We start from the raw sequence: 461,373 nt of genomic DNA on the forward strand, positions 1-461,373 counted from the left end.
ATCTTAAGTCTGCTTCATTTTTAAATTTTATTTAAATTAGCTCCAGAGTTTGAAATACTGAATCAACGCTTCTGATTTGTACTCACTCTACAGATGATAAAAACGCTATACATCCGTTAATCAAACGCCAATTTATATAAAAAAAACCCCATGACATTGCATGTGGTTTTAATGGTTTTTTAGCTGTGAATCAAACTAAGATCAAGCTTAAAACGTTACTGCATCGACATCAATTTCGACACGTTTCATCGGTTTATGGTCAATGTCGACTTCACCTTCAAGGGTCACAACAGCATTGGCAGAGATCGCTTTACCCATCCAAAGCTCATCATCAATATCAACCGTGATGGTGCCTGTACTGTCACGGAATTGATATTTTTCATCGCCTAGCGATTTCACAATATGCCCTTTTAATTGCACGTGGCTATCATCTGCCAGCGTTAAAGCTTGTTTTACGGTCACAATCTGTGCCGAAATCGCATTGATATTCACCGCCGCTTCAGTACTATTGCCATTCACTAAAGTTTGGCTTACAGGCGCAATCGCCGTTTGATTTACCGCAAGCGCTTGAACGGGCGCTTGTGCAGGTACAGCCGTATTCACTACCGCTGTTTTTGCTGTAGGTGTAGACTCAATCGGGTTAATCACATTGGTCGCAATGGCCAATGTCGTTGCGCCAATAAAACCTGTTGCGATCATTGCTTTAGCTAATAATTTCATATTGTTCATCCAAAATTCTATGTTTCGTTTCAATGCAGTTATTAAAACAAAGTAAGATGAAGTGAATCTGAAGAAACATGAAAATTCATTCAAGTTGAATGCTGAATGGTTAATTTAAGGGCACCACTCTGAGTACTTCTTCCAGTGTGGTTAAGCCTGCTATGACTTTTCGTGCACCTGCAATGCGTAACGGTTCAACCCCTTCTTTTTTGGCTTGGGCACGCAATTGATCAAGCGTGGCATGGGCACTGATTTTTTGTTTGGCTTCTAAAGTCACGGGCATAAACTCATAAATGCCAATCCGTCCTTTATAACCGGTATGACGGCAGGCTTCACAGCCTTTGGCTTGATAAACTTGATCCGGCATGTCCATCAGATAATCAAAGGTCAGATGCTCCCATTCTTGGGCATTAATTTGTCCTTTTTCTTTACACTGTGCACAGAGCTGTCGCACCAAGCGTTGTGCCAATACCCCTAAAATGGTGGCTGCTGTTAAGAAGGGTTGTACGCCCAAATCATGCAAACGGGTCAAACTCGATGGTGCATCATTGGTATGTAAGGTCGAGAGCACCAAATGTCCCGTCAGTGCGGCTTGTATTGCCATATTGGCGGTGTCTTGGTCACGAATCTCACCCACCATAATGATGTCAGGGTCTTGGCGCATTAGCGCACGCACACCATCGGCAAAACCCAATTCAATGCTGGGATTGACCTGCATTTGATTAAAACTCGGCTCCAACATTTCAATCGGGTCTTCAATGGTACAGACATTGACTTGATCAGTTGCCAGTTGTTTCAAAGACGAATATAAGGTCGTGGTTTTACCCGAACCGGTAGGTCCCGTGACCAAGATAATCCCATGACTATGTTGGGTCACCGCTTGCCATTGGTTCAGTAATTTTTCATCAAACCCCAATTGCACAAAACTACGTACCAACACATCAGGATCGAAAATACGCATCACCAACTTTTCACCAAATGCAGTCGGTAAAGTCGATAAACGCAGTTCGGTTTCCTGCCCTTTTGGGGTTCGAGTCTTTAAACGACCATCTTGCGGACGGCGTTTTTCTGCCACATTCATGCGACCTAAAATCTTAATCCGTGAAATCACTGCGGTTAAAGTATTGGCAGGCATGTTGTAAATGGTGTGCAAAACGCCATCAATACGAAAACGCACTTTGCCCTTTTCTTTACGTGGCTCAAGATGAATATCACTGGCACCTTGCTCAAAAGCAAACTGCAACACCCAATCCACCAGCTTCACAATATGTTGATCATTGGCATCCGGATTTTGCGTATCACCCAATTGTAACAGCGCTTCAACGCCTTTATTTTGATTGTCATAGGGCGTGGTGTTCTGCGATGAATTAACCGCACGACTGACCTGATAATACTCTACCAAGTAGCGTTGTAACTGATCAGGACTCAGCAGTACTTTAACAATTTTTTTGGGGCTAAGACTTTGTTGTAAATTTTGCACCCAGTCACTGATATAAGGCTGATCGGTACCAATCAAAATCTGATCGGCTTGAACCTCAACTGCCAAAATCTTATTTTTTACTGCAAATTCTTGTGACATGACACTGGTCAAAGCCGCTACATCGGCTTTTAAAGGATCCATCACATACAGTGGAATTTTCGTGGTTTGAGCGAGCCATTGACATAAACTGGTGAGGGTCAGTCGCTTTTCCGGCTGCTGTTGATCACTCAAATTAAAATGAGCAATCCACTGTAAAGGATGCCATTTCAATTGTTCACGTTGACGATGTGTGGTTTGCACCAATAATTTGTCACGTTCCGAGATTCGCCCATCTCTCAATAATTGTTCTAAACACCAAGTGGTATCAATTTCAAAATTAAAATTCATTGTTATCGCCCCAATTCATGCAGAAACTATAACAAATTCTGCTGAATCATCTGGATAAAAATCATTGTGATTCTGAATAGTTGTACATCGTTGTAAATGATCAGGAATAAAAAATGCCCTTTCATATTCAACAGGCATTTTTACATTTACCAATGAGCTTAGGGCTAATATGTTAGAACGAGAGAAGTCAGCATTAGAAACTATATTTCAGCGCTAACCGATTTTGCACAAAAATGTCGTTGCTTCTAGGTGAAGTGGCATAGCCAAAAAAGTCTGCAAGGCTCCAACCTTTGAACACCCCTTTAAAATTATAAATCCCATAAATTACATATTCAGATTGGTTTAAATTTTTTACAAACTCAGACTCCGCTAGGTTCATAAACGAATAATTGGCACCAACGTAGGTCTGTTCATTTAAAGCACCTTCTAGTGTAACCATTGCGGCATGACCCGCACCTAAATCTTGAGTACTGGTAAAAAAAGGCTGGGCAAAATAAGGGCCTGAAGCGGTGTAAATCATATAAGGCGCAAACAAAGCCCCATTTAAATAACTGTCACGATCAGGCTTAATATAGTTGTAGCCGGTTTTTAATGTCATGCCATCAAAGACGTTTAATGCCAAAGCTATCCCATAACCTTGATGATCGACCTTGCCTGCCAAAGCCTTACCCTGTGCCTCTGACCACATCGCTTGTACACCCAAGTCTGGAGAGAACGGTAAATCTTTCCAAGACCAATGCCCCTCAACATAAGCCAAGCGATTATAGTCATCATAAGATTGATACCATGCTTCAGCACGAAGGGTCTGACCCGCATTTAAATCAATACTTTTAGATGCACCGATCGACCACATCCCATTCGTTTCAATGCTTGAGCTATATTTAGAGCTTTTAAAAAATTCATCATCTGCATAGCTTTTAAAACGGTCAATCCAAGTCGCTTGGATGAAATCATTTTGCTTTTCATATTTCACATCCACAGCACGAAATAACGGCGGCATCACACGCCAATCATAATTACCCACGAAAGGAATATTTAAACCCTGCTGTCCAATCCGCACTGACCAATTGTCTCGGTTCCAATCAAGGTAAGTTTCAGCCAAGCCATCCTTATCTTGCGACAACTCCCCCACTTCAGCATGCCCTGCATTTTTGTCATCTAAACGCCATTGCGCTGCATAACTGACACCAGCTTTTAAACCTGAAATCGCTTTAGTTTCATATTTGAGAAATCCACCGGTCGCTGCGGTGTCTTGATTTAAGTTTTTGACAAAATAAGCATCATGAGTTGAATAATATAAAGTGTTCAAACGCCCTGAGACTTGACCACATACAATCGCATTCTGAATCGATTCAGCTTCACAGCTGTTTTGGCTTTGAATGATTTGATTTAAGCTCAATTCTGCATGTGAGATATCAATTAACGCGAAGTAGAGCCCACATAAGCTGAATAGTTGTACTGTGATGAATTTGATTTTCATTGTTGTTTATTATCGTTTAAATATCACACAGCAAATTTAATCAAAGATATAAAAATAATCAAACTATTTAAATTAAAACAATAACTTATACTTATAATTTGGATATGTTCATCACAATATTTTCCAAATAACATGTTTAAGTAACATTAAGAAAATGTGATGAATCTGAGAACCAAAGTGTAAAGATCGCGCTTAAAGCTGGCACTAAAAATAAAAATGAACAATTTCAGATATAAGGACATTTCAGTTTTATGTCACATCGGCTAGAATAAAAATATGACTTAAATCACCAATATAACCAAAAATATAATATAAGAGTCTTTCCATGAAATTTAAAACTTTATCCTTTGCTGTTTTAACTTCACTCAGTTTAATTGGCTGTGGTGGTGGTTCTGATCATAACAATAGCAATACGGACAATAATAATACCTCCAATACTCATCCCTCAGGCAACAACGGTTCAACGGGCAATGAAAATCAGCCTAATCGCCAAATTACACAGTGGTCAAATTTTCGTACTGACTATCATTATAAAAACAATGTTAATCTAAGTTTAGATATAACGCATACCCAATTCAGCATCGTAAATGGAAAGCTTTATGCAATTTTAGATGATTATGATGATCAAGAAATCTACCTCACCACCACGGGTGAATATTTAGCAATCGGCCCAATCAATAGTCAGTATGGTGCACTTTTGGGCGACATCACAGTCAAAAATGACCAATTTACGATCTATCCTTACTCCAAGATTGGCTCTAAAGGTCTAGTCTTTACTCACGACAATAAAAGAATTGATTTGAGTGGAAAACCAGTACTTGTCACGATTGATCCTTATCTAAATTGGAATGTCAATTATCCACAACTCAATGATAATAGTTTCGATCCTGAATTTTTTAATAAGTTAAAAGGCTATCAAAAACTCAATTTCCCACAAGGCTCAGTGTGCTTACAAGAAACCAAATACACCAATAATCAGAGCTATTTGAGTCTATTTCAATCGTCTAATGACAATAAAAAATTATTTGAAGACTACGCTGCCTCTTATTTAAATCATATCAATCATGGTTATGCAAAATTAACCCAATTCTTCAATGCGACAGCATATCTATATAGCTCTGATCAGAATCCTGAAAATGCCCAACATGGTGTTGCCAACTATCAAGACAATTATTATTCAGCGTATTTGGAGCAACAGGGAATTGAGTATGAACTAGCTGAATATATTCAAGAGACTAAAGATAAAGCAAATAATCCGAATTTATCCGCTGAAGCAAAAGCAGCATACCTCGCATATGCTAATGATTTGAGCCAAGGCTGTGATTTGTATAATGATGTTGCGATTAAATTCTTAAAACAAAACATTAAGTAATTTTTAAATCAAATCTTATAACTTTTTGAATTCAGGAGCTCAAAGCTCCTGAATTTCTATCTCCTGATCTCGCACCACAAATCGCACATCCACATTGGCAAACTTCATTCCATAAACACGCTCAGGATCATTCTGATATGCAGGTCGTGGGTCGAGTGACAATACTTGTTCAAGCTCACCAATCAATTGAAGCGTAATGTGATGTTTAGCCACTAAGCCATCTCGTGTCTCAGCAGCAGCTTCTGACCAAATGACTTTCTTACGAACAGGTTCATCTTGAGCATAACCACTGTGCGCATCCATGACCGCATCTGAATATTGAATATAGGGTTTAATGTCCAATATAGGCGTGCCATTCAACAAGTCACTGCCTGTCACATATAGCCGAACCGATTTTCCCACTTTTTCAACTTTTTTAAACTGAACCACTGAAAGCCCTAAAGGTGATGGTCGGTACATACTGCGTGTCGCAAACACCCCTATTTTTTGATTTCCGCCTAATCGTGGTGGACGCACTTGAGGTCGAAATTTAGCAGTATCCTGTTGATTTTTATTGTCATGAAACTGCCAAATCAACCACAAATGACTAAATGCCTCAATTCCCTCAAATGCCAATAGATCATTATAAGGTTCAACCATGTCAATATAGGATTCGACATTGACCAAATTGGGTTGTCTTGGAATGCCAAACTTTTCCTGATAAGGCGACTGCATATACCCAATAATCGGCATTTTAAGTTCAGACATAATCACTTTTTCTGATAAGTTCAATTAAATATATTCAGTTTATAGAGAATGTTTTTAGATTAGAATAGTAAGCTGTTCTAATTTGATAATTTATTGAGACCTTTAATGGCTGCTTTCAACGTCGAAAAGATTACTCACGTACACCACTGGAATGACACTTTATTCAGTTTTAAAACAACGCGTGACACTGCGCTACGTTTTAAAAATGGTCAATTTGTGATGATTGGACTGGAAGTAAATGGTAAGCCTTTAATGCGTGCTTATTCTATTGCGAGTGCTAACTACGAAGAAGAGTTAGAGTTTTTCTCTATTAAAGTTCCAGATGGTCCATTAACTTCAATTTTGCAAAAAGTTAAAGTGGGCGATGAAATTTTGGTTTCTAAGAAACCAACAGGAACTTTGGTTCTTGATGACTTGAACCCAGGTAAAAACCTCTACCTTCTTTCTTCAGGTACCGGTCTTGCTCCTTTCCTTTCTACGATTCGTGACCCTGAAACCTACGAACGTTTTGAAAAGATTATCGTTGTTCACGGTACACGTTTTGTTTCTGAGTTGGCCTACCAAGATTTGATCTTGAATGAAATTCCAAATCATGAATTCTTCGGTGAATTGGGCGCGAAAGAAAAATTAGTGTACTACCCAACCGTAACCCGTGAAGAGTTCCATACTCAAGGTCGTGTAACCACTGCCATTGAGTCTGGTCAATTGTTCGAAAAAATCGGTTTACCACGTTTTAACCCTGAAACGGATCGTGCAATGCTTTGCGGTAGCCCTGCATTCTTGGATGATGTTGCAGCGTTACTTGATCAACATGGTCTAAAAGAATCGCCAAAAATGGGTGTACTGGGTGACTACGTGATCGAACGTGCATTCGTTGAAAAATAAGATTTTAAATCTTAGATAAAAAACCGAGCTATTGAGCTCGGTTTTTTTATGCGCTCTCTTAAGGAATCTCAAAAATTCATGTTCATATGTGTTTATTGAGCTTCAAAAAAAATTTATCGATTACAGAGAACGCTGATTGACACGTTTAGATAAGGCTTCGGCTGACTCTTTACGTTCAGAATATCGATCTGTTAACAAGCCAGCTTGACCGCGCGTTAATAAAGTGAATTTATATAATTCTTCCATCACATCTACAACACGATCTAAATAACTCGACGGCTTCATCGTGCCATCTTCTTCAAACTCCATATAGGCTTTGGCGATGGAAGATTGATTTGGGATGGTGATCATGCGCATCCAACGCCCCAATATCCGCATTTGATTGACGGCATTAAACGACTGTGAACCTCCACTGACTTGCATCAGCGCTAAAGTTTTACCTTGGGTCGCACGTATTGCACCTGCCGCCAATGGAATCCAATCAATCTGTGCTTTTAAAATCGAGCTCATTGCTCCATGTCGCTCAGGGGAACACCACACCATCCCCTCAGCCCATGCCAAGTGTTCATACAATTCAACCACTTTCGGATGGCTCGTTTCGGCATCTTCGGGCAAAGGTAAGCCTTGAGGATGGAAAATTTTGACTTCTGCACCTAAGTGTTCGAGAATTTTTCCTGCTTGCAATACAGCCAAACGACTATAAGAACGTTCACGATTTGAGCCGTATAACAGCAAAATGCGTGGAGGATGTGGCAGCGCTTTGGCTTGTACTTGCTCAAAAGTCGGTGGGGATAATAAATCTAAATCAATATGCGCTAAACTCATGACACACTCTACAATATCAGCTGAACGAAATAGGTTGAGGAAATAAAGCTAGGCAGCACATGACTTTGCCCTATATCAACTTTATTTCCTATAGAAAAGTTACTCTGCTTCTAGAAAATATTTTTTTCTAAGCCAAAGCGAAACACTGACCAAAGCAATCAGAACCGGTACTTCGACTAAAGGCCCAATAATGGTCGTGAATGCAATTGGTGAGGCAATACCAAAACTGGCAATAGCAACGGCCAAAGCCAATTCAAAATTATTGCCTGCTGCAGTAAAAGAAATGGCTGTGGTTTTGGCATAGTTATTACCCATCCAACGACTCATAAAGAAACTGAGCAAGAACATCAGCACAAAATAAATCGTCAAAGGCAATGCGATACGTAACACATCCAGTGGTAAACCAATCACATCTGCGCCTTTTAAGCTAAACATCGCCACAATGGTGAACAGTAAAGCGATTAAGCTCAGTGGGCTAATTTTGGGTAAAAATTGATTTTGATACCATTTCAGACCTTTGCGTTTTACCAAAGATTGTCGAGTCAGATAACCCAATACAAACGGAATGCCTAAATACACCAACACGGCCTGACTGATGGTTGCAAAACTGACATCGATCACTTGGCCTTCAACACCAAAATAAGGCGGTAATACAGTTAAAAATAACCATGCATAACTGCTAAAAAACAAGATTTGGAAAATACTATTAAATGCGACCAAAGCTGCCACATATTGGTTGTCACCACAGGCCAAATTGTTCCAAACCAAGACCATGGCAATACAGCGTGCCAATCCAATTAAAATCAAACCCGTCATATATTCGGGATAGTGCTGTAAAAATAAAATCGCCAATGCAAACATTAAACACGGTGCGATTAGCCAGTTTTGCACCAAAGACAGTAGCAAAGTTCTTTTATCTTCAAAAACCTGAGGCAAAGCGCGATAATCAACTTTGGCCAAAGGTGGATACATCATCACGATTAATCCAATGGCAATGGGAAGATTGACACTGCCCCAATTCATGCGGTTTAACCCTGTCGAAACCGCAGGTAAAAACATGGAGATCAGAATTCCGAACCCCATCGCCAAGAAAATCCATAGGGTTAAATGGCGATCTAAAAAGGAAAGCTTGGAGTTTTTTTCGGTATTTTTCATGATTTTTTGATATCTACAAAGTTTAAAATCAGTCGATTTTGGCGATCATTTCAAATGAATCGCGCAATTCTTGTTCAGATAAATCATTGAATTTGAGTGAAAATAACGCATCAAATCTGCGTTTTATATGCTCAACCGTCTGTATAAAGGCCTGCATTTTTTCAGCTTCATCCACATCTAAATGCGAAGGATCTTCAAGTTGCCAGTGTGTTTTTATCGCTTGACCGAGATACACAGGACAGGCTTCAGCAGCGGCAGAGCTGCATACAGTGACCACCACATCGGGTGAAAATCGTTCACAATCTTGCATCGATTTACTGGACAAACCTTGTGTAGAAATACCTAAATTTTCTAAGGTTTTTAAAGTGAGCGGATGTACTTTTCCAGAAGGCTGACTCCCCGCACTATAGGCATAGAAACCTTCAGGCGAACGCGCATTAAACAGCGCTTCAGACAAAATACTGCGACAACTATTGCCTGTACATAAAAATAGAAATTTCATAAATTCAGCATCCTTATTCGCAGCAAGTATTTGTTTTATAATTGCTAATTTCTAAGTTTCTCAAACCCTCATGGGTTTGCAAGGTTTGTGTTAGAACCGCCAAGCACCATGCAGGTAACTGATCGTGTAGCCGGTAATACACCCACTGCCCTTGACGTCGATCTTGTAAAATTTTATGGCTACGCAGTAAAGCCAAGTGCCGTGAAATTTTCGGTTGGCTTAGCGCTAAAATTTCGGTGAATTCACAGACACAGCATTCCGTTTTTTTCAGCACCAACATCAGCAAATCTAATCGTGTTTGATCGGATAAGCACTTAAAAAAATCTACTTGATTCATCATATATATGGATATTCGTATTTTCATATATCATAGACAAAATTTGACGCTTTGGGTGAATGATGTTGATCAAAATTTTGACGAATTCCGACTTTTTTACTAGGTTGAATATATTTTTCAATCACTTATCATAAAGCCATATTCTTTATATGCCTTTGTGAATATCATGAGTATGACTCAACTAAAGGAACTTTCCTCTCTTGCAGGTGCACTGAAAAATTTGCGTTACGTTTTTGCCCATGGTGCGTATACAGCTTATACAGACCAACCGCACAACAGTTTCCAGAATCTGCCAATGATGCGATTGATGAAAACAGTAAAGTTTAGGATGTAGCAAGTTATACGCAGCATATTCGTTTTGATGATCATCAAACCTGTGTTGCTCAATGTCCAATTGAGTGCACCGTGCCTCATCTTGAACAGATTCAGAGGAATAACAATGAGTTCGAAATTTTAAAGTCTTGTATTTACTTGGTTCTTTTAAAAAACATTGAAATTGGAACATTCTTTGCATGATGTATTTACAAAGAATGAAATCTAAGAAATGCCTTGGGGAAAGTAAAACAATAAGGGCGAAAACAAAAAAAGTATGATTTATAAAGACAATAAAACCGAAATTAAAATAACAACAAAGAAAAAGAGGAAAAAAAGTTGCTTGCTCATATGCTTGGGGACATATGGGCAAGCAGCACATCCAGAGGTAAAAAAAAGGAGCTTGGGTGTTAGCGCCCAAAGCTCCTTAAAAAAAGAATATTGAACTTCAATATTCCATACAACTTAAAACTAGATCAGTGTGTTGATCTATAACAAATCAAACACACTGATCATTTTCTTTTCATCCAATCAGCTTACTGACCTGAGCGAATGATGTAATCAAAAGCTGACAGTGATGCTTTTGCACCTTCACCAGTGGCAATGATGATTTGTTTGTATGGCACTGTGGTACAGTCACCGGCAGCAAATACACCTTTGACATTGGTTTCATTACGTTCGTTAATCACAATCTCACCACGTTTAGACAATTCAACTGGTGAGTCTTTTAAGAAGTCCGTATTTGGCAATAAACCAATTTGTACGAAAATCCCTGCAAGCTCTACAGTATGCTCTTCATCAGTCGCACGGTCTTTGTATTTAAGTGCAGTGACTTGTGAACCATCACCGACCACTTCAGTCGACAAGGCATTCATGATCACTGTAGTGTTTGGCAAGCTGTTGAGTTTGTCTTGAAGCACTTGGTCAGCACGGAGTTTAGTATCAAACTCAACTAAAGTTACGTGTTCAACAATACCCGCAAGGTCAATCGCTGCTTCAACACCTGAGTTACCCCCACCAATCACAGCAACACGTTTGCCTTTGAACAGTGGACCATCACAGTGTGGGCAATATGCGACACCACGAGTTTTGTATTCTTTCTCACCTGGTACATTCATTTCTCTCCAACGTGCACCTGTAGATAAGATGACGGTTTTCGATTCAAGTTTTGCACCGTTTTCTAAGGTCACTTCCACCAAACCATTTGCAGTTTCATCCGCACCTTTGATGCTCGATACTTTTTGCAGATTCATGATGTCCACACCGTACTCACGTACATGGGCTTCCATTTCTGCTGCAAACTTAGGGCCTTGCGTTTTTTGGATCGAAGTATAGTTTTCGATATCCATGGTATCCATCACCTGACCGCCAAAGCGTTCAGCCACGATACCAGTTTTAATGCCTTTACGAGCAGCGTAGATTGCAGAGGTATTCCCTGCAGGGCCGCCACCAATTACAAGCACATCAAAGGACTCTTTGGCATTGAGTTTTTCAGCGTCTTTCGCTGCTGCGCCTGTATCCAATTTGGCAATGATTTCTTCCAATGTCATACGACCTTGACCGATGTGTTCACCGTTTTGGAACAACATAGGTACTGCCATGATTTTGCGTTCTTCAACTTCGTCTTGGAAGAATGCGCCATCAATCATGGTTGCAGTTGTGTCTGGGTTATAAATTGCGATCAAGTTTAAGGCTTGAACCACGTCAGGGCAGTTATGGCAACTCAGTGATACGAATACATCAAAATCAGACGTTAAGTTTAGACCTTTGATTTGCGCCAAAACTTCGTCAGAGACTTTAGGTGCATAGCCTGAAACTTGTAGCAATGCCAAGATCAATGAAGTGAACTCGTGACCCATTGGTAGGCCTGCGAAGTTTACACGGGGTTGTTCCCCCACTTTTGCAATCCCAAAGCTTGGAGCACGTTTATTTGTACCATCGAAGCGAGCAGTGACTTGTGGAGATAGAGCAGCCACTTCAGTCACTAATTCTTTAATTTTGTCTGATTTGTCAGAACCATTTAAAGTGGCAACGATTTCGATTGGGCTTTCTAAGCGTTCAAGAAGTGTTTTTAATTGCGCTGAAGTATTTTGATCTAACATTGCTAACGTCTCCAAAGGAGTTAATATTTATTTGATAAGTGCACTATAAGCCCATTTATTAAATAGAGGAAACAGGTTGTTTTTATAAGTAGCATCGTAAAATTAGATGATTGGTGCATTTAGACGATTTCAACAAACTTCATCACATCCTTGATCAACTTATAGAACGATCTGTTCTGTATTTCAGTCTATGCGAACCGTTAAAACACTTTTAAGCTGATTCAATGTTTCCAAAAAAGGACGCTGAATGACATGTCATTTCAATTAAGTTTTTCCAGCGCAAGCATTTAAAACTATGATTTTCATGAGTTAAGTAAACTGCCTAATCGAATCAGCTGATCGATCGGCATCTTGCCACGTTTTTTTAAGAAAAAATTCAGAATACTTAGATTTAATACGGTGTTTAGTCTTAGATCTCATTTTGAGCCTAACAGCGATTTTCAATGCTTTGTTGAATATGTTGCAGAGATTTAAAAGCATCATCAATGATCAAGCATTTCTGTTTACATATACGCATAGATATGATGATTTTCTTCAAAACTAAAGATGCAGCAAGGCATAACCATCTACAGCAACACGAGTGATTAAAAATGAAAATAGAATTTGTATTTGATATTGTTTATCCCATGAGTTATGTCGCATTCCAAAAATTGAAAAAAAATTGGAATCAACAAACCGCTTCTCGTATTGAACTTCTCCCCGTTCAAGTGGTGCCTGAAATTCCTGAACAAGGCTTAGATATTTTAAATTATCTGACCGAAAAGTACGGCTCAGTCGCAGCACAGCGCAAACTGGAAATGACCAAATTCGCTGCCTATAGTGAAGATGTGGTGGTCGATATTGAACATATGAAGCGCATGCCCAACAGCAAGTTGGCGCATCAAGCCATTTTAGCATTGGATAATACACTCGACCAATTTGCACTGACCCAAGCCCTGTTCCATGCCCTATTTGCACATGGCAAAGACATTGCCAACCCTGAAGTGCTGAAACAGATCATTGAAGGTATCGGTTTAGATGGCGCGCATTTACTCCGTTCGATTCAGCACAAAGACATTGCAGATCATCAACAAGAAGTCACCCGTTATGTAAAGAGCTTGGGGGGGCATCCGATTCCCTATTTTATTGTAGATGGCAAAATTTCCGATGAAACCTTTTCCACTCAAGAGCTGAAAAAGATTTTACAAGCCAGTTAAACGACGCTAAAAAAATGACGCCATCCATTGCAATAAAAAAGCCTCAACATCATCTGATATTGAGGCTCTTTTATTTTTAGGATTAAAATTACTAGCAGATCATCCACTTTGAATTTGTTGTTGAATACGGCGGGTACGCCCTTTTAAACGGCTGGCCAATAAGCCAAGCAACAATGTAATCACCAGAAAAACTGCTGAAATAGCCAACAATAAGATTTGAATGATATTGGAAAATTGATCGGCTTTATGGACTTTGGATTCAATCGCTTGTGCCATGGGCGTGACGGATTTTCCATAGACTTGATGCTGCATCACCCACAGTTGTTCTGGCTTAAAACCATATTCAATAAAATTCTTTTGGGTACGTTCCGCTTGAACCAATTGCGCTACATTAGACGTGGCGACATCTTTATCCAGTGGTTTATGCAATAAAGCTATTTGTGCCAAAACATAGGCTTTTACCGTTGGATTGGCATCGGTTTCCTCTAAAGCCTGTGCAATTTCACTTTGGTTAATGTTTTGATCATAATGCACCAGCGCATACTGATTCTCAGCGTCATCACTGCGTAAATCGTACTGAACATAGGTCAGTCCTGACCAAATCAAAATCACCGCAATCAACCATGCCACAAACTTCAATACAAAAGACTGAAAGCGAACATAGAAAAAACGAAATTTCTTTAATAATGCGATGATGATGAAAGCACCAAAAAATGCTGAAAACACTTTAACAATCAGCCAACCGAACCAAGCCAACAGATTGATAAAATAATCCGGTTGATTGGCATATTCAGTAATCGCTTGATCAACCGTATACGGTAAATGTAATTGCTCCACCGTTTGGGTCAGCCCGACAAAACTATAGACGAAGTCTTGTTGCACGAACAAACCCACAACACTCAAAATAAACAATGCTGCCGTACTAAAACTCAAAAGACTGACTTTGGTTTGTCGCTTTTTTAAAACACGTAAACCTATCGAAATATCTTCAGCTTTCAGCGGGTGCTCTTCTATAGTACTCAATCAAACGACCTCTCAATGCAACAGCATAACCGATTCAGCAATACATCATCCCCATTAAGACGGATGTTGACTGCTCGACTCAATCACCAATTGTTGTAAGTTGGTTTGCAATGCACGAATACGTGTCGATGCTTCTTCACGTTTTTGCATGCCTTCTTTTTGAATTTGAATAACGTCATTCACAGTTTTAATGAGGGTATTTTGTACATGTTCAAGGGTTTCGATATCAATCACTGAACGCTGATTGGCTTTTGCAGTATCCACTGAGTTTTGATGCAGTAAATCTGCATTGCGTTTCAACAGGTCATTGGTCGCATCATCAATGCTATTGGCCAATTGAACACTGTTTTTCTGCTCATGCAATGAAATAGCAAGACTGATCTGATTCTTCCATGCCGGTAAAGTAATATTTTTAATCGCATAGAATTTATCGACCAACATCATGTTATTCGACTGAATAATTCGAATCATCGGTAAAGTTTGCATGGCAGATTGCTGTAAAACTTGCAAATCACTGACCCGTTTTTCCAGATTATTGGCCAAATGATTCAGGTCATAAACTTTTTGATTGGTCTGCTGGTCTTGTTCCTGCGCTGTTAATGTGGCAATTTCTTGCTGAATTTCTTGTTGCTTTAGACGACCGGCTGCAATATAAATCCCCAACTGTTTATATTCATCTTGCACACCATCAAACATTTTATCCAATGTACTGACTCGTGCCTTTAAACCCGATTGTGAGGTTTCAATTTCTTTGACCAAAGCATCAATCTGTTCTTTGGTGGTATTGAAGTGCTGATCAAAACTTTGTTTCGCCCCTTTGAATTTACTTAAAATCCCACCAAAAAAGCCCGTACTTTTCGGTTTATTTAAAATACTGCTGGTATTGAGTTGCTGTGCAACATTGACCACTTCATTGAGTTTTTGACCCGTGACATCCAAGTCTTTATTTTTAACTAAATTGAGTAATTCGTCGGTATAGGTTGAGGTTTTGGTGGCAATGTTTTTACCGTATTCAGCCACACTCGAATGATTAATCTCGGCCAACTCTTTACGCGCATTTAAGACCTCATTGAAGTCATCCGGTTGTAAGCCAATTTCTTTCAAATTCATTCGCTCAAAGTCTTGTTGTTGCAGTTCTGCTGAGCTTTCCACGGGTAAATTTTGTTTGTCTGACATGCTGCCACCTTATTTTTTATCTAAAGACTTTTGGAGGGATTGAATGAGTTTGTCACGGCTTTGATCCAATTGTTTTAATGATGCCGAAGAACTATGCTCATTGCTTTGTTTTAAATGATATTCCCATGCCGGAATCAAAACTTGCTCGGCTTCCTTAAAACGATCCATCAAACTCAATGCCAATTGTTCGGTTAATTGCATTTGCGCCAAGGCAATATCATTGCTGCTCTGCAAGGTTTGTAAGGTATTAATCTTTTTGGAGAGTCGTTCTTCAAAATTATCCAAAGGATGTCGGTTTTTGACAAAGCTTGGATACTCAAGCAAAAACTCTTGGGCCGCCACAATATATTTCGCCATCTGTTCTCTTGAACCTTGTGCCTGTTGCACTCGGGCTTGCGATTTTTGTACTTCCAATTGTAATTTGTGTGTCAGTTGCTTGGCTTCTATAATTTTACGGTCTAGATCTTTCATATATTTGATTCGCCCCGCATCAAATTCAAGATCTAAACCGAGCCACCGTTGTAAAGCATTAAACTTTCTTTTCCTTAAAGTTTTCTTCGATTGATTGAGCTGTTGAATAATCTCAGCAATCACCTGACTCAATTGTTGAGTCAGCTGCGGACTCACCCCATTTAAAAGCACCGACTGCGCTTGAATCAATTGATCGGCATAATGATTGAGCCTTGCTTGATTGTCCAATAAAGGCACCAAATCATTCCGTTTGATCGAGAGTAACTCTTCAGGTGTTACCGCAATTTGATCGAGGGGAACCAGCTCAGTAAATTGTTTCATAAGAATAAATTTAAGATTACCTGTTGTTATATTAAATATTTATCTCGGTGCTAATGTAGCAAATTGCAAATCTAACGAATTTATCATTGGCATTCTAAGTTTAAAAAACACCAAGAATGTTTGCATTATTTTCATGTTCAATGATGAATGAATGACGCGCTGAGTACAATCTTTTCCATCAAATGATCTTCATTTCCATCAAAGTTCTTAAACAGTTTCTGATTTAAATAATGCCCATAAAAAAGACCCGTTGTTTCACGGGTCTAGATCAATTGATGGATGAAGTTAGTGATGGCGTGAACGATACTGACGTACAGCGGCCAAAGCCAGCAATCCGAATAAGCTGAACCAACCCATCGAACCGCCACCACTGGTCCGTGGACTGCCTTGCGCCAATGCTGAGTTTTTCAAATTCAAAATACCAGTATTGGACACGCTGCCATCAGCATCATAGACCGCATACTCCACTTTATAGTTGAATACATCTAAGCTGTTGTTCAATTGCAAGCTAACATTGCCACCATAGCAATCATTCTTTTTATCTAATCCTGGACATGCCCCTTTGCGATCCGCTGTGACAGAGACAGCATCCGGAATTTTAATAAATCGAATCGCTTGATCTTGTCCCAATTCGTTTAAGAAGAATGCCGATTTATTCGGATTACTCAATAAGGCAGCAACATTACCATCCCCATTGTCATTGGCATCTTTCAGCAGGTTCACAGAGACTTTTTGATTGCCACCATGTTGTACATTGACACTGATTTCAGCAGGCACCGTCGGTGCAATATTGACAAATGTGGTTTGCAGATATGAACTTGATGCTTTCTTAGAGAGCTTATCGGTCAATGTATATTTACATATTTCATTGTCACCCGATGGGGTTAAATGATCATCGGTGCGATACATCAAAATGCGCTTTAATTTCGCATTCCATTCACATTTTAGGTTTGGATCAGCACTGCCAATAAATTGATTATTACTATCGAGTTTACCGACACCCACCACCTGTGTAGTCACATCATAATTATCGCTATTCAAATGACGAATTTGACGTGCACCAGAGCTGAGAATGGTTTCATCCGGTAAATTGGCAGCGAATGGATTAATAAAAATGGTGCGATATTTTTGCTCTGACTTGGTGTAATTAATCAAATCCTCATATTCTTGCATGCGAATTTTATAGTATGGAATGTACTCGGCTTTGGTGTCTTTATTATCAATCAAGCCTTTAAACAAATTATATTCATCTTGATAGCCCTTGAGGGTTTCAAGCACAGACAAGTTGGACGCTTTGATTTCTTTGACGGTTAATTTCAGTACTTCCGTTGAGCCAATATCGCAACTGTTCAGCGCATTACCATTGCCATCGACGGTATTGTCATTAATACGACTAAAGCCACGTTGGTCTAGCTCTGCACAGCCTGTGGTTCCCACATCTACCAAATCCGTTTTGGTGCTTGAATCAATCGGGAAATACATCGGTAAAAAGGCGGTGTAATTTTGCCCGACTTGTAAAGGACTGAGTACATTTGCAATGTTTTGATCATCAAGCAAGATACTATGACTTTGTGCATATTCGAGTGTCTTGACCGGCAATTGACACACATCATTTTTGCTTAAACTCAGTGCATTGGATTCAAGGTTAATGTTGGCGCTGTCAATTTTAGACACATCACCGTCATTATAGACACACGACTTGCCGCTATTAAAACCAAGAATATTGAAGTAAATGGTTTTGGTTCCAATCGCGTTATACAGTAGAACTGATTGTGCCGAGTTTTTCACAATGGTGTTACTGAGTAACTTTAAGGTTGAACCGCCACTTAAGTTGGTTTTGTTCTCGCCCTTATTGGAACTGAACATGATGATATCGCCACTATTGGCATTGGCTGTGTTTTCAGTAAGGGTATTTGATGTCAGAACCGCGGTCGGTTGTCCACAGAATGCCAACATACTCTGGCTATTCTGATTACCATTTTGGATTAAAGTTGCGCCACTGATATTAATTTCACGCGCAGTGTAATTCAGGTTATCCATACAGGACATCGCCAACACACTTCCCGTATTGGCTTGGTTATTTCTAAATTCACCGCCGGTAATGTTTATGGCACTATTGACGTCATTCAGATAAATCGCTCCGCCTGTGGCTGCCTGAGTGTTTTGAATAGAGACATTACTCAGTTCAGTTTTCCCACCTAGAAACAATGCCCCGCCCGCTGAATCACTCACCGCATCGGTTAAAGTCAAATTAGATAAAGTTAAAGCCGGACGGTTTAAATTGGTGGTATTGAAAATTCGGCTTTTACCTTGCGCACTGATCACGGTTTTAATCGGGGTTAGTGCCGGATAGTCATTGGTAATCACATCACGTTGGGTAAAATCTGAAGGGGCTTTACCGGTAATCACCATACTGGCATTGGGACTTAACTCTTTATTGAGTTTATAGGTGCCTTCCTCAAGTTGAATTACATTGGTATTGGTTTGATAGCTTTGCCCTTTGGGACAGCCCCCATAGGCTTGATGGGTTGATGCTGCCGTCACCGCTTCACGAAGTGAACACTTACTGCTGTTTTCACCGTCTTCATCTTCAAAGGTGGTGACATAAATGGTCATGTCTTCTGCCGCCATTAGCGACATTGCCGACAAGACCATCAGGGTTAAAAGTCCTTTTTTATAATTTTTCATTGCGCTTTCTCTTTTTATTCTTCATTGGAGCGTTTTGAACGGCGCAAACCGATCAGCCCGAGCAATATTAGGAGGCCACCCAACCCATAAGCACCACCCGAAGTTTTGACTTTATAGTCTTTAAAGTCATTTGGTGGGTCTTGCACGATTTTAGCTGGAATTTCGATATAAGGATTTAGTGAGTCACTAAACCGTGTAGTTGAGGTCACCACTAAAATTTTAAATTCATCTGAGCCATGCCAGTCGCCATTCGGGGTATACACGATTTCACCGTCCTGGGTCATGGTTAAGGTGCCTTTGGATGGTGTATTGGTTTGCACAATCTTCATACAGCCCGGTTGCCACTGCGTGCCCTGAACTGGATTGCCAAATAAAGCTTGGCACTGTGCTGGGGTAATCAGTTCACCATCTGCCAATTGATCGGCAATACTCATCTTGCCTTTTTCACCATAAAGAATATCATCGCCGACCTGTTTAATCGCCGTGCGATCGACCAATAACTCAACCGCACCTCGGTCACACAATTCTTTATTTCCCGGGCGTCCTTTAGAGCGCTGATCGGTGCTGGCACATTCAAGCAAACTTGAGGTTTGATTTGGCCCTTGATTGACAATCAATGAATCATCTAAAGTTTTATACGACGTCAACAATCGTGGTTTAAAGTAACCAAGAGTAAAACCTTCATACTCCTTAAATGGACAGAGCAAACCGTCCGATGAAATATCACACTGTCCTTCACTGGTTGAGCCTGCAATCAGGTTGATAGCCCCTAAGGCTTGCGATTGAACCCCTTCACAGCCAACGGAATATAAGTTGTTACTGATCACTGCATTGGATTTAGCACTATTGAAAGTACAGTCTGCACTGCCATTTTTCGCCAAGATGCTATTTACAACTGAACCAAAGCCATTCGGCGCATCGAACAAGATACCTTTTGTATTGAACAACATAGTGACATTGTTGACCATCACGCTGTCCATCACGCGAATCACATAACCTTTATTGTTAAAGATGGTGGCGTTTTGCAGACCACGTAAAAATCCGATGCCCAAAGCCAAACTTTGTTCTTGAGTAAAGCCTTGCGCAGCATCAAACAATGCCCCACTGGCATCCGTGGCTTCATTGTCACGCAGTACCGATTTCAAGATCGAGTATTGTGGTAAATCACCATACACCACAGCCCCATTATTGGCTTTATTGCCTTGAATCAATGAATTTTCAATAATCACCGAACCCATTTTAGTGATGTCGGAAACCACGTTATAAATCGCACCACCGAGTCGTGCTTTACCATTCAGCAATTGCCCATATTCGATGCTTAAGGATTCTTTGTTATAGATCAAACCGCCTTGATCTTTACAACTCGCTGCATCACAGCCTTTTAAAGTCACTTCATAGAGTGAGACTTGAATCAGCTTATCTGGTTCTTCACTTGAAGGGGGCAATGTGCTGGCTGTGCGGTCGATATTAAATATGCGATCTGTACCTGCCATTTTGATCACAGCATTGTGCTTACCATAGACATTGTCTGTGGGTGCGGTGTCATACTGAGTTTTCAGGGTAAGATCTTTTGAAATGGTGATTTGGCTATTCAGCTTATATTCTTTTTCACTCAGAAAAATCACATTGGAAGCATCTTTACCACCACAGCCGTTATAGCCAGCTTCAGGTAAGCCTTGATTGACATATTCAATCGCTTCTCGTAAAGAACACTCACTGTCTGCTTTGACCACATCCTCTGTCGTGGTGACCACCAAATCTGCTGCCAATGCTTGACCTGACAGCCCCAACATGAGAAGCGCGAATGCATGTTTATGCATAATCATATCCTTGATTTTTTTATTTATTTTTTGATCTGAATCGCAGATCAATTTTACAGTTTCATTATTTGTGCCAAATTTGTCACATTTAAGCCATCAATTCAAGCGTTTTCGGACTAGCTTAAAAATTTAATATTTTACTTAACCATTTGATATTATTTAATTAAATTTTGCATGATGGCTTTATATTACAGTTCAACAACAGGAACAGCTTAAATTCGACTTTGCTTTAAGGTCAACTTTTTTTATGAAACACAGTCCTGTCTGGATTCAGTGTATCGATTGATTTCACTTTTTAATTAAATCTATCAAGCTTAAATCTTTTAAGCTCAAATGGTTTAAGCCTTAAAACTTACGACTATACTCATCGATTAGGGCATAAATCTGTTTTAAAGTACTGTTGGAAAGTTTCAGTTTCTCACCCTGTAACAGCTTCTCTAGTTGATCTAGCGATTGCAACAATGTACTGGTTTGGGTTGGACCATGTAATAGCAAATAATCGGTAATATGCGGGTCAAAATGGACCCCCCGACGTTCAAGCACCGAATGCAAGAGCGCTTGACGATCGGCAAAAGATTGCCCACTGGGTACTTTGACACTCACCGCTTGCGTCAAGCGGGATTGCAAATCAGGTAGTTCAAGTTTGAGTTCAATCGGCGCGACGCGTGATGAGAACACCAACTGACCGCCACCTTCATTGTTATTATTGATTAAATGGAAAACAGCTTTTTGCCAATGCGGTACGCCACTGATCGCTTCAATATCATCAAGCGCAACCAAGTCATAACGCTCAAGTGAAGTAATCGCTTCAATTGGAGCATCGAGCAGTTCTAATAACGATACTTTAATCGCCGATTTACCAACTTCCAAATAAGAGTCACAGATGGCGGTCAGTAAATGGCTTTTACCTGTGCCTGCCCCGCCATATAAATAGAAACGACTCATTAGTCCGGCATGGAGTTGGCGAACCGCATCAATCACAGGCCCCCAACCCGGACCAGAAAAATCACTGATTCGGGCATCGAGTTGGGGTTCTATATCTAACTGCAATTGACGCATAACTATCTATTCGCCTAAACGTTGTATGAGGTTTGATCAGAGTCGATCATCACCATTAATCTTACTTGAATTTTCAGTATCTTGCAGATTATTTGTATTCGGCTGTTTAATTTCAACCTCAACGTTCATCTGATCGGTCTGAATATTGACAGTGCCTTGCTGACCGGCTTCAACCACCGCCACCGGATTGCCATAGATTTGGCTTTGTTCATACCATTCACGCACATGACGCAATAACACCACAATCACTGCCGCTACCGGTAATGCCACTAACATCCCTAAGAAACCTGCTAACTGCGCACCTGCAAGTACGGCAAAAACCACCGCCACAGGTGATAGACCAATTTTATCACCGAGTAAGAATGGTTGTAATACATAGCCTTCAATGGCTTGCCCAACCATAAACACCACCAGTACCAATACCAATTGCATCCAGTCCAGACCAAACTGTAAGAATGTTGCGATGACTGCCGCCACGATGCCGACAGCAAAACCTAAGTAAGGAATGATACTGGCCAAACCTGCAACCAAACCGATAATTAAACCGACTTTTAAACCAATCAATTGCAAACCAACAGCGTAGACAACGCCAAGCAAAATCATGACCAAGAATTGACCTTTGACAAATGCGCCTAAAACGTTGTGGCATTCATGCACGATTACTAAGGTATTTTTGACATAGGGACGTGGAATCAAGTTTTGTAGATTATTCAACATTCTTTTCCAATCTAACAAGAAATAGAACGCAATAATCGGGATCAACACCACTGTTCCACCAATTTGAATAAAGTTCAAACCGGACTGGGCAATTTTCAGTGCCATGGCTTGCAAACTGTCGGTGCTGTAATTGGTTTGCACATAATCCATGACCATGGCAGACATGTGATCGGTGTCGATTTCCATCGGTTCAACATTAAAGGTCTGTGACACCCATGGTAAAAATGTTGAATTGATCCACTTAATCCCGATGGGAATACTGTCACGGGCAATGATCAACTGTTTCCAAATCAGCGGCACGATATACCAAAATGCCATGATCAAAAGAAAACCAATACCGAGAAACACCACGCTAATCGAAATCCATCGCGGCACATTATATTTTTCCAGTTTCTCGACAAATGGGCTGAATAAATAAGCGATGAAAAATGCCGCAACAAAGGGAATGACTACAGGCTTCAATAGATACAAAATCCAGAGTAAAACCGCGAGTCCTAAAAGGATAAAAATTCGTTTTAATGTACGATCTTGCATGCAATCTCGACCTTTTTTAAATGATTTGTTATTGAAATAAAATTATTTCAATAAAGATAGCATTTTAGCGCATAAATAACACAAGAGTTTCGTATATTCAGGTTATAATCCCGCCCGCGAATGCGGAGACTTCATTATGAGCAACTCAACTTCTATCCCAACGACTGGTTTAAGCTATAAAGATGCAGGTGTCGATATTGAAGCGGGCGACTTACTCGTCGATCGAATCAAATCTGTCGCGAAGCGTACCTCACGTCCCGAAGTAATGGGCGGATTAGGTGGCTTCGGTGCACTTTGTAAAATTCCTAAAGGTTATGAAGAGCCTGTTCTCGTATCTGGCACGGATGGTGTAGGTACAAAATTACGTTTAGCCCTGAATTTGAATCGTCATGATACGATCGGCCAAGACTTGGTTGCGATGTGTGTGAATGATTTATTGGTCTGTGGTGCTGAACCTTTATTCTTCCTCGATTACTATGCAACAGGTCACCTCAATGTTGACGTTGCAGCCAATGTTGTAACAGGTATTGGCGCAGGTTGTGAACTTGCTGGTTGTGCATTGGTTGGCGGTGAAACTGCTGAAATGCCGGGCATGTATGAAGGCGATGACTATGACCTTGCAGGCTTCTGTGTGGGTGTGGTTGAGCAAAGCAAAATTATTGATGGCTCTAAAGTTAAAGCGGGTGATGTTTTAATTGGTGTTGCGTCTTCTGGTGCGCACTCAAATGGCTACTCTCTTCTTCGTAAAATCTTAGATGTGAAAAACGTTGACTTGACTCAAATTGTCGATGGTCGTCCACTTGCAGATACCGCAATGGAACCAACACGCATCTATGTCAAACCAATTCTTGAGCTTCTTAAGCAAGTTGATGTGCATGCAATGGCACACATCACTGGTGGCGGCTTACCAGGTAATTTACCGCGAGTATTGCCGAATGGTGCTCAAGCCGTGATTAATGAGGCGTCTTGGCAATGGCCTGAATTGTTCCAACTGCTTCAACGTGAAGGCGGTGTTGAACAATTTGAAATGTATCGCACCTTTAACTGCGGCGTAGGCATGGTCTTGGCTGTTGATGCAAGTGATGCAGACAAAACCGTTGAGTTATTGACTCAATTGGGTGAAAAAGCTTGGAACATGGGTCATATCGTGGACAACGCTGAATCTGTTGAAGGCGCTGACGAAAAAATCCGCGTGATTTTTGCTTAATCTGATTCGCTCGAACACATGATTAAAATCGCTGTACTGGTCTCAGGCAGTGGATCTAACCTACAAGCCTTGATCGATGCCAATCTTTCAGGGCAGATTGTTGGGGTGATTTCCAACAAGCCTGAAGCCTATGCTTTAGAACGTGCAACCCAAGCTGGCATTGCGACAGCCGTGATTGAACACAAGCACTATCCAAATCGGGAAGCCTTTGATGATGTAATGCATCAACAACTGCTTGATTGGGATGTTGACTTGGTGGTCCTTGCAGGCTTTATGCGGATTTTAAGTCCAAAGTTTGTGTCTGCATGGCAAGGGAAAATGGTGAATATTCACCCTTCCCTGTTACCACATTACAAAGGTATGCATACCCATCAGCGGGTACTCAATACTGGTGATCGTTTACATGGTTGTACTGTGCATTATGTCACGGCAGAACTCGATGCAGGTCAAGCTCTGACCCAAGCGGTTTTGCAGGTCGCGATCAACGATACGGTTGAGTCTTTGGCGCAACGTGTGCATGTGCTTGAGCACATCATTTACCCGCAAGCGGTGGAATGGATTTGCAATGGCACGTTTCAATATACCCAAAATGGTGTGTTGTACCGTGGACAAACCATGCGTGAGCCGATTCAATTCTGTAAGATTTGATCAATCGATTACATAAAAAACGCATCCTAGGATGCGTTTTTTATTGGGTATTTATTTAAGCGTTAATGATTTGCTTCAACTGATCTGCCAATTCCATAGGATGCTCCAAGGGGAACATATGCCCTCCCTCAAATACAGAAAAGGGAATCCCAAATTTCTTTTGCACCTGTTGCGGGAACCGACGTGCCAAGAAAGGACCTTTCGATGCCACGATCAACTGTGCAGGGACTTGTGGCTGTGCTTGTGGTAACCACCATAGCGAAGGATTGGTTCTAAAAATGTCCACTTCAACCATTTTAGGAATGGTGAGTTCCACGCCACCACGCACAGGATCATCGGTTAAAGCATACTGAATATAATCATCAAAACATTGCTGATCAAAATCTTGATAAAAGCCTTTCGGACGCAATAACTCTGCTGCTTGTTCACGACTGTCCCAATGGTCACGACGGCGTAAGGATAAGGCTGCCGGTGACATTTGATCCACGGCTTTCAAACGCAATGTTTTAGCAATATGTAGTGCTAAACTTTCTTTGCCCATGATCAGCGGTGGATCAAGCATAATCACTTGTTCAAACAACTCAGGGCATTGCAGAGCAGCCTTAAAGGTTAGCACTGCACCGAGTGAGTGTCCAAGACCAATCACTTTACGCCCTTGTGCTTTTTGCACAATGCTGTCGATGACCTGTTGGGTCATGCTGTTCCAATGGTTATCGACCGGATAGCGCCCATCTGTTCCAATCAAAGGAACAGCGATCACATCAAAATCATCACGCAGTGCATCAAAGAGTTTTTGATAGACTGCTGATGGGACCCCATTGGCATGCGCAAAGTGAATCAGTGCTTTCATTGTATTTTTGTCGTATTTTCAGTTTGAACCTGTTTGGACACGGCGGTCGCAAAGCCTTGACCGATGCTTGCACCCATACGTCCTAATACAGAATCCAAAGGACTATGTTGAATGGTGTAATTGACTGTTTTATCAACTTTCAATTCACGTTTCAATGTATTTAAGCTACCGACACGGTCAGCAATACCCAATTTAATCGCTTGCTCACCGGTCCAGAATAAACCTGAAAAAATAGCAGGATCATTGGATTTCAGCTTGCTGCCTCGGCCTTGTTTTACCGCATTGATGAAATGATCATGCACATTGTCGAGTAATGCTTGCACATGCGCTTTTTGCGCAGGGTCTACCGGTTGGGTCATCGACAAAATCGCTTTGTTTTCACCTGACGTCATGGTGCGGTCTTCAACGCCAAATTTTTGCATCAAACCATTCACACCATAGTTCGGCATAATTACACCAATTGAACCGACAAGACTTGAGGGATTGACAATAATTTCATCAGCAGCCGATGCGATATAGTAAGCACCAGAAGCACCGGTATCACCAATCACTGCATAGATTTTTTTATCGCTATGGGCTTTTTTCTGATACTGAATTTCTTGCCAAATTTCATCAGATTGTACTGGTGAGCCGCCTGGTGAATTGATATTTAACACCACGGCTTTGCTTTGTTTATTGTCAAAAGCTTTTTTCAAAGACTTAATCGTGTCTTCACTGTTGACACTTTTTTCATCCGCAGCAATCGTGCCGACAATATCAACCACAGCCAAATGTGAACTACTGGTCGAAGTCGGATCGGAAGCATCGCTACTGCAACTTTTAGTCATCATGAGAATGACAAACAGCAAATACGCGAAGGTTAAAAATTTAAAGAAAATACCCCAGCGACGTGCACGCTTTTGCTCTTCAACGGAAGCCAAGACTGCTTTTTCAAGAATTTGCCATTCCTGACCGCTCGGCTGTTTTTGATTATTTTTGAGATCAGATTGTGGTTCATTATGCGGTTGTGGTGGCCAATCGGACATCTATTCCATCCAAATATCATTATTAATACGGCATAATATACATCGATTTCAGTAAAACTGTTTAAAGCGCCTCAATATACTTTATAATATTCAGGCTATGACTGTTCATACTCACCTCTAAAGTTAAATTGCTCGAAGATGCCTAAAACTCAAAGTTCTACCACAACTCGACTTTTAAATTTTTTTAGCCGTCGACCAATTCGCTTTTCACGCTTCTTTGCAAAAATGCTTGCAGCAGCAGTGAATATTTTTCATGTCAGTAAATCTTCAAAATACATTCGTTTGAACGTTGAAATTTGCTTGCCACATCTCTCCCCCGAACATAAAGAACAGATTGCCCATGCTGCCGTGAGTAACGAACTCCAGTCCTATATGGAGTTTTTTAGTATTTGGGGCAGCTCAAATGAGAAAAATATTTCACGTATTCGAAAAATTACCGGTGAACATTTTTTTCATGATGCCATGGCACAGCAAAAAGGGATCATTCTCCTTGCACCGCATTTCGGCACATGGGAAGTCATGAATGCTTGGTTTTCTCAGCACACTGAGATGACCATCATGTATAAACCGATCAAAAATGATGAAGCGGATCAGTTTGTACGTGCGGCACGAAGTCGTGAAAGAGCAACCCTTGTACCGACCGATGAATCTGGTGTTCGTCAAATTTTTAAAGCGTTGAAATCGGGTGGCACCACCGTGATTTTGCCTGATCATACCCCAAAACACACAGGTGATATGATCAAGTACTTTGGCTTGCCGTTGTCATCAAGTAATCTCAGTGCCAAACTGATTCAAAAAACCAAAGCCCGTGCTTTGTTGGTCTATGCCATTCGCAATGAGACTGAAGACTTCGATATGTATATCGAACCGATGGATGAAAAAATCTATGACGGTACACCTATCGATGGCACTATGGTGATCCATAAAGCGATTGAAAATTTAATCGCACGTTACCCAGAGCATGGGCATTGGAGCTATAAACGCTTTAAAGCCAGTCCTGAACTGAAAGATATTTATAAAATCCCTTTTGAAGAAGCGGTTGCTAAAGTTCAAGCCGTACGTGAAGCTGCCAAGGCTTTACCGCATTAACCACATCCGTGTTTGTCGATGATGCTTCTCTCTCATCTCGCCATTCTGCTGTAATTCAAAACTGATACTGCCTTGTTGAATGGTACTTTCGAATGGAATTGAAAGTGCTTTAAGACGCGCCTGCGTGATCGGATGCGGATGCCCATAGCGGTTATTCACCCCTGCTGAAGCAATGGCAAGCTTGGGCTGATAATGCTTTAAAAATCCAAAGGATGAACTGTGCTGACTGCCATGATGACCCAGCACCAAAACATCGACCTTTAAGTTCGGATAGGTTTGCAGTAGTCGATATTCCGCTTCCCAACCTGTATCTCCCATCAATAAAAAATGTTGAAACCCCTTAGATTTGGGTACTTGTATATAGACAATACAGGACAATTCATTTTGCGCATACGGCACCATGCTTAGGCTATTCTCAGCAGGTGCAAGCACTTGAATGTTCATCTCTTTAAACTGCCAGTGTTGTCCAGCGTGGCAGTAATCAAAATTCGACTGTTCAAATCGCTCATCACGTTGATTGGAACTGACCTGTTTAATCTTGATGCTTTGATTCAGTTTTTCGAAAGCCCCTGCATGGTCTTGATCCAAATGGGTCAGTAACACATGATCCAATTGACTGATCCCCTCACCCATTAAATAAGGTATAACGATACTATTGGCGACGCTAAATTGAGTTTCGTCAAATGAACCACCGGTGTCGATCATCATTTTATGCTCAGGCGTATTCACCACGACTGCTTGGCCTTGCCCCACATCTAATATCGTCAGAGAAAAGTCGGTATGCTGTTTTGAAGGCAGAATAAGCGGGAGAAAACACAGCACCGCCCATAGTTTGGGTACAGTGCCTTTGGGCAGAAATAAAATGATGGTCCCGATGGCGAGTGATGCAATCATCAAAGGACTTAAGGACAACCAACTTAGTTTAGGATGAAACAGCTGATCCAAGCCACCCAACACCCACAATAAAAAGGAGGCACTGAAATCTGCCAAATGAAAAAATAAAAGCCCCAGCGGTTCAATGAATGCACTGAATACAGCGCCAATCACCTCCAAAGGTACAATCACTGCACCGATGATTGGGATTGCAATTAAATTCACAATCGGGGAAATCCAAGACACTTGCCCAAAAATCAGTGCCACCAAAGGAAATAAGGCAATGAAGACCTTCCACTGAGATTCAACCAATACTCGAACCAACTTTGACCCCTTACTCCATCGGCTTGAGACTATATCCGCATTCATCTGAGGAGATTGATGCAGCATGGTTTGATAAACCCGAATCAGAATAAAACATGCGCCATAGGACAACCAAAAAGCCGCCGATAAAATACTAAAGGGGTCGATTAACAACAGTATGCTCGCGCTGAATAATAATAGCTTGAGTGCATGCAGCTGTTGTTTTAGCAGTAAGACAAAACTGATTAGACACACCGTTAAACAGGTACGCAGGGCCGGAATTTCAAAACCCACAAAAGCGGTATAGGCAATCACGCAAAAAACAAAAGGCAAAACAAGGAAATACGGACGTGGAATTTTAAGGAACAGTGTCGGCTTAAAAGTTGAAATGATCAGATTCAGAACAAAGCAAAACATCACCGCGAAAATCAACACATGCGGACCTGAAATGGCCAATAAATGTGAAATCCCCAAGCGCTTAAATTGCGCTTGAGTCTCTTCTGCCAACAGACGTTCATCACCCGTAAGTAAAGCCAACAATAAGCCTTTATTCTCAAGTGGCTGCTTTTGAATCAAATATCGAAAATGCAATCTGAGTCGTTCAGCCGACAGTTGTACAGATGCCATCACACCTGAATTTGAACGGATAAAAGATTCATAGCCATCTGCAATCAAAGCTTGCTCCGAGATGGGTTGAATCTGCTTGACTTGCATGCTGCCCATGATGTTTTGTTGTAGCAGCCATTTTTCTTGATCAAAGACATGCGCAACTGCATAGCTATGCGCAGGTTTGATTTTACCCGTGACTTTATAATACTGTCCGAGTTCTAGTGCAGTTTGATCAGCATCTTGTTTAAAATAAAGCAATACGCTTGGGTTTTGATTTGAGCTTTGAGTTTTAGTGTGCGATGCCCAGCGCACTTGTTGTTTTAAGCGATTTTTTTCTTGAGCATTGGATCGTTGATCGAGTTTATGCACATAAATGATCGCTGTGCTGTCACTGACTTCCATGATGCGCTGCTCAAGTCGATCATCTAACTGCCAATGTGCATAAAATTGCCCCAGTAAAAACAGACTTAAGCTGACTAAGCCGCAGGATAAAACTTTAAAAATAAAGGTTTGGCTAAAGTGGAGTTTAAATTGAGTTGCCACAACAGCTAAAACAGTGAGCAGCCAAATCCATGGGGCAAGATTGACAGATGCTTTTAATAGCGCATGTTGTTCTAAAGCATAGCCCATACTGGCAATGCCCAAAATCCAAGAGCCTAAAATCAACAATAGATACATAAGATTTTTATTATTTTAAATGCTGTGCAAAAAGCGTTCTCCCAAAACTATTAAAGCTCGATTTGCTCGAGCTTTAATAGACACTTAGTCGGATACTACAGCAATAATGTTATTTCCAAAGCCCATCCTGCATATGCAAAATTTTGTCTGCAGATTGCGCCAATTGCTCATCATGGGTCACGATTAACATCGCCATATTGAACTCTTGACGTAAGTCTGACAGCAATTCAAAAATACTCAGTGCTGTTTTACGGTCTAAATTACCCGTTGGTTCATCTGCCATCATCAGCTTCGGCTGAGTGACTAAGGCACGTGCTAAAGCCACACGCTGACGTTCACCCCCTGAAAGCTCACCCGGCTTATGTGTCATCCGATGCGATAAACCGACACGGTTTAGAAGATATTCAGCACGTTCTTTGGCTTTTTTAAATTCAGCATCTTTACGTAACATCAAAGGCATCGCGATGTTTTCTAAAGCAGTAAATTCAGGCAACAAATGATGAAACTGATACACGAAACCCAAGTGCTCGTTACGTAGAAAACCACGCTCTGCTTCACCCAAGTTGTCGAAACGTTTGCCATTTAAAAACACCATACCTTCATTGGGACGATCAAGCCCACCCAACACATGCAGCAAGGTACTTTTACCTGAACCTGAGGAGCCGACAATTGAAACAAATTCGCCTTGTTTCACTTGTAACGACAAGCCTTTAATCACGTCAACCGTCGATTTACCATCGGTAAAAAATTTACGGATGTTTTGGGCATCTAGCACCACATTACTCATAACGAAGTGCCTCCGCTGGTTGAACTTTTGCAGCACGCATGGCTGGATAAATGGTCGCTAAGAAGCTGAGTAATAGCGACAAACCTACAATCAGTACCACATCTTGCCATCTTAAATAAGACGGTAAGTAGTTAATAAAATACGCATCAAATAGATGTAAGCCAAAGGATGAGTTTAACCAACCAATCAGGCTACTGATGGTGGTGGCAAACACAATCCCAAGTGCAGCCCCTGCCAATGTCCCGACTACACCAATCACAGTCCCTTGCACCATAAAGATTTTAGTAATCGTGGTTGGTGAAGCACCTAAGGTACGTAAAATCGCGATATCCGATTTTTTATCGGTCACGACCATCACCAGTGACGATACAATATTAAAAGCAGCCACCAAAACGATCAGGAACAACAACAAGCTGACCATGGCTTTTTCCATTTGAATCGCACTGAACAAATTCCCGTGGGTATATGTCCAGTTCGATGCATAGAAATTACCTGGCAAATCTTTCACCACATCATCGGCCACTTGAGGTGCACGGAAAATATCATCTAACTTCATTCGCACCCCTTGTGCGCCATCTGGAAGACGAAGCAAGGTCGATGCATCATTCAACGCGATATAACCAATCATCGAATCAACTTCAGCGCCAATACTGAAGATTCCCACCACTTTAAAGCGTTTGAAACGTGGCACCACACCGGCAGGTGATGGCGTTGCTTCAGGTAGAATCAAGGTCACATTGTCATTTAAACGTAGACCTAAGGCATCGGTCATTTGTTTGCCTAAGACAATACCAAATTCACCTTTTTTCAGGGAATCAATACTGCCCTCAACCATGTGGTTTTGAATGATTGATACTTTTTTCTCATAGCTCGGTTCAATCCCCGATACCATAATACCGGCCACTTGTCCTTGTGCCGTAAGCATGCCTTGTAACTGGGTAAAAGGTGCTACACCGGTTACATGTTCATGCTGATCAATTTTCTTGGCAAGCTCAGGCCAGTCTGTTAAAATTTGTGTTGAGGAAACAGTAGCTTGAGGTACCATACCCAAGACACGGTTTTTTAACTCGCGGTCGAATCCATTCATGACAGATAGAACTGTAATAAGAACAGCGACTCCTAAAGTCAAACCGATCATGGATACCAAAGCAATAAAAGAAATAAAGTGATTACTCCGCCGTGCGCGAGTGTATCTCAACCCTATATACAGCGAGATCGGTTTAAACATACCATCTAGTCCGAGGTGTTTTTAATGGAAGCTCTACAGCACCAAAGTGGAGAAAATGAACGTCGCGTCATGTCTCGTATTGATGCTACCTTAAGGATTAATTATCAGATCGTCTCCGAAGAGGTTGCACTGAATGATCCTTACGATTCAAATTTTGTATTACCGCGTTATTTTCTCTTACTTGCGGAATTAGATCAATTTGATCATGCACTAGAGTACGAATTAGAACAATTAAATCAAAAAGATCAACAAATTGCTCGAATCTTATCCTTATTTAACAAAAAATTAAACCTCATTACGGGGTCAATGTACGATTCAATTGTACAAACCATGTTACCCATTCCAGATAAAGTCAATTTATCTGAGACGGGCTTAAGTTTTTATACTGAACATGAAATTCCAGATGGCGCATATATTCATATTTCACTCAGCCATCCGGAAAATGATTTTCACATTGCAGTGACTGCGCATGTGGTCTATAGCCGTTTAGAAGAAAATGGACGCTATCGAACTGGTGCTTATTTCATTACCCTGCATCCGCAAGACCGCGTCAAGCTAGCCGAAGCGATTGCCAGTTATCAAACTGAATAAATTGTTGATTCAATTGAAGCATAGCCCACAGCATTCGATCTTAAATCAGCGAATAGCATTGACCTTGCGTGTCAGTTTACGATTCGCTTTAAGATCTTTATAAAAATAGACAAACAGTCCAAACAATAAAATCACAGCCCCAAACAATACCATTAAAGTCAATTTTTCATTGTTGAGTAATGCACCCACAATCATGGCAATCATTGGGGTCATCACCGTGGTTAAAGACAAGGTGGTGGCTTTGACATTTTTGACCAATTTAAAATAGCAGAACATCGCCAGTAAAGACGCCATAATCACTGCATAGACTAAGCCAATTAAAGACTGGGTGTTGGGCATATGATCAGGTGCATGTTGCCAAATAAACGGCAACATGCCTAAGGCAAACACACTCGATACTACAATTGAACCGGTGGCTTGCGACATCGACTCCAACGGTGCATTGACCTGTTTAATCCAATAAATTGAGGCTGAATAGACAAAGACACTGATCAGCATCAACACGATTCCCATCGGTTGGACATGCTGATTATTGCCGCCAACACAAATAATACCCAAACCGACAAGCGCGATGAGCATGCCGAGCCATTGCAAACGATGCAATTTCATTTGAAAAGCAAAATGCCCAATCAAGCCCGCCATGATCGGGGCCAGTCCAAACATCAACGCAATAATGCCTGAACTTAAATAGTTGGTCGCAGCATAAGTAAATATTTGCGAACCAATAAAACTACAGGCACCGGCTATATAACTATGAATCGAACGGCCATCTAAAGGCAACTTGGCTTTAAACAAAAACAGCAAGCATACTGCCAAAGGTAAGGCCAAGAAAAAGCGAAATGCCAATGACCATAATGGATAAAGGTCTGCCACACTCCAGACAATGGCGAGTGGCGTAGTCGACCAAATAAACACCAATAAGGCGTAGGTGACTATAATGTTGCTTTTAGAGGGCATAGATTCTCGAGAGGTTTAATTAGCCAATTAGGGTGCTGTTTTACGTTTTTGTTTTTGGATGGTTTGATCAAGTGCACTTGAAAACTCACGCTTATCCCGCTCTGAAATCGGGGCTGGACCACCGGTTTGTACCCCTGCACCACGCAAGGTATCCATAAAATCACGCAGGTGTAAACGTGCTTTAATATTGGAAATGGTCCAAATTTCACCCCGTGGGTTAATCGCAACACCGCCCTTTTCAATCACTTGTGCAGCGAGTGGAATATCTTGGGTCATGACAATGTCATGCTCTTTCATTCGCTCTACAATTTCTTTATCCGCTTGGTCTGCACCCTGCATGACTTGAATCGAATTGATCCGCACTGACGGTGGAATACCGACATTTTGATTGGCAACGAAAGTCACCTCAAGTTGATAACGATCTGATGCACGCAAAATCACTTCACGTAAAATTTTAGGTAATGCATCTGCATCAACCCAAAGTTTGAATGGCAACACGTCTATTCTCAAAATTCTGTTTGGACTAGTTTAACAAATGTCCCCCGACTTCGTGGGGATTATTGAAGCGATTCACTGATTTAAAGTTTGTGTTAACTTTTGAAGTTAAATCAATCAAAAGTGTCATAAATGACTTATAGAAAATAAGGACCAATGCCTGATTAATTTATAAATTTTTGGCATTACATTGTCCTAAAGTCTATACGCTTGATGCAATTTAGCGTTTTGTGATTTATCGCTCTTTATTCTAAACTGTGCCTTTAAAATACCTCATCATTTGATATGAACTCTCCCATTCAAAGTCATCAGTCAGATCAGACTGAGGGTAATGGTCTTACCTTAAAAAGATCAATGACCAAACGTCATCTCATTATGCTCTCTCTCGGTGGCGCGATTGGTACAGGTTTATTTCTGAGCTCAGGTTCTGTAATTTCTCAAGCAGGTCCGATTGGCGCAGTGATCTCTTATTTCATTGGCGGTTTAATTGCCTATATGGTGATGCTCTGCCTCGGTGAATTGGCAGTCAATCAGCCGGTGACTGGTTCATTCGGTGCATTTGCATCCAACAACATTGGTCCCGGCACAGGCTATATGGTGTCTTGGATGTACTGGCTCGGCTGGTCAGCCACACTGGGCACTGAATTCACTGCGGCTGCACTACTCATGCAGGAATGGTTCCCGAGTATTTCGGTGTGGATCTGGACACTTGTATTTGCCAGCGCCGTACTGATCTCCAATCTCACCTCGACTCGCTTTTTTGCCGAGTCTGAGTTTTGGTTGTCTTTGGTCAAAGTCGCAACCGTCGTGATCTTCATTGGACTCGGTTTAGCTGCAATTTTTGGTGTGGTGACTTATCAAGGTTATGACTCAGCCCCCTTGTTCAGCAATCTGACTGCACATGGTTGGTTCCCCAATGGCTTAATGCCGATTTTCACCACCATGCTGATTGTAAATTTTGCTTTTAACGGCACTGAAATGATCGGCATCGCGGCCGGAGAAACGGAAAATCCGGCACGTGATGTCCCTAAAGCGATTCATGCTTCGGTGTGGCGTTTGATGATTTTCTTTGTCGGTACCATTATCGTGGTCAGCGCGTTATTGCCTTATCAGGATGCAGGACTCAATGCGAATCATGGCGATGGTTTAAGTAATAGCCCCTTTGTATCGGTATTTAACTTTATCGGTATTCCTTACGCTGAAGACATCATGCGTTTTGTGATTATCACCGCGTTACTGTCGACGGCTAACTCAGGTTTATATGCAGCATCACGTATGATGTGGGCTCTGTCCGTGCAAAAACAATTGCCAAAAGTGTTCGCTAAATTGACCAAATCCGGCACACCCATTGTGGCGATTTTAGTGACCATGATTGGTGGCTTACCGGGTCTTCTCTCTGAGCAGTTTGGTGCAGATGTGATCTTTAAAAACTTACTCGGCGTTGCAGCATTTACCATGGTCATCGTCTGGATGAGTATTTGTTGGAGTCAGTTTAACTTCCGTCGTAAATGGCTGAAGTCTGGTCATGCTTTATCTGAACTTAAATTTAAAACACCGTGGTTTCCATTGGTGCCGATTTTAGGTTTTATCACCTGTACGGTGACTGGACTCAGCATGGCAGCTGACCCTGAAATGCTGTCAGGTTTTATCGGCTGCTTACTCTTTATGGCTGCATGTTACGCAAGTTATTACTGGCTATATCACAATAAAAATTAAGAAAAATTTTACGTATTCTTACACATCATTCGTGTTATATATTCATCCAATACGAATGATGTGTCATCAAGCTGACACAATTCAACGTTACCTTTTTTATAAAACGGCGAACATTTAAAATTATGACTAGACAAGTCATCATAAACATTCTACAAATTAAAAAAATAACGAATAATCAATAAATAAGGAGAAAAATATGCACTTACATACAAATAATATCAAGATAGAACTAAACTCTAATTTTTTAGATCAATTGATTCAGAATGATTGTCTTAAAATCAATGGCTCCATCATATCTTCAACACACTTGATGTTTGAATTTGAAGCATTGATCGAAGAAGAAGAAGAAATTGTTTTTGATGTCTACTATGATCAAAATCATGATTTTCTGAAAATTCACACTGATGAAGATTATGAGCGTTCTTTTAATGAATACTTTAGAGCAGATCAATTTAGGCATGCAAAAATTGAAATGTTGCAATAAATGTATTTTTTTAAATCAATTGAATTGCTTAAATAGAATATACGCAACAATCTGTTTGACAGCACCCTAAAAACTCCCTACCATACGCATCACCTCGCAACGTCCCTATCGTCTAGAGGCCTAGGACATCGCCCTTTCACGGCGGTAACCGGGGTTCGAATCCCCGTAGGGACGCCATCTATTCGCTATTCTTCATAGCACACCTAATAATTACTATTCTTTGATTGCAGATTTGTTGTATTTGACTACAATATCGCCCTCACACTTTATTAATTTATTCATTTATGCACTCATCTCCGAATGATGCTTCGCATCAGGGCAATTCTGCGCCTTTAAAACGCGCTATGAGTACTCGACATCTTGTGATGATTTCGCTTGGCGGCGCAATCGGAACAGGCCTATTTTTAGGGTCGGGTGAAGTCATTGCACAAACGGGGCCAGTTGGTGCCATTATCTCCTATTTTTTAGGCGGTATTATCGCTTATATGGTAATGCTGTGTTTAGGCGAACTTGCCGTTCATATGCCTGAATCCGGCTCTTTTGGATCATATGCTCAACAATACATTGGACCAGGTACCGGTTATACCATCACTTGGCTGTATTGGTTGACTTGGTCTGCCACACTTGGGACTGAATTCACTGCTGCTGCACTTTTAATGCAAGAGTGGTTTCCACAAGTGTCTGTTTGGTTATGGACCATTATTTTTGCAGCCATAGTCTTTGGCTTAAACATGAGTTCAACACGTTGGTTTGCTGAATCCGAATTTTGGCTTGCTTTAGTCAAAGTGATTACCGTGATTGCCTTTATTATTTTTGGTTTATTGGCAATCTTCGGCATCGTGTCTTATCAAGGGTACGAATCTGCACCACTGTTTAGCAATTTAACTGCCGATGGTTGGTTCCCTCAAGGGCTATTCCCTATTTTCACCACCATGTTGATCGTCAATTTTGCGTTCTCTGGAACAGAATTGATTGGGGTCGCTGCTGGTGAAACCAAAGATCCTGCCAAAAATGTACCGAAAGCCATCAATACAGCCATTTGGCGTTTGTTGATTTTCTTTGTCGGTACGATTGTCGTTATCAGCGCATTATTACCGCATCAAATGGCGGGATTGGACGCTGAAGGCGTCAGTAGCAGTCCATTCGTGACCGTGTTTAATAACATTGGGATTCCTTATGCCGAAGATATTATTCGCTTTGTGATTATTACGGCATTGCTCTCTGCTGCAAACTCAGGCTTATTTGCGGCATCACGTATGATGTGGTCATTGTCCGATAAGAAACAACTGCCTGCTGTGTTCTCCAAAGTCAGCAGTCGAGGTATTCCGTATGTGGCGGTAATTGTGACCATGTTTGGCGCACTTCCGGGCTTATTGTCTGAACAGTTTGCGCCTGAAACGATTTTCAAAAATCTTTTAGGGATTGCTGCGTTTACCATGGTGGTGGTCTGGATGAGCATTTGCTTAAGCCAATACAATTTTCGTCGTCAATGGTATAAACAAGGGCGTACTGCGCAAGAGCTGGGCTTTGCAGCACCGTTGTTCCCAATCGTACCGATTTTAGGTTTCTTATTCTGCTTGATCACCTGTATCAGTATGGTGTTTGACCCTGAAATGGTGGCGGGCTTTATTGGTTGCTTAATCTTTATTGCAGGCTGTTACCTCAGCTATTATGTTTTCTATCGAAAATAGCTTTAATGTTAAAGAGCAGTCCTTGACTGCTCTTTTTTTGTCTACTCATTTTGAATAAGTGCATAAACCTAACTCGGAAAATCATATTTCCCATATATCAATATTCGATCACACTCGATTTACTGTCATTGCATTTTCAATTTTTCAAAGCATTCACCAAGTCACCAACAGCTAAAAATGCTTAATTTAAAAGCATATTTCAGTAATTTGTTTTGTTTTTATTCAGTTGATACGCTTTTTCGCATTTCTGTTAGAAAAAGGTTTGACACATTCTCATATCCACCCTAATATACGCCCACCTCTGAAACGTCCCTATCGTCTAGAGGCCTAGGACATCGCCCTTTCACGGCGGTAACCGGGGTTCGAATCCCCGTAGGGACGCCAATTTCAGAAGTATGTATGTTTATTTAGTCCCTATCGTCTAGAGGCCTAGGACATCGCCCTTTCACGGCGGTAACCGGGGTTCGAATCCCCGTAGGGACGCCATTAATGTTCACTTTAAGTGAAACGGTTTAAACCTATTTACTTCGCACTGTCCCTATCGTCTAGAGGCCTAGGACATCGCCCTTTCACGGCGGTAACCGGGGTTCGAATCCCCGTAGGGACGCCATATTCAAGATGGTAACATCTTATAAAAAGCCCAAGCATTGCGACTTGGGCTTTTTTTTGTTTAAAAATATCAAGCGATCATTGTCGTGCGACTTCAACCAAAGCTTTAGACTGAAAAATCGCCTGAGGCGAAATGACCGTTTCATTCAGTGGAATACGCTGACCATAACGTTTCTTCATCAATGCTTGAACCTCAGCATCTGCTAGACGAAACTGTTTAAGTTTTTGCAAGGGTGCCAATTCAATCCCCAAAGCATAGGCATAGGCTTTCCACACAATTTCGGAACAATAAATCGCTCGGTCATCCCACTCGAAATATAGGTCGTAGGGTTTAGCTAAATAACGTTCTGCAGCCGTCACTAAGGCTTGTTTTTGTGTATGGCTTAAACCGAATTTCAAACGTTTTACCACATAGTGATATTGCTCACCTCGCTCAATCCATTTTTTGATTGGCGTATATTGAACAGGTTGAATCGCCTCAAGCACCCAAAACTGCTGATTGCGCTGAACTACCAATCCCATATGACTATAAGGTGACAGGGTCGCTTTTTGAATACTGGTACTCTGCGCAGATTTAGACTGATGAAAAATGATATCACCTGTCTGTAGTCCAATTGAAAGTGATTGTGCATAGGCTTCTATAGCGAGCACAGTGAACCACATCAAGGTGATGATTTCGATAGTGCTTTTTATAAGGATTTTAATGGTCATTTTTATCATCTAAATGATCATGAGTGCCTCATAAAAGCCTGTCAAAGCGCAAACTTTTAGGACACTTCTAGGATGCATTGATAAATCCATTTAAGCCGATTTTCGTGAATTCAACTGTCCTTTGACCACAGCGGTTAGATTGCCTTTTAAATATTTAAAAAACACTTTAAGCGGAGATAATTTTGGATTCGGGGCTTTGCCTTCAGCAATCGTTTTGAATTGCGCGGCATACCAAATAATTTCCATGATCGCCATTTTATCCACCATCGGAATCCCAGTTTTAATCGGCTTAACCGCATATTTGACATTTTGCCCTGCAATCAATTCATGCGCTAAATCCGTTTCCACTGCCAACGGTCGTGCTAAACCAATAAAATCACAAGCACCACTCGCCAACGCATCATTCATACCTTTTGCAGTACGAAAGCCTCCAGTCACCATTAAAGCGCATTTGACCTGCTTGCGAATGCTTTCAGCAAAATCTAGAAAATAAGCTTCTCGGGCAACGGTGCTTTGTTTACGCTTATCTGCTTTTACGCCTGCCATGGCAGGTGCTTCATAGGAACCGCCTGAAATTTCAATCAGATCAATCCCTGCCTCATCAATAGCCTTAAACACATAAATAACTTCTTCCTCAGTGATGCCACCACGTTGGAAATCTGCAGAATTTAATTTCACAGTGACCAAGAAATCCTTTGAGGTGGCTGTGCGTACCGCTTTATAGACCTCTAATAAAAAGCGACTTCGATTTTCAATTGAGCCACCCCATTGATCTTGGCGTTTATTGGTTAAAGGGGATAAAAACTCACTGATCAAATAACCATGCGCGCCATGCAATTGCACCCCTTCAAAGCCTGCTTTTTCACAGATTGCAGCAGCATTGGCGAAGCGTTGAATAATGTCGAGAATTTCCGTTTCTGTCAGTTCACGTGGCGTGGCAAATGTGGTGGCAAGCATCGGACTAAACGGGACTGCTGACGGCGCTACAGTCTCTTTATTTAAGCCTTTGGGACATTGACGACCCGGATGTGACAATTGAATCAATTGCACCATGCCATGCTTCTTACCCACTTCTGCCCATTGTTTTAGTTTGGCTAAGTCACGCTCAGTTTCAATCACCACCACGCCCGGCTCATTTTTGGCACGGAAATCCACCATCACATTGCCGGTAATTGCACAACCTAACCCACCTTTGGCCCAAGCCTCATATAAGCCCAAATGCAAATGATTTGGCTCACCTGCGGTATTGGCAAGCGCTTCACTCATGGCTCCTTTGATGATGCGATTTTTAAAGGTGGTATTGCGTATTTTAAATGTGCTTGAAAGTTGGTTCATGAATATATTCTCTCGGTGACAGGCTATTTATTATTGTTGCGATGACGCTCATTTGTCCTTGAGCACGATCAAAATGCTGCATCCTGATCGCATACAAACGGGTGATAAGATTCAGTGTAGATTTGACAATGTATAATGTCAAATTAAAGCATGTATCACTTTTTGCTCTGCCTCATCCACACACATCAAGGCAAATCAGGCTTCATATTGACTGGCTTGAATTAAGGCTTTGGTGTATTCATGCTGTGGCTGATCAAATAAAGCTTGTGTAGTTTGATATTCGAGCACTTCAGCATGCCTGAGTACTAACACATTTTGACACAAGGCTTTAACCACCTGTAAGTCATGACTGATAAACACATAACTCAATTGCGCATCAGTTTGTAACTTTCTCAACAGTTGCACGATGGCACGTTGCGTAGTGCGATCCAGTGCAGAGGTGGGTTCATCTAAAATCAATAATTTGGGCTGCAACACCAAAGCCCGTGCTAAAGCCACTCTTTGCCGTTGTCCACCTGAGAGCTCATGCGGATAGCGGTGTTTAAACGAAATGGGTAATTCAACTTTCAGTAAGGCCTGCTCAATGTGCTGATTCAGATCAGTTGCTGATCTTTTTTTAAGAGCAAGCCCCTCACCTATAATCTGCCCCACACTCATACGTGGATTTAGACTACTAAACGGATCTTGAAACACGATTTGAAAATCTTGACGCAAAGGTCGCAATTGTGATTCTTTAAGCTGATTTAAATCTCGCCCCAATAACACAATTTGACCTTCACTTTGAATTAAACGTGCCATCGCCAATGCCAGCGAGCTTTTGCCTGAACCGCTTTCACCAACAATCCCCAAGGCTTCGCCTTGCTTTAAGCTTAAGTCTAAGGGTTTTACCGCAATAAAATGCTCTTTAACACGGTTTAAAATCCCTGATTTAATCGGAAATTTCACCGCAACCTGCTGTAAATTTAAAATAGTCTCTGCATCAGGTTTAAACGGATTCGCCACACCAAAATCATGATTCAACAAATGTTGGGTGTACGCTGCTTTCGCTTGGCTAAAAATTTCAACGACACTGCCTTGCTCTTCTACCTGACCTTGATTCATCACGATCACTTCATTGGCATAACGCTTAACCAAATTTAAATCATGACTGATCAGAATCATCGCCATGTGGCGTTGCTGAATAATGCGCTGCAGCAGGCTCAACACTTGGGCTTGTAAAGTCACATCTAAGGCTGTAGTCGGCTCATCTGCAATTAAAATATCCGGATCCAATGCCAATGCTGCTGCAATCATCACTCGTTGTCGTTGCCCGCCGGACAGCTCATGCGGATAGCGCTTTAACATCTGCTCAGCACCTTGCATACCGACATCGTTCAAAAGTGCCAAGGTTCGTTGCTTAACCTGTTGCTTGGACATCCCTTGCAACAGCAACGGCTCACCAATGATTTTTTCCACGCGGTGTAACGGATTCAATGCTGTCATCGGTTCTTGAAAAATCATCGCGATTTTCTGCCCACGCAAGGCACGCTGTTCCGATTCCGCTAAAGCCAATATCTCTTGCCCTTGAAACAAGATCTGCCCGTGTACCTCTAGCTGATTCGGGAGCAGTCCCAAGATTGCCAAACTGCTGATCGATTTTCCTGAACCACTCTCGCCTACAATCGCAAGGGTTTGACCTTGATAAAGCTGAAAATTTAAATCATCTACCAAGACTTGTGCTTGCTTTAATATCGAATCTTGACCACCTGCCTGCAGATCCACTTTTTTTTCAATGCGTAAATGCTCAACCGACAAAATCGGCACTGAATTTTTAGTTGCGTCTTGGATCGAATGCATCACGTGTCGCCTCCCCAATATAAATCAACAACGACAACACGAGCGCCAAACTCAAAAAGCCTGACAGTGCCAACCACGGAGCATTCAAATTATTTTTGCCTTGTAACAGCAATTCTCCCAAAGACGCCGCATCCGGCGGTAAGCCATAACCTAAAAAGTCTAAAGCAGTCAGTGCGGTAATATTGGCGGTCAACATAAACGGCAATTGCGATAAGGTCGAACTCATGGCATTTGGTAAAATATGCCGAAACATAATGGTGGCATCCTTCACCCCAAGCGATCGTGCTGCACGGACATAGTCTAAATGACGCGCCTTTAAAAATTCAGCCCGCATCAATCCCACCAGCGTTGGCCAGCCAAACAAAAGCATGATTAAGAATAACCAATAGATACTTGGGCTAAACATACTGACCAAGATCATCACCATAAACAGCATCGGTAAACCACCCCACACCTCTAAGATGCGTTGTCCAATCAGATCTACCCAGCCGCCGTAATAACCTTGGATTGCCCCGATGATGATGCCAATCACTGAGGCACATACCGTCAGTGCCAAGCCAAACAATAAAGACACACGCAAGCCATAGAGAATTCGAGCCAGCACATCCCGCCCTTGATCATCAGTGCCCAACCAATTTTGTTTCGTCGGTGGTGAAGGCACAGGTTCAGCCAATTCAAAATTTGGGGTTTGATAGGAATAGCGAATCATCGGCCAAAGCATCCAACCTTTAGACTCAATCAACTGTTTGACTACAGGGTCTTTATAATCAGCTTCGGTTTCAAACACACCTCCAAAGGTGGTTTCTGCGTAGCGATGCACAATTGGTACATAATAATGCTGATCGTATTTCACCAAGATCGGTTTATCATTGGCGATGATTTCTGCCAGCAGTGAAATCCCGAAAATCAGCATAAAAAGGATGAAGCAACCGAAACCCAATTTATTTTGTTTAAAGCGATCTAGCCGAGCTCGCATGATCGGTGACATTATTTCACCCCTCGACCGTCAAAGTTAATTCGTGGATCAATCACTTGGTACAACACATCACTGACCAATCGAAGCACTAAACCCAATAAAGTAAAAATAAATAAGGTGCCGAAAATCACTGGATAATCGCGTTGTTGGATTGCTTCAAAACCCAGCAACCCTAAGCCATCTAAATTAAAAATAATCTCGATAAACAGATTCCCCACAAAGAATATGCCGACCAAGGCTTCAGGCAAGCCTGCAATCACAATCAGCATGGCATTGCGAAAAACATGTCCATACAACACCCGATTTTCAGTCAGCCCTTTGGCGCGTGCAGCCAAGACATATTGCTTGCTCAGTTCTTCCATAAAAGAGTATTTGGTTAAATAAGTCAGTCCCGCAAAGCCGCCTAGAACAATCGCAAGCAAAGGTAGACTCATATGCCAAAAATAGTCTTTGACTTTGCCCCACACACTGAGCTGATCAAAATGCTCTGAAACCAGACCTTGCAAGGGAAACCACTGAAAATAAGAGCCACCCGCAAAGAATACAATCAATAAAATCGCAAACACAAAGGCAGGAACGGCATAACCCACCGCCAACAACAACGAAGTCGATTGATCAAACAGTTTTCCATGGTATTTGGCTTTTTTAATTCCTAATGGAATCGAGACCAAGTAAATGAGTAAGGTACTCCACAAGCCCAATGAAATGGTGACTGGCATTTTTTCCCATAACAGTTGGGTCACGGTTTTATCTTTAAAAAAACTGGTACCAAAATCTAAACTCAAATAGCCCTTTAACATCAGCCAAAAGCGCGTCGGTGCAGGCTGATCAAATCCGTATTGGATTTTGATTTTCTCGACCATTTCATCACTTAAACCACGCGCCCCTTGATACTGCACTGCAGTTTTGGATGTAGATGCAACCTCGCCACTTGAAGATGCAATCCCGCCCCCTTGAAAATGTTCGGCTTGCTCAATGGCTTGCTCCACTGGACCCCCTGGCGCAATTTGAATCACCACAAAATTAATCAACAAAATGAAAAACAATGTTGGGATGATTAAGAGCAATCTTTTTAAAATATAAGTGCCCACGGACGGCGCTTCCTTGTGCTAGAGAGTCTTTAAAGCAGAGAGACGCTTAAATTGAATAACGCACTTCCCCGCAACTGTTGTGACCGATTAATGCTGACCTAAGTATTTCGATACTTTTTTGGCTTGGTTGGCATCAACCCACCAATAATCCAAGCCTAAAGACAATTTCGGCTTGATTTTCGGCTGCTGATACATATTCCAATACGCATACCAACTTTGATTATTGCCATAGGTCAGAATTTGATAGTAACCGGCACGCAATAAACGATCGAGGACCCGTGTGCGTAAAACCAATTGTGCTCTGTCAGGGGCTTGAATGACATGTTTCACCGCATCATCAATCACGGGATGCTTGATCCCGGCATAATTATAATTACCCAACTGATCTGCCGCCTGACTGCTCCACATTTGCCCTTGCTCATTGCCCGGTGTCAAAGATTGTGGCATCACCATGGTGGTCATATCAAAGTCGTAGCGGCGCATGCGCTCCATATATTGCGGCACATCAACTTGTCGAATATTGACCTGAATCCCGAGCTTTTTCAAATTGCGTACATAAGGCATTAAGGTCCGTTGCAAACCATCTTGATGTATTAAAAATTCAATGTTGATGGCTTTGCCTTGTTGGTCATGCAACTTTCCATCTTTGATACGATAGCCGGCTTTTTGCAATATGGCACGCGCAGTGAATAATCCTTGACGGTTAAAGCCGGTGGCATCGCTGCTTGGATATTTCCAATTGGATAACACACCTTGCTGATGAATCGGATCTAAACGCTTTAAATACGGTTTCAACAGGCTGAGCTCAGCAGCACTCGGCGCACCTTTGGCCTCTAACTCACTGTATTGAAAGTGGCTTTGTAAGCGTTGATACTGACCATAAAATAAAGCTTTATTCAGCCATTCAAAATCATAAGCATAGCTCAAGGCTTGACGGAACCGAATATCGTGCATCGGTGCACGGCGACTATTAAACACAAAACTTTGCGTGGGTGCAGGTGTCTGGGTGCATGCAATATATTTTTTCACCATGCCCTTTTGCACCGCAGGAAAACCATATTCGGTGACCCAATTTCTAGATTTTTTTTCTTGATGTAGGCTGTATTGACCTGACTTAAAGCCTTCAAAAGCAATATCTAAATTACGATAATATACATATTTAATCTGAGCAAAATTATAACGCCCCCGATTGATGGGTAAATCCTGCGCCCAGTAATGCGGATTTCGTTTATAGGTGATACTGCGTCCTGCATCAATACGATCAATCACATAAGGACCTGAACCTAGAATAGGTCGCATGGTGACTTTGGCAAAGTCCTTATTTTTCCAATCAGCTTTAGAATAAATCGGCATTTGCGACAAAATCAGCGGCATTTCAGCATTATTGTCCGATTTAAAGCTCATCTTGACTTGATATGTAGACAGCACCTCAACTTTAGCCAAATCCGACAAATACATTTGTAGACCAGGATTGCTCTTGGTTAAGTAGGCATCAAAGCTAAATTTTACATCCTCAGCGGTGACTGGCGTACCATCACTGAATCGCGCTTTGGGATTCAAATGATAAATAATATATTTTGTACGCTCTGGGTCGAAAGTGACTTTTTCCGCCAACAGCGGATACATCACACTTGGCTCATCCAATGAGCTGTCCATCAAGGTATCAAATAAATAATTGGCGCCTTCAACTGAGTTGCCTTTACCATTCATGCTGTTCAGATTATCAAAGGTGCCATTGGCAGCTGAACTGAGCATGCCGCCCTTGGGCGCACGGGGATTGGCATAAGGCATAGCCGATAGCTGGGTATATTTGGCTGTGCTATGTACGGCAATATAAGGCGTGGTCTGAACGGTCGCCCAGACCACTTGTGTTACTGCTGTACTCAGCGCAACAATGAAACCCAACGATTTAAAATGAACAGATCGAGCGTGCATCCATGCGCCTTATACAAATTTTTCGAAAAATATTAGCTGTTCGGAACTTTAATCGTATCACCGACTCGCAGTGAAGCATTCGGTTTCAGGTTATTCATTTCAGCCAATTGACTTGAATCAATGCCAAAACGTGACGCTAAACGGATCAGCGAGTCGCCACTCTTCACTTTATACTCAGTGATGGTCTTTGGAATTTGCAAGCTTTGACCTCGTTGCAAATTGGACTTGATGGTTAACCCATTCAAATCTGCCAATTCTTTGACGGTTAAGCCGTTACGACTGGCAATCGCATTTAAGGACTCGCCTGCTTTTACCGTATAAGCTTCGGTGTTTTTCTTGCTGCTTAGTGTAGCGCTCGGCTTAGAAAATTGAATCGCATCTGAAGTTTTAGCCGCTACCTCGCCCTCAATTTTAAGACGTTGCCCCACCATCACGTTTGACGTTCGGCTTAAGCCATTCAACTCTGCAAGATAGTTCAACTGTAGATTATATTTACGAGCAATGCCGGCCAGCGTTTCCCCTGAAGACACTACATGGGTATCTGATTTTACGCCCTGAACGGCTGTGGCTTTACTGGTGGTCGCAATTTTCGCCGTGGTTTTGCTGTCTGGCTCACCGCTGAGTTTCAATTTTTGACCGACAAATAAACCGGCTGTTGGACTCAAACCATTCAGATTCGCTAGTTGACTCACACCCAAATTATATTTGCTCGCCACGCCATTTAAACTATCACCTGACTGCACCACATAAGTCTCTGGTGTCGAAACCCCAGCCGGGATTTTGATGACTTGTCCTGCCATTAACCCCTTGCTCGGGCTCAAACGATTCAGCTCAGCCAATTCAGACAAGGTCATTTTAGATTTGCTGGCGATGCTATATAAAGTTTCGCCACTTTGAACTTTGTAGTTCTCAGTTTTGTAATGCGTGTCGGCTTTTACTGACTCAAATTTAGTATTGCTTGCAGACTTGGTCTCTTCTGCATAGTCAGACAAGCCCTCAACAGGCACATTAATTTTTTGCCCCACAAACAGTGCACTGTCGGATTTAAGTCCGGGCGTTAACGCTGCTAACTCTTGATTGGAAAATGCATAACGATCCGCGATTTGCTTTAAGTATTCGCCACGTTTCACCACATAGACTTTGGTTTTGACTTTCGGAATCACCGCTTTATCTGCGGTTTTATCTTCGCGAACTGCTTTTTTCGTGCTGCTTTCAACTAAAGACAACTTTTGCCCAACCAACAAATTACTGCTGGTCGACAGCCCATTAAAGTCTGCCAACTGCTGAACCGACAAATTAAATTGATTCGCCACACCCGTTAAACTGTCATTGGCTTTCACCACATAAGTGCTTGGCTTTGACTCAGGCTTTTTCTCGACTGTTTTTTCAGCAACAGGTTTGGCATCATACAAATATAAGGTACTGCCCACGAATAAGGTGCCATTCGGATCAACCTGATTCCATTTGGCAATGTCACGCCAATTGACCCCATTTTTCATCGCAATGACAGCCAAGGTATCCCCTGGTAATACTGTATAAGTACTGCGTTTGCCAGTCGGTGCACTGACCAAAACTTCACTGTCCGTTTTGGTATAGGCTTTGCCTTGGTTACGCTGAGCTTCATCCGAAGTCGGTGAGGTTTGTTCTGCCACTGCTTTCGGATAAGCAAAACCAACTTTGACTTCTGAGCCTTGTTGTGCGGCAACCGACTGACTGGTTTGAATCGCGGTCAGCTTAATTTTACCATCGAGTGGATCGACGATTTCAGTACCTTGCGGTGCCAAAGCGGTGATCTCTTTAACCACTTCTTCTTTTTCAGCTTGAGTCGGCTCAGGCTCACTGACTTGCTGCACGTTAGACTTAACAGCGGCTGTCGTGTCTGGAGTAATGCTGGCTAGAATCTTAGCGCGCTCTTCAGCTGACAATGGTGGTTCAACCGTGACCGGTTTGACATTCACTGCAGGGGTCACTGCCACCGGAATACGCGGTGCACTTGGAATATCTGCAGAATTGGCAAAAGCTGCCAATGCCGCTGAACCAGTAGGTATACGTGTACTACTGCCGAAAGTTGAGCTACTCGGCGCTTTACTGCTCGATGCTGTCGTTGAAGTGCTCAGCGGATTGGTCAAAGGTTTCGGTGTGCTCACCGTAGAGCTATAACTTGGCGTTGAAGATTTTGAACTGTTCAACGCTGGCGGTGTCGAATTTGAGGTTACGATCGGTGAAGTTGAGGTTTTGGTGGTGATCGAATTCGACGCAGGTGTATTTACCCCCGCCCAATAGCCGCCAGAAGATGGTTTTAAGGCTTTGATTTTGGCATCCACATTCGGGTTTAAATCCGCAGGAATCAAAATACGCTGGGTACTTGATGCATCAACCACTTCACCGCGATGTCCAGGGTTTAACTGATACAACTCTGCACGACTTAAACCAGCTAAAGATGCAATTTCATTCAACGATGCACCCGCAGGCACACTCACTTCTCTAAAGTGTGGACGGTTGGCAATCGGGGGTAAGGTCACGCCATATTTTTGTGGGGATTTAATAATTTGAGCCACCGCCAAGAAACGCGGTACATAGTTCATGGTCTCTTGCGGTAAGCGCAGTGACCAATAATCTGTCGGTAAACCCGCGGCACGGTTGCGGTTAATCGCTTGTTGGATACGACCGGGACCGGCATTATAGGCCGCCAATGCCAATTCCCAAGAACCAAATTGGTTGTATAAACTGCCTAAAAACTCATAGGCTGCACGAGTGGATTCCACCACATCACGGCGACCATCATATTGACTGGTTTGTCTTAAACCATAAATTTTGCCAGTGCTAGGAATAAACTGCCACATCCCTGCTGCCGCTGCACTACTAGTCGCTGCTGGGTCATACGAACTTTCAATCACAGGCAATAGAGCAAGCTCAGTCGGTAGTCCACGACGTTCCGCTTCTTTTACCGTGTGGTACAAATAACGAGATGCACGTGCACTCAAACGATCGATATACGGTTGACGTGCAGCAAACCAGCTGCGCTGTGCATCAATACGTGGATCCCATTTGTTCTCATTCATTTTAAAACCGACGGTCATGCGCTTCCACACATCACCATGTTTTAAAATCAGGAGACGATCTCCCTCTACTGCACGCATATCTGTTGCAGACAACAAATCTTCTAAAGAATCTAAACTATTGGCATCAAGTAAACCCAACTGTTTCGAGGTTTGTGTCTTGACTGATGAGGTTGTTGAAGAGCAACCTGCTGTTAAACCCATCCCCGCTACAGCTGTTGTGATGACTGATAACTTAAATAAAAAAGATGCAGATGGCTGCCACACTGCGGTGGTTGGTTTATACATACAGATTCCGAACAACGTATTTGATTTATATTATGAAAGACATATTAGTGGAGCGCGTCAGAGAGACAAAACTTTAAATGATGATTATTTGCGTATAAATGTTACAAGAAATTAAAAATTATCCAGTAAACGCACTGAGATCACCGATTTGCGTATACAATAAATTCTTAGAACGTGTTGTTCAACTCTTTATTCAATCTTATTGGTTCAAACTATGTCCGAAATCACGCTTTACGTCGATGGTGCATGCCGTGGCAATCCTGGCTTAGGTGGCTGGGGTGCATATATCATTCAAGGTCAAGAAGAACGTAAATTGTGTGGTGGTGAACCCAATACAACCAACAATCGCATGGAACTCACCGCCGCGATTGAAGGCATTTTAGCCTGCCCGATGGATGCTGCATTGGTGATTTGGACCGACTCGATTTATGTCAAACGTGGCATAACCGAATGGATTCAAGGTTGGAAAAAGAAGAATTGGAAAGATGTGAAAAATCCAGACCTGTGGAAAAAATTAGATGCAACCTGCCAAGGGCGCACGATTGAATGGAACTGGATCAAGGGTCATGCCGGTCATGCCGGCAATGAAATGGCCGATCAATTGGCCAATCTCGGTGCCGATCAAACTTTAGAAAAACTGAACAATGGTGAATTGGTTGCACCGATTCATATTCCAACCCCGGTGATTGCTGTGACTGACGCTCAAGATAAAAAAAAAGTCGATAAAGACTGGCTTTTAGATGATCCTTTTGGCTTTGATTTAGCTGCCTCTGAAGATGAATCTGCTGATGAGCTACTAATCGATGTAGATCAAGAGGCTATGACCATGCCTACTTCCGAAGATCTTATTGCCCCTGATATAAATGACTCTTTAACTCAAGATCAGCCTTTTGTTGTTGAAACCGAATCACTGAATCAAAATATTGTCCAAAACACACATGTGGATACGCCTGCTGATGCACTCGCACAAGACAGCGATGCCAATGCTACAGCTGTTATAAGCAGCACCCATCCGCAGATTAAAATCACCCCTGCAACACGTCATTTACAAGGGCCTCGCCAACTGATCCTCGATACTGAAACCACTGGTTTTTATTATTCTGATGGTGACCGAATTATTGAGGTCGGTGCGATTGAAATGATTAATCGCAAACTCACCGGCAGTTCGATTCATATTTATATCAATCCGAAAAAACCCGTGGGTGATTCGGAAAATGTGCATGGTATTTCAGATGATTTCTTAAAAGACAAACCGGTGTATGGCGAAATTGCCGATGTACTGTTTGAGTACCTAAAAGGCGCGGAAATCATTGCGCATAACGCCACCTTCGATATGAACTTCTTGGACATGGAATTCAAACGTGCAGGTTTTGTGGCTTTATCTGAGGTCTGCACTGTCACCGATACTTTGGCGATGGCAAAGTCTAAACATCCCGGGCAAAAAAATTCGTTGGATGCCTTAGTACGTCGTTATGAAGTGCCACAGCGTGACCGTACTTTCCACGGCGCCTTGCTCGATGCTGAAATTCTAGCAGACGTGTATTTGGCCATGACCGGTGGTCAAGTCTCTTTTGATATGGATGCCCTGTCTTCGCACAATGAGCAGTCCAATCGAAGCGGTCAACGTCAAAAAATTGAGATTGATTTACCAGTGATTTTAGCTTCAGAAGCCGAGTTAGAACAACATGAGAACTGGGTCAAACAATATCAAGAGAAACACGGTGAGCCTTGCCTTTTTGCAAAATAAATCGCTGTTTCGATTTGATATTTTTTGTAAAGGTATAATACTTCAGTTATATTAAAACATAGAAAAATCTAGCCCCAGTCAATAGGGGCTTTCCAGAACATTTATATACTTAGGAAAGGTGCAGATCGATGTCTTACCAAACCTCAATTCACTTCGACCCAACAGCACTTTTAATCATAAAAAAAGAAGTCGATAATTCAATACAACAAGTAGAAACTGCGGTCAGTAGTCTAGTCGAAGATCAAACGCTTCCTTTTGGTATTGACGATGCACTATTACAATTTGAGCAATGTGCTCAGGTCCTGATGTTGATTGATATGCCGCAATTGGCGCAGTTGACACAATATTCAGCCGACGTAATGCGTAAAATCATGCAAACGCCGAATGAGATTAAAACCCAAGATGTGGTGGCTTTAAGTGAAGGCACCACCATGTTGCGTCGTTATATTGAGTTTATTTGTTTACGTGAAGTCCGTGTTCCCCAATTCCTATTAGACACTTTAAATAATTTAGAAATTGCCTTGGGTAAACCGTTGACTCAAGAGGGTCAACCGATTGTTTCAGCTCTTGAATGTATTGAGCCTAAATTCAATTTGCCACAAGCGCCTGAACTGGAAAAATCGGTCTATATTCATAAACTGTATAAACTCAGCTTACAAAAACTGCTTAACCAAGCCGAAACCGGTTTAGATTTTCAAGCTTTAAAATTAGTCGGTACTTATCTCGCCAACCTTGCTCAAAACACGCCAAGTCAACAGTATTGGAACTTGGTGCATGTTGCGCTGAATGAATTAGAAAGTTTAGCACTCAGCGATGCACGTTTACGTATTCTGATTAGCATTGAAACCCATATTGCCCAGTTCTTTAAAGCGCCGGAAAACTTTAAAGCTGAGATGATTGAGCTGGCCAATGTGCTGAGCCTGTGTATCAGTCGAGATGATGAGTTGTCACAACATATTCGTGATCAAATTGGTGTGGGTGAAGATGTCCTAACCGACTCACAACTTCAAGTATTTAGTCGCCATTTTTTTGGCCCTGACTTTGACACCATTCATGTCGCAGCCAAACTCATTACTGAAGAAATGACCCAAATTCGTAATGAAATTGAATACAACTATCAAAGCATGTCAGAAGACAAAGTTGCGGAAATTAAAACCAAACTGTTTAATTTGGCCAATGTTTTTAAAGTGTTGAATCTGAATGAAGCGTTTGTCGAACTCAAAATGCAAGCTGAAAATTTGAGTCAAGACAATATGCAAAACAACCCACAATTTGCGCAACAATTGATGAACAGCATTTTGTCGGCAATGAACTCGATTGGGATTTTAGAGCGTAACTTCTCTTCGAGTCGTCTACAGTTACGTGTCAACAATATGCACATTTCATTAGATCGTTTGGATGAAGCACATCAAGTTCTACTCAATGAAACCAAATCCTTGGTTGATTTGACCAGCAATACATTGATTCAGTATTTAGAAGATCCGCAAGCGACTAGCCTAGAGACTTTGCCATCACAACTGAAAGAAATCAGTGGTGCAATGCTGTTCCTGAGTGCGCAAGAGGGTCAACAAGCTTTACTCAATAGCCAAGCATTCTTAGAACTTGAAATTAGTAAAGAAAGACAACTGACGCAAGCACAAGTTGAGCGACTGCTCGATGTCTTGGCAAGCGCTGAAATGCTGATTGAAAACTTGCAAAACAAACAACCGATTTTACAATCGATGTTCGATGTGGCATTAAAGAGTAGTCAAAACTTAAAAGCGATTGCCTAAATGTCTGACCAACGGTCTGAACAAGATTCCAAACTATCACTGGCTTATATTTTCAAACATCATGAGCTTTTGGTTGATCAACACCTCCAATTGCCTCGTGTTGAGAAATTAGACAGCGATTTAAATTTTATCGCGGGCGATCAGATCATCGCCCGTGATTTACACATTGAAGAAGCGATTCCTGAAGGCTTACAATGGATTCCGATTCGCCAATTGATCTCGCAATGGTCGCAAGTTGAGTTTGAACAAGCCAGCCGTGCCATGCAGCTTCTAGAGTGGCGTCGCAATCATAAATTTTGTAGCCACTGTGGCTCTGAAACTGAAGTGCATAGCAGCGAATATGCCATGGTCTGCCCTGCTTGCCGTTATCATCAATACCCGCGTGTCCAACCCTGTGTGATTACGGTCATTACCCGTGGTGATGATGAAATACTTTTGGCCAAGAATGCCAAAAACAAATCTAATATGTACGGCTTGATTGCAGGATTTGTGGAAGTCGGTGAAACCTTAGAAGCCGCAGTACAGCGTGAAACGCTTGAAGAAGTGGGTATAAAGCTAAAGAACATTCAATATCTCTCGAGTCAACCTTGGCCTTTCCCAAGTAATTTGATGATCGCATTTAAGGCGGAATATGATTCAGGTGATTTGGTGTTGCAAGAAGAAGAGATCAGTGATGCGCAGTTCTTTAAATTCGATCAACTGCCAGAAATTCCTTTTGCCGGTAGTATTGCATACGCGATGATTCAGCATGTCATTCATCAAACACCGATGCATAAAAAGTAACAAACCGCGATATATTAATAATCAGTTTTATATGACCCATAAAAAAGAAGAAGCGCATGATTCTTCTTTTTTTAAACTCATTTTTTACTTTTTGAAGGTCTGATCCAATACGCCCACAATCGCTTTTCGGGTCTTAAACCATGGGCTGACCAAACTGGAGACACTGCCCATAATGGAAATATGCCCGGTGCGTGGAATTTGAATCACTTCACAGTGATTACCCACGGCCAGCAACTGTTTTTGTAAATCCCAAGTATTGCTGTCATGCACAATTTGGTCATGTTCAGCGATGAATAAATAGTGCTGAAGATGATTTTGATGCACAAAATAATAAGGCATGACATTTTGATACGGGATTTCCTCATCAAAGGCATGCTGCGCTAAAGCATCGCCCTTATAATCAAAATGATAAGGCCCTGAAATGCCAATGATCGCCTTGATCTGATTGTACAGTTTTAACTGATAATTCTGTGGATGATAGATCAAGGACGCAATATTAAAAGCCCCTGCTGAATGCCCCATCAGTGCGATCTGCGCTGTAGAAATACCCAAGCTGTCTTGTTGCGTATCTAAATACTCTAAAGCAAGTGCCAAATCATCAATATAGCTCGGGAAAATATGTTCAGGAGCAAGGTGATAATTCAAAATTGCAACGTCATAGCCATAACGTGCAAAGGCTTCACCCACAAATTTGTAGGCATTTTTGTCGCCATGACTCCATGCCCCACCATGCACAAATAAAATCAATGCTTTGGCAGGTTGTTGCGCTGTCACATACAGATCTAAGCGTTGCCGAGATTCGGGCCCATAAGCCAAATCACTTTTCAGCTGATAGCCTGTTTTGGGGGTTAAACCATTGATGGCTATGCCCCCTAAGTCATAGGCTCTAAAGCTCTTTAGCTTTTCACGAATATCAACAACTTTAGCATAAACATCTTTGGAACGCGTTTGAAACTTAAGGTTGAACATTCGGTTCAACCGCATCTGGATCAATCGCTACCGGTGTTTCGACATAGGGCTGGGTTTGAACATTGCCCACTATCGGACTGACAAAAGATGAGGACTGAATGCTATTACTTTGTGAAGCGCTTTCTTCAATATTATCAATCAGAGTCACAATTTTGGTCACATTGCCTACTTTCTGTAACACGCTATTTAAATCATTTTCTTCTGCGGTATTTAAGCGTCCCATCACATATAAGACACCATCTTCAGTGTGTACCAAGACTTTGCTTTCTGACACCACCGGCGCACGCATAATCAAAGCACGGGTATTCGCTGTAGACGTCGTGTCTTGCATAATCGTGCCATAACCAATCTGATTACCAATGGTAATGTAGTTATGAATGGTTTTGACATCACTCATGGCGCGTACGTTGTCTTCAGCCAATTGTTTTAAATGTGCATCAGGCACTTGCCCAGTCAATAAAACATTACTGTGGAAACTGTTGATATTGACACGAGATTGTTTAAAGCGCACATCGAGTTTATATAGGTTAATTTTGGCGGTGCGTTCAATTGAGGAGTCGATAAACACTTGCCCCAGTGAGCGTGTACCACTGGATACACCAACGGGTTCAGTCCCCGTTCCCCCGGAAATAAAACTTGCACAACCGGACAAGCTTGCGACACACATCATCGTTATTACAATACGGCTCAACACGCAGTAAGTCTCCTCATGAAACTCAATATTCTTTAATTTAAATGACTTATATAGTTTAAATCATAGATTAATCAAGTCTGCATCTATTGTAAATGCATTTTCGATCCACTGTTGATCATACGCCAATTGAGAAAAATCGCGCTGTAGATTTTTTGCAATTTGTTGATGGAAATCAAAACAAATCACATCAAAACGATAATACAAAGCTTCATCTTCAGGCTGTTGTTGTATGAATTGTAATGCTGTCTTGAACATTTTGAGTTGCTTGGCTGCGGTAATCACTTCAACAGCAGCACCATGTTGAGTCGGTTGTCGTGCTTTGACCTCAACAAAAACTAGTTCATCTTGCTTCTGCGCGATCAGATCAATTTCACCATAACGAGAGTGATAATTCTGCGCCACAATCTCAAATCCCGCCTGTTGAAGTAAAAGGCTTGCCTGCTGTTCCGCCCACTGCCCCAATTGCTGAGACAATGACGGCGCCTTACTGAGCGGTTTCTGTGGCATGTGCTTACCTTTTTTAGATCTACACTAAAGTGCCTTCAAGCCTTTGGCGGTATTTTCAAAGCACTGAGGCATCCGTTCAACACGGTTATTCAAATTTATTGCATTTTGAGGCTGTTGACCATTCAGTTTTAACACGCCGGTACGTCCATTAAACTGCATGTTTTTAAGCTTTGGATTTAAAAGCATCTGTTCTGCAATCTGCCAAGCATCACCTCCGAAAGCATATAAGCGTTGATAGGCCATGCTGGTGGGCTGAGTTTTACTCAGTTCGATTAAATCTCTCCACGTACTCTGATAAATCCCCGGCACATCACAGAACTTTAAACCAACTGGAATCGCATGATTTTCTTCAATCGAAATGGCTTGTGCATAGACGCGTTTGTTGGGTATGCCATTGAGCAGATTGATCCAAGCATTGCTGCCTAAAAGTAATAAGCCCTCTTTGGATTTCACGTTCGGTACTTGCTCCACGATCGCAACATGACCCTCAAATTTCTTATACAGCGCATTGATAAAACTGAGAGTATCTTGCTCCGTGCCTTGTTGGCGCATCACATAAATCTGTTTGATTTTGTCTTTCTTGAGCACTTTTAATAGCGCTGTAGCATCTTCATCCTTGGACAAACTAAACTGCCAAACCTTGGGATGTTGTGCGCTGACCTCATTCAATGCCAACACAGGCACTTTAGGATTTTGCAAAATTAAAGCATCGACCTCTGAGCGTGCCAAAGGCCCAATCACCATTTCAGTTTTTTTATTGATATGCGCTTTGAGCAGGTCTTTGATATTTTTTTGATCACTATTGACGAATTTCAAGGCTAAATTGGCAGTCGATGTGCGCTGTGCCGACACAATCCCTTGTTTAATACTGTTCCCTGCTCGCGCCATAGGCCCTGATTCAGGTAAAATAACCAACACTTCCGCTTGGGCTTGGAAGATCATTCCCGCCAGTCCTAAGCCAAGCAGTGCTTTTTTATAATTTAACTTATCCAACTTACCTAACATGGAGAAACCTTATGAGTGCTCAGTTATTTGTTGTAGCGACCCCAATTGGGCACTTAGACGACATGACTTACCGTGCTATTGATGTTTTAAAGTCTGTCGCGATTATCGCTGCAGAAGACACCCGTCAATCTGCACTTTTAATGAAGCACTATAATATCGCAACTCCTTTGACTGCGTGTCACGATCATAATGAAAGTAACAAAATTGATATACTCATTGAGCGCTTGAAGAAAGGCGACAATATTGCGCTGGTCAGTGATGCCGGTACACCATTGATCAGTGATCCCGGTTTTAAATTGGTTCGTGCTGCGCAGGAAAATGGCATTCGTGTCACCCCTGTTCCGGGTGCGTGTGCTGCGATTGCGGCTTTAAGTTCAGTGGGCTTACCGAGCGATCATTTTAGTTTTGAAGGATTCTTGTCCTCTAAACAATCTCAGCGTTTGCTTCAACTTGAAAAACTCAAAGCCAATACGCATACCATGATCATTTATGAAGCGCCGCATCGCATCCTAGATTCGGTTGCTGATATGGTGAATGTCTTTGGTGGCGATCGTCAGGTTGGTTTTGCCCGTGAAATCACCAAGACCTTTGAAACCATTAAGAAGATGAGCTTGGCTGAACTACATGCCTTTATTGAAAGTGACCGCAATCAGCAAAAAGGTGAAATCGTTTTAGTGATTGCAGGTGCAACTGAAGAAAAGGATTTAGAGCAAGAAGCGCTGGATAAATTACTGCTTCGCCTGTTACAAGATTTATCGGTTAAAGCAGCATCTCAATTGGCCGCAGATTTAACCGGCATGAAAAAGAAAGTGGCGTATCAACGTGCTTTGGAACTCACCTCTGCAAATGATTAAACCCTTGATTGATCAGCTGTGAATAAATTTTGATACTGAATTTATCTCAATGAAGTTTGAAATAAAAGCTGCCTTAAAGCATTTTTAAAATGAGTTGCATCTGAATTTTGATCATTCAGCCACAAAAAAAGCATCACATGTGTGATGCTTTTTTTGAATTTTAGAACACGACTTAAGGCTATTCTAGAATCATTTTAACCATATCTTTCAACAGATCTTATTGGCCTAGATCAGGCAAATGATTGTCTGATGATTGAATGTGCCACTTAGTCACGAGCACTTTCGTCTGGAGGCACTTCTTTAATTTGTCCACCACGTGCAAGGAACGCCGCCACTTCATCTTCTAAAGCCTGACGTTGTTTCAACTTCGCAGTAATGGTTAAAGTTTCCGCTTCCGCAACATCGGCATCAGAAACGGTTGAATCACTTACAGCTGCACCTTTTTCGGCAGCTTGAGATTCATCTTCATCAACAACGCTGTCTTCGTTATCATCAAAATCATTTGAATCTGTCATTTTAAACTCCCCATCAATGACATCTGTTTAAACCGTGGATATACGGCTCGAATTAATGAGAAATGTAGCAAGCTCTTTGTCATTCGACTAGAGCTTAGCCCAATCAAATCGTATCTTTTTTAATCAAATTCGTAAAAAAGTATTAACGATTGAATGAAAATAACCCAATTTCAAAAATTAAGCGTAACGGGTATTTTGAAGTGCAGACAGCCCATTGGCTTGTTGCATAAAAGCTGCTTTCAATATTGGGGTTTGATCCACTTGTTTTAAACCAAAATTACGCGCCCAAACAAAGGGGAACAGTTCTGCTGTTTCTAACCAACCAATCGCAGACATCCCATGCATCATCGCTTCATTTTGAATTTTACGTTGATGCTCATAGCGTTTCAGGGTTTGCTCATGTGCCCAGACACCGCGTTTTAAATCATGCAGTAACACATCACACAAAATCGCAGCATCCAAACAGCCAATATTCACCCCTTGCCCAGCCAATGGATGAATCACATGCGCAGCATCACCCACCAATGCCAATCCGTCTTGCACATAGCGCTTGGCAGCACGGGCTTTGAGTGGGAATTTCGCACGCGGTGTTGCCTCTAAGACTTCACCCAACATGTGATGGCTTTCACGCGTCAACAATGCCGTGAATTCAGCATCTGACAGTGCCGCATATTCATCTGCATAGTCATCTGGCAAAGTCCACACAATCGATTGCCATACGCCCTGTTCATCCTCTTTCAAGCTCGCCATCGGCAAATAAGCGAGTGGCCCTGTCGGCAAGAATATTTGACGTGCCACGTGCAAATGCGGTTGCGCGGTTCGTATCGCACAGGTTAAACCCGCTTGTTTATAGTCCAATACATCTAAGCCAATAAAAGCACTTTCACGAACAAAGGAATTGGCTCCATCGGCGCCAATCAGTAACTTGGTTTTCAGTGTGGTGCCATCGGCCAATGTCACCATCCAACACTGCACACCTTTCTCAATTCGAACCACTTTAACTTGGGTACGATAATCTTTGAGTGTACTGAGCATTTGCTGTTGAATGGCAAGATTGAGAATACTCGGCTCAACCATTGAACCCAAACGCTGTTCAGCTGTCGGCGCTTGTTCAGATGACTGACCAAATTGAATTTCACCATAGCCATTTTTATTCCAAACTTGCATGCCGCTATAGGGCATTTGCCGAACAATCTTGTCCCAGACGTCAACGGTTTTGAGCAAATGAATGGTCGCTTGGCTGAGTGCTAAAACACGAGGGTTGGCAACGCTGAGCACTTTTTCACTATCGAGTACGGGAGCCGCATCTAAAACGGTCGCTTGCACCCCACCTTCAGCCAAAAGCAATGCGGTTAAACCACCAACCAGCCCCCCGCCAATAATAACGGCATCCAACAGCTCAGCTTGGGGCTGTATCACAGAAGAATCGACTGTCATGCTTTTAACCCCATGGCGTAGTTGGCAACCAACGGTTTAATGCCCGGAATATTTTCAAAGGCCATTAATCCAGTATTACGGATCAATTTCAGAATCGGATTTTGATTACTAAAACCACGTACCACAGAATCACAGAACTTAATTACACGTTGTTGATCGGTTAGACGGGATTTTTCATAATCTTTCAGCATGGCTGCATCGCCAAGATCCGCGGCTTGTTCAAGTTGCTCACTCAAATAACGCACCAGCACGTAGGCATCACGCATACATAGGTTAAAGCCTTGTCCTGCCACCGGGTGAATGGTATGTGCAGCATTGCCCATCAACACCACACGACCGATGGCTTGTTTTTCCGCCAGTACTTGTGACAATGGGAAACTAAAACGTCGACCTGTTTTTTGGAATTTTCCGGCACGGTCACCATATGTCTCTTGTAAGGCATCTAAGAAGTGTTGGTCATTTTCTTCGCCCAACCATTCATGTTCGGTGCCTTTGGGTACTGGCCATACCACTGAACGGCGGTATTCGCCCGGAAGCGGTAATAAAGCCAATGGTCCTAAAGGACTGAAACGCTCAAAACCAACCTGTTGATGCGGTTTAGACGTTTGCACTGAAGTGACGATCGCCACTTGATCATAATCATGCTCAGATGCACCTATGCCTAGAGCCTTACGGCAGAAAGAATCGCGACCATCGGCAGCAATCAACAGTTTGGATTGCAGTTGATATTTTTGTTGGTTACTTTCCGCTTCGATATAAGCAAAATCGGCGTCTTGTTTCAGTGAAGTGACTTTGACGCCATCAATCAACTCAATGAGCGGCTGTTTTTTGACTTCTGACAGTAACACACGACCGAGCCATGCATTTTCAATCACTTGCCCAAAGCTTTCGACTTTTTCTTGGGCTGCAATTAAACGTGCCTTCCCAAAACTGCCCTGTTCAGTAATGTTGACTTCTAAAATTGGGGTCGCATATTGTTGCAAAGCATCCCACAATCCCAACTCTTGATAAATTTGCACACTACGGCGTGACAAGGCACTGTTGCGTGCATCAAAACTGGAATGATACGGAGCAAGATGTTCATCATCATAGTTTGGGTATTTGATTGCTTCGAGTAACTTGACCGCAATCTTCTTTTTCGCCAACATCAGTGCGAGGCTTAAACCCACCATCCCACCACCGACAATGATGACTTCTTGTTGCATGTTTTGATCCTTAAGCGCGTTGCAACCACAAATGCAGTTGCATGTATATGAGATGATTTTATCTTACATCATCGATTTGTTTTTTTATAATGGATTCGTGTTTAAGCTTAAAATTCAAATGGCTTGCGCCAGCGCTCTGTGTTTTGAGCCATTATTTTAAATGAGCAAAATTTGAGATTGAGCCGTTTTTTATCGTGAAAGCCAAGACAAGGCTTAAGCTTTAAATGGATGTATATTTAAAGCCACAGCTCAGAAGCTCGCCTTGAAATTTAAACCCTCTGCCTATGCCATTTTATTGACACAGAAACTTTTACTCATGTTGTGATCAAGGCGTTAACATGAACAAAACTTTAGATCATCAATTCACATCAAGGTCTAATTTTAAAGCTGTTGATCTTTGACCCTTTTCTTATGTGCATACATGTTTTTATCCGCCTCGATTAACACCGCATCCAAGGTGGTATTGAGCTGACGGCTGGCATAACCAATGGCCACGTGAATATCAGCTTCAGCAAACTTCATCACCAAACGCTCAGACAATGCATCTGCTGCACAACACGACATTTCAGGGCATAGAATCACAAATTCATCGCCGCCCAACCGCGCAATCACGTCATTGGTTCGCATGTTGGTTTGAAGTAATTGAGCGGTATTTTGAAGCAGTTGATCACCGCGATCATGTCCAAACTGGTCATTGACCAATTTTAGGTCGTTTAAATCTAAACTAAAAATCGTGGCAGGCAATCCGTAACGCTGACAACGTTCTTCTTCAAGTTTCAGTAAGCTGTCCCAAGCACGGCGGTTATATAGACCCGTTAAACCATCGGTGAGCGCTTCAACTTCAAAACGTTCACGTAAACGACGTTGCTGATTTTCCCGCAATTCACTTTGTAAAATGGTACTCAGCAAGCTGCCTAACAGCTCAAGAATAGGTGCATCTTTGATTAAATCATCCGATTTCACTTCAGTATCAATGCCACAAATCGATCCGAATACTGATCCATCCTCATTCAGCAAAGGTTCCCCAATATAAGATTGAATTTCTAAATGCTGATTGATCGGCGCATTGGCATAAACTTCAATGTTATTGGAACACGGTGCAATTTTAGGGGTTTTACCTTGCACCATGTGATAGCAATATGAGTCCGACCAGCGAAAGACCTGACCTTGTTGAATATCATACTTTTCATTTTCTGACTGTAAGATAATCCAATTATCATTCTCAACCCGAGTGATCATCCATAATCCGAAGCCGAAATGTTCATGAAGATATTTAAGGACCCGTTTTCCGGCTTCCTCAAAATTGTGAAACTTGATGCTATTCATGAAACCTGCTCGATTCGCCTAACGCCTGAGAGAAATTTAAAGCTGTAAATTTAAAACCGCCATTATATAACAATGCAACTTAAAGCCTATTTGTTCGTTCCAATAAGTCTTATCGGTAATTCATATGGCCATCAGTTCATCATCAATCACCAAAAAATTGTATATAAAAAAGCCAATCATAAGATTGGCTTTAATTTTCAAATTTGCATTATGAATGCGAGGCAGACATTAATGCTTCAATCTCCTCAATGGTTTTCACCACATTTTTGGTTAACACCAATGGTCCATCTACAGTGGCAACCACGTCATCTTCAATACGAATACCGATGCCACGCCATTTTGGATCGACGCTTTCATCATCCGGTGCAATATACAGCCCCGGCTCTACAGTCACCACCATACCTGCTTGATACGTGCGCCATTCACCATCAACTTTGTAGGCACCCACGTCATGCACATCCATACCGAGCCAGTGCCCTGTCCCATGCATGTAGAACTGACGGAAACTTTCTGAGTCAATAATCTGCTCTAAATCCCCTTGCATGATGCCTAAATCCAGTAGGCCTTGAACCAAAATACGTACCGCCACATGATGTGGCTCTTTATAAGAGTTGCCTATACGTACCGCATCAATGGCAGCCATCTGTGCATCTAAAACGACTTGGTACAATGCTTTTTGTTCAGGACTGAATTTACCATTGATAGGGAAAGTACGGGTAATGTCAGAAGCATAAAATTCGTATTCACAGGCCGCATCAATCAGAACTAAATCGCCATCTTTGAGTGCTTTGTTATTTTCGACATAATGTAGGATACAGCCATTTTCACCGCCGCCGACAATACTGTTATACGACGGCACACAGCCATTTTTACCAAAAATATAATTAAGCTCGGCCTCAAGTGCATATTCCATCATGCCCGGTTTCACCGTTTGCATGGCACGGGTATGCGCTTCAGCACTGATATCCGATGCGATTTGCATCAATTGAATTTCTTCAGCGTCTTTATGTAGGCGCATTTCATCAACAATGCGATCCAATTGAATCAATTGTGCAGGTGCTGTTGTACCCTTACGTGATTCGCCATTGGCTTGCACAATCCATTTGGCAACACGGGCATCAAATTCAGCCCGATGCCCAATTCGGTAAAAGAGTTTTTGTTTATCAAGTAATTTTTCAATGATTTCTTCATCAAGCAGATCAATTGCATAGGCTTCATCTGCATCGAAATCATCGACCGCACCATCCACCCCTGCACGATAACCATTCCAAATTTCCATTTCACGGTCACGTTCACGGCAGAACAGGCTATAAGTATATTCATCAACAGAATCGCCAGTTTCAATCACCGCCACGGCTTCAGGCTCGGCAAAACCGGTTAAATAGAAAAAGCTACTATCAGTACGGTACTTATAGTCTGCGTCACGATTACGCATTGCAACAGGGCTTGTTTCAATAATCGCAATACTGTGTGGGCCCATCTGTTCTGCGAGTAAGTCACGGCGTGCTTGAAAATCAGCTTGAGTCAATTTCATTATTTTACGGCTTATATGAAGGATTAAAAATAAGGTAATGTTTACACCTTAATGCAAACATCACACGACAGCAATTTGATTCAGCTTAAATTTTTATGCGTTTTGAAATAAGATCAATAGCAAAAGATGTAATCCAGATTTCCTTTGAAATAATTAAAATAACAAGTTTCAACTCTTCATCTTAATCAAAACCGCTTTTAACTTTAGCTTGGACGATGCGGGGTAAACATTTCCACCACACTGCTGTCCGCAGGTACATTTAACTTGTTTTTGACATGTTGCAGTAATGTGCTTTCAGCAACTGCAATTTTGGCACGTCCAACAGATAGGCTGACTGGAATTAAACGAACGAATTCGTATAACTCTTGATAGCTCTCTTCGCCTTCTTCGTCATCGTCAGACTCTTCAAATTCTACCGCTGCGACATCTTGCAAATGCTCAATCAGTTCTTCTTCCTCAGCACGAATATGCCCTGAAGCCAAACCAAAACCGAGCACCACGCCTGCACACCAATCTGCAAGGGCTTGTACACGTTCAGACAAATGATGTTCATCATCGGGCAGCATCGGTAAATAATCCAATTCATCTTCAGACAAAGCATGAAATACATCGATGGTTTCATCGACCAATAAATCGAGCGCTTCATCATCCAATGCAGGCACCGCTAGGGTCGATAAGATCTGTAACCACTCATCTCGGCTTGGTGCTTCAGTAACACAAACAATACCTGTTAAAAGGCCATGTAACTCACTTGGGCTTGAAATCTCTTCAATACCTTCGAAATTACGACTCCAATCTGACCAACCTGAAATATCGTCTTGCATTCGTTTATCCAATCTCTATACTTCTGTATATATTACCTTTGATTGCGAATCAGCGCGACCTCGATATGTTAGAACAATTACAGCGTCTTCAGGCGCACATCAGTACGCTCAAAACGCGTTTAAATGACGCTGAACGTAAAAACGAAACGTTGTTGGCCGAAAAAGACCGCAATGAAGAGCAGCATCATGCCCAAATTGTGCAAAAAAATAGCATCATCACGCAAAAGCAAGATGAAGTGGACAATCTGACGGAACAAAACACTGAACTTCAGGCGCAATTTAAAACCTTAAATACCGATGCCACTGCATTGGCTGAACGTTATAGTCGTTTAGAAAAAAGTTGTACCGACCTTAAAAATCGTTTCCAAGAAATTTTGGCGGAACGCAATGAACTGCGTGTTGTCAAAGAAAAAATGTTGGCGGAACAACGCCAAGCGCAACACGAAATTCAAGACTTGCAAGCTGAACGCACGCGTTTGATTCAAAAAAATGAACATGCCAAAACCAAAGTTGAAGCGATTATTCAACGTTTAGCGATTTTGGGCACTGAACAAGATCATCATGCGCAAGAAATTCAACAGCTTGCTCACCCCACTGAAAACAATGAGGAAGCTTAAGCATGTCTGAACTTGTGACTGTTGAACTGCGTTTAATTGAGCAATCCTTTCGCCTGCAAACCACTTTTGATAAAAAAGGCGATTTGGAACGTGCCGGTGAACTTTTAAATGAGAAGTTTCAAGAATTTCGCCGTAAAGCACCCAATGTTGAACACAATAAATTGGTGATTATGGTGGCACTGGAGCTCATGCAAGAAGTGCTGAGTATGAACAAATCCTTACAAGAATATTCACATTGCGAGCGCTTGCTCAGTGCCATTATGGAAGATATTGAAAAAGCAGTATAAAACTGCTTTTTCTTTGTTCGTTTAGAGCATAGATTTTACAGAACGATCCATTTTTAAAGCATTCTGATTTGCCAAAGCCTAGGGATGGGTTATAATTCTTGCAACTCTGGGATGTTCGTCAGTGAGTCTATATCCCTGCCGATACTTATATCCCCGGATGCGTTCTGTATATTTAGAGTGTATGCCTATCTTCGTGTAGGAAACCCGTGAAGTATACGTCGCGTCCACCTTGAACTCATCGGGTTCAGGGTAACGACATGCAACGGCATCTCCGGAGTGCTTTTAAGTCTTTGATTTTAAAGACCTCAAACAAAATTTCTAAATTCCCCACCAAACTCATTTTCATTTTTTAGCGCTATGTATACTCCATGTATACCGAAGAATTAAATTCTTAATCAGTAATAGATGTAAGGAAATGAAAATTGTCACATAAAAAAGTACTCATTACACTGTCATTTATTCAGAATATTATCAAATTCCTTTATTAAGGCAAATTCAGATAAACCCTTAGCTGCATCTAAGCAATTTTGCTTCAATATTTCGAAAAATAAACACATATTTTTCCGTGATACTAAAGTTTCAGGCTTTGCACTTAGAGCAACCTACAACTCCCTTTCGTATAGAGTTGAAAAGAACAACTTACATTGAGTATGTATTAGAGAGTCAGAAAACCTTTAAAACTCTTACTGAGTGATATCATAACCAACAAAAAAGATTGGGCTTAAGATTCAATTTAATTACTGGAATCTACAACATAAAATTGATTAAAAAATGACTTATGAAAGCACTCTAATGATTTTTTGCCTATCTCCCATAGAGTTCTAAATATGTGTTAATTACATTTTCACTTTTATATTTTTGTTTAATAAAATTAATTGCATGCCAAGACTTTGAAAGTGCATACAGACACAGGCTCTCTGTCTGATCTCTTACTGCTGCAATTGCTTGATAATCCAAAGAGACGGCTAATCTGCATAAATGTTCCGGTTGTTCATCAAGATGATTAATGACGTGTGGATTTTGATAAATAGCCTTCATGATTAATTTTTCATTATTTTTGATCAGCTTAATAAAAGATGATTTTTTTCTGATCGCCTCTAACCAGAGATCCTCATGGCATTCTTTGACATATTGAATAACATACGGCTTTTTCTTCAGCGCAATCCTTAAAATATAATCACTTTGATTATGAATAAACCTAATGGCTTCAGGCTTAGATTTAACAGCCTCTTCATAAATTTCATCATTGGGCTGAGGAATATATTGCAAGGTATTTCCATCAGCTTGAACTGCGAATAGACTGATCTCTTGTGTTTTATGCTTTACATACTTAATTGCAAAAGGCGTGTTAAAAACAGCTACTTTACAGATCAAAGGATTTTGTTCTTGAATAAACTTAAGTGCAAAACCATTTTGTCTAACTGCAGTCAAACACATTTCTTCTGTTGGATTATCGATATAGCGAATCGCTAAGCCTTCATTTGATAAAGCTTTTAAGCAAAATTGATTTGTTTTATTGTTTACATATTTGAGTGTATCACCACAGTTAGAAACAGCGTTTAGACACATTTCTTCATTTTGTAATTGAGCATATTTAAGGGCTCTTGGATTATTTTTCACAGCTATTGTATTTAATTGAATATCTTGATGAGAGAGATATTTTAAAAGTAAACCGTTATGCTGTAGTTGATACGCACACTCTTGATAAGAACTTCGTATATAAATATCATTATTCATCAGTGATCTATGTCCTTAGATCTATTTATCCTTTTTAGAATCAATTTAAGGCTACTGAGGTAAAAAAAACGAGTCGTTAAAATCACAAAAATTAGTCGGGAAAGCTGAAATGCCACCACGATCGGCACAGCAAGTCCTATGACTTTAGCCATAAGAGACATTTCAGCAATACCACCTGGAGATAAACCTAAAATCAAGATCTTGGCATCTGCATCACTCAAATAAAACAAGACTAGAGCAAAAATAATAGACAGTCCCAATGCGAATAGGTTGAATAAGAAAGTCAGACCAATAAACTTTTTATTATTTTTCAAAAAACTGAACGGAAATTTGCTACCTAATGACCATCCAATACAGAGTTGCCCCAATGCAATAAACCAGTCAGGAAAACGAAGTGGTAAAAATCCCACAAATGAAAAAAAAACCAATGATCGTGAGTGGACCTAAAATCCATGCATTTAATAAATTAAAATATTGAAAGAGTTTTCCGGCATATAAAGCCAATACAGAAAGTAATATGACTTGAATAAATCCATAACGTTCAGTTTCAAGCACAACCAAAGTAGTCCAATCAATCTGAAAATAAAATCCCATAAAAATCGGAATAAGGACGACTAAAATAATAATCCGCAGACTATGAGCAGCCACAACTTTGTCGACTTGAGCATTATATTGTTCAGCAATATTAACCATTTCACTCGCACTGCCAATTGCTGATGAAAACCATGCAGTGGCCCAATCTAGCGCATTGATGCGATATTGCATAACTGCCAATAATGTACCGAGTACTAATGACCAAAGAATCCCGAGTAGGATGAAGCCCCAATAGGCAGAAATGGCTTGCACCAAGGCTGGGGTAAAATATAGACCGAGTGCCATACCAATAATAATCTGCCCGCCCTTACGCCAGTGAGGATGGCAGGACAATGGCTTTCCAACACTGCCCATGAATAATGCAGCCAGTAATGGCCCGAGTAACCAGGGCAAAGGAATATTAAAGTAGTTTGCGAGAACCGCTCCGATCAAAGCAATCGCCAATCCTTTGGCATTTAACATTATTATTTTCATAATCCGAAGCAATAATGATCAGCATAGGCCGATCATTATTGTTGTCTAATTAAGCTTGATGCTTTTTGATGAACAGGTATTTACGTACGATTGGAAGAATCAGTAACAATGCTGACATAACCCAAAGTCCCATGCTGATATTACTATTCCACAAAATGCTGAGTTCACCTTGAGAAATAGATAGCGCACGTCGTAGATTCGACTCCATTAACTCGCCTAATACAAAACCAAGAATTAAGGGTGCCAATGGAAAATCAAATTTTCTCAGCACATAACCTACAATACCTAGCCCCATGCATAACAATAAGTCAAAGATAGTACTGTGAATCGCATATACACCCACGAAGCTTACTGTTGCGATAATGGGAATCAGGATATAGCTTGGAATACTCAACATACGAGCGAAGAAACCAACCAATGGAAGGTTGAGTAACAGCAGAATAATATTACCCACCATCAAAGAGGCAATCAGCGCCCAAACGAGTGTTGGCTGCTCAGCAAACAACTGTGGGCCTGGTGTAATGTTGTACATGGTCAGTGCACCCATCATTACTGCCGTCGTACCTGAACCTGGTACTCCCAGCGTTAGCATTGGCACAAATGAACCACAGGCTGCTGCGTTATTGGCACTTTCTGGAGCTGCTAGACCACGCAAGTCACCTTGACCAAATTTACCTTTTTCGCCTGCCATCTTACGTTCAGTGGTATAAGCCATCGCGCTTGCAACACTGGCACCTGCACCAGGGAGAATACCAGAGAAAAAGCCAATCAATGACCCACGAACAATCGTCGCTAAAGAACTAAAGAACTCTTTCGCATTAAACAATGAACGCTTACCTTGCTCTAGTACAACTTTACCAATGGTAGTTCGTTCAAGAAGCAACAGAATCTCACTGATACTGAATAAGCCGATGACCACCGTGGTAAATGCAATCCCATCACTGAGGCCAACACTATCGAAGGTAAAACGGTATACACCTGTAATGGCATCCATCCCAACCGTTGATAATGCCAATCCCATTAATGCCATAATTAGAGTTTTAAAAGGCTGTGTGCTCACTAAACCTGTTAAACAAACAATGGCGAAGACCATAAGCGCAAAATATTCAGCTGGACCAAACGCGATCGCCCATTTTGCCAAGATTGGAGCAAATAGGACGATACCAATGAAAGCGATCGTACTACCGATAAAAGAGCTAATTGAAGATAGAGATAATGCTATACCCGCTTTACCTTGTTGTGCGAGTGGATAACCATCTAGTGTGGTCATAATTGCACCAGCATCACCGGGTACATTCAGCAGAATTGCAGAAATACGGCCACCGTACTCACAACCTAAGTACACTGCTGCTAAAAGAATTAAAGCACTATCTACAGGTAAACCAAGTGCATAAGCAAAAGGTAATAGAATTGCTACACCATTGATCGGGCCTAGACCAGGTAATAAACCAACAATGGTCCCGATAAATGCACCAATAAAAGCAATAAGGAGATTTTGCGGCTGCAAGGCAACTTCAAATCCCATCATTAAAAAATTTAATACTTCCATATCGTCGTCATCCTTAACCGAATAATCCGAGTGGTAATGGCACATCGAGTACACGATCAAATAGGTAGTATGTACATGTACTCAATACCAAACCTGTGATCACTACTGGAATTGTTTTGCCATTGAAAAGTTTGCCTACTGCAATGGTCACGAGTAAGGTCGCAGCAATAAATCCTAACCACTCAAAAACGATGGCATACACGGTCAAGGCTGTAGCGCACAGCACAAGTTTTCCTAACAAATGTTTAGTCCAACCCAATTCAACGGGCTCAAACATCATTGCTGGGCGCACTGTCAAATAAACAGCACTTGCTGTAATTAAGCCCATCAATAAAATTGGAAAAGCTTTTGGTCCTACTGGATCATAGGAAATTGGGGCTTCAAAATTGCATGCGTAAATAAGTAAAAATAATCCGCAAACTGCAATGATGCCCGTAAGAATCCGTTCAGATTTCATCATTTACCCTCAAAACAAAAACTGAGTTGAAAAGTGACTTTTCAACTCAGTTCGTTTGTTATTTTGATAATTTATATTCTTCCGACAACTTACGCATTTCCGCAGTCTGCTTATAGACATATGCACTCAGTTCTTCACCGGTGAGTTCAAATGGAAGAAGGTCTTGATGCTCACGCACTGCATCAAATTTTTGATCAGCCATCATTTTATCGAAAGCATTTTTCCACCAGTTATAAGCGTCATCACTGACTTTTGGCCCCATATAAAAACCACGAATCACAGGCCATTCCAGATCATAACCCTGCTCTTTGGCAGTCGGTAGATGAGCGAATTTACCTTCTAGTCGTTTGTCTGCTAAAACTGCCAAGATACGAATATTACCGGCTTCAAGGTGAGCACCGACCTCACTGACATTACCTACAGCCACTTGAATATGTTGGCCGAGTAGCGACGTTAAAACTTCACCCCCACCTTCAAGTGCTACAAAGCTCATATTTGCTGGATTAACACCAGCTTTTTTTGCCAGCATGGCAGTTTGCATCCAATCTTGTCCACCCACACTACCCGCACCACCGAAGCTGATTCCTTTAGGATTTGCCTTTAGCGATTTAATAAGATCATTCAAATTCTTATAAGGTGAATCTTTATGTACAGCAACCAGTCCATAATCGATAGCCACACCCGACAGCCATTTGACATCTTTCTCAGTAAAATTACCGAATTTACCTTGTGCTAAATTCAAAAGTGAACCGGTTGAAAATGCAATCACTGCATTATTATTGGCTGGATCATTACCTACGATCTTGTTATACGCTACTGCACCTACACCACCAGGCATATAGGTTACACGCATAGGATCTTTTAAAACTTCAGTTGTCTTAAACCCAGATTGAATCAGCTTACAGGTCATATCGAAACCGCCACCTGGTTTTGCTGGTGCAATACATTCTGCACGTTTTGGCTGACCAGGCTCCTTAGACGCATTACCCGTACCGCATCCCACCACGACAAGACTCGTGCATGCTAATGCCAATAATTTCAAGTTTTTCATTGCTATATCCTTATAACGTGTCGTTCCATTGAAAATTTCATAGTTATTACCTATAGCCATCATCGACCTCCATGGTCTTGTTGTGGTTTGGGTGCTTATTTAGTTTTTAATTTATGTTTGGCAACACGTTCTTCAACAGCAAACTTCAGTAGTGCTGCACTTCGATAAAATCCATGAGCAAATTTGCCAAACGGAATGGTGAGAAAAAAAGTCATCACGGTTGCTAAGTGAATAATGAGTAATAGCGCCATTGCTGAGCTGTCACGGAAAGCGAGTAACGCCAATCCAGTGATACTGATTAATAGCAACAAGAAGATGAAGCCTCGATCCATGGGTTTTTGTTTTACGTCACCATGTAAGGGATGGCGTTTGATATTTAGGTACAACAAACCCATCGGACCAATGACTAAGCCAATACCACCCAGCGATCCTAAAATCACAGGTAGGCTGGTATAAGCATAGGGTGCTTCGAGCCCCAAGAAATAGTGATAAGCCGTTGCAACACTCGTGGCTAAAAAGCAAAGTAAAAAGCCATACATAGTGAAGTGATGGAATACACGGCGAATCTGGGTATAACGATCATCTTCCTCATTACAGCCCTTACCATGTCCGCCATCCAAATATTTCAGGGTCAGAACATTTTTAGACGCTTGCAGAATATCTGGCTGTGCAACACCCTCAGGAATAATCTTTGAAGTCTGTTTCCAAAATTTTGCTACACCCAAAGCTAAGAGGACAATTGCGGTTATAAACACCGAACCGAACAGTACCGCTAAGAAATTATGCGGGAAAATCGCATAAAAATCGCCTTGGTACTGTCCAAACAAGTCTGTACCATTCAGCCAGACTCCTCCCAACATAAGCAGGAAAAAAATCACGGTCATCACAGAAACTAAAGCTATCCCCGTCTTTTTATAAATCGCACCAAAAGCAGCGGGTACTGCAAATTCCTGATAAGTTTCCAAACGAACTTGTGCCATCGCCTGTGGAATATTGACGCCAAATTCGTGTGGCGGCGCATACTGGCAAGCATGTAAACAGGCACCACAGTTATGGCATAGATTTGCCATGTAATGAATATCTGCTTGAGTAAATTCAAGACGCTTCGTCATGGCTGGGAATACAGCACAAAATGTTTCACAATAACGGCAAGCATTACAAATCTGTAAAGCTTGTTTGACTTGCTCTTCATGATCTGTAAGCTGTACGACAGGAATCAAATTTTTCACATTCGCATTCATCTTTTAAACTCCCTGCATGAATGCAGCTTTTGCAGCATTTTGACCTGCAATACGACCAAACGTTGTACCAATCGACATCCCTACACCTGCCGTATAGCCTTGCCCCAATACATTGCCTGCCATCATTTCACCTGCGACATACAGATTTGGGCTGGGTTTATTGTTAAAACGTACCGCTGCATCGTCTTCGACTTTTAAACCCAAGTATGTAAAAGTAATTCCTGGACGAAGTGCATAGGCATAAAATGGTGGCTGATCTAAAGGCACAGCCCAATGCGTTTTAGCGGGGATTAGATTTTCGGTATGACAGTTGTCAAGTACGGTATGATTAAATTCGCCTTTAACACAGGCTTGGTTATATTCGGCTACCGTTTTAGAAAGCGTCGTGACATCTAGATTAAGTTTTTCTGCAAGCTCTTCTATCGTGTTTGCTTGAGTCCCTTCAAAAACGGGTGGCATGAAGCGACCCACAGATTTTGAATCAATGATTGAATAGGCAATTTGATTCGGTTGTTTGGCGACTAAACGCCCCCAGATCGCATAACGTTTTGGCCAAAAATCTTCGCCTTCATCGTAGAAACGTTGCGCATTTTTATTGACTACAATCCCTAAAGATACGCAGTCAATACGGGTACAAATACCACCATCATAAAGCGGTGCACGTGCATCAACGGCGACACAGTGTGATTGCGAAGGATCGCCAATAATATCCGCACCTTGATCCATCATGAATTTCAGCAAATTACCTTGATTGAAACGTGTTCCACGGATAATAAAATTGTCTGCAGGCCATTCCCCATTTTCGTTTTGACCCCAGGCTTCACGTAACCACTCACGGTTCGATTCAAATCCACCCGCAGCCAGAACGCAAGAAGCACCTTCAAAGCACGTCCCATCTTCCGCAATCACAGATTTAAACACGCCATCTTCAATAATCAATTTGGTAATTTTGGTGTTATAACGAATTTTGACACCGAGATTCTGAGCACTTCTAAAATAGGCATTGACCAGTGCTTTTCCACCGCCCATAAAGAAGGCATTGGTTCGTGCAACATGCAGAGCACCTGATAAAGGTGGCTGAAAATTTACGCCATGCTTACGCATCCAATCACGACAGGTTGCAGTTGAGCGAATAACAAGACGCGCCAAATGCTCATTGGTTTTACCTGCAGTCACTTTTAATAAATCTTGCCAGTATTCTTCTTCAGGATAGGCATCAATCAGTACATCCTGAGGCGCGTCATGCATACAACGTAAATTACGTGTGTGCTGTGAGTTCCCACCTCTCCATTCTTTTGGCGCTGCCTCCAAAAGTAATACTGAAGCACCCGCTTCTCGTGCAGTGAGCGCTGCACATAATGCGGCATTCCCACCGCCAATCACAATTACATCATGCATTCGATGTCTTCCCTTTCGAATTTGATGTAATTTAAGTCTAAAGCAAGGAAATCTGTGAGAGGCTTAATTTAAATAGGTATTTAATAAAATTAAATAGGCTAAAAGTCTAATAGTTCCGCACTTGGCCATAAACCTTTATTTATTAAATCCTTAACACAACTTTTTATGGCTACTTTGGTGGCAAGGCTGGCAGGAGAAAGCTGTTCTTCCGAAATACTAATCAAGTAATTAATTCTATCGAGTTTTGGTTCGACTACTTTCAATAAGCAAATATCAGATTTAAGGTAATCGAAGTGTGCACTTACAGGCTGAATCGTGGCCATATTTAAGTTACTCACACAATTCATTAATAAATGTAGTCCATCTACTTCATAGTCGACATCTAATAATTCCACTTTTTGATCTAAAAATTTGCGGAGACCATGTCTTTGACTGGGTAGTGCTAGTGGCAATTGATTGATTCGTTGTAAATCAATTTCACCCTCTTGAATACATTGTTCAAACCCAAATTCTTGTAGCAACGCTTTGTTTGCCATTAAAAACATTTGCTCTTTCAATAAAGGTTGTACAGACCAATTGGTATCTACGTCCTGTGTAAAGATAATCGCGATATCAAGTTGTCTTGAATTGACAAGATTCGTAAGGTTTCCAGATAAGCTTTCGACTAAATGAATTTTGATATCTGGATAGCGTTCTGACATCAGCTTCATGAAGGGTATGCCGAGCACAGAGGCAATACTGGGTGAAAAACCGACACTGACATGACCCGTTAAACGAGAAGAATGTGCCGCCTCAATGGCATACTGTACATGGCGTAATGATAATTGCGCCTGTTTTAAAAAAGCTGAGCCTGCAGGAGTAGGTGTAACCCCTGTAGAAGTTCGGCTTAAAAGGCGCGTACATAATTCATCTTCTAATTTGGCAATTTGCTGGCTTAAAGCAGACGTGCCTACATCTAATTTTTGTGCGGCTTTGCCCAGGCTTCCAGATTCTACAATTGTGATAAAGTATTTGAGCTGTTTTAATTCCACTTAGTTCCCTTCATCAGTTTTAATAGCAGTGTGTTAGGTTTATATAATACGTACACAATCAAGGGAATGATAAAAAAGAAGTAAGAAATTTCTGGATATATATTTTTTAATCAATCTTATATTCAAATATCCATTTATTGAAACGAGCAGAATAACAGCTAATATTGTGTGAACAATGATAGATCACGTACTTCTTACACCTGTTCAAGTTATTTAAATACAGATGATAAATCATGCACTATTTGCCTGAGAGTATTTGGGATGAATGTATGTGGCATAAATGTATGTGGCATAAATGTATGTAGCATGAATGATCGCAAAGACAAACTATTCAATCCTACAGACACGACGAGTATTACTAGCAATAAAATTCATGTAAGAAATATGGGACAAGCTCTCAATAAGAATGAACATCGTTTTTTTGTGAAGGGACCAAAATACATTCTCAAACGTGAATATTGAAGAAAAAACCTCAAATAGAATAACGCATGCTTAAAAACGTTTATCCTGATGATAAAACATAAAGCTCACTCTCATTGAGCTTTTTTTATCAAAGCCTTATCTGGGATCTCAAAAAAGAGCTAAATCATGCCTTTATAGATAAAGAAACTTTCCAACACCAACACCACCCCCAACAGCAACAGCGCAGAGCACTTTTTAAACATGACTTAAGCTAAGGTGTGTGCGGTTATCGAACCTCATTTCGCAGTCAATAAACTTACGATATCGATGCATAAAACGCATAATCACAACTTTTGAATAATCCATTTGTGCAAATACAATAAAGCATTAAGGTACAATAATTGTTCCCCCACCAACACAAATCACCCCTACTGCAAAACCTATACACCCGCCAATCAATAAAAAGTGATCCATTCCACAACAGACTAACTCAATAGTCACGAAACCAATAAATTAAAAAATCTTATCACGCATTCGAATTAAGCCAATTCGACTTCACCCACTTGATGATAAGCCCGATTGAAATACACCAATGCCCCATCAGACGGATGCTGATTTTGTTGGATCGCAACAATTGGACAAATTAAAATCGTATGAGTTCCGACATTGTGAATCTGTTCAATCTCACAATCAAAGCTGACCAAGGCATCTTTTAAAATCGGTGATTCGGTGCTTAATGTCGTCCACTCGGCAAAGGCAAAGCGCTGTTCGGAACTCAATTGACTCGAGGCAAAAGCGTTGGATAGCGCTTCATGTTGGCTTGCCAATACATTCACCGCCAACTTTTGATGTGCCAAAAAATGTGCATGTGAACGCGAAGATTGATTCATACAGACTAATAATGTCGGCGGTGTGTCGGTCACGCTACACACCGCAGATGCAGTAAAACCATGACGCCCTGCTGTACCTGCGGTCGTAATAATACTGACCGCACTCGTGAGTGAAGACATGGCATTTTTAAACTGTGTCGCGTCAACCATTACTTTAACCCTCAATTGCGCTTTATCTGAATACGTGGTGGTGATCAAGTCCAAGGTCATTTTGCATGAATGGATTCATGCAAAATCACACTGTGCTGATCTTGATGTTTAGGCAGTCAATTCTTTACGAATAATTGCTGCACCAGCACTGAGTGCATTCAACTTACCCCGTGCCACTTGGCGAGACAAGGGCGCCATACCACAGTTGGTCGATGGATAAAGCTTGTCCGCATCGACGAACTGAAGTGCTTTACGTAAAGTATTTGCCACGTCTTCAGAGGTTTCAATCTGATTGGTCGCCACATCAATTGCCCCGACCATCACTTTCTTACCTCGAATCAGTTCAATGAGCTCCATTGGCACACGTGAGTTTTGGCATTCTAAAGAAATGATATCGAGCTTGGACTTTTGCAGTTTCGGGAATGACTTTTCATACTGACGCCATTCATTTCCTAAGGTTTGTTTCCAATCGGTATTGGCTTTAATGCCGTAGCCATAGCAAATGTGCACCGCGGTTTCACATTTAAGACCTTCAAGGGCACGCTCTAAGGTTGGAATCCCCCAATCATTCACTTCATCAAAAAACACGTTAAAAGCAGGTTCATCGAACTGAATAATATCCACGCCTGCCGCTTGTAGTTCTAAAGCTTCTTGATTGAGAATTTTGGCAAATTCCCAAGCTAATTTTTCACGGCTTTTGTAATGACCATCATATAGGGTATCAATCATGGTCATTGGGCCAGGCAGTGCCCATTTAATCGGCTGATGGGTCTGACTGCGTAAGAATTTGGCATCTTCAACAAATACTGATTTTTTACGTGACACTTCACCGACTACCGAAGGCACACTGGCATCATAACGATTACGAATCCGCATAGTTTCACGCTTATTAAAATCCACCCCTTCTAAGTGTTCAATAAAGGTGGTGACAAAATGCTGACGGGTTTGTTCACCATCCGAAACAATATCAATACCTGCAAGAAGTTGTTCATGCAACGAAAGCTTCAACGCATCACGTTTTGCTTCAAGAAGCTCTTCGCCTTCAAGTTTCCAAGCAGACCATAATTTTTCAGGTTCCGCGAGCCATGATGGTTTTGGTAAGCTGCCTGCTGTTGATGCTGGGAGTAAAATGCTCATGTTTTATCTTCTTTTTTAAAATGCGTGAATCAATCAATGGATTAATGAATAAATCGTGTGTGGATTAAGCAGCAGCGTCTTGCTGCGCTGTTTCAACTTTAAAATTCGCCGCCCACTCATAAAGAATGTTTTTATAGGGTTTAATGAAGTGTTCTTCTGTCCATTTGCCTTGTTTCACTGCCAATTGCCCCCGTTCAACACGGTCATATTCAATACGTGTCAATGAATAATCGCCATAGCTCAAGCTGGGTTGATACTCCACACCTGCCGGAGAATTGGTGTTGTAAATTTCAGGTCGGTAAATTTTTTGGAAGCTTTCCATCGTCGCAATCGCACTGATCAATTCAAAGTCCATGTAGTCACGAAGTAGATCGCCTGCACAGTAGAAAGCCAAGGGTGCATTCGCGCCTTGAGGTTTAAAGTAACGAACGCTTAAACCCATTTTTGCAAAGTAAGCATCAGTACGTGAGTAATCATCATTGGTGTATTCCACACCAAGGACTGGATGCACGTTCGCTGTTTGGTAATAGGTTTTTGTGGTCGACACACTTAAACAGATCACAGGATTTTGTCTAAATTCTGTTTTAAATACGTCTGAGTTCACCAGATGCAAATAGAGCTTGCCATGCAAATCACCAAAGTCTTCAGGTATCTCATTAAACTTACAGCCCAATGCCGGCAGCACGACACTGAAGTCATAATCACGTACATAAGAAGAAAAACTGTTTCCAATCATACCTTCAATACGCTGATGGGTTTTGTGATCAAGAATCGTGCTTTTGAGTGTTTCAATAAAGGGGAAAGTTTGACCGTTGCCCTCGATATCAATTTCCGCAGAAATAATATCAATCTCAAGGGAATAGCGATCACCTTTTGGATTATCGACTGTCGCCAAGCTGTTAAAACGATTATTGATCATCGCGAGTGTACGACGCAGGTTTTGTTGACGACTTTCGCCCCGTGCCAAATTGGCAAAATTAGTGGTCTGACGTGTATTGCTTGCAGGTTCATAATTCTCGTCAAAACGAATACGCTTGATTGAACATTGGAATGCGTTACCCATGAAGATTCACCCTAAATTTTTATAAAAAGCTAAATTTCTCTATAGGTTTATTTAAGCGTGAATCCAAACATGAGTAAAACGATATAAATTCAATTAAAGCTGAGTAAAATTCATGTTAAAAGTTAATTGCTATAATGTCGATTCAAAATCGGCAGTTTCTCTACCCTAAATTCCCTAAAGATGATCAACGGATTTACGCTCAGTGAAGAGAATCACTGTGCATAAGCACCACATGAATACATGACCCTTATCTTATGTTTATTCTATCTGTGATCATTAGAGCATTTAGAGAAATGCTGAATAGATACACTTTTGAGCAACAGACTAATTTTAAAGTTAAATTCGGAAAATTTTATTTTTTAAACACCGAGTGCAAAAGCGTAATTCAAAGCCGAAGATTTAAAACCACTCAACTTTAGTATATGATATGCCCCATATTTGATCATGAAAGAGCTTTGATCTTTTGTTTTTGAAAAGTGGTTTTTTGCTTTCGTGTATTGCGATAGCGTTACAGATCGCTGTGTTTCTACAGCCTTTGCTACCGAAGCAATATCAAATTGCACCGGTCTGTGAAACCATTGCCCGTGCTTTAGTCCAAGAGAAAATTTCAATTCTCGCTCAAAAACAGAATTTAGCGCATTCTGAAGCTGTACATGCGGGGACACATGGTCCAAGCATACAATCTTCAGATCAGCATTATTCTGTGCATCAAACCATAGATCACCCCATGCATCATCTGATGACGCATCAAACTGATGGTGCAACGCATGACCATCAAGATCCGAATCATCAGTGTCAATATTGTAAAGTCTTCGCTCAACAGGTTTTACCGCCTGAGTTTGATCTCGTTATGATCATCGATCGCATACAGGTCAAGTTGCTTGCCTTTAAACAAGCCACTTTACATATTTATTTTGCGCTACAGCGACTCTTTCTCACCCCCCAAGGGCGTGCTCCTCCAGTACTGGCTTAAATCATCATTTTATTTGCTTGTTTCTTTCACAAGTATTCTTCTGATTATTAAGAGTTCAGTGTTATGTTACGTCCTGCTTTTTTGTTACAGCCCTTAACGGCTGCAATTCTGATTGCTTGTTATTCTGCGTCTACCTTAGCTGAAGATTCCACTCAGCCCACAATGTCCATGCACAACGAATCTGTCAGTTTGGCTCCTATTGTTGCGACCGCGCAACAAGGCAATGATGCCAATGGCTTGATTGTCCGTGCCGATCCCAAACAGCCGACTCAACCTATTCCTTCTGCTGATGGTGCGGACTATTTGCAAAGTATTATCGGATTTAATCAGGTACAAAGTGGCGGTGCCAATGGAGATGTAACTTTCCGTGGCATGTTTGGCTCTCGCATTAAAATTTTAACCGATGGTAGTGAAAATCTGGGGGCGTGTCCTAGCCGGATGGATGCGCCCACGTCCTATATTAGCCCAGAAAGTTATGACAAAATTTCAGTCATTAAAGGTCCTCAAACCGTTCAATATGCCAATACAGGTTCAGCCGCAACCGTTATTTTTGAGCGTGAGCCTGAAAGCTTAACCACCGATAAGCCCTATCGAGGACAAGCCAGCGTCATGCTCGGTTCTTTTGGGCGAGTGGACCAAAACTTAGAAGCGGCTGTGGGTGATGAAAAGAAATATCTAAGACTCAATACCAATCGTTCAACCTCAAACAGCTATGTTGATGGAAGTCATCAACACGTACCCTCTGCATGGGAACGCTGGAACGCTGATCTTGCTGTTGGTTGGATGCCCAATCCAGACACATGGTTTGAACTGACTGGAGGGAAATCAGATGGTGAAGCGTTATATGCAGGTCGAGCTATGGATGGTTCGGCATTTAAACGCGAAAGTCTCGGGCTAAAATTCCGTAAACAACATATCAATGACGTCATCCAGCAAATTGAAGGACAAGTGAACTATAGCTTCAATGATCATGTCATGGATAACTTTAGCTTAAGACCGTTTAATCCAAACGACGGCATGAAAATGCCGATGGCGACCAATGTGTCACGTCGTACACTCAATGCACGCGTTGCCATGACCAGCGAATGGGATAAATTACAACTCATTTCTGGGGTGGATACCCAACATAATGAGCATGCCACACGTTCTGGCATGAACAATAGCTACGTGCAACAACCCCGTAGTTCAGATATGAAATTTGAATCTTATGGGGCGTTTAGTGAACTCAGTTACCCGATCAATGATCAATATAAATGGGTCGCAGGTGCACGTATCGATCAAGTGCATGTCAAAGATTTACGGCAGGACTCACATGTTGCAGGTCTGAATACCGCATTAGACAAAACCCTCCCAAGTGGTTTTTTCAGATTTGAAAATCAACATCCACATCATGATGCCAAAACCTATATTGGCGTTGGTTTCGTCGAACGTATGCCGGATTATTGGGAATTGTTTAGTCCTAAACAAGGCAATACGGGCAGTGTAAATACCTTTAATGGCGTTGATACGGAGAAAACCTTACAGCTCGATTTAGGTTATCAACATCATCATGGTGCGTTCAGTTCATGGGCTTCGGCTTATGTCGGCATGGTCAAAGATTATATTCTCATGAGCTATCAAAGCCCTGCTATGTCGATGGATACAACGATGGCTATGCATCAGACCATGAATCAGATCATGCCGATGAATACCATGTCAGGTGGTATGCAAATGGGAAGTGCAAAAAGTGCCTATGCGAGAAATGTTAATGCCACCATTGCCGGTGCTGAATTTGGCTTAGGCTACGAATTTACACCCCATCTTCAAGCAGATGTCAGTGGCATGTATGCTTGGGGACGTAACACCACCAACAATACGCCGCTACCTCAAATTGCACCCTTTGAAGGTCGTATGAACCTGCGCTATGTTCAAGACAAATATAATGTAGGTTTACTCTGGCGAGTGGTTGCCAGTCAAAATCGCGTGAGTTTAAATGAAGGCAATATTGTCGGTTATGACATGAAAAAAAGTGCAGGATTCACCACACTCGCTTTGAATGGGACTTATACTCTTAAGGACGGTGTTGATTTATCTGTAGGCATCGATAACCTACTCGGTAAAACCTATACAGAACATTTAAATCGTTCAGGAAATTCAGGCTTCGGCTTTGCAGCGGAAGAACAATTTAACAATGTCGGTCGTAACTATTGGGGTCGACTCAGCGTTAAGTTTTAAATAACGCTGTAATGTCACGCCGAACCCAGTCAGCCATTGATGTTCTGAGGGGATGAATGAATATCTTCCCCTTAGAAGACTGACTTTGTGAGACTGACCTTATGTTGCATGCTCATTTTTATATATTGAAGTTCAAGTCCACGACTAATCATTCAACAAGAAGTGGACTTAATTCAATCGGTGATCAAGATGATACCAATACTATGAAAAAATAATTGTTAAGCTTCTGTCGCCAAGAACCAATTTTTCCACGAACTACTCCCACGTATTTCTAAAGGAACAGTCGGAATCAGGTTTTCTCTTAAGATTTCAGTTTCCCCCACTGCTTTCGCCAGTCGTGCTTTCACCGAATGAATGCATTCTCGATCACCAAATTCACAGCGATCTAAAGTTGTCCCACCACAGGGACCATTGGCCAAACCTTTCGGACACGTTTCAGGGCAAATATATAAGGTATCGCCAAGTCGACATTGACCACAACTCTCACAACCAACGATACGATGCTTACTGATCCATTCGGATTTCAATAAAGCTTGATCTGCAAACGAATTGTTCCAAAATTTAGATTTAAAAACGAAACGCCCCAATTGACATGCAATTTTTGAATCAAAGATTGCCTCATGCATCAAATGCAATTGATGATATTTAATGATTTGAGTCGATGTTGCAGGATAGGAGTAATGATTTAATTGGGGTATAAATTCATTGCCTGTCTGTATTTGCCATAATTCTTTCCATAGGCTTTCAAGATGATTTAAATCTAGATGTTGAAACTGCTTGATGTAGTTTTCTAAACGGTTTTGATCTTGAGGTTGATGACAACTCGATAAATGAATACCTGCAAAACCTAAATGTTTGCACATCAATATTTGTATGGCACAACGCATATAAACATGCTCAACTTGTCCCACCTGTTTTTCCTCTGCCAATACGTTCAGCATATGTGGTGTGATTACGATACCTGCGACTTTATTTTTCACCATGAAATTGGCACGTCCCAAGCTCAATGGCATCACACAAGCAAATATCTGTTGTTGATAGTGATGATCTTTTAAGAAGACTTGTGCTTGCTTGAGTGCCTGCATGTCGTAGCCCAATTGGGTGATGATAAAATCCGCACCTGCTTTCATTTTTTTATGTAGTTTTAAATACTGCGCATCTCGTTCTGCTTCTACATACTTAAAAGGATTGAACGCCACACCCACATGAAAATCACCAAACTCTTTCGCTGCCATGACCGCATTGACCGATTCCAAATAGCGAGTACGTGGCCTACCCTGCGATCCATCTTGATGACCTTTCAGCTTATCGCCTGTGAGTAATAAAAGATGTTTAATATTGGCTTGCTTGGCTTCAGTCAGAAATGCGCTGAAATCTTCGATATCTCGCCCCTTACCGGCAAAATGAATCATCTTATCAATGGAGTTGGAATAGTTATAACTTGCCTTTAAAGGTGCCATATCATCATCAGAATGCACCCGGTCTGCCAATGTCATGGCGGTGGGAAAGCCTGCAAATTCCTGTCGAATGGGCGCTTCATTGGTCGTAACACACAGGTATTCAAACAAAATGGTGAATGGATGATTGTGAAAGGGTTGGGAGAAACTCGGCATAAAGTTCGAAGCAAACAGCAAATAGTAGAAGCGGGTCGCCATTATACGGATTTTCGTTCCATGATCACCCTTATACCGATTACAGAACGTTAATGACCTCGCTGCCCTGTTGATATGAACCAGCTTAAAATGAATTTTAATGTTGTACTTCTTTTGAGAAGCTTAGTTCTATAGCCAATCTGAATATGGCAAAGCAGGTGATTTTATCGATTCATAATCATCCGTCTGTAAAAACCACCTGCTCCTTATCTAGTACGTTCAGAATTCAATTTTGGTTCAGACCAAAACTCTGATAGACTACGCGCACTTTTTATACCTACGCCTTGTCGTGGGTTTATTTTTTATCTCCTGTTGAAATTGTCCTGTCTAATCCTTCAAGCATGATCTCCCATCTATGCTTCGGACCTTTATTGGCATTCATTTTCAAATTTTTATCGATCTCCTTGCTTGTCATTCAGATTGGACTTTCCCCACATGGAACGCCCAAACGGACAGGCTTTAACTTTATGTAAGAACAATGTCCAGCCCACAAATTTCTAAACTTAGTTTTGCCACCTTTATTTTCCCGTTGGCATTGGTGCTTTTTGAGTTCGCTGTCTACCTAGGCAACGACTTGGTGCAACCTGCCATGCTGTCTGTGACCCGTGATTTTGGGGTCAGCAGTTCATGGTCTCCTGCATCCATGTCCTTCTATTTATTGGGCGGTGGTTGTATCGCTTGGCTCATGGGGCCTTTATCTGACCGTATTGGACGTAAAAAAATCTTATTGGGTGGCGCACTGTTTTTTGCTGTGACCTGTATTTTGATTTTGTTTACCCAAAATATTCAAAGCTTCTTGGGTCTACGCTTTTTTCAAGGCATGGGCTTAACCGTGATCAGCGCTGTCGGCTATGCGGCTATCCAAGAAAACTTTGAAGAACGCACTGCGATTAAAGTCATGGCGATCATGGGCAATATGACCCTGTTTGCTCCGCTATTGGGTCCGATCATTGGTGCATTTATGATTGACCATATGTCATGGCGTTGGGGCTTTATCGGGATTTCGATTTTAGCGCTACTAGGATATTTCGGTTTGAAAATGGCGATGCCTGCTGACCAAACAGCAAAACTGTCTAAACAACCGATGCGCCATATCCTGCAAGATTTCAAAATGGTGTATAGAAACAAGCAGTTTGTGATTTTGACCAGTGCCTTACCGATGGCGTGTCTACCGATTATGTTGTGGATCTCGCTTTCGCCGGTGATGTTGGTCGAAAAAATTGGCTTGAGCAGTACCCAATACGGTTTAGCGCAAATTCCTGTCTTAGGTGCGCTCATTTTAGGCAGTACCATTTTGGTGAAAATTGTCGATAAACATCCGCTCGGTCAAACTGTATTTTGGGGTTTACCGATGATGTTGCTCGGTGCATTGATCATCGTGTTTGGCTTATTCGTACCTGATTATTATGTTTGGGCGTTGATCATTGGGATGACCATCATGAGCTTTGGTGAAGGCATTTGTTTCTCGGTGCTATACCGTATGGCGATGATGTCATCAGAGGTGTCTAAAGGCACAGTGGCTTCTGCGATGTCGATGATGATGATGCTGACGTTCTTTATTGTGCTTGAAGTATCACGTCATTTGTATGAAGCTTTTGATATCTATGCCTTCAGTTTCTGCTGTTTAGCTTTGGTGTCGTTGTGGTTTACCCTGCCACGAATCATGTTGAAGAAAGTCATGCTTGAACGTCGCGAACAAGGCACCTTCTAAGCAAGGTACATTGCAGTTGATCTTAAAAAAAGGAGTGATCGATTCACTCCTTTTTTATGTGCTGCGTTTTGATCATCATTTAAATGCATACATAAATAGTGCGTATAGAAATCAAACAATAAAACATAAGTAAAATAATAGGAATAAACTCTATTAAAATATTATTATTTTCATATTATGATAATTTAAATATTGTTTTTAGATTATTTATAATCTCCCTTAATACATCTTATCAATGGTATTAAATGTATAAAAAATTAAATAAATCACTACAGAAAAACTCAATAAGTAATTGATTAAATAGTAATTATATAAGTATATAAAAAATAAATTTTTGAATAAAAACTCAAAATGACATATTTTTCGCCATTCTAAGTTGCCAAAGTAGCTATCTTAAGTAACAAAATCATCACTGCATTTATATAAAATTGATAGAGTTAAAATTGAAATTAAAAATACCAATTAATCGTTTTTTTGTCTCAATAAAACATCAAAACAATAAAAAAGCACAGTATGGGAGAACACTGTGCTTCTTCATTTCACTGAGATAAATTTCAGTCAAGTATCACGTGATTAAAGACCATTTGCACGTTCGCTAACAGCGTTTTCATATGCTCTAAGTTCTTGATATGTAGTAGGATTGTAAGCACAAGCAGTTAATGTTGCGAACAAAGCCATGACCACGATTAACTTATTCATTTGTTGAAACCTCATAGGATATATTGAATAACACTTACGCGACACTGAAATTGTTCAGCGGCTGGTTTGTGCAAGAAATATACGCCTCAATTGTAAAAATTTATAACAGGTAAAACTAATTGAAATAATGGCAAAAATAGATTTTTTATATAATTCATCAATTTATCTATAGAATAATGCTTATAAAAAAATCACAATAAAATTAATTGATTATAAATTGTACTTTTTGTGTAAAAAATTAGAGTTATTTTAGTTTAAGACAAATTTTATCTGTTTAGTAAGACTAAAAACATATCATCATATTATTTAACCCCTACTCGAAATGCGCCCACCACCTTCAAATTTTGTGCTTGGATAAATGAAGTATCTCAACTGAAGAAAAAATGAAATACTCATTTATGTCATTGGTTTGACATCGCACAACAAAAAAGCAGCCGAGGCTGCCTTTTTAAAGAAAATGTAAAGGCTAAGATTTATTTAAGCGCAGTGCATTTAACACCACCGACAAGGAACTCAGTGACATTGCCACAGCTGCCATCATTGGGGTTAATAACAACCCTGTAAGTGGATAAAATAATCCCGCAGCCACAGGCACGCCCAAACCGTTATACACGAATGAAAATGCCAAATTCTGCTTCATGTTTTTGACCCCTGCTTTGGCCATATGTATTGCATCTGCGACACCACGCACATCTCCTTTGACCAAGGTAATTTGTGCCGTTTGCTTGGCAATATCCGTTCCATTACCCATTGCAATACCGACATTGGCTTGTGCCAATGCAGGGGCATCATTGATGCCATCTCCCGCCATTGCCACGACTTTGCCTTGTACTTGGTAACGTTTCACTATCTCTAATTTTTCAGTGGGACTGCAGTTGCCATACACTTGCTGAATGCCCAAAGCATCTGCGACCAGTTGCGCATTCTTTTGGTGGTCTCCGGTTGCCATCACCACCTCAACACCCTCTACTTTAAGCTGATCAATCACGGCTTTGGCATTGTGTTTAACTGCATCATGGATTGAAATGGATGCCAAGACCTGTTGCTCAGTCGCAAGAAAACTCATGACCTGACCCTGCTCTCGTTGCTCATCCACAGCATTTAAGGTTACAGAATCAAGCGTTAATCCCAATTGCTCAATCAATTTTTGGCTGCCGACATAGACCCATTTCCCCGCTATTTGCGCTTTCACGCCCAAGCCTGAAACCTCTTCAAAAGCATCGATCTGTAACAATTGTTCAGCAGCTACTAATTTCGTCAGAGTCTGAGCAATCGGATGACTTGAATGCTGTTCGATCGATGCAATCCATTGATGGACTTGCGCCTGCGTTAAAGGCTGTTGATTTAACTGCTCTGTTAACAATTGGACTTGTTTTAGACTTGGGCGACCTTCCGTCAATGTGCCTGTTTTATCAATAATTAAAGTATTGACCTGACTTAAAGCCTCGATCGCTTCTGCATCTTTAAACAGAACCCCTTTTTGAGCCGCTCGACCTGTAGTAGCCATGACTGACATGGGGGTAGCTAAACCGAGTGCACATGGGCAGGCAATGATTAACACCGCAACGGCGCACATGAGAGCCAAATCAAACTGCGCCTGTCCAAAGACCATCCAAGCTATAAAGGTCAGCACAGCAACAGTTAACACGATCATCACAAAGTATTTCGCTACAACATCCGCCAGTCGCTGCAAGGGCGCTTTAGAGCGCTGAGCGTCGGCGACGGTCTGAATCATTTTTGCCAAAGTGGTGTTTTGACCAATGGCAGTGGTGCGAATTTTTAAACTGCCTTGTTGATTGATGGTTCCGCCGATGACTTGATCATCGACTTGCTTTTTCACCGGCAAAGGTTCACCTGTCATCATCGACTCATCGACATGGCTAACCCCCTCAATTACTACTCCATCAAGAGGAATCTGCTCACCTGAAGCAATTTGTAAAACATCCCCTTGTTGAATATCAGCAATGTCTACCTCAACCGCTTGACCTTGTTGGATACGTTTGGCTTTGCTCGGTTGCAACTTCATTAAACTTTTTAATGCATCTGCGGTTTTGGCACGGGCTTTTAGCTCCATGATCTGTCCGAGTAAGCTTAAGCTCACAATCATACATGCCGCTTCAAAATACACCGCCACCCCATGCCCTGTCTTGGCTTGCATTGGAATGAGTGAAGGAAAAACCGTCGCTACTACACTATAAATAAAGGCAGCCAGTATCCCAACCCCAATCAAACTCCACATATTCAGGTTGAGGGTTGTGTAAGACACCCAACAGCGCTCAATAAAAGGTTTGCCTGCCCACAGCACCACAGGCACACTCAAGACCAGTTCAATCCACGGTTGAATGTGTGCCGGAATAAAGGCATGAATATGCGACCCCATCGCGAGCACAAACACCAATAATGTCAAAGGCAAGGTCATCCAAAAACGATGACTAAAATCCACCAATTCAGGATTGGGCCCATCGTCCAAGCTTGGTTGCATCGGCTCAAGTGCCATCCCACAGATTGGACAAGTTCCCGGCCCTTTTTGCACAATTTCCGGGTCCATGGGGCAGGTGAACAACACATCATCCATGCCTTCAGGCGCTTTGCGCTGATCAAAGGGAATCAAATAAGTTGTAGGGTCTTGCTTAAATTTGCTTAAACAGGATGTTGCAGAAATAATAGAGTTGATTTTGATAGCTTGTCTTTAGCTCTGTCGATGTATCTACAGACATCCCACAAACAGGATCAATCGCTGTGTCTGTAGACGACTGACCATGTGTATGCGCATGTGGATTTCCTCTACAGCATGAACTTTGTTGAGGCGCTTTGATAAGCTCAGGCATTACAGGCTTGGTACAACACCCCGCATCTTGACGATTTAACTGTTCATTTACCTTATCTTTTACAGCTTCTTTTTTAGCATGCGAATGATTCAAGGCATTTTGATTTGGTTGATCAACCAGATACTTTTCTGGATCTTGAACAAATCTGTTCAAACAGCCCTGACAGCAAAAGTAGTAGCTTTGCCCTTGATAGTCGGTATGGGGCTTGGTTGGATTTGTCACGCGCATCCCACAGACGGGATCAGTAAAATCTATGCTCTGATCTTTAAACAAAGTTTCTTTTTGTGTTTTTGAACTACAACAAGTCTTTTCATTCTGCACAGCATCATCAGTTTGCTTGTTTATAAATTTTTCAGGGGATTGTATAAAGCGTTGTTTACAGCCATCACAGCAAAATAAATATCGGAGACCATCCATGTCCACATAATGCAACGTATTCTCACCAACCGTCATACCACAGACAGGGTCAGTATCAATTACCTGTAATCGCTTTAATTCGATCTCTGTATCGGTTGATTTAGAACAGCATGCATGTGGTTTTTGTTCAGCCATGATGATCCCCTTTTTGATTTGTATATGCCAATAGGATAAAGTCTGTACCCGAGTACAGAGTCAAGTGTTGTTTACACATTCAATCCTGTGGAGGTGATGATGTTGACCATTGGAAAACTTGCCAAACACTGTCAGGTGAATATTGAAACCATTCGTTATTATCAACGCATTGGACTGATGCGCATTCCCAAAACGCATAGCCACTATCGTTATTATAATGATCAAGATATTGAAACTTTGCATTTTATTCAAAAAGCCAAAGATGCAGGCTTACAGCTCAGTGAAATTCAGGAGCTGCTCCAACTTGAACTGGAGGATCGCACCCAAGCTCGACAAGTCATCCAACAACGCTTAGAAAAAATTGATCAGCGTATTCAGGAACTACAAGGGCTCAAGCTTCGCTTAACGTCTTGGATTGATGATTGTGAAAACAGTGCAACCGTCTGCTGTCCAATTTTGCGAGACTTAAAAAGTGATGCTTCGCTAAAAAGTAGCTAAAACTTAGGCACTTTTTATTCAGATTAAAATCCGCTCGAACTGCGTTCCATGCTGCTTAGAGCTGCTTAGACAAGCGTGCATGATTTCAAACACATTTAAACAGGAACACCTCATGTCGATGGATATGAAATCTCTTCGAAAAACCCTCAGACAACAAAGACGCCGTGTTTCCGTATTTGAACATAAAAAAACTGAACAGCGTGTTCTTGCTCAATTAGGTCAGTCTCCGATATTTAATCAGGCTCAACATATTGGCGTGTATCTGCATGCTTTTGGCGAAGTGCATAGCCATCGCATCATCATGCGCAGTTTTGCGCTCGGTAAAAAAGTCTATTTGCCCATGATTTGTAATATGAATCAAACATTACATTGGGTACGCATCACACAACAGCAATATCTAAATAAACGCTTTTCACAGCATCCACTCGGGATGAAAGAACCGATGCAATCTCGTGGCAAAGATGCGAAACAGCTCGACTTATTGATCATGCCTCTACTGGCCTGTGATGCTTGGGGGACACGGATTGGTATGGGCGGTGGTTACTATGACCGTACTTTAGCCACAGCAGCGATCAAACCGATTCGTATGGGATTGGCGCACGACTTTCAATATGTTGAAACCCGCTTAGATCGACAGCTCTGGGATCAACCTTTGGATGGGCTGATTACCCCATCGAAAAGCTATCGATTTAAACGAAATTTACGAAAAAACAGTGTTTAAGACGCTTATTTATACAATTTTGCATGCCTTTTACAGATATTTATCTAAAACAGCCCTTGTAATTTTTCAAATACACATCACTATAAAAAATATGGCAACACCGTTGTCACTCATTAGGAGTGCTCATGACTGATCTTATTATGAATGAAGAAAACTTAGAACTTCAGACCCCAAGCGTTTTACCGCTTTTAGCTTTACGCGATGTTGTCGTGTACCCTCACATGCAAATTGCGTTATTTGTTGGTCGTGAAAAATCGATCAAAGCAGTTGATGTAGCTCGTAACAGTGACAATTTAGTCTTCGTTGTTGCACAACAAGATTCGCTTACAGAAGAAATCGACCACGATAATTTATATCAATACGGTACGGTTGCGAAAATTGTGCAAGTGGTGAACCATGAAAACGATGAAAACTGCATTAAAGTTTTAATTGAAGGGATTCATCGTTCAAAATTGGTCAATATCATAGATAACGACGATTATTTGTCAGCTGAACATGACCTCAGCCCAATGACCATTTCAATGGATGATGCCACTCAGGCAACCCGTCTTGAAGAGTTGCGTACTCTATTTGGTCAGTATGCTGAAGCAAAATTACGTAACGCACGTGAACTGATCACGGCTGCAGGCAAAATCGATGACCTGTTACAGTTAATGTTCTTTGTGGCAACTCGTGTGCCTTTGAATATTGACATTAAACAAAAATTCTTAGAATACGATGAATTTGAAGCACATTTAGCAGAACTCATGACGTATTTGCTACAACAGTCTGAAGAACAACAGATTGAGCAATCGTTACATGACAATGTGAAACGCCAAATGGAAAAAAATCAGCGCGAATACTTCCTCAATGAAAAGATGAAAGTCATTCAGCGCGAACTTTCTGACATGAACGGCGGTGCGGAAGATGATATTGCTGAAATCGAACGTCGTTTAGGTGAAGCAGATTTACCCGACCATGTGCGTAAAAAAGCTGAATCTGAATTCCGTAAGCTAAAAGCAATGCAACCTGCTTCGAGTGAAGCGGCTGTAGTGCGTAACTATATTGAAGCAATTTTAGATACACCGTGGAATAAAGCCAGCAAAGTCAGCATCAACTTGACCAAAGCGCAAGACATCTTAGATGCCGACCACTATGGTTTGGACGAAGTGAAACAACGTATTGTTGAATATCTTGCCGTTCAATCACGTGTGAAAAAATTGCGTGGTCCAATCCTGTGCTTAGTTGGCCCTCCAGGTGTCGGTAAAACCTCTCTAGGTGAATCTGTAGCGAAAGCGACGGGTCGTGAATTTGTCCGTATGGCACTCGGTGGTGTCCGTGACGAAGCGGAAATCCGTGGTCACCGCCGTACCTATATCGGTGCGATGCCAGGTAAAATTGTGCAGTCTTTAACAAAAGTCGGTGTGAAGAATCCATTATTCTTGCTCGATGAAATCGACAAGATGGCGCAAGACTACCGTGGTGACCCTGCCTCTGCCTTGCTTGAAGTTTTGGATCCATCGCAAAACAACAAGTTTAACGATCACTACTTAGACCTTGATTTAGATTTGTCTGAAGTGATGTTCATCTGTACTGCAAACAGTATGAATATTCCTGAAGCGCTGCTTGACCGTATGGAAGTGATTCGTCTACCGGGTTATACCGAAGAAGAGAAAGTCAATATTGCCGATCGTTACTTGGTACCGAAAGCCATTAAGAACAATGGTCTACGTGGCAAAGAGTTAACTGTCCATGAAGAAGCGATTCGTGACATCGTGCGCCGTTATACCCGTGAAGCCGGTGTGCGTAGCCTTGAACGTGAATTGTCAAAAATTGCACGTAAAGTGGTCAAAGAAGCGGTCAGCAAAAAAGCCAAAAATCTTCAGATTGATGTCACGGCTGAAAATCTACCAGATTACTTAGGTGCACATAAGTTCGACTACGGTATGACGGAAGAAGAAGCACAAGTCGGTCGCGTGAATGGCTTGGCGTGGACATCTGTCGGTGGTGAATTACTCACCATTGAAGTAGCGGCAGTGAAAGGTAAAGGTAAATTCATTACCACCGGTTCACTCGGTGATGTCATGAAAGAATCAATTACTGCTGCCATGACGGTGGTACGTACCCGTGCTGAAGAGCTCGGTATTGAAGCGATTCGTTTTGAAGAAACCGATGTGCATGTGCATTTACCTGAAGGTGCAACACCGAAAGATGGTCCATCTGCAGGTTTAGCTTTGACGACTGCCCTTGTTTCAGCATTCACAGGCATTGCGATTCGTCCTGATATCGCGATGACCGGTGAAACCAGCTTAGGCGGTCGTGCCATGCGCATTGGCGGTCTAAAAGAGAAGCTGCTTGCTGCACACCGTGGTGGCGTGAAACTTGTGTTTATTCCACAAGAGAACGTGCGTGACTTGTCTGAAATTCCAGACAATGTCAAAGAAGGTTTGGAAATCAAAGCCGTGAAATCAATTGATGAGATTTTACCTTTAGCTTTGGTGTCTATGCCGAAACCTTTGCCTAAAACACCGATTGTAAAACCGGTTGAAGAAGGTAAAGCAGCACGTCATTAAGTGATGCTTTGACAATATTATGATTTAAGAAAGAGAGCTTCGGCTCTCTTTTTTTAGCTTGGGTTACATGATTGTACTGGATAAAAATCTGGGTATGGAATGATTGCTTACAATTGAAAAAACCATTTTGATCCTCATCTTATATAGTAATCAAAGGAATCATATTTGCTGTTGCTTTTTTTCAAACACTCAACTGTATCTCCAGACGGATGAGTGTGAGACGCAGTCATATTCTATTCATGACTGCGCTTTTTTATGGCTGTCATTTAGTGCTTTTAACCTCCTAGTTAAGGCCTAGTTAGGGATAGTCACCTATTTACTCTAAATTCATCACCGCGAACACCACCCCGTCCACGACATCCTTCATTTTATCGACATTCAACGTGTCTATACGGTCTTTGTCGGTGTGATAATTTTTATTTCTAAAGAATGCGGTGTCGGTAATCATGACCGCCGGAATGCCCTGATTCCAATAATTCAGATGATCTGAGAAATCTACGCCTGTAACAAAGGACGGCGCGATTAAACGCTGACAGTCGAGTCGGTTGATCTGCTTCATTGCAGCGCAATAAGCACCGCCTAAATGGTGAGAATCAAAATTGCTGACTGCGCCAATAAAATTGGCATGGCTAGGATAAAACCATTTCAAGCCTGTTGGGTAGTCTTGAATATTCTTATGACTAAAAAAGCCGATCATTTCCAAGATATAAACGCCTTGGATCTGTTGTTGATAGGATTTCACTGACTTGGCATGCACTGCACTGCCCATTTGTTCAGTTCTAAAAAATGGTGGCTCTTCTAAGGTATAAAATACAAATTCAATGTTGTGGTTTAAGTTACCCTTTTCTGCAGAAAAAATCCGTGCCGCCTCAAGTACACCTGCCACACCTGAGGCATTGTCATCTGCACCATCAGATTCACCATGGGTATCATAATGTGCGCCTAAAATGACGGTTTTGGATGCGCCAATGTTCAGTTCACACACCACATTTCGATAATTTTTTTGATTGACCTGATAGTTTTGATAATCACATGGAATACCAAACTTCTGCATTTGTCCTTTGATCCAACTCGATACCCGATTCAGTTCTTCAACGTTTTGATAATAGCGATACTGATTCGGCAACACAATTTGATTAAGATAGAAAGACAAGTTTTTAGCATCTGCCTGTTGCATCTGCTTTAAATCAGCATGTGAATAAATGCTTGAACTCAAGAGCATGCATAACAATGCACAACTCCAAGATAACCGTGAAGCAAAACCTTTTTTTATCATTATTTAAAGACCATTTTTCGTTGTTGAATAAAGCATTGATTATTTATATTTAAGGCTTTGGCTCAGTCTTAACATCAAAGCCCCTCTCTCAGCTAGCAAATCAACGTTATAATACTGTTACGTTATTAGATAGTGTGACCATGAAAATTCGAATTTTGACCATTGGACAGAAAATGCCAGCCTGGGTACTGATTGGTTTTGAAGATTATTTCAAACGTATTCAGCCCTTTGTTCAAACTCAAATCATTGAACTTCCAATGGCCAAACGTGGCAAAAATGATTCTGACGCCGATATTTTGAAGTATCGAAATATTGAAGGTGACAGTATTTTAAATGCCATGAAACAAAATGAAGTCCTGATCGCACTTGAAGTCGGCGGGCGTGAGTTCAGTACTGAAAAATTAGCTGAAACCATGAAAGGCTGGATGCTTGAAGGCAATGATATTGTGCTGGCGATTGGCGGTCCAGATGGACATTCTGAAGCTGTGCGTAAAGCAGCGGCTTGGCATTGGTCTTTGTCTAAGCTGACACTTCCTCACCCAATGGTACGTGTGATGTTGATTGAGCAACTGTATCGTGCCATGAGCATTAACCATAACCATCCTTATCATCGTGCCGGATAAATTCAATTTAATGTGAATGGTGTCGTTTTATTTTTAGAACAACACGTTGAACATGAATGACTTTATCTGTCGTGATTTATAGCCCATCATAGCCCTGTTCCATCCATTAGGCGATTCATTATGAACTTACACACTCTTCCCGGTTTATTTATTTCCCATGGCTCACCCATGTTGGCAATAAATCCTGAACAAGTAGGTCCAGCCCTGAATCGTTTAGGGCTGAACTTACCCAAACCCCAAGCCATCATTGTGATGTCAGCGCATTGGGAAAGTAACGCACTAGAGGTCAGTACGGCGGTACGTGCCATGACTTGGCATGACTTCCGTGGATTTCCTGAACAACTTTATGACATTCGCTACCCTGCACCGGGTGATCCTGCATTGGCTGAAGAAATTTTAAAACTTTTTGCTGATGCGCATATTGCAGCGCATGCCAATAGCACACGCCCTCGTGATCACGGGGTTTGGATGCCTTTGTTGCATATGTATCCTGAAGCTGATATTCCGGTGGTGGAAATTTCATTGCCCATGAATATGAGCTCAGATCAGATTTATCAGATTGGACAAGTGCTTTCGGTCTTACGTGAACGGCAAATTTTGTTGATCGGTTCTGGCAGTATTACCCATAATTTGCGTGAGTTAGCTTGGCATGGGGAAAGCCGTAATGTCCCTGAGTGGGCATCCACTTTCCGTAATTATGTGGTGAACCATTTAAATCACAGCAATTATGAAGCGGTACTCGATTGGGAAAATATTCCATACATGCAGCGAAATCATCCAACCATTGAGCATTTTGCACCGCTGTTCTTTGCCATGGGTACAGGTACGCGTTTTAGTGTGGTACATAGCAGTTTTAGTATGGGTGCACTCGGGATGGACATTTACCGTTTTGACTAAGCTCAATCGAGCAACTGCATAAAGGCTTGATAGACTTAAATAAATGGATATTTGGATACATTTTGAAACTGAAAAGCTCAACATGTATCCATACTTTTTAAAAATGAATAGGGTATGATGCACTCGTCGCCACTTTAGAACTATTCATATGAAATTCAAATATTTAGCAATTACTTTACTGCCTTTAATGTTTTCAGCATGTGAATCCACCAATCTTCAAAAAGTGGGAGATGTCGCTGTGTCCGTTTTACAACAACAAAATGCCGATCAAACCTTATCTGCTTATCAGTGGACGTTGAATACTCCTGATGCGCCTAAACCGATTGTTTTAAATTTCGCTCAAGACGGTCGCCTGAGCATTTCAACCAGCTGTAATACGCTCGGTTCAAGTTGGAGCATTGAGCAACAGCAGATTGTAACAGGCAGTTTGGTGTCAACCATGATGGCATGCCCAGAGCCTTCGATGAAACAACAGCAGACTGCAGCGAGTTGGTTCGACAGTCGCAAAGTGCCCTTTGTCTTAAACTTAAATGATCGTGAACAACCCACATTGACCCTAACCACGGCTTCTGGTGAAAAAGTGGTGCTGACTGGTCAAATGACACCTGAATATAAATACAGTTCTGCGGGCGAAACCATCTTTTTAGAGGTCAGCCCTGAGACCAAAGCCTGTACTGGGGTGACCAAGCAGACCTGCTTACAAGTCCGTGAAATTAAATACAATGAAAGTGGAATCAAAACCCAAGTCGATAAAGACTGGACTTTGTTCTATGACAAAATTGAAGGTTTTAACCATACCCCAAATGAACGTCAAATCATTCGGGTGAAACGCTTTGAATTGAAAAACCCTGCTGCAGATCAATCTAAATATGCCTATATCTATGACATGGCGGTAGAACGTGAAGCGGTAAAAGGAACGCTTTAATCGAGCAGGTTCATTTATTTTATAATGACTTTATTGAACCATTAAACAGCATAAAAAAAACCGAGGCAATTGCCTCGGTTTTTTTGATTCAATGCGATTTACAATTTAGTAAACGCCTTGCGCCAACATGGCATCAGCCACTTTTACAAAGCCTGCAATGTTTGCACCATCCACATAGTTTACAGTGCCATCTTCTTTGGTACCGTATTTTACGCAGTTGCGGTGAATTTCTTTCATGATCGCATGAAGACGTTCGTCCACTTCTTCAAATGTCCAACCTAAACGGATCGCATTTTGAGACATTTCAAGACCTGAAGTTGCGACACCACCGGCATTCGATGCTTTACCTGGTGCATAAAGAATATTCGCTTCAACAAATTTCTCTACAGCTTCAAGTGTAGATGGCATGTTTGCACCTTCAGCCACTGAAATCACACCATTGGCAATCAATTGAGCTGCATCGTCTGCATCCAATTCATTTTGCGTTGCACATGGCAGTGCGATATCACACTTAATACCCCAAGGACGTTTGCCTTCAAGGTATTCAAAACCGTGTTTAGACGCGAATTCAGAGATACGACCACGTTTCACGTTTTTAAGTTCCATCACTTCAGCAAGAAGTTCTGTGGTGAAACCATTTTTCACATAGACCGTACCTGCAGAGTCAGAAAGTGTAACCACTTTCGCACCTAAGTACATGGCTTTTTCAGCAGCATACTGTGCAACGTTACCTGAACCTGAAATGGTGACCACTTTGTCTTTGAAGCTGTCGCCACGTGTCTTAAGCATTTCCTCAGCGAAATACACCGTACCGTAACCTGTTGCTTCTGGACGAGCCAAAGAGCCACCGAAGGTCAAACCTTTACCCGTAAATACACATGAAGTGTCATTGCTGAGCTTCTTCATCATACCCGCCATGTAACCTACTTCGCGGCCACCTACACCGATATCGCCCGCAGGAATATCTGTGTTAGAACCTAAGTGACGATACAATTCGATCATGAGTGCTTGGCAGAAACGCATGATTTCGCCTTCAGATTTACCTTTAGGGTCGAAATCTGAACCACCTTTACCACCGCCCATAGGGAGCGTGGTTAAAGCATTTTTAAATGTTTGTTCGAAACCTAAGAATTTCAAAATTGAAAGGTTCACTGAAGGATGGAAACGCATACCACCTTTAAATGGACCGATGGCAGAATTGTACTGCACACGGAACGCACGGTTAACGTGCGTTTGACCTTGGTCATCAACCCAAGAAACACGGAATTGAATTGCGCGTTCTGGTTCTACTAAACGTTCAAGTAAAGCGTGATCCGCGTATTGTGGGTTCTTTTCAATGAACGGCCACAAGCTCATCATCACCTCTTCTACCGCTTGTAGAAATTCAGGTTGATGTGCATCACGTGATTTTACGTAGTTTAGAAAGTCGTTAAGGCTGTTATATTTCAACGCTTAATCCTCAGCAGATAGGTGGATCAAAATTGGTCAAAATTTAAAAAAATTGATAAGTTTTGGCGCAAAGTATTAAATATGTTTTGTAGCGAATCTACAATAGGTTTTCATATTTTTTTTAAATTAATTATTTAATCAATGATTTAAATATAGCATTCATGATTTTTTTTTATTATATTTCAACTTTTCAGTTATGAATTATTGTGTGAATTTTGAACCTTTTTAGCTCACTTTGGAGTCCAAAACAGCGCACAACACTATTGAACTTTTCGTGCTAAAATTCCTACTCTCCAGTGATGCTCGATCACTCTTTCTAGCTCTAATGTTTTAAGTCTTCCATGAACGCGCAAATTTCTTTGATTCAACAGGTTGATGCCTTTCTACCCCAAACCCAATGTGGTTTGTGTGGTCATCGTGACGGCTGCCTGCCCTATGCCAAATCAATTGTTGAGGGTGAAGCTGCCAATAAGTGCGTGCCGGGTGGTCAACCTGTGGCAGATGCCATTGCGCAATTGCTTGATCGACCTAGTCTTCAAGCGGAACAAAGTGTTTGGCCGATTCAGTCTGATGGTCGCCCACAACGCATGAAAGCGGTGATTCGTGAAGATGAATGTATTGGTTGTACCAAATGTATCAGTGCCTGTCCGGTCGATGCGATTATAGGTTCAGGTAAGCTCATGCATACGGTGCTGACGGATCTTTGTACAGGCTGTGAACTCTGTATTGCCCCTTGCCCTGTGGACTGTATCGATTTAGTGGAAGACCTCAATCCTATACCGAGTGAGGCTTTCAGAATCCAAGAACAGAACGACTTGCGCAACCGCTATTACGCGCATATTCAGCGTGAAGAACAACGTCGAATCACCCGTAAAGGTCCGATTGTGCGTGCTGAAATTGACACTGAATTGTTTGCCCAATTTTCGGCACAATCCAATAGCGTGCCTACGGTTGAAGTGGTCCATAAAGCACCTGAACTTGCGGTAAAACTCGATGCAAAAAGCACCATTGAATTGGCAAAAATTAGAACCCAGATTAAAAAACTCGAAAAACAACTCAGTGTTCGTGAAGATCAAACTAAACGTCAGCAATTGGTTGAACTGAATCAACAACTGATCTCATTACAGGGGTGTTAAGCATGACTGAGTCAAGCAAACCTGTGAAAAATATGACCAGAAAGCAGATTCAAATCTTTTTCGAACGCTTACGTGAACAACGTCCTCACCCTGAAACTGAGCTGAATTATTCCAACCCTTTTGAGTTGTTGGTTGCCGTGACCTTATCTGCACAAGCGACCGATGTCAGTGTCAATAAAGCCACCGATAAGCTCTTTCCTGTGGCCAATACCCCACAAGCGATTTATAACTTGGGTGTAGAGGGTTTAAAGGGTTATATCAAGACCATTGGACTGTATAATTCTAAAGCTGAAAATGTGATCAAGGCGTGTAAGATCCTGATTGAAAAACATAATGGTGTCGTTCCCAATAACCGTGCAGATTTAGAGGCTTTGCCGGGTGTCGGACGTAAAACGGCGAATGTGGTGCTGAATACGGCCTTTGGTCAACCGACCATGGCAGTCGATACCCATATTTTCCGCTTAGGCAATCGTACTGGTTTGGCCGTGGGTAAAAATGTACTTGAAGTCGAGCATCGTTTGGTCAAAGTCATTCCCAAAGAATTTATCCTTGATTCACACCATTGGCTGATTTTACATGGGCGTTACTGCTGTATTGCACGAAAGCCCAAATGTCATGAATGTGTGGTGTCGGATGTCTGCAATTGGCCGGATCGTTTTGAGTTTGGGGCAGATCGCCCATCACCGAAAGCCATTACGGTGAAAAATCTAGATCTCTAGCGATCTAGATGCAACGGCAAATTGAATAAAAGTCCCATCGGCCTTATAAGCATCTTTTTTCTCAGCACTGATGCTCGAGACGATTCAAAAATTTGAAAGATGCTATTTGCTTGGCTTTTTCGTTTTCGCCTGATCTTGCTTCTGCTTTTGCTTCACCAATTCAGGATGTAGTTGATACTCTTGTTGCTGCTTTGACTTTTCTAAGGCTTGTTCTTTCTGCGCTTTGCGCAGCAATTTTGAACTTTGCACAATTAAAAAAATAATTAATGCTGCGGCCAGCACCACCATGATGATCAACACGATTTTTAGCATTCTGTATCTCCACTCGCCGATAAAATAAAAGAGCCCTAAAGCTTTAGGACTCTTTTATGATGTGATTCAAGACTGTATTCATTTTCAATGATCTTAAACACAAGATCATGAACTAAATCCTTATTTGTCTAAAATCGCGAATAAATCCGCTTGAACTTCTTCGATTGGACGAAGACCATTCAATTTGTCATAGGTTGGTGCATTTTCACCAGACGCTGCACGACCTTGATAGAAACCAACCAATTGTTCAGTTTCAGTATGGTATGAACCTAGACGTTTACGAATGGTTGCTTCTTGGTCATCTGGACGTTGTACAAGGTCTTCACCTGTTTCGTCATCTTTACCTTCCACTTTCGGTGGATTGTAAACCACATGGTAAACGCGACCAGATGCAGGATGCTGACGACGACCTGAAAGGCGTTGTACGATTTCTTCGTCAGGCACATCAATTTCAATCACGTGATCGATTGCGATGCCTTCATTTTCCAACGCTTCAGCTTGAGGAATAGTACGTGGGAAACCGTCAAAGATACAGCCATTGACACAATCCGGCTGCGCAATACGCTCTTTCACTAGACCAATGATCAACTCATCAGAGACTAGACCGCCATTGTCCATCACGCTTTTAGCTTGAAGACCAAGTTCAGTTCCTTCACGAATTGCAGCACGGAGCATATCACCGGTTGAAATTTGTGGGACATTGTAGCGCTTACAGATCAACTGAGCTTGTGTACCTTTACCTGCTCCAGGTGGTCCAAGTAATATAATGCGCATAAATAAACATCCTCATTTAACAATATGTATAACACTGATTTTACAGAATTTCTGTTTTAAATAAATCGAGCATTGAATTATAAGAAAGCCACAAACAAATGTATTAAGCCTGCGAAGAAACCAGTTACCCCACCCAGTACAATCAGAATCCACTCGTCTTCCTGAAATGCAGGACGTAATAAATTTTGAAATTCTTTCGGTGTCAATTCGCGAATACGATCTCTAAACATTTGGTAGATTTTCTGTGCACGGCTCGCATTAAACGCAGGGTCGCATACAGGCACCATCGTAATTTCAATTGAGCGATCGATCAAGTCTGTCTTGAGTCTTGCGTACTCTTTTGGACCTAAAGACAACTGCAATGAAGTACGCACCAGTGGCGTTTCCATAATTTCATTAATATGACGTTTCACAATGCGGCGAGTTTTGTCTTTTTTCCCACCAAACATCATTTCGGTCATAATCGATTTTAAGGTAATTAAATCTTCTGTGACGACTTTGGCAAACACGTCTGAAACTTCATCTTGACGTTTCATAAATGCGCCTTGGATATTATAAGTCCCCATTCGCGGAATAACAGGCTTAACCCAAGGAAATTTTCGATCTTTAGTCAGTTCAAACAACTGTGGGTAACGCACATAATGCGGCTCAACTGGGTTGAATACCATCCAGATCGCAATCCAGTTGGTTAAGAAACCCCAAATGGCTGCCCAAAATGGGACGGTCCAATGCCATGGCACCACAAACCACACGATCATTTGGAATATACCAAAGAACATCCCAATTAAGGCACTGATATGCCAAATAAAGTTAATTTCTTTTTGACCCACTTTCAGGAACATATTGACCATCAGTTGACGGTCACCTTCCATTTGGCTGACCACCATCTCACGCATGTCGACCAATGACTCAACATTGAGCGTTAATTCGGTCACCAATTGTCTAAGCACATTGGGCAATTGTTTATGCGCTTGCGAGTAAATACGGCGCTTGATCGAATAGGGTAAGTTTTCCCACAGCACCGCATTGCGATCCATCATCACTTCATCAATCAAGTGTTCAAGTTCAAAACCGACTTGTTCACCAATGATGCGTGCCATGTCTTCAGGGTCCATGGCTTGCAAGAATTCTTGCAATGACCCGAGTTTTGACAAGGTATTATCGGTAATAATGCCTGAAATACGACCCGCTTTACGTGGCACAATCCCTTGCCATCCGACTGGCAATGGACCGATGTGAAAACCCCAAAACTTGATTGGATAGAACACCATTTTGAGTGCCATCCACACGTGTGCCCAAGTTACAAAGGCCGTCACGGGAATGATACTTAAAATGGCATAAAAATCAGGTCGATTTAAAAAGGTTTGCCACAAATCACTTACATATTCAAACATGCATGACTCTCATATTTATTTCTATGTGCGGTCGAATGTACTGTATACAATCACAATATCTTCTAAAAACCTACACTTAAGGTGTAGGCAAATTGTATTTGGGGCTTGGTCTCAAACACCACATAGTTACCTACTTTCACTTCTTCACCCGCAGCCAAACCGAGACTGAGCGTACTGATTCGTTCTTTATTGAGCAGCACATAAGATAAATCTACGCCACCACCCAATTGGGTTTCATCATTGCCATTGACCGACTTACTTTTCAAGTGCCCAGCAAAAGCACCCAAATAAAAACCGTTTAAATCTTTGCCATTTAAAGCGACCGGATAACGCAATCCAATTTGACCACCAATTTCATGGTCATCATTAATAAAAGCGCCCACTTTGCCATAGGCAATCCCGTACGGATTAACCCATTCAGCATTCACATGACCTAATCTTTGGGTGATTCCTACACCAAGATTCAGTGCTGAAACATTTTCGGTTTTGATCTTGGCTTGAGGCAAAAAATCCGACAGTTCAGCATGAGTGACATTCCCTATTGCACAGAGCAAAACTAAGGGAAAGATTTTTCTCATTATTTTCTCCATTGTCCCATGTTGGGATCAATATTTTTCTAATTGTCCTTGAATTTTGACTTTAACAGATTAATTTTCGATCTTATATACAAATCAATTCAAATTTAATGTCGCTATGGTCAAGATTCTGCCATGTTTTGCAGATCAACTTCTGATTATTTTTTCCAATTTAGTGCACATTCTAAGGTAAAATATCGCGCTCAGCCGAAACTCTTTCACGTGATTAAGTCGACAATGTATGAAACAGCAGTTTCCCCTTAAGAATGTTCAACAAGAAAAACGTATATTCCGTAGTCGAATCTTTTTTGCGATTGGCTTTGTTACCCTATTTTTATTGATCCTGTTTGCACGTTATGCCTATTTGCAAATTGTGCATCATGAAGAGTTTAAAGAAGCGGCCGATAAGAACCGTATTCGTTTGCAACCGATCAGCCCGCCCCGTGGTTATATTTATGACCGTAATGGTATTTTATTGGCAGACAACTATCCTGTTTTTACTGCAACCTTAAGTAAGGCGGATGTTGAAGATGTTGATGAAACCTTAACCCGCTTGACCCCGATTATCAGTTTGACGCAAGAAGATATTGATCGTTTCAAAAGTCGCGTAAAAACGGCGAAAAAAACTGAACGTGTCACGATTAAATTAAATTTAACTGAAATTGATATTGCACGCTTTAGTGAAGTGAAATTCCAATTTCCTGGGGTTGCCATTGAAACACAAATGACACGTTACTATCCGCACGGTGAGTTATTTGCGCATGTGATCGGCTACGTGGGACGAATCAATGATAAAGAACTCAAAACCATTGATAAAGATGTCTATGCCGGCACCAATTTAATCGGCAAAATCGGCGTTGAAAAATACTATGAGGATTTATTGCTGGGTGCTCCGGGCTTTGAATCTATTGAAACTGATGCTTATGGCAATGTGCTACGAAAATTAGGACGTAAAGATTCGGTTCGAGGCAATGATCTGTATTTGTCTTTGGATTTCGGTTTACAACAGGTTGCTGCAGAACAGTTGATCGGACGACGTGGTGCGATTGTGGCTATGGATCCGAATACGGGTGAAATTTTATCTTTAGTATCGAGTCCAAGTTTTAATCCGAATTTATTTGTTACAGGTATTAGTAGCACTGACTATGGTTATCTACGGGATAACTTAGACCAACCTTTATATAACCGTGCTGTACAAGGGTCATACCCACCTGGTTCGACCATTAAACCGATGTTTGGTTTGGGTGGTTTACATTACGGGATTGTCAATTGGTCCACTGCGATTTCTGACCCAGGCTATTTCCATTTACCCGGTGACTCGCACAAGTTCCGTGACCATAAAAAAACTGGACATGGTGCTGTAAATTTGCATAAGGCACAAGTCGTTTCCTGCGATACTTATTTTTATATCTTGTCTTATCAAATGGGAATTGAGCGCATGAACGAGTGGATGCGTCAATTTGGCTTTGGTGAAAAAACAGGGGTAGATTTACCGAGTGAAAGTTCAGGTTTATACCCAAGCCCTGAGTGGAAAATGCGTACCCGTAAAACCAAATGGCTGAAGGGTGAAACCATTTCGGTCAGTATTGGACAAGGGGCATTTACCGCAACACCTTTACAATTGGCGATGGCGACTGCGATTACGGCCAATCAGGGTGCACATGTGACACCTCACGTACTGCGTGAATCCAAAGGTGCCAAAGTGCATAAAGTTTTGAATGCTCCCGATGGTAAAATCAGTTTTAATGGTGAGTTAGACGACTGGATCAAAATGCGTGAAGCAATGGTCGATGTGGTACAGACGGGTACAGGTCGTGGTATTCGTACACCTATGTATCAAATTGCAGGGAAAACAGGGACAGCTCAAGTCAAAAGTATTGCGCAAGGTAAGCGTTATAACGAAGCTTTACTGTCTGAACGTCAGCTCGATCATGGTTTATTTGTCGGTTTTGCCCCTGCTGAGAAACCTGAAATCGCGGTGGCGGTCATTTGGGAAAATGGTAAACATGGGGGGTCTGCTGCTCAGATTGCCAAACCGCTATTTGACTATTGGTTACTCACCCGTAAAAAGAATCCGATTAAGCCAGTTAATCATCAAATCAGTGGTGGTTTGATGACTGCCGGAATTAAACCGGGAGAGTTACCGAGTAGTACAGTAGCGCTTTCAGCTGATCCAAATGCAGTCCCAAGAGCAAATCCAAATCCAGCACCATCGAGTAATTCAGCACCATCGAGTACTGCTACACCATCAGTTCCTCAAACAGTTGCGCCAGCGCCTCAAACGGCTACACCAACAACACCTGTACCGAATCGTCAACCTCCTACACCACGTGCAACGACAACTGTTGCACCTGCCGCTACACCAGATATAGAGAATGAAGAATGAAGAATCAGCTCCGCATTATTGGCGGTGAATGGAAACGCCGTGTGCTTCCCTTTGCCGATGTTGATGGTTTAAGACCCACGCCTGATCGTGTACGTGAGACTTTATTTAATTGGCTGATGTGGGATATTCAAAACGCTGAAGTTTTAGACCTCTGTGCAGGTTCGGGCGCTTTAGGTTTTGAAGCTTTGTCTCGTGGTGCGGCCAATGTCACCATGATCGAACCCAATATCAACCAAGCTCAGTTTTTAAAAGACAATTTAAAGCTTTTAAAAATTCAAAACTGTGCATTGATGGTGACCACCGCACAAAATGCGATGCGTTCCTTGCCTGAAAATCATTTTGATTTGGTGTTTTTAGACCCACCCTATAGTTTGAACCTATGGGAAGAATTGGCGAAGAATGCCGATGCATTGATTCAAAATAATGCTTTGATTTATGTCGAAGCGGATTGCCCCTTGCATACTCTAAATCTGCCAAGCACTTGGTCTTTAATCAAAGAAACCAAAGCCGGCGCAGTCCGTGCAGGATTATTTAAAAAAAGCATCTAAAATCGACTCATTTAGAGACTGAAATCAAAAAAAGGGATTCTGAAGAATCCCTTTTTTATTTCATATTTTTTCTATTTACTTCAGCTCAAACTAGCGCTGACGGTTTTGATCCCAATAAGGATTTGGGCGTTTATGATCACGATCCTTGTCGTATTTGCCATCCCACTTGCGATCTCGATGCTCTTTAGTTCGGTCATGATCACGGTCATAGCGTGAATCATGTTGATTTCGATCATAACGACGATCATTGTTGTCATTATCATCAAATGGTGATACTACACAGCCTGTTAAAGCGATGGCGATGGCACCCAAAGCTAAGGTTTGTTTAAGCATGATCTTGACTCACTGTCTTCTTGATTTGAACTGAGTTTAGCCGCTGTTGATGGAGAGCTTTCGCAGTCTATGTATTTAGATGTATCGATGTACAGGTTTTTTGTACGTCGTATTATTTGAGAATCTAAGAGTTTAAAAAAAGAACCCGAAGGTTCTTTTTTTTTAAATTTTTAATTAAAACAAAATTTGTCCATTTTTTAATAATTCATCTAGGGTCGTATTCGTATTTTGTAATACAAGCAACGGATTCGATGATTTCGCAGCAGTAGTTCCATCAATATCTACACTAATAATGGTCGAACCATTTAAAGTGGTGACTTTCAAATAACTATTAATATTGGTAGCAGTTACATTTTGATTTGAGAGTAATCCTCTAATATCAATGATATCCCCACCACTTGTAGCTGAACCAAGTTGGAAATCTGTCCAAACATCACTTCCATTTCCACCCGCATTCGCATCTTTTAACAAATTATAAATAAGAACGTCCTGACCTGCACCAGATGTAATTGTTTCATTTGCCCCACGACTCACAATTACATCATTTCCAGTTGTCCCAGTTAAAGTCGCAACTCCACTATCAGCAGCCAAGCCTGTATTCATAATAATTCCTTTTGAAGAAATATCATAAGAAACAGTTGCAGTATCAGACTTCCCTGTACCTAAATCAGTAATACGATATTCAAAAGCACCAGTCTTTCCTAAGCTTTGAATATTATTTATGGGGTCAAGAATGTATGTTCCATCCTTTTTAAAATCTACCTCCATTACTTTATCAAAATAAATACGCTGACCTTGCCCTGACGTACTGGTTATTTCAATAAAAGTACCAGTACCATCTTTAACTTCTAACTTGTAATTATTTTCGTAAGGAAGAATATCATTGGTAAATAAATTACCTGCTTTACCCCAACTTGCACCATCTGAGACTAAACCATTTGCTGCCATTGTAATTAGTGAAGTATTACCTGCACTAAATTCAGGTTTCGTTACACCTGTACCAGAGCCTCCTTCATTTGTCGTTTCGATACGAACTCTATAAGTATTACTCGTGTCATAGTTATTGGCTATTTTGAGCTCTTGATTGGTTGTAGTTGAATAGTAAGTTGCTGAAGTTACTTCACTATAAACACCTGACTTTAGAACCTCGATGATGACTTTTAGTTTGTATTTCGTAGTACCATACAAAAAAGCTGTAGTATTTGCAGGAACATTTGCATCATATTTTAAAGATGCTGCTTGACCTTTAGTCAGAACAAAAGTACCAGAGGAGATTGTTCCTGAAATATCATTACTTCCTTTCACTAGACTGTAAGTTGTATTCCAAGGATCAGCTGTCAAAGCGTCATTTACAGCTTCTACCTTCGATACAAGGAGATCTTTACTGAATATACCACTTTGACTCACATTACCTGCTACATCTGTTTGTTGAACAACGATTTTACCTAAAGCATATCTACCAACTGGTACCTCAAAAGTATTTCCACTACCAGTAATCCAAGTGCTTCCTCCATCCACACTATATTTCCAAGTAACCCCAGTTTCTAGATTACTTACAGTAATTGTTCCATTCGATGTTTTACCATCTGAATTAGAACTACCATCATCGGCTAACAAAGTTAAAGTTGGTATGGTGATAGAAGTGTCTACAGTCAGTGCACCCATTTTCTGGATAGTGCTACTATTACCTGCTAAATCTGTTTGTTGAACTTGAATCTTATCAGCTACATATGAACCTGCAGGAATAACAAAACTAGATTCTGTACCGGATGCCCATGTTAATCCCCCATCTAAGCTATATTTCCATGTCGCTCCTGCTTCCAATCCTGTCACATTCACAGTGCCATTGTTGGTAATACCATCGATTGCAGAACTACCTGTGTCAGAAGCAAGGCTAAGTGAAATTGCAGATGCTGTCTTATCTACAGTAATCGCTGTCAAATTTTGCGTTGCTGAATTACCTGCGGTATCCGTCTGTTGAACTTGAATTTTGCCAGCAGCATAGCTTCCGGCAGGAACATCAAAGCTCGAACCAGTACCCGTCGTCCACGTCGATCCACCATCTAAACTATATTTCCAAGTCGCTCCTGCTTCCAATCCAGTGACATTGACTACACCATTGTTCGTAATACCATCTGTTGCAGAAGCGCCCGAATCAACTGCCAATTTCAGTGTTGGCGTTGCTATAGATTTGTCGATGGTGATTACACCAAGACTTTGTATATTGGAATTTCCAGCCAGATCGGTTTGTTGAACTTGAATTTTTCCTGAGGCATAGCTACCCACAGGAACATCAAAGCTAGTACCTGTTCCAGCAGTCCAAGTAGAGCCACCATCAAGACTATATTTCCAAGTCGATCCAGTTTCTAAGCCTGATACGTTTACAGTGCCATTGTTGCTAATACCGTCTGATGCCAATGCACCATTGTCCTGTTCCAATGCCAGAGTTGGTTTCTGTAACACTGTATCTACAACAACATTGTAATCAATACTAGTCGTTTGACTTATGTTTTCCGCAACATCAATTTGTCTAAACTGAATAGTATCAGTGAGATATGTACCATCCGCTAGCAGAATTTGGTCACCAACCCCTTTTATCCAACTGTTACCTCCATCTAAGCTGTATTCCCAAGTTGCATTGGCTTCAATACCTTTGACTTTAATCACACCATCATTCGTAATACCATCATCTGTAAATACGCCAGTATCATTAAATTCAATTTCTAACTTTTGAGGTGGTGTTTGATCGACTGTCCAATTCTCTAGATTACGAATCCAACCAATATTTCCTGCCAGATCAGTTGGCTCTACAATAATTGTGCCTTTTGGATAATATCCTTCAGGTAGTACCAAATCAAAAACTTGATTTGAACCTTTAATAAAGGTTTTTCCATTATCTAATGAATAACGCCACGAACTATATCCACCGTTCACATTTAAGACTATGGTGCCAGAGGACTTAATAATATCTGGAGATGTTGAACTAGTCTGGCCGTTTAAATAAATATTGCCTAAAGGGGATGAATTATCAATTATCATTGAATGATCGAAAGTTGCAATCTTACTAACATTACCCGCACTATCAGTTTGACGAACTTGAATTTGACCCGCTTGGTAAGTAGTGTTTTTCATTACATTAAATGAGTCCGTAGTAATGTTAGCAACTACGCCGCCAACATTCCAATTTTTACCGCCATCTAAACTATATTCCCATGTCGCACCAATTTCTAAATTGCTCACACTAATTAAAGTTGACTTAGTAATATTGTCAGTATTACTTACTCCTGTATCTGAGAATCTCAGCGCGGGTGTATTCGAATCAGTGTCCACTGTTACTGCACCAAATGTTGTGATTGCATTATTACCTGCAATGTCGTAATGCTGAACTTGTATCGTTCCTGCGGCATATTTCCCTTCAGGAACTATAAAACTATCTTTCAGATCACTTTCTATCCAAGTTTCTCCACCATCAATGCTGTAAGTCCAGATTGCGCCATCTTCTATACCTGAGACATTGATTTGTCCACTAGATGTAATTGAATCAGTCTTTGATATACCTGTATCTGAGTGCAATTCTAAGTTCAATTTTGTTATCGTCTTATCAACAATAACTTGAGTATCAATAATGGTAGTTTCACTCATATTTCCAGCGAGATCAGTTTGTCTAAATTGAATTGAATTTTCTGAATACGTTCCTTCAATTAACTCAATTTCTTGACCAGAGCCTTTCTGCCAATTTTTTCCACCGTCTAAACTATATTCCCATGTCGCACCACTTTCTAAATTTGCAATTTTGATGACACCATCATTGGTAACACCATCATCAGCTATGAGTCCTGTATCATTAAAATCATAAGACAGTTCATCTGGCGCGATGGTGTCTTTGTTCCCCGTAACTGTCTGAGGCGCTGTGCTGTTACCTGAGCCATCTGCTGCCGTCACAAAGCCTTGTGCACCATCGGTCAATGCTGGGTTGAGGTTTGCTGTGTAGTTACCTTCAGTATCTGCAGTCGCTTCGCCGATGATGTTGCCAGCTTTGTCTTTCACTACAACTTTGGCACCGGCTTCGGTTTGACCGGTCACCACATCCCCCTCAGCATTTAAGTTTGCGCTGAGGTCTTTTGGTGCAAGGGTGTCTTTGTCCCCTGTCAGTGTTTGTAGCTGACTTGGGTTGCCCGCTTCATCAATTGCCACCACATCCACGCTGTTGCCATCGGTGATTGCTGGATCCAGCTTGATACTAAAGTCACCGTTGTCATCTGAGATGCCTGATGCAATCACTTGCTCAGTGACAGGATCACGGATTTCAACCCAGGTGTTCGGCTCGGTTTGGCCTGTGACCACTGTACCGTCTGTGCTCAGTTCTGCCTCGAGTTCCGGTGCGATGGTGTCTTTGCCACCCACCACCGTCTTCGGTCCAATCGTGTTGCCTGCGGCATCTGCTGCCGTGACAAAGCCTTGTGCATTGTCTGTTAATGGGGTGCTTAGCTTAACGCTGTAGTTACCCTCAGCATCTGCAGTCGCTTCACCGATGATGTTGCCAGCTTTGTCTTTTACTACAACTTTGACACCGGCTTCGGTTTGACCGGTCACCACATCACCATCAGCATTTAAGTTTGCGCTGAGGTCTTTGGGTGCAAGGGTGTCTTTGTCCCCCGTCAGTGTTTGTGGCTGACTTGAGTTACCCGCTTCATCAATTGCCACCACATCCACACTGTTGCCATCGGTGATCGCTGGATCCAGCTTGATACTAAAGTCACCGTTGTCATCTGATGTCCCTGATGCAATCACTTCATCAGTGACAGGATCACGGATTTCAACCCAGGTGTTTGGCTCGGTCTCACCAGTCACCAAAGTACCTTCTGGATTGAGTTCTGCCTCTAGTTCCGGTGCGATGGTGTCTTTGCCACCGACCACCGTCTTCGGTCCAATCGTGTTGCCTGCGGCATCTGCTGCCGTGACAAAGCCTTGTGCATTGTCGGTTAATGGGGTGCTTAGCGTAACGCTGTAGTTACCTTCAGCATCTGCAGTCGCTTCACCGATGATGTTGCCAGCTTTGTCTTTCACCACAACTTTGGCACCGGCTTCGGTTTTACCCGTCACCACATCACCGTCAGCATTTAAGTTTGCGCTGAGGTCTTTTGGTGCAATGGTGTCTTTGCTGCCGGTTAATTCGACAGGCACACTGTCGTTACCCGCTTTATCAATTGCCACCACATCCACGCTGTTGCCATCGGTGATTGCTGGATCCAGCTTGATACTAAAGTCACCATTGTCATCTGAGGTGCCTGATGCAATCACTTCATCAGTGACAGGATCACGGATTTCAACCCAGGTGTTTGGCTCGGTCTCACCGGTCACCAAAGTACCCTCTGGGTTCAGTGTCGCCTCGAGTTCCGGTGCTTGTGTATCTTTGCTGCCGCTTAATTCGACAGGCGCACTTGGATTGCCCGCTTCATCAATTGCCACCACATTCGCTTTGTCGCCATCAGTTAAAGCAGGATCCAATGGGATTTCAAAATAACCATCCTCATCCGATGTGCCTGATGCAATCACTTCATCAGTGACAGGATCACGGATTTCAACCAAGGTGTTTGGCTCGGTCTCACCGGTCACCAAAGTACCCTCTGGGTTCAGTGTCGCCTCGAGTTCTGGTGCTTGTGTATCTTTGCTGCCAGTTAATTCCACAGGCGCACTGTCGTTACCCGCTTTATCAATTGCCACCACATCCACGCTGTTGCCATCGGTGATCGCTGGATCCAGCTTGATACTAAAGTCACCGTTGTCATCTGAGGTGCCTGATGCAATCACTTCATCAGTGACAGGATCACGGATTTCAACCCAGGTGTTTGGCTCGGTTTGGCCTGTGACCACTGTACCGTCTGTGCTCAGTTCTGCCTCGAGTTCCGGTGCGATGGTGTCTTTGCCACCGACCACCGTCTTCGGTCCAATCGTGTTGCCTGCGGCATCTGCTGCCGTCACAAAGCCTTGTGCATTGTCGGTTAATGGGGTGCTTAGCGTAACGCTGTAGTTACCTTCAGCATCTGCAGTCGCTTCGCCGATGATGTTGCCAGCTTTGTCTTTCACTACAACTTTGGCATCGGCTTCGGTTTGACCGGTCACCACATCACCATCAGCATTTAAGTTTGCGCTGAGGTCTTTGGGTGCAAGGGTGTCTTTGTCCCCCGTCAGTGTTTGTGGCTGACTTGGGTTGCCCGCTTCATCAATTGCCACCACATCCACGCTGTTGCCATCGGTGATTGCTGGATCCAGCTTGATACTAAAGTCACCATTGTCATCTGAGGTGCCTGATGCAATCACTTCATCAGTGACAGGATCACGGATTTCAACCAAAGTGTTTGGCTCGGTTTGGCCTGTGACCACTGTACCGTCTGTGCTCAGTTCTGCCTCGAGTTCCGGTGCGATGGTGTCTTTACCACCGACCACCGTCTTCGGTCCAATCGTGTTGCCTGCGGCATCGGATGCCGTCACAAAGCCTTGTGCATTGTCGGTTAATGGGGTGCTTAGCGTAACGCTGTAGTTACCCTCAGCATCTGCAGTCGCTTCACCGATGATGGTGCCAGCTTTGTCTTTCACCACAACTTTGGCATCGGCTTCGGTTTGACCCGTCACCACATCACCATCAGCATTTAAGTTTGCGCTGAGGTCTTTTGGTGCAAGGGTGTCCTTGCTGCCGCTTAATTCGACAGGCGCACTTGGATTGCCCGCTTCATCAATTGCCACCACATTCGCTTTGTCGCCATCAGTTAAAGCAGGATCCAATGGGATTTCAAAATAACCATCCTCATCCGATGTGCCTGATGCAATCACTTCCTCAGTGACAGGATCACGGATTTCAACCCAGGTGTTTGGCTCGGTCTCACCGGTCACCAAAGTACCTTCTGGGTTCAGTGTCGCCTCGAGTTCCGGTGCTTGTGTATCTTTGCTGCCGCTTAATTCGACAGGCGCACTTGGATTGCCCGCTTCATCAATTGCCACCACATTCGCTTTGTCGCCATCAGTTAAAGCAGGATCCAATGGGATTTCAAAATAACCATCCTCATCCGATGTGCCTGATGCAATCACTTCATCAGTGACAGGATCACGGATTTCAACCAAGGTGTTTGGCTCGGTCTCACCGGTCACCAAAGTACCCTCTGGGTTCAGTGTCGCCTCGAGTTCTGGTGCTTGTGTATCTTTGCTGCCAGTTAATTCCACAGGCGCACTGTCGTTACCCGCTTTATCAATTGCCACCACATCCACGCTGTTGCCATCGGTGATCGCTGGATCCAGCTTGATACTAAAGTCACCGTTGTCATCTGAGGTGCCTGATGCAATCACTTGCTCAGTGACAGGATCACGGATTTCAACCCAGGTGTTTGGCTCGGGCCTGTGACCACTGTACCGTCTGTGCTCAGTTCTGCCTCGAGTTCCGGTGCGATGGTGTCTTTACCACCCACCACCGTCTTCGGTCCAATCGTGTTGCCTGCGGCATCGGATGCCGTTACAAAGCCTTGTGCATTGTCGGTTAATGGGGTGCTTAGCGTAACGCTGTAGTTACCCTCAGCATCTGCAGTCGCTTCACCGATGATGGTGCCAGCTTTGTCTTTCACCACAACTTTGGCATCGGCTTCGGTTTTACCCGTCACCACATCACCGTCAGCATTTAAGTTTGCGCTGAGGTCTTTTGGTGCAATGGTGTCTTTGTCCCCCGTCAGTTTTTGTGGCTGACTTGAGTTGCCCGCTTTATCAATTGCCACCACATCCACACTGTTGCCATCGGTGATCGCTGGATCCAGCTTGATACTAAAGTCACCGTTGTCATCTGAGGTGCCTGATGCAATCACTTCATCAGTGACAGGATCACGGATTTCAACCCAGGTGTTTGGCTCGGTTTGGCCTGTGACCACTGTACCGTCTGTGCTCAGTTCTGCCTCGAGTTCCGGTGCGATGGTGTCTTTGCCACCGACCACCGTCTTCGGTCCAATCGTGTTGCCTGCGGCATCTGCTGCCGTCACAAAGCCTTGTGCATTGTCGGTTAATGGGGTGCTTAGCGTAACGCTGTAGTTACCTTCAGCATCTGCAGTCGCTTCGCCGATGATGTTGCCAGCTTTGTCTTTCACTACAACTTTGGCATCGGCTTCGGTTTGACCCGTCACCACATCACCGTCAGCATTTAAGTTTGCGCTGAGGTCTTTTGGTGCAAGGGTGTCCTTGCTGCCGCTTAATTCGACAGGCGCACTTGGATTGCCCGCTTCATCAATTGCCACCACATTCGCTTTGTCGCCATCAGTTAAAGCAGGATCCAATGGGATTTCAAAATAACCATCCTCATCCGATGTGCCTGATGCAATCACTTCCTCAGTGACAGGATCACGGATTTCAACCAAGGTGTTTGGCTCGGTCTCACCGGTCACCAAAGTACCTTCTGGGTTCAGTGTCGCCTCGAGTTCCGGTGCTTGTGTATCTTTGCTGCCGCTTAATTCGACAGGCGCACTGTCGTTACCCGCTTTATCAATTGCGACCACATCCACACTGTTGCCATCGGTGATCGCTGGATCCAGCTTGATACTAAAGTCACCGTTGTCATCTGAGGTGCCTGATGCAATCACTTCATCAGTGACAGGATCACGGATTTCAACCCAGGTGTTTGGCTCGGTTTGGCCTGTGACCAAAGTACCTTCTGGATTGAGTTCTGCGCTCGAGTTCCGGTGCGATGGTGTCTTTGCCACCGACCACCGTCTTCGGTCCAATCGTATTGCCTGCGGCATCTGCTGCCGTTACAAAGCCTTGTGCATTGTCGGTTAATGGGGTGCTTAGCGTAACGCTGTAGTTACCCTCAGCATCTGCAGTCGCTTCACCGATGATGTTGCCAGCTTTGTCTTTCACCACAACTTTGGCATCGGCTTCGGTTTTACCCGTCACCACATCACCATCAGCATTTAAGTTTGCGCTGAGGTCTTTGGGTGCAAGGGTGTCTTTGTCCCCCGTCAGTTTTTGTGGCTGACTTGAGTTGCCCGCTTTATCAATTGCCACCACATCCACACTGTTGCCATCGGTGATCGCTGGATCCAGCTTGATACTAAAGTCACCGTTGTCATCTGAGGTGCCTGATGCAATCACTTCATCAGTGACAGGATCACGGATTTCAACCCAGGTGTTTGGCTCGGTTTGGCCTGTGACCAAAGTACCTTCTGGATTGAGTTCTACCTCGAGTTCCGGTGCGATGGTGTCTTTATCACCCACCACCGTCTTCGGTCCAATCGTGTTGCCTGCGGCATCTGCTGCCGTTACAAAGCCTTGTGTATTGTCGGTTAATGGGGTGCTTAGCTTAACGCTGTAGTTACCCTCAGCATCTGCAGTCGCTTCACCGATGATGTTGCCAGCTTTGTCTTTTACTACAACTTTGACACCGGCTTCGGTTTGACCGGTCACCACATCACCATCAGCATTTAAGTTTGCGCTGAGGTCTTTTGGTGCAAGGGTGTCTTTGTCCCCCGTCAGTGTTTGTGGCTGACTTGGGTTGCCCGCTTCATCAATTGCCACCACATCCACGCTGTTGCCATCGGTGATCGCTGGATCCAGCTTGATACTAAAGTCACCGTTGTCATCCGAGGTGCCTGATGCAATCACTTGCTCAGTGACAGGATCACGGATTTCAACCCAGGTGTTTGGCTCGGTTTGGCCTGTGACCACTGTACCGTCTGGATTGAGTTCTGCCTCGAGTTCCGGTGCGATGGTGTCTTTACCACCCACCACCGTCTTCGGTCCAATCGTGTTGCCTGCGGCATCTGCTGCCGTTACAAAGCCTTCAGCATTGTCTGTTAATGGGGTGCTTAGCGTAACGCTGTAGTTACCCTCAGCATCCGCAGTCGCTTCGCCGATGATGTTGCCAGCTTTGTCTTTCACTACAACTTTGGCACCGGCTTCGGTTTGACCGGTCACCACATCACCGTCAGCATTTAAGTTTGCGCTGAGGTCTTTTGGTGCAAGGGTGTCTTTGCTGCCGCTTAATTCGACAGGCGCACTTGGATTGCCCGCTTCATCAATTGCCACCACATCCACGCTATTGCCATCTGTGATTGCTGGACTCAGCTCAATTTCAAAATGACCATCCTGATCTGAGGTGCCTGATGCAATCACTTCATCAGTGACAGGATCACGGATTTCAACCCAGGTGTTCGGCTCGGTTTGGCCTGTGACCACTGTACCGTCTGTGCTCAGTTCTGCCTCGAGTTCCGGTGCGATGGTGTCTTTACCACCCACCACCGTCTTCGGTCCAATCGTGTTGCCTGCGGCATCGGATGCCGTCACAAAGCCTTGTGCATTGTCGGTTAATGGGGTGCTTAGCGTAACGCTGTAGTTACCCTCAGCATCCGCAGTCGCTTCGCCGATGATGTTGCCAGCTTTGTCTTTCACCACAACTTTGGCACCGGCTTCGGTTTGACCGGTCACCACATCACCGTCAGCATTTAAGTTTGCGCTGAGGTCTTTTGGTGCAAGGGTGTCTTTGTCCCCCGTCAGTGTTTGTAGCTGACTTGGATTACCCGCTTTATCAATTGCCACCACATCCACGCTGTTGCCATCGGTGATCGCTGGATCCAGCTTGATACTAAAGTCACCGTTGTCATCCGAGGTGCCTGATGCAATCACTTGCTCAGTGACAGGATCACGGATTTCAACCCAGGTGTTCGGCTCGGTTTGGCCTGTGACCACTGTACCGTCTGTGCTCAGTTCTGCCTCGAGTTCCGGTGCGATGGTGTCTTTGCCACCCACCACCGTCTTCGGTCCAATCGTGTTGCCTGCGGCATCTGCTGCCGTGACAAAGCCTTGTGCATTGTCTGTTAATGGGGTGCTTAGCGTAACACTGTAGTTACCCTCAGCATCCGCAGTCGCTTCACCGATGATGTTGCCAGCTTTGTCTTTCACCACAACTTTGGCATCGGCTTCGGTTTTACCGGTCACCACATCACCATCAGCATTTAAGTTTGCGCTGAGGTCTTTTGGTGCAAGGGTGTCCTTGCTGCCGCTTAATTCGACAGGCGCACTTGGATTGCCCGCTTCATCAATTGCCACCACATTCGCTTTGTCGCCATCAGTTAAAGCAGGATCCAATGGGATTTCAAAATAACCATCCTCATCCGATGTGCCTGATGCAATCACTTGCTCAGTGACAGGATCACGGATTTCAACCCAGGTGTTCGGCTCGGTTTGGCCTGTGACCACTGTACCGTCTGTGCTCAGTTCTGCCTCGAGTTCCGGTGCGATGGTGTCTTTGCCACCCACCACCGTCTTCGGTCCAATCGTGTTGCCTGCGGCATCTGCTGCCGTGACAAAGCCTTGTGCATTGTCTGTTAATGGGGTGCTTAGCGTAACGCTGTAGTTACCCTCAGCATCCGCAGTCGCTTCGCCGATGATGTTGCCAGCTTTGTCTTTCACCACAACTTTGGCACCAGCTTCGGTTTTACCGGTCACCACATCACCATCAGCATTTAAGTTTGCGCTGAGGTCTTTGGGTGCAAGGGTGTCTTTGTCCCCCGTCAGTGTTTGTGGCTGACTTGAGTTACCCGCTTCATCAATTGCCACCACATCCACACTGTTGCCATCGGTGATCGCTGGATCCAGCTTGATACTAAAGTCACCGTTGTCATCTGATGTCCCTGATGCAATCACTTCATCAGTGACAGGATCACGGATTTCAACCCAGGTGTTTGGCTCGGTCTCACCAGTCACCAAAGTACCTTCTGGATTGAGTTCTGCCTCTAGTTCCGGTGCGATGGTGTCTTTGCCACCGACCACCGTCTTCGGTCCAATCGTGTTGCCTGCGGCATCTGCTGCCGTGACAAAGCCTTGTGCATTGTCGGTTAATGGGGTGCTTAGCGTAACGCTGTAGTTACCTTCAGCATCTGCAGTCGCTTCACCGATGATGTTGCCAGCTTTGTCTTTCACCACAACTTTGGCACCGGCTTCGGTTTTACCCGTCACCACATCACCGTCAGCATTTAAGTTTGCGCTGAGGTCTTTTGGTGCAATGGTGTCTTTGCTGCCGGTTAATTCGACAGGCACACTGTCGTTACCCGCTTTATCAATTGCCACCACATCCACGCTGTTGCCATCGGTGATTGCTGGATCCAGCTTGATACTAAAGTCACCATTGTCATCTGAGGTGCCTGATGCAATCACTTCATCAGTGACAGGATCACGGATTTCAACCCAGGTGTTTGGCTCGGTCTCACCGGTCACCAAAGTACCCTCTGGGTTCAGTGTCGCCTCGAGTTCCGGTGCTTGTGTATCTTTGCTGCCGCTTAATTCGACAGGCGCACTTGGATTGCCGCTTCATCAATTGCGACCACATTCGCTTTGTCGCCATCAGTTAAAGCAGGATCCAATGGGATTTCAAAATAACCATCCTCATCCGATGTGCCTGATGCAATCACTTCATCAGTGACAGGATCACGGATTTCAACCAAGGTGTTTGGCTCGGTCTCACCGGTCACCAAAGTACCCTCTGGGTTCAGTGTCGCCTCGAGTTCTGGTGCTTGTGTATCTTTGCTGCCAGTTAATTCCACAGGCGCACTGTCGTTACCCGCTTTATCAATTGCCACCACATCCACGCTGTTGCCATCGGTGATCGCTGGATCCAGCTTGATACTAAAGTCACCGTTGTCATCTGAGGTGCCTGATGCAATCACTTCATCAGTGACAGGATCACGGATTTCAACCCAGGTGTTTGGCTCGGTTTGGCCTGTGACCACTGTACCGTCTGTGCTCAGTTCTGCCTCGAGTTCCGGTGCGATGGTGTCTTTGCCACCGACCACCGTCTTCGGTCCAATCGTGTTGCCTGCGGCATCTGCTGCCGTCACAAAGCCTTGTGCATTGTCGGTTAATGGGGTGCTTAGCGTAACGCTGTAGTTACCTTCAGCATCTGCAGTCGCTTCGCCGATGATGTTGCCAGCTTTGTCTTTCACTACAACTTTGGCATCGGCTTCGGTTTGACCGGTCACCACATCACCATCAGCATTTAAGTTTGCGCTGAGGTCTTTGGGTGCAAGGGTGTCTTTGTCCCCCGTCAGTGTTTGTGGCTGACTTGGGTTGCCCGCTTCATCAATTGCCACCACATCCACGCTGTTGCCATCGGTGATTGCTGGATCCAGCTTGATACTAAAGTCACCATTGTCATCTGAGGTGCCTGATGCAATCACTTCATCAGTGACAGGATCACGGATTTCAACCAAAGTGTTTGGCTCGGTTTGGCCTGTGACCACTGTACCGTCTGTGCTCAGTTCTGCCTCGAGTTCCGGTGCGATGGTGTCTTTACCACCGACCACCGTCTTCGGTCCAATCGTGTTGCCTGCGGCATCGGATGCCGTCACAAAGCCTTGTGCATTGTCGGTTAATGGGGTGCTTAGCGTAACGCTGTAGTTACCCTCAGCATCTGCAGTCGCTTCACCGATGATGGTGCCAGCTTTGTCTTTCACCACAACTTTGGCATCGGCTTCGGTTTGACCCGTCACCACATCACCATCAGCATTTAAGTTTGCGCTGAGGTCTTTTGGTGCAAGGGTGTCCTTGCTGCCGCTTAATTCGACAGGCGCACTTGGATTGCCCGCTTCATCAATTGCCACCACATTCGCTTTGTCGCCATCAGTTAAAGCAGGATCCAATGGGATTTCAAAATAACCATCCTCATCCGATGTGCCTGATGCAATCACTTCCTCAGTGACAGGATCACGGATTTCAACCAAGGTGTTTGGCTCGGTCTCACCGGTCACCAAAGTACCTTCTGGGTTCAGTGTCGCCTCGAGTTCCGGTGCTTGTGTATCTTTGCTGCCGCTTAATTCGACAGGCGCACTGTCGTTACCCGCTTTATCAATTGCGACCACATCCACACTGTTGCCATCGGTGATCGCTGGATCCAGCTTGATACTAAAGTCACCGTTGTCATCTGAGGTGCCTGATGCAATCACTTCATCAGTGACAGGATCACGGATTTCAACCCAGGTGTTTGGCTCGGTTTGGCCTGTGACCAAAGTACCTTCTGGATTGAGTTCTGCCTCGAGTTCCGGTGCGATGGTGTCTTTGCCACCGACCACCGTCTTCGGTCCAATCGTATTGCCTGCGGCATCTGCTGCCGTTACAAAGCCTTGTGCATTGTCGGTTAATGGGGTGCTTAGCGTAACGCTGTAGTTACCCTCAGCATCTGCAGTCGCTTCACCGATGATGTTGCCAGCTTTGTCTTTCACCACAACTTTGGCATCGGCTTCGGTTTTACCCGTCACCACATCACCATCAGCATTTAAGTTTGCGCTGAGGTCTTTGGGTGCAAGGGTGTCTTTGTCCCCCGTCAGTTTTTGTGGCTGACTTGAGTTGCCCGCTTTATCAATTGCCACCACATCCACACTGTTGCCATCGGTGATCGCTGGATCCAGCTTGATACTAAAGTCACCGTTGTCATCTGAGGTGCCTGATGCAATCACTTCATCAGTGACAGGATCACGGATTTCAACCCAGGTGTTTGGCTCGGTTTGGCCTGTGACCAAAGTACCTTCTGGATTGAGTTCTACCTCGAGTTCCGGTGCGATGGTGTCTTTATCACCCACCACCGTCTTCGGTCCAATCGTGTTGCCTGCGGCATCTGCTGCCGTTACAAAGCCTTGTGTATTGTCGGTTAATGGGGTGCTTAGCTTAACGCTGTAGTTACCCTCAGCATCTGCAGTCGCTTCACCGATGATGTTGCCAGCTTTGTCTTTTACTACAACTTTGACACCGGCTTCGGTTTGACCGGTCACCACATCACCATCAGCATTTAAGTTTGCGCTGAGGTCTTTTGGTGCAAGGGTGTCTTTGTCCCCCGTCAGTGTTTGTGGCTGACTTGGGTTGCCCGCTTCATCAATTGCCACCACATCCACGCTGTTGCCATCGGTGATCGCTGGATCCAGCTTGATACTAAAGTCACCGTTGTCATCCGAGGTGCCTGATGCAATCACTTGCTCAGTGACAGGATCACGGATTTCAACCCAGGTGTTTGGCTCGGTTTGGCCTGTGACCACTGTACCGTCTGGATTGAGTTCTGCCTCGAGTTCCGGTGCGATGGTGTCTTTACCACCCACCACCGTCTTCGGTCCAATCGTGTTGCCTGCGGCATCTGCTGCCGTTACAAAGCCTTCAGCATTGTCTGTTGTTAATGGGGTGCTTAGCGTAACGCTGTAGTTACCCTCAGCATCCGCAGTCGCTTCGCCGATGATGTTGCCAGCTTTGTCTTTCACTACAACTTTGGCACCGGCTTCGGTTTGACCGGTCACCACATCACCGTCAGCATTTAAGTTTGCGCTGAGGTCTTTTGGTGCAAGGGTGTCTTTGCTGCCGCTTAATTCGACAGGCGCACTTGGATTGCCCGCTTCATCAATTGCCACCACATCCACGCTATTGCCATCTGTGATTGCTGGACTCAGCTCAATTTCAAAATGACCATCCTGATCTGAGGTGCCTGATGCAATCACTTCATCAGTGACAGGATCACGGATTTCAACCCAGGTGTTCGGCTCGGTTTGGCCTGTGACCACTGTACCGTCTGTGCTCAGTTCTGCCTCGAGTTCCGGTGCGATGGTGTCTTTGCCACCCACCACCGTCTTCGGTCCAATCGTGTTGCCTGCGGCATCTGCTGCCGTGACAAAGCCTTGTGCATTGTCTGTTAATGGGGTGCTTAGCGTAACGCTGTAGTTACCCTCAGCATCCGCAGTCGCTTCGCCGATGATGTTGCCAGCTTTGTCTTTCACCACAACTTTGGCACCGGCTTCGGTTTGACCGGTCACCACATCACCGTCAGCATTTAAGTTTGCGCTGAGGTCTTTTGGTGCAAGGGTGTCTTTGTCCCCCGTCAGTGTTTGTAGCTGACTTGGATTACCCGCTTTATCAATTGCCACCACATCCACGCTGTTGCCATCGGTGATCGCTGGATCCAGCTTGATACTAAAGTCACCGTTGTCATCCGAGGTGCCTGATGCAATCACTTGCTCAGTGACAGGATCACGGATTTCAACCCAGGTGTTCGGCTCGGTTTGGCCTGTGACCACTGTACCGTCTGTGCTCAGTTCTGCCTCGAGTTCCGGTGCGATGGTGTCTTTGCCACCCACCACCGTCTTCGGTCCAATCGTGTTGCCTGCGGCATCTGCTGCCGTGACAAAGCCTTGTGCATTGTCTGTTAATGGGGTGCTTAGCGTAACACTGTAGTTACCCTCAGCATCCGCAGTCGCTTCACCGATGATGTTGCCAGCTTTGTCTTTCACCACAACTTTGGCATCGGCTTCGGTTTTACCGGTCACCACATCACCATCAGCATTTAAGTTTGCGCTGAGGTCTTTTGGTGCAATGGTGTCTTTGCTGCCGGTTAATTCGACAGGCACACTGTCGTTACCCGCTTTATCAATCGCCACCACATCCACGCTGTTGCCATCGGTGATCGCTGGATCTAGCTTGATACTAAAGTCACCGTTGTCATCTGATGTCCCTGATGCAATCACTTCATCAGTGATAGGATCACGGATTTCAACCCAGGTGTTTGGCTCGGTTTGGCCTGTGACCAAAGTACCCTCTGGGTTCAGTGTCGCCTCGAGTTCCGGTGCTTGTGTATCTTTGCTGCCGCTTAATTCGACAGGCGCACTTGGATTGCCCGCTTCATCAATTGCCACCACATTCGCTTTGTCGCCATCAGTTAAAGCAGGATCCAATGGGATTTCAAAATAACCATCCTCATCCGATGTGCCTGATGCAATCACTTCATTAGTGACAGGATCACGGATTTCAACCAAGGTGTTTGGCTCGGTCTCACCGGTCACCAAAGTACCCTCTGGGTTCAGTGTCGCCTCGAGTTCTGGTGCTTGTGTATCTTTGCTGCCAGTTAATTCGACAGGCGCACTTGGATTGCCCGCTTCATCAATTGCCACCACATCCACGCTGTTGCCATCAGTTAAGGCTGGACTCAGCTCAATTTCAAAATAACCATCCTCATCCGATGTACCTGATGCAATCACTTGCTCAGTGACAGGATCACGGATTTCAACCCAGGTGTTCGGCTCGGTTTGGCCTGTGACCAAAGTACCTTCTGGATTGAGTTCTGCCTCGAGTTCCGGTGCGATGGTGTCTTTGCCACCCACCACCGTCTTCGGTCCAATCGTGTTGCCTGCGGCATCTGCTGCCGTTACAAAGCCTTGTGCATTGTCGGTTAATGGGGTGCTTAGCGTAACGCTGTAGTTACCCTCAGCATCTGCAGTCGCTTCGCCGATGATGTTGCCAGCTTTGTCTTTTACTACAACTTTGGCACCGGCTTCGGTTTTACCGGTCACCACATCACCATCAGCATTTAAGTTTGCGCTGAGGTCTTTTGGTGCAAGGGTGTCTTTGTCCCCCGTCAGTGTTTGTGGCTGACTTGGATTACCCGCTTTATCAATTGCCACCACATCCACGCTGTTGCCATCGGTGATCGCTGGACTCAGCTCAATTTCAAAATAACCATCCTCATTCGATGTGCCTGATGCAATCACTTCACCGCTGACAGGATCACGGATTTCAACCAAAGTGTTTGGCTCGGTTTGGCCTGTGACCACTGTACCCTCTGGGTTCAGTTCTGCCTCGAGTTCCGGTGCTTGTGTATCTTTGCTGCCAGTTAATTCGACAGGCGCACTTGGATTGCCCGCTTCATCAATTGCCACCACATCCACGCTGTTGCCATCGGTGATCGCTGGACTCAGCTCAATTTCAAAATGACCGTCCTGATCTGAGGTGCCTGATGCAATCACTTCATCAGTGACAGGATCACGGATTTCAACCCAGGTGTTTGGCTCGGTTTGGCCTGTGACCAAAGTACCGTCTGTGCTCAGTTCTGCCTCGAGTTCCGGTGCGATGGTGTCTTTACCACCCACCACCGTCTTCGGTCCAATCGTGTTGCCTGCGGCATCGGATGCCGTTACAAAGCCTTGTGCATTGTCGGTTAATGGGGTGCTTAGCGTAACGCTGTAGTTACCCTCAGCATCTGCAGTCGCTTCACCGATGATGTTGCCAGCTTTGTCTTTCACCACAACTTTGGCATCGGCTTCGGTTTTACCCGTCACCACATCACCATCAGCATTTAAGTTTGCGCTGAGGTCTTTGGGTGCAAGGGTGTCTTTGTCCCCCGTCAGTTTTTGTGGCTGACTTGAGTTGCCCGCTTTATCAATTGCCACCACATCCACACTGTTGCCATCGGTGATCGCTGGATCCAGCTTGATACTAAAGTCACCGTTGTCATCTGAGGTGCCTGATGCAATCACTTCATCAGTGACAGGATCACGGATTTCAACCCAGGTGTTTGGCTCGGTTTGGCCTGTGACCAAAGTACCTTCTGGATTGAGTTCTACCTCGAGTTCCGGTGCGATGGTGTCTTTACCACCGACCACCGTCTTCGGTCCAATCGTGTTGCCTGCGGCATCGGATGCCGTTACAAAGCCTTGTGCATTGTCGGTTAATGGGGTGCTTAGCGTAACGCTGTAGTTACCCTCAGCATCTGCAGTCGCTTCACCGATGATGTTGCCAGCTTTGTCTTTCACCACAACTTTGGCATCGGCTTCGGTTTTACCCGTCACCACATCACCATCAGCATTTAAGTTTGCGCTGAGGTCTTTGGGTGCAAGGGTGTCTTTGTCCCCCGTCAGTTTTTGTGGCTGACTTGAGTTGCCCGCTTTATCAATTGCCACCACATCCACACTGTTGCCATCGGTGATCGCTGGATCCAGCTTGATACTAAAGTCACCGTTGTCATCTGAGGTGCCTGATGCAATCACTTCATCAGTGACAGGATCACGGATTTCAACCCAGGTGTTTGGCTCGGTTTGGCCTGTGACCAAAGTACCTTCTGGATTGAGTTCTACCTCGAGTTCCGGTGCGATGGTGTCTTTGCCACCGACCACCGTCTTCGGTCCAATCGTGTTGCCTGCGGCATCTGCTGCCGTCACAAAGCCTTGTGCATTGTCGGTTAATGGGGTGCTTAGCGTAACGCTGTAGTTACCTTCAGCATCTGCAGTCGCTTCGCCGATGATGTTGCCAGCTTTGTCTTTCACTACAACTTTGGCATCGGCTTCGGTTTGACCGGTCACCACATCACCATCAGCATTTAAGTTTGCGCTGAGGTCTTTGGGTGCAAGGGTGTCTTTGTCCCCCGTCAGTGTTTGTGGCTGACTTGGGTTGCCCGCTTCATCAATTGCCACCACATCCACGCTGTTGCCATCGGTGATTGCTGGATCCAGCTTGATACTAAAGTCACCATTGTCATCTGAGGTGCCTGATGCAATCACTTCATCAGTGACAGGATCACGGATTTCAACCCAGGTGTTTGGCTCGGTTTGGCCTGTGACCACTGTACCGTCTGTGCTCAGTTCTGCCTCGAGTTCCGGTGCGATGGTGTCTTTGCCACCCACCACCGTCTTCGGTCCAATCGTGTTGCCTGCGGCATCTGCTGCCGTTACAAAGCCTTGTGCATTGTCGGTTAATGGGGTGCTTAGCGTAACGCTGTAGTTACCTTCAGCATCTGCAGTCGCTTCGCCGATGATGTTGCCAGCTTTGTCTTTCACCACAACTTTGGCATCGGCTTCGGTTTTACCCGTCACCACATCACCATCAGCATTTAAGTTTGCGCTGAGGTCTTTTGGTGCAAGGGTGTCTTTGTCCCCCGTCAGTGTTTGTGGCTGACTTGGATTACCCGCTTTATCAATTGCCACCACATCCACGCTGTTGCCGTCGGTGATCGCTGGACTCAGCTCAATTTCAAAATGACCATCCTGATCTGAGGTGCCTGATGCAATCACTTCATCAGTGACAGGATCACGGATTTCAACCCAGGTGTTTGGCTCGGTTTGGCCTGTGACCACTGTACCGTCTGGATTGAGTTCTGCCTCGAGTTCCGGTGCGATGGTGTCTTTGCCACCGACCAACGTCTTCGGTCCAATCGTGTTGCCTGCGGCATCTGCTGCCGTTACAAAGCCTTGTGCATTGTCGGTTAATGGGGTGCTTAGCGTAACGCTGTAGTTACCCTCAGCATCTGCAGTCGCTTCGCCGATGATGTTGCCAGCTTTGTCTTTCACCACAACTTTAGCATCTGCTTCGGTTTGACCCGTCACCACATCACCCTCAGCATTTAAGTTTGCGCTGAGGTCTTTTGGTGCAAGGGTGTCTTTGTCCCCCGTCAGTGTTTGTGGCTGACTTGGATTACCCGCTTTATCAATTGCCACCACATCCACGCTGTTGCCGTCGGTGATCGCTGGACTCAGCTCAATTTCAAAATGACCATCCTCATCGGAGGTGCCTGATGCAATCACTTCATCAGTGACAGGATCACGGATTTCAACCCAGGTGTTTGGCTCGGTCTCACCGGTCACCAAAGTACCTTCTGTGCTCAGTTCTGCCTCGAGTTCCGGTGCTTGTGTATCTTTGCTGCCGCTTAATTCGACAGGCGCACTTGGATTGCCCGCTTCATCAATTGCCACCACATTCGCTTTGTCGCCATCAGTTAAAGCAGGATCCAATGGGATTTCAAAATAACCATCCTCATCCGATGTGCCTGATGCAATCACTTCATCAGTGACAGGATCACGGATTTCAACCAAGGTGTTTGGCTCGGTCTCACCGGTCACCAAAGTACCCTCTGGGTTCAGTGTCGCCTCGAGTTCTGGTGCTTGTGTATCTTTGCTGCCAGTTAATTCCACAGGCGCACTGTCGTTACCCGCTTTATCAATTGCCACCACATCCACGCTGTTGCCATCGGTGATCGCTGGATCCAGCTTGATACTAAAGTCACCGTTGTCATCTGAGGTGCCTGATGCAATCACTTGCTCAGTGACAGGATCACGGATTTCAACCCAGGTGTTTGGCTCGGTTTGGCCTGTGACCACTGTACCGTCTGTGCTCAGTTCTGCCTCGAGTTCCGGTGCGATGGTGTCTTTACCACCCACCACCGTCTTCGGTCCAATCGTGTTGCCTGCGGCATCGGATGCCGTCACAAAGCCTTGTGCATTGTCGGTTAATGGGGTGCTTAGCGTAACGCTGTAGTTACCCTCAGCATCTGCAGTCGCTTCACCGATGATGGTGCCAGCTTTGTCTTTCACCACAACTTTGGCATCGGCTTCGGTTTTACCCGTCACCACATCACCGTCAGCATTTAAGTTTGCGCTGAGGTCTTTTGGTGCAAGGGTGTCTTTGTCCCCCGTCAGTGTTTGTGGCTGACTTGGGTTGCCCGCTTCATCAATTGCCACCACATCCACGCTGTTGCCATCGGTGATCGCTGGATCCAGCTTGATACTAAAGTCACCGTTGTCATCCGAGGTGCCTGATGCAATCACTTGCTCAGTGACAGGATCACGGATTTCAACCCAGGTGTTTGGCTCGGTTTGGCCTGTGACCACTGTACCGTCTGGATTGAGTTCTGCCTCGAGTTCCGGTGCTTGTGTATCTTTGCTGCCGCTTAATTCGACAGGCGCACTGTCGTTACCCGCTTTATCAATTGCCACCACATCCACACTGTTGCCATCGGTGATCGCTGGATCCAGCTTGATACTAAAGTCACCGTTGTCATCTGAGGTGCCTGATGCAATCACTTCATCAGTGACAGGATCACGGATTTCAACCCAGGTGTTTGGCTCGGTTTGGCCTGTGACCACTGTACCGTCTGTGCTCAGTTCTGCCTCGAGTTCCGGTGCGATGGTGTCTTTGCCACCGACCACCGTCTTCGGTCCAATCGTGTTGCCTGCGGCATCTGCTGCCGTCACAAAGCCTTGTGCATTGTCGGTTAATGGGGTGCTTAGCGTAACGCTGTAGTTACCTTCAGCATCTGCAGTCGCTTCGCCGATGATGTTGCCAGCTTTGTCTTTCACCACAACTTTGGCATCGGCTTCGGTTTTACCCGTCACCACATCACCATCAGCATTTAAGTTTGCGCTGAGGTCTTTTGGTGCAAGGGTGTCTTTGTCCCCCGTCAGTGTTTGTGGCTGACTTGGGTTGCCCGCTTCATCAATTGCCACCACATCCACGCTGTTGCCATCGGTGATCGCTGGATCCAGCTTGATACTAAAGTCACCATTGTCATCTGAGATGCCTGATGCAATCACTTCATCAGTGACAGGATCACGGATTTCAACCAAAGTGTTTGGCTCGGTTTGGCCTGTGACCACTGTACCGTCTGTGCTCAGTTCTGCCTCGAGTTCCGGTGCGATGGTGTCTTTGCCACCGACCACTGTCTTCGGTCCAATCGTGTTGCCTGCGGCATCTGCTGCCGTTACAAAGCCTTGTGCATTGTCGGTTAATGGGGTGCTTAGCGTAACGCTGTAGTTACCCTCAGCATCCGCAGTCGCTTCGCCGATGATGTTACCAGCTTTGTCTTTCACTACAACTTTGGCATCGGCTTCGGTTTGACCCGTCACCACATCACCGTCAGCATTTAAGTTTGCGCTGAGGTCTTTGGGTGCAAGGGTATCTTTGTCCCCCGTCAGTGTTTGTGGCTGACTTGGGTTGCCCGCTTTATCAATTGCGACCACATCCACGCTGTTGCCATCGGTGATCGCTGGATCTAGCTTGATACTAAAGTCACCGTTTTCATCTGAGGTGCCTGATGCAATCACTTCATCAGTGACAGGATCACGGATTTCAACCCAGGTGTTTGGCTCGGTTTGGCCTGTGACCACTGTACCCTCTGGGTTCAGTGTCGCCTCGAGTTCCGGTGCGATGGTGTCTTTGCCACCCACCACCGTCTTCGGTCCAATCGTGTTGCCTGCGGCATCGGATGCCGTTACAAAGCCTTGTGCATTGTCGGTTAATGGGGTGCTTAGCGTAACGCTGTAGTTACCCTCAGCATCTGCAGTCGCTTCACCGATGATGTTGCCAGCTTTGTCTTTCACCACAACTTTGGCATCGGCTTCGGTTTTACCCGTCACCACATCACCATCAGCATTTAAGTTTGCGCTGAGGTCTTTGGGTGCAAGGGTGTCTTTGTCCCCCGTCAGTTTTTGTGGCTGACTTGAGTTGCCCGCTTTATCAATTGCCACCACATCCACACTGTTGCCATCGGTGATCGCTGGATCCAGCTTGATACTAAAGTCACCGTTGTCATCTGAGGTGCCTGATGCAATCACTTCATCAGTGACAGGATCACGGATTTCAACCCAGGTGTTTGGCTCGGTTTGGCCTGTGACCAAAGTACCTTCTGGATTGAGTTCTACCTCGAGTTCCGGTGCGATGGTGTCTTTACCACCGACCACCGTCTTCGGTCCAATCGTGTTGCCTGCGGCATCTGCTGCCGTCACAAAGCCTTGTGCATTGTCGGTTAATGGGGTGCTTAGCGTAACGCTGTAGTTACCTTCAGCATCTGCAGTCGCTTCGCCGATGATGTTGCCAGCTTTGTCTTTCACTACAACTTTGGCATCGGCTTCGGTTTGACCGGTCACCACATCACCATCAGCATTTAAGTTTGCGCTGAGGTCTTTGGGTGCAAGGGTGTCTTTGTCCCCCGTCAGTGTTTGTGGCTGACTTGGGTTGCCCGCTTCATCAATTGCCACCACATCCACGCTGTTGCCATCGGTGATTGCTGGATCCAGCTTGATACTAAAGTCACCGTTGTCATCTGAGGTGCCTGATGCAATCACTTGCTCAGTGACAGGATCACGGATTTCAACCCAGGTGTTTGGCTCGGTTTGGCCTGTGACCACTGTACCTTCTGGATTGAGTTCTGCCTCGAGTTCCGGTGCGATGGTGTCTTTGCCACCGACCACCGTCTTCGGTCCAATCGTGTTGCCTGCGGCATCTGCTGCCGTTACAAAGCCTTGTGCATTGTCGGTTAATGGGGTGCTTAACGTTACGCTGTAGTTACCCTCAGCATCTGCAGTCGCTGTGCCGATGATGTTGCCAGCTTTGTCTTTCACTACAACTTTGGCACCGGCTTCGGTTTGACCGGTCACCACATCACCATCAGCATTTAAGTTTGCGCTGAGGTCTTTGGGTGCAAGGGTGTCTTTGTCCCCCGTCAGTGTTTGTGGCTGACTTGGGTTGCCCGCTTCATCAATTGCCACCACATCCACGCTGTTGCCATCGGTGATTGCTGGATCCAGCTTGATACTAAAGTCACCGTTGTCATCTGAGGTGCCTGATGCAATCACTTGCTCAGTGACAGGATCACGGATTTCAACCCAGGTGTTTGGCTCGGTTTGGCCTGTGACCACTGTACCTTCTGGATTGAGTTCTGCCTCGAGTTCCGGTGCGATGGTGTCTTTGCCACCGACCACCGTCTTCGGTCCAATCGTGTTGCCTGCGGCATCTGCTGCCGTTACAAAGCCTTGTGCATTGTCGGTTAATGGGGTGCTTAACGTTACGCTGTAGTTACCCTCAGCATCTGCAGTCGCTGTGCCGATGATGTTGCCAGCTTTGTCTTTCACTACAACTTTGGCACCGGCTTCGGTTTTACCCGTCACCACATCACCGTCAGCATTTAAGTTTGCGCTGAGGTCTTTTGGTGCAATGGTGTCTTTGCTGCCAGTTAATTCGACAGGCGCACTGTCGTTACCCGCTTTATCAATTGCGACCACATCCACGCTGTTGCCATCGGTGATTGCTGGATCCAGCTTGATACTAAAGTCACCGTTGTCATCCGAGGTGCCTGATGCAATCACTTGCTCAGTGACAGGATCACGGATTTCAACCCAGGTGTTTGGCTCGGTCTCACCAGTCACCAAAGTACCTTCTGGGTTCAGTGTCGCCTCGAGTTCCGGTGCGATGGTGTCTTTGCCACCCACCACCGTCTTCGGTCCAATCGTGTTGCCTGCGGCATCTGCTGCCGTTACAAAGCCTTGTGCATTGTCGGTTAATGGGGTGCTTAGCGTAACGCTGTAGTTACCCTCAGCATCTGCAGTCGCTGTGCCGATGATGTTGCCAGCTTTGTCTTTCACCACAACTTTGGCACCGGCTTCGGTTTTACCGGTCACCACATCACCATCAGCATTTAAGTTTGCGCTGAGGTCTTTTGGTGCAATGGTGTCTTTGTCCCCCGTCAGTTTTTGTGGCTGACTTGGGTTGCCCGCTTCATCAATTGCCACCACATCCACACTGTTGCCATCGGTGATTGCTGGATCTAGCTTGATACTAAAGTCACCGTTGTCATCTGAGGTGCCTGATGCAATCACTTCATCAGTGACAGGATCACGGATTTCAACCCAGGTGTTTGGCTCGGTTTGGCCTGTGACCAAAGTGCCTTCTTCATTCAACTCAGCAGCAAGTTTAGGTGGAGATTCATCACCACGATTAATCGGTTGTTGACCAGAGCTATTGCCATTGTCATCCACCGCTTCTATCTTGCCAATCTCACCTTCATTCAGTGGATTCGGCTCGATGTCCCATGTGCCGTCTTCATTCACGGTGGTGCTGACCGTGTTGCCCTCAGAATCGGTGATAATGATGGTTGAGCCTGCATCACCTGTCCCTTCAATACCTTCGCCATTGTTTTCAGTGACGATCGGGGCAGTTGGGGCAGTTTGATCGCCCCCGGTAATCGGTTGTTGACCCGAGCTATTGCCATTGTCATCCACCGCTTCAATTTTGCCAATCTCACCCTCATTCAGTGGATTCGGCTCGATGTCCCATGTGCCATCTTCATTCACGGTGGTGCTGACCGTGTTCCCCTCGGAATCGGTGATAATGATGGTTGAGCCTGCATCACCTGTCCCTTCAATACCTTCGCCATTGTTTTCAGTGACGATCGGGGCAGTTGGGGCAGTTTGATCGCCCCCGGTAATCGGTTGTTGACCCGAGCTATTGCCATTGTCATCCACCGCTTCAATTTTGCCAATCTCACCCTCATTCAGTGGATTCGGCTCGATGTCCCATGTGCCATCTTCATTCACGGTGGTGCTGACCGTGTTCCCCTCGGAATCGGTGATAATGATGGTTGAGCCTGCATCACCTGTCCCTTCAATACCTTCGCCATTGTTTTCAGTGACGATCGGGGCAGTTGGGGCAGTTTGATCGCCTCCGGTGATCGGTTGTTGACCCGAGCTATTGCCATTGTCATCCACCGCTTCAATTTTGCCAATCTCACCCTCATTCAGTGGATTCGGCTTGATGTCCCATGTGCCGTCTTCATTTACGGTAGTGCTGACCGTGTTGCCTTCGGAATCGGTAATAATGATGGTTGAGCCTGCATCACCGGTCCCTTCAATGCCTTCGCCATTGTTTTCAGTGATGATCGGAAATTTAGGGACATTTACATCTTCACTCTTTTTATTATTATCGTTGTCATTTGCTCCAGCGAGCACAGCACCACCTACGGCAGCACCACCACCCAACCATGGCAGTATCAATCCAGGGGTAAATTCATCATATAATAATGGCTCGATATCATCGAGTAATTGGTATTGAATCGCATCGATTTGACCTTGCGTATCGGTAAATTCAGCCCAATATAATTTTCCATCTTCATCATTAAAGACAATACTGTTATCAGCATCATTTTTATCATTGAAAAAATTCTCAATGATAATCACATCACCATTTTTAAATTGGATTTCAACTGCATTTCCATTTCTAACTATTTTCAAGACATCATCTTTAGAGCGATTAATAATAACCACTGAATTCTCAGTTAAAGAAACTAAATTATTATCTGTCTCACTGGTCAAAACATGTGTTTTTTTAGATACAGTAGAAATAGTATGCATTTTATTCACCTAATTTATTTCTTTTTTAATATATGGAACTTATATTATTTTAAAATAATGCGAATTGAATCACACTATTTAAATTAATAAATTTTTATTAGTTTTATAATTGCACATTAAAAATACAAAAAGAACAACAATGTTTAAATAATTTATTTAAAAATAATACAATGAATATATTATTCACATAGAGTTAATATATTCTTAACAATTTAATTTGTTTTATTTACCCATCTCATTTTTAGATCCAAATTTATTTTAAACACAGATCATTTTATTTTTATTTCGTTAATTAAAACACATAAAAAAGCCCCCATAATTGGAGGCTTTTTTAGATGCTAATCTAAGAAATAACTTAATTCAATTAAGCCAAACCTTTCTCTTTCAACACTTGAAGCATGGTCGAACCCAGCTCAGCGGGACTACGTGTATATGCCATGCCCGCTTTTTCAAACGCTGCAAATTTCTCTTCAGCCGTTCCTTTACCACCCGAAATAATTGCACCCGCATGTCCCATACGTTTACCTTTAGGCGCTGTCACACCTGCAATATAACCGACAACAGGTTTGGTTACGTTGGATTGAATGTATTCCGCCGCTTCTTCCTCAGCCGTACCACCAATTTCACCAATCATAATGATCGCTTCAGTTTCAGGATCTTCTTGGAACAATTTTAAGCAATCAATTTGGTTCATGCCCGGAATCGGATCACCACCAATGCCAATACAGGTTGACTGACCCAGACCCAACTTCGTGGTTTGCGCCACCGCTTCATAAGTCAATGTACCGGAACGTGAAATAATCCCAATTTTACCGGGTTGATGAATATGACCCGGCATAATCCCGATCTTACATTCACCTGGAGTGATAATGCCTGGACAGTTTGGACCAATTAAACGTGCATTGTTGCCATAGGTTTCGAGGTAACGTTTTGCTTTCAACATATCCAGTGTCGGTACACCTTCAGTGATGACCACAATCAGTTCTACACCAGCATCAATTGATTCAATAATCGAATCAAGTACAAAAGGTGCAGGAACATAAATTGAGGTTGCAGTTGCCCCTGTTTCTTTCACCGCTTCTGCCATGGTATTAAAGACAGGTAGGTTTAAATGGGTTGTTCCCCCTTTACCTGGCGTTACCCCACCCACGACTTTGGTGCCGTATGCAATGGATTGTTCTGAATGGAATGTGCCGTTTTTACCTGTAAAGCCTTGTACCAAAACAGTGGTGTCTTTATTAATTAATACGCTCATGATTGATACTCCTTATGCTTTTACTGCGGCAACAACTTTTTCTGCAGCATCAGCTAAGCCTGTTGCAGAAATTAATTTAAGACCTGATTCATCAAGTAATTTGGCACCTAACTCAGCATTGTTACCTTCTAAGCGAACAACCACAGGTACCGTTACATTTACTTCTTGAACCGCTGCAATAATCGCTTCAGCAATCATGTCACAACGTACAATTCCACCAAAAATATTGATCAATACACCTTGTACAGAGCTATCTGACAAAATAATTTTAAACGCTTCAATCACACGATCTTTGGTTGCACCACCACCGACGTCTAAGAAGTTTGCAGGTTGACCACCATACAGTTTAATGATGTCCATGGTGGCCATCGCGAGACCCGCACCATTAACCATACAACCAATATTACCTTCTAAGGCCACATAGTTCAGATCAAATTCAGACGCTTTTAACTCACGCTCATTTTCTTGAGATTTATCACGCATCGCTGCAATTTCTGGCAGACGGTACAGCGCATTTGAGTCGATACCGACTTTGGCATCGACACACAGAATCTCACCATTCTCACGTACAGATAGCGGATTGATTTCGAACAACGCAAAATCATTTTCAATAAAAGCTTTATACGCTGAAGTCATGATGGTCACAAACTGATTAATTTGTTTGTCTTTTAGACCTAATTGAAATGCCACATCACGCGCTTGGAATGGCAATAAGCCGACCAAAGGATCTACTTCAACTTTAATAATTTTTTCAGGGGTTTCTTCAGCCACTTTTTCAATTTCAACACCGCCCTCTGTCGATGCCATAAAGGTCACACGGCGGCTTGAACGATCGACCACTGCACCTAAGTACAATTCACGTTCAACCGGATAAACATCTTCACAAATGAGGATACTGTTGACTGGCTGACCATTGGCATCGGTTTGATAAGTGACTAAACGGGTACCAATGATTGAATTAGCATAATCAGCAACTTCTTCTTTTGATTTCGCGACTTTTACGCCACCTGCTTTACCACGACCACCTGCATGAACTTGCGCTTTCATCACAGCGAACTTACCGCCGAGTTGTTCAAATGCAGCGACTGCTTCCTCTGCATTGGTTGCAAGAATCCCTTCCTGAACAGGCATTCCATATTTCTTTAACAGCGCTTTTGCTTGATATTCGTGTAGATTCATTTTTTTACCTTTGACTACTTTTCACTTTTTATGATCAATCAATACTTAAACATCCATCGCAATAAGTATTGGCATTTATTAAATTTTGTACTTATAGTTTTAGATGATTATTCATACAAAAACAACCATCAAATGCAAAAAGAGCGGCCTAAGCCGCTCTTTTTTGATTTATTTACGCTTGCGTTGAATCGCGTGAATCGCACGTCCATCGACTGCAAGTGCAGCTTCATGAACCACTTCAGAGAAAGTTGGATGACCGAAAGTCATCAATTGTAAATCTTCTACAGAAGATACAAATTCAAGTGCGATCATACCTTGGTGAACGATATCAGACGCAGCAGGTCCAATCACGTGCATACCGAGTAAACGATCTGTTTTCGCATCAGCAACGAACTTCACAAAACCAGCATTTTCACCCGCTGCCATTGCACGACCGTTCGCAGCGAAACCGAATTGACCAGTTTTCACTTCATGGCCTTTATCGATCGCTTGCTCTTCTGTTAAACCCACCCACGCCGCTTCAGGGTGTGTGTAAATTACAGAAATGATGGTGTCGTAGTTCACTTGAGCTGCATGACCGTGCATACGTTCAACAGCCATTACGCCTTCTTCCATTGCTTTATGTGCAAGCATTGGACCACGTACTAAGTCACCAATTGCGTATACGCCTTCAACAGAAGTTGCACACCAATCGTTAACTTCAACTAAACCACGTTCAGTCAATTTAATGCCTGAATCTTCAGCCAATAAACCTTCTGCATAGGCTTTACGACCGACACAAACGATCAACTTGTCGAAAGTTTGCGTTTTGTCTTCACCGCCTTGGGTGTATTGAACAGTCACTTCACGACCATTGATTTCTGTGCCCGCTACTTTAGCGCCAACACGGATATCAAGACCTTGTTTGGTTAATACTTTTTGGTAGTCTTTTGCCAATGCTTTATCAGCCATTGGTAAGAATGTATCCATTGCTTCAAATACAACAACTTCAGACCCTAGACGACGCCAAACAGAACCAAGCTCTAAACCAATAACACCTGCACCAATCACACCTAAACGTTTCGGTACTTCTGGGAATTCAAGCGCGCCAGTAGAGTCAACAATGATGTCTTGATCTACAGGTGCAACAGGAATATTCACTGGTACTGAACCAGATGCAAGGATCACATATTTCGGTTCTAAAATTTGAGTTTCACCTTCGTGAGAAACAAACTCAACTTTTTTACCTGCAAGGAGTTTACCAGTACCTTTTAACCATTCAATACCGTTGCCTTTAAGAAGACCATCGATACCCATAGTGAGTTGGTTTACAATTTTGTCTTTGCGATCTAGAAGTTTTGCAAGATCAAACTTCACTTCACCCGTGGTAATACCGTGATCATCTAAGTGATGTACTGTATCTTCATAACGGTGAGAAGAATCAAGCAATGCTTTAGATGGGATACAACCCACATTTAAGCACGTACCACCTAAAGATGGCTTGCCTTTGTGAATACGTTTTTCGATACACGCAACTTTAAAACCAAGTTGAGCTGCACGAATCGCAGCCTCATAACCACCTGGTCCACCGCCAATCACAACAAGATCAAACTGTTGAGACATATTTATCTCCAAAGAATCCCCCTAAATCCCCCTTTCACAAAGGGGGACAGCCCCTCTTTCTAAAGAGGGGTTTGGGGAGATTTCAAATTTATAAATTAAAGATCGAGGATCAAACGTGCTGGTTCTTCTAACAATTCTTTGATTGCTACAAGGAAACCTACTGCTTCTTTACCATCGATTAAACGGTGGTCATAAGAAAGTGCCAAGTACATCATCGGTAAGATTTCAACTTGACCATTCACCGCCATTGGACGCTCTTGGATTTTATGCATACCCAAAATCGCAGTTTGTGGTGTATTCAAAATCGGCGTAGAAAGCAATGAACCGAACGTACCACCATTAGTAATGGTGAATGTACCGCCAGTCATGTCTTCAATACCCAATTTACCGTCACGCGCTTTACCAGCATATGCACGGATACCGTTTTCAACTTCAGCATAGTTCATGCGGTCTGTATCACGAAGTACAGGAACCACTAGACCACGGTCAGAAGACACCGCTACACCGATGTCATAGAAACCGTGATATACGATGTCGTCGCCATCAATAGAAGCATTTACCGCTGGGTAGCGTTTAAGCGCTTCAGTTGCTGCTTTAACGAAGAATGACATGAAGCCTAGACGCGCACCATGACGTTTTTCGAATGCATCTTTATATTGCGCACGCATGTCCATGATTGGTTTCATGTTCACTTCGTTGAACGTAGTCAACATTGCAGTGCTTTGCGTTGCATTCAATAGACGTTCAGCAACACGTTTACGAAGACGAGTCATTGGAACACGTTTTTCGATACGCTCACCAGCAGCAGGAGCCGCTAATGGAGCAACAGCAGCTGCCGCAGGTTTAGCTTGATGATTCGCAACATCTTCTTTGGTGATACGACCACCGCGACCCGAACCCTCAACATCGCTTGCAGCGATACCAGATTCAGTCAATGCTTTACGCACTGCAGGCGCTTGATCAGTCACCGCTTGAGCACGTTCAACCACAGGTGCAGCACCTGCTTCAGTTTGAGCAGCAGCTTGTTCTACTTGACCTTCAGATTGAACTGCTTGAGTTTGAGCAGCGCCAGATACAGCACCCTCTTCAAACTGAGCAATCACTTCAGATGAAAGAACAGTATCGCCTTCACCTTTAAGGATTGAAGCGATTGTACCGTCTGCAGGAGCAACAACCTCTAAAACAACTTTATCCGTTTCGATATCACAGATCACTTCGTCACGTGATACAGCTTCACCTGGTTGTTTGTGCCAAGTTGCAATTGTTCCGTCAGCAACTGACTCTGGGAATACCGGTGCTTTAATTTCGGTTGCCATTATTGAGAATCTCCAGTTTGTTCAGCATTGATCGCTAATGCGTCATTTACCAGCTGAGCTTGTTGTTTTGCATGCAAATAAGGTGAACCACAAGCCGGTGCAGCAGAAGCTTCACGACCTGCATAACTAATACGAACTTGTTTACCCGCTTTCATCACATCATCGTATAAACGCGGTGCGATGAATAACCAAGCACCTTGGTTCTTCGGCTCTTCCTGAGTCCAAACGATATCTTTCACATTTGGATATTGAGCAAGAACTTCAGCTAAACGTGCTTCTGGGTATGGATACAATTGTTCAATACGTACAATCGCAGTATTGCTTAATTCAGCTTCACGACGTTTTTCAAGTAAATCATAGTAAACCTTACCACCACAAAGCACTAAACGGGTAACGTCAGCTTTGTTGATGTTGTCGATTTCATCGATCACGGTTTGGAATGAACCATTTGCAAGCTCTTCTAGTGTAGACGTTGCAAGTTTGTGACGAAGCAATGATTTCGGTGAAGTCACGATCATTGGTTTACGAATCGGACGAAGTGCTTGACGACGCATCGCATGGAAAATCTGCGCAGGAGTCGTCGGTGTAATCACTTGCATGTTGTCTTCAGCACACAGCTGTAAGAAACGTTCTAAACGTGCAGATGAGTGCTCAGGACCTTGACCTTCGAAGCCATGTGGAAGAAGCATGGTTAAACCACACACACGTTCCCATTTGGTTTCACCAGAAGCGATGAATTGGTCAATCACAACCTGTGCACAGTTCGCGAAGTCACCGAACTGAGCTTCCCAAATCACAAGGCTCTTAGGAAGTGTGGTTGCATAACCATATTCGAATGCCAACACCGCCATTTCTGACAACAATGAGTCATAAATAGCCGTACGTGGTTGGTTTTCTTTGATATGGCAAAGCGGAATATAGGTTGAACCATCGACTTGGTTATGCAATTTCGCATGACGGTGTGAGAATGTACCACGACCCACGTCTTCACCCGTTAAACGAACAAGGAAGCCTTCATCTAGAATGGTTGCATACGCTAAAGTTTCAGCAGCACCCCAGTTCAGTGGCATTTCACCTGTTTGCATTTTCAAACGGTCATCAATCACTTTCGATACTTGGCGTTGCATCACGAAGCCTTCTGGCAACTCACGCATTTTACGACCAAGTTCTTTTAAGCGTTCAATTGGGAATGAAGTATCCCATTTGTCTGTGTATTCGTGACCCAAGTATGGTGTCCAATCCACAAACATTTTTTTGTTTGGCTCAAGTACAAGTGCATTGGCAACGTGTTTACCCGCTTCTAAATCAGAACGGTACTGTTCAACCATGGCATCTGCTGCTGCACGATCTAACACACCCTGTTGAACCAATTGATCTGCATACAACGTACGGGTCGTTGTTTTCTTGTTGATCACTTGATACATCAATGGCTGAGTTGCTGCTGGCTCATCGGCTTCGTTATGACCACGACGACGGTAGCAGAACATGTCAATCACAACGTCTTTACGGAAGGTGTGACGGAAATCGTGTGCCAATTGAGAAACGAACAACACTGCTTCAGGATCATCACCGTTCACATGGAAGATCGGTGCTTGGATCATTTTCGCAATGTCCGTACAGTATTCTGTAGAACGCGCATCACGTGGATCAGATGTGGTGAAACCAACTTGGTTATTCACAACAATATGAACCGTACCACCCACTGTATAGCCACGTGTTTGTGACATTTGGAAGGTTTCTTGATTCACACCTTGACCTGCAAATGCTGCATCACCATGCACAATGATTGGTAATACGTCATCACCACCGATATCTTTACGACGCACTTGACGCGCACGTACTGAACCTTCAACGACTGGTCCAACGATTTCCAAATGTGATGGGTTGAACGCTAACGCTAAGTGAACTTCGCCACCTGGAGTCATCACGTTTGATGAGAAACCTTGGTGGTATTTAACGTCGCCTGAACCTTTTTTGTTCAGTGCTTTACCTTCGAATTCGCCGAATAGGTCTGCTGGGTTTTTACCCATGATATTGACAAGAAGATTTAAACGGCCACGGTGAGGCATACCGATAACCACTTCTTTACAACCTACAGAGCCTGCACGTTGGATCAATTCATTTACCATTGGGATAAATGATTCACCACCTTCAACACCAAAACGTTTCGCACCAACGTATTTGTTACCGAGGAATTTTTCTAGACCTTCAGCAGCCGTTAAACGCTCAAGGACATGTTTCTTTTGTTCTGCTGTGAAACCGAATTGACCTTTAGTTCCTTCAAGGCGTTGTTGAATCCAACGTTTTTCTTTGGTGTCAACAATGTGCATGTATTCCACACCAATAGAAGAACAATATGTTGCTTCCATGGCATTGACCATTTCACCCAAAGTCGCTTGATCTTTACCAAGTGCCAAGTTGCCTGTATTGAAAACAGTGTCAAGGTCTGATTTGGTTAAGCCGTGCGCAGCAAGATCTAGATCAGGCACGTCTTCGCGTTTTGCAAGACCTAATGGATCTAGTTTTGCTTTTTGGTGACCACGGTTACGATACGCAGCAATCAGTTGTAATACACCAATTTGACGACGTTCATGCTCAGAGCTTACCGCGCTTTGAACAACAGGTTGTACACGATTAGAATTACGACCTAATAATAGGAATTGCTCGCGTACATTGCTGTGAGGTTGATCACCTTTCGGGAATTTACCGAAGTACTCTTGCCAGTCAGCACCCACTGAATCTGGCGCTGTTAGATACTGCTCATAAAGTTCTTCAATATACGCTGCACTGTCAGCGGAAAGTTCAGTGTCAAGACGCAGAGCGTCAGCAACTTCTTGCATTTGTGGACCCATTTCCTATTGCAAAACATTACAGGGGGCTTGTTTAGCCCACCCATGATTGATAATGCCAAATCGGTAAATTGACATTCACCCATCAGGCATAAAATGACCATGGGGCGTTAACAGGATTGGACTGTCAAAACGAGGCAATCCAACACCAACAACGAATCATAACGCCCTTATATGGCATCATCACTCATCTTCCATACTCGACGAGGTCGAGCAATTTCTTTGCAAAATTGACTTAGAAAAATCAAAATCATTGGCTTTTCTAAAGCAATTCGTCCGCTCTATATTATCTATACTTTCAAGCATTAACGCACATTTAAAATGTTGAATTAATGTACCTAAATTTCAATCCAACTCGCTGAACACGACTTGAGCAAATGCTAACATGAAGACCCTGCCCAATTGATTTTATTGACACATACCTCATATAAATTAACTAAATACTGATTATTTATACAGCAATTTATCTATGATAACCCAAGATTTAATGCTTGACTCATAAATGCTATGAATGATTATTTTACATCAATCAAAACAAATGATAATCATCCAATTCGAGCCTATTCCATCTCATATTAGATTTATCGTTATGATAAACACTTCAGCTTATAATTAACCCCCACCTACCACTAAAGCATTATTCTAAAGTGACCAAAGGCGCAGTTTTTACCCAATATTAAACATTAAATCTGCTAAAACTCAGTTTTAAAAAATTAAAAAAAAGCACACCTCAAGGTGTGCTTTTTTTACTAGCAAGAATTAACCTGCTTGATCGAACATCATGCTACGGATGTGACCAATTGCTTTGGTTGGATTCAAGCCTTTCGGACATACAGAAACACAGTTCATGATGCCTTTACAACGGAATAAAGAGAATGGGTCGTCAAGACGAGCCAAACGCTCTTGCGTTGCTGTATCACGCGAATCAATGATGAAACGGTATGCATTCAACAATGCTGAAGGACCCAAGAATTTATCCGGGTTCCACCAGAATGATGGGCATGACGTTGAACAACATGCACACAGAATACATTCGTATAAACCATCTAAGTGTTCACGCTCTTCAGGAGATTGTAAACGCTCTTTCGGTGGCGCAGGCTGATTGTTAATCAAGAACGGTGTGATCTTATTGTATTGATCGTAGAACTGATTCATGTCTACAACCAAGTCTTTAATCACAGGCAGACCTGGAAGTGGACGAATCGTAATCACCTCAGGTAAATCATTCAGGTTCCAAAGACACGCCAAACCATTTTTACCGTTGATGTTTACACCATCAGAACCACAAATACCTTCACGACATGAACGACGGAACGTTAAAGTTTCGTCTTGTACTTTCAAAGCAAGAAGCGCATCAAGCAACATACGGTGCTTATCAGTCAACTCGAGTTTAAAAGTTTGCATGTACGGTGCTTTATCCTTATCAGGATCGTAGCGGTAGATATTAAATGTACGAGTACCTCGACTACTCATCTTAGCTCTCCCAATTAGAATGTACGTGGTTTAGGTGGAATTGCATCTACCGATAATGGACGGTAACGCACTGGCTTATACTCAAGATGGTTGTCTACAGAGAACCATAATGTGTGCTTCATCCACTCATCATCACGACGACCGTACGGGTAAGATGGGTGATCTGGTGGTAACTCAAAGTCTACAACCGTATGCGCACCACGACATTCTTTACGCGCAGCAGCAGAAATCAAGGTTGCTTTCGCGACTTCATACAAGTTTTCAACTTCAAGTGCTTCAATACGTGCAGTGTTGAATACTTTAGACTTGTCTTTCAAATGAATGTTACGTACGCGTGGTTCGATTGCAAGAATCTCTTTCACACCTTTCGCAAGCAATTCAGTGGTACGGAATACACCTGCATGGTCTTGAACGATGTCACGAATCGCATCAGCAACTTCTTGAGCGTTTTCACCTGTAGTCGATTCGTCAAGTTTACGAATACGTGCAACAGTTTGCTCAAGTACAGTCGTCGGAAGTGGTGCGTATTCATCACCGTGATGTTTAGTCACGTAATCGATGATGTGTTCACCCGCCGCTTTACCAAATACTACCAAGTCAAGCAATGAGTTGGTACCTAAACGGTTTGCACCGTGTACAGATACACATGAACACTCACCAATTGCATAGAAACCTTTCACTGGTTTAGTGAAGTTACGCTCTTCTGCATTGGTAGAGTAAACGTCATTTTCTTTATTGTAGTTCGCAACAAGCGGTGTAGTTTCACGGCTTTCAGGAACAACCACTTGACCATGAATATTGGTTGGAATACCACCCATTTGATAATGGATTGTTGGTACAACTGGAATTGGCTCTTTAGTGATGTCCACGTTCGCGAATTTCTTACCAATCTCGAATACAGACGGTAGACGTTTCATGATCGTTTCAGCACCCAAGTGCGTCATATCAAGCAAGATATAATCTTTCTTCGGACCACAACCACGACCTTCTTTAATTTCTTGGTCCATAGAACGTGATACGAAGTCACGTGGCGCCAAGTCTTTCAGTGTAGGTGCATAGCGCTCCATGAATGGTTCACCAGCATCGTTACGAAGGATTGCACCTTCACCACGACAACCTTCAGTCAACAATACGCCTGCGCCCGCAACACCCGTTGGGTGGAATTGCCAGAATTCCATATCTTGTAATGGAATACCTGCACGCGCTGCCATACCCAAACCATCACCGGTATTGATATAAGCGTTAGTAGATGCACGATACACACGACCCGCACCACCGGTAGCAAACAATGTTGCTTTCGCTTGGAATACTGCAATCTTACCTGTTTCTTGGTCTAATGCTGTTACACCAAGCACATCGCCTGCTTCGTTACGAATTAGATCTAATGCAATCCATTCAACGAAGAATTGAGTACCCATTTTTACATTGCTTTGATATAGCGTGTGAAGAAGTGCGTGACCTGTACGGTCGGCTGCAGCACATGCACGAGGAACCGCTTTTTCACCGTAGTTTGCAGAGTGACCACCGAATGGACGTTGGTAAATCGTACCGTCTGCGTTACGGTCAAATGGCATACCTAAGTGTTCAAGTTCGTATACCACTTGAGGTGCTTCACGCGTCATAAATTCGATTGCGTCTTGGTCACCTAACCAGTCAGAACCTTTTACGGTGTCATAGAAGTGATAGTGCCAATTATCTTCTTGCATATTACCAAGAGATGCACCAATACCACCCTGTGCAGCAACAGTATGAGAACGTGTTGGGAATACTTTAGTCAGTACCGCAACTTTTAAACCCGCTTGAGCAAGTTGGTAAGAAGCGCGCATACCAGAACCACCACCACCCACGATGACAGCATCGAAAGTTTCGTGTGGAATATTTGTGTAATCTTCTTTAGGGGTTATAGCGCCCATGATTGTTTCCTATCAATTCGCCCAAAAAATCTGGATCGCCCAGATTGCATATGCAAATACAGCAATAATGACTGCTGAAGTCAGTACCAGGCGTAAGCCTGAAGCTGAAGGACCCATCTGACGAGTAGTCACATAGTCAGTGAATACTTGCCACATACCAATCCAAGCATGCGCAACAAGAGATAAGACTGCCAATAGAGATAAGATCTTCATTGGTAATGTCATCATAAAGCCGAACCACTGTTCGTAGTTAAATCCGCCGTTACACAGGATCCAGCCGAATACCACAACGGTATACACAGCCAAGACGACAGCACTTACACGTTGGATAAACCAATCGCGAGAACCTGAACCCGTTAAACCAGTAGCACTTTTCATTAGAGAACAATCCATACAAATGCTGCGATAATACCGATCGCAGACAAGATTAATGAAATTGTAGCTGCCATGCGGCCACTTTCTAACTCTTCAGCAACACCCATATCAGCGAGTAAGTGCTTAATACCTGCGATGAAGTGAAAAATTAAGCCGGCTACAAATACCCATACAACAAAACGTACAATGAAGCCACCAAAGATTGCTTGAACCTCAGCAAAGCCTTCAGGTGAAGACAATGACTTATCTAAAAGCCATAAAAGTACAGGTACGAGTAAAAATACGATGACACCAGAGAGACGGTGTAAAATTGATGCAATTGCCACAGGTGATTTTAAGTTTACTTCTAAAACTTGACCCATGGACAAATTGACAGGTCTGTTGCTTTTCACAGCGGGCATCCTGTAAGTAAAAACTCCATCCGGAGTTTGTTGGAATAAATTCGAAGGACAGCTGGCATTGTCAGGCAAGCAAATGCCTAAACTTATAATGACGCTGAATTATAAAACGGCAATTTTTAAAACACAAACAAGCACCTGACTCAAAAACAGCGAAAAACCAAAGAATAAGAATCATTTGCATTTGCTTATGGTTTTTAACGACTAAGTTATAACCATAATTAAGAGCTAAATCCTTGTAATTTAATAATATCAAGCAAAAAACAGTAATAGAAATAAGCTTTGTTATATTTACGTTCCTACCTAGACTAAAGACCAATATTATGGGTGAAAATGCCTCTATTTTTGAGCCAAAATTGCTTAATTTTTTGCATAACCTTTATATAGCAATTTTAATAACGAAATTTAGCACTAAAATACCCTAACATTTAGCATATAAATATATACCATCATTTTGAATGATTTGACTTAACACTTCATGAATGGAAATAAGCACTTAGTTTGTGAATAAACTGTTTTTTTTCATGCTTTTTTTGAGCATTTGATGAAATAAAAAACAGTCAAAATAGCAAAATGCACCAATTTCGACTGTTTTCTATACAGCATAATTGGCAAAAATGATATTTTTTGATCAAACAGACACAAAAAATTGAAAAATATTTTCATGCTATTTTTTGTTGAATATTTAGCCGTTTTTTCGATAAAAAATTTGGGAATTTCCAACATATCAGTGGTTTTAGTCTTTTTGTTAAATTGAAAAAAGATATGAATATCCTGACAATAACCAATCAAAAAAAAGCCAATGCTAAATTTTGTTTAAATTATATACTGCATCTTTTGTAAAAATTAACATATGATACTGCGGCGTTAGTGAAACAGAGATAGTTCAATCTCACAGCACAATCAGAAACTGTAATGCTTGAACAGTCCAATTTATCCATAAGTATAATTGACAATATTTCTTGACCCACTAAGCTTATATCAAATTTTGATCCGTCTAACTTGACCATTACATATTGATTATTCTCAAGTTAGATAAAACATTCACCAGGACAGGAGATCTATTGAATGTCTGAAGCAACTGGCAAAAAAGCCGTTTTACAACTTGATGGCAAAGAAATTGAATTACCGATTTACAGCGGTACATTGGGCCCAGATGTAATTGACGTTAAAGATGTGTTGGCCGCTGGTCACTTCACTTTTGATCCTGGTTTTGTCTCGACTGCTGCATGCGAGTCAAAAATCACTTTCATTGATGGCGGTAAAGGTGTGCTTCTACACCGTGGTTACCCAATCGACCAACTTGCAACGAAAGCAGACTATTTAGAAACCTGTTATTTACTTTTAAATGGTGATCTTCCAACTGCTGAACAAAAAGTTGAATTCGACGCTAAAGTACGTAACCACACCATGGTTCACGATCAAGTCGGTCGTTTCTTTAACGGTTTCCGTCGTGATGCGCATCCTATGGCGATCATGTGTGGTGTTGTTGGTGCGCTTTCAGCGTTCTATCACAACGGTTTTGATGCTGAAAATGTGGATCACCGTGAAATCACTGCCATTCGCTTAATCGCTAAAGTACCTACTTTGGCTGCTTGGACTTACAAATACACTGTAGGTCAGCCATTCGTTTACCCACGTAACGATTTAAGCTACGCAGAAAACTTCTTGTACATGATGTTTGCTACGCCTGCAGACCGTGATTACAAAGTTGATCCAATCCTTGCAAAAGCAATGGATCGTATCTTCACGCTTCACGCTGACCATGAACAAAACGCTTCTACGTCTACAGTACGTTTAGCGGGTTCTACTGGTGCAAACCCATACGCATGTATCGCTGCAGGTATCGCAGCACTTTGGGGACCTGCTCACGGTGGCGCGAACGAAGCTGTTCTTAAAATGCTTGATGAAATCGGCACTGTAGAGAACGTTGCTGGCTTCATGGAAAAAGTGAAAACCAAAGAAGTTAAATTGATGGGCTTTGGTCACCGCGTTTACAAAAACTTCGACCCACGTGCGAAAGTAATGAAAGAGACATGTGACGAAGTGTTAAGCGCACTGGGTATCAATGATCCTCAACTTGCTTTGGCAATGGAACTTGAACGTATCGCGTTGTCTGACGAATACTTCGTTAAACGTAACCTTTACCCGAACGTTGACTTCTACTCAGGTATCATTCTTAAAGCGATTGGTATCCCAACAGAAATGTTTACAGTAATCTTCGCACTTGCGCGTACTGTGGGTTGGATCAGCCACTGGATCGAAATGCACAGCGCACCGTACAAAATCGGTCGTCCACGTCAGCTTTACACTGGCGAAGTTCAACGCGATATCGTTCGTTAATTCGAACAGCGTTGATGACGTAAAAAAACCACCCTTCGGGTGGTTTTTTTATACGCTTTTTCTAATGATTTAATCAATTAAAGGGTTATGCTGCATCGTAATGATCTAAATCTAAGGTCTTAAGCTGTGCTTTGAGCTTTTTCAAAGACCATGGCCATGCAGCAAAGTTTCGTCCATTGGCATCTAAATAATAACTCTTACACCCACCAGCATTAAAAACAGTGGTTTTAATATGTTTTTGCACCAAGTGATTGTGCTTATCCAGTACATGCTTTTTAATCATCAATTGTTTAATGCCCTGCTTTTTCATTTTGATCAGACCATCAACGATATAGCCAATTTGGGCTTCCGCAATGCCAATAAACGAGTCATAGACCAAGATATTTGGCCCTAAAACCAAGAACGCATTGGGCAAACCCTCAATACTTGTACCCAAATAGGCCTCAGGTGAAGAGTCTTTCCAACGCTCCGTCAATAACTTTCCATCGGTATCATAAACACGTTTACCTATCGGTGGATGTGACACCTCAAATCCTGTTCCCCAAATAATCACATCAACTTCATGGCGTTCACCATTGGCTGCCACCACAGTATTCCCATCGATCTCCACCAAACCATGTGGAATCAAACTCACATTGTCCTGTTGTAAGGCAGGATAATAATTATTGGCAAACAACAGACGCTTACAACCAATATCAAAATTCGGCGTGACATCTTTACGCAATTTTTCATCTTGAATTTGCAACTTAAGCAGTTGACGACTTAAAACATTAATCGGTTTCAATACTTTAGGATTACGTAAACCAAAATTAATACCATTTAAAATTTGGGCAATGCTGTTGCGCCAAGTTTGTTGAATAATTGGAAAGCGTTGGATCACTCCCTTTGCCGTCTCATTCAAATCCATATCTGCTTTTGGTAGAACCCAAGGTGCGGTACGCTGAAAAACCAGTAATTGTTTAGCAAGGGGTTGTACTTGAGGAATAAATTGAATTGCGGATGCACCTGTTCCAATGACTGCAATTCGCTTTCCCTTGAGATCAGCATCATGATTCCAACGTGCTGAATGAAACATTTCACCTTTAAAGCTCTCAATCCCTTTCAATTTCGGCATCGAAGGTTCGGTAATTGGCCCTGTAGTAAACATCACTGTTTTGGCTTGATATACACCTTTTGATGTTTCAAGATTCCAAATGCCTTTGATTTGATCCCATTTGGCGCTGAGAAGTTCATTATTGAATTCGATTTTTTTATATAAATCGAACTTTGCAGTCACTTCTTCGAGATAACTTAAAATCTCAGGCTGTTTAGCAAATAGGTGACTCCACTTGTGACTAGGTGAAAACGAAAAAGAATATAAAGCAGAAGGGACATCACAACCACAGCCAGGATAGCTATTGTCACGCCAAGTTCCGCCTACACGATCAGCTTTCTCAAGCACAATATAATCATCATAACCTTCTTTATTCATCTTATATGCAGCGGCAATCCCTGAAATACCGGCGCCCACGACAATAGTATCGTAGACATGAGTCGTGGTCGTGGACATCGATGGTTCGATGAGTTGATCTTGAGCGCTTGTCAATGATTTTGCTGGATGGGTGTTTAATGTTTCCTGCACAGTGGGTTGTGTTTTTACATCCGTTTTCAATGCTGTTTGCTGAGATTCAGGTTTTACGCCATCCGTTTGTCGTGCTGAATGTTGCGCTTCAGCTTGAACCTTAGCCTTATGTGTTGGCACAGAAGGCTGTATTACCGACTCAGTTTTTTGTTGTACGCCGTCAATAGTGGTCGATGGTTTCTTAGCAGGCTGAGATGACTCAGATGACTGTACCGGTTTTGCTTGTACAGATATGGTTTGCTTGGCAGTGCTTGCTGTTGTGTTCGACTGTGATTTAGCCACATGTGCTGTTACAGTGAGTGTAGGTTTAACTTGCTTTTTTTCATTTAAGGTTTGATCGGCTTTTTTGGCTTTTGCTTTAACTGCGTTTTGCTGGCTCATCTTTTTTATCTCTTATTCTGTATAAAATGGATCATATAACCCATCATTTCACAAATCTTTTAAACCATGGATAGCCCATGCCCAACATTTTTGCATATAGGCTAGGTGAAGCTCGCTTCATCCACCAAAACAATTTGGCATCCGGTTGTGGAATGGTATATAGCTTGCCTGCATCAAGATGATTTAAGGTTTTGATTGCCACTTGATCACTGGTGACAAAAGCATGATTTTGCAATAAATCATCGGCTTTACCTGAGTATTGTTTTGGCAAACGTCCATTTTTCATAATATTGGTTGGAACAAGGGTTGGACATAGCACATTGACCCGAATATTGTCAGGATACAATTCAGATGACAGCGTTTCAGAGAGTGCCAAGACACTCGATTTGGTGACATTGTATGCGGTCATTTCAGGTGCAGCGGTATAGCCTGCTGCCGATGCCACATTGATAATTGCGCCATAGCCTTGTTGTTTAAATTTCGGCACAAAGAAATGGCAGCCATGAATCACGCCCCATAGATTGACATGCATACACCATTGCCAATCATCGAGGCTGACTTCATCAAACTTTCCACCTAAACCCACGCCTGCATTGTTAATAATCAATGAAATCGGATGACCTAAATCTTTCTCAGCTTGTTCAGACAGGGCTTGGACTGATTCTTTTTTGCCGACATCGCATTCGATCGCAACGGCTTTTTGTCCTGTTTCAGTTTGAATCAATTGCACTGTTTCTTGAGCAGCCGCTAAATTGATATCGGCACAAACCACCGATCCACCACGGCGCGCCAGTTCCAATGCAAAACTTCGTCCAATCCCGCTACCTGCACCGGTCACCACCGCATAAGCGTTGTGACTCGGCTTCCTGTTTTTCTTAATCAATCCCATGATGGATTTCCCTTATATTTTATTTTTTTGAATCTTTCTATTGAGTCAAATACGCTTAATACAAATACGCCGCTTAAACTTTTAAAGCCGGTGTAAACTCTTTAATAAAGTACGGCGTCAACACACCATCGACAGGATTCAGCAGTTTTTCTTTGTAATAGGCCAAAAATGCTGAGGTGTCATGGTCATTGGGATGAAAGTCAGGACGCAAATAATCAAAGATATGTTTTAAAGTACTGCCATATACGCCATCTTTTAAACCAAAGATCAGGCCGGCACTGCGCACCATATCTTTATAATAAGACAGGCTAATCAGGTTAGAGGGTTTACGATAGAACGGTACGATCAGCGATGCTGCTGAAATTAACACCAAAATCGTGATCAATGCAGGAAAGAAACCGGCAATACGCAAGGCATAGTTATGCGATAAATTTTGGAACACATCATAGGCAATGTCTTTATGCTCGGACTCTTCCAACATATGCCACATCCAAATTGCGCGTTGCTTTTCGTCCTGAGATTGAAAGAAAATCTCTTCATGGTTCATCATGTATTCTGCCAATACCGCTGTGAAATGTTCAATTCCTGCCATGAGAGAGAGTTTCATCGGTTGCGGGAAACGGTTAAAACCATATTCAAACACGTGATGTGCCAAGAAACGAAACAGCTTCACTGGCAAATCGGCTTTTAAAAATTCATCATTCAGCTCTTCATGCAACTTGGAGTGCAAGGCTTCCTGCCCAATCAATGCGGTGACACGCTGTTTAAGCAATGGATCTTGGATGAAATCACGATGATAACGTGCGGTATCAATCACCAAATCTTCACCATAGGTCAAGAAGATCGACAGCGATGCAAAATAGGCACTCGCCAACTCGGCATTGAGGTAAAACTTTGGATCAATTTGGGTATGGTCAAAGTTAAACTTCATATGACGAATCGGAATCATCGGAGATTGATTTTGAGGATCGAATACGACACCGTTAAAGACTTTAGCAATTGATTTTTTGATCGGCTGAAATACAGACATGGTCATTCTCAACTTTTTATATTGAATACATCAGCAATCACCCATAGGCATTGCTTGAATAGATGCTTCAAAAGTAAGGGATCTGAGGCATCTAACCATTTGCATGAGTGCTCGTTCGATTTGCAAATAATGCCTTTTGTTTAGATTGTCTAACAAAATACTGTGCTATTTTTCTCAAAAAACAGCATTTATATCAATTGGGGTCACAGTGTATTTTTAGCCTCTCTTTAGAGTAAATTTTATAGTGCGAATATTTAAACTGATTAAGTTTGCTCACGCTTTGATCTGAGATTATTTTCTATACGTCGAGTATCTCCATCCAATTAAATTAGCGAATTGATTCATGAAGGATTTTTTATGCTTTAGAATTTTTTTGAAGTATAAAAGATATCTATAAATGCTTATTTAATCGTGCTTATTCTTTCAACGATTGACACATTCAGAAACATAATGAGCATTAAAGCATCTGATTTTGTTGAATAAAACATCATACAGCCCGGTTCAAGCGTAGATCACTAGCGCCCTATGAAATGCAGGTATACAGTAGTTTTCAAGGTGATCCATTTATGATTGCGCTTGGAGTCGATTTTACTCCTTGAACCCTATGTGTAACTCTCTCATTTCGATGAACTGAACTTTTTTTAGATTAATACTTTCTCCCTCTTGTTAATCCTTTCAATTCATCCCAATCAAGCACATCTGCATGATGGATTATTCATGTCATAGAAGACACTTATTTTATTCGAGTCGTTTATCGAGCCACTCCACTGATTAATTACGAGTCATTGGTATGAAAATCAAAATCATTGAACAAAATACTGCGATTTGCATTGTCCTGCTTTTATGCGCTGTGGTCTTCTCAGTATTCAGTTATTATTCTGAAGGTCTTCCTTCCGTATTTCTCTCTATTAGCGCCCTGTTACTGGTACTTTGGAGTATTGTAGCTTGGCCGCATGATGTGGTGTACAAAATCACCTATCTTGATGAAGCTGAACAGCGCCACGAAATGAAATGTTTTATTTCCAACCGTTTTAGTGAAAAGCAACGTCAACGTTGTTTTACCCAGTGGGTACCGGGAAAAATTATTGAGGTTGAAGAAATGGAAGAAGTGGTGCATTGTCCATTCCGTTTCCGCGCCATTGGGCATATTTAAGCGTTTTATAGCACACTCTAAGGCTTTAATATTGATCAAAAAATGAGAACACTGGTTCTCATTTTTTATGCTCATTTATCAGGAGAAAATAATATTTCAGCGCAAAGGAGCATTTATTGATCCATCCAGTTATTGAACTTGCACCACTTCGCCAGTTTTACTCTGATAAATCCATTGATGATCAAATAAAGCCTCATCCAGATGATCCAACCTTAGATTGCCAATGGCAACCGCATAGAAACCATTGCCCTGCTGTTTATACTGTTGAATTTTCGCCATCAATTCATCTTCTAATTGCCCCATGATGAAATCTGAAATTACCACCACATCTGCATTTTGAAATTGCGGTTGTTGCAACATCGATACCGCATGTTCAATCGCAGGGACAATATCGGTACCGCCATGGAAGGACTGACTCAGGAAATGGATCAGTTCATCCAATGCTTGATGGTGTTGTAAGTTCATGGCTGTGAGATTGGTGGAGAAGTTAATCAGATACATGGCTCGTTTTGTTTGCATCGCTTGGGTTGCAAGATATAGCACAATGGCTTTTGCAATCAGTTCAGGATGACCATGCATCGAGCCACTGGTATCTAAACACACCACCATCGGGCCTTTTTGACCCAAAGGCTGTTTTCGATAGTGTGGGTCTTGAATCACACGGCCTTGATCTTGCCCTTGCATGTTAAAACTCATCAGATTCGATTCAAGATATTTTAAATCGAACAATACATCTAGATCAGGATCAGCCAATAAAGCCAATTCACTGGGCAAAGCCATACTCAGCTCTCTGGCCAATTTCAGCCCCATGATTTCTTCATGCACTTGCTCAGTATCAAGTATTTCTAAAACGTCGTGTTGCTCACGAACACTCAAGGCTTTACGGCGCTTCTGACTCGGTTGCGCAGTACCAATCATTTTGCAGAGTTTTAATAGGGCTGGATCGTTTTCTAAATAGGCACACCATTCTTCGAACTGCTGTACGTCTTGCAGTTGCAATTTGCCTGCCGAATAATCAATGAAAATACCGGTGTCTAGACCTAGGCTCTCACGATGCTTCGACATTTTCTGCAAAGTGGCTAGAAAGTCTTTCATTTCATCTAAAAAGGCATCACGTTGCAAAGCCAGTTGTTCAAATTCCCAATCGGCAATGGCTTGAGTAAGCTTTCTTTGCCATTTTTCTTTTAATAGTTGCACATTAAGCTGCTGGGTTTGGGTATTGAATACTTGATTTTGAGAGCCTAAATTTTGATGCGCGTGTAAACGAAGGGTTTCAGTTAAATCGGGATGACCCAATTGCGCATTAAACACTTGATACTGCTCAAGCATCTGTTGAAATTGTGCGCTAGAGAACTGATTCAAGTTTAACCAATGCTCCAACTGATACTGCGCCTCTAAAAAAGGATGCTGTTGATCTAAATTGGATTTTGCCTCATACGCCCACGCTTGAATCTTATGCTCAATCTTTTTTGCGACTTTATGATCATCTAACCAATGCTTTAACGTGGATTGCGACAATTCTCGATACAGCTGATCCGTCATATGGTGCAGTTGATGGGTGCTTGGTCTATATGGCTTCGCATGTTGAACATGCGGTGGCATCACTTGAGCATTTGAGGTCACATTCGAGTGTGTTTCAATCTCCGAATCATCCGTCGGTTGAGGATTTAATCTCGACATAACTGTTCCAAGCGCAGCGTATCTTGAATGTGTAACGCATAAGTCTGTTGTTTGGCATTCAACTGTTGTTTAAATTGCTCAATCTCATGCCCATGTACAAACACCGAATCCACTTGTGGCTCATATTCAGCGATACGCATCTGTAAAGTATTCGACGCATCCGCAAGCGCTGTTTTTAGACTGAGCACCTGTTGCAGTAAATCATATTTGCGTTGAGCGGTAATCGTGGTTCTTAAAGTACCTTTGGTGTATTTGATATACGGCGTAACCACTTCTTCAAGACCGTAATACCCCCCTTTTAATGTACACAACCGTGACCCATTAAAATTACACACAATCCCTCGAACCTCCTGCCCTGAAGCATCCACAGCAAAGAAATCCTTTTTGGTGCCCATTTTATTGAGTTCTAGATATAAAACCTTGTCTTGATAATGATGATCGAGATTGGTCACCGCACGTAAGTATTCGATGTCATTGATTAAGTAGCTTTCATAGACATCATCGGTATAGTACACACTGTTTAAAATGTCCTGTTCCAGTTTTTCTTTTTGCTCAATCAAACCCGTTAAATTCAAATCTGAATCCAAACCGATCTGCTCTATAGACTGATTCACCACTTGATGAACAAAGTCTTGATCTTCGACTTGATTCCATAAGCAATGTTTCAGCAGATACAGATCTGTCAGTAACACTTCATCTCGATCATTTAAAAAGGCTGCAGCTTTGACCAAGTAAGCCACACGCTGCCAACGACGGTCAGACACATAGACTTGATGATCATCATAGCTAAATTGCAAGCGCTGTTTGATTTCATCAAACACTTTAAGCACCGTGTCACTGAGTTGTACCTGATACATCTGTTCACGCCACTGAAGCAACTCTTGAGCAGAAATTTTTAAATCACGTTCAACTTTGATGTTAACTGCACTCGGTTTGGCTTGCAGTAGTGCATGAAAATTTGAAGCTTGTGCAATCGGTTGCACCTGCAAGCGCAAAATAAATCGATCATACAAAGCATCTAAACCCTGATTCGGTTCAGGAATTTCATTCGATGCACTGATCAACACCTTTAAAGGTACCTGCTGCACCGCTTCGCCATTCTTAAAGGTTTTTTCATTCACCAACGTCAGCAAGGTATTTAAAATAGCAGGACTGGCTTTCCAAATTTCATCTAGAAAGGCGAAATCTGCGCGTGGTAAATAATGCTCCGTTTTACGGATATATTGATCTTGTTTTAAGGCCTTAATCGACACTGGCCCGAAGATCTCTTCAGGGGTACTGAAGCGATTCATTAAATATTCAAAATAGGCATTGACCTCAAATGCGGTTGCAATCCGTCTTGAAATTAAACTTTTTGCAGTCCCCGGCGCACCATATAAAAAAGTATTTGCACCTGCTACACCCGCCAACAGACTTAAAGCAATAATATGTTCACGTTCATACATGTTTTCACTGATGGCTGAAATTAAAGTCTGAATCCGTGATTTCATTGCTTATCATCTTAATCAATAGAAGAAAAACCCATTGTAACTTTCAACGCCTGCAATAGGGAAATGTGTATGAGGTTTTCGCTCACGCAAAGCGGATCATTTCAGTTAAAATCAAGCGATCTATCTATGCATGCTTGCTCTTCATGTTCTATTTTTGGCATCTGCTCAGTCGCATTTTGAGAATCAATCGATTTCGATATCGCAGACTCACCTCAGGTGAAATTGCACTGTGTCGCCGTGTCTATGCCGATTTAATTGATTATGAGCAAGTCCGGATCATGAATCACCCTTTCCTCCCTTGGCAATCGGTGCATGTATTTATGGCACCTTGTGGCGATATTCACGCCCGTGCACATCACTACTGTGAAGATTACAGCCGTAGAAGTTTAGGTTATCAAGCGGTGTTTATTCATGAAATGGCACATGTCTATCAGCACCAGAAAAACATCAATGTCTTGGGCAAAGGCGCATACTTACAAGCAGCGTATTTCTTAAGCTTTAAAAAATATGATCCTTATGCCTATACTTTAAAAGCCGATAAAAAATTTTTCGATTACAACATTGAACAGCAAGGTGATATCGCCAAGGATATTTTCTTGGGCAAAATACCCAATATTATTTTAAATGCGCACATTCTGAAAAAATAAATCATCGAATGATCAACAGTGGCTCAACCGCCATCCTGAGCATCAGGTTTAAACAGTTCAAAACAGCTCAATGTGCAGATTTGCCCTGATCGATGTGCATCATTCACAACAATATCTGTGCGTATTGGCTTTTCTTCGACTTATGTAGATTTAATGTAGATTATTCATCACGAAACGCTAGTATATGATTTATTTTTAGATAGAATACATGCAAGTCATAATTTTTGCCGTGCAAGAAATAAGATTTAGTTGACCCATGATTCAAGCATTTTAATTTTTCGCCCTTGGCAGTAATGTTGTATCAAATACACATAGCTAGATAATTATATTTATACGAATCAGCAAGTTGTGTATATTTAACCTATAGGAATAGGACTTGATTTAAATGAATAGCTTTAAGATTTCTCTTGCTCAATTCTCTCCACATATCGGCAACATCGAAGCCAATGTTCAAAAAATGATTGAACAGGCGAATGCAGCCAAACAACAGAATGCGGATATCATCGTATTTCCTGAATTATCTACACTAGGCTATCCTGCTGAAGATTTATTACTCCGTCCAAGTCTAAGCAAACGTACGGCTGCTGCCTTCGAACAATTGGCAGCGGTTAAAGACATCGTTTTAGTATTCGGTTTTGTCAATCAAGCTGAAGATGGGCACCGCTACAACTCTGCAGCCGTGATGAAAGACGGCCAAGTATTGGGGATTTATAACAAACAAAACTTGCCAAATTACAGCGTGTTCGATGAGAAACGCTACTTCACTGAAGGTCATCAACACCTTGTTTTTGAATACCTCGGTCATAAGTTTGGTGTACTCATTTGTGAAGATGTCTGGACACTTGAAAGTGTGCAACAACTGGCACAACTCAATGTCGAAAGCATTTTGGTCTTGAATGCATCTCCGTATGAAGTGGGCAAACCTCAGCACCGTATTGTGACTCTGAAAGAGTTAGCGAAGCAACTCAACATCAGCATCGTCTATGCCAACCAAGTGGGTGGTCAGGATGATTTGATCTTTGATGGTACAAGTTTCGTGATTAACAACTCTGGCGAGTTGGCACTTGAAGCACCCAGCTTTAAAGAAGACGTGTATACCGTTGAATACGACATTCAAAACAAAGCCTATAAAAAAGTTGAAAGCGCATCTGCTTTAGACACCATGGCTGAAATCTACCAAGCTTTGGTGATGGCAACTCGCGATTACGTTCAACGTTCAGGTTTCCCAGGCGTGATTCTTGGTCTTTCAGGCGGAATTGACTCAGCGCTTACTTTGGCGATTGCGGTAGATGCCATTGGTGCAGACAAAGTTCAAGCCGTGATGATGCCTTATACCTACACCTCTCAAATCAGTGTAGAAGATGCCACTGAACAAGCAAAACGCATGGGGATTACTTTCGGTATTGCTGAAATTCACCCGATCGTAAACAGCTTCATGCAAACCCTTGCACCATTCTTTGGTAACTCACCTGCCGATGCAACTGAAGAAAATCTTCAAGCGCGTTCACGCGGCACCTTGCTCATGGGTCTTTCAAACAAATTTGGTAACCTCGTCCTGTCTACGGGTAACAAGTCTGAACTTTCAGTGGGTTATTGCACGCTGTACGGCGATATGGTCGGTGGCTTTGCGGTTCTTAAAGACGTGTACAAAACCATTGTGTTTGAATTGGCGAAATACCGTAACTCATTGGAAGAAATTCCTGTGATTCCTGAACGTGTGATTACTCGTCCACCGTCTGCTGAACTGCGTCCTGATCAAAAAGACCAAGACTCACTACCTGCTTATGATGTATTGGATGCGATTTTGTATGCATACATCGAAGAAGATCTCAGCCAAGATGACATCATTACCAAAGGCTTTGACCAAGCTGTGGTCGAGAAAGTGATTAAATTGGTTGATCGCAACGAGTACAAACGTCGCCAAGGCTGTATTGGTCCACGGATTAGTTCTCGTGCCTTTAGTCGTGAACGCCGTTATCCAATCGTGAATGGATGGAAGCCAGGTGTCTAATCCGACACCCGCTCAACAACTTGCTCAAGCGCTGATGCTTGAGCAAGTTGCTTTTATTAAACAACAATTACTCAATACGCATCATAATCAATATCTTAAAAATTTTATTCAGCATCTGTATAGCCAAGCCGATCAAATCCAACTCAAAGACGTGATCTTGCTAGAACAACTTCAGCAAGTGGTACAAAAATACGCCTTTGATTTAAATCTCGGGCCTGAGTTACTCGAATTTATAGGGGTCGTAGCACAAAAGGTGCATCAATACGCTGTCAATAGCACAGTCAGCATTCACGACCTATGCTCAGACCAAGTCTTTGAAGACTGGATCTATAAAATTTTTGAACTCGAACAAGTTCGCCACTATTTAAAAGACAATTTACAGCACAATCCCAAAGCCCAACTGGTCAGCCTACAACTTGCCAATCAAATTTTAGAAAGCAATACGCCTTGGCTTGATCATTTGCGTAAATTGAGCTTAAAGCAGCATGGCATCGGGGCAAAATTAGTCAGCTTTGTTCAAGACCAACAACAAAACATCGAGCTCAAACTTGAACAACAGCTTGCACAAGCGCTGCTCAAACAACTTGGGCAGATCATTACCCTATCCAATGCAGAACTGACTGAAATCAGCTTAGAGCTGTGGTCTGACATTAAAAACAAAACTTTGGCTGAAGTCTCATCACAAATCCAAGCGCTCGATCTGGAAGATTTCTTTGTGTTGGTCTATGAAACGTGGCGAACGCTCAGACAAATTCCTTTTATGCAAAGCCTCATTCAAAGTGTCGTCGAAGCGTTCTATGATTATTTCGGGGCATACAGCTTACAAAGCCTACTGCTTGCTGTGGGTATTGAAGAAAATGACTTATACGAAGAAACAGACCGTTTCGTGCCACATGTTCTTAAAGCATTGGATCAACGTGAGCTTTTAGACGGCATCCTTACAACGTTAATTCAACCTTTTTATTCAGCTCTAAACACTGAACAATTGATTGAATCATTTCTGCAAAACAGAAAATAAGTAAAAAACTCAGCGTCTAACGAACACAGTATTTAACCCACTCATTTATAAAAAAGCCCAGATCAACTGGGCTTTTTTTATATGAATATCAGATTCGGCAAGAAGATCGATCTACACCTCAAGCATTGCTTAAGCGCTATATTGAAAGCATCAATGCCAAGCCTATTTTTTATCTTCATCCATTGAGGTTGGAGATGTAGTTTTATCTTGCTGATGCGTATCTGTGTCGCGTTTCTGACATGCACTCAAACCAAGTCCTAAACTTAAAGCCAAAATCAGCATTATATTTGTTTTTTGCATAACTTCCTCTGTAGCATAAAATTCAATCAAGTATTCAGCATAAAGAAATTAAGAAAAAAGCGGTGCAAAATTTTATTATGGCTTTGTAATTTTTAGCGCAGCAAGCGAGAACTGATACTTCATTTAAAATTAATGGATTGATCCATCTTTTTCAGGCACAAAAAAAAAGAGACCATGCGGTGAGCATGGTCTATAAAAATGGTGGCTATGACGAGACTTGAACTTGTGACCCCCGCATTATGAGTGCGGTGCTCTAACCAACTGAGCTACATAGCCGTAAACTGTGGAGGCATTATCTAAATTTCTTGAAGGGTCGTCAAGCATTGCAAACCTCTTATGCTCACGCTTTAAGCAAATTCGTCACAAATGTGTATTTTTAATACATTTTTCAAGGTTTTTAATGTTATTTTTTATTATCGATACTTAAAAAATAGCACGACCTTAGGTTAATCTTCGCAAAATATTGAGCCTCAGCGATATGTTTTTAACTTTTAATGGCTGTCAAATGAATCAGTCGCCTCTTTGTCAATTAGAAAGCTGTGCGCATGGATGTTGTTCAATGGATTAATCATCAAACATAGATGTGTATGCAATAAAAAAAGAAGCTTAGCTCAACTCAACCGTTCTGAACAAAAATTAGTAAATATTGAAAAGATCTAAGACGTACGAAGATTCGTAATTGCTCAGCTCAATAGCATTAACCTATATTGTGCAAAACGACAATTGAATAAATACAAGATTAAACAACTTCAATCTCAAATCTTCAGTGGACAGGAAAATTCTGAGACCTTAAACGTTTATGCAAGGCATTTATCCCAAGATCAAAATTCTACTCAGCAGATTCGGTGTAAATAAATAACAAGATCGTTTTACTTCATCAATTGGCAGTAAAATTTATCTTAAAAAGATGAGAATAGATTAAAAGCTTCTCTTAAATACATATCAGTACTGATCATCTATAACTCAAGGAACGAGTTATCACTCTGCGTTTGACAAATCTCGCAGTGAATCAGAGAAGAATTTATGACCAATTCGATTGGCACATGTATTAGATTGGATTCACTGTTTTATTTTTAATTATTCTACAGATAAAAAAAGACCTCACTAGTGAGTGAGGTCTATAAAAATGGTGGCTATGACGAGACTTGAACTTGTGACCCCCGCATTATGAGTGCGGTGCTCTAACCAACTGAGCTACATAGCCGTAAACTGTGGGCGCATTATCTACTTGATTATGATATTCGTCAAGTGATTTACGCACTGTTTGATCAAATTTTGATGAAGTGAGCCGATAAGCCGGGTTCTGTCGTGAACGATCATTCCTCTAGGCGTACAATCACTCATACGCTCAAGCGACCTACCCGAATCCAGCATGGGCCATGCCTAATGGATTCCTATTTGGTCTTGCTTCCGGTGGGGTTTACCATGCCATGAACTGTTACCAGTCATGCGGTGCGCTCTTACCGCACCCTTTCACCCTTACCACTCTCTAGGCTGACCCGAAAGTCAGTTGCAAAATGGCGGTCTACTCTCTGCTGCACTTTCCGTAGGCTTTCGCCTCCCAGGCGTTACCTGGCACCTTGCCCTATGAAGCCCGGACTTTCCTCCCCTGCTTTAGTCACGAAGACCTCCACAGCAGCGATCGTCTAGCTCACTCCAAGGTGCGCATAGTAACAAACTTTAGAGTTAATTGCTTGCGCTTTTTTGAGCAATTAACTTTTTATACTTTTCCATCAAATCGTCTTCGGTTTCCACATGATTTGGATCTTTGGGAATACAGTCGACTGGACAGAACAGTGCACATTGCGGTTGATCATGATGTCCGACGCACTCGGTACACAAATCTGGGTGAATTTCATAAATCACTTCACCCATGAAAATGGCGTCATTTGGACAGACAGGTTCACAAACATCACAGTTGATGCATTCATCGGTTATAACTAAAGACACTTTACCAACCTTGTTGATGTTTCCGATCAAAGGCTTCAACCACAGCTTTCGGTACAAACTTGGTTACATCACCATTTAAACGGGCTATTTCACGTACTAAGGTAGATGAAATAAAAGAATATTGTTCTGACGGCGTTAAAAATACCGCTTCGAAATTTGAATCCAATTGACGGTTCATATTGGCCAATTGAAATTCATATTCAAAATCAGAGACCGCACGTAAACCCCGCAGTACAGCAGTTGCCTTTTGCTCGTTAAAGAAATTCACCAGCAGTCCATCAAAACCAACAAATTCAACATTGTTTAAATGGCTGAGTGACGCTTTCGCAAGCGCAACACGCTCATCTAAGCTAAAAACAGGATTTTTATGATGCCCAATTGCAATCGCCACCACCACTTCATCAAACATTTTTGATGCGCGAGAGACTAAATCAATATGACCATTGGTGATTGGATCAAAAGTTCCAGGATAGATGACACGAGTTTTAGACATCCATATGCACTCTAAGTTTATTATGTGGAGCTAGTTTAACAAAAACTTGTTTCATAACGAAATGTAGTTGCATTTGAAATCGCTTCACCTCACGCCAAGTTTAGGGCAAAATATGAGGAATCTTGGAATATTCGTATTATGTCGAAAAATATTGTCGTGAAAAAAAATAATGGTGGCACCATTGCGCAAAACAAACGCGCTCGTCACGATTATTTTATTGAAGAAAAATTCGAAGCGGGTTTGTCTTTGCAAGGGTGGGAAGTCAAATCCCTACGTGCAGGTCGAATGACCATTACAGAAAGTTATATTATTTTTAAAAATAATGAAGCCTTTTTATTTGGCGCGCAAGTTCAGCCATTATTGACTGCATCAAGTCATGTGGTGCCTGAATCCACCCGTACTCGTAAATTACTGTTGTCTCGTCGTGAGTTAGAAAAGTTACAGGGTGCGATTAACCAAAAAGGCTACACTTGTGTACCGCTTGCGTGTTACTGGAAAGGTCGCTTGGTCAAAATTGAAATTGCTTTGGTAAAAGGTAAGCAACTTCATGACAAACGTGCCACTGAAAAAGACCGTGATTGGCAACGCGACAAGGCGCGTATTTTTCATAAATAAGTCTTAGTCAGATGTCGCAAAAAAATCGCCGATTGTAATAGCAATTCGGCGGTTTTTTTATTAATGATTTTTAAATTAGCAGAACTTTAAAGAACCATAACAGTTAGACACCACTTCTTGGTTGCCCAGCTTTTGATTGGTCAATTTAAAATACACCGGATTTGAAGCAGATGCAGTATTCAAATCTGCCACAATTTTAGAGGTTAAAGGATTGTCTGCTAATAGACTCACAATCGCTGCGATACTGGTTGCTTGTGCCTGTGGTTTATTCACATAATTTGGCGTTAAAGTTTGGGTCACACGTTGAGCCACCTGTCCTAAAATATTGTCATCTAATACAATGGGATTGGTGACATTCAAATGCCCCAATTCAACCGGTTTCGCAAATGACATCCACCAACCTGGCTGTGCAACATCGGTATTTTTAGAAATATTGGCTAAACTGGATTTAGTCGCATCGCTTGCATCCACAAAAGCACCCGGCCAAAGCAGAGCAATATCTTGTACAGATAGATAGCCCCCTGTACCCGTTAGTGGAATGTTATGAAACATGCTCAACGACTGCTCAAAATCAATCTTCATATTTAGATTGGTAATTGCAGAATCCTGTCCCATTTTAAATTTAGCGGTATCTTTGAGCAGCGTGATCAATCCACAACCACGACCACTGACTTTATTACAGTTTAAATCCACTTCAAGCACATCGTTGGTAAATAAACTTGATGGATACTCCCCGGCTGAATCCGCCGCAATTGGAATTTTATTGATCACGGTACGAATATCATTCACAGTCGCTTTGGTTTGACGCACACCATTAATGGTAAATGGATTGATATTAAAGTTAGTTGAAACAGAAGGCACCGTAATCCCTGTAGATGCAGATGAAGATGGCTTACTGACAAAGTTAATATCGGTGTCTGCAAGTAAACAGGTCCCCAAAACACCTGCACATAGTCGTGCTACACCACCCAATTGTTGATTTTGAGTGAGACCGAAGGTGGTTTGTGCAGTTTTGGCCGTACCTGTCGTACCCGCAACGCGCATAAAACCACTTAAGTTTTGAATACCATCTGTGCTACTCGGGTTAGAAGTGTTGTTTAACCCTGTAGACAACAAGGCATTGATACTTTCTGCACTCAGCCTAAAGCCCTTCACTTCACGTGTAGATGCAGAATTTGGGTTAACGATGGCAAATTCGATAAAGGGATTACTTAACACCGCACTTTTTGACGGACGTCCGTTGTTATAGATCGGGTTGCCATTGGTGTCATAGGAATCAGGTAGACCCGAAAGTGATAAGTTTTTAATGTCAATATCACAGCCCCCTGTCCCATTGATCCCGCCACAGCCCAATTGTAGATTGGCAATATTGGCATTCAATTCCATTTCGGCTTCTAAACCTAATTTATAGAATCCCACATTGTTTGAACCACTGATATTTTTCATGGGATTGGTGGAATCTGTAGGTGCCAAGTAGCTCAAACTCATCAATGCTTGACCATTGACATTAGACAGCTCATTATCCGTCAAACTTTGCATATTCGAACTTTGGGCAAGACAATAGCTAGATAATCCCATTGTCATTGGGATCAAGATACTGCATAGACCTATCGGCCGTTTAGAGATCATCATGTCTCTCCATACTATTTTATTTTTTATATTGCTTATTCCTTAAGCATCTTTATTATTAACAGCTCTGCATAAAAAGCTCAATTTGATTAATTGTTAATCAATATTTTTTAAAACTGTGATCTACCCTTCACGCACTTAAAAAATTACATTAAGCACTTGTTTTATAAATTTTTTTATATTTATTTATCTCTTTTTTTTACACATGCTTTTCCGACCAATGGACATTCTGATTTTAAAATGGATCAGCTTATTGCACCAAACGGTCATAAAAAAACCTCCATGAGTGGAGGTTTTGAAAATAAGGCAAAGTCTAAAAACAAGATTAACAGAATTTCAAATTGCCATAGCAGTTCGGGGCAAAGCTTTGTTTGGAAAGTTGTAGATCTTTCAGTGGAAAATTCAAAGAAGTATTGGGTAGATTGACATTACCCACAGTCAAAGCATCTCCAAACAAGCAATTTAACAAATTACAGGTAGGTGGATTATTGGTAATGTAATTACTGATCGGGTTCACCACTTGCTTCAATACATCATTGGTCACTTGAATTTGATCAGTTGGCGTCACATCACCAATATCAATCGCATCGTCAAAGGCTAACCACCAGCCTTGATTAGCTGCAGCATCAGCTTTAGGCCACCAAATCTGTTGATTTTGTAGCGACAAGGACATTGGATTATTCACATTCAGTTTATGTACATAACCTAGATTTTCATCTACGGTAATATTGGCTTTTAACCCGGTAATATTACCATCCACAACTTTTTGTAGTTTGAGTAAACCTAATGAGATATTTAAAGCTGCTTGTAAATCCCCAGTGAAATCTAACTGATGAATATTGGCATAACCATCCAGTTTAACTGTAGACATACGCGTGCCATTTACGGTTGTACCATTCAAAAAGATGTCCGCCTGTGCAGACTTTAAATTAAGGCTATAGTTGTTAGATTGGAAACCAAGCGATGGACACACTACAATGAATACACAGGCCTTTACTTTACCGTCAATGGTCATGCCAGTATCGTTATACGTCATGGTTCTAGCAGCCGTAGATGCCTTCCCTGTTGACGGATTAATCTTCATATAGCCACTTAGGCTATTGATACCATTGGCTTTCGCACTGTTTTCATCACCTAAAGTTAATAAGCCGAGTGCTTTCTCTGCACTCAAACGCATACCCACAACTTCACGGGTTGACGCTTTTTCAGGGTTTTTAATGGCAAATTCAATAAAAGGATTGGTTAATTTTGCTGATGAACTTGCTCGTCCAGTATTGGTATCCGCAGCACCACTCAAGCTCAGATTATCGATATCAATATCACAACCATTGGCACCATTCACCCCCCCACAGCCGAGTTGCAGCTTTTTAATATTGGCATTCAGTTCTAAATCTGCTTCCATGCCAAGCTTATAAAAACCAATGCCTTTACCTGCCATTTTATTGTCTGTATCAGTAGGCGAAATAAAGGTTAGACTCATCAACGACTGACCCGTGACATCAGATAACTCAGTGTCTGACATCGCTTTAAGCTGATCTGAAGCATGTGATAATACAGCGCTCAATCCAAGCGGAACACATAAACTTAGACACTGCATCGATCTTTTTAACAACATAACACTCAAACTCCAATTCTTATTTTTTTGGCTCTTTTATCGCGTGTTCATGTCCATGAACTGATGAGAAGCTGGTTATTATTCTATACAACAGCAATGAATGGTAGATAAATGTGCAATACATCACAATTATATTGTAATAAGATACAAAAAAACCACGCCTTAATTGAGTCGTGGTTAGATCGGTTTTTATTCAAATTACGTGACTAATGGTCTACTGCTTTAACCAACATTAAATAAGTTATTTAATCGAAGAAATGGCTCAAGCCTTAGTTTGGATGCATTTTTTGAATCAAGCCCGCAATGTATTCACCAAACCAAATCGCTGTGTCTAAATCCCCTTGCGGCGGCGTGATCTCGACCGGCGCATTATCTGATTGGGTCATTAAACCAAGGCTACTCGACAAGCGGTTTAAATCCGTGTCTGCATGTCCTGTGGTCATCAGCGGTAACCCTGTCCATAACATCCCATGTTGCATCGCGAACAAATTGATTTGTTGCAGTACAGAGAGTTTGTCTCCACTCAGGCCACCCGAATTGGTAAAGCCTGCAGCAAGTTTGCCTTGCCAATCACGATTTTTCCAACGCTTAGAGCTTGAGTCCATAAACATTTTAAATGGACCACTGACGCTACCCATATAGGTTGGGCTACCAAACACAATCGCATCGGCTTGATCCAACAGCTCCCAATCAATCTGTTCGATCGACATACTATGCACAGTCATTTTGAGCTTAGATGCCCCTTGAGCAATGTACTGCGCTACTTTAGCGGTATGACCATAAGGACTGTGATAAACGATAGCAAGAGACTTAGAAGAATCAGACATAACAAAACAAATTGACAATGTGTCAGTAGTTTACCTTAACTATCGCATAAATACGAATGTTGCCATCCTCCCTGCCTTAGGATTACGGCGATAAGAATAGTAGTGTTCCGCTTGGCGATAAGAGCATTGATCTCCACCCAAGACTTTTTCAATACCGTGTTGATTTAAAATGTAACGTGCAATCTCGTACAAATCGGCTTGGAATTTACCCACATTTTTACTGTGTTCAAATGCAGACTCAAGTTTTGGATATTTCTCACAAAAAGCCTGTTTCACTTCAGCCCCCACTTCAAAACAGGGCTGACTAATGGCAGCGCCGAGCCATGCCCATGTCGGTGCAGTTTGCATTTCAGCAAGGGTATTTTCAATGATACCACCGGCAAGTCCACGCCAACCTGCATGCAAATTCGCGACTTCGGTGCCACTTGCATTGCCTAGCACCACAGGCAAACAATCTGCGGTCATCATCATTAGGGCATGGGCTTTTTGTTGTGTGACTAAGCCATCACCAATTAAGGCATCAAACGGCATTTCATCATTGATGGTATGACAAATAGTGCTGTGGGTTTGGGTCATCCAAGTGATTTTATTAACCCCAAATTCAGCAAAATCATTCAATAAGCTCATACGATGCTGTTGAACGCGACGTGGATCATCTTGCACATGCAAAGCCAAATTAAAGCCTGCAAGCTCAGATATTTCTGATGCTAAGGCTTTAGGGTGCTCAATTTGAGTTTGCCCGACAAAAACACCTTCAGGTAATCCCTCAACCAAATGCATGTACATATCCTTTATATAAGCAATGAATCATCGAAATCTATATGATCTTGAAAACTGTATATGTCTAGCAAACCCAATGTGGATTTGCTAGATCTTTAAAATAACTCTCATCAAAGACTCTAGATCTTTTTAAGAGCCTCAACTGAAATTAATACGCTTTATTTTCAGTACGTAAAACTTCAAGTAAATTTACAAAGTCTTCAGGCCACGGCGCTTCAAACATCATGTCTTCACCTGTTTTTGGGTGAACTAAACCGAGTTTAAAAGCATGCAATGCTTGACGTTTAAAACCACGTAGCGTACTCGCCAACAGTTCCGAAGCGCCTGATGGCACTTTAACACGGCTGACATAGACTGGATCGCCGACCAATGGGAAGTTGATATAGCTAAAATGCACACGAATCTGATGGGTACGCCCGGTTTCCAATTGTGCTTGTACACGGGTGAAATGTTGGAAACGCTCTTTGACATTATAATGCGTTACCGCATCACGACCGCCCGGCAAAATCGCCATTTTAATACGGTCAACAGGATGACGTTTGATCGGCTCATCAATGGTACCACCGGCAATAATACGACCGTAACAGATCAAATCATAAATTCGGTAAACCGATTTCTTCGCCAACTGCTTGCTTAACGAAAATTGTGCCTCGAGATTCTTCGCCACCACCAATAGACCACTGGTGTCTTTATCAATACGGTGGACTAAACCTGCACGTGCAAGCTCTGCAGATTTTGGATAATGGTATAACAGTGCATTGACCAAAGTGCCTGATGGATTACCAGCACCCGGATGGACAACCATCCCGACAGGTTTATTGATCACCATAATATCGTCATCTTCATAGACAATATTTAAAGGAATATCTTCAGGTTGCGCAGTGGTTTGTGCTTCAAGCTCAACATCTAAAGTCAGGTTTTCATTGCCTTCACATTTGTACTTGGGTTTAACCACGTTACCATTTACCAACAGATGACCATCCTTCATCCATTGTTTCAGTCTTTCGCGTGAAAAATCGCTCCAAACGATCGCTGCAACTTGGTCGATCCGTTGACCTAAATAGCTCTCATCCAATTGAAATTGCAACGATAAACGTGTTGCAGTTGCGGCAGAATTGTGATTATCTGCATCCTCAGAATCTTCAAGTAAAATGAAGTCATTTTCTGGGACATTAGAATTAGAAGATTGTGCTGAAGTCATTTGCTCATTCGGACAAAAGTGGTTTAATAGTGCAATTGTAGCCTATTGCCCGTATAAACAGAGGAATTTTTATGTCGCTACCACGTTATAAAGTTACAATGCTTGCTTTATCGTTAGGTTTATCAGCTACATTAGTTGGTTGCAGTACACTTACAAAGAAAAAAGAAGTCGTTGATGCTGGACCTCAGTCAACAGAACAAGTGTATTATGACAAAGCACAAAAATCATTAGAACGTGGACAATACAGCGACGCGGCACAATCATTAGAAGCTTTGGATACCTATTTCCCGACAGGTCAATATTCGCAAAAAGCGCAACTTGATTTGTTGTATACCAAATTCAAGCAAAAAGATTATGAAGGCACCATTGCCCTTGCTGAGCGTTTTATTCGTTTAAATCCACAGCATCCGAATGCAGATTACGCTTATTATGTACGCGGTGTGGCGAATATGGAGCAAAACTACGATGGTTTGCTGCGTTATACCTCATTGCAACAGTCGCACCGTGATGTCAGCTATTTAAAAGTCGCTTACCAAAATTTTGTCGATTTCATTCGTCGTTATCCAAGCAGTGAATATGCAGTTGACGCAGCGCAACGGATGAAATTTATTGGTCAAGAATTGGCTGAAAGCGAAATGAATGCAGCACGTTTTAACATTAAACGTAAAGCTTACTTGGCCGCAGTTGAGCGTTCACAGTGGGTGGTTGAGCATTTTCCAGAAACCCCACAAATCCCTGAAGCTTTAGCGACGATGGCCTATGGCTATAGTAAGTTGGGTGATAAAGCGACTTCTCAACAATATGTTGATTTGCTCAAGCTGAATTATCCAAACATGGTTAGATCAAATGGTGAAGTAAACTTACGTGCTGCACGTCGTGATGGCAACTGGATCAACAAAGCCACGTTGGGTATTTTGGGTCGTGAAGCCAAAGCGCAAGATGTTAATTCGGACAATGTAGTGAGTACAGAATCTGAATCACCAAGCTTGATCAACCGTTTAAGCTTCGGCTTATTAGGCAATCATGATGAAGCTTCTGCTGAACAGCATGTGCCTGCCAATGAAAGCTTATACGATGCGCAGCGCACTAAAGCTTTAGAAGCAAACACTGAAAAAGCCAATGAGCAAGTTGAACAGCCAAAACGCAGTTTAACCAACCGTCTCAGCTTCGGATTATTTGGTAAAGATGGGACTGAGCAAACTACTGAATCCTCAAGCGAAACTCAAACGCCATAATTTTAGAAAATTGAAACGGAACTCGTTCCGTTTCAATCATCTAACCAATAACAAGCGGATAAATCATACAAATAAAGCGCATTGATATATATTATTGGCATATTATGTTTTAAAGCTTTAAAATCACCGCCCCCTTAGTGACTCAATTTTTTTGACTTTTTCATATGGCTATACCTCAGCACACCATTGATCAAATTTTGGATCGCACTGATATTGTCGATCTAATCGGTCAACGTGTGAAATTGAAAAAGTCGGGTCGTACTTATTCAGGTTGTTGTCCCTTTCATCAAGAAAAGTCACCCTCTTTTCACGTCTACCGTGACAAACAGTATTACCACTGCTTTGGTTGCCAAGCCAACGGTAACGCGATTCGTTTTCTCATGGACATCGATAGTCGTAATTTTATCGACGTGATGAAAGACCTTGCCAATCAAACTGGCATTGAACTTCCTAAAGACAATATTGATTCTAAAAAGCTTTCCTATAAACGTGAGGCAGTCAAAGCAAAGGCTGTTGCCCCGTCCCATAACAAAAAACAAGCCAATTCATCTTCATCCACTGCACCAAAACCCGATACCAATACACAAGTCATTGATCCAGCACCGGCATTTGATGTCGATCCCTTTGAAGCATTTCAAAACTTCCCAGAGTTTGATGATAGCGCTTTTGGATTTGACCCTGAGTTTAATCCCGGCATACAAGCGCCGATCGAACAAGACGGTAACTTGTATGATTTACTTGAAAATGTAGCGCAGTACTACGAGAAGCAACTGCCCCATAGTCATGTGGCTCAACATTATTTTCGGCACCGTGGTCTAGGTGCGGAAACCATTAAATACTGGCGTTTGGGCTATGCCCCCGAAGACTGGCAACATTTAGAAAAAGCCTTTCCACAAGATATCGAAGGTTTAAAACTGCTGGGTTTAATCCGCACCAGTGATAGCGGTCGTGACTTTGATTTACTGCGTGAACGAGTCATTTTCCCGATTCGAGATGCCAAAGGTCGTGTGGTTGGCTTTGGTGGTCGTGCGCTCAATGATGAAATTAAACCCAAATACATCAACTCGCCTGACTCTGAAGTGTTTCACAAAAACCAGCTCCTGTATGGCTTATATGAAGGTCGTAAACTCAAAGCCCAAAACTGGTTAATGGTGGAAGGCTATATGGACGTGATTGCCTTGCAACAGGCAGGCATTCCGGGTGCAGTAGCAACCTTAGGGACAGCCAGTAATGCCGACCACCTCAGTACCTTATTTAAACAGAATAATCAAATTACCATTGCCTTTGATGGGGATGCTGCTGGTCAAAAAGCTGCACGTCGTACTTTAGATATTGCGTTACCGTTACTGAATGATGGTCGTGAGCTAAAGTTTTTTATCATGCCGAAAGAGCATGATCCTGATTCTCTGGTACGTAAAGAAGGTTTAGAAACCTTTAACCGTTTGTGGCAACAAGCACCACTGTTATCTGATTTTATTTTTGCCTTGCTTAGTCAACAGTATGAAGTGACCACACCTGAAGGCAAAAGTCAGGTGATGGCTGAACTGAATCAATTGACCGATTTATTGCCTAAACATGGCTCTTATCGTTATCTGATTCGTCAGTTTTTTAAAGAAAAACTCGGCTTCAATAAAAAATGGCAACCGCAGGTCAATTTAGATGCCTCGTTGTCTTTTAATATTCGAACCAAAGACGAAGATTTTGCTGTGGCGATGCTGATGCATCACCCTTATCTGTATATTCATTTTGAAGTGTTGCGTGCACTGATGCCTGCGGATGAGCTTTTGGCACAAATTTTAGCCAAGTTCGATAGCATTTATGATGATCTTCCAGATGATCAAGAACTGGCAACTTATTATGTTTTAGGAGCTTGTAGCGCTTATCATTTAGAGTTATCGGAAATCATGCAACGCACAAACATTCAGGTGTTGACCCAAGCCCCTGAAATGGCAGATAAACTTGCTTCAGAATGTTCACTCTCATTACAAGAAAAATTCTTAAGACAAAAACTTAAAAAGCCAAGTTCACTCAGTGAATCACGTTACTTAAGACAGCAGTTAAATGAACTGACCAAAAAAATTGGCTTAAAGCTGATTAATGAATAAGACCGACTATCTACTGAGTCCTTTAATTTTTTAAACAATATTATTTTTAGAATAAAACGATAAAACACCTATCCGTTTTATCGTTTTGGTTTACGTTCTTTTTGGAAAATATCTTTCAAACTTTCCTTAATCCCTGCAAAGATTTCAGGATCATCAGATTTAGCGACTTCTCGTAACAACAATGAAGTTGGGTGCAATAACTTTTGAGTTAAACGATGGGCAAATTCTTGCATCACCACCGTGCTGTCTTCACCCGCTTGAATGCGCTCTAAAGCCAAGCTCAACTCATGTTCTTTGGTTTGTTCGCCATGTTCACGGAACTGATGAATGGTTTCCCCGGCCTGGCTGACTTTCTGCTGCATGATCAACTGGGTGACCAATTGATTGACCATGACTTCCGCTTCAACGGCGGCCTGACGACGCTGCGCTAAGTTGTCATCAATCACGGTTTGCAAATCATCGACACCATATAAATACACGCCATCGAGGTTTTTAACTTTCGGTTCAATATCGCGTGGTACGGCTAAATCGACCAACAACATCGGTTGATAACGACGTTTTTTCAATGCAGCTTTGACATCTGCATAGGCAATCACTTGATGCAAACTGCCTGTACAACTGGAAATCACATCAGCACGATGCAGGTTTTCAGCCAATTGATCAAAAGGTACGATTTCAACGTCTACGCGATGTTGAATTTCTTTTGCCAAGTTTTCCGCACGTTCACGACCACGGTTACAAATCAGGACTTTCGCCACACCCATTTCGGCCAAATGCTTTGCGACAAGGCTGTTCATTTCGCCGGCAGCGACGACCATAACGGTGAGTTTTTCAGCTTTCGTAAATACTTGCAGTGCCAATTGCGCCACTGCATAGCCCATAGAAACCGCATGATTACCTACCGCGGTTTCTGAACGCACACGTTTGGCTGCATAAAATGCATATTCAAAAATATGATTGAGATTTTGCGACACGATGTCAGATTCTTTGGCTAAATTTAGCGCAGTTTTAACCTGCCCCATAATTTGAGGCTCACCCAACATCAGTGAATCTAAGCCACTGGCCACACGCATTAAATGAGTGACTGCATCGGCATTTTCATACTGATAGACGTGTTTATTGAGTTGATTTACATCAACACCATTTTTTTGTGCAAGCCAATCCAATACCATATCGGCATTTTCAGCCATGGCATAGACTTCAGTGCGATTACAGGTCGACACCACCACCATATCGTTTAGATCGGGGTGACGACTTTGCTCAAGCAAGACCTCTTTTAATTTTTCAGGATTAAAAGCCACTTGCTCGCGTAATTCGACTGAGGCTGTTTGATGGTTGACACCCAATGCAAAGAAAGACATATCAGATCATCAATTCGCTAAATTTATGCTATTGTGCAATAACGGTGTCATAAAAAGCATTACTTGGATAAAAATTTGCGTCAAATAAATAGCCGAAACAACGGCATGACAATAAAGCAGTATTCTACCACATTCTTACTTGTTGGTAGCATGGCTTACAGTCCTCATCTTAGAGCATCTGAAGAAATTAATCATGCAAATTTAAATCGGAATGCTATTCAACAGACCATGATCGCAGAGTTTGCGCTCGCGGCGAACGATGTCGCCACGGCTTTACATAATTATACCGTGCTCGCCATTCGCAGTAACTCGACTCAAGTTAAACAACGTGCACTTGATATAGCATTGGAACAAAACGACTTACAATCGGCTTTAAACATTGCGACCCATTGGGTGGTTCAAGAACCTGAAGATGTCCCGGCTAAGTTCTATTTGGCGCATATTGCACTCAAATCGCATGAATATGAATTGGCGGCTGATGTTCTCGACACGATTCTTAATCTAGACCCTGATTCAAATTTAGAACTGATTCTTGAAGGAATTTCACCCGAATCCGCTGAAGATCGGATCAATTTGCTAAATACACTGAATAAGAGTAAAGAAAAAACCAATCCGTCTATTTTGGTGTTGATCGCAAGTTTAGAAGCGCAAAATGATCAGCTTGATCAAGCCCTCAAAACCGTCAATAAAGCCTTAAAACGTAAACCCAAAGTCACCGCCTATATTGCACTAAAAGCCAATTTACTCAATGCAATGGGCGATGAAGCAGCCACATTAAAGTGGTATGAAAAAAGTAGTCGACGTAATCGAAACAATTTAGAGGTCAATTTGGCTGAAGTTCGTTATTTGATTAAGCTGAACAAGTCCGAATTGGCTTTAGATAAACTTAAAAAAATCATTAAAAAATGGCCGGATGCTGAAGAAGCTCTATTTATTGCAGGACTAACCTCAATCGACCTTAAACAATATGAATTGGCTGAACAATATCTGGTTGAACTGCGCGCCTCAAACCAATATCAAAATGACGCTTATTATTATTTGGCGGTGAATGCCGAGCGTAAAGAACATTTCGAAACAGCCAAAGCTTATTACCGCTTGGTCGATGGCAACTTATACGCGGTTTCAAGACGTAATTTGATTAGCATTTATGAGCGTCAAGGTAAACTGAATGATGTTTTACGCTTTTTAACTCAGGAACGGGTCAATTACCCACAACAAGCCAGTTTCTTGTATCAAGCGCAGGCTGAAATTTTAAAACGTATGGGCAATAAAAAAGCTGCATTAGGTTTACTCAGAGAAGCTGTGAAAAATCTGCCGGATGATCCAGAATTACTCTACTCTGAAGTGTTATTGCTTGATCCCTTTCAAGATCGCGATCAACTCGATCAAGTGCTGAAGCAATTACTAGAAATTGAGCCGAATAGCCCCACGTACTTAAATGCCTATGCCTATACCCTCGCACTCCAGAATCGACGTTTAGATGAAGCACGGGCTTACGCCGAACACGCATTAGAAACTGCACCTGAGCAGGCCTCTATCTTAGATACCTTGGGTTATATCACTTTTTTACAAAATGACTATCCCACTGCCTCTTTAGTTTTAGCCAAGGCTTATGCACTGAGTAAAAGTGTCAATATTGGGGTGCGTTATGCCAAATCGCTGTATATGCAAGGCGAGATGGATCAGTTCAATCAAGTGTTACAGCAACTGCAACAAAATCACCCGAATGATCCACAATTAGCCCCACTCCATCAATTACTGTTAACCACAAATGCAAAACCGAGTTAATCCACATGTTTAAACATATCAAAATTGCCCTGATCTTATCGAGTACACTCAGTGTAATAGCGATGACAGGCTGTCAAAGTTTTACCCAGAACAAAGCTGTTTCATCGACACAAAGCCCTCAGGTAGCCAATCAATTTAACCTGCAAGGTAAGATTGGTGTGAAAACACCACAACAATCAGGCAGTGCCTTTTTCACTTGGCAACAAAACCAAGAGCAGTATGATATTGAACTCAGTGGCATCTTAGGGGTGGGTAAAACTCAAATTTCCGGTCAACCCGGTCAAGTCACTTTAAATAGCGCCAAAACCGGCACCATCACGGCAGAATCGCCTGAAGAATTGCTTGAACGTGCCACCGGATGGCAAGCGCCGATTACCAATTTGGTCGATTGGGTTCAAGCCAAGACCACATCCGATACGGCAAAAACAGAAAAAGATGCGCAAAACCGTTTAGCGCAGATTATTGAAGATGGTTGGACAGTAAATCTAAGCTATAACGATGCTGCAACTTTGCCGAATAAGTTGATTTTGCAGCAACAGCTTGAAACAGGAAAAGAAAACCGTATTACAATGGTCATTCAAAACCGTTAATCCTTTAAAAGCGTTCTTGTTATGATTCGTGTTCCCTCACCTGCCAAGTTGAATCTGTTCTTACACATCACCGGTCGCCGTGAAAATGGTTATCACGAACTGCAAAGTATTTTTCAGTTGATTGATTTGTGCGATTGGATGGAATTCACACAAACAGAAGATCCACAGATTCAGATTGATGGCCTAGACAGTGTCGATCTGGAAAATAATCTGATCTATAAAGCCTTAACGATGATCAAACCCTATGCAAAAGTTGGGCAATTGGGGTTGAAGATTTGCATTGAAAAAAATATTCCCATGGGTGCAGGTTTGGGTGGTGGCTCCTCTAATGCTGCGACCACACTACTGATAGCGAACAAAATTTGGCAATGTGGATTAACAATTGAACAATTGGCTGATTTAGGCGTGAAGCTAGGTGCAGATGTGCCGATCTTTGTGCATGGTAAAAATGCTTGGGCAGAAGGCATTGGTGAACACTTAACATTCATAGACTTAGATCAAAAACAGTTCATTGTGCTGAAACCTGATTGTTTTATCAGCACTCAACTGCTTTTTTCACAAAAAGCGTTGACAAGAGACACGAAGACCTCTAAATTTTGCGCCTATCAGGAAACGCCATCTGATTTTGGAAATAACTTTGAGCCTTTGGCAAGAAGCTTATACCCTGAAGTCAATGAAGCGATGCAATATTTAGATCAGTTCGGTGTTGCTAAACTTACAGGTACAGGTGCTTGTGTGTTTATTGAAGTAATGAAAGATATGAATCTTGATGAGATTCTTGCCCATTCACCATGTAAATCTTACTTAGTGAATAGCTTAAAAGAATCACCATTAAATCATATTTGAGTTATATGATAGGGGTATCGCCAAGTGGTAAGGCACCGGGTTTTGATCTCGGCATCCGTTGGTTCGAATCCAGCTACCCCTGCCATTTTCATCTGTAGATGTTTGCGCTATATGCAAAGTATTAGGGGTATCGCCAAGTGGTAAGGCACCGGGTTTTGATCTCGGCATCCGTTGGTTCGAATCCAGCTACCCCTGCCATTCTTTACATATCTGCTCAGCATTAGGGGCGTCGCCAAGTGGTAAGGCACCGGGTTTTGATCTCGGCATCCGTTGGTTCGAATCCAGCCGCCCCTGCCATTTTAAGTTCAAAAAGACGGAACAAAACTTACTACATCTTTGTGAAGCAACCTTGACAAAGCATTGTAAAAATATTAAAGTTCTGCCGCATTAGGGGTATCGCCAAGTGGTAAGGCACCGGGTTTTGATCTCGGCATCCGTTGGTTCGAATCCAGCTACCCCTGCCATCTATTTCTAAACATTCCAACCGCCAAGGGTGCTTCATGCCCAATCTTGTCGTTTTTAGTGGAACTGCACATCCACAATTCGCCCAAAAAGTCGTTAGCCATCTGCACATTCCTTTAGGTGCTGCATCTGTAGGTCATTTCTCTGACGGTGAAATCGCTGTCGAAATTACTGAAAATGTACGTGGTAAAGACGTGTTTATCGTTCAGCCTACTTGTGCCCCAACCAATGACAACCTTATGGAAGTTTTGGTTATGGCAGATGCTTTGCGTCGTGCAAGTGCTGGCCGTATCACAGCTGTCATCCCTTACTTCGGTTATGCTCGTCAAGACCGTCGTCCACGTTCTGCACGTGTGCCTATCACTGCAAAAGTTGTTGCTGATATGTTAACAACTGTGGGTATTGATCGTGTTGTCATGATCGACCTACACGCAGACCAAATCCAAGGCTTCTTCGATATTCCTGTAGATAACATCTACGGTACGCCTGCTTTGCTTGCTGACTTACGTCAACAACAACATCACAACTTGATGGTGGTTTCACCTGACGTTGGTGGTGTAGTTCGTGCACGTGCTGTTGCCAAACAAATGGGTGATATTGATCTTGCAATCATTGACAAACGTCGTCAAAAAGCAAATGAATCACAAGTGATGCATTTGATTGGCGATGTGAAAGATCGTGATTGTGTGATTGTCGACGATATGGTGGATACCGCAGGTACATTGTGTAAAGCTGCTGATGCACTGAAGTCATTTGGTGCGCGTAAAGTGGTTGCTTATGCAACTCACCCTGTTTTATCAGGTAAAGCCATTGAGAATTTACGCAATTCTGTGATTGATGAATTGGTTGTCTGTGACACCATTCCACTTTCAGAAGAAGCGCAAGCACTTGGTAAGATTCGCCAAGTTTCAGTTGCTAGTATGGTTGCTGAAACAATTCGTCGTATTAACAACGAAGAATCTATTAGCGCAATGTTTGATAGTTATCTATAATACACCGCTGAAATTCCAAAGCCCTGCCATTTTGGTGGGGCTTTCTATCACTAGATCGGTCGCAGGTCTAGTTCATTAACTTAAATAGGATGTCTATCATGGCAAACTTCGTATTAAACGCAGAAGCACGTGAAGAAGCTGTACAAGGGAAAGGTGCGAGCCGCCGCCTTCGTTTACAAGCTAAAGTACCAGCAATCATCTACGGTGGTGAAGCTGCTCCAGTTTCTGTAACTTTAGAATTACGTCAATTGGTTAAATTCTTAGAAGACAACAAATTCTTCGAAGAAGTAATCGAAATCAATGTTGATGGTAAAGTTGAAACTGTTAAAATCCAAGCGTTACAACGTCACCCATCTAAAAACACGCCAATGCACGCTGACTTCAAACGCGCATAAGTGTTAATGGTGTAAATTAGTGTCAAATATTTCACTGATTGTTGGTTTGGGCAACCCAGGTTCTGAGTATGCTCAAACCCGCCATAATGCAGGCTTCTGGTATGTAGAACGCCTCGCACAGCAATATGGCATTTCTCTCAAAGCTGATCCGAAATATAAAGGCATCAGTGGTCGCGGTAAAATCGAAGGTCAGGACGTTCGTCTGTTATTACCAACAACTTTTATGAACCTCGTGGGTCAAAGTGTTGTACCCTTCGCCAAATTCTATCAAATTTCTCCTGAAGCAATACTCATTGCACACGACGAACTCGATATGAACCCGGGTGTCATTCGCCTCAAAACTGGCGGTGGTCATGGTGGTCATAATGGTTTACGTGACATCGTTCCACACATTGGCGCCAATTTCCATCGTTTACGTATTGGTATTGGTCATCCTGGATCTAAAGAACGTGTCTCAGGTCATGTGTTGAGTAAAGCACCATCTAGCGAACAATCGCTGATGGATGATGCGATTCACCATGCTTTAAGCCGCACAAAATTATTGGTAAATGGTGAAATTCAGCAGGCAATGAATCAAATAAATGCCTATAAACCTTGATCTAAAAAATTAATCTTGGTTAAACAATTTTTCTTGCCATGTTTAAAATTTGAGAGCAAAATGCGCTTTCAATTGCATCCCCCAACATAGAAGTTGTTGTTTAATCATAAGATAACAAAACTTAGGGCTACTAGGAGACGCTTTCCATGCTATCTCGTTTATTAAAAGCAAAAATTCACCGTGCAGTAGTGACTCAAGCTGAGCTTCATTATGAAGGCTCATGTGCTATTGATGGCGTCTTGTTAGATTTAGCGGGTATTCGTGAATATGAAGAAATTCATGTTTGGAATGTCACCAACGGTAAGCGTTTTACCACCTATGCAATTCGTGGTGAAGAAAATTCAGGCATCATTTCAGTCAACGGTGGTGCTGCACATCAAGCCGATGTCGGCGATCTTGTGATCATTGCAACCTTTGGTGATTTTACCAATGCAGAAGCTGATGCACACAAACCACGTCTTGTTTATGCAAACCCAGACAATACTGTGAATCACACTGCAAACTGTATTCCAGTTCAAGTGGCTTAATTTTTTAAGTGTATGTGATAGAAAAAAGCTGGCAATATGCGAGCTTTTTTCTTGTTTAGATTTACAGTAAATCAACTCGGTTTGACTTTGCTTGAAAAGATCAACTCAATCTCAGTCGGCTCAGCGACACGACCCATATCTTGCGGAGACTTAAAAATTGCCAAATGCATATTGGCTTGTTTTAACTGAGGCACCAATTCTTCGCTAAACTGTTTGACGTTAAATTCTTGCGGCTTATACCCTGCCCACTCACCAACCGCATTGGCAGTGGCAAAGTCTTCATCCGACCAGACTGGGAACAATTGATAACCTTGCTCATCATCCCGAAATACCGCCCAAGACTCTCCAACCAACCCCCAAACCCGACCTGTTTCAATCACTTGATCTAAAAAAAACTCGTAACGGTCTTCAATCGGCAATGCCAGTACTGTTTCTAATTCTGTTGCTTCAATAGTCATAATTTTTCCATTGTTATAAATTATTCACATTATTTTAAACAGTTTACTGTTTTTTGAAAGCGAAAATCACTAAAAACACATCTTTAGTGACATTTTCAAGCTGTTGTTCTGCTTAGACTATTCTGCGCAATCAGATCTCAGGCTCAATCCTCTTGCATCGCTTGCGATAAGCTCCGACTCATCCCATCTGCGCGCAACCATGCCAAATCATAGCTTGCATTGGCTAAAGCCAACACACGACGCTCAAACTCAGTCCAAATGGGCTTCACCTGATGCGGCTCAATCCCTAAGCCACTCTCATGCGCCAAATGCTTATTTTTTTCACACAACTTTAACGCATGATAAAGCTTGCGTCCTTTGCTCGCGGTTTCAAAGACCCGAATACGTTTCGAATGAATAAAGCCTTCAATGTGCTGAAGATTGGCAAGCGGTAACATTGGCAGCAAGATTTGATCCAATTGAGCATCCAATCGCTTCCATATCGTCTGTCGCTGTTCTTCATTGTAGGTATTCCACCGAATCACCTCATGGTTGAATCTTCGGCAACCACGACAGACTGCATCACCAAATACCGTAGAGCAACGCCCTGCACATGGGGTAAGAGAAGGTATTCGACGATCATTACTCAACTTTTTTTCCTCAATTAAAACCATATTTCGGGTAGGGTTTTCTCGCAAAACAACGCAATTCAAGGTAGAATATGCGCCATAAATTTTATCCCTATATTAATACATTTGGAGTACTCCATGAACGCTACTGTAGAACAGCTTGCACCTGTAGAACAGCAAGCGACCACTGGTTGGGTTGTTGCAGCACTTTATCAATTTAAAGAAGTCCAAGATTCACTTGGTCTTCAACAACGTCTTTTAGACTTGGTAAAAACCATCAACCTCTGCGGTACTCTAATTGTGGCAGATGAAGGGATTAACGGAACTGTGGCTGGTGATCGTGTAGCGATTGATGTAGTGCATCAATTTTTGCTCGATGAAGGTTTCGACGCAATGGAATACAAAGAATCACACAGTGATGAGAAACCGTTCCGTAAAATGAAAATTAAGCACAAACCTGAAATTGTGACTTTGGGTGTGCCAGTTAAACCGCGTGATTTGGTCGGTCATTATCTTGATCCGAAAGAATGGAATGAACTGATTGCACGTGATGACGTGATCTTGGTCGATACGCGTAATGATTACGAGTACAAAGCAGGGACATTTAAGGGTGCAATTGACCCTAAAACAGAAAGTTTCCGTGAATTCCCAGAATACGTCAAAAACAACCTTGAAGAACATAAAGATAAGAAAATTGCGATGTTCTGTACCGGTGGTATTCGCTGTGAAAAATCAACCTCTTTACTTTTACAAGAAGGCTTTACTGAGGTGTATCACTTAAAAGGTGGTATTTTAAAATACTTAGAAGAAACACCACCTGAAGAAAGCATGTGGGAAGGTGAATGCTTCGTGTTTGATGGTCGTACTGCTGTAACGCATGGTGTTGAAGAAGGTCAAAACACCAAGTGTCATGCTTGTGGTTGGCCACTCCTGCCTGCTGAGGTTGAACTAGCGAGCTATGAACACGGTGTGTCTTGCGTGTATTGCATCGACAAAACCACAGAAAAGCAAAAAGCGGGTTTCCGTATGCGTCAATCGCAAATTGCAGCCGCTAAGCGTAAACGTTTGTAATTTAGCTTTTCAAATAGTGCCTAAAAACCGCTGCTTATCGCAGCGGTTTTTTATTTGTGTCACATAAATATCCAATACTTTGCACAATCTAACAAATCTTATAAACAGCAAATGCATAAAACTGTACAAAAAATTGCTAATTTAAATCGATCAGTTTGTGGCAATAAATTATGGCAACAATAGAGAGAAACACTGACATTTGAAAGATGATGCCCAAATTGAAAATACAGGTAATCAAATGATTTTTTGTTAAGCACGCGTTGATATCAAACCTGGATTAAAAAAGGATTTAAAAAAAATCATAAAGAATATTGAAGGAAACCGTAATGACTAAGACTGCTTATATGCGCGCCACTTCGAAATCTATGGCTCAACCTACGATGAATACTCAAAATTTATCGTCCGGCAATCATTTAGATGGATCTTTTACACTGCAAGACTTTCACAAACTCTTAAATGCTGAATCGCATATTTTTATCGTACTTCTTGGTTCAATTTTAGGCGGGATGATCGCCCTTGCCATTGGTCATTCCGTTCAAGCCTCACCTGTCAACTTTGTCATGCTGAGTTTAATTCCGATTGGCATGAGTTACATTTTAAGAAAAGTCTATATTTATACTTTACTGAATTTTAAAGACTAGCATTCGTTCATGGTTGCCCAGAATTAGATGTGAATGAGTAGCACGTTAAAAAACTAAATATAAACTTAAAAAGCATAAGCCCTACCAGATTTGCTAACCATCTTGAATAAACTTGTATAAAAAAAGCACCCATATGGGTGCTTTTAAAAATCTTCAATCAATTAATCTGGTGTGTGGTACATCAAATATAATTCATTTAAATTCTCTGGAATTTCTTCCGCGAGCTCGTCCATCAATTGACCGTTGCGACGGAAAGATTCCATTTGAGGATCTTCTTCATCAACACCACTGAAGACCATAATCGGCAAAGTCAAATCGACCAATTGCTCTTCGTATTCGTCTGCAAACCATGCATCTTCATTTAAGAACATTGCATCAACGAAACCAACACTCCAATCACCTAAGCTTGACTCTACATCGGCTTCTTCAATTTCAAATGGGAATGTAATCCCTTCTTCATTGGCTAAGTTTTGACGTAGCGCTTCCAACCAAAGTTTGATTTGAGCAATGATATGGGCAGGTACTTTGTTTTGATTGTTGTCAAATAATTCATCTAACCAACGCTCAAATTTCGGTCCAACTGCTGTAGCACATAAAAAACCATGAGTCGCCGCGAAATCTAGACCATGCTCATTGTCATCGCCATCTAGATAATCACTCAATAGGTCTAAATCTAAAGCACTCATTTTGTTTCCAATACAACTCTATTTAATGGCTTAGGATAGCATTTTCAGTACATAAGCCCAATGATAAATTCGTTATTCGTCGTCGAAATGGTCGTCTTCATCATCGTCAAAATCATATTCTAAATCTTTTAACTCGCGGTCTAAGCGACGCTGTGCAAGTAAGTCGTCGATTAGGCGACGTTTTTCTAATGATTCTTTTGCGCTAATTTTGTTGCTTGATTCATCAAAACTAACATCATCATCACTATAGTTATCATCTAATTCAAAATCTGTAGAAGACACTAAAACTACCTCATAATTGAAAAAAATGGATGGGGCTAGGCGCTATTTATCTTTGTTCTTAATTCTTGTCAAGTTTTATTTGATTTTTTAACGATGTGCAACAAAAATTTTCTTTTTTTATGTCGCTTAAATATGCGATTATTAACAATTAGTTTGGTTTTATTCAGTTTCAGATTAAATAAGCATTAGGAACACGCTTGAAAATAAAAAAACCAGCCCCATATTTGGATACACGATTTTATAGTTTGGTTTTTTTAAACCAATTTAGCGACCCTATTCAGATACTATATTTAGATAATTGTGCTAAAATGCACGGTTTTTCCCTGCCACAGATTCAACGAGAAGAGAGCAAAGATGAGCGATAAGCATTCCCCTACTTCCCAAGTAGCGGCTCTGATTAGCCGAGGCAAAGAACAAGGTTACTTAACCTACGCTGAGGTTAACGATCATCTCCCAGACTCAATCACTGAAAGCGAACAGATTGAAGACATTATTCAAATGCTTCAAGACGTGGGTATTCCGGTGCATGAACGCGCACCTGAAGCTGACGACACCATGTTCGACGGTACTAATACCGAAACGACTGATGAAGTCGCAGAAGAAGAAGCGGCAGCTGTTCTTGCCTCTGTAGAGAACGAACCTGGTCGTACCACTGACCCTGTACGTATGTATATGCGTGAAATGGGTACAGTTGAACTTCTGACTCGTGAAGGCGAGATTGTGATTGCAAAACGCATCGAAGAAGGTATTCGTGACGTTTTAAATTCAATTGCATATTGGCCAAATGCAGTCGAAGTTGTACTCCAAGAATATAAAGATTATGAAAGCGGTGAACGTCGTCTCGCAGATATTCTTTCAGGTTATTTAGACCCTGAATCTGACGAAGAGATTCCTGAAGTTATAGAAGAAGAACCTGAACTTGTAGAAGATTCAGACACCAAGCCAACCAAAGAAGTTAAACTCGATGATGACGATGAAGAAGAGTCAGACAGCGATGACGACTCTGAAGGCGAATCTGGTCCAGATCCTGAAATTGCAAAAGCACGTTTCACTGAATTAGAAGCAGCTTGGCAAGCGACCAAAGATGCAATTGCTAAACATGGTCGTCGTAGCAAACAAGCAGACGATGCGATTGAAGCGCTTGCAACTGTGTTCATGATGTTCAAATTCACACCACGTCTATTTGATATTATTTCAGAAATGATTCGTGGTACGCACGAAAACATTCGTACTGCTGAACGTGAAGTAATGCGCTATGCAGTGCGTCGTGGTCGTATGGATCGCACCCAATTCCGTACCTCTTTCCCAGGTCAAGAATCAAACCCGGCTTGGATTGAAGAGCAAATCGCCAAAGCGCCTGCGGATCTAAAACCGTATTTAGAAAAAGTTCGTCCAGATGTATTGGCTTTCCAACAAAAGATTGCTGATATTGAGAAAGAACTCAATCTCAACGTGAAAGAAATTAAAGAAATTTCTAAACGTATGGCAATTGGTGAAGCGAAAGCACGTCGTGCCAAGAAAGAGATGGTTGAAGCCAACTTACGTCTGGTGATTTCGATTGCGAAAAAATACACCAACCGTGGTCTACAATTCCTCGACTTGATTCAAGAAGGTAACATCGGCTTGATGAAAGCGGTAGACAAGTTTGAATACCGTCGTGGTTACAAGTTCTCGACTTATGCAACGTGGTGGATTCGTCAGGCGATCACGCGTTCGATTGCGGATCAAGCGCGTACCATTCGTATTCCGGTGCATATGATTGAAACAATTAACAAGATCAACCGTGTATCTCGTCAATTGCTTCAAGAAATGGGCCGTGAACCAACCCCTGAAGAATTGGGCGAACGTCTAGAAATGGACGAAGTGAAAGTTCGTAAAGTGCTTAAAATTGCGAAAGAACCAATTTCGATGGAAACGCCGATTGGTGATGATGAAGATTCGCACTTGGGTGACTTTATTGAAGACGGTAACATTACCTCTCCAATTGATGCGGCAACCTCTGAAGGCTTAAAAGAAGCAACGCGTGAAGTTTTAGAAAACCTAACTGAACGTGAAGCTAAAGTTTTGAAAATGCGTTTTGGTATCGATATGCCAACCGACCATACTTTGGAAGAAGTGGGTAAACAATTTGACGTAACACGTGAGCGTATTCGTCAGATTGAAGCCAAAGCATTACGTAAATTACGTCATCCTTCTCGTTCTGAACACTTACGTTCTTTCCTCGAGAATGACTGATCCATCTATAGGATAATGCAGGCTTGAATATGGGGGTCATTCCCCCATAATAAGAGCATGTAGCAATAGAATCAAAATACCTGCTCATTGCAGGTATTTTTAATAATGAGGTGTCCTATGACTGACATGACCGATCGCACTCCATCACGCGAACTTCAAGAAGACCTATGGGTTTTCCCAATGGACTATCCAATTAAATTGATTGGTGTTGCTGGTGATGAATTACATGGTGCCGTAACAGAAATTATGGTGAAGCATTTCCCTGATTTTGATGGTAAAAGCATTAAAGTACAGCCATCACGCACAGGTAAATATCATTCACTGACTGCGCAAATCGTGTTCCAAGAATTGGAACAAGTGCATGCACTTTATGCAGATTTGGCCGCTTGCCCATTGATTAAAACAGCGCTTTAATTTTTTTATTGTCGTTGCTAAAAAAACACGCTTTCGGGCGTGTTTTTTTATGTTTTGGGTTTAAAAATTTACTGATTTAACCAAGTGAATCTTTATCATCTCACTCAGTTGAAAATCCCCTATCCTGCAGCGAATTCATTATAATTAGACTCTATCCAAATTCTGAAAAGGCATCTTTGCTGTGGACGCTTTGAGCAAACCCAATTTAATCATTCGCCAATATTCTCAACTCACACCATATGAAGATCGCTTTTTAGAAATGAAAAGCTTGACTGAACAGCGTGATGAGAATAGCCCTGATGAATTATGGATTTTGCAACATCATGATGTACTTACTCAAGGTCAAGCGGGCAAGGCTGAGCATATTTTGATTCCAAGCGACTTACCTGTCGTACAGACCGACCGTGGCGGTCAAGTCACTTGGCATGGCAAAGGTCAAATGGTGGTGTATTTCATGTTCGATTTAAATCGCTTGAAATGGAATGTTCGCAGTTTGGTGTCTTATGCTGAAAATTTGATGATTGATTTATTGAAGACATATAACATTGAAGCTTATGCAAAACCTGACGCACCGGGTGTTTATGTCGATGGTCGTAAAATTGGCTCACTCGGTTTTAAAATTCGTAAAGGTCGTAGTTATCACGGCTTATCGTTGAATATTGATTGTAGCCTTGATGGTTTTCATACCATTAACCCCTGTGGCTATGCAGGTTTAGAAATGGTACGAATTTGCGATTTGCTTCCCAACTATCCAAGCTTTGAACAGCTGAGCCAAGATGTGATTCAAGCACTGACAGAAACCAACTTTTTCGAAAATATACAGATCAGTGCACACTAATCCCTTTACAAGCCTCCCTAGAATAAATTAGAGTATTTACTCTAAAATAAATCAATACGCAAATAGGGATGAGCGAGTGATTTCAATTAAATCAGTAAAGCCCGCTTTAGAGCAAGCCTATGTCAAGCTCATGCTTGATGTCATTGGACGTGGTTTAGCGATGGCGAGCCAAGTGGATGCTGAAATCAAACAGGATGTGTCAAAATTTCCTGTCGGTTTCACCGTTTCTATGGCTGTGTTTAACAGTGATGCAGCCTTTATCGCACAGGTCAATGATCAGCATCATTTGGTGTTGGTCGATCATACCGATGGCAAACCGGATCTGACCATTACCTTTAAACATATGCATCATGCATTTTTAGTGTTTTCTTTCCAAGAAAGTACCGCTCAAGCTTTTGCCAATGACCGCATGGTGGCGGATGGTGATTTAGGGCATGCGATTCGCTTGGTACGATGCTTGAATAAAATGGAAGCACTCATTTTACCGAAGATGGTGGCTGAGCTTGCCATCAAAGAATATCCACAACAACTCACAATTAAAGAAAAACTAACCGGCGCTGCCAATATTTATTTAAAAGTTGCTCAGTCATATATCAAAGGGAGTGTTTAAGGCATGGCTAAACCATATTACGAATTTTTCTGTCCAGTAAAAGTCATTGCTGGTAATGCCGCACTTGAACATATGCCCTTTGAATTGGCATCTATGGGTGCTTCTCGCCCAATGATTTTGACGGATAAAGGTGTACGTGCAAATGGTTTGCTTGAACCTGTAGAAACTGCTTTTGCAGCCACAGAGGTGACCATTGCTTCTATTTTTGATGATGTTCCACCCGACTCAAGTCTAGAGACGGTTCGAGCTGTAGCAGACGCGTACCGTTCAAACAACTGCGATGCGATTATTGCGATTGGCGGTGGTTCAGTGATTGATACTGCAAAGGCTGCCAATATCTTGGTGACTGAAGGTGGTGATGATCTACTGAAATACTCGGGAGCACATAATCTCCCTCGCCCATTAAAACCATTCTTTGTGGTACCGACGACTTCAGGTACAGGCTCAGAAGTGACCATGGTAGCGGTGATTTCAGACAACAGTACACATCAAAAAATGCCATTTGCTTCAAAATACCTGATGCCAAGTGCAGCGATTTTAGATCCACGTATGACCCAAACCTTGCCACCACACTTAACGGCAATGACGGCAATGGATGCAATGACCCATGCAGTTGAAGCCTATACCTGTTTGGCAGCCAATCCGATCAGTGATGCTTATGCGACCGCGGCAATCAAAAAAGTATCTGAAAACTTGTTTAATGTACTAGACAATCCGAAAGATGCCCATGGTCGTTTAGAGTTGGCGCAAGCGTCGACAATGGCAGGGATTGCATTCTCCAATGCCATGGTGGGTATTGTGCATTCACTCGGACATGCGTTGGGGGCAGTGGCACATTTACCGCATGGGCTATGCATGAACTTATTCCTACCTTATGTGCTTGAGTTCAATAAAGATGTAAACGGACATAAAATTGCCGAGTTGCTGTTGCCGCTTGCAGGTGCAGACATTTATGCGCAAACCCCTGCCCACGCACGTGCAGATAAAGCGATTGCCTTTATCAACACCATGCGTGATCACATTTATAGCTCAACGAAATTGCCTCGTACTTTGCGTGAAACCGGTAAAGTCACTGAAGCGCAGTTTGATGAGATTGCCGAGAAAGCATTGAATGATGGTTCCATCATTTTCAACCCGAAAGAAACCTCGCTTGAAGATTTGAAATCAATCCTAAAAAAAGCTTGGTAATTAATAAAAAATAGGCCAATATACGCCTAAATCTAGCCTGATGTTTTTTTAAACATCGGGCTTTTATCTTGCAGAATGTTGAGTCATCTATTTTTTATACAACTTGGCATATTTTCTGCTAAAACTTCTGAGAAGTTACTGACAAAGTGCATCGATATAGTATAGATTGGCGCACTTTTTTGTTTTTATCAATTCGGGGGGGTTGTTCGTCTCAAACAACCCTTATTAAGCATGACTGATCGTTGATCAACGATTAAGAGGATAACGCCGTTGACAAATATCTCTGGGACTCAAACCACAGCTCAACTGAAAAAAAATCTAGTGCTGTGGCATATTATCATTATTGGATTGGCGTATATTCAGCCACTCACTTTATTTGATACGTTCGGTCTTGTATCAGAAGGAAGTCAAGGTCATGTACCTACTTCCTACATATTTGCTTTAGTTGCAATCTTATTTACCTCCATTAGTTACGGACATATGATTCGTCGTTATCCGTCATCTGGTTCTGCATATACCTATGCACAAAAATCTATCCACCCGAATGTCGGTTTTATGGTGGGTTGGTCTTCGCTACTCGATTATCTTTTGTCTCCGTTAGTGAATATTATCTTAGCGGATATTTACCTCAGAGCATTATTTCCTGATGTGAATAATTGGATTTGGGTGATCAGTTTAACTGCAATCATGACCATCATTAACTTGTTTGGATCACGCTTTGTGGCGCGATTCAACAGTACCATTGTTGTGGTGCAATTAGGCATTATCTTCTACTTTGTTTATGAAGTTTATCAATTGCTTACACAGGGCGTCTACGCTGATGGCACCTTAAATCATGACAAAATTGAACTTTGGTCTTTGGCACCGTTTTGGAATGAATTTACCAGTATTGGTGCATTAATTGGTGGTGCAACCATTCTGTGCTTCTCTTTTACAGGTTTTGATGCTTTGTCATCATTGGCTGAAGAAACCAAAGATGCTGAAAAAACCTTGCCAAAAGCGATATTTACCACTGCTTTAATTGCAGGTGTTATTTTTATCATCAGCACCTATTTCATTCAAATTTTCTTCCCAAGTGCAGCAGCCTTGTACTTTAATCCTTTAGATGAATCGCAGCCGGTCATGCTTGAAGCATTAGGTAATACCACGATTCTGACTGCGATTACTGGCATTGCATTTAAAACGTTGGTGTTGTATTTCGCAGTCATTGCTGTACTTGCATCCGGTATTTCTGCACATGCAGGTGTATCTCGCTTGATGTATGTGATGGGTCGAGATGGCGTCATCAACAAGAAAGTCTTTGGTTATATCAGCCCTAAATTACATACGCCTGTTTACAATATTATTATTGTCGGTGTGATTGCACTCACTGCAGGTTTCTTAGACCTTGAACACATTGTCAATCTTATTAGTTTTGGTGCATTGACAGCATTCAGCTTCGTAAACTTCTCTGTAATTTCTCGCTATGCTTTACGTGATGGACGCACCAAAACATTTAAAGAGATCATGAGTTATGTGGTCATTCCATCTTTAGGCTTTGCAAGTGTGTTCTTGATGTGGCTTGAAATTGATGAAATGGCATTAAAACTTGGTTTGGCATGGGCCGTATTTGGGGTTGCTTACTTAGCCTACAAAACCCGTGGTTTCCGTCAACCTGCTCCACAACATGATGAATTTAGCGATCATTAATCGTTAAATCACATCCTATAAAAAAGGCGCTCAATGCGCCTTTTTTATTTGTTAGATTTTAATCTTTTCCTCAGTTGCAGGTTATTTAATTCGACAATTGAATCCCATTTTGGTATCCACCACATTATTTTTATAACCTAAACTTTGAATAAAAGAATCACGATCTTTCAAGACCGCCTGATCTTTTTGAGGCAATCTGAGTTTATTGTCTATCGCTAATTTATAGGTTTCATTGACGATACGTTGATAAATCCCACATACCTCCTGACGTTTCGGTTTGGTCAATTGACGCCCACCGGTCCAGGTTCGTTCGAAGTCTTCCGCTTTTAAGGTTTTTCCCCATTCATCAATACTCGCCACCATCCACTTTTGCATACGGTTTAGACCTTCACGGATTTCTGCTTGCGTCAAAGGTTTAACTTCCAGCTCATTCGGTTTTTCATTGGCTAAGACTGCGGTAGAAGCAGTTGCATTCAACTCAGTCTGGCTTGAATGTGGCGTCATTTGCTCATCTACAGGCTGTGGTTGTTCTGTTAAATTTTCCTGTTGCGGTGCTGTTGCGGCAAATATTGCCGTTGATACTGAAAGGATTGAAAGTGCCATCAATGGCTGTAAATAGTGTTTTAACTTTTGCATGTTGAACTTCATGTATATTTTTAAAATCTTTCATTTTTTATAACCAATATTCAGCGCGATATGAAGCTTTATTTGCCCCTCGTTACATAAAAAAAGCCACCTCGAAGGTAGCTTTTCTCTGTTTTCAATTTAGCTTAGCTGTTAAGAGAGTTCTTTAAAGCCTTGTTGACGCCAAGCCTCATACACAATCACTGCAGTCGCATTGGATAAGTTTAAGCTACGTGAATTGGCTGCCATCGGTAAGCGAATCCAATGCTGTTGTGGGAACAACATGCGTATAGCTTCAGGCAAACCGCGTGTTTCAGGCCCCATGAGTAATGCCACAGGACGGTTTAAATCAGAAGTATGTGGGGTTTCAGTGCCTTTGGTGGTCAATGGATAAATGGCGTCCAACCCAATGCCCTGCTCAGCCAAATTCGCTAAACATTCATCGAAGTTTTCCCAAATCTGCATGCGCGCCCATTCGTGATAGTCCAATCCAGCACGTTTCAGCTTTTTGTCATCTAACTCAAAACCTAAGGGCTTAACCACATGCAGTTGTGCGCCAGTATTGGCACACAAACGAATGATATTGCCTGTGTTTGCAGGAATTTCTGGTTCATACAATACGACATGAATCACGGGAGATCTCTTCTATAAATAAAGGTGGCTAAGCCCATTAGGCTAGCCACTGAAGTTGTTCACGCAGTTTAACCACTTCACCAATAATGGTGAGCGTCGGTGCTTGAATTTGATGTTCAGACACTTTAGAGGCGATATCTGCCAAAGTTCCGACCACCACTTTCTGCTCAGGCGTAGTCCCTTTTGAAACAAGCGCCACAGGCATGTCTGCCCGTTGACCATGTTCAATTAAGCGTTGACAGATTTTTTCTAAACCGACCAATCCCATGTATAAAACAAGGGTCTGATTTTCATAGACCAATTCACTCCAAGGCAATTCAGGCGAACCTTCTTTTAAATGCCCTGTCAGAAAACGTACACTTTGTGCATAGTCACGATGGGTCAGCGGAATACCGGCATAGGCTGAACAACCTGAAGCTGCGGTAATCCCCGGCACCACCTGAAAACTCACCCCAGCTTCATACAGCTCTTGAATTTCTTCACCGCCACGCCCAAAAATAAACGGATCACCGCCTTTCAAACGACAAACCCGTTTACCTTGCTTGGCATATTCTACCAGCAAAGCATTGATGCCCTCTTGAGGCACCGCATGATTGGAACGTGCTTTACCGACATAGATCTTCTCTGCATCACGGCGGCACAAATCCATAATCGGTTTCGACACCAAACGATCGTAAATCACCACATCGGCTTGTTGCATCATACGCAAGGCTTTTAGCGTGAGTAATTCTGGGTCGCCCGGACCAGCACCGACCAAGTACACTTCGCCTTTCGGAGTGGTCCACTCAGTTAAAGCTTGCTCAATCAATTGATCGGCTTCATCAAGATTGTCATTAAACACCTGTTCCTTGAGTCGGCTGGCATACAGCTCTTCCCAAAAAATACGGCGTTCATCAGGATTGGCAATTTTAGCTTTGACTGCTGGACGCCATTTCCCTGAAAATTCAGCGAGCTTACCCATCCCATGGGGAATACTGGTTTCCAATTGCGTGCGGATTTGACGAGATAAAACAGGCGATGTGCCATTGCTGGCAACAGAAACAATCAATGGCGAACGATCAATAATCGCAGGCACCATAAATCGACAATGCGGTGGATCATCAACACTATTCACCAATACATTTTTGGCTTCACATGCGACAAAAACAGATTGGTTCACTGCTGCATCATTGGTCGCAGCAATCACTAAACGATAATGATTTAAAGGACATTCTAAGCTGAATGGTGCTTGGACATATTGCCCTTGGCTTTGCTGCACCAAAGACAATAAATTGGCTTCAATGTCAGGAGCGATGACATCGATCACCGCACCTGCTTTTGCCAATAACACCGCCTTACGATAGGCAATGTGTCCACCACCGACAATCAGACAAGGTTGCTGTTGCAACTTTAAGGAGATTGGAAAAATATCCACACATGACCTCAATATTTAAGTTCTGACTGTCTAAAGCAATTTCTATGCACAAGGTACATAGGATTTACAAACTAAAATCAATTAGTCGATAAACTCAGCACCGCCCATGTATGGACGGAGTACTGCTGGAATTTCAATTGAACCATCTTCACGCTGATAGTTTTCCATCACCGCAAGTAAAGTACGACCTACCGCCAAACCTGAACCGTTCAAGGTATGCACAAATTCAGTTTTCTTTTGGTCAGTACGGTAACGCGCTTTCATACGACGTGCTTGGAAGTCACCCATGCATGAGCAAGATGAAATTTCACGGTACGTATTTTGACTTGGCACCCAAACTTCTAAGTCGTACGTTTTGATCGCACCGAAGCCCATGTCCCCACCACATAGAATCACTTTACGGTATGGCAGACCGAGTGCTTGCAAGATACCTTCAGCATGACCTGTTAATTCTTCCAATGCATCCATAGAGGTTTCAGGTTTTACGATTTGAACCATTTCAACTTTGTCGAATTGGTGCTGACGGATTAGACCACGCGTGTCACGACCATATGAACCTGCTTCACTACGGAAACATGGTGTATGGGCAGCATATTTCAAAGGTAGACGTTCAGGGTCTACAATTTCATCACGTACGAAGTTGGTTACAGGTACTTCAGCCGTTGGAATGAGGTAATATTCTTTTTCACCTTGAAGCTTAAACAAATCTTCTTCAAATTTAGGCAACTGACCTGTACCACGTAATGAATCTGCATTCACCAAATAAGGTACATACGCTTCGGTATAACCATTTTTTAGGGTATGCGTATCCAACATAAATTGGGTTAAGGCACGTTGTAAACGTGCTAATGGGCCTTTTAATACGCTAAAACGCGAACCGGTTAATTTAGTTGCAGTTTCAAACTCAAGACCACCCATCCATTCACCAAGATCAGTATGATCTTTAATTTCAAAGTCGAATTGGCGAGGTGTACCCCATTTCAATACTTCCACATTATCATTTTCATCTTTACCTTCAGGTACAGATTCATGTGGTAAGTTCGGAATACTTAAGGATTTATTTTCAATTTCAGTTTGCAATTCAGCCAAAGCCACTTCAGCTGCTTTGATTTCATCCCCAATCGCAGACATACGTGCCATGATTTCAGATGCATCGCCGCCAGATTTTTTGATTTGACCCACTTGTTTTGCACCAGCATTACGTTCAGCTTGAAGTGCTTCAGTTTTAGACTGCAACTCTTTACGACGTGCTTCTAATGCAGCCCACTCTTCAACATTCAGCTGTACACCACGTTTTGCTAAGGCTAAATTTACTGCCTCAATATTATTTCTGAGTAATTTTGGGTCGATCATGATCAATTCTTTGCAAAGAAAAAAACTGGCTATAGTGTAAGCGTTTCAAGTCTAAAAATACAGTAAAGTGACTTTCAGCTGTGCCTTATTAAAGCAATTTGCTTAAAAAAGACAAAATCACTCCTCTGGGGAATATTCAGGGAGTTGCGGTAAATATTGCGGTTTGATCAATGATTTAATCCGTATAAATGGTACGGCCAATTCCGTAATTCCTTCGGCATACGAGGCCAATTCGTACAGCGGATAGACAAACACTAAACCGGTGCCGTTATAGTAGAAATTGTCACTGAGCTGAAATTTTTCTCGCTCAATATTGTGCTCTGACAGCCACATTAAATTGGCATTATAAACGGCATTCTTCAGCGCATCTTGCTGACCAGATGCAATCAATTGATCAACACTAATCCGTTTTTTATTCTTTAAATCAAAATTTACATATTCATTATGATAAGAGCCATGTGCCGCACCTGCATTATATGAACGTGTACTCAATTCAAACGATGCGATGGCTTGATTTTGCCCCATATAACGCACTCGAGCAGAGGCTTGACTCAACTTATTTTCAGCAACCTCTTGTTCAGCCTTATTTTTAGGATTTGACATGAAAGCGACTGGATAGGCTTTTTTAATCCGCTCTTCAAAATATTGATCAATCCACTGATGATTGGTCTGTATGGTTTGAAACGCATAATCTGTACATCCATCCTCTTCACAGACACGCTTTTGCGCTGTCTCCATTGGACGAGTTTTTGCCTCAATCCAATAGCTTTCTACCGTTTTCTCTTGACCATGTTGCGCTATGGCTGTCGAAGCCTGTGATTCATCATGTTGAGGTGGTTGTTTCGGTTGACAGCCTAAAAGCCCTAGACATGCCAATACCCCCAATCCAGACAATATGATTTTCTTATCGTGTTTAAATACCCACATACGCTACGTCCAAATAAAAAACTTCATCGAGTATACAAAACACGGTCTTAAAACCGCATTTAATTTTGTATGCAATAGATCTCTTACAAAAGTCGAAAAATCTTTAAAATGAAATAATAAAATAAAGAATGAAGGGTTCCTTTTTACTTTGTGAGAAGGTCTGGATGAGGAAAATTTTCATATAAATCCTCTCCCTAACCCTCCCCTTTAAAAGGAGAGGGAACTTTCATTATGAATTAAATTGTGGTTAAAGTTTAATTTATGCAAGAAATCCAATCTCAAACGCACATCTCATCTTTCAATGAAGACAAATAAAAAAAACGGTCCTCAGACCGTTTTTTAGATGTTAGCAATACTGCCTTTGGCAAGCATTACTGATCGATAATATCTGTACCTTTAGGCGGTGCAAAATTAAAGGTTGAATCTGGAATGCTTGGATTCACTTTCACATTGTTAAAACGTACATAAGTGGTTTGACCGAGTGAGTCTTCCAAAATCATCAGGCTTGGTGCTTTATTGGTACCAAAACTGATGGTTAGGCTTTGGAAAGCTGAATCTTTTTGTTTCGGGAACAAGGTGTAATAGGTTTTACCATTGTTTGGCTGCGTCACACGATACGACTTCATGATCTGCGCTGTATTGCCTGACAATAACAATGCAGGGGTATTCGCCACCTGTTCATCTAGATTTTGACGAACCGCTTGTTGTAAGTCAGGGTCATAGATCCACACCATTTTACCTGTAGTCGCAATGGTCTGTTTAGATGGTGAAGTGGTCTCCCAATAGAACTTACCCGGACGTGCAACTTTCATCACCCCTTTAAAGGTCTGATTCATATGTTGCGCGCCTAAACCTTTCTTCTGTGGTGCTTTTGCACTTGAAGATGCTTTAGTGGTTTGTTCAAAATTGGCACTTAAACTTTTAATACCATTCAACTGCTGAATCAAATTCGCTGTTGCCTGTTGCTCCGATGCAGCTGTTGCTGCCCAAACAGGCGTACTGATGATCGGTGCAAGTAGCGTCGCACTGACTACGACTGCACTCATGGTTTTACGAAGCATATTCATGTATTCACCTTTTTATCAGTTTGCATCACAGCATATTTAAGAATGATTTATCTTAAACCAAATCAAGGCGCTAATAATTGAGAAAATAAGAAGATTTGTATGGTTATTTTGAAAATACAGCCAAAAATATCCATCATGATGGAGATTCAGCCAACTTTATAGCATGGATGACTTGTTTTAAAAGGTCTGTTGACTTTATTAAGTCCGATTCAAATTTCAGACATAAAAAAACCCACATCAAATGTGGGTTTTTCGTGCTATGCAGCTAAAACTTATACAGTTTCAACAGATACATAACGACGGCCAAATTGACCTTTCACTTCAAATTTGATCACGCCATCAGCGGTAGCAAATAAAGTGTGGTCACGGCCCATACCAACGTTAGCACCAGCGTGGAATTCAGTACCACGTTGACGAACGATGATGTTACCAGCAGTCACAGCTTGACCACCGTACATTTTAACGCCTAACATTTTAGGGTTCGAGTCACGACCGTTACGTGTCGAACCACCAGCTTTTTTAGTAGCCATGTGTCATAATCCTCGTAATTAGCCTGAAATAGCAGTAATTTTCAACTCGGTAAACCATTGACGGTGACCTTGTTGTTTACGGTAATGTTTACGACGACGCATTTTGATAATACGGATTTTGTCGTGACGACCGTGGCTAACTACTTCAGCAGTTACTGTAGCACCAGCAACAACTGGAGCACCAATTTGAATGCTTTCGCCGTTTACTAGCATCAATACGTCATCAAACGTAATTGTTGAACCAGTTTCAGCTTTTAACAATTCTACTTTAAGGGTTTCACCCTCAACAACACGGTGTTGTTTACCACCGGTTTGGATTACTGCGTACATATTGTACTCCAACATGCCCGTGTCGTCGTGCCGATAAAGGAATATACCGATCTTAATACGAACGCCACTGGGGGTTATTCAAGGGCATCGATTTTAAGTGATAATCAAATAAACAACAAGGTATTTTATCTAATTCTTAACGCCAGTCTATTTTTGATAAAAATGAAGCACTCCGCAGCACGCTTGCCTGATGTTTTTTATTCTTTTTTTGTGAATTTTAGATTGAAATATAAACATGTTCAGCTACTATTGACGCAAAATCAAACAGACAAGACTTAAATCTTTGTAGCGTTTTTTGGACAGATAAAGAACAAATCATTAATATTCGTCAAGATAACTCATTTCTCAAGCAACAAAACCAGTCGTTAGTTGCTACACTAGCATTCGATTGAAGCGGATTTTTAGAGGACTCCCAGCACCATGACCATCGATTTTAAGCAAGATATTCTTTCCCCAGTTGCTACCGAATTTGCAGCAATGGATAAGCTTATTAACGAAGGCATTAGCTCTAAAGTTGCTTTAGTCATGGCAGTGAGCAAGCATGTGGTCGAAGCAGGTGGCAAGCGTATGCGCCCTGTGATGTGTTTACTTGCAGCACGTGCCTGTGGTCTCACCAATTTGGACAATGCACAAAAGTTAGCGGCCATTATTGAAATGCTCCATACCGCAACCTTGGTGCATGATGATGTCGTCGATGAATCTGGTCTGCGCCGTGGTCGCCCTACTGCCAATGCCACATGGAACAATCAAACCGCTGTTTTGGTTGGTGATTTTCTGATTTCTCGTGCATTTGACTTACTGGTTGATTTGAATGACATGGTGCTACTCAAAGACTTCTCTACCGGGACCTGTGAGATTGCCGAAGGTGAAGTACTACAACTTCAAGCGCAACATCAACCTGATACCGATGAAGCGACTTATTTAGATATTATTCATGGCAAAACTTCGCGCCTATTTGAATTGGCTACCGAAGGTGCAGCGATTTTAGCGGGAACGGATCAGTACCGTGTGCCACTTCGCAAATATGCGGGTCATTTTGGTAATGCCTTCCAAATCATTGATGATATTTTAGATTACACCTCGGATGCTGAAACCTTAGGTAAAAATATCGGGGATGACCTGATGGAAGGTAAACCAACCCTACCTTTAATTGCCGCTTTACAAAACACCACCGGTGCAGATCACCAATTGATTCGTAAAAGTATTACGACCGGTGGTACCGATGATTTAGCGCGTGTGATTGAAATCGTGCATCAGTCTGGTGCATTGGATTACTGTCGTAAACGTGCGATTGAGGAAACACAGGCTTCTTTAGCAGCATTGCAACATCTCCCTGATTCGATTTACCGTCAGTCATTGACTCAACTGGCTCAATTGGCATTAAATCGAATCCAATAAAACTTGATAATAATTCGTTTTAACTTTGCCTATGCATATAAATTTTAATGATCTTTTTCTAAACATGCACGAACAGCTTGAATCTCCACAAGCTGTTCCTGACGAAAACGTGCTGATTGAATTGGTCAATCGCATCCGTCCGCTAGACAGCTATAATACCGACGAAAGCAAAAAAAAATTCCAAGCGCTGATTCAAGCCTTACTGATCACGCCCAATGCCTCTTATACCTTTTATGCTTATTTGATTAGCCTGATCAATCGATACAAACAAGTCAGTCTATATGCCGACAGTGGGATTTTGTCTTTAGATGGCTTTTGGAATCAGCTCGGTCAGCGTCTCGGTGCGCATATTTTACCCCTATTAAGCGATGAAACTGATTTAAAAGATTTGGTTCGACGTGTGTTCCATCAACGCAGTGATCAATACTGGTTGGAGAACATCGCTGATGAACAATGGATTCAGTTTTTTCAAATTATCAATCAGCCTAAAACCCATGTGCAGGACAAAGTCGGCATAAAACGCGACATGATCAAAGCCATCACGGTGCTGTCCTATCGCATCAGTGGTATTGGTTTGTATCCAGAGTTTATTAATGCACAGCCTGAGCTGACTGAATATGAGTCACCTTTCTTGGTGCAAAACCGTGAAATTGTCGAATTTATTGAAGCCTATAAAAAACAGCATCGTGAAGCTGAGGACTTCACTGAATTACACGCCTTAGATGCCGATCAAGCGCTGGTGATGATCGATCAATGCCGTGATGTGGTGTTAAAAATTCGACGTTCCACCAAACGTATTGGCGTGAGTCTGAGTTTGACTTACCTGCTGTCGCTCCTTGAGCAATGTCTAGATCGGATTGAACTACTCCTCAATGTACTGACTGAACAAGGTAAAACCCAATATTTAGCCTTGTCTGAGCTGATGCAAGATTTTGTTGCAGCGCATTTTGTTGAAAACAGTGTGCGTGAACTACTGAAAACCAACAGTGAACTGATTGCACTACAAGTGACTGAAAATGCCAGTAAAACCGGTGAGCATTATGTAAGTACAGACAAGCACGGCTTTTTAAGCATGTATAAGTCTGCCGCAGGTGCCGGCATTATTATTGCCACCATGGCAACGCTGAAAATTTTAATGGCACGTTTAACGCTTGCACCCTTGATGCAAGCCTTTGCCTATAGCATGAACTATGCCTTCGGTTTTATGCTGATTCATGTATTGCATTTTACTGTAGCAACCAAACAACCTGCGATGACCGCGGCAGCCTTGGCAGCTACGGTGCAACATCGTAAAGGCTCAAAGAATGCGCAAATTGCTGAATTGGCTGCTCTGATTATCAATATTATAAGAACTCAGTTTATTGCCATTTTAGGCAATATTTCTATTGCCATCCCTGTGGCAGGTATCATTACCCTGTTTTGGCAATTTGCTGTAGATGAACCTCTACTGACCCATAGCAAAGCCACACATGTGTTGCACAGCTTAGATCCATTTACGTCCCTTGCGATTCCACATGCCGCGATTGCTGGGGTGTGTTTGTTTTTCTCAGGCTTGATCGCTGGGTATTTTGACAATATGGCCGTCTATCGCAAGGTGGGCCCCCGTTTAAAAGCGCATTACAAACTTAAAAACCTACTCGGTGAAGAACGTTTGGGACGCTTTGCCAACTATATTGAGCGAAATTTAGGCGCTTTGGCCGGGAATTTTATCTTCGGGATTATGCTCGGCAGTATGGGCACGATTGGTTTTATTCTGGGTTTACCTTTAGATATCCGTCACATTGCCTTTGCTTCGGCAAACTTTATGCAAGGTTTGTTGTGTATCAATGGCACACCTGAAATTGGCTTGATTATTGTCTCTTTTTTAGGGGTGTTGCTGATTGGTCTCACCAACTTATTTGTCAGCTTCAGCTTGACCATTATTGTGGCATTACGTGCGCGTCGTGTGCGCTTTGAACAATGGAAGCCGTTGGCAAAATTGGTGTTTACTCACTTTGTCACGCGCCCCCTCGATTTCTTTTGGCCACCTGAAAAAGCTTTACAGGTTGAAGACAATAATTCGATTCCACCAAAAAGCAATCATTAGGATTTGTGTTATTTTTTGTGCAAAAGTTGCTGTGTTTTACAAAATGAAATTACTATAAATTAGCAAATTATACTGACTTGAAAAAAAGTGTACTGACGAGTACACTTCGGTGCATTAAATCATCAGAAATAGTGCATAATTTATCGTTTGGGTCATCAACCATATGCCTTACTTTTTGATTTTTGTAGCATGTTTAGGATTAATCATCAGTACACTTGGAATTGAATTCCAAGAGATACAACAATTAGATGTTGCAGCAGTCGCTTGGATGAACCTGCATCACTCCGTTATTTTGCAAAAAATAGCGGTTTTTCTGTCTAAGATCGGTGGTTTACCTGGCGCGCTGTGCATAGCTGCACTGTGGTGTTTATATCTATATAAATCAAAAAGATATGCACATATTCTATTTATAAGCTTTGGTTTTATAGGTGGGTCGTGTATCGGTTGGATGCTGAAGTTTTTGTTCAACCGCGCTCGCCCTGATGCAATGTATCAAATCGTAGAGACCTATGGCGCTTCCTTTCCAAGTGGGCACAGTCTCTACGCAGCCGTATTATCTTGCTTAGTTGTGTTTTTATATTATCAACACGCTCAAGCTAAAATAATCTTATGTTTTGCCTGCTTATGGTCCATCGGTATGGGGCTCTCCCGCGTTTATGTGGGGGCGCATTTCCCGACCGATGTACTGGCAGGTTGGAGTATTGCTTTGATTTGGGTTGCCCTTTTGTGGTTTTTATTGGCGCCAAAAATATTAAGTCAAAAACATTTATTTTTAGAGAAAAATCTAAACGAGGTGGAATAATGATGTCGGCAAAGCTTTGGGCTCCAGCCCTGACTGCTTGTGCTTTAGCAACAAGTATTGCACTTGTGGGTTGTAGCAAAGATCCAAAAGATGCTGAGCCAGCCGCTGCTGCTCAACAAATGCCTCCGACAGAAGTTGGTGTCATCGTTGCTCAACCGCAAGCTGTTGAAAAAATTGTGGAACTTACTGGTCGTACTTCACCCTATGAAGTGTCTGAAGTTCGTCCACAGGCCAATGGTGTTGTTTTAAAACGCTTATTTGCAGAAGGCAGTTATGTCCGTGAGGGTCAACCCCTATTTGAAATTGACTCAAGTATCTATCGTGCCAATTTAGACAGTTCAAAAGCGGAAGTACTCCGTGCGAAAGCCAATTTGAATACCTTAGAAATCAAAACCAATCGTTACAAACAATTGGTGGGCATTAATGCGGTTTCAAAACAAGAATACGACGATTTAGTCGGTCAGGTGAATTTGGCGAAAGCTGAACTGGCGGCTGCAGAAGCTGCTGTTCGTAATGCTCAGATTAATCTGGGTTACTCAACGGTACGTTCTCCTATTTCAGGTCAATCAAGCCGTTCAACCTTTACTGCTGGTGCGTTAGTGACAGCGAGCCAAGCTGAACCGTTGGTCACGATTCGTCGTCTTGATCCAATTTATGTCGACATCAATCAGTCGAGTGCTGAAATGATTCGTCTTCGTCAAGAACTCAGTAAAGGCACGATTGACCGGAGTAATAACACCAAAGTTCGTCTAAAACTTGAAGATGGAAGTTTCTACAACATCGAAGGCAATCTTGCCTTCTCGGATGCCAGTGTAAATCCAGATACAGGTACAGTGACTTTACGTGCGGTGTTCTCGAATCCAAATCATTTGTTACTTCCGGGTATGTTTGCCAATGCGCAAATTGTGGAAGGTGTAATTCCAAATGCATACTTGGTTCCACAAGCAGCTGTTACGCGTACCCCGACAGGTCAAGCCACTGCAATGCTTGTCAATGCCAAAGGTTTGGTTGAAGTACGCAATATTGACACTGCGGGTACACAAGGTCCGAATTGGATTGTCACCAAAGGTTTAACCACAGGCGATAAAATTATTGTTGATGGTGTCGCGAAAATTAAACCTGAACAGCAAGTGACAGCAAAACCTTATCAAGCACCACCTGCGGGTCAAACCCCTTCAAATGCACAAGCTGCACCGAAGGCGGATACTGCTGCAAAACCTGCAGAACCTGCAAAACAGCCGAATGCTCAGAAAACTGAACAGCAAGCTACTTCGACAACATAAGGAGTAGACTGAATGGCTCAATTTTTTATTCATCGCCCCATCTTTGCATGGGTAATTGCGTTGGTGATTATGCTGGCGGGGATTATTACCCTCAGCCAAATGCCAATTTCGCAATATCCAACCATTGCTCCGCCGAAAGTTTCGATTTCAGCAACTTATCCGGGTGCATCTGCTGAAACTGTTGAAAACACAGTGACTCAGGTTATTGAACAGCAGATGAATGGTTTGGATGGTTTACGTTATATTGCCTCAAACAGTGCTGCAAACGGTCAAGCATCGATTGAAGTCAACTTTGAACAAGGTGTCGATCCCGATATCGCTCAAGTTCAAGTTCAAAACAAATTGCAATCTGCAACTGCCCTTTTGCCTGATGATGTGCAACGTCAAGGGATTAAGGTCACCAAATCAGGTTCAAGCTTCTTACAGGTTGTGGCGTTTTATTCGACCAATGACAATCTGACTGCAGATGACATTAAAGACTATGTCAACTCCAATATTTCTGAACCGATTAGCCGTGTCAATGGTGTCGGTGAAGTTCAGGTCTTTGGTGGTTCATATGCAATGCGTATTTGGATGGATCCATCCAAAATGGCCAACCTACAAGTGACGCCAAGCGATATTGCAACGGCAATTCGTGCCCAGAACTCTCAGGTTGCTGTAGGTCAATTGGGTGGTGCACCTTCTGTAAAAGGTCAAGTGCTGAATGCGACCGTCAATGCACAAAGCATGTTGGAAACACCTGAACAGTTTGAAAATATTTTCATTAAAAATACTACGACCGGTGCGCAAGTTCTATTGAAGGACGTCGCTCGTGTTGAGTTGGGTGCAGAAACCTATCAATTTGATTCTAAGTTTAATGGTAAGCCTGCCGGTGGTATGGCGATTAAATTAGCAACGGGTGCCAATGCCTTAGATACCGCAGCAGCGGTTGAAGAGCGCTTAGCACAACTGCGCAAAAACTACCCTGCGGGTATGAAAGACCAAGTGGCTTATGACACGACACCATTCATTAAGTTGTCGATTGAAAGTGTTGTGCATACGCTATTTGAAGCGATTATTCTTGTATTCTTCGTGATGTTCCTGTTCTTACAGAACTGGCGTGCCACCATTATTCCGACGCTTGCGGTTCCAGTCGTGGTACTCGGAACATTTGCAGTGATTAATGTGTTCGGTTTCACGATTAACACCTTAACCATGTTTGCGATGGTACTGGCGATTGGTCTTCTGGTCGATGATGCCATTGTGGTGGTCGAGAACGTCGAACGTGTGATGACTGAAGAGCACCTGAGTCCTGTAGAAGCGACAGAAAAGTCGATGCAACAGATTTCGGGCGCATTGGTCGGTATTACGTCAGTATTGACCGCAGTATTCGTTCCTTTGGCTTTCATGAGCGGAACGACCGGGGTAATTTACCGTCAGTTCTCGGTGACACTTGTTACCGCTATGATTCTGTCATTGATCGTTGCGTTGACGTTCACACCTGCACTTTGTGCGACCATTTTGAAACAACACGATCCGAACAAGAAACAAAGCAATGGTATTTTTGCGCGTTTCTTCCGTTGGTTTAATGCTACATTTGATAAAATTGCAGAAAAATATCAAGGCGGTGTCAATCGTTTAACCCACAGCAAAATCATTTCAGGTTTGGTTTACTTGGGTGTGATTGTGGTGATGGTGCTGGGCTTCATGAAAATGCCAACTTCATTCTTACCAGATGAAGACCAAGGTATTGTCATGACCTTAGTTCAGCTACCACCGAATGCCAGCTTAGAACGTACAGACAAAGCCATTACCAGCATGACCAACTTCTTCTTGGAAAAAGAAAAAGATTCGGTTGAGTCGGTGTTTAGCGTAGCCGGATTCTCGTTTACCGGTATTGGTCAAAATGCCGGTATTGGTTTCGTGAAACTCAAAGACTGGGAAGAGCGTACCACCCCTGAATCTAAAATTGGGGCATTGGTACAGCGTGGTATGGCACTGAACATGATCGTCAAAGATGCCTCTTACATCATGCCATTACAGCTTCCTGCAATGCCGGAACTTGGCGTCAGCGCTGGTTTTAACTTACAGTTAAAAGCCTCTGCGGGTCAAAGTCATCAGCAGTTATTAGATGCACGTAATATTGTCTTGGGTATGGCGGCAAAAGATGAACGCTTAACGGGCGTACGTCCAAATGGTCAAGAAGATACGCCACAGTACAAAATTATTGTCGATCAAGCCAAAGCAGGTGCAATGGGTGTCAGCTTAACTGAGATCAATTCAACACTCAACTTGGCTTGGGGTAGTTCGTACATTAACTACTTCGTCGACCGAAATCGTGTCAAACGTGTCTATGTTCAGGCTGAAGCTGAAGCACGTATGATGCCTGAAGATTTAGACAAGTGGTATGTCCGTAACAATCAAGGCACCATGGTTCCATTTAGTACGTTTGCTACGGGCGAATGGGTCTATGGTTCTCCACGTCTTGAGCGTTATAATGGTATTTCTTCAATGAACATTCAGGGTGCTCCAGCACCGGGTGTGAGTTCAGGTGATGCTATGAAAGCCATGGAAGAAATTATTGCTAAGCTTCCTGAAGCAGGTTTACAAGGTTTCGACTATGAATGGACTGGCTTATCTTTAGAAGAACGTGATTCTGGTGCTCAAACACCTTTCTTATTGGTATTGTCTATTCTGATTGTATTCTTATGCTTAGCTGCGTTATATGAAAGCTGGTCAATTCCAATGGCGGTTCTCATGGTAATTCCATTGGGTGTAGTGGGTGCGGTTGTGCTAACCTATACAGCAATGCTGATTACCAAAGACACTAACCTGTCGAACAACATTTACTTCACGGTTGCCTTAATTGCCGTGATTGGTCTCTCTGCGAAAAATGCAATTTTAATTGTAGAATTCGCCAAAGAGCTCCAAGACGAAGGCGAAGAACTGTTCGAAGCAACCTTACATGCTGCAAAAATGCGTTTACGACCGATTATCATGACCACACTTGCGTTTGGTCTTGGTGTGCTTCCGCTTGCACTTTCTTCAGGTGCCGGCGCGGGTAGCCAACATTCTGTAGGCTATGGCGTACTCGGTGGTGTAATTAGCTCGACGCTTTTAGGGATCTTCTTTATTCCAGTGTTCTATGTCTGGATTCGAAGCATCTTTAAAGGTAAACCGAAACAAAATAAACAGGAGCACATTTCGTGATGCAAAAAGTATGGTCTATTACAGGTCGTAGCATTGCGGTATCTGCACTTGCGCTTGCTTTGGCAGCTTGCCAAAGCATGCGTGGGCCAGAGCCAGTTGTTGAATCCAATATTCCTGGGAATTATCTCCTCAATAATTCTGGCCCATCGATTGCTGAACAGGGTTATAAAGAATATTTTTCTGATGCTCGTTTAATTCAAGTGATTGACCAAGCCTTGGCCAATAACCGTGATTTGCGTAAAGCCGCTTTAAATATTGATAAAGCGCAAGCGCAATATCGTATTACGGCCAATGGTTTGTTACCGACCATTGGTGCAAGTGCTGGTGTACTACAACAAGACCTAGGTGGTCCTAACAGTAGTTCAAACACCAACTATAATGTCGGCTTGGGTTTAACCAATTACGAGATTGATTTCTGGGGTCGAATTCGTAGTTTGAAAGACAATGCGCTTGATTTGTATTTAGCCTCAGCAAGTGCTCGTGACTCGACTCAAATCAGTTTAATCAGTCAAGTGGCTCAGGCTTGGGTGTCTTATTCGTATGCCAATGCAGCTTTGGATATTGCCAATAACACCCTCAAAGCACAGCTTGAATCTATGCGTTTAAACCAAAAACGTTTTGACGTCGGGATTGATAATGGTGTTGCTTTAAGTAATGCCAAAATCTTGGTTGAGCAAGCACGCGCTGATGTTTACAACTATCAAACCCAAGTATTGCAAGCCAAGAACTTGATTGATTTATTGGTGGGTGCACCTGTAGATCAAGCGTTATTGCCACGCGAGAAAGTGACTAAAATTACCAATGCTAAGATCTTTAATACAGGCTTACCAAGTAATTTGTTACAGAATCGACCTGACATTAAAGCGGCTGAGTACCAGTTAAGTGCTGCCGGTGCCAATATTGGTGCTGCACGTGCACGTATGTTCCCGAACATTAACTTGGTCGGTCAATTGGGTCTGTCTTCAAATGACCTGAGCAACTTATTTAAATCAAGTGCCTCTGCTTGGACCTATGGTTTAAATCTGGATGTGCCCATCTTTGACTGGGGTACACGCCGTGCCAATATCAAGGTTTCTGAAACTGAACGCGCAATGGTCTTAGCCGATTATGAAAAATCGATTCAGTCTGCATTCCGTGAAGTGAACGATGCACTAGCAGTGCGTAAAAACATTGCTGATCGACTCAGTTCAACCAAACGTTTGTATGAAGCCAACTACAAAACCTACACCCTTAACCTTGCGCGCTTCCGCGCAGGGATTGACGGTTTTGGTATGGTCTTGGATTCACAACGTTGGACCTATGCTGCTGAACAAGGTTTAAACCAGTTACAACAAGCTGAAATCAACAATCAGGTTGAACTGTATAAAGCCTTGGGTGGTGGTGTAAAAGCCAATACAACAGAAGTGATTGAGTATGCACCTTCAAGTGCCGATAAATTTGAAGAAAAACGTGCAGAGCATCCTGACCGTAAGCCGAATGTATTTGAACGTTGGTTTGAAAAACATAACAGCCAACCGACCAATGGCAAATAAGCTGTCGGTGGATTAAAGAAAAGCTCACTTCGGTGGGCTTTTTTTATTGCTAAATTTTCTAATGTTTTCTATCTTGAATTAAAACTTAGAGATTAGAAAATTAAGATGATCCTCAGTAATTTAGAAACTGTTCCAGCACATCGCATTCTTCGTCAAATTGATGTGGTCTATGGCAGCACCGTACGCAGTAAACATGTGGGACGTGACCTGATGGCAGGACTGAAAAATATTGTCGGTGGTGAATTGACCGGCTATACCGAACTCTTAGAAGAATCTCGAAAAGAAGCCATGGATCGGATGATTCAAAAAGCGCAAAGCATGGGTGCCAATGCGATCGTGGGGATTCGTTTTTCAACCTCCAATATTGCACAAGGTGCGTCTGAACTGTTTGTTTATGGCACTGCTGTCGTGGTTGAGCCGCTTCAAGCAACAAGTCACGCTACGATTCCAGACCCATTCCCTAATTTGACAATGGGTTAAGGCTCAATCATGGATGCCTTATTTTTTAAAATTGGGATTTTTGTCATCTTATTCTGTATTGGATGGGGATTTGGTCGGCATATTGAACGCAAACATCTCAAGGAATTAGATGAAAAAGAACAGCGCTTGGCTTACATCACCGTAGACAATAGTCGGTTCAAAACCAGTGCATATGCAGGTCAGTTGATCAGTAGTAATGTGGTCATTTCACATGACTATTTTAAATACGTGATTGCGTCTATTCAAAATTTCTTTGGTGGTCGTCTTACCACTTATGAAGCTGTGGTCGATCGCGCACGCCGTGAAGCATTGGTTCGTTTGAAATTAGAAGCAGAGAAAGTCGGCGCAAAACATATTATGGGACTGCGTCTGTCAACCACAGAATTGGGTATGCAAGGGGGAATGGTTGAAGTGTTTGCATATGGGACAGCAGTGCAGCAATAGATTGCCCTCACCATTATTCTCTCTATTATCCTCTCCAACGTGGAGAGGAATAGCGCTTATATCATTTCACTTTGGTTTTACGAATCATCTTATACAAAATCTTCGGTGAAATACGTGACACCAAAACACCCAGTTTTTCTTTTGCACCGCCAACCACGATATATTCATCCCCTTTTAAAAGTGCATCTACCGTGATTTTGGCAAATTCATCTGCATCCAAACCATTTTCAATCGCTTCGTCTTGTATGCCTCGTGGTTTACCCTCGCCATTTAAAGCATTGAAAGAGACATTGGTTTTGACAAACCCGGGGAAAATCACTGAGACATTGACCCCTTGATCAGCCACTTCTGCTCTTAGGCTATTTGCCCAAAGATGAATCGCCCCTTTCGCTGCTGAATAAGACGCACGATACTGTGTCCCCAATAAACCAGCCACACTGGAGATAAACGCAATACGTCCTGCTTTCTGTTTTAAGAACGTCGGTAAAACCGTTTTGGTCAGAAACACCTGTGAAAAATAGTCCACTTCTATAATGGCACGTTCAGTGTCCATACTGGTTTCATGAATGAGCGCACGTAAACTCAAACCTGCATTATTGATCAACCAGTCAATTCGCCCTTTGGCGTGTAACACTTGTTCATAGGCATGGCGTACTTGAGCTTCGTCGGTGATATCGGCAACAACTGACAGATGTTGTTCAGGGTTTTTCAGACTTAAACGGACTTTTTCAAGCTCCTCAAAACGACGTGCCATTAACACAATCTGCGCACCTCGGTTGGCGCACTCTGTGGCTAAGGCTTTACCTAAACCTGAAGAAGTTCCGGTAATCCACACCACTTTCCCATTTAAGCTTTCAGTTTTCGCCATGTTGTATGTCCTTGTTTTATTTTGAATGATTAACTTGCCTTATTTTTAGCATCATTGTCTAGGAATACAAGGAAATGATCAAAGTATCGGGTAATGGTTTGCGCATCATATAAAGTACTGAGTTTTTCAAAACGCTTATAACCAATTTGCGTGGTCAATGCGATCACACCATCGAGGGTTTTATTCACCACCACATTAAACTTGAGCATTTTCTTCGGCTCACGTACCAAACTAGTCACGCCTTGATCGACCACTTTGGTAAAAGCTTTTAGACCCGGCACCACATATTGGCTTTGCCCTTCTCGCATTTTCTCTGCACAGCCGAGCAATTCGTTGACCAACACTTTATCGACCTGATAAGAAATATAGCCCTGATCATTTTGCTTATACATCAATGTATTGACATGATTCACCATGGGTAATAATCGATCATTGCCAAAGAAAGACACTGACCACGGCATGTATTTAATGATCGCATCCTTCACTTGTTTTAAAGCTTTCTGCGAGTCTTTGTCGCCTGAGGAGGATTGATCGACCAATTGTCCAAACGCTTGATCGATAATTTCACAGGCAATCGTGGCAAAATTGTCACCTAAAAGCTTGGCTTGCGGTTCACGCTCAGCGTTGTTTAATTTGCTGTGAATGGTCTGAAACTGTTGATAGGTTTCAGGTTTTAATTTTAAAGAGACAGTATAGGTCATTGGAGAATCGCCTTTATTATGTGAGCTGATCCAAGCTCGTTTGTTCTGTTGTTATCCGTTTTGTTATACAACTGCTGCGAATGATCGCTTGGCAGTGTGCTGAAAAATCATGAATGGCGTATGACATCCCATTCAAAAAATTCTAAATCTTCTCGATTGTCTTTTATTTCAAAGCATAATGCATTTGCTTTACATCCCTATATGGCATTTTTTTTTGCTACAATAGGTGCAATTTTTTATATCCTTTTGGTCTGTTCTTATTATGACTGATTCAGCGCAAAACATTGCTACGACCTACGATCCAACCGAGATCGAGAAAAAATGGTACCAAACTTGGGAAGAAAAAGGCTATTTCAAGCCATCTGAAAAAGGTGAATCATTTTGTATCATGATTCCCCCTCCAAACGTCACTGGTAACCTACATATGGGTCATGGCTTTAACAATGCCATTATGGACGCATTGACACGCTTCAACCGTATGTCTGGTAAGAACACCTTATGGCAACCGGGAACTGACCATGCGGGTATTGCCACCCAAATGGTGGTAGAGCGTCAATTGGGTGCGCAAGGTGTCAGCCGTCATGATTTAGGTCGTGAAAAGTTCATCGAAAAAGTGTGGGAATGGAAAGAACAATCTGGCGGTAACATTACCCGTCAAATTCGTCGTCTTGGCTCTTCTGTGGACTGGTCACGTGAACGCTTTACCATGGATGATGGTCTTTCAAATGCGGTGAAAGAAGTCTTCGTTCGCCTACATAAAGAAGGTCTGATTTACCGCGGTAAACGCTTGGTAAACTGGGATCCAAAACTACAAACTGCCCTTTCTGACTTAGAAGTTGAGTCTGATAAAGAAGAAGCAGGTTCACTGTGGCACTTCAAATATTTCTTTGAAGACAAATCACTTCGTACCCATGATGGCAAAGATTACATCGTGGTGGCAACCACTCGTCCTGAAACATTGCTCGGTGATACTGCTGTTGCGGTTGCATTGGATGATGAACGTTATGCACACCTTGTAGGCAAAAATATTATCTTGCCGATTACAGGTCGTACTGTTGCGATTGTCAAAGATGAGTACGTTGACAAAGAATTTGGTACAGGCTGTGTAAAAATCACCCCTGCGCATGACTTCAATGACTATGAAGTGGGTAAACGTTGCGAATTGCCAATCATCAATATTTTCAACAAAAATGCCGAAATCTTGGCTGAGTTTGAATACATTGAGAAAGCGGGCGAGCAAATTTCTAAAACCATTCCTGCGCCTAGTGAATACATTGGTTTAGAACGTTTTGCTGCACGTAAAAAATTGGTAGAACAAGCGGAAGCTGAAGGCTGGTTAGACCAAATTCAACCGTATACCTTGAAGCCACCTCGTGGTGACCGTTCAGGTGTGATCGTTGAGCCATTATTGACCGACCAATGGTATGTGAAGATTGCGCCACTTGCTGAGCCTGCGATCAAAGCGGTAAAAGATGGCGACATTAAATTTGTCCCTGAACAATACAGCAATATGTACATGGCGTGGATGAACAACATTCAAGACTGGTGTATCTCTCGTCAATTGTGGTGGGGTCATCGTATTCCTGCTTGGTACGACAAAGACGGTAACGTTTATGTCGGTCGTAATGAAGCGGAAGTACGTGCTGAAAACGGTATTGCAGCAGACGTTGAGTTGAATCAAGACGAAGACGTGTTAGATACATGGTTCTCTTCAGGTCTTTGGACATTCTCAACACTCGGTTGGACAGGTGACGAAGCAAAAGACAAAGCCAACTACTTCCTTAACACCTTCCACCCAACAGATGTATTGGTAACAGGTTTTGACATCATCTTCTTCTGGGTTGCACGTATGATCATGCTTACGATGCACTTCATGAAAAATGAAGATGGCACACCACAAGTACCGTTTAAAACTGTGTATGTACATGGTTTGGTACGTGATGGCGAAGGTCAAAAAATGTCTAAATCTAAAGGTAACGTGCTGGATCCTTTAGACATTATTGATGGTGTAGATTTAGAAACGCTTGTAAAAAAACGTACTACGGGTCTGATGAATCCTAAACAAGCGGCGAAGATTGAAAAATCAACCCGTAAAGAATTCCCTGAAGGCATCCAGTCTTACGGTACAGATGCAGTACGCTTCACGTTCTGTGCACTTGCAAACACCGGTCGTGACATTAAGTTCGATATGAAGCGTGTTGAAGGCTACCGTAACTTCTGCAACAAGATTTGGAACGGTACTCGTTTCGTTCTCATGAATGTTGAAGGTCAAACTGTAGGTCAAACTGCGCGTCCTGATCTTTGGGAATTGCCTGAACAATGGATCGTGAGTCGTTTACAAAAAGCGGAGCAAGCGGTTCATCAAGCTTTTGCCACTTACCGTTTGGACTTGGCTGCACAAGCGATTTACGAGTTCATTTGGAATGAATACTGTGACTGGTATGTTGAACTGACCAAACCTGTTCTCAATGACGAAAATGTCTCTGAAGAACGTAAAGCGGAAGTTCGTCGTGTGTTACTTGCGGTGATGGAAGCGTCTTTACGTCTTGCACATCCAATCATGCCTTACTTGACTGAAGAAATTTGGCAAACCCTTGCGCCAATGATTGGCTTGGGTGGCGAAACCATCATGACTGCGGCTTACCCTGTTGCGGATGAGTCATTAATCAATGATCAAGCTGAAGCAGATATGCAATGGCTTCAAGGTTTGATTGGTGCGGTACGTAACATCCGTGGTGAAATGGGTCTAGGCAATGCGCGTTTATTGCCTGTACTTTTACAGAACACCACTGAAGCTGAAACTGCGCAAATCTCTCGTATTGAGCCGTTGTTTAAAGCTTTGGCGAAAGTGGAAAGCATTACCTTCTTGGCAAATGGTGAGCAACCACCGTTGTCTTCTTCTTCTGTAGTTGGTCATGCCTCTGTATTCGTTCCAATGAAGGGCTTGATTGACCCTAAAGCGGAATTGGGTCGTCTACAAAAAGACTTCGATAAGGTTCAAAAGCAACATGACCAAATTGCAACTAAACTTGCAAATGAAGGTTTTGTGGCTAAAGCACCTGCTGCTGTGGTTGAAGGCGAAAAAGCAAAACTTGCTGAGTTTGCGGACCAGTTAGCGACGATTAAAGCAAATATGGAGCAAATTGCGGCGCTGTAATGCTGTAGTTTGATTCAAAAAAATCCCCTCTTAAAGAGGGGATTTTTTTATTCAACAATAATTGGTATTTCGATGATGTCTTGCTTGAGATATTCTTCACAATGTAACTTTACTGTTATTACTCCCTCACCTTTAGTTCTAGGAATTAAAAAATAATCATCATAAATAGACTCTGTTAGGTGTAAAAAATCAGCTTTCTTGATTATTAAAGTCCTTAGATCAGCCAAATCATCATATTCACCATTTAATGTTAGCCCTTTTATTAAAGGCGTATTTATAAAAGGATTTAATCCAGAAGAATAATGATTAAATGGATTTTGAGATTTTAGCTTTTCTTGATATTCCACAATAGGGTTCTGAGGTAACTGTTCCTCAATTTCAGAAATTTTAGATGATATAGTTTCTTGAAGCTCTTTTAAATCCGAATTATCCTTATCCGATATATAAATAAAGTCAGGAACCTTAATAGTTATTCTGACATTCTTTGCCTTAAGTTCTCCTACATTACTTAAAGTAATAGTAAGATTTTCATAATCATTTATTAAATTATAGTAATGATCATAAAGCTCGAGATACTTATTGATGACATCCTCATTCAAGTTCATTATTGCATTGTTATAAGAAATTATTTCTTTCTCATCGATAACTGACTGTAATTTTCCTAAATCACTCCATTTAATTGGCTCAAATTTTGATCTAATTTTATTCTTTATAGATCTATATTCTATCTTCAGTAAGTCACTATCATTGATAGTAAGTTTTAACTTGGGCAACCTTATTTGCTGATTACGTTTAAATTCTTCATTTTCTTGTCTAAGTTTTCGATTTTCTTCATTCAACCGAACTAATTCAGAAGCTAAGCCTTCATTTTGTTGATTGCCACGTACCCAACCAATCAATTCATTATCTTGAATAATTTTACCGAGGCATTTGTGAACAGCTAATTGAATATCCTTTATATCAATGAAGAATTCACACATTGAACTTAAGACTTTCTTCTTAAATTTCTTCAGTTTTTCAGGATTTTGATTTTCAACCTGCGCTACTGTTTTTTGATTTAATGCTTCATCTTTGATAACTATTACAAATAAAGGTTTTTTAACAGAAAGTGCATATTCATATTCCAAATGCGTGTAACTTTTTCCACTCTTTGCTTCAATAGAACCGTAACGTCCACCTAGTATCAACATATAAATATCAGATTCATCAATCCATCTTTTAATTATGTCCCACTGACTTTGATTTGAACTTGTGAATAATTCCATACCTGCAGGGATATGCCCAGCTTGTAAGATAGCTTCAACTGCTGCCTGACGCTCATCGAGCAAATCTGTATATGTAGAACTAATGAATACTTGATATTTTTTTGCTGAACTCATCTTAATATTTCTTTTATCTTCAATCATCTAAGATTAAATCATAATCATTTTTTTATAAACCCTTACCCCAGCCCTCTCCCATAGGGAGAGGGAATTTTCCATTATTAATTTACTTTCAATCCACCACATACTTCCCATAAATCCTCCAACACCATATCCGTCCGCCCCAACACATCATTATTCCAATAACGCACAACCGTTAAACCCAAAGCCTCTAAAAACTTGGTACGTTCAGCATCGTATTCAATCACATCATCCATTCCATGCTGACTACCATCTAATTCAATCACCAAACCAATTTCATGACAGTAAAAATCTACAATATAAGGTTTAATCACATGCTGACGACGGAATTTAAGTCCCATAAAACGCTTAGCACGTAGGACTTGCCACATAAGAGCTTCGGCATCGGTGGCGTTGTGGCGCATGGATTTGGCGAAAGCGAGTAATTGAGGGTCTATATTCACTGTGATTTCAATATCCCCCTGCAAAGATGCTGCTCATATTCAGAATCAATAATAAAAATTACTCAAATGACCAACTAAATGCTTTGCTTTTAAGTAAGATTTTTAAGGAATCAAAATCCTTATAATCATTTAAACGCTTTTCATCATTTAACAGTTTTTCTCGAATTTCTGCCAAATCGCGCTGATATTTTTTAGTCAAATCAACAGGCTTAAAACGCTGTTTGTAAAAACCAGAGCCTATCCAATCAAATGAATAAACAATATCATCTATCTCAAATTGTAATTTCTCTACTTTCTCTTCTAACAATAAATTATAAGATTTCAAATGCTCATTGGCGATTTTAGTTGCCTGTTCCTGATCACCTTGAGCTGTAAAGATCCGTAATTTTAAAAGCGCAAGTAAATCTTTTTCTTCTAATGCAGCATTGGCTTTCTGTAATAATTCGGTTTTTTCAATGCGCTTTTGTTCATCTTGCTCACGATCAGGATGGATTAATGCAGCGATTTTTAAATAGATCTTTTTTAATGACAACTCTGCCATTTTTTTAGCTTCTTCTAGTTGTGCTTGCTTCTTCAAAATCTTCTTTTTTTCTTTTTCAGCAAACTTTTGATATTCATCACGCTCCTTATCATTCAGTTGATTTTTTATAAAATCCGCTTCTTCTCGATCTAATTTATCTTTTACTTTTTGCATAAAATCATCAAGATTATCGATATCCAAATCGAAATCAAGCCAATCCACCGGCACCCCAAATTGCTCCGCTAAAATTTCCTTCATGACCTGGTTTTGCATCATCCCATCAGCATCATCTGCTTGATGTAAATGATCAAAGTTATGCACGTTCTCACCTTCAATATGCGAACTTTCTTCTATAAGTTCATAAGATTGCGCGACGTTCACTACCAACTCATGTTGCTCTGTAGATAAATTAGGGTTATCAAGGAGCTGACTTGCTAAAATTGAAATTTTTTCATCTAAATGTTCTAAATATGTTCTAGCGATTTTATGCGTATTTTTATATTGCCATAGAGTTTCTAATTGATTGAACAAAACTTGATGCCACTGACAATATAAGGGGAATAACTCATCATTTGCATTCTGTTGGACCTTCTTTTGCGCTTGTTGCCACTCCTCCAACATAGTTTCTAATTGCTCAATTTTTTCAAGCAAACGATTAAACTTTTTTTGTTGTGCAGATAATTTTTCACTCGTTTGATAGAGGCTTAAATCTAAATTGCTCATTCAATGTCATCGCTAATCCCATGTTCTACAATATTTTAACATAATGAATATTGTGCAGACTGTTAGCTTAATTCAAGAAATATTGTATCTTTAAAAAAATCTAATGCTCTAACAACATCTCAAACCCACTCTCTTTCCCCATGTACATGAGTCGTTGCTTTTCCGCTTTTAACTGATGTTTACCCCCCTTTACGGAACTGTAGTGATTTAATTTATTGTTTGATTCAAGCTAAATCTTAAATTGAATCACAGGATCTTGATAATTTTCATCAATTTCAAAACCGGCTTGCTTGATCTCTTCTTCCTCCTCCCTACGAAACTGTAAACACTCTTCTCTGTAGTTTTCGAGTTTTATCTGTTTTTCATGGATTGATAATTCATCCAAATCTAAATCATCTGCACCAAAGGAACTCAAAGCACTGTATATTGAGGCTAAATAGCGTATCTCAAATGTGGCTGAATAATCAGAGTTGTAAGAAATAGAAATTTCAAAATCGCCTAAATAAAAATAACTGTCTAGAGACAAAAAGTCTTCCGATTCTAATACCGCTTTAAACTCATCGAATTGAATGAGATCAGGAGCAAGATTAGTATGATTACCAGATGCTAACATTTTGCTGTAGTCTTCTTTTTTATAACGAATATCGTCTAGATCAAAATAGTTTTGACATCCCAAATCAAGTAAGTCCTGCATAAAGCGTTTGTAATCTTGGAAAGCTTGTTCCATTGAACTGTTTGCTTCTGACCACATAAGCTCAAACTCAATCCCTTCAATACTGTCATTGGTTTGTTTCAGCCAAAGATTATAAGCATGCTCAAAATTCAATGTTTTATCATTGAGTGCTAAATTCAGCTGAATTTTCCTGTCATTTTGCTGATCATCCTCTCCCAGATGACAGGAATAATAACAATATCGATTATTTTTGGGTTCCTGTACGATTTCAATACCCTTTACACGATTTTGGTTTTTAAAACGAATAAAACTATCCTGTACCAGTGCTATGGAGATGGTTGTCGCATCTGTCATATCCACTTTGACAAAACCAGCCTGACTCTTGGGTTCTAGATCCTCCTGATGAGGTTCAACAATAGTACTTTGAGTAGAATCCGAACCAAATAATTTATAAGCTGTGAATAATAGTGCAATCGCAATAAAAGCGCAGATGATGAAAAAACTCATTTCTTCTTTTTCTCTTTTTATATGTATAAAAATAACTCAAACTACACTTTAAGCCTGAGTCGATGTAATGTTGAAAATAACGTAGTTTGATGTAGTTATTCAAACTTTAAATAAAAAATTACAAGGCTTGATGCTCCAGTAACATCTCAAGCCCACTCAGACGTTGCATATACTTCAACCGCTCCTTTTCAGCTTTGACTTGCTGTTTCATATGCGCAGTATCTGTATCAATTTGCTTATAAATATCGACCACTTGAAGCTGTGCAGAGGGTTTATTTTTGAATTTTTTAGGCTTGTCTGCTTTTACCGGTTTCACCCATATTAATGACTCAATAATTTGATTGATTTGGTCGTCTAGTCGTTGACCTTGTGCCTCTAAAGCCAACTGATAAAACTTTACTTGTTCATTGCTTAAGCCTTTTTTAGTGTGAGATAACGATGATTCTCCACTTGATGCATTTGACTCAATTTGAATCTGCAACTTGAGCAAAGAAAACAAATCCTGCTGTTCATAGGCTTCATTGGCTTGTTGCAATACGGCGGTTTTTTCAATTTTTTTCGCCTCATTCTGCTCTCGGTCAGGATGAATCGAAGCTGCAATTTTTAAATACACTGTTTTTAAGGATTGATTGACTAACTTTTCAGCTTGCTCGCGTTTTTCTTGCTGTTTCTTAAGTTTAGCTTGTTCACGCGCTTGTTGATGTTGCTCGGTATTTTTCTCAAAAGCATTCCACTCGATATGTTCCCAATCGTATTCACGTTCATTCGAGTACGCTGATTCATTAAGATCAGCATCCGTTAGAGCTGGGTCAAATTCATTGGAATGCAGAGATGACGTCGTTGAATCAGACTCCTGTTGATCCACATCTCGCTGATTACCCACTTCTCTTTTGGCTTTTTGCTGATGCTGTATATGCTGTTGATAGAACTGATACACCTCTTTCACCCTGTTTAAATCAGCATCTGACAAGGCTTGAGCGTCTTTCAGTTCAGCTGAGAGCAACATCAATTTCGCATCTAGTTGAGCGATATCTGCTTTAGAAAAATGGCCTTGACCCAGATGCATCCACAGTTGTTCTAGTTGCTGAAACAAGACTTGATGCAACTGATAATAGGTCGGAATGAGTGTCTTTCGTGCATGCTGATGCAGCTCATTTTTTGCATTTTCCCACGCCAAAAGATCACACTTTTTTTGCTCAATCTGTTCAATCAATCGATTCAGTTTAAGTTGCTGAGGTGATCCATCAACATGGGCTTGAGGGGTCTTTTGAATTAGGTAGGACATAGCGAAGTGAACAGCAAGATAAGCCCACGCATCATAACATTGATGCTTAAGCCTAGTCGAAAGAACCGTGTAGACCGTCAATTTAAGTGCACTAAGTTTTTTAATGTTTTTTAATGTTTTTTTAGTGCACTCAGTTAAAGATTAACCCAAAGATTTTGATCGGATTTTAGCGATTCAGCTTTAAAATAAAATCAACTCAGTGTACAGTACAAAATATATACACGACTCTATCAAAACATTATAAAAACAAGGCTCGGGATTCAATACAGCCTATTCATCCACTGTTGAATATTGAATAAACCGTTATAACAATAAAGCCAGTGAATCACTGCATCGGGATAGCGCATGAAACACTTCATACCAGATTTTCTGACCGCATTCAGTATGTCCGCTATGACTGCATTTATCGTTTCATGGCTGATGTGGATGCTAGGTCAACCCTACTGGCGTCAAGGTCTTGGTTTAGCCTTACTCAGCACACTCAGTTATGCACTGGCTTATGGCAGTTATAGCCTGTATCAAGTCCTCAGTGGCTTAAGTTGGTTGGTTGCTTCAAAGCTTTTTATGAGCTTAGCTGTCGGACTGTTTACTGTTGCCTTACAAGTGTTTCGCCATAATCATCATTTCAAACGCGATCTGATGACTGTGGTCCTGCCTTTGCTGAGTATTTGTGGCTGTGCAGGATTATTTTTAACCGAGCATGTCGGCAAATTTAGCCAATGGCAAAGTACTGTGGTGTTTATACAAACTTTATATTGCATACGTATTTTGCTGCAAATGCGTTCACGGACGCCAGGTTCTGGTTGGCGCTATGTCACATTAGGCATGTTGATTCAATTGGCTGGACTAGTTCCTCTACTTTCCACACGCCAAACCAGTATAGAAATCAGTAGTCTCAGCACATCGAATTTAATTTTGGTACTGTGGTTAGTCTGTCTCGTCTTAGTACTGAAATTACTGTTGGTTTCCTTTGGCTTTATGCTGATGTTGCGTGACCGTACTGGGGCACTACAACAGGGTCAAGCCAAGTTAGATTACTTGACTCAACTGCCCACTCGAAGCGCACTGATTCAGGGTTTACAACATGCCACCATTCAAGCTTCTAGCGAGACTGTACCCTTAACCCTGATGATCATCGACATCGACCATTTTGATCAGTTGAATCGTGAGCATGGACACTTGGCAGGTGACCAAGTGATTCAACATGTGGCAAAGACCTTAGAACAGCAGTGTCGTGCGACTGATCTGGCAGTCCGCTACTGTGCAGCGCAATTTGTTCTGCTTTTGCCCAATACCACCATTCAAGGGGCTGAAGTTTTGGCACAGCGTCTATGCGATACCGTCCGCAGTCAGCCCTTTACCCTCATTAATAATAGTCCAATCAGCATTACCGTGAGTATCGGTGTGCATTGTTGTATTCCTGCTGCAGATAGCCCTTGGCAAAGTTTAATGGCCGGTGCCAAAGCCGCGCTTTTTTCAGCCAAACAGCAAGATGGCAATGGATTTGTGCTTTCCACCCCCTCTATGCTTAACTCGACTCGATAAATTTGATCATCAATCGACAATAAAAAAATCAGGTGAACTTATCACTCACCTGATTTTTAAAATTTAAGCCTCAATATACTTGAGCGATCATACCAGTCTAAAATAAATGGACTCGACCGTTTCGCTCAAACTTAAATCACTTCAACCACAATTTTACCGACATGCTCACCGGTATCCATCGCTGCATGTGCATCTTGGATCTGATCAAACTTAAAGGTTTTATAAATCATCGGTAAGCACTCCCCTTTTTCCCAAAGTGGCAGCACATGCTGTTTTAAACCTTGCGTAATCTCGGCTTTTTCAGAGGTATTACGGGCACGCATGGTTGAACCGGTAATGGTCAAACGCTTCATCATAATTTGACCGAGTTTCACCTCTTTGGCTTTGGCACCGCCTAAGAATGCGATATAGACCAAACGCCCATCACGGCGCAGTAAATTCAGGTTTTGAGCCAAATACGGCGCACCGACGATATCTAAAATCACATCAACACCGGCATTGTCGGTCGCTTCATTAATGACTTGCTCAAAGTCTTGGGTTTTATAATTAATCGCAGTAGTGATGTCTGAAATCGCTTGGACTTTTTCATCTGAACCGACTGTTGCGAAAGTTTTCATGCCTAGTGCATTACACAACTTAATCGCTGTGGTGCCAATGCCACTGGTACCGCCATGAATCAATACCGTTTCACCTGCTTTAGCTTGACCCATTTGAAACACATTTGCCCAAACCGTATAAAAGGTTTCAGGAATGGCTGCGGCTTGAACAAAGCTCACCCCTTGAGGAATCTCTAAAGTTTGAGTTTCAGGCACCACGCAATACTCAGCATAGCCACCGCCATTGGTGAGTCCACAGACTTGATCACCGACCTTAAACTCAGTGACTTCACTGCCAATGGCAACAACTTCACCTGCCACTTCCAAACCCGGCACAGGCGTCACACCTTTCGGCATTGGATACAACCCTTGACGCTGCAAAATGTCAGGACGATTAATCCCGAAAGCATAGACCTTGACCAATACTTCATTGGCAGCAGGTTCTGGAATGGCCACATTTTCATAGGCCAATTTCTCAATACCCCCCGGTTCAGTGATGATCACCTGTTGCATTGTGTTCGACATATGCTTTCCCTATTGTTTACTTTTCAAGTTTATCACTCAGTTTCTCTGCTAATTGAAATAGAGTCAATCATTGGTTCGGACTGAATCAAGGTTGTAATTCAAGGTTTTGAACAGAAAATCAGAGCTTAGAGTTGCCAGTTTTTTTAACTGATGATGTTTTAAAGTTTCATCACCTAAATTTTAGTTCAACTTAAATGATGTCTAAAAATTATTCTATTTGATAAAATTAAGTTTAAAATACCCAAAACAACAACGATAAATTAAACATGACTGATCATTTAAGACAAAAATTTGAAGATATTGAGCTCACTGCAGGACACGGTAAAGTCAGTGCTTTTTTATCCGTTTCACTCGGAATTTTAGGTATTTTTAGTGCATTATGCTTTCTTTTTCCAAGCGTTTTAACCACGCCTGAATTGCGCCCTTTTTATACTCAACATTACCAGACCTTGTATTATACTTTACTGGGCGGTATCGTTTTGGCTGCGGGATTTGGCACCTATAGTGCGATTTTAAAGCAAAATAAATATGGCTTTTATGGCTTATGTTTTAGTGTAGTGGCAGCCATATTGGGTTGTGGAATGATCAAAGCACCGACTTTACCCACGTTGCCTTACTATGCGGGCTTTGACTATTTTGTCATTACTTTGATTATTTTGGCTTTGGTATTCATCCCTTTAGAAGGTTTTTTCGCTAAAAATAAACAACAAAAATTATTAAGAACCGGTTGGGTGACGGACATGAAATATTTCATGTTGAGTCATATTGGCATTCAACTGTTTTCTTTTTTAACCGTGATGCCGATTCAATATTGGATTACGCACATCCCCAACAATCCCATTGTCCCTTATATTCAGGCTCAACCGATTGGGTTGCAATTTATTGAATTGTTAGTCGTGGTGGACTTTACCACCTATTGGATTCATCGTGCCTTGCATGAAGTAGATTTTTTATGGCGTTTTCATGCCATTCATCACTCAACAGAGCACATGGATTGGTTGGCATCTTCACGTTTGCATATTATTGAAGTCCTAATCACTCGCTTTATCGCGACTTTGCCTATTTTCTTATTGGGTTTTCATACCTCAGCTGTGTTTGCCTACCTGATTTTCATTTCCTTCCACGCCATTTTCATCCATTCCAATGTGCGCTTTCGTTTTCCGTATTTACGTTGGGTTATTGCTACACCTGAGTTTCATCATTGGCATCATTCTTCGGAAAAACCGGCGATTGATAAAAATTATGCTGCGTTTATTCCCCTGTATGACCTGATTTTTAAAACCATGTATATGCCCAACCACTTGGCGAGCGTGTATGGAACGGTTGGTTATAAAATTCCAAATAGCTTTACCAAACAGTTTACATGGCCCTTTAAAAAGTATGTCAATCGCTTAAAAAAGCGGTTTCAAAAATCAGAGACTTAACATGACAAAGTCATGAAAAAGACCCGCACTTGTGCGGGTTTATCATTTGCTGATCTTGAAGTCATCAATCCATTGATCAGGACAATTTCAGGGATTAGTTTTCAGATGAATCAGGCATTGCAACAAACTTCATTAAAAAATTACGTACCAAAGGCAATACAATCATAATCAGAGGGAATGCCACCAACCACGACATGCCCCAAGCCCGTAACCAAATACCGAGAATGCCTTCGATCAAGCCCTTATTCATCAGCATATTAAACAATGAAATTGCACCACTCATAATCCCGGAGAGAATCAAAGGCATCAGCCAAGTCAGATGTTTGGGGTGAAATTTAAAGGACGAAGAATGGGTCATGATGTGCCATGTCGTTAAAGATAGGTCCACATTTAAAGGACACTGTCGACGAAAATCAAGCGCATCGATGATTATTTTCAGCTCTTTTCTCTTTGGGCTTAGTTAAACATTATGCCCTCTGATTTTTTATCTCTTCTATTCTACAAAAATCGAGTCATGCTGCTTATAAATCAATCTTGAATATGTGCAGTCAGCATTTAATGCCGAGCACGATAATCCTTGATCATTTGTGCTGTCACATCTTCGCTATAGCATATCGGTGCATAGCCACCTGCACGGTTATAGGCACTGCGTTTGCCACAACGACTGCCATTGCGAGCTGTATTGTATGGACAGGGACAATTGCCCGGATACGACTCAATCGACTCTTGAATAATACGCTGTTTAATCGTTTCAGTATTGCTTGAGGTATTTTTAGCTTCAACTTGAACAGTCAAAGCTAAACCTAAAATAAACAATAATTTTTTCATAAAAACCCTCTCATCACTTTATTGTAACGAGAAAGTTTTTATGTGAAATATCATCTGTAATTCAGTCGATCAAGGCGTAACCAAGTTCGACTTTTATTGCTCTACATCCCCATTATTTTTTAAGGTTTTGAATCACATTCGGTAAAAATGAACGATGAAATCCATCATATGCATCATTATTTTTTGCCGTTGAAAGTGGGAAGATCCGTGTCCCCAATGATGCCCCACCATCAATTCGAATAGTCATGCCTGAGATAAATTTAGAGGCTTCTGAAAGCAAGTAAACTATCGCCGATGACACTTCCGATTCTGTGCCCATACGTTGTAATGGCACATGTTGAGCCATACTCGGAATCACTTTTTCTGCCATATCACCGGTATAGGTATCCATACCTGAGGAGAGAATCCAACCCGGAGCCACAGCATTCACCCTTACCCCTGATTTGCCCCATTCGACGGCAGCGGTTTTGGTCAGATTGTCCACCCCTGCCCGTGCTGCGCCTGAATGCCCCATATTGGGCATACCGCCCCACATGTCGGCGGTCATATTGACAATACTACCGCCATGATCTGCCATCCATTGGTTATAGGCTTCACGCATGAGGTAAAAGGTGGCATGCAAGTTGTTTTTGATCACCGCATCAAAGCCATTGGCCGAAATTTTTTCTAGGTGCGCAGGAAATTGTCCACCTGCATTATTCACCAAGCCATCAAGTCGTCCAAATTTTTCAATGACTGCTGCAATCATGGCTTTGACTTGGCTTTCATCGCGGTTATCGCAGGCAATGCCGTAGGCTTTGCCACCATCTTGGGTAATTTCAGCCACGACTTTATCGAGTTTTTCTTGGGTACGTCCTGTAATAATCACTTGCGCACCTAAGTGTGCCAATTCATGGGCGGTACAGCGTCCGATGCCGGAACCCCCACCTGTAATGATAATGACTTGGTTTTCAAATGCTGTAGCGTTAAATATCGACTGATAACTCATAAATTTCTTCTTGTGTTTTCATCCTTGTTTGTCATCGATCATATAAAATGCTGAAGCTTTATACGAGTCTATGGCGTCAAATTTATTCTATTTCTTCTATCTGAAGCATGGACTAAAGACAACGCAATAAAAAAGCCCACCCCAAGGTGAGCTTTATATCGTGGTTTTATCCTGACAGCATTTTTGCGATCAACCGATTTAAGCCACGGCTTTCGGTGCATAGTAAGGGACTGAACCATTCACTGTTGCGCGGTGCATAATTCGATGGGCATCGCCATAGTCAAATAAGGCTTTATGTTGAGTACAACGGTTGTCCCAAATCGCCACATCGCCTTCTTGCCATTTCCAACGTAAATGGAATTCAGGTTTCACCGCATGTTCAAACAAGAAGGCTAAAAGTTCATCACTTTCTACTTCAGACAGCTCATTGATTCGTGTGGTAAAGCCTTCATTGACAAACAATACATCTGCACCTGTTTCTGGGTGAGTACGTACCACAGGATGACTCAAGGGTGGATTTTTACGAAAAGATGCTTCTAAACGTTCACGATCTTCGGGTGTCTGACCAAAACGCTCTAAAGGGAACGATTTACGAATGTCATGTGTCGCAGTCAGACCGCGCAATTTGTCCTGTAGATCTATAGGTAACGCATTGAATGCTGCTGTACCACTTGCCCAAAGGGTATCGCCCCCAAATTCAGGGATCTTAATAGCTTGCAACACACAGCCCAAAGGTGGTGTGGTACTAAAGGTCACATCGGTATGCCAAAGATCGTTATCACGCAAATCCAAGCGATGACTATCAAGCACGATCACCTCAGGTGCATCTTCCATCGCAGGATAAATCGGATGAATATGCAGCGCACCAAAGCTTTTTGCGAGTTTAACTTGTGAAGGTGCGGTCAATTGTTGCTGTCTAAAGAAAATCACTTGATGCTTCAGCAATGCAGCATGAATCGCTTGGATTGCTTGCTCATCGAGTTGGTTTAAATCAACACCATCTAATACAGCGCCAATATTTGGATTAATCGGTTGAATTTGCAATGACATGATTCATCTTCTTTATACAATTTGAAATAAGCACAAGGGTCATACACAGCTTAAAGCTGTTGACCATACCAAGGTGCAAGTTGCTTCTGCAACCAACGTAAATACAGTTCAAAACTGACCGCTACCACAGCAATCACAATGATGCCAAGAATCACGGTGTCCGTCACCATAAACTGAGCAGCAGATTGCACCATAAAGCCAATGCCTCGGTCTGCTGCCACTAGTTCTGAAGCCACCAAGGTTGACCAGCCCACGCCTAAACCAATACGAATACCGGTTAAAATATGCGGTAGTGCCGCAGGTAAAATCACATATTTAAGAACTTGACTACGTGTAGCGCCCAAAGACAAGGCTGCTCGTTCACGATTCAGCTGATGACTCAATACGCCATAGGTGGTGCTAATGACGATAGGTGCCAAAATCGATAAGAAAATCAGTAAAACCTTGGTGGTTTCACCAATACCAAACCAAATCACCAACAAGGGCAAATAGGCAAGTGGCGGAATAGGACGAAGCAGTTCTATCAGTGGATCGAATACCGCACGCGCCCATTGATTCAGTCCCATCCATAGACCGAGGGGTACACCAATCACAATTGCAGCAAAAAGTGCCATTAAGACACGTCCCATACTTTTTGCCAAATGCTCCCACAGTGTGGCTTTCATAAAGCCCTCTTGGCTTACGGCAATGAATTTATGCCAAACCGCACTTGGACTCGGTAAAAACAACTCAGGTAATATCTGCAAAGCCGTGACTACAAACCAAAGCCCGAGAATCGTCACGACACTACCAACACTGACCAACAGCGTTAAATGCTCTTTTAACAAACGTTTTAAGGCAGGTACCTGTACTTGTGGTGCTTGAGCAGTCGTAGTCATTTCACTGTTGACCGTTAATTTTTCGGTTGTGTGAGTCATCTATTAACTCCCCACTGCTTGGTGTTTTTGGTCTTTAAGACGCTCAAATAACTGTTCACGTAATTCAATAAAAGTACGATTAGATTTTATCGATCGAATGGATTCACCCTGTTGATATCGATTGGCAAAATCCAAATGTAAGGTGTCTACGATCCGACCTGGACGTGCCGACATAATCACCAACTGGTGACTAAGCAGCAAGGCTTCTTCGATATCATGCGTGATCAAGAAAAAGCCTTTTTTTGCCTTAATCCATAAATCAAGCACAAATTCCTGCATACTTTCACGGTTAAATGCATCCAAAGCAGCAAAAGGTTCATCCAATAAAATAAATGGGGCATGACTAATGAGCGCGCGTGCGATACCGACGCGTTGCTTCATTCCGCCTGACAATTCCCAAATATTGGCCTGTGCTACATGAGACAACCCCACTGTCGCTAAAATTTGGTCGACTTCAGCTTTAATTTGCGTTGCTTTTAAGCCTTTCAATTTAAGCGAGAACCCTACATTTTCAGCCACATTCAACCACGGCAACAAAGCATGTTCCTGAAATACAACGGCACGGCGAGCATCAGGCCCATGAAGGACTTCATCATCGATCTTGACCGCACCCGAACTCACCGACTGGAAGCCTGCCAAAATATTCAGCAAAGTGGTTTTACCACAGCCTGATTCTCCTAAAATAACCGTGAGTGAGTTTTCTTTCACTTCTAAATTAATCTCTTTGAGCACAGGTACAGTTTGATTAGGATAGGTCAGACTGATCTGATCTGCATGTAGAATCGACATCACTATTCCTTAAGGCTGTAAATATTCAGAAGTGACATGTTCGTTGTAGTTTGGCTTCACCACATCGACCTTGCCTTGTGATTTTAAGAATCGAGCGGTATCTGCAATGCTTACAGCAAATGCCTGTTTAAACGTATCAATATGTTGTACTCGGCTCAGGTAATGATTCCCTGCAAGCAATACAGGAATATCTTTTGCGTTTGACCCTGTTAATGCCGCAATTTTTTGAATATGTTCTGTATTACTCACATAAGCCTTAGGATCACGGTTGTATTCATCAATTTGCTTGAATGAAGTAGTGACGAAAGATTTTAAAAATTCAGGATGTTTCTCAGCAAATTGTTGACGTACCACCCATACATCATAGGTCGGTGCGCCCCACTCTCCCACTTGGCTTGAGTCAGTCAAAACTTGACCCGTTTCGGCAGCTTTACTCAGTGCAGGTTCCCAGACATAGGTCGCATCAATATCACCACGTTCCCATGCTGCTGAAATTTCAGAGGGGCGTAAATTCACAATCTTGACTTGGTGATCTGAAAGCCCCCAATGTTTTAATGCAGAGAGCAAACTGTAATGCGCTGTTGAAACAAAAGGAACCGCAATGGTTTTACCGACAAAATCTTGTGGTGTTTTAATGCCCGAACCCTGACGAACGACTAAAGCTTCGGAAGTACCGAGTTTCGACACGGCCAAAAAAACTTGAATCGGGACATTTCGGCTTGCTGCCGCTGCAAGAGGACTGGTACCGATATTGCCAATATCGACATCACCTGAAGCCAATGCATTGACAATGTCTGCACCAGTATCAAATTTTTTCCACTCAATATTGTTTTGACTATCTCGCTCGTAATCCCCATTGGCTTGTGCCACTTTGGTAGGATCAACACCGGTTTGATAGGCAATCACAACATTGTCTTTATTTTTAGCATTTTCAATCAGTTGAGTCTTTGAGCCAGTATTGTTTACATAGACAAAGGTGACAAGTGCAATCACCACAAACAATGTTGTGATCAATGCTCTGCTCTGCTGGCTCATATTTTTTAACTCAAAAACGACGCTTGATAGTTTACTAAATCTACTTATTCATGATAAATCACATATTTTTGATTGCTTATGAAGATAAGAGATAATGAAACAAATCCTATAGCCAGCAATCATTGCATCATTAAAATTTACCCTTTAATCCTTGAGTGTTTAGCCTCTTTATAAAGTATCGCTTCACGATGCTTGGCCTCGTTCATACTCTAATTTTTAAGATAAGTTCACTTAAAGAGTCTAATTTAAGATGTTTGATTGTTATTTTGCATTTGTGATCGCTAAATGCCTAAATCGATACACATAAACTGAATATAAAAATCTTTCATCCACTTTGAGAATTTTAAGTGTGATATTTACCCATAAAAAAACCCGCCTTTCGGCAGGTTTCTTTTAATTCAATTCAGTCTTAGAGACGAACCAATTCTACAATTTTTTCAGCCAATACTTCAGCAGATTCATCTGCATAGCTGACATCAGTGCCTTCAGTCACAGTCGTGATCACCACCACACCTGTTTCACGAAGCAATGCCACTTGAGCTGCATCCAAACCTGCTTTCGCAATCGCCACGATCCCTTGTTGAAGCAACAAGTTTTCAATGGCTTGTGCATACACAAGCGCCGCTTCAGATACAGCCACTGCAGCTGGTTTTTGACCTAAACGCGCAGCACGATCTTCCGCAGTTACAGGTGTTGTGTGCGCAGACCATTCAACAGACGCTTCCACCATACCTGCACCAATCGTGACGTTATTTAAACGATCAATGAAGATAAATGAACCGGTGTAACGACTGTCTTGATAACGATCAAAGACCACTGGCGCATCAAATTCAACCGTCACATTGGCAATGGCATTGAGTTCAAGGTGATCCACTTGCATTTGCTCAAGTGTATTCACATTGGTACGGAAGTTAATATTCGTCACTTTCGCTGGAACAGTTTGCGTACCAATCTTGATGTTATAGAGCTTACCCAACACAAGCGGTTGATCTGCCATCCACACCACAGTCGCTTGAACTGAACGAGAAATTGCAGGAAGACCTTGATCTGCACGAATCAACACGTTACCGCGTGATACATCAATCTCGTCATTCAAGGTTAATGTCACTGCTTGACCTGCAAAGGCACGATCAAGGTTGCCATCAAAGGTCACGATTTCTTTAACGGTTGATTTTTTACCCGATGGCAATGCAACAATTTCATCGCCCACTTTTACTTCACCAAGTGCAACAGTACCTGCAAAGCCACGGAAGTCGAGGTTTGGACGGTTCACGTATTGAACTGGGAAACGGAAATCAGCTTTTGCTGTAGTACGGTTAATTTCAACAGATTCCAAAGAACCCATTAAAGTTTCGCCGGTGTACCAAGGTGTATTTGGTGATTTGTTCACCACGTTATCACCATTTAACGCCGAAATTGGCGTAAAGATGATGTTCGATGGTTTACGGTCGCCCAACTGTGCAACGAAGTTTGCATAGTCTGCTTGGATTTCATTGAAACGCATTTCAGAGAATTCCACCAAGTCCATTTTGTTGATTGCAACAATAATGTTCTTAATACCCAAAAGACTCGCAATATAGGTATGACGACGGGTTTGCGTTTGTACGCCATAACGCGCATCAATCAAGATGATTGCTAGGTCACAGGTCGAAGCACCTGTTGCCATGTTACGCGTGTATTGCTCATGTCCCGGTGTATCGGCAATGATGAACTTACGTTTCTCCGTTGAGAAATAACGATACGCTACATCAATGGTAATGCCTTGCTCACGCTCTGCTTGTAGACCATCGACAAGAAGCGCTAAGTCAGGTGCATCACCTGTGGTACCGACTTTTTTCGAGTCACGTGTCACAGCTTGCAATTGATCTTCATAAATCAATTTTGAATCGTAGAGCAAACGACCAATTAAAGTCGATTTACCGTCATCTACGTTACCGCAAGTCAAGAAACGCAATAAGTCTTTATTTTCGTGCTGTTTTAAATACGCCAAGATATCTTGGCTAATTAAATCTGATTGATGAGACATTGCTCAAAACTCCACATTCTTTAGAAATCGGTTGTTTTAATCTTTAATCCCTCTAAATCTCCCTTTAATAAAGGGAGACTTGGCTCCGCTTTTTAAGCCCCTCTTTTCTAAAGAGGGTGAGCAGCACTGCTGCGCAAGGAGATTCATAGGGGGAGATTAAATTAGAAGTAGCCTTCTTGCTTCTTCTTCTCCATTGAGCCTGCTTCATCATGGTCAATCATACGACCTTGACGTTCAGAGCTGGTCGCCAAGAGCATTTCTTGGATAATTTCCGGTAAGGTGTTAGCAGTCGATTCAACTGCACCCGTCAATGGGTAACAACCTAAAGTACGGAAACGAACCGATTTCATTTGTGGAACTTCACCCTCTTTCAAAGGCATACGCTCATCATCCACCATAATCAAGGTACCGCTACGCTCAACCACAGGACGTTCTGCAGCCAAGTATAAAGGCACCAATGGAATGCTTTCCAAGTAGATATATTGCCAGATATCAAGCTCAGTCCAGTTTGAAAGTGGGAACACACGAATACTTTCGCCTTTGTTCACTTTACCATTGTAAAGATTCCAAAGTTCAGGACGTTGGTTTTTAGGATCCCAACGGTGCTTCGTATCACGGAATGAATAGACACGTTCTTTGGCACGCGATTTTTCTTCATCACGACGTGCACCACCGAATGCAGCATCAAACTTATATTTATCCAAAGCTTGTTTTAAGCCTTGAGTTTTCATGATGTCAGTATATTTAGAACTGCCGTGGTCAAATGGGTTAATACCCGCATCTTTCCCTTCTTTGTTTTGATGCACGATCAAATCGAAACCATGGGTCTTGGCCATGTTGTCTCGGAATGTAATCATGTCTTTGAACTTCCAACCTGTATCGACATGTAACAGTGGGAAAGGAAGTTTCGCAGGGTAAAACGCTTTAAGCGCCAGATGCAGCATCACCGCAGAATCTTTACCAATTGAATACAGCATGACCGGATTTTCAAACTCGGCAGCAACTTCGCGGATGATATGAATACTCTCAGCTTCGAGCTGTTTGAGATGAGTAAGTCTTTCCTCATTTAACGACATGGACAACACCAGCTTAGAAAAACGTGTACTTATGACACTTTTGAAAATTTATATTCATTATAGTGATTTAGTTTCATAAGCCATTGCTTGTTTTATTATATTTATATGCAAAAAGATCATATAAAACATTCCTGATATTCAGTATTAGTTTTATTCATGATCAATTTAGAAGAAATTGAAAGGAGATTTAAACAATTTTAACTGATTTAACTGTTTGAATTGAATGTAAAATGATTCTAACAGTTATAAGTGAAATACGATATTCAATTAAATCATAAGTATATTCCAAAATCACCTAATGAAATAATCGATTAAATACATGAATTTAAGGTATTAAATTCTTTAGACTTATTTCAACACCGTCTTAAAACCATCTCATATTGATCGCTGAAAATGATTACACCATCGTTGATCCGTATTTTTAGAAATCTAAGATTAACAGTACATTAAAACTAATCCTACATTTCAAGCTTTTCATTTTATCTATGTTTACTTTATCTCAGATTAAATACCAATTAGAACAACATACAGTTGCTGGTCATATCTATGAGCATCAACAGATTCTAGTCTTACAAGAACCGTTAAACCCAGATGGTTCAACCTTTAATATGTTTATCCAACACAATCAAACCGCAGATCAACTGGGTTTACAATTTGCGATTGAACTCCAAGATCAACAATTGAATTTTTTAATGGGTGTGACGCATAGCAATCAAGATCGTAGCTATGAAATCAGTCCTGGCAATTTAAAAGGCGATCAAAAAGCCTTTAACCTCTGCTATGCCTTTTACAATTACCCCAAAGCATTCTATTTATTTCGTTGCACCTTAGAGGCATCCGATGTCGAATTTGAGCAGGCATTAAAGGCTCAATTATTTGATCGACCGGCTTTGGCATTTTTAAATACTGCGCTAAAAATGGATCAGCAAGGTCATCCACAATATTGGATGAAGCGTCAAATCAATGATCTTGCACAACACATGAAACAACGATTACAAACCACCCTTTTACCTGCTTGATAAGTCTTCGCCATAAAAAAAGCCCAATGTTCTCTATGAGACATTGGGCTTTTTTCGCTTTGTATTAATTCTATTATCGACCAAACAAAGCCTGTTCAAGTGGAATTTCCACTCCAATCGACGCACCTGCATCATTCCCATGACGATCAGAATCCGATACCCAACCATTAATTTTTAACGGTAAGGTAGGCTTTATATAATGAGTCCAAGTCAGATCTAAAGCTTGAATATCATCTTGTTCAGGGAAAGCATAATTGTTAATACGGGGTAAAATTTGATCTGCCGATTGGTTCAGCTTAGCAAACAGTGCACGTCCTGACAGTCGGTTCATGGCATCAAAACGAATATCACCTCCCACTGAGACCATTTCACTGTCTCCACCTATAGCATGACCTAAAGGAAAGCCGTGTTGGTAGTAGCCATCAGTATAGATATAGTGATTATAGGATATGCCTTTCGATTCACCATTCGTTTTAGTGTTTACCCATTCCGCATATAATTGGTAAGGCATAGATTTATATGCAGATGAAAAATCAATACCAGCTAAATACATATTTTTCGCTGGCCAAAATCCTGCTTCATCCTCCCCGACAAATTGTCCATAAACACTCAGTGGTATATTCAACCATTGATTTAAATTTAAACGAGCATCTAAGCCTGCAATTTGATTGGATTTATCTAAATCTCCATTATCAAAATTATCATTACCCTTAATGGCATTCCATAAAGAATCCCAATTTTCAGACCGACCTTCACCGCCCCATTGTAATATGCGTGACCCACCAATCTCCAAATAAGGTAAAGGTTGTGCTGTAATACGTAAGCCCAATAAACGTGCGTTAGGCACAGCACTGTAATCATCAAGCTGCCCTGCAAAAGCCTGATACTGCCAAGGACCAATCCATGACAGCCATTTGGTCTCAAAAGCTTTTTGCTCTGCCCGTTGTACAGTAAAGCCATATACTGGGCGACTTGCATCACCACGGATCAAGCTGCCATCATGTCCTGGCCCCCAATAGGTGGGGATCTGACCACCAACCAACCACTGATTCCACAATTTACCCGCTAGATAAGACCCTTCTACGTTAACATCATGACCCGAATCAATCTGTACTTCACCTTCAGCATTGACACGTAATTTGGCGTCCCAATTGTCAGCACCTGCATTAAATTCAAGTGAACCGACATACTGAGATTTCTGATTGTCTCCAAAAGCTTGTGGCAAATCTTTTCGATCGGTTTCAGCGAACAGACCTAATTTAATGGTTTTATTATCCGCTTCAATCGCATGTTGAATCGATTGAATCACTTTTTGTTGAGTCGTGTTTTCAACTTTTGCTTGAGATAAGGCGCGTAAAATTTCATCCCCACTGAGTGGCCAAGTCGAGGTACTGATTTGAATCACACCTTGTTGATTTAACCAATTTAAATCGGTTCTTAAATCTTCATTATTGAGGACTAAACCTTGTGCAAATAAAGTCGATGAAAATCCTGCCAAAAGCATCGCAGTCAACGTTGTTTTTAATATCATCTGATTTGTTATCTCAAGCTTATTTTATAACCGTCACCTTAGTTATTTTCGGTTTTTTTTTCAACACCTAATCTGTTTTATCCCATAAAAAAACATTCATTTTCCACTAATTTTGAATTTTCATTGGATCTCATTTAACTTTAAATGTAGCCCATTCATCGTTGTGATGAGTGATTTTTAAATATTTTTTTTTAAATTCAAGATATAAAAAAAGCCACTCTACTAGAGTGGCTTTTTCAGGCGTTTTTTACAAAAAATTAAACATCTTTACGGCGCATATGTGGGAACAAAATCACATCACGGATACTTGGGGCATTAGCAAATAACATCACCAAACGGTCAATACCGATCCCTTGACCCGCAGTCGGTGGTAAACCATATTCTAGAGCCTCCACGAAGTCTGCATCGTAATGCATTGCTTCATCATCACCCGCATCTTTTTCAGCTACTTGAGCTTGGAAGCGTTCTGCTTGATCAATCGGGTCATTTAACTCTGAGAAACCATTTGCTAACTCACGACCACCAATAAAGAACTCAAAACGGTCGGTAATGTGTGGATTATCATCATTACGACGTGCCAATGGAGAAGTTTCCGCTGGATATTCTGTAATAAAGGTTGGTTGACGTAGCTTGGTTTCCACTGTTTCTTCAAACACGATGGTTTGCAGTTTACCCAAACCAAAACCAGGCTTCACTTGCTCTTTCAAGGTTTCTTTGACAAATTTAGCCAAGAACTCACGGTCAGCGACATTTTCAGGGGTGAATTCTGGGTTATGTTCAAGAATCGCATCAAACATTGAGATTTTCTTGAATGGACCTTTGAAGCTATACACTTCTTCGCCATAGGGTACATCAGTAGAACCCAAGATATCGATGGCTAATTTTTCAAGCATCTTCTCAGTCAATTCCATCAAGTCTTTATAGTCGGCATAGGCTTGATAGAATTCGATCATGGTGAATTCTGGATTATGACGTGTAGATACACCTTCGTTACGGAAGTTACGGTTAATTTCGAATACACGTTCAAAACCACCGACAACCAAACGTTTTAAGTAAAGCTCAGGCGCAATACGTAAGAACAATGGCATGTCCAAAGCGTTATGATGCGTTTCAAATGGACGCGCAGAAGCACCACCCGGAATGATATGCATCATTGGGGTTTCCACTTCCATAAAGCGTTCATTGGTTAAGTATGCACGAATCCCTGAAACCACTTTGGCACGGATTTCGAAGGTTTTACGTGTTTCTTCATTCACGATCAAATCAAGATAACGTTTACGGTATTTCGCTTCAGTATCGGTTAAACCGTGGAATTTGTCTGGTAAAGGACGCAGTGACTTGGTCAACAATTCATAATGTTCAATATGAACATATAAATCACCTTTACCTGAACGACCGATATAGCCTTTAACAGCAATAATATCGCCCAAGTCTAAACTCTTAATTGAAGCCAACACTTCAGGTGCCAATTCTTTACGCGCAACATAAAGTTGGATACGACCGGTCATGTCTTGGATCACGATGAATGAACCACGGTTCAACATCACACGACCCGCAACCGCCACATAGACTTTCTCGCCCGCTTCAATTTCTTCTTTTGATTTATCTGCAAACTGGTCTTGAAGATCTTGTGCATAATCTTCACGCTTAAAGGTGTTCGGCCACGGGCTTACACCGGTTTCTTGCGCATGTTCTTGAATCTGCTTTAACTTGGCATGACGCTGTGCAATTAAATCGTTTTCGGAAATGTGGTGTTCTGAAGTCGATTGATCGTTATGTTGCGTCATCGCTGCCTCGTATCTCTAATAAAAACGGAAGTTGCATAGCATAGCAGATTTACAGCACGTTGCGAATGAACCTAAGGGTTGTATTGGATAATTATTTCAAGGCAAAGCAGTCGCAATCTGATTCGATTTCAAGATTAATTCACCCCCCCTTTTTAATACGCTTTTCTAAACATACTAAAATAAGACCTAAGTCTGCTATGTCTCTGAATCAAGACTATTATTTTTAGACTTTGGTCAATCTTAGACCAAATGCTAAGAGCTTAATTTCAAATAAGACCCTAGAATCATTTTAAACAAAGGCTTGAAGATTCTATAAAGCAATTTTTTGATAACCCTTATTTTTCTTCATTTAAGACAGTGTGATTAAACAACAATGAAAAGCTGCGCGCATAAAGTTCTTTTTTTACATGGTTTAGATTCTTCTCGTGAATCCACCAAATTTGAAGCGATTGATGCTGTCGACAAACTTTGCATTAATGTGGACTATCGCAACCTCAATTTTAGTACTGTCGAAAGCTTCTATTGTGAAATGATTGAAAAAATCAAACCGAAAATCTTAGTCGGACATAGCTTGGGCGGTTATTGGGCCCTAAAAATGTCGAAATACTTTGAGTTACCGGCGGTGATTGCCAATCCGAGTTTAAGTCCCAATTTTCGTGAAGATTATCCACAAATTTCGGAACAAGATTTAGATCATGATATCCCGCAATTTGCCTATATCGAATTGGGAGATGAGCTTTTAGATATGTATGCCACGGCAGATTGTTTAGAGTCTTATATGCATGTGGAGAAAGTGGAAGGTGGCCATCATCGTTTAGATGAGCCTGAAAAAATCAATCAATTCATCTATCAAATTGAACAGCTCTATTTGTGCCCTAAAGCTTAAAGTTTGGATGCACAAAATTGACAGAGACAATCACCAGCATTGAAATAGATACATTATCAGTAAAATAAAACCTTTAAAATCCAAGTAGTAAGATGAAAAATATTATGACCCAATACAAAAAAGCCCTGTCATCAATACAGGGCTTTTGCAATTTAAACCTGATTCAAATCATTCTAAGCTTAAGCCACGGCAGCTTCAGGCATGGTTTTGTCGTCTAAAACCGTCCAAACATTGAAACCTAAATCACCATGTAAATCTGGCAAATCAAGGAAAATACTCGCACCCAATACAGTGTGATTACATTTTTCCATCAATTGATTAACCGCTTTTAATGTGCCGCCTGTTGCCAAGACATCATCCACAATAATCACTTTTTGTGGTTCAACTTCAGCAGACATTTCTAAACGATCCATGCCGTATTCTAAGCTGTAACCTACACCCACCACTGGCGGTGGTAACTTACCTGCTTTACGCACCAACAATAAGCCTTTACCTGTACGTTGCGCCAATAATGTTGCCAACACAAAACCGCGCGCTTCAACTGCCACAAAGCTTTCCACTTCAGCCAATTGCTCAGCAGGAATACTGTCGATTAAGGCATCTGTCAACGGACCGATATTTTGCATAAACAATGGCGTTAAATCGAAGAAACAAATCCCTGGTTTTGGAAAATCTTGGACCGTACGAATGTGAGACCACAAAGCTGTAGATGACTTGATCATAGGAGAACTGGATAAAGACAAAGAATGTGTCAATTTTAACGAATCTAAATCTAAATGAACAGTAAAATGATGCTTTTTAAACCAACCCAAAATTTTAAACCACTGATTTATTTATGATCATGATTTAAATAAATATTAAAGATTTAAACTGAGTAATCAATATTGAAGTCGAACCATGAAAGAGAGGATCACAAGTGCTGATCACTGATCTTTGTTTGTTCTCATGCTGATACATTTTAAATATCAAAACTAAAACCTCATCGATACTATTCGCTTGTGATCTGGGTGTTTTTTCTCAGACCATTCATATACAACATCAGATGCAATTCGCCCAAACAGCACGTGTTTTGTCCTCCTCAGCCATTCAGCTTCAAATTTAGTCAGTTAAAATCCGTTATTTACTTTACTTTAGTCCTCGAACTGCGTAAGAATTTGACAGACTATGTGCATTATTAAAATCAGATCATGAGTCAATGCACGCTTGAACATTTTTACTGACAACTTGACGGATCTGTCAGTCTTTGGAGAATCGAATGAAAAAATATCAATGCATCGTTTGTGGATGGATTTATGACGAAGCAGAAGGTTGGCCACAAGATGGCATTACCGCAGGCACCAAATGGGAAGATATTCCAGATGATTGGACTTGCCCGGATTGCGGCGTATCCAAAGCCGATTTTGAGATGGTAGAAATCTAATCCCTCAGAAAAGACCATATTATATGGTCTTTTTTATTGAAGCTTAGATCAATTTGATCTCCCCTTTTTAGCTCCCAACTTATAAACATTGGAGAACAATATGCACCCGATGATCATCATTGGTTCTGGTATGGCAGGTTATACCCTTGCTCGAGAATTCCGTAAATTAAATGCTGAGCAAGAACTCGTTATGATTTGCGCAGATGATGCGGTCAATTATGCTAAACCGACCCTGTCCAATGCTTTAGTGGGCAATAAAGCACCTGAACAAATTGGTCTGGGCGATGCTGCCAAAATGTCGGCGCAGCTGAATATGCGTATTGAAACCCATACTTGGGTGAAAAGCATTGATGCTGAAAAGCATGAATTAATCTTGGAACGTGATGGTCAAGAAAGCACTCAACAGTATTCAAAATTAATTTTAGCCGTGGGTGCTAATCCAATTCGTTTGGCCATTGCAGGCGATGCAAGTGATGCTATTCATGTGGTGAATTCATTGATTGACTACCGTGCGTTCCGTGAATCTTTGGCACAAAAAGCCAATAAACGCGTGGTGATCTTAGGTGCGGGTCTCATCGGCTGTGAATTTGCCAATGACTTACAAAATACCGGACATGATGTCACCGTAATTGATCTTGCTCCTCAGCCTTTGGGTCGTTTATTACCGAATCATGTGGCAGAAGCCTTCAAACAAAATCTAGAGGAAACAGGCATTCAGTTTGTGTTGGGCACGACCGTTGAAAAGGTATCTAAGCATTCAGATGCAAGTTACGAAGTCACTTTAGCCAATGGTCAACACTTATTTGCAGATGTGGTGCTGTCTGCAATTGGCTTACAACCGAATATTGCCGTGGCAAAAGAAGCAGGCATTCAAACCAGTCGTGGTGTCATGACCAATACCCTGCTTGAAACCAATTTGGCAGACGTGTATGCACTTGGTGATTGTGCTGAAGTGAATGGCACTTTATTGCCGTATGTAATGCCACTGATGCAACAAGCCCGTGCTTTGGCCAAGACATTGGCGGGTCAAACGACAACGGTACATTACCCAGCGATGCCGGTCGCGGTCAAAACCCCTGCTGCGCCATTAACTGTTTTACCAGCACCGATCGATGTTGAAGTGAATTGGGAAACTGAAGAGTTGGATGATGGCATGATTGCCAAAGCGCTCGATGCAGAGAATACCTTACGTGGTTTTGTGCTCTTAGGGCCAACGGCCGGCAAACAACGTTTAACTTTAACAAAGTTAGTTCCTGACTTGATTCCTGCACAAGTTTAAGGTTTAAATAGAGAGGATGTTTTTTAGACAAGAACATCCTCTTGGGAAAATAAAAAATGAATAGCGCACTCCAATACAATACGTCGCCTTATGCACATTTTATGCAAGAAACCAAAGTCGATTTAGGCAATGGCATTCAACTTCATGTCGAAATTGGCGGAGAAGCCTCTGACCCTACCATTATTCTGATTATGGGCTTAGGTGCACAAATGCTGTTTTGGCCGGATTTTTTTTGTAAATCTTTAATTGATCAAGGCTTTCGCGTTATTCGTTTCGACAACCGTGATATTGGTTTGTCTTCCAAAGTGCGTCATCAAGGTCCACGAGTCAACACCTTTAAACTGATGGGACGTTTTGCTTTTGGGTTGAGCAATCAAGGCTCAGCCTATGACCTTTATGACATGGCGGACGATGTGGCTTTATTGATCGATCGATTGGGCATAGACAAAGCCCATATCATTGGTGCTTCGATGGGTGGCATGATTGCGCAGATTGTCGCAGCCAAATATCCAGAGAAAATTGATAAAGTCGGATTACTGTTCACCAGTAACAATCAACCCTTTTTACCCCCGCCATTTCCGAAACAATTGTTCAGTTTGATCGGGAAACCTGCATCTAATGATGAAGAAGGTATTGTTAAACACAGTTTAAAGGTATTTAATACTATCGGCTCTCCAGGTTACCTCAACCAAGTTGAAGTGATGTCAACTGCGCGTAAGTTGTATCAGCGTAGTTACCACCCAGCGGGTGTACTTCAACAGTTTTTAGCAATACTATGTACAGGCTCCTTACTTCAAATCGATAAACAAATTCAAAAATCTACGCTTGTGGTTCACGGCTCGAAAGATCGTTTACTACCGTCTAGTCATGGCAAAGCGGTGTCAAAAGCCATCGCCGGGGCGAAATTTGAATTAATTGAAGGAATGGGGCATGATATGCCTGCGCACTTTATTCCACAGCTAAGTGGATTATTTGCAAAACATTTTAAATGATAAAACTAGGACACTATGGCTGCATTACCATCACTAAGACAGCTGTCATATTTAGTGACACTGTCTGAGACGTTGCATTTTACTGAAGCAGCACGTCGCTCATTCGTGACCCAATCTACCCTATCTGGGGGGATTATGGAACTTGAGCGTTTACTGGGTGGCGTTCTTGTTGAACGTGATCGTCAAAATGTACGTTTAACCCCATTAGGCGAGCAAGTGGTTGCACGAGCACGTGTCCTCCTTGCAGATGCTCAAGATCTAATGCGACTCAGTCGTGAAATGAGCGAACCTTTAACAGGTGATCTGCATCTCGGTATCATTCCAACAATTGCACCTTTTATCCTGTCACAACTTTTAGAAGAAGTGCATAAAGAATTGCCTAAGATTCAATTGCATCTTCATGAAGCACAAAGTGAACAACTGGTTGAAAAGTTAGAACATGGCAACTTAGACATGATCTTCTTGGCATTACCTTTTGACACACGTGGTCTAAAAGTGGCTGAAGTGGCGAAAGAAAGCTTGTACTTGGTCTGCAATAAAGCCGACCACAAATCTGTACATGCCAACAGCTTAGATGATCTGGATTTATCCCAACTCATGCTGCTTGAAGAAGGTCATTGCTTACGTGATCATACCTTAAGTGTTTGCCCGATTGGCGAGCGTAAAAATGATCATCGCTTAAAAGCAAGTTCATTGCCGACTCTAGTTGAAATGGTGAGCTCGAATCTGGGCTTTACCTTGTTGCCTCAAATTGCGGTGAACACCAGCATGCTGAAAAACAATGAGCAACTGGTCGTAAAACCGATTGAAAATGCACCTTCACGTATATTGTCATTAGTGACACGTAAAAGCACACCATTACATAGCGAATTTGATGTGTTATTACAAATCATGCAAAAAATTACTTCACAGCTTTGCTAAGTTTAAATTAGCAAACCTGTGAACGATAAAAAAGGAGCCTTAAGGCTCCTTTTTTAATGTCAGATTGGCTGTACTGCGTGATCCATTCACAGCGATTTCCGCTTAGGTGTCAGCTAAATCCCTCACACCTCGCTCAATGACCTATTTAAAGCTTAGTTATTTAAAAGAATCGATTAAGATTTGTTGTGCGTTATGCGGCTCTTCACCCTCTTTGAGTTTAACGCGATCCCACGTACCATCACCGTTCAACGTCCATGCACGCTGATTGTCTTTTAAGTAATTGATCAGGCCTTGTTGATAGATGTGTTTTTTCAAAGTTGCATCGCCCACAGGGAAGCAAACTTCAACACGATTAAATAAATTACGATCCATCCAATCGGCACTTGAACAATACAGTCTTGAATCCCCAGCATTACTGAAGTAATAGACACGGGTATGCTCCAAGAAACGTCCCACAATCGAACGCACCCGAATATTTTCAGATAAATTTGGCAAACCCGGACGCAAGCAACAAATCGAACGAATGATCAAATCAATTTGCACACCTGCTTGTGAGGCTTCATACAACTTATTGATCAATTGCACTTCGGTCAGTGCATTGACTTTAACAATGATTTGCGCCGGTTTTCCGGCTTTGGCATGCTCAATTTCATCATCAATAAAACTGATCAGTTGATTGTGCAAGGTAAATGGCGCATGCAATAATTTTTTTAGCTTCGCCATCTTGCCCATACCGGTCAACTCTTGGAAGATCCGATGTACATCTTCACAGAGTTCTTTGTCAGTGGTCATCAAGCCATAGTCGGTATAAATCCGCGCATTGGTCGCATGGTAGTTACCTGTACCCAAATGTACATAGCGCACCAACTTATTGTTTTCACGGCGTACCACCAAGATCATTTTGGCATGGGTTTTATAGCCCACAATGCCATACACCACCACAGCACCCGCTTCTTGTAACACATTGGCCACTGCAATATTCGATTCTTCATCGAAACGGGCACGCAGTTCAATCACTGCGGTGACTTCTTTACCATTGCGTGCCGCTTCAGCAAGCACCTGTACAATTTCAGAATCCGGTCCACTCCGATATAGCGTTTGTTTGATTGCCAATACTTGTGGGTCACGTGCAGCTTCACGCAATAAATTAATGACCGGTGCAAACGATTCAAAGGGATGATGCAGCAAAATGTCTTGCTTTTTCATGGCTGAAAAAATGTTTTCCGACTTTTTCAAGACTTTTGGAATCACTGGCGTATGTGAGTCATAACGCAAATGTGGACGTTTAAAGTTCGACAATAAACGCGCCAAATTGACCGGACCATTGACGCGATACAATTGATCGACATCCAAATCAAATTCATTCAGCAAATAGGTATAAATAGGTTTCGGACAATTTTCAGTGACTTCCAAACGTACTGCTCGACCAAAACGACGTGAATTCAATTCGCCTTTTAAAGCCTTGGCCAAATCTTCAACGTCTTCATTTAAAGCTAGATCGGCATTTCGGGTCACGCGGAATTGATAACAACCGGTTGCGGTCATGCCCGGGAATAAATCAGAAACGTGCTCATGAATGATGGCAGACAGCATCACATGGTGTTCTTTACCATCCGTCAATTCATCTGGCAAACGCACCACGCGAGGCAATGAACGGGGCGCAGGCACAACCGCTAAATCAATTTGACGACCAAAAGCATCTTTACCTTCTAGTGTAATAATAAAGTTCAGGCTCTTATTGACCAAGCGTGGGAATGGATGTGCTGGGTCTAGGCTGATTGGGGTCAATACGGGTGCGACTTGTTCTTGGAAATATTTTTTCACCCACTGCGACTGTGCAGGCGTCAATTCACCACGACGTAAGAAGCAAATGTCTTCTTCACGCAGTTTAGGGAAAATTTCATCATTTAAAATACGATATTGACGCTCAATCGCCGCGTGTGCGGTTTGGGAAATCGTTTCTAAGACTTGTTTTGGCGTTAAACCATCAGGACTTCGGCTTTCATTGCCGAGTTCCAACTGCTCCATCACCCCTGCAACTCGAATTTCAAAGAACTCGTCCATATTACGTGAGAAGATCAGGAGGAAATTTAAGCGCTCTAACAAGGGATGCAGTGGATCAACCGCTTGTTCTAAGACACGCAAGTGAAAATCAAGAATCGAAAGTTCACGATTAATATAGCGTTCGTTATACGAATATTCTGTCGGGAGAGTAGAAACTGCGGTATTCATAACCAACCTGCATACAAATGATCTAGGCTTAGTATGCTTCAAAATGATGACAATTTGATAAAAAAAGCCCAAAAAATTTGGGCTTTTTTAGACTTTTTTGATCTTATTGAGGGATTTGGCTATAACGCATATATTTTAAGATCAGACGTTTGCGGTACTGTAGTTTTCGATCTTTGCGATGCTCTTGATAATACTTAGGATTGGGCAAGATCGCAGCCAAGAAAGCCGCTTGTTCACGTGACATATTTTTTGCACTGTGTCCAAAATAGTGTTGACTCGCCGCTTCCACCCCATAAATATTTTCACCAAATTCGACCGAGTTTAAATAGACTTCAAGAATACGCTGCTTTGACCACACCCGTTCCATCATCCACGTCGCAACCGCTTCTTGTCCTTTACGCACAAAAGAGCGTTTATTAAATAAGAATAAGTTTTTAGCCAATTGCTGAGAAATGGTCGAACCGCCCGCAACCACTTTACCTTTGTCTTTATTGCGCTCTAAAGCATGTTGCATGCCTTCCCAATCAAAGCCTTTATGCTGTAAAAATTTACCATCTTCAGCCGCCACAATCGCATGTTTAAAATAATTACTGATGTCATCATAATCACGCCATTGATGTTTGATCGGCTGTGAATCTGACCAATAATCCAAACGCATCATCATGGTGGTATCGACCGGATGCGTACGCCACCACACCAAACTTGAAAAAATCCAAAGCTGAACCAAAAGCACCAAACTGACAACCACCAACAGTGTGCGAACAATAAAAGCTTTCATGTCAGTTTTTTATCTCCGGAATATCATATTTTTCATGCTAAGCTTAGAATTAAGTGACTCAATTACAGTACAAAAAGAGCATGTCTGATCATTTCACACCTTCAGCAAAAAATAAATTAGAAATTCACTTGTGGTGGATCACTGCCTGTCTGATTGCGATCAATGTCGGTTTATTTGCATGGCAGGTGATGCAAGGCATGGACATTAGCCAGCCCAGTACGCTAGATGCCATTGGTTGGGGCGCTGATTATGCACCACTGAGCTATTTGTCTGAACCGTTTCGGCTGTTTAGCAGTATGTTTTTCCATTTTGGCTTGGTGCATTTGATGCTGAATATGTGGGCACTATATTTGTTCGGGCATATCGCCGAACAGTTGTTTGGTCGCCTATATTTTATCGGCTTATATTTGCTTGCAGGTTTGATGGGGAGTCTATTGAGTGGCTATATCAGCATTCAAGATACTTATGAACTGATTCAACTCGGTCAACCTGAAGCGAGTCTCTATCCGAGCGTGGGTGCAGGCGCATCAGGCGCTGTGATGGGCTTGGGTGCGGCATTAACCGTGTTGTCGCTGTTTCCTGCTTTGCCGCAGCAACGTTTTATTTTAGATAAAAAAACCTTGTTGATGGTGATGGGTATTAACTTGGTTATGGGCTTTACCATCAGTGGGATTAATAATGCTGCGCATATTGGTGGCATGCTGATGGGAGCGATTTTAGTGGTGATTTGGTATGCATCACAAAAGACCAGCAAGGCGTCAATCGGTTTAATCATGGGGCTGATGATCGGCACTGCGCTGTGTTATGGATTCTATCTTTACAATCTGCATTTGGTGGCAGAGATCGAACCGCTGTGGAAAGAATTGGCGCAGTGGGTTGGGGAAAATCAGCGCTAAACGCAATTGCCCATTGATCCACTTAGCCCCATCGGCTTTGTTGATGCCTGACATTCAAGGGCTTAGATGATTAAGCAAATCCATAGCTAAACTGCAAAGTGGACCGGCTTAGATCTAGCATTTATGCGTATTTAGGATCAGCGCTTAAAGGATTTGACTTTAAATAAGCGCGACTCCTCCCCTGCCTCAATCGAAAAATCTTTTGCTTATGCGTAGATCTAGGTTTCGATTTCCCCATCATTAAAGCCTGCCATACCACTGACTGAAAAGGTTATTGGTTTAATTCTCTCAAGCTTTGCAGTGGCGCAATATCTGACAGATAACTCAGTCTATAGCGTCCAATTAAGGCACAAAGCACTAACATCAGCAGCGGAAGAATCAACCAAATTTCAAAGTGCAATTGGGGTTCTAAATTCATTTTTTGACTGACAATGGCACTCATCACCTCAGCAAATAGACACGATACAATGCCTGCAATCAACCCAATCAAGCCAATTTCCAAACTCATCATATTTTTTAAGCGTGCTTTAGAACTGCCAAAAGAACGCAATAAAGCCACTTCTTTTTTGCGTTCATCCATCAAGAGATTGATACACGCCATTAACACCAAAAAGCCAGACAAGCTGACTAACAGCGCCAATACGGTAATGATTTGCACCAAGACATTGACCAGATTTTTCACCTCTTGCAACATCAGTGAAACATCAATAAACACGGTATTGGAAAACTGTTGAATCAAGGCCACCAACTGCGATTTTTGCTCAGGTGGCACATAGAAACTGCCCAAATAACTGCCGGCATTTTCATCCATGCTTTGGGGTGCAAAAATAAAGAAAAAGTTTGGACTAAAGCTCTCCCATTCGACCTGTCTTAAGTTGACCACTTTGGCCTGTAGTTCACCCTCAGGTAAGCTAAAGGTCAATTGATCACCCAATTGTATGCCCAAGCCTTTAGCCAATTTGGCTTCAACCGAAACTTCACCTGCTTGCGTCAAATTCGCACGCCCAGAAACAATCAGATTGTCTTTAGGGTATTGATTGGCTTGGGTCAGGTTCAACTCACGTTTTAAGGCATTGTTCGTTTTGACCAAAGCCGGATCAAAGGGCGTGCCATTGTGTGCAATCAACCGCCCTTTCACATTGGGATACAGCGGTGTGCTGTTCCAACCTTTGGCTTGAAGTTGTTGCTTAAACTGATCCACTTCAAACGGCGGTAGACCATACACAAATTGATTGGGTGTACCGGCAGGCAGTTGTTGTTGCCAGCGTTCTAATAAATCCGAACGTAACACGACCAACACTGTCATTAAACTGAGTCCCAACGCCAAAGCGGTAATTTGCAGTGCCGTCTGTGACGGTGTTCGAACATAACTCGACCAGCGATTTTTTAAAGCTTTTATGCTTTTGAGCAAGATCCAAACCATCACAAAAAGGACTGCGCTGAGCAAGAGCATTGCCCCCATCACCAGTGCACTCAGCATGATATTTGAAGTCAACACCAAGCTAAACACCACCAAACTGAGTGTGCCTGTCACAAACATTACCCACAGTGATCGCACTGATTTTTCTTGCTGACGAATCACTCTGATCGGCGGAGTATTGAGGAGTTGCGAAAGACTCGGTAATACAAAGCCCAACAGCACTATGGCACTGGTGAAAATCGCAACTGGCAAAGGTCCCCACAGCATTTCCCATAGGCTAAACTGCAACTCTAAATGGGGAATCAATTGCAACATCAATTGTAACAACCCATAGCCCAATGCCAATCCAACCCCACTGCCTAGCAGCATAGCAATGCCGATAATGATCAATAAAAGCAGTAAATAGGCTTTTAAAATCTGAGCTTTACCCGCCCCCATACAGCGCATAAGCGCAATGTGATCTTGGTTCTGCTGTACATAACGTTGACTACTCAAAGCAATGGCAATACCACACAGTAAAATGGTCAGAATATTGGCCAGTTGTAAGAAGGTATCAAGGTTTTGAATCGGTTTCATTAAGCGGGTATTGCCATCATCCGCTTTACGCAGTTTTAAACTGCTGGAACTTGCGGCATCATCGTCCGTTGTTTCACGCTGCAAATGCTGATGTTGACCCTCTCCTTGTGGCGTATGCGCTTTAAACTGTTGCTCAAATTTTTTCAGTTGATTTGGCTCACCGGCCAGCAATAAGCGATAGTCAATACGGCTACCGGTTTGAATCGCATGGGTACGTTCAATGTCCTGCTGTGAAATAATCACGGTAGGAGAAAATGCTGAAAATCCGAGTTCCTGATTGTTATCCTTTTCAATCACAGCGCTGACTTTAAAGCCTGCATCAGCAATATTTAAGGTATCTCCGATTTTGACTTGAAGCAGATCCATAGAACGTTGACTCAGCCACACTTGACCTGAACTAATTGACGCTTGGGTAGGCTGTACCTTCAACTCACCCCGCAGTGGAAAATCTGCATCGATGGCTTTGACATTGACCATGACAAAATTATCTTGGGTATGTGCCATAGAGCTAAACACAGTCACTTCAGATTGTTTTAGCTGCTCTGTTTTGGCTAAGTCTTTCCATTGCGCTGAAATTGGCACATTGTCGGTCAATACCAGATCTGCTGCTTGCATTTTGGCGGCTTGTAAAAATACTGCTTGCTGTATTTGCGCATTGCTAAACTTTAAAGCCGTGGTGGCGCTGATCGCTAAACTTAATGCGATGATCAGCAGATACACCCCTGAACTGGCAAAACTTTGTCGCAATAAAGGTTGAACTAAGCCCATCATACATTTTGCTCATGTTTGAGGTTTAGGGCTGCATGTTCAATCAGTTGCCCCTCTTTTAATTCAAAATGTCGCTGACATTGCTTTGCCAAAGCTGGATCGTGGGTCACCAGAACCAAGGTGGTGCCCAATTCACGATTCAATGCAAACAGCAATTGCTCAATTTCAGTCGCGGTATCACCATCTAAATTGCCTGTCGGCTCATCGGCAAATATAATTTTGGGGTCACTGACCAACGCGCGTGCAATGGCCACCCGTTGTTGCTCGCCCCCCGACAGCACTTTTGGGGTTTGATGAATTTGACGCTCTAACCCGACTTTTTTAAGCAATGCTTTGGCTTTTTCTTCCGCCTTGGCATAGTTAAATTTTGGATCTAAACGTAAGGGCAACATCACATTTTCAAGTGCGCTGAGTGCGGGTAAAAGCTGAAAGGATTGAAAGACAAAACCAATATATTTCAGACGAATCAATGCCCGTTGCTCTTCATTCAGCTCATGCACTGCTTCGCCATGTACAAAGAGTTTGCCTGATGAAGCCTGATCTAAAGTCGCCAAAATACCCAATAAAGTGGATTTGCCTGATCCTGAACGTCCGGTTATTGCCACCTGCTCACCGGCAAAAATCTCCAGATCTAAATCTTCAAATATGCTGAGACTTTTTTGCTTTAATGCAATCCGCTGTGACAGTTGCTGTGCAGAAATGATCGCTTGTGGCATGATGGATGAACGAGAATCAGACTGAACCATAGAACGCCTCTATGAAAACCATAAAAAGATTAAGTTTTAGAAAAATAAAGATTATTTTTTGTGCTTTTATATGTAGCATGATGTGGCTATGGCCTGCCACTGGTTTTGCAAAAACTATCCTGATTTTGGGCGATAGTCTAAGTGCTGGATATGGCATTAACCCTGAACAAGGTTGGGTCGCCTTACTGCAACGCAAACTCAATCAAGATTTTCCAAAGCAGCATAGCGTGATTAATGCCAGTGTTAGCGGTGAAACCAGCAGTGGTGCTTTGGCGCGTTTACCGAAACTGTTACAGACCCACCGACCGAATATCGTGGTGATTGAATTGGGCGGCAATGATGCCCTCCGTGGACAACCGCCAAAAATGATCCACAACAATCTCAATCAATTGATTCAGTTGAGCAAACAATCAGAAGCGACGGTGATTTTATTGGGGACGAAAATTCCACCCAATTATGGCACGGCCTATAGCAGCGCTTTTGAAAACAATTATAAAGTGCTCAGCCAACAGCATAAAATTAAGCTGTTGCCGTTCTTTATGCAGGGCATTGCAGGCAATAAAAATCTGATGCAAAAAGATTTGATTCATCCAAATGCCACGGCGCAAAAGCAATTACTCAACAATGCTTACCCCTATATAAAAGGCGCTCTATGAGCGCCTTTTTTGAGATATTCGATCAACAATAACCAAACCGATTAGAAATCGAGGAATGTCACTTCACCGGTTTCAAGTGAATATTCAGCACCGACAATTTTAAGTTGACCTTTGGCAATTAAACTTTCTAATACCGCAGAACCGTGACGCAGTTGGTTTACTGAAGCAAACACATTGGAACGCACTGCATGACCACAGAGTTTTTTCAAATCATGCTTTAACTCTGTTTGCATTAAAATTTCAACCGATGGACGGACTCGATTCACAATCGACATCAAATTCACCGATGGGGGTTGATCTGGATTGGCCAACGCTTCGATGGTCGATTCAATCGCGCCACAGTGGGTATGACCAAGTACAATCACTAAAGGACAATGAAAGCTTTCTGCTGCAAATTCAACACTTCCGACTTGTGAGGGTGCCACAATATTCCCCGCCACACGGATGACGAACAGATCGCCTAAGCCTTGGTCAAACACCATTTCCGCAGGGACACGTGAGTCTGAGCAACCCAACACAATCGCAAAAGGCTCTTGGGTCTGTGCCATCTCAGCACGTTCTTGGTGAGTCAATTGTCGCTGGTGATTGGTTTGACCCTGTACAAAACGTAAATTTCCTGTTTTTAAACGTTCTAAAGCTTCTTCTGCAGTAAGCATGTTCAATTCCTTGGGCCGATTAACTGAAATGATTCTAATACCGAGAATTTTTAAAGTCACTGACTAAACTGATCGCGCAACACATATTTTATGAATTGATCCGTAATAGATTGATCTCAACTGTACAGGCTGTCTTGTTTAATTCATCAACGGTTTGGCTTTTATTTTCAGCGCCATCTACATAGAGATGTGTTTAATCGGTTTCATGCGATTGGCAGAAACTTCAAAAACTACCCAATCTCAGCAAATGTTATACAGATAAAATTCAACAATACTGCATGCTATTCAAACAAAAACAATTGAATTGGAACAACTTGCATGCCGTTGATCAAATCGCTGCGTTCTTTTACTTCCCTGCCATGGGCTTTGATATTAACAAGCCTGAGTTGCTTGCATTTTAGTCATGCTGCAACACCTACTGAATATGTGAATTACCAAAAAGTTCAGCTCGAAGAACGCGCTTGGGCTGGTTTACACACCAACTCTGTGCGTATTGGCGACATCGTTTGGAGCTATAGCGAAGGCGGAGCTAAAAATAAACCGACCATTGTGTTGATTCATGGCATTGGGGGAAATAAAGACACGTGGAATGATGTCGCTCGTGAACTGACTCAACATTACCATGTGATTATTCCAGATTTACCGGGCAGTGGTTCTACCCAAGTTTCAAAAAATTTCGATCTCAGTTTAAATCACTTAAATGAACAACTGCGCCGTTTTATCGAAACTTTAAATATTCAGAACAACTTAAATATTGCAGGACATTCAGTGGGCGGTTCTGTAGCGCTGATGTATGCGTCTAAATACAACTTTGACACCCAAAGTGTGTTTTTGATTAGCAGCGGTGGATTATTTAAAAACAATCAAACCTCGTATTTGAACAATCCGATTTACCTTAAACAGCTCTTGGTGACCAAACCTGGCGATCTCGATTTTGTCTTAAAAAAAGTCATGTATCGTCCCCCTTTCGTTCCCTCCATTATCAAAAAACAACAGGAACAGCTATTGATTGAGAAATCTTTAGAAACTTCACAACTGATTACCCAACTGACTGAGCTGAACAAAGAATTTAATATAAATAGCTATGCTGCAATGCTCAAAAATATTGAAGCACCGACCCTGATTTTATGGGGTAAGCAGGATCAAATTGTCAATGTCGAAGTGGCACAAGAACTAAAATCCAATATCAAACGGGCGCAAGACCCCATTATTTTAAACAATGTCGGGCATGTACCGATTTTAGAAGCGCCAGAAAAAGTAGCCCAAAGCTATTTAGCGTTCTTAAATACAGTACAATTACAGCAAAATATGACGTCCAAACCCAATGGACTTTAGAGATGATTTTTCATGAGCCAACATCCCCTTATTGAGCAACTGATTGAAGCGCAACTGGCATTTTTAGACCAAGAATTTGCTCAGCCTGACACTGTGCAGAACGAATTTTTAAGTTTCTATCATTGGTTTCGCAAGCAACCGCTCGAAAAGCTTTGGAGCTTTCCCCAAGTCAATGATTTGCTTCAAAAACAAATTTTAGCCACGCCTGCGAGCGAATTTTTGCTTGAGCAAATCGCCGATCATATTCGTTTGGCTTTGGCGCATTCGGTGAATGACACAACCAAAATTGAAGATATCATTCCGGTGGCGACCATTGATAAGATTGCGCAATATGTGGCAAGTAAAAGTGGGCATCGTCAGGCACTGATCCATCGTATTGTGAATAATCCTGCGTTCTCAACCACGCTAACGCAATTGATTCATCACTCGATTCAAGACTATATCGATAACTCAGTGATGAATAAACGAGTTCCCGGCGTGGGACGTTTTATGAAAATGGGTAAATCGGTGCTGGAAAGCGTCACCGACTCCAATTTAGATGACACCGTTAAGCATTACCTACAAAAAAATATTATTAAAATTAGTCAACTCAGTGAACAAGTCATTAATCATCAGTTTGATGACAACAAGCTTTATCATTTTCAAGCCAACCTGTGGCACAAAATTAAGCAAGTGCCTCTTTCAAGTTTGCGCAAATATATTGAAGTGTCTGACCTGCCAAAAACCGTGGGTATGGGACATGAGATTTGGGATCATATTCGTCAAACCGACTATCTCAAACAACAACTCCATGATGGGGTGTATGCTTGGTATATTCGCAACGCTGAACGTCATTTTGATTCCATTTTAAACGACATCAATATTGATGAACGTTTGATTCAAAATGAATTACAGAATTTATTACTGCCTGTGATTCAACAGATGATTTCATCTGAGCATTTGAGACAACGTGCTCGAGTTTATTTAGAGAAATTTTATTACTCAGAGAAGACGTTGAGTATTTTGAACTTAAACCAAGCTTAAAAATGAAAAAGCCGCTTGATGCGGCTTTTTTTTATGGTTCAATCACAGTGGCACATTCTGCGAAGACTCGCCAATTAAGCTGTTGTTCCTGCATCCACTGATTCATCTTGCTCACCACGATGTGATCTATTTGGGTTGTCGTAGGATGTATATACCCTGCCCACATTAACAGCATCATAATTTCCCCGAATTGAGATAGCGTAATGTGCAGCTTTAAATGATTAAATAAGGCTTTAACACTCAAAGGTGTATCTGCCAATGCGCTGAGAATTTTCTCGCAAATCTCAATCACATCATTGATCATACCGATTTTAGGGTCATGAGCTAAAGACTGCCCTACAGGTGCCTTGGGCATCAGCCTAAATTGTACGTTTTGAAACCCTGTGTCTGGCTCAGGCTTGGTTCTATTTTTAATATATAAATCTTGTCTTTGTAAGGTATAACGTGCAATGTCTTTCGCCGTTTCTTGTAAAGTCACCAGTGGCAATTGATCAATGACTTTTTTTAATGCCGGTGGCAAAGAGAGACTGTCCATATTTTCAATGATCCCGGCACCTGCTGTATAAGCCATTTGAATTGAGCCGAATCGACGAATCATATCGGCCGAATGTTGTGGTTGCCAATGTTGCGACAAAAAATCATGGGCTATATAGCTGGGTTTATCTTGAGCAAGTGCAGATAAATCTTGTTTTAAACTGGGCACTTTTTGAAATAAGCCCACATCGTGTTGAGCGAGTTGCCTTGCAAAATGTAATGTTTGAACAGCTTTAGTATTAGAATCGCCTTGTAAATTACGGGCCATTTCTACCATTAATTTTTGAATAGAACTGAAATGTGTCGCCCCGGGATGACTCATGTAACTGCAATAAAAAATTCCACCTGGCTTAAGCAGTTGATCTACTATATCTGTAATACTTTGCTGGTATTGATCGTTAATCCAAGACCAAACCCCATGCGTCACAATAAAGTCAAAACTTTCTAAATCGAGATCCAAAATCTCATCAAAACTTGCCTGTATGAATTCAATATTCGAGATGTCTGTTCTCTCTATCCCTTCTTGAGCCACCAAAAGTTGCTGAGGATTAAAATCCACACCAACGAAATGTCCGTTTGGATGCGCCGCCGCGGTTAGGTGCAAATGAATTCCCATGGCACAACCTAACTCTAAATAGCGAAAGGGTCGATCAATATTCGGAGCATGAAATCCTTGCTGTTGAACAATGACAGTCATCCAAAGTGGCATCGCTTGTTTATGCACAAAAGTTGGATATGGCACATCAACAACATAGCCATCCTTCAATTGATTCATTCTTCCCCCTGCATCTATTATTACTCATAAACCATCAGCCTAATATTTGGGCTGATGGTTGAGCGAATTAAAAACGTGTTGTAAATCCACCATAGTAAACGGCAGGATTGCTGGTGCCATAATCACTGCCCGTATCAACTTTAACACCTGCGATATTTTGAACCCCTGCACGTAGCGTTAAGTATTTATTCACGTTATACGTCGCCCCAAGATCTGCGGTCATATATGCTTTGGCAAAAGTGGGTTCTTTCGGTGTTGTGGTCACGTTACCATTACTTAACGCATAATCTACATCACCAATTTCAACACTTTGTTTACCCAAATATTGCGCCTTAGCAAATAAGCTCAGCTTATCTGTTGGTTCCCAAAATAAAGACAGATTAGAGGTAATTTCAGGGGTTTCTAAGAGTGTTGCACCTGTGACCTTATTCTTTGACTCCAACATATACGTGGTATTACCCGTCATACGAACCGTATCTGTCAGCTTGGCTTTATAATTCACCTCGATGCCACTGGTACGTGCTTTATCGACATTCCTTTGCGTGGTGTACCAGACATTGGTAATGGGATTCTGACCCAAGTAACTGTTCTGCATGAGGTCATTGATGTCACTCAGGAAGTAGGTCACATCGAGTCCAGAGCCATCCTGCTCATAGCCAAAACTAAGTTCATAGTTGGTTGAGGTTTCAGGTTTTAAGTCAGGATTACCCAACATTTGACAGCCGCCACCTGGGTAACCAACAACAATAAGCGAGTTACACCCCATTCCCATAGAACCTGTACTCGATGTGCCACTACGTTCACGTAGATTTGGCGCACGGAAGCTACGAGAGACACCGCCTTTTAAGGTCCATTCATCTGCAGGATGGTAGACCAAATAACCCCGAGGCGAGAAGTTTAGATCAAAGTCTTCATAGTTATCTAAACGGCCACCTAAGGTTAAAATCAGATTGTCTTTGAGGTAAATTTGGTCTTCAGCAAACACAGACCATGAGTAGGTATCTGGTTCTAAATCATTGTTCGTTAATTTATTGTCTTCAACATCGCTATCTAAATTACCAATATTAGACGCATTGGAGACTTGTTCGTATTTATATTGTGCACCCACCGTCAGATCATTACGTCTGCCCCACACCTGACGCTCTTGAGACGCTTTCAAATCCAACACGGTTTCCTGTGCTTTGGTTTCCACCTTGTCATCATTGATAAAACTGTCGTCATTGTTTTGAATCTGGTTATGGTAAAGATCAATATTGGTTTTTAACCCATTTTTAAAGCGTCCTTCATGCCCAATCCCGACCCCATAACGTTCCATCTCATAGCCGAATTGTTCCCCTGCACCTTCAAGTGTTTCCGATTCATCATTGCCCCATGATGCATCTAAATTAAAGGTATGTGCATCAGTGGGTGACCACGTTAAACGCCCATTCACGGTATCTGCCGTTGAACCTGATGTTCCTCCTTCAGGATCAGAATCTGCCGCACGATCGGTACGATTGATCCCTAAACGGAAGCCTATGGTGTCCGATACAGGCCCAGCCAATGTCGCACCAAAATTTTTGGTGTCTCCGCGTTGACTGGTATCAGGTTTGCTGTAATTCACCGTGGCTGTCCCGGTCAAATGGTTGGGTACTTTTTTAGTGATGATATTGATCACACCACCCACCGCTTCAGAACCGTAAAGTGTTGACATAGAACCACGAATCACTTCGATCCGTTCGATCATGTCAGGAGAAATCCAATTTAAATCTTGATCGACTTTATCTGGACGATGTCCCAATAAAGATTGATTGCCGATACGCTTACCATCAACCAAAATCAACGTGTATTTGTCTGGCATGCCACGAAAGGTAATTTTAGACCCCGCCCCAGCATTGGAATATCCGCCTGTCACACCCGGCAAATCACTCAACACTTCAGCCAAACTGTTAAAGGGCTGACGCTGGATATCTTCACTTGTGATAACACTAATGGAAGCAGGCGCATCTTTGACATTGACCTCGGTTCCACTCGCTGAAACAACAATCGTCTCAAGTTCAGTGACCTGACTCTCTTCTTGTTCAATTGTTTGTGCTTGAGTACTGAGACCTAAACTACTGAGTACTGCCATAGTCAAAGTTGACTGAATCCATTTGTTTTTCATATCGTTACTTCCAAAAAAATTAAGGAGAGATCTAGAATTTTTCGTAGCGTATTGTAACAATGAAAAATATTAATGCAATCAATTTTAATAATCATTATCATTTACATATTTTAATAAGCAAAAAAATAGCCTCCATATTGGAGGCTATTTGGTATTTCGAAGGCTTAAATTACTTGAAATAAGCACCTTCAGATTGACTGTGATCGGTTTCATCGACCACATGTGCAAGCTCTGGAATATGCTGTTGTAAAGTTGTTTGTACACCCTGCTTCAAAGTAATATCGATTGAAGAACAGCCTTGGCAACCGCCACCGAATTTAAGCACAGCAGTTAAACCATGCTCTTCATCATTTTTAACTTCAACCAATGCACAATTACCGCCATGCCCTTCTAGACCTGGGTTAATCTCGGTTTGAAGTACATAGGTAATACGCTCTTCAATAGACGCATCAGGTCCGACACGTGGCACTTTTGAATTGGGTGCACGGAAAGTCAATTGACCACCAAAACGGTCTTTATTGTAATCAATTACGGCATCGAGCAAATAAGGGATCGATGGTGCATCGATATATGCGGCAAAATTCGGATAATCTTGTTTGTAATCTGTAGGTACAACTTCTTCAGGAGCACTGTACGCCATACAACATTCAGCACGTGGTGTCCCTGCATTTTCCACAAAAACACGCACAGCAATACCCGGAGTATTTTGTTTAGCAAGTAAATCAAAAAGATACTCTTGAGCAGTTGGTGTAATGAGTAAATTTGGAATTTCTTCAGCAACTGCAGTGCTGGTGTTCTCAGTCGACATAACAATATTTCCTCAAGCTGAAGCGTCTATTTTAACTGAAGATCGGGGGTAATATTAAAAAATCAACTAAAATTGTCGGAATTATTATTAAATTAATATGCAATAGGCATTGAAATGGCATTATGATCAAACAATAGATAAAAATTGAACGAATTCTTTATGCTACATTTACCTTTTAATCATACTGTTACCCTGATCATTATTACGGTGATCATCTCCCTGATTGCATTTTCCAATCAAAAAGTCATGGATCGTCTGATTTTTTGGCCCCCTGCGGTTCAAAAATCACAATACGACCGCTTTATCAGTCATGGCTTTATTCATGCTGACGGCACACATTTGTTGTTTAACATGATCACACTGTTTTTCTTTGGCAGTGTGATTGAAAGTTTTTATCGCCAATATTTATTCGATTTGGGCTTTGTGCTGTTTTATTTGGGTGCCTTAATCGTTGCGATTTTGCCGAGCTATCTCAAACACAAAAATGATTCGCATTGGGCCAGTCTAGGCGCTTCAGGTGCAGTGTCTGCGGTGCTGTTTGCTTATATTTTATTTGAACCGTGGAAACTGATTTTTGTGTTCTTTATTCCCGTTCCTGCGATTATTTTTGCGGTGCTGTATGTCGGCTATAGCGTCTGGTCTGGCAAAAAAGGCAACAGTAATATTAACCATAGTGCACATCTATGGGGTGCAGCATACGGGGTGATCATGACCATTATTTTAGAACCGCGTGTGCTTCAGCACTTCCTAAGTAAGTTATCGCAACTGCCTTTTTAACTGCTTTGCGCTTTAAAATACAATACTGACTAAATGTGATTAATTATCAATTGATAATTATTTTCATTTAAGAGTTTATTTGTTAAGCTATGCTCCATTAAATTTCACAAAGAAAATCAATGGAGTCGCACCAAAATGAACAAAAAGGCATTATTACTCAGCGTGATGTTATCCATGCTGGGTTTCAGTGGCGCAGCTTTCAGCCAAAGTTTTAGTTTAAATACTGGTAAAGAAAGCATTCAACTGAAACACCCCCCGAAAAATATCGCGGTCTATGATTTATCTGTTTTAGACACGTTAAATGCCTTAAACGTGCCTGCCAAAATTGTCCCTCAAACCACCTTTCAAGGTCACTTGGCCAACTACAATGCGGAACAATTTGTCAAAGCGGGCACTTTGTTCGAGCCTGATTTAGCGAAACTGAAAGAACTCAAACCGGATTTAATTTTTGTCGGGGGTCGTTCTGCCAAGAAACTCGCAAGCTTGCAACCGATTGCACCCACCGTTCTGTTGTCAGCAGATACCAGTCACTATATGGCTGATTTAACCCAGCGCACGCAAAGTTTGGCAAAAGCCTTCGATCGTGAAAAAATTGCGCAACAAAAACTCGATGAAATCAAAAAACTTCAAGCTAAATTAAAAGCAAAAACCCAAGGCAAATCTGCAATTATGTTCTTTGCCGTCAGCGATAACTTTATGCCACAAGCTGAAAATGATCGTTTTGGCTTTATCTATGAGCTTACTGGCTTTAAATCTGTACTACCGCTTGCTGAAAAATCTGATGCCCCACGCCCAGAAGCGGGTTCAGCTGAAGCGATTAAAGCTGCCAATCTAACGGCTGAAAAGCTTAAAACTGCCGTACAACAACAACCGGATTATCTGATTGTATTAGACCGTGGTGCAGTCAATACCCAAAAATATGCGTCTAAAGACAATATTTTAAAACATGAAATTTTGTCTAAAACCGATGCGGTGAAAAATCAAAAGGTCATTTATGTCAATGCGGATGCTTGGTACTTAACCGGTGCTGGCTTGGACAATACCATTTTCATGCTTAAAGAGCTGATTGCTGCGATCTAAATTCATCGCACTCAATGTTTAAAAAAAGGATGCGCTATGCATCCTTTTCTTATCCATCATTTTTAATCATGCACTAACGATAACACTGCTGATCGCGACTGTTTAGACAATTTAACGGTCATCAAATGGTTTGATTTTTACGCCTAGCAAGCTGATGGATTCATAGGCTTATTCAAATATATCGATACAATTATGGTAGTTAATGTCACCCTCCAAACTGATTTGGCATAGATAATGTATACATCTGTATATTAATAGCCAATCACGCTGAGAGTTTTTGCATGTCCAATCCTTTAGATGGTTTACACTTCCCTATTCAAGCATCAAATCAAAAACCAAGTAGTTCTAAAACAGGACAAGCGATTCTCTCTGAAGCCTTGTCATTGGTCGATCATCAAGCCTCTCAAGCGGTACTATCAGAAAAAAACTGGCGTAAGCAGTATCCTAAATATTTTAAGGCTTTGGTTGAGCATGGCATTCAAAATCAGGCGCATCCACTGACCATTGCACAATCTGGTTTAGACAAAGCCCATCATACTTTTGAATTTTATCGTGAAGGTCAAAAGTATGCGCTCAAAGATATTATGCATTTACCTAGTCAAGTTTTGCATACAGTAAAACTCAAAGGTGAAAGCTCAGCTCATCCAGAATGGTACATTCCTTATAAGGGGCAGCAGCTCAAAGGTGAAGCGCTACTGGCTCAAATTCAAACTTGGCAAGATGCCGGGATTATTGAACCTAGCCATGCCGATGCTTTACGTTTGGCACATGCGCATCCTGAATGGTTTGATTTGTCTGACCGGACTATGGTGTTGTTTGGCGCAGCTTCAGAAGCCGGTCCACTGACATGGTTATCTAAATGGAAAGCCAATATTGTGGCGGTAGATTTACCCAATACGCGTGTATGGGAGAAAATCTTAAACACGGTCAAAGACGGTAATGCCACACTCTATGCACCAAGTGTTGAAGCCTTAGATGACACTACTCCAATTGAAATTTTAAAAGACAAACTCGGGGCAAATCTACTGACTCAAACGCCTGAAATTGCGCATTGGCTCGTTCAAAATGAGCATGATCTAGATTTGGCTGCGATTGCCTATTTAGACGGTGAAAAGCATGTTCGTGTGTCGATGGCGATGGACAGCATTATGCAATATGTCAGCACACATAAAAGCAATACCAGCCTGATGTATATGTGCACCCCAACGGACGTTTATGCCGTGCCAAGTGAAGTAGTGAATGCATCAAAAGATAAGTTTCAGCAGCGTTCTAAGTCTGCTCAACTCCTCTCTAAAGGTATTTCTCTGGCCACCCAAGACCAGTTTTTCCAAAAGAATTTGCATGATGTGATTACATCAGACAATGGTAAGCAGTATGGGATTGCAGACTGTTTGGTGGTCGAACAAGGTCCAAATTACGCTTTAGCAAAACGTCTACAACAATGGCGTGCAACGCTTGCCCGTGCCAATGGTCAACAGGTGAGTATTAATATTGCACCATCAACAACGACCCATTCGGTGGTCAAGAATCCTCTACTCAAAGCGGCCTTTAACGGTGCAGGTATTTTTGATGTGGAAGCCTTTGAGCCATCGACCACCAATGCGATTATGGCGGCACTTTGGGTGCATGATTTACGTAACCCGAAGTCGATTGCCAACCCTGAAGTGACAATGGATCATCCGCTTGAACTGATGATGGAAGGTGCCAATCACGGCGGTTTATGGCGGGTAGCTTATCTGGCCCGTACCGCTTTACCTTTTGCAGCCCTCTATGGTTTTGCTGAAGAAAAACTGCCTGTGAAGAAAGTACTCAGCTTATTTAAAAAATAAGTGATTACACAAAATTAAAGTATAAAAAACGCTGCCATGGCAGCGTTTTTTATTTAAAGATCTTGCTTCAAATCACTTACAGAATTTGGATAAACAACCAGAACAAACCACCTGATAAACAGATCGTCACCGGTAAAGTGAAGATCCAAGCAGACAGGATGCTTTTCACCATTTTAAAGTTTAGACCTGATTTATTCGCTACCATGGTCCCTGCAACCGCAGAGTTCAATACGTGAGTGGTCGATACCGGCATACCAAACCCATCTGCCGCAGCAATGGTCGACATCGCGACAAGTTCAGCTGACATGCCTTGACCGTAAGTCATATGGTCTTTACCAATACGCTCACCCACAGTCACCACAATACGCTTCCAACCCACCATTGTCCCTAGACCGAGTGCCAATGCCACAGCCACTTTCACCCAAGTAGGGATGTACTGTAGGAATGAATCCAAGTTTTTACGATAAGTCTTTACAGAGGCTTCCCCTGCTTCAGACATCGCAGGCAATGCTTCAGATTTTTCTAAACGTTTAAATGCAGTAGTACTTAAGTACATGTCATTACGGAATTCAGACACTTGCGCTTCTGGAATGTCTTTAAGGTCGTGATAATTTCCAACACGCTCACCCAAATGATCGGTCAAACTCGCCAAAGCAGGCACCACTTGTGGGTTCAATTCTTTGGTTTGAATGTACTTGGTGATCACATCACGTGCTTGCGCATCTGAAATATCATCATGCTGTGCATACATGGCAGTCGCTGTTTGCGCCGACAATGCTTTAAACGATTGGATATGTTCATGGTCCAAATTCTTATTTAAAGAATACGCCAATGGCATGATTCCGATCAGAATCAGCATAATCAATCCCATGCCTTTTTGACCATCATTTGAACCATGTGCAAAGCTCACACCGGTACAGGTAAAGATCAAAATGGCACGAATCAGCGGTGGTGGTGGTTTGTTGCCTTCAGGTGGACGGAACAGCTCAAGTTGTTTCTTGAACACTTTCTTCACCAACAAAAACACCAAACCCGCAAACACAAAGCCGATTAAAGGCGAGAACAACAACGCCTTACCGACTTTAAGCACTTGCTCCATATCGACACCACTTGCACCACCTTTATTCATCAGGTAGTTCATGATGCCCACACCCAAAATCGAACCGATTAGCGTGTGTGAACTCGATGCTGGAATCCCCAAGAACCACGTGCCCAAGTTCCATAAAATGGCAGAAATGAGCATGGCAAACACCATGGCAAAGCCTGCACCTGAGCCGACATTCATAATCAACTCAACTGGAAGCAATGCAATAATGCCGTATGCCACAGCACCACTAGCAACCATCACCCCTAAGAAATTACAAAAGCCTGCCCACATCACTGCCACAGGTGCAGACAATGCATTGGTATAGATCACCGTTGCCACAGCATTGGCTGTGTCATGGAAACCATTGACAAATTCAAAGCCCAAAGCGATGAACAGTGCCGTACCCAGCAAGATGAGTGAATATAAACTTAAAGGGGGAACGTGAGCTAAATCTGCAGAAACCTGAAAACCAATATAGATAAGTGTAGAAATAATAAGCGTCAAAAACACCGGCATAAAAAATTTCGGTGTAGGTACGTGAACATTCGAAGATGTTTCAGTCGTCGCTTGTGCTGAATCTGAAATAGGAGCTTGATTAGAATTCATGCAGACAGAGAAAGAGGATGAGAATATCCCCTTATTGTTCAATTAAATTGTGACAATTATATGACAAGAAGCCGTGTTATAAAGCAACTAATCTGGCTTTATGCCTTAATAAAGCACAGCAGTGTCATTAATATGTTTTATATTTTTATATTTTTCATAAGCTTAAACTCCATTTTCACATATCAATTTTAGTTAAAATTTAGATCAATTTTTGTAATAAAAGTTGAAAAGTATTACAAAAAAACGTGACTCAATCGCACTTTATGACATCTTGAATATGAAATATGACAATCCAATGACCATTTGAATTTTGATACATTTTAGCTCATTTTTTATCAGCTTTGCTGTAAATACTGTGGCTGTATTTTTTGCATTTTTCACATTTGCTTATCAAATTTTCATATCTTGCTTATGTATCATTCTGAAGAACCTTGGCAAAAAAAAGTCATTAATTCTGCTAATATTACTTACGTTTTAATTCCTGCTGAGAAAGTTTGAATGTCCACATTGAACACCCTGAGAGAGCTTCTCTCCCAACGTATCCTGATCATTGATGGTGCGATGGGTACCATGATCCAACGTCACAAATTAGAAGAAGCGGATTATCGTGGTGAGCGTTTCGCAGACTGGGCATCTGACCTTAAAGGCAATAACGACCTCTTGGTATTGACGCAACCACAGATTATTCAAGGCATTCATGAAGCTTACCTCGATGCCGGTGCTGACATTATTGAAACCAACAGCTTTAACGGTACCCGTGTTTCGATGTCGGATTACCACATGGAAGATTTGGTTACGGAAATCAACCGTGAAGCAGCACGTATTGCCAAAGCAGCCTGTGAAAAATATTCAACCCCTGAAAAACCACGTTTTGTGGCAGGTGTGCTTGGGCCAACGTCTCGTACCTGTTCGATTTCACCAAATGTGAATGACCCCGCTTTTCGTAACATTAGCTTTGATGAACTCAAAGAAAACTATATTGAAGCTGCGCATGCCCTGATTGAAGGCGGTGCAGATATTCTCCTGATCGAAACGGTTTTCGATACCTTGAACTGTAAAGCGGCGATTTTTGCAGTCAAGCAAGTGTTTAACGAAATCGGCTATGAATTACCGCTGATGATTTCAGGCACCATTACCGATGCTTCAGGTCGTACTTTAACTGGTCAAACCGCTGAAGCATTCTGGAACTCAGTGCGTCACGGTGACCTACTCTCAATTGGCTTTAACTGTGCCTTGGGTGCAGATGCCATGCGTCCACACGTCAAAACCGTGTCTGATGTTGCCAATACGTTTGTGTCAGCGCATCCAAATGCCGGATTACCGAATGCCTTTGGTGGTTATGATGAAACGCCTGAACAAACCGCAGCATTCTTAAAAGAGTTTGCTGAAAGTGGTTTGATCAATATCACCGGTGGTTGTTGTGGTACCACCCCAGATCATATTCGCGCGATTTACAATGCGGTTAAAGACATTAAACCGCGTCAAATTCCAGAGATTGCCCCTGCCTGTCGTTTAAGTGGTTTAGAACCGTTTAACATTACCCAAGATTCATTATTTGTGAATGTCGGTGAACGGACTAACGTCACTGGTTCTAAAAAGTTCTTACGCCTGATTCGTGAAGAAAACTTTGCTGAAGCACTTGAAGTGGCGCAGCAACAGGTTGAAGCCGGTGCGCAGATCATCGACATCAACATGGATGAAGGCATGCTCGATTCACAAGGGGCAATGGTGCACTTTTTGAATCTTGTTGCGTCTGAGCCTGATATTTCTCGTGTACCGATCATGATTGACTCTTCAAAATGGGAAATCATTGAAGCAGGCTTGAAATGTGTCCAAGGTAAAGCGGTCGTCAACTCGATTTCTCTCAAAGAGGGTTATGACGAGTTTGTTGAACGTGCCCGTTTATGTCGTCAGTACGGCGCTGCAATCATTGTGATGGCGTTTGATGAAGATGGTCAGGCAGACACAGCAGCACGTAAGCGTGAAATCTGTAAGCGTTCTTATGACATTTTGGTCAATGAAGTGGGCTTCCCTGCTGAAGATATTATTTTTGACCCGAACGTGTTTGCGATTGCAACGGGGATTGAAGAACACAACAACTATGCGGTGGATTTCATTGAAGCCACTGGTTGGATTAAACAAAACCTACCGCATGCGATGATTTCAGGCGGTGTGTCAAATGTGTCGTTCTCGTTCCGTGGTAATGAACCGGTACGTGAAGCGATTCACTCGGTGTTCTTGTACCATGCGATTCAGCAAGGGATGACCATGGGGATTGTCAACGCCGGTCAAATGGCGATTTATGATGATATTCCTGCGGAACTAAAAGCTGCCGTTGAAGATGTGGTGCTGAACCAAAACCAAGGCGAATCCGGTCAAGATGCGACTGAAAAACTGCTTGAAGTGGCCGAACAATACCGAGGTCAAAGCGGTGCGCAAAAAGCCGTCGAAAACTTAGAATGGCGCAATGAGTCAGTCGAAAAACGTCTTGAATATGCTTTGGTCAAAGGCATTACCACTTTTATTGATGAAGACACTGAAGAAGCGCGTTTAAAATCGAAACGTCCACTAGATGTGATTGAAGGTCCTTTAATGGACGGCATGAATGTGGTCGGTGACTTGTTCGGTTCAGGCAAAATGTTCTTACCGCAAGTGGTGAAATCTGCCCGAGTAATGAAACAAGCGGTGGCTTGGCTCAACCCGTACATCGAAGCTGAAAAAACTGCAGGTCAGTCTAAGGGTAAAATCTTGATGGCAACGGTGAAAGGCGACGTGCACGACATTGGTAAAAACATTGTCGGTGTGGTGCTGGGCTGTAACGGCTATGACATCGTTGACCTTGGCGTGATGGTGCCTGCTGAGAAAATCTTGCAAACTGCGATTGATGAGAAAGTCGATATCATTGGTTTGTCGGGTTTGATTACTCCTTCATTGGATGAAATGGTGTTTGTTGCCAAAGAAATGCAACGTAAAGGCTTTAACATTCCACTGATGATTGGCGGTGCAACCACCTCTAAAGCGCATACCGCAGTGAAGATTGATCCGCAATATTCAAATGATGCGGTGATTTATGTCGCCGATGCGTCTCGTGCTGTGGGTGTAGCAACCACTCTTCTTTCGCCTGAGATGAAGCCGAAGTTTATCGAAGATACCCGTGCGGAATATGAAAAAGTACGTACCCGTGTTGCCAACAAACAACCGAAAGCGGCGAAGTTGTCTTATGCTGAATCGGTTGAAAATGGTAAGCAGATTGATTTCAGTGCCAATGCGCCTACTGTACCCAATCTGTTGGGTCGTGAAGTCCTGACCCATTACCCACTTGAAACCTTAGTGCCGTATTTCGACTGGACACCATTCTTTATTTCTTGGAGTTTGGCGGGCAAATTCCCTGCGATTCTAAAAGATCATGTGGTGGGTGAAGCTGCAACGGATTTGTATAATCAAGCGCAAGCAATGTTAAAAGACATTATTGACAACAAACGCTTCGATGCCCGTGCGGTATTTGGTATCTCACCTGCTAACCGTGTCGGTGCAGATACCATTGCTGTTTATAGTGATACTTCTCGTTCAACTGTAACGCATACCTTTGAACATGTTCGTCAGCAGTCTGACAAAATTACCGGTAAAGCCAATTTGTCTTTGGCTGACTTTGTGGCGAAGCCTGAACAAGCAGAAGACTTCTTGGGCGGTTTCACTGTATCGATCTTTGGTGCAGAAGAAATGGCGAATGAGTTTAAAGCCAAAGGTGATGACTATTCTGCGATTTTGGTGCAGTCTTTGGGTGACCGTTTTGCTGAAGCCTTTGCCGAGCATTTGCATGAACGTATTCGTAAAGAATTCTGGGGCTACCAAGCCGATGAACAGTTGTCGAATGAGGAATTGATTAAAGAGAAGTATGTTGGTATTCGTCCTGCACCGGGCTATCCTGCATGTCCTGAGCATTCTGAAAAAGCGACATTGTTTAGTTGGTTGGATTCGACCAATCAGATTGGCACGCAGTTGACCTCAAGTTTTGCAATGTGGCCACCATCAAGTGTCAGCGGTTTCTATTACAGCAACCCTGAGTCTGAATACTTTAACGTGGGTAAAATCGCGCAAGATCAGCTTGAGGATTATGCGAAACGTAAAGGTTGGACATTGGATGAGGCGAAACGTTGGTTAGCGCCGAATTTGGATGATTCGATTTCTTAAGAATCACCTAGTTTTGATAAGAAAAATCCCCTCGATTGAGGGGATTTTTATTTTTGAATCCTCCTAAATCCCCCTAAATCCCCCTTTAACAAAGGGGGACTTTCTCGTATCAAATGAATTACGTGACAGCTCCTCCCTTTTTTAAAGGGAGGTTGGGAGGGATTAAATTGCTATAAATAAAATGAATATTTAAAATGCTTAAATCTATAAAATTTAAGATTGAAAAATGGCAATAATAAAAAGTTTAGATTTAGGAAGCCTAGAAAGTATCTGTAAAATTTTAGGTGAAACTAATAATGGGCTTTCTGGGACAGAAATTACCAAGTATCTAGTTGAATGTAATATCAAAGATCTTCAATTAAATTCAACAAAATGGAAGCGCTTATATGATGCTCTATACTCTAAACAAACTGAAGATCGCTGTTCCAATAATGTCTTAAATTTTATTAGATATGTTATACGTCCTTCACGACACATCCATAGAAAAGAATGGTTTGAAAATATACGCAATGAACTGAATTATGTTTTATCATTTGAAGGTTTATCACTAACTGAAAGTGGCGAACTCAAGCAAGCAGACAAAGTTCAGACCTTTGATGAAGCTGAAGCAAGAGCACAAAATTTAAGAAAAGCATTATTGGATAGAAAAATACACCCCGATGTCTTAGCATTATGTAAAGCAGAATTGCTTGTAGATAACTACTTTCATGCAGTATTCGAAGCAACTAAAAGTATTGCTGAAAAAATTAGATTAAAAACTAAATTAACAAGTGATGGAGCTGAATTAGTTGATCAAGCCTTTAGTTATAAAGCTAAAATTCCTTATCTAGCATTAAATAGACTTACTACTGAAAGCGAAGAAAGCGAAGAAAGCGAACAGAAAGGCTTCATGAATTTACTTAAAGGTGTATTTGGAACTTTCCGCAATACTACTCCACATGTTCCAAAAATTAAATGGAATATCGAAGAACAAGATGCTCTTGACACATTATCAATGATTTCATTAATACATCAATACATCGAAAGCTAGATAAAGCAGAAGAAGCCCGCAAAATTCACGAAGGGAATTGATAATCCCTCCTTACCTTCCTTTAAAAAAGGGTGAAACTATGTGAATCCACAACCACAATAAAATTCGCGGAAAGTAGTCTCCCTTTATCAAAGGGGGACTTAGGGGGATTCCTGAAGACAAAACCGATGAATCACTTCCACCACATCACCAATTTGTCCCATCACCTGCCCATTATCAAATCTCAATACGTTTAAACCTAACTGAGCCAAAGCTTCATCTCGAATCCGATCTGCTTCTAAACCTTCTTCAGTAAAGTGCTGACCACCATCACACTCAATCACTAAATTGGCAGCAGGACAGTAAAAATCCACAATGTAATTCAAAATTGGTTTTTGTCGATAAAACTGCAAACCCAATATTTGCTTATTACGCAGTCTTGACCATAACAGCTTTTCAGCATCGGTCATATTGTTGCGTAAATCACGTGAAGCTTGTTTTAAGTTTTTATTGTAAGGTTTCATTCTTTATTCTACTAATTTATTTTTTAATCCCTCCTAACCTCCCTTTAAGAAAGGGAGGAACGTCTCGAATCCCAAACTGCCATCAAATTCGCGTGAAGTCCCCCTTTGCAAAAGGGGGACTTAGGGAGGTTCTTTATGAAAATTTATTTTGTATTCAAATCTACAATACCCACAACTTTTTAAAGAATCAAAAACGTTTTGAAGTTTCTATTCTCTATTAGAAAAAATTTAGCCAAAGACCAAAAACCCCACCTTATCAATTTTTCTACTCATTCTTAGACTAAATGACGATATAATACCGGTTGACTCAGTATTCTCCCAAATTACCCGTGTTGGTGTTTCCATGAAAAAACTAATGAACGATGCTGAAAACATCGTAGTCGAAATGTGCAAAGGCTTTGTACTGGCACATCCAGAGTTGGCGTTTAACCCATCTTATAAAATCATTTCACGTAAACAAAAACACCAAAACGTAGCCCTCATCAGTGGTGGTGGTAGCGGTCACGAACCTGCTCATGCAGGCTTTGTCGGTACAGGTATGCTCGATGCTGCTGTATGTGGCGACGTGTTTGCTTCACCATCACAAATCCAAGTCTATAAAGCGCTTAAACAAGTGGCGACAGACAAAGGCGTGTTGATGATCATTAAAAACTATTCTGGCGATATGATGAATTTCCAGAATGGTGCAGCGCTTGCAACCGATGATGGCATTCAAGTGGACTATGTCAAAGTCGCAGATGACATTGCCGTTAAAGACAGCCTTTATACTGTGGGTCGTCGTGGTGTTGCAGGTACTGTATTTGTACACAAGATTGCCGGTGCAGCAGCGACTCAAGGTCTAGACTTAGCTCGCGTTAAAGCAGTTGCACAAAAAGCCGCAGACAATGTGATTAGCCTTGGTTTTGCTTATACTTCATGTACCGTTCCTGCGAAGGGTACGCCTACATTTACATTGGCAGATAACGAAATGGAATACGGCGTGGGTATCCACGGCGAACCAGGTATCCGTCGCGAAAAAATCTTGCCATCAAAAGAATTGGCTCAGCGCATCATCGATGACTTGTTCCTTGACCGTCCAGACATGAAAGAAGTGGCTGTATTGGTCAATGGTTTTGGTACAACCCCTCTTCAAGAGCTGTATGTGTTTAACCATGATGTCTGCCAACATCTTGCAGCCAAAGGCATCAAAATTTACCGTACTTTCGTCGGTAACTACATGACCAGTATCGACATGAACGGTGCATCGGTATCGTTATTGGCATTGGATGATGAACTGAAAACGTTCTTAGATGCAGAAGCCAATACCCCTGCCTTTAAAATGGATGGTTCAGCGGCTCTACCCTTAGAACTTACGGCACAAAATGCGCAAGCTGAACAAGGCGTAATGACCGATGTGGAAACACGTGCTGAACATGCACACATCGCCAACGAACAGTTCACCATTGAAAATATGCGTTATGCGGTCGATGTGATGTCTGCGTGCATTATTCGTAATGAAGTCCCATTCTGTGATCTTGACGCACATGCAGGTGACGGCGACTTCGGTATGAGCGTGGCAAAAGGCTTTAAACAGCTTAAACGCCAATGGCAAGAATTGGTTCAAGCAGAAAGCATGGATGAGTTTTTACTTAATTCTTCTATGATCATTATGGAACACTGTGGCGGGGCTTCAGGTCCAATCTGGGGTTCAGCGTTCCGTGCAGCAAGCAAAGCGATCAAAGGTAAACATACTTTAAGCGTGGCAGATTTTGCAGAGATGCTTCAAGCTGCGGTGAAAGGCATTCAAGTGACGGGTGAACGTTCATTTGGTCGTGGTGCTGTGGTCGGTGATAAAACCCTGATCGATGCGCTTGTACCATGTGCAGATTCTTGGTCTGCCAACACCGACAAGAGCTTTAAAGAAAACTTTGCTTTAGGTGCAAAAGCTGCAGTTCAGGGTGCGGAGTCAACCAAAGACATTGTGGCACGTATGGGTCGTGCAGGTACAGTGGGTGATCGTAGCTTAGGCTATCCAGATGCAGGTGCGCACGGTTTAGGTGTGATCTTCACTGATCTGTCAGAACACATCAAATAAGCTGTATTTGAGGTTTAGATTTTAAAATCAAAAGCATCGAATCCGTTCGGTGCTTTTTTATGCTCAACAATTTTGAATGTCTGATCAGGTCTCACGCTTTCCCGCAGATAGATGCTCATTTCAGTAATATATTTAAGTCGCTGAGTTATGCTTAAATAAATCACCATCAAAATCACAACAATGATGAACTCATGATGAAAAAAATAATCTTTGCACTTGCTCTACTTTCTTTAAGCCCATGGGCTTTGGCTGAATGTAAAAATGCCAATGTTTATGATGATATTGCCTGCTATGAGAAAGAACTCAAAAGCAGTAAAAGCCAACTCAATCAGACGTATCAAAAGCTCTATAGCGCGCCAGACAGTGAAGGAAAAACTATTTTAGAACACGCTCAAAAGGATTGGCTTCAATATAAAAACAGCCATTGCGATCAACTACAAGCCTATATTGCACGCGAATCATTAGGTGCAGGGTCTAAATTAATCAATCTTTCATGCAATGCTGAATTGATACAGGATCGAATACGAGAACTTAAAGGTTTCCAATAAATCATCAGTTAAGTCTTAAACACGCTCTGGTCTAACTTACTTCGCCCGATCGAGTCGTATTATTTTTAAACTTCCAAATAATGACTGACAGTATTACGCCCTTTATTTTTAGACAGATACAACGCTTGATCGGCAACTTTAGCGATATCCTCCAAATGCTTGCCTGAGTCTGACAAAGCAACACCAAAACTAGCGCTCACTTTTAAAAGGGTTCCATCTGCTAAGTGAATCTGCTCCATTTCAATGGCTTGACGACAGCGTTCAGCTACTTCCATTGCATCTGCTAAATTTTGTTCAGGCAAAATCAATACAAATTCCTCTCCCCCAAAACGTCCGACGATGTCATTGCCTCGTACATGGGCTTTTAGCACCTGTGCGACACGTCTTAACACTTCATCGCCAATATCATGCCCATAATTGTCATTAATTTTTTTAAAATAATCTAAATCTAAAATCACCAACGCATAAGGTAGTTTCTTTTTATACTGTAAGTGTTCAGCATAATCTGTGCTATAACGGCGGTTATACACATTGGTCAGCCCATCAATTTGACTTAAGGTTTCAATCTTGCGTTCACGACGGCGCCATTGCCTTAGTAAAATTTCAAAAAATAAAGCAGAAATCATCAGAATCGGGATATACAAAATCAGCATACTGTTCATCCAAAATGAATTTTTATAAAACTCACTGTTGTTTAAACGTTCACTGAATAACGGAGCATAGGAAATCGCATCAATCGAGGTCAAATAACCAATCCCTACCAAGACCACCGCCACAATCACCGCGATGCTATAAATCACTTTGGGTTGATAAAACACAAAGCCAATCAATAAAATATTGACCACACCCGCCATAGCGGCAGGACTATAAATGCCCACAGTATGCGCCGAGTAAATGAGCAATAGGCCAAAATACAGCGGAATAAACCATCCCATGAATGTGCGGAACGTTTTAAATCGCTTAAAAGTCAGAGAAATGATGAGGATTAGACTGGTGAGTGCGATCTGACAGTAAGTGGTGAACATCCGGTAGTCATGATAACTTTCACTCAGCCAAATGCGGTTTTCAGAATGGTAATTAATCACGTACCATGACAAATGTCCGCACACCGTCAGCAGAGCAAACAGCAGTAACAAAATCCCTTTATTAAAATCAGGCCAATAAATCAGCACATTGTCGGTTTCAAATAAATGAAAGCGGATTTGTGCCCATGCCTGTTTTATTTTATGGATCAGTCGCTGCATTATTTTCATATTATCGGCTAAGGTTTATATCAATTATTTTCGGCAAAATTATTTCAGGGAAATACCCCATGCCTTACTCAGGCATGATTTTTATCCTTTTATGTATAGCATTATCTTTGCTGAAAAATCCAACACTAAATCTATGATTATGTTGATTTATCCTGTTCTAATATAAAAATTTAGAAAATCTTAACTCATCCCAACTTTGATCTTTAGGACTGCTTATAAGCGTTCTACAAACAAGATTCCATTTAAATGATCGACTTCGTGTTGCACAATCCGTGCAGGAAAACCCTGAAAAGACGTTTCAACCACTTCACCATTTAAAGTGTAATAACGCACCTTAATCCGTTCAGCGCGCGCCACATCTCCACGTTCGTTCGGCACACTCAAACAGCCCTCTTCCCCCAATATAGTCTGTTCAGATGCAAACACAATTTCCGGATTGACCATCACCACGGCATCCATATCGGGTGCGTCCGGATAACGAATATTGGGACGCGATGCCACTATAATCACTCGCTTAGACACATAGACCTGTGGTGCAGCAATGCCCACGCCATTACGTTCCAACATGGTGTCCTGCATTGCATCTGCCAATGTATTTAACCATGCACTGCCAAACTCATGTTCGCTGACCGGAGCAGCCACAATGCCAAGTACTGCTTCGCCGCGTTGCGCGACCGCTAAAATTGTCATGCTTGATCTTCCTTTGTATATATGTGTTTGTCTGAGTGGAGATGGTTTTTAATGCTTATCGGCTTTGATGGTAATAGGCGTTACTGCTAGGATTTTTAAAGCTCAGCGTTTTTAATACTCAGCGTTTTGAATGTTTTAGCTTAAATCCGAATGCTTGAATTTTAAACTGATTTATTTTCATATACACATCAATAAACACCGATAAGCATCATTCAAATGAAAGTTTTGAAACTGCAACATACCTCGCTACCCATGCATCTTCCTATTTAAAAATAAATCAAGATATTGCTTATCGCTTGAGCATGTTAAAATTCTGGCATACAGTTTTTGTTATAGGCGCTCATGACCGCACAAGTAAATTATTTTAGTTTGCTGATTCCCATTTTTTTAATGGTGATTGCGGGGATTCTGTTCGTTTTAGCTTTTCTCAATAAAATTTCTAATTATATGAAATGGTTTGCCGCAGCGATTTTTGTCTCTGTCTGTGTGCAAATTTTACAAACCATTGTTCTACCGAGCGATATTTATCGTTTTGCCCCACTGAACTGTTTTCTGTTTTTTATTTCAGTGCTGTGTACCGCACATGCCGTCTATCTTAGACTCGGTATAGCCACCCATTGACGCTTTGTACTCACGACCTTAGTGATCAGTGAGTTAATCCTAACTTATTACTGTTGGGTTGAGCCGAATTTGGATGTTCGGCTGAGCATCGTGGCGATTTGTTCAGTGTTACTGTGCTGCAATAACCTAGTTGACTTGGTGCAGTCAAAATCTTCCCATTTTCTCGATACCCTATTGAAAATCAGTCTATATGGCATGATCTTTGCGATTGTGCTGCGTGCCGTGTATATGGTACTGATTTACAATCAAATCTCATGGATTGAACAACGTGATCTGATTTGGGCATTAACCCAATTTTTGATGCTCTTTTTCGCTATTGTGATGATCACCATTTTCATCAGTTGTTCGATTCAAGACACCTTAATTCGGCTTTCTCGTGAACGCAATTTAGACCCGCTGACTGGCTTAATCAACCGCCGTGCTTTGGACGAACATATTGAACGACTTAAGCTTGAAAACGGCCACAAGCAGCATGCCATTATCCTGTGTGATATCGATCATTTTAAACAGGTTAATGATCAATATGGTCATGCCGTAGGAGATGCTGCATTAAAGCATATCGCGCAGATGATGAATAAAGCCGTGCGTAAGTCCGATGAGATTGCCCGAATCGGTGGTGAAGAATTTCTGATTTTATTGCACGATGTGCATGAAGGTTTTGCCCTCACTGTGGCAGAACGGATTCGAACCGTTGTTGAAATGACACCCTTACAGATTGAACAGCAAAACATTTATATGACGGTGAGTTTTGGTGTGAGCTTTTTTAAACATTATGATGATATTGCTCAAGCCAAGCAAAATGCGGATTTATTGCTGTATCAAGCCAAAAAATTTGGTCGCAATAAAGTTCAGTGGCAACTGCAATCTCAATTAAAAACTTTGAATACGCTTAAGCCTTGAACATCAGATGTGATTCAAAGCGGTTACATGATCCTGTACGCCTGCGCTGTTTAAATCTCTTGCGTTAACAGCGTCATTGAACTGTTGTAACACAACACCTGATTACGTCCCTGATGCTTGGCTTGATATAAGGCTTGATCTGCTCTGCGAATCGTATCTTCTTTGGCCATGCCTTGCTGAGAAAAGGCCACACCAAAACTGGCGCTGAATTGAAGTGGACGCCCTTCTTGGGTTTCAATACTGGCCTGTTGAATCGCTTGACGACATGCTTCGGTCATTTTCAACACATACTCCAAGCTTTTATCAACAAAAATCAAAATAAATTCTTCGCCCCCATAACGACCCACCAAGTCTTGTATTAAGTGCTGTGTTCTCGCATGTTGTAGCGTTACACTCAATTTGCGTTTTTGCATGGATGGGGCTTTAGATTGAGTTAAACGGTTCGAGTCTTCAGAATTAGACGGTAATGGTTTAAATTGCATCGGCTCGACATCAGCAGCTAAGCCTTGAATCTGATCTTTTAAAATTTTTGCAACTTCTATCAGCACCGCATCACCGGCTTCATGCCCAAAATCATCATTGATCTTTTTAAAAAAATCCAAATCCAGCAATGCCACCGCATAAGGCAGTTGTTGTGCTTCAATTTGTTGTAAGCTTTGTCCAATACTGCGTCGGTTATCGATGCCGGTCAGTGGGTCTTTACGACTAATCTCATTAATCAATTGTTCACGGTTACGCCACTGGGTCAGCAAAATTTCAAATAACCCCAAGCTGGCAAAAAAGATCGGAATATATAAGAACATCATACTGAATACCCAGTATGGATTCTCATATAACACTTGTTGATTCAGTTCCGCACTAAAAATCGGTGCATGCGCAAAGGTGCCATTGGAACACAAAAAAATGACCGCCAACAACGCCACAGTAATCGGAATAAAGGTCAGATAAATCATTTTGCGTTCATGCAAAACTAAGCCGACTGTCACCAAATTAATGTAGCCTGCAATGGTTGCAGGACTTGAGATCCCGATGCTATATCCGGCCAAAAGTAGTGTCGAACCCAGATAGGCCACGGCAAAATAAGGCATATACCGCTGAATCAAAGCATGCTGTTGCAAGCGATAGGTGAGATAGGTCAAGCCAAAATATAAACATGTCCCGACCACAAAGACCGTTAAATAAAGGCCAAAGTACTGCGGATTAATCCAATGATTTAAGGAGGGCGTATAAAAGCTGAAAAGCAGCCAAATCACCCAAAAACTGTAATACACGCCGCCCATCAACAAAATCAAAATACTTTTGCGGATGTTGTCCCACTGCATGATTACGCTCGAATCCATAAAGTTTTTTATGCGTTCATTCGTCCTGAAAAACCATGCATTGCTCATAATATGAATCGATTACTCTCTAAATTTTTTTAATGTCAGTGAAATGATTTGAACATATCCGTTGTTCATAAAATCGACTATAGCATAGCGTATTTCAACACTGCTCAAAAATGAATAAAACTTTTAACTTTTTATCTTGAGTCATCAGAAGTGTGCATGGTTTTATTTTAGATGAATATTGTCGAGTCAATGCAGATCAATGTACTCAGTATTCAGCATGGAAGATCAATAGGCTTTGCATGTTTGATCGAAACGAAAATGTGATTCTATGCGTATTAAATACTGTCTAAATAAGGTTTGACTTGGTTTCGTCCACTGTCTTTGGCTTGATACAACGCTTGATCTGCCTGACGAATAATCACCTCTTTACTTAAACTTAGCTTCGACAATGCCACCCCAAAACTTGCAGAAGCATGAATCATGGTCGATTTATTGATATAAATCGGTTCTTTTTCAATTTCAAGACGACAGCGCTCGGCAATGTCCATCGCTTGTTTTAAACTTTTATTCTTTAAAACTAAAATAAATTCTTCGCCGCCAAATCTTCCCACCACATCTTCACCTCGCAGATTCGCAGACAATATTTTCGCGACTTTCTTCAACACTTGGTCACCGACATCATGCCCATAACTATCATTGATCTTTTTAAAATGATCAAGATCTAACAAGACCAAGGCATAGCTTTGCTGATCTTGCTGAATTTGCGACAGATTGCTGGCAATTTTTCGGCGGTTATAAATCCCGGTCAATGGGTCGATTTGACTGATTTCATTGATTTGTTTTTCACGGTTACGCCACTGCGTTAAGAGCACTTCAAATAAGACCAAGCCTGCAAAAAATATCGGAATATACAAATACAGTTGGCTATATACCCAAAATTCATTGTGAATCAAAATACTCCGATTCACTTCTTCACTATAAACCGGCGCATAGGTCATTTTGCCCAACATGCTTAACACAATCGCAATCAGTAGATAAATCGTGATGGGAATAAAAATGATATAAATAATTTTACGCTCGAACAGCACCAAACCGACTGTGACCAAACTGATATAACCTGCAATCGTGGCAGGACTGCTGATCCCGATGGTATAGCCGCCATAAATAAAGGTCAGCGAAAAAAAGATAATCGAGATATAAGGCAAATAGGTTTGGGCATAGACATTATGCCGATAATAATGACACGGCCATATCAACAGAAAACTTAAAATACAGCAGATACTCATGCGGGTGACATGAAATTTAAAATAATCAGGATTCAACCAATGCTGTAAAGAAGGCGTCAATGAACAACCCAAATACCAAGCAATCCACAAAATATGATCGATGCCACCCAAAAACAGCACCAACATACTTTTGTTTAAATTACTCCAATTCATCAACACACTATTGTTCATAAACTGCTGAACAGGTGATGAATGAATGATTTGTGTCAGTAATTTCATTTTAATGCGATGTACTCAGATTAATATGAACATGCCTCATGATTAATCCAGTTCTATTCTTATATCGTGTTCAAAGCAAAATTTGCTTAAAAGCCCCTTTAAATTAAAAAATAAGAGATTTAGTTCTCACTATTGATCTTATATCTATAATTTATCACAACAAATTTACCCCTAAGCTGAAGATAATTCAATCATTTTGTTCAATTTTTTATCACATATACCAATTCATGCTGACCCAATTAAGGCTGTTATTTTTTTCAAAACGAAATTGGCTTAAAAACAGACATCATCATGTATCAGGATTCAATCCTGCATAAACTCATCGTCTGAATATCAGCTCAAATACCCTGCTTTTAATGATGATGGTTTTAATAATGATGGTTTTATTATTGGGCTTTGAGGATTGCCGTATTAATCATCATGCTTTTGATGATGGTTGTTTGATATGAAAATGCACAGTTACATCATCCGAGACGTGAATATTCAGATAATGCGAACCATAGTAAATCACTGCATCAAATTGTTCTGCACCATCATCTAAGCCACTACAGCACCATTGTGTGCCTTGGGGAAAATCGCTGAGCCATGTGGCCTTGTAAAAATCTGACACTGAATCAAACTGAATATACTGCTCAGGCATCGCCATGATTTTCATGGCAAGATCATCAAACTTTTTCAACTGCATTTGTTTAAAATCGATGATCATCGCCACATCCCATCTCAACGATTCAACGTATAAATTTTTAAAGACGAACAGATTTAGCAAGGCTGTGTTGCTGTTGCTTTCTGACCTGTAACCATTGCCACCAACCGAATGCTGCTAAGCCAATAAATGCCGCATAAAGCCCTGCCGTTAAAAATAAATCTTTATAAATAAACATACCGACATAAATGATATTTACAAACACCCACAACACCCAAGTGGCAATATGTTTACGACTGGTCCAATAGGTAGCCAACAAACTAAACGCGGCTAACTGAGAATCCAACATCGGCAAGGCAGCATCGGTAAAGTGTTTTAATACCAAACCAAATAAGAGTCCTCCAACTGCCGCCATGATCATTTGTATGATCACCGTGCTAGTTGCGATTGGCTCGATTCGAATGATGTGTTCTTCTTGTTTACCCCTTAACCAATAGTAAAACCCATATAGATTCACCACCATAAAGAAAAATTGCAGAATCGTTTCACCATACAGCTTAAATTCATAGAACAAGTAGGCGTACAGCACGAAAGCCACAAAGTTAAACAGCCAGCACCACATATTCCTGAGCACTGTCAGCGTCACTCCAATTAGGCTAATGATCACCGCGAAGATTTCTAAAGGAGACATACCATTTACTACATCTGAAGATGCTCTATTATGAAAATGAATCACATAAATACAAGTAGATTAATGCGTCATCGCCCAAATTTCTGATCCCTAAGCAACTCATTATATTTTACCCATTATGACTTTCATCCAGAAAATGAACGCTTAAGTTTTGACCTTACTCTTTACATGATTTACAACTAGAAAGGTACATAGATCTGTACTCAGCCCAATCTTCATTTTTAAATGGAATCAAAGCTTATGAGCAATGCAAGAATTAGCCGTGAAATCAAAGGGCATCTTTACCTCATAGGACTCAACCGAGCAGAAAAACGCAATGCTTTTGACAGTCAAATGATTGATGAACTGTCCCAAGCCCTCACCGATTATGAAAATCAACCTGCGTTGCGCTGTGCCGTGATCTTTGCACATGGTGATCATTTCACTGCGGGTTTAGATTTGGCAGCACTACAAACCAAAATGTCGAGCGGCATCTTTACAAAAGACCCGAAGGTCGTCAATCCATGGGGAACATCTGGTCGCACTCGAACAAAACCTGTGGTCGTCGCGGTACAGGGCTATTGTTATACCGCAGGGATTGAATTGTTATTAAATGCCGACATTGCCATTGCTCAAGCCAATACGCAATTTACCCAAATTGAAGTACTGCGTGGCATTTTACCTTTTGGCGGAGCAACTTCACGCTTTGTAAAAGCAGCCGGATGGAATAAAGCCATGCGCTATCTGCTTACCGGCGATGTTTTTGATGCTCAAACTGCGCTAGACCTTAATTTAATTTGTGAAATCACCTCCAATCACCCTTTACAACGTGCCATTGAGTTGGCTGAGAAAATCGCAACTGCAGCACCGCTTGCCGTTCAAGCCACAATTGCTGCAGCTAAGGATGCCCTTGAGCTGGGTGAAAAACAGGCCTTTGCCAAACTCAATCAACATTTACAGCCTTTACTTAAAACACAAGATCTACAAGAAGGCGTTGATGCCATGTTAGAACGCCGAGCACCGAGATTCGAAGGTAAATAAATTCGATTACAGCATAAATAATCAAAATGTTTTAAAACAGTTAAAATCACGCCTGCTTAAAGCAAAAAAAATAAAGGGATATTCAAATGCACAATGCCCAAGCTAAAAATTCAAATGAAATCAGCATTCAAAAACAACAATTCAAAGCCCTCGATGGTTACGTCCTAAGTGGCATTCGATATCACCTTCAATCTGAGATTAAAGCCAAAATCATTGTGGCCAGTGCTACAGGAGTACCCCAGCCCTTTTATCGTCGCTTTGCTGAATATGCCGCTAAGCTCGGCTATGAAGTGTTGACCTTTGATTATCGTGGCGTTGCTGATTCTGCACCTGCACAGCTTAAAGGCTTCGAGATGTCCTATTTAGATTGGGGGGCTTTAGATTTAGCAGGTGCTATTGAGTTTTTGGCTGAGGATTCAATTCCTCTCTTCATCGTTGGGCATTCTTATGGTGGTCAAGCCTTAGGTCTTACACCCAATCATGACAAAGTCAACGCCATGTACTGCTTTGGTACAGGCGCAGGTTGGTCAGGCTATATGCCGTTTAAAGAAAAATTTACAGTGCAAGTGATGTGGAATATCATTTTCCCACCCATAGTTGCCCTCAAAGGCTATTTACCTTGGAGTAAACTGAATATGGGGGCTGATCTCCCTTTAGGGGTCTACCAACAATGGCGCAAATGGTGTAAACATCCAACGTATTTCTTTGCCGATCCAGAACTACCAGACCTGAAACAACGTTATGCCAACGTGAAAACCAAGATCTTTGCAGTCTCTGCACTAGATGATGACTGGGCTTTACCCAACTCGCGTCATGCATTTATGCAACATTACACGCATGCCAATTTAAAATTTATTGATATTTCTGCATCAGACTATGGACTGAAACAGATCGGTCATATGGGGTATTTCAGAAAAGGCGCTGAACCGATTTGGAATGAGATGATCCACACCTTAGAACAGCTTATCTAAGCTTATTTTTATTTCACTATTGATAACATTATTAATTAGACATGTTCATTAAAGCTGATTTAGAGCACTCATCCTGAGCATTTATATATGCTTTAACTTCAAGTTAGCTAATTAATTCATAACTAGGCCACTAAGCTTCTAAATTCGCGTTTATGCTCCACCCCATTGGCATCGACATGCGTATAGAAAATACCATAACGACTCGCATAATATTCAAGGGATTGATTTTTATAGGACCAATAAATCGACCATTCTTCAAAATCAAATTGATTGATTTGACTACGTGCTTGCGTTGGCATCTTATTTAAAAATTCATATTGAATCTGATTGGCATAATCTAATTTTGATTTTTTATAAGCTTTTTCAAATAACAATTTAGCCACATCATCAAACATTCGGATATCTTCTTGACTAATGATTTCAGCTACTGCAATACGAGGCTCGTTGATCACTTTCGGAGAAGGTTTAAGCAGTTTGCTTAAATCAAATACAGAATTTCCTCCTAATCCTTGAATTTTGGGTTGAAATACAAATTTCCACACAACATATAGAAAAATGATGAACAACAATATAATCATTAATTTCATAGCATTCCCCTTTTCGGAAATTCCAAAATAAAAAATTCAACACAAGTAGAATGAGCCATACAAAATTTTATAATCGCGAGATAATCCATTTTGATTTTTCGATCTAATCTAAGCTTGTCCTGCTTACCGTTGATTATTCTATCGCTATGCTGATATGACATTTTTATTTAAGTGTAACAATTATTGACCATGTAATTTTTAAAATACGATCTATTTAACATTATAAATCCATTCTGAGATTGATCATAAAATAATCTATTATTTTATCTTATTCAATTACAAAGTAATTTTTAATACAAATTAAATCATTCAAATTTTTTTTTGTTTTATATGATCATTATTCTATTTGATAAACATTACACAAATAATCTTAGTGTTATGACGCTAACAATTCAAGTATTGATTTATGAAATTTTTCAAGCATAAAAAAACACCCTGCTCGATAGAGTCAGGGTGTTTTTAGGAATAATGAGCTGGCGATGACTTACTCTCACATGGGTAACCCCACACTACCATCAGCGCTAAGAGGTTTCACTTCTGAGTTCGGGAAGGGATCAGGTGGTTCACTCTTGCTATTGTCGCCAGCACAACTGTTTATGGATACTCGCTTAGTCTTACGTATGTGCTAAGTGTTTTTCCAAATGAGTTATTAACAGAAATACTTGAGTTGTTTAGTTTAACTAGCTTGATCACTAAATCAAGGTGTTTTGATGAATATCGAATCAACTGATGCTTTATACAACAACTGTTTGGGTGTTGTATAGTCAAGCCTCACGAGTAATTAGTATTGGTCAGCTTCACATATCACTATGCTTCCACATCCAACCTATCAACGTTGTAGTCTTCAACGGCTCTTTAGAGGACATAAAGTCCTAGGGAAATCTAATCTTGAGGTAGGCTTCCCGCTTAGATGCTTTCAGCGGTTATCCCTTCCGAACATAGCTACCCGGCGATGCGACTGGCGTCACAACCGGTACACCAGAGGTTCGTCCACTCTGGTCCTCTCGTACTAGGAGCAGATCCTCTCAAATTTCCAACGCCCACGGTAGATAGGGACCGAACTGTCTCACGACGTTCTAAACCCAGCTCGCGTACCTCTTTAAATGGCGAACAGCCATACCCTTGGGACCTGCTTCAGCCCCAGGATGAGATGAGCCGACATCGAGGTGCCAAACACCGCCGTCGATATGAACTCTTGGGCGGTATCAGCCTGTTATCCCCAGAGTACCTTTTATCCGTTGAGCGATGGCCCTTCCATACAGAACCACCGGATCACTAAGACCTACTTTCGTACCTGCTCGACTTGTGGGTCTCGCAGTTAAGCGCGCTTTTGCCTTTATACTCTACGCGTGATTTCCGACCACGCTGAGCGCACCTTCGTACTCCTCCGTTACTCTTTAGGAGGAGACCGCCCCAGTCAAACTACCCACCAGACATGGTCCTCGCTCCAGATCATGGAGCAGAGTTAGAACCTCAATATTACCAGGGTGGTATTTCAAGATTGGCTCCACTAGAACTGGCGTCCTAGTTTCAAAGCCTCCCACCTATCCTACACAAGTAAGATCAAAGTTCAATGTCAAGCTGCAGTAAAGGTTCACGGGGTCTTTCCGTCTAGCCGCGGGTACACCGCATCTTCACGGCGAATTCGATTTCACTGAGTCTGCTGGAGAGCAGCCGCCCCATCATTATGCCATTCGTGCAGGTCGGAACTTACCGACAAGGAATTTCGCTACCTTAGGACCGTTATAGTTACGGCCGCCGTTTACTGGGGCTTCGATCAAGAGCTTCGCTTACGCTAACCCCATCAATTAACCTTCCAGCACCGGGCAGGCATCACCCTATACGTCCACTTTCGTGTTTGCAGAGTGCTATGTTTTTAATAAACAGTTGCAGGGGCCTGGTTTCTGTGGCTGCTCTCAGCTCAGGAAGCAAGTTCCATCACCAAAAGCAGCGTACCTTCTCCCGAAGTTACGGTACCATTTTGCCTAGTTCCTTCAGCAGAGTTCTCTCAAGCGCTTTGGTCTACTCGACCTGACCACCTGTGTCGGTTTCGGGTACGATTCCTGTGTAACTGAAGCTTAGAGACTTTTCCTGGAAGTATGGTATCAGCCACTTCGCTGTACAAGTACAGCTTGCTATCAACTCTCAGCATAGAGCACCCGGATTTGCCTAAGATGCATGCCTACTGTCTTTCACCTGGACAACCAACGCCAGGCTGACTTAACCTTCTCCGTCCTCTCATCGCATTACACAGAAGTATTGGAATATTAACCAATTTCCCATCGACTACGCCTTTCGGCCTCGCCTTAGGGGTCGACTCACCCAGCCCCGATTAACGTTGGACTGGAACCCTTGGTCTTTCAGCGAACGAGTTTTTCACTCGTTTTGTCGTTACTCACGTCAGCATTCGCACTTCTGATACCTCCAGCAGACTTCTCAATCCACCTTCATCGGCTTACAGAACGCTCCCCTACCACTTGCAATAAATTGCAAATCCGCAGCTTCGGCATGTAGTTTTAGCCCCGTTACATCTTCCGCGCAGGCCGACTCGACTAGTGAGCTATTACGCTTTCTTTAAAGGGTGGCTGCTTCTAAGCCAACCTCCTAGCTGTCTATGCCTTCCCACATCGTTTCCCACTTAACTACAATTTTGGGGCCTTAGCTGGCGGTCTGGATTGTTTTCCTCTTGACTACGGACGTTAGCACCCGCAGTCTGTCTCCCGGATAGTACTCATTGGTATTCGGAGTTTGCATCGGTTTGGTAAGTCGGGATGACCCCTAGCCGAAACAGTGCTCTACCCCCAATGGTATTCGTCCGAGGCGCTACCTAAATAGCTTTCGGGGAGAACCAGCTATCACCAGGCTTGATTAGCCTTTCACCCCTATCCACAAGTCATCCCCTGGCTTTTCAACGACAGTGGGTTCGGTCCTCCAGTTAGTGTTACCCAACCTTCAACCTGCTCATGGATAGATCGCCTGGTTTCGGGTCTACACCCAGCAACTAAACGCCCTATTAAGACTCGATTTCTCTACGGCTCCCCTATGCGGTTAACCTTGCTACTGAATGTAAGTCGCTGACCCATTATACAAAAGGTACGCAGTCACCGAACAAGTCGGCTCCCACTGCTTGTATGCATGCGGTTTCAGGATCTATTTCACTCCCCTCACAGGGGTTCTTTTCGCCTTTCCCTCACGGTACTGGTTCACTATCGGTCAGTCAGGAGTATTTAGCCTTGGAGGATGGTCCCCCCATATTCAGACAAGGTTTCACGTGCCTCGCCCTACTCGACATCATCATATCAGCCCTTTCGTGTACAGGACTATCACCCACTATGGTTGCACTTCCCAGAGCATTCCACTAAAACTGATATGACTTAATGGGCTTTTCCCCGTTCGCTCGCCGCTACTAAGGGAATCTCAATTGATTTCTTTTCCTAAGGGTACTGAGATGTTTCACTTCCCCTCGTTCGCCTTGCAACACTATGTATTCATGTTGCAATACCTACCTTATGGTAAGTGGGTTTCCCCATTCAGAAATCTCCGGATCACAGGATATTTGCCGCCTCCCCGGAGCTTATCGCAGGCTATTACGTCTTTCATCGCCTCTGACTGCCAAGGCATCCACCACATGCACTTAATTACTTGACTATACAACCCCAAACAGTCGTTAACCCTTACAAGTGGGGTTAGCAACAGATCGATTGCTCGATCATACAGTTGGCGTCTCGTAGATTTAACTACAGTACAGCTTCAATTAGATTCATATACCAAAACGCTTGATTCAGTTAATTTCGCTAGTTCTCATTCAATCACTTCAACTTCATAACTTACGTTATGTCGTTTCCGCTTTTGGAATGAGTTAAACAATTAATTTCAACTCAAATATATTCTGTTAATGATTGTCTACGTCCTCATCGGAGCGCAGCAACTGTGATAAATCACAGAAGTTAACAAGACGCGCATTATACGCAATTTCTTACTAATTTCTATAATCTAACCAACTGATCGCTTACTCAGTGCTCGAAGTATAACTTCTCGCTTAAATTTTAAGGAAAAGCAGTGCTTTTCTGATCTTAAAATTTGGTGGAGACTAGGAGAGTCGAACTCCTGACCTCCTGCGTGCAAAGCAGGCGCTCTACCAACTAAGCTAAGTCCCCAGCTTATCATATAGATTCGATATATCTTTACGTTCTGTTCGCTTCAGTATTTTCATACTGCGTTAGTCAGATAGTGGTGGGTCTGACAAGACTTGAACTTGTGACCCCACGCTTATCAAGCGTGTGCTCTAACCAACTGAGCTACAGACCCTCAGATACATCTTCATGAAGAACAACTTGTTGTGGATTCTTACCGATCGTCAATCTTTCGTTAAGGAGGTGATCCAGCCGCAGGTTCCCCTACGGCTACCTTGTTACGACTTCACCCCAGTCATCGGCCACACCGTGGTAAGCGTCCTCCTTGCGGTTAGACTACCTACTTCTGGTGCAACAAACTCCCATGGTGTGACGGGCGGTGTGTACAAGGCCCGGGAACGTATTCACCGCGGCATTCTGATCCGCGATTACTAGCGATTCCGACTTCATGGAGTCGAGTTGCAGACTCCAATCCGGACTACGATCGGCTTTTTGAGATTAGCATCCTATCGCTAGGTAGCAACCCTTTGTACCGACCATTGTAGCACGTGTGTAGCCCTGGTCGTAAGGGCCATGATGACTTGACGTCGTCCCCGCCTTCCTCCAGTTTGTCACTGGCAGTATCCTTAAAGTTCCCGGCTTAACCCGCTGGCAAATAAGGAAAAGGGTTGCGCTCGTTGCGGGACTTAACCCAACATCTCACGACACGAGCTGACGACAGCCATGCAGCACCTGTATCAGAGTTCCCGAAGGCACCAATCCATCTCTGGAAAGTTCTCTGTATGTCAAGACCAGGTAAGGTTCTTCGCGTTGCATCGAATTAAACCACATGCTCCACCGCTTGTGCGGGCCCCCGTCAATTCATTTGAGTTTTAGTCTTGCGACCGTACTCCCCAGGCGGTCTACTTATCGCGTTAGCTGCGCCACTAAAGTCTCAAAGACCCCAACGGCTAGTAGACATCGTTTACGGCATGGACTACCAGGGTATCTAATCCTGTTTGCTCCCCATGCTTTCGTACCTCAGTGTCAGTATTAGGCCAGATGGCTGCCTTCGCCATCGGTATTCCTCCAGATCTCTACGCATTTCACCGCTACACCTGGAATTCTACCATCCTCTCCCATACTCTAGCCAACCAGTATCGAATGCAATTCCCAAGTTAAGCTCGGGGATTTCACATTTGACTTAATTGGCCACCTACGCACGCTTTACGCCCAGTAAATCCGATTAACGCTCGCACCCTCTGTATTACCGCGGCTGCTGGCACAGAGTTAGCCGTGTGCTTATTCTGCGAGTAACGTCCACTATCTCTGGGTATTAACCAAAGTAGCCTCCTCCTCGCTTAAAGTGCTTTACAACCAAAAGGCCTTCTTCACACACGCGGCATGGCTGGATCAGGGTTGCCCCCATTGTCCAATATTCCCCACTGCTGCCTCCCGTAGGAGTCTGGGCCGTGTCTCAGTCCCAGTGTGGCGGATCATCCTCTCAGACCCGCTACAGATCGTCGCCTTGGTAGGCCTTTACCCCACCAACTAGCTAATCCGACTTAGGCTCATCCATTAACGCAAGGTCCGAAGATCCCCTGCTTTCCCCCGTAGGGCGTATGCGGTATTAGCAGTCGTTTCCAACTGTTGTCCCCCATTAATGGGCAGATTCCTAAGCATTACTCACCCGTCCGCCGCTGAATCCAGTAGCAAGCTACTTTCATCCGCTCGACTTGCATGTGTTAAGCCTGCCGCCAGCGTTCAATCTGAGCCATGATCAAACTCTTCAGTTTAAAATCAGTAGTGCCTAAAGGACACCAATCTTGGCTCATCAATTTTCTGACAAATATTTCTCAAATAAACTTCGAGTAATTTCTACCATCAATCAATGAAAATAATTTCGATCAATCAACCAGTAAAAATCCACACAAGTTGTTCTTCATAATCTCTTAATGATCTTCTTGCTCTTCGTCAGAGACAAGTTCAACGCAAAACATCTAACAACTTAACCTATTCAGCTAAGTTCGTTTGCTGTATCGCGTCGGGATGCTGCGTATTCTATACAGTTTCAAACCAAGCACAACCCCTATTTTCATTTAATTTAATCGGGTGTTTATTTTTTAAACCAAATATCCATAAAATCTAGTTTTACGGTGATTTAATCATCAAGTTGGTCGAATTAATTTGATTTATTGTCTGTAGATAATCAATTTAGCATGCGACTCTAAGCTGCAATTGCTGTTTTTGAGAATAAGTTATTCGAACTACTATTCATGAATCAAATGATTCACTCTCTCAAAATACTCAATTAGGCTTTGAGGATAGAAACAACGAGGAGCGTGTTTACTGTTTACTCTAAAGGCTGTGAAAATTTTGCAGAAAAGCGTTCTGCCAAAGCGGTAATGGTTAAACTTGGATTCACGCCCACATTGACAGGTATCGCACTTCCATCCACCACATACAGGTTAGGATAGCCAAATACCGCATGATTGGCATCGATCACGCCTTCATTGGGGATTTCAGCCATCACCGCACCACCAAGTAAATGCGCGGTCACTGATAAATTACCGATAATTGCTTAAACAAAGGTATGAATAACACAGAAAGTCGCATCGATAGTTGACTAGCCACTTTAGCTGCAAGCAATGAATGCTTTTATAAAACAGCAGATATAGAACAGCAGATAGAAACCTTGCTGGTGACTCTTCTTAAAAACTTACCTGATGTTGACACTTTTTATCATGGGTAGTTTGAGTATGCCTTTGGCATAGGCTGTCGTCCTTAAGAAATGCTTGAATTTAGACAAATCGATATCGATTGGTTTAATGGCACATTCAAGGTCAGCAAAAGCCGTGTAAAAGGATTAGAAAAGAAAGTGACCAAAACACATACTTCTCGTGAGGTCTATCTGAATGAACGCTCAACTTTAGCTTTAAAAGCTTTGCTTCAATTTAAAAAGGATCAAGGCTACCAAACAGACTATGTAATGCTATGTCCCAAGACGAAGGAACCATTCTTTAATGAAAAGCCGCCTAGGGAGCGTCTTGTAGAAGCAATGAAATCGTGTTCTATACGGCATCGCCCTGCTTACAATGCACGGCACACGTATGCAACAATGCTACTCATGGATGGGGTAAATCCAATGTTTGTCGCTGATCAACTTGGGCATAGCCTACAAATGCTCATCAAGCGCTATACTAAATGGTTGCATGGGGATAAAAATAAGCAAGAAATTGCGAAACTTAGCGTAGCACGTACAACCTAAAAACTTTGAAATCAAAAGCTTATGGAATGAAAAATGTGGCAAATATGTGGCAATAAAAAAGCCACTTAATATAAGTGGCTGATTTACAACAAGAATTTTGGTGGAGATGGCGGGAGTCGAACCCGCGTCCGCAAGCACTACACTCGAGAATACTACATGCTTAGATATCGTCTACTGTTTTAACTCTTTGTGACCCGACGAACAGGGTACAAATCGCGATCCTCTAAGTTTAGTACAACACCCCGAGGCTTGATGTTATACGGACTTGTGTGCGTGCGCTTCAGTCGGGATCTCTAACCACAAGTATTCAGAGATGCGGACAAGCTGCCCTTAGGCAGCTAGAGCGTAAGATTCGTCGTTTGCGACTAAAATATGCAAATTTGATTTACGAGAGAAAATGCGCTCTCGGCATGCATCTATGAGCTTCATCACCAGCGTCGAAGCCAGGAACATCCCCAAAGTTACAAACGGATCATAACACAAATTTTAAGATTTACGAGAGAAAATCTAAACATTTGAAGAATGGTCTGCGTTTAATTTTAATATTGCGGTAATATTCTGTTTTTCAAGTCTGTAAAACACTAAACATGAGCTATTTACTTGCCCTCGATCAAGGAACCACTTCAAGTCGTGCGATCATTTTTGATGAACATGGAAAAGTACATGCAACAGCTCAAAGAGAAATTCAAATTCATACCCCACATTCAGGCTGGGTTGAGCAAGATGCACAAGAAATTTGGGCAACACAAATTGCAGTCGTCCAACAAGCAATTGCCTCTGCACATCTGCTTGCCAAAGATATTAAAGCCATTGGCCTCACCAACCAGCGTGAAACCACTGTGGTTTGGGACAAAAGAACGGGGCACCCGCTTGCACCTGCCATTGTTTGGCAAGATCGTCGTGCGAGTGAATGGTGTAATGGACTGATTCAGCAACAACTTGAACAAAAAATTCAAACCAAAACTGGACTCCGTATCGATCCGTACTTCAGCGCAGGCAAACTGGTGTGGTTACTTGAGCATATTGAAGGTTTACGTGATCTTGCAAATCAAGGACATGTTGCCTTTGGCACCATTGATAGTTGGCTGATCTGGAATCTAACGCAAGGTGCAGAACATGTCATTGAAATGAGTAATGCCTCACGAACCATGCTCATGGATTTGGAAAAGCAACAATGGGATGAAGAATTAATCGACTTATTTAATATTCCCAAAGCGTTGTTACCGCAAATTATTGCTTCAGATCATTATATTGCCAATACAGCACAAGGCTTACTTGGTGCAGAGATTCCGATTACGGGTATTTTAGGCGATCAACAATCTGCCCTATTTGGTCAATCCTGTTTTGACGTGGGCACAGCCAAGAATACCTATGGTACAGGCTGTTTCATGCTCTTTAATACAGGTTCAGACATTCAAAAGAGTCAAAATAAGTTACTGACCACTTTGGCATGGAATTGTCATGCGCAATCCACCTATGCTTTAGAAGGTAGCGTCTTTATGGCGGGTGCGATTGTACAATGGTTGCGTGATGGCTTAGGTATTATTAAAAACAGCAATGAAGTCGAACGTTTAGCCTGCAAAGTCGATAGCAGTGAAGGGGTGGTGTTGGTGCCTGCCTTTACAGGATTGGGTGCACCTCATTGGGATACTGATGCACGCGCCCTGCTGTGTGGCATGTCTCGTGGAACAAATAAAGCGCATATCGCTCGCGCCGCTTTGGAGTCCATCGCTTTTCAAGTGTCTGACGTCTTGACCGCCATGCAATCTGACATTACCCATCCTTTAAAAGAACTACGGGTCGACGGCGGTGCCAGTCAAAATGATATGTTGATGCAGTTCCAAGCCGACATTTTAAATGTACCCGTTCTTCGTCCAAAGTTGCTCGAATCTACCGCTTGGGGTGCCGCAGCGATGGCAGGCCTAAAAGCAGGTGTGTTTCATTCTTTAAGTGAAATTTCTGAATCATGGCAACTTGACCGTCAGTTTGAACCAAGTATGAGTGAGGATCAGCGACAGTATCACCTTAACTTATGGAATGATGCATTGCGTCGAGCTCAATCTTAATCACACTTTGCAATGACTCAACCAATCAAGCAAAAAAAACGAAGTGAAATCACTTCGTTTTTTTATGACTATTTTCCTGTACAAGTAGGAATCAATTAATGGGCATGCCCACCTTCAACAGGTCCTTTTGGTCGAGGACACAGCCAAATGATTAACCCTGCCACCACAAAAATGGTTGCTAGAATAAAAAAGACATGATTAATAGATAGTGTCATCGCTTCCTTATCCACAAGATTTGAAATCATGCCCAATGCTCCATCAGGACTAAAACCCAATTGGGCTAAACTTCGTTGTGTTTCTTCAACATGCAGTTGTCCCACGACTTCACTACGCGCAACTTTGGCATGATCATCCCAAATCGTGACCGCAATCGAGGCACCAATTGCACCTGCCATGGTTCTTAAAAAGTTCATTAAGCCCGCAGCCGAAGCAATTTCCTCAACACGTACTGATGCCAAAGCAATATTGGTCAAAGGAATAAAGAAAAATGGTACCGCAAAACCTTGAATGATTTGGGGCAAAGACAATGCAAAGAAATCAGCTTCTGTAACCCAAAATGCCCGCATCAGCGTGACCCCACCTAGTAAGGTCAGACCAAAACATGCCAAAGCTCGCGGATCTGTTTTGGTCGCCAATTTCGCCACAATCGGTGACATCATCAGACTGCCAAAGCCCATGGTCGCAGTCAGATACCCTGCCCAAGACGCGGTATAACCCAAATTGATTTGGAGCCATTGTGGAATCAAGACAATACTACTGAAAAAGGCGCCAAAACCCATTGCCAGAGCTAAGGTGGCAATAGTAAATCCGCGATAGCGAAAGATTCGAATATTCACCACAGGATGTTTTTCAGTCCATTCCCAAATCACAAATACGGTAAAACCGATCAGTGCAATAATTGCTAAAATTTCAATTAAGCCACTATTAAACCAATCATGCTCATGCCCCAAATCGAGCATCAACTGTAATGCCCCAATCCAAATAATGAGGAGCGCTAAGCCCACACTGTCAATTTTTAGTTTAGCAATTGGCGTTTCTGCAGATTTGAGCAAGCGCATTGCAGCAAAGGCACACATCACACCTACAGGGATATTAATAAAGAAGATCCAGTTCCATGACAGATTGTCACTGATGGTTCCACCCAAAATCGGTCCTAAAATCGGTCCAACCACGGTGGTCATGGCCCACATGCCCATGGCTTGCGATTGCTTTTCAGGCGGAAAAATACGCAGTAACAGCATTTGACTGAGTGGCATGATTGGCCCGCCGAATACCCCTTGTCCAATACGACAAATCACTAGCATTGCCAAACTGCTCGACAGTCCACACAGAATCGAAAATATCGTGAAACCCAATAGGCTGATACTGAACACACGTACTGCACCAAAACGCCCTGCTAAGAATCCTGTGAGGGGGACACAAATCGCTTCTGCTACAGCATAAGAGGTAATGACCCAAGTCCCTTGTGAACTTGAAACAGCAAGGCTTCCGGTAATATGGGGTACCGAGACATTGGCAATGGTCATATCAAGCACGACCATAAAATTTGCCAATGCCAACACAAAGGCAGAAAGTGCCAGCTTGCCCCCTTTTAAATCGCCAAATAACGCCGTGTTATTCATGAGCGATTACTTCGTTTGTGTATCTGAACGAAGATCGATAGTGGCTTCCATAGAAAGACCCACACGTAAAGGATGTTTTTTCAACGGCTCAGGGTCCAGTTGAATGCGAACTGGCAAACGCTGAACCACTTTAATCCAGTTTCCTGTGGCATTTTGCGCAGGAATCAGCGCAAAGGCTGAACCTGTTCCGCCTGAAAAGCCGACCACGGTACCTGTATATTCAACATCATCGCCATATAAATCTGAGGTGAGTGTGGCTTTTTGACCGACACGGACATCCTTGAGCTGACTTTCTTTAAAATTGGCATCGACATACATATTGACTAAAGGAACCACTTTCATCATGGATGTCCCTTGCGCAATCCGCTGTCCCACTTGGACATTACGACGTGCAACGACACCATCGAGAGGTGCTTTGATTTCGGTACGCTCAAGATCTAATTTCGCCTGATCCAATTTGGCTTGCGCCACTAACACATCAGGCGTAGAGGCCTGATTGGCGCCTTTAATCAATGCTTCATTGGCTGCCAAATTACTTTGCGCGGCTTTACGTTTGGATTCCGCTTGTGCCAAAGTCGCTTTAGATACGTTTAAAGCTGCTTTTGCTGCATTCATGGCACTTTGTGCTTTGGTAAACTCTTCTTTTGAAATGGCACCCGTCGCACTCAGTTGTGAACGGCGTGAAAACTCAAGCTGGGCTTGTTCATAGTTCACTTCTGCCTGTGCAACTTGAGCCTGTGCACTCTTGATATCATCTTCACTGATGGCAATCTGTGAAGTTAAGGCACTACTGTTGGCACTAGTTTGGGTAAACTGGCGTTTTGCTTTTGCCAATTCAGCTTCTGCTTGCGCTAAAGCAATTTTAGCATCACGCGGATCGATACGAACCAGTACATCGCCTTGCTTTACCTGCTGAGTATCTTTGACCAATACTTCAGCCACCTGACCATTGACCATGGAGCTAATGTCAGCCGATTCAACATTTACATAAGCATTATCGGTGCTGACGGAGTTGCTAAAAATAAATGTCCAAATCAGATAAATCATCAGGGCAATTGCTACAACAATCGCAACAATCGTTAAGCCCTTTTTACGTTTTGATTTCATTGAGGCATCTTGTTGTGCATCTGAGGAAGCATTTTGATCTGTGTTCGGATTAGACGTCGTATTATTTGAGGCATCCGTCATCGTATATTCCTAACTATAAATTGAACTGCATGGGACCCTTCACTGATACGGAGAATGAAGGCAACTACTCCCCAAAATGAACCAAACGTTCAAATTTTAAGAGTCATGGTTTTAAATTATTGGCCGTGATTTTACTGTGAAATAGACAAAACCTAAGTATTAAAAAGTTACTCATGCGTTTAAAAAGCCGCCATAAATGAGGTTTTTTATCATTTTTATAAAAAAAGAGTTGGGAAAAATCATAACGATAAAAAAAACCACTCATCTTAGAGTGGCTTTTCCAATATTCGTCGGATTTTGTTAGCGCTGACATTAGAAGGCGTAGGATGCAATCCCTGCGGCAATCGGTTTACCTTCATCATTCAACATGGTCATACGCATGGTGCAACCTTTACGCCCCATACGTAGGGTTTCTGCTTTAGCAATAAAATACTGACCACGACCCGGTGCCAAGTAATCAATGCGTAAATCAACCGTGGCCAAACGAGAAACTTTTTTCAAGGTATCCGCCATTTGGTCTGGTTCAGCACGGCTATATAACTCACCCATTGCGACAATACCACCAATACTATCCAATAAGGTTGCTGCCACCCCACCATGTAAGATTTGGAATGAAATATTACCAATCAAATTCGGTGCCATTTCAATATAACCTTCGATTTGGCCATCCACCACACGCATTTGCATGTTGTTGTGGGCTAAGTAGGGAGAGGTATTAAATACTTGTGTGAGCTGGTTCAACACCACATTCAAGTCAACTTTCGAGCCTAACTGGATATTGCCCGTCCATTTTTTTTGCACATCGTTCATAACAAACTCAAATCAACATAATGAGAAAAACCATTCAGGAATTTCCCCAAAAACCGCATTAAGGGTCTACAATAACCGTAAGTTAAATACCGAACATCGAGAATGTGATGACTTATACGTTTAATCGCCCAGCATTTCCTGCTACACGTATGCGCCGTATTCGAAAAAATGACAAACTCAGAGGGATGGTGAGAGAAACACATCTATCGACTGAGCATCTCATTTATCCGGTATTTGTCCTACCCGGTCAAAATCAAACCCAAGATGTGCCTAGTATGCCAAAAATCCAACGGCTTTCCGCGGATTTGTTGTTAAACAAGGCAGAAAAATTGCTCGAACTCGGGGTGTCTAAACTTGCACTCTTTCCTGTGACTCCACAAGAAGACAAAAGTTTAACTGCTGAAGCCGCTTGGGACGAGAACGGATTGGTGCAAACAACGGTTCGTTTACTGAAAAAAGAACTACCTGAGATGGTGCTGATTACTGATGGTGCGCTTGACCCATATACCACGCATGGTCAAGACGGCATCATTGATGATACGGGTTATGTACTCAATGATGAAACGGTTGAATGCTTGATCAAACAAGCATTGAGCCATGCAGAAGCAGGTGCAGATGTGGTTGCACCAAGTGACATGATGGATGGTCGTATTGGCGCGATTCGCCAAGCACTTGAAGCAAATGGCCATATTTACACCAATATTATGGCGTATTCGGCAAAATATGCGTCAAGTTTCTATGGTCCATTCCGTGATGCGGTCGGTTCATCGAGCAACCTCAAAGGTGGCAATAAATACAATTACCAAATGGATATCGGTAACCGTGCTGAAGCCTTGCATGAAATTGCATTGGATATTCAAGAAGGTGCGGATATGGTGATTGTTAAACCGGGTATGCCTTACTTAGACGTGGTACGTGAAGTCAAAGACACCTTTGGTGTACCAACCTTTGTTTATCAAGTCAGTGGCGAATATGCCATGTTGGCCGGTGCCATTCAAAATGGTTGGTTGTCTGAAAGCGTGATTTTAGAATCGCTGATGAGCTGTCGTCGTGCAGGTGCAGATGGCATCTGGACTTACTTTGCCGAAGATGCAGCGAAAATGCTGAAAGACATGAAATAATTTTTTGAAAGACTTAAAAAGCCAATCTGATGATTGGCTTTTTTTATGCGCTAAATTTTGATGATGTTACATTTAAGATTCAGGCAAAGCTTTACTGTTGATTGACTGACAATTCAAATGAGTATGCTCTAATAAGCGCATTGAAAATTTGAGATGGAACTCAAACATGCATATTGCAATTGTTGGGTGCGGAATCAACGGATTACTCACAGCCCTTGAGCTTTTAGAACACAACTGCACGATCACGCTATTTGACCAACAACAGGCAGGAAAAGCGGCATCTTGGGCAGGTGGTGGCATTCTCTCCCCTATGTATCCTTGGCGTTATCCTAAAGCGGTCAATGATTTAGCCCAATATGGCAAAGCGTTGTATCAACAATGGAATGCAAAATTACAGCCGATTACAGGGATTGATTTTGAAATTCATGACACCGGCATGTTGATCTTTGATCAAGAGGATTTTGAAATGGGTTTAAGTTATGCCGAGCAAACTCGGCAACCGATGCAACAGGCAAAAATATTAGATCAGACGCATTTAAAACAGATCAATCCACATATTTCAGATCAATTTAAACAAGCACTGCATTTTCCGCATTTATCTAATATTCGAAACCCTCGCCTACTCAAATCCATCCTGATCTATTTAAAACAACATCCTAAAGTTCAATTTTTTGAAAATACTTGGATTGATCAATTCGAGATTCAGCATAGTCAAATACAATCGCTTAAAGCACAAAATGGCCAGCATTTTCAGGCCGATCATTATGTGATTGCGACAGGATCATGGTCGGCACATTGGTCTGCTCAACTCAAATGCAGTATTCCGGTGAAACCGATTCAGGGGCAAATGTTATTGTTTAAAACCCCTGAGCAGTGGTTACCAACCATGTGTATGAATCGAGTGATGTATCTGATTCCACGTACAGATGGTCATGTGGTCTGTGGTTCAAGTATGCAAGACTTAGGATTTGAACATCGTCCCAGCTTAAAGACTCAGCAAGACATTTATCAAGCCAGTATTGAATTGGTGCCTGACCTTGAACAATTTCCCATAGTCAAACAGTGGGCAGGCTTAAGACCGAGTTCTCCTGAAGGTATTCCTTATATTGGTCAAATGCCTAACTTTAAAAATCTATGGGCAAACTTCGGACACTTTAGAAATGGACTGTGTATGGCACCGGCATCTGCAGTCTTACTTCGTGAGTTGATCTGTGAACATGCGCATACTGTAGATGCTCAAGCCTACAGTCCCTTAAGGCACTTTCAGGCTAATACTGCTGAATAATAGATTTCCCATAAAAAAGGCATGTTCACACATGCCTTTTTAAATTTTGCATTGCAATCGTATTTATTTGATCAATTTCGCAGCCATTCGCTGTGCTTGTTTGCCGTAGAACCAATAGGTAATGAGATAAAGTGGGATTGCCAATAGCATGACCATAGTAATCATGAGACTGAGAAATTTTCCATTTTGCATATAGGTGGTGAAGTACAACCACACTTCAGGATCTTTACGAGAGAACATAAAAATTCCGAACAGCACGCCCGCAAAATTGTATCCCCAAAAAATCAGGGTATAGGCTAGCGTGAACTTTTTACGCTCTTGTTGGGTTGGGGCACGACCCTGTTGCTTTAAAAAAATCTTCAGTACAATAATAATGGCAATCAGATAGGGTAAGGCTGTCACGACCCCTGCAATCTGTGAAGGCAGTAATGCTGCAATCACGCCAGCCACTAAAGTTAAGCCTAAACAAATGATAAAGAACCATAAATAGTATTTGGTTAATGAAACCATGACCTATGCCTACAGCGTTTAAAACACCATTATAAAAAGTTTTCATTTTTTTTTCAGTTTATTGTCAACCAATCTGTAACCCATGACGTTATATAGGGTACAAGGTCTGTAGCAACCGTGATGATTTGCCATGGCATCCGCAATGAAGCACGGCGACCTGTATCCCAATGAGACTTATAAATCATGCTTCAGAGCATAAAAATTTAGTTTAGTAGCCTAGATTTTATTGATCGAAGTATTTTGGCCGACGATTTTCTATCACTCGAATCGTCGGCTTTTTATTTGTTATTTTCTTTATCCAAAGATGACACTAGGTTTCTCTCCTGCCATACTTTTGACAAAATCATAAAAATATTCAATTGCTCCATGCCCAAGAAAATAAAAAAAGTATCGCAGCATAAGTTTCAATTTCGATCCTCTTTTTGGTCGCTGTTCAATTCCAAAATCATGTTTGGACTGACGTTGATTGTCCTTGCTTTCTACATATATATCTTTGTTGTTCTTTTTCAAACTGAACAACGTTTAATCCCGTTGAATATGTTGGCACTCATGTCTGGACTGATTTATCAAAGCTATCAAGTGACTCGAAATATTGAAAAAATTTTGATTTACCTCATTGTGAGTGCTTTTATAAGTTTATTGGCATTCGGTAAATTCGAAAATGAAGGCGTCTATCAGATCGAATCGCATATCAACTTTTGGGTTTATAGTTTTGTTTTCGTCTATCTATTGGTGATGTGGATCGAACATGACAAATACTTAAAGACCAGTTTGAATGAAGGGACAAGCTTGTTATTCAGTTTGGGATTACTGTATTGGATGTACAGTAAAAATCTATTGGCATTTACTTCAATCTGGACACAACTTTTCAGTTTGGTCGCTGTATTGTTTAGCTTATTCTCCATCATACACGCCTTATTCCCTCTCAAACATCATGCATTCAGTCGTTTTATTTTGAGTTTGGGTAGCTGTGTCATCATTATTATTCTAAGTGTCGAGCATTTTATTCATCTTAATCATCTTGCAGATTCAAATGTCACTCAAACATGGGCTGATCACTTACTGCTTATTTTGCAATATTTTTTGCTGGGTATTTCTGCGCTGTATCTATTTCAAAATTTTATCTTAATCTTGCAGTATCTACCGAATAAATATAGTTCTTCTTATGTATCAGATGTAAAAGCCACCACACAGGAACATATTCAACGTTATTCAACACAACAATTGTCCACCTTTGAAGCGCTTTTTTGTATGTTTATTTCACTGATGGCATACCTGACAAATATATATGTTCAATTGATTCCAACCAATGTGTGCATTTGGTGGGTAATTTTCTGCTGTCCGATTATCTTACAGCATTACTATAAGCCAAATATTGTGCATACAGCATCACACCCACAGGCTATGTTGACTCAAAACCAACAGCAACGTTTAAAAAATAGAAAGAAAGGAAATCGAAAATAGTCATCTCCAAAATTAAGACATAAACTGTCGTTTTTCTTTCCCAAGGACACAGATTTATTGGTCAAGAATCGCTACTATATTTACAGGGGAATTGAGTAAATATTATGAGCGTTCGTTTTTTACATACATCTGATTGGCATTTAGGACAGTTTTTTCATAACCATGATCGGGATTATGAACATACCCAATTTCTAAGTTGGTTACTCTATCAAATCAAAGAAAAACAGCCGCATGCCTTGCTCATCGCAGGTGATATTTTTGATGTCATTAACCCTGCATCCTCTGCGCAAAAACAGCTATACCAATTCCTTGCCGATGCACATGACCTTGCGCCGCATATGCAAACACTCATGATTGCAGGCAATCACGATTCAGGCTATCGCATTGAGCAAGTTGAACCTTTACTGGAAAAATTCAATGCCAAAACCGTCGGTGTCATCCATAAAAATAATGACGGTCAAATTGATTTAGACCGCCTACTCATTCCGATTTATAACGAACAAAAACAAATTGTGGCATGGTGCCTCGCACTCCCTTTCCTCCGCCCTGCTGAAATTACAGGACTCAATGAACACACCAGCAATAATCAGTCTGCGATTGCCTATATTCATCAACAACTGATTGCGGAAGCCAAAGCCCGTAAGTCAGATGACCAAGCCCTAATTTTAATGTCACATGCGCATATGCAAGGCGGTGAAACTTCGGACTCTGAGCGCCCGATTGTGGTTGGCAATGAAGAGGCCCTCTCCACGGCGTTATTTGATGATGTGATTGATTATGTGGCTTTGGGCCATTTGCATAAGCCTCAGAAAGTTGGACAAGAGCATATCCGCTATAGTGGTTCTCCGATTCCATTGTCTTTTAGTGAGATCAACTACAAACATCAAGTGCTTGAGGTCACCATTGATCCAACGCAAAGTGACGACACACGTTTTCAATATCAACCGATCTTCATTCCACGTACTGTCGGACTGATTCGCATTCGAGCAGAACTTCCAGACTTGATCGAAAAGATTAAAGCGCTTCCGTCAGGTGAAGTTGCTCATTTATCAGCACGTGATTTTTTAGAAATTGAATACACCACTGATGCGCCGCCTCCTGTGGATTTACGTCAACAAATTGAATTGGCCTTACCTAAAGATCGTTATCGTCTATTGCGCATCAGCCGCATCTACCAAAAAACTGCGGATGATCAGCACAACGAATCAAAAATTGACCTAGCCCCTCCGACCCCTGAATCGTTATTTGCCAATATTTGGTTAAAACAAGGGTATGAACCTGATCCCGCGGTATTGCAGGATTTTCAACAATTGTTGCATGAAGCACAGCATGATCTTGATGAGAAACAGGGATAAGGGTTAAACATGAAAATTTTACGTTTAAGTTTAAATAATTTAGCCTCTTTGGCGGGCACGCATCATATTCAGTTTGACAGCGCTCCCCTTGCCCATGCCGGTCTGATTGCCATTACAGGTAAAACCGGTGCAGGAAAATCGACTTTACTCGATGCGATGTGCCTTGCGCTGTATAACGAAGTGCCTCGCTTAAGTGGTGCAGCCGGTAGCCTTAAGGATGTCGGTGGTCAGGACATTTCGATTAAAGATTCTAAAAATATTTTACGTCGTGGTACGACTTCTGGCTTTGCAGAACTAGAATTTATCGCACTTGATGGCAAGCGCTACCAAGCACGTTGGGAAATCCGCCGGGCACGCAATAAAGTCGATGGTAATTTAAAAGTAGAACGTGCTATTACCTGCCTTGATGATCAGGTGCTGCTCAATCATAAAATTTCTGAAGCCACACCCATTGTAGAGAAATTGATTGGACTCAGTTTTGAACAGTTCACCCGTGCTGTGTTACTGGCGCAATCGGAAGTCGGTGCATTTTTAAAAGCCAAAGATCATGAGCGTGCAGATTTACTCGAGTATCTGACCAATTCGCATATTTTTAGTTTGGTCAGTATCAAAGCGGCTGAAAAATTCAGTCAGGTAAAACAGCAACGTATCGAGTTGGAAAATCTGATTGGACACATTGAAATGTTGTCGCAAGAAGAGATTGAACAACTGCAACAGCAACAAGCTGCACAAAGCCTGCAACTGCAAAATTTACAACAAGCGGAAAAGCTTTTAGACAATGAGAAAAAATGGCATCTAGACCGTGATCGCATGTATGCCGATGTACAGGGCAAAAAAGAGGTCTACGATGTGCAACTCGATGCCGTACAGAAGTCTGTCGCGCAACAACAGCTACTTGAATATCTCGATCAATTTCAATCGGTGCGTGAACAATTTATACAACGCAGCCAGCTTCAGCCGAAGAAACAACAGATTCTAACAGTGCAACACACCTTTCAAGCTGAATTTGCCAAGATTCAACAGCAGCTTGCAACTGAACAATCTAAATTGGTGGCATTAAAACAACAGCAACAACAGTTTCAAAAAACTCGTGAGGATATTCGCCCGCATTTGGAAGCGGGTTTAAAGCTCGATCATGAGATCAACAGTATTACCACCCAATATAAAAAAATCCATGCTGAACATGAACAGTTTGAGCAGAATCGTATTCAGCCTTTAATGCAGCAGATACAACAGCACACCAGCCAACTGCACAGTACGCAAACGCAAATCAGCCACACACAGCAGCAGCTTGATCAGACCAGTTTTTTACAGGTGTTTGATCAAGAACCGCAGAGTACCTTACAAGCGCTTGCCGCTTATGCAAAGCAACAACAGATCTTGGCAGAACGGCATCCTGAGCATGTATCTTTAAGCTTAGGTGAGCTTGAACAACAGATCAATATCGCACAGCAACAGCTCAAAGCATGGTCAGCAGAACATCAAAGCGTAGATCAGCTTGAACAACAATTGACGGCGCTGCAACAACAGCACAGCACGCTTCAACAACAGCGCTATCAGTTAGATGCCCTGCAACGCCACATTGTTCAATTGGCTGAACAAATGCAACAAGCGGCACAGCTTGAGGATGATTTAAAAACTCAGCAAAATCAGTATCAAATTGAGCAGAGCCAACTTCAGCAGCTTCAACACAATCTGGTGACTGAACAACAGTCTTTACAACAACTTGAACAAGTCTTGGCACAGCAACGCTTATTGCATGCACAAAGCGTGCAGGAATTACGTGCGCAGTTACAAACAGATCAACCGTGTATGGTCTGTGGTAGCCATGAACACCCTTATGCAGACCCTCATGCCGTATTAGAACAAGGTTTACAGCAACTGCACGAGCAACAATTGAACGATGCGCGTGATCAATACCAGCATTTGCTTAAGCAACAACAGCAGCAACATATTCAGCTGTCCAAACGCGAAACCTTGATCGAACAGCAACAACAACATTTAGTACGCTTAAATCAGCAGAACACAGCGGCTAGACAACACACTTTCAGCCAATTAAATGAATGCGGTTTAAACCTCAAGCAGGATGCTGACATAGGGTTGTTGCAGAACACGGTTGAGCAACGCATTTTAGAGATCACCAAGCAAACCGAGACACTGTATCAGCAAGAAAAAACCATGTCAGCTGTGCTGCAACAATGGCGCAGTACTGCACAGCAGTTGCAACAGCATAGCTTACTGCAACAGCAACATCTGAGCCTCCAACAACTGATTGAGCCGATTCAGCAAAAGTTGCCTGAACCTTTTAATACTCAAGCGCCACGCCTGTGGTTGAAAGACATTCAACAACAATTGCAACAACGTCTAGCACATATAAATGCGCATAAACAACTAGACAACGCGCTACTCAACCAGCAACAGCAACTCGAGAAAATTCAGTATCAGCTACATGCCGAGCAACAGTATTTTGATAAGTTAACGCTTGAACGTGATCAGCTAATTGAACACGGCAAAATGCTTCGAGCGCAATTATCAAAGCTGACGAGCGATTATGCCGGTCAGGCATATCGGGTTGCTGCAGAGTGGCAAAATGCTTTAGAACAGCAAGCTAAAGATTTACAACAGCAACTTGAAGCGCAACAACATAAAACCGCGCAAGCGGAAACGCAGCTCAATCAAGCCAATTTAAAACTTCAATCTTTGGTCACCCAATTGCAACAGCTTGAACAACAATTGGAACAAACCGAGCACAGCATTCAATTGTGGCAACTCAATCATCCTCAGATTAGCTTCAATATCATTGAGCAATGTCTGACCATTGATTTGAATGAACATCAAGCAATTCGTCATCAACTCAACAATCAAAAACAACTGTTGGAAAATGCCAAAACCGCTTGGAATTTACTTGAAGAACAGTATCAGGCCCATTTAAAACTGCAGCCTGAGCATGATTTTGAACAGATTGAACAGGCTTTAAATACGCTCAGTGAAGAAAAAACGGAACAACAAAATCGCTTCAATGAGATTGCTGCCAAGTTAGGTATGAATGCCAACAATCAGGCGACCTATGCTAAATATCAAAGCAAAATTGAACACATCAAAGCTGAAGAATACCGTTGGGGACGTATTTATGATTTGATTGGACATAAAGAAGGCACCAAATTTAAGAAGATTGCGCAAGAACATCACCTCGACATCTTGGTGGAATACGCCAATCAACAGTTGCAACCATTGGCACCACGCTATCAATTACATCGGGTACCAAATAGTTTAAGTTTGGCGATTATTGATCTAGATATGAATAGCGAAGTCCGCCCTGTGCTTTCTCTGTCGGGTGGTGAAACTTTCTTGGTGTCACTGGCTTTGGCACTTGCGATTGCCAATATGGCATCGGGTTCAATGAAACTTGAATCCTTATTTATCGATGAAGGCTTCGGGACACTCGATCCCGCGTCCTTACACATGGTAATGAATGCACTCGATCATTTGCAAAGCCAAGGTCGTAAAGTGGTACTCATTTCCCACGTTCAAGAAATGCATGAACGCATTCCCGTGCAAATCCAAGTTAAACCACTCGGTTCAGGGGCAAGTACCCTGCATATTGTCGGTTAAATTGATACGATTACCATAAGCCAAAAAAAAGCCCAATCTATGGGCTTTTTTTATGATGGCCTTTTTAAGGCGGACTTTTTGATATCTAGCTTTTATTTGTCTGCAGGAAAAGCATTCGGCGCTTTGGCATAACCATCATCTGCTGCATCTACCGTAACAGGTTCCACCGCTTCAAGCTCATACACTACAGTGCCAATAATACCGGTATTGTCTATCGAGCCATGTTGACTATTGGCTGCGTAAGAGGTTTCAGGTTTACCAAAGGTAAAGGATGCCACAGCAGAATCACTTTTGCGGAAGCCTTCGATCTCTAAACTTTGATGTGGATGCAACACATAACCGCTGGCACGTTTCGATGCTTCCTTACCGGTCAGCACATCTAAGCCATCCACACTGGCCACAATTTCAAAAGTTTTATCAGAATGATTTTCATAATGCAGTGTATAACTCTGCCCTTCTTTGGCGGTTAGAAAATACTGTTGTGCATCACGTACTAAAGGCAGGGATTTACCTTGATCATCCCGTACAGCAAAACTGACCATGCCTGAAGCCACAGATAAGCTATTCACTGATTTGCCTTGATAATTCTTATTGGCATAACGTACCGAAGTTTGCGCAACAGGTTCGTCACTTAGACGTTCTAAATCCACACTGGTAACATTAGAGGTCACATCATCGCCCCACTGTGTCCCAAGTTTTTCATTTTCAGCAACAGTGGCATTGGCCATTTCGCTATTCGTAGGCGATGTGGCATCAGCGACGACCGTGCTGTCCGAAGCGGCTTCTTCCATTTTCTTACTACATGCAGACAGTGTTAAACCGAAGATTAAACACAACAGAAATAACAACACTTGATTTGGTTTCATAGTACACCCGATTTTTATCATGATTATTAGCGTCAGGCTGAGGAGTAATACTGTTTATTCTTTAGCCACCCTAAACAGTATAAAAGCCAATATTAAAATTGGTTGACATCAATTTGTTATTATTTGTACGAATTGCAATTTTTATCGTCAGATAAAAGCCCCGATCAGATCGAGGCAAATTTAAAGATTTTGATTTGGGAGCATCGATTAAAACCTTATTATTTCGAATAATCTCTTGCGCCAAATAAAGCCGTTCCCATCCGTACCATGGTTGAACCCGCTGCAATCGCGGCGTGCAAATCACCAGACATGCCCATGCTCAAGGTATCCCATTGTTCAGGATGTGCATGCTCAGACTTCACTTGTTCAAATAAAGTTTTTGCATCGATAAAAGCCTGTGGATGATTCGGTGCAGGAATCACCATCAAACCACGTAGTTTTAAATTTGGAAGCTGACTGATCTCTTTAACCAACTCGCCCACTTCTTCAGGCTGACAACCATCTTTGGTATCTTGTGCATCAATATTCACTTGTAGGCAAATATTTAAGGGAGCTTGACTCGCTTCTCGCTGACTCGATAATCGCTCTGCAATAATCAAACGATCGACCCCATGTACCCAAGCAAAATTTGCCGCCAAATGCTTGGTTTTATTGCGTTGTACATGACCTATGAAATGCCATTCAATCTCTAAATCTTTGAGTTGCTCAATTTTATCCAAGGCTTCTTGTAAATAGTTTTCACCAAATGCGCGTTGTCCTGCTTGGTACATTTCTGCCAAAGCTTCGCTCGGATGGGTTTTAGAAACTGCCAAGAGTTGTACTTCAGATGGATCGCGTTGGGCATGTTCACATGCAGTTTGAATCTGTTGTAACACCTGTATTCTGGCTTGTTGAAGACTATTCATTGACATGTTTCTCATTTAATTCATCTTTTTTTTCTTTCCTCAAGCACTAACTGTTGGTTAAGCTATGGGAAAGCATTATCATTATTCTAACAAAATAATTAAGATTTATATGAACTCGGGGAATTTATGGACATTACAGAGTTATTGGCGTTTTCAGTCAAAAATGGGGCATCGGATTTACACTTATCGGCGGGCATGCCACCGATGATTCGTGTCGATGGTGAAGTACGTCGCATTAACTTGCCGGCCTTAGAACATAAAGATGTGCATCGTTTGATTTATGACATCATGAACGATAAGCAACGCCGTGATTTTGAAGAACAACTTGAAACTGACTTCTCATTTGAAGTGCCCGGCGTGGCACGTTTCCGTGTCAATGCCTTTAACCAAAACCGTGGTGCAGGCGCGGTATTCCGTACCATTCCATCGAAAGTATTATCGATGGATGATTTGGGCATGGGACAAATCTTCAAAGACATCTGTGAATACCCGCGTGGTATTGTTCTCGTCACTGGCCCTACAGGTTCGGGTAAATCGACCACCCTTGCTGCGATGATGGACTATATCAACGAAAATCGTTATGACCACATTTTAACCGTTGAAGACCCGATCGAGTTTGTACATCAATCAAAAAAATGCTTGATCAACCAACGTGAAGTGCATCGTGATACGCACGGCTTTAATGAAGCACTTCGTTCTGCGCTACGTGAAGATCCGGACATTATCTTGGTCGGTGAGATGCGTGACCTTGAAACCATTCGCTTGGCGCTAACTGCTGCGGAAACCGGTCACTTGGTCTTTGGTACGCTACATACCACCTCTGCGGCAAAAACCATTGACCGTGTGATTGACGTGTTCCCTGCTGAAGAAAAAGACATGGTCCGTGCCATGTTGTCTGAATCGCTTCAAGCGGTGATTTCGCAAACGCTACTCAAGAAAAATGGCGGTGGTCGAGTGGCGGCACACGAAATCATGATTGGTATTCCTGCGATTCGAAATTTAATCCGTGAGAACAAAGTGGCACAGATGTATTCTGCCATCCAAACCGGTGCCAACTATGGCATGACCACATTGGATCAGAGTTTAAAATCACTGGTCTCTAAAGGCATTATTAGTCCTCAGATTGCACGTACGGCGGCGAAGCAACCTGAAGCATTTTTATAACAGCAAAAAAAATTGACGTCTTTTCAAATCTGAAGATCGACACATGCAATGTGCAAATCAAGCGCATTGTATTCAATCTGTGAACAGGCGTTGTGATCCATTTTAGGGGTACGGCCATGGATTTTAATGATCTATTGGATTTGATGATTTCCCACAAAGCATCTGATTTATTTATTACCGCAGATGTTGAACCTTCCATGAAGATTCATGGTGAAATCGTCCCTGTCGTCAAAACCAAATTGAATGGCGACATTATTGGGCAATTGATTCATTCAATCATGACCGATAAACAACGTAAAGAATTCGCGATTAGCCGTGAATGTAACTTTGCGATTATGAACAAAGATAAAACAGCACGCTTTCGTGTCAGTGCTTTTCAGCAACGGGATCAACCGGGCATGGTGCTGCGTCGTATCGAAACCAAAATTCCCAGTATTGAAGAACTAAAACTGCCGCCAATTTTAAAAGATTTAGCCATGAGCAAGCGTGGCATCATCATTTTTGTTGGTGCGACAGGCACGGGTAAATCGACCTCATTGGCCTCGATTATTGGGCATCGTAACCGCAATTCTAAAGGTCATATCATTACCATCGAAGACCCAATCGAGTTTATTCATGAGCATCAAGGCTGCATCATTACCCAACGTGAAGTCGGTATTGACACCGACTCCTTTGAAGTGGCTTTAAAAAACACCCTGCGCCAAGCACCCGATGTGATTTTGATTGGTGAGATTCGCTCACGTGAAACCATGGATTATGCGATTGCCTTTGCTGAAACCGGTCATTTGGTGTTTGCAACTTTGCATGCCAATAATGCCAACCAAGCGATTGATCGTATTATTCATTTTTTTGAAGCCGATCGTCACAGTCAATTGTTTATGGACTTGTCACTGAATTTAAAAGCGATTATTGCCCAACAATTGGTGCCTACTATTGATGGACAATCTCGCCGTGCTGCGATTGAAATTTTGATCAATTCACCATTGGTCGCGGATTTAATTCGCAAAGGCGATGTACATGAAATCAAAGACTTGATGAAACGTTCTGGTGAACTTGGCATGCAAACCTTTGACCAAGCTTTATTTGACCTCTACAAAGGCGGTCAGATCAGCTACAAAGATGCTCTGCGCCATGCCGACTCCGCCAATGATTTACGTTTGCAAATTAAACTTTCGGAAGAAAGTAGTGAGCAGTTATTAGGCTCAGGTTCTAAACTCACTTTTGATCGTCAATAAATGAATCTAAAATTATAAACACAAAAAAAAGAGCTCAAATCGAGCTCTTTTTTTGATAACAGACTACTTCTTACGATAAGCTTCTTGGCACTCAGGTGCATCACAGTAACCATATAGATTCAGTGAATGCCCAGTAAGTGTGAAACCCATTTTCTTCGCTACTTCATGCTGTTCATGTTCAATCACATCGTTGGTGAATTCCACCACTTTGTTGCAGTTGTAGCAGACCAAATGATCGTGATGATCGTCTTGCATGATTTCAAAAACGGAATGATTATTTTCAAAATGATGACGTTGAATAATACCTGCTGCTTCAAACTGCGTTAACACACGGTATACAGTCGCTAGACCGACATCTTCGCCTTGTTCAAGTAAGGTCTTGTAGATGTCTTCAGCACTCAAATGGTGCTGTCTTGAGTTTTCCAATAATTCCAAAATCTTGATTCGTGGAAGGGTAACTTTAAGTCCAGCTTTGCGTAAATCTTGATTGGAAATAGGCATATAAAAAGGTCTCTCAACAAATTTTAAGTTGGAATATGCAACAGTGTTTAGATGCAGTATGATCTATCCTTGGATCAAATGCATCATAATTAATTTGGGATAGTGTAGCAAAATGCAAAAAATCATGCTGACGTTATTCGTCGCTTCTTTACTGGGTGGTTGTTCTATCTTCGGTGTCTATAAAGTTGATATTCCTCAAGGAACACCGCTTACCCAAGCCCAAGCATCAAAAGTACAAGTCGGGATGACTTATCAACAAGTGCGTTTTTTACTCGGCAGTCCAACCGTGACCGATCCATTAAATCCTTTACGTTGGGATTACCTGTATAACTACATCCCGGGAACTTATGCGAAAAAAGCAAAAATTCCTGCAGCGCAAGGTCAACACTTAAAGGTTTATTTTGATGAAGCTGGCGTGGTCAATAAAATTGAAGGTTTAGAAACGATTCCTGAATCTCAACCGGGTTTGCCTGCATCAAAAGAAGCGATCTTGAATGCGCCTCCACTATAGTGAATCTAGAATAAAAAAAAACCCCTCTGTGAGGGGTTTTTTTCATCAGTTCAATTGTTTAAAGCGATTACTGCGACAATACTTACTGCTCGGATTGGCTTTAGCGCGTTTTCTTCGAATATCCTTAGGGTTAATGGTCAGCGCACGATAAATTTCAACCCGATCACCGACATTTAAAACCTGATTCAAATCGTTCACCTTAACACCAAAAATCCCGACATTTAACGGCTCAGGTAAGGTCGTTAATGCGTCAATACCACTTTTTTGAATGGCATCTAAAACCGTCATACCTGATTCAAACAGCACATCAACATGAAACTGCTGCTGTTCTGATGCATAAGCCACCCAAACTTTAGCGACAGGCACATGGGTCTGCAAAGTTTCAGCCGAAGAATTCAACGCATTCATTAAACCAACTGTCCTAGGAATGAAATGATCGCAAGCAAAATTGAAAGGGGTAACACGATGCGCACCGCAATACGCCAAATGTTATAAAACACTTCACTGCTAAAATTCATGGCTTTACGCAAATGACTGATTTTCATAATCCAACCGACAAAGATTGAATAAATCAAGCAGATGATCAAGCCCCAAAGCATAAGCAATGGATTAAGAATCGTGGTTAATTTCGGCACTGCCCAAATCAACAATGCCAGCAACAGCACCACAAATTGAATCACCACTGCAACCTGGCGCTGCGCCAATTGCTCTTTCGCCATTTGCATTAACAGTGCAGCCGCCGCAATCGCAGACACTAAAATCGCATAGGCCGGAATTTGCGCTGAAATCACAAAATAACCAAAGGCAACCACAGCCAATAACTGTGCAATCCAAATCGGTAAACTGCGTTTACTTGCTGCATCAGTTGTAGAATTAGACGACAGATTGGTTTGCCAATACAGCCCTAAACCTAAACCACTTGCAACTAGAGCCAAAATCGTGGCATTGCCCCACTCTTTAAACTCAATCGGGGTCACTTTCCAAACGTATTCGTGCGTACCTAAGATATTGGCTAAAACAATTGAGGCAATCACACCCACTGCTGTGATTAACACCAAAATTTGACGTGCCAAGAAAGACAAGCCAAAGGCAATCAGTGCCGCAACGATAAACACAATATTGGCATCCAATGCCAACTCAGCACTGTTGACTGCGACATTGCCGATGTTTTTGATGATACCACCGGCCAAAAATGGAATAAATACTGCGGATAGCCATCCCACAATCCGCCATTTTTGAGATGCATCGGCATCACGGGTCAAATTTGAAAGCGCATTTAAAGCGGATGTTTTTGATCTTTTCGCTAATGCAATTTCTAAGAAAACAATCGGCAGTGCCAAGAAAAGCATGGTGCCTAACCACAGTAACCAAAAATCAATTTGTCGATCAAACTGCAATCCCAGACTTGGTGCAAGCCCAACGATAATCATAAATGATAAACAAAATGCCATGAGTGGCGATAACCAGCGTGACATAGATGTGTCCTGCATGACGAGTTCCGTGAAAAAGTCTTGTGCTATTTTGCCTTTGTCATTCGGGAAAATCAAAGTTTAGACAGAAAAAAGCAAACTACCCCGAAAGATAATTTGCTGCGCTTGAATAATATCCTTGCTGTCTTTGTTTTATCCTCTTCATTTTTATGATTAAGAGGTTGAAACGGATTTTTAATGCTATGAAAAGAATCGTGAAAACCAGTTTTTACCTTTTTTCTTTTCATTGGTATGAATAATGCCAATCATATTCTCTTTCACTGCACCGACGTAGTCTGCATCATCGTGCTGGATATGATTGATTAACCATTTTGACAGCACTTCGTGCAACTCATTTTCAATAGAGTGGCCTTGTTCAAAACGATCGCGATAACCTTCAATGCGTTTAATAAACAGATCATGTACCCGTTTATGTGGCACACGATATTTATACCCCGCTTCTTCTTGTAAGCTTTCTTCAAAAGTAAAATGTGACTGGGTATAGTCAATAATATTATTTAAGATTTGTTTGATACGTACACGATCGGTATGATCGCTGATTTCATCAATTTCGTTAATAAAGTCTAAAATTCGTTTGTGTTGATCGTCAATCACATCGATTCCAGTATTGTATTCTGGCACCCATTTCATCTTCATTCGACCACCTTAAAATACTAATTTGTATAGCTTTTCAAGTATCTTATAGGCTAAAAGATCAAATAAAAATAAACTAACTTAGTCGGAATTAACACAAATCACACAAAAATAATACAAACCATTGATTTCGATCAATAATTTAATTTAACCCGACCAAAACACTCAATTATTAATTAAGCATAATCAAATATTTTTCAATAAGTTAGGCTTAATAAAGTATATTATTTAGTCAGCTTGGCTCAATAATAACGCTTAGTACTGATCCGCTTTGGTCACTCGTTTTAGACTCGGGTCTGCTGCTTCTCGTGCCAAGCGCTCGACATGCGTTGTAGCATGCTGAATCGGTTTACCGTGCTGAAATAAAATCATTTCACCCGGTTGATATGCCTGCCATTGCTCATTGTCTGTCAAAGGCTCCGTAGTAATCACCGCAACACGATCATCCGGTGTCGTCACGGCGCTAAAGTCCACTTCAACATCCAAGTCGATCAAACGCGCAGGCTTAAATGGGTACTCACGTACAATCCAGTGCAGTTTGGTGGTGGCATAACTAAATAAAGCTTTGCCATTGGACAAACAGAAATTAAAGGTGCCATACTCTGCCACTTTTGGAGAAATCTCTTCAAGGACTGAGAAAATTTCCTCTAGACTCGGCTCGACAAAGCCAAACTTCGCCACCAATTGATCGAGTAAATAACAAAACGAACGTTCACTGTCGGTATTACCTACAGGGGTGAATTTACCGGTGAGTTTCGGATCAAAGCCATGTAGGTCACCATTGTGTGCAAAAATCCACTGACGTCCCCACAGTTCACGAATAAACGGATGTGAGTTTTCTAGGGTAATTTTACCTTGAGTGGCTTTGCGGATATGTGCAATCACATTTCGTGATTTAATCGGGTAGTTACGAATCAGCTCTGCAATTGGAGATTCGACTGCAGATTGGTTATCGACAAACAAACGGCAGGCTTTGTCTTCAAAGAATGCGATACCGAACCCATCTGAATGATCTGAGGTAATTCCTGCGCGCTGCGAAAAGCCACGGAAAGAAAAAGTAATATCCGTAGGTGTTGCACAATTCATTCCGAGTAGTTGGCACATAGTCATTCGTTGGCTTTTAGTTATCCGTTTTATTGTGCATGACCCTGTACAGGCATGCAAATCAGAATTCCTGCAAACGACTATATTTTGAACGATTTAAACTTAAACCTTGGTCTGATTCAATTTTTTCTTTAGCAATAAAAAAAGCCACATCACGTGGCTTGTTTATACATCAGCTTTTTTGATTTATTTGCTATGCGCAGGCTTGCTTCGATTGGTAATCAGGGTACCGACACCATGATCGGTAAAGATCTCCAGCAAGGTCGCATGTGGGACACGACCATCCACGATATGCGCGCTCACGACACCGCCTTTGACCGCATCCAGCGCACAACCGACTTTTGGAATCATGCCCCCATAAATCACGCCCGTTTCAATCAAACGATCGACTTCTTGGGTGCTTAAGCCGGTAAGTAAGTTTTTGTTTTCATCCAATACACCGCTGATATTGGTGAGTAAAATCAGTTTTTCAGCCCCTAGAGCTTCAGCCACTTTACCCGCAACTAAGTCGGCATTGATATTATAGGTATTACCTTCTTCATCGACACCTAAAGGTGCAATCACTGGAATGAAATCACTTTTGGTGAACATTTCAAGCACGTCGGTTTTTACACCCACCACTTCACCGACCATGCCTAAGTCGATTTTTTTGACTGAACCATCTTCAGCGACTTTTTCCATCAACAGTTTTTGCGCACGCAGTAAATTGCCGTCTTTACCGGTTAAACCAATCGCACGCCCCCCATGTTGGTTGATCAAATTTACGATCGATTTATTAACACTACCGCCCAAGACCATTTCAACCACTTCCATGGTTGCAGGATCCGTCACACGCATCCCATCAATACGATCAGATTCGCGACCCAACTGTTTTAGAAATGAATCCACCTGTGGACCACCACCATGTACTACAATTGGATTTAAGCCCACCGTTTTTAATAACACAATATCACGTGCAAAAGAGCTTTCTAAAGCAGGATCAGTCATTGCATTGCCGCCATACTTCACCACTAAGGTTTTGCCTGTGAATCGTTGAATATATGGCAAAGCTTCGGTCAATATTTGAGCTTTGTCGATGCCAGTTTGTTGATGTGGCATTCGCCTCTCCCTCTATAGATATATGGCTTAAATATTAGTGCGCATTGGAAATGTCATGCGCAATCTGTGGATACTGCTCATTGAGCATGCTGACAAATGTTTGACGGATTGCGTCTAGATTCGATGGAATGTCTGCATCAAAACGTACGGTAAAATACTCGCCCGTGTTGGATGCTCGCATAATGCCAAAACCATGCTGAAAATCAAGTCGAATCCCATCAATTTTCGACACCTCTGCGCCGCATTGAGTACTCTGCTGTTCCACTACATCAAGTACTCGTTTCGGCACAATGCCATAGGTACTGATATAGGTGTCTTCGGTACCACAACGTTCAGGATAAGCGGCCATTAAATCGGAGAGAGTTATGTTTTCATGTTGACTCAGATATTCCATCACACGTAATGCAGCGTAGATCCCATCATCATAGCCAAAGCCACGACCATCGTTAAAGACGTAATGACCGGCATATTCACCGCCAAACACGGCTTTTCCATGGGTTTGAGAAATATACTGACGCATAAAACTACTGCCCGTCCGAATCATTTTAGGATGCCCCCCAAAATGCTCAACGGTGTTTTTGACCATGGTTGAGCATTTCACATCATAGACAAACTCATGTTCAGGATGGGTGTCTAAACACAATTGTGCAAATAAAGACAATAGGCGGTCTGCGGAGATAATCTTAGCGTTTTCATCTAGAATCACCACGCGGTCACCATCACCATCTAAAGCAATACCTAAATCTGCTTGATGTAATGTGATCTTGTCTTGTAATTGGCTGAGATGAATCGCCAAAGATGGATCCGGTGCATGATCTGGAAAGTTTCCATCCGCCTGACAACGAATTGAAACAACCTCACAGCCCATTTTTTGCAACAACAAATCTGCACAGCGCCCTGCAGACCCGTGCATACCATCTAAAACCACTTTTAAGGGACGTTTGAGTTGGATATCGGACAAGATCGCATTTTGATAAGCCAAGCAAAATTCTGGCTTGATTTCATGGCTGAACTGTTGGTGCTTCAAGTCAAGGTTGGATTGATAATAATACTGTTCTGCCCATGCACCCACCGCTTGAATCATTTCAGGCGTCGGGGGTTCAGACTGAATAATCCATTTAATACCATTGTCTTGTTTAGGATTGTGACTCGCCGTCACCATAATGCCATTGCCATGGGTCTGACGTGCAGCAAAATACATTTGTGGCGTGGCACAACAACCGATTTCCGTGACGCTAAAACCTTGTTGATGAAACATTTCAGCCACAAGGTGTGCATAGTAGGGACTGGTCAAGCGTGCGTCATAGCCTATTACAATCTCAGATTGCTGTTGCTGCTTAAACTGTTGTGCCAAAGCATAGCCAATCGCACAGACCACTCGTGGATCTAAGTGTTCAACCTGACCGCGTATGTCGTACGCTCGAAAGATATGCTGAGGAAAAAGGATTTGATGACGATTCATGAATACGTTCTGCGTGTGCCAACCTAATCAACATGAGTGGGTTATTTTCAAGGCTGTAAATAACAATCCATTGAATAAGAATTTAAATGATAAAAATAATAGACTGATAGCTTATATATCTTATTACATTTTTTTCGTATATGTTTTTGTAATATTTTATTTATTTTAGGCTAAAAAGCCTGATTTTTCAGGCTTTTTAGCGATTATACCGATTCCATCAATTGCAATGAAGTTAACTGATTAATTCTTACCCGTGTGACCAAAACCACCTGCACCACGCTCAGTCGCTTCAAATTCATTCACAAGATCAAATTCGGCTTGAATCACTGGCACGAGTACATACTGTGCTAAGCGCTCACCTGGCTCTAAAGTGAAAGTAGTTTGGCTACGGTTCCATACAGAGACCATCAATTCGCCTTGGTAATCTGAATCGATTAAGCCCACTAAGTTACCCAATACGATCCCATGCTTATGACCTAAGCCTGAACGAGGCAAAATCAAACCTGCATATTGTGGATCTTGGATATAAATCGCCATCCCTGTTTTTACCAACACAGTTTGACCTGGCTCGATTTGAATCGCTCCATCTACACAGGCACGCAGATCTAAACCTGCAGAACCTGTAGTTGCATAAGTTGGTAACGGCCACTCTTGACCCAAACGTTGATCAAGAACTTTAACTTGAACTTTCATACTAAATCCTAAAATTGACAATGAAGGGATGATGGGAATAGAGCCCTATATTGCTCGATCTTAAGACCCGAGCATGTTCATCCATATTGGATATCATTTACCTGCTGGGTCTCGATCGATTGGCTCTCAATATATTTAGCGTTTTAACAATGCTTTTAAATTTTGCAAATAATGTTGTGCTTGCGCTTTGGGATCCACATGCTCAGATAATTTTTTCTTACGACCTAACCAATCGATTTCATCTTGTGGCAGCTCGTCCAAGAAACGACTTGGCGTCATCTGTTTCATTTGACCGCCATTTTTACGCTGCTCAGCCAAGGTTAAGGTTAAACCCTGCTTGGCACGGGTAATGCCCACGTACATCAAACGGCGCTCTTCCTCAATGGTTTCCGCGGCAATCGAGTTCTTATGGGGAAGTAACTCTTCTTCCAAGCCCATGATATACACAAAGGGAAATTCCAAGCCTTTAGAAGCATGTAGCGTCAACAAATTGACTTTATCAATGTCTTCATCTTCTTGCTGTTGCTCTAACATATCGAGCAATACCATTTTACGAATCACACTTTCAATGTTCTTTTCATCAACATCTTCAGCACGATTGATCAAACTTTGAATACTGCTATACAAGACTTCAATGTTATCGAGCTTAGTTTTTTCTTGCGCAGGGGTTGCCGCAGATTCTTTGACATAATCGATATAACCCGCTTCCAACATCATCTGACGAATTTTTGGTACGGGTTCATCATCATCCAACAATTCACGAGTGAAGGTTTGAATGAAATCGGCAAACTCAGCCAATTGCGATGTTGCCTTTTTCGGCATCACCATGCTGAGCCGTTGATCATTGGCAGCAGCCAAAAGCGATAAATTATTTTCTTGCGCAAATAGACCGAGTTTTTCTAAAGTCACTGGTCCAATGGCACGCTTCGGCGTATTGATGATACGCAGGAAAGCACTATCATCTTCAGGGTTAATAATGACGCGCAAATAGCTCATTACATCCTTAATTTCAGCACGGCCAAAGAAAGACTGACCGCCTGACAATTTATACGGAATTTGCATCTGACGCAGTTGTGTCTCAAGAACACGGGCTTGGAAGTTGCCACGGTATAGCACCGCATAATCTTTCCAATTTTTGCCATTCATGAGCTTATGCGTGAGCAGATCTTTCACCACACGTTCTGCTTCATCATCATCATTACGGCAAGTAATAATCCGAATCACCTCACCATGCCCTTTGTCACTCCACAATTTTTTATCAAAAATATGCGGATTATTTTCAATGACATGGTTGGCGGCTTTTAAAATACGACTGGTTGAACGATAGTTTTGTTCGAGCTTGATGACTTTAAGATTCGGAAAATCTTCTTTGAGCAAGGCCATGTTTTCAGGTTTCGCACCACGCCAAGCATAAATGGATTGGTCATCATCCCCTACGGCGGTGAACTGCCCCATGACACCCACCAGCAACTTCACCAAAATATACTGCGCAGTATTGGTATCCTGATATTCATCCACCAACAAATAACGAACACGATTCTGCCATTTGTCTCGCACTTCAGCATTTTCTTGAAGTAATCGAGTGGGCATCACAATCAAGTCATCAAAGTCAACGGCATTGTAAGCACGCAAATTACGTTCATAAAGTTGATACAAATGCGCAAATTGAACATCCTCCTGCGTCTCACAAGTGGTATGTGCTTGCTCTGGCAAAATCAGATCGTTTTTCCAATCTGAAATCATTTTCATTGCTTTTGCGATGAGCTCTTTACTTTCCGCACCTGATAAATTATCGCGATGCATCAAATCCATTAAAATGCGCTTACAGTCATCCGCATCTAAAATCGAAAAATTATTTTTAAGTGGCGTATGTTTGAGTTCTTGGCGCAATAAGTTTAAACCAAAGGTATGGAAGGTCGATACCGATAAGCCTTTGCCATCTTCTTTACCCAACAGTTTACTCACACGCTCTTTCATCTCGCGTGCTGCTTTATTGGTAAAGGTCATTGCCGTAATACGGTGCGCAGGAATACGACACTGCTTGACCAAATAGGCAATTTTTTGGGTAATCACTGAGGTTTTACCCGAACCCGCCCCCGCAAGTACTAACAAGGGCCCTTGAGTGTATTTCATGGCTTCAAGTTGCTTGTCGTTCAAATGACTTGCAGATGACATAGGTGTTCCTCTTTTCATTCAGCGCTCGATTATAGTCATCTGCGCATCTATTGACTAATCATTTCAAAATTTTTTAAAACTAAACCTGACAAAAAAACAGTCATAAAAAAACCACCCGAAGGTGGTTTTTTTCACTTCAAAAATTCAATACAGAATTATTGAACTTGATAGATGCTGATTTCTACACGACGGTTTTGTTCTTTACCTGCAGCAGTTGTATTGTCTGCAACTGGATTAGAAGCACCTAGACCTTGAGCATTAATACGTGATGTAGAAATACCTTTAGACGCTAAGTAGCTTGCAACAGATTGTGCACGCGCTTGTGATAATGGAATGTTGATTGCATCAGAACCTGAACTGTCTGTGTAACCAGAAACCAAGATGCCGCTTTGTTGGTCTTCAGTTAAAGTTGCAGCAACTTTATCCAAAGTTGAGTAGAAGTTGGTTTTGATGTTTGATTTGTTGGTATCAAAAGTAATGCTACCTGGCATTACCAAACCTACTGAACCATCAGCATTACGGTTTACTTCAACGCCTGTACCCGCCATTTGTTGACGTAATTTCTTTTCTTTGCTGTCAAGATAAGCACCTGATAAACCACCTACAACTGCACCAATTGCAATTGCACGGTTGTTTTGACGGCTAGAGTTCGCATTACCTTTAGAGATACCGTAACCCGCTGCAGCACCTAAAACTGTACCAATTGCTGTTTTATCAAATTGAGTTACGCCAGTTGTTGATTGGCAACCAGATAAAACCATTGCACCTACTACTGCTGAGATTGCTAATGCGCGCATTATTAAACCTATCTATAGACTAATATTATAAAAAAATCGAATCGTGATAAATCACGATTCGATTCCATTATAACTTCTTTATTATTAGTTTGTTGCGTAAATACTGATCTCTACACGTCTATTTTGCTCACGACCTGTTGCAGTTGCGTTACTCGCAATCGGATTTGCAGCACCTTGACCTTGTGCATTAATACGACCTGTTGGTACGCCTTGAGATGCTAAATAGCTCGCAACCGCTTGTGCACGTGCTTGTGACAACGGGATATTGATCGAATCATTCCCTGTGCTATCGGTATAACCGGTTACTAGGATTGCACTCTTGTTATCTTCAGTAAGAGTTTGCGCAACTTTATTCAAGGTTGAATAGAAGTTCGATTTGATGTTGGATTTGTTGGTATCAAAGGTAATGTTACCTGGCATTACCAGACCTACAGAACCATCTGGATTACGGTTGACTTCAACGCCGGTACCTGCCATTTGTTGACGAAGTTTTTTCTCTTTATTGTCAAGATAAGCACCTGCCACGCCACCTAAAACAGCACCGATTGCAAGGGCACGATTGTTTTGGCTACTTGAGTTTGCATTCCCTTTAGAAATACCCCAACCTGCTGCTGCACCCAAAACTGATCCAATGGCTGTTTTATCGTATTGAGAAACACCTGTAGTTGACTGACAACCTGATAACACCATTGCCCCAACGACTGCTGAAATTGCTAGTGCACGCATGACATGCCTCCAATTGTGATTGTTGTTTGTGGTTAAATAATGAGTTCAAAACCTAACTTTAACTATTGATTTTTTGTTACTATTTTAAGCAATACTTACATTTTGTAATACTTAGAGAAGAAACATTGTGTGTTTCATCATATTTTATTCACAGTTTAAGTTTGTTAGGTTAAATTGAGATTGTGAACAACATAGTAAATGCTATGTATCGGATTAACCTTATACAAAGTTTTGGGAATGTTCAATGGTGAGCAAGAAACAACCAATTTTAAAAAAAATAAGTAATGGATTGACTGTGGGCTCGGTAATCACCGGAAGTACCTTTTTTCATGGCCCTCCAGTGCTCGCTTTGGGCTTAACCAAACTGATTAAAAAATCAAAAAAAATTGATGAAGCCAATATTGGTATTACCAACAGTTGGCTGAGTGTCAACAACTGGCTGATTGATCATGTGCTACCCAATTTAAAATGGCATATCACGGTTGATGATGACTTAGACCTCTCGATGCAAGGTCGTTATCTCATGACCTGTAACCATCAAAGTTGGGTCGATACCACGGTCAATCAATACTTTGGTTTAACCCGTATGCCCCTAACCCGCTTCTTTACCAAGTGGGAACTGATCTTTATTCCTTTCGTGGGACAAGCCTTTAAGATTTTGGGCTTCCCCATGATGAAACGTCACACCAAAGAACAAATTGCTAAAAATCCTGAACTCAAATATCGAGATTTAGAAGAAGCACGCAAGTCTTGTGAGCAGTTACTCAGCCAACCTTTTACTTTACTCAACTATTTAGAAGGCACGCGCTTTAGTGTTGAAAAGCATCAGCAACAAAACTCACCTTATGTGAATTTATTGAAGCCCAAAGCCGGCGGTTTGGCATTAGCACTGAGTATTTTAGAAAACGAAATTGATGCTTTGGTGGATATGACTATTGTTTATCCTGACGGTGCGCCGGGTTATGGTGATTTTTGGCTGGGTGAAGTGTCTCAAATTGCGGTGAATTTACGTAAAATTGCGATCCCGGATTGGGTCCGTGGCGGCAACTATGAAGATGATGCTGAATACCGTGCCCGCTTTCAAAAGTGGGTCGATGAACTGTGGGCGGAGAAAGATCAATTGATCACTGAAATGAAGCAACAATATGCGGTGTAGTCTTTTGAATATCTATTTAAGTCAATTTTACGACTCGACAACATTGAACAATAAATCATAAAACAAAAAGAATAAAATTATGACCGTAGAACCACAGCGCACTAAAACAGGCTTCCAAGCGATTCGTCATGACACAATCGCTTGGAAACTGTATTTGGCCTATGACATTTTTATGATGCTGATTATTGTGATCAACTTAATCTGTATCAGCTCCAATGCTTTTTTGATGAGCCATATCGGCGCATGGGTGTTTGAACAACTGCATTTAAGTCATATTCTGCAGCTTTATAAAACTGAGCTTAATCCTTGGGTGATTAAAACTGAGAATTGGTTTATTGTCTTTTTGATCATAGAACTGTTCATTCGTTGGCTGATTGCGATTGTGCAAAAGCATCATCAACGTTGGTTCTTTTTCCCCTTTATCCATTGGTACGAAATTTTAGCGATCCACCCTTACCTACGTTTTTTACGTTTGATTCGTGCCGGTATTATTGCCTTTCGGCTGCATGAATTGGGATATCATGTCGTTCCTAGTGCCATGCTCAAACAATTGAAGTTTTACTATCATGTCTTGATGGAAGAGCTGTCGGATCGAGTGGTTATTTCGGTCATTGATGGCGTTAAAATGGAACTTGACACCAGCTCTACGCATAAAAGAATTATTCATGATTTGGTGGATCATCATCGTGAAATGTTCGCTACAACTTTAGCTCAAGTTTTACAAGAGTCCTTAGCCACCGAACTCAAAGCACAGCAAAACCTGATTGCTGAAAACGTCGGTCATGTCGTAGTAAAAGCGATTGAAGATACCCCCGAGCTTACACAGTTACTACGCTTAATCCCGATTGTCGGCGGTCGTATTGAACAGCAGATTCATTCAATTGGGCAGCGTTTAGGTGAAAATATTACCCATGGTTTAGTGCAACCTTTAGTGACAGGATCGAGCACGACGCCGAATGCGCAATACCAACGGATTGCTGAAAAACTCAGTCAAATTAATATTGAAAATCGATCACTTGAACAATTGGTTGAATCTGTAGTCTATGAAAGTTTAGAATCGCTACGAAAGCAAGTTGCAGTGAAACAGTGGCAACTGAAACTCGAGAAAAATGATCAACTCAAAGAATAGTCAATTCATTGAAAATATATGTATCTCCGCTAGTGAAATGGATCATTTTGTTCTAGCATTTGCAAAATTGAATAGTGTTCACTTCGATAACAAAAGACGAAGGATTTAAGGAATAAATATGGCTGATATTCGGATTACCGGCAGAATGGTGAATTTTACCCGAATAACCTTTGACACCAATGATCATAAAGTTATCCGCCAACAACTCAGCGACATGATGAACGAAACCTCCTATCAAGGGGCTTTGGTGATTCTCGATACCACTGTAGAACAAGAACTGATTGCGTTAATCCAATTATTGGTCAGCTTAGACTTACAACCGATGGCTGTGGTGGATGGGTTAATGGGAGATGAAGCACGCTCAATTCAATTCCCTGTTTTACCTGCAGACCGTCCTTTGCAACGGATTAAAGCCACCAAAGAACAAGTGTTGGAAGAAAAAGTAGAGCCTGCGCCTTCTACTGCGTTACCAGTAGCAGAAAAAGCAACCAAAACCATTAAACATATAACCTCTTATCACAATGAAGTGTTACGTACCGGTCAATGTCTGGTGCAAGACCACGGTGATATTATTTTAAATGCGGGGATTAATAGCGGTTCTGAAGTGATTGCTTCAGGAAATATACATATCTACGGTAGTGTTCGTGGTAGAGTCATTGCCGGCGCAGGCGGTAATATTGCAGCACGGATTTTTTGTCATTGTTTAGAAGCTGAATTGGTTTCGATTGCAGGCACCTATTGTGTCGCTGATGACATTCCAGCGCATGTGACCAAAAAGCCGGTACATATTTATTTGAATGACAGCCAAGAGCTGGTATTTGAAGCTTTAGAATTTTAATGTATAAATAAACACCAAACCCTTATTTTAAATATAAGGGAAACCATAACAGGAGTGGATTCGGTGGCGAAAATTGTTGTCGTAACATCAGGTAAAGGTGGCGTAGGTAAAACAACGACCAGCGCATCTTTTGCAACAGGTTTAGCCCTTCGTGGCCACAAAACTGTTGTTATCGATTTTGACGTAGGCTTACGTAACCTTGACTTGATCATGGGTTGTGAACGTCGCGTTGTATACGATTTTGTGAATGTGTTAAATAACGAAGCGCGATTACAACAAGCACTGATTCGTGATAAAGAAATTGAAAATCTTTATATTTTGCCAGCATCTCAGACACGTGATAAAGATGCGTTGACAGATGAAGGTGTAGCACGTGTGATGGATGAACTTTCACAAGAGTTCGATTACATCATTTGTGACTCACCTGCGGGGATTGAGCGTGGTGCGATTTTAGCGATGTATCATGCGGATGAAGCGATTATTGTAACAAATCCGGAAATTTCTTCAGTACGAGATTCTGACCGTATTATTGGTATGCTCGACAGCAAAACCAAGAAAGTTGAAAACAACGAAGGTCGTATTCGTAAGCACTTGTGTATTACACGTTTCAACCCTGAACGTGCTGACAAACAAGAAATGCTGACCATTGATGACATTTCAAAAGATATTTTACGTGTGCCGACTTTGGGTGTGATTCCTGAATGTAAGAGCGTTCTTCAAGCATCAAATGAAGGTAAACCTGTCATTCTTTACACTGAAGAAGCGGCTGGCCAAGCGTATGATGACCTTGTTGCACGTTTCTTAGGTGAAGACCGTCCTTACCGTCATATTACGGTAAAACCTAAAGGTTGGTTAGCACGTCTATTTGGAGCGTAAGATATGGCAGGTTTTTGGAGTAAACTTTTCAGTAGCGATGACAAACCATCAAGTGCACAAACCGCTAAAGATCGTTTAAAAGTCATTGTTGCATCTGAGCAAGGTTTAGGTAAGCGCTTAAGCCAAGATAAGATTGACCAAATGAAAAAAGAAATCATGCAAGTGGTTAATCGCTATGTCCGTGGTGTCGATGAACAACACATTCAAATGTCTGTGCGTTCCGAAGCCAATATTGAAATGTTGGAAATGAATATCAATTTGCCTGAAGAACATTAATCTGATTTTTGATTAGTCAAGCAAATTGAATCAAGGCAAAATATGAGCCTTAACAAAGCACTGCTTTGTTAAGGCGCAAGACGAGAAGCTATGCTTCGAGTAGACTTGAATAAAGCACTGCTTCGCCCGGTCGCAAGACGAGAAGCTCTGCTTCGAGTGGGCTTGATAAAGCAATGCTTTGTCTAGCCGCAAGACGAGAAACTATGCTTCAAGTAGACTTGAATAAAGCACTTCTTTGCCGGTCGTACTATGAGAAGCGATGCTGCGAGCAGACTCAATCACGTCGACTTTAATCTTGCGCACTCATCTTTTGCTTTTTTTATAACATCAGTATTTACAAGGAGATTGCCATGGCATTATCTCAGCCAGCCACGTTCAATGAAGAATGGTCAGATGAGCGCGTTTTTGCCTACTTAACTCAGCTTCCTCCTGCAGGAGTGAATGCTGATTTTCACGTTCTATATCATGCATTCAAACATATGCGCCCTGCAGATTATGAACGTCTTTTGACTCAGTTTGTGGCAGATGGTCGTGATGTCAATGCAACCAATCCTGAAGGTCAACGCATTCATGACGTGATTGCAACCTTTCCACGTCAAAAAGAAGGCTTCTTAGAAGTGTTAGCTAAGTTTGCTTAAAGCACATCGAAGAAATAAAAAAACCTGCTAAAAGCAGGTTTTTTTATTTTTATCACTATGAAAAATCGTTTAAAATTAAATCACAAAAATATTTATAAATAATCCATAGAAGAAACATAACATAATGATCAACAATGAAATTAAAACTTTACATAACCATCTCGCATACTCGGCAGTATCCGAACAAAAGCTCATTAGTCTAAAAAAATTTATTATTTTAAATATTTTCTCTTTGGGGTTTTATTTGATTGCTTGGATTTTTCAAGCTTGGCGATTCTTTCTACAAAAAGATCATCTTGATATCAGAATTGCTCTAAGAACAGGTTTTGGTGTGATTTATCTGTATCCATTATTTTTAAAAATAAAAAATTACGCATCTAAAGAAAATAAAGTATTTGATCTCAAGAGCTTAATTATGTATTTGGGTGTCATAATCACCTGTATATTACCTGAACCTCTGTCTTATATTTCGATCTTCAGCTTTATATTTTTTATCCCTGCTTTTCGCCAACTCAACCATGCAAAAAGAAATGACCCTGACATTGTTTGCATTGAGCAAAATAAATTCTCAAGGGGTCATAAAATCGTAATCTTTATTGGTACTATTTTTTGGGTGTTAATCTTATTTTCAGTACTTTGGACAATCATGCAAGCGTCATCATAAGCTATGCTTGTAATGACGCTCATACGTTTTAGACTAAAATGTCTCGTTTACCATTGGCACCTTGTGGACTGACAAGTCCCTGCTCTTCCATTTGATCCACAATACGCGCAGCACGGTTATAGCCTAGACTAAATTTACGCTGTAGTGACGAGACAGACACTTTACGGGTTTCCAAAACGAAAGATACACACTGATCATACAATGCATCACGGTCAGAGCTACCATCCCCATCTTCAAAGCCACGTGAAGTCGGCTCTTCATCATAAGGTGTTAGGATTTCATCGACATAGTTGGGTGAACCACGTTCACGCCATGCATCACAAATACGATTCACTTCATCATCTGAAATAAAGGCACCATGTACACGTTCAGGCTCAATTTTACCCGGTCCTAAGAACAGCATGTCACCATGACCTAACAGGTCTTCTGCACCACCGGCATCAAGAATCGTACGTGAATCGAGCTTACTGTTCACGCGAAGCGCAGCGCGGGTGGGAATATTGGCTTTAATCAAACCTGTCACCACATCCACAGTTGGACGCTGTGTCGCAAGCAATAAATGAATGCCGGCTGCACGGGATTTCTGTGCCAGACGCGTGATCATTTCTTCAGCTTTCTTACCGACTTGCATGATCATATCGGCGAACTCATCGGCAACAATCACAATCAGTGGCATGGTTTGTAAGCGTGGCGCACGACTTTGAGTTGCGGTATCTTCAGGCTTCCATGTTGGATCAATCAGATCTTCACCATTGGCAATCGCCTCTTCCACCTTACGGTTAAAGTCGGTCAACTTACGCACTTTCAATAATGACATCAGTTTATAACGGCGTTCCATTTCATTAACACACCAATTCAATGCATTGACTGCATCTTTCATATCCGTCACAACAGGCGTCAATAAATGCGGAATATCGTTATAGTTGGCAAGTTCCAATTGTTTCGGATCGATCATGATCAAACGCAGTTGCTCAGGGGTATATTTCAACAACATCGACAACAGCATCGCATTCACAGCCACCGATTTACCTGAACCTGTGGTCCCGGCCACCAACATATGCGGTGCTTTAGCTAAATCAGCCAATACAGGATTACCTGAAATATCTTTACCCATGGCCATACTGAGTAAAGCATTCGGATCACGATAAGCCGGTGTTTCCAACAATTCGATTAAACGCACCATTTCACGGGTACTGTTCGGTACTTCGATACCAATATACGGTTTACCCGGAATCACTTCCACCACACGAACAGAGGCCATTGACATTGAACGTGCCAAGTCACGAGAAATATTGGTGACTTTAGAAGCTTTCACCCCCGGAGCCAAATCAAGTTCAAAGCGTGTCACCACTGGACCGGGCTGAGCTTCAATGACTTTGGCTTTGACGTTAAACTCTTGCAGCTTAATTTCCAACAGTTCAGATAAACGCGCCAATTGTTCCGCAGTGAAATTGACTTTTTTATTCGGATCGACTTTATCTAAGATATCAATCCCCGGTAAAGGCGATAAATCTTTACGTTTCTGTGCGACTTGCATTGCCAAAGACATTGGACGACCAAAGGCATCCGTGAGTGGTGCATCTAAATCGAAATCATCATTTTGATCTTCTGCTTCAGGCGCACCAGCAGTTTCTTGCCAAGCCTCACGGAATGCATCTTTATCTGCTGCAATACGTCGTTTTTCTTCTTCTGAAACAATGGAACTATGCTGACTATCTAAACGTGTTTGAGTCGCTATGTCCGTCTGAATCTCACCACGAACGAAAGGTGTCGATTGTGCATAGCTATTCAGTTTAGGTGTAACTTCGGCAGCATGGTTTGAATCAAAGCTTCTAGTCCTTTGATCATTTAGATCTTCATCCACCAACAATGCCAAATCATCGAGTTCGGCAGCCAAATTTTCAGTATTTTGAAATGGCTTAGCCTGAATACCTGAATGCGTTGCAATCGCCTGAGCAACAGTCGCAGTTTGTACCGCATTGGACATCAAATCAGGTGATGAACGTGAAGCCTCTGTTTGTGTATTGAATGGAGAATGTAGATCACTGGCCGGCTTATCATTCGGTACCACAGCCAATAACTCATCAAACACTTCATCATCATTCCAATCCAAAGGATCAGACGAGGTCTTTTGTTGAACTTTTTGATCAGTGTGATGCATCGAAGAACTTTGAGCAAATTGCGATGGATTGATCGATTGCACAGTCGCTTTCGGATTTAAATCATCTTCCGCGGCTTTTAGCAATTCATCAATTTCACGTTTATGATCATCCTCATGATGCAGTGCTTTCCACACTTCACCCGTTGGGACAATACGTTTGGTTTCTTGCTCCAAACGATGTGCCTTTTCAAGCGTTTTTTCGAATTCTGCTTCATCTTCAGGATCAATAAAATCGTTTGATAATTTTTCTTGTACCACGATATCTTGAAATAGACGTTCAGCAGCCAATTCAGTTTTTTTATCTTTTGCTACTTTATTTTGCAGCGGTTGTGCTTGATTGAGATCAGCTTCATTCGATGCTTGCTGAGCTGGCTCAGTAGCTTGTTTAACTTTTGCATGCGGTGCTTTTGGACTGGTCAGGTCATAAGCTGATTCTGTTTCAGGTACATTCTTATAAAATAATTCTTGTAAGTAAGCAGGTGCTGCTTTAAGTGTTGCCCAAGTTCGATTCCACTGAATCCCAAAGGCTAAGGTTAATAGCACCAAACTCAGTGCAACCAAGAAGAATGTTGCACCATAAACCGTGAGCAATCCTTTTAAGCTTTCCCCAAGCTCATAACCAATAATGCCGCCAGAGGCATTGGTTAACGTATCTGCCGGGACATTCCAAAGCAGATAAGCCAAACTTGCTGTGGTCAGCAAAATAAAGAATTGTGCAGCATAGCGAAATGGACGACTGACAAAGCTATGTGGCCACCATACTTGAATCGCTTCAACAAAAAAGTAAATTGGAATGACTAAACTTGCCCAACCGAAGAAACCAAACAATAGATCTGCAATCCAAGCCCCTGCTACCCCACTCGCATTTGAAACTTGTTGAGTATCGCTTGAAATGTGCATCCAACCCGGATCAAATGGGGTATAGGTGACTGTTGCAAGGAACAGATATATCCCAAATGAAATCAAGAAGAATGTTAAAAGTAAGCGCTGTGCATATACACTCGACACCGCAGTCATATACTGTCCTGTAAACAATTATTCATAATGTTCTAATGTTGAATTGATTCAATTTCTTCAAACAAGAAATTTTTATATTATGCACGTGTTGAAAAAAAAAAGATGCATGATTGTTGAAGTTACTTAGTAACTTTGCAATGACGCAACACTATATAGCCCAATTCGATTTAGATGATCAATATATTCGACATTGAATCGACAGACCTTTGACAAACTTTCACGTATAATTTGAACAAATCTATTATTTCGAATTGATAAAGGAAGATTGGGATGAGCGCTCGTCACTCACGTTTAATCATTTTAGGCTCTGGCCCTGCAGGTTATAGTGCTGCTGTTTATGCAGCGCGCGCAAATTTAAAACCAACCCTGATTGCGGGTATGCAATTGGGTGGTCAATTGACTACAACCACCGAAGTGGATAACTGGCCGGGCGACCCTGAAGGTTTAACGGGTCCTGCATTGATGGAACGTATGCAAGCGCATGCTGAGCGTTTCGGTACAGAAATTGTTTACGACCACATCAATGAAGTAGATTTAAATGTGCGTCCATTCGTTTTAAAAGGCGATATGGAAGAATACACCTGTGATGCTCTCATTCTTGCAACAGGTGCAACAGCTCAGTACCTTGGTCTAGAGTCTGAAGCAGCTTATATGGGTCAAGGTGTCAGTGCCTGTGCGACCTGCGACGGATTCTTCTACAAAAACCAAAAAGTGATGGTTGTCGGTGGTGGTAATACTGCGGTGGAAGAAGCGCTTTATTTATCCAATATCGCATCTCACGTGACGCTTGTTCACCGCCGTGACAAAGTACGTTCTGAAAAGATCCTACAAGATCATCTGTTTGCCAAAGAAAAAGAAGGCAAAATCAGCATCATTTGGAACCATCAAGTCGATGAAGTCTTGGGTGATCCTAAATCAGGTGTGACCCATGTTCGTTTAAAATCAACAGTAGATGAATCAACACAAACTGTAGATGTTACAGGTGTTTTTATTGCGATTGGCCACAAACCGAATACGGCAATGTTCGAAGGTCAACTCCAGTTACGTGATGGCTATATACAAGTACAAAGCGGTACTGCAGGCAATGCAACTGCAACTTCTGTACCGGGCGTATTTGCTGCGGGTGACGTTGCTGACAATATTTATCGTCAAGCGATTACATCAGCGGGTTCAGGCTGTATGGCTGCACTCGATGCTGAAAAATATTTAGATGCGCTTTAAGCTTCAAAATGATTTAAGATTTACTTATAAGTCTTTAAAATCATTGTAAAAAAACCACCTTCGGGTGGTTTTCTTTTCCCCATAGTTCCTCTATAACTAATGCAAATTATAAAATTGAATGGGGAAATAATAATGACAACACATTGGACAGATGGCTATCAAACAACGGTCAACTATACTTATGGTTATTACCGTGATCTTAGCCCGAATTATCAACGATTTTGCCTACTGTTAAATGGTGTCGATTGCCCTTCAAGTCATGCCGAACACACCCATTGCGAATTAGGTTTTGGTCAAGGGGTGAGTTTAAATATTCATGCAGCTTCAAACTTTGGGCATTTTTACGGCACCGACTTTAATCCTGCTCATGCGGCGCATGCCAATATGCTGGCAGAACAAAGCGAAACTGAGCATCATTTTTATGATGACAGTTTTGAAGAACTCCTGAACAAAGATTTACCAGCGTTTGATTCCATCAGTTTACATGGGATTTGGAGCTGGATCAGTCATGAAAACCAACACATTATTTTAAAATTTATCCGTAAATTCTTAAAACCGAATGGCATTGTCTATATCAGTTATAACTGTGTCACAGGTTGGGCGGCCAATATGCCGATTCGTGAGTTATTCCATAGTCATTTTAAATTTAATAGCACCAGCACCAATCCGATTCAGAATGTGAAAGATGCCTTAGATTTTAGTGAAGATTTGCTCAATCAAAATCCGATCTTTGCACGACGCAACCCCAATGCGCTGAGTAAAGTTAAAGATTTAAAAAATCAAAATCCCAATTATTTGATCCACGAATATCTCAATCAAGATTGGCAATGCTTCTCTTTTCAGCAAGTAGTGAAAACACTCGAGGACATTAAACTTACTTATGCCGGTTCAACCGACCTCAATGCATTATTGGATAACATTAATTTTTCTGAAGAACATCAAGCCTTTTTAAATCAAATTGAGCATCCTGTTTTTAAAGAACAATGCCGTGACTACTTTGCCAATACGCAATTTAGACGAGATTTATTTATTCGTGGCAAAAACAATTTGACGCTGCAACAGACCCATCAACGGCTTAGACAGATTCCTTTTGTTTTATTATCTGCAGCAGAACACATTCCAAAAACGATTAATGGTTATTTGGGCGAATTCAATCTACTGCCTGAAGTTTACCAACCGATTGGAGAGATGTTTAAAGCTCAAGATTACCAAAGCTTGACCATTGCTGAAATTGAAGCAAAGTACCCTGAACTTAACTTCAATAAAATTTTGAATGCCATGACTATTCTGTGTCATTTGGGAATCGCTCAGCCTTGCCAAATTAAACCGACAGCAAAAATGATTGAACAATCGCAATCTGTAAATCGGTATCTGTTGGAACAAGCCACGTTTCAAACCAACTATCAAGTGCTTGCCTGCGCTATCACCGGCATAGGCATCCCTACCGATCACTTTAGCCAATTATTTTATCGTGCGCACTTTATTGAAGGCTTACAGACCAAAGAACAGTTTGCTGAATATGTGTTTGAGGTCATTCAGAAACTCGGGTGGTATGTTTTAGATCAAGATGGTAAATCAATTACCGATAACGATCAAAGCATTCAAATCATTGCACAAAAAGCACAGTATTTTTTAGACAGTGAGAAACTCAAGATTGCACAACATTTAAAACTTTTTGCTTAAATCCACAGCAAGCCTATCCATTCTTTGATTAGAATAGAAAGACAGTATGACTAAAGCTTAAGACTATGTTAGCACCATCTCAATTTATCTTTCCCGATCCCATTGCCTCCGACCCTGAGGGACACGGGCTGATTTGTATTGGTGCTGACCTTTCCCCTTCCACCTTATTTGAATCTTATTCACATGGATTATTTCCATGGTTTAATGAGGATGAACCCATCTGCTGGTGGTGTCCGGAACCCCGTTGCATCATTCGTCCACAGGATTACCATTCGAGTAAATCGCTGATTCGAAATATGAAAAAACATGATTATCGCATAACCGTGAATCATACTTTTGAACAAGTCATTCGCTCTTGCTCGCTACCCAGAAGCTATGCAGATGAAACCTGGATCTCGGAAGAGATTATCCAAGGCTACACCGCACTGTTTGATGCGGGCTATGCCTACAGTGTGGAAGTCTGGAATAAAGAGCAACATTTGGTTGGCGGGCTTTATGGTGTCAGTATTGGTAAAGGCTGCTTTGGTGAATCGATGTTTAGTCGTGAGACCGATGTTTCAAAAATGGCGTTCTATGCATTGATGCTGATTGGACAGGAAAATGAATTACCTTGGATCGACTGTCAATTGGTCAATGATCATCTCTTAAGCCTTGGCGCGAGTACACTTTCTCGCCAAGACTACCTTTTATCGTTACAAGATGTGATAAAAGCACCGCAAATCGATTGGCAAAAATACCAAGACGGTGTATTTTCAAGTAAAACAATGGCCATGAACCACAGGATGATTCAGGCATGAACAATAAGAGAGGGACAACTTGTTATGAATTCTTATCACCCCAAGTCCCTGTTGAACGACTTACAATATTATATTACCCCACCACATGACTGTAGTTATTTGGATGATAAATCTGCACGCATGGTGTTCCTCGATCCTACACATCGCATCAATGTCGTGACGTTATCTGAACTTTCTCGTATGGGCTTTCGACGCAGTGGCGACTTTGTCTATCGCCCTGAATGTCATTTGTGTCGTCAATGCTTGTCTTGCCGTGTTCCTGTCGCTTCCTTTGCAATGAATAGTGCACAGAAGAAAGCATGGAAACGCAATCAAGATTTAACTGTCAAAATTACCCAAACCCAAGATGCTTCAGACATTCATTACGCCCTATATGAACGTTACATCAATGAACGTCATGCTGATGGCGATATGTTTCCACCCAGTTACGATCAATTTGAAAAATTCCTGATTCATAGTTGTAGCAATAGCTTTTTCTTAGAACTTTGGAAGGATGATCGCTTAATCAGTGTATCGACCTGTGATGTGTTGGATGATGGCGTTTCTGCGGTGTATACGTTTTTTGATCCTGATGAATCAAAACGCTCGCTAGGCGTATTTGCTGTACTCAAACAAATCGAATATGTGCAATCGTTACAGCAAAATTATGTCTATTTGGGTTACTGGGTACCGCATTCAAATAAGATGAATTATAAGTCCCAATATACCCCATTTGAATTACTGCTCGATGGACAATGGCGACGTATCAATCGAACCTTAAAGGCAGATGAAATTCAGCATTTAGGAGAAATGCTCATGACGACTCTGCCTTCGGAATGGACAGATTTCATTGTGAAGTAATGTGATTTATAAAAGTCATTAATTCAGCAAACTTTAATTCATTACATCTTAAACAGTTTGGAAAAGTCATCGCTGCATGACTTCACCATAATCACTGCATTCTCTTTCGAACCGTCCGGTTTTGGATAATAATTTCGGCGAATATCAATTTGGTGAAAGCCTGCCTTTTCATATAACCCAATCGCAGCCAAATTACTTTCACGTACTTCTAAAAAAATTTGTACCGGATTATTTTTAAGCAATTCAATTGATGCTTCTAATAATCTAAAGCCCAAGCCTTGACCCTGCATTTTCGGATCAATCGCCATCAATAACAAATTGGCTTCATCCACTACGGGTTGCAAAATACAAAAACCGACTACTTCGCCTTGATGTTCAATCACCGTACTTTGATATGACTCAACTGAGTCATTAAACTGCCCAATGGTCCATGGATGGCTTTGTACTTTTTGCTCAATACGTGCAACGGTGTCTACATCTTGTTTTTGCATGTAACGAATCATGGAACGGATCTAATCAAAACTGAAAACGCATTATAGAAAGATTCTGCTAAAAAACGAATAAAAAAATGGGCAACTCACGTTACCCAATAAGCACGACACTTTAAAACTTAATTTTCGAGAATTTAGGCTTTTGCAAATTAATGCTTAAAAATCTAAAGCTGAACCATTTTAGAGTGTAAGCATTAAAACCCTAATTTAGCTTTCCAATGCTCCAATAGACTCACGGTATCTAAGTCATTCGGATGGAAACCAGGTTTGAAATACGCCAACATTTCTTTCCCCATGCCCGATATAATCCCTTTCGATGGACTATAGCCATAGGTGTAAATATCTTTCAAAGACTCGATATTCAACTGATTATCTTCTTTCAATAAGCGCGCAACAAAATAGCTTTGTACTAAAAACAGCACCACCATGGCTAAAGCTAATCCACCAGTACGTGCGACATAGGCTTTCACGCCTTTGCCAAAGACGTTTTCAAACACATCATACGCCACAGCTTTGTGTTCATTTTCTTCCACTGCATGCCATAACCACATGGTTTTCATGGTTTCATCAGTCATTAAAGCTTGAATATGTTCATTTCGCAGCAATTCAGATGCAATCGTTGCGGTAAAATGTTCTAGCGCTGTTGTTCCAATCAGATCAATCATCTGCTGAGTGATGCCAAAAGGCTTACCCATAAACGCCGCAGACTTACGGAAGCTTTGAATGGCGGTATGGGTATATTGCTCTAAACAATCTACATCATGACCAAACTTTTGTGCCGATGCATTGAAGTTTGCATGCTCATGGGTATGCATCGCTTCTTGCCCAATAAAACCACTGATTTCTTTTTGTAACGCTTCATTGTCTTTGATGGCAGGATGCTGACGCACCGCACGCACTGAATCGATAAAAAACTTTTCACCTGCTGGAAACAGTGCAGACAATGCCGTCATAAAATGGGTTAGCCCGGCTGAACCATCCATCCAATATTCAGGCACGTTATTAAAATCGAATTGCATACGACGTACTGGAAAAGAAGCCCCTGCACGGTTGGTAATATTGACTTTAGCATTCATTGCTCAACTCCTGTTAAAGGGAATTCATCCACTTCAAATCTTTTGATTATTTTGTATTGTTATTTATATTACGTTCTTAAAATAAAATGAGAAATGCCGTATAGGTCACATAAATATCAGTTAAGGACATGCTCATATAGTTATTGTCTAACAATTTATTGATTGAAGTCTGATTTTATAGACAAAAAAAAGCGCCTCAAAGAGGCGCTTTTTTCACACAATTAATACTTATGCAGTTACTTTAGCAACAACACCAGCACCCACTGTACGACCACCTTCACGGATCGCAAAACGTAGACCTGGGTCCATTGCGATTGGGTGGATCAATTCTACTGACATTTCAACGTTGTCACCTGGCATAACCATTTCAACGCCTTCTTGCAATTGAATTGCACCAGTTACGTCAGTTGTACGGAAGTAGAACTGTGGACGGTAACCGTTAAGGAATGGAGTATGACGACCACCCTCTTCTTTAGAAAGTACGTATACTTCTGCGTCGAATTTAGTATGCGGTTTGATCGCACCTGGTTTAGTCAATACTTGACCACGTTGAACGTCTTCACGTTTAGTACCACGTAGAAGAACACCACAGTTCTCGCCTGCACGACCTTCGTCAAGCAATTTACGGAACATTTCAACGCCAGTTACAGTTGTTTTAACTGTGTCTTTGATACCAACGATTTCAACTTCTTCGCCTACTTTCACGATACCTGATTCAACACGGCCAGTTACTACTGTACCACGACCAGAAATAGAGAATACGTCTTCGATTGGCATCAAGAATGCTTTATCGATTGCACGTTCTGGTTCTGGGATGTAAGAGTCAAGAGCAGCAACCAATTCAATTACAGCTGATTCGCCATATTGACCGTCGTTACCATTTAACGCTTGAAGCGCTGAACCACGGATGATTGGAGTGTCATCACCTGGGAAGTCATAAGTAGAAAGAAGTTCACGAACTTCCATTTCTACCAATTCAAGAAGCTCTTCATCATCAACAAGGTCACACTTGTTAAGGAATACAAGGATGTATGGTACACCTACTTGGCGAGAAAGAAGGATGTGTTCACGTGTTTGTGGCATTGGACCATCAGTCGCAGCACATACAAGGATCGCACCGTCCATTTGCGCAGCACCAGTAATCATGTTTTTAACATAATCGGCGTGACCTGGGCAGTCTACGTGCGCGTAGTGACGAGTTGGAGAATCGTATTCTACGTGTGAAGTATTAATGGTAATACCACGTGCTTTTTCTTCTGGTGCAGAGTCAATTGCTGCGTAATCTTTCGCTTCACCGCCGTAAGTTTTTGCACAGATAGTTGCAATTGCAGCAGTTAAAGTAGTTTTACCATGGTCGACGTGACCAATTGTGCCCACGTTAACGTGTGGTTTATTACGTTCGAACTTAGCCTTAGCCATGAGATCTTCCTTTTTAAACGACTCATGCAGGGTTACTGCATGAGCATTTGGTTTTAACTATGAATTAGTTTGGGCTTATAGTAATCGAAAGATTACTCGTCGTCACCTTTTTTACCGCCAGACTGGAACTTAGAAATGATGCCTTCAGCCACGTTACGTGGTGTTTCAGCATATTTAGCAAATTCCATAGAGTAAGTCGCACGACCTTGAGACATAGAACGCATTTGAGTCGCGTAACCAAACATCTCAGCAAGTGGAACTTCAGCACGAATTGCTTTAGTACCACCAGGTAAATCGTCCATACCTTGAACCATACCACGACGACGGTTTAAGTCACCCATGATATCGCCCATGTAGTCTTCTGGAGTTTCTACTTCAACTTTCATGATAGGTTCAAGCAAAATAGGATCCGCTTTCATGAAACCATCACGGAAGGCATAAGAACCCGCCATTTTGAACGACAATTCGTCAGAGTCGACATCATGGTAAGAACCGTCGAACAATGTAGCTTTGATGCCCACTACTGGATAACCAGCAAGTACACCATTCTTCATACGTTCTTGGATACCCTTGTCAACTGCACCGAAGAATTCTTTAGGTACTACACCACCAACAACTTCTTCAGCGAATTCGTATTCTTTACCAGCGTCAGTATCCATCGGCTCAAGACGTACGTATACGTGACCGAATTTACCTTTACCACCAGTTTGACGAACGAACTTACCTTCTTGCTCAACAGTCTTTTTGATTGTTTCGCGGTAAGCTACCATTGGTTTACCAATGTTCGCTTCAACGTTGAATTCACGCTTCATACGGTCAACGATGATGTCAAGGTGAAGCTCACCCATACCTGCAATGATGGTTTGACCAGATTCTTCGTCAGTGCGAACACGGAACGATGGATCTTCTTTCGCCAAACGACCAAGTGCGATAGACATTTTCTCTTGGTCAGCTTTAGTCTTAGGCTCTACAGCTAAAGAAATTACTGGCTCAGGGAATTCCATACGCTCTAGAGTAATAACGTTTTTCTCGTCACATAGTGTATCACCGGTGGTCACGTCTTTAAGACCTACACACGCTGCGATATCACCCGCGCGAATTTCTTCAACGTCTTGACGTTCGTTCGCATGCATTTGCACGATACGACCGATACGCTCACGTTTAGATTTCACTGGGTTGAATACTGGGTCACCTTGTTTAAGCACACCAGAATACACACGTACGAACGTTAAGTTACCTACGAACTTGTCATTCATAATTTTGAATGCAAGTGCAGAGAACGGAGCTTCGTCAGATGCTTCACGAATCGCTTTAGTTTCAGCTTTATCGTCAAGAATACCTTCGATTGGCTTAACTTCAGTCGGTGATGGTAAGAAGTCAATAACAGCATCCAACATACGTTGAACACCTTTGTTTTTGAACGCTGTACCACAAAGCATTGGTTGGATTTCGCAAGCCAAAGTTTGAGCACGAAGACCAGCAACGATTTGTTCTTTCGACAAGTCGCCATTGTTCAAGTATTCGTCCATCAACTCTTCAGAAGCTTCAGCCGCAGCTTCAACCATGTTTGTACGCCACTCATCAGCAACGTCTTGAAGATCAGCAGGGATATCACCGTACTCGAACTTCATACCTTGAGAAGCTTCATCCCAAATGATCTGTTTCATTTCGATCAAATCGATAACGCCTTGGAAGTTTTCTTCAGCGCCAACAGGGATCACAACTGGTACAGGGTGTGCACCAAGACGTGTTTTCATTTGTTCAACAACACGGAAGAAGTTGGCACCAGTACGGTCCATCTTGTTCACGAATGCTAAACGAGGAACTTGGTATTTGTTCGCTTGACGCCATACAGTTTCAGACTGAGGTTGAACACCACCTACAGCACAGTAAACCATGCACGCACCATCAAGAACACGCATAGAACGTTCAACTTCGATTGTGAAGTCAACGTGTCCCGGTGTATCAATTACGTTGATACGGTGTTCTGGGTACTGTTTAGACATACCTGACCAGAATGTAGTCGTAGCAGCTGAAGTGATAGTAATACCACGTTCTTGCTCTTGTTCCATCCAGTCCATTGTTGCTGCACCATCATGTACTTCACCAATTTTGTGAGATACACCTGTGTAGAACAAAATACGTTCTGTAGTCGTGGTTTTACCCGCATCGATGTGCGCAGAAATACCAATGTTACGGTAACGAGAAATAGGGGTTTGACGAGCCATGATTTCTTGCATTCCTAAATTTTGTTGTTTAAAACAGGACGCTTTAAGCTGCAAAACAGCTTAAAGCGCTTAGACGACAGTTCAGTGAAACCGCCCTATCATCATCCTGATTCAGGTCTCTTAACCTATTAGAAACGGTAGTGAGAGAATGCTTTGTTGGCTTCAGCCATACGATGCACGTCTTCACGTTTCTTGATCGCTGAACCTTTACCTTCAGCTGCATCAAGCAACTCACCAGCAAGACGTAAAGCCATAGTTTTTTCAGAACGCTTAGCAGCAGCGTCTACTAACCAACGCATAGCTAGGGCAGTACGACGGGATGGGCGCACTTCCATAGGTACTTGGTATGTAGCACCACCAACACGGCGAGCTTTTACTTCGACCATTGGACGAACTTTTTCAAGAGTAGTCTCGAAAAATTCAACTGGGTCTACTTTATTTTTTTCTTGAACGCGGTCTAAAGCACCGTAAACGATACTTTCAGCAATAGATTTTTTACCATCTTGCATTACGTGGTTCATGAATTTAGCGATTGTTTGGCTGCCGAACTTAGGATCCGGAAGGATTTCACGGGCAGCGACTACGCGACGTCTTGGCATTTTAATACACCTAATAAAATTGACACTTCAGGTTTATCCAGCATGAGTACAAAGTGTCATGTACCACTCGCTGGCCTTACTACACGTCGCTTGAATACCACAAAATTAAATGCAGAAATCAGACAAGCGAGACGATAAAGGATTGCGGCTACGTTTAAGAAAAGATTCTTAACGAATTATTTCTTAGGACGTTTAGTACCGTATTTAGAACGAGACTGGTTACGATCTTTAACACCAGCGCAGTCTAAAGAACCACGAACGGTATGGTAACGTACACCTGGTAAGTCTTTAACACGACCACCACGGATAAGAACAACACTGTGCTCTTGTAGGTTATGGCCTTCACCACCGATGTAGCTAGAAACTTCAAAACCAGAAGTTAAGCGAACACGGCAAACTTTACGCATTGCTGAGTTAGGTTTTTTAGGTGTAGTTGTGTAAACACGTGTACAAACACCACGACGTTGTGGGCAAGCCTTCAACGCAGGAACTTTTGATTTTTCAATCAAAGTTGTACGACCCTTACGGATCAACTGATTTGTTGTTGCCATTTGGCAATTCTCCCGTTAATTAAAAGCCCCAAAAATTACTACTTTTTGAGGGCATGCAATTGTATGCCAAGATGTAAAATTGGTCAACATTCAGTGCAGCACCGAACAATGACCAATTGTGTATATAAACTATGCGCTTAGTTGACTATTCTTTATTTAATCAGCAACTTCTTGTTTGCCCTTTTTTGTAAGTAAAGTTAATCAGTTGGCTTTAGGTGGTTTAGCTGAAGCTTTTTTCTTCACTTTCGCATCCGATGTTGCTTGTTCTGCAACTTTTGCTTCACCTTTAGACTGTTCTGCATCCGCTTCATATTCAATATCATCTTCATCTAAAGGCTGGATCAACTCATCCTCACCGACGTGCGCCAATGATTTTTGTGTAGTGACTTCATCCACCGGTTCTACATGCTGTTCTACAAGTTTTTGCAACCCTGATTCAGTCGAAACTGGCTCTGGCTTGCTACTTGCCTCCTCACCTTTTTTCACCACTTCAACTTGGGTAATCACTTTATTTTCAACGGGTGCTACCACAGGCGTAGCTGTCACTGATGGTTTCGCCTCAGTCTTAGGCTCAGCGGTTAATAACGGTGTTGCTTGTTGGAGCAAGGTTTGGGATTTTTCATAGGCAGACAAAACATCAAGTGATTCATTTGGATGTTGAATCAAATACTGCTGTGCATGTGAGAAAATCTGCTCTGCTTTGGTACTGACATCTTCAGCCAATTTCCAGCTATATACCGCACCAATACCCGCTCCTGCCAATGGGGTTAATTTAGAAAGCACTGAAATCTGTGGAAAATGATTCAACCAAGTCCATTTTAATGAACCATCTGCATTGGTCAGCCAATTCTTCAGCACCGACACATCATTACTTGAACCCAGTAAACGTTGAATTTGTGTGGTGTCTTGGGTTTGTAATAAATTGGACAATGCTCTTAGACCCACCAATAAGGTTTGCTTCTCAGCAATCGAGCCCAAATCGACCTGTTTAAAGACATATTCAACAATGTTCTGTTCATGGCGATGATCCAACTCAAAACCGTGCGCACGACCAGATTGATAAATCGATCTCAAGGTCAATGCCAAAGATAAAGGAATATCAATCGCTGTTCCGACCACACCTGTAGCGCCAGTAATCGCACCTTGTACAGCCGCCACGGTTTTATTTTGATTGGTCAAGGCTTGAGAGATGCGTGCTGAACGTGATGGATCTTGAGCAAGATCTGTCAACTCTTTGGCACCGACCTCTTTGAGCAAATGATCGACTGAACTTTGCTCTGAAACGAAATCATTGAGTTTTTCAAAAAAATAATCAGCAATTTTATTGTTTAAATCTGGCGATACCAAAGACGCCACATTATTGACTTTATTGTAATGACGACCCAGCAATTGTTGGGTCAATTTAGGCACATGACTACGAATCATTTGCTGTGGATTTTCATAAGCCGTTTGATCTTTTTTTGTTCCCAATGAAGCTGAAGTATCACTTGATGATTCAACCACTTTAGTTGGGTCGGACTCACCTTTTAACTTAGCCACCGAACCTGGAGCCACGTGATTGACCAAGTCTAATCCTGTTGTACTGAGCTTTTTAGCCACCCCAAACGCTTGTGAGATCAGTCCACCCGATTGCTTATTATTAGAATTTGCCATGTATACGCCTTCCTTATGATTTATGAGTTTTAATTAAAATACTATGTGTAGTCTAGATTTAACTCAACTTTAAACTGTTTCTTTTGGTAAGAATGCTGTGAACAGATTCGCCAATTGCGCTTTTCAACAACAGACATTGATTTGCCATAAGAATTTAAAAAACTTTCTGCTATGATTAATAAAATTTTGACAAAAGTAGTCAATCCAAACCATGCTTAAGTAATAAACACAAGGCTTGGCATGGTTTGAAACAGAATACTTAACGCATCACCATAATAGGGAACTGTAGATGAAACGTGTTGTAATCACGGGTATGGGCATTAACTCATGCATCGGTAATACATTGGAAGATGTGACTCATTCTTTACAAAATGGGATTTCAGGAACACGTTTTAACCCAACTTATGAAGAATTGAATTTCAAAAGTCATGTCAGCGCTCCTGCGGATCAAAACTTCGATGGGATTGACCGTAAATTGAAACGCTTCATGGGCGTGTGTGCAATGCATGCCTATAATGCAGCAGTCGATGCTGTGGCAAACGCAGGCTTAACACCTGAAGATTTGGCAGGCAATCCACGCTATGGTATTGCCGGCGGTTCAGGCGGTAACTCAACAGCATCTGTGGCTGAAATGGTTGAGTTGTTAGAGACCAAAGGTGCACGTAAAGTCGGCCCTTTCTTTGTCCCACGTAATATGTCAAACACCATTACCGCAAACGTGGGTGTGGCATTTAAATTACAAGGTGTCGCGCACTCGATTACCAGTGCTTGTGCAACGTCAGCGGATGCAATTGGTTATGCCTATAACCTGATCCAATTGGGCAAACAAGATTTGATGCTTGCCGGTGGCGGTGAAGAAGACCATTGGTCACAAAGTTTGTTGTTTGATGCAATGGGTGCACTTTGCTCTAAATACAACGACACGCCTGAAACAGCATCTCGTCCATACTCTGCCGATCGTGATGGTTTCGTGATTGCCGGGGGTGGCGGTTTCGTGGTGCTTGAATCACTTGAACACGCGCAAGCACGTGGTGCCAAGATTTTGGCTGAAGTTGTGGCCTATGCTGCCAACTCTGATGGTGCGGATATGGTTGCACCAAGTGGTGAAGGTGCAACACGTTGTATCTTGATGGCTTTGGAAGAAGCAAAACAACACGGTGTGGACAAAATTGACTATGTGAATACCCATGGTACGTCTACCCCTGCGGGCGACATTACTGAGCTTAAAGCAATGGGTCGTGCATTTGGTGAAGGCCATGTTCCACCACTCAGCTCAACCAAATCAATGACCGGTCACAGCTTAGGTGCTGCGGGTGTGCAAGAAGCGATTTATTCGATCCTGATGATGCAAAATGACTTTATTGCGCCAAACATCAATGTGACCGAACTTGATGAAGGTGCAAAAGGTTATGACATCGTACTTGAAAAACGTGATGCAAAATTGAATACTGTGATGAGTAATAGTTTCGGTTTTGGCGGTGTGAATGCCTGCCTCGTTTTCAAGAAGTGGGATGCATAATCCCCGATAGGATTTTCGATGGATGCTCCTTCTGATGCTTTCCTTTGGGTAAAAGCATTACATATTATTGCGGTAGTGTGCTGGTTTGCAGCGCTGTTCTACCTGCCTCGCTTGTTTGTTTATCATGCAATGAGTGAGGATGCGGTGAGTCATGAGCGTTTCCAAGTGATGGAACGTAAGTTGTATCGCGGCATTATGTGGCCTGCGATGGTGGCAACGCTGATCACAGCGCATTTTTTGGTGGATTGGGGCGATGCAACCCGTCATTATCACGATGCGATATGGTTTTACTTGAAAGTGAGTCTCGTGGGATTATTGGTGATCTACCACTTGTTCTGTGGCTATTACCGTAAAAAATTGATGCTTGATGCACACTATAAATCACACAAGTTTTGGCGTTATTTTAATGAGATGCCAACCCTGATTCTGTTTGCTGTGGTGATCTTAGTGGTGGTTAAACCGCAATTTTAAGCTGAAATCGAATACACAAAAAGCCTGCTTCAAGCAGGCTTTTTTGTGTTCTTAGTATTAGAAAATTAGAATAAAACAGAATTAAGCTGCATGCGGATAACGCTGAATCGATAAACCTTCTGTGCTGATATCCGTTGTATGATTCATCACAATATCACTAATTAATTTGCCTGAGCCACAGGCCATGGTCCAACCTAAGGTGCCATGACCGGTATTTAAGAACAAATTGTTAAACTTGGTTGCGCCAATAATTGGCGTACTGTCTGGCGTCATTGGACGTAGACCTGTCCAGAAACTGGCTTGTTCCATATCACCGCCGGGGAACAAATCTTGAGTGACCATTTGTAAGGTAGCACGGCGATGCTCATTTAAAGCATGGTTGTATCCACTTAACTCAGCCATTCCACCGACACGAATACGCTCATCAAAACGGGTGATCGCAATTTTGTAGGTTTCATCCAAGACAGTAGATTGCGGTGCAAAGTTGGCATCTACAATAGGAATGGTCAATGAATAGCCTTTGACAGGATAGACCGGTAAATCCAAGTTTAATGGTTTTAAGAAATCTCGTGAATAACTCCCAAAAGCCAACACGTAGCGATCTGCTGTTAACACTTCACCATTGACCAAGACGCCTTTAATTTCATTGCCTTCTACAATGAGTTTTTCCACATTTTGATTAAATTTAAATTGCACACCCAATGCTTTTGCCACATTGGCTAATGCATTGGTAAATAAATAGCAATCGCCTGTTTCATCATTGGGTAAATGCAAACCACCGACCAATTTATCTTGATGTGCCAAAGCAGGTTCAACTTTAGATAGTTCGTCTCGCATTAATAATTGATGTGGGACGCCACATTCTTTTAACACGGCGATGTCACGTTGTACCGCTTCCATTTGGGCTTCATTGCGGAAGACTTGTAGTGTGCCTTTAGAGCGGTTTTCGTATTGAATGCCTGTTTCTTGACGTAAGGCACGTAGACAATCCCGACTGTATTCAGCTACACGGGTCATACGTTCTTTATTAATCGCATAACTTTGTGGATTACAGTTTTTTAGCATTTGTGCCATCCACTGCAATTGCCACATGCTGCCATCGACATTGATTGCGAGTGGCGCATGATGCTGGAACATCCATTTCACCGCTTTAAATGGAATACCGGGCGCTGCCCAAGGCGTTGAATAGCCCGGAGAGATTTGACCCGCATTACCAAAACTGGTCTCTTCCGCAGGACCCGCTTGACGGTCAAGTACGGTCACTTGTGCACCTTGTTGCGCAAGGTAATAGGCACTTGCAACACCAATTACACCACTGCCTAGAACAATCACTCGCATATTCAGTCCCTCGAATCACTTCACACTGTATGAGTTTATTTCACTAGTATATTTTTGCTTGAATAGTTTTTTTGACTGTTTTAATGACTATAATCTAGGTAAATCACCAGTTTTTTCGGGTTTAAAATCGAAATAAAGGAAATAATCCATGCGTAAATTAGACCGTACCGATCGCATGATTTTAGATATTTTGCAAAAGGATGGACGTCTTGCGATTAGTGAATTGGCATCCAAAGTGAATCTATCCACCACGCCCTGTTCAGAACGGGTCAAACGTTTAGAACGCGATGGTGTGATTATGGGGTATTACGCCAGACTCAATCCTGAACATCTTGAACGTAATCTTTTGGTATTTTTAGAAATCAAACTGTCCGCCAAATCAGGCGATGTTTTTGATCAAGTGGCGAAGAACTTAAGTGCCGTGCCTGAAGTGTTAGAATGTCATTTGATTTCAGGCGAGTTTGATTATTTGGTCAAAGCCCGCCTAAAAGAAATGAGTGCTTATCGCCGTTTACTCGGTGATTTACTAAAGATGCTCCCGTCTTCAGCTTCATCACATAGTTATATTGTGATGGAAGAAATTAAAGAGACCTTAAACTTAGATGTCGGTATGTAAAATTACATCTAGATATTGAACACATAAAAAAAGGACTCAAAGTCCTTTTTTTTGCATACCTTGGTTAAAGCAATGAGACATTCTGATCAAGAATCTGAAGCAATTCCGCAAAGCGTTGAATTCTGGCTTTGGGTTTAGCCTGATCCAACTCTTCAGATGAACCATACCCATATTCAACAGCAATGGTATCAATACCATGTTTACGTGCACCGAAAATATCATGTTCACGGTCGCCGACCATCAAACATTCTTCAGGTTTTAACTGCTCTTTTTCTAAAATATACGCAATCAAATCACCTTTATTGGTGCGTTCACCGTTTAGCTCACTGCCATAGGGATATTCAAAATATTTGAGTAAATCAAAGTGTTCAAGAATTTGTTTTGCATAGACTTCAGGTTTTGCTGTTGCCAAAAATAGACGATAGCCTTTGGCTTGAAGTTGCTTCAGCGTTTCAGGCACATCATCAAACACATGATTTTCAAATAATCCGGTCACGGCAAAACGTTCACGGTAGCCCAGCAGTGCTTGCTCAGCCAAAACATCATTAACATCAACATTGAGTAGTTTGGCAAGCGATGCTTTCAGGGGTGGTCCAATAATCCAGTCGATATTTTCACTGTCTGGAATCAGATGCCCCACTTTATTCAGACCATAACGCGCAGAAGTGGTAATCCCGACTTTGGGATCGGTCAGGGTTCCATCTAAATCAATCAATAGGTTCTTTATCACAGACTGTCCTTTTTCAGACCTTATACAAGAAAATGCTATCGAGAATTGGCTCAATTTTGCCTATACTAACGCAAATTTTGTGATTTAAGGACACCGTTGTGCGCCCTACTGTACTTTGCTTTTCAGGACTTGATCCATCAGGTGGCGCTGGCTTACAGGCAGATATTGAAGCCATAGGGCAAAGTGGCGCACATGCCGCCATTGCGTGTACAGCATTAACGGTACAAAACTCACAACAAGTATTTAGCTTTGAAGCCACGCCTAAAGCATTGTTACTCGCTCAAGCAAATGCTGTCGTGGGTGACTTACCGATTCACGTCGTGAAATCAGGCATGCTTGGCACCACAGACAATATCGCTGCATTGGCCGAATTTTTGCGTGAGCATCCTGATTATGCTTATGTGCTTGACCCTGTATTGGTCGCAAACAGCGGTGGTTCACTGGGTAATCAAGAAACCTTGGTCAAAGCATTTGTGGAATTGATTCCACTAGCAACCTTAATCACCCCCAATACGGTTGAACTGCGTGCACTCACAGGTGAACAAAACATTGATGTGGCAACCCAAAAACTTTTTGAAATGGGTGCAAAAGCGGTTTTAGTCAAAGGTGGACATGAAGATACCGCGGACTATATTCAAAACTCACTTTATGCAAATGGTGAACTCATTTCAGAAACCCAATGCCCACGTCTTGAAGGTGAATATCACGGTTCGGGCTGTTCTTTGGCAAGCTTTATTGCAGGTCGTTTGGCACAAGGGGATGCGCTGAAAAATGCAGTACATCATGCAGAAACTTGGTTATTTGGCGTATTGAAAAAAGCAGAAATACCTGTTGAAGGTGGTCAACGGATTCCAAAGCGGTTTTAAATGAATGTTACCGTACAAAGAAAAAGCTCACCATGTGGGCTTTTTTTATTGCTTGTTTTGATTTAAATATTCAACATGCGCTCGATTGGTTTTCCATGATTTCTCCAACACTTCTTTTTCAATACGGCGTTGTATACGCTTGAGCTTCATCTCTGAAATTACAGGTTCTTTAAAGGCTTTAACGTAATCCGTCCATTTGGCGCCTTTAAACACATTGGCTGGCATCGCAGTTTTAAATTCGCAGTCTGGCATAAAGACAATCACAGAATGTAAATACTCACGATCTATCAAATCTTCAAGAATCTTTTCTAAAACCTTTTGATGTTTATAGTTTTGATGCAATGGATTTTGAAATTTATAGTTCTTTTTATAAATTTTCTGTGTCCACGTTTTCTGACGTTCTGTACCAAAAATCCAACCTGTGTAGTTTTTGGTTTCAATAATAAAAATACCAAATGGACTCAACAGAATATGATCAATCTGTGTTGTACCGCCTTGATCATCAGGTAAAGTACAATCATTCAGCAGAATATAATCTTCATTGTTGAGGTATAGTTTGGCATGCGTTGAAACAGCAAATTCACCCAATTTCCCTTTGAAATAAGGTTTGAATGCTCTAAAAACTCCGATGGGAATGATGATAAGCAGCATCCACCAAAGCTGTGAAAAGATTTGACTGAATATTTGTGATGTATTAATCATTTTATTTTTTTGGGAATATCTATTTGATTAATAATAACATTGTTTTTTAAGTGAGTTCACTTTTCAAGCTTTAATAAGATCTGTTTATTTTGAATTCCACCTGCAAATCCCACCAATTTACCGTTAGCACCGACCACACGATGACACGGCACAATAATCGAAACCGGATTACGACCATTGGCAGCCCCTACAGCACGCACCGCTTTGACATTGCCAATCTGTTCTGCAATGTGTTTATAACTTCGTGTTTCTCCAAATGGAATCGTCAATAACGCTTGCCATACCTGTCGTTGAAAGTCCGTACCGAACAAATCTAAAGATAAATTAAACTGTTGCCGTCGTCCTGCAAAATACTCTGCCAACTGACGTTGAGTCTCTATTAAGATTCGATGCTGATTATCACGCGCCACATCTGCTAATTTGACCCGATTTTCAAGTTCATGTTCCCACAGTACTGCCACTAAAGCGTCACGGTGCGCAATCAGTTTAAGCTGACCGAATGGGGTTTGCATTTGTGTATAAAATAGTGATTTTGCGTCAGATCTCATATTCATTGCCCTATCCACTTGAACCGAAATAACTTTAACAAAACCAAGGTCAAGCCAAGTAACCTCGACCTAATCAACGTAAACCCAAGCTAATGAACCTAAACCCCACTTCGAATGTATGCACTTTCCCAGTCTTCTGACAAATTTTTGGTTAGCTTGCGGAAATCTTCATCAGAATTAAACCTGAAATAATCAGCACAGCAGCAAGCATACGCATGGCAGAAGCAGGCTCACCCAAAAATACAATCCCGACGAGAAACGAGCCGATCGCACCAATGCCTGTCCACACGGTATACGCTGCACCTAAGGGCAAAGACTTCATGGCATAGGACAATAAGGCAAAACTGGCAATCATAAATACAATGGTCAGTACCGAAGGCGTAAGCTTGGTGAACCCTTCAGATACTTTCATACAGTAAGCCCACAGCACTTCTAAGAACCCCGCAATGACCACACATACCCATGCCATGCTTTAAACTCCAACTGATTTTTTTACAACGAACAGTTAAAAAAAAAAGCCCTGATGACTCGGGCTTCTCGATAAAATTTTGAATAAATAGTTTAGCTTGAGGACAGTTTCATTAGGACCAAACCTGAAACAATCAGCACAGCAGCAAGCATCCGCATCGCAGTTGCAGGTTCACCTAAAATAAAAATCCCCACCAAAAATGACCCAATCGCACCGATTCCTGTCCAAATGGTATACGCCGTTCCTAAAGGTAGAGTCCGCATGGCATAGGCCAATAGTCCAAAACTCAGGATCATAAAGAATATGGTAATGATGCTCGGGGTGAGTTTAGAAAAACCTTCGGACAGTTTCATACTGTATGCCCAAACGATTTCAAAGATCCCTGCCAAGATGAGTAAAATCCAAGCCATGATGACTGCTCCACAATGACGTTAGATCAGGTCGTCCTGACGAATTTTCTCGATGCGCCTCATTCTATTGTAGAATGAGATTTTGAATTCAACCTTATTTATATGGATGAACACATCAGGTTCATCCAAAAACTCAATTAAATCAGGTGAGCACCAAGGGAGGTCGTTCCTCCTCAAGATGCGAACATTATAGCCAATATTGCGCCAAATTTGAGCATCTTTTACAAAAATTGACCCATTTCAACTCGTTTATTTGAATTAGAAATGGGTGAAGCTTTTATTTTGCACGCATTAAAAGCGTACTCGAATTCCTGCACCATAGTGCCAACCATATTCCGAGGATGAAGCAACTGGCCACTGTGTTTCAGCATCCCCCTTTTCATAGCGATACGATAGATCTAGAAATGGCATGAGCCTTTTGTTGATTTCATAACGTGTTTCAAGACCCAATGACCATTCACTTAAACCACTCTGTTTAGGATATTTAGAATGGTCACTGATTACCGCAAAAGCATCCAAATAAGGTTTTAAAATCAATTTTTGAGTCAGTAAAACATCTCTTTCAGTTTCTAGGCTCAAGCGATATCGGTCGTCATTCCCCATAAAAGCATAAAGCTCGGTTTCAAAAAAATACGGCGCTAAACCTTGTATACCGAACACAGCATCAAATCGATCACGGTCTGCTATATGTTCAGCGCCATGTTCAGGAATATCCTCATAACGCACGCCTACTTGTGCATCCCAATACGTGGCAATATTTCGGCTATACAGTACTTTTGCGTCGGTAGATGTTGACGTGGATTCAGGCTTATTGCTGTGAATTTGTAGGTAGAGTTTATTTTCATCTGTGCCAATGCGTGACTCAAATTCTGTTTTTAATTCACCCTGACCACGACCTGAATTGAGCCATTTGGTTTCCAAACGACTGGCCTGAAAAATTTGACCACCATGTTCTTTAAGATGGCTTTGATCATGCATTAGATGAGAGCTTTCATTCGCTTGTAAAGCTACAGCATCAGTCACAGCGTGTTGTTGATTTGATTTAGACTGTTGTTGTATCTGATGTTGTGCATGTAATTCTTGATGTACTAATGTATGCCCGGATGAATGAGAAGCTTGGGCTTTTGAATGTGACTTTATCTCATGTCCTTGATGTGCCATTTCTTGCTCTGAAGGATGCATCTTATGTTCCTGCATCATCATATGCTGATGATCCATCTCCTCAGCCCATACCCCTTGAGAAATAAACAACACACAGATACAGAAAGGGTGTTTGGGCATTTTAATGATGGTCATGGCTTGCTCCTTCATTTGATGGCTGTGTACTGCGCTGTTGGTGCTTATCTAGATTCTGTGCTTTTGGGGATGATATATGCGCTTTTGTTGTTGCCATTGGGTCAACATTGGCCACCACCAACTTCGACATCATGCCTGAACTCATGTGATATAACAGATGACAGTGAATCGCCCATTCGCCAAGCTCATCTGCTGTCAGCAATGCTGATACTGTTTTACCAGGAGGCACAATTAAAGTGTGTTTATTGGGTAAATCTTGTAGAGCTTGCCCATTTTCCAATTGCATAAACATGCCATGTAAATGCATCGGATGCGCCATCATGCTGTCATTGATAAAAATTAATCGAACACGTTCACCGAAATGAACTTTAAGGGGTTCGGCTTCTGTGAATTTTTTAGCATTAATGGTCCATATATAACGCTCCATATTTCCCCCTAAACGAATCACTAAGTCGCGTGTGGCAGGTCGCACATCAGGTTGCGTTTTTAAGGATTTCAAATCGCTATATTGCAGTGCTTTCATGCCTAATGGCGTTGAGGCATTTGCCCATCCCTCTACCGTTTTAGTCGCTTGCTTTATTGGGCTTGAAAGCATTTGATGATCTATATGAGAAGTTGTATTAGAAGATGCTTCGGGCACTGTGCCATGTTGCAGCATACTGTGATCCTTCATCTCCATGCTGAGAGATTCAATCTGAGCCATTGAGTGATGTTGATGCATTTGCTGATGCTGAGATGAATGGTCATTTGCGATATGAATGTTAACTAGAGGCTCTGTTTTTAGAAGATCGGTTTTGTCATCAACCATCTGCTCTTGCATATGACTTGGATGATGATTTCCTCCTTCCATCTTCATTGCAGATTGCTGAGTGTGTTGCTGATGTGCATCATCAGAATCCCCATCCGCTCCATGTCCCATATCTGCCATATTTAATATTGCACGAGGACGGGCTTGAGGCATTTGCACATAATTTTGCTGAGGCTGAGCTTGATGCTGCAATGTGCCTATTGCAAACCCTGAACGATCAATGGCTTCAGCTTGAATTTGGTAAGACGTTTGTGTGGAATCAGGCTCTACAATCACATCGTAAGTTTCAGCATTCCCAATTCGAAATTCATCTACAACCACAGGTTGGACTGGCTGACCATCAGCAGCAACAACCGTCATTTTTAAATCAGGTATACGCACATCATAAAAAGTCATCGCTGAGGCATTAATAAAACGTAGTCTTATTTTTTCCTCAGATTGGAATAATCCGGTCCAATTTTGCTGTGGCGTTTTGCCATTTACGAGATAGGTATAGCCTGTAACATCTGACAAATCTGTTTTGAGCATTCGCATCTGATTCCACATGTTCCGATCTTGCCAAGTGGCTTTGATGCCCATTTTTTTTGTCTGTTTCAGTACATCAAACAGGGTCTCTCGTTTATTTTGATAGTATTCCGAGTCTTTTTTTAAGTTTGCTAAAATCTGTGCACTTTTGGATGTGTGAAAATCTGAGAGCATCACCACATAGTCACGCTCAGCTTTTCCAGCAGGGGTTTGAACGGTTTGCGCTTTAGGATGAATCACCAAGGCACCATATAAACCATCCTGCTCTTGCCCCATGGAATGGGCGTGATACCAATAGGTCCCGCTTTGGCGCACTTTAAACCGATAACTAAAATTCTGTTGCGGTTGAATGCCTTTAAAGCCATTAAACCCCGGTACACCGTCCATCATGCCGGGCAATAACAGCCCATGCCAATGAATCGATGAATCTTGATTTTTTAAGCTGTTATGTACATGAATCACCGCATCATCCCCTTCCTCAAATTGCAACTGAGGTGCAGGAAACTGACCATTTACGGTAATACGTTTCAGATTTTTGCCTGTAATATTTACGGTATTTTCTGCGATTTCGAGGTGATATTCTTTGACGGCTGCTTGTGCAATACTCACTGCGAAAGTACAACTTGTGATCACAATACCCAATGCGCATTGCTTAAGTTTGGATAGATAAGACATGACTTAACCCTAAATTTAAAAATGAAAATGTCGTTTTTAAAGTCAGATTAAGCTTTGGGAGGACGCAGAATTTCTTGCCAATGCCCTAATAAATGCTGGGCTTGATAATGATAATTTTGAGTATCAGATTGCAATGATTCAGACAGCGGAACTGTCGAGACCTTAGAAGAATTTAAACTCGAGATGATAGTTTGACAATGCTGTTGTGCACATTCTTGACATGCCATCTGACTATTTAAATGGCTTTTGTCTAGATTTGGATGATGTATATCTGTTTGAGCTGAATCTGAAAATGAAGCATCAAAATGTTCACAATGACTCATTTTCTTGCCGTCTACAGGCATTGAATATGACTGTGCTGATGTCTTAAAGGATATATGGTCACAAGGCGAATTGATCTCAGAGTCAGGCTTTAGATGGTCTTGCAAAGAATGCTGTCGATCAGAATGCCCTTGCTGAGCTTGAACCTTCTGAACAGTATGAGAATGACTTTGCATGTAATGAGCTGATTTAGATTGCAATGCTTGATCGGTTTGCGTTGACTGCATGGCATGATGCACACGCTGTGCAAATACTGTAGACACACCACTATGTCCAATGATCAAAATCATCAGCACAATCAACCAAGACTGTTTGCGTAGTGATGTAGACAAAATAAGCGCTCTAAAATTATCAATTCAAAAAAGTATTTCGAATGCTCATTGGCTGCGTTACTTCAGCGATCTGCACAAGCCAATGCCACAACTGAATAACACATTCGTATTCAAGCATAACCATGCATCTACCATGACACAAGTTTTCAGCACACTTCTACACAATACAAGTCCACATCGATGACCATTCGCCTTGATTGCACCAATATTACTGGTCATAAATGCATCAGCACAATGCTGCAATATAATCGAAAGATAAAAGCACTGTGATATCCATTCCAAACATAAAAAAAGGACTCATTTGAGTCCTTTTTCTACACAATTAGATTATTTATTGAGTGATTGATGCACAAATGATTAAACCTTATACAGCCTATTCACCTGATGAGCACGTTGCTTATCCACCAAGTTATCATCAAAGTTATCCACAATTTACATCATAGATCATGTGAATCAACTTAAGCCTGAACAGCACCCACTTTAGATAACTCTAAACGCATTTCATCAATCACAGCTTTATAATCAGGTTTACCAAAAATCGCTGAACCCGCAACAAACATATCTGCACCCGCTTCTGCAATGTCACGGATATTGGCAGGTGTTACGCCACCATCAACTTCTAAACGAATGTCACGACCTGAAGCATCAATGATTTTACGTGCTTGACGTAATTTTTCTAAAGTCATTGGAATGAATTTTTGCCCCCCAAACCCTGGGTTAACACTCATTAACAACACTTGATCGACTTTGTCTAAAACATAATCAAGATAATGCAATGGGGTTGCAGGGTTAAATACCAAACCGGCTTTCGCACCACCCGCTTTAATCAACTGCAATGAACGGTCGATATGGTCCGTTGCTTCAGGGTGAAAGGTAATAATATCCGCGCCTGCTTCAATAAAATCGCCAATCATACGATCGACTGGAGAGACCATTAAATGCACATCAATCGGTGCTTGAATGCCATATTTTTTGAGTGCTTTACATACACCTGCACCAAAAGTGAGGTTGGGTACATAGTGATTGTCCATAACATCAAAATGCACAACGTCTGCACCGGCAGCGAGAACATGTTCAACTTCTTCACCTAAACGGGCAAAATCCGCAGACAAAATCGAAGGTGCAATTAAAAATGGCTTGGACATGGGAGAACCTGGCTCAATAGCAGAAGATAATTCGAGCATTATAACAAAACTCACAGCTAATTTAGTGCAAATCCAGCCTGTGACATACGTGGAATAATCAATGCCATAGATTTATAAAATCGTTGTGATGAAGTTTGACTATAAGAAAAACTCATATCCACAAGCGAAACGACATGACCTGTACAAAAAATACATGCTGTTTCAATCATTCCATAGCCATGCTATACAGGCAAACTGTTCAAAAATTAAAATCTAAAATCAGCAATAGAATGCTGTATTTCATTTTTGCGACGCTGAATGGACATTCAATTTGGTAGTCTAAAGACATCGTTACAACATTCCGTGGTCGTATTACACCCATTGAGCAGTTGATCATATTGATATGTAGAGAATGATTTTAAAGCACCTATCAATCCATCAAAATGTAAAACAACCTATTTGAGAACACGCATGAAAAGTCAGACCCGTATTGAAACCCATGAAGCACAACGTATTGCTAAACGTTTATATCAGCATTGGAAACACAAATTTGAAGTCTCTGAACAAGCGCATATTTTTCAAATTCATATGCCTGATGCTTTGGTGACCTTAACTGCTTTAGAGACTCAATTAGAGATCAGCATCGATACGCAACGTGAAGATTATGCTGTATTAGAAACCGTGGTATTAGAGCATTTAAGTCGTATGGCACAACAAGACTATCAAGCGACATGGAGACATTGAACCTTAGGCCATAAGCCGCATAAAAATAAGCGCCGAAGCGCTTATTTTTGTAACCTTAATTTGCATGCGATGCTTGAAAATCTCGGACCATTTTAATCCGTTCTGCCGTGGCCGGATGACTCGAAAATACGTTGAGTAACGATCCGCCTGATTCGTCCTCTTTGGCATCATCACTTAAGCGTTGCAAAAAATTGGCAAAGTGAGTGGTGTCAATCTGCTGAGCATGCATTAAGTTGACGGCATACAAGTCAGATTCTTGCTCGAATTTGCGTGAGTAGCCTGCACCAACCACCGCCAAAGGTACAGTGGTCATCAAATCTGAGCTATCGCCTGTAATCGCAATATACAACACACTGATGCCTAAACTGGTCAGGGCTTGTTGCAGGCTATGCCGTTTCAACAAATGCGCTTGTTCATGTGCCAATACACCCAAAATCTCATTGTCATCTTGGGTCAGTTTAATCAATTCATCCGTCACGATAATGGTGTTATTCGGGAGTGCCAACGCATTGGCGCCCAAACCATCTCCTTCACGAAACTTTAAATCAGCCGGTTTACCTTGTGCCACTTGATTAACATACAGCGCTTTGATCTGTTCTTGACGTACTTTGCTGAGTTTAGATGGCTGAGTTTGATCATTGACAAAAGATTCAGCCTGCTTGCCAATACGGTTTAAGGTATTTTCAGGCAACTGATAGGCAATCATTTTTGCCGCAGAAGGCACCCCCCATTTCAGTACAGCAAAACCCAGTGCCAAAACGAAAACCACACTCAACAGAATCAACGATGGTGTGCGCTCAAGTTTCCACACTTTATGGTGAAAACTACCATGATCGATAGGTAACCAATCCGGCACCGTTTGTTGATGAAATTCGATACGTGCATCGTTATCCAATTCAATCACAGGATGACGCTGACCAAGCGCACCAATAAAGGTGATTTGATCTCGATGGTAACGTGCTGAGCTTTCACTCTGATCATTCAATTCATCTTGTCGATATTTAACCACCACATGATCTGCATCGAATGGATGCAAAGTCGCCTGATGGGGTTTAGAGATCACCCCATCATAATAGGTCACAGGAACAGATTGCATAAGCTGTAATCCCCTGACTTAAAGTGAAATATCGAGATCAAAAATATCACTGATCTCTTCTGCAATCGCACTATGATCTTGTTGTGCAATATTGATCATCAAGTTTGGATCATCTTGTAAATGCAAACTCAAGGACTCGACTTGGTAACGATATAAACGTATCGCTGCCCATGCCGACAACAAACCAATACTGATTATTTTTGCGATCCAATTGGTGGTAACGATCCAGGCATATTGCCATTGTTTAGCATCAGTTTTGAACTGACTGCTGTTTAGCGCTGTATTGTTCCAAGTGGTGATAAACAAACGTGCTTGTATCAATGGCCCAATAAACAGCATCCCGCCACCATAGACCACCATTATTAAATAAGTGGTGTAGCGCATTAAAAACTCACTGCCCACTGGCAGTGCAACAACGATCAATACAGCCGCCGCAATCAGGACGGCAATAAACAGTAGAATCGGCACATAAACCGCACGCATATAGCTCGGCCAATCGGCATTGAGTTTAAATTTAAGTTGCCCGACATAGAGATAATCAATGGTATAGCGCTTATACAACCAAATCGCAACAGGGGTAAATAAACCGAGAGTAAAAATGATAATCAGTGCTGCAATAAAAAACTGTTTATAGGCTTGTCCACTGGTGCCTTCAAAATAAAAGCGGCTATTGCCAAATTTACTGTTTCTGGCGGTAAAGCGAATGGTGGCACGTACTAGCCAAGGCATGGCCAAGTAAATCAACACCCCACCAAAGGCTGCAATGGTCATCTCCATAGACGACCCCACAGCAAATAGTCCCCAGATCCCTAAAGCGACTAAGCGTCCGACTAAAATCTTGGTTGGCACCCCAGTAAAATCAAAAAAGCGGTGGAAAAATTCGGTATTGTTATAAAAGTAGCGTAGGCGGCGCACTTTCGCCCACGGCGCATATAGGCTGAGTGTCACAATGGTCAACACGATATTGACAATCCAAATGCCAAAATATTCCATGGCATGACCATGGAAACGGAAGCGGAATTCACGTCCCATATATACAGGACGATTCTGCTCTTCATCTGACAATGGAAAAGGTTCATGCAATTCAGGCAATGCGGAAGACGGTAAAGGTGGTAAATCTGAATGTGACATTATTATTCTCGTAAAGGATCTATATCAAAAAATTAAAGAAGTCATATAGTTATAAATTTTAAAACATGTGCAAGCTCTATGTATCTAAGCCAAAGAGCAATCTTCATTATAAATTATGGATAAAAGCTATCGCTTAATGAGCAAAGAACTAATCTGCAAAATCATCAATTGCAACAATGTTCAGCAACATTTAAACCATTAAATAATAAAAATGTGGATAAGAAAAGTGCTCCAATCCACATTGTTATGCTTATTTTTGCAACTGCAAGGCATGAAATTGCAAATGATCATCGATAAAACTTTGGATAAAGAAATAGCCGTGGTCATAACCGGCATGTTCTCTTAGACTTATCTTTTGCCCCGCCACATCACAAGCGGATTTAAATAAGGCAGGATTGAGTTGACTGTAAAATTGATCATCTAAGCCTTGATCAACCAACACTTCACTAAACAATGCGCCCTTAGATTTGACCAATTCAGTTGCATCGTGTTGTGTCCAACTACTTTGATCAGTACCCAAATACTGACTAAAGGCTTTTTGTCCCCATGGGCATTGTATCGGTGCGCAGATTGGCGCAAAGGCTGAAACTGAACTGAATTTTTCAGGGTATTTCCAGGCCAAAGTTAATGCGCCATGACCGCCCATACTGTGCCCAAAAATCCCGATCGACTGTTCTAAAATCGGTAGTTCTTGCAACAGTAACGGATAAAGCTCTTGAATCAAGAAATCTTCCATCTTGAAATGTTCAGCCCAAGGGGCTTGGGTAGCATTCAGGTAAAACCCTGCGCCCTGCCCTATATCCCAACTGTCGCCTTGCTCAACGTCATCACCACGTGGCGAAGTATCCGGACTGATTAAAATCAAGCCCAATTGTGCCGCTAAACGCTGAGCATGCGCTTTAATCACGAACGTTTCTTCAGTACAGGTCAAACCCGCTAAATAAAATAAGGCCGCACACTGTTGCCCGGCTAAAGCTTGAGACGGTAAAAAGACTGCAAATTTGCTTGACCCTTTTAAGCATGCAGATTCAATTTGATAGGTGCGTTGCTCACCATCAAAGCATTTGTTCTTCTGAAGCAGTTGCATGCTATCCCTCATCTGTGTTTTTTACTGCGTGTTTAAATTCAAGATTAAATAAACCAAAATTCAATAGCACGATAATTAATGTACTTGCGCTACTTTTTCAGCTTGAAATGTCTCACTCATCATCAAATTTGGGGTTTCATTTGATACTGCTTTTGCCCCCGTTTGTGGAAATAAGCGCTGCTCCAACTGTGGCAACATCAATTCCATATTTTTACCCATCACCCACTGTGGCTCAGAAGGTTCAAAGCCTTGTGCTTCTTCCCAAGTGGCTACGGTTGCCGATGCTTCATCAAAGGTAGATTTAAGAGTCTGTTGTTCACGCATTGCTTGATCGAAGAAAGCACGTCCAAAATAGGTGTAATCGGTTTCGTTTGAACAGCCAAAAGAAGATCGATCTGCGGCAGATGCAGTAATAATTAAAGTATCTGGTGACTGCAAAGCAGGAATAAAACTACCTGAATAACACGATGAAATCACAATGACTTTCCAGCGAATGCCCGATTTATCCAAAGTTTCTCTTAACCATTTTGGATCAACATCATCAAAATCAATCGGATCATTTTCCATTTCAAATTGATTGGGTAAGCCGTGTGAGGTCATATACAGGAACAACACATCGCTTTCACGATTCATCTGAGCGCCAATGCGTTGCAGTGCCAATTCCATACTGGTTTTTGAGGCAAATGGAATTTCAGTTTGTGTTTCAGGGTTATTAATCAGAGCAATTGAACGACCAAAGGTGCCAAAACGAGTATCAAATTGTTCTTTTATCCGTTGGATTTCCAGTTTAAAGACATCTTGATAACTGACCCCTGCCACGCCCATAAAATACCAATGCGACTGGGCAAACTCACCAAATTGAATTTGCTCTAGAGCCTTATTTAAGACCCGACTTTGTGAATAAAAAGTTTGTTCAGATACTGAGGGTGGAACCGCTTCAACTTTCCAAATCGGTTGTTCTTTGACTGCCATTTGCCACACGACCAAGGTAAATAAGGTCGTGAGCATAATCAAAGCACGCTCCCACCATGGCCATTTCAACTCACGGGCAAACACCCATACTACAGCCAAACTTTGCCACACGAACAACACCATGAAAATGGTCGGCAAATAATCATAAGTGAAATTGGGCAGGTAATCCAAAATCCCTAAGTACTGGATAAAGCTTTGTAATAGCGCAATATGTGTATCTAACACCAACCACAACAACGCGGGTACCAACATCAAACGTGGATTGTTGGTTCGTTGTGATAGGAAGATCCCGACAATCAAGGCAATAAACGGCCACAAGGCATAACTGACTAAGCCCTGTTTATTAAACTCCCCTAACTCACCTGCAATCAGCCAGCTAAATAAACTGTTGGCACACGCCCCCAATACCCCCCAAAAAATGAGTTGCAGAATCGAAGGACGGACAATTTGTAGTGACTTTCGAGAACCCAAAAATAACCAGATCCCTGCGCGTTGGTTACTTTTAAAGTCATGCCAAAAATTAATGGAGGGTTTTAGATCGATCATAGATGTTCTATTTGCAGGTGCCTAAATCAGCATTCTTAGTTTATGCTTGGTTAAAATTTTATCAATGCCACTTTTAACTATATAACAGTTGTTAGGTGAATATTTAACCACTTACCAAACTACCCACAAACTATGTTGTGGGTTGTTCTGATGTTTGGATTTGAAAATAGGCATCAAAACGGCAGGCATCACCTTGCCATTGGTGATCGGGTTTTTGCTCATCTAGAAAAACGGCAAGGCGTGGACGCTTTACCACCACACGTTTTGCCATCTGCTTGGCTAGATTTAATAGGTTGTCGCCCAAATCCATCTCGCCATCTTCAGGCAATAACATATGCAACAGTTGCATCTGCTTTTTGACTTGTGCCTGTTTTTTAATGGCATTTTGATTTTGATCGCGTTGTGGAAACATCGGATCAAGATAAACCACATCCACCATTTGCTGTTGCTCAATTTGTGCTTGCAAATAGTCGGCAGAGTCTGAAAAAACCAAATGAATGCGTTCAACCACTGGGCTTAAAAATGGATCTTGCGCTGCTTGTGCTTGAGTAGATTCAAGCAAAGTAAATAGAATCGGATGACGTTCCACCAAAGTGACATGTGCACCCAAGTGCGCCATCAATAAACTGTCATGCCCTAAGCCTGCTGTGGCATCAATTAAATTCGGCTTTTCCGCTAGATTACAGGCACGTGCAATCATTTCTGACTTTAAACTGGCACGCTTTAAACGCCCGACTTCCGCTTTCCAATCCGGTTGCATTTTCATGCCATGGGCACATAACCACAGTCCATCTTGATCAACACATAAAGCCAAATCCGGATTGAACCTTAAAAAGCGCGCATTTAACTTGTCTACAGATTGAATATTGACCGACACCCCACGAGAAGAAAGCACAGCAGAATACTGCTGTGCTTTCTCGAGAAAGTCGTGTTCTACAAATAAGCGGATCTCGCTTACCATAACTTCCAACCTGTTAATGCAAATAATAAAATGATTAAACCTGAAACGATGCGATACCATGCAAAGACCATGAAATCACGCTTCGCAACATAGGCCACCAACACCCGAATCAAGATCAATGCAGAAACAAAAGAGACGATCAGCCCGACAAAGAAGGTTGCCCAATCTTGACCCGTTTCATAGATCTGATAGTTCTTCACCAAGTCGAGTAAACCTGCACCCACAATCACTGGAATCCCCAAGAAAAATGAGAATTCAGTGGCTGCTTTACGCGATACACCCAGCATCATCGCACCAATGATGGTTGCCCCTGAACGTGAAGTACCGGGAAATAACGCCAACACTTGAATCAAGCCGATATAAATCGCTTCTTTGATCGAGATATTTTCAACTTCAGCGGCATGCACTTTTGGTGGATTTTTTTCGACCCACCAAATGATCAGACCACCTACAATCAAACCGATTGCCACTGAAATATCATTGAATAAAACCGTCTTAACGGTTTCACCAAAGGTTAACCCCACTAGCATGATGGGGATAGACGCCAAAATCAGGCTAATGCCTAAATGACGTCCTTTCGGCTCTCCAGAAACCAAACCTGTTGCCGCGCCCCAAAGTTTGCCCCAATATTCATAAATGACCGCCAAAATAGCGCCCATTTGAATAGCAACCACAAACAAATCACTTTTTTCTTTGGTCCAGAAATTCATCAATTCTGAGGCCAAAATTAAATGACCAGTACTCGAAATCGGTAAGAATTCAGTAATACCTTCAACAATACCCATAATTGCTGCTTTCAGCAGCAGTAAAAGATCCATAGAAATCCCTAGTTATGTTTTGTTTGTTCTGGAATTTTTTTCCACGCGTCATCACGTAAGTAAACCGGCAATGCCAACTCAGCACTGACCCACTGTCCTGCCAATGCCTGTGAGCGTGCAATCGTGGCAATATCTTCTGCATTGGCAGTGATGGCTTTAAATTGCGTTGCCTCAGCATTGACCAACGCCGAACCTGAACCCACTAAAGTGAATTGTTGATAGTTCGCAGCATCGACATAATTCAGCAGTTTTTCTTCATCCACCGCTTGCATGATGTGTTGATCATCAAGTTTAAAACTTGCGATATAGACTTCATTCATGCGGGCATCAATCACCACAGTCACGCTTTCTAGTTGTTGTTCACGATAGGCTGCTTGTGCCAAAGCTTGTAGCGTTGACACAGGAATCACAGGCAGATCATTAGACCAAGCAAGGGCTTGCGTCACTGCCGCATTGATCCGAACACCACTAAATGAACCCGGACCACGACTAAACGCAATTGCCGTTAAATCTGCAACTTGCGTCTGTGTCTGTTGAAAGCCTTGCTCGATCATCGGCAGAATGGTTTGTGTCTGCGCCTTGGCCCGTGCATCTAGTTGAAAATACAGGGTCTGATGTTCATCAATTAACGAAACTGAGCACTGCTCATTGGCAGATTCTAATGCAAGCAATTTCATGCATGATCCTATATATCGTTAAAAATGACGACAATGATACTCCACTCGATTTATTCAAGCGAGTGATTCTCTGTGATGTTTTGCTGTTATTTATACGTCCAACAGATCATGCGCTTGATATTAAAAATCCTGCCCTCTAAAACAAGAGTTAAAATTCAAATTTTTCTAAGTGAATAAAATTTTTATAATGCTCTGCATAGTGCATGGCACTCAGTTTAAGCTTGGCTTCGGCAAACTCATCTAAGCTTTTCACCACTTTACCCGGCGAACCCATCACTAAAGAATTATCGGGAATCACTTTACCTTCAGGAATCAAGGCATTGGCACCAATGATACAATTTTTACCAATCACTGCATTGTTGAGAATCACGGCGTTAATCCCAATCAAACTGTTATCGCCAATGGTACAGCCATGCAGCATGGCTTGGTGCCCAATGGTGACATAGTTACCAATGTTCATTTCAATGCCATGGTCGGTATGCAGTACCGCATTTTCTTGCACATTGGTGAAATCACCCAGTTTGATTTTACAGTTATCGGCACGCACCACAGCACCAAACCAGACACTAACTTGCTTACCCAATTCAACCTGACCAATCACAGTCGCTGTTTCTGCCACCCAACCGTCCCACGGTTGATGCGTTGCCTGAGGTGACATGCCTTGAAATGAATACATCATATTGGACTATCCTTTTTCACATCTATTTCGTTTTATCTTTTAAATTTGTTTCATCTTAATTAGTGCACTGAATCATAAGACTTCTTGCATAAATCAAATTTCAACCATGGTTTAATTCATAATGAAAGTTCCCTCTCCTTTTAAAGGAGAGGGTTAGGGAGAGGATTTATATGAAAATTTTCCTCATCCTAACCTTCTTGCAAAGTGAAAAAAAACCTTTCAATCTTCATTTTATTATTTAATTTTTAACATATTTCGACTTTTGCAAGAGATCTATAGTTCACTAATCAATTTTCTTAAAAATCGCGGATTTAAAACTCGGTGAATTGAGTAGAAATGGCCAAGTCTTTTGATAATTTAAACCATAGCGAAATAATGAAATCAATATCCGTGCGGTGAGTCCCCACACCACTTCATTTTCAATTCGTATACTTGGAAAATAGATCGATTGTTTGGCTAAACGCACTTCATAAGGCGATGGCGTAGAATGCATTAAGCCTTTGAGTGATGCAAAGAAGATACGATCAATCTCGGTCGGTTGTGCCACCAACTGCACTTTCGGCGGAATCAGTCCCACAATGGGTTTCACCAATAGACCCGAACGTGAACGTTCCATGGGTAAGTCACCCAATAATTTAACATCAAAAGGATTCAACGCAGTTTCTTCATAGGCTTCGCGTAACGCCACCACAATATTACTGGTGTCATTCGGATCACGCTTGCCACCCGGAAAGGACACTTCACCAGCATGGTTGTTCATATATAGAGAACGGCGAGTCAAAAGAATTTTAGGATCTGCCTCATGGGTGATGGCAATTAACACGGCGGCATGCGCGGGTTGGATACGTTTGGAAAAGCGTAGGCGCTGCTGCAACAGTTGTGTTAGGGGTTGATCCGTCATCGATATCACTCAAAGTCCATTTTTTGTTGTTGTTACATCATATATGAAATTGAATCGCTTCGGCTATAAATGATGCGAAACGATGCGTTTTAAGTTATGCTGAGTTTATCTCAATATTTCAATCAAGCTTATGCGTTTCTGTACTGCCTGTGGACAACCAACAACAGAACAAATTCCTTTAGGTGATCACAAGACTCGCCAAGTTTGTACGCAATGTCGAACCATTCACTATGTCAATCCCAAAGTGATTTGTGGTTCGTTGGCGATTTGGGAAGATAAAGTTTTACTGTGTCGACGTGCCATTGAACCGCGTTATGGGCTATGGACATTGCCTGCCGGTTATATGGAACTGTTCGAGACTATGGAACAAGGCGCGGCACGAGAAACCCGTGAAGAAGCTGAGGCTGAAGTGGAAATCGAACAATTGTATTGTATGTACAACATTCCACGGATCGGTCAAATTTACGTTTTGTTTAAGTCCAAATTGGTCGAAGGTCGCTTTGGTGCTGGTGAAGAAACCATTGAAAGTCGCCTGTTTGAAGAACATGAAATTCCTTGGGGAGAATTGGCTTTTCCAAGTGTTGAGCATACCTTACGTCATTATTTTGAAGATCGTAAAAACAACCATTTTCCAACCCATTTGGAAACATTGGGCAGCCGTTTAGACCAAACCGGTTAATTGCTCTAAAGACCAGTTGGTTTAACGCAATTCTTGCAAGCAAAGCCAAAAATTAAAAATCCATCACGAATGATGGATTTTTTTATGCTTAAGTTTATGGATTATTTTTGCTTAATTTGATAACACGGCAATAAATCAATTTTCTCAATCGTCCCGCCCTGACGTTTAACCAATTCAGACGAGCTTACATTGGCATTGTCTTTATTGGCAGCTTCATAAATGGTTTGTGCCACCGCATGCATATTGATCCAATTGGCTGAGTTGGCTGCATCACCTGACCAACTGCTGATGTTAATGCCATTTTGGGTTGAATTATTCACCACCAAGTTTTGTAAATTCAAACGTACCCCACCTGAAGATGAGGCATAGATTTCACCATTCGGCGCTTGTGGTAAATACATAAAGCTTTCATTCAAGCCAATTAAAGCCCCATCTAAGTTACCAAAAATCGGATGCGCTAAAATCATACGAATGGTAATCGACTTGTCATTGGCACTTGAGTTAGCTGCCCCTGTTGTGCCTATACGGTATTGTTGCGCCTTGGTTACCGTATCGACAAGGTTTGCATCGACTGAATTACACTGGTTTGAAGCTAAATTGTCATTGGTACGGTTGGTCCGAATATCCCCCTGTTCATCAATCACAATGCCGACCACTTGATTTGGAATACTTGGGTCATTGAACTTAAAGGTCAGATTTGCATACAGTGGGAAAATATAATTTTGCCCAGCTTTGACTGTGTTCACCGTTCTGAAAATTTCATTGCTTAAATAGGTCGCTGGATTGGTTTTATACACATCAATTGAACCAGTGAAATTCTCACCCTCAATGTTTTGATTCCATTTACCATAGACTGTGCTGTCAGACGGCGCAGTGGTCGATCCGGTCAAGTTTTTATACATATACTCCGTACCGGCAATGGATTTTTGATTAAGTAGCTTCCCTTGGAAAATATTCATTTGATCTGCTGATCCAATGGCTTTCTTTAAAATCAGCGGGTTTTGAATACGATCAGTCAGCGGATTAATCCAATTTTGAATGCTGGTTTCAGCTTTGCCGCTAGCAACGGTGTTTAATTTTTCAGGCACGGCTTGAGTGAGCAGATTGATGCGACCAATATCACTGATTGGATTATTCACCGACAAAGGTACGCCTCTCCACTGTACTGCATAACCGATGCTATAGCCTTGTCGGTCGGTAATCGCATACAGATTGGCAATCGATTCTTTCTTGGTTTGACTCACCCCATGGAAACCGCCAACATCTACATTTAAGGCAGAAATTGCTAAGAAATTGGCACTATAAACATTCACGTTCTTTAAATTCAACTGTTGCTTGGCAAGGGTTTCAGCACTTTGCTCACTCACGCTGGACACATCTAGCCAAGCTTTCATGTCATTTGCATAACTACCATCGACAAAATCATTCGCTTTAACATTCTCAGGCAAAATACTCAGTTTATCTTTGAGCTGTTGATATAAATCGACAGGTTGCAGGTCAGTTTCAGTATTGCTGTCTTGGGTCAATCCAACCGCTTGGAACACACGAGTCAAAGCCACCATAGTTTTAAAGGTAGCATCGTTCAAATTCATTTCGGTTGCATCTTTACCAGTCATGCCTTTGGCAATGTCCAACAAACTGATTTGCACCGGCTGATTGCTGACCCGTAAAGGCGCAATTTTCGCTAAATCCACTTGTCCCAATTCAATTTTACGACTGGTGCTTTCACCTTGAATATAGAAACTGACCTTATCCCCCACCGCACAGCCACCGGTAACAGTATTGCCTTCAAGCTCAGTCACAAAATGATTCTTGATGTCACTACTGCAGTCAAAATTCAGTCCTGCAACTGGATAGGAAATCACAAAGGCATGACATTTTTCACTGCTGGCTTCACAGCCATTGCTTGAGGTTTTCACCCCCGCATATGGATCTTCTTTAATACTGGTACTTTCACCACCGCAGCCCGAAAGTGCTAAAACTAAACTGGATAATGCAAAGGGGAGTAAAATTTTATTTTTCATTTTTTATGCTCGACTTTAATGTTCACTTAACGCAAAACACTCAGTTTGATTTGTCCTTTATTGGAAAGTTGTACTTGCTCAACATCTATGGCTTCAGCCAAAGGGGTCATAAACAAATACTTGGCTTGATTTGGTTTTTTCAGTACGCCTTCCAAGGCAGAAAATTTTAATTGATTGGCTTCGGTGTTTTGATTCTTAAATCCACTGACACCTTCAATCACGCAACCTTGCTGGTCTAAAAATACAACCAATGGCCAGTAATAAGTCGGATTTTTTTGTGAAGAAGCGTAAGAGCTAAAATGAATATTCTCAACAGAACTGTCGAGCTTGACCACATCATAGACAAACTTTTCTTTGATTGGGGGGACTGGCCAAAACCCGACTTCGGTATTATCCAAGCTCAGCTCTTTGGCTTTGTCTATTTTCTTGCCGCTGAAACACGCTTGTTCTAAATTTTGCACCACTTGATCTTTGGGTAAGCGATAATAGGTCGGTGCAAGCACCACAGGCGGCGATGCTTTCGGTGCATTGTTTAAAAATTTAGAAAACACTGACTTACTGATGCCTTTTTCGCGTTCGACTGTTTCAAAACGGCTTGAGCCTGCGATACTGGAGTCCGGCATCACATAAAAGCGCTTACGCCCTTCTATATTAAATTCTTTATCTTCTAAATACTCATTATCGACATATTGAACCCCATCAATCTCAGTAATATTTTGATGCGGCTTAGGCACATGTTGGGTTGTAGCCTGCTTTATCCCATCCTGTTGAGCTTGAGTCGATGGCACACTGCTCGGTTGTGCTTTTTGCGTTTGATTGCTTGCAGAAGTTGAAGGTACTTGTATTGAATTTAAAATCTTAGAGTCAACATTTTTGCTTGGATGCTTTGTCGTGTTTTGCTCTTGAACTTGCTGAGTCTGTTCTAGTTTTGACTCACTAGTGGTCGAGCCCAAAACGTCTGACGATTTTTTTTGAGATGTTTGTTTTTGCTGAGTTTGTACTTGTGGGTGTCGGTCTTTTTGTTTCACTGGAATCGACTGATCACTCTTTTGAGCAACTTGTCCTTTTGATCCATGTTGTTGTGGCGTTTTTGAATGAAGCTTAGATTCATTTTCAACAGATGTGTTTGACTGTGTTGGTTCGGATTTAATTGGTTTTGATTTATTTGGCTTAGTTTCGATTGCATGAGACTGAGGTAAAGCGATCGCATTCGATGGCTGTGTTTGACCTGTTACTTGTCTCTGACTGGATGATTGAGGTTGATTCTGTGATGAATCTTGATCTGTTTGCTTTTGTGGGCGAGCAACATTATCAGCGGGCTTTGATTTTTTCTCAGGTCGCTGTTGTACCACCATTGGACGACCATCAGGTCCAATGATGGTAAAAAATTCTGCAGCGATTGCCTGAGCCATAAATCCCGATGACGCTATACCACAACATGCCGCTAACAGGCTTATTCGACCGATGCAAAGAAGTCTTTTTTGTTGTGCCATTACCATCTCGTTCTATAGTTCAGACCCAAAATGGTCACTTTGGTATTGGTCGCAACATTCAGTCCTGCATAGGGGTTATAAATAATATTATTCACCCCATCGGCATTACCCAAAGAACTTGAGCCCGCAGGAATATTGTCACGGCTTCTTAAGAACGCAACCGATAAATCAATATCGGTATCTTCATCAAAACGATAACCAAGACCTAGACCGAACATTTGTGCGTTATTGATTGGTACCATGGTGTTACGCTTCCCATCCGGAATCGCACTAGTACGAGGCTCATAACCTGCACGGAGTTTTAAACGGTCATTGGCCGAATATTCAACCCCAATGCCCCAGTTCCAAGAAGACTGAAAACCTAAGGGGAAAGACAGCGAGGTATCGGTGACATCATTGGAAATCAGCTTGGCAATTTTTAGAGCACTGATTTGACGGTCAAACTCAAATTTAAATTTGTCCCATGCCGAGTAATCGGTCCAACCGACATCGACATTGACTTGCAAATCAGGCAAGATTTTATATTTAATCCCCGCTTGGAAATGGGCTGGATATTCTAAATCCATGCCCAACAAACCAGATTCAACAGCCGGAATATTACTTGGAAAACCTAAAATCGCGGCTAAGATTTGACCGGTTGGCGATGAGTTTAAGCCGTTGATCAATTCACGTGGCGCATTGGCATTTTGGATTTGGAATTTGCCTTTTAAACGCATTTTGGCTGCGCTTTGATAAACCAAACCTAAACCAAATTCATCTGAAGGCTCCCACATCACCCCCAAGTTATAACTTGGGCTGAGGCTCTGTTCTAAGGCCACATCCATTTTCCCGAAAGTAGAAAATGGATTCATGCCTTCATTGGCATTACAGATCCCAAACAACATGATATCGGTGATGATATTGGAGTTTTCTCGGAACGGCGCACACACCGATTCATCGACCATACGCAATACCCCAATCAATTCATTGGGCAAGCGTAAATCAGTTTTAAGAGCAATGGCTTGGTAAGACATACCAATCGAGGCCCCGAGCGATAACTCATCATTAACTTGATAAGCCATCGATGGCGATAGATAGGTAATCCTTTCCATCGCCACTTGCTGTCCCATATAATTCCCGGGATTCCCATCTTCAGCACCAAAGCCTGCCACCATTGGTGCATAAATGGCGGTTGCGTAGGTGATTTTTGACCCCGGTGGATTATAGGAAACCCCAGCAGTAGGTGCGGCAACCGGCCACCCCTCGCCTAAATCGACGACTTTTTTCAGAATCGGGATATATAAACTTGCATATTCAACGTCACCACTGACCGTGCCTTTAAAGTCGGTACATAGGCTCGATGGGTTATCCGGTGCATCATTACACACCAAAGGATCGTCTGAATAGCCAAAGACCTCATAGCCACCTGGTGCCGAAAACTCTCTTTTGACATCGAAATTGGCGACTAGACCTTGCACATCAGTCTGCAACCCTTTGAGCTTGGTCAATGCTGCGGGGTTAAAATGTACCGCACTCACGCCAGGCGGATCTGCGGTTACCGCATTCCCCATCGAAAGTGATCGAACATCTACAGATAAATTTTGCCCCAACTGAGCAAAAACGGGGGTGCTACATCCAGCAAGAATAATTCCGGCAACCAATGGATGTATACGATGGTATTTCATACCCTCACTCCATTAGCTGGCTTTTTTCTTCTTATTGAAACCGAGAATATCAAGCGGGAAAGATAAACCTAATGACACATCTGGTGCATCTTCGGTTAAACCAATCCCCAATGTTCCATTGACAATGGTTTCAGGACTGACACGCACACCTAAAGCCACAGCAAAAACTGCACTGGTTTGATCTGCAGCTTCATATTTTTCACCAGTGTTATAGGTGAATGAGGTATTGGTGTTAAAGGACTGTTGATATGACATGGTGAGTGACACATCGTAGTTAAACGAATAGGCAAAACCAAAAGAGAAACCACCGGTGATGCCCGGTTCAAAGGTATCTAAAATACGGGTTTTACCATCTAACCCTTCACCTTCAGTATTTCCCCCACCACGTAACTGATTTAAACCTGACTCTTTAAATCCATAGTTTGCAGAGACGGAAGCGAACAACACAATCGGGTCAATATATTTACGGGTACTTGCACCCAAACCCACAGAGTAATAACCCTTACCGGTCGACAAATCTTTTTCAGGGTTAATTTCATAAGGACTGTCGCCAGTTTTGGTTGAGACACTACCAAACAAGATTAAAGGCAAACGTCCTGCTTTCAGCGGGAACGGTTCCCAACGCGCACCAAGGTTAATATCACCCAAGCCTGCCGTAGTGGTATCTTTTAAATTGTCCGATTTTGCTACAAAAGGAACAGAGGCACTGAGGGTTAAGTTATCTAAAACCCCATATTGCCCAGTAATGGTATTGGTAATGGTATGACTGGCATCTTCATCTACCCGTAATTGATACAGTTGGCCGTCTTCTAAGGAGGCATTGATTTGAGAATCACGATAGTACGAATAATCTAAATCATAAAAAGTGGAGAGTTCCCCCTTTTTAATCAAAGAATATTGACGTTCATTCGAAGTAAAGACTTCTTGTAAATTGGTTTCTTGGGTGGCATCGCCTTCCTTTTTCTGCAAGGCATCTGCGGCCTGGTTTTCAGCCTTAGGCACTAAGGATGGCGTGGCATCTTTATCAAGCGTTGGTGTTTCAGCTTCGACTACCGGTTGAATTTCACTGCTAAATGCTGTGGCAGATTCGGCTACGGCAGGCGTTGCAACGTCGGTTTGATCCTTGAGCTCTTCCGCGTCAGATGCGATCACTTCATCGGCAGCATATGCACCACCCATGACGACCTGGATACTGATCGCAAGGATTGTTCTTTTCATCCATTGATTATTCATTTTGGTCCTACCAAAGTTTGTTTAATTTTTTTAATTTATTACTTACGTTTATAATAGAGACGCATGAAGCTTGTAATTGGCTGATTGTACGTCGATGAGTTAGGGTCGCGGTCAATCACCTTACGCATGGTCGATGCTTTGTCTGCAATGCGGTTCATATAATCTGTAGAAAATTGTGCATCCACCAATGCATATCGATTGATGGTGGCATCATCAACATGCCTTAAATCGGCTTCTTGTAAAGCCAACAGATTTTTTTGTTGCTCGGCTGGCACATTAATCAAAAATAAAGTGTTGTTTTCCCAAATTTGTTTAAAACGTTCTTGATCGAAGCTGATATTACCCAATGCTGGGTCTGCCACATAGACTCGACCATCTTTATAAGCTTTAAAAACCACAAAATGTTTAAAACCCGCATAATTGATCGGGACAATTGCGGGTTGTTGTTGCTTAATCAGATCAGCGAATTCACCTTTATATCCGCCACTTTCAAAGCCTAAAGCTGTAACAAAGCGTTTCATGTCTAACAATGAGAAGCTTCGGCGTTCTACGATACGATCATATTCACCGAATCTTAATAACCCTTCCATGGTTTGTTGTTCGGTTAAATTTAAACCTACATACCCATTTAAGACTGTGGTGAGTGCTGCGGATCCACAGCTATAGTCATAGGCTTGACGCACAATGCCACGAAATTGATTTTCTAATGCAGGTTTAATTTTCACCATTTCACGGTGATTACGGGTAAAGGATTTTTCTCGAGGATCAGCAATTTCTGAGTAATAGACTGCTTCAGCAGGTTGCTCTTTTATATCTAGGGCGTGACTGGCAAAGTAATACATCATTGCCGCACCTATAGTAAGTTCTATCATAATATTAACTATTCTAGTTATGGCTATCTTTGCCTAGCTCATTCTTGTGTTTATGACTGAGTTAAACTCATTTTTTATTATTGATAAGATACCGTTTTTTAAATAAAAAGACAGTAAATTATGCATTCATCCATGAATTTTTTTGAAAAAAAAACGCGTGACGAACACGCGTTTTTTAAAAAATTAGATTAGTGACCTGTAATACTGATCGTTGATCCGCCCATATTCAGGCCTTTAATTTCAATATCGCCAATCGATTTAGCTGCTGCAGAACCTAAATGAACACCACCCACGTATGCACTGATATTTTGCGCAGCAGGTTTGATATAAAGACCATCTGTGGTCACACCAATTTTAGCATTTGCACCTAAACTGGTTTTACCTGTTTCAACCACTTGGATGCTGTCCAATACGATTGAACCACCGCCTGCATTGTCTTTGATACCCAAGTTAGTCAGTTTAAGACCACCGGTAATTTCAGAGTTTAAGTTGATCATCGCACCTTGAGGTGTAGCCCCCAATTGTACGTTAGCAGCAACAGAACCCAATTCAACATTTAGACCTGTAAGAATTTCATTTACCGTCCCAGTCGTACCACGAACTACGCCGTTAGTCGTACCAGACGCTGCAACACCAATTGGACCAACTGCGATTTTCATGCCCGTAACATTGGCTGCAACATTCAAGAATGCACCGCCTTTATCTGCAGTACCCGCATCTGAATCAATCACTAAATCAACCAAATTTTTAGTGGTGTCAGTTTGCGTAATCGAGATCCCTTTAGTTGCTTCATTACCAAGCACAATCGCACCGGCTTTAGATGTACCACCTAGCGCTGTATCCGCTAAACCGTCATTGTCGTGAATGAATAATTGGTCCACTGTAATCGCACCGCCATCAAGCTTAATACCAATGTTGATACCATCTTGACCTGTAGTAGAGCTCAGTGACGCATCATCCATTGCCTGCATTGCCATCGCATTTGCACTTACAGCAATTGAAGAAACCAAAGCAACTTTAGTAAATAATTTCATGGTGTACTCTCCCAAGAGTATTTTTTTCATTTTTTTACTACTCTCCGTGTTTTTCGGTGTTTTTTATTTTTTTACACCTGAAACGTCATTCCTTGAGCAGTCCGATTTGCACTATTAAATTAACCTTATGTTATCTTGTTATCAACATCTGATTTAAAAATACGACCTATTCCCGATAAACGGCGATAGTGTGACTTGGTAGTTAGTAACATGCTAGATTCGGAACAAAATTTAAGCCCTCACTCTCACTTTTTAAACAGTTCTTTTTTCAAGAAAAATTTAAAAATTGGGCAGCTTTCCCCAGCTCAAATTTTGCAAAAATTACAGCATTTGAAAGCTTGTATTTATCTTGAAAATCACCATCAGCCTGTCATCGCTGTATTACCAAAACAGTTTTATCTGGCTCAAAACAACCTTGTTCAGGTTTTTTCTCGTCAAACTCACTTCGAATATGAAGCAGAATCTAAACATGTAGACCTGCTTTCTTTTGTTCAATTGGCACCGGAGGCTGTTCAAGATCAACAAAAATGCACGCATGAATTTCGTGGCGGCTACCTGGGTTTTATTGACTATAATTTTGCAGCGAGTCAGCAGATTGAATCAAATCTAAAGCCGCAGCCGAATCTATTTATTGGACGTTATGAAAGTTATTTGAAACTGGAAAATGATCAATGGTTTTTCTATAGTGATGAGTCTGAAGCAGAAGATTTATATGCTTGTATTTCAGGGGCTTTAAATCAAGAAACACAAAACTCCTTTGCGTTAACCCAAGCCTGTACAGCAACTTGGGAGAAAAACCAATACCAGCATGCGTTTAAAAAAGTGCAAGATTATATTGTTGCCGGTGACTGTTACCAAATCAATTTAACGCAAACCTTTGCGGGTCAAGCAACAGGTGAATTGATTGACACTGCTCAAGCCTTTTGGTCACTGACTGATGCGCCTTATTCAGGGTATTTAAAACTGGATGATTTTGAACTTTTAAGCTGCTCACCTGAATTGTTCATTGATTTTGAACCAAATCGTAAATTGGTGACGAAACCGATCAAAGGTACCATGCCTCGTTTTGCTGATCCTGAGCAAGATGAAAGTTCGAAACAAACCTTGGCTGATTCAGAAAAAGATCAGGCCGAAAATGTGATGATCGTTGATCTACTGCGTAATGATTTAAGTGTCTACGCTGAGATTGGATCGGTTAAAACCCCAAAGCTTTTTAATATTGAATCCTTTAATCAGGTTCATCATATGGTCAGTGAAGTTGAAGCCACCTTAAAAGCTGATGTCAATCCATTTGAGGTGCTGCTTTCCGCGCTACCGGGTGGTTCAATCACAGGAGCGCCAAAAATCCGTGCCATGCAAATTATTGAAGAATTGGAAAGTGCACCACGTGGAGCTTACTGTGGCTCAATGGGCTATTTTAATTTTGATGGTACAGGATCTTGGAACATCTTAATTCGCAGTATCCAAAAATATCAGGATGACGTTTCGCTTTGGGCAGGCGGTGGCATTACCATTGCATCAGATTGCGATGCTGAATATCAGGAATGTTTCGACAAAGTAGAAGCCATGCTTGATCTACTCAATACTTGGTATAGGCCTGAATGATAAAAAGCGACTCTATTGAGTCGCTTTTTATCATGAATATCTCACCTTACGAGGCAATGCTTGACACCTTTAACAAGGAAGGCGTTCCCTCGTTTACCCAAGCAGAGTCAGGGTGGATTTCTAAGCCAAAATATCGTTTTTCAATGTGTCCACTAAACGTTGATTTTGCTCGTCGGTTCCAACGGTAATGCGTAGGAACTGATTAATGCGTGGCTTGTTAAAGTAACGCACGATAATGCCACGTTCACGCAGTTCAGTAGCCAATTCACCTGCATCTTTGCTTGGTAGTGATGCAAAAATAAAGTTCGCTTTTGATGGTAAAACTTTAAAACCAATCTCAGTCAATTGTGCAACCAGCTTTTCACGGCTCGCAATGACCTTTGCATTTTGCGCTTCAAAGTAAGCTTGATCTTCAAATGACGCCACCGCAGCTGCAATCGCAAAACGATCCATTGGATACGAATTAAAGCTATTTTTAACCGCTTCAAGTGCTGCAATTAAATGTGGTTGTGCAATCGCAAAACCGACACGCAAACCTGCCAATGAACGTGATTTAGAGGTGGTCTGGCAAACGACGAGATTCTCGTATTTTTCCACCAAAGCAACAGCAGATTCAGCACCAAAATCAACGTAAGCTTCGTCAATCACAACCACTGAATCAGGGTTGCCTTGAAGAATTTCTTCAATTGCAGACAGTCCTAATGCAATACTGGTCGGTGCGTTTGGATTGGTAATAATAATGCCACCATTCGGCTGTTTATAGTCATCCACGATAATTTCAAAATCATCATTTAAAGGCAAAATTTTGGTGTTGTTGCTTAAACCAAAAAATTGACTATAGACCGGATAGAAACTGTAGGTAATATCAGGATAAAGAATTGGTTTGTCTTGCACAAAAAACGCTTTGAAAATATGCGCTAAGACTTCATCTGAGCCATTTCCAACAAAGACATTTTCAACAGGTACATGCTGTTGTTTCGCAATGGCTTGTTTTAATACTGTTGCATCTGGGTCTGGATATAAACGCAAAACATCTGCTGAATTTACCAATACCGCTTGTACTGCCTCAACGACTTTTGGCGACGGCGGATATGGGTTTTCATTGGTATTGAGTTTTAAAATATTTTGGATTTTTGGTTGTTCACCTGGGGTGTACGGTTCTAATTCACGTACATCAGGACTCCAAAAACGCATTTTTTCTGTAGTGATCGACATTCTATCTTCTCGGAGCTCCCTCTCCTTTTAGGAGAGGGTTAGGGAGAGGTTATCATTCCCCTTTCCTAACCTCCCCAAACCATATTTGGCGCAAGAGAGGACGAACTCATTTCTAAATCAATGTTATCTAGTCTTTGGACTTTTTCGTCTACATTATTGAGCAGAAGATTTCTCTAAGACTAGCACCTTATAATGAAATCAATCTTGATAACGATAACGCGCAGATCTCGCATGGGCATCCAAGTTTTCTTGTTGCGCCAAAATATCTGCTGTTTTTGCCAAAGGTTTTACCCCTTGCTCAGAACACATGATCAAGCTTGAACGTTTTTGGAAATCATACACACCCAACGGTGAAGAAAAACGTGCTGTTCCTGAAGTTGGCAAGACATGGTTCGGCCCTGCACAGTAGTCACCAATCGCTTCAGGCGTATATCGTCCCATAAAGATTGCACCCGCATGGCGAATATGTTCTGCCATTGCTTGTGGATCTTCTACGCACAACTGTAGATGCTCAGGAGCAACTTGGTTAATCAAATCAATGGCTTCTTGACGGTCTTTCACCAAGACCAAAGCACCACGATTGGCAATAGAAGTACGCGCAATATCCGCTTTTGGCAATGCAGCCAAATGCTCTTCAATCGCTTGTTCCACTTCATTTAAAAGTGCTTCGTCTGGGGTGATGAAAATGGCTTGAGCAACAGTGTCGTGTTCTGCTTGAGACAATACGTCCATCGCCATCCATTTGGCATTATTGGCACCTTCTGCATAGACCAAAATTTCAGAAGGTCCTGCAATCATGTCGATGCCGACTTGACCGAACACCGCACGTTTTGCCGCAGCAACGAAACGGTTGCCCGGACCCGTGATTTTATCTACCGATGGAATGGTTTCTGTACCATAGGCCAATGCAGCAACCGCTTGTGCACCACCAATGGTAAAGACACGACTTACCCCAGCCAAATATGCCGCAGCCAACACCAATGGATTCAACTCACCATTCGGTGCAGGTACCACCATAATAATTTCAGGCACACCCGCTACATGCGCAGGTACAGCATTCATCAGTACAGATGAAGGATACGATGCCAAGCCACCCGGCACATAGATCCCGACACGATCAAGCGGTGTCACTTTTTGACCTAAGGTATTGCCTAAAGCATCGACATAGGTCCAGCCTTCTTGCTTCTGTGCTTGGTGAAATTCACGTACACGTTCTGCCGCCATTTCCAATGCTTCACGCACTTCAGTGGTTAAGCCTTCAAATGCTGCTTTGAGCGCTTCTTGAGTTAATTCTAATTCTGAAAATTGATGTGCTGGATGTCGATCGAATTGTTGAGTGAGTTTCAATACATGTGCATCGCCATGTTGGCGTACATCTGCAATAATTTGGTCTACAGTTTTTAAAAGCTCTGGATCACTCACAGTTTCAAAAGCCAACAAGTCTTTAAAAACTTGCTTAAAGTTCTGCTCTTGAGTCGATAAACGTCGCATCAATTTACCCACATGGATAGTTAGGAAAGTCTTAGTGTACCTTGTTTCTGAGGCTTTGTGGACAGTAACGCTAGACAGTTTTTTAAAAGCTGATTGAAAATATGATTGAAGCGAATTTGAAAAAGCTTTTTTTAGATTCAAGGATTTATTTTTTTAAATAAAATAATTCGGTAATAAAAAACCGCCCAATTGGACGGTCTTTTAAAAGCTCAAACAATTAAGCTTGTTTCGCTGCTTCACGCTCTTCCACTGCTTTTTCAAGCTGCGCAAGAATCGGATTCAACAACGTTTGTTTACGCTTAAAGCTGGCTTTGTTGACGATTAGACGTGAAGATACTTTGCAAATTTCTTCCAAAGGCTCAAGACCATTGGCACGTAAAGTATTACCTGTATCTACAACATCAACAATGTAATCACCTAGACCAACCAATGGCGCAAGCTCCATTGAACCGTAAAGTTTAATCACATCCACTTGCTCGCCAAGGCTTGCATAGTATTGACGGGTCAAATTGACATATTTGGTGGCAATTTTTAAACGACCTTTCGGACGAACCATGCCCACCTTACCAGCTGTCATCAGTTTACACACAGCGATTTTCAGGTCTAATGGCTCATATACGTTTTGAGCACCATGCTCCATCAGTACATCTTTACCCGCAACACCCAAATCTGCTGCACCGTTTTCAACATAAGTCGGTACGTCAGATGCACGTAAAATTAAAATACGCACGTGTTTATGTGTTGTCGGAAAAATTAACTTACGTGATTTATCTGGATCTTCTAGTAAGTTAATTCCAGCGGTTTCAAGTAAAGGCAGTGTTTCTTTTAAAATACGACCTTTACTCAATGCCAATGTTAAACCATGATCAAAATTTCCCATTACATCAAAATTAGGATCATCGTTTCTCATATCGCTCATGAACTTACTCGCTTAATTTGGGCACCAATACCTTGCAATTTTGCTTCAATATCTTCATAACCACGATCGATGTGATAAATACGATCAATCAAGGTTTCGCCTTCAGCGGCTAATGCTGCAAGGACTAAAGAAAAAGAAGCACGTAAATCTGTTGCCATTACAGGTGCAGCAGAAAGTTTTTCCACCCCTGTAACCACTGCATCATTACCTTCAACCTGAATGTTTGCGCCCATACGTGCTAACTCAGGTACATGCATAAAACGATTTTCAAAAATCGTTTCAGAAATTGTTGCAAAACCACGACCAATTGCATTGACTGCCATCAATTGTGCTTGCATATCTGTTGGGAATTCTGGGTGTGGAAGTGTACGGAAGCTGACTGCTTTCGGACGTTTACCCATCATATCCAGTTCAACCCAATCCTCACCACGGGTGACTTCAGCACCCATTTCCTCGAATTTCTCAAGGACAGATTCCATCAGTGCTGGATCGGTGTGTGTGGTTCTGATTTTACCACCAGTGATGGCAGCAGCGGCCAAATATGAACCAGTTTCAATACGGTCAGCCACCACAGGGTATTCACAGCCGTGTAGGCTTTCAACACCGGTCACGACCAGTGTATCTGTATCGATGCCTTCAATTTTTGCACCCATTTTCACCAACATATTGGCTAAATCGGTAATCTCAGGTTCACGTGCTGCATTGCGAATTGTGGTCACACCTTCAGCCAATACAGCAGCAGTTAAAATGTTTTCGGTTCCCCCCACAGTGACCATGTCAAAGACCACTTCGCCACCTTTTAAGCGGCCATCAACTTTGGCATGGACATAACCTGCTTCGACCTCAATCTGTGCACCTAAGGCTTCTAATGCTTTTAAGTGTTGATCTACAGGGCGTGAACCAATCGCACACCCCCCCGGAAGGGATACTTTTGCACTACCATAGCGCGCAAGCAGTGGACCAAGCACCAAAATGGACGCACGCATGGTTTTAACCAATTCATAAGGCGCAAACTGATTGTCTAAAGTCGACACATCAGCAGTGACTCTATCGCCTTCATAATTAATGGTAACACCCAACCCACCAATTAATTTAACCAATGTATTGACGTCTTTTAAATTTGGCACATTGGTCAGGGTAATTGGACTGTCAGCTAAAATCATGGCTGCCAATAAAGGCAGTGCAGCATTCTTTGCCCCAGAAATACGCACTTCGCCTTTGAGTTTTACACCACCAGTAATTAAAAATTTATCCATATATTTGTTTAAACTCCAAAAAGACTAGCTTTACGCCACTCTTCTTTTGTCATTGCGCGTATGGTTACAGCGTGAACTTCGCCACTTTTAATATAGTCATTCAGCGGAGCATAAACAGACTGTTGACGTGCAACGGGTCTTTTACCCTCAAATTGATCATCTACAATACGGAGGTCAAATTTCCCGCCTTGTCCACTTACAGCAATATCAGCAGCAGGGAAAGCAGCTTTTAAAATTTCAGTGAGCTGTTCACTATTCATTGCAAAGACCTCTTATGGGACGATCGAGTGTATAAAAACCGCCTATTTTACTATAACTCTCTAAATTAATTCATTAGCTCGTACACTTTATCTATAAAAAAAAGAGGTGTTTCAACCTCTTTTTTTGTTCATTACCGACTAAATAATCCTAAATAGCAAGTGGCTGGAAATCCATTTGCATTTTACGATAGCGGGTCAGCTGCTTTTTTATTTTTTCAGTCAATTTTTTAATCGAGGCGTACATATCATCGCCTGAGGCTTGTGCAAATAATTCCACACCCGGTAAACGTACAATCGCTTCCGCGATATGATTGGCACTGCCTTTTCTTGTCCTTTTATCGACTTGGTGATCCTTGGTAAGTTTCACTTGCATGCTGTTCACCTGATCGAGGTGCTTCGTCATGTCGGCAAATTTACAACGAATATTCTCTTCAATTGCAGGGGTAATACTTAAATGATGTCCACGAATTGTTATTTGCATAATCCTTTCCCTCTCCTTCCTCAGGATGTGAGTAAGTCTAAGCCTAAACGTAACCATGACGGCACAGCAATCAAATAAACTTATGCAAAATCAGTCATGTATTCATTTAAACTTAGCCTCGTGTATTAAAAAAAGAGATTCATTATTTCGTCATAATGAGCCTTTAGAATACTCACACTTCATTTTTTAGATCAAGACTTTTCGATCAGATGACGCAGGAATATGTAACGATTCGCGATATTTCGCCACCGTCCGTCGAGCCACATCGATACCATCATCGTTTAATAGTTTTGCCAAAGAATTATCTGACAGTGGTTTACGTGGATTTTCTTCCGCGATTAACTTTTTAATTTTAGCCCGTATCGCAGTTGAAGATGCTTCGCCACCGGTTGTGGTGCCCACATGACTCGAAAAGAAATATTTCAACTCAAATAAACCACGCGGCGTCAGCAAAAATTTATTGGTGGTGACCCGAGAAACAGTCGACTCATGCAGCTCGACTTCTTCAGCCACATCACGAAGCACCAATGGCTTCATGCCTTCTGCACCAATTTCCAAAAATGCCCGTTGATGCTCTACAATACAGGTGGCGACTTTTAATAAGGTCTTATGACGCTCATCAACACTTTTAATAAAGTTTTTGGCATCGAGCATTTGATTGCGCAAATACTGATTATCGGCACTTTGATCAGCACGACGGATCATGTTGGCATAAAAAGAATTCACGCGTAGTTTAGGCACAATGTCTGGATTCAATTGCACATGCCAACTGTCATTCTTTTTCGATACCACCACATCTGGAATTTGGTATTCAGATTCTTTGGCTTCAAAAGCCAGCCCAGGGTAAGCCTGCAAGGTTTTCAGCAACTCAATGCCCTGTTTCAGTTGCTCAATTTTAAATCCTGTTTGCTTGATCAAACGATTGACATCATTGGCTATTAAAAGATCATGGTGTTTCAGCAACATTAACGCTTCTTGACGTGCAAGAGTGGTTTTTGGCAAAACATCCAACTGAATAAATAAACATTCAACCAAACTTCTTGCCCCCACGCCACATGGGTCAAGACGTTGAATATGTTTCAGGACAACAGCCACTTCATCAAGTTCGACTTCTTCGTCATAATCCATTTGTTCAAGCAGATGCTGAACTGCATGTTGGATCTCTTCTAAGCTTTCATCTAAGAAACCTTTGTCGTCTAAAGCATCCACGATGCAATAGGCAATCAAACGATCGATGTGTGAAAAATTGAGTAAATTGACTTGCTCAAGCACATGATCTTTTAAAGTAGTATGACCTTGTCGATTATCTTCTCGCTCTTCAAACTCAGGCATTTCCATGGCTGTGGATTGATGGGTATACACATCATCCCAATCGGTGTCTACCGGCAGGTCATTGGGCAAATGGTCTGCATTAATCTCATGGGTCAGATCTGCACTTGATTGTTCAGCATGAATCTCTTCTAGACTTTGCGTTGCATTTTCTTCCTCCACTTTTTCAAGCAAAGGATTACTTTCAAGTTGTAATTGCACTTCTTGTTCGAGTTCTAAACTCGACAATTGCAATAAACGAATCGCTTGTTGTAATTGAGGGGTTAAGGACAAAGAATTTGAGACTTTAAGTCCTAACGATAATTTCATATTCAATCACTTCCCCTGTCTTATAATTCTCAAGCAAGAAACATGCCTAATATTTTTATAACACAAGTTTTAAGCTTTGGGAAAGTTTATTTTTAAATCATTTTAATCATGGAAGTCACAATAAAATCTATTAAATCAATCATTTTATTTTAATATATTGATCAACATCATTTTGACATGTCATTGGTGATGATGACTGCCGTTATGTTTTTCACGCTTTCCACCATCAAGCATAAAAATAGCCCTAAAAAGCACATCCACCAAATAAATAGCAAATGGACTATTCATATTATGTGTTTTCAATACAATAAAATGAGTTGAATGTGATTACCTTGGCACAGAATTGCTCAGGCATATATCTTTTTTAATTCTTTACTTATGACAGGCAAGCGTATAAAAATATTGTCAGGGTGACTATAAATCATACACATGGAAATGTGGTATGAATTTTGAATAACCAAAAGTAATTAATTTTTATAAATACGGTCAACCATCAAAATTAGAAATGGAGATTTCATGATGAAGAAATTATCAACAAAAGTACTGCTATCTGCGCTCGGTGTGGTTTTAGCGGGTGGTGCGTTCTCTCAAGTTCAAGCAGCAGACACTTTAGCCAAAATTAAAGCCTCAGGTAAAGTCGTGATTGGATATCGTGAATCATCCGATCCAATTTCATATATCGTGGGTGGTAAACCGCTCGGCTATGCAGTTGATATCTGTAATACCGTTGCTGCAGAACTCAAAAAAGAATTGAAACTACCCAACCTTAAAGTTGAATACAAACCGGTAACGTCTTCGACCCGTATTCCAGAAATGTTAGCGGGTAACATCGATATGGAATGTGGTACCACCACCAACTCCATTCAACGCCAGCAACAAGTCAGCTTTTCAACCAACTACTATGCCACTGAAGTACGTATGGCGGTAAAAGCCAATTCTACAGTTAAAGATTTAGGTGATTTAAATGGTAAAGCTGTCGCAACCACACAAGGTACAACTTCTGATAAATACATCAAAATGGGTGCTAAAGGTGAGCAAGTGAAAGTCACCAATGTCTACGGTAAAGATCATTCTGACTCTTTTGCTATGGTGGCATCTGGTCGTGCTGCTGCATTCGTGATGGATGACAATATTTTGGCAGGCTTGATTGCTAAATCTTCAAATCCAAAAGACTTTAAAATCGTAGGTCCTGTTCTGTCTTCTGAACCATACGGCATCATGCTGCCTAAAGGTGATGTTGCCTTTAAAAAAGTGGCGGATCGCGTTGTGAACAGTATGTGGAAAAATGGCCAAATGGCAGCACTGTATAAAAAATGGTTCTTGTCACCAATTCCACCTAAAAATATTAATTTAAATATGCCAATGAGTAGCTCTTATAACAAGCTGAAAGCAGCTCCAAACGACAAAGGGATTAACTAATATCGCGTTATCCAAATCAATGAAGCCAAAGCATATCGCATGCTTTGGCTTCTTTCATACAGAAAAATAATTTACTCAAGGAGCACACATGTCAGTTGGCTCACTGAATTGGACTGCTTATTGCTTAGCATCAAATGAATATGGGGAAGATAAAGCCACTTGGGCTGAATCGATCTGCAAAGCGATTGGTGGAACAAGTTACTCTCCCGTTGCAGATGCACCCACATGGTTACAAATTTTGGGATCAGGCGTGTGGACCATGCTTTGGACCGCATTTCTTGCTTTTGTGATCGCCTTTTTATTGGGCTCTCTCCTCGGCATTATGCGTACTTTACCCAACAAAGTCCTGTCATTTATCGGCACATGCTATGTCGAACTTTTCCGAAATATCCCTTTAATTGTTCAACTCTTTTTTTGGGCTTTTGTTTTCCCACAACTGTTACCTTTAAGCATGAGTACAGGAAGTGGTGAAATGGTTGCAGGAGGTTGGTGGCAAAATATCTTAAATGACAATCCAGCCATCATCGGGGTCTTTGCCTTAGGTCTATACACTGCAGCACGTGTGGCAGAACAAGTTCGAGCAGGGATCAATACGGTTTCAAAAGGTCAAAAAAATGCCGCTTTTGCGATTGGACTCACTCAAAAGCAAAGTTATCGCTATGTGATTTTACCTGTGGCTTATCGAATTGTCTGGCCGACCCTAACCTCTGAAGCCATGAACGTCTTTAAAAACTCAGCAGTGCTCTTTGCACTCAGTGTTTTAAATTTCTTTGCCTACACCAAAACCATGCGTGAAGAAACCTCTCAAGACATCGTGATCTTGATTTTATCGACCCCCGTATATTTGGTCATCACCTACTGTATTAAATACTTAATGGCTTGGGTGGAAAAACGAATGGCTGTTCCAGGTCTTGGCTCAGGAGGGAAATAATCATGGATTTTAGTGTTTTACAAAATCAAGATGTGTTGAACACCCTTGCTGATGGTTTTAAATTTACTGTAACAGTGACCGTGCTATCCATTATTGGCGGCATCTTAATTGGCACCCCTCTGGCCATGATGCGCTTGTCTAGCAACAAAATTGCCAGTGGCTTTGCCAAATTTTACGTCGATTTCTTTCGTGGCGTTCCACTGATTCAGGTCATTTTTATTTTCTATTTCTTGCTACCCAAATTTTTCGATTTTCAATCGCATATTTATTGGGGACCGTTATTTTCCAGTGTAGTGACCTTTGCGATTTTTGAAGCTGCTTTCTTCTCTGAAATTGTACGCTCAGGGATTCAGTCGGTGTCGAAAGGTCAGGTGAATGCCGGTTATGCGCTGGGTTTCACTTATGGTCAAACCATGTCTAATGTGATTTTGCCACAGGCTTTTCGCAATATGCTCCCAGTCATTTTGACCCAGTCTATTGTGCTCTTCCAAGACGTTTCATTGGTCTACGTGATTAGTGCCCCTGACTTCTTGGGCAATGCCAATACGCTTGCCAATACATATGGTTCAGAAACCAAAGCCGTATTCTATTTAATCGTAGCTGTAGTTTATTTCTGTATTTCCTTTGCGCTTTCACAGCTTGTGAAACGTTTACATCAAAAAATAGCCATTATTCGATAAGGAGAATCCAAATGCCAATGATAGAAATACAAGATGTCTCAAAATGGTATGGAGATTTTCAGGTCTTAACCGACTGTACTACCTCTATCGAAAAAGGTGAAGTTGTGGTGGTCTGTGGACCATCAGGTTCAGGTAAATCGACTTTAATTAAAACAGTGAATGCCTTGGAACCCTTTCAAAAAGGTAACATCATTGTCGATGGTACACCATTAAAAGATGCCAATACTGATCTTTCCAAGTTTCGTTCTCGCGTGGGAATGGTGTTTCAACACTTTGAACTGTTTCCCCACATGACCGTTTTGGATAATCTCACCATTGGTCAAATCAAAGTACTGAATCGCTCTAAAGATGAAGCGAAAAAGAAAGCACTTCAATACTTAGAACGCGTGGGTTTAACCGCACATAAAGATAAGTTTCCGGGGCAACTCTCTGGGGGTCAACAACAACGTGTCGCAATAGCACGGGGGTTGTGCATGGATCCTGTATGCATGTTGTTTGATGAACCCACTTCAGCTCTTGACCCTGAAATGGTAGGTGAAGTTTTAGAGGTCATGACCCAACTTGCCAAAGAAGGCATGACCATGATGTGTGTCACCCATGAAATGGGATTTGCACGTAAAGTCTCCAGTCGGGTGATTTTTATGGATCAAGGTAAAATCTTAGAGGATTGTGCAACTCAGGATTTCTTTAATAAACCTGAAGAACGACATGAACGTACTAAAATCTTCTTAGATAAAATTTCTGCTGTGCATTAATGAAAAGCCCCTCAATCGAGGGTCTTTTTTTAAACGACTTTTTATTTTGAAGCATCCACAATTAAACGCGTTGCCAAATACAATCTAGGCACGATACTGTCGATTAAAATATATTCAGCAGCATCGGAATGAGCACCATCACCTGAAAGTCCCATGCCCTCAATCACCGCAGCTTTAGATTTTAATCCTGCAAATGCGGCATCTGTGCCCCCACCGGTAGGTATTGTTGAAACTTTGAGATCAAGTCCTAATTCATCTTTATAAATTTTTTGAGCTTTTTCAGCAAGTTTATGCGCACTGTCATTGGCTGCAAGTGGAGGACGACGAACCTCAAATTTGACCGCAACTTGACTGTCTGCCAATTTTTTATTTTTCACTTTATCAGCCAAGACTGTTTCGAGCTTTTCAAAATCTTTCACTTGTAAAGCACGAACATCTGCTTGAGCTGTCGCTTGATCTGGAATCACATTACGTGTTTTACCTGCACTGGCAACCGTCCAATTCAGTTTTAAACCTGTTTTGGGATCACTTAAATCCTGTAACTGTCCAATTTGGTGCGCAAGTTCAGTGAGTGCGTTTACGCCTGCTTCAGGTTTAACCCCTGCATGCGAACCCATACCTTTAATATCAAGATAAGCAGCCCCAATGCCACTAGTGGCTAGGCGTAAATTTCCATCTTTTCCACCCCCTTCAAACGAAAAGACGATATCTTGATCTTGGGCAGTTTCCGTAATGAGTTTACGTGAACCCGGAGAACTAATCTCTTCATCCGAGTTGAACAACACGGTTAGAGTGCCATAATCTTGATAGTTCAATTTTTTTAGAATATTGATAATATGCAAGCCTGCCGCAATTCCTTGCTTATCATCGATAATCCCTAGACCATAGGCTTTATTAGCTTCAATTCTAAACGGTTGGTCTTTTAACATTCCCTTTTGATATACAGTATCCATATGGCCAATCAACATAATTTTAGATTTACCTTTGCCCTTAAACACCGCTTTGACCATCGGTCCTACTTTTTCAGGCGTATCATCCATACGATATACATCCGTACTTTGAATAATCTCTACCGCACCTCCTTGTGCTTTAAGTTTATCTGCAACCACTTGAGCAATGTGATTTAGCCCTTCAATATCTTTACTTCCTGATTCAATATGCACCAATTCTTTTAATGTATCTAAATAGGCCTGTTGATCTTCAGTGACTACTTTTTTGATTTCCTCAGGAGTTACTGCAAACACAGTAGATGCTGTAAACAGCGTACTTAACCCCAATAATGCAATTTTAGAATAAATTGTTAAATTAGATTCGCGCGCTTTTTTCATTATGATTTCCCTTATGATTTTGCTTTAGTACCTTGATCCAAATTCTAATATGTTTAATATTCAAGCAAATTTCAAGCCCAATAAAGACCAAACTCGTATATAGCCCTTTTTTTGTTATATCGAATGCCACAGTAGAAACTATAAATAGCACAAATAATGATTCATTCCCGTTTTAGTAATTTTTCAATACTATTTTTATTCTATTGAGCAGCCTTTTTAACTTTCTTTGGCGCATAAAAAACACCCTGCTCATTAGAGTCAGGGTGTTTTTAGGAATAATGAGCTGGCGATGACTTACTCTCACATGGGTAACCCCACACTACCATCAGCGCTAAGAGGTTTCACTTCTGAGTTCGGGAAGGGATCAGGTGGTTCACTCTTGCTATTGTCGCCAGCACAACTGTTTATGGATACTCGCTTAGTCTTACGTTTATGCTAAGTGTTTTTCCAAATGAGTTATTAACAGAAATACTTGAGTTGTTTAGTTTAACTAGCTTGATCACTAAATCAAGGTGTTTTGTAAGATATCGAATCAACTGATGCTTTATACAACAACTGTTTGGGTGTTGTATAGTCAAGCCTCACGAGTAATTAGTATTGGTCAGCTTCACATATCACTATGCTTCCACATCCAACCTATCAACGTTGTAGTCTTCAACGGCTCTTTAGAGGACATAAAGTCCTAGGGAAATCTAATCTTGAGGTAGGCTTCCCGCTTAGATGCTTTCAGCGGTTATCCCTTCCGAACATAGCTACCCGGCGATGCGACTGGCGTCACAACCGGTACACCAGAGGTTCGTCCACTCTGGTCCTCTCGTACTAGGAGCAGATCCTCTCAAATTTCCAACGCCCACGGTAGATAGGGACCGAACTGTCTCACGACGTTCTAAACCCAGCTCGCGTACCTCTTTAAATGGCGAACAGCCATACCCTTGGGACCTGCTTCAGCCCCAGGATGAGATGAGCCGACATCGAGGTGCCAAACACCGCCGTCGATATGAACTCTTGGGCGGTATCAGCCTGTTATCCCCAGAGTACCTTTTATCCGTTGAGCGATGGCCCTTCCATACAGAACCACCGGATCACTAAGACCTACTTTCGTACCTGCTCGACTTGTGGGTCTCGCAGTTAAGCGCGCTTTTGCCTTTATACTCTACGCGTGATTTCCGACCACGCTGAGCGCACCTTCGTACTCCTCCGTTACTCTTTAGGAGGAGACCGCCCCAGTCAAACTACCCACCAGACATGGTCCTCGCTCCAGATCATGGAGCAGAGTTAGAACCTCAATATTACCAGGGTGGTATTTCAAGATTGGCTCCACTAGAACTGGCGTCCTAGTTTCAAAGCCTCCCACCTATCCTACACAAGTAAGATCAAAGTTCAATGTCAAGCTGCAGTAAAGGTTCACGGGGTCTTTCCGTCTAGCCGCGGGTACACCGCATCTTCACGGCGAATTCGATTTCACTGAGTCTCTGCTGGAGACAGCCCCCATCATTATGCCATTCGTGCAGGTCGGAACTTACCCGACAAGGAATTTCGCTACCTTAGGACCGTTATAGTTACGGCCGCCGTTTACTGGGGCTTCGATCAAGAGCTTCGCTTACGCTAACCCCATCAATTAACCTTCCAGCACCGGGCAGGCATCACACCCTATACGTCCACTTTCGTGTTTGCAGAGTGCTATGTTTTTAATAAACAGTTGCAGGGGCCTGGTTTCTGTGGCTGCTCTCAGCTCAGGAAGCAAGTTCCATCACCAAAAGCAGCGTACCTTCTCCCGAAGTTACGGTACCATTTTGCCTAGTTCCTTCAGCAGAGTTCTCTCAAGCGCTTTGGTCTACTCGACCTGACCACCTGTGTCGGTTTCGGGTACGATTCCTGTGTAACTGAAGCTTAGAGACTTTTCCTGGAAGTATGGTATCAGCCACTTCGCTGTACAAGTACAGCTTGCTATCAACTCTCAGCATAGAGCACCCCGGATTTGCCTAAGATGCATGCCTACTGTCTTTCACCTGGACAACCAACGCCAGGCTGACTTAACCTTCTCCGTCCTCTCATCGCATTACACAGAAGTATTGGAATATTAACCAATTTCCCATCGACTACGCCTTTCGGCCTCGCCTTAGGGGTCGACTCACCCAGCCCCGATTAACGTTGGACTGGAACCCTTGGTCTTTCAGCGAACGAGTTTTTCACTCGTTTTGTCGTTACTCACGTCAGCATTCGCACTTCTGATACCTCCAGCAGACTTCTCAATCCACCTTCATCGGCTTACAGAACGCTCCCCTACCACTTGCAATAAATTGCAAATCCGCAGCTTCGGCATGTAGTTTTAGCCCCGTTACATCTTCCGCGCAGGCCGACTCGACTAGTGAGCTATTACGCTTTCTTTAAAGGGTGGCTGCTTCTAAGCCAACCTCCTAGCTGTCTATGCCTTCCCACATCGTTTCCCACTTAACTACAATTTTGGGGCCTTAGCTGGCGGTCTGGATTGTTTTCCTCTTGACTACGGACGTTAGCACCCGCAGTCTGTCTCCCGGATAGTACTCATTGGTATTCGGAGTTTGCATCGGTTTGGTAAGTCGGGATGACCCCCTAGCCGAAACAGTGCTCTACCCCAATGGTATTCGTCCGAGGCGCTACCTAAATAGCTTTCGGGGAGAACCAGCTATCACCAGGCTTGATTAGCCTTTCACCCCTATCCACAAGTCATCCCCTGGCTTTTCAACGACAGTGGGTTCGGTCCTCCAGTTAGTGTTACCCAACCTTCAACCTGCTCATGGATAGATCGCCTGGTTTCGGGTCTACACCCAGCAACTAAACGCCCTATTAAGACTCGATTTCTCTACGGCTCCCCTATGCGGTTAACCTTGCTACTGAATGTAAGTCGCTGACCCATTATACAAAAGGTACGCAGTCACCGAACAAGTCGGCTCCCACTGCTTGTATGCATGCGGTTTCAGGATCTATTTCACTCCCCTCACAGGGGTTCTTTTCGCCTTTCCCTCACGGTACTGGTTCACTATCGGTCAGTCAGGAGTATTTAGCCTTGGAGGATGGTCCCCCCATATTCAGACAAGGTTTCACGTGCCTCGCCCTACTCGACATCATCATATCAGCCCTTTCGTGTACAGGACTATCACCCACTATGGTTGCACTTCCCAGAGCATTCCACTAAAACTGATATGACTTAATGGGCTTTTCCCCGTTCGCTCGCCGCTACTAAGGGAATCTCAATTGATTTCTTTTCCTAAGGGTACTGAGATGTTTCACTTCCCCTCGTTCGCCTTGCAACACTATGTATTCATGTTGCAATACCTACCTTATGGTAAGTGGGTTTCCCCATTCAGAAATCTCCGGATCACAGGATATTTGCCGCCTCCCCGGAGCTTATCGCAGGCTATTACGTCTTTCATCGCCTCTGACTGCCAAGGCATCCACCACATGCACTTAATTACTTGACTATACAACCCCAAACAGTCGTTAACCCTTACAAGTGGGGTTAGCAACAGATTGTGTCTTTCAACACGCTCATACAGTTGGCGTCTCGTAGATTTAACTACAGTACAGCTTCAATTAGATTCATATACCAAAACGCTTGATTCAGTTAATTTCGCTAGTTCTCATTTCAATCACAGTTGTTAGTACTCAATAATAAATTATTGAACTCTAACTACCGTTCTCTCGATGAGTTAAACAATTAATTTCAACTCAAATATATTCTGTTAATGATTGTCTACGTCCTCATCGGAGCGTAGCAACTGTGATAAATCACAGAAGTTAACAAGACGCGCATTATACGCAGTTTCTTACTAATTTCTATAATCCAACCAACTGATCGCTTACTCAGTGCTCGAAGTATAACTTCTCGCTTAAATTTTAAGGAAAAGCAGTGCTTTTCTGATCTTAAAATTTGGTGGAGACTAGGAGAGTCGAACTCCTGACCTCCTGCGTGCAAAGCAGGCGCTCTACCAACTAAGCTAAGTCCCCAGCTTATCATATAGATTCGATATATCTTTACGTTCTGTTCGCTTCAGTACTTTCATACTGTGTTAGTCAGATAGTGGTGGGTCTGACAAGACTTGAACTTGTGACCCCACGCTTATCAAGCGTGTGCTCTAACCAACTGAGCTACAGACCCTCAGATACATCTTCATGAAGAACAACTTGTTGTGGATTCTTACCGATCGTCAATCTTTCGTTAAGGAGGTGATCCAGCCGCAGGTTCCCCTACGGCTACCTTGTTACGACTTCACCCCAGTCATCGGCCACACCGTGGTAAGCGTCCTCCTTGCGGTTAGACTACCTACTTCTGGTGCAACAAACTCCCATGGTGTGACGGGCGGTGTGTACAAGGCCCGGGAACGTATTCACCGCGGCATTCTGATCCGCGATTACTAGCGATTCCGACTTCATGGAGTCGAGTTGCAGACTCCAATCCGGACTACGATCGGCTTTTTGAGATTAGCATCCTATCGCTAGGTAGCAACCCTTTGTACCGACCATTGTAGCACGTGTGTAGCCCTGGTCGTAAGGGCCATGATGACTTGACGTCGTCCCCGCCTTCCTCCAGTTTGTCACTGGCAGTATCCTTAAAGTTCCCGGCTTAACCCGCTGGCAAATAAGGAAAAGGGTTGCGCTCGTTGCGGGACTTAACCCAACATCTCACGACACGAGCTGACGACAGCCATGCAGCACCTGTATCAGAGTTCCCGAAGGCACCAATCCATCTCTGGAAAGTTCTCTGTATGTCAAGACCAGGTAAGGTTCTTCGCGTTGCATCGAATTAAACCACATGCTCCACCGCTTGTGCGGGCCCCCGTCAATTCATTTGAGTTTTAGTCTTGCGACCGTACTCCCCAGGCGGTCTACTTATCGCGTTAGCTGCGCCACTAAAGTCTCAAAGACCCCAACGGCTAGTAGACATCGTTTACGGCATGGACTACCAGGGTATCTAATCCTGTTTGCTCCCCATGCTTTCGTACCTCAGTGTCAGTATTAGGCCAGATGGCTGCCTTCGCCATCGGTATTCCTCCAGATCTCTACGCATTTCACCGCTACACCTGGAATTCTACCATCCTCCTCCCATACTCTAGCCAACCAGTATCGAATGCAATTCCCAAGTTAAGCTCGGGGATTTCACATTTGACTTAATTGGCCACCTACGCACGCTTTACGCCCAGTAAATCCGATTAACGCTCGCACCCTCTGTATTACCGCGGCTGCTGGCACAGAGTTAGCCGGTGCTTATTCTGCGAGTAACGTCCACTATCTCTGGGTATTAACCAAAGTAGCCTCCTCCTCGCTTAAAGTGCTTTACAACCAAAAGGCCTTCTTCACACACGCGGCATGGCTGGATCAGGGTTGCCCCCATTGTCCAATATTCCCCACTGCTGCCTCCCGTAGGAGTCTGGGCCGTGTCTCAGTCCCAGTGTGGCGGATCATCCTCTCAGACCCGCTACAGATCGTCGCCTTGGTAGGCCTTTACCCCACCAACTAGCTAATCCGACTTAGGCTCATCCATTAACGCAAGGTCCGAAGATCCCCTGCTTTCCCCCGTAGGGCGTATGCGGTATTAGCAGTCGTTTCCAACTGTTGTCCCCCATTAATGGGCAGATTCCTAAGCATTACTCACCCGTCCGCCGCTGAATCCAGTAGCAAGCTACTTTCATCCGCTCGACTTGCATGTGTTAAGCCTGCCGCCAGCGTTCAATCTGAGCCATGATCAAACTCTTCAGTTTAATATTGCTTAGCGCCTTAAAGGGCGCCAATCTTGGCTCATCAATTTTCTGACAAATATTTCTCAAATAAACTTCGAGTAATTTCTACCATCAATCAATGAAAATAATTTCGATCAATCAACCAGTAAAAATCCACACAAGTTGTTCTTCATAATCTCTTAATGATCTTCTTAATGCTTCGTCAGCATCAAGCTAGGTCGGCTATATTACTCTAAATTTCTAAAGAGTCAACCAGTAATTCAAATTATTTTCAAACTTTCTTCCTAAAACCCAACTCAACCAATCTTAGCTAAGTCACTGTTTTATCAGAAGTTTTAATCTTCATCACCGCCGATGGATGTGCATTCTACAGGATTTCAGAACTGATACAACCCCTTTTATTCAATATTTTCAAAATTACCCATTGAGTGTTTATTTATTCTACAATATTGGTGTTTTTAAGCTTTTTTTAATCATTTATTGAGCTATTTATATTTATTTTTTTTCATTACAATAGCCAAATACTAAAATTCAAAACATTTATTCGACGCATGGCATTATTTATAAATAGAAAAAGCATCTGTTTTGGCTTACTACTGACATTAAGTAGTTTTTGCTATGCCAATTCGACGCATAATATTTATATGATGACCTTATCGGTTCTGAGCTATGTGAAATGGACCAATGAAAATCCCACTTTATGTGTGGTTGAAAACCCCACCACCTCTAGTTTATTTAACCAGACATTCTCGCAGCAGAAATCTAAATTCAAAGTAGCGCTAATTATAGCAACTGACATCAGTAGCAAAACTTGTGATGCAGTGTTTTTTAGCCAGTCCAATCCCAGCTTCGAACAGAAAACCATTAATAATGCTGCTAATCGCTCAATTCTCTCTTTTAGCAATAACAATCCTGATTGCGAAATTGGCAGCGTGTTCTGCTTATATAGCTCTAAATCTGGAAATACGCGTTTTAAAGTTAATTTAGACAGTCTAGCCAAAACTAAAATTCATATAGACCCTCGCGTCTTGCTCTTAGCGCAAAATCAGGAGTAAGGCAGATGAAATTTTTCGCTCTCAATTCATTACAATCATTATTTAGACGTTCGCAGTTCATCATTTTTGCCATTACTTTCCTAATTTGCACTTTAACTTTTGCATCGATTTCGATTTTTACAGTGAAATCCTATGCCAAACAAAATTTACAATTGATTAGTCGCACCGTAGCTGAGCGTGTGCAACCTGCATTGGTGTTCCAAGATCAAACCACAATTTCACAAATTATCCGTGAATATACCGAACAGCACTCTGTACGCCTGATTGAAATTAACAACAATAAAGGTGAACTACTGTCTAAAAGCGTGAAAGACATTGAGCATTACTCCACCCTGCAAAATGCATTTGATTGGTTTTTCTTTAAAGAACCAATTCATGTGCAGGTTGATCACAATGGTCAAGATGTCGGTGAAGTGGTTCTTTATGGCAGTTCTAATGACATTGTTATCTTCGTGGTCAAAATCTTTTTAGGACTGTTGCTGGGCATGTTATTTATGTTGTTTGCACTGTGGTGGTCGGTCAGCTCAACTTATCAACACATTATGAATGCAATCACACCGATCATGCATATTGCGCGTATGGTCAGTAATCAGAAGGCATATAACTTACGTTTCCCGCAAAATAATATTAAAGAATTTGACCAACTCAACACGGTATTCAACCAACTGCTAGAAGAAATTCAATCTTGGCATAATCACCTGCAAAATCAGAATTCAGAACTGACCCATCAAGTACAGCATGATGATTTAACCCAACTCCCCAATCGTAATTATTTTTATCAGCAGTTATTTGAAGTCTTTGATCAACCCGATACCCGCAAACAAGCTGCACTGATTTTTATTGATAATAATAACTTTAAAGGCATCAATGACAATTATGGTCACTTGGTTGGCGATGAAGTATTGAAAGAAATGGCAAAGCGTTTAAAACAAAATACCCGTCAATCTGATTTTGTGGCGCGTTTAAGCGGTGATGAATTTGCCATTATTTTAAAATCGGTTCAGCAAGTGGAAAATTTAATTCTCATTGCAGAAAACCTGATTAAATGCTGTCAACAACCTCTGCAATATAAGGATCAAGAGGTTCATTTTAGTTTCAGTATTGGCATAGCCATTGCAAATGAAGCACAAAGTCCTGAAGACCTCATTTCAAGAGCAGATCAGGCCATGTATAAAGCAAAAACCTTAAAACACCATTGGTTCATTTATCACGCCTAATATAGGAAGGGATTAAGAGATGTTAATTAAAAACTTTAAAATCGTTTTGATGGGGTTGTTTTGTGTCGTTTTAACTGGCTGCCTGAGCATGGGTGGACTCAGTCATAAACAAGTCAAAATGTTAAAACAACAAGGTTTTGTACAAACTGAGGAAGGCTGGAGTTTGGGGCTACCGGAACGTCTATTGTTTGATTTTAATGAAGCTGAGATTTCGAACCAAAAGCAAGCAGAGCTGACTAAATTGGCAGGCCAACTACACAAATACAAACTCAATAAAGTCCGGATCGTGGGCCATACTGACAGTGTGGGTAATCCTGAATACAATTTAAAACTTTCTGAAAAACGCGCACAGAGCGTGGCTCAGGTGTTTCAATCCAATCAATTCTTACCAAGCAACATTCAAATCGTGGGTAAAGGTTCAACACAACCGATTAATCAAGCAGACACTGAAGAAGCACGTGCTGAAAATCGACGTGTGGCTGTGATCATTGTTCCTTAATGCATGATTTAAGATAAAATCCAGAAATATGATAGACATAAAAAAAGATCCTATTGAGGATCTTTTTTTTGGCCAATATTTAAGTTTTTATAATCTTTACTAAATTTTAGGCATAAAAAAACCGCCTCTAAGCGGATTATTTACTTTTTAAGCCTTAACATGTATTGCTTAAGCTTAAAATGGTCGGAGCAGTAGGATTCGAACCTACGACCCCCTGGTCCCAAACCAGGTGCGCTACCAAACTGCGCCATACTCCGAGTGGGGTGGATGAAGGGGCTCGAACCCTCGACAACCGGAATCACAATCCGGGGCTCTACCAACTGAGCTACAACCACCATAACAACATTTTAGATTCTACAATATCAAGCGACCGATGGCGCGCCTGACAGGATTCGAACCTGTGACCATCCGCTTAGAAGGCGGATGCTCTATCCAACTGAGCTACAAGCGCATTACCGATGATGCTAGATCACTGGAAAACCTTTGCCTTGAAGAATTGGTCGGAGCAGTAGGATTCGAACCTACGACCCCCTGGTCCCAAACCAGGTGCGCTACCAAACTGCGCCATACTCCGATTCATCTCAGCTTTGGTACCGTTCAACTTATCTTTCGATGTATCGTTCGGTACGGTGTGCATTCTAGGCGTGACGCGATGAGACGTCAACACCTATATTCAAAAAAACTTAAAAAAACCCATCAAGTGTATATTTATCAAACATTTCAGACGATTTTTATACAAATTTAAGGTTTTAAGTTGGCACTAAAGTTTAACATTCTGTCCAAAGGCATTTTTGCACGTTCAGCCAAAGCCGCATCTACGAATACTTCTTGATCAGATTTCTGCAAAACCTGTAAAATTCCGTCTAATTCGTTCATTGCCATCCATGGACAATGCGCACAAGAGCGACAACTTGCCCCTTCTCCTGCGGTTGGCGCCTCAATTAAGGTCTTATTTGGCACCAATTGTTGCATTTTATAAAAAATACCGCGGTCGGTTGCTACAATGAGCGTTTCCTGCGGTAAATCTTGGGCTGCTTTGATCAGTTGAGAGGTGCTGCCCACCGCATCTGCAATCTCAATCACCGATTCTGGTGACTCAGGATGCACCAGAACCGCTGCATTGGGATAAAGCGCTTTCATTTGACTGATGCCACGGGCACGGAATTCTTCATGCACGATGCATGAACCATCCCAAAGCAACATGTCTGCACCGGTTTTCTTTTGAATATAGCGCCCGAGATGCTGATCAGGTGCCCAAATAATCTTTTCACCTAGGCTATCGAGGTATTCAATAATTTCTACCGCACAGCTTGAAGTCACCACCCAATCGGCACGGGCTTTGACTGCTGCTGAGGTATTGGCATAGACCACCACGGTATAATCGGGATGTGCATCGCAAAAAGCTGTGAATTCATCGACAGGACAACCAAGGTCTAAGGAACAGGTGGCCTCTAGCGTGGGCATTAATACTTTCTTTTCGGGCGATAAAATTTTTGAGGTCTCGCCCATAAATTTCACCCCTGCCACCACCAAGGTTTTGGCAGGATGGTCACGACCAAAACGTGCCATCTCCAAAGAATCTGACACGCATCCGCCGGTCAACTCTGCCAGCTCTTGTACTTCAGGGTCACAGTAATAATGCGCAACCAAGACTGCATTTTGTTTTTCGAGTTCCTGCTGAATGGCTTTGAATTTTTGTTGTTTGAGTTCCGGGCTAAGATGATGTGCTTTCATCTCACCCAGTTGATCTAAATGTGCTTGTACAATCGTTTTTGCATCGTTGGCAATTAAATTGGTTGCATCATTCATACGCTATATCTCTATCCTAAGCTTAGGCGCTTTCCATTAGAATTTAAAAAATTAATAAATAACGAACATCAAAAGTAAAAACTGAATCAAAATGGCATCATGCTTTTTTGACCAAGTATTAAAATAAAACGATAAAAAAGCCTCACGAGGAGGCTTCTTCTTTATCAGGAACGATAATCTGCATTGATTTTGACATAGTCATAAGACAGGTCACAGGTATAGACCGTATCTTTGGCCTCACCACGCCCCAAATCAACACGAATAGTGATTTCAGGCTGTGCCATCACTTGAGCACCCGCTTCTTCGGTATAGTCTTCTGCTGCGCCACCATCTTTACAGATTTGCACCTCATCCAACCACACTTGGATTTTTTCAACATCTAAATCGGGTACACCGGCATAACCAATCGCAGCCAAAATACGCCCCCAGTTTGGATCAGAAGCAAAGAATGCGGTTTTAACCAATGGCGAATGGGCAATGCTATAGGCAATATCACAACATTCTTGGGTGTTGGCACCACCTTCAACGCTCACGGTCATAAACTTGGTTGCACCCTCACCGTCACGTACAATCAGCTGTGCGAGGCGTTTCATCACACGGGTCAATACATCAAGTACCGTGCCAAAGCGCACATCGTTTTGTGTCGCAATTTCGGCCCCACCCGCTTGACCGGTGGCTGCAAAAATACAAGAGTCATTGGTTGAGGTATCACCATCTATGGTAATACGGTTGAACGACTGATTAACTGCAATATTTAACAACTGTTGAACCAACGGACGTGCAATTGGGGCATCGGTTGCTACAAAGCCAAGCATGGTCGCCATATTTGGACGAATCATGCCTGCACCTTTAGAGATACCGGTCATGGTATAGGTTACGCCATCCAGCTCAAACTGCTCAGATGCACCTTTAGGTAAAGTATCAGTGGTCATGATGCCTGATGCAGCGATTGCCCAAGCATCATCATTTAATGTGTCTAAAGCGGGTTGTAAGCCTGCGGTTAGGCGATCAATTGGCAGTTGCTCACCAATCACCCCTGTAGAGAATGGAAGAATTTCTGAAGCTTGTACGCCTGTTAATTCAGCTAATTTTGCACACGTGGTTTCAGCATTCGCCATACCAGTTTTGCCTGTACCTGCATTGGCATTACCGGTATTGATGACCAAGTAGCGCGGATTGGTAATTGCTAAATGTGCTTTTGAAATATGTACTGGCGCTGCACAGAACGCATTCTGGGTGAATACACCCGCCACATTGGTGCCTTGAGCAAATTCAAATACAACTAAATCACGTCGATTGGGATAACGTAAATACGCTTCTGCCGAGCCAATTTTTACACCCTGTACCACATGCATCTGTGGCATTGTTACGTCACCCACCGCCATATTTAAATGTCCGAATTAGAATATAGGAGCAGACAGCTTATTAGAAAAACTCAGAAAAATCGAGTCAATAAAGGTCGTAGATGTAGCGCTGTGTTTCTTCATATTTTAAATACAATAAAACCAGCACTTAGGCTGGTTTTAGCATGGCATTTTAAATTGAATTTAACTCAATAAACTCAACACAAAAAGCACACATTAGTTATTGTCAAGTAATGCTTTTTTGGCTTTTTCTTGGCTTGATGTCGACAAAGCTGGGTTGGTTGCCACAATACGATTCACTGTTTGTGGGGTTACCGCAGCAATTGCTGCTGTTTTTAATACAATTGGGCGACCTGCGGTATTGCCTAAATCATAACGAATACCAGTACGTGGGCTAATCACTACTGTTGAGGCATTCACGACTTGCGCTTGAGCGGTTGCAGTACCAGTTGCTGCTTGGACTTTATCCACGGTCGTGGTTTGTGGAGTGCTTGCGAAAACGAGCGTTGGCAAAGCAAAAGAGATGATGCTTAATGTTTTTAATAATTTTTTCATGTTCGTTCCAGAAGTTTCAATCATGTCAAGTAAATACCATTAAGTGCTGGTCTTGGCAATCTCTATTCACAGTTAAACGATGAGTTGGCTACAAAGCATAAAAAAAGCAGAACCGAAGTTCTGCTTTTTGATCAAGTCATTGATTGCTTGGTTAAATCATGCTTGATTAAATTTTTCCGTGACACTGTTTGTATTTCAGACCTGAACCACATGGGCAAGGTGCATTACGGCTTTCTGGCGGTGTAAAGGTCGCTTGAGCTAAGTCCACTTGATTGTCTTGATCAACCGTTGCCTCACCCGTTAAGCCATCCACTTCAGCATGTGATAAAGACAACTGCATCGCTTCAGCTTGTGCCAATTGTTGCGCTTCCATTTCTGCCAATTCTTCAGCCGTTGGGACACGTACCAAAGATAGATCCGTCACCACATCAGATTTGATCACTGCAAGCATATTTACAAATAAGTTAAAGGCTTCTTTTTTGTATTCTTGCTCAGGATTCTTCTGTGCATAGCCACGTAAATGAATCCCTTGACGTAGGTAATCCATCGCAGCCAAATGCTCTTTCCAATGACGGTCTAAAGAACTGAGCATAAAGTTACGCTCAAGCACGGCAGCCGACTCAGGGCCCATTTGCTCACGACGCGCACGGTAGCGCTGCAACACTTCATCGGTGATCCGTTCAATCAAGGCTTCTTCATCTAAACGACGATCATCACGTAGCCATTGGTCGATCGGTAAATCGATGCCTAAATCAGTACGAAGTGCTTGTTCTAAACCTTCGATGTCCCATTGGTCATGAATCGACTCAGGTGGAATATAAGTTTCAATCAGGCCTTTCATTACTTCACGATGCATTTGCTCGATATATTCTTGCAAAGTGCTTTCAGCCAACACTTCATCACGTTGTGAATAAATGATCTTACGTTGTTCGTTGTTGACGTCATCGTATTTCAACAAGTTCTTACGAATGTCAAAGTTACGTGCTTCAACTTTGCGCTGTGCATTTTCAATTGAGCGTGACACCATTTTGTGTTCAATCGCTTCATCTTCTTGCAAGCCCATCGCGCGCATCATACCCACAACACGATCGCCTGCGAAAATACGCATTAAGTCATCTTCTAGTGACAAGAAGAAACGTGATACACCTGGGTCACCTTGACGACCGGCACGACCACGCAGCTGATTGTCAATACGACGAGATTCGTGACGCTCAGAACCAATAATATGTAGACCACCTGAATCTAATACCATTTGGTTGTTCTGTTCCCACTCTGCGCGTAAACGTGCTTCGTCCTCTGCGGTTGGATTTTCAATTTTAGCCAGTTTAGCTTTCCAGTTACCACCGAGCAAAATATCGGTACCACGACCTGCCATATTGGTCGCAATAGTCACCGCACGAGGTGAACCGGCTTGCGCAATAATATCGGCTTCACGTTCATGTTGCTTGGCGTTCAGAACCTCATGGAAGATGCCCGCTTCTTTCAATTTATCAGACAAGATTTCAGACGCTTCAATGGTTGCGGTACCAATCAAGATCGGCGCCACACCCGCTTCATGAATTTTCTTAATTTCTTCAATAATCGCGTTGTATTTACCATTACGGTTTAAGTAAATTAAATCGTTTTGGTCATTACGAATCATAGGACGATGGGTTGGAATCAACACCACGTCTAAACCATAAATTTCGTTCATTTCAGCAGCTTCAGTGTCTGCTGTACCCGTCATGCCCGATAATTTTTTGTATAAACGGAAATAGTTCTGGAAAGTTGTGGTTGCCAATGTTTGGTTTTCAGGTTGAATTTCCAAACCTTCTTTGGCTTCAACCGCTTGATGTAAACCTTCAGACCAACGACGACCCGGCATGGTACGACCGGTATTTTCATCGACAATCACCACTTCGCCATCGTGAATGATGTATTGCACATTACGTTGATACAAATAGTGCGCACGGATTGCAGCAGTCACATGGTGAACCAAGTTGAGGTTGGCCGCTGAATATAAGCTTTCCCCTTCAGCGAGCAAGCCCATCGCAATCAGTTCAGCTTCAACGGCTTCAAAACCGGCTTCGGTAATTTCAACAGAACGTTGTTTTTCATCAATCCAGAAATGACCGCCATCTGCGACTTTTTCTTCTTTCTGTGCACGCAATTTTGGCGGAATGGCATTGATCGCAGCATAGAGCTGCGATGAATCTTCACTTTGCCCTGAAATAATCAATGGGGTACGTGCTTCATCGATCAAGATTGAATCGACCTCATCGATAATCGCATAGACTAAACCACGTTGTTTCTTCTCAGCCAGAGAGAACACCATGTTGTCACGTAGGTAGTCAAAACCAAATTCGTTGTTGGTCCCGTAAGTGATATCCGCACGGTACGCTTCTGCTTTCTCGTTCGGCGCTTGCATCGAATAAATCACACCAACGCTTAAGCCTAAGAACTCGTACAAAGGACGGTTCAATTCGGCATCACGCTGTGCCAAGTAGTCATTCACGGTAATCACGTGAACGCCTTGCTCACTGATCGCGTTAAGATACACAGCCAAAGTACCCATCAGGGTTTTACCTTCACCAGTACGCATCTCTGCGATTTTACCTTCATGTAAGGTAATACCACCGATCAACTGGACGTCGTAGTGACGCATCCCCATAATACGTTTACCCGCTTCACGGCAGACCGCAAAGGCTTCAGGCAACAACTGATCTAGACTCGCGCCTTTTTTATATCGTTGTTTGAATTCTTCGGTTTTTGCAGATAAGTCTGCATCACTTAATGCAGATATCGTCGGCTCGAGCGCATTGATCTTCTCGACAATTTTACGCATACGCTTAAGTTCGCGCTCGTTTTTAGTACCGAAGATTCCTCCGATCAGACTTGCCAACATGTATAGACTCTCTAAAACTTGCTTATTAAAAAATAATTTTTTCTCAGACGTTATTATGGTGCTAGAAATCTGAAGTACAAGGGTTTTAAACAAAAGCATTCAAATTTTTCTGACCAATGCCTTAACGACGTATCCGTGACGGCGAATTAATGTAGCAAATTTAACCGATCTATAGATAGTTGATTCTTATCAAACTCTTGATTTTTTATCGTTTAATCTGGTTCTTTATTCTCATAATTCATAAAGAAATATAAAAACACTATTTTTAATTCTAAATAAATTCACGCATATTCGATGCACAGACAGAATAACGATCAAATAAAAGAGGCTTAGACAATGACACTACGTTTAGGGGATATTGCCCCCGATTTTCAACAAGATTCAAGCTTGGGAACCATTCACTTTTATGATTTTTTAGGCGAGCATTGGGGAATTTTATTTTCACACCCTGCAGACTATACCCCGGTGTGTACTACTGAACTGGGCTTTACCGCCAAACTTAAAGATGAATTTGAGAAACGTGGTGTTAAAGCGATTGCATTGTCTGTCGATGATGTGGAATCGCATCACGGTTGGATTAAAGACATCAATGAAACCCAACAGACTGAAGTCAATTTTCCCATTATTGCCGACCACGATCGTAAAGTATCAACCTTGTACGACTTCATTCATCCCAATGCCAGTGAAACTTCAACCGTACGCTCGGTGGTGATTATTGCCCCCAATAAAAAAGTCCGTTTAACCCTGACTTATCCTGCCTCCACTGGTCGTAATTTCAATGAAATTTTACGGGTCATTGATTCACTGCAACTGACGGATCAGCATAAAGTCGCCACGCCTGCCAATTGGCAACATGGGGACGATGTGGTGATTGTGCCCGCATTAAAAGACGAAGCAGAAATTGCACAGCGTTTTCCAAAAGGCTATACCGCAGTGAAACCCTACTTACGTTTTACCGCACAACCTGAGATCCATTAAGTACTGTTTTATTTTCTTAAATTCGACCACTGTACAAAGTTTAATTTAAAGATTTTTACAGTAAGCCTAAATACTGCTCCTGATTTTTTAACGCTTTTAAGCAACCCGATTCAAGACTTATTTGACGAGCCGTCTTGAATCCCCCCGCCCATCTTCGGATGGGCTTTTTTTGGTCTAAATACGTCTTAAATCTCAGCATCTTGCACTAAAGCAATCTAGTAATAATCTTAAGATCCGCTATAACTACACATCAACAGCGTCATTGAAATTGAATCGTTAATCATGATTTATCAGGTGCATCATTTACATTGTGGCAGTATGTGTCCTTTTTGCGCACCCCTGTTTGGGCAAAAGGGTTTAAAAGCAGAAGTGGTGTGTCATTGCCTATTGCTCGAAACAGATCAAGGCTTGGTACTGATCGATACCGGTTTAGGCTTGCAGGATTATTTGTGTGCTGAAGAACGTTTGGGCAGCTTTATTACCCGTTTCGGCACCATTCAACAAAGCTTAAACCTCTCTGCAGTGGGTCAAATTCAAAAACTTGGTTTTAAAGCCACAGATGTTAAACATATTATTGTGACGCATTTGGATTTTGACCATGCCGGCGGTATTTCAGATTTTCCACAAGCCATGGTGCATGTGCTGTCCAGCGAATATAACGCCACTCAACATTTCAGTTATAAAAATAAATATCGCTATCGCACCCAACAGTTCAACAAACATCGGCATTGGAACTTTGTAGAGCCTATATACGGTGAATCTTGGTTCAACTTAGAAAAGGTGCAAGGCTTTAAAATCTTTCAGGATGATATTTTACTGATTCCACTTTTGGGGCATACTGAAGGTCATTGTGGCGTCGCCATTCAATATCAAGGTCAATGGTTGCTGTTTTGCGGTGATGCCTATTATTCGCATCAACAATTGAACCCTCAAAACAAATTGCCCGCTTTAAACTTGACGGAACGCTTATTTGCCCATAACAATATGGCACGTATTCGAAGTTTAAAGCAAATCCAACAATTGGCACTTGAGCAACCTCAGATCGAAATTATGTGTGCGCATGATCCGGTCGAACTGAAACGCTATCAAACATAACAATAAAAACAGGTAAACATTATGCTGCAACCCAATACGATCAGACTTAAGCTGTTATCTTTGATTCTTTTGAGCAGTATGCCTCTTTCTGGATGTATCAAAACTGCACCACTTGATGTGCAACAGCGCCCGCAGGATTGGGGCATGCAGATTAGCAATGAGCACAATTTCTATCAGATCAGTAACACCTTATACCGCAGTGAACAACCTGATGATCAATTGCTTGCTGAACTGCAAAAACATCAGATTGGCACCGTGATTAATCTACGCAGCCGCGATAAAGATCAGGAAAATTTAGGCCATACTCAACTCAAATTGGTACATATTCCAATTCATACTTGGGCGATGGATCGTGAAGATTTACTCAAAGTCATGCAACAGATTCAACAGGCCAAAAACAATAATGAAAAAGTTTTAATCCATTGCTATCACGGCTCTGACCGTACCGGCGCAAGTGTGGCAATGTATCGGATTATCTTTGAACATTGGAGTATTGAGGATGCATTACGTGAAATGAAACATGGTGGCTACGGTTTTCATGTCATTTGGCAAAATATTCCGAAAATTTTCACCCCTGAAAATATAAAATGGATCCGAGAGCAACTCTCGAATCCATCTGAATTTAGCCCAACATAAAATAAATTTAGCGTTTGTCGAGCGGTACCCAGTCAATCACCCATGCAGATTTCATATTCAAGCTGTCATCGGCATTGATCTTCTTACGTGTCGCATCTGCGGTTTCACGGTCTTTGGATGGTCCAACCATGATACGAATCCCTTTAGAGGTAGGACTCTTGGTCACTTTATAACCTTTAGCACGAAGTTTGGCGGCAACAGCATCCGCGTTGGCTTCATTGGCAGCCAGTGCCACTTGCACCATCCACTGTTTATCGCCATTTTCAAGTAGATCACGGGCTTTTTCAGCTTCAGCTTTCTTTTTGGCCTCTTCGGCTTTTTTCTTCTTCTCTTCAGCTAATTTTTTCGCTGCCGCATCGGCTTTGGCTTTTTCATCGGCTGCCTTTTTCTCAGCAGCTTTTTTCTCTGCCGCTAATTTTTCAGCTGAAGATTTTTGTTCAGCTGCTTTTTTGGCTTCCTCAGCTTTCTTCTTGGCTTCTTCAGCTTTTAGCTTCGCTGTTTCAGCAAGACGTTTCTGTTCAGCAGTTTGTTGTGCTGTTTTGTTTGCATCCGCTTTCGCCTGTTCATTTTTGGCTTTGAGCTGCTCTAACTTTTTCTGTTCTGCTTTGGTTTTTTCATCTTCAATCAACTCAGGTGGAATACTGTCCGAGGTTTGTTGATTGGCATTACGGCGCTGGTTCATAGCTGCATATTCTTCGGCCGCTTTTCGGGCAGCTTCAGCTTCAACTTGTTGTTGCTGACGTAAGAATTCCGCAGACTTGGCTTCTTGCTCAGCCACGGCTTTTTCACGGGCACGGCGCTGTTCTTCAAGCAAACGTTTTTCTGTTTCGACATCAACCGTCAGAGGTTGCAACTGAACTGGCTCAGCAGGTGCACCGTGTTCTTGTACATTTTCAACAGGTGGCGTAGGCACTTGGTTATGATGTATTTCTTCTTTGCCTTTTAAAAGCAGTGCAGCAAGGAGCACCCCACCACCCAATAAAACAACGCCACCCATCCAACGTTGTTTGTTATTCATTGACATTCTCTAAATACTCCCAGACCGCTTCTAAGGTATGAAACGAACCACACACCAAAATCAGCTGATTATTATTGCTTTGTTCAAGTGCTGATTGAAATGCGACTTGTATATTTTCAAAATTTTCGACAGATTCGCCGTGTAATGCTGCTTCTAATTGTGGCAATGGTGCCGCACGAGGCACATTCATTGGCGCAATTTTCCACTTTAATACCGTATTTTTCAATAACTTGACCACAGAATTTATGTCTTTATCGGCCAACATTGAAAAAACAGCAATCACTTCTGTGTACTGTTTATTGTATTCTAAGAATTTACGCAATTGCTTTAACAAAAATTCAACACCGTGCGGATTATGTCCGGCATCAAAAATCACCGTCTTGTCTTGAATGCTGCGAACTTCAAAACGCCCTTGAAGTTTTGCGCTCTGGATGCCCTTCGCAATCGCTTGTTGGCTGACCTGAAGTCCACTGACTAAAATCGCTGCCACTGCTGTTGATATATTATCAACCGCCAAAGAGCCTAGAGGTAATTTAAGCGTGGTGCCTGAGCTGGCAAAGTTCCACGTTTGACCATCGAGCGTATCCTGATAGAAATAATCACGATTCAAAGCATATAACTGAGCATTACATTCAGTGACTTTATCTTGAATGGCCTGCGGTAGCTGTTGCTGGCCCCCAAAAATCACTGGAATATTCGGACGAATGATGCCGGCTTTTTCAAAGGCAATTTTTTCAATGGTATCACCGAGCCAATCGGTATGATCAAGTCCAATATTGGTAATCACCGCGACATTGGGGTTGACCACATTGACGACATCGAGTCGACCACCGAGTCCCACTTCAAGCACCCAAACATCACAAGCCTTGTGTTTAAAAATCACAAAAGCTGCCAAAGTCGTGGCTTCAAAAAAAGATAAAGACAGATTACATGCACGGCGCGCTTGATCGACCAAGACAAAAGCATCAATCAAAGATTGATCATCCACTTCTTGCCCTGCCAATTTGACGCGTTCATTAAAACGATAAATATGGGGAGATTGGTACAGACCAACATTGTAACCTTGAGCATTCAATATAGATGCCAAAGTGGTCGAAGTTGAGCCTTTGCCATTGGTACCGGCAACGGTCAGCACTGTTGCATCAGGTGTGATTACACCCAATTTTTCAGCCACAGGGATGACCCGTTCTAAACCTAAATCAATCCCTGTAACGTGAACATGGCTCCAATAATCGAGCCATGTTTGTAAATCATCAGTTTCTAATGGTGCTATGTGCATCAAGGCAAATTCATCAACTTCGCTACAATACGGTAAACTGTATCACGTAATGCATGACGATGGACAATTTGATCGACCACACCATGATCAAGCAAAAATTCAGCACGTTGGAACGGTTCTTCCAATTTTTCGCGAACGGTCTGCTCAATCACACGCTTACCTGCAAAGCCAATCATGGCTTTTGGTTCAGCAATATGTACGTCACCCAACATGGCCAATGATGCCGTTACACCGCCATACACTGGATGGGTCAGCACCACAATATACGGTACACGTGCTTCTTTCATCTTTTGAATCGCTGCTGAAGTACGTGCCATTTGCATCAAGGACAACATGCCTTCTTGCATACGAGCACCACCCGACGCGGCAAAGCAGATCAGCGGTTGTTGGCTGGCAATGGCTTTTTCAGCCGCTTGAACAAAACGGTCACCGACCACTGTGCCCATTGAACCCCCCATAAAATCAAACTCAAATGCAGCCGCAATCATCGGCAAACCTTTGATTTGACCCTGCATCACCACCAAGGCTTCAGTTTCGCCGGTTTTTTCTTGTGCTTCTTTCATCCGCACAGGATAAGCTTTGCTATCGACGAACTTGAGTGGATCTTTTGCGACAAACTCTTGCCCCAACTCTTGACCAGATTGGTCAAAGAACCAGTTCAAACGATCGCGTGCTTTCATTTTCAAATGTTCGTCACACTGTGGGCAAACATAGGCATTGAACGACATCGCGGTACGCGTTACCAAAGCATGACATTCAGGGCACTCAATCGTAGGCTCTGTAAATGTGGCTTTTAGTGTTTGTTGTTCGTCGGGAATATGAATACCCGGCACAGAACGATCTGTCCAAGGGGTAACAGGGCTCAATACTTTACCCGATTTCACTTCTTCTTGACTCATACTAACTCATCGAGCGCAGCTCGAAGCTCCTTAACTTTATTGACTGCTTGCTCAGCAGCTTGTTCTGGTGCGAGGTTTGCAAAAGGTTTTACAAAGGCACTTCCAACAATCACAGCGTCTGCAACACTACCCATCGCTTTCGCAGAAGCAGCATCACTGATCCCGAATCCAACACCGACTGGCACTTGTGTCACAGCCTTAATTTTTTCAATGCGTGCCGCAGCTTCTGCTACATCCAAGGTCGCAGCGCCTGTCACCCCTTTGAGTGACACATAATAAATAAAGCCGCTGGCTTGGTTGGCAACGTGCTGAATACGCTCATCCGTAGAGGTCGGTGCAAGCAGGAAGATTTGATCCATGTCATATTTCTTCAATACCACGTCTAAATCTTTGGCTTCTTCAGGCGGTAAGTCCACCAAAAGCACGCCATCTACACCGCTCTCAGAAGCAATCGAGACAAAACGCTCATAGCCAATCACTTCGACAGGGTTTAAATAGCCCATCAAAACCACTGGGGTTTCAGCATCTTTTTCACGGAATTGCTTGACCATATTCAATGCGTCAAGGGTATTGGTGCCTGCTGCCAAAGCACGCTCTGCAGCAAGGGCAATCACGGGGCCATCTGCCATTGGGTCGGAAAATGGTAATCCAAGTTCAATTACATCTACGCCTGCGTCAACCATTTGATGAAGCAGTGGCACCGTCACGTGTGGATGCGGGTCACCAGCCATTACATACGAAACTAAAGCTTTACGCTGTTGAGATTTAAGCTGTGCAAATCGTGTGGCTAAACGTGACATAGGATTGTACTTTCCTTGAATCGTAATATTGAGGAGTTGGTTTTGTAAAATACAAGACGAGCCATTGTAACGCTATTTTTTACCCATTGAATAGAGTGAATAAACAGCATCAGACCATCTTGTATCCTTGCCACAACCCGAATGCACATTTATCAATATTTTGATTTTTTTCACAATGATCAAAAACACCTATTTTTTGGGTTTTTTGAAGTGCTTCAATCTGTGGTTTCGTGAGTGCTGGTCTGTAAAAATCGATCAAATCAAACCATTTACGGTTTACATTTTAATTTTTCTAAAATCACAAAAGCTGTTTTATACTACGCGCGCTTACTTATTTGTTACTTTTTTATGACCACACACTCCCCAGGTAACGCTCAACCTCGAGCGCTTGCCCTGCTACCGCTTATTCTTTTTTTGGCCATTTTTCTGGGCAGCGGTATTTACCACACTGTGATTGGAACTGAATTTGCGTTCTATCAAGTGAAAGCCCCTGTGGCTGCACTGCCCGCTGTCATTCTTGCTGTACTGATGTATCGAGGCAAACTCAACGATGCCATTGACGAATTTTTAAAGGGTGCCAGTCATCCCAATCTGATTCTGATGTTTATGGTGTTTATGCTTGCCGGTGCATTTGCCAGCGTGACGGGTGCCATTGGCAGTGTCGACTCCACCGTACAGTTTGGACTTTCCATTATTTCACCTGAATACATTCTCCCGATGCTATTCGTGATTTCTGCCTTTATTGCCACCGCTATGGGCACTTCTATGGGCACCATTGCCGCCTGCGCCCCAATTGCTTTTGGTTTTTCTCAAGCCACTGAAATCAATGCGCTGTATGCCGTGGGTGCTGTGGTGAGTGGTGCGATGTTTGGCGATAATTTGTCGATGATTTCCGACACCACCATTGCTGCGACACGTAGCCAAAATGTCGAATTACGCGATAAATTCCGGGTCAATGTTTGGATTGCAGTGCCTGCAGCTGTGATGACTTTGCTCGCGTATGTGTTGTTTAGTAATCATGCACAAAATATCCAATACAGTGACTACAACATTTGGTTGATGGTGCCTTATATCGCGGTGTTCTTTTTGGCATTTTCCCGTTTGCATGTTTTGGCGGTGCTGAGCATTGGGATCTTAATCTCAGGGATCATGGGCTTATCTGTACAACCTAATTTTGATTTACTCAAGCTGAATAGCTCAGTCTATGAAGGCTTTGTTGGTATGTTTGAAGTGGCATTATTGTCCATGCTGTTGGGCGGTATTTCTGCGATTATGGAAAAAGAAGGCGGTTTAAATTGGCTGATTCAACGCATTTACGCCCTGACTCGTTTATTTAAAATGAGTCAGCAACGTGCCGGTGAATTGGGCATTTGCTTTCTAGTGGTCTTTTCCAATTTATTTGTGGCCAACAATACCGTTGCGATTATTTTATCCGGCGATATGGCACGTGAAGTGGCGAAAGAATACGGCGTTGATCCGAAACGTGCAGCCGCATTACTCGATATTTTCTCTTGCGTGATTCAAGGTTTAATTCCATACGGCGCACAATTGTTGTTGGCTTGTTCTATCGCAAAAATGTCACCGATTGAATTGATTGGCAATATTTACTACTGCTGGATTTTAGCGGTATGTGCCATTTTATCGATTGCGTTTCGCTACCCACGCCTCAAGCAAAAAGTCGTTTAAGCCGCTTTTTACCTTGCTCTAAGCATTGTTGCAATAAAACTGTTGCAACAAATAAGTAAGATCACATCAGGGTAAGCATAAGCTTGCCCTTTTTTATGCACGTTCCTTTTTATTGGTTTAGTGTCCTAAATTTTTCTTGGCTTGTAATAAGGTCTGTCCTGTATGGGCTTTATAGGCTCTTGCCAATGCCGATTGATCGGAATAGCCCAATTGAATGGCAATCTCAGTCAAATTCAGCTGTTTCTGTAATAGCTTTTCGCATTGTTGCATCCGTTCAGTTTCCAAAATCTGTTTAAACGAGCTGTTTAAATCACGTAATTGTCGCTGTAAGGTGCGAACCGATACATGTAACTCTTTGGCAATGTCTTCAATTTTAGGGGCTTGCTGTTGAATGCGAAGATACTCCGCCACAATCAAATGCAACTTTTGTGCTAACGTTTCATGCTGTGCCTTACTGGCGATCGCTTGCTCAGCCTGCTGGATTAAAAACTGAATCAGCGAGGGATCGGCGTGTTGTAACTTTAAATCTAAACTGCGTATGCCCATCAACATTTGGTATTCAGGCTGATGAAAACTCACTTCACAACTATAGAATTTTTGATAGTGATACAGCGCCATTTTAGGCGCATGTGCAAAGCCAATACGCTCTAAAGGAAACTGTTGCAAGGGGACTATTTGCCGTGCCAAACCAATCATAAAAGCGGTGGTCATTTCATTGATCAAGTCATAGGCTTCATGGATAAAAGGCCAACTCAAACTCAAACAATCTTGCTGTTGTTGCACTTTCATTACGGCAATCTCATCGCCATCGATCACCAACCGATTAAAACGCAAAATATAATCCAAAGCTTCAGCAATGCTGTCACTACGTGTCGCCATATAACCCAATACCCCGAAATGTTCAGGGCGTATATAGTGCGCCATTTCATAGATTAATTGCGGGCGCTGAAACTGTTGTTGAGTCAGTTCTATCATTTGACGAAACAGCGCATAAGAGGACTGCTGTGCAATTGGCAAACGCAGTACTGCTTCAATCTGTGCTTGTAAGGCTTTGAAAGATTCCCATGTAAAGGGATCGATCTGTTGTTCAGTGAAATAAATTTTCCACAGGTGGAAGTAACCATTGGGAATCTGAATGTCTTTCATCGCACATCCTGTTTGAAGATGACATGTTTCATATTATTTTCTGACATTTTAAATTTTCATTTGTCGTAAAATGTATAAAAATTGGCAAGAACTGTCAAAACAAAGTGATCGATGCCCGACATACTGACATCATCTGAATCATGCCAGTAAAAATAAAATGAATGCATTGACCCAATATTCGGTTGAACCTGTGGTTCGCAAAAATCTTAATTTCAAACTGTCTGAAGTGCCACGTTTTTGGTTTGGTGGTGACCCGTTTCGCACCCGTATGTTTGATGCACTGAGCCTGACCTTTCCTGATGGTGAACGCTACTTTATTGAATGCGTCCGTTTGTTTAAGGACCAAATTAACGACCCTGATTTACAACAACGTGTCGCTGATTTTATTCGTCAAGAAGCGCAGCATGGCATTGCGCATGACAAAATGAACCAAGTCATGCGTGAACAAGGCATGCCGGTCGATCAGTTCATTTCCGTCATGAAAAAAATGTTCAAATTTGAACTGAGCAAACGCTCACCGCAATACAACATCGCCATGACCGCTGCCGCAGAACATCTAACCGCGCTGATGGCAGAAACCTTTTATAGTCAAAAAGAAACTTTGCAAGATGCGCATCCTTATGTGCGTGCTTTATTGGCTTGGCATGCGATTGAAGAAATGGAACATCGTGATGTGGCATTTGATGTCATGAAACAAGTCGGCAATGTGCCTGAAACTACGCGTAAATTTGCGCTCGCTTTCACCACCGTATTAATGCTGAACTTTACCATTTACCGTGCCAACATCATGCTAAAACATGATGGCTTTAGCCGCTTAGAGCGCCTAAAAATGACCGCAAAAGGTTTGCCTTGGTTTATCGGCAAAAAAGGCATGTTGACCGCCATGAAAGATCAATATTTGGATTGGTTTAAAGCTGACTTTCATCCGAGTCAGCATCCGGTGATTGCTCAATATCAAACGTGGGTGGACACACTTGAAGCCACGCAAGATCCGATTCAAGCCGGTGAAGCCTTTTGGCAAGCGGGAAAATAAATGCATTTATCCCTCTGATGCCATGCTGCAATCGGCATGGATGCAATCATCATTATGAAAAAAAGATTATAAAAATGAACCTAACACTAACCAAAATTGTAAAGCCTATTGTTCGAAAGGACTTGGAATTTCAGCTTGATCAGATTCCACGCTTTTGGTTTGGTGGCGATCCCTTTAAAACACGGGTGTTTGATGCCTTGAGTCTGACTTTTCCTGATGGTGAGCGTTACTTTATTCAATGTGTCCGCTTATATCGCGAGCACATCAACGATCCTATTTTGGCTGAACGCGTCAAAGCATTTATCCAACAAGAAGCACAGCATGGCATCGCGCATGACAAGATGAATCAGATTTTGCGTGATCAAGGCATGCCGGTGCAAAAGTATATCGATCAAGTCAATCAGCGTTTTAACCACAGTTTAAAGCGTTATCCTGCCTCACTGAATATTGCCATTACTGCAGCCTGTGAACATTTGACTGCACTGATGGCAACCGTGTTTTTTTCAAATCAAAGCACGATGGCAGAAGCACATCCTTTTATTCGAGCACTCTTTGCATGGCACAGTGTAGAAGAAATGGAACATCGCGATGTGGCGTATGATGTGATGCGTGATGTGGCTCAAACACCCAATGCAATGCGTTATGTAGCACTCGGTTTAGTGACCGTGATGATGTTTGGATTCACTATACAACGTACCCATGGTCTACTGAAGCAGGATGGTTTTAATCCACGGCAACGTTTCATGCTGTTTAAAGAGGGCTTAAAATGGCTGTTGGGGTCTAACGGCATTCTAAGCACCCAAAAAGCAGAATATTTGGATTGGTATCACCCAGATTTTCACCCCAATCAGCATCCGGTAATTCATCAGTATCAAATTTGGCTCGACACTTTGGCTGAAACCCAAGATCCGATTCAAGCCGGTGAAGCCTTTTGGCAAGCAGCGCTTTAATATTTTTTAAAACCTTACTTTTCAAATCAGCTTTAAACCGCCTTACCATTTTGCATAATGCTGCTCTAACAGTCCCAACTATTGATTAAACTGAATCGTACCGTGCTGTTCTGTTTCAATTTGCCCAGTGATTTTCGATTGCCACTGACTGAACTGACTTCCCACCAAGCGTAAGTTTAGATTTTCATAACGGCGCCACCCAGTTTCAACCCTGAGCTTTAATCTGGCATCGATTGAACGAATACTCCAATGCTGTTCATCTTCAATTTCAAAGAGCACATCACTGAGTGGATACATTCGACCATCGACCCATAAACAGTTTTCATTGCCAAAACTCTCATTCACCCCAGATGCGAGGTTGATACCAATACGGCGATTATGTGGATCCCAAAAGTTACATGACAACCAAAACCATGCCGTTTCAGGTCTTAAAAAGCCGCAGGTGTCATCGAGTGAGGCAAAACTTCGCGCATTAAATTCAATCTTTTGCTTCTGTTTATTGGTAAAGAAACCCTCTACACCGAGTGTGGTCAGTTTTTGGGTATAGGTCCAACCATTAATCCCTGTAGGACTACACATGGACAATGGATCGGTGCCTGCACAGAAAATACGTGCCTTAAAGTATTCTTCACCATGTTTGGTGATGGAAATAAAGCGTACCCCATGGGCATGCTGAATATCGAGTTTAAAGGCAGATTTTGAAAAGTGGCTATGACTAAACAAGGGCTGTTCATCGACATGCGTATGATGAGCTAGTGCGTTAATTGCATTCCATTCAATGACATTTTGACTGTCATGATCGTAGATATAAAAAAACGCATGCCCTGCCCAGCTTAAATCAACAATCGCCAGTCCAATGCTGTACTGCTCATGCTGAATACTGCAAAACTTGAATTTTTTATATTTGAGTGTTTTACGCCAAGATTTTAATTCTTTGCCATAGGGGGTTTTGTAGACGTATTTCGACATTGAAATTGCGCTTGGCAATGCCTGAAAACGTCCGTAGCGAGGTTGTCCATTCTCTTGAATTAAATCCATTTACAACAGCCCTGTTGTTTATTCTGAGTCAGTCGATACTGAGTTAATCGACCACACTCGACTTTAGTCTTAGGCTGTATTATCACCAATTTCATTCATTAGGCAATGAAAAAATGGAATCATTATCCTATCAAGAAAAAAATATTAAAATCAGTTTCAGCTTAAAGATCTCGGATATAACAGTCTTGCTTAGCGCTTAAGATCCTGTGCATCTGTTTCAGCAGATCATTGGCTTCCTCTGCATATTCTGTTTGCCAAAACGGCCAATCCATCGGTCTTACATCTACCTCCCAATCCGATAAAGCCAAAGCGTTGATTACTTCGAGATCAAACAGTAAACATGACAATGCGGAGTGTACTTCTGTGGAAAATTCTGTGTTTAATTCAGCATCTAAACTTGAGCTGATGCTCTCAAATTCAACTTCTAATGCGTGAACACACGCAGCATAGTGAAAGTGACTCGCAACGGCGTGAGGGTGCTGTTGTAACACCCTCAATAACGCTAAACGTCCTGAAAAGAATTCAGGGTGATCACTCACAGTATCTTTTGAGGTCACCAACTGCCCTCACCCAAACCCTGACCGATAAATTGATATGTGGCTTGCGAGCGTGACAGCTTAATTGGACAAGCCAATTGTCGCTCAGTTTGCGCTGAATTTGCTTTCACAGGTACATCCACCACCCAGCCACGTTGTCGTGCCAACTCTGAATTCAGCGCTTCATCTAAGGACAGGACAGGCTCCACACATACATCGAGTTCAGCAAAAATCGTCCGCCATTCGGCAAAGGTTTTTTGTTGAATTTTCTCTTGAATCGCCTGTTTGACCGCTTTACGATCTTCAACATCGAAAGAGGTGCCTTTTTGTAAAAGAATCGGCAAATCTAAGGTGGTCGCAAGCCCAGTCATAAATTGCGGTTCTAGACTGCCGACCGATAAATAGCGTCCATCTTGGGTTTCGTAGTAATCATAGAAAGTCCCACCATTGAGGTGTTCATTTTCAATCTGTTGATTTTGCTCACCCGCCAAGACTGCCGCTGCCGCCATATTATTCATGGTTACCACGCAGTCAGTCATAGAAATATCAATATACTGTCCAATGCCACTGCGTTGACGTTCAATCACGGCAGTAAGAATCCCAATCACAGCATGTAAAGACCCGCCTGCAACATCGGCAATTTGAATTCCCATCGGTGGTGGTCCACTGAGCTTACGACCCGAGTGTCCAGCAATGCCAGATAAAGCCACATAGTTAATGTCATGTCCTGCTTTATGTTTATAACTGCCATGTTGACCATAACCGGTGATCGAACAGTAGATCAATCTTGGATTAATCTCCACCAAAGTTTGATAGTCCAAACCTAAACGTTGCATCACGCCGGGTCGAAATTGCTCAATGACAATGTCATATTCCGAGATTTTCTGTTTGACTTGTTCAATGCTCTTTGGATCTTTTAAATCTAACGTAACTGATTGTTTATTACGGTTTAAATAATTGTGTGAAGTCGCCTGCCCATGCGCATAAGGCGGTAACATGCGGATTAAATCCGGTCGCGTGGGCGACTCGATATGTATCACTTCTGCACCCAAATCGGCTAAATAGAGGGTAGCGAAAGGCCCCGGTAATAGGGTGGAAAAATCCAGTACTTTGAGTCCTTTTAAAGCAGTATTCATTGTTGTAATGACCATTATTCTGTTGATTTTTCATCCATAATAGAAATATAAATCTCATAACACAATGTCATGTTCAGCCATTTACCTTGAACATTTCAGCAATTTATGATGTATAAGAGCATTTACTCTAATGTAAATTGCTATTTTTATCTTTTTTTCGTGTTGTTTAGGTCAGGTAAAGTGAATATCAAAGAGACTGAAGGATTTAACATGAGCCGTGATACGATCAGTATCCATTTCGTGAATGCTGCGCTCACTGGCGTAAAACGCTTGGGCATGGATGTCGATAGTTTACTTTCTCATGTCGGCATTGAAGCTGAGTTACTTCGTCAACCCAAAGCACGTATCTCTCCAGAACAATACACTCGTTTCGTGAAAATGCTGTGGATGGTGACCCAAGACGAACATGTCGGATTTGATATTCAACCGCGTCGTTTGGGCACCTTTGCCATTATGTCGCAATTGATTATTCATGCCAAAACCTTAGGCGATGCTTTAGAGCTTTCTTCGCAGTTTTATAAACTGTTTGGGGAAGAATGGTCGGTGAGCCTTGAGCGTGACAAGCATGAAGCACGTTTGGTACCGATTATTCCCCGCACCATGGACCCAGACCATTTCATTACTGAAAGTATGCTGATGATCTGGCATGGTTTGTCGTCATGGTTAATTGAACGTCGTATTCCACTCGAGCGTGTGCATTTTGCATATCCACGCCCTGCCCATGCTGATGAATATGATGCGTTATTCTTTGCACCTGTGATTCAGTTTGATGCTGCACGCACTGAAATTACCTTTGCTGCGGATTATTTAGATCTACCGATTCGTCAAGATGAAAATACTTTAGAAGAATTCTTAAAAGGCGCACCTGCGAAACTGTTGGTGAAATTTAAGAACACCAATTCTTTAACTTCACGTATTCGTGAAGTGCTCAAGAGCCAAATTGGTGAAGAAATGCCGACCTTAAATGATGTGGCTGCGATGTTGTATTTGTCTCCACAAACACTACGTCGTCGTTTGGCTGCTGAAGGCAAAAGCTATCAAGGTGTGAAAGATGCCTTGCGCCGTGATGCTGCCATTCACTTGCTGCTCAATCCATCTTTAACCCTTGAAGATGTAGCACAACAAGTCGGCTTTAGTGAAACCAGTACCTTCCACCGTGCCTTTAAGAAATGGACAGGGGTAACTCCAGGTCTATACCGTCAGTTGCATGGCTATCATTAAATTTTTGATGACCTCGATTTGAATATTGAAAAAGCCTATCTACATTGATGGGCTTTTTTATGTCTCCCTTTACACATTCATTCAACTTTCAATAGTCATTTGATTCAATACAACGACTTAGCTCAATACAACTTTAATTGAAAAAATGATATTTAAATCTTTGATTTTAAAATTTTATAAATATATTAAATAATTATTATAAATATATTGAATAATACTCAAATTGCTGTACCATGGACTTAACTAGAAAAAAGTGTAGTTTCTATAAATCTTCTTTAAGTATCGCAGTTTTAGTCATAATCCTTCGTTTTTTCAGATTTTAAGTGCCACTCTTTGTTATTTTTCAAGTTAAGAACCGAGTTCAATCAAGGACTCAAATAATGATTAAAATCAATAGGATTTATTATGTCTAATTCAAATGTTGTAAAAGGTACTGTTAAGTGGTTTAACGAAACTAAAGGTTTTGGTTTCATTCAACAAGAATCTGGTCCAGACGTTTTTGCTCACTTTAGCGAAATCGCAAGCTCAGGCTTCAAAACCTTGATGGAAGGTCAACAAGTTCAATTCAGCATCGCTCAAGGTCAAAAAGGCCCGAATGCTGTAAACATTGTTGCAGTATAAGATTTAACATTCATGTAAGCACGATGCGTGCTGACAGAGTGTGATAAAAAAAAGCCGACTTGTTCGGCTTTTTTATTGCCTATTCATTCAGTCATAACGATTAAAATAAAGGTTCGCATCCAGCATCATCTTCTGTCATCCATCTTTATTTCAATTCTTTTAGCCCTTTAGCTTCTTCTTTCTCATTTTAAAAATTTATATTGCTGAGCAATGTCACGCTTTCAAAATTATGGCTGAGATATTGGCAAAAACCGTCAATGACCTCATTCGTTCTCGTCATTGCAGATTCAACAAGATCGATTACACTCGAAGCACGATAACAATTTTGACTCAATAAAAAAGGAAAGCTCATGAGCGAGGCATATATCATTGACGCCATTCGCACACCGCGAGGAAAAGGGAAAAAAGACGGTTCGCTGTATCAAGTTAAACCCATCACCCTACTCACCACCCTATTAAATGAACTTGAAACCCGTCATCAACTCGACACCTCAAAAGTCGATGATATTGTCTTGGGTTGTGTCACCCCCATTGGTGACCAAGGCTCGGATATTGCCAAAACCGCAGCCATTGCAGCCGGTTGGAATGATGACGTCGCGGGGGTTCAAATCAATCGCTTCTGTGCATCAGGTTTGGAAGCGGTCAATTTAGCAGCACAAAAAGTTCGTTCAGGTTGGGAAGACTTGGTGGTGGCCGGTGGTGTGGAATCGATGTCACGTATTCCGATGGGTTCAGATGGTGGACCTTGGGCGCTCGACCCTGAAACCAATTTAAAATCAACTTTCGTCCCTCAAGGCATTGGCGCAGATTTGATTGCCACTTTAGATGGTTATACGCGTTCAGATGTCGATGCCTTTGCAGCGGATTCACAAAAAAAAGCCGCAGCAGCGCAAGCAGCGGGCCGTTTTGACAAATCTATTGTTGCGGTCAAAGATAAAGCCGGCGTAACCATTTTAGACAAAGATGAATTTATTAAGCCACAAACCACGGCTGAAGGACTTGCGAAACTCAATCCAAGTTTTGAAATGATGGGCGGTATGGGTTTTGATGCTGTTGCGCTACAGAAATATCCTGAAGCGCAAAAAATTAACCATGTGCATCATGCGGGTAATTCATCGGGTATTGTCGATGGTGCGGCGGTGGTACTCATTGCCTCTGAAAAAGCCGTCAAAGAACAAGGCTTAAAACCTCGTGCCAAAATTTTATCGACGGCACTGGTCGGTACCGATCCGACCATTATGTTGACTGGACCTGCCCCTGCGGCACGTAAAGCCTTAGAAAAAGCAGGCTTAACGATTGACGATATCGATCTGTTTGAAGTGAATGAAGCATTCGCTGCCGTCGTCATGCGCTTTATTACGGAACTGAAAGTCGATCCTGCCAAAGTCAATGTCAATGGTGGTTCAATTGCGATGGGGCATCCACTTGGAGCTACGGGTGCGATGATTTTGGGGATTTTACTCGATGAGTTAGAGCGTCAAGGTAAAAAACGTGGTTTGGCAACATTGTGTGTCGGTGGTGGTATGGGCATCGCAACCATCATTGAGTTGGTATAAGGAGAACAATAATGAGCGCAATTCAATTTGAAAAAAATGCCGATGGCATTGTGATTTTGACTTTAGATTCTCCAAACCAATCTGCCAATACCATGAATGCAGACTTCCGTGTTGCATTAGAAGACACCGTAGCCAAACTGAAAGCTGAATCGGGCATTACTGGGATTATTTTTAAATCTGCGAAAAAAACCTTCTTTGCCGGTGGTGACTTAGACGAACTGATTCAAGCCGAGCCTGAACACGCTTCTGAATTTTTCAACATGATTCAGAAGATGAAAGCCGAGTTTCGTTATATCGAAACTTTGGGTGTACCGGTCGTGGCAGCGTTAAATGGCACAGCACTCGGTGGCGGTTGGGAAATTGCCTTAGGTTGTCATGCACGTATTGCACTCAATGACCCTAAAGCCAAATTTGGTCTACCTGAAGTGACTTTAGGTTTACTTCCGGGTGGTGGTGGTGTGGTGCGTATGGTGCGCCTATTGGGCTTACAAAACGCTTTTCCATTCCTCATGGAAGGCAAACAGTTTGGTGTCGATAAAGCTAACTCGCTTGGACTCATTCAAGATACTGCAGAAACACCTGAAGAATTGCTTGAAAAAGCCATTGCTTGGGTCAAAGCCAATCCCAAATCACAACAACCCTTTGATGTAAAAGGCTATAAACTTCCGGGGGGTACACCATCATCGCCTCAAGTGGCACAAGTGCTTGCGATTGCCCCTGCAATGCTGCGTGACAAAACCAAAGGCTGTTACCCTGCGCCTGAAGCGATTATGGCTGCTGCGGTTGAAGGTGCTCAAGTCGATGTTGATACAGCGCTCACGATTGAATCTCATTACTTTACCTATCTAGCCACAGGGCAAGTCGCGAAAAATATGATTGGCACATTCTGGCATGGACTGAATGCCATTAAATCCGGTGCAAGTCGTCCTAAAGACGTTGCCAAATGGCAAGCAACCAAAGTCGGTGTTCTTGGTGCAGGGATGATGGGTGCAGGCATTGCCTATTCAACCGCCATAAAAGGCATCCAAGTGGTTCTGAAAGATGTTTCTGTAGAAAATGCTGAAAAAGGCAAAGTCTATAGTCAAAAATTATTGGACAAACGTGTTTCACAAGGTCGGATGAGTGCTGAAAAACGTGAGCAAGTTTTAAGTTTAATCACTGCAACGGCTTCAGCTGAAGATCTCAAAGATTGCGATCTGATCATTGAAGCGGTATTTGAAAATCAAGAACTCAAAGCCAAAGTGACCCAAGAAGCTGAACAATACTTGGCTATAAATGGCGTGATGGCGTCCAATACCTCGACTTTACCGATTTCAGGTTTGGCACAAGCCAGTAAAGATGCGAAAAACTTTATTGGTTTACACTTCTTTAGCCCTGTCGACAAAATGCAATTGGTCGAAATCATTAAGGGCAAAGAAACGTCGGCTGAAACTTTGGCTAAAGCCTATGACTATGTGCAACAAATTGGCAAGACTCCAATTGTAGTCAATGACAGTCGTGGCTTCTTTACCAGCCGTGTGTTTGGTACCTTCGTGAATGAAGGTTTACGCTTACTCGCTGAAGGCGTCCATCCAGCACGTATTGAAATGGCCGCATTGAAAGCGGGTATGCCTGTTGGACCACTCGCGATACAAGATGAAGTTGCATTGACCTTGTCTGAGCATGTGACCAATGAAACCCGTAAAGCACTGCAAGCTGAAGGCAAAGACCTCCCTCATTCCCCTGCTGAAGATGTATTGAAACACATGATTCATGAGTTTGCTCGTAAAGGTAAAGCAGCCGGTGCGGGTTTCTATGACTATCCGGAAGGCGGTAAAAAACATCTTTGGGAGGGTTTAAGCCACTGGAAAAAGGACACAGATATCACTGAACAGGAAATGATTGACCGTTTCTTGTTTGTGCAATCTTTAGATACGCTGCGTTGTTTAGAAGAAGGTGTGCTTGAAACGGTGGTCGATGGCAATGTCGGCTCGATCTTCGGCATCGGCTTTGCACCATGGACCGGCGGCGCACTGCAATTCCTCAATCAATATGGTTTAAGCAAAGCACTGACCCGCGCCAACGCACTAGAGGCTAAATATGGTGAACGTTTTAAAGCACCAGAATTACTTAAACAAAAAGCGCAATCGGGTGAAAAAATTCAGTAACTCCTTTTCTTGAAATTTGAACCATAAAGGAGCATGCATTGCTCCTTTATTGATATCTAGATCAATCAGATTCTAAAAACACACAATCTGTCGATTTAAATACTCAATTCAATCCGTATCTGTATAGAAAATACCCTTAATAAAATTAGGTATTTTCAGCCGATTTTTAGTAAGTACACCCTGTTTTTGTGCTATAACAGTGCTCAATATACAAGTTTCTTTGATTAGGACTCCTCATCATGAGTGATGCATCTTCTTCTACTAAAAAATCAGTTTGGCGTTCTCCATGGGTTTATGTGGCTGTTATCCTAAGCTGTTTATTTTTAGCATTTTTCTATTTGGCTGTGACCAATGAACCGGACTATATGCCAAGCCAAGATGCAAAAAATGGTCACAACATGAATCATGGTTCAGGGCAAAGCGCAGCTGAAATGGGGATGACCGAGGAAGAACATGCCAACATGGATCAACCCACGGCGGCTGAAATGAACATGACTGAAGAAGAGCATGCCAATATGGACAAAGCTGCGGTGGCGAGTGAAGCCAAAGCGCAATAATGCTTTAAGATAGGATGTGTTCGATCATTGAAAAAGGCTCACATGGATGAGCCTTTTTTATAGCGATACGATTTCAAATCCCACTAAATGCTGAGCGTCATGTCGATATGTGGAATACCACAATCCAAATATTCATCCCCTTGCACAGCAAAGCCTAAACTTTCATAAAACGGGATCGCATGCACTTGTGATGACAACTTTAAGCTTACTCGTTGCTCAAATTTCGCCTGTTCAATGATCTTTAACATCAAGATTCGTCCAATGCCCTGTCCTCGATACGCCTTCAATACCGCAACTCGTCCAATGCTGTTATTGGCTAACAGTCGCGCTGTGGCAATTGCTTGAACTTGATTCTTCTCTTTGACATAAACCACAAAATGTAAAGCGCTTGCATCCAATGCATCCCACTCTTCATCTTCAGGAATGTGTTGTTCTAAAATAAACACGTCCCTGCGAATCTGCATCGCATCTTGAGCCAATTCGCTCCAACTGCCGGCTTGAATTTTAAAATCTATCATGATGCTTAGCCTCGAGATTTTTCAATAAAAAATAAAGCAGCCTAAAGACTGCTTTATTTTCGTATGACCGATCAAATTAACATTTACAGCCAATGTCTTGTTGATCCCATTGATCATTCAACAATAACTCAAGTGAATGCTTTTGAATCCCGTACATCTCTTTGAGTGCTTGAATCTGTGCCAAAACCGTAGCATCAGGTTCAGTAAAGTCTTTACGTTTAATCGCCAAGATCATTTTATTTTTACTGGTATGTTCCAAGGCCACAAATTCAAACACTTTGGTTTCATAGCCATAGGCTTTAAGCAATAACGCACGAATGGTATCGGTGAGCATTTCCGCTTGTTGTCCGGCATGAATCCCAAACTGCAACATCGGTTGCAACACCATTGGGGCTTTAAGCTGTGGACGCAGTTCCTTATGACAACACGGCGCGCACATAATCATTTGTGCGTTGAGACGAATACCGGTATGAATGGCAAAGTCGGTTGCCACATCACAGGCATGTAAGGCAATCATCACATCCAAATGTTCGGGGGCATAGGTACGAACATCGCCTTGGAAGAAATCCAGTTGATCAAAAGCAGATGCATGTGCCACATTTTGACAGAACTCGACCATTTTAGGGTTCAGCTCTACACCTGTGACAAATGGTTTTAAGCGATTGTTTTGCAAATAGTCGTAAAGTGCACAGGTTAAATAACCTTTCCCTGATCCAAAATCCACCACTTTCAAAGCACGATCATTGGATTGGATCTGATCAACGGCGCCTGAGAAAATTTCCACGAATTTATTAATCTGTTTCCACTTACGTGCCATGCTTGGAATCACCTGTGCTTTCGCATCGGTAATACCCAAATGTTGCAGAAACACGCTGTCTTGATCGACAAAACGATGTTTACTTCGATCATGGCCTTGCTGAGGGTCACCTTGAGCAATTGCATTACCTTGACTACGGGTCAACAGGGCTTTTTTCTTGTTCTTTTTCAGTTGCACTTCTTCATCTGTGGTGAACAGATTGGCTTGCTTACACTTTAAAATCAGTTCACTCAGCATCGCTTCGGATTCATTGAGCGGGTAGTTTTTGGTGATGTCTTGGGTTTTATGTCGGTAGACCGCATTTAAGACGAATGCATTGTTTAACTGAATCACACGTATGGTAATTTTCAGTAAGTCAACCAATTCCCCTTTGTATTGGCTTAAGACCAAGCGATCAATCTTTTGATTTACAATGGCTTGCTGAACAGCATCCAAAAATTCTTGTTCCTGAATATACGGGAAAGCCACCTGTGACATAGTCAAAACTCAAATCAATCTAAGCGGCTATTTTAAAGCGTCTTACTTTAAAGGTAAAACTTGATTATGATGGAATTGTACTGTTTAAGAATATACCAACAATGAGCAAAACCATCCTTCAAAGTTATGACCCTCTTGAAGAAAAAATCAATGCGTTTAGTCATGCTTTTGGAGCGCTACTGGCACTCATTGCAGGCATTTTAATGCTCATCAAAGGCAGTTATCTACCGACCGGTCAATTCTTTGGATTGTGTGTCTATGCCTTTAGCATGGTGTTACTGTTTTCAAGCTCTGCGATTTACCATTTTTCAACCGATGAATATAAGCGCGCATGGTTTAAAAAACTTGATCATACCGCAATTTATTATTTGATCGCAGGCACCTATACCCCGTTCTTATCGATCGCTTTACCCACGGCAAAAGCCCAGTATTTATTGATTGCCTTATGGATCATTGCGCTGATTGGTACGCTGTTTAAATTGGTGTTCATTCATCGTTTTCAAAAGATCTCGCTGATTGCTTACCTATTGATGGGTTGGCTTGCGGTATTGGTGATGGACGATATGAAACAATATTTGAGCCATGAGTGTTTGACCCTTTTGGTGATTGGTGGACTGGCTTATACCGTGGGTGCATTGTTTTATGCTTTAAAAAAGGTAAGATACACGCATGCAATCTGGCACATTTTTGTACTGATGGGTGCAGGATCACACTTCCTCAGCATTTATCTGTACGTGATTTAATTGGAAAATATTGATGGAATAGTCACCCTATTCCATCAATACCCTTGGCGTGAATTATTTTTTAGGAAATTACGCCTTTCTTAAAAATGCCACTTTTAAAATAATGTTGCTCTAAAAAACTGTAGTTAAAAATTAATTTGATCTTCAAAGTTTATCTATTTTATGAAGTGTAAGGATACTCATGGCGTCAACGACAGCAACAACAGCACAACCTGCTAATTCTAAATTTCGTGTTTTGACCGCAAGCTTGGTCGGAACAACGATCGAATTCTTCGATTTTTATATTTATGCGACTGCCGCAGTCATTATTTTTCCACATCTGTTCTTCCCGGCAAGTACAGATCCCACCACTGCCACCATTCAGTCTTTAGCCACTTTCGCGATTGCCTTTATTGCACGTCCGATTGGTGCAGCCTTATTCGGTCATTTGGGAGATCGAATCGGACGAAAAGCCACCTTGGTTGCTGCACTACTCACCATGGGGCTGTCAACCGTGTGTATTGGTTTATTACCGACTTATGCACAAATTGGGATTGCAGCACCTTTAATGCTGGCACTGTGCCGTTTAGGACAAGGCTTAGGTTTGGGCGGTGAATGGTCAGGTGCAGTGTTACTGGCAACAGAAAATGCACCAGAAGGTAAACGTGCGTGGTATGGCATGTTCCCACAACTGGGTGCACCGATTGGCTTTATTTTGGCGACCGGTTCATTCCTGACCTTAGGTGCCTTCATGAGTGAAGAAGCATTCATGACTTGGGGCTGGCGTATTCCGTTTATCTCAAGTGCTTTATTGGTGATCGTGGGTTTATGGATTCGTTTAAAACTGCATGAAACCCCAGCTTTCCAAAAAGTTTTAGATAAGCAAAAAGAAGTGAATATTCCATTCATGACTGTGATCACTAAACATTTCCCACAGTTATTCTTGGGCACGATCGCGGCAATATGTACCTTTGTCGTGTTCTATCTCACTACAGTCTTTGCCTTGAACTGGGCCACCACTAAACTCGGCTACAACCGTGGTGACTTCCTACAATTACAACTGATTGCAACACTCTGCTTTGCCGCATTTATTCCACTTTCAGCAGTTTTGGCTGAAAAATTTGGGCGTAAAACCACTTCGATTGGCGTATGTATTGTGGCTGCGATTTTTGGTTTGTTCTTTGCAGATATGTTGGAATCAAGCAATCATTTGATCGTGTTACTGTTCTTGTGTATTGGTCTCGGCATCATGGGTTTAACCTATGGTCCGATTGGTACGGTGTTGTCAGAAATTTTTCCAACGTCAGTGCGTTACACCGGTTCAGCATTAACCTTTAACTTGGGCGGTATTTTGGGCGCATCTTTTGCCCCTCTTATCGCAACCAAGCTGGCAACAACTTATGGTCTATATTCAGTCGGTTATTACTTAACAGCGGCGTCTATTCTGTCGATGCTGGCTTTTATGATGCTACGTGAAACCAAAAATGATGATGTAAACAATCAAATTTAATATTTGATTCAGCATAAAAAAGCCGGCACATTTGCCGGCTTTTTTATTTTTTAAGCTGTATATATTTTAATAAATTTCAATGATATCGATCATCGGGGGTACACGAAAGCGAAATGGAACACCGACCATTCCGGTACCAACAGACACAAAGACATTGGCATTTTCATGCTGATATAAACCACGTTTATGACCCAAAATTGAAACTTTCTTCATGACATAGTTAGTTAGCCACGGTAACTCGACTTGTCCACCATGGGTATGCCCTGAAAGCATCAGAGGATGTGTGGGCAGTTTGGGTACCATATCCACGGTATCGGGATTATGCGACAGAATCAGCCACGGTTTATCTTGCGGTAGTTCGGGCATATAGCGCATATCGGCTTTACCCGCCCATAAATCTCCAATCCCAATTAAACGAAAATCATCAAATTCAACAATCTTGCCTTCAATATCAATCACGTTATTGACTTCTAAAGCATGCTTTAACAAGGCTTGAATCGGGGGTCCCGGATATTGTTCATCATGATTACCGTTGACTGAATATACCGGTGCTTGAATCTGTTTTAACACCGCCAATTCATCTGCCAATTTATTTTCAGGCTCATAAGTCCAATCGCCGGCTACCACTACTAGATCTGGTTGTTGCTGGTTGATTTTTTCCACAATCATTTTCAACTGACGCTCATGCCCTGAAAATAATCCAATGTGTAAATCGGCAATTAACGCGACTTTAATCGGGCGTTTAGTCTGATTTTCTGTATCAAAAGGATCATTTGATGTTAGATTGTATTTTAAGCGATTGATTTTAATAGTATGCGGTTCAATAAAACGCGCATAAATCAATAAACCACTGAGTAAGAAAACAAAAATACTTTGATGCAGGGAAAAAGTGCCGATCCAGCCTGCAAAAAGACTAAAAAAGAACAATGGAATTAGCAAATAAGACAGGTAAAATGCCAACAAATGGACAAAGGCTTTAAACGGATGAATGGTTTCAGTTCGAGATTGGCTCATCCAGGCTTGAGCGATGCCCCATACGGCGAGCAAGCCAAAGCTGATGTAAAATACATTAAGAATGGTATTTGCTGTCCACATATTCAATCTCTTTTGAGCGTACTGCGCTCTGATGACTTTATTTATCTTTCCACTGCTGCCAATTATACTCTAGCACAGCGAGTTCTCAGAATAGATTATGCAAGACACCCACAAAACCTCTCTTTCATCGGCAACTTTGACCCCTTTCTCAACGTCAAAAAAAGCCGTGTTGCTGCTCAGTTCTTGTCTGATTCTTGGCTTGCCTGCATGTAATACCCTACCTAAACAACAAAGCTTAACCCCGCAATATGCGTATGATGTCAATACGGATCAAACCAGTTTGGCCAAAATCATTGAGCCTTTAAAAACACAAAATCCTGAATTGACCGGCTATCATATTTTGTATGAGCCGATGGAAGCAATTGCAGCGCGTTTGCAACTGATTGATAAAGCAGAAAAGACTTTAGATTTACAATATTATATTTGGGACAATGACACCATTGGCTCATTGGCCTTATACAAAATTATTCAAGCGGCAGATCGTGGCGTTAAAGTCCGTTTACTGATGGATGATAACAATGCCAAATCCATGGAAGCGATTTATCTGGCTTTAGATCAGCATCAAAATATTGAGGTTAAACTGTTTAACCCCTACCGCTTCCGACGTTTACGCCCGATGGAAATGATCATCGATTTAAAGCGAATCAACCGTCGAATGCACAATAAAACCTTTACCGCCGACAATCAGATTACCCTGATTGGCGGACGTAATATGAGTAACCAATATTATAACGTCAGTGAAAATTATCAGTTTTCTGATGTGGATGTAATGTTGGTCGGTCAAGCGGTCGATGATATTACCCATTCTTTTGATGAATACTGGAACCACAGTTATGCCTATCCTGTGCGCCAAATTGTCAATCATAAGCAGTACACTTTGCGCTACGAAGGACTTAAATCGCAACTGACTGAGTTTTATCAAAGCGCATCGATTCAGAATTATCTCAATTTAAGCAATCGCAGTCATGACTTTAATCAATGGTTGAGCAATGACGTTGAATTGGATTGGGTCAAGGCTCAAGTGATTAAAGACTCACCGGAAAAAATCAAATCTAAAGCCAAAAAAGAAGAACACTTAAACTTCCAATTGGTGCAACGTTTGCAAAAACCAGAAAAAAGTGTCGATATTATTTCCGCCTATTTCGTACCTGAGAAAAAAGGCGAACAGCATTTGAAAAAATTGGCGGAAGATGGCGTTAATGTTCGTGTGCTTACCAACTCGTTTAAAGCCAATGACGTGGCATTGGTACATGCCTTTTATGCCAAATATCGAGAAAGTTTGCTGAAAAGCGGCGTGCAACTGTATGAATTCTTGCCCGCCATTCCTGAAGAGTTTCAAAATAAAAACAATATCGAGATTTCAAAGCAGCTCAAAGTCAGTCTGAAAGGTCTGAGTCGTTCCAGTTTACATGCCAAAATGATGGCACTGGATGACAAGCAAGTGTTTATTGGTTCGTTTAACTTCGACCCTCGCTCCTCCAACCTGAATACTGAAATTGGGGTAATTTTAGACAGTAAACCTTTGGCCAATGCGGTGCACAGCACCATGGATCAAAACTTAAGAAAATATGCCTATAAATTGGTTTTAGATTCAAACGACAAAATCAACTGGAAATATCAAACCCCAACAGGCGAACAGACGCTCACCAAAGAACCGAAAATGAAGTGGTGGCAAAAAGCCGGGGTGAAAATGATTTCATGGTTGCCGCTTGAAGGCTTTATGTAAGCTCTAGGAATTAGTCATCTAGAATCAAAAAAAATCCACTTCAAGCGAAGTGGGTTTTTTGTACAGCACACCAGATTTCTATGCTTGGACTAAGACTTCTTGATGTAATTCTGCCAAGCCTTGTTCCATTCTATGCTGAATTTCTTGGGTCAGTGATTCTACCGTATGCCCTGTCACATCCACCGCAGGCAAGGCCTTTAAATGGGCAATCACTTTCGGCATCTCTAACACTGATTTAACATGCTCTCCAAAACTGATATCGCCAATAAATGGTGCCACGGTATCGAGCTGACCCTGCTGATTAACATAGCAAATTAAGCAAATTTGTACAGGACGCCCGGCATCAATGGCTGCACCCAAAATTCGGCCGTAAATTTTTTTGATACGACTGCCATCTGTAGTCGTGGCTTCAGGAAAGAATAACACCGGAATATTCTGTTTTAAAAATCCAGTAATTTGTTCTTTGATTCTGAGCGAATCACCTGAACCACGTTTGATAAATAACGTGCCGCCACCTTTAGCCAATTTGCCAAAGATCGGCCAATTTTCAATTTCAGCTTTGGCCAAAAAGAAAATCCGCGCACCCGAACCGAGTACCGCAATATCTAACCATGAAATATGATTACTCACCCACAAGGCAGGGTCACGCGGAATGGTGCCATGCACTTGCACATCGATATTAAACACCTGACACAACCGACGACAGAAATGCTGCACATAGCGGGTGTTTTTAGGATTGTTGGGTTCTTTGTACATCTGATGTCTAAAAATAAGATAAAACCCTTCGCTGACCGCAGCGGTACCGGCTGCCAGCTTATGGGTATATAACATCGCTTTAGAAAATAGATTCATCTTATTTGAAGGCGTTTGGGTCATAGAGTCATCACTAAGCAAAAGTCTTGAGCTTTTTCATCCTGTGTTTTGTCGTATTCTATACGTTTCAAGCTTGGCTTGCATTGATTATAAAAACCGGATGTGCGGATTCATAAATGCAATTTCAATCTATTTAGATCATTAAATAGGGTATTGTTATCGACTATTTAGATTTTAATAAGGATTGCTAGGTCAATGAAATCGCATACTGTAGTAGAGGAATCAGTTGAAATTTCGATAGTGGATGCGCTGAAACTGATCTCAGGCACTGTGATGGCACTGGCGAGTTTCTTGTTGTTGTTTGCCTATGTTATTCGCCAATTCTTAGTCTGATTGAAAATGTAAAGATTCACTCAAATCGATCTATTTTCCTTTAGCTTGCGTTTTTCCACTAAAATGAATGTTTAATATCATGCATATTGGTTGTGGAGACAGGATTTAGTGGAAGATTTTGAACAATATCAAGCAAGTGAACGTGCAGTTTTGGTCAGCGTTGCAGTGAATATACTAGATGATCTTGACCAAGAAGAGTTTCACTTATTGGCAAAATCTGCAGGGGCAGAGATTCTTGAGCATGTTCAAGCACAGCGTATCAAGCCCGATCCTAAATATTTTGTCGGATCGGGTAAAGCTGAAGAAATTGCAGAGATCGCCAAGCATTTAGAAGCTGATATTGTGATTTTTGATCATTCACTCACACCGTCTCAAGAACGTAATTTAGAACGCATCATTCAATGTCGTGTGATTGATCGTACCCGTTTAATCCTGGATATTTTTGCGCAACGTGCACGCACCCATGAAGGTAAACTGCAAGTCGAATTGGCACAACTTGATCATTTGTCCTCACGTTTGGTCGGTGGCCGTATGGGACTCGATGGGCAAAAAGGCGGTATTGGCTTACGTGGCCCGGGTGAAACCCAGCTTGAAACAGATCGTCGTTTATTACGTTTACGCATTTCTCAGCTTAAAGACAAACTTGAAAAAGTGCGTCAGACCCGTATCCAAGGTCGTGCAGCACGTCAAAAAGCTGCGATTCCCACCGTGTCTTTGGTCGGCTATACCAATGCCGGTAAATCTACGCTGTTTAATATCTTGGCAGAAAGCGATGTTTATGCTGCCGATCAACTGTTTGCCACCCTTGACCCGACGTTAAGACGCTTAAATTGGGATGGTATAGGTGCTTTAGTTCTGGCAGATACCGTAGGCTTCGTGCGAAATCTTGCGCATGCCTTAGTGGAATCCTTTAAGGCAACTTTAGAAGAAACCGTTGAAGCAACCTTACTTTTGCACGTGATTGATTCCAGCAGTCCAGATAAATTAGAGCAAATTGAAGCGGTTGAAAAAGTGCTGAAAGAAATTGGCACCGATGTGCCGACCCTGAGAGTGTATAACAAGATCGATCAGTCCGGTGAAGAAGCCAAGATCGTGTATGCGGCACCACACTTACCTGATCGTGTCTATGTTTCAGCACACAGCCAGCAAGGCTTAGATCTGCTTAAACAAGCCGTGCAAGAATGCTTGATGGGACAGATTCAAACGTTCAACGTGGTGCTTAAACCGGCCTATGGAAAAATCAGAACTCAGCTCTATGCACTGAATGTGATTCAAGCCGAAGATTATGATGATCAAGGCAATCTCAATTTACGGGTCACCATGGCACCGCATAAACTGGAACAATTGATCAAACAAAATCATTTACCGATCGATGAAATCCTCGGTGAAAAAGCACAACAATTCAAAAGAGTACTCGAAGAGTTTGAAATAAAAGATTAAATGCGTTAAAACGTGATAAGTGGAATTTTAAAGTTTAATAATTATGCAATGGATTAAAAATATCGACTGGCCAGCGTGGATCGGCACACTTATCTTAATTATTGGTTTTCGCGAACTTGCGGTCTGGGTCACGAGCCAATTTCATCATCCTGAACTCGGCAATTTGGCAGGTTTAATTGGTCTGCTGATTCTGCTAACTATCTGGCGAATGACCACAGGCTTGCCGCAACGCTTGGTCGACACCACCAACCGCTTGATGAAAGAAAGTGGTTTTGCCTTTTTACCGATCTGTGCAGGCTCTCTGATCATGTTGGTGCAGATGGGTAAGGATATCCCACTATTTTTATTGGTATTGGTGGTCAGTACGCTGATACCACTCTGGATCTACGCAAAAATCGCGAAAAAGTGGCTCTAAAAGGAATTTGCAATGTTCAGTATTTTAATTGGTTTTATCTTGACCTTAGTCGCTTATTTGGCTGCAAAACCCATCAACCGCCGCTTTCCACAAGTGCCACTTTTAGTGATTGGGATGTTTATCGTGATTGGCTTGTTGTTGATCTTCAAAATTCCCTATGAAAATTATAACCAAAACATGAATGGCTTATTTAGCCATTTATTGGGCTATGTCACAGTGGCATTAGCAATTCCCTTGGCTGCAATGCGGTATGACGATCTGCCCCTAAAAGCCATGTTCGGCATCTTGGTCTTTGCCAGCGTCAGTGCGGTGGCGCTACCCATGAGTTTGGCTTATCTACTGCACATGGCAGATTCAACCATTATGGCTTTTGCGACTCGTGCCGTCACCACGCCGATTGCGATCAATATTGCAGAACTGTTGCACTCCCCTGTGACCTTGGTGATCTTGATTGTGATCCTGTCTGGCACCATTGGCGCAGCATTTTCATCGGTGATTTTACGTAATATTAATGATGAACGTGCATCTGGTTTAGCCCTTGGTTTGGCTGCCCATGCCATCGGTACAGCGCAGGCTTGGCAACGTGGCAGTGTGGCTGGACGCTATGCAGCGTTCGGAATGGCGGTTAATGCTGTGTTTACCGCGATCTGGTTGCCAACTTTTATTATCTTTTTGAATAAAATGTGACTTGTTACACCTTTCACATGATTGATTAGTGTATTTTTCCACCGTATGATAGGACCACATTAATCGCTTAAGGAAATGAGGGATACAGGATGGGATTCAATAAATTTGGCTTAACTGTGATTTTAGCCACACTAAGCAGTGGTGTTTTTGCCAAAGATATTACCGGCACATGGCAACAAATTGATGACAAATCAGGCGCCCCTAAAGCCCTCATTCAGATTCGTAAAGAAGCGAATAACACCTATACAGGCAAAATTATTAAAGTCACCCCTTTACCGGGATATACCCCACGTGAACGTTGCAATGATTGTCCAGCGCCTTATAGCAATACACCGATTTTGGGTATGGATGTATTGAAAGGTTTGACACAACAAGCCAATCAAAAACTCTATAACAAAGGCAGTATCATCGATCCATTGGCAGGTAAAGTGTATTCAGCACAAGCGAAACTCAATGAGTCAGGCAATCGACTAACGCTGAGAGCTTTTATGGGTGTTTCAAGTCTCGGGCGCAGCCAAACTTGGATTCGCCAACACAACTAAAGCTCAACAGGTCTGCAATTAATTAAATGGGCATTGAATTAAATCTCTATTTAACATCCTCTTCATATCCCAAATCCAATAGAGCCACGTCAGTGGCTTTATTTTTAATTTCCGCGCTCGATCATAAGTTTTGATTCCCTGCATATAATTGTTGTTTTTTTGTTCTATTTTCTTTATATTTTAAGTTGCTTTTTAACCAATTATCACTCAATGGATATGAAATGATAAAAAAAGCCTTAATTTCGATATTTAATCTATTTACATTGACATCCGTGGTTTATGCACAAGATATTACGGGGACATGGCGTCAAATCGATGATCAAACCGGAACATCTAAGGCGCTAATTGAAATTCGCAAGGAAAGCAATAACAGTTATACCGGTAAAATCGTCAAGATTACCCCTTTACCGGGTTACACCCCGAAAGAAAAATGTGTCAATTGTCCACCGCCGTATACTGAGAAACCAATTTTAGGTTTAGATGTATTAAAGGGTTTAAAACATGACAAAGAGAATAATTTTACGGGTGGCAAAATTTTAGATCCGCTGTCTGGCAAAATTTATGCGATGAAAGCCAAATTAAGCCCAAATGGTAAACGCTTACAAATGCGTGGCTATATCGGTGTGTCTGCGCTTGGTCGTAGTCAAACCTGGATTAGAGACTCGCCTTGATTTGGAGTTTGTTCTCATAAAAAAAGCCACAGGACGTGGCTTTTTTGATTCGCTATACTTGAGTTTAGATCACTGGATTATCAACGGCGAATAACTGCTGATCTTCTAAACGATAAGCTATCAATTGATTGCCCCATACGCATCCACCATCCACATTTTGGATTTGAGCACTAATGGTTTTGCCTTGTAATGCAGCCCAATGACCAAAAACGATCTGATGCGTTTCAGTCGTTTTTGATTGAAACTCAAACCAAGGCTGAAAACCTTCAGGCATCGGATCATTCAAACTATCTTTAAAACTAAACTCTAAACGTCCATGTTCATCAGTCAATCGCATACGCGTTAGATAGTTGGTAATACAGCGCAATCGAGCATTGCCCTCTAAATCCTCAGACCATAGATCCGGCGTTTTGCCATACATCTCTTTTAAGAAGCCATCAAGCACTTCAAAATCATCATTTGAGATAATAGCCTCAACTTCTTTAGCCAAAGCAGCCGTTTGCTCGGCAGACCACATACATGGAACACCGGCATGAGTCAAAATCGTCTGCTCATTTGGAAATAAACATAGCGGCTGTTTACGCAACCAATCAATCAAATCATCACTTTCTAAAGCATTGATCACATCACGGGTGTTGTCTTTGTCTTTAATCTCTTTGATACCACGTGCAACCGCCAATAAATTCAGATCGTGATTGCCTAGCACTGTTGCTGCAACGCCATTGTCCACTAACTTTTTAATAAAACGTAGTGCACCGACCGAGTTTTCACCTCGAGCAACCAAGTCCCCTGCAAACCAAATAAAGTCTTGATCTGCATCGAATTGAATTTTTTTCAATAAGGCTTTCAGCGCTTCAAAACAGCCCTGCACATCACCAATCACATAATTATATCGAATTGTACGTGTCATCAGAATTTAAGCCACCATATTGTCAGATAAAGCCACAAACTGAGCTAAGGTTAAAGTCTCAGGACGTGCCATTGGATCGACACCGGCTTTTTCAAAACCATCTTCAGCCAACATGCCTTTTAAGCTGTTACGCAAGGTTTTACGGCGCTGAGTAAATACATGTGAGACCAAACGTGCCAAAGCTTTTTCATTCTTCGCCACAATCGGTTTGTCTTTATACGGCTCTAAACGAAACACAGCTGAAGTGACCTTAGGCGGCGGATTAAATGATCCCGGTGGCACTTCAAACAAAAACGTTGGCTTACAGAAATATTGAATCATCACTGACAAACGACCATATTCTTTGGTATTCGGTGCAGCAGTAATACGATCGACCACTTCTTTTTGCAACATAAAGTGCATGTCTTTCACTTGCCCACCAAACTCTAAGAGATGGAACAGTAAAGGCGTCGAAATGTTATATGGCAAGTTACCTACCACACGTAGTGGACGACCTTCTTGGAACAACTGTGAATAGTCGTAACGTAATGCATCGGTTTCAATAATGGTCAAACGTTCAGGATATGGCACACGACCCGGTAGGCCTGCAGCCAAATCACGGTCTAACTCAAGTACCGTTAAGGCATCACATTCACCAATCAACGGTGAGGTCAATGCTGCCAAACCCGGACCAATTTCTAAAACATTATCACCCGGACGCGGATTGACAGAACGCACGATTTTGGCAATGACACGTTGGTCATGTAAAAAGTTTTGACCAAATCGTTTTCGAGCCTGATGCCCTTCTTCTTTTGGGTTTAAGGCATTAATTTGATACATAAAACATTTCCAACGTGAATAAATGATACAAAATCAGTGACGTGCTAAATCTAGCGCTAAATCGACAGCAACATGCAAACTTGAACTTTTGGCTTGTCCAGTGCCTGCAAGGGAGAGTGCTGTACCATGGTCAACTGATGTACGAATGAAAGGCAAGCCTAAGGTAATGTTAATGGCTTCCCCGAATCCTTGAGATTTTAACACAGGTAAACCCTGATCGTGATACATCGCTAAAACCGCATCGGCATCTTTTAAATTTTCAGGGGTAAATAAGGTGTCGGCAGGCAGGCTTAAACTCATCTGAATACCCTGATCACGATAACGTTGTAATACAGGATTAATCACTTCAATTTCTTCCATACCCAAATACCCATCTTCACCGGCATGTGGGTTTAAACCACAAACTAAAATATTGGGCTGATCAATCTTAAATTTGGTTTTTAGGTCATGAATTAAGATATCGATGACTTGATGTAAGCGCTGTTTGGTAATGGCATCGGGGACATCACGAAGTGCTAAATGCGTAGTGGCTAAAGCAACTCTTAATGTTTTAGTGGCAAGCATCATCACTACCCGTTCGACACCTGCAAACTCTTGGTAATATTCAGTATGGCCGCTAAAGTGAATCCCCGCATCATTGATCACTGACTTTTGTACCGGCGCCGTCGCTACGCCAACACTTTTGCCTGACATGGCATATTCAGCAGAGCGGCGCAGTTGTTCTAATACATATGCAGCATTTTGTGGATTGAGTTCGCCGAGTACCACCTCTTGAGCTAGAGGCACATGCTCAACCAACAATTGCCCTTTTAAAGCAGAGGATGACTGATGCTGATATTCAATCAATTCAACATGCTTGCCCAAAACTTCAATGCGTTTTTTCAGCATATCAAGATCAGCCAGCACCACGATTGGATGTTCATCCACTCGATCGGCCAAAGTTAAACAAATATCGGGGCCAATTCCCGCAGGTTCACCACTTGTCACATATAAAGGAAGCATATATCACCTCATTTTGCCCACGACTTGATTATATACCTTAGAAGTAACATAACGATTTCAAATTCAGAAGATTAGAGTAAAGTTCGAGTATTTTCATGGCTTGGCATAAATTAAAACCTGTAGAAGAAAGCCAATAGTGTGATTAAAATCACGCTTTACGAAACAATTGAAAATCCCCGCAGTGATTAGCTTTTAAACACTTTCCATCGATTACAAATTCGGATAGAATACACCGCTTGAAATTTTATATTTCGATTGTAATTCTATGTAATTTTCGATAGAATTCGGTCTCCTTTTTGTTTGGACAGACTCCACCGTCCAAACCAACTATAATAGGTAGTGGTTAATGAAAACTCTCAGCGCTAAGCCAGCTGAAGTTCAACACGACTGGTATGTTGTTGATGCTTCTGGCAAAACTTTAGGTCGCCTTGCGACTGAAATCGCTCGTCGTTTACGCGGTAAGCATAAAACTTCTTATACTCCTCACGTTGACACTGGCGATTACATCGTTGTAATCAATGCTGAAGAAATTCAAGTGACTGGTAAAAAAGCACTTGATAAAAAATATTATCGCCACACTGGTTTCCCTGGTGGTATCCGCGAAACTAACTTTGAAAAGTTAATCGCTCACAAACCAGAAGCAGTTTTAGAAAAAGCTGTTAAAGGTATGTTACCAAAAGGTCCTCTTGGTTATGCTATGATCAAGAAAATGAAAGTGTATGCGGGTACTGAGCATCCACATGCTGCTCAACAGCCACAAGTTTTGGACATCTAAGGGATACAGCACATGGCTACTAATTATGGTACAGGTCGCCGTAAGACCGCAACTGCACGTGTTTTCCTATCAGCTGGTACTGGTAAACTCGTAATCAACAACCGTACTCTTGAGCAATATTTCGGTCGTGAAACTGCTCGTATGGTTGTTCGTCAACCTTTAGAACTTCTTGAAGTTTCTGAAAAATTTGACCTTTACATCACTGTTGCTGGTGGTGGTATCGGTGGTCAAGCTGGCGCTATCCGTCACGGTATTACTCGTGCGTTGATCGCTTCTGACGAAACTTTAAAACCTGCTCTTCGTCAAGCTGGTTTCGTTACTCGTGATGCTCGTGAAGTTGAACGTAAGAAACTTGGTTTACGTAAAGCGCGTAAACGTCCTCAATTCTCTAAACGTTAATTCGTTTACCGAATCGGACAAAAAAAGCCTTGGATTTTCCAAGGCTTTTTTATGGCTATATTTTTATTAAAAGTTTCAATGGAACTTATTGTTCATAAACATCGTTGCCCCAAACACCCTCATTACACCAATAGGATTTGGTCAGTCGATAATTTAAATAGCCCGCCATGACAATCAATAAAATAAACATCAGTTGTAGCATCTTGAATCACCTCTTTATTATTTTGAATTCAACTCGGTGATTCAATCATCACCCGCAACATCGTGCTTTTTCAGTTGATTTTTAGTATCCTAACTGATTCATTCTGCCTAGTTCATATCTATGTCTGTCGAGAACACTCCACTTCAAGGAATTACGCTTTATAGCCATGCAGATGATTTTCGTTCACATTGGATTCGTTTCTTGTTGGCTGAAAAGCAAATCAAACATCATTTGATTATTGCCGATGACGAAGATGAGGATTTAGCCACATTGAATCCCTATAACCGTCTACCAATGATGCTGGAAAATGACTTAAAGCTGTTCAATGCTTCGATCATTTCTGAATACCTCGATGATCGTTACCGTCAAAATAAACTTTATGCAGATGCGCCTGCGCCGCGTGCTGAACAACGTCAATATATTTGGCGCTTAGAGAATGATTGGCTGAAACTTGCCGATATTATGTTGTGTCATCCCGACACCCTAGATGAAAAAGAAAAGCTGAAAGCGCAAAAACAATTGAAAGATACGTTGATCTCGCTCACCCCATTATTTCAACATTATCCGTACTTTATGTCTGAAAGCTTTAGCATTTTGGACTGTATGCTAGCACCTATTTTTATTCGCCTAAAAGCCATGGGCATTGAATTACCCAAACAACAATGTCGTCCGATTTTACTGTATTGCCAACGGGTGTTTAGCCGTCCTGCCTTTATCAAGTCGCTAACGATCCAAGAAAAAAGTCGTTACAGTGCTTTAATCAAAGCCGCTTAATCTTGCGCTAAAAGTGGCATAGGCTGGATTAACGGATTACTATTGTTTAATACCTATTATCGTTCACTGCTGTTCGTGAGCAAATCAACAAAGAGTTATTTCAAATGTCTGATCAAGAATTGAATTTAAGCCCTACACGTCCATATCTTGCGCGCGCAATCTATGAGTGGATTTGCGACAATAATTTAACCCCTTATTTGATGGTCGATGCGACCAAACCTTATACCGATGTACCGACGCAATTTGTACAAGATGGTCAAATTGTGCTGAATATTGTGCCTCATGCGGTGCATAAATTGCATATGAGCAATGATGCGATCACCTTCTCTGCCCGTTTTGGTGGTTTATCTACAGACATTTATGTGCCATTTAATGCAGTACTTGGGCTATATGCAAAAGAAAATGGTCAAGGATTATTCTTTGATCCAGATGAATATAGCAATGCACAAGATGAGCAAAATACTTTAGAATCAAAACAGAAAGAAACACAACAAACAGAACCCGTGAAGAAAAAACCAAGTCTAAGAATTTTAGATTAGACTTAGAATAAGGAGAAATTGATGGCTTTTGATTTAGTACACTATTTTGCTGAGCAGATAAAGATTCAAAAGCCTCAGCTTCTCAGCCAATATCCTGCTGAAGAGCGTTGCGCCTACTTAAATGAAATCAATACATTAACCTTAGGTAAACTGATCAGCTTATGGCGTAAAGACGAAAACAAAATCTATCAAGAAATTTATTCGCAAGATCAACTGTACGTACAAGAAGTATCAAGACATCTGACCACTTCCACAAAAAATGAATCGACTTTGCCCAAGTCTGAACTTGAGCATGCCACCAGTGAAATTTTACATTTACAACTGAATGAACTGAAACAACTCGATCAAACCGGTCAATATAAGCAACGTGGAATGCGTGAATTGCTGCTTGGACAAATTGAACACCTCTCAGGCAAGGCCAAAAATTGGGTTTGGTCAACGAATGAGCTAAATGAGCTGATTGGCTCTCAACCAATTGTAGAAGAAGCGTTATCATTGGATGAAACAATGAAGGAGTTTAGCCACATGGTTAACAATCAGCACGCAGATACACATGAGATCGTTGAACCAGTTGTTGCAACTGTCCCAACATGGGCCAAAGTGTTAGAGCCAGTGGTTGCGTTGGTAATCTTATGGATTCTATATTCAGCACTGGCCAATATTTTTGCATAATTTAAATTAATAAAGAAAAAGCGACCCTTAAGGTCGCTTTTTCTTTATGTATATGGTGAGTTTAGATCTCTACATTCAGCAGAATTTGACGCTTTTTCACCTGCTGTCCAACTTGACCCACGATTTCGCCAACCACCCCATCAACATCGGACTTGATCTGTTGCTGAATTTTCATCGCTTCTAAAATCAATAAGGTTTGACCTTTGCTGACCGTATCGCCCGGATTGACCACCACATTGATGATTGCACCATCCATCGGCGCACGAATTTTACCATCACCTGCCACATCTGCCGTTTCAGGCGGCAAATAGGTGATATTTTCAACAGCCACATTACCATTGGCGCTGTCGAGGTAAACAAAGTTACCCTCCACCACATAATCGACTTTACGACGTACACCATTGATCACATAAATCAGTTGTTCATCATTTTGCTCCACCAACTGAATCGTTGCAGATTCACCACACGTTTCAACCGAGACATCATTGCCATCACGCTTCACAATCAATTCGAGTTTTTGATCGTCGTAACGCAGCTTTAAAGGCAAGGTTAAAGCAATGCCGGTATTCCAACTGCTTTGTGTGGACGCATTAGTAAATAGTGCCGCAGTCAACGCCAAAGTTTCTAGCTGCAAATTTTGTTTATTTAAGCTGACATCTTGTTGGAAATGTTCTTGAATAAAAGCGGTATTGGTATCCCCTTTCACCACCACAGGATGGCGAAGTAGATTCACCAAAAATTCTTTATTGCTATTCACACCCAACAATATGCTTTGTTCTACAGCACGTGCGAGGGTACGAATCGCATCATTACGGTTTTCACCATAAGCAATGACTTTCGCCACCATCGGGTCATAGAAAGGACTAATTTCACCTTGGGATAACATGCCATGGTCAATCCGCACATTGGCAGACTCTGCGGGTTTCCAGCGTAAAATTTTCCCTGTTTGTGGTAAGAAATCGAGTCGTGGATCTTCTGCATATAGTCGAACTTCAATCGCATGACCTTTTAGGGTTAGCTCAGATTGTTGTAGCGGTAATGTCTCACCATTGGCAACACGGAGTTGCCATTCCACCAAATCTAGACCTGTAATCAATTCCGTTACAGGATGTTCTACTTGCAAACGGGTGTTCATTTCCAAGAAGTAGAATTCACCTGAAGCATCCAGTAGAAATTCAACCGTACCTGCACCGACATAGTCACATGAACGTGCTGCGGCTACAGCTGCCTCACCCATACGTTGACGCAAATCAGGCGTCATCACAGGACAAGGTGCTTCTTCCACAACTTTTTGGTGACGGCGTTGAATCGAACAATCTCGCTCGAACAGATACACATAATTGCCATGGGTATCGCCGAAGACTTGAATTTCCACATGACGAGGTGCAATCACCGCTTTTTCAATAATCAGTTCACCAGAACCAAAAGCATTTTCCGCTTCAGAACGTGCGGTGTTAAGGGCTTCAAGCAAATCTGACTCTTGATGCACTAAACGCATACCTCGACCACCGCCCCCTGCTGAAGCTTTTACCATCAGTGGAAAGCCGACGTTACGTGCTTGTTCTGCCAAAAATTCGATGTCTTGTTGATCACCCTCATAACCAGGGACGCACGGTACACCGGCTTGAATCATGGCAATTTTAGACAGACGTTTACTACCCATCAGTTCAATCGCACCTGATGGTGGACCGATAAAAGTAATCCCATTGGCTTCACAGGCTGCTGCAAAATCGGTATTTTCAGATAAGAATCCATAACCGGGATGTACGGCGTCTGCACCTGTTTTTTTACAGGCTTCAATAATATTGGGAATAGACAGATAAGAGTCCGATACTTTTGACGGACCGATATGCACCGCTTCATCTGCTGCCTGTACATGACGTGCATGTTGATCTGCATCTGAATACACTGCAACTGTTCGATACCCCATTGCTTTGGCTGTTTGCATCACGCGCACAGCAATTTCACCACGGTTTGCCACTAATACTTTAGAAAAAGCCATATGATCACCACTATTTTTATATGACCTTCTTCATCCAAGAAGGTCGTTATGCTTTATTGGTTTTGCAGTGTAAATAGATTACTCGTCTGCCCAAGTCGGTTTTCTTTTTTGAATAAATGCCATGGTGCCTTCCATGCCTTCAGGACTGTTCACGGCATCAGCAAACTGTGCAGCGGCATCATCCAGTAGTCCACCTAAAGCCTCTTGTGTCGATGCACGATGTAACAGTGCTTTGGTTGCACGAGAGGCAAGCGGTGCTGCACGTTTAATTTGTTCAAGCGTGCTTTCAAGCAATTGCTCAAGTTCACTTTCATCATGTGCCACTTCATGCACCACACCAAACTGCAATGCTTTTTCACCATCGAAACGAGCGCCCAGAAGCGCCAAACGACGTGCTTGGGTTAAGCCCACACGCTTCACCACAAAGGGTGCAATTTGTGCAGGCAAAATACCTAATCCCGTTTCAGGTAAACCAAATTGCGCATTTTGATGGGCAATCGCCACGTCAGAGACACAAGCTAAACCAAATCCACCACCAAGCACTGCCCCCTCTAAAATCGCCACCACCGTTTGCGGTGCTTGATCAACCAGTTCAATCATGGCACCAAAGGTACGGTTAAAATCGATATAGGGTTTATTGCTGCCTTCATTCATGGCAGCGGCACGAATGCCTGCCATGTCTTTAATGTCACCGCCTGCACAGAAATGATTACCATGCCCACGGAACACCACTGCACGAATCGAGGTATCCTCAGCAATCGCATTGAAGACACTCATAATCGATTTCACCATGTTTAGGCTCATGGCATTACGACTTTCAGGGCGGTTTAACCAAATCTTTAAAATTGAACCTTGTTGCTCTAATTTAATGCTGTCATCAACAAGCACGGCATTTAAAGGATGTGAATCAGTCATGTTCAAGCTCCTTATTTGCGCTTACCCGGTAAGGTATCCATCAATTTACAGATGATACCCAACATGATTTCATCCGCACCGCCACCAATTGACACTAAACGTCCATCACGATAGAACTGTGCCGCTGGGTTATCATTCATAAAGCCATTACCGCCCCAGAACTGTAAGCAACTGTCTGCCACTTCACGGGTCAAACGACCTGCTTTGAGTTTCGCCATCGATGCAATTTGTGTGACATCTTCACCTGCAATATGTAGCTCACATGCACGATAGGTCAGTGCTTTCAATGCTTCTACTTCTGTCATCAACTCTGCAAAACGGAAATGAATGTATTGATTGTTAATCAATGGCTGACCGAAAGTCGTGCGTTCACGGGTGTATTGAATGGTTTTTTCAATACAGTTCAACATACCGCCCATGGCATTGGCTGCACCCCACATCCGCTCTTCTTGGAACTGCAACATTTGCATCATAAAGCCCATGCCTTCAGTACCCACCAAGTTACGCTGTGGGACACGCACATTGTCAAAAAACACCTGTGCCGTGGTACTTGAACGCATACCCAATTTATCTAAAGGTTCAGAGAAGCTGATCCCTGGTGTTTTTGCAGGGACAATAATCATGGACTTATTGAAATGCGGTTTGCCATCTGAGGTATTGGCCAATAAACAGAAAAAGTCAGCTTGCAATGAGTTGGTGATCCACATCTTATGACCATTGATAATGTAATCATCCCCGTCTTTGACTGCTGTGGTTTTCAGTGCGGCTACATCTGAACCTGCTTGCACTTCAGATACTGCAATCGCAGCCACTTTTTCACCTGCAACAGCGGGTGTTAAAAACTCATCACGAAGTTCTTTAGAACCAAAACGTGCAATCGCAGGCGTGGCCATATCGGTTTGAACGCCCATTGCCAGTGCAACACCACCGACATTGATTCGACCGAGTTCTTCAGCCACCACCAAGTTATATGAATAATCTAGAGCCAAACCACCATTTTCTTCAGGTTTACAAATACCGAGTAAGCCCAAATCCCCCATTTTTTTAAAGACTTCATGAATCGGGAATTGACCTGCGGCTTCCCACTCTCCCGTAAATGGATTGATTTCATTTTCAACAAATTGACGTGTGGTACGACGTAATGCTTCATGTTCTGATGTAAATTTCATTTTTTATGTCCTTAAATTTTTTAAATATCTGTTTTTTTAATCTCCCCTTGCCCCTCTTTGAAAAAGAGGAGGAAATCCCTTCTTAACTAAGAGGCTCTCCCTCTCCTTTTAGGAGAGGGTTGGGGTGAGGTTATAAATTCTTAGAATCTCGGCACACCAAAACGGGTTGGGTTTAGTTCGCGTTGTTGTGCTTCATTAATGGTTTGTAATAAGAAAATCAGCAATTTACGTGTATCACGTGGATCAATAATACCGTCATCATGCAGCATCGCTGTGTTAAATAAAGCGGTGGATTGTGCTTCCAATTTCATCGCAGTGGATTGTTCTAAGAAATCCAAGACTTGCTCATTTGGTTCCATGCCAGATTCACGTTGCTTCGCTTCAGCCACGATACGCAGTACCTTACCTGCTTGTGCGCCCCCCATCACCGCAACCCGAGAGTTCGGCCAAGAGAAAATAAATTGCGGCCCCAATGGACGACCACACATTGCATAGTTCCCTGCACCATATGAACCGTGCGCAATAATCGAAATCTTCGGTACGGTACAATTCGCTACAGCTTGAATCAGTTTAGAACCATGTTTGATGATGCCGTTTTGTTCAGCATCCGTTCCCACCATAAAGCCTGTGGTGTTATGCAAGAATAAAATTGGGCGACGGGTCTGTTCACACAGTTGAATAAACTGTGCGGCTTTTGCTGCACCTTGTGGGGTAATTGGACCATTGTTGGTGATGATGCCCAAATGCAAACCACCGACTTTCGACCAACCACAGACCGTATGTGAGTCATATTCATTTTTAAATTCGAAGAAGTCAGAATCATCAACAATACGTGCAATGATTTCTTTCATATCCAAAGGTTGTTTTGGATCTGCTGGGATAATCCCGAGTAATTCTTCTGCTGAATAACGTGGTTCTTTATATTCTGGCGTTTCAAGCTTAACTTGTTCTTTCCAATTTAAATGCGCAAAGATTTCACGTGCAATACGGATTCCATCGGCATCATTTTCAGCTAAGTATTCTGCGGTACCTGCCACTTGTGCATGCATTTCTGCACCACCCAGCTCTTCAGCTGTTGCGACTTCACCTGTAGCTGCCAGCAATAATGGCGGACCTGCAAGCAACATTTCAGTTTGCTTACGTACGGTAATCACATAGTCTGAAAGACCCGGTTGGTATGCACCGCCTGCAGTGGCATTACCATGCACCACCGAAATTTGTGGAATCCCTTTGGCAGATAAACGTGCTTGATTGGCAAAGGTTGTACCGCCCGCAGTAAATACTTCCGCAGCATAATTCAGGTTCGCACCACCACTTTCAGCCAAAGTAATGATCGGCAATTTTTGCTCTAATGCAATTTGATGAAGTCGTAGGCTTTTGTGTACGCCCATGGGTGCAATGGTTCCGCCTTTGATTGCGCTGTTATTGGCCGCAATCATACAACGCGTACCATTCACAAAGCCGATCCCTGCGATGATCCCGCCACCTGCTTCAGAACCGTCTTTATCGTCATGCATCTTGTAGCCCACAAGACCACACAATTCGACAAAGGGTGAATCAGCATCAAGCAATAAGCGCACACGTTCATGCGGTAAAATTTTGCCTTTTTTATCGTATTTCGGTTTTGCTTTATACGAGCGATCGACTGCACTTTGTTGAATGGCACGCACTTCTTCTAGTTGTGCCAATAATGCTGCTTTATTGGTTTCAAAAACTTCACTGCCTACAGCAATTTCAGATTGAAGTATCGGCATCTCTCAGCTCCTTAAGATTGATTTGTTCTTTTTTTAATAACATCTGGAATAAATGCACGATGGAATCCATTAAATGATTCACTATTTCTAGCATCAGATAATGGGAATATGCGAGTCCCTTGCGAAGCAGCACCATCAATGCGTAGCGTCACACCCGAGACAAAAGCGGCGGCTTCAGACAATAAGTACACGATGGCAGAAGACACTTCAGACTCGGTTCCCATACGCTGCAAAGGTACATTGCCCGATAAGTTTGGAATAATAAATTCCGCCACAGGCCCCGAATAAGTATCCATGCCTGAAGAAAGAATCCAACCTGGTGCAACGGCATTCACACGTACACCTGATTTCCCCCATTCCACCGCAGCCGTTTTGGTTAAATTATCTACCCCAGAACGTGCAGCACCCGAATGCCCCATCCCTGGCATCCCACCCCACATATCCGCGGTCATATTAACAATACTGCCGCCATTTTTTTCCATCCATTGGTTATAAGCTTCACGCATCAAATAGAAGGTCGAATGCAGATTGTTGCGAATCACAGCATCAAAGCCATTGGCAGAAATACTTTCCAACGTAGATGGGAATTGACCACCGGCATTGTTGACTAGACCATCAATACGCCCAAACTTCTCCACCACTTCAGCAATCATGTCTTTGACTTGCTGTTCTTCACGGTTATCACAGATAATGGCGTGAACTTTGCCACCATCTTCCTGAATCTCTTTGCTGACATTTTCAAGTTTTTCAATTTTGCGACCCGTAATCACCACTTGCGCACCCAGTGCTGCAAGCTCATGTGCGGTACAACGCCCAATGCCTGAACCACCACCTGTCACGATAATGACTTTATTGGCAAAAGCATCGGTTCTAAATATTGAGTGATAACTCATCCTGATATTCTTCCTTTTATTCGCGCTTCTTTTTGTACTTAATAATTTAATTTGCTTTTAAAACTGTATTTAGCCTTCAACCAGCGACGCCGGTACTTTGACTGGCATATCCAATAACTGTTGAGCAAAGGCTTTCCCTTGTGGATCAATGCGTAAACTTGCGACACCACCACCGCCCAGTGCATCAAGCAATAAGAAATTCAACGCATTAAAACCTGGGATTTCATAACGCTGTACTTTATTTGCTTGACCATCTGAGCCTTCAAAGACATGCTTCATATATTCAGCAACTTTTTCTTCCGTCAATGAAGCACGAATCCAAGGTAGATATTCAGGCTGACGTGCAATCACACCAATATTGCTGTAATTACCTTTATCACCACTACGTGCATGAGCCACTTTGACCAAAGGTACTTCAATTTCATCACCTTTAAGCTGTGCCACTTCACCCACAGGTAGCGTCTGGGTTTGGAGATTTGTGCCTTGCGGAATATCAACCACATGGCGCTCACCATTGAGATCGACTTCAATTTTCAGATCTTTTTTATCGACCAAGAACGAAAACAATTTGATCACTGGCGACGGTTTAGGACGTCCCCCCACAATGCCTGTAAGCGCAGGCGCCATACCTGTAGACGCTTGCGCAATTTCAGAGGCGAAGAACATGCAGGCTTCTTTAAACATATGTTTTACGGCAATTTTCACCACCACTTCACGGTTGCCTTGCACACGACGATTGGCACCATAAGTCGTTTCAGTGCCTAAAATTTCCACTGATTTTTCTGAGAATGGAGGCACTGAACGTAAAGCCAACACACGCTCAACTTTACTTAAAATGGCATTGGACACAGCAAGGGCTTTTTCTTCAGCATCTTGACCGGCCAATAGGAAGCTCACCAAAACACGGTTGCCGTCGGGGTAAGTGGTGCTGACTTTATATTGTGATGTTGGCGCAGAACCTAAAGCACCTGACACTTTGACCCGATGCTCACCGACTTGTTCTAATTTGACTTGGCTAAAATCAGCCGTGACATCAGGCAATAAATACGCTTGTGGATGCCCAATTTCATACACGATTTGTTCAGCCACCGTACCAATCGACACCAATCCACCAGTACCTGCGGGTTTGGTCACCACAAAAGAAGAATCAGCAGCGACTTCAACGATTGGGAAGCCCATATTGTCAAAGCCTTCGACCAAACGCCAATCGGTAAAATTACCACCGGTACATTGCGCACCACATTCGATCACATGCCCTGCCAATGAACCTTGTGCTAGCTTGTCATAATCATCCAATGACCATTTGTACTCATGTAGCAAAGGGCCTAAAACTACAGCAGAATCGACCACACGACCTGTAATTACAATATCTGCACCGAGGTCTAGCGCATCACGCACTGCCACTGCACCCAAATAAGCATTACTACTTGCGACATGTGCAGGAAGATCTTCACCGCTAAACATTTCTTTAATGCCTTGCTTTTGTAAGTCGGCATGTTGATCGATTAAATCATCACCTAAGACCACAGCCACTTTTAAATCTAATCCAGCATTTTGAATCACTTGCTGTAAAGCATCACGGCATGCCAATGGATTGACACCACCAGCATTACTGACCACCTTAATTTTTTTATCGGCAATTTTTTTAATCAGCGGCGTCATGACACGACTAACAAAATCTAAGGCATAACCATGTGTTGGCTCTTTCATTTTCGCCTTTGCCATAATCGACATGGTGATTTCTGAAAGATAATCAAACACCAAATAGTTAATATCTGACATATGTACCAACTGGAATGCAGCCGTATTGGTATCTCCCCAAAAACCTGAAGCACAGCCAATTTTTACAACTTTTTGATCATCCTGAATATTTGTCATTTTGCCTTCTCATTATTCTGTTTAGAATTTAATCGTAATCTACCAAGCAAGCGCTTGGTTTGTAAAGTGCAAAATGTTATTATTCTTGGCAAATATGCTTAACTTGATTGGCAAGTCTGATCTGGCAAGGCTTTCAACCCTTTTGTAAGAGAGAAAAATAATAAAATGATTGCATCTTCAATTGATCAAATTGAACCGATCGCCTGTTTTGACGATACCCCACGGGGTCGTTTATTGTTGGGTGCGGCTTATCTATTTCATAAGCAAGGCTATGCCAAAACCACAGTACGTGAATTGGCACAATTCATTGGCATTCAATCGGGTAGCCTATTTCATCATTTCAAAACCAAGGATGATATCTTGGCAAATGTGATGGAACAGACGATTATTTATAACAATGCCTGTCTACAAAGTGCCATCACCACCTCCAATCATCCAGAGCAACAGCTGAAAGAATTGATTAAAGCTGAATTGCATGCCATTACAGGGGATACAGGTGCTGCCATGGCGGTTTTGGTTTATGAATGGTTTGCTCTTTCACCTGAAAATCAAAAAAAATTATTGAAGCTACGCAATGAATATGAGGGCATTTGGCTCAAAGTCATTCAGGTATTGCATGAACAAGGCAAAATTAAGCATGATCCTTTCATTTGGCGACGCCTAATTGGTGGTTCGATTGCATGGACCGTGACGTGGTATAACCCTGAAGGAAAACTTTCTTTAGATGGTTTAGCGGATATTGTTTGGGATATGACGCTGAAATCTTAAAAATATGTCCCGTCCTAAAATAGATTGACAGTATTTCCTTTCAAATCGAGTTAAGTCATTAGCTCGGTTTGATTTTGTTTATACACCTCATACGGTGTCTGCATATTTAAACTCAAATGCGGCCTATAACAGTTATAGATCATAATCGATTCAGCGATTAAATGATCTAATTCCTTCATTGTATTACAGCGTTGTGTTAAAAACTCTTGCTTTAAGATCCCATTGATTCGCTCTGCTAATGCATTTTGGTAACAATCGCCTCCATCGGTCATAGAGGGTAGAATGTCGTAATGTTGCAGTGTAGATTGGTATAAATCTGAGCAATATTGTGAGCCTCGATCCGAATGATGAATCATTCGGATCGCTCGATTCTCAACACCTCGCATCGCCATATGTAAAGCCTCAACTACATTTTCCGCTCGCATGTCACGTGATAACTTATAACCCTTAATCTCTCGAGTATAGGCATCCGTCACTAGAGCGAGGTAATGCACTCCCTCAGCACTCTGTACATACGTAATATCACTTACCCATACCTCATTGGCTTGTACAGGTGAGTAGTCCTTGAGTAGATTTGGATGCTTCTTCATCCAATGCTTGCTATCTGTTGTTTTGGTATAGCGACGCTTGGGACGTATCAATAAATCGTGTTCTCTTAATATCTTAAATAACTGATCTCGGCCATATTTTAAATTTTGTTCTAACAATTTGGGTTTAATCAACCAATAGAGTTTACGAGTGCCTATACTTGGCATCAGGCAACGGTATTCTTGAACCAACTCAAGTACCTTCTGGTTTTCTTGTCTTGTAATTTGAGCACTTTTCTCTGCTTGATAATAGGCTTGGCGACTGATCCCAAGCCATTCACAATAACGTGAAACGCTTAATCTTCTTTGGCTTTGCCAATCTTTGAAACGTGCTCGGCATACTTTTTTCCAAGATCTGAACCACATTCTTTATCAAGGTGATAAATCACATCTTCCATGAATTCAGTCTTGAGTTTTTCATTTGCGAGTTTTTTTTCTAACTGGCGAATTCTTTGTTGTGGTGTGAGTGGGCTTTTAGATGAATTTGGCATAATTGAAGTCCAATCCTGGTGTCCGTGTTTACGTAACCATGTTAGTACGGTTGATTTTCCTTGAATACCATATTTCTCTTGAGCCTGCTTATAAGTGATTGTGCCTTTTTCAACTTCATGAACAACCATCATTTTAAAGGCAAAGCTATAATCTCGTTGTGTGCGTTTAACACGTTGTTCTGTCTCATGTTTCATCAAATAAGTCTCCAATGTGTAAACTTATTTCAGGACGGGACAATATACAACCATAAAAAAGGTGACACTCGGTCACCTTTTTTAACATGAGTACGAATAACACTGGGACTAGAAGCCCAATTGACGGCTTGCTAAATCTTTCATAATTTCTTCAGCACCACCACCAATCATATTCACTTTAACTTCACGGTAGATACGTTCAGATTTCATGCCACGCATAAAACCCATGCCCCCTAGAGTCTGAACCGCAGCATCCGCACAGAATTGCATGGTTTGTGTTGCCACATTTTTTAACATACAAATTTGTGCAATCATTTCATTGCCTTGTAGCTCAGGACGTCCCATTTTATAGGCTGTATCTTCAAGCAATGCACGCGTGGTTTGTAAGCGTGTTGCCATATCGACCAATTTGTGTCGTACTACTTGATGATCAACTAAACGCTTACCAAAAGTACGACGTTGTTGTGCCCAATCCAACGCTTCTTCATAACAGACTTTGGCATAACCATAACTACTTGCAGCAAGGAAGAAACGCTCCATGTTGAAGTTATTCATAATCACAAAGAAGCCCATATTTTCAGGACCAATCAAATTCTTCGCAGGCACACGCACTTCATCAAAATGTAAATGTGCTGTATCCGATGCCCACCAACCCATTTTATCGAGTTTGGTTTTGGTAATCCCGGGTGTATGCGCATCAATGAGAAGCATTGAAATACCATTCGGACCTTTGCCTTCAGGGTCAGTACGTACAGCAACTGTATAATAATCTGCACGTACACCCGAAGTAATAAAGGTTTTTTCACCGCTCACAACATAAAAGTCACCGTCTTTCACTGCTTTGGTTTTAAGTGCTGCAACATCTGAACCACCACCGGGCTCTGTAATTGCCAATGCTGAAATTTTTTCCCCTGATAAAATTTGTGGGAGCACTTCAGCTTTAACTTCTTCACTGGCAAAACTATTAATTGGTGGCGCACCAATCATATGTGAAAGTAGTGAAGCAATTAAGCCACCTGAAGCCGCTTTTGCGAGTTCAACACAGCCCAATAAGGTATAAAATGCATCAGTGTCTGAAATACCCCCGTATTTCTCATCAAAACCCGATGCCATTAAGCCGACTTCTGCGGCTTTTTTATACAGCTCTCTTGGAAAAGTTTCAGCTTCATCCCACTCATTCACAAAAGGTAAAATTTCTTTTTCTACGAATTTTTTAACCGCATCAGCAAATGCAAAATGTTCATCTGTGTAATATATTGGATTGTATTGCATCTAATTTTTCCCTGAATATGATGTTTCCTCAACCGTTTCATAGTGACTAGCTCTTATTATTTTTTTAATAGCAAGAAGCATCAATTTCTTGGCATAAATCAACAGTTACTCAATTTGTCTGACAGTATTCGATTGATTATCAATATCTTATTTAAAAGTATATTTAGAAATATCGAATACTATTGATATATTCATCATATTTATTTTGATAAATGCTTAATGATGAGTGCTATCTATAGAAATATACTTTAAAAAAAATATATCAATTCTAAAGTAACCCATATAAAAAAGCCCGAACAGGAAGTTGGGGCTTTTTTAATGACTGTATTTGATATATTTCTGCGATTCGTAACGAAATTTTGCTTTTCAACTTTCTTTTCGGCATAAAAAAACACCCTGATCTTTTGATCAGGGTGTTTTTAGGAATAATGAGCTGGCGATGACTTACTCTCACATGGGTAACCCCACACTACCATCAGCGCTAAGAGGTTTCACTTCTGAGTTCGGGAAGGGATCAGGTGGTTCACTCTTGCTATTGTCGCCAGCACAACTGTTTATGGATACTCGCTTAGTCTTACGTTTGTGCTAAGTGTTTTTCCAAATGAGTTATTAACAGAAATACTTGAGTTGTTTAGTTTAACTAGCTTGATCACTAAATCAAGATGTTTTGTAGAATATCGAATCAACTGATGCTTTATACAACAACTGTTTGGGTGTTGTATAGTCAAGCCTCACGAGTAATTAGTATTGGTCAGCTTCACATATCACTATGCTTCCACATCCAACCTATCAACGTTGTAGTCTTCAACGGCTCTTTAGAGGACATAAAGTCCTAGGGAAATCTAATCTTGAGGTAGGCTTCCCGCTTAGATGCTTTCAGCGGTTATCCCTTCCGAACATAGCTACCCGGCGATGCGACTGGCGTCACAACCGGTACACCAGAGGTTCGTCCACTCTGGTCCTCTCGTACTAGGAGCAGATCCTCTCAAATTTCCAACGCCCACGGTAGATAGGGACCGAACTGTCTCACGACGTTCTAAACCCAGCTCGCGTACCTCTTTAAATGGCGAACAGCCATACCCTTGGGACCTGCTTCAGCCCCAGGATGAGATGAGCCGACATCGAGGTGCCAAACACCGCCGTCGATATGAACTCTTGGGCGGTATCAGCCTGTTATCCCCAGAGTACCTTTTATCCGTTGAGCGATGGCCCTTCCATACAGAACCACCGGATCACTAAGACCTACTTTCGTACCTGCTCGACTTGTGGGTCTCGCAGTTAAGCGCGCTTTTGCCTTTATACTCTACGCGTGATTTCCGACCACGCTGAGCGCACCTTCGTACTCCTCCGTTACTCTTTAGGAGGAGACCGCCCCAGTCAAACTACCCACCAGACATGGTCCTCGCTCCAGATCATGGAGCAGAGTTAGAACCTCAATATTACCAGGGTGGTATTTCAAGATTGGCTCCACTAGAACTGGCGTCCTAGTTTCAAAGCCTCCCACCTATCCTACACAAGTAAGATCAAAGTTCAATGTCAAGCTGCAGTAAAGGTTCACGGGGTCTTTCCGTCTAGCCGCGGGTACACCGCATCTTCACGGCGAATTCGATTTCACTGAGTCTCTGCTGGAGACAGCGCCCCCATCATTATGCCATTCGTGCAGGTCGGAACTTACCCGACAAGGAATTTCGCTACCTTAGGACCGTTATAGTTACGGCCGCCGTTTACTGGGGCTTCGATCAAGAGCTTCGCTTACGCTAACCCCATCAATTAACCTTCCAGCACCGGGCAGGCATCACACCCTATACGTCCACTTTCGTGTTTGCAGAGTGCTATGTTTTTAATAAACAGTTGCAGGGGCCTGGTTTCTGTGGCTGCTCTCAGCTCAGGAAGCAAGTTCCATCACCAAAAGCAGCGTACCTTCTCCCGAAGTTACGGTACCATTTTGCCTAGTTCCTTCAGCAGAGTTCTCTCAAGCGCTTTGGTCTACTCGACCTGACCACCTGTGTCGGTTTCGGGTACGATTCCTGTGTAACTGAAGCTTAGAGACTTTTCCTGGAAGTATGGTATCAGCCACTTCGCTGTACAAGTACAGCTTGCTATCAACTCTCAGCATAGAGCACCCCGGATTTGCCTAAGATGCATGCCTACTGTCTTTCACCTGGACAACCAACGCCAGGCTGACTTAACCTTCTCCGTCCTCTCATCGCATTACACAGAAGTATTGGAATATTAACCAATTTCCCATCGACTACGCCTTTCGGCCTCGCCTTAGGGGTCGACTCACCCAGCCCCGATTAACGTTGGACTGGAACCCTTGGTCTTTCAGCGAACGAGTTTTTCACTCGTTTTGTCGTTACTCACGTCAGCATTCGCACTTCTGATACCTCCAGCAGACTTCTCAATCCACCTTCATCGGCTTACAGAACGCTCCCCTACCACTTGCAATAAATTGCAAATCCGCAGCTTCGGCATGTAGTTTTAGCCCCGTTACATCTTCCGCGCAGGCCGACTCGACTAGTGAGCTATTACGCTTTCTTTAAAGGGTGGCTGCTTCTAAGCCAACCTCCTAGCTGTCTATGCCTTCCCACATCGTTTCCCACTTAACTACAATTTTGGGGCCTTAGCTGGCGGTCTGGATTGTTTTCCTCTTGACTACGGACGTTAGCACCCGCAGTCTGTCTCCCGGATAGTACTCATTGGTATTCGGAGTTTGCATCGGTTTGGTAAGTCGGGATGACCCCCTAGCCGAAACAGTGCTCTACCCCCAATGGTATTCGTCCGAGGCGCTACCTAAATAGCTTTCGGGGAGAACCAGCTATCACCAGGCTTGATTAGCCTTTCACCCCTATCCACAAGTCATCCCCTGGCTTTTCAACGACAGTGGGTTCGGTCCTCCAGTTAGTGTTACCCAACCTTCAACCTGCTCATGGATAGATCGCCTGGTTTCGGGTCTACACCCAGCAACTAAACGCCCTATTAAGACTCGATTTCTCTACGGCTCCCCTATGCGGTTAACCTTGCTACTGAATGTAAGTCGCTGACCCATTATACAAAAGGTACGCAGTCACCGAACAAGTCGGCTCCCACTGCTTGTATGCATGCGGTTTCAGGATCTATTTCACTCCCCTCACAGGGGTTCTTTTCGCCTTTCCCTCACGGTACTGGTTCACTATCGGTCAGTCAGGAGTATTTAGCCTTGGAGGATGGTCCCCCCATATTCAGACAAGGTTTCACGTGCCTCGCCCTACTCGACATCATCATATCAGCCCTTTCGTGTACAGGACTATCACCCACTATGGTTGCACTTCCCAGAGCATTCCACTAAAACTGATATGACTTAATGGGCTTTTCCCCGTTCGCTCGCCGCTACTAAGGGAATCTCAATTGATTTCTTTTCCTAAGGGTACTGAGATGTTTCACTTCCCCTCGTTCGCCTTGCAACACTATGTATTCATGTTGCAATACCTACCTTATAGTAAGTGGGTTTCCCCATTCAGAAATCTCCGGATCACAGGATATTTGCCGCCTCCCCGGAGCTTATCGCAGGCTATTACGTCTTTCATCGCCTCTGACTGCCAAGGCATCCACCACATGCACTTAATTACTTGACTATACAACCCCAAACAGTCGTTAACCCTTACAAGTGGGGTTAGCAACAGATCGATTGCTCGATCATACAGTTGGCGTCTCGTAGATTTAACTACAGTACAGCTTCAATTAGATTCATATACCAAAACGCTTGATTCAGTTAATTTCGCTAGTTCTCATTCAATCACTTCAACTTCATAACTTACGTTATGTCGTTTCCGCTTTTGGAATGAGTTAAACAATTAATTTCAACTCAAATATATTCTGTTAATGATTGTCTACGTCCTCATCGGAGCGCAGCAACTGTGATAAATCACAGAAGTTAACAAGACGCGCATTATACGCAATTTCTTACTAATTTCTATAATCTAACCAACTGATCGCTTACTCAGTGCTCGAAGTATAACTTCTCGCTTAAATTTTAAGGAAAAGCAGTGCTTTTCTGATCTTAAAATTTGGTGGAGACTAGGAGAGTCGAACTCCTGACCTCCTGCGTGCAAAGCAGGCGCTCTACCAACTAAGCTAAGTCCCCAGCTTATCATATAGATTCGATATATCTTTACGTTCTGTTCGCTTCAGTATTTTCATACTGCGTTAGTCAGATAGTGGTGGGTCTGACAAGACTTGAACTTGTGACCCCACGCTTATCAAGCGTGTGCTCTAACCAACTGAGCTACAGACCCTCAGATACATCTTCATGAAGAACAACTTGTTGTGGATTCTTACCGATCGTCAATCTTTCGTTAAGGAGGTGATCCAGCCGCAGGTTCCCCTACGGCTACCTTGTTACGACTTCACCCCAGTCATCGGCCACACCGTGGTAAGCGTCCTCCTTGCGGTTAGACTACCTACTTCTGTGTGCAACAAACTCCCATGGTGTGACGGGCGGTGTGTACAAGGCCCGGGAACGTATTCACCGCGGCATTCTGATCCGCGATTACTAGCGATTCCGACTTCATGGAGTCGAGTTGCAGACTCCAATCCGGACTACGATCGGCTTTTTGAGATTAGCATCCTATCGCTAGGTAGCAACCCTTTGTACCGACCATTGTAGCACGTGTGTAGCCCTGGTCGTAAGGGCCATGATGACTTGACGTCGTCCCCGCCTTCCTCCAGTTTGTCACTGGCAGTATCCTTAAAGTTCCCGGCTTAACCCGCTGGCAAATAAGGAAAAGGGTTGCGCTCGTTGCGGGACTTAACCCAACATCTCACGACACGAGCTGACGACAGCCATGCAGCACCTGTATCAGAGTTCCCGAAGGCACCAATCCATCTCTGGAAAGTTCTCTGTATGTCAAGACCAGGTAAGGTTCTTCGCGTTGCATCGAATTAAACCACATGCTCCACCGCTTGTGCGGGCCCCCGTCAATTCATTTGAGTTTTAGTCTTGCGACCGTACTCCCCAGGCGGTCTACTTATCGCGTTAGCTGCGCCACTAAAGTCTCAAAGACCCCAACGGCTAGTAGACATCGTTTACGGCATGGACTACCAGGGTATCTAATCCTGTTTGCTCCCCATGCTTTCGTACCTCAGTGTCAGTATTAGGCCAGATGGCTGCCTTCGCCATCGGTATTCCTCCAGATCTCTACGCATTTCACCGCTACACCTGGAATTCTACCATCCTCTCCCATACTCTAGCCAACCAGTATCGAATGCAATTCCCAAGTTAAGCTCGGGGATTTCACATTTGACTTAATTGGCCACCTACGCACGCTTTACGCCCAGTAAATCCGATTAACGCTCGCACCCTCTGTATTACCGCGGCTGCTGGCACAGAGTTAGCCGGTGCTTATTCTGCGAGTAACGTCCACTATCCTAGAGTATTAATCTAAGTAGCCTCCTCCTCGCTTAAAGTGCTTTACAACCAAAAGGCCTTCTTCACACACGCGGCATGGCTGGATCAGGGTTGCCCCCATTGTCCAATATTCCCCACTGCTGCCTCCCGTAGGAGTCTGGGCCGTGTCTCAGTCCCAGTGTGGCGGATCATCCTCTCAGACCCGCTACAGATCGTCGCCTTGGTAGGCCTTTACCCCACCAACTAGCTAATCCGACTTAGGCTCATCCATTAACGCAAGGTCCGAAGATCCCTGCTTTCCCCCGTAGGGCGTATGCGGTATTAGCAGTCGTTTCCAACTGTTGTCCCCCATTAATGGGCAGATTCCTAAGCATTACTCACCCGTCCGCCGCTGAATCCAGTAGCAAGCTACTTTCATCCGCTCGACTTGCATGTGTTAAGCCTGCCGCCAGCGTTCAATCTGAGCCATGATCAAACTCTTCAGTTTAATATTGCTTAGCGCCTTAAAGGGCGCCAATCTTGGCTCATCAATTTTCTGACAAATATTTCTCAAATAAACTTCGAGTAATTTCTACCATCAATCAATGAAAATAATTTCGATCAATCAATCAGTAAAAATCCACACAAGTTGTTCTTCATAATCTCTTAATGATCTTCTTAATGCTTCGTCAGCATCAAGCTAGGTCGGCTATATTACTCTAAATCTCTAAAGAGTCAACCAGTAATTCAAATTATTTTTAAACTTTCTTTCCAAAACCTAACTCAACCAATCTTAGCTAAGTTACTGTTTTATCAGAAGTTTTAATCTTCATCACCGCCGATGGATGTGCATTCTACAGGATTTCAGAACTGACACAACCCCTTTTTTTAATTATTTATAAAAAATGTGATTAAGCGATCACTTCTTCTACAAATCAGTTATTTTCTTACACTTATTGACCAAAAAAGTATTATTTTTCGATCAATTGTAGATTATGATCTTTCATGAATCACTTTTAAAACATCTGATCGGCACTTTAATTTTATAAAAAATGTGCTTTTTCATTCCTTATATTCTTTCTCTAGGTCTGTTATGCATCAAAGTCATATTATTTGGGCAACGCTTCTTTCAGTAGGCATGAGTTCTACTGCGTTCGGTGCACAATCTTCTACTACTGTTAATAAAGACATACAAGTTGATCACGAAGTTCAGGCGACATCTGAGCCAAATGATTCAGACGAAATTGCAGATTCAACTGAAACCTCCAATGTGAAGTATCCTCGCCTAGAAGCACTGAAAGAATTGAAAACCATTAAGGCTGATCAGCTTAAAGTGAATGCCAATGCTGCTCAAGCTGATGAGGTTAAAGATCCGCTTCAGCCTTTAAACCGTGAAATTTATAAATTCAATGACATGCTTGATCGTAATTTTGCACGACCGATAGCTGTGCAATATAAAGAAAAGGTGCCTGCAGAAGTGAGAGGCACCTATCATGGCTTCCGTAAAAATTTGGGTGAACCTTGGAATGCGGTCAATCAAATCGCGCAAGGTCGTTTTTTAAGAGCAGCCAAAACTTTAGGTCGTTTTACCATTAACACAGTCACCACTTTAGGTTTGGCTGACCCTGCGACACGCTTAGGTTTGGAAACTGAAGATGAAGATTTCGGAACCACTCTGGGCTATTACGGTGTGCCATCGGGCCCATATGTGATGTTACCGATTATGGGTCCAAGTACGTTCCGTGATGGTATAGGTCGTGTCGCAGATAATTTTGGTCGTCCACAGAAATATATTTTAGATCATCATGACCGTCTTTATTATGGTGAACAGTTGTGGCGTGGTATTGATGTGCGTTCAGAATTATTAGATGTTGAACAAGTCTTGCAAGGTGATAAATACGCTGCACTTCGTGATGCTTATCTACAAAAGAAAAATTTTGACATTGCGCAGAAGAAAGGCTTAGAAACCGACTCTAATTTGTTTATCGATGATGTCAATGAAGATGTATCAGCACCGACTGAATGATTTATCTCATTCATTTTGAAAAATATTCATTCACAGCTGATTGAGGAAAATTCTCATTGAATTTTCCTCAATGCTTGGATAAGCCATTCACATCGACTAAGATAGTTGAAGCATTATTTATTTAGGATCATCGCTCAACTCTATGTATTTCATTCAGCCCACTCGCAACATTCCCAATTTAGAACACGTTCTAAATACTTTACCGAGTCTGCAAATGATTAATATAGAAGACCTGCACTTATATGATCCAACCATTATCGCAATTGCGGATGTAAATGACTTTCTCCATTATCAATGGTCTTTGCCCACGATTGTGATTGGGGATGAAACCCAAGGCACAGAACTGTCGCAAGCGTGGGAACTCGGTGCTTTAGCAGGTTGGATTTGGACCAGACTGCCTGCACAACTTGAACAATCGATTTTAAAAATTGATGCGCAATATAAGCGTAATCAAGACAGTCGTGATCTACCTTCGGCTGCTGAATTACAAAAGAAACTCCTGCCCAATCCGATTGAACTGCAAAATTATAAAGTTGAAACTTTATTCCAACCCTCTGCTTATCTTTCAGGGGATTGGTACGATTATTGGAAAATCAGTGACAAAGAAATCATGTTCTATTTGGCCGATGTGTCAGGACATGGCGTCACCAGTTCACTGCTTACCTCTTGGATGGCAGCTTTCCATGGTCGTTCTAAAACGCCACGTGAGTTGTTGAAAAAGCTCAACGGCATGTTGGTGCAAGAAAATATTGAAAAGCACATCACCATGATTGCCGGTATTTTGAATTTAGAAAGTCATCAATTAAAATGGTCCAGTGCAGGACATTATCCACCTGCAATCATATTTGAACCGAATCAACCCCCTCGGGTTTTAAACACCAGTAGCTTTCCTTTGGGGCTAACCGAAGACTTAGAGATTGAAGAATTTGAGTGTGTATTGAACAAACATGCACGCTTTATTATTTGTTCAGATGGTGCACTTGAACCTTTTGATGGCGGCTTGAATGAGCAATTTGGTCAATTGGTCTATCACTTACAAAATCAATCTTTTGAAGCGCCTGAGCATGTTGCAGACGATATTGCGATCCTCAGTTTTCGCAGAATGAATTAACTTTATAATCAGCATTATACGTTTTTTCCACTTAAACTCTGCCCTCCCACCTCTTGAGTATAGGGTTGGGCTATGTGATAATTTTCCAATCCTTCACTGCAAATGGCATTTATATGTCAACAGGTCATGTTGAATATGCAAGCTTGAATGGAACGCATATCTTCAAAATTATTGGTGAAGTGCGAGCCCAATCTTGTATAAGTCTTGACAAACTTTTGTCTCGGATTGAACAACAAAAAAACGTCACTGGCGCGATTGTTGATTTAACCCAAACCACATTTATCGATAGTACAGTCTTAGGTATTTTGGCGAAACTTGGCTTAAAGCTGAAGCAGACGCATCAAATCCAAGCGGTTATGTTATCTACAAATCCAGATATCACCACTCTAGCCAATAGTATGGGCTTGGGGCAGGTTTTTGTGATCCTCAATTATTGTGGTGACCCGAACGTCTGCACCAATGAGTTACTTGATGAGCACATTAACCATAATGTGATGCTCTCGACGGTGCTTGATGCGCATCGCACACTCATGAAGTTGAATGAGAACAACCAAAACATGTTCGAGCCTTTGGTTAAGCAATTAGAGAAACAACAAGATACCATCGACCACAGCGTCTAATTCTGCGTATCTTCATAATAATAAATTCTATATCGGTCGGGATAGCGTCATGACTTTACTTTCTGTAGCTCAAATGAATTCACAAAATGACATTGAAGCAAACTTCAATGTGATTGAGTCATTGATTCAGCAAAGTAAAGCCAATGGCGCGTCTTGCATCGTGTTCCCTGAAAACTTTGTTTGCTTTGCTGCGGGAAAACAGCGTGAAACCGCAGCTCGTTTTGATGAACTCAAACAACGTTTAGAAAATCTTGCACATCAATATCAAATCTGGATTGTGGCAGGCACATTACCCTGCCCCTATCGTCCAGATGGCACAATCGTGCCTGATGGTCGTGTGCGTACTACGAGTTTGTGTATTAGCCCTGAAAGAACTGAAGCGCGTTATGACAAAATCCATTTGTTTGATGTACAGGTGGCCGATGGCGTTGGAGGTTATCAGGAGTCAAAGAATTTTGAGCCGGGTACAGATTTGGCTGTGGCGAAAACCCCATTTGGCAATATCGGGCTGATGGTC

Annotated in this window: 368 protein-coding genes, 20 tRNA genes, 9 rRNA genes, 3 other RNA genes and 5 pseudogenes (1 of these 405 cut by a window edge); 160 read left to right on the forward strand and 245 right to left on the reverse strand. The window is 42.1% G+C overall.

All coding sequences use genetic code 11. From position 1 onward, the window contains the following. Positions 1–207 precede the first annotated feature (207 nt). The 3 genes from G8D99_RS15730 to G8D99_RS10530 all read right to left on the reverse strand — a co-directional run bounded on the left by G8D99_RS15730 (position 208) and on the right by G8D99_RS10530 (position 4,067). Positions 208–720: a NirD/YgiW/YdeI family stress tolerance protein gene (locus tag G8D99_RS15730; protein ID WP_406741491.1), complete on the reverse strand. Its 513-nt coding sequence runs from the start codon at positions 718–720 to the stop codon at positions 208–210. Between the two features lie 109 nt (positions 721–829). Further along, positions 830–2,587 (reverse strand): GspE/PulE family protein, encoded by a 1,758-nt coding sequence (locus tag G8D99_RS10525; RefSeq protein ID WP_166325533.1) that lies wholly within the window; start codon positions 2,585–2,587, stop codon positions 830–832. Positions 2,588–2,780: 193 nt separating this feature from the next. After that, the gene (locus G8D99_RS10530; RefSeq protein WP_166325536.1) at positions 2,781–4,067 is read right to left on the reverse strand and encodes a hypothetical protein; all 1,287 of its coding nucleotides are present in this window, start codon (positions 4,065–4,067) and stop codon (positions 2,781–2,783) included. Between the two features lie 325 nt (positions 4,068–4,392). Here G8D99_RS10530 and G8D99_RS10535 point away from each other — a divergent pair, with 325 nt between their 5' ends. Further along, complete coding sequence (locus G8D99_RS10535; RefSeq protein WP_166325539.1) at positions 4,393–5,439, forward strand: hypothetical protein; 1,047 nt, start codon at positions 4,393–4,395, stop codon at positions 5,437–5,439. A 39-nt stretch (positions 5,440–5,478) separates the two neighbouring features. Here G8D99_RS10535 and tsaA read toward each other — a convergent pair whose 3' ends face one another. After that, positions 5,479–6,186, reverse strand: coding sequence for a tRNA (N6-threonylcarbamoyladenosine(37)-N6)-methyltransferase TrmO (tsaA, locus tag G8D99_RS10540; RefSeq protein WP_166325542.1), 708 nt, complete (start codon positions 6,184–6,186; stop codon positions 5,479–5,481). A gap of 105 nt (positions 6,187–6,291) precedes the next feature. Here tsaA and G8D99_RS10545 point away from each other — a divergent pair, with 105 nt between their 5' ends. Then, a complete protein-coding gene (locus G8D99_RS10545) occupies positions 6,292–7,071 on the forward strand; it encodes a ferredoxin--NADP reductase (protein WP_166325545.1) in 780 nt (259 codons plus the stop codon). 120 nt (positions 7,072–7,191) lie between these two features. Here G8D99_RS10545 and arsH read toward each other — a convergent pair whose 3' ends face one another. The 5 genes from arsH to ahpF all read right to left on the reverse strand — a co-directional run bounded on the left by arsH (position 7,192) and on the right by ahpF (position 12,304). Beyond that, a complete protein-coding gene (arsH, locus tag G8D99_RS10550) occupies positions 7,192–7,896 on the reverse strand; it encodes an arsenical resistance protein ArsH (RefSeq protein ID WP_166325548.1) in 705 nt (234 codons plus the stop codon). Between the two features lie 99 nt (positions 7,897–7,995). Beyond that, positions 7,996–9,051, reverse strand: a complete 1,056-nt coding sequence (gene arsB / locus G8D99_RS10555; RefSeq protein WP_166325551.1) for an ACR3 family arsenite efflux transporter — start codon at positions 9,049–9,051, stop codon at positions 7,996–7,998. Between the two features lie 28 nt (positions 9,052–9,079). Next, positions 9,080–9,553: an arsenate reductase ArsC gene (locus G8D99_RS10560; RefSeq protein ID WP_166325554.1), complete on the reverse strand. Its 474-nt coding sequence runs from the start codon at positions 9,551–9,553 to the stop codon at positions 9,080–9,082. A gap of 13 nt (positions 9,554–9,566) precedes the next feature. After that, the gene (locus G8D99_RS10565) at positions 9,567–9,893 is read right to left on the reverse strand and encodes a metalloregulator ArsR/SmtB family transcription factor (RefSeq protein WP_171522742.1); all 327 of its coding nucleotides are present in this window, start codon (positions 9,891–9,893) and stop codon (positions 9,567–9,569) included. Between the two features lie 845 nt (positions 9,894–10,738). Then, on the reverse strand, positions 10,739–12,304 hold the full coding sequence (ahpF, locus tag G8D99_RS10575) for an alkyl hydroperoxide reductase subunit F (protein ID WP_166325557.1): 1,566 nt from the start codon (positions 12,302–12,304) through the stop codon (positions 10,739–10,741). Between the two features lie 590 nt (positions 12,305–12,894). Here ahpF and G8D99_RS10580 point away from each other — a divergent pair. Beyond that, positions 12,895–13,500 carry a DsbA family protein gene (locus G8D99_RS10580; RefSeq protein ID WP_166325560.1) on the forward strand — a complete coding sequence of 202 codons (606 nt, stop codon included), beginning with the start codon at positions 12,895–12,897 and terminating at the stop codon, positions 13,498–13,500. Positions 13,501–13,599: 99 nt separating this feature from the next. Here G8D99_RS10580 and G8D99_RS10585 read toward each other — a convergent pair whose 3' ends face one another. From G8D99_RS10585 to cxpE, 7 genes are all read right to left on the reverse strand, one after another. Then, on the reverse strand, positions 13,600–14,523 hold the full coding sequence (locus G8D99_RS10585; RefSeq protein WP_166325563.1) for a hypothetical protein: 924 nt from the start codon (positions 14,521–14,523) through the stop codon (positions 13,600–13,602). A gap of 54 nt (positions 14,524–14,577) precedes the next feature. Beyond that, on the reverse strand, positions 14,578–15,699 hold the full coding sequence (locus G8D99_RS10590; protein ID WP_166325566.1) for a toxic anion resistance protein: 1,122 nt from the start codon (positions 15,697–15,699) through the stop codon (positions 14,578–14,580). A 9-nt stretch (positions 15,700–15,708) separates the two neighbouring features. Beyond that, positions 15,709–16,491 carry a tellurium resistance protein gene (locus G8D99_RS10595; RefSeq protein ID WP_166325569.1) on the reverse strand — a complete coding sequence of 261 codons (783 nt, stop codon included), beginning with the start codon at positions 16,489–16,491 and terminating at the stop codon, positions 15,709–15,711. A 285-nt stretch (positions 16,492–16,776) separates the two neighbouring features. Then, on the reverse strand, positions 16,777–19,179 hold the full coding sequence (locus G8D99_RS10600; protein ID WP_166325572.1) for a CSLREA domain-containing protein: 2,403 nt from the start codon (positions 19,177–19,179) through the stop codon (positions 16,777–16,779). A 14-nt stretch (positions 19,180–19,193) separates the two neighbouring features. After that, positions 19,194–20,999 carry a rhombotarget A gene (gene rbtA / locus G8D99_RS10605; RefSeq protein WP_166325575.1) on the reverse strand — a complete coding sequence of 602 codons (1,806 nt, stop codon included), beginning with the start codon at positions 20,997–20,999 and terminating at the stop codon, positions 19,194–19,196. Between the two features lie 345 nt (positions 21,000–21,344). Beyond that, the gene (gene hda / locus G8D99_RS10610; RefSeq protein ID WP_166325578.1) at positions 21,345–22,058 is read right to left on the reverse strand and encodes a DnaA regulatory inactivator Hda; all 714 of its coding nucleotides are present in this window, start codon (positions 22,056–22,058) and stop codon (positions 21,345–21,347) included. A gap of 36 nt (positions 22,059–22,094) precedes the next feature. After that, a complete protein-coding gene (gene cxpE / locus G8D99_RS10615; RefSeq protein WP_166325581.1) occupies positions 22,095–23,309 on the reverse strand; it encodes a chloramphenicol efflux transporter CxpE in 1,215 nt (404 codons plus the stop codon). Positions 23,310–23,445: 136 nt separating this feature from the next. Between cxpE and purM the strand changes: the two genes are divergently transcribed. Both purM and purN read left to right on the forward strand, forming a co-directional pair. After that, positions 23,446–24,516, forward strand: a complete 1,071-nt coding sequence (gene purM / locus G8D99_RS10620; RefSeq protein ID WP_166325584.1) for a phosphoribosylformylglycinamidine cyclo-ligase — start codon at positions 23,446–23,448, stop codon at positions 24,514–24,516. An 18-nt stretch (positions 24,517–24,534) separates the two neighbouring features. Then, a complete protein-coding gene (purN, locus tag G8D99_RS10625) occupies positions 24,535–25,164 on the forward strand; it encodes a phosphoribosylglycinamide formyltransferase (RefSeq protein ID WP_166325587.1) in 630 nt (209 codons plus the stop codon). 55 nt (positions 25,165–25,219) lie between these two features. Here purN and G8D99_RS10630 read toward each other — a convergent pair whose 3' ends face one another. Both G8D99_RS10630 and sppA read right to left on the reverse strand, forming a co-directional pair. Further along, the gene (locus G8D99_RS10630) at positions 25,220–26,014 is read right to left on the reverse strand and encodes an alpha/beta fold hydrolase (RefSeq protein WP_166325590.1); all 795 of its coding nucleotides are present in this window, start codon (positions 26,012–26,014) and stop codon (positions 25,220–25,222) included. After that, positions 26,011–27,039 (reverse strand): signal peptide peptidase SppA, encoded by a 1,029-nt coding sequence (sppA, locus tag G8D99_RS10635; protein ID WP_166325593.1) that lies wholly within the window; start codon positions 27,037–27,039, stop codon positions 26,011–26,013. Before sppA ends, G8D99_RS10630 begins: the two co-directional genes overlap by 4 nt. A gap of 138 nt (positions 27,040–27,177) precedes the next feature. Between sppA and G8D99_RS10640 the strand changes: the two genes are divergently transcribed. After that, the gene (locus G8D99_RS10640; RefSeq protein ID WP_166325596.1) at positions 27,178–28,128 is read left to right on the forward strand and encodes a lysophospholipid acyltransferase family protein; all 951 of its coding nucleotides are present in this window, start codon (positions 27,178–27,180) and stop codon (positions 28,126–28,128) included. Here G8D99_RS10640 and G8D99_RS10645 read toward each other — a convergent pair. From G8D99_RS10645 to G8D99_RS10655, 3 genes are all read right to left on the reverse strand, one after another. Beyond that, entirely contained in the window at positions 28,117–30,591 is a 2,475-nt protein-coding gene (locus G8D99_RS10645) for a DNA internalization-related competence protein ComEC/Rec2 (RefSeq protein ID WP_166325599.1), read from the reverse strand. The two genes, G8D99_RS10640 and G8D99_RS10645, sit on opposite strands and share 12 nt — an antisense overlap. Positions 30,592–30,700: 109 nt before the next feature. After that, positions 30,701–31,378: a lipoprotein-releasing ABC transporter ATP-binding protein LolD gene (gene lolD / locus G8D99_RS10650; RefSeq protein ID WP_166325602.1), complete on the reverse strand. Its 678-nt coding sequence runs from the start codon at positions 31,376–31,378 to the stop codon at positions 30,701–30,703. Next, a complete protein-coding gene (locus G8D99_RS10655; RefSeq protein WP_166325605.1) occupies positions 31,371–32,606 on the reverse strand; it encodes a lipoprotein-releasing ABC transporter permease subunit in 1,236 nt (411 codons plus the stop codon). The genes lolD and G8D99_RS10655 overlap by 8 nt, the downstream gene beginning before the upstream one ends. A 24-nt stretch (positions 32,607–32,630) precedes the next feature. Between G8D99_RS10655 and G8D99_RS10660 the strand changes: the two genes are divergently transcribed. Further along, on the forward strand, positions 32,631–33,197 hold the full coding sequence (locus G8D99_RS10660) for a PilZ domain-containing protein (RefSeq protein ID WP_166325608.1): 567 nt from the start codon (positions 32,631–32,633) through the stop codon (positions 33,195–33,197). A gap of 45 nt (positions 33,198–33,242) precedes the next feature. Here the strand turns inward: G8D99_RS10660 and G8D99_RS10665 are convergent, their stop codons facing one another. Further along, positions 33,243–34,154 (reverse strand): DMT family transporter, encoded by a 912-nt coding sequence (locus G8D99_RS10665; protein WP_166325611.1) that lies wholly within the window; start codon positions 34,152–34,154, stop codon positions 33,243–33,245. 27 nt (positions 34,155–34,181) lie between these two features. Next, positions 34,182–34,658, reverse strand: a complete 477-nt coding sequence (locus tag G8D99_RS10670) for a YaiI/YqxD family protein (RefSeq protein WP_406741521.1) — start codon at positions 34,656–34,658, stop codon at positions 34,182–34,184. A 276-nt stretch (positions 34,659–34,934) separates the two neighbouring features. Between G8D99_RS10670 and G8D99_RS10675 the strand changes: the two genes are divergently transcribed. The 7 genes from G8D99_RS10675 (at position 34,935) to G8D99_RS10705 (ending at position 39,150) form a co-directional block, all read left to right on the forward strand. Next, positions 34,935–36,365: an amino acid permease gene (locus G8D99_RS10675; RefSeq protein ID WP_166325617.1), complete on the forward strand. Its 1,431-nt coding sequence runs from the start codon at positions 34,935–34,937 to the stop codon at positions 36,363–36,365. Positions 36,366–36,561: 196 nt separating this feature from the next. After that, on the forward strand, positions 36,562–36,849 hold the full coding sequence (locus G8D99_RS10680; protein WP_166325620.1) for a hypothetical protein: 288 nt from the start codon (positions 36,562–36,564) through the stop codon (positions 36,847–36,849). 101 nt (positions 36,850–36,950) lie between these two features. Then, positions 36,951–37,026: transfer RNA gene (locus G8D99_RS10685), tRNA-Glu, on the forward strand. Positions 37,027–37,133: 107 nt separating this feature from the next. Further along, on the forward strand, positions 37,134–38,540 hold the full coding sequence (locus G8D99_RS10690; RefSeq protein ID WP_166325623.1) for an amino acid permease: 1,407 nt from the start codon (positions 37,134–37,136) through the stop codon (positions 38,538–38,540). A 308-nt stretch (positions 38,541–38,848) separates the two neighbouring features. Next, positions 38,849–38,924, forward strand: a tRNA-Glu gene (locus G8D99_RS10695). Positions 38,925–38,950: 26 nt separating this feature from the next. Continuing rightward, positions 38,951–39,026, forward strand: a tRNA-Glu gene (locus G8D99_RS10700). A gap of 48 nt (positions 39,027–39,074) precedes the next feature. Continuing rightward, positions 39,075–39,150 (forward strand) — tRNA-Glu (locus G8D99_RS10705). Between the two features lie 77 nt (positions 39,151–39,227). Here the strand turns inward: G8D99_RS10705 and G8D99_RS10710 are convergent. The 7 genes from G8D99_RS10710 to G8D99_RS10740 form a co-directional block, all read right to left on the reverse strand. Further along, positions 39,228–39,860: a YiiX family permuted papain-like enzyme gene (locus tag G8D99_RS10710; protein WP_264821710.1), complete on the reverse strand. Its 633-nt coding sequence runs from the start codon at positions 39,858–39,860 to the stop codon at positions 39,228–39,230. Positions 39,861–39,950: 90 nt separating this feature from the next. Beyond that, positions 39,951–41,195: an NADH:flavin oxidoreductase/NADH oxidase family protein gene (locus tag G8D99_RS10715; protein ID WP_166325626.1), complete on the reverse strand. Its 1,245-nt coding sequence runs from the start codon at positions 41,193–41,195 to the stop codon at positions 39,951–39,953. Positions 41,196–41,390: 195 nt separating this feature from the next. Beyond that, entirely contained in the window at positions 41,391–43,031 is a 1,641-nt protein-coding gene (locus G8D99_RS10720; RefSeq protein ID WP_166327712.1) for an ABC transporter ATP-binding protein, read from the reverse strand. Continuing rightward, entirely contained in the window at positions 43,006–44,019 is a 1,014-nt protein-coding gene (locus tag G8D99_RS10725) for an ABC transporter permease (RefSeq protein WP_166325629.1), read from the reverse strand. Before G8D99_RS10725 ends, G8D99_RS10720 begins: the two co-directional genes overlap by 26 nt. Continuing rightward, the gene (locus G8D99_RS10730; protein WP_166325632.1) at positions 44,019–45,098 is read right to left on the reverse strand and encodes a microcin C ABC transporter permease YejB; all 1,080 of its coding nucleotides are present in this window, start codon (positions 45,096–45,098) and stop codon (positions 44,019–44,021) included. Before G8D99_RS10730 ends, G8D99_RS10725 begins: the two co-directional genes overlap by 1 nt. 87 nt (positions 45,099–45,185) lie before the next feature. After that, the gene (locus G8D99_RS10735; protein ID WP_166325635.1) at positions 45,186–47,033 is read right to left on the reverse strand and encodes an extracellular solute-binding protein; all 1,848 of its coding nucleotides are present in this window, start codon (positions 47,031–47,033) and stop codon (positions 45,186–45,188) included. A 32-nt stretch (positions 47,034–47,065) separates the two neighbouring features. Then, positions 47,066–50,380, reverse strand: coding sequence for a lytic transglycosylase (locus tag G8D99_RS10740; protein WP_166325638.1), 3,315 nt, complete (start codon positions 50,378–50,380; stop codon positions 47,066–47,068). 214 nt (positions 50,381–50,594) lie between these two features. Between G8D99_RS10740 and dnaQ the strand changes: the two genes are divergently transcribed. The 3 genes from dnaQ to nudC all read left to right on the forward strand — a co-directional run bounded on the left by dnaQ (position 50,595) and on the right by nudC (position 54,682). Continuing rightward, entirely contained in the window at positions 50,595–52,127 is a 1,533-nt protein-coding gene (dnaQ, locus tag G8D99_RS10745) for a DNA polymerase III subunit epsilon (protein ID WP_166325641.1), read from the forward strand. 128 nt (positions 52,128–52,255) lie between these two features. Continuing rightward, on the forward strand, positions 52,256–53,899 hold the full coding sequence (locus tag G8D99_RS10750) for a chemotaxis protein (protein ID WP_166325644.1): 1,644 nt from the start codon (positions 52,256–52,258) through the stop codon (positions 53,897–53,899). Continuing rightward, the gene (nudC, locus tag G8D99_RS10755) at positions 53,900–54,682 is read left to right on the forward strand and encodes an NAD(+) diphosphatase (RefSeq protein ID WP_166325647.1); all 783 of its coding nucleotides are present in this window, start codon (positions 53,900–53,902) and stop codon (positions 54,680–54,682) included. It abuts the gene before it with no gap. Positions 54,683–54,766: 84 nt separating this feature from the next. Here nudC and G8D99_RS10760 read toward each other — a convergent pair whose 3' ends face one another. The 4 genes from G8D99_RS10760 to G8D99_RS10775 are packed head-to-tail and all read right to left on the reverse strand — an operon-like array spanning position 54,767 to position 57,857. Then, complete coding sequence (locus G8D99_RS10760; RefSeq protein ID WP_227554307.1) at positions 54,767–55,651, reverse strand: alpha/beta hydrolase; 885 nt, start codon at positions 55,649–55,651, stop codon at positions 54,767–54,769. Next, on the reverse strand, positions 55,638–56,345 hold the full coding sequence (locus G8D99_RS10765; RefSeq protein ID WP_166325653.1) for a BON domain-containing protein: 708 nt from the start codon (positions 56,343–56,345) through the stop codon (positions 55,638–55,640). Before G8D99_RS10765 ends, G8D99_RS10760 begins: the two co-directional genes overlap by 14 nt. Positions 56,346–56,405: 60 nt before the next feature. Next, positions 56,406–56,852, reverse strand: coding sequence for a YraN family protein (locus tag G8D99_RS10770; RefSeq protein ID WP_166325656.1), 447 nt, complete (start codon positions 56,850–56,852; stop codon positions 56,406–56,408). A gap of 24 nt (positions 56,853–56,876) precedes the next feature. Beyond that, positions 56,877–57,857, reverse strand: a complete 981-nt coding sequence (locus G8D99_RS10775; RefSeq protein ID WP_166325659.1) for a penicillin-binding protein activator — start codon at positions 57,855–57,857, stop codon at positions 56,877–56,879. 11 nt (positions 57,858–57,868) lie between these two features. Here G8D99_RS10775 and rsmI point away from each other — a divergent pair, with 11 nt between their 5' ends. Then, a complete protein-coding gene (gene rsmI, locus G8D99_RS10780; RefSeq protein ID WP_166325662.1) occupies positions 57,869–58,711 on the forward strand; it encodes a 16S rRNA (cytidine(1402)-2'-O)-methyltransferase in 843 nt (280 codons plus the stop codon). 266 nt (positions 58,712–58,977) lie between these two features. Here the strand turns inward: rsmI and G8D99_RS10785 are convergent, their stop codons facing one another. The 6 genes from G8D99_RS10785 to G8D99_RS10810 form a co-directional block, all read right to left on the reverse strand. Next, positions 58,978–59,226: a hypothetical protein gene (locus G8D99_RS10785; protein ID WP_166325665.1), complete on the reverse strand. Its 249-nt coding sequence runs from the start codon at positions 59,224–59,226 to the stop codon at positions 58,978–58,980. Between the two features lie 177 nt (positions 59,227–59,403). Continuing rightward, the gene (locus G8D99_RS10790) at positions 59,404–60,663 is read right to left on the reverse strand and encodes an FAD-dependent monooxygenase (RefSeq protein ID WP_166325668.1); all 1,260 of its coding nucleotides are present in this window, start codon (positions 60,661–60,663) and stop codon (positions 59,404–59,406) included. Beyond that, positions 60,660–61,868 (reverse strand): 2-octaprenyl-6-methoxyphenyl hydroxylase, encoded by a 1,209-nt coding sequence (gene ubiH, locus G8D99_RS10795; RefSeq protein ID WP_166325671.1) that lies wholly within the window; start codon positions 61,866–61,868, stop codon positions 60,660–60,662. Before ubiH ends, G8D99_RS10790 begins: the two co-directional genes overlap by 4 nt. A gap of 381 nt (positions 61,869–62,249) precedes the next feature. Then, on the reverse strand, positions 62,250–63,194 hold the full coding sequence (locus G8D99_RS10800; RefSeq protein ID WP_166325674.1) for a sensor domain-containing diguanylate cyclase: 945 nt from the start codon (positions 63,192–63,194) through the stop codon (positions 62,250–62,252). Positions 63,195–63,402: 208 nt separating this feature from the next. Then, positions 63,403–64,728, reverse strand: coding sequence for a Xaa-Pro aminopeptidase (gene pepP, locus G8D99_RS10805; protein ID WP_166325677.1), 1,326 nt, complete (start codon positions 64,726–64,728; stop codon positions 63,403–63,405). A 203-nt stretch (positions 64,729–64,931) separates the two neighbouring features. After that, positions 64,932–65,552: a UPF0149 family protein gene (locus G8D99_RS10810; protein WP_166325680.1), complete on the reverse strand. Its 621-nt coding sequence runs from the start codon at positions 65,550–65,552 to the stop codon at positions 64,932–64,934. A 65-nt stretch (positions 65,553–65,617) separates the two neighbouring features. On the opposite strand from G8D99_RS10810, the gene G8D99_RS10815 reads away from it, so the two are divergent. The 4 genes and pseudogenes from G8D99_RS10815 to G8D99_RS15935 all read left to right on the forward strand — a co-directional run. Beyond that, the gene (locus G8D99_RS10815) at positions 65,618–66,169 is read left to right on the forward strand and encodes a hypothetical protein (protein ID WP_166325683.1); all 552 of its coding nucleotides are present in this window, start codon (positions 65,618–65,620) and stop codon (positions 66,167–66,169) included. Positions 66,170–66,171: 2 nt separating this feature from the next. Continuing rightward, a complete protein-coding gene (locus tag G8D99_RS10820) occupies positions 66,172–66,456 on the forward strand; it encodes a cell division protein ZapA (RefSeq protein ID WP_166325686.1) in 285 nt (94 codons plus the stop codon). A 100-nt stretch (positions 66,457–66,556) separates the two neighbouring features. Then, positions 66,557–66,737, forward strand: a non-coding RNA gene (gene ssrS / locus G8D99_RS10825) — 6S RNA. Between the two features lie 386 nt (positions 66,738–67,123). Next, positions 67,124–67,231 (forward strand): annotated as a pseudogene (locus G8D99_RS15935) (IS5/IS1182 family transposase); the annotation flags it as partial. A gap of 29 nt (positions 67,232–67,260) precedes the next feature. On the opposite strand, the gene G8D99_RS10830 reads toward G8D99_RS15935, so the two are convergent. The 11 genes and pseudogenes from G8D99_RS10830 to G8D99_RS10880 form a co-directional block, all read right to left on the reverse strand. Then, positions 67,261–68,193 (reverse strand): DUF4116 domain-containing protein, encoded by a 933-nt coding sequence (locus tag G8D99_RS10830; RefSeq protein ID WP_166325689.1) that lies wholly within the window; start codon positions 68,191–68,193, stop codon positions 67,261–67,263. Further along, positions 68,193–69,261, reverse strand: a pseudogene (locus tag G8D99_RS15845) (AbrB family transcriptional regulator). The gene G8D99_RS10830 and the pseudogene G8D99_RS15845 overlap by 1 nt, the downstream one beginning before the upstream one ends. Before the next feature lie 49 nt (positions 69,262–69,310). Continuing rightward, on the reverse strand, positions 69,311–70,810 hold the full coding sequence (locus tag G8D99_RS10840; protein WP_166325692.1) for a tripartite tricarboxylate transporter permease: 1,500 nt from the start codon (positions 70,808–70,810) through the stop codon (positions 69,311–69,313). A 13-nt stretch (positions 70,811–70,823) separates the two neighbouring features. Continuing rightward, positions 70,824–71,270, reverse strand: coding sequence for a tripartite tricarboxylate transporter TctB family protein (locus G8D99_RS10845; protein ID WP_166325695.1), 447 nt, complete (start codon positions 71,268–71,270; stop codon positions 70,824–70,826). 55 nt (positions 71,271–71,325) lie between these two features. Continuing rightward, the gene (locus G8D99_RS10850; protein WP_166327714.1) at positions 71,326–72,378 is read right to left on the reverse strand and encodes a Bug family tripartite tricarboxylate transporter substrate binding protein; all 1,053 of its coding nucleotides are present in this window, start codon (positions 72,376–72,378) and stop codon (positions 71,326–71,328) included. A 35-nt stretch (positions 72,379–72,413) separates the two neighbouring features. Further along, positions 72,414–73,559 carry a tricarballylate utilization 4Fe-4S protein TcuB gene (gene tcuB / locus G8D99_RS10855; protein ID WP_166325698.1) on the reverse strand — a complete coding sequence of 382 codons (1,146 nt, stop codon included), beginning with the start codon at positions 73,557–73,559 and terminating at the stop codon, positions 72,414–72,416. A 3-nt stretch (positions 73,560–73,562) separates the two neighbouring features. Next, complete coding sequence (gene tcuA / locus G8D99_RS10860; protein ID WP_166325701.1) at positions 73,563–74,957, reverse strand: FAD-dependent tricarballylate dehydrogenase TcuA; 1,395 nt, start codon at positions 74,955–74,957, stop codon at positions 73,563–73,565. Positions 74,958–75,055: 98 nt separating this feature from the next. Further along, the gene (locus tag G8D99_RS10865; RefSeq protein WP_166325704.1) at positions 75,056–75,988 is read right to left on the reverse strand and encodes a LysR family transcriptional regulator; all 933 of its coding nucleotides are present in this window, start codon (positions 75,986–75,988) and stop codon (positions 75,056–75,058) included. Positions 75,989–76,929: 941 nt separating this feature from the next. Next, a complete protein-coding gene (locus G8D99_RS10870) occupies positions 76,930–77,430 on the reverse strand; it encodes a flavin reductase (RefSeq protein ID WP_166325707.1) in 501 nt (166 codons plus the stop codon). 108 nt (positions 77,431–77,538) lie between these two features. Then, the gene (locus G8D99_RS10875) at positions 77,539–78,567 is read right to left on the reverse strand and encodes a methionine synthase (RefSeq protein WP_166325710.1); all 1,029 of its coding nucleotides are present in this window, start codon (positions 78,565–78,567) and stop codon (positions 77,539–77,541) included. A 64-nt stretch (positions 78,568–78,631) separates the two neighbouring features. Next, complete coding sequence (locus G8D99_RS10880; RefSeq protein WP_166325713.1) at positions 78,632–79,630, reverse strand: putative oxygenase MesX; 999 nt, start codon at positions 79,628–79,630, stop codon at positions 78,632–78,634. Positions 79,631–80,093: 463 nt separating this feature from the next. Between G8D99_RS10880 and G8D99_RS10885 the strand changes: the two genes are divergently transcribed. Further along, on the forward strand, positions 80,094–80,603 hold the full coding sequence (locus G8D99_RS10885) for a DUF2946 domain-containing protein (RefSeq protein WP_166325716.1): 510 nt from the start codon (positions 80,094–80,096) through the stop codon (positions 80,601–80,603). Positions 80,604–80,666: 63 nt separating this feature from the next. Further along, on the forward strand, positions 80,667–82,817 hold the full coding sequence (locus G8D99_RS10890) for a TonB-dependent copper receptor (protein WP_166325719.1): 2,151 nt from the start codon (positions 80,667–80,669) through the stop codon (positions 82,815–82,817). Positions 82,818–83,035: 218 nt separating this feature from the next. Here G8D99_RS10890 and G8D99_RS10895 read toward each other — a convergent pair whose 3' ends face one another. Next, the gene (locus G8D99_RS10895) at positions 83,036–84,430 is read right to left on the reverse strand and encodes a methylenetetrahydrofolate reductase C-terminal domain-containing protein (RefSeq protein WP_166327716.1); all 1,395 of its coding nucleotides are present in this window, start codon (positions 84,428–84,430) and stop codon (positions 83,036–83,038) included. A gap of 517 nt (positions 84,431–84,947) precedes the next feature. On the opposite strand from G8D99_RS10895, the gene G8D99_RS10900 reads away from it, so the two are divergent. Further along, on the forward strand, positions 84,948–86,180 hold the full coding sequence (locus tag G8D99_RS10900; RefSeq protein WP_166325721.1) for an MFS transporter: 1,233 nt from the start codon (positions 84,948–84,950) through the stop codon (positions 86,178–86,180). Positions 86,181–87,345: 1,165 nt separating this feature from the next. Here G8D99_RS10900 and G8D99_RS10905 read toward each other — a convergent pair. Further along, positions 87,346–90,259 (reverse strand): annotated as a pseudogene (locus G8D99_RS10905) (heavy metal translocating P-type ATPase). A 99-nt stretch (positions 90,260–90,358) separates the two neighbouring features. Between G8D99_RS10905 and G8D99_RS10910 the strand changes: the two are divergent. The 3 genes from G8D99_RS10910 to lon all read left to right on the forward strand — a co-directional run bounded on the left by G8D99_RS10910 (position 90,359) and on the right by lon (position 94,030). Then, entirely contained in the window at positions 90,359–90,757 is a 399-nt protein-coding gene (locus G8D99_RS10910) for a MerR family transcriptional regulator (RefSeq protein WP_166327718.1), read from the forward strand. Positions 90,758–90,869: 112 nt separating this feature from the next. After that, complete coding sequence (locus G8D99_RS10915) at positions 90,870–91,478, forward strand: 5-formyltetrahydrofolate cyclo-ligase (RefSeq protein ID WP_166325724.1); 609 nt, start codon at positions 90,870–90,872, stop codon at positions 91,476–91,478. Positions 91,479–91,603: 125 nt separating this feature from the next. Further along, positions 91,604–94,030 (forward strand): endopeptidase La, encoded by a 2,427-nt coding sequence (gene lon / locus G8D99_RS10920; protein ID WP_166325727.1) that lies wholly within the window; start codon positions 91,604–91,606, stop codon positions 94,028–94,030. A 316-nt stretch (positions 94,031–94,346) separates the two neighbouring features. Here lon and G8D99_RS10925 read toward each other — a convergent pair whose 3' ends face one another. Beyond that, a complete protein-coding gene (locus tag G8D99_RS10925; protein WP_166325730.1) occupies positions 94,347–95,252 on the reverse strand; it encodes a M20/M25/M40 family metallo-hydrolase in 906 nt (301 codons plus the stop codon). A gap of 194 nt (positions 95,253–95,446) precedes the next feature. Between G8D99_RS10925 and rlmH the strand changes: the two genes are divergently transcribed. From rlmH to G8D99_RS10940, 3 genes are all read left to right on the forward strand, one after another. Continuing rightward, entirely contained in the window at positions 95,447–95,929 is a 483-nt protein-coding gene (rlmH, locus tag G8D99_RS10930) for a 23S rRNA (pseudouridine(1915)-N(3))-methyltransferase RlmH (RefSeq protein ID WP_166325733.1), read from the forward strand. A gap of 120 nt (positions 95,930–96,049) precedes the next feature. Further along, positions 96,050–96,826: a dioxygenase family protein gene (locus G8D99_RS10935; protein WP_166325736.1), complete on the forward strand. Its 777-nt coding sequence runs from the start codon at positions 96,050–96,052 to the stop codon at positions 96,824–96,826. 148 nt (positions 96,827–96,974) lie between these two features. Continuing rightward, the gene (locus G8D99_RS10940) at positions 96,975–97,751 is read left to right on the forward strand and encodes an META and DUF4377 domain-containing protein (RefSeq protein WP_166325739.1); all 777 of its coding nucleotides are present in this window, start codon (positions 96,975–96,977) and stop codon (positions 97,749–97,751) included. A 105-nt stretch (positions 97,752–97,856) separates the two neighbouring features. On the opposite strand, the gene gdhA is transcribed toward G8D99_RS10940, so the two are convergent. Continuing rightward, positions 97,857–99,200, reverse strand: a complete 1,344-nt coding sequence (gene gdhA, locus G8D99_RS10945) for an NADP-specific glutamate dehydrogenase (protein WP_166325742.1) — start codon at positions 99,198–99,200, stop codon at positions 97,857–97,859. Between the two features lie 341 nt (positions 99,201–99,541). On the opposite strand from gdhA, the gene G8D99_RS10950 reads away from it, so the two are divergent. Together G8D99_RS10950 and nth are read left to right on the forward strand one after the other, a co-directional pair. Continuing rightward, entirely contained in the window at positions 99,542–100,336 is a 795-nt protein-coding gene (locus G8D99_RS10950) for an RnfABCDGE type electron transport complex subunit B (RefSeq protein ID WP_166325745.1), read from the forward strand. Positions 100,337–100,338: 2 nt separating this feature from the next. Beyond that, the gene (gene nth / locus G8D99_RS10955) at positions 100,339–101,055 is read left to right on the forward strand and encodes an endonuclease III (protein ID WP_196782885.1); all 717 of its coding nucleotides are present in this window, start codon (positions 100,339–100,341) and stop codon (positions 101,053–101,055) included. Between the two features lie 102 nt (positions 101,056–101,157). On the opposite strand, the gene G8D99_RS10960 is transcribed toward nth, so the two are convergent. From G8D99_RS10960 to G8D99_RS10975, 4 genes are all read right to left on the reverse strand, one after another. Beyond that, positions 101,158–101,367: a hypothetical protein gene (locus tag G8D99_RS10960; RefSeq protein ID WP_166325748.1), complete on the reverse strand. Its 210-nt coding sequence runs from the start codon at positions 101,365–101,367 to the stop codon at positions 101,158–101,160. 120 nt (positions 101,368–101,487) lie between these two features. Then, positions 101,488–102,141, reverse strand: coding sequence for an adenylate kinase (gene adk / locus G8D99_RS10965; protein ID WP_166325751.1), 654 nt, complete (start codon positions 102,139–102,141; stop codon positions 101,488–101,490). A gap of 77 nt (positions 102,142–102,218) precedes the next feature. After that, positions 102,219–103,535 (reverse strand): hypothetical protein, encoded by a 1,317-nt coding sequence (locus tag G8D99_RS10970; RefSeq protein ID WP_166325754.1) that lies wholly within the window; start codon positions 103,533–103,535, stop codon positions 102,219–102,221. Positions 103,536–103,597: 62 nt separating this feature from the next. After that, complete coding sequence (locus G8D99_RS10975) at positions 103,598–104,113, reverse strand: hypothetical protein (RefSeq protein ID WP_166325757.1); 516 nt, start codon at positions 104,111–104,113, stop codon at positions 103,598–103,600. Between the two features lie 238 nt (positions 104,114–104,351). Between G8D99_RS10975 and mrdA the strand changes: the two genes are divergently transcribed. Together mrdA and rsmD are read left to right on the forward strand one after the other, a co-directional pair. Continuing rightward, positions 104,352–106,496 carry a penicillin-binding protein 2 gene (mrdA, locus tag G8D99_RS10980; protein WP_166325760.1) on the forward strand — a complete coding sequence of 715 codons (2,145 nt, stop codon included), beginning with the start codon at positions 104,352–104,354 and terminating at the stop codon, positions 106,494–106,496. Beyond that, on the forward strand, positions 106,493–107,044 hold the full coding sequence (rsmD, locus tag G8D99_RS10985; RefSeq protein WP_166325763.1) for a 16S rRNA (guanine(966)-N(2))-methyltransferase RsmD: 552 nt from the start codon (positions 106,493–106,495) through the stop codon (positions 107,042–107,044). The genes mrdA and rsmD overlap by 4 nt, the downstream gene beginning before the upstream one ends. Before the next feature lie 90 nt (positions 107,045–107,134). Here rsmD and G8D99_RS10990 read toward each other — a convergent pair whose 3' ends face one another. The 14 genes and pseudogenes from G8D99_RS10990 to sdhC all read right to left on the reverse strand — a co-directional run bounded on the left by G8D99_RS10990 (position 107,135) and on the right by sdhC (position 146,460). Next, positions 107,135–107,377, reverse strand: coding sequence for a hypothetical protein (locus G8D99_RS10990; protein ID WP_166325766.1), 243 nt, complete (start codon positions 107,375–107,377; stop codon positions 107,135–107,137). 174 nt (positions 107,378–107,551) lie between these two features. Then, positions 107,552–114,718: an Ig-like domain-containing protein gene (locus tag G8D99_RS10995; RefSeq protein ID WP_166325769.1), complete on the reverse strand. Its 7,167-nt coding sequence runs from the start codon at positions 114,716–114,718 to the stop codon at positions 107,552–107,554. Then, positions 114,715–116,109: an Ig-like domain-containing protein gene (locus G8D99_RS11000; protein WP_166325772.1), complete on the reverse strand. Its 1,395-nt coding sequence runs from the start codon at positions 116,107–116,109 to the stop codon at positions 114,715–114,717. Before G8D99_RS11000 ends, G8D99_RS10995 begins: the two co-directional genes overlap by 4 nt. Next, a complete protein-coding gene (locus tag G8D99_RS11005) occupies positions 116,015–119,641 on the reverse strand; it encodes an Ig-like domain-containing protein (RefSeq protein WP_227554406.1) in 3,627 nt (1,208 codons plus the stop codon). The genes G8D99_RS11000 and G8D99_RS11005 overlap by 95 nt, the downstream gene beginning before the upstream one ends. A gap of 41 nt (positions 119,642–119,682) precedes the next feature. Then, positions 119,683–134,097 (reverse strand): Ig-like domain-containing protein, encoded by a 14,415-nt coding sequence (locus G8D99_RS11010; protein WP_166325778.1) that lies wholly within the window; start codon positions 134,095–134,097, stop codon positions 119,683–119,685. A 364-nt stretch (positions 134,098–134,461) separates the two neighbouring features. After that, complete coding sequence (sucD, locus tag G8D99_RS11015; protein WP_166325781.1) at positions 134,462–135,352, reverse strand: succinate--CoA ligase subunit alpha; 891 nt, start codon at positions 135,350–135,352, stop codon at positions 134,462–134,464. Between the two features lie 12 nt (positions 135,353–135,364). Continuing rightward, positions 135,365–136,534: pseudogene (gene sucC / locus G8D99_RS11020) on the reverse strand (ADP-forming succinate--CoA ligase subunit beta); the annotation flags it as partial. A gap of 165 nt (positions 136,535–136,699) precedes the next feature. Continuing rightward, positions 136,700–138,133 carry a dihydrolipoyl dehydrogenase gene (gene lpdA, locus G8D99_RS11025; protein WP_166325787.1) on the reverse strand — a complete coding sequence of 478 codons (1,434 nt, stop codon included), beginning with the start codon at positions 138,131–138,133 and terminating at the stop codon, positions 136,700–136,702. Between the two features lie 95 nt (positions 138,134–138,228). Beyond that, positions 138,229–139,449 carry a 2-oxoglutarate dehydrogenase complex dihydrolipoyllysine-residue succinyltransferase gene (gene odhB / locus G8D99_RS11030; protein WP_166325790.1) on the reverse strand — a complete coding sequence of 407 codons (1,221 nt, stop codon included), beginning with the start codon at positions 139,447–139,449 and terminating at the stop codon, positions 138,229–138,231. Then, the gene (locus tag G8D99_RS11035; RefSeq protein ID WP_196782886.1) at positions 139,449–142,289 is read right to left on the reverse strand and encodes a 2-oxoglutarate dehydrogenase E1 component; all 2,841 of its coding nucleotides are present in this window, start codon (positions 142,287–142,289) and stop codon (positions 139,449–139,451) included. The genes odhB and G8D99_RS11035 overlap by 1 nt, the downstream gene beginning before the upstream one ends. 768 nt (positions 142,290–143,057) lie before the next feature. Continuing rightward, complete coding sequence (locus G8D99_RS11040) at positions 143,058–143,771, reverse strand: succinate dehydrogenase iron-sulfur subunit (RefSeq protein WP_166325796.1); 714 nt, start codon at positions 143,769–143,771, stop codon at positions 143,058–143,060. A gap of 14 nt (positions 143,772–143,785) precedes the next feature. Next, positions 143,786–145,684, reverse strand: coding sequence for an FAD-binding protein (locus G8D99_RS11045; RefSeq protein WP_166325799.1), 1,899 nt, complete (start codon positions 145,682–145,684; stop codon positions 143,786–143,788). Between the two features lie 12 nt (positions 145,685–145,696). Beyond that, entirely contained in the window at positions 145,697–146,062 is a 366-nt protein-coding gene (gene sdhD, locus G8D99_RS11050) for a succinate dehydrogenase, hydrophobic membrane anchor protein (RefSeq protein WP_166011771.1), read from the reverse strand. Continuing rightward, entirely contained in the window at positions 146,062–146,460 is a 399-nt protein-coding gene (sdhC, locus tag G8D99_RS11055; RefSeq protein ID WP_166327722.1) for a succinate dehydrogenase, cytochrome b556 subunit, read from the reverse strand. The genes sdhD and sdhC overlap by 1 nt, the downstream gene beginning before the upstream one ends. Before the next feature lie 1,065 nt (positions 146,461–147,525). Between sdhC and gltA the strand changes: the two genes are divergently transcribed. Next, positions 147,526–148,800 carry a citrate synthase gene (gltA, locus tag G8D99_RS11060; RefSeq protein ID WP_166325802.1) on the forward strand — a complete coding sequence of 425 codons (1,275 nt, stop codon included), beginning with the start codon at positions 147,526–147,528 and terminating at the stop codon, positions 148,798–148,800. 85 nt (positions 148,801–148,885) lie between these two features. On the opposite strand, the gene G8D99_RS11065 is transcribed toward gltA, so the two are convergent. The 3 genes from G8D99_RS11065 to G8D99_RS11075 form a co-directional block, all read right to left on the reverse strand. Beyond that, positions 148,886–150,349 (reverse strand): flavin-containing monooxygenase, encoded by a 1,464-nt coding sequence (locus G8D99_RS11065; protein WP_166327724.1) that lies wholly within the window; start codon positions 150,347–150,349, stop codon positions 148,886–148,888. A 496-nt stretch (positions 150,350–150,845) separates the two neighbouring features. After that, positions 150,846–151,691, reverse strand: a complete 846-nt coding sequence (locus G8D99_RS11070) for an SDR family NAD(P)-dependent oxidoreductase (protein ID WP_166325805.1) — start codon at positions 151,689–151,691, stop codon at positions 150,846–150,848. Between the two features lie 73 nt (positions 151,692–151,764). Then, on the reverse strand, positions 151,765–152,721 hold the full coding sequence (locus G8D99_RS11075; RefSeq protein ID WP_166325808.1) for a metal-dependent hydrolase: 957 nt from the start codon (positions 152,719–152,721) through the stop codon (positions 151,765–151,767). A gap of 790 nt (positions 152,722–153,511) precedes the next feature. Here G8D99_RS11075 and G8D99_RS11080 point away from each other — a divergent pair. Then, positions 153,512–153,874 carry a hypothetical protein gene (locus G8D99_RS11080; protein WP_166325811.1) on the forward strand — a complete coding sequence of 121 codons (363 nt, stop codon included), beginning with the start codon at positions 153,512–153,514 and terminating at the stop codon, positions 153,872–153,874. Between the two features lie 129 nt (positions 153,875–154,003). Here the strand turns inward: G8D99_RS11080 and G8D99_RS11085 are convergent, their stop codons facing one another. Together G8D99_RS11085 and G8D99_RS11090 are read right to left on the reverse strand one after the other, a co-directional pair. Next, complete coding sequence (locus tag G8D99_RS11085; protein ID WP_227554308.1) at positions 154,004–155,554, reverse strand: VWA domain-containing protein; 1,551 nt, start codon at positions 155,552–155,554, stop codon at positions 154,004–154,006. Beyond that, entirely contained in the window at positions 155,542–157,044 is a 1,503-nt protein-coding gene (locus tag G8D99_RS11090; RefSeq protein WP_166325814.1) for an AAA family ATPase, read from the reverse strand. Before G8D99_RS11090 ends, G8D99_RS11085 begins: the two co-directional genes overlap by 13 nt. A gap of 143 nt (positions 157,045–157,187) precedes the next feature. Between G8D99_RS11090 and G8D99_RS11095 the strand changes: the two genes are divergently transcribed. The 3 genes from G8D99_RS11095 to G8D99_RS11105 all read left to right on the forward strand — a co-directional run bounded on the left by G8D99_RS11095 (position 157,188) and on the right by G8D99_RS11105 (position 160,720). After that, a complete protein-coding gene (locus G8D99_RS11095; RefSeq protein WP_166325817.1) occupies positions 157,188–157,691 on the forward strand; it encodes a hypothetical protein in 504 nt (167 codons plus the stop codon). A 385-nt stretch (positions 157,692–158,076) separates the two neighbouring features. Further along, positions 158,077–159,702 (forward strand): NAD+ synthase, encoded by a 1,626-nt coding sequence (locus tag G8D99_RS11100; protein ID WP_166325820.1) that lies wholly within the window; start codon positions 158,077–158,079, stop codon positions 159,700–159,702. Beyond that, on the forward strand, positions 159,695–160,720 hold the full coding sequence (locus tag G8D99_RS11105) for a hypothetical protein (protein ID WP_227554309.1): 1,026 nt from the start codon (positions 159,695–159,697) through the stop codon (positions 160,718–160,720). Before G8D99_RS11100 ends, G8D99_RS11105 begins: the two co-directional genes overlap by 8 nt. Positions 160,721–160,882: 162 nt before the next feature. On the opposite strand, the gene G8D99_RS11110 is transcribed toward G8D99_RS11105, so the two are convergent. The 6 genes from G8D99_RS11110 to coaD all read right to left on the reverse strand — a co-directional run bounded on the left by G8D99_RS11110 (position 160,883) and on the right by coaD (position 163,463). Continuing rightward, positions 160,883–161,020, reverse strand: a complete 138-nt coding sequence (locus tag G8D99_RS11110) for a hypothetical protein (RefSeq protein ID WP_166325826.1) — start codon at positions 161,018–161,020, stop codon at positions 160,883–160,885. 199 nt (positions 161,021–161,219) lie between these two features. Next, positions 161,220–161,296: transfer RNA gene (locus G8D99_RS11115), tRNA-Met, on the reverse strand. 851 nt (positions 161,297–162,147) lie between these two features. Then, positions 162,148–162,224: transfer RNA gene (locus G8D99_RS11120), tRNA-Met, on the reverse strand. A 72-nt stretch (positions 162,225–162,296) separates the two neighbouring features. Beyond that, positions 162,297–162,678, reverse strand: an RNA gene (gene rnpB / locus G8D99_RS11125) — RNase P RNA component class A. Positions 162,679–162,706: 28 nt separating this feature from the next. Then, complete coding sequence (locus tag G8D99_RS11130; RefSeq protein ID WP_166325829.1) at positions 162,707–162,970, reverse strand: YfhL family 4Fe-4S dicluster ferredoxin; 264 nt, start codon at positions 162,968–162,970, stop codon at positions 162,707–162,709. 1 nt (position 162,971) lies between these two features. Then, the gene (coaD, locus tag G8D99_RS11135) at positions 162,972–163,463 is read right to left on the reverse strand and encodes a pantetheine-phosphate adenylyltransferase (protein WP_166325832.1); all 492 of its coding nucleotides are present in this window, start codon (positions 163,461–163,463) and stop codon (positions 162,972–162,974) included. A 138-nt stretch (positions 163,464–163,601) separates the two neighbouring features. Here coaD and smpB point away from each other — a divergent pair, with 138 nt between their 5' ends. After that, on the forward strand, positions 163,602–164,078 hold the full coding sequence (smpB, locus tag G8D99_RS11140) for an SsrA-binding protein SmpB (RefSeq protein ID WP_166325835.1): 477 nt from the start codon (positions 163,602–163,604) through the stop codon (positions 164,076–164,078). Positions 164,079–164,153: 75 nt separating this feature from the next. Here smpB and G8D99_RS11145 read toward each other — a convergent pair whose 3' ends face one another. From G8D99_RS11145 to rluD, 5 genes are all read right to left on the reverse strand, one after another. Further along, on the reverse strand, positions 164,154–165,617 hold the full coding sequence (locus G8D99_RS11145) for a hypothetical protein (protein ID WP_227554311.1): 1,464 nt from the start codon (positions 165,615–165,617) through the stop codon (positions 164,154–164,156). Positions 165,618–166,032: 415 nt separating this feature from the next. Continuing rightward, positions 166,033–167,322: a hypothetical protein gene (locus G8D99_RS11150; RefSeq protein WP_227554314.1), complete on the reverse strand. Its 1,290-nt coding sequence runs from the start codon at positions 167,320–167,322 to the stop codon at positions 166,033–166,035. A gap of 269 nt (positions 167,323–167,591) precedes the next feature. After that, the gene (locus G8D99_RS11155) at positions 167,592–168,149 is read right to left on the reverse strand and encodes a flavodoxin family protein (protein ID WP_166325838.1); all 558 of its coding nucleotides are present in this window, start codon (positions 168,147–168,149) and stop codon (positions 167,592–167,594) included. A gap of 39 nt (positions 168,150–168,188) precedes the next feature. Then, positions 168,189–168,929: a peptidoglycan editing factor PgeF gene (gene pgeF / locus G8D99_RS11160; protein WP_166325841.1), complete on the reverse strand. Its 741-nt coding sequence runs from the start codon at positions 168,927–168,929 to the stop codon at positions 168,189–168,191. 148 nt (positions 168,930–169,077) lie between these two features. Continuing rightward, positions 169,078–170,130: a 23S rRNA pseudouridine(1911/1915/1917) synthase RluD gene (gene rluD / locus G8D99_RS11165; protein ID WP_166325844.1), complete on the reverse strand. Its 1,053-nt coding sequence runs from the start codon at positions 170,128–170,130 to the stop codon at positions 169,078–169,080. Positions 170,131–170,201: 71 nt separating this feature from the next. Between rluD and G8D99_RS11170 the strand changes: the two genes are divergently transcribed. Continuing rightward, positions 170,202–171,365, forward strand: coding sequence for an outer membrane protein assembly factor BamD (locus G8D99_RS11170; protein WP_166325847.1), 1,164 nt, complete (start codon positions 170,202–170,204; stop codon positions 171,363–171,365). Between the two features lie 164 nt (positions 171,366–171,529). Next, entirely contained in the window at positions 171,530–173,470 is a 1,941-nt protein-coding gene (locus G8D99_RS11175) for a DNA primase (protein ID WP_166325850.1), read from the forward strand. A gap of 77 nt (positions 173,471–173,547) precedes the next feature. Here G8D99_RS11175 and hemA read toward each other — a convergent pair whose 3' ends face one another. Beyond that, positions 173,548–174,831 (reverse strand): glutamyl-tRNA reductase, encoded by a 1,284-nt coding sequence (gene hemA / locus G8D99_RS11180; protein WP_166325853.1) that lies wholly within the window; start codon positions 174,829–174,831, stop codon positions 173,548–173,550. 75 nt (positions 174,832–174,906) lie between these two features. Here hemA and G8D99_RS11185 point away from each other — a divergent pair, with 75 nt between their 5' ends. The 11 genes from G8D99_RS11185 (at position 174,907) to panD (ending at position 181,029) form a co-directional block, all read left to right on the forward strand. Then, positions 174,907–176,619: a tetratricopeptide repeat protein gene (locus G8D99_RS11185; protein WP_196781655.1), complete on the forward strand. Its 1,713-nt coding sequence runs from the start codon at positions 174,907–174,909 to the stop codon at positions 176,617–176,619. Continuing rightward, positions 176,619–177,209 carry a lipoprotein insertase outer membrane protein LolB gene (lolB, locus tag G8D99_RS11190; RefSeq protein WP_406741522.1) on the forward strand — a complete coding sequence of 197 codons (591 nt, stop codon included), beginning with the start codon at positions 176,619–176,621 and terminating at the stop codon, positions 177,207–177,209. Before G8D99_RS11185 ends, lolB begins: the two co-directional genes overlap by 1 nt. A 21-nt stretch (positions 177,210–177,230) precedes the next feature. Further along, positions 177,231–178,055 (forward strand): 4-(cytidine 5'-diphospho)-2-C-methyl-D-erythritol kinase, encoded by an 825-nt coding sequence (gene ispE, locus G8D99_RS11195; protein WP_166325859.1) that lies wholly within the window; start codon positions 177,231–177,233, stop codon positions 178,053–178,055. 10 nt (positions 178,056–178,065) lie between these two features. Continuing rightward, positions 178,066–178,140, forward strand: a tRNA-Gln gene (locus G8D99_RS11200). 38 nt (positions 178,141–178,178) lie between these two features. Continuing rightward, positions 178,179–178,253: transfer RNA gene (locus G8D99_RS11205), tRNA-Gln, on the forward strand. A 24-nt stretch (positions 178,254–178,277) separates the two neighbouring features. Continuing rightward, positions 178,278–178,352, forward strand: a tRNA-Gln gene (locus tag G8D99_RS11210). Positions 178,353–178,444: 92 nt separating this feature from the next. Beyond that, a tRNA-Gln gene (locus tag G8D99_RS11215) sits at positions 178,445–178,519 on the forward strand. A gap of 36 nt (positions 178,520–178,555) precedes the next feature. Beyond that, on the forward strand, positions 178,556–179,509 hold the full coding sequence (locus G8D99_RS11220; protein ID WP_166325862.1) for a ribose-phosphate pyrophosphokinase: 954 nt from the start codon (positions 178,556–178,558) through the stop codon (positions 179,507–179,509). A 98-nt stretch (positions 179,510–179,607) separates the two neighbouring features. Beyond that, positions 179,608–179,904, forward strand: a complete 297-nt coding sequence (rplY, locus tag G8D99_RS11225; protein ID WP_166325865.1) for a 50S ribosomal protein L25 — start codon at positions 179,608–179,610, stop codon at positions 179,902–179,904. Positions 179,905–179,923: 19 nt separating this feature from the next. After that, positions 179,924–180,502, forward strand: a complete 579-nt coding sequence (gene pth / locus G8D99_RS11230) for an aminoacyl-tRNA hydrolase (RefSeq protein ID WP_166325868.1) — start codon at positions 179,924–179,926, stop codon at positions 180,500–180,502. Positions 180,503–180,648: 146 nt separating this feature from the next. Then, positions 180,649–181,029, forward strand: a complete 381-nt coding sequence (gene panD / locus G8D99_RS11235; RefSeq protein ID WP_166325871.1) for an aspartate 1-decarboxylase — start codon at positions 180,649–180,651, stop codon at positions 181,027–181,029. A gap of 71 nt (positions 181,030–181,100) precedes the next feature. Here panD and G8D99_RS11240 read toward each other — a convergent pair whose 3' ends face one another. Both G8D99_RS11240 and G8D99_RS11245 read right to left on the reverse strand, forming a co-directional pair. Beyond that, on the reverse strand, positions 181,101–181,487 hold the full coding sequence (locus G8D99_RS11240; protein WP_166325874.1) for a DUF2750 domain-containing protein: 387 nt from the start codon (positions 181,485–181,487) through the stop codon (positions 181,101–181,103). Positions 181,488–181,630: 143 nt separating this feature from the next. Continuing rightward, positions 181,631–182,116: a DUF1289 domain-containing protein gene (locus G8D99_RS11245; RefSeq protein ID WP_166325877.1), complete on the reverse strand. Its 486-nt coding sequence runs from the start codon at positions 182,114–182,116 to the stop codon at positions 181,631–181,633. A 117-nt stretch (positions 182,117–182,233) separates the two neighbouring features. On the opposite strand from G8D99_RS11245, the gene trhO reads away from it, so the two are divergent. Both trhO and G8D99_RS11255 read left to right on the forward strand, forming a co-directional pair. Next, entirely contained in the window at positions 182,234–183,166 is a 933-nt protein-coding gene (gene trhO, locus G8D99_RS11250; RefSeq protein WP_166325880.1) for an oxygen-dependent tRNA uridine(34) hydroxylase TrhO, read from the forward strand. 326 nt (positions 183,167–183,492) lie between these two features. Further along, positions 183,493–183,807, forward strand: a complete 315-nt coding sequence (locus G8D99_RS11255) for a hypothetical protein (RefSeq protein ID WP_166325883.1) — start codon at positions 183,493–183,495, stop codon at positions 183,805–183,807. Between the two features lie 161 nt (positions 183,808–183,968). Here G8D99_RS11255 and G8D99_RS11260 read toward each other — a convergent pair whose 3' ends face one another. Both G8D99_RS11260 and G8D99_RS11265 read right to left on the reverse strand, forming a co-directional pair. After that, positions 183,969–184,493: a YecA/YgfB family protein gene (locus tag G8D99_RS11260; protein WP_166325886.1), complete on the reverse strand. Its 525-nt coding sequence runs from the start codon at positions 184,491–184,493 to the stop codon at positions 183,969–183,971. Positions 184,494–184,565: 72 nt separating this feature from the next. Further along, positions 184,566–184,775, reverse strand: coding sequence for a PA3496 family putative envelope integrity protein (locus G8D99_RS11265; protein WP_166325889.1), 210 nt, complete (start codon positions 184,773–184,775; stop codon positions 184,566–184,568). A gap of 300 nt (positions 184,776–185,075) precedes the next feature. On the opposite strand from G8D99_RS11265, the gene rpoD reads away from it, so the two are divergent. The 6 genes from rpoD to G8D99_RS11295 all read left to right on the forward strand — a co-directional run bounded on the left by rpoD (position 185,076) and on the right by G8D99_RS11295 (position 191,749). Further along, on the forward strand, positions 185,076–187,010 hold the full coding sequence (gene rpoD, locus G8D99_RS11270; RefSeq protein ID WP_264821713.1) for an RNA polymerase sigma factor RpoD: 1,935 nt from the start codon (positions 185,076–185,078) through the stop codon (positions 187,008–187,010). Positions 187,011–187,136: 126 nt separating this feature from the next. Continuing rightward, positions 187,137–187,424: a YbeD family protein gene (locus tag G8D99_RS11275; protein ID WP_166327734.1), complete on the forward strand. Its 288-nt coding sequence runs from the start codon at positions 187,137–187,139 to the stop codon at positions 187,422–187,424. A 181-nt stretch (positions 187,425–187,605) separates the two neighbouring features. Next, a complete protein-coding gene (lipB, locus tag G8D99_RS11280) occupies positions 187,606–188,262 on the forward strand; it encodes a lipoyl(octanoyl) transferase LipB (RefSeq protein WP_166325895.1) in 657 nt (218 codons plus the stop codon). Positions 188,263–188,338: 76 nt separating this feature from the next. Further along, entirely contained in the window at positions 188,339–188,872 is a 534-nt protein-coding gene (locus G8D99_RS11285; protein ID WP_166325898.1) for a hypothetical protein, read from the forward strand. A 3-nt stretch (positions 188,873–188,875) separates the two neighbouring features. Then, positions 188,876–190,060: an iron-containing alcohol dehydrogenase gene (locus G8D99_RS11290; RefSeq protein ID WP_166325901.1), complete on the forward strand. Its 1,185-nt coding sequence runs from the start codon at positions 188,876–188,878 to the stop codon at positions 190,058–190,060. 270 nt (positions 190,061–190,330) lie between these two features. Continuing rightward, on the forward strand, positions 190,331–191,749 hold the full coding sequence (locus G8D99_RS11295) for an APC family permease (RefSeq protein WP_166325904.1): 1,419 nt from the start codon (positions 190,331–190,333) through the stop codon (positions 191,747–191,749). An 81-nt stretch (positions 191,750–191,830) separates the two neighbouring features. Here G8D99_RS11295 and G8D99_RS11300 read toward each other — a convergent pair whose 3' ends face one another. The 8 genes from G8D99_RS11300 to rplU all read right to left on the reverse strand — a co-directional run bounded on the left by G8D99_RS11300 (position 191,831) and on the right by rplU (position 198,627). Further along, positions 191,831–192,385, reverse strand: a complete 555-nt coding sequence (locus tag G8D99_RS11300; RefSeq protein WP_227554316.1) for a hypothetical protein — start codon at positions 192,383–192,385, stop codon at positions 191,831–191,833. A 141-nt stretch (positions 192,386–192,526) separates the two neighbouring features. Beyond that, positions 192,527–193,006 carry a tRNA (cytidine(34)-2'-O)-methyltransferase gene (locus G8D99_RS11305; protein ID WP_166325907.1) on the reverse strand — a complete coding sequence of 160 codons (480 nt, stop codon included), beginning with the start codon at positions 193,004–193,006 and terminating at the stop codon, positions 192,527–192,529. A gap of 37 nt (positions 193,007–193,043) precedes the next feature. Then, entirely contained in the window at positions 193,044–194,420 is a 1,377-nt protein-coding gene (gene cysG / locus G8D99_RS11310; protein ID WP_166325910.1) for a siroheme synthase CysG, read from the reverse strand. An 81-nt stretch (positions 194,421–194,501) separates the two neighbouring features. Then, positions 194,502–195,773, reverse strand: coding sequence for a serine--tRNA ligase (gene serS / locus G8D99_RS11315; RefSeq protein WP_166325913.1), 1,272 nt, complete (start codon positions 195,771–195,773; stop codon positions 194,502–194,504). Between the two features lie 117 nt (positions 195,774–195,890). Next, positions 195,891–196,700, reverse strand: coding sequence for an RsiV family protein (locus G8D99_RS11320; protein ID WP_166325916.1), 810 nt, complete (start codon positions 196,698–196,700; stop codon positions 195,891–195,893). Between the two features lie 371 nt (positions 196,701–197,071). Next, a complete protein-coding gene (gene lolA, locus G8D99_RS11325; protein WP_166325919.1) occupies positions 197,072–197,767 on the reverse strand; it encodes an outer membrane lipoprotein chaperone LolA in 696 nt (231 codons plus the stop codon). A gap of 272 nt (positions 197,768–198,039) precedes the next feature. Beyond that, the gene (gene rpmA, locus G8D99_RS11330; protein WP_166325924.1) at positions 198,040–198,297 is read right to left on the reverse strand and encodes a 50S ribosomal protein L27; all 258 of its coding nucleotides are present in this window, start codon (positions 198,295–198,297) and stop codon (positions 198,040–198,042) included. An 18-nt stretch (positions 198,298–198,315) separates the two neighbouring features. Beyond that, positions 198,316–198,627: a 50S ribosomal protein L21 gene (gene rplU, locus G8D99_RS11335; protein ID WP_166325927.1), complete on the reverse strand. Its 312-nt coding sequence runs from the start codon at positions 198,625–198,627 to the stop codon at positions 198,316–198,318. A 420-nt stretch (positions 198,628–199,047) separates the two neighbouring features. Here rplU and sdsA point away from each other — a divergent pair, with 420 nt between their 5' ends. From sdsA to G8D99_RS11375, 8 genes are all read left to right on the forward strand, one after another. Then, a complete protein-coding gene (gene sdsA, locus G8D99_RS11340; RefSeq protein ID WP_166325930.1) occupies positions 199,048–200,025 on the forward strand; it encodes an All-trans-nonaprenyl-diphosphate synthase in 978 nt (325 codons plus the stop codon). 31 nt (positions 200,026–200,056) lie between these two features. Then, a complete protein-coding gene (locus G8D99_RS11345; protein ID WP_196782887.1) occupies positions 200,057–202,111 on the forward strand; it encodes a site-specific recombinase in 2,055 nt (684 codons plus the stop codon). Between the two features lie 163 nt (positions 202,112–202,274). Further along, positions 202,275–202,913: a phosphatase PAP2 family protein gene (locus tag G8D99_RS11350; protein ID WP_166325936.1), complete on the forward strand. Its 639-nt coding sequence runs from the start codon at positions 202,275–202,277 to the stop codon at positions 202,911–202,913. Next, the gene (locus G8D99_RS11355) at positions 202,913–204,196 is read left to right on the forward strand and encodes an efflux RND transporter periplasmic adaptor subunit (RefSeq protein ID WP_166325939.1); all 1,284 of its coding nucleotides are present in this window, start codon (positions 202,913–202,915) and stop codon (positions 204,194–204,196) included. Before G8D99_RS11350 ends, G8D99_RS11355 begins: the two co-directional genes overlap by 1 nt. Before the next feature lie 12 nt (positions 204,197–204,208). Further along, entirely contained in the window at positions 204,209–207,385 is a 3,177-nt protein-coding gene (locus G8D99_RS11360; RefSeq protein ID WP_166325942.1) for an efflux RND transporter permease subunit, read from the forward strand. Then, positions 207,385–208,917 carry an AdeC/AdeK/OprM family multidrug efflux complex outer membrane factor gene (gene adeC, locus G8D99_RS11365; RefSeq protein ID WP_166327738.1) on the forward strand — a complete coding sequence of 511 codons (1,533 nt, stop codon included), beginning with the start codon at positions 207,385–207,387 and terminating at the stop codon, positions 208,915–208,917. Before G8D99_RS11360 ends, adeC begins: the two co-directional genes overlap by 1 nt. Before the next feature lie 105 nt (positions 208,918–209,022). After that, complete coding sequence (locus tag G8D99_RS11370) at positions 209,023–209,397, forward strand: YbjQ family protein (protein WP_166325945.1); 375 nt, start codon at positions 209,023–209,025, stop codon at positions 209,395–209,397. 9 nt (positions 209,398–209,406) lie between these two features. After that, the gene (locus G8D99_RS11375; protein WP_166325948.1) at positions 209,407–209,841 is read left to right on the forward strand and encodes a YbjQ family protein; all 435 of its coding nucleotides are present in this window, start codon (positions 209,407–209,409) and stop codon (positions 209,839–209,841) included. Between the two features lie 61 nt (positions 209,842–209,902). Here G8D99_RS11375 and G8D99_RS11380 read toward each other — a convergent pair whose 3' ends face one another. Both G8D99_RS11380 and G8D99_RS11385 read right to left on the reverse strand, forming a co-directional pair. Continuing rightward, positions 209,903–210,709: an SDR family NAD(P)-dependent oxidoreductase gene (locus G8D99_RS11380; protein WP_166325951.1), complete on the reverse strand. Its 807-nt coding sequence runs from the start codon at positions 210,707–210,709 to the stop codon at positions 209,903–209,905. Positions 210,710–210,738: 29 nt separating this feature from the next. Then, entirely contained in the window at positions 210,739–211,410 is a 672-nt protein-coding gene (locus G8D99_RS11385; protein WP_166325954.1) for a hypothetical protein, read from the reverse strand. A gap of 262 nt (positions 211,411–211,672) precedes the next feature. Here G8D99_RS11385 and G8D99_RS11390 point away from each other — a divergent pair, with 262 nt between their 5' ends. Next, on the forward strand, positions 211,673–214,567 hold the full coding sequence (locus G8D99_RS11390; protein ID WP_166325957.1) for a valine--tRNA ligase: 2,895 nt from the start codon (positions 211,673–211,675) through the stop codon (positions 214,565–214,567). Positions 214,568–214,614: 47 nt separating this feature from the next. Here G8D99_RS11390 and G8D99_RS11395 read toward each other — a convergent pair whose 3' ends face one another. The 5 genes from G8D99_RS11395 to G8D99_RS11415 all read right to left on the reverse strand — a co-directional run bounded on the left by G8D99_RS11395 (position 214,615) and on the right by G8D99_RS11415 (position 220,121). Next, on the reverse strand, positions 214,615–215,973 hold the full coding sequence (locus G8D99_RS11395; RefSeq protein ID WP_227554318.1) for a DUF4062 domain-containing protein: 1,359 nt from the start codon (positions 215,971–215,973) through the stop codon (positions 214,615–214,617). Positions 215,974–216,050: 77 nt separating this feature from the next. Beyond that, positions 216,051–216,413, reverse strand: a complete 363-nt coding sequence (locus tag G8D99_RS11400) for an endonuclease domain-containing protein (RefSeq protein ID WP_166325960.1) — start codon at positions 216,411–216,413, stop codon at positions 216,051–216,053. Between the two features lie 58 nt (positions 216,414–216,471). Then, the gene (locus G8D99_RS11405) at positions 216,472–217,656 is read right to left on the reverse strand and encodes a molecular chaperone DnaJ (protein WP_166325962.1); all 1,185 of its coding nucleotides are present in this window, start codon (positions 217,654–217,656) and stop codon (positions 216,472–216,474) included. Positions 217,657–217,885: 229 nt separating this feature from the next. Beyond that, positions 217,886–218,836 (reverse strand): hypothetical protein, encoded by a 951-nt coding sequence (locus G8D99_RS11410; RefSeq protein ID WP_166325965.1) that lies wholly within the window; start codon positions 218,834–218,836, stop codon positions 217,886–217,888. A 118-nt stretch (positions 218,837–218,954) separates the two neighbouring features. After that, positions 218,955–220,121, reverse strand: a complete 1,167-nt coding sequence (locus G8D99_RS11415; RefSeq protein WP_166325968.1) for a molecular chaperone DnaJ — start codon at positions 220,119–220,121, stop codon at positions 218,955–218,957. A gap of 345 nt (positions 220,122–220,466) precedes the next feature. On the opposite strand from G8D99_RS11415, the gene G8D99_RS11420 reads away from it, so the two are divergent. Next, positions 220,467–221,666, forward strand: coding sequence for a GGDEF domain-containing protein (locus tag G8D99_RS11420; protein WP_166325971.1), 1,200 nt, complete (start codon positions 220,467–220,469; stop codon positions 221,664–221,666). A gap of 131 nt (positions 221,667–221,797) precedes the next feature. Here the strand turns inward: G8D99_RS11420 and G8D99_RS11425 are convergent, their stop codons facing one another. After that, entirely contained in the window at positions 221,798–222,787 is a 990-nt protein-coding gene (locus G8D99_RS11425; protein WP_166325974.1) for an NAD(P)H-quinone oxidoreductase, read from the reverse strand. A 266-nt stretch (positions 222,788–223,053) separates the two neighbouring features. Here G8D99_RS11425 and G8D99_RS11430 point away from each other — a divergent pair, with 266 nt between their 5' ends. Then, complete coding sequence (locus G8D99_RS11430) at positions 223,054–224,211, forward strand: sterol desaturase family protein (protein ID WP_166325977.1); 1,158 nt, start codon at positions 223,054–223,056, stop codon at positions 224,209–224,211. A gap of 94 nt (positions 224,212–224,305) precedes the next feature. Here G8D99_RS11430 and G8D99_RS11435 read toward each other — a convergent pair whose 3' ends face one another. From G8D99_RS11435 to cysD, 9 genes are all read right to left on the reverse strand, one after another. Next, complete coding sequence (locus tag G8D99_RS11435) at positions 224,306–224,569, reverse strand: DUF2798 domain-containing protein (protein WP_166325980.1); 264 nt, start codon at positions 224,567–224,569, stop codon at positions 224,306–224,308. 197 nt (positions 224,570–224,766) lie between these two features. Next, the gene (locus G8D99_RS11440; RefSeq protein ID WP_166325983.1) at positions 224,767–225,039 is read right to left on the reverse strand and encodes a hypothetical protein; all 273 of its coding nucleotides are present in this window, start codon (positions 225,037–225,039) and stop codon (positions 224,767–224,769) included. 112 nt (positions 225,040–225,151) lie between these two features. Beyond that, entirely contained in the window at positions 225,152–226,027 is an 876-nt protein-coding gene (locus tag G8D99_RS11445; protein WP_166325986.1) for an SDR family oxidoreductase, read from the reverse strand. Positions 226,028–226,225: 198 nt separating this feature from the next. Further along, positions 226,226–227,077: a taurine dioxygenase gene (tauD, locus tag G8D99_RS11450; protein ID WP_166325989.1), complete on the reverse strand. Its 852-nt coding sequence runs from the start codon at positions 227,075–227,077 to the stop codon at positions 226,226–226,228. Between the two features lie 50 nt (positions 227,078–227,127). After that, positions 227,128–227,955 carry a taurine ABC transporter permease TauC gene (gene tauC, locus G8D99_RS11455; protein WP_227554407.1) on the reverse strand — a complete coding sequence of 276 codons (828 nt, stop codon included), beginning with the start codon at positions 227,953–227,955 and terminating at the stop codon, positions 227,128–227,130. Between the two features lie 42 nt (positions 227,956–227,997). Continuing rightward, a complete protein-coding gene (locus G8D99_RS11460) occupies positions 227,998–228,783 on the reverse strand; it encodes a taurine ABC transporter ATP-binding protein (RefSeq protein ID WP_166325995.1) in 786 nt (261 codons plus the stop codon). Positions 228,784–228,792: 9 nt separating this feature from the next. Next, entirely contained in the window at positions 228,793–229,818 is a 1,026-nt protein-coding gene (tauA, locus tag G8D99_RS11465; RefSeq protein WP_166325998.1) for a taurine ABC transporter substrate-binding protein, read from the reverse strand. Between the two features lie 409 nt (positions 229,819–230,227). Continuing rightward, positions 230,228–231,844, reverse strand: a complete 1,617-nt coding sequence (gene cysN, locus G8D99_RS11470; protein ID WP_166326001.1) for a sulfate adenylyltransferase subunit CysN — start codon at positions 231,842–231,844, stop codon at positions 230,228–230,230. A gap of 161 nt (positions 231,845–232,005) precedes the next feature. Next, positions 232,006–232,920 carry a sulfate adenylyltransferase subunit CysD gene (cysD, locus tag G8D99_RS11475; RefSeq protein ID WP_166326004.1) on the reverse strand — a complete coding sequence of 305 codons (915 nt, stop codon included), beginning with the start codon at positions 232,918–232,920 and terminating at the stop codon, positions 232,006–232,008. A gap of 485 nt (positions 232,921–233,405) precedes the next feature. Between cysD and G8D99_RS11480 the strand changes: the two genes are divergently transcribed. Continuing rightward, positions 233,406–233,939: a hypothetical protein gene (locus tag G8D99_RS11480; RefSeq protein WP_166326007.1), complete on the forward strand. Its 534-nt coding sequence runs from the start codon at positions 233,406–233,408 to the stop codon at positions 233,937–233,939. Positions 233,940–234,012: 73 nt separating this feature from the next. On the opposite strand, the gene G8D99_RS11485 is transcribed toward G8D99_RS11480, so the two are convergent. Together G8D99_RS11485 and lysS are read right to left on the reverse strand one after the other, a co-directional pair. Continuing rightward, the gene (locus tag G8D99_RS11485; protein WP_166326010.1) at positions 234,013–235,470 is read right to left on the reverse strand and encodes a capsule assembly Wzi family protein; all 1,458 of its coding nucleotides are present in this window, start codon (positions 235,468–235,470) and stop codon (positions 234,013–234,015) included. Between the two features lie 257 nt (positions 235,471–235,727). Beyond that, entirely contained in the window at positions 235,728–237,257 is a 1,530-nt protein-coding gene (gene lysS, locus G8D99_RS11490; protein WP_166326013.1) for a lysine--tRNA ligase, read from the reverse strand. A 373-nt stretch (positions 237,258–237,630) separates the two neighbouring features. Between lysS and G8D99_RS11495 the strand changes: the two genes are divergently transcribed. Continuing rightward, entirely contained in the window at positions 237,631–238,143 is a 513-nt protein-coding gene (locus tag G8D99_RS11495) for a YqiA/YcfP family alpha/beta fold hydrolase (protein WP_166326016.1), read from the forward strand. A 179-nt stretch (positions 238,144–238,322) separates the two neighbouring features. Here G8D99_RS11495 and G8D99_RS11500 read toward each other — a convergent pair whose 3' ends face one another. Continuing rightward, positions 238,323–238,865: an adenine phosphoribosyltransferase gene (locus G8D99_RS11500; RefSeq protein WP_166326019.1), complete on the reverse strand. Its 543-nt coding sequence runs from the start codon at positions 238,863–238,865 to the stop codon at positions 238,323–238,325. A gap of 533 nt (positions 238,866–239,398) precedes the next feature. On the opposite strand from G8D99_RS11500, the gene rubA reads away from it, so the two are divergent. From rubA to oxyR, 4 genes are all read left to right on the forward strand, one after another. Then, positions 239,399–239,563, forward strand: coding sequence for a rubredoxin RubA (gene rubA / locus G8D99_RS11505; RefSeq protein WP_087511919.1), 165 nt, complete (start codon positions 239,399–239,401; stop codon positions 239,561–239,563). A 100-nt stretch (positions 239,564–239,663) separates the two neighbouring features. Next, complete coding sequence (locus G8D99_RS11510) at positions 239,664–240,842, forward strand: NAD(P)/FAD-dependent oxidoreductase (RefSeq protein WP_166326022.1); 1,179 nt, start codon at positions 239,664–239,666, stop codon at positions 240,840–240,842. 56 nt (positions 240,843–240,898) lie between these two features. After that, positions 240,899–241,834 (forward strand): alpha/beta fold hydrolase, encoded by a 936-nt coding sequence (locus tag G8D99_RS11515; RefSeq protein ID WP_196782888.1) that lies wholly within the window; start codon positions 240,899–240,901, stop codon positions 241,832–241,834. Positions 241,835–241,849: 15 nt separating this feature from the next. Beyond that, positions 241,850–242,755, forward strand: coding sequence for a LysR family transcriptional regulator OxyR (oxyR, locus tag G8D99_RS11520; protein WP_166326025.1), 906 nt, complete (start codon positions 241,850–241,852; stop codon positions 242,753–242,755). A gap of 156 nt (positions 242,756–242,911) precedes the next feature. Here oxyR and ppk1 read toward each other — a convergent pair whose 3' ends face one another. Further along, positions 242,912–244,987, reverse strand: a complete 2,076-nt coding sequence (gene ppk1 / locus G8D99_RS11525; RefSeq protein WP_166326028.1) for a polyphosphate kinase 1 — start codon at positions 244,985–244,987, stop codon at positions 242,912–242,914. A gap of 103 nt (positions 244,988–245,090) precedes the next feature. Continuing rightward, positions 245,091–245,765 (reverse strand): monofunctional biosynthetic peptidoglycan transglycosylase, encoded by a 675-nt coding sequence (mtgA, locus tag G8D99_RS11530; RefSeq protein ID WP_166326031.1) that lies wholly within the window; start codon positions 245,763–245,765, stop codon positions 245,091–245,093. An 80-nt stretch (positions 245,766–245,845) separates the two neighbouring features. On the opposite strand from mtgA, the gene G8D99_RS11535 reads away from it, so the two are divergent. Next, entirely contained in the window at positions 245,846–246,661 is an 816-nt protein-coding gene (locus G8D99_RS11535; protein ID WP_166326034.1) for a rhomboid family intramembrane serine protease, read from the forward strand. A gap of 271 nt (positions 246,662–246,932) precedes the next feature. On the opposite strand, the gene G8D99_RS11540 is transcribed toward G8D99_RS11535, so the two are convergent. Both G8D99_RS11540 and G8D99_RS11545 read right to left on the reverse strand, forming a co-directional pair. Further along, the gene (locus G8D99_RS11540; RefSeq protein WP_166326037.1) at positions 246,933–249,428 is read right to left on the reverse strand and encodes an ABC transporter permease; all 2,496 of its coding nucleotides are present in this window, start codon (positions 249,426–249,428) and stop codon (positions 246,933–246,935) included. Continuing rightward, the gene (locus tag G8D99_RS11545) at positions 249,425–250,171 is read right to left on the reverse strand and encodes an ABC transporter ATP-binding protein (RefSeq protein ID WP_166326040.1); all 747 of its coding nucleotides are present in this window, start codon (positions 250,169–250,171) and stop codon (positions 249,425–249,427) included. The genes G8D99_RS11540 and G8D99_RS11545 overlap by 4 nt, the downstream gene beginning before the upstream one ends. Positions 250,172–250,248: 77 nt before the next feature. Here G8D99_RS11545 and G8D99_RS11550 point away from each other — a divergent pair, with 77 nt between their 5' ends. Next, complete coding sequence (locus tag G8D99_RS11550; RefSeq protein ID WP_227554320.1) at positions 250,249–250,827, forward strand: arylesterase; 579 nt, start codon at positions 250,249–250,251, stop codon at positions 250,825–250,827. 41 nt (positions 250,828–250,868) lie between these two features. Here G8D99_RS11550 and G8D99_RS11555 read toward each other — a convergent pair whose 3' ends face one another. Beyond that, a complete protein-coding gene (locus tag G8D99_RS11555) occupies positions 250,869–251,483 on the reverse strand; it encodes a carbonic anhydrase (protein WP_166326046.1) in 615 nt (204 codons plus the stop codon). 278 nt (positions 251,484–251,761) lie between these two features. Between G8D99_RS11555 and G8D99_RS15815 the strand changes: the two genes are divergently transcribed. Genes G8D99_RS15815 through G8D99_RS11565 form a run of 3 tightly spaced genes read left to right on the forward strand, consistent with a single transcriptional unit; the run spans position 251,762 to position 253,841 of the window. Further along, positions 251,762–251,884, forward strand: a complete 123-nt coding sequence (locus tag G8D99_RS15815; protein WP_264820984.1) for a hypothetical protein — start codon at positions 251,762–251,764, stop codon at positions 251,882–251,884. Further along, a complete protein-coding gene (locus G8D99_RS11560; RefSeq protein ID WP_227554321.1) occupies positions 251,874–252,818 on the forward strand; it encodes an alpha/beta fold hydrolase in 945 nt (314 codons plus the stop codon). Before G8D99_RS15815 ends, G8D99_RS11560 begins: the two co-directional genes overlap by 11 nt. Before the next feature lie 12 nt (positions 252,819–252,830). Next, positions 252,831–253,841 carry a hypothetical protein gene (locus tag G8D99_RS11565; RefSeq protein WP_166326052.1) on the forward strand — a complete coding sequence of 337 codons (1,011 nt, stop codon included), beginning with the start codon at positions 252,831–252,833 and terminating at the stop codon, positions 253,839–253,841. Positions 253,842–253,872: 31 nt separating this feature from the next. On the opposite strand, the gene G8D99_RS11570 is transcribed toward G8D99_RS11565, so the two are convergent. The 3 genes from G8D99_RS11570 to nfuA form a co-directional block, all read right to left on the reverse strand. Beyond that, a complete protein-coding gene (locus G8D99_RS11570; RefSeq protein ID WP_166326055.1) occupies positions 253,873–255,150 on the reverse strand; it encodes a class I SAM-dependent methyltransferase in 1,278 nt (425 codons plus the stop codon). Positions 255,151–255,217: 67 nt separating this feature from the next. Then, a complete protein-coding gene (locus tag G8D99_RS11575) occupies positions 255,218–257,293 on the reverse strand; it encodes a TonB-dependent receptor plug domain-containing protein (RefSeq protein WP_166326058.1) in 2,076 nt (691 codons plus the stop codon). A 169-nt stretch (positions 257,294–257,462) separates the two neighbouring features. Beyond that, positions 257,463–258,101 carry a Fe-S biogenesis protein NfuA gene (gene nfuA, locus G8D99_RS11580; protein WP_166326061.1) on the reverse strand — a complete coding sequence of 213 codons (639 nt, stop codon included), beginning with the start codon at positions 258,099–258,101 and terminating at the stop codon, positions 257,463–257,465. Between the two features lie 159 nt (positions 258,102–258,260). Here nfuA and G8D99_RS11585 point away from each other — a divergent pair, with 159 nt between their 5' ends. From G8D99_RS11585 to G8D99_RS11595, 3 genes are all read left to right on the forward strand, one after another. Beyond that, positions 258,261–258,878 carry a rhomboid family intramembrane serine protease gene (locus tag G8D99_RS11585; protein ID WP_166326064.1) on the forward strand — a complete coding sequence of 206 codons (618 nt, stop codon included), beginning with the start codon at positions 258,261–258,263 and terminating at the stop codon, positions 258,876–258,878. A 135-nt stretch (positions 258,879–259,013) separates the two neighbouring features. Continuing rightward, entirely contained in the window at positions 259,014–259,958 is a 945-nt protein-coding gene (locus G8D99_RS11590; RefSeq protein WP_227554322.1) for an ABC transporter substrate-binding protein, read from the forward strand. 281 nt (positions 259,959–260,239) lie between these two features. Further along, complete coding sequence (locus G8D99_RS11595) at positions 260,240–261,787, forward strand: hypothetical protein (RefSeq protein WP_166326067.1); 1,548 nt, start codon at positions 260,240–260,242, stop codon at positions 261,785–261,787. A gap of 76 nt (positions 261,788–261,863) precedes the next feature. Here G8D99_RS11595 and G8D99_RS11600 read toward each other — a convergent pair whose 3' ends face one another. Next, positions 261,864–263,480, reverse strand: a complete 1,617-nt coding sequence (locus G8D99_RS11600) for an inorganic phosphate transporter (protein WP_166326070.1) — start codon at positions 263,478–263,480, stop codon at positions 261,864–261,866. A gap of 498 nt (positions 263,481–263,978) precedes the next feature. Here G8D99_RS11600 and metH point away from each other — a divergent pair, with 498 nt between their 5' ends. Together metH and G8D99_RS11610 are read left to right on the forward strand one after the other, a co-directional pair. Continuing rightward, positions 263,979–267,671 carry a methionine synthase gene (metH, locus tag G8D99_RS11605; RefSeq protein WP_166326073.1) on the forward strand — a complete coding sequence of 1,231 codons (3,693 nt, stop codon included), beginning with the start codon at positions 263,979–263,981 and terminating at the stop codon, positions 267,669–267,671. Positions 267,672–267,897: 226 nt separating this feature from the next. Further along, positions 267,898–268,701, forward strand: coding sequence for a TIGR02391 family protein (locus tag G8D99_RS11610; protein ID WP_166326076.1), 804 nt, complete (start codon positions 267,898–267,900; stop codon positions 268,699–268,701). Positions 268,702–268,841: 140 nt separating this feature from the next. Here the strand turns inward: G8D99_RS11610 and G8D99_RS11615 are convergent, their stop codons facing one another. Continuing rightward, a complete protein-coding gene (locus G8D99_RS11615; RefSeq protein ID WP_166326079.1) occupies positions 268,842–269,204 on the reverse strand; it encodes an endonuclease domain-containing protein in 363 nt (120 codons plus the stop codon). Positions 269,205–269,547: 343 nt separating this feature from the next. Between G8D99_RS11615 and dhaK the strand changes: the two genes are divergently transcribed. Both dhaK and G8D99_RS11625 read left to right on the forward strand, forming a co-directional pair. Continuing rightward, positions 269,548–271,278, forward strand: coding sequence for a dihydroxyacetone kinase subunit DhaK (gene dhaK, locus G8D99_RS11620; protein WP_166326082.1), 1,731 nt, complete (start codon positions 269,548–269,550; stop codon positions 271,276–271,278). A 191-nt stretch (positions 271,279–271,469) separates the two neighbouring features. Continuing rightward, on the forward strand, positions 271,470–271,826 hold the full coding sequence (locus tag G8D99_RS11625; RefSeq protein ID WP_227554323.1) for a lysozyme inhibitor LprI family protein: 357 nt from the start codon (positions 271,470–271,472) through the stop codon (positions 271,824–271,826). A 65-nt stretch (positions 271,827–271,891) separates the two neighbouring features. Here the strand turns inward: G8D99_RS11625 and G8D99_RS11630 are convergent, their stop codons facing one another. Next, on the reverse strand, positions 271,892–273,079 hold the full coding sequence (locus G8D99_RS11630) for a GGDEF domain-containing protein (RefSeq protein WP_166326085.1): 1,188 nt from the start codon (positions 273,077–273,079) through the stop codon (positions 271,892–271,894). Positions 273,080–273,292: 213 nt separating this feature from the next. After that, on the reverse strand, positions 273,293–273,769 hold the full coding sequence (def, locus tag G8D99_RS11635; protein ID WP_166326088.1) for a peptide deformylase: 477 nt from the start codon (positions 273,767–273,769) through the stop codon (positions 273,293–273,295). Positions 273,770–274,111: 342 nt separating this feature from the next. Here def and G8D99_RS11640 point away from each other — a divergent pair, with 342 nt between their 5' ends. Then, on the forward strand, positions 274,112–274,390 hold the full coding sequence (locus tag G8D99_RS11640; RefSeq protein WP_166326091.1) for a hypothetical protein: 279 nt from the start codon (positions 274,112–274,114) through the stop codon (positions 274,388–274,390). Between the two features lie 21 nt (positions 274,391–274,411). Next, on the forward strand, positions 274,412–275,290 hold the full coding sequence (locus tag G8D99_RS11645) for a GGDEF domain-containing protein (RefSeq protein ID WP_166326094.1): 879 nt from the start codon (positions 274,412–274,414) through the stop codon (positions 275,288–275,290). Between the two features lie 50 nt (positions 275,291–275,340). On the opposite strand, the gene G8D99_RS11650 is transcribed toward G8D99_RS11645, so the two are convergent. From G8D99_RS11650 to pnuC, 4 genes are all read right to left on the reverse strand, one after another. Continuing rightward, entirely contained in the window at positions 275,341–276,612 is a 1,272-nt protein-coding gene (locus G8D99_RS11650) for a GGDEF domain-containing protein (RefSeq protein WP_166326097.1), read from the reverse strand. 341 nt (positions 276,613–276,953) lie between these two features. Beyond that, the gene (locus G8D99_RS11655; protein ID WP_227554324.1) at positions 276,954–278,123 is read right to left on the reverse strand and encodes a GGDEF domain-containing protein; all 1,170 of its coding nucleotides are present in this window, start codon (positions 278,121–278,123) and stop codon (positions 276,954–276,956) included. Between the two features lie 418 nt (positions 278,124–278,541). Next, a complete protein-coding gene (locus G8D99_RS11660) occupies positions 278,542–278,829 on the reverse strand; it encodes a hypothetical protein (RefSeq protein ID WP_166327750.1) in 288 nt (95 codons plus the stop codon). A gap of 37 nt (positions 278,830–278,866) precedes the next feature. Next, positions 278,867–279,457 (reverse strand): nicotinamide riboside transporter PnuC, encoded by a 591-nt coding sequence (gene pnuC, locus G8D99_RS11665; protein WP_166326100.1) that lies wholly within the window; start codon positions 279,455–279,457, stop codon positions 278,867–278,869. 240 nt (positions 279,458–279,697) lie between these two features. Here pnuC and G8D99_RS11670 point away from each other — a divergent pair, with 240 nt between their 5' ends. Continuing rightward, positions 279,698–280,477, forward strand: a complete 780-nt coding sequence (locus G8D99_RS11670) for a crotonase/enoyl-CoA hydratase family protein (protein ID WP_166326103.1) — start codon at positions 279,698–279,700, stop codon at positions 280,475–280,477. Positions 280,478–280,563: 86 nt separating this feature from the next. After that, on the forward strand, positions 280,564–281,448 hold the full coding sequence (locus G8D99_RS11675) for an alpha/beta hydrolase family protein (protein ID WP_166326106.1): 885 nt from the start codon (positions 280,564–280,566) through the stop codon (positions 281,446–281,448). A gap of 122 nt (positions 281,449–281,570) precedes the next feature. Here the strand turns inward: G8D99_RS11675 and G8D99_RS11680 are convergent, their stop codons facing one another. The 7 genes from G8D99_RS11680 to G8D99_RS11710 all read right to left on the reverse strand — a co-directional run bounded on the left by G8D99_RS11680 (position 281,571) and on the right by G8D99_RS11710 (position 288,707). Then, positions 281,571–282,035: a hypothetical protein gene (locus G8D99_RS11680; protein ID WP_166326109.1), complete on the reverse strand. Its 465-nt coding sequence runs from the start codon at positions 282,033–282,035 to the stop codon at positions 281,571–281,573. Positions 282,036–282,506: 471 nt separating this feature from the next. Then, positions 282,507–282,621, reverse strand: a 5S ribosomal RNA gene (rrf, locus tag G8D99_RS11685). A 174-nt stretch (positions 282,622–282,795) separates the two neighbouring features. Continuing rightward, positions 282,796–285,683, reverse strand: a 23S ribosomal RNA gene (locus tag G8D99_RS11690). 433 nt (positions 285,684–286,116) lie between these two features. After that, a tRNA-Ala gene (locus G8D99_RS11695) sits at positions 286,117–286,192 on the reverse strand. Positions 286,193–286,266: 74 nt separating this feature from the next. Then, positions 286,267–286,343, reverse strand: a tRNA-Ile gene (locus G8D99_RS11700). Between the two features lie 61 nt (positions 286,344–286,404). Next, positions 286,405–287,943 (reverse strand): 16S ribosomal RNA (locus G8D99_RS11705). The 16S, 23S and 5S rRNA genes sit together here with 2 tRNA genes alongside, the layout of an rRNA operon. Positions 287,944–288,500: 557 nt before the next feature. Next, positions 288,501–288,707 (reverse strand): GMC oxidoreductase, encoded by a 207-nt coding sequence (locus G8D99_RS11710; protein WP_196782889.1) that lies wholly within the window; start codon positions 288,705–288,707, stop codon positions 288,501–288,503. A gap of 120 nt (positions 288,708–288,827) precedes the next feature. Between G8D99_RS11710 and G8D99_RS11715 the strand changes: the two are divergent. After that, positions 288,828–289,415: pseudogene (locus G8D99_RS11715) on the forward strand (tyrosine-type recombinase/integrase); the annotation flags it as partial. A gap of 98 nt (positions 289,416–289,513) precedes the next feature. Here the strand turns inward: G8D99_RS11715 and ssrA are convergent. Next, positions 289,514–289,872, reverse strand: a transfer-messenger RNA (tmRNA) gene (gene ssrA / locus G8D99_RS11720). A 130-nt stretch (positions 289,873–290,002) separates the two neighbouring features. Here ssrA and glpK point away from each other — a divergent pair. Further along, positions 290,003–291,481 (forward strand): glycerol kinase GlpK, encoded by a 1,479-nt coding sequence (gene glpK / locus G8D99_RS11725; protein ID WP_166326112.1) that lies wholly within the window; start codon positions 290,003–290,005, stop codon positions 291,479–291,481. Positions 291,482–291,576: 95 nt separating this feature from the next. On the opposite strand, the gene G8D99_RS11730 is transcribed toward glpK, so the two are convergent. From G8D99_RS11730 to G8D99_RS11740, 3 genes are all read right to left on the reverse strand, one after another. Further along, the gene (locus tag G8D99_RS11730) at positions 291,577–293,103 is read right to left on the reverse strand and encodes a DHA2 family efflux MFS transporter permease subunit (RefSeq protein ID WP_166326115.1); all 1,527 of its coding nucleotides are present in this window, start codon (positions 293,101–293,103) and stop codon (positions 291,577–291,579) included. 6 nt (positions 293,104–293,109) lie between these two features. Then, positions 293,110–294,291: an HlyD family secretion protein gene (locus tag G8D99_RS11735; protein WP_166326118.1), complete on the reverse strand. Its 1,182-nt coding sequence runs from the start codon at positions 294,289–294,291 to the stop codon at positions 293,110–293,112. A 312-nt stretch (positions 294,292–294,603) separates the two neighbouring features. After that, the gene (locus G8D99_RS11740) at positions 294,604–295,101 is read right to left on the reverse strand and encodes a thioesterase family protein (protein WP_166326121.1); all 498 of its coding nucleotides are present in this window, start codon (positions 295,099–295,101) and stop codon (positions 294,604–294,606) included. 107 nt (positions 295,102–295,208) lie between these two features. Between G8D99_RS11740 and hemB the strand changes: the two genes are divergently transcribed. Together hemB and thiO are read left to right on the forward strand one after the other, a co-directional pair. Further along, entirely contained in the window at positions 295,209–296,222 is a 1,014-nt protein-coding gene (hemB, locus tag G8D99_RS11745; RefSeq protein WP_166326124.1) for a porphobilinogen synthase, read from the forward strand. A 166-nt stretch (positions 296,223–296,388) separates the two neighbouring features. Then, entirely contained in the window at positions 296,389–297,507 is a 1,119-nt protein-coding gene (thiO, locus tag G8D99_RS11750; RefSeq protein WP_166326127.1) for a glycine oxidase ThiO, read from the forward strand. Positions 297,508–297,570: 63 nt separating this feature from the next. Here thiO and G8D99_RS11755 read toward each other — a convergent pair whose 3' ends face one another. Beyond that, the gene (locus tag G8D99_RS11755; protein WP_166326130.1) at positions 297,571–298,017 is read right to left on the reverse strand and encodes an ABZJ_00895 family protein; all 447 of its coding nucleotides are present in this window, start codon (positions 298,015–298,017) and stop codon (positions 297,571–297,573) included. Between the two features lie 549 nt (positions 298,018–298,566). Here G8D99_RS11755 and G8D99_RS11760 point away from each other — a divergent pair. The 3 genes from G8D99_RS11760 to G8D99_RS11770 all read left to right on the forward strand — a co-directional run bounded on the left by G8D99_RS11760 (position 298,567) and on the right by G8D99_RS11770 (position 304,448). Then, complete coding sequence (locus G8D99_RS11760) at positions 298,567–299,481, forward strand: hypothetical protein (RefSeq protein ID WP_166326133.1); 915 nt, start codon at positions 298,567–298,569, stop codon at positions 299,479–299,481. A 104-nt stretch (positions 299,482–299,585) separates the two neighbouring features. Continuing rightward, a complete protein-coding gene (locus G8D99_RS11765; protein WP_166326136.1) occupies positions 299,586–300,836 on the forward strand; it encodes an exonuclease SbcCD subunit D in 1,251 nt (416 codons plus the stop codon). Between the two features lie 9 nt (positions 300,837–300,845). Beyond that, positions 300,846–304,448 (forward strand): AAA family ATPase, encoded by a 3,603-nt coding sequence (locus G8D99_RS11770; RefSeq protein WP_166326139.1) that lies wholly within the window; start codon positions 300,846–300,848, stop codon positions 304,446–304,448. A 92-nt stretch (positions 304,449–304,540) separates the two neighbouring features. Here G8D99_RS11770 and G8D99_RS11775 read toward each other — a convergent pair whose 3' ends face one another. After that, positions 304,541–305,314, reverse strand: coding sequence for a hypothetical protein (locus tag G8D99_RS11775; RefSeq protein ID WP_166326142.1), 774 nt, complete (start codon positions 305,312–305,314; stop codon positions 304,541–304,543). A 218-nt stretch (positions 305,315–305,532) separates the two neighbouring features. Further along, positions 305,533–306,219, reverse strand: coding sequence for a YggS family pyridoxal phosphate-dependent enzyme (locus G8D99_RS11780; protein WP_166327754.1), 687 nt, complete (start codon positions 306,217–306,219; stop codon positions 305,533–305,535). Between the two features lie 126 nt (positions 306,220–306,345). Here G8D99_RS11780 and G8D99_RS11785 point away from each other — a divergent pair, with 126 nt between their 5' ends. Together G8D99_RS11785 and G8D99_RS11790 are read left to right on the forward strand one after the other, a co-directional pair. Beyond that, positions 306,346–307,383 (forward strand): type IV pilus twitching motility protein PilT, encoded by a 1,038-nt coding sequence (locus tag G8D99_RS11785; protein ID WP_166326145.1) that lies wholly within the window; start codon positions 306,346–306,348, stop codon positions 307,381–307,383. A 116-nt stretch (positions 307,384–307,499) separates the two neighbouring features. After that, positions 307,500–308,618 (forward strand): PilT/PilU family type 4a pilus ATPase, encoded by a 1,119-nt coding sequence (locus G8D99_RS11790; protein ID WP_166326148.1) that lies wholly within the window; start codon positions 307,500–307,502, stop codon positions 308,616–308,618. A 63-nt stretch (positions 308,619–308,681) separates the two neighbouring features. On the opposite strand, the gene fur is transcribed toward G8D99_RS11790, so the two are convergent. Next, positions 308,682–309,119 (reverse strand): ferric iron uptake transcriptional regulator, encoded by a 438-nt coding sequence (fur, locus tag G8D99_RS11795; protein WP_166326151.1) that lies wholly within the window; start codon positions 309,117–309,119, stop codon positions 308,682–308,684. Positions 309,120–309,231: 112 nt separating this feature from the next. Here fur and G8D99_RS11800 point away from each other — a divergent pair, with 112 nt between their 5' ends. After that, the gene (locus tag G8D99_RS11800; protein ID WP_166326154.1) at positions 309,232–309,630 is read left to right on the forward strand and encodes an outer membrane protein assembly factor BamE; all 399 of its coding nucleotides are present in this window, start codon (positions 309,232–309,234) and stop codon (positions 309,628–309,630) included. Positions 309,631–309,675: 45 nt separating this feature from the next. On the opposite strand, the gene G8D99_RS11805 is transcribed toward G8D99_RS11800, so the two are convergent. From G8D99_RS11805 to G8D99_RS11850, 10 genes are all read right to left on the reverse strand, one after another. Then, complete coding sequence (locus G8D99_RS11805) at positions 309,676–310,038, reverse strand: RnfH family protein (RefSeq protein ID WP_166326157.1); 363 nt, start codon at positions 310,036–310,038, stop codon at positions 309,676–309,678. After that, complete coding sequence (locus G8D99_RS11810; RefSeq protein WP_227554325.1) at positions 310,038–311,120, reverse strand: SLC5/6 family protein; 1,083 nt, start codon at positions 311,118–311,120, stop codon at positions 310,038–310,040. Before G8D99_RS11810 ends, G8D99_RS11805 begins: the two co-directional genes overlap by 1 nt. A gap of 180 nt (positions 311,121–311,300) precedes the next feature. Continuing rightward, positions 311,301–311,756, reverse strand: a complete 456-nt coding sequence (locus tag G8D99_RS11815; protein ID WP_166326160.1) for a bacteriohemerythrin — start codon at positions 311,754–311,756, stop codon at positions 311,301–311,303. Positions 311,757–312,008: 252 nt separating this feature from the next. After that, on the reverse strand, positions 312,009–312,857 hold the full coding sequence (locus G8D99_RS11820) for a class II glutamine amidotransferase (protein WP_166327758.1): 849 nt from the start codon (positions 312,855–312,857) through the stop codon (positions 312,009–312,011). 186 nt (positions 312,858–313,043) lie between these two features. Further along, complete coding sequence (gene argB, locus G8D99_RS11825) at positions 313,044–313,955, reverse strand: acetylglutamate kinase (RefSeq protein ID WP_166326163.1); 912 nt, start codon at positions 313,953–313,955, stop codon at positions 313,044–313,046. A gap of 34 nt (positions 313,956–313,989) precedes the next feature. Then, a complete protein-coding gene (locus tag G8D99_RS11830; RefSeq protein ID WP_166326166.1) occupies positions 313,990–315,417 on the reverse strand; it encodes a phosphomannomutase/phosphoglucomutase in 1,428 nt (475 codons plus the stop codon). Between the two features lie 240 nt (positions 315,418–315,657). After that, positions 315,658–316,110, reverse strand: a complete 453-nt coding sequence (gene dut, locus G8D99_RS11835) for a dUTP diphosphatase (RefSeq protein WP_166326169.1) — start codon at positions 316,108–316,110, stop codon at positions 315,658–315,660. Between the two features lie 135 nt (positions 316,111–316,245). Then, positions 316,246–318,285, reverse strand: coding sequence for a UvrD-helicase domain-containing protein (locus tag G8D99_RS11840; protein WP_166326172.1), 2,040 nt, complete (start codon positions 318,283–318,285; stop codon positions 316,246–316,248). 155 nt (positions 318,286–318,440) lie between these two features. Then, positions 318,441–319,082 carry an OmpA family protein gene (locus G8D99_RS11845; protein ID WP_166326175.1) on the reverse strand — a complete coding sequence of 214 codons (642 nt, stop codon included), beginning with the start codon at positions 319,080–319,082 and terminating at the stop codon, positions 318,441–318,443. 84 nt (positions 319,083–319,166) lie between these two features. Then, positions 319,167–319,808 carry an OmpA family protein gene (locus G8D99_RS11850; RefSeq protein WP_166326178.1) on the reverse strand — a complete coding sequence of 214 codons (642 nt, stop codon included), beginning with the start codon at positions 319,806–319,808 and terminating at the stop codon, positions 319,167–319,169. A 244-nt stretch (positions 319,809–320,052) separates the two neighbouring features. Here G8D99_RS11850 and G8D99_RS11855 point away from each other — a divergent pair, with 244 nt between their 5' ends. The 7 genes from G8D99_RS11855 to G8D99_RS11885 all read left to right on the forward strand — a co-directional run bounded on the left by G8D99_RS11855 (position 320,053) and on the right by G8D99_RS11885 (position 325,385). Further along, a complete protein-coding gene (locus G8D99_RS11855; protein ID WP_166326181.1) occupies positions 320,053–320,964 on the forward strand; it encodes an acyltransferase in 912 nt (303 codons plus the stop codon). A 79-nt stretch (positions 320,965–321,043) separates the two neighbouring features. After that, on the forward strand, positions 321,044–322,093 hold the full coding sequence (locus tag G8D99_RS11860; protein WP_166326185.1) for a preprotein translocase subunit SecA: 1,050 nt from the start codon (positions 321,044–321,046) through the stop codon (positions 322,091–322,093). 118 nt (positions 322,094–322,211) lie between these two features. Beyond that, positions 322,212–322,931, forward strand: a complete 720-nt coding sequence (gene minC / locus G8D99_RS11865) for a septum site-determining protein MinC (protein ID WP_166326188.1) — start codon at positions 322,212–322,214, stop codon at positions 322,929–322,931. 63 nt (positions 322,932–322,994) lie between these two features. Then, positions 322,995–323,807: a septum site-determining protein MinD gene (gene minD, locus G8D99_RS11870; protein ID WP_166326191.1), complete on the forward strand. Its 813-nt coding sequence runs from the start codon at positions 322,995–322,997 to the stop codon at positions 323,805–323,807. Between the two features lie 3 nt (positions 323,808–323,810). After that, complete coding sequence (minE, locus tag G8D99_RS11875) at positions 323,811–324,083, forward strand: cell division topological specificity factor MinE (protein ID WP_166326194.1); 273 nt, start codon at positions 323,811–323,813, stop codon at positions 324,081–324,083. 350 nt (positions 324,084–324,433) lie between these two features. Continuing rightward, positions 324,434–324,721 (forward strand): PA4642 family protein, encoded by a 288-nt coding sequence (locus G8D99_RS11880; protein ID WP_166326197.1) that lies wholly within the window; start codon positions 324,434–324,436, stop codon positions 324,719–324,721. 124 nt (positions 324,722–324,845) lie between these two features. Further along, entirely contained in the window at positions 324,846–325,385 is a 540-nt protein-coding gene (locus G8D99_RS11885; protein WP_166326200.1) for a hypothetical protein, read from the forward strand. Between the two features lie 28 nt (positions 325,386–325,413). Here G8D99_RS11885 and G8D99_RS11890 read toward each other — a convergent pair whose 3' ends face one another. Beyond that, positions 325,414–328,563 carry a DNA translocase FtsK gene (locus G8D99_RS11890; RefSeq protein WP_166326203.1) on the reverse strand — a complete coding sequence of 1,050 codons (3,150 nt, stop codon included), beginning with the start codon at positions 328,561–328,563 and terminating at the stop codon, positions 325,414–325,416. 270 nt (positions 328,564–328,833) lie between these two features. On the opposite strand from G8D99_RS11890, the gene trxB reads away from it, so the two are divergent. The 4 genes from trxB to G8D99_RS11910 all read left to right on the forward strand — a co-directional run bounded on the left by trxB (position 328,834) and on the right by G8D99_RS11910 (position 333,104). Further along, positions 328,834–329,784 carry a thioredoxin-disulfide reductase gene (gene trxB, locus G8D99_RS11895; protein ID WP_166326206.1) on the forward strand — a complete coding sequence of 317 codons (951 nt, stop codon included), beginning with the start codon at positions 328,834–328,836 and terminating at the stop codon, positions 329,782–329,784. A 132-nt stretch (positions 329,785–329,916) separates the two neighbouring features. Beyond that, positions 329,917–331,467 (forward strand): class I SAM-dependent methyltransferase, encoded by a 1,551-nt coding sequence (locus G8D99_RS11900; protein ID WP_166326209.1) that lies wholly within the window; start codon positions 329,917–329,919, stop codon positions 331,465–331,467. Positions 331,468–331,532: 65 nt separating this feature from the next. After that, entirely contained in the window at positions 331,533–332,264 is a 732-nt protein-coding gene (aat, locus tag G8D99_RS11905) for a leucyl/phenylalanyl-tRNA--protein transferase (protein WP_166326212.1), read from the forward strand. Positions 332,265–332,288: 24 nt separating this feature from the next. Beyond that, positions 332,289–333,104, forward strand: a complete 816-nt coding sequence (locus G8D99_RS11910) for an arginyltransferase (protein WP_166326215.1) — start codon at positions 332,289–332,291, stop codon at positions 333,102–333,104. A gap of 41 nt (positions 333,105–333,145) precedes the next feature. On the opposite strand, the gene rimI is transcribed toward G8D99_RS11910, so the two are convergent. From rimI to G8D99_RS11945, 7 genes are all read right to left on the reverse strand, one after another. Then, the gene (rimI, locus tag G8D99_RS11915; RefSeq protein WP_166326218.1) at positions 333,146–333,607 is read right to left on the reverse strand and encodes a ribosomal protein S18-alanine N-acetyltransferase; all 462 of its coding nucleotides are present in this window, start codon (positions 333,605–333,607) and stop codon (positions 333,146–333,148) included. 182 nt (positions 333,608–333,789) lie between these two features. Continuing rightward, the gene (locus G8D99_RS11920; RefSeq protein ID WP_166326221.1) at positions 333,790–334,671 is read right to left on the reverse strand and encodes a metal-dependent hydrolase; all 882 of its coding nucleotides are present in this window, start codon (positions 334,669–334,671) and stop codon (positions 333,790–333,792) included. Positions 334,672–334,899: 228 nt separating this feature from the next. Beyond that, positions 334,900–336,090, reverse strand: coding sequence for an elongation factor Tu (tuf, locus tag G8D99_RS11925; RefSeq protein ID WP_166326224.1), 1,191 nt, complete (start codon positions 336,088–336,090; stop codon positions 334,900–334,902). A gap of 92 nt (positions 336,091–336,182) precedes the next feature. Beyond that, positions 336,183–338,318, reverse strand: a complete 2,136-nt coding sequence (fusA, locus tag G8D99_RS11930) for an elongation factor G (protein ID WP_166326227.1) — start codon at positions 338,316–338,318, stop codon at positions 336,183–336,185. Positions 338,319–338,446: 128 nt separating this feature from the next. Further along, entirely contained in the window at positions 338,447–338,917 is a 471-nt protein-coding gene (gene rpsG, locus G8D99_RS11935; protein WP_016657334.1) for a 30S ribosomal protein S7, read from the reverse strand. A gap of 176 nt (positions 338,918–339,093) precedes the next feature. Continuing rightward, the gene (gene rpsL, locus G8D99_RS11940) at positions 339,094–339,468 is read right to left on the reverse strand and encodes a 30S ribosomal protein S12 (protein WP_004648013.1); all 375 of its coding nucleotides are present in this window, start codon (positions 339,466–339,468) and stop codon (positions 339,094–339,096) included. Positions 339,469–339,669: 201 nt separating this feature from the next. Then, on the reverse strand, positions 339,670–341,121 hold the full coding sequence (locus tag G8D99_RS11945; RefSeq protein ID WP_166326230.1) for an EcsC family protein: 1,452 nt from the start codon (positions 341,119–341,121) through the stop codon (positions 339,670–339,672). 289 nt (positions 341,122–341,410) lie between these two features. On the opposite strand from G8D99_RS11945, the gene G8D99_RS11950 reads away from it, so the two are divergent. Both G8D99_RS11950 and hemJ read left to right on the forward strand, forming a co-directional pair. Next, the gene (locus G8D99_RS11950) at positions 341,411–342,640 is read left to right on the forward strand and encodes a beta-ketoacyl synthase N-terminal-like domain-containing protein (protein WP_166326233.1); all 1,230 of its coding nucleotides are present in this window, start codon (positions 341,411–341,413) and stop codon (positions 342,638–342,640) included. A gap of 18 nt (positions 342,641–342,658) precedes the next feature. Next, a complete protein-coding gene (hemJ, locus tag G8D99_RS11955; RefSeq protein ID WP_166326236.1) occupies positions 342,659–343,111 on the forward strand; it encodes a protoporphyrinogen oxidase HemJ in 453 nt (150 codons plus the stop codon). Positions 343,112–343,192: 81 nt separating this feature from the next. Here the strand turns inward: hemJ and G8D99_RS11960 are convergent, their stop codons facing one another. After that, entirely contained in the window at positions 343,193–344,449 is a 1,257-nt protein-coding gene (locus G8D99_RS11960; RefSeq protein WP_166326239.1) for a D-amino acid dehydrogenase, read from the reverse strand. A gap of 148 nt (positions 344,450–344,597) precedes the next feature. Here G8D99_RS11960 and G8D99_RS11965 point away from each other — a divergent pair, with 148 nt between their 5' ends. Beyond that, positions 344,598–345,065, forward strand: a complete 468-nt coding sequence (locus G8D99_RS11965; protein ID WP_166326242.1) for an Lrp/AsnC ligand binding domain-containing protein — start codon at positions 344,598–344,600, stop codon at positions 345,063–345,065. Positions 345,066–345,129: 64 nt separating this feature from the next. Here G8D99_RS11965 and G8D99_RS11970 read toward each other — a convergent pair whose 3' ends face one another. Beyond that, positions 345,130–345,795 carry an HAD-IA family hydrolase gene (locus G8D99_RS11970; RefSeq protein ID WP_166326245.1) on the reverse strand — a complete coding sequence of 222 codons (666 nt, stop codon included), beginning with the start codon at positions 345,793–345,795 and terminating at the stop codon, positions 345,130–345,132. 98 nt (positions 345,796–345,893) lie between these two features. On the opposite strand from G8D99_RS11970, the gene G8D99_RS11975 reads away from it, so the two are divergent. After that, the gene (locus G8D99_RS11975; RefSeq protein ID WP_166326247.1) at positions 345,894–346,661 is read left to right on the forward strand and encodes a hydroxymethylpyrimidine/phosphomethylpyrimidine kinase; all 768 of its coding nucleotides are present in this window, start codon (positions 345,894–345,896) and stop codon (positions 346,659–346,661) included. 45 nt (positions 346,662–346,706) lie between these two features. On the opposite strand, the gene G8D99_RS11980 is transcribed toward G8D99_RS11975, so the two are convergent. From G8D99_RS11980 to rpe, 8 genes are all read right to left on the reverse strand, one after another. Next, positions 346,707–347,312 carry a nuclease-related domain-containing protein gene (locus G8D99_RS11980; RefSeq protein WP_406741492.1) on the reverse strand — a complete coding sequence of 202 codons (606 nt, stop codon included), beginning with the start codon at positions 347,310–347,312 and terminating at the stop codon, positions 346,707–346,709. A 107-nt stretch (positions 347,313–347,419) separates the two neighbouring features. After that, the gene (locus G8D99_RS11985; protein WP_227554326.1) at positions 347,420–347,917 is read right to left on the reverse strand and encodes a methylated-DNA--[protein]-cysteine S-methyltransferase; all 498 of its coding nucleotides are present in this window, start codon (positions 347,915–347,917) and stop codon (positions 347,420–347,422) included. Between the two features lie 145 nt (positions 347,918–348,062). Beyond that, on the reverse strand, positions 348,063–348,380 hold the full coding sequence (locus G8D99_RS11990; RefSeq protein WP_166326249.1) for a DMT family transporter: 318 nt from the start codon (positions 348,378–348,380) through the stop codon (positions 348,063–348,065). A gap of 92 nt (positions 348,381–348,472) precedes the next feature. After that, on the reverse strand, positions 348,473–348,790 hold the full coding sequence (locus G8D99_RS11995) for a DMT family transporter (RefSeq protein ID WP_166326251.1): 318 nt from the start codon (positions 348,788–348,790) through the stop codon (positions 348,473–348,475). A gap of 291 nt (positions 348,791–349,081) precedes the next feature. Next, positions 349,082–350,086: a copper resistance protein B gene (locus G8D99_RS12000; protein ID WP_166326253.1), complete on the reverse strand. Its 1,005-nt coding sequence runs from the start codon at positions 350,084–350,086 to the stop codon at positions 349,082–349,084. Beyond that, the gene (locus G8D99_RS12005; protein WP_166326255.1) at positions 350,073–352,094 is read right to left on the reverse strand and encodes a copper resistance system multicopper oxidase; all 2,022 of its coding nucleotides are present in this window, start codon (positions 352,092–352,094) and stop codon (positions 350,073–350,075) included. Before G8D99_RS12005 ends, G8D99_RS12000 begins: the two co-directional genes overlap by 14 nt. Before the next feature lie 47 nt (positions 352,095–352,141). Further along, positions 352,142–352,747, reverse strand: coding sequence for a hypothetical protein (locus tag G8D99_RS12010; protein WP_166326257.1), 606 nt, complete (start codon positions 352,745–352,747; stop codon positions 352,142–352,144). A 458-nt stretch (positions 352,748–353,205) separates the two neighbouring features. Then, positions 353,206–353,892 (reverse strand): ribulose-phosphate 3-epimerase, encoded by a 687-nt coding sequence (gene rpe / locus G8D99_RS12015; protein ID WP_166326259.1) that lies wholly within the window; start codon positions 353,890–353,892, stop codon positions 353,206–353,208. A 450-nt stretch (positions 353,893–354,342) separates the two neighbouring features. Between rpe and G8D99_RS12020 the strand changes: the two genes are divergently transcribed. After that, positions 354,343–354,615, forward strand: coding sequence for a DUF2218 domain-containing protein (locus G8D99_RS12020; RefSeq protein ID WP_166326261.1), 273 nt, complete (start codon positions 354,343–354,345; stop codon positions 354,613–354,615). 55 nt (positions 354,616–354,670) lie between these two features. Here G8D99_RS12020 and G8D99_RS12025 read toward each other — a convergent pair whose 3' ends face one another. The 9 genes from G8D99_RS12025 to G8D99_RS12065 form a co-directional block, all read right to left on the reverse strand. Next, the gene (locus G8D99_RS12025) at positions 354,671–355,711 is read right to left on the reverse strand and encodes a M48 family metallopeptidase (RefSeq protein ID WP_166326263.1); all 1,041 of its coding nucleotides are present in this window, start codon (positions 355,709–355,711) and stop codon (positions 354,671–354,673) included. Positions 355,712–355,729: 18 nt separating this feature from the next. Beyond that, positions 355,730–356,842: a YjgN family protein gene (locus G8D99_RS12030; RefSeq protein WP_166326265.1), complete on the reverse strand. Its 1,113-nt coding sequence runs from the start codon at positions 356,840–356,842 to the stop codon at positions 355,730–355,732. Between the two features lie 250 nt (positions 356,843–357,092). Continuing rightward, the gene (gene fghA, locus G8D99_RS12035; RefSeq protein WP_166326267.1) at positions 357,093–357,929 is read right to left on the reverse strand and encodes an S-formylglutathione hydrolase; all 837 of its coding nucleotides are present in this window, start codon (positions 357,927–357,929) and stop codon (positions 357,093–357,095) included. 75 nt (positions 357,930–358,004) lie between these two features. Next, entirely contained in the window at positions 358,005–359,447 is a 1,443-nt protein-coding gene (locus G8D99_RS12040) for a C13 family peptidase (protein ID WP_166326270.1), read from the reverse strand. Positions 359,448–359,577: 130 nt separating this feature from the next. Then, positions 359,578–360,408, reverse strand: coding sequence for a class I SAM-dependent methyltransferase (locus G8D99_RS12045; RefSeq protein WP_166326272.1), 831 nt, complete (start codon positions 360,406–360,408; stop codon positions 359,578–359,580). Continuing rightward, entirely contained in the window at positions 360,402–361,226 is an 825-nt protein-coding gene (locus G8D99_RS12050; protein ID WP_166326274.1) for an undecaprenyl-diphosphate phosphatase, read from the reverse strand. Before G8D99_RS12050 ends, G8D99_RS12045 begins: the two co-directional genes overlap by 7 nt. A gap of 8 nt (positions 361,227–361,234) precedes the next feature. After that, positions 361,235–361,903: a tRNA (adenosine(37)-N6)-threonylcarbamoyltransferase complex dimerization subunit type 1 TsaB gene (gene tsaB / locus G8D99_RS12055; protein WP_166326276.1), complete on the reverse strand. Its 669-nt coding sequence runs from the start codon at positions 361,901–361,903 to the stop codon at positions 361,235–361,237. A gap of 148 nt (positions 361,904–362,051) precedes the next feature. Next, positions 362,052–362,582: a gamma carbonic anhydrase family protein gene (locus G8D99_RS12060; RefSeq protein ID WP_166326278.1), complete on the reverse strand. Its 531-nt coding sequence runs from the start codon at positions 362,580–362,582 to the stop codon at positions 362,052–362,054. A gap of 283 nt (positions 362,583–362,865) precedes the next feature. Further along, positions 362,866–363,483, reverse strand: coding sequence for an NUDIX hydrolase (locus G8D99_RS12065; RefSeq protein ID WP_166326280.1), 618 nt, complete (start codon positions 363,481–363,483; stop codon positions 362,866–362,868). A gap of 130 nt (positions 363,484–363,613) precedes the next feature. Between G8D99_RS12065 and G8D99_RS12070 the strand changes: the two genes are divergently transcribed. Next, entirely contained in the window at positions 363,614–364,162 is a 549-nt protein-coding gene (locus tag G8D99_RS12070; RefSeq protein ID WP_166326282.1) for an NUDIX hydrolase, read from the forward strand. Positions 364,163–364,263: 101 nt separating this feature from the next. On the opposite strand, the gene filF is transcribed toward G8D99_RS12070, so the two are convergent. From filF to filA, 6 genes are all read right to left on the reverse strand, one after another. Then, positions 364,264–366,186: a putative pilus system protein FilF gene (gene filF, locus G8D99_RS12075; protein WP_166326284.1), complete on the reverse strand. Its 1,923-nt coding sequence runs from the start codon at positions 366,184–366,186 to the stop codon at positions 364,264–364,266. A 26-nt stretch (positions 366,187–366,212) separates the two neighbouring features. Further along, entirely contained in the window at positions 366,213–367,679 is a 1,467-nt protein-coding gene (filE, locus tag G8D99_RS12080) for a putative pilus assembly protein FilE (RefSeq protein ID WP_227554327.1), read from the reverse strand. Next, complete coding sequence (gene filD, locus G8D99_RS12085; protein ID WP_166326286.1) at positions 367,679–369,343, reverse strand: putative pilus system OmpP1/FadL family transporter FilD; 1,665 nt, start codon at positions 369,341–369,343, stop codon at positions 367,679–367,681. The genes filE and filD overlap by 1 nt, the downstream gene beginning before the upstream one ends. Positions 369,344–369,355: 12 nt before the next feature. Continuing rightward, positions 369,356–370,576: a putative pilus system protein FilC gene (gene filC / locus G8D99_RS12090; RefSeq protein WP_166326288.1), complete on the reverse strand. Its 1,221-nt coding sequence runs from the start codon at positions 370,574–370,576 to the stop codon at positions 369,356–369,358. 38 nt (positions 370,577–370,614) lie between these two features. Beyond that, positions 370,615–371,448: a putative pilus system C39 family peptidase FilB gene (filB, locus tag G8D99_RS12095; protein WP_166326290.1), complete on the reverse strand. Its 834-nt coding sequence runs from the start codon at positions 371,446–371,448 to the stop codon at positions 370,615–370,617. 188 nt (positions 371,449–371,636) lie between these two features. Next, positions 371,637–372,482, reverse strand: a complete 846-nt coding sequence (gene filA, locus G8D99_RS12100) for a putative pilus system protein FilA (RefSeq protein ID WP_166326292.1) — start codon at positions 372,480–372,482, stop codon at positions 371,637–371,639. 210 nt (positions 372,483–372,692) lie between these two features. On the opposite strand from filA, the gene G8D99_RS12105 reads away from it, so the two are divergent. Continuing rightward, positions 372,693–374,087, forward strand: a complete 1,395-nt coding sequence (locus G8D99_RS12105) for an anthranilate synthase component I family protein (protein ID WP_166326294.1) — start codon at positions 372,693–372,695, stop codon at positions 374,085–374,087. 120 nt (positions 374,088–374,207) lie between these two features. Here the strand turns inward: G8D99_RS12105 and hisC are convergent, their stop codons facing one another. From hisC to G8D99_RS12140, 7 genes are all read right to left on the reverse strand, one after another. Next, the gene (gene hisC, locus G8D99_RS12110) at positions 374,208–375,302 is read right to left on the reverse strand and encodes a histidinol-phosphate transaminase (protein ID WP_166326296.1); all 1,095 of its coding nucleotides are present in this window, start codon (positions 375,300–375,302) and stop codon (positions 374,208–374,210) included. Positions 375,303–375,500: 198 nt separating this feature from the next. Next, positions 375,501–376,805 carry a histidinol dehydrogenase gene (hisD, locus tag G8D99_RS12115; protein ID WP_166326298.1) on the reverse strand — a complete coding sequence of 435 codons (1,305 nt, stop codon included), beginning with the start codon at positions 376,803–376,805 and terminating at the stop codon, positions 375,501–375,503. A gap of 205 nt (positions 376,806–377,010) precedes the next feature. Then, positions 377,011–377,712, reverse strand: a complete 702-nt coding sequence (hisG, locus tag G8D99_RS12120; RefSeq protein ID WP_166326300.1) for an ATP phosphoribosyltransferase — start codon at positions 377,710–377,712, stop codon at positions 377,011–377,013. Beyond that, positions 377,709–378,968, reverse strand: coding sequence for a UDP-N-acetylglucosamine 1-carboxyvinyltransferase (murA, locus tag G8D99_RS12125; RefSeq protein ID WP_166326302.1), 1,260 nt, complete (start codon positions 378,966–378,968; stop codon positions 377,709–377,711). The genes hisG and murA overlap by 4 nt, the downstream gene beginning before the upstream one ends. 8 nt (positions 378,969–378,976) lie before the next feature. Continuing rightward, the gene (ibaG, locus tag G8D99_RS12130) at positions 378,977–379,228 is read right to left on the reverse strand and encodes a BolA family iron metabolism protein IbaG (RefSeq protein WP_166326304.1); all 252 of its coding nucleotides are present in this window, start codon (positions 379,226–379,228) and stop codon (positions 378,977–378,979) included. A gap of 148 nt (positions 379,229–379,376) precedes the next feature. After that, positions 379,377–379,709, reverse strand: a complete 333-nt coding sequence (gene hpf / locus G8D99_RS12135) for a ribosome hibernation-promoting factor, HPF/YfiA family (protein WP_166326306.1) — start codon at positions 379,707–379,709, stop codon at positions 379,377–379,379. 186 nt (positions 379,710–379,895) lie between these two features. After that, entirely contained in the window at positions 379,896–381,347 is a 1,452-nt protein-coding gene (locus G8D99_RS12140) for an RNA polymerase factor sigma-54 (RefSeq protein WP_166326308.1), read from the reverse strand. A 519-nt stretch (positions 381,348–381,866) separates the two neighbouring features. Between G8D99_RS12140 and G8D99_RS12145 the strand changes: the two genes are divergently transcribed. From G8D99_RS12145 to G8D99_RS12160, 4 genes are all read left to right on the forward strand, one after another. Beyond that, positions 381,867–382,766: an amino acid ABC transporter substrate-binding protein gene (locus tag G8D99_RS12145; RefSeq protein ID WP_166327765.1), complete on the forward strand. Its 900-nt coding sequence runs from the start codon at positions 381,867–381,869 to the stop codon at positions 382,764–382,766. Positions 382,767–382,854: 88 nt separating this feature from the next. Further along, positions 382,855–383,697 carry an amino acid ABC transporter permease gene (locus G8D99_RS12150; protein WP_166326310.1) on the forward strand — a complete coding sequence of 281 codons (843 nt, stop codon included), beginning with the start codon at positions 382,855–382,857 and terminating at the stop codon, positions 383,695–383,697. Positions 383,698–383,699: 2 nt separating this feature from the next. Next, positions 383,700–384,377 (forward strand): amino acid ABC transporter permease, encoded by a 678-nt coding sequence (locus G8D99_RS12155; protein ID WP_166326312.1) that lies wholly within the window; start codon positions 383,700–383,702, stop codon positions 384,375–384,377. An 11-nt stretch (positions 384,378–384,388) separates the two neighbouring features. Beyond that, the gene (locus G8D99_RS12160; protein WP_166326314.1) at positions 384,389–385,132 is read left to right on the forward strand and encodes an amino acid ABC transporter ATP-binding protein; all 744 of its coding nucleotides are present in this window, start codon (positions 384,389–384,391) and stop codon (positions 385,130–385,132) included. A gap of 41 nt (positions 385,133–385,173) precedes the next feature. Here G8D99_RS12160 and G8D99_RS12165 read toward each other — a convergent pair whose 3' ends face one another. From G8D99_RS12165 to G8D99_RS12190, 6 genes are all read right to left on the reverse strand, one after another. Further along, a complete protein-coding gene (locus G8D99_RS12165; protein ID WP_166326316.1) occupies positions 385,174–386,460 on the reverse strand; it encodes a M20/M25/M40 family metallo-hydrolase in 1,287 nt (428 codons plus the stop codon). A gap of 281 nt (positions 386,461–386,741) precedes the next feature. Further along, a 5S ribosomal RNA gene (rrf, locus tag G8D99_RS12170) occupies positions 386,742–386,856 on the reverse strand. 174 nt (positions 386,857–387,030) lie between these two features. Next, positions 387,031–389,921 (reverse strand): 23S ribosomal RNA (locus G8D99_RS12175). Between the two features lie 450 nt (positions 389,922–390,371). Next, positions 390,372–390,447 (reverse strand) — tRNA-Ala (locus tag G8D99_RS12180). Between the two features lie 74 nt (positions 390,448–390,521). Continuing rightward, a tRNA-Ile gene (locus tag G8D99_RS12185) sits at positions 390,522–390,598 on the reverse strand. Positions 390,599–390,659: 61 nt separating this feature from the next. Beyond that, positions 390,660–392,198 (reverse strand): 16S ribosomal RNA (locus G8D99_RS12190). Between the two features lie 626 nt (positions 392,199–392,824). On the opposite strand from G8D99_RS12190, the gene G8D99_RS12195 reads away from it, so the two are divergent. The 3 genes from G8D99_RS12195 to G8D99_RS12205 are packed head-to-tail and all read left to right on the forward strand — an operon-like array spanning position 392,825 to position 394,948. Further along, positions 392,825–393,232: a YfiR family protein gene (locus tag G8D99_RS12195; protein ID WP_227554410.1), complete on the forward strand. Its 408-nt coding sequence runs from the start codon at positions 392,825–392,827 to the stop codon at positions 393,230–393,232. Between the two features lie 5 nt (positions 393,233–393,237). Further along, positions 393,238–394,449, forward strand: coding sequence for a sensor domain-containing diguanylate cyclase (locus tag G8D99_RS12200; protein ID WP_166326320.1), 1,212 nt, complete (start codon positions 393,238–393,240; stop codon positions 394,447–394,449). Between the two features lie 19 nt (positions 394,450–394,468). Then, positions 394,469–394,948 (forward strand): OmpA family protein, encoded by a 480-nt coding sequence (locus G8D99_RS12205; protein WP_166326322.1) that lies wholly within the window; start codon positions 394,469–394,471, stop codon positions 394,946–394,948. 180 nt (positions 394,949–395,128) lie between these two features. Here G8D99_RS12205 and G8D99_RS12210 read toward each other — a convergent pair. The 8 genes from G8D99_RS12210 to secA all read right to left on the reverse strand — a co-directional run bounded on the left by G8D99_RS12210 (position 395,129) and on the right by secA (position 401,560). Continuing rightward, positions 395,129–395,205, reverse strand: a tRNA-Pro gene (locus tag G8D99_RS12210). Positions 395,206–395,207: 2 nt separating this feature from the next. Continuing rightward, positions 395,208–395,283 (reverse strand) — tRNA-His (locus tag G8D99_RS12215). A gap of 39 nt (positions 395,284–395,322) precedes the next feature. After that, positions 395,323–395,399, reverse strand: a tRNA-Arg gene (locus G8D99_RS12220). A gap of 46 nt (positions 395,400–395,445) precedes the next feature. Then, positions 395,446–395,522: transfer RNA gene (locus G8D99_RS12225), tRNA-Pro, on the reverse strand. A 167-nt stretch (positions 395,523–395,689) separates the two neighbouring features. Next, positions 395,690–396,757 (reverse strand): quinolinate synthase NadA, encoded by a 1,068-nt coding sequence (gene nadA / locus G8D99_RS12230; protein WP_166326324.1) that lies wholly within the window; start codon positions 396,755–396,757, stop codon positions 395,690–395,692. 164 nt (positions 396,758–396,921) lie between these two features. Further along, positions 396,922–398,142, reverse strand: coding sequence for a bifunctional glutamate N-acetyltransferase/amino-acid acetyltransferase ArgJ (argJ, locus tag G8D99_RS12235; protein WP_166326326.1), 1,221 nt, complete (start codon positions 398,140–398,142; stop codon positions 396,922–396,924). A 195-nt stretch (positions 398,143–398,337) separates the two neighbouring features. Then, positions 398,338–398,676: a hypothetical protein gene (locus G8D99_RS12240; RefSeq protein ID WP_166326328.1), complete on the reverse strand. Its 339-nt coding sequence runs from the start codon at positions 398,674–398,676 to the stop codon at positions 398,338–398,340. 166 nt (positions 398,677–398,842) lie between these two features. Further along, positions 398,843–401,560, reverse strand: coding sequence for a preprotein translocase subunit SecA (secA, locus tag G8D99_RS12245; RefSeq protein ID WP_166326330.1), 2,718 nt, complete (start codon positions 401,558–401,560; stop codon positions 398,843–398,845). 336 nt (positions 401,561–401,896) lie between these two features. Between secA and G8D99_RS12250 the strand changes: the two genes are divergently transcribed. The 3 genes from G8D99_RS12250 to G8D99_RS12260 all read left to right on the forward strand — a co-directional run bounded on the left by G8D99_RS12250 (position 401,897) and on the right by G8D99_RS12260 (position 404,269). After that, the gene (locus G8D99_RS12250) at positions 401,897–402,538 is read left to right on the forward strand and encodes a peroxiredoxin (RefSeq protein WP_166326332.1); all 642 of its coding nucleotides are present in this window, start codon (positions 401,897–401,899) and stop codon (positions 402,536–402,538) included. A gap of 282 nt (positions 402,539–402,820) precedes the next feature. Continuing rightward, a complete protein-coding gene (locus G8D99_RS12255; protein WP_166326334.1) occupies positions 402,821–403,633 on the forward strand; it encodes an MBL fold metallo-hydrolase in 813 nt (270 codons plus the stop codon). A gap of 39 nt (positions 403,634–403,672) precedes the next feature. Further along, the gene (locus G8D99_RS12260; RefSeq protein WP_227554411.1) at positions 403,673–404,269 is read left to right on the forward strand and encodes a dual specificity protein phosphatase family protein; all 597 of its coding nucleotides are present in this window, start codon (positions 403,673–403,675) and stop codon (positions 404,267–404,269) included. Positions 404,270–404,276: 7 nt separating this feature from the next. Here the strand turns inward: G8D99_RS12260 and G8D99_RS12265 are convergent, their stop codons facing one another. From G8D99_RS12265 to trpA, 4 genes are read right to left on the reverse strand one after another with little or no spacing between them, the layout of a single operon-like run. Next, positions 404,277–405,293, reverse strand: a complete 1,017-nt coding sequence (locus tag G8D99_RS12265) for an SPOR domain-containing protein (RefSeq protein ID WP_171522763.1) — start codon at positions 405,291–405,293, stop codon at positions 404,277–404,279. Further along, positions 405,280–406,566 (reverse strand): bifunctional tetrahydrofolate synthase/dihydrofolate synthase, encoded by a 1,287-nt coding sequence (folC, locus tag G8D99_RS12270; protein ID WP_166326338.1) that lies wholly within the window; start codon positions 406,564–406,566, stop codon positions 405,280–405,282. Before folC ends, G8D99_RS12265 begins: the two co-directional genes overlap by 14 nt. Continuing rightward, on the reverse strand, positions 406,566–407,465 hold the full coding sequence (gene accD / locus G8D99_RS12275) for an acetyl-CoA carboxylase, carboxyltransferase subunit beta (RefSeq protein ID WP_166326340.1): 900 nt from the start codon (positions 407,463–407,465) through the stop codon (positions 406,566–406,568). The genes folC and accD overlap by 1 nt, the downstream gene beginning before the upstream one ends. Next, complete coding sequence (trpA, locus tag G8D99_RS12280; protein WP_166326342.1) at positions 407,462–408,265, reverse strand: tryptophan synthase subunit alpha; 804 nt, start codon at positions 408,263–408,265, stop codon at positions 407,462–407,464. The genes accD and trpA overlap by 4 nt, the downstream gene beginning before the upstream one ends. A gap of 348 nt (positions 408,266–408,613) precedes the next feature. Between trpA and G8D99_RS12285 the strand changes: the two genes are divergently transcribed. Then, positions 408,614–409,951, forward strand: a complete 1,338-nt coding sequence (locus tag G8D99_RS12285) for a Na+/H+ antiporter NhaC family protein (RefSeq protein ID WP_166326344.1) — start codon at positions 408,614–408,616, stop codon at positions 409,949–409,951. 117 nt (positions 409,952–410,068) lie between these two features. On the opposite strand, the gene G8D99_RS12290 is transcribed toward G8D99_RS12285, so the two are convergent. Further along, positions 410,069–411,097 carry an AraC family transcriptional regulator gene (locus tag G8D99_RS12290; protein WP_166326346.1) on the reverse strand — a complete coding sequence of 343 codons (1,029 nt, stop codon included), beginning with the start codon at positions 411,095–411,097 and terminating at the stop codon, positions 410,069–410,071. A gap of 157 nt (positions 411,098–411,254) precedes the next feature. Between G8D99_RS12290 and G8D99_RS12295 the strand changes: the two genes are divergently transcribed. Together G8D99_RS12295 and G8D99_RS12300 are read left to right on the forward strand one after the other, a co-directional pair. Beyond that, positions 411,255–412,130 (forward strand): metal-dependent hydrolase, encoded by an 876-nt coding sequence (locus G8D99_RS12295; protein ID WP_166326348.1) that lies wholly within the window; start codon positions 411,255–411,257, stop codon positions 412,128–412,130. A gap of 74 nt (positions 412,131–412,204) precedes the next feature. After that, a complete protein-coding gene (locus tag G8D99_RS12300; protein ID WP_166326350.1) occupies positions 412,205–413,080 on the forward strand; it encodes a metal-dependent hydrolase in 876 nt (291 codons plus the stop codon). A 78-nt stretch (positions 413,081–413,158) separates the two neighbouring features. On the opposite strand, the gene G8D99_RS12305 is transcribed toward G8D99_RS12300, so the two are convergent. The 3 genes from G8D99_RS12305 to G8D99_RS12315 all read right to left on the reverse strand — a co-directional run bounded on the left by G8D99_RS12305 (position 413,159) and on the right by G8D99_RS12315 (position 415,790). Beyond that, positions 413,159–414,118 carry a DUF2804 domain-containing protein gene (locus tag G8D99_RS12305; RefSeq protein ID WP_166326352.1) on the reverse strand — a complete coding sequence of 320 codons (960 nt, stop codon included), beginning with the start codon at positions 414,116–414,118 and terminating at the stop codon, positions 413,159–413,161. Positions 414,119–414,279: 161 nt separating this feature from the next. After that, on the reverse strand, positions 414,280–414,675 hold the full coding sequence (locus G8D99_RS12310; protein WP_166326354.1) for a hypothetical protein: 396 nt from the start codon (positions 414,673–414,675) through the stop codon (positions 414,280–414,282). Continuing rightward, positions 414,672–415,790 carry a CaiB/BaiF CoA transferase family protein gene (locus G8D99_RS12315; RefSeq protein ID WP_166326356.1) on the reverse strand — a complete coding sequence of 373 codons (1,119 nt, stop codon included), beginning with the start codon at positions 415,788–415,790 and terminating at the stop codon, positions 414,672–414,674. Before G8D99_RS12315 ends, G8D99_RS12310 begins: the two co-directional genes overlap by 4 nt. Before the next feature lie 210 nt (positions 415,791–416,000). Here G8D99_RS12315 and G8D99_RS12320 point away from each other — a divergent pair, with 210 nt between their 5' ends. From G8D99_RS12320 to G8D99_RS12340, 5 genes are all read left to right on the forward strand, one after another. Next, positions 416,001–417,011, forward strand: a complete 1,011-nt coding sequence (locus G8D99_RS12320) for an AraC family transcriptional regulator (RefSeq protein WP_166326358.1) — start codon at positions 416,001–416,003, stop codon at positions 417,009–417,011. A 405-nt stretch (positions 417,012–417,416) separates the two neighbouring features. Next, positions 417,417–417,632 carry a cold-shock protein gene (locus G8D99_RS12325; RefSeq protein ID WP_166326360.1) on the forward strand — a complete coding sequence of 72 codons (216 nt, stop codon included), beginning with the start codon at positions 417,417–417,419 and terminating at the stop codon, positions 417,630–417,632. 350 nt (positions 417,633–417,982) lie between these two features. After that, positions 417,983–419,188: an acetyl-CoA C-acetyltransferase gene (locus tag G8D99_RS12330; protein ID WP_166326362.1), complete on the forward strand. Its 1,206-nt coding sequence runs from the start codon at positions 417,983–417,985 to the stop codon at positions 419,186–419,188. An 11-nt stretch (positions 419,189–419,199) separates the two neighbouring features. Next, the gene (locus G8D99_RS12335; RefSeq protein ID WP_166326364.1) at positions 419,200–421,335 is read left to right on the forward strand and encodes a 3-hydroxyacyl-CoA dehydrogenase NAD-binding domain-containing protein; all 2,136 of its coding nucleotides are present in this window, start codon (positions 419,200–419,202) and stop codon (positions 421,333–421,335) included. Positions 421,336–421,574: 239 nt separating this feature from the next. Next, positions 421,575–421,892: a hypothetical protein gene (locus G8D99_RS12340; RefSeq protein WP_166326366.1), complete on the forward strand. Its 318-nt coding sequence runs from the start codon at positions 421,575–421,577 to the stop codon at positions 421,890–421,892. 83 nt (positions 421,893–421,975) lie between these two features. Here the strand turns inward: G8D99_RS12340 and G8D99_RS12345 are convergent, their stop codons facing one another. Then, entirely contained in the window at positions 421,976–422,410 is a 435-nt protein-coding gene (locus G8D99_RS12345; protein ID WP_166326368.1) for a GNAT family N-acetyltransferase, read from the reverse strand. 76 nt (positions 422,411–422,486) lie between these two features. After that, positions 422,487–423,704, reverse strand: coding sequence for a class I SAM-dependent methyltransferase (locus tag G8D99_RS12350; protein WP_166326370.1), 1,218 nt, complete (start codon positions 423,702–423,704; stop codon positions 422,487–422,489). A 101-nt stretch (positions 423,705–423,805) separates the two neighbouring features. Between G8D99_RS12350 and trhA the strand changes: the two genes are divergently transcribed. Beyond that, positions 423,806–424,447: a PAQR family membrane homeostasis protein TrhA gene (trhA, locus tag G8D99_RS12355; RefSeq protein ID WP_166326372.1), complete on the forward strand. Its 642-nt coding sequence runs from the start codon at positions 423,806–423,808 to the stop codon at positions 424,445–424,447. Positions 424,448–424,628: 181 nt separating this feature from the next. After that, positions 424,629–425,936 (forward strand): MFS transporter, encoded by a 1,308-nt coding sequence (locus G8D99_RS12360; RefSeq protein ID WP_166326374.1) that lies wholly within the window; start codon positions 424,629–424,631, stop codon positions 425,934–425,936. Positions 425,937–426,002: 66 nt separating this feature from the next. On the opposite strand, the gene G8D99_RS12365 is transcribed toward G8D99_RS12360, so the two are convergent. Beyond that, entirely contained in the window at positions 426,003–427,031 is a 1,029-nt protein-coding gene (locus tag G8D99_RS12365) for a metallophosphoesterase (RefSeq protein ID WP_166326376.1), read from the reverse strand. Between the two features lie 97 nt (positions 427,032–427,128). Here G8D99_RS12365 and G8D99_RS12370 point away from each other — a divergent pair, with 97 nt between their 5' ends. Then, the gene (locus G8D99_RS12370) at positions 427,129–428,757 is read left to right on the forward strand and encodes a phospholipase D family protein (RefSeq protein ID WP_166326378.1); all 1,629 of its coding nucleotides are present in this window, start codon (positions 427,129–427,131) and stop codon (positions 428,755–428,757) included. 78 nt (positions 428,758–428,835) lie between these two features. Here G8D99_RS12370 and G8D99_RS12375 read toward each other — a convergent pair whose 3' ends face one another. Continuing rightward, positions 428,836–429,633, reverse strand: a complete 798-nt coding sequence (locus G8D99_RS12375) for a lysophospholipid acyltransferase family protein (RefSeq protein WP_166326380.1) — start codon at positions 429,631–429,633, stop codon at positions 428,836–428,838. Positions 429,634–429,825: 192 nt separating this feature from the next. On the opposite strand from G8D99_RS12375, the gene G8D99_RS12380 reads away from it, so the two are divergent. The 6 genes from G8D99_RS12380 (at position 429,826) to G8D99_RS12405 (ending at position 433,718) form a co-directional block, all read left to right on the forward strand. After that, positions 429,826–429,963 (forward strand): hypothetical protein, encoded by a 138-nt coding sequence (locus tag G8D99_RS12380; RefSeq protein ID WP_166326382.1) that lies wholly within the window; start codon positions 429,826–429,828, stop codon positions 429,961–429,963. Positions 429,964–430,071: 108 nt separating this feature from the next. Beyond that, the gene (gene hflX, locus G8D99_RS12385) at positions 430,072–431,403 is read left to right on the forward strand and encodes a ribosome rescue GTPase HflX (RefSeq protein WP_166326384.1); all 1,332 of its coding nucleotides are present in this window, start codon (positions 430,072–430,074) and stop codon (positions 431,401–431,403) included. A gap of 43 nt (positions 431,404–431,446) precedes the next feature. Continuing rightward, positions 431,447–431,818 (forward strand): hypothetical protein, encoded by a 372-nt coding sequence (locus tag G8D99_RS12390; RefSeq protein ID WP_166326386.1) that lies wholly within the window; start codon positions 431,447–431,449, stop codon positions 431,816–431,818. Between the two features lie 12 nt (positions 431,819–431,830). Further along, on the forward strand, positions 431,831–432,505 hold the full coding sequence (locus tag G8D99_RS12395; protein WP_166326388.1) for an LrgB family protein: 675 nt from the start codon (positions 431,831–431,833) through the stop codon (positions 432,503–432,505). Between the two features lie 89 nt (positions 432,506–432,594). Continuing rightward, positions 432,595–433,047: a DUF2147 domain-containing protein gene (locus G8D99_RS12400; protein WP_166326390.1), complete on the forward strand. Its 453-nt coding sequence runs from the start codon at positions 432,595–432,597 to the stop codon at positions 433,045–433,047. A gap of 221 nt (positions 433,048–433,268) precedes the next feature. Beyond that, the gene (locus G8D99_RS12405) at positions 433,269–433,718 is read left to right on the forward strand and encodes a DUF2147 domain-containing protein (protein ID WP_166326392.1); all 450 of its coding nucleotides are present in this window, start codon (positions 433,269–433,271) and stop codon (positions 433,716–433,718) included. Positions 433,719–433,782: 64 nt separating this feature from the next. Here the strand turns inward: G8D99_RS12405 and G8D99_RS12410 are convergent, their stop codons facing one another. The 3 genes from G8D99_RS12410 to pdxA are packed head-to-tail and all read right to left on the reverse strand — an operon-like array spanning position 433,783 to position 436,449. Continuing rightward, on the reverse strand, positions 433,783–434,628 hold the full coding sequence (locus G8D99_RS12410) for a symmetrical bis(5'-nucleosyl)-tetraphosphatase (protein ID WP_166326394.1): 846 nt from the start codon (positions 434,626–434,628) through the stop codon (positions 433,783–433,785). 6 nt (positions 434,629–434,634) lie between these two features. Continuing rightward, the gene (gene rsmA / locus G8D99_RS12415; RefSeq protein ID WP_166326396.1) at positions 434,635–435,447 is read right to left on the reverse strand and encodes a 16S rRNA (adenine(1518)-N(6)/adenine(1519)-N(6))-dimethyltransferase RsmA; all 813 of its coding nucleotides are present in this window, start codon (positions 435,445–435,447) and stop codon (positions 434,635–434,637) included. A gap of 33 nt (positions 435,448–435,480) precedes the next feature. After that, positions 435,481–436,449: a 4-hydroxythreonine-4-phosphate dehydrogenase PdxA gene (pdxA, locus tag G8D99_RS12420; protein ID WP_166326398.1), complete on the reverse strand. Its 969-nt coding sequence runs from the start codon at positions 436,447–436,449 to the stop codon at positions 435,481–435,483. Positions 436,450–436,795: 346 nt separating this feature from the next. On the opposite strand from pdxA, the gene rplM reads away from it, so the two are divergent. The 5 genes from rplM (at position 436,796) to G8D99_RS12445 (ending at position 439,810) form a co-directional block, all read left to right on the forward strand. Further along, entirely contained in the window at positions 436,796–437,224 is a 429-nt protein-coding gene (gene rplM / locus G8D99_RS12425) for a 50S ribosomal protein L13 (protein ID WP_004695096.1), read from the forward strand. A gap of 12 nt (positions 437,225–437,236) precedes the next feature. Beyond that, positions 437,237–437,623, forward strand: coding sequence for a 30S ribosomal protein S9 (rpsI, locus tag G8D99_RS12430; protein WP_166326400.1), 387 nt, complete (start codon positions 437,237–437,239; stop codon positions 437,621–437,623). 322 nt (positions 437,624–437,945) lie between these two features. After that, positions 437,946–438,599 carry a glutathione S-transferase N-terminal domain-containing protein gene (locus tag G8D99_RS12435; RefSeq protein WP_166326402.1) on the forward strand — a complete coding sequence of 218 codons (654 nt, stop codon included), beginning with the start codon at positions 437,946–437,948 and terminating at the stop codon, positions 438,597–438,599. Between the two features lie 104 nt (positions 438,600–438,703). Then, on the forward strand, positions 438,704–439,138 hold the full coding sequence (locus tag G8D99_RS12440) for a ClpXP protease specificity-enhancing factor (RefSeq protein WP_166326404.1): 435 nt from the start codon (positions 438,704–438,706) through the stop codon (positions 439,136–439,138). Positions 439,139–439,159: 21 nt separating this feature from the next. Then, the gene (locus tag G8D99_RS12445; protein WP_166326406.1) at positions 439,160–439,810 is read left to right on the forward strand and encodes a hypothetical protein; all 651 of its coding nucleotides are present in this window, start codon (positions 439,160–439,162) and stop codon (positions 439,808–439,810) included. Between the two features lie 61 nt (positions 439,811–439,871). On the opposite strand, the gene G8D99_RS12450 is transcribed toward G8D99_RS12445, so the two are convergent. The 6 genes from G8D99_RS12450 to G8D99_RS12475 form a co-directional block, all read right to left on the reverse strand. Continuing rightward, the gene (locus G8D99_RS12450; protein ID WP_166326407.1) at positions 439,872–441,812 is read right to left on the reverse strand and encodes an acetyl/propionyl/methylcrotonyl-CoA carboxylase subunit alpha; all 1,941 of its coding nucleotides are present in this window, start codon (positions 441,810–441,812) and stop codon (positions 439,872–439,874) included. 78 nt (positions 441,813–441,890) lie between these two features. Further along, entirely contained in the window at positions 441,891–442,727 is an 837-nt protein-coding gene (locus tag G8D99_RS12455; RefSeq protein WP_166326409.1) for an enoyl-CoA hydratase/isomerase family protein, read from the reverse strand. A gap of 11 nt (positions 442,728–442,738) precedes the next feature. After that, on the reverse strand, positions 442,739–443,896 hold the full coding sequence (locus tag G8D99_RS12460) for an acyl-CoA dehydrogenase family protein (protein ID WP_166326411.1): 1,158 nt from the start codon (positions 443,894–443,896) through the stop codon (positions 442,739–442,741). A gap of 140 nt (positions 443,897–444,036) precedes the next feature. After that, positions 444,037–445,650, reverse strand: coding sequence for an acyl-CoA carboxylase subunit beta (locus G8D99_RS12465; RefSeq protein ID WP_166326413.1), 1,614 nt, complete (start codon positions 445,648–445,650; stop codon positions 444,037–444,039). A gap of 11 nt (positions 445,651–445,661) precedes the next feature. After that, positions 445,662–446,543 carry an SDR family oxidoreductase gene (locus tag G8D99_RS12470; protein WP_166326415.1) on the reverse strand — a complete coding sequence of 294 codons (882 nt, stop codon included), beginning with the start codon at positions 446,541–446,543 and terminating at the stop codon, positions 445,662–445,664. A 69-nt stretch (positions 446,544–446,612) separates the two neighbouring features. Then, entirely contained in the window at positions 446,613–448,421 is a 1,809-nt protein-coding gene (locus G8D99_RS12475) for an acyclic terpene utilization AtuA family protein (RefSeq protein WP_166326417.1), read from the reverse strand. A 165-nt stretch (positions 448,422–448,586) separates the two neighbouring features. Between G8D99_RS12475 and G8D99_RS12480 the strand changes: the two genes are divergently transcribed. Then, positions 448,587–449,189, forward strand: a complete 603-nt coding sequence (locus G8D99_RS12480) for a TetR/AcrR family transcriptional regulator (RefSeq protein ID WP_166326419.1) — start codon at positions 448,587–448,589, stop codon at positions 449,187–449,189. 50 nt (positions 449,190–449,239) lie between these two features. On the opposite strand, the gene G8D99_RS12485 is transcribed toward G8D99_RS12480, so the two are convergent. The 7 genes from G8D99_RS12485 to G8D99_RS12515 all read right to left on the reverse strand — a co-directional run bounded on the left by G8D99_RS12485 (position 449,240) and on the right by G8D99_RS12515 (position 457,607). Next, positions 449,240–450,462 (reverse strand): IS3 family transposase gene (locus G8D99_RS12485; RefSeq protein WP_166326421.1). Its coding sequence is split into 2 segments (ribosomal slippage): positions 449,240–450,126 and positions 450,126–450,462, totalling 1,224 coding nucleotides; the frame shifts between segments, so codons are not numbered across the junction. Positions 450,463–450,570: 108 nt separating this feature from the next. Further along, positions 450,571–451,734 (reverse strand): acyl-CoA dehydrogenase family protein, encoded by a 1,164-nt coding sequence (locus G8D99_RS12490; RefSeq protein WP_166326423.1) that lies wholly within the window; start codon positions 451,732–451,734, stop codon positions 450,571–450,573. A 431-nt stretch (positions 451,735–452,165) separates the two neighbouring features. Then, a 5S ribosomal RNA gene (rrf, locus tag G8D99_RS12495) occupies positions 452,166–452,280 on the reverse strand. Between the two features lie 174 nt (positions 452,281–452,454). Continuing rightward, positions 452,455–455,348, reverse strand: a 23S ribosomal RNA gene (locus tag G8D99_RS12500). Between the two features lie 433 nt (positions 455,349–455,781). Then, a tRNA-Ala gene (locus G8D99_RS12505) sits at positions 455,782–455,857 on the reverse strand. A 74-nt stretch (positions 455,858–455,931) separates the two neighbouring features. Further along, positions 455,932–456,008, reverse strand: a tRNA-Ile gene (locus G8D99_RS12510). 61 nt (positions 456,009–456,069) lie between these two features. Beyond that, positions 456,070–457,607: ribosomal RNA gene (locus G8D99_RS12515) — 16S ribosomal RNA — on the reverse strand. Between the two features lie 585 nt (positions 457,608–458,192). On the opposite strand from G8D99_RS12515, the gene G8D99_RS12520 reads away from it, so the two are divergent. From G8D99_RS12520 to G8D99_RS12535, 4 genes are all read left to right on the forward strand, one after another. Beyond that, positions 458,193–459,125 carry an MlaA family lipoprotein gene (locus G8D99_RS12520; RefSeq protein ID WP_166326425.1) on the forward strand — a complete coding sequence of 311 codons (933 nt, stop codon included), beginning with the start codon at positions 458,193–458,195 and terminating at the stop codon, positions 459,123–459,125. 142 nt (positions 459,126–459,267) lie between these two features. Next, entirely contained in the window at positions 459,268–460,236 is a 969-nt protein-coding gene (gene gigA / locus G8D99_RS12525) for an RsbU family protein phosphatase GigA (RefSeq protein WP_166326427.1), read from the forward strand. Between the two features lie 113 nt (positions 460,237–460,349). Next, on the forward strand, positions 460,350–460,856 hold the full coding sequence (gene gigB, locus G8D99_RS12530) for an anti-anti-sigma factor GigB (RefSeq protein ID WP_166326429.1): 507 nt from the start codon (positions 460,350–460,352) through the stop codon (positions 460,854–460,856). Positions 460,857–460,905: 49 nt separating this feature from the next. Beyond that, a protein-coding gene (locus tag G8D99_RS12535) for a carbon-nitrogen hydrolase family protein (protein ID WP_166326431.1) crosses the window boundary here: on the forward strand, positions 460,906–461,373 show its 5' portion. It continues 357 nt past the right edge of the window; the window shows 468 of its 825 coding nt (coding positions 1–468); it begins with the start codon at positions 460,906–460,908; its stop codon lies beyond the right edge, outside the window.

This window comes from Acinetobacter lanii (assembly GCF_011578285.1).
In the GTDB taxonomy this organism is placed as follows: Bacteria; Pseudomonadota; Gammaproteobacteria; order Pseudomonadales; family Moraxellaceae; genus Acinetobacter; species Acinetobacter lanii.

What these genes read in the sequence shown, in the direction of transcription:
- G8D99_RS12165 (WP_166326316.1), bottom strand. Translation starts at nt 386,460, where the DNA reads ATGAAAAAAGCGCGCGAATCTAATTTAACAATTTATTCTAAAATTGCA.
- G8D99_RS10600 (WP_166325572.1), bottom strand. Translation starts at nt 19,179, where the DNA reads ATGAAAAATTATAAAAAAGGACTTTTAACCCTGATGGTCTTGTCGGCA.
- G8D99_RS10565 (WP_171522742.1), bottom strand. Translation starts at nt 9,893, where the DNA reads ATGATGAATCAAGTAGATTTTTTTAAGTGCTTATCCGATCAAACACGA.
- G8D99_RS11615 (WP_166326079.1), bottom strand. Translation starts at nt 269,204, where the DNA reads ATGAAACCTTACAATAAAAACTTAAAACAAGCTTCACGTGATTTACGC.
- rpsL (WP_004648013.1), bottom strand. Translation starts at nt 339,468, where the DNA reads ATGGCAACAACAAATCAGTTGATCCGTAAGGGTCGTACAACTTTGATT.
- ubiH (WP_166325671.1), bottom strand. Translation starts at nt 61,868, where the DNA reads ATGCAACAAGAAGTCATCATTGTCGGTGGTGGGATGGTGGGTTTAAGC.
- G8D99_RS11890 (WP_166326203.1), bottom strand. Translation starts at nt 328,563, where the DNA reads ATGACTGCGGTGTCGAGTGTATATGCACAGCGCTTACTTTTAACATTC.
- G8D99_RS11845 (WP_166326175.1), bottom strand. Translation starts at nt 319,082, where the DNA reads ATGCGCGCATTAGCAATCTCAGCAGTAGTAGGTGCAATGGTTTTATCT.
- tauD (WP_166325989.1), bottom strand. Translation starts at nt 227,077, where the DNA reads ATGTCATTGCAAATTCAACCGATTAATCCAAATATTGGCGCTGTATTA.
- G8D99_RS11040 (WP_166325796.1), bottom strand. Translation starts at nt 143,771, where the DNA reads ATGAGTAGTCGAGGTACTCGTACATTTAATATCTACCGCTACGATCCT.
- G8D99_RS12365 (WP_166326376.1), bottom strand. Translation starts at nt 427,031, where the DNA reads ATGTGGACAGCAAATACCATTCTTAATGTATTTTACATCAGCTTTGGC.
- G8D99_RS12460 (WP_166326411.1), bottom strand. Translation starts at nt 443,896, where the DNA reads ATGAAATTTACATCAGAACATGAAGCATTACGTCGTACCACACGTCAA.
- G8D99_RS11415 (WP_166325968.1), bottom strand. Translation starts at nt 220,121, where the DNA reads ATGTCCTACCTAATTCAAAAGACCCCTCAAGCCCATGTTGATGGATCA.
- G8D99_RS12345 (WP_166326368.1), bottom strand. Translation starts at nt 422,410, where the DNA reads ATGATAGATTTTAAAATTCAAGCCGGCAGTTGGAGCGAATTGGCTCAA.
- G8D99_RS11515 (WP_196782888.1), top strand. Translation starts at nt 240,899, where the DNA reads ATGAATAGCGCACTCCAATACAATACGTCGCCTTATGCACATTTTATG.
- G8D99_RS11260 (WP_166325886.1), bottom strand. Translation starts at nt 184,493, where the DNA reads ATGAGTGCTTTAGATTTAGACCTATTGAGTGATTATCTAGATGGCGAT.
- hpf (WP_166326306.1), bottom strand. Translation starts at nt 379,709, where the DNA reads ATGCAAATAACAATTCGTGGACATCATTTAAGTATTACCCCTGCAATT.
- G8D99_RS11380 (WP_166325951.1), bottom strand. Translation starts at nt 210,709, where the DNA reads ATGGCGAAAACTGAAAGCTTAAATGGGAAAGTGGTGTGGATTACCGGA.
- adk (WP_166325751.1), bottom strand. Translation starts at nt 102,141, where the DNA reads ATGCGCATTATATTACTTGGACCACCTGGAGCAGGTAAAGGTACACAA.
- G8D99_RS11630 (WP_166326085.1), bottom strand. Translation starts at nt 273,079, where the DNA reads ATGAAAATAATGCAGCGACTGATCCATAAAATAAAACAGGCATGGGCA.
- G8D99_RS12025 (WP_166326263.1), bottom strand. Translation starts at nt 355,711, where the DNA reads ATGCAATCTGTTCCTGTGACCTATTATGATGGGGTGATCTCTAAACCC.
- G8D99_RS11275 (WP_166327734.1), top strand. Translation starts at nt 187,137, where the DNA reads ATGACCGATCGCACTCCATCACGCGAACTTCAAGAAGACCTATGGGTT.
- G8D99_RS10790 (WP_166325668.1), bottom strand. Translation starts at nt 60,663, where the DNA reads ATGACAGTCGATTCTTCTGTGATACAGCCCCAAGCTGAGCTGTTGGAT.
- G8D99_RS11010 (WP_166325778.1), bottom strand. Translation starts at nt 134,097, where the DNA reads ATGCATACTATTTCTACTGTATCTAAAAAAACACATGTTTTGACCAGT.
- G8D99_RS11375 (WP_166325948.1), top strand. Translation starts at nt 209,407, where the DNA reads ATGGATGCCTTATTTTTTAAAATTGGGATTTTTGTCATCTTATTCTGT.
- G8D99_RS11820 (WP_166327758.1), bottom strand. Translation starts at nt 312,857, where the DNA reads ATGTGCCAACTACTCGGAATGAATTGTGCAACACCTACGGATATTACT.
- fghA (WP_166326267.1), bottom strand. Translation starts at nt 357,929, where the DNA reads ATGCAACTGCTTCAGAAGAACAAATGCTTTGATGGTGAGCAACGCACC.
- G8D99_RS12000 (WP_166326253.1), bottom strand. Translation starts at nt 350,086, where the DNA reads ATGACCATCATTAAAATGCCCAAACACCCTTTCTGTATCTGTGTGTTG.
- G8D99_RS11590 (WP_227554322.1), top strand. Translation starts at nt 259,014, where the DNA reads ATGAACAAAAAGGCATTATTACTCAGCGTGATGTTATCCATGCTGGGT.
- filF (WP_166326284.1), bottom strand. Translation starts at nt 366,186, where the DNA reads ATGAAAAATAAAATTTTACTCCCCTTTGCATTATCCAGTTTAGTTTTA.
- rbtA (WP_166325575.1), bottom strand. Translation starts at nt 20,999, where the DNA reads ATGCATAAACATGCATTCGCGCTTCTCATGTTGGGGCTGTCAGGTCAA.
- G8D99_RS10950 (WP_166325745.1), top strand. Translation starts at nt 99,542, where the DNA reads ATGAACGCGCAAATTTCTTTGATTCAACAGGTTGATGCCTTTCTACCC.
- G8D99_RS12470 (WP_166326415.1), bottom strand. Translation starts at nt 446,543, where the DNA reads ATGAGTTATCACTCAATATTTAGAACCGATGCTTTTGCCAATAAAGTC.
- rpsG (WP_016657334.1), bottom strand. Translation starts at nt 338,917, where the DNA reads ATGCCAAGACGTCGCGTAGTCGCTGCCCGTGAAATCCTTCCGGATCCT.
- G8D99_RS12140 (WP_166326308.1), bottom strand. Translation starts at nt 381,347, where the DNA reads ATGAAATTATCGTTAGGACTTAAAGTCTCAAATTCTTTGTCCTTAACC.
- smpB (WP_166325835.1), top strand. Translation starts at nt 163,602, where the DNA reads ATGTCGAAAAATATTGTCGTGAAAAAAAATAATGGTGGCACCATTGCG.
- G8D99_RS11540 (WP_166326037.1), bottom strand. Translation starts at nt 249,428, where the DNA reads ATGATGGGCTTAGTTCAACCTTTATTGCGACAAAGTTTTGCCAGTTCA.
- G8D99_RS11035 (WP_196782886.1), bottom strand. Translation starts at nt 142,289, where the DNA reads ATGCAAGAAGTTGCTGACGCTCTGCGTCTTGACACTGAACTTTCCGCT.
- G8D99_RS11655 (WP_227554324.1), bottom strand. Translation starts at nt 278,123, where the DNA reads ATGAAATTACTGACACAAATCATTCATTCATCACCTGTTCAGCAGTTT.
- lolD (WP_166325602.1), bottom strand. Translation starts at nt 31,378, where the DNA reads ATGAGTAATGTGGTGCTAGATGCCCAAAACATCCGTAAATTTTTTACC.
- trhO (WP_166325880.1), top strand. Translation starts at nt 182,234, where the DNA reads ATGAACGCTACTGTAGAACAGCTTGCACCTGTAGAACAGCAAGCGACC.
- metH (WP_166326073.1), top strand. Translation starts at nt 263,979, where the DNA reads ATGTCCACATTGAACACCCTGAGAGAGCTTCTCTCCCAACGTATCCTG.
- sdhD (WP_166011771.1), bottom strand. Translation starts at nt 146,062, where the DNA reads ATGAAAAGTGCTACTGGTTTAACGGGTTCAGGTTCTCGCGATTGGTTT.
- G8D99_RS11145 (WP_227554311.1), bottom strand. Translation starts at nt 165,617, where the DNA reads ATGCAAAGTTTGACGGATAATGAGCTGTCTAATGTCAATGGTCAAGCA.
- G8D99_RS11570 (WP_166326055.1), bottom strand. Translation starts at nt 255,150, where the DNA reads ATGAATCAATTGAAGGATGGCTATGTTGTTGATGTGCCATATCCAACT.
- lysS (WP_166326013.1), bottom strand. Translation starts at nt 237,257, where the DNA reads ATGACGCAACATAACGATCAATCGACTTCAGAACACCACATTTCCGAA.
- gigA (WP_166326427.1), top strand. Translation starts at nt 459,268, where the DNA reads ATGTATTTCATTCAGCCCACTCGCAACATTCCCAATTTAGAACACGTT.
- G8D99_RS10970 (WP_166325754.1), bottom strand. Translation starts at nt 103,535, where the DNA reads ATGTTTGAATATGTAAGTGATTTGTGGCAAACCTTTTTAAATCGACCT.
- G8D99_RS12315 (WP_166326356.1), bottom strand. Translation starts at nt 415,790, where the DNA reads ATGAATACTGCTTTAAAAGGACTCAAAGTACTGGATTTTTCCACCCTA.
- pepP (WP_166325677.1), bottom strand. Translation starts at nt 64,728, where the DNA reads ATGAAATTGACTCAAGCTGATTTTCAAGCACGCCGTGACTTACTCGCA.
- G8D99_RS10660 (WP_166325608.1), top strand. Translation starts at nt 32,631, where the DNA reads ATGGAAGCTCTACAGCACCAAAGTGGAGAAAATGAACGTCGCGTCATG.
- secA (WP_166326330.1), bottom strand. Translation starts at nt 401,560, where the DNA reads ATGTTGGCAAGTCTGATCGGAGGAATCTTCGGTACTAAAAACGAGCGC.
- G8D99_RS11735 (WP_166326118.1), bottom strand. Translation starts at nt 294,291, where the DNA reads ATGACGGATGCCTCAAATAATACGACGTCTAATCCGAACACAGATCAA.
- G8D99_RS11460 (WP_166325995.1), bottom strand. Translation starts at nt 228,783, where the DNA reads ATGTCGATTCTACATGCAGATCAGATCAGTCTGACCTATCCTAATCAA.
- G8D99_RS12255 (WP_166326334.1), top strand. Translation starts at nt 402,821, where the DNA reads ATGATTTATCAGGTGCATCATTTACATTGTGGCAGTATGTGTCCTTTT.
- rplU (WP_166325927.1), bottom strand. Translation starts at nt 198,627, where the DNA reads ATGTACGCAGTAATCCAAACCGGTGGTAAACAACACCGTGTTGTTGAG.
- G8D99_RS11345 (WP_196782887.1), top strand. Translation starts at nt 200,057, where the DNA reads ATGCATATAAATTTTAATGATCTTTTTCTAAACATGCACGAACAGCTT.
- serS (WP_166325913.1), bottom strand. Translation starts at nt 195,773, where the DNA reads ATGATCGACCCAAAATTACTCAGAAATAATATTGAGGCAGTAAATTTA.
- lolA (WP_166325919.1), bottom strand. Translation starts at nt 197,767, where the DNA reads ATGAATATGCTTCGTAAAACCATGAGTGCAGTCGTAGTCAGTGCGACG.
- G8D99_RS12390 (WP_166326386.1), top strand. Translation starts at nt 431,447, where the DNA reads ATGCAATGGATTAAAAATATCGACTGGCCAGCGTGGATCGGCACACTT.
- hda (WP_166325578.1), bottom strand. Translation starts at nt 22,058, where the DNA reads ATGCGTCAATTGCAGTTAGATATAGAACCCCAACTCGATGCCCGAATC.
- mtgA (WP_166326031.1), bottom strand. Translation starts at nt 245,765, where the DNA reads ATGAAAGCTTTTATTGTTCGCACACTGTTGGTGGTTGTCAGTTTGGTG.
- G8D99_RS11945 (WP_166326230.1), bottom strand. Translation starts at nt 341,121, where the DNA reads ATGGCAAATTCTAATAATAAGCAATCGGGTGGACTGATCTCACAAGCG.
- G8D99_RS11985 (WP_227554326.1), bottom strand. Translation starts at nt 347,917, where the DNA reads ATGAATATGAGATCTGACGCAAAATCACTATTTTATACACAAATGCAA.
- G8D99_RS11440 (WP_166325983.1), bottom strand. Translation starts at nt 225,039, where the DNA reads ATGAAAAAATTATTGTTTATTTTAGGTTTAGCTTTGACTGTTCAAGTT.
- mrdA (WP_166325760.1), top strand. Translation starts at nt 104,352, where the DNA reads ATGAAACAGCAGTTTCCCCTTAAGAATGTTCAACAAGAAAAACGTATA.
- G8D99_RS12060 (WP_166326278.1), bottom strand. Translation starts at nt 362,582, where the DNA reads ATGATGTATTCATTTCAAGGCATGTCACCTCAGGCAACGCATCAACCG.
- G8D99_RS12040 (WP_166326270.1), bottom strand. Translation starts at nt 359,447, where the DNA reads ATGATCGATCTAAAACCCTCCATTAATTTTTGGCATGACTTTAAAAGT.
- G8D99_RS10785 (WP_166325665.1), bottom strand. Translation starts at nt 59,226, where the DNA reads ATGACAGATTCAAATGATTTTGATGATAACGAAGACAGCGTTGTTGAT.
- G8D99_RS12320 (WP_166326358.1), top strand. Translation starts at nt 416,001, where the DNA reads ATGAGCCGTGATACGATCAGTATCCATTTCGTGAATGCTGCGCTCACT.
- G8D99_RS12195 (WP_227554410.1), top strand. Translation starts at nt 392,825, where the DNA reads ATGACCTTATCGGTTCTGAGCTATGTGAAATGGACCAATGAAAATCCC.
- sdhC (WP_166327722.1), bottom strand. Translation starts at nt 146,460, where the DNA reads ATGCCCGCTGTGAAAAGCAACAGACCTGTCAATTTGTCCATGGGTCAA.
- G8D99_RS10720 (WP_166327712.1), bottom strand. Translation starts at nt 43,031, where the DNA reads ATGCATTCGATCCAAGACGCAACTAAAAATTCAGTGCCGATTTTGTCG.
- hemA (WP_166325853.1), bottom strand. Translation starts at nt 174,831, where the DNA reads ATGTCTTTCTTTGCATTGGGTGTCAACCATCAAACAGCCTCAGTCGAA.
- lpdA (WP_166325787.1), bottom strand. Translation starts at nt 138,133, where the DNA reads ATGTCTCAACAGTTTGATCTTGTTGTGATTGGCGGTGGACCAGGTGGT.
- G8D99_RS11320 (WP_166325916.1), bottom strand. Translation starts at nt 196,700, where the DNA reads ATGTGGGTATTTAAACACGATAAGAAAATCATATTGTCTGGATTGGGG.
- G8D99_RS12340 (WP_166326366.1), top strand. Translation starts at nt 421,575, where the DNA reads ATGAGTGATGCATCTTCTTCTACTAAAAAATCAGTTTGGCGTTCTCCA.
- G8D99_RS11085 (WP_227554308.1), bottom strand. Translation starts at nt 155,554, where the DNA reads ATGTCGAGATTAAATCCTCAACCGACGGATGATTCGGAGATTGAAACA.
- G8D99_RS11045 (WP_166325799.1), bottom strand. Translation starts at nt 145,684, where the DNA reads ATGGGCGCTATAACCCCTAAAGAAGATTACACAAATATTCCACACGAA.
- G8D99_RS12065 (WP_166326280.1), bottom strand. Translation starts at nt 363,483, where the DNA reads ATGACGGATCAACCCCTAACACAACTGTTGCAGCAGCGCCTACGCTTT.
- G8D99_RS11075 (WP_166325808.1), bottom strand. Translation starts at nt 152,721, where the DNA reads ATGTCTGTATTTCAGCCGATCAAAAAATCAATTGCTAAAGTCTTTAAC.
- G8D99_RS11785 (WP_166326145.1), top strand. Translation starts at nt 306,346, where the DNA reads ATGGACATTACAGAGTTATTGGCGTTTTCAGTCAAAAATGGGGCATCG.
- G8D99_RS12240 (WP_166326328.1), bottom strand. Translation starts at nt 398,676, where the DNA reads ATGAAAAAATTATTAAAAACATTAAGCATCATCTCTTTTGCTTTGCCA.
- tuf (WP_166326224.1), bottom strand. Translation starts at nt 336,090, where the DNA reads ATGGCTAAGGCTAAGTTCGAACGTAATAAACCACACGTTAACGTGGGC.
- G8D99_RS10990 (WP_166325766.1), bottom strand. Translation starts at nt 107,377, where the DNA reads ATGCTTAAACAAACCTTAGCTTTGGGTGCCATCGCCATCGCTTTAACA.
- G8D99_RS10530 (WP_166325536.1), bottom strand. Translation starts at nt 4,067, where the DNA reads ATGAAAATCAAATTCATCACAGTACAACTATTCAGCTTATGTGGGCTC.
- G8D99_RS11555 (WP_166326046.1), bottom strand. Translation starts at nt 251,483, where the DNA reads ATGCTTACTGCAGAAGAAGCTTTAGAACGTTTAAAAACAGGAAATTTA.
- G8D99_RS10820 (WP_166325686.1), top strand. Translation starts at nt 66,172, where the DNA reads ATGTCTGAACTTGTGACTGTTGAACTGCGTTTAATTGAGCAATCCTTT.
- rpsI (WP_166326400.1), top strand. Translation starts at nt 437,237, where the DNA reads ATGGCTACTAATTATGGTACAGGTCGCCGTAAGACCGCAACTGCACGT.
- G8D99_RS12030 (WP_166326265.1), bottom strand. Translation starts at nt 356,842, where the DNA reads ATGTCACATTCAGATTTACCACCTTTACCGTCTTCCGCATTGCCTGAA.
- G8D99_RS11950 (WP_166326233.1), top strand. Translation starts at nt 341,411, where the DNA reads ATGAAACGTGTTGTAATCACGGGTATGGGCATTAACTCATGCATCGGT.
- G8D99_RS11800 (WP_166326154.1), top strand. Translation starts at nt 309,232, where the DNA reads ATGCAAAAAATCATGCTGACGTTATTCGTCGCTTCTTTACTGGGTGGT.
- G8D99_RS11805 (WP_166326157.1), bottom strand. Translation starts at nt 310,038, where the DNA reads ATGAATGCGTTGAATTCTTCGGCTGAAACTTTGCAGACCCATGTGCCT.
- G8D99_RS15815 (WP_264820984.1), top strand. Translation starts at nt 251,762, where the DNA reads ATGCTATTCAAACAAAAACAATTGAATTGGAACAACTTGCATGCCGTT.
- G8D99_RS10725 (WP_166325629.1), bottom strand. Translation starts at nt 44,019, where the DNA reads ATGTCACCGATCATGCGAGCTCGGCTAGATCGCTTTAAACAAAATAAA.
- G8D99_RS11640 (WP_166326091.1), top strand. Translation starts at nt 274,112, where the DNA reads ATGACCGCACAAGTAAATTATTTTAGTTTGCTGATTCCCATTTTTTTA.
- G8D99_RS12200 (WP_166326320.1), top strand. Translation starts at nt 393,238, where the DNA reads ATGAAATTTTTCGCTCTCAATTCATTACAATCATTATTTAGACGTTCG.
- rsmA (WP_166326396.1), bottom strand. Translation starts at nt 435,447, where the DNA reads ATGTATCAAATTAATGCCTTAAACCCAAAAGAAGAAGGGCATCAGGCT.
- G8D99_RS11880 (WP_166326197.1), top strand. Translation starts at nt 324,434, where the DNA reads ATGGCATTATCTCAGCCAGCCACGTTCAATGAAGAATGGTCAGATGAG.
- G8D99_RS10840 (WP_166325692.1), bottom strand. Translation starts at nt 70,810, where the DNA reads ATGGAAGTATTAAATTTTTTAATGATGGGATTTGAAGTTGCCTTGCAG.
- G8D99_RS12480 (WP_166326419.1), top strand. Translation starts at nt 448,587, where the DNA reads ATGATTGCATCTTCAATTGATCAAATTGAACCGATCGCCTGTTTTGAC.
- rubA (WP_087511919.1), top strand. Translation starts at nt 239,399, where the DNA reads ATGAAAAAATATCAATGCATCGTTTGTGGATGGATTTATGACGAAGCA.
- sucD (WP_166325781.1), bottom strand. Translation starts at nt 135,352, where the DNA reads ATGAGCGTATTAATTAATAAAGACACCACTGTTTTGGTACAAGGCTTT.
- G8D99_RS11175 (WP_166325850.1), top strand. Translation starts at nt 171,530, where the DNA reads ATGGCTATACCTCAGCACACCATTGATCAAATTTTGGATCGCACTGAT.
- G8D99_RS10590 (WP_166325566.1), bottom strand. Translation starts at nt 15,699, where the DNA reads ATGTCAGACAAACAAAATTTACCCGTGGAAAGCTCAGCAGAACTGCAA.
- G8D99_RS11885 (WP_166326200.1), top strand. Translation starts at nt 324,846, where the DNA reads ATGATCAACAATGAAATTAAAACTTTACATAACCATCTCGCATACTCG.
- rpe (WP_166326259.1), bottom strand. Translation starts at nt 353,892, where the DNA reads ATGTCCAAGCCATTTTTAATTGCACCTTCGATTTTGTCTGCGGATTTT.
- G8D99_RS10960 (WP_166325748.1), bottom strand. Translation starts at nt 101,367, where the DNA reads ATGCTAAAAATCGTGTTGATCATCATGGTGGTGCTGGCCGCAGCATTA.
- G8D99_RS10560 (WP_166325554.1), bottom strand. Translation starts at nt 9,553, where the DNA reads ATGAAATTTCTATTTTTATGTACAGGCAATAGTTGTCGCAGTATTTTG.
- G8D99_RS10535 (WP_166325539.1), top strand. Translation starts at nt 4,393, where the DNA reads ATGAAATTTAAAACTTTATCCTTTGCTGTTTTAACTTCACTCAGTTTA.
- G8D99_RS11900 (WP_166326209.1), top strand. Translation starts at nt 329,917, where the DNA reads ATGACAACACATTGGACAGATGGCTATCAAACAACGGTCAACTATACT.
- G8D99_RS10775 (WP_166325659.1), bottom strand. Translation starts at nt 57,857, where the DNA reads ATGTTAGGTAAGTTGGATAAGTTAAATTATAAAAAAGCACTGCTTGGC.
- G8D99_RS11480 (WP_166326007.1), top strand. Translation starts at nt 233,406, where the DNA reads ATGTTTACTTTATCTCAGATTAAATACCAATTAGAACAACATACAGTT.
- G8D99_RS11355 (WP_166325939.1), top strand. Translation starts at nt 202,913, where the DNA reads ATGATGTCGGCAAAGCTTTGGGCTCCAGCCCTGACTGCTTGTGCTTTA.
- G8D99_RS12300 (WP_166326350.1), top strand. Translation starts at nt 412,205, where the DNA reads ATGAACCTAACACTAACCAAAATTGTAAAGCCTATTGTTCGAAAGGAC.
- dhaK (WP_166326082.1), top strand. Translation starts at nt 269,548, where the DNA reads ATGAAAAAACTAATGAACGATGCTGAAAACATCGTAGTCGAAATGTGC.
- tcuA (WP_166325701.1), bottom strand. Translation starts at nt 74,957, where the DNA reads ATGCATGATGTAATTGTGATTGGCGGTGGGAATGCCGCATTATGTGCA.
- rluD (WP_166325844.1), bottom strand. Translation starts at nt 170,130, where the DNA reads ATGACTTCAGCACAATCTTCTAATTCTAATGTCCCAGAAAATGACTTC.
- G8D99_RS11850 (WP_166326178.1), bottom strand. Translation starts at nt 319,808, where the DNA reads ATGCGTGCACTAGCAATTTCAGCAGTCGTTGGGGCAATGGTGTTATCA.
- G8D99_RS10935 (WP_166325736.1), top strand. Translation starts at nt 96,050, where the DNA reads ATGAACTTACACACTCTTCCCGGTTTATTTATTTCCCATGGCTCACCC.
- G8D99_RS11445 (WP_166325986.1), bottom strand. Translation starts at nt 226,027, where the DNA reads ATGAGTTATCAGTCGATATTTAACGCTACAGCATTTGAAAACCAAGTC.
- G8D99_RS11425 (WP_166325974.1), bottom strand. Translation starts at nt 222,787, where the DNA reads ATGTCGAACACAATGCAACAGGTGATCATCACTGAACCGGGGGGTATT.
- sppA (WP_166325593.1), bottom strand. Translation starts at nt 27,039, where the DNA reads ATGTCCGATTGGCCACCACAACCGCATAATGAACCACAATCTGATCTC.
- G8D99_RS11840 (WP_166326172.1), bottom strand. Translation starts at nt 318,285, where the DNA reads ATGTCATCTGCAAGTCATTTGAACGACAAGCAACTTGAAGCCATGAAA.
- G8D99_RS10675 (WP_166325617.1), top strand. Translation starts at nt 34,935, where the DNA reads ATGAACTCTCCCATTCAAAGTCATCAGTCAGATCAGACTGAGGGTAAT.
- tauA (WP_166325998.1), bottom strand. Translation starts at nt 229,818, where the DNA reads ATGAGCCAGCAGAGCAGAGCATTGATCACAACATTGTTTGTGGTGATT.
- argB (WP_166326163.1), bottom strand. Translation starts at nt 313,955, where the DNA reads ATGCCACATCAACAAACTGGCATCGACAAAGCTCAAATATTGACCGAA.
- G8D99_RS11830 (WP_166326166.1), bottom strand. Translation starts at nt 315,417, where the DNA reads ATGAATCGTCATCAAATCCTTTTTCCTCAGCATATCTTTCGAGCGTAC.
- G8D99_RS11550 (WP_227554320.1), top strand. Translation starts at nt 250,249, where the DNA reads ATGATGTGGCTATGGCCTGCCACTGGTTTTGCAAAAACTATCCTGATT.
- ispE (WP_166325859.1), top strand. Translation starts at nt 177,231, where the DNA reads ATGATTCGTGTTCCCTCACCTGCCAAGTTGAATCTGTTCTTACACATC.
- hemB (WP_166326124.1), top strand. Translation starts at nt 295,209, where the DNA reads ATGACTTATACGTTTAATCGCCCAGCATTTCCTGCTACACGTATGCGC.
- oxyR (WP_166326025.1), top strand. Translation starts at nt 241,850, where the DNA reads ATGGCTGCATTACCATCACTAAGACAGCTGTCATATTTAGTGACACTG.
- aat (WP_166326212.1), top strand. Translation starts at nt 331,533, where the DNA reads ATGTTAGCACCATCTCAATTTATCTTTCCCGATCCCATTGCCTCCGAC.
- filE (WP_227554327.1), bottom strand. Translation starts at nt 367,679, where the DNA reads ATGGCACAACAAAAAAGACTTCTTTGCATCGGTCGAATAAGCCTGTTA.
- purN (WP_166325587.1), top strand. Translation starts at nt 24,535, where the DNA reads ATGATTAAAATCGCTGTACTGGTCTCAGGCAGTGGATCTAACCTACAA.
- argJ (WP_166326326.1), bottom strand. Translation starts at nt 398,142, where the DNA reads ATGGCGGTGGGTGACGTAACAATGCCACAGATGCATGTGGTACAGGGT.
- G8D99_RS12375 (WP_166326380.1), bottom strand. Translation starts at nt 429,633, where the DNA reads ATGACCCAAACGCCTTCAAATAAGATGAATCTATTTTCTAAAGCGATG.
- murA (WP_166326302.1), bottom strand. Translation starts at nt 378,968, where the DNA reads ATGGATAAATTTTTAATTACTGGTGGTGTAAAACTCAAAGGCGAAGTG.
- G8D99_RS12475 (WP_166326417.1), bottom strand. Translation starts at nt 448,421, where the DNA reads ATGACAAATATTCAGGATGATCAAAAAGTTGTAAAAATTGGCTGTGCT.
- G8D99_RS10895 (WP_166327716.1), bottom strand. Translation starts at nt 84,430, where the DNA reads ATGCCGAGTTTCTCCCAACCCTTTCACAATCATCCATTCACCATTTTG.
- G8D99_RS12305 (WP_166326352.1), bottom strand. Translation starts at nt 414,118, where the DNA reads ATGGATTTAATTCAAGAGAATGGACAACCTCGCTACGGACGTTTTCAG.
- trxB (WP_166326206.1), top strand. Translation starts at nt 328,834, where the DNA reads ATGAGCGCTCGTCACTCACGTTTAATCATTTTAGGCTCTGGCCCTGCA.
- adeC (WP_166327738.1), top strand. Translation starts at nt 207,385, where the DNA reads ATGCAAAAAGTATGGTCTATTACAGGTCGTAGCATTGCGGTATCTGCA.
- G8D99_RS11920 (WP_166326221.1), bottom strand. Translation starts at nt 334,671, where the DNA reads ATGAATGCTAAAGTCAATATTACCAACCGTGCAGGGGCTTCTTTTCCA.
- G8D99_RS11565 (WP_166326052.1), top strand. Translation starts at nt 252,831, where the DNA reads ATGAGCCAACATCCCCTTATTGAGCAACTGATTGAAGCGCAACTGGCA.
- filA (WP_166326292.1), bottom strand. Translation starts at nt 372,482, where the DNA reads ATGAAATTATTTACTAAAGTTGCTTTGGTTTCTTCAATTGCTGTAAGT.
- G8D99_RS11760 (WP_166326133.1), top strand. Translation starts at nt 298,567, where the DNA reads ATGTCTGGACTGATTTATCAAAGCTATCAAGTGACTCGAAATATTGAA.
- G8D99_RS11255 (WP_166325883.1), top strand. Translation starts at nt 183,493, where the DNA reads ATGACTAAGACTGCTTATATGCGCGCCACTTCGAAATCTATGGCTCAA.
- minE (WP_166326194.1), top strand. Translation starts at nt 323,811, where the DNA reads ATGGCAGGTTTTTGGAGTAAACTTTTCAGTAGCGATGACAAACCATCA.
- rplY (WP_166325865.1), top strand. Translation starts at nt 179,608, where the DNA reads ATGGCAAACTTCGTATTAAACGCAGAAGCACGTGAAGAAGCTGTACAA.
- arsB (WP_166325551.1), bottom strand. Translation starts at nt 9,051, where the DNA reads ATGAAAAATACCGAAAAAAACTCCAAGCTTTCCTTTTTAGATCGCCAT.
- G8D99_RS11960 (WP_166326239.1), bottom strand. Translation starts at nt 344,449, where the DNA reads ATGCGAGTGATTGTTCTAGGCAGTGGTGTAATTGGTGTTGCAAGTGCC.
- G8D99_RS11510 (WP_166326022.1), top strand. Translation starts at nt 239,664, where the DNA reads ATGCACCCGATGATCATCATTGGTTCTGGTATGGCAGGTTATACCCTT.
- thiO (WP_166326127.1), top strand. Translation starts at nt 296,389, where the DNA reads ATGCATATTGCAATTGTTGGGTGCGGAATCAACGGATTACTCACAGCC.
- G8D99_RS12380 (WP_166326382.1), top strand. Translation starts at nt 429,826, where the DNA reads ATGAAATCGCATACTGTAGTAGAGGAATCAGTTGAAATTTCGATAGTG.
- G8D99_RS11170 (WP_166325847.1), top strand. Translation starts at nt 170,202, where the DNA reads ATGTCGCTACCACGTTATAAAGTTACAATGCTTGCTTTATCGTTAGGT.
- folC (WP_166326338.1), bottom strand. Translation starts at nt 406,566, where the DNA reads ATGCACATAGCACCATTAGAAACTGATGATTTACAAACATGGCTCGAT.
- G8D99_RS12265 (WP_171522763.1), bottom strand. Translation starts at nt 405,293, where the DNA reads ATGTCAATGAATAACAAACAACGTTGGATGGGTGGCGTTGTTTTATTG.
- G8D99_RS11595 (WP_166326067.1), top strand. Translation starts at nt 260,240, where the DNA reads ATGTCCAATCCTTTAGATGGTTTACACTTCCCTATTCAAGCATCAAAT.
- G8D99_RS11155 (WP_166325838.1), bottom strand. Translation starts at nt 168,149, where the DNA reads ATGTCTGATTCTTCTAAGTCTCTTGCTATCGTTTATCACAGTCCTTAT.
- cxpE (WP_166325581.1), bottom strand. Translation starts at nt 23,309, where the DNA reads ATGCAAGATCGTACATTAAAACGAATTTTTATCCTTTTAGGACTCGCG.
- G8D99_RS10850 (WP_166327714.1), bottom strand. Translation starts at nt 72,378, where the DNA reads ATGGCTATAGGTAATAACTATGAAATTTTCAATGGAACGACACGTTAT.
- G8D99_RS11815 (WP_166326160.1), bottom strand. Translation starts at nt 311,756, where the DNA reads ATGAAGATGAAATGGGTGCCAGAATACAATACTGGAATCGATGTGATT.
- rlmH (WP_166325733.1), top strand. Translation starts at nt 95,447, where the DNA reads ATGAAAATTCGAATTTTGACCATTGGACAGAAAATGCCAGCCTGGGTA.
- G8D99_RS10715 (WP_166325626.1), bottom strand. Translation starts at nt 41,195, where the DNA reads ATGAACCAACTTTCAAGCACATTTAAAATACGCAATACCACCTTTAAA.
- tsaB (WP_166326276.1), bottom strand. Translation starts at nt 361,903, where the DNA reads ATGAAATTGCTTGCATTAGAATCTGCCAATGAGCAGTGCTCAGTTTCG.
- G8D99_RS11435 (WP_166325980.1), bottom strand. Translation starts at nt 224,569, where the DNA reads ATGACCCATTCTTCGTCCTTTAAATTTCACCCCAAACATCTGACTTGG.
- G8D99_RS12395 (WP_166326388.1), top strand. Translation starts at nt 431,831, where the DNA reads ATGTTCAGTATTTTAATTGGTTTTATCTTGACCTTAGTCGCTTATTTG.
- G8D99_RS11650 (WP_166326097.1), bottom strand. Translation starts at nt 276,612, where the DNA reads ATGCAGTGGGACAACATCCGCAAAAGTATTTTGATTTTGTTGATGGGC.
- G8D99_RS12005 (WP_166326255.1), bottom strand. Translation starts at nt 352,094, where the DNA reads ATGTCTTATCTATCCAAACTTAAGCAATGCGCATTGGGTATTGTGATC.
- rpmA (WP_166325924.1), bottom strand. Translation starts at nt 198,297, where the DNA reads ATGGCTACTAAAAAAGCTGGTGGTTCGACACGTAACGGTCGTGACTCG.
- sdsA (WP_166325930.1), top strand. Translation starts at nt 199,048, where the DNA reads ATGACCATCGATTTTAAGCAAGATATTCTTTCCCCAGTTGCTACCGAA.
- pgeF (WP_166325841.1), bottom strand. Translation starts at nt 168,929, where the DNA reads ATGCATTTGGTTGAGGGATTACCTGAAGGTGTTTTTGTCGGGCAAACT.
- G8D99_RS11395 (WP_227554318.1), bottom strand. Translation starts at nt 215,973, where the DNA reads ATGATTGAAGATAAAAGAAATATTAAGATGAGTTCAGCAAAAAAATAT.
- G8D99_RS11290 (WP_166325901.1), top strand. Translation starts at nt 188,876, where the DNA reads ATGGCTAAACCATATTACGAATTTTTCTGTCCAGTAAAAGTCATTGCT.
- hisC (WP_166326296.1), bottom strand. Translation starts at nt 375,302, where the DNA reads ATGTCGATCACTACAGAAAAAATGCGTTTTTGGAGTCCTGATGTACGT.
- G8D99_RS11350 (WP_166325936.1), top strand. Translation starts at nt 202,275, where the DNA reads ATGCCTTACTTTTTGATTTTTGTAGCATGTTTAGGATTAATCATCAGT.
- G8D99_RS11600 (WP_166326070.1), bottom strand. Translation starts at nt 263,480, where the DNA reads ATGAATTCTAATCAAGCTCCTATTTCAGATTCAGCACAAGCGACGACT.
- G8D99_RS11860 (WP_166326185.1), top strand. Translation starts at nt 321,044, where the DNA reads ATGACCGTAGAACCACAGCGCACTAAAACAGGCTTCCAAGCGATTCGT.
- filB (WP_166326290.1), bottom strand. Translation starts at nt 371,448, where the DNA reads ATGATAGAACTTACTATAGGTGCGGCAATGATGTATTACTTTGCCAGT.
- G8D99_RS11495 (WP_166326016.1), top strand. Translation starts at nt 237,631, where the DNA reads ATGAAAAGCTGCGCGCATAAAGTTCTTTTTTTACATGGTTTAGATTCT.
- nth (WP_196782885.1), top strand. Translation starts at nt 100,339, where the DNA reads ATGACTGAGTCAAGCAAACCTGTGAAAAATATGACCAGAAAGCAGATT.
- G8D99_RS11300 (WP_227554316.1), bottom strand. Translation starts at nt 192,385, where the DNA reads ATGCAAAAGTTAAAACACTATTTACAGCCATTGATGGCACTTTCAATC.
- G8D99_RS11080 (WP_166325811.1), top strand. Translation starts at nt 153,512, where the DNA reads ATGAAAATCAAAATCATTGAACAAAATACTGCGATTTGCATTGTCCTG.
- ibaG (WP_166326304.1), bottom strand. Translation starts at nt 379,228, where the DNA reads ATGAATAGTGAACAGCTCACTGAAATTTTAAAAGCTGCTTTCCCTGCT.
- G8D99_RS12360 (WP_166326374.1), top strand. Translation starts at nt 424,629, where the DNA reads ATGGCGTCAACGACAGCAACAACAGCACAACCTGCTAATTCTAAATTT.
- filD (WP_166326286.1), bottom strand. Translation starts at nt 369,343, where the DNA reads ATGAAATACCATCGTATACATCCATTGGTTGCCGGAATTATTCTTGCT.
- G8D99_RS11770 (WP_166326139.1), top strand. Translation starts at nt 300,846, where the DNA reads ATGAAAATTTTACGTTTAAGTTTAAATAATTTAGCCTCTTTGGCGGGC.
- G8D99_RS11150 (WP_227554314.1), bottom strand. Translation starts at nt 167,322, where the DNA reads ATGTTGTTAAAAAGATCGATGCAGTGTCTAAGTTTATGTGTTCCGCTT.
- G8D99_RS12295 (WP_166326348.1), top strand. Translation starts at nt 411,255, where the DNA reads ATGAATGCATTGACCCAATATTCGGTTGAACCTGTGGTTCGCAAAAAT.
- G8D99_RS10800 (WP_166325674.1), bottom strand. Translation starts at nt 63,194, where the DNA reads ATGAATAGCATCAAGTTTCACAATTTTGAGGAAGCCGGAAAACGGGTC.
- G8D99_RS12445 (WP_166326406.1), top strand. Translation starts at nt 439,160, where the DNA reads ATGGCTTTTGATTTAGTACACTATTTTGCTGAGCAGATAAAGATTCAA.
- rsmD (WP_166325763.1), top strand. Translation starts at nt 106,493, where the DNA reads ATGAAGAATCAGCTCCGCATTATTGGCGGTGAATGGAAACGCCGTGTG.
- G8D99_RS10890 (WP_166325719.1), top strand. Translation starts at nt 80,667, where the DNA reads ATGTTACGTCCTGCTTTTTTGTTACAGCCCTTAACGGCTGCAATTCTG.
- G8D99_RS11660 (WP_166327750.1), bottom strand. Translation starts at nt 278,829, where the DNA reads ATGATCATCGATTTTAAACAAATGCAGTTGAAAAAGTTTGATGATCTT.
- gltA (WP_166325802.1), top strand. Translation starts at nt 147,526, where the DNA reads ATGTCTGAAGCAACTGGCAAAAAAGCCGTTTTACAACTTGATGGCAAA.
- G8D99_RS10545 (WP_166325545.1), top strand. Translation starts at nt 6,292, where the DNA reads ATGGCTGCTTTCAACGTCGAAAAGATTACTCACGTACACCACTGGAAT.
- G8D99_RS10940 (WP_166325739.1), top strand. Translation starts at nt 96,975, where the DNA reads ATGAAATTCAAATATTTAGCAATTACTTTACTGCCTTTAATGTTTTCA.
- G8D99_RS12050 (WP_166326274.1), bottom strand. Translation starts at nt 361,226, where the DNA reads ATGGATCTTTTACTGCTGCTGAAAGCAGCAATTATGGGTATTGTTGAA.
- G8D99_RS11980 (WP_406741492.1), bottom strand. Translation starts at nt 347,312, where the DNA reads ATGCTGCTTATCATCATTCCCATCGGAGTTTTTAGAGCATTCAAACCT.
- dut (WP_166326169.1), bottom strand. Translation starts at nt 316,110, where the DNA reads ATGAAAGTTCAAGTTAAAGTTCTTGATCAACGTTTGGGTCAAGAGTGG.
- def (WP_166326088.1), bottom strand. Translation starts at nt 273,769, where the DNA reads ATGACAATTTTAGCGGTCGCGCAACGCGGCGAAGCAGTACTTGGCATT.
- hisG (WP_166326300.1), bottom strand. Translation starts at nt 377,712, where the DNA reads ATGAGCGATATGAGAAACGATGATCCTAATTTTGATGTAATGGGAAAT.
- G8D99_RS11090 (WP_166325814.1), bottom strand. Translation starts at nt 157,044, where the DNA reads ATGAAATCACGGATTCAGACTTTAATTTCAGCCATCAGTGAAAACATG.
- G8D99_RS11670 (WP_166326103.1), top strand. Translation starts at nt 279,698, where the DNA reads ATGAGCAATGCAAGAATTAGCCGTGAAATCAAAGGGCATCTTTACCTC.
- G8D99_RS11790 (WP_166326148.1), top strand. Translation starts at nt 307,500, where the DNA reads ATGGATTTTAATGATCTATTGGATTTGATGATTTCCCACAAAGCATCT.
- G8D99_RS11370 (WP_166325945.1), top strand. Translation starts at nt 209,023, where the DNA reads ATGATCCTCAGTAATTTAGAAACTGTTCCAGCACATCGCATTCTTCGT.
- G8D99_RS12145 (WP_166327765.1), top strand. Translation starts at nt 381,867, where the DNA reads ATGAAGAAATTATCAACAAAAGTACTGCTATCTGCGCTCGGTGTGGTT.
- G8D99_RS12405 (WP_166326392.1), top strand. Translation starts at nt 433,269, where the DNA reads ATGATAAAAAAAGCCTTAATTTCGATATTTAATCTATTTACATTGACA.
- G8D99_RS10815 (WP_166325683.1), top strand. Translation starts at nt 65,618, where the DNA reads ATGTTAGAACAATTACAGCGTCTTCAGGCGCACATCAGTACGCTCAAA.
- G8D99_RS11410 (WP_166325965.1), bottom strand. Translation starts at nt 218,836, where the DNA reads ATGAGTTTTTTCATCATCTGCGCTTTTATTGCGATTGCACTATTATTC.
- odhB (WP_166325790.1), bottom strand. Translation starts at nt 139,449, where the DNA reads ATGGCAACCGAAATTAAAGCACCGGTATTCCCAGAGTCAGTTGCTGAC.
- G8D99_RS15730 (WP_406741491.1), bottom strand. Translation starts at nt 720, where the DNA reads ATGAAATTATTAGCTAAAGCAATGATCGCAACAGGTTTTATTGGCGCA.
- coaD (WP_166325832.1), bottom strand. Translation starts at nt 163,463, where the DNA reads ATGTCTAAAACTCGTGTCATCTATCCTGGAACTTTTGATCCAATCACC.
- nudC (WP_166325647.1), top strand. Translation starts at nt 53,900, where the DNA reads ATGTCTGACCAACGGTCTGAACAAGATTCCAAACTATCACTGGCTTAT.
- G8D99_RS11675 (WP_166326106.1), top strand. Translation starts at nt 280,564, where the DNA reads ATGCACAATGCCCAAGCTAAAAATTCAAATGAAATCAGCATTCAAAAA.
- nadA (WP_166326324.1), bottom strand. Translation starts at nt 396,757, where the DNA reads ATGAATGATGCAACCAATTTAATTGCCAACGATGCAAAAACGATTGTA.
- G8D99_RS10870 (WP_166325707.1), bottom strand. Translation starts at nt 77,430, where the DNA reads ATGGTTGACGCGACACAGTTTAAAAATGCCATGTCTTCACTCACGAGT.
- G8D99_RS11575 (WP_166326058.1), bottom strand. Translation starts at nt 257,293, where the DNA reads ATGAAAAACAAATGGATTCAGTCAACTTTGACTATGGCAGTACTCAGT.
- G8D99_RS11775 (WP_166326142.1), bottom strand. Translation starts at nt 305,314, where the DNA reads ATGAAACCAAATCAAGTGTTGTTATTTCTGTTGTGTTTAATCTTCGGT.
- G8D99_RS10770 (WP_166325656.1), bottom strand. Translation starts at nt 56,852, where the DNA reads ATGCCACAGAAACCGCTCAGTAAGGCGCCGTCATTGTCTCAGCAATTG.
- G8D99_RS11360 (WP_166325942.1), top strand. Translation starts at nt 204,209, where the DNA reads ATGGCTCAATTTTTTATTCATCGCCCCATCTTTGCATGGGTAATTGCG.
- ppk1 (WP_166326028.1), bottom strand. Translation starts at nt 244,987, where the DNA reads ATGAATACCGCAGTTTCTACTCTCCCGACAGAATATTCGTATAACGAA.
- G8D99_RS11610 (WP_166326076.1), top strand. Translation starts at nt 267,898, where the DNA reads ATGGCAATAATAAAAAGTTTAGATTTAGGAAGCCTAGAAAGTATCTGT.
- G8D99_RS11810 (WP_227554325.1), bottom strand. Translation starts at nt 311,120, where the DNA reads ATGCAGGACACATCTATGTCACGCTGGTTATCGCCACTCATGGCATTT.
- G8D99_RS11420 (WP_166325971.1), top strand. Translation starts at nt 220,467, where the DNA reads ATGAAACACTTCATACCAGATTTTCTGACCGCATTCAGTATGTCCGCT.
- G8D99_RS12250 (WP_166326332.1), top strand. Translation starts at nt 401,897, where the DNA reads ATGACACTACGTTTAGGGGATATTGCCCCCGATTTTCAACAAGATTCA.
- G8D99_RS10645 (WP_166325599.1), bottom strand. Translation starts at nt 30,591, where the DNA reads ATGTATCTATTGTTGATTTTAGGCTCTTGGATTTTGGGCATTGCCAGT.
- trhA (WP_166326372.1), top strand. Translation starts at nt 423,806, where the DNA reads ATGAGCAAAACCATCCTTCAAAGTTATGACCCTCTTGAAGAAAAAATC.
- trpA (WP_166326342.1), bottom strand. Translation starts at nt 408,265, where the DNA reads ATGTCACGTTTAGCCACACGATTTGCACAGCTTAAATCTCAACAGCGT.
- G8D99_RS12330 (WP_166326362.1), top strand. Translation starts at nt 417,983, where the DNA reads ATGAGCGAGGCATATATCATTGACGCCATTCGCACACCGCGAGGAAAA.
- G8D99_RS12070 (WP_166326282.1), top strand. Translation starts at nt 363,614, where the DNA reads ATGCGTTTCTGTACTGCCTGTGGACAACCAACAACAGAACAAATTCCT.
- G8D99_RS11065 (WP_166327724.1), bottom strand. Translation starts at nt 150,349, where the DNA reads ATGTCCACGACCACGACTCATGTCTACGATACTATTGTCGTGGGCGCC.
- G8D99_RS10655 (WP_166325605.1), bottom strand. Translation starts at nt 32,606, where the DNA reads ATGTTTAAACCGATCTCGCTGTATATAGGGTTGAGATACACTCGCGCA.
- G8D99_RS11240 (WP_166325874.1), bottom strand. Translation starts at nt 181,487, where the DNA reads ATGACTATTGAAGCAACAGAATTAGAAACAGTACTGGCATTGCCGATT.
- panD (WP_166325871.1), top strand. Translation starts at nt 180,649, where the DNA reads ATGCTATCTCGTTTATTAAAAGCAAAAATTCACCGTGCAGTAGTGACT.
- G8D99_RS10750 (WP_166325644.1), top strand. Translation starts at nt 52,256, where the DNA reads ATGTCTTACCAAACCTCAATTCACTTCGACCCAACAGCACTTTTAATC.
- G8D99_RS12020 (WP_166326261.1), top strand. Translation starts at nt 354,343, where the DNA reads ATGAAAAGTCAGACCCGTATTGAAACCCATGAAGCACAACGTATTGCT.
- cysD (WP_166326004.1), bottom strand. Translation starts at nt 232,920, where the DNA reads ATGTCGTTAAATGAGGAAAGACTTACTCATCTCAAACAGCTCGAAGCT.
- rsmI (WP_166325662.1), top strand. Translation starts at nt 57,869, where the DNA reads ATGAGTGCTCAGTTATTTGTTGTAGCGACCCCAATTGGGCACTTAGAC.
- G8D99_RS10640 (WP_166325596.1), top strand. Translation starts at nt 27,178, where the DNA reads ATGCCTAAAACTCAAAGTTCTACCACAACTCGACTTTTAAATTTTTTT.
- G8D99_RS10740 (WP_166325638.1), bottom strand. Translation starts at nt 50,380, where the DNA reads ATGTATAAACCAACCACCGCAGTGTGGCAGCCATCTGCATCTTTTTTA.
- G8D99_RS11500 (WP_166326019.1), bottom strand. Translation starts at nt 238,865, where the DNA reads ATGATCAAGTCATCTACAGCTTTGTGGTCTCACATTCGTACGGTCCAA.
- G8D99_RS12450 (WP_166326407.1), bottom strand. Translation starts at nt 441,812, where the DNA reads ATGGCTTTTTCTAAAGTATTAGTGGCAAACCGTGGTGAAATTGCTGTG.
- glpK (WP_166326112.1), top strand. Translation starts at nt 290,003, where the DNA reads ATGAGCTATTTACTTGCCCTCGATCAAGGAACCACTTCAAGTCGTGCG.
- G8D99_RS12285 (WP_166326344.1), top strand. Translation starts at nt 408,614, where the DNA reads ATGACCACACACTCCCCAGGTAACGCTCAACCTCGAGCGCTTGCCCTG.
- G8D99_RS11485 (WP_166326010.1), bottom strand. Translation starts at nt 235,470, where the DNA reads ATGATATTAAAAACAACGTTGACTGCGATGCTTTTGGCAGGATTTTCA.
- G8D99_RS10735 (WP_166325635.1), bottom strand. Translation starts at nt 47,033, where the DNA reads ATGCACGCTCGATCTGTTCATTTTAAATCGTTGGGTTTCATTGTTGCG.
- G8D99_RS10665 (WP_166325611.1), bottom strand. Translation starts at nt 34,154, where the DNA reads ATGCCCTCTAAAAGCAACATTATAGTCACCTACGCCTTATTGGTGTTT.
- fur (WP_166326151.1), bottom strand. Translation starts at nt 309,119, where the DNA reads ATGCCTATTTCCAATCAAGATTTACGCAAAGCTGGACTTAAAGTTACC.
- G8D99_RS11070 (WP_166325805.1), bottom strand. Translation starts at nt 151,691, where the DNA reads ATGGGATTGATTAAGAAAAACAGGAAGCCGAGTCACAACGCTTATGCG.
- G8D99_RS12435 (WP_166326402.1), top strand. Translation starts at nt 437,946, where the DNA reads ATGTCTGTCGAGAACACTCCACTTCAAGGAATTACGCTTTATAGCCAT.
- G8D99_RS11220 (WP_166325862.1), top strand. Translation starts at nt 178,556, where the DNA reads ATGCCCAATCTTGTCGTTTTTAGTGGAACTGCACATCCACAATTCGCC.
- G8D99_RS12160 (WP_166326314.1), top strand. Translation starts at nt 384,389, where the DNA reads ATGCCAATGATAGAAATACAAGATGTCTCAAAATGGTATGGAGATTTT.
- G8D99_RS11755 (WP_166326130.1), bottom strand. Translation starts at nt 298,017, where the DNA reads ATGGTTTCATTAACCAAATACTATTTATGGTTCTTTATCATTTGTTTA.
- cysN (WP_166326001.1), bottom strand. Translation starts at nt 231,844, where the DNA reads ATGTCTCATCAATCAGATTTAATTAGCCAAGATATCTTGGCGTATTTA.
- ahpF (WP_166325557.1), bottom strand. Translation starts at nt 12,304, where the DNA reads ATGTTAGATCAAAATACTTCAGCGCAATTAAAAACACTTCTTGAACGC.
- G8D99_RS10710 (WP_264821710.1), bottom strand. Translation starts at nt 39,860, where the DNA reads ATGACCATTAAAATCCTTATAAAAAGCACTATCGAAATCATCACCTTG.
- pdxA (WP_166326398.1), bottom strand. Translation starts at nt 436,449, where the DNA reads ATGCTTCCTTTATATGTGACAAGTGGTGAACCTGCGGGAATTGGCCCC.
- G8D99_RS11740 (WP_166326121.1), bottom strand. Translation starts at nt 295,101, where the DNA reads ATGAACGATGTGCAAAAAAAATGGACGGGCAATATCCAGTTAGGCTCG.
- tcuB (WP_166325698.1), bottom strand. Translation starts at nt 73,559, where the DNA reads ATGAATGCGAATGTGAAAAATTTGATTCCTGTCGTACAGCTTACAGAT.
- G8D99_RS10810 (WP_166325680.1), bottom strand. Translation starts at nt 65,552, where the DNA reads ATGCAAGACGATATTTCAGGTTGGTCAGATTGGAGTCGTAATTTCGAA.
- G8D99_RS10880 (WP_166325713.1), bottom strand. Translation starts at nt 79,630, where the DNA reads ATGGGTAACGCATTCCAATGTTCAATCAAGCGTATTCGTTTTGACGAG.
- G8D99_RS11390 (WP_166325957.1), top strand. Translation starts at nt 211,673, where the DNA reads ATGACTGATTCAGCGCAAAACATTGCTACGACCTACGATCCAACCGAG.
- accD (WP_166326340.1), bottom strand. Translation starts at nt 407,465, where the DNA reads ATGAGTCAAGAAGAAGTGAAATCGGGTAAAGTATTGAGCCCTGTTACC.
- G8D99_RS12520 (WP_166326425.1), top strand. Translation starts at nt 458,193, where the DNA reads ATGCATCAAAGTCATATTATTTGGGCAACGCTTCTTTCAGTAGGCATG.
- purM (WP_166325584.1), top strand. Translation starts at nt 23,446, where the DNA reads ATGAGCAACTCAACTTCTATCCCAACGACTGGTTTAAGCTATAAAGAT.
- G8D99_RS10760 (WP_227554307.1), bottom strand. Translation starts at nt 55,651, where the DNA reads ATGTTCAACCTTAAGTTTCAAACGCGTTCCAAAGATGTTTATGCTAAA.
- G8D99_RS10830 (WP_166325689.1), bottom strand. Translation starts at nt 68,193, where the DNA reads ATGAATAATGATATTTATATACGAAGTTCTTATCAAGAGTGTGCGTAT.
- G8D99_RS11680 (WP_166326109.1), bottom strand. Translation starts at nt 282,035, where the DNA reads ATGAAATTAATGATTATATTGTTGTTCATCATTTTTCTATATGTTGTG.
- G8D99_RS12335 (WP_166326364.1), top strand. Translation starts at nt 419,200, where the DNA reads ATGAGCGCAATTCAATTTGAAAAAAATGCCGATGGCATTGTGATTTTG.
- G8D99_RS12045 (WP_166326272.1), bottom strand. Translation starts at nt 360,408, where the DNA reads ATGGTAAGCGAGATCCGCTTATTTGTAGAACACGACTTTCTCGAGAAA.
- hemJ (WP_166326236.1), top strand. Translation starts at nt 342,659, where the DNA reads ATGGATGCTCCTTCTGATGCTTTCCTTTGGGTAAAAGCATTACATATT.
- G8D99_RS11545 (WP_166326040.1), bottom strand. Translation starts at nt 250,171, where the DNA reads ATGGTTCAGTCTGATTCTCGTTCATCCATCATGCCACAAGCGATCATT.
- G8D99_RS11965 (WP_166326242.1), top strand. Translation starts at nt 344,598, where the DNA reads ATGCGTAAATTAGACCGTACCGATCGCATGATTTTAGATATTTTGCAA.
- G8D99_RS10925 (WP_166325730.1), bottom strand. Translation starts at nt 95,252, where the DNA reads ATGCTCTTGAGTTCAAGCATTTATTCACATGCTGATTTAAAGCAGATG.
- rplM (WP_004695096.1), top strand. Translation starts at nt 436,796, where the DNA reads ATGAAAACTCTCAGCGCTAAGCCAGCTGAAGTTCAACACGACTGGTAT.
- G8D99_RS11385 (WP_166325954.1), bottom strand. Translation starts at nt 211,410, where the DNA reads ATGACCTATACTGTCTCTTTAAAATTAAAACCTGAAACCTATCAACAG.
- gigB (WP_166326429.1), top strand. Translation starts at nt 460,350, where the DNA reads ATGTCAACAGGTCATGTTGAATATGCAAGCTTGAATGGAACGCATATC.
- G8D99_RS11585 (WP_166326064.1), top strand. Translation starts at nt 258,261, where the DNA reads ATGCTACATTTACCTTTTAATCATACTGTTACCCTGATCATTATTACG.
- G8D99_RS12465 (WP_166326413.1), bottom strand. Translation starts at nt 445,650, where the DNA reads ATGCCGATACTTCAATCTGAAATTGCTGTAGGCAGTGAAGTTTTTGAA.
- G8D99_RS12205 (WP_166326322.1), top strand. Translation starts at nt 394,469, where the DNA reads ATGTTAATTAAAAACTTTAAAATCGTTTTGATGGGGTTGTTTTGTGTC.
- G8D99_RS11995 (WP_166326251.1), bottom strand. Translation starts at nt 348,790, where the DNA reads ATGGCTTGGATTTTACTCATCTTGGCAGGGATCTTTGAAATCGTTTGG.
- G8D99_RS12290 (WP_166326346.1), bottom strand. Translation starts at nt 411,097, where the DNA reads ATGAAAGACATTCAGATTCCCAATGGTTACTTCCACCTGTGGAAAATT.
- G8D99_RS11535 (WP_166326034.1), top strand. Translation starts at nt 245,846, where the DNA reads ATGTCTGATCATTTCACACCTTCAGCAAAAAATAAATTAGAAATTCAC.
- G8D99_RS12410 (WP_166326394.1), bottom strand. Translation starts at nt 434,628, where the DNA reads ATGACACGTACAATTCGATATAATTATGTGATTGGTGATGTGCAGGGC.
- G8D99_RS11990 (WP_166326249.1), bottom strand. Translation starts at nt 348,380, where the DNA reads ATGGCATGGGTATGTGTGGTCATTGCGGGGTTCTTAGAAGTGCTGTGG.
- G8D99_RS12325 (WP_166326360.1), top strand. Translation starts at nt 417,417, where the DNA reads ATGTCTAATTCAAATGTTGTAAAAGGTACTGTTAAGTGGTTTAACGAA.
- G8D99_RS12105 (WP_166326294.1), top strand. Translation starts at nt 372,693, where the DNA reads ATGCTAGATTCGGAACAAAATTTAAGCCCTCACTCTCACTTTTTAAAC.
- G8D99_RS12440 (WP_166326404.1), top strand. Translation starts at nt 438,704, where the DNA reads ATGTCTGATCAAGAATTGAATTTAAGCCCTACACGTCCATATCTTGCG.
- G8D99_RS10845 (WP_166325695.1), bottom strand. Translation starts at nt 71,270, where the DNA reads ATGATGAAATCTGAACGGATTCTTACGGGCATCATTGCAGTTTGCGGA.
- G8D99_RS11110 (WP_166325826.1), bottom strand. Translation starts at nt 161,020, where the DNA reads ATGCAAAAAACAAATATAATGCTGATTTTGGCTTTAAGTTTAGGACTT.
- G8D99_RS11430 (WP_166325977.1), top strand. Translation starts at nt 223,054, where the DNA reads ATGACTGATCATTTAAGACAAAAATTTGAAGATATTGAGCTCACTGCA.
- G8D99_RS11765 (WP_166326136.1), top strand. Translation starts at nt 299,586, where the DNA reads ATGAGCGTTCGTTTTTTACATACATCTGATTGGCATTTAGGACAGTTT.
- G8D99_RS10580 (WP_166325560.1), top strand. Translation starts at nt 12,895, where the DNA reads ATGAAAATAGAATTTGTATTTGATATTGTTTATCCCATGAGTTATGTC.
- tsaA (WP_166325542.1), bottom strand. Translation starts at nt 6,186, where the DNA reads ATGTCTGAACTTAAAATGCCGATTATTGGGTATATGCAGTCGCCTTAT.
- G8D99_RS10875 (WP_166325710.1), bottom strand. Translation starts at nt 78,567, where the DNA reads ATGAGCATTTTACTCCCAGCATCAACAGCAGGCAGCTTACCAAAACCA.
- G8D99_RS11100 (WP_166325820.1), top strand. Translation starts at nt 158,077, where the DNA reads ATGAATAGCTTTAAGATTTCTCTTGCTCAATTCTCTCCACATATCGGC.
- G8D99_RS12400 (WP_166326390.1), top strand. Translation starts at nt 432,595, where the DNA reads ATGGGATTCAATAAATTTGGCTTAACTGTGATTTTAGCCACACTAAGC.
- arsH (WP_166325548.1), bottom strand. Translation starts at nt 7,896, where the DNA reads ATGAGTTTAGCGCATATTGATTTAGATTTATTATCCCCACCGACTTTT.
- pnuC (WP_166326100.1), bottom strand. Translation starts at nt 279,457, where the DNA reads ATGTCTCCTTTAGAAATCTTCGCGGTGATCATTAGCCTAATTGGAGTG.
- G8D99_RS11405 (WP_166325962.1), bottom strand. Translation starts at nt 217,656, where the DNA reads ATGAGCAATTTAGATTTAAGCCTCTATCAAACGAGTGAAAAATTATCT.
- G8D99_RS10680 (WP_166325620.1), top strand. Translation starts at nt 36,562, where the DNA reads ATGCACTTACATACAAATAATATCAAGATAGAACTAAACTCTAATTTT.
- G8D99_RS11095 (WP_166325817.1), top strand. Translation starts at nt 157,188, where the DNA reads ATGTTCTATTTTTGGCATCTGCTCAGTCGCATTTTGAGAATCAATCGA.
- G8D99_RS12490 (WP_166326423.1), bottom strand. Translation starts at nt 451,734, where the DNA reads ATGCAATACAATCCAATATATTACACAGATGAACATTTTGCATTTGCT.
- rimI (WP_166326218.1), bottom strand. Translation starts at nt 333,607, where the DNA reads ATGATTCGTTACATGCAAAAACAAGATGTAGACACCGTTGCACGTATT.
- G8D99_RS10975 (WP_166325757.1), bottom strand. Translation starts at nt 104,113, where the DNA reads ATGAGAAAAATCTTTCCCTTAGTTTTGCTCTGTGCAATAGGGAATGTC.
- G8D99_RS10525 (WP_166325533.1), bottom strand. Translation starts at nt 2,587, where the DNA reads ATGAATTTTAATTTTGAAATTGATACCACTTGGTGTTTAGAACAATTA.
- G8D99_RS12155 (WP_166326312.1), top strand. Translation starts at nt 383,700, where the DNA reads ATGGATTTTAGTGTTTTACAAAATCAAGATGTGTTGAACACCCTTGCT.
- filC (WP_166326288.1), bottom strand. Translation starts at nt 370,576, where the DNA reads ATGAATAATCAATGGATGAAAAGAACAATCCTTGCGATCAGTATCCAG.
- G8D99_RS10915 (WP_166325724.1), top strand. Translation starts at nt 90,870, where the DNA reads ATGTCGATGGATATGAAATCTCTTCGAAAAACCCTCAGACAACAAAGA.
- lon (WP_166325727.1), top strand. Translation starts at nt 91,604, where the DNA reads ATGACTGATCTTATTATGAATGAAGAAAACTTAGAACTTCAGACCCCA.
- G8D99_RS12350 (WP_166326370.1), bottom strand. Translation starts at nt 423,704, where the DNA reads ATGTCACAGGTGGCTTTCCCGTATATTCAGGAACAAGAATTTTTGGAT.
- G8D99_RS12455 (WP_166326409.1), bottom strand. Translation starts at nt 442,727, where the DNA reads ATGACTGATTCACATCCTTTAAATGCCGTGCTTGTTGATGACAGCATT.
- G8D99_RS10910 (WP_166327718.1), top strand. Translation starts at nt 90,359, where the DNA reads ATGTTGACCATTGGAAAACTTGCCAAACACTGTCAGGTGAATATTGAA.
- G8D99_RS11780 (WP_166327754.1), bottom strand. Translation starts at nt 306,219, where the DNA reads ATGAATAGTCTTCAACAAGCCAGAATACAGGTGTTACAACAGATTCAA.
- dnaQ (WP_166325641.1), top strand. Translation starts at nt 50,595, where the DNA reads ATGTCCGAAATCACGCTTTACGTCGATGGTGCATGCCGTGGCAATCCT.
- minC (WP_166326188.1), top strand. Translation starts at nt 322,212, where the DNA reads ATGGCTGATATTCGGATTACCGGCAGAATGGTGAATTTTACCCGAATA.
- G8D99_RS10595 (WP_166325569.1), bottom strand. Translation starts at nt 16,491, where the DNA reads ATGAAACAATTTACTGAGCTGGTTCCCCTCGATCAAATTGCGGTAACA.
- fusA (WP_166326227.1), bottom strand. Translation starts at nt 338,318, where the DNA reads ATGGCTCGTCAAACCCCTATTTCTCGTTACCGTAACATTGGTATTTCT.
- G8D99_RS11910 (WP_166326215.1), top strand. Translation starts at nt 332,289, where the DNA reads ATGAATTCTTATCACCCCAAGTCCCTGTTGAACGACTTACAATATTAT.
- G8D99_RS11625 (WP_227554323.1), top strand. Translation starts at nt 271,470, where the DNA reads ATGATGAAAAAAATAATCTTTGCACTTGCTCTACTTTCTTTAAGCCCA.
- G8D99_RS10690 (WP_166325623.1), top strand. Translation starts at nt 37,134, where the DNA reads ATGCACTCATCTCCGAATGATGCTTCGCATCAGGGCAATTCTGCGCCT.
- tauC (WP_227554407.1), bottom strand. Translation starts at nt 227,955, where the DNA reads ATGACTACGACTGCTCAAGCACCACAAGTACAGGTACCTGCCTTAAAA.
- G8D99_RS10900 (WP_166325721.1), top strand. Translation starts at nt 84,948, where the DNA reads ATGTCCAGCCCACAAATTTCTAAACTTAGTTTTGCCACCTTTATTTTC.
- G8D99_RS11855 (WP_166326181.1), top strand. Translation starts at nt 320,053, where the DNA reads ATGGTGAGCAAGAAACAACCAATTTTAAAAAAAATAAGTAATGGATTG.
- G8D99_RS12150 (WP_166326310.1), top strand. Translation starts at nt 382,855, where the DNA reads ATGTCAGTTGGCTCACTGAATTGGACTGCTTATTGCTTAGCATCAAAT.
- G8D99_RS11730 (WP_166326115.1), bottom strand. Translation starts at nt 293,103, where the DNA reads ATGAATAACACGGCGTTATTTGGCGATTTAAAAGGGGGCAAGCTGGCA.
- nfuA (WP_166326061.1), bottom strand. Translation starts at nt 258,101, where the DNA reads ATGTCGACTGAGAACACCAGCACTGCAGTTGCTGAAGAAATTCCAAAT.
- G8D99_RS10630 (WP_166325590.1), bottom strand. Translation starts at nt 26,014, where the DNA reads ATGAAAGCACTGATTCACTTTGCGCATGCCAATGGGGTCCCATCAGCA.
- G8D99_RS12370 (WP_166326378.1), top strand. Translation starts at nt 427,129, where the DNA reads ATGCAAGACACCCACAAAACCTCTCTTTCATCGGCAACTTTGACCCCT.